Annotated in this window: 348 protein-coding genes, 4 tRNA genes, 1 other RNA gene and 1 pseudogene (1 of these 354 only partly in view); 205 read left to right on the plus strand and 149 right to left on the minus strand. The window is 55.3% G+C overall.

Features of this window, described 5'->3' with window-relative positions; translation table 11 throughout:
• The first annotated feature begins 254 nt into the window (after positions 1–254).
• The 4 genes from EJ361_RS00005 to EJ361_RS00020 all read left to right on the plus strand — a co-directional run bounded on the left by EJ361_RS00005 (position 255) and on the right by EJ361_RS00020 (position 2,728).
• Positions 255–749 (plus strand): MepB family protein, encoded by a 495-nt coding sequence (locus EJ361_RS00005; RefSeq protein ID WP_126243294.1) that lies wholly within the window; start codon positions 255–257, stop codon positions 747–749.
• Between the two features lie 102 nt (positions 750–851).
• Positions 852–1,256, plus strand: coding sequence for a hypothetical protein (locus EJ361_RS00010; RefSeq protein WP_126243295.1), 405 nt, complete (start codon positions 852–854; stop codon positions 1,254–1,256).
• A gap of 75 nt (positions 1,257–1,331) precedes the next feature.
• A complete protein-coding gene (locus EJ361_RS00015) occupies positions 1,332–1,904 on the plus strand; it encodes an RNA polymerase sigma factor (RefSeq protein ID WP_126243296.1) in 573 nt (190 codons plus the stop codon).
• Positions 1,901–2,728, plus strand: a complete 828-nt coding sequence (locus tag EJ361_RS00020; RefSeq protein WP_164714014.1) for an anti-sigma factor — start codon at positions 1,901–1,903, stop codon at positions 2,726–2,728. Before EJ361_RS00015 ends, EJ361_RS00020 begins: the two co-directional genes overlap by 4 nt.
• Before the next feature lie 212 nt (positions 2,729–2,940).
• Here the strand turns inward: EJ361_RS00020 and EJ361_RS00025 are convergent, their stop codons facing one another.
• Positions 2,941–5,334: a glycoside hydrolase family 31 protein gene (locus tag EJ361_RS00025; protein WP_126243298.1), complete on the minus strand. Its 2,394-nt coding sequence runs from the start codon at positions 5,332–5,334 to the stop codon at positions 2,941–2,943.
• 274 nt (positions 5,335–5,608) lie between these two features.
• Positions 5,609–6,640: a WD40/YVTN/BNR-like repeat-containing protein gene (locus EJ361_RS00030; RefSeq protein WP_126243299.1), complete on the minus strand. Its 1,032-nt coding sequence runs from the start codon at positions 6,638–6,640 to the stop codon at positions 5,609–5,611.
• 107 nt (positions 6,641–6,747) lie between these two features.
• Here EJ361_RS00030 and EJ361_RS00035 point away from each other — a divergent pair, with 107 nt between their 5' ends.
• From EJ361_RS00035 to EJ361_RS00070, 8 genes are all read left to right on the plus strand, one after another.
• A complete protein-coding gene (locus EJ361_RS00035; RefSeq protein ID WP_126243300.1) occupies positions 6,748–9,873 on the plus strand; it encodes a ligand-binding sensor domain-containing protein in 3,126 nt (1,041 codons plus the stop codon).
• 84 nt (positions 9,874–9,957) lie between these two features.
• Complete coding sequence (locus tag EJ361_RS00040; RefSeq protein ID WP_240646501.1) at positions 9,958–10,587, plus strand: response regulator transcription factor; 630 nt, start codon at positions 9,958–9,960, stop codon at positions 10,585–10,587.
• 168 nt (positions 10,588–10,755) lie between these two features.
• Positions 10,756–11,298, plus strand: a complete 543-nt coding sequence (locus EJ361_RS00045) for an RNA polymerase sigma factor (RefSeq protein ID WP_126243302.1) — start codon at positions 10,756–10,758, stop codon at positions 11,296–11,298.
• Between the two features lie 67 nt (positions 11,299–11,365).
• Positions 11,366–12,436, plus strand: coding sequence for a FecR family protein (locus EJ361_RS00050; RefSeq protein ID WP_126243303.1), 1,071 nt, complete (start codon positions 11,366–11,368; stop codon positions 12,434–12,436).
• 143 nt (positions 12,437–12,579) lie between these two features.
• Complete coding sequence (locus EJ361_RS00055; RefSeq protein ID WP_126243304.1) at positions 12,580–16,356, plus strand: SusC/RagA family TonB-linked outer membrane protein; 3,777 nt, start codon at positions 12,580–12,582, stop codon at positions 16,354–16,356.
• Positions 16,357–16,374: 18 nt separating this feature from the next.
• A complete protein-coding gene (locus EJ361_RS00060) occupies positions 16,375–17,991 on the plus strand; it encodes a SusD/RagB family nutrient-binding outer membrane lipoprotein (RefSeq protein ID WP_126243305.1) in 1,617 nt (538 codons plus the stop codon).
• Between the two features lie 515 nt (positions 17,992–18,506).
• Positions 18,507–21,620 carry a SusC/RagA family TonB-linked outer membrane protein gene (locus EJ361_RS00065; RefSeq protein WP_164714015.1) on the plus strand — a complete coding sequence of 1,038 codons (3,114 nt, stop codon included), beginning with the start codon at positions 18,507–18,509 and terminating at the stop codon, positions 21,618–21,620.
• A gap of 18 nt (positions 21,621–21,638) precedes the next feature.
• On the plus strand, positions 21,639–23,345 hold the full coding sequence (locus EJ361_RS00070; protein ID WP_126243307.1) for a RagB/SusD family nutrient uptake outer membrane protein: 1,707 nt from the start codon (positions 21,639–21,641) through the stop codon (positions 23,343–23,345).
• An 81-nt stretch (positions 23,346–23,426) separates the two neighbouring features.
• Here EJ361_RS00070 and EJ361_RS25950 read toward each other — a convergent pair whose 3' ends face one another.
• Together EJ361_RS25950 and EJ361_RS25480 are read right to left on the minus strand one after the other, a co-directional pair.
• Positions 23,427–23,549 carry a hypothetical protein gene (locus tag EJ361_RS25950; RefSeq protein WP_262707042.1) on the minus strand — a complete coding sequence of 41 codons (123 nt, stop codon included), beginning with the start codon at positions 23,547–23,549 and terminating at the stop codon, positions 23,427–23,429.
• Positions 23,550–23,602: 53 nt separating this feature from the next.
• On the minus strand, positions 23,603–23,758 hold the full coding sequence (locus tag EJ361_RS25480; RefSeq protein ID WP_164714016.1) for a hypothetical protein: 156 nt from the start codon (positions 23,756–23,758) through the stop codon (positions 23,603–23,605).
• 409 nt (positions 23,759–24,167) lie between these two features.
• Between EJ361_RS25480 and EJ361_RS00075 the strand changes: the two genes are divergently transcribed.
• The 7 genes from EJ361_RS00075 to EJ361_RS00105 all read left to right on the plus strand — a co-directional run bounded on the left by EJ361_RS00075 (position 24,168) and on the right by EJ361_RS00105 (position 33,489).
• Positions 24,168–26,066, plus strand: a complete 1,899-nt coding sequence (locus EJ361_RS00075) for a DNA topoisomerase IV subunit B (RefSeq protein WP_126243308.1) — start codon at positions 24,168–24,170, stop codon at positions 26,064–26,066.
• 27 nt (positions 26,067–26,093) lie between these two features.
• Positions 26,094–26,954, plus strand: a complete 861-nt coding sequence (locus tag EJ361_RS00080) for a DUF1835 domain-containing protein (RefSeq protein ID WP_126243309.1) — start codon at positions 26,094–26,096, stop codon at positions 26,952–26,954.
• Between the two features lie 2 nt (positions 26,955–26,956).
• Positions 26,957–27,358, plus strand: coding sequence for a hypothetical protein (locus tag EJ361_RS00085; protein ID WP_126243310.1), 402 nt, complete (start codon positions 26,957–26,959; stop codon positions 27,356–27,358).
• Between the two features lie 24 nt (positions 27,359–27,382).
• Positions 27,383–29,923 (plus strand): DNA gyrase/topoisomerase IV subunit A, encoded by a 2,541-nt coding sequence (locus tag EJ361_RS00090; protein ID WP_126243311.1) that lies wholly within the window; start codon positions 27,383–27,385, stop codon positions 29,921–29,923.
• Positions 29,924–30,112: 189 nt separating this feature from the next.
• On the plus strand, positions 30,113–31,492 hold the full coding sequence (locus EJ361_RS00095; protein ID WP_126243312.1) for a M16 family metallopeptidase: 1,380 nt from the start codon (positions 30,113–30,115) through the stop codon (positions 31,490–31,492).
• 17 nt (positions 31,493–31,509) lie between these two features.
• A complete protein-coding gene (locus EJ361_RS00100) occupies positions 31,510–32,841 on the plus strand; it encodes a M16 family metallopeptidase (RefSeq protein WP_126243313.1) in 1,332 nt (443 codons plus the stop codon).
• A 162-nt stretch (positions 32,842–33,003) separates the two neighbouring features.
• Positions 33,004–33,489 carry a hypothetical protein gene (locus tag EJ361_RS00105; RefSeq protein ID WP_126243314.1) on the plus strand — a complete coding sequence of 162 codons (486 nt, stop codon included), beginning with the start codon at positions 33,004–33,006 and terminating at the stop codon, positions 33,487–33,489.
• 112 nt (positions 33,490–33,601) lie between these two features.
• On the opposite strand, the gene EJ361_RS00110 is transcribed toward EJ361_RS00105, so the two are convergent.
• From EJ361_RS00110 to EJ361_RS00130, 5 genes are read right to left on the minus strand one after another with little or no spacing between them, the layout of a single operon-like run.
• Complete coding sequence (locus EJ361_RS00110) at positions 33,602–34,582, minus strand: hypothetical protein (RefSeq protein WP_126243315.1); 981 nt, start codon at positions 34,580–34,582, stop codon at positions 33,602–33,604.
• Between the two features lie 33 nt (positions 34,583–34,615).
• The gene (locus EJ361_RS00115) at positions 34,616–35,731 is read right to left on the minus strand and encodes a glycosyltransferase (RefSeq protein ID WP_126243316.1); all 1,116 of its coding nucleotides are present in this window, start codon (positions 35,729–35,731) and stop codon (positions 34,616–34,618) included.
• Positions 35,731–36,687 (minus strand): glycosyltransferase family 2 protein, encoded by a 957-nt coding sequence (locus tag EJ361_RS00120; RefSeq protein ID WP_240646502.1) that lies wholly within the window; start codon positions 36,685–36,687, stop codon positions 35,731–35,733. The genes EJ361_RS00115 and EJ361_RS00120 overlap by 1 nt, the downstream gene beginning before the upstream one ends.
• Positions 36,684–37,163, minus strand: a complete 480-nt coding sequence (locus EJ361_RS00125) for a DUF4199 family protein (RefSeq protein ID WP_126243317.1) — start codon at positions 37,161–37,163, stop codon at positions 36,684–36,686. The genes EJ361_RS00120 and EJ361_RS00125 overlap by 4 nt, the downstream gene beginning before the upstream one ends.
• Positions 37,160–38,425 carry a dihydroorotase gene (locus EJ361_RS00130; protein ID WP_126243318.1) on the minus strand — a complete coding sequence of 422 codons (1,266 nt, stop codon included), beginning with the start codon at positions 38,423–38,425 and terminating at the stop codon, positions 37,160–37,162. The genes EJ361_RS00125 and EJ361_RS00130 overlap by 4 nt, the downstream gene beginning before the upstream one ends.
• A gap of 164 nt (positions 38,426–38,589) precedes the next feature.
• Between EJ361_RS00130 and EJ361_RS00135 the strand changes: the two genes are divergently transcribed.
• The 3 genes from EJ361_RS00135 to EJ361_RS00145 all read left to right on the plus strand — a co-directional run bounded on the left by EJ361_RS00135 (position 38,590) and on the right by EJ361_RS00145 (position 41,237).
• A tRNA-Pro gene (locus tag EJ361_RS00135) sits at positions 38,590–38,663 on the plus strand.
• Positions 38,664–39,051: 388 nt separating this feature from the next.
• Positions 39,052–40,053 carry an SPFH domain-containing protein gene (locus EJ361_RS00140; RefSeq protein ID WP_126243319.1) on the plus strand — a complete coding sequence of 334 codons (1,002 nt, stop codon included), beginning with the start codon at positions 39,052–39,054 and terminating at the stop codon, positions 40,051–40,053.
• 92 nt (positions 40,054–40,145) lie between these two features.
• Positions 40,146–41,237 carry a hypothetical protein gene (locus EJ361_RS00145; protein ID WP_126243320.1) on the plus strand — a complete coding sequence of 364 codons (1,092 nt, stop codon included), beginning with the start codon at positions 40,146–40,148 and terminating at the stop codon, positions 41,235–41,237.
• Between the two features lie 2 nt (positions 41,238–41,239).
• On the opposite strand, the gene EJ361_RS00150 is transcribed toward EJ361_RS00145, so the two are convergent.
• Together EJ361_RS00150 and EJ361_RS00155 are read right to left on the minus strand one after the other, a co-directional pair.
• The gene (locus EJ361_RS00150; protein WP_126243321.1) at positions 41,240–41,995 is read right to left on the minus strand and encodes a LytR/AlgR family response regulator transcription factor; all 756 of its coding nucleotides are present in this window, start codon (positions 41,993–41,995) and stop codon (positions 41,240–41,242) included.
• A complete protein-coding gene (locus EJ361_RS00155) occupies positions 41,958–43,892 on the minus strand; it encodes a tetratricopeptide repeat-containing sensor histidine kinase (protein ID WP_126243322.1) in 1,935 nt (644 codons plus the stop codon). The genes EJ361_RS00150 and EJ361_RS00155 overlap by 38 nt, the downstream gene beginning before the upstream one ends.
• Before the next feature lie 69 nt (positions 43,893–43,961).
• On the opposite strand from EJ361_RS00155, the gene EJ361_RS00160 reads away from it, so the two are divergent.
• On the plus strand, positions 43,962–45,158 hold the full coding sequence (locus EJ361_RS00160) for a vWA domain-containing protein (protein ID WP_126243323.1): 1,197 nt from the start codon (positions 43,962–43,964) through the stop codon (positions 45,156–45,158).
• Positions 45,159–45,177: 19 nt separating this feature from the next.
• Here EJ361_RS00160 and EJ361_RS00165 read toward each other — a convergent pair whose 3' ends face one another.
• Together EJ361_RS00165 and EJ361_RS00170 are read right to left on the minus strand one after the other, a co-directional pair.
• Complete coding sequence (locus EJ361_RS00165; protein ID WP_126243324.1) at positions 45,178–46,428, minus strand: NAD(P)/FAD-dependent oxidoreductase; 1,251 nt, start codon at positions 46,426–46,428, stop codon at positions 45,178–45,180.
• A gap of 110 nt (positions 46,429–46,538) precedes the next feature.
• The gene (locus tag EJ361_RS00170; protein WP_126243325.1) at positions 46,539–47,570 is read right to left on the minus strand and encodes an SMI1/KNR4 family protein; all 1,032 of its coding nucleotides are present in this window, start codon (positions 47,568–47,570) and stop codon (positions 46,539–46,541) included.
• 121 nt (positions 47,571–47,691) lie between these two features.
• Here EJ361_RS00170 and EJ361_RS00175 point away from each other — a divergent pair.
• From EJ361_RS00175 to EJ361_RS00195, 5 genes are all read left to right on the plus strand, one after another.
• A tRNA-Pro gene (locus EJ361_RS00175) sits at positions 47,692–47,768 on the plus strand.
• A 493-nt stretch (positions 47,769–48,261) separates the two neighbouring features.
• Positions 48,262–49,056 carry a hypothetical protein gene (locus tag EJ361_RS00180; RefSeq protein ID WP_126243326.1) on the plus strand — a complete coding sequence of 265 codons (795 nt, stop codon included), beginning with the start codon at positions 48,262–48,264 and terminating at the stop codon, positions 49,054–49,056.
• Between the two features lie 4 nt (positions 49,057–49,060).
• Positions 49,061–51,103 carry a hypothetical protein gene (locus tag EJ361_RS00185; protein WP_126243327.1) on the plus strand — a complete coding sequence of 681 codons (2,043 nt, stop codon included), beginning with the start codon at positions 49,061–49,063 and terminating at the stop codon, positions 51,101–51,103.
• 334 nt (positions 51,104–51,437) lie between these two features.
• The gene (locus EJ361_RS00190) at positions 51,438–53,090 is read left to right on the plus strand and encodes an FAD-binding dehydrogenase (RefSeq protein ID WP_126243328.1); all 1,653 of its coding nucleotides are present in this window, start codon (positions 51,438–51,440) and stop codon (positions 53,088–53,090) included.
• A 116-nt stretch (positions 53,091–53,206) separates the two neighbouring features.
• Positions 53,207–53,656: a hypothetical protein gene (locus tag EJ361_RS00195; RefSeq protein WP_126243329.1), complete on the plus strand. Its 450-nt coding sequence runs from the start codon at positions 53,207–53,209 to the stop codon at positions 53,654–53,656.
• A gap of 74 nt (positions 53,657–53,730) precedes the next feature.
• On the opposite strand, the gene EJ361_RS00200 is transcribed toward EJ361_RS00195, so the two are convergent.
• Entirely contained in the window at positions 53,731–54,003 is a 273-nt protein-coding gene (locus tag EJ361_RS00200) for a DUF4242 domain-containing protein (protein ID WP_126243330.1), read from the minus strand.
• Between the two features lie 223 nt (positions 54,004–54,226).
• Between EJ361_RS00200 and EJ361_RS00205 the strand changes: the two genes are divergently transcribed.
• From EJ361_RS00205 to EJ361_RS00250, 10 genes are all read left to right on the plus strand, one after another.
• Positions 54,227–54,847, plus strand: a complete 621-nt coding sequence (locus EJ361_RS00205; protein ID WP_205686897.1) for a 5'-methylthioadenosine/S-adenosylhomocysteine nucleosidase family protein — start codon at positions 54,227–54,229, stop codon at positions 54,845–54,847.
• 12 nt (positions 54,848–54,859) lie between these two features.
• Positions 54,860–55,417 carry a thioredoxin family protein gene (locus EJ361_RS00210; protein WP_126243331.1) on the plus strand — a complete coding sequence of 186 codons (558 nt, stop codon included), beginning with the start codon at positions 54,860–54,862 and terminating at the stop codon, positions 55,415–55,417.
• Between the two features lie 13 nt (positions 55,418–55,430).
• On the plus strand, positions 55,431–55,754 hold the full coding sequence (locus tag EJ361_RS00215) for a hypothetical protein (protein WP_126243332.1): 324 nt from the start codon (positions 55,431–55,433) through the stop codon (positions 55,752–55,754).
• 99 nt (positions 55,755–55,853) lie between these two features.
• A complete protein-coding gene (locus EJ361_RS00220; RefSeq protein WP_126243333.1) occupies positions 55,854–56,141 on the plus strand; it encodes a TFIIB-type zinc ribbon-containing protein in 288 nt (95 codons plus the stop codon).
• A gap of 18 nt (positions 56,142–56,159) precedes the next feature.
• The gene (locus EJ361_RS00225) at positions 56,160–56,933 is read left to right on the plus strand and encodes a TerC family protein (RefSeq protein WP_126243334.1); all 774 of its coding nucleotides are present in this window, start codon (positions 56,160–56,162) and stop codon (positions 56,931–56,933) included.
• Between the two features lie 127 nt (positions 56,934–57,060).
• Complete coding sequence (locus EJ361_RS00230; RefSeq protein WP_126243335.1) at positions 57,061–57,627, plus strand: TetR/AcrR family transcriptional regulator; 567 nt, start codon at positions 57,061–57,063, stop codon at positions 57,625–57,627.
• Positions 57,628–57,674: 47 nt separating this feature from the next.
• Complete coding sequence (locus EJ361_RS00235; RefSeq protein ID WP_126243336.1) at positions 57,675–58,688, plus strand: MBL fold metallo-hydrolase; 1,014 nt, start codon at positions 57,675–57,677, stop codon at positions 58,686–58,688.
• A gap of 11 nt (positions 58,689–58,699) precedes the next feature.
• The gene (locus EJ361_RS00240) at positions 58,700–59,110 is read left to right on the plus strand and encodes a nuclear transport factor 2 family protein (protein WP_126243337.1); all 411 of its coding nucleotides are present in this window, start codon (positions 58,700–58,702) and stop codon (positions 59,108–59,110) included.
• Positions 59,111–59,179: 69 nt separating this feature from the next.
• The gene (locus EJ361_RS00245; RefSeq protein ID WP_126243338.1) at positions 59,180–59,431 is read left to right on the plus strand and encodes a hypothetical protein; all 252 of its coding nucleotides are present in this window, start codon (positions 59,180–59,182) and stop codon (positions 59,429–59,431) included.
• Between the two features lie 413 nt (positions 59,432–59,844).
• Complete coding sequence (locus EJ361_RS00250) at positions 59,845–60,240, plus strand: hypothetical protein (protein ID WP_126243339.1); 396 nt, start codon at positions 59,845–59,847, stop codon at positions 60,238–60,240.
• A gap of 58 nt (positions 60,241–60,298) precedes the next feature.
• Here EJ361_RS00250 and EJ361_RS00255 read toward each other — a convergent pair whose 3' ends face one another.
• Positions 60,299–61,189 carry a LysR substrate-binding domain-containing protein gene (locus EJ361_RS00255; protein WP_126243340.1) on the minus strand — a complete coding sequence of 297 codons (891 nt, stop codon included), beginning with the start codon at positions 61,187–61,189 and terminating at the stop codon, positions 60,299–60,301.
• 59 nt (positions 61,190–61,248) lie between these two features.
• Positions 61,249–61,419, minus strand: a complete 171-nt coding sequence (locus tag EJ361_RS25485) for a hypothetical protein (RefSeq protein ID WP_164714017.1) — start codon at positions 61,417–61,419, stop codon at positions 61,249–61,251.
• Between the two features lie 275 nt (positions 61,420–61,694).
• On the opposite strand from EJ361_RS25485, the gene EJ361_RS00260 reads away from it, so the two are divergent.
• Positions 61,695–62,270 carry a hypothetical protein gene (locus EJ361_RS00260; RefSeq protein WP_240646503.1) on the plus strand — a complete coding sequence of 192 codons (576 nt, stop codon included), beginning with the start codon at positions 61,695–61,697 and terminating at the stop codon, positions 62,268–62,270.
• Between the two features lie 80 nt (positions 62,271–62,350).
• Here the strand turns inward: EJ361_RS00260 and EJ361_RS00265 are convergent, their stop codons facing one another.
• Positions 62,351–62,758, minus strand: a complete 408-nt coding sequence (locus EJ361_RS00265; RefSeq protein ID WP_126243341.1) for a Dabb family protein — start codon at positions 62,756–62,758, stop codon at positions 62,351–62,353.
• A gap of 173 nt (positions 62,759–62,931) precedes the next feature.
• Between EJ361_RS00265 and EJ361_RS00270 the strand changes: the two genes are divergently transcribed.
• The 4 genes from EJ361_RS00270 to EJ361_RS00285 all read left to right on the plus strand — a co-directional run bounded on the left by EJ361_RS00270 (position 62,932) and on the right by EJ361_RS00285 (position 66,989).
• Positions 62,932–63,528: a hypothetical protein gene (locus EJ361_RS00270; protein WP_126243342.1), complete on the plus strand. Its 597-nt coding sequence runs from the start codon at positions 62,932–62,934 to the stop codon at positions 63,526–63,528.
• Positions 63,529–63,644: 116 nt separating this feature from the next.
• Positions 63,645–64,811 (plus strand): hypothetical protein, encoded by a 1,167-nt coding sequence (locus EJ361_RS00275; protein ID WP_126243343.1) that lies wholly within the window; start codon positions 63,645–63,647, stop codon positions 64,809–64,811.
• Positions 64,812–64,999: 188 nt separating this feature from the next.
• Positions 65,000–66,424: a metallophosphoesterase family protein gene (locus tag EJ361_RS00280; RefSeq protein WP_126243344.1), complete on the plus strand. Its 1,425-nt coding sequence runs from the start codon at positions 65,000–65,002 to the stop codon at positions 66,422–66,424.
• Positions 66,425–66,566: 142 nt separating this feature from the next.
• Complete coding sequence (locus EJ361_RS00285; RefSeq protein ID WP_126243345.1) at positions 66,567–66,989, plus strand: SRPBCC family protein; 423 nt, start codon at positions 66,567–66,569, stop codon at positions 66,987–66,989.
• Between the two features lie 15 nt (positions 66,990–67,004).
• Here EJ361_RS00285 and EJ361_RS00290 read toward each other — a convergent pair whose 3' ends face one another.
• Positions 67,005–68,042, minus strand: coding sequence for an adenylate/guanylate cyclase domain-containing protein (locus EJ361_RS00290; RefSeq protein WP_126243346.1), 1,038 nt, complete (start codon positions 68,040–68,042; stop codon positions 67,005–67,007).
• Positions 68,043–68,190: 148 nt separating this feature from the next.
• Between EJ361_RS00290 and EJ361_RS00295 the strand changes: the two genes are divergently transcribed.
• Both EJ361_RS00295 and EJ361_RS00300 read left to right on the plus strand, forming a co-directional pair.
• Positions 68,191–69,159 carry a hypothetical protein gene (locus EJ361_RS00295; RefSeq protein ID WP_126243347.1) on the plus strand — a complete coding sequence of 323 codons (969 nt, stop codon included), beginning with the start codon at positions 68,191–68,193 and terminating at the stop codon, positions 69,157–69,159.
• Positions 69,160–69,315: 156 nt separating this feature from the next.
• Positions 69,316–69,717, plus strand: a complete 402-nt coding sequence (locus EJ361_RS00300; RefSeq protein WP_126243348.1) for a hypothetical protein — start codon at positions 69,316–69,318, stop codon at positions 69,715–69,717.
• Positions 69,718–70,921: 1,204 nt separating this feature from the next.
• Here the strand turns inward: EJ361_RS00300 and EJ361_RS00305 are convergent.
• The 3 genes from EJ361_RS00305 to EJ361_RS00315 all read right to left on the minus strand — a co-directional run bounded on the left by EJ361_RS00305 (position 70,922) and on the right by EJ361_RS00315 (position 72,693).
• A complete protein-coding gene (locus EJ361_RS00305; protein ID WP_126243349.1) occupies positions 70,922–71,449 on the minus strand; it encodes a hypothetical protein in 528 nt (175 codons plus the stop codon).
• Positions 71,434–71,907, minus strand: a complete 474-nt coding sequence (locus EJ361_RS00310; RefSeq protein ID WP_126243350.1) for an RNA polymerase sigma factor — start codon at positions 71,905–71,907, stop codon at positions 71,434–71,436. Before EJ361_RS00310 ends, EJ361_RS00305 begins: the two co-directional genes overlap by 16 nt.
• Positions 71,908–71,994: 87 nt before the next feature.
• Positions 71,995–72,693, minus strand: coding sequence for a 3-keto-disaccharide hydrolase (locus EJ361_RS00315; RefSeq protein WP_126243351.1), 699 nt, complete (start codon positions 72,691–72,693; stop codon positions 71,995–71,997).
• Positions 72,694–72,867: 174 nt separating this feature from the next.
• Between EJ361_RS00315 and EJ361_RS00320 the strand changes: the two genes are divergently transcribed.
• The 3 genes from EJ361_RS00320 (at position 72,868) to EJ361_RS00330 (ending at position 78,524) form a co-directional block, all read left to right on the plus strand.
• Positions 72,868–74,703 carry a glycoside hydrolase family 2 protein gene (locus EJ361_RS00320; RefSeq protein WP_126243352.1) on the plus strand — a complete coding sequence of 612 codons (1,836 nt, stop codon included), beginning with the start codon at positions 72,868–72,870 and terminating at the stop codon, positions 74,701–74,703.
• A gap of 125 nt (positions 74,704–74,828) precedes the next feature.
• Complete coding sequence (locus EJ361_RS00325; protein WP_126243353.1) at positions 74,829–77,684, plus strand: M16 family metallopeptidase; 2,856 nt, start codon at positions 74,829–74,831, stop codon at positions 77,682–77,684.
• A gap of 69 nt (positions 77,685–77,753) precedes the next feature.
• The gene (locus EJ361_RS00330) at positions 77,754–78,524 is read left to right on the plus strand and encodes a sulfite exporter TauE/SafE family protein (protein WP_126243354.1); all 771 of its coding nucleotides are present in this window, start codon (positions 77,754–77,756) and stop codon (positions 78,522–78,524) included.
• Between the two features lie 62 nt (positions 78,525–78,586).
• Here EJ361_RS00330 and EJ361_RS00335 read toward each other — a convergent pair whose 3' ends face one another.
• The 4 genes from EJ361_RS00335 to EJ361_RS00350 all read right to left on the minus strand — a co-directional run bounded on the left by EJ361_RS00335 (position 78,587) and on the right by EJ361_RS00350 (position 84,625).
• The gene (locus EJ361_RS00335) at positions 78,587–79,612 is read right to left on the minus strand and encodes an SO2930 family diheme c-type cytochrome (RefSeq protein ID WP_164714018.1); all 1,026 of its coding nucleotides are present in this window, start codon (positions 79,610–79,612) and stop codon (positions 78,587–78,589) included.
• Between the two features lie 11 nt (positions 79,613–79,623).
• The gene (locus tag EJ361_RS00340) at positions 79,624–80,868 is read right to left on the minus strand and encodes a parallel beta-helix domain-containing protein (protein WP_126243356.1); all 1,245 of its coding nucleotides are present in this window, start codon (positions 80,866–80,868) and stop codon (positions 79,624–79,626) included.
• 11 nt (positions 80,869–80,879) lie between these two features.
• A complete protein-coding gene (locus EJ361_RS00345) occupies positions 80,880–83,627 on the minus strand; it encodes a carboxypeptidase-like regulatory domain-containing protein (protein ID WP_126243357.1) in 2,748 nt (915 codons plus the stop codon).
• Between the two features lie 110 nt (positions 83,628–83,737).
• On the minus strand, positions 83,738–84,625 hold the full coding sequence (locus tag EJ361_RS00350) for a LytR/AlgR family response regulator transcription factor (RefSeq protein WP_126243358.1): 888 nt from the start codon (positions 84,623–84,625) through the stop codon (positions 83,738–83,740).
• A 104-nt stretch (positions 84,626–84,729) separates the two neighbouring features.
• Between EJ361_RS00350 and EJ361_RS00355 the strand changes: the two genes are divergently transcribed.
• The 7 genes from EJ361_RS00355 (at position 84,730) to EJ361_RS00385 (ending at position 92,774) form a co-directional block, all read left to right on the plus strand.
• Positions 84,730–85,566, plus strand: coding sequence for a CvfB family protein (locus tag EJ361_RS00355; RefSeq protein ID WP_126243359.1), 837 nt, complete (start codon positions 84,730–84,732; stop codon positions 85,564–85,566).
• A 14-nt stretch (positions 85,567–85,580) separates the two neighbouring features.
• Positions 85,581–85,961, plus strand: coding sequence for an SRPBCC domain-containing protein (locus tag EJ361_RS00360; protein ID WP_126243360.1), 381 nt, complete (start codon positions 85,581–85,583; stop codon positions 85,959–85,961).
• A 10-nt stretch (positions 85,962–85,971) separates the two neighbouring features.
• Positions 85,972–86,481, plus strand: a complete 510-nt coding sequence (locus EJ361_RS00365; protein ID WP_240646504.1) for a hypothetical protein — start codon at positions 85,972–85,974, stop codon at positions 86,479–86,481.
• A 36-nt stretch (positions 86,482–86,517) separates the two neighbouring features.
• Entirely contained in the window at positions 86,518–87,705 is a 1,188-nt protein-coding gene (locus EJ361_RS00370; protein ID WP_126243361.1) for a DmpA family aminopeptidase, read from the plus strand.
• A 395-nt stretch (positions 87,706–88,100) separates the two neighbouring features.
• On the plus strand, positions 88,101–88,937 hold the full coding sequence (locus EJ361_RS00375; RefSeq protein ID WP_164714019.1) for a metallophosphoesterase family protein: 837 nt from the start codon (positions 88,101–88,103) through the stop codon (positions 88,935–88,937).
• 88 nt (positions 88,938–89,025) lie between these two features.
• Positions 89,026–91,167 (plus strand): glycoside hydrolase family 31 protein, encoded by a 2,142-nt coding sequence (locus EJ361_RS00380; RefSeq protein WP_126243363.1) that lies wholly within the window; start codon positions 89,026–89,028, stop codon positions 91,165–91,167.
• A gap of 77 nt (positions 91,168–91,244) precedes the next feature.
• Positions 91,245–92,774, plus strand: coding sequence for a S10 family peptidase (locus tag EJ361_RS00385; RefSeq protein WP_126243364.1), 1,530 nt, complete (start codon positions 91,245–91,247; stop codon positions 92,772–92,774).
• Between the two features lie 70 nt (positions 92,775–92,844).
• Here the strand turns inward: EJ361_RS00385 and dinB are convergent, their stop codons facing one another.
• Entirely contained in the window at positions 92,845–93,921 is a 1,077-nt protein-coding gene (gene dinB / locus EJ361_RS00390; RefSeq protein ID WP_126243365.1) for a DNA polymerase IV, read from the minus strand.
• A 47-nt stretch (positions 93,922–93,968) separates the two neighbouring features.
• On the minus strand, positions 93,969–94,283 hold the full coding sequence (locus EJ361_RS00395) for a hypothetical protein (protein ID WP_126243366.1): 315 nt from the start codon (positions 94,281–94,283) through the stop codon (positions 93,969–93,971).
• A 101-nt stretch (positions 94,284–94,384) separates the two neighbouring features.
• Between EJ361_RS00395 and EJ361_RS00400 the strand changes: the two genes are divergently transcribed.
• The gene (locus EJ361_RS00400; protein ID WP_126243367.1) at positions 94,385–94,888 is read left to right on the plus strand and encodes a DUF4251 domain-containing protein; all 504 of its coding nucleotides are present in this window, start codon (positions 94,385–94,387) and stop codon (positions 94,886–94,888) included.
• An 81-nt stretch (positions 94,889–94,969) separates the two neighbouring features.
• On the opposite strand, the gene EJ361_RS00405 is transcribed toward EJ361_RS00400, so the two are convergent.
• The gene (locus tag EJ361_RS00405) at positions 94,970–96,130 is read right to left on the minus strand and encodes a DUF2341 domain-containing protein (RefSeq protein WP_126243368.1); all 1,161 of its coding nucleotides are present in this window, start codon (positions 96,128–96,130) and stop codon (positions 94,970–94,972) included.
• 201 nt (positions 96,131–96,331) lie between these two features.
• Between EJ361_RS00405 and EJ361_RS00410 the strand changes: the two genes are divergently transcribed.
• Complete coding sequence (locus EJ361_RS00410; protein WP_126243369.1) at positions 96,332–96,823, plus strand: outer membrane beta-barrel protein; 492 nt, start codon at positions 96,332–96,334, stop codon at positions 96,821–96,823.
• Positions 96,824–96,907: 84 nt separating this feature from the next.
• On the opposite strand, the gene EJ361_RS00415 is transcribed toward EJ361_RS00410, so the two are convergent.
• Positions 96,908–97,600, minus strand: coding sequence for a DsbA family oxidoreductase (locus EJ361_RS00415; protein ID WP_126243370.1), 693 nt, complete (start codon positions 97,598–97,600; stop codon positions 96,908–96,910).
• 105 nt (positions 97,601–97,705) lie between these two features.
• Between EJ361_RS00415 and EJ361_RS00420 the strand changes: the two genes are divergently transcribed.
• The 7 genes from EJ361_RS00420 (at position 97,706) to EJ361_RS00450 (ending at position 112,539) form a co-directional block, all read left to right on the plus strand.
• Complete coding sequence (locus EJ361_RS00420; RefSeq protein WP_126243371.1) at positions 97,706–98,287, plus strand: ASCH domain-containing protein; 582 nt, start codon at positions 97,706–97,708, stop codon at positions 98,285–98,287.
• A gap of 79 nt (positions 98,288–98,366) precedes the next feature.
• Positions 98,367–100,325 (plus strand): M1 family metallopeptidase, encoded by a 1,959-nt coding sequence (locus EJ361_RS00425; RefSeq protein WP_240646505.1) that lies wholly within the window; start codon positions 98,367–98,369, stop codon positions 100,323–100,325.
• A gap of 94 nt (positions 100,326–100,419) precedes the next feature.
• Entirely contained in the window at positions 100,420–104,478 is a 4,059-nt protein-coding gene (locus EJ361_RS00430) for a hybrid sensor histidine kinase/response regulator transcription factor (RefSeq protein ID WP_126243372.1), read from the plus strand.
• A 197-nt stretch (positions 104,479–104,675) separates the two neighbouring features.
• Entirely contained in the window at positions 104,676–107,873 is a 3,198-nt protein-coding gene (locus EJ361_RS00435; protein ID WP_205686898.1) for a SusC/RagA family TonB-linked outer membrane protein, read from the plus strand.
• Positions 107,874–107,892: 19 nt separating this feature from the next.
• On the plus strand, positions 107,893–109,539 hold the full coding sequence (locus EJ361_RS00440; protein WP_126243373.1) for a RagB/SusD family nutrient uptake outer membrane protein: 1,647 nt from the start codon (positions 107,893–107,895) through the stop codon (positions 109,537–109,539).
• Between the two features lie 19 nt (positions 109,540–109,558).
• Complete coding sequence (locus EJ361_RS00445) at positions 109,559–110,785, plus strand: glycan-binding surface protein (RefSeq protein WP_126243374.1); 1,227 nt, start codon at positions 109,559–109,561, stop codon at positions 110,783–110,785.
• Positions 110,786–110,823: 38 nt separating this feature from the next.
• Positions 110,824–112,539 carry an alpha-L-arabinofuranosidase gene (locus EJ361_RS00450; RefSeq protein WP_240646506.1) on the plus strand — a complete coding sequence of 572 codons (1,716 nt, stop codon included), beginning with the start codon at positions 110,824–110,826 and terminating at the stop codon, positions 112,537–112,539.
• Positions 112,540–112,670: 131 nt separating this feature from the next.
• On the opposite strand, the gene EJ361_RS00455 is transcribed toward EJ361_RS00450, so the two are convergent.
• The 7 genes from EJ361_RS00455 to sufB are packed head-to-tail and all read right to left on the minus strand — an operon-like array spanning position 112,671 to position 118,761.
• A complete protein-coding gene (locus EJ361_RS00455) occupies positions 112,671–113,141 on the minus strand; it encodes a GAF domain-containing protein (RefSeq protein WP_126243376.1) in 471 nt (156 codons plus the stop codon).
• A gap of 50 nt (positions 113,142–113,191) precedes the next feature.
• Positions 113,192–113,500, minus strand: a complete 309-nt coding sequence (locus EJ361_RS00460) for an SUF system Fe-S cluster assembly protein (RefSeq protein ID WP_126243377.1) — start codon at positions 113,498–113,500, stop codon at positions 113,192–113,194.
• 6 nt (positions 113,501–113,506) lie between these two features.
• Positions 113,507–113,935 carry a SufE family protein gene (locus tag EJ361_RS00465; RefSeq protein ID WP_126243378.1) on the minus strand — a complete coding sequence of 143 codons (429 nt, stop codon included), beginning with the start codon at positions 113,933–113,935 and terminating at the stop codon, positions 113,507–113,509.
• Positions 113,936–113,947: 12 nt separating this feature from the next.
• Positions 113,948–115,192, minus strand: coding sequence for an aminotransferase class V-fold PLP-dependent enzyme (locus tag EJ361_RS00470; RefSeq protein ID WP_126243379.1), 1,245 nt, complete (start codon positions 115,190–115,192; stop codon positions 113,948–113,950).
• A 27-nt stretch (positions 115,193–115,219) separates the two neighbouring features.
• A complete protein-coding gene (gene sufD / locus EJ361_RS00475; protein ID WP_126243380.1) occupies positions 115,220–116,527 on the minus strand; it encodes a Fe-S cluster assembly protein SufD in 1,308 nt (435 codons plus the stop codon).
• Positions 116,528–116,530: 3 nt separating this feature from the next.
• Positions 116,531–117,298, minus strand: a complete 768-nt coding sequence (gene sufC, locus EJ361_RS00480) for a Fe-S cluster assembly ATPase SufC (RefSeq protein WP_126243381.1) — start codon at positions 117,296–117,298, stop codon at positions 116,531–116,533.
• Positions 117,299–117,315: 17 nt separating this feature from the next.
• Positions 117,316–118,761, minus strand: a complete 1,446-nt coding sequence (gene sufB, locus EJ361_RS00485; RefSeq protein ID WP_126243382.1) for a Fe-S cluster assembly protein SufB — start codon at positions 118,759–118,761, stop codon at positions 117,316–117,318.
• 222 nt (positions 118,762–118,983) lie between these two features.
• Between sufB and EJ361_RS00490 the strand changes: the two genes are divergently transcribed.
• The 12 genes from EJ361_RS00490 (at position 118,984) to EJ361_RS00545 (ending at position 135,811) form a co-directional block, all read left to right on the plus strand.
• Positions 118,984–119,643: a helix-turn-helix transcriptional regulator gene (locus tag EJ361_RS00490; RefSeq protein ID WP_126243383.1), complete on the plus strand. Its 660-nt coding sequence runs from the start codon at positions 118,984–118,986 to the stop codon at positions 119,641–119,643.
• Between the two features lie 834 nt (positions 119,644–120,477).
• The gene (locus EJ361_RS25955) at positions 120,478–120,603 is read left to right on the plus strand and encodes a hypothetical protein (RefSeq protein ID WP_262707043.1); all 126 of its coding nucleotides are present in this window, start codon (positions 120,478–120,480) and stop codon (positions 120,601–120,603) included.
• 2 nt (positions 120,604–120,605) lie between these two features.
• Positions 120,606–120,977 (plus strand): DUF7674 family protein, encoded by a 372-nt coding sequence (locus EJ361_RS00500; protein WP_126243385.1) that lies wholly within the window; start codon positions 120,606–120,608, stop codon positions 120,975–120,977.
• Entirely contained in the window at positions 120,964–121,557 is a 594-nt protein-coding gene (locus tag EJ361_RS00505) for a GNAT family N-acetyltransferase (protein WP_126243386.1), read from the plus strand. The genes EJ361_RS00500 and EJ361_RS00505 overlap by 14 nt, the downstream gene beginning before the upstream one ends.
• A gap of 59 nt (positions 121,558–121,616) precedes the next feature.
• Positions 121,617–123,362: a glycoside hydrolase family 9 protein gene (locus tag EJ361_RS00510; RefSeq protein WP_126243387.1), complete on the plus strand. Its 1,746-nt coding sequence runs from the start codon at positions 121,617–121,619 to the stop codon at positions 123,360–123,362.
• A gap of 46 nt (positions 123,363–123,408) precedes the next feature.
• Complete coding sequence (locus tag EJ361_RS00515) at positions 123,409–124,485, plus strand: DUF4421 family protein (protein ID WP_126243388.1); 1,077 nt, start codon at positions 123,409–123,411, stop codon at positions 124,483–124,485.
• 418 nt (positions 124,486–124,903) lie between these two features.
• Positions 124,904–127,921 carry a SusC/RagA family TonB-linked outer membrane protein gene (locus EJ361_RS00520; protein ID WP_164714020.1) on the plus strand — a complete coding sequence of 1,006 codons (3,018 nt, stop codon included), beginning with the start codon at positions 124,904–124,906 and terminating at the stop codon, positions 127,919–127,921.
• A gap of 27 nt (positions 127,922–127,948) precedes the next feature.
• Positions 127,949–129,604 carry a RagB/SusD family nutrient uptake outer membrane protein gene (locus EJ361_RS00525; RefSeq protein WP_126243390.1) on the plus strand — a complete coding sequence of 552 codons (1,656 nt, stop codon included), beginning with the start codon at positions 127,949–127,951 and terminating at the stop codon, positions 129,602–129,604.
• Positions 129,605–129,766: 162 nt separating this feature from the next.
• The gene (locus EJ361_RS00530) at positions 129,767–131,230 is read left to right on the plus strand and encodes a hypothetical protein (RefSeq protein ID WP_126243391.1); all 1,464 of its coding nucleotides are present in this window, start codon (positions 129,767–129,769) and stop codon (positions 131,228–131,230) included.
• 2 nt (positions 131,231–131,232) lie between these two features.
• Positions 131,233–132,240: a GntR family transcriptional regulator gene (locus EJ361_RS00535; RefSeq protein ID WP_126243392.1), complete on the plus strand. Its 1,008-nt coding sequence runs from the start codon at positions 131,233–131,235 to the stop codon at positions 132,238–132,240.
• Positions 132,241–132,271: 31 nt separating this feature from the next.
• Complete coding sequence (locus EJ361_RS00540; protein ID WP_126243393.1) at positions 132,272–134,239, plus strand: glucosidase family protein; 1,968 nt, start codon at positions 132,272–132,274, stop codon at positions 134,237–134,239.
• Between the two features lie 3 nt (positions 134,240–134,242).
• Positions 134,243–135,811 carry a solute:sodium symporter family transporter gene (locus tag EJ361_RS00545; protein WP_126243394.1) on the plus strand — a complete coding sequence of 523 codons (1,569 nt, stop codon included), beginning with the start codon at positions 134,243–134,245 and terminating at the stop codon, positions 135,809–135,811.
• A gap of 73 nt (positions 135,812–135,884) precedes the next feature.
• Here the strand turns inward: EJ361_RS00545 and EJ361_RS00550 are convergent, their stop codons facing one another.
• From EJ361_RS00550 to EJ361_RS00560, 3 genes are all read right to left on the minus strand, one after another.
• Entirely contained in the window at positions 135,885–136,907 is a 1,023-nt protein-coding gene (locus EJ361_RS00550) for a phytase (RefSeq protein WP_126243395.1), read from the minus strand.
• Positions 136,908–136,919: 12 nt separating this feature from the next.
• Positions 136,920–139,733: a TonB-dependent receptor gene (locus EJ361_RS00555; protein ID WP_126243396.1), complete on the minus strand. Its 2,814-nt coding sequence runs from the start codon at positions 139,731–139,733 to the stop codon at positions 136,920–136,922.
• Positions 139,734–139,981: 248 nt separating this feature from the next.
• Positions 139,982–141,595, minus strand: a complete 1,614-nt coding sequence (locus EJ361_RS00560; RefSeq protein WP_164714021.1) for a tetratricopeptide repeat protein — start codon at positions 141,593–141,595, stop codon at positions 139,982–139,984.
• Positions 141,596–141,639: 44 nt separating this feature from the next.
• Between EJ361_RS00560 and EJ361_RS00565 the strand changes: the two genes are divergently transcribed.
• The 3 genes from EJ361_RS00565 to EJ361_RS00575 all read left to right on the plus strand — a co-directional run bounded on the left by EJ361_RS00565 (position 141,640) and on the right by EJ361_RS00575 (position 143,771).
• Positions 141,640–142,527, plus strand: a complete 888-nt coding sequence (locus tag EJ361_RS00565) for a retropepsin-like aspartic protease (RefSeq protein WP_126243398.1) — start codon at positions 141,640–141,642, stop codon at positions 142,525–142,527.
• A 71-nt stretch (positions 142,528–142,598) separates the two neighbouring features.
• Positions 142,599–143,105, plus strand: coding sequence for a hypothetical protein (locus EJ361_RS00570; protein WP_126243399.1), 507 nt, complete (start codon positions 142,599–142,601; stop codon positions 143,103–143,105).
• A 183-nt stretch (positions 143,106–143,288) separates the two neighbouring features.
• Positions 143,289–143,771, plus strand: coding sequence for a hypothetical protein (locus tag EJ361_RS00575; RefSeq protein WP_126243400.1), 483 nt, complete (start codon positions 143,289–143,291; stop codon positions 143,769–143,771).
• Positions 143,772–143,828: 57 nt separating this feature from the next.
• Here the strand turns inward: EJ361_RS00575 and EJ361_RS00580 are convergent.
• Positions 143,829–143,901, minus strand: a tRNA-Lys gene (locus EJ361_RS00580).
• A 67-nt stretch (positions 143,902–143,968) separates the two neighbouring features.
• A complete protein-coding gene (locus tag EJ361_RS00585; RefSeq protein WP_126243401.1) occupies positions 143,969–144,451 on the minus strand; it encodes a GNAT family N-acetyltransferase in 483 nt (160 codons plus the stop codon).
• Positions 144,452–144,845: 394 nt separating this feature from the next.
• Here EJ361_RS00585 and EJ361_RS00590 point away from each other — a divergent pair, with 394 nt between their 5' ends.
• From EJ361_RS00590 to EJ361_RS00600, 3 genes are all read left to right on the plus strand, one after another.
• On the plus strand, positions 144,846–145,223 hold the full coding sequence (locus EJ361_RS00590) for a hypothetical protein (RefSeq protein ID WP_126243402.1): 378 nt from the start codon (positions 144,846–144,848) through the stop codon (positions 145,221–145,223).
• Positions 145,224–145,700: 477 nt separating this feature from the next.
• Positions 145,701–146,297 (plus strand): hypothetical protein, encoded by a 597-nt coding sequence (locus EJ361_RS00595; RefSeq protein WP_126243403.1) that lies wholly within the window; start codon positions 145,701–145,703, stop codon positions 146,295–146,297.
• 88 nt (positions 146,298–146,385) lie between these two features.
• Positions 146,386–146,874, plus strand: coding sequence for a hypothetical protein (locus EJ361_RS00600; RefSeq protein ID WP_126243404.1), 489 nt, complete (start codon positions 146,386–146,388; stop codon positions 146,872–146,874).
• A 66-nt stretch (positions 146,875–146,940) separates the two neighbouring features.
• On the opposite strand, the gene EJ361_RS00605 is transcribed toward EJ361_RS00600, so the two are convergent.
• Complete coding sequence (locus tag EJ361_RS00605) at positions 146,941–148,209, minus strand: PQQ-dependent sugar dehydrogenase (RefSeq protein ID WP_126243405.1); 1,269 nt, start codon at positions 148,207–148,209, stop codon at positions 146,941–146,943.
• Positions 148,210–148,317: 108 nt separating this feature from the next.
• Positions 148,318–149,715, minus strand: a complete 1,398-nt coding sequence (locus tag EJ361_RS00610; RefSeq protein WP_126243406.1) for an MFS transporter — start codon at positions 149,713–149,715, stop codon at positions 148,318–148,320.
• 76 nt (positions 149,716–149,791) lie between these two features.
• Here EJ361_RS00610 and EJ361_RS00615 point away from each other — a divergent pair, with 76 nt between their 5' ends.
• The gene (locus tag EJ361_RS00615) at positions 149,792–150,205 is read left to right on the plus strand and encodes a winged helix-turn-helix transcriptional regulator (protein ID WP_126243407.1); all 414 of its coding nucleotides are present in this window, start codon (positions 149,792–149,794) and stop codon (positions 150,203–150,205) included.
• Positions 150,206–150,265: 60 nt separating this feature from the next.
• On the opposite strand, the gene EJ361_RS00620 is transcribed toward EJ361_RS00615, so the two are convergent.
• The 3 genes from EJ361_RS00620 to EJ361_RS00630 all read right to left on the minus strand — a co-directional run bounded on the left by EJ361_RS00620 (position 150,266) and on the right by EJ361_RS00630 (position 155,957).
• On the minus strand, positions 150,266–153,670 hold the full coding sequence (locus EJ361_RS00620; RefSeq protein WP_126243408.1) for a PVC-type heme-binding CxxCH protein: 3,405 nt from the start codon (positions 153,668–153,670) through the stop codon (positions 150,266–150,268).
• 135 nt (positions 153,671–153,805) lie between these two features.
• A complete protein-coding gene (locus EJ361_RS00625) occupies positions 153,806–155,356 on the minus strand; it encodes a flotillin family protein (RefSeq protein WP_126243409.1) in 1,551 nt (516 codons plus the stop codon).
• 4 nt (positions 155,357–155,360) lie between these two features.
• Positions 155,361–155,957, minus strand: a complete 597-nt coding sequence (locus EJ361_RS00630; protein ID WP_126243410.1) for a hypothetical protein — start codon at positions 155,955–155,957, stop codon at positions 155,361–155,363.
• Positions 155,958–156,122: 165 nt separating this feature from the next.
• Here EJ361_RS00630 and EJ361_RS00635 point away from each other — a divergent pair, with 165 nt between their 5' ends.
• Entirely contained in the window at positions 156,123–156,533 is a 411-nt protein-coding gene (locus EJ361_RS00635; RefSeq protein ID WP_126243411.1) for a hypothetical protein, read from the plus strand.
• Here the strand turns inward: EJ361_RS00635 and EJ361_RS00640 are convergent, their stop codons facing one another.
• Positions 156,534–157,301: an SH3 domain-containing protein gene (locus EJ361_RS00640; protein ID WP_126243412.1), complete on the minus strand. Its 768-nt coding sequence runs from the start codon at positions 157,299–157,301 to the stop codon at positions 156,534–156,536. It abuts the gene before it with no gap.
• Between the two features lie 96 nt (positions 157,302–157,397).
• Here EJ361_RS00640 and EJ361_RS00645 point away from each other — a divergent pair, with 96 nt between their 5' ends.
• On the plus strand, positions 157,398–158,924 hold the full coding sequence (locus EJ361_RS00645; protein ID WP_126243413.1) for a sulfatase family protein: 1,527 nt from the start codon (positions 157,398–157,400) through the stop codon (positions 158,922–158,924).
• 59 nt (positions 158,925–158,983) lie between these two features.
• Here the strand turns inward: EJ361_RS00645 and EJ361_RS00650 are convergent, their stop codons facing one another.
• The 3 genes from EJ361_RS00650 to EJ361_RS00660 all read right to left on the minus strand — a co-directional run bounded on the left by EJ361_RS00650 (position 158,984) and on the right by EJ361_RS00660 (position 166,475).
• On the minus strand, positions 158,984–161,203 hold the full coding sequence (locus EJ361_RS00650; protein ID WP_126243414.1) for a TonB-dependent receptor plug domain-containing protein: 2,220 nt from the start codon (positions 161,201–161,203) through the stop codon (positions 158,984–158,986).
• Between the two features lie 209 nt (positions 161,204–161,412).
• The gene (locus EJ361_RS00655; protein ID WP_126243415.1) at positions 161,413–165,336 is read right to left on the minus strand and encodes a discoidin domain-containing protein; all 3,924 of its coding nucleotides are present in this window, start codon (positions 165,334–165,336) and stop codon (positions 161,413–161,415) included.
• A gap of 236 nt (positions 165,337–165,572) precedes the next feature.
• Positions 165,573–166,475, minus strand: coding sequence for an AraC family transcriptional regulator (locus EJ361_RS00660; protein ID WP_126243416.1), 903 nt, complete (start codon positions 166,473–166,475; stop codon positions 165,573–165,575).
• Positions 166,476–166,604: 129 nt separating this feature from the next.
• Between EJ361_RS00660 and EJ361_RS00665 the strand changes: the two genes are divergently transcribed.
• The 4 genes from EJ361_RS00665 (at position 166,605) to EJ361_RS00680 (ending at position 173,006) form a co-directional block, all read left to right on the plus strand.
• On the plus strand, positions 166,605–170,039 hold the full coding sequence (locus tag EJ361_RS00665) for a PVC-type heme-binding CxxCH protein (protein WP_126243417.1): 3,435 nt from the start codon (positions 166,605–166,607) through the stop codon (positions 170,037–170,039).
• 102 nt (positions 170,040–170,141) lie between these two features.
• Positions 170,142–170,999: a sugar phosphate isomerase/epimerase family protein gene (locus EJ361_RS00670; protein WP_205686899.1), complete on the plus strand. Its 858-nt coding sequence runs from the start codon at positions 170,142–170,144 to the stop codon at positions 170,997–170,999.
• Between the two features lie 3 nt (positions 171,000–171,002).
• A complete protein-coding gene (locus EJ361_RS00675) occupies positions 171,003–172,133 on the plus strand; it encodes a Gfo/Idh/MocA family protein (protein ID WP_126243418.1) in 1,131 nt (376 codons plus the stop codon).
• A gap of 414 nt (positions 172,134–172,547) precedes the next feature.
• Positions 172,548–173,006 carry a YciI family protein gene (locus EJ361_RS00680; RefSeq protein WP_126243419.1) on the plus strand — a complete coding sequence of 153 codons (459 nt, stop codon included), beginning with the start codon at positions 172,548–172,550 and terminating at the stop codon, positions 173,004–173,006.
• On the opposite strand, the gene EJ361_RS00685 is transcribed toward EJ361_RS00680, so the two are convergent.
• From EJ361_RS00685 to EJ361_RS00705, 5 genes are read right to left on the minus strand one after another with little or no spacing between them, the layout of a single operon-like run.
• The gene (locus EJ361_RS00685) at positions 173,003–173,770 is read right to left on the minus strand and encodes a LytR/AlgR family response regulator transcription factor (RefSeq protein WP_126243420.1); all 768 of its coding nucleotides are present in this window, start codon (positions 173,768–173,770) and stop codon (positions 173,003–173,005) included. The two genes, EJ361_RS00680 and EJ361_RS00685, sit on opposite strands and share 4 nt — an antisense overlap.
• Complete coding sequence (locus EJ361_RS00690) at positions 173,767–174,828, minus strand: sensor histidine kinase (RefSeq protein WP_126243421.1); 1,062 nt, start codon at positions 174,826–174,828, stop codon at positions 173,767–173,769. The genes EJ361_RS00685 and EJ361_RS00690 overlap by 4 nt, the downstream gene beginning before the upstream one ends.
• 14 nt (positions 174,829–174,842) lie before the next feature.
• Complete coding sequence (locus tag EJ361_RS00695) at positions 174,843–175,829, minus strand: NAD-dependent epimerase/dehydratase family protein (RefSeq protein WP_126243422.1); 987 nt, start codon at positions 175,827–175,829, stop codon at positions 174,843–174,845.
• Positions 175,826–176,614 carry an SDR family NAD(P)-dependent oxidoreductase gene (locus EJ361_RS00700; RefSeq protein WP_126243423.1) on the minus strand — a complete coding sequence of 263 codons (789 nt, stop codon included), beginning with the start codon at positions 176,612–176,614 and terminating at the stop codon, positions 175,826–175,828. The genes EJ361_RS00695 and EJ361_RS00700 overlap by 4 nt, the downstream gene beginning before the upstream one ends.
• Complete coding sequence (locus tag EJ361_RS00705) at positions 176,611–177,207, minus strand: SRPBCC family protein (protein WP_126243424.1); 597 nt, start codon at positions 177,205–177,207, stop codon at positions 176,611–176,613. The genes EJ361_RS00700 and EJ361_RS00705 overlap by 4 nt, the downstream gene beginning before the upstream one ends.
• A gap of 202 nt (positions 177,208–177,409) precedes the next feature.
• Here EJ361_RS00705 and EJ361_RS00710 point away from each other — a divergent pair, with 202 nt between their 5' ends.
• Positions 177,410–177,856 carry a hypothetical protein gene (locus tag EJ361_RS00710; RefSeq protein ID WP_126243425.1) on the plus strand — a complete coding sequence of 149 codons (447 nt, stop codon included), beginning with the start codon at positions 177,410–177,412 and terminating at the stop codon, positions 177,854–177,856.
• 215 nt (positions 177,857–178,071) lie between these two features.
• Here EJ361_RS00710 and EJ361_RS00715 read toward each other — a convergent pair whose 3' ends face one another.
• The 5 genes from EJ361_RS00715 to EJ361_RS00735 are packed head-to-tail and all read right to left on the minus strand — an operon-like array spanning position 178,072 to position 180,496.
• Complete coding sequence (locus EJ361_RS00715; RefSeq protein WP_126243426.1) at positions 178,072–178,509, minus strand: DUF2147 domain-containing protein; 438 nt, start codon at positions 178,507–178,509, stop codon at positions 178,072–178,074.
• Between the two features lie 56 nt (positions 178,510–178,565).
• Positions 178,566–178,778 (minus strand): helix-turn-helix domain-containing protein, encoded by a 213-nt coding sequence (locus EJ361_RS00720; RefSeq protein WP_126243427.1) that lies wholly within the window; start codon positions 178,776–178,778, stop codon positions 178,566–178,568.
• Positions 178,778–179,392 carry a DUF2975 domain-containing protein gene (locus tag EJ361_RS00725; protein ID WP_126243428.1) on the minus strand — a complete coding sequence of 205 codons (615 nt, stop codon included), beginning with the start codon at positions 179,390–179,392 and terminating at the stop codon, positions 178,778–178,780. Before EJ361_RS00725 ends, EJ361_RS00720 begins: the two co-directional genes overlap by 1 nt.
• Before the next feature lie 11 nt (positions 179,393–179,403).
• The gene (locus EJ361_RS00730) at positions 179,404–179,973 is read right to left on the minus strand and encodes a TVP38/TMEM64 family protein (RefSeq protein WP_126243429.1); all 570 of its coding nucleotides are present in this window, start codon (positions 179,971–179,973) and stop codon (positions 179,404–179,406) included.
• Positions 179,960–180,496, minus strand: coding sequence for a class I SAM-dependent methyltransferase (locus EJ361_RS00735; protein ID WP_126243430.1), 537 nt, complete (start codon positions 180,494–180,496; stop codon positions 179,960–179,962). Before EJ361_RS00735 ends, EJ361_RS00730 begins: the two co-directional genes overlap by 14 nt.
• 271 nt (positions 180,497–180,767) lie before the next feature.
• On the opposite strand from EJ361_RS00735, the gene EJ361_RS00740 reads away from it, so the two are divergent.
• Positions 180,768–181,166, plus strand: coding sequence for an acyl-CoA thioesterase (locus EJ361_RS00740; RefSeq protein ID WP_126243431.1), 399 nt, complete (start codon positions 180,768–180,770; stop codon positions 181,164–181,166).
• Between the two features lie 3 nt (positions 181,167–181,169).
• On the opposite strand, the gene EJ361_RS00745 is transcribed toward EJ361_RS00740, so the two are convergent.
• Both EJ361_RS00745 and EJ361_RS00750 read right to left on the minus strand, forming a co-directional pair.
• Entirely contained in the window at positions 181,170–181,361 is a 192-nt protein-coding gene (locus EJ361_RS00745) for a hypothetical protein (RefSeq protein ID WP_126243432.1), read from the minus strand.
• A gap of 161 nt (positions 181,362–181,522) precedes the next feature.
• Positions 181,523–182,257 (minus strand): class I SAM-dependent methyltransferase, encoded by a 735-nt coding sequence (locus tag EJ361_RS00750; protein ID WP_126243433.1) that lies wholly within the window; start codon positions 182,255–182,257, stop codon positions 181,523–181,525.
• 122 nt (positions 182,258–182,379) lie between these two features.
• Between EJ361_RS00750 and EJ361_RS00755 the strand changes: the two genes are divergently transcribed.
• The 7 genes from EJ361_RS00755 to EJ361_RS00785 all read left to right on the plus strand — a co-directional run bounded on the left by EJ361_RS00755 (position 182,380) and on the right by EJ361_RS00785 (position 194,822).
• Entirely contained in the window at positions 182,380–183,438 is a 1,059-nt protein-coding gene (locus EJ361_RS00755; RefSeq protein WP_126243434.1) for an NAD(P)H-dependent flavin oxidoreductase, read from the plus strand.
• A 187-nt stretch (positions 183,439–183,625) separates the two neighbouring features.
• Complete coding sequence (locus EJ361_RS00760; RefSeq protein ID WP_126243435.1) at positions 183,626–185,260, plus strand: hypothetical protein; 1,635 nt, start codon at positions 183,626–183,628, stop codon at positions 185,258–185,260.
• A gap of 300 nt (positions 185,261–185,560) precedes the next feature.
• Positions 185,561–185,830 carry a hypothetical protein gene (locus EJ361_RS00765; RefSeq protein WP_126243436.1) on the plus strand — a complete coding sequence of 90 codons (270 nt, stop codon included), beginning with the start codon at positions 185,561–185,563 and terminating at the stop codon, positions 185,828–185,830.
• A 69-nt stretch (positions 185,831–185,899) separates the two neighbouring features.
• Positions 185,900–188,407, plus strand: coding sequence for an excinuclease ABC subunit UvrA (gene uvrA / locus EJ361_RS00770; RefSeq protein ID WP_126243437.1), 2,508 nt, complete (start codon positions 185,900–185,902; stop codon positions 188,405–188,407).
• Positions 188,408–188,713: 306 nt separating this feature from the next.
• Complete coding sequence (locus EJ361_RS00775; protein WP_126243438.1) at positions 188,714–189,001, plus strand: hypothetical protein; 288 nt, start codon at positions 188,714–188,716, stop codon at positions 188,999–189,001.
• A 127-nt stretch (positions 189,002–189,128) separates the two neighbouring features.
• On the plus strand, positions 189,129–190,244 hold the full coding sequence (locus EJ361_RS00780) for an efflux RND transporter periplasmic adaptor subunit (protein ID WP_126243439.1): 1,116 nt from the start codon (positions 189,129–189,131) through the stop codon (positions 190,242–190,244).
• Positions 190,245–190,277: 33 nt separating this feature from the next.
• The gene (locus EJ361_RS00785) at positions 190,278–194,822 is read left to right on the plus strand and encodes an efflux RND transporter permease subunit (RefSeq protein ID WP_126243440.1); all 4,545 of its coding nucleotides are present in this window, start codon (positions 190,278–190,280) and stop codon (positions 194,820–194,822) included.
• Positions 194,823–194,882: 60 nt separating this feature from the next.
• On the opposite strand, the gene EJ361_RS00790 is transcribed toward EJ361_RS00785, so the two are convergent.
• From EJ361_RS00790 to EJ361_RS00825, 8 genes are all read right to left on the minus strand, one after another.
• Positions 194,883–195,488, minus strand: coding sequence for a hypothetical protein (locus EJ361_RS00790; RefSeq protein WP_126243441.1), 606 nt, complete (start codon positions 195,486–195,488; stop codon positions 194,883–194,885).
• A 59-nt stretch (positions 195,489–195,547) separates the two neighbouring features.
• The gene (locus EJ361_RS00795; protein WP_126243442.1) at positions 195,548–195,760 is read right to left on the minus strand and encodes a hypothetical protein; all 213 of its coding nucleotides are present in this window, start codon (positions 195,758–195,760) and stop codon (positions 195,548–195,550) included.
• Positions 195,761–195,814: 54 nt separating this feature from the next.
• Positions 195,815–196,084, minus strand: a complete 270-nt coding sequence (locus EJ361_RS00800) for a UBP-type zinc finger domain-containing protein (RefSeq protein WP_126243443.1) — start codon at positions 196,082–196,084, stop codon at positions 195,815–195,817.
• Positions 196,085–196,097: 13 nt separating this feature from the next.
• On the minus strand, positions 196,098–197,759 hold the full coding sequence (locus EJ361_RS00805; RefSeq protein ID WP_126243444.1) for an FAD-dependent oxidoreductase: 1,662 nt from the start codon (positions 197,757–197,759) through the stop codon (positions 196,098–196,100).
• Positions 197,756–199,168 carry an ATP-binding protein gene (locus tag EJ361_RS00810; RefSeq protein WP_126243445.1) on the minus strand — a complete coding sequence of 471 codons (1,413 nt, stop codon included), beginning with the start codon at positions 199,166–199,168 and terminating at the stop codon, positions 197,756–197,758. The genes EJ361_RS00805 and EJ361_RS00810 overlap by 4 nt, the downstream gene beginning before the upstream one ends.
• A 92-nt stretch (positions 199,169–199,260) precedes the next feature.
• A complete protein-coding gene (locus EJ361_RS00815; RefSeq protein WP_126243446.1) occupies positions 199,261–200,499 on the minus strand; it encodes a sensor histidine kinase in 1,239 nt (412 codons plus the stop codon).
• The gene (locus tag EJ361_RS00820; RefSeq protein WP_126243447.1) at positions 200,483–201,859 is read right to left on the minus strand and encodes a sigma-54-dependent transcriptional regulator; all 1,377 of its coding nucleotides are present in this window, start codon (positions 201,857–201,859) and stop codon (positions 200,483–200,485) included. Before EJ361_RS00820 ends, EJ361_RS00815 begins: the two co-directional genes overlap by 17 nt.
• Before the next feature lie 64 nt (positions 201,860–201,923).
• Positions 201,924–202,901 carry a GlxA family transcriptional regulator gene (locus tag EJ361_RS00825; RefSeq protein ID WP_126243448.1) on the minus strand — a complete coding sequence of 326 codons (978 nt, stop codon included), beginning with the start codon at positions 202,899–202,901 and terminating at the stop codon, positions 201,924–201,926.
• A 138-nt stretch (positions 202,902–203,039) separates the two neighbouring features.
• Here EJ361_RS00825 and EJ361_RS00830 point away from each other — a divergent pair, with 138 nt between their 5' ends.
• Genes EJ361_RS00830 through EJ361_RS00840 form a run of 3 tightly spaced genes read left to right on the plus strand, consistent with a single transcriptional unit; the run spans position 203,040 to position 204,279 of the window.
• Positions 203,040–203,444: a VOC family protein gene (locus tag EJ361_RS00830; protein ID WP_126243449.1), complete on the plus strand. Its 405-nt coding sequence runs from the start codon at positions 203,040–203,042 to the stop codon at positions 203,442–203,444.
• 2 nt (positions 203,445–203,446) lie between these two features.
• A complete protein-coding gene (locus EJ361_RS00835; protein ID WP_126243450.1) occupies positions 203,447–203,851 on the plus strand; it encodes a VOC family protein in 405 nt (134 codons plus the stop codon).
• Between the two features lie 11 nt (positions 203,852–203,862).
• Positions 203,863–204,279: a DoxX family protein gene (locus tag EJ361_RS00840; protein WP_126243451.1), complete on the plus strand. Its 417-nt coding sequence runs from the start codon at positions 203,863–203,865 to the stop codon at positions 204,277–204,279.
• A gap of 95 nt (positions 204,280–204,374) precedes the next feature.
• Here the strand turns inward: EJ361_RS00840 and EJ361_RS00845 are convergent, their stop codons facing one another.
• The 5 genes from EJ361_RS00845 to EJ361_RS00865 are packed head-to-tail and all read right to left on the minus strand — an operon-like array spanning position 204,375 to position 210,150.
• Positions 204,375–205,535: an ABC transporter permease gene (locus EJ361_RS00845; RefSeq protein ID WP_126243452.1), complete on the minus strand. Its 1,161-nt coding sequence runs from the start codon at positions 205,533–205,535 to the stop codon at positions 204,375–204,377.
• Between the two features lie 9 nt (positions 205,536–205,544).
• Positions 205,545–206,783 (minus strand): ABC transporter permease, encoded by a 1,239-nt coding sequence (locus EJ361_RS00850; protein WP_126243453.1) that lies wholly within the window; start codon positions 206,781–206,783, stop codon positions 205,545–205,547.
• 19 nt (positions 206,784–206,802) lie between these two features.
• The gene (locus EJ361_RS00855) at positions 206,803–207,468 is read right to left on the minus strand and encodes an ABC transporter ATP-binding protein (RefSeq protein WP_126243454.1); all 666 of its coding nucleotides are present in this window, start codon (positions 207,466–207,468) and stop codon (positions 206,803–206,805) included.
• Positions 207,446–208,909: a TolC family protein gene (locus EJ361_RS00860; protein ID WP_126243455.1), complete on the minus strand. Its 1,464-nt coding sequence runs from the start codon at positions 208,907–208,909 to the stop codon at positions 207,446–207,448. Before EJ361_RS00860 ends, EJ361_RS00855 begins: the two co-directional genes overlap by 23 nt.
• On the minus strand, positions 208,906–210,150 hold the full coding sequence (locus EJ361_RS00865; RefSeq protein WP_126243456.1) for an efflux RND transporter periplasmic adaptor subunit: 1,245 nt from the start codon (positions 210,148–210,150) through the stop codon (positions 208,906–208,908). The genes EJ361_RS00860 and EJ361_RS00865 overlap by 4 nt, the downstream gene beginning before the upstream one ends.
• Before the next feature lie 378 nt (positions 210,151–210,528).
• Between EJ361_RS00865 and EJ361_RS00870 the strand changes: the two genes are divergently transcribed.
• From EJ361_RS00870 to EJ361_RS00880, 3 genes are all read left to right on the plus strand, one after another.
• Positions 210,529–211,158 (plus strand): hypothetical protein, encoded by a 630-nt coding sequence (locus tag EJ361_RS00870; protein ID WP_126243457.1) that lies wholly within the window; start codon positions 210,529–210,531, stop codon positions 211,156–211,158.
• A 20-nt stretch (positions 211,159–211,178) separates the two neighbouring features.
• Positions 211,179–211,646 carry a DUF5362 family protein gene (locus EJ361_RS00875; RefSeq protein WP_126243458.1) on the plus strand — a complete coding sequence of 156 codons (468 nt, stop codon included), beginning with the start codon at positions 211,179–211,181 and terminating at the stop codon, positions 211,644–211,646.
• 75 nt (positions 211,647–211,721) lie between these two features.
• A complete protein-coding gene (locus tag EJ361_RS00880) occupies positions 211,722–212,198 on the plus strand; it encodes a hypothetical protein (protein WP_126243459.1) in 477 nt (158 codons plus the stop codon).
• An 89-nt stretch (positions 212,199–212,287) separates the two neighbouring features.
• Here EJ361_RS00880 and ggpS read toward each other — a convergent pair whose 3' ends face one another.
• Positions 212,288–214,546, minus strand: coding sequence for a glucosylglycerol-phosphate synthase (gene ggpS, locus EJ361_RS00885; RefSeq protein ID WP_126243460.1), 2,259 nt, complete (start codon positions 214,544–214,546; stop codon positions 212,288–212,290).
• A 193-nt stretch (positions 214,547–214,739) separates the two neighbouring features.
• On the opposite strand from ggpS, the gene EJ361_RS00890 reads away from it, so the two are divergent.
• From EJ361_RS00890 to EJ361_RS00910, 5 genes are all read left to right on the plus strand, one after another.
• On the plus strand, positions 214,740–216,536 hold the full coding sequence (locus tag EJ361_RS00890) for an AMP-dependent synthetase/ligase (protein ID WP_240646507.1): 1,797 nt from the start codon (positions 214,740–214,742) through the stop codon (positions 216,534–216,536).
• Between the two features lie 82 nt (positions 216,537–216,618).
• Positions 216,619–217,182 (plus strand): GNAT family N-acetyltransferase, encoded by a 564-nt coding sequence (locus EJ361_RS00895; protein WP_126243461.1) that lies wholly within the window; start codon positions 216,619–216,621, stop codon positions 217,180–217,182.
• A 48-nt stretch (positions 217,183–217,230) separates the two neighbouring features.
• Positions 217,231–217,917, plus strand: coding sequence for a DUF1349 domain-containing protein (locus EJ361_RS00900; protein WP_126243462.1), 687 nt, complete (start codon positions 217,231–217,233; stop codon positions 217,915–217,917).
• Between the two features lie 110 nt (positions 217,918–218,027).
• Complete coding sequence (locus tag EJ361_RS00905) at positions 218,028–220,475, plus strand: outer membrane beta-barrel family protein (RefSeq protein ID WP_164714022.1); 2,448 nt, start codon at positions 218,028–218,030, stop codon at positions 220,473–220,475.
• 208 nt (positions 220,476–220,683) lie between these two features.
• Positions 220,684–221,745: a fatty acid desaturase family protein gene (locus EJ361_RS00910; protein ID WP_126243464.1), complete on the plus strand. Its 1,062-nt coding sequence runs from the start codon at positions 220,684–220,686 to the stop codon at positions 221,743–221,745.
• Between the two features lie 85 nt (positions 221,746–221,830).
• Here EJ361_RS00910 and EJ361_RS00915 read toward each other — a convergent pair whose 3' ends face one another.
• Positions 221,831–222,124 carry an RNA polymerase alpha subunit C-terminal domain-containing protein gene (locus tag EJ361_RS00915; RefSeq protein WP_126243465.1) on the minus strand — a complete coding sequence of 98 codons (294 nt, stop codon included), beginning with the start codon at positions 222,122–222,124 and terminating at the stop codon, positions 221,831–221,833.
• Positions 222,125–222,175: 51 nt separating this feature from the next.
• Between EJ361_RS00915 and EJ361_RS00920 the strand changes: the two genes are divergently transcribed.
• The 9 genes from EJ361_RS00920 to EJ361_RS00960 all read left to right on the plus strand — a co-directional run bounded on the left by EJ361_RS00920 (position 222,176) and on the right by EJ361_RS00960 (position 244,906).
• Complete coding sequence (locus EJ361_RS00920; RefSeq protein ID WP_126243466.1) at positions 222,176–222,373, plus strand: hypothetical protein; 198 nt, start codon at positions 222,176–222,178, stop codon at positions 222,371–222,373.
• A 77-nt stretch (positions 222,374–222,450) separates the two neighbouring features.
• Positions 222,451–222,912: a hypothetical protein gene (locus tag EJ361_RS00925; RefSeq protein ID WP_126243467.1), complete on the plus strand. Its 462-nt coding sequence runs from the start codon at positions 222,451–222,453 to the stop codon at positions 222,910–222,912.
• Between the two features lie 109 nt (positions 222,913–223,021).
• A complete protein-coding gene (locus tag EJ361_RS26100; RefSeq protein ID WP_126243468.1) occupies positions 223,022–223,195 on the plus strand; it encodes a DUF433 domain-containing protein in 174 nt (57 codons plus the stop codon).
• A 741-nt stretch (positions 223,196–223,936) separates the two neighbouring features.
• A complete protein-coding gene (locus tag EJ361_RS00935) occupies positions 223,937–226,204 on the plus strand; it encodes a hypothetical protein (protein WP_126243469.1) in 2,268 nt (755 codons plus the stop codon).
• A gap of 6 nt (positions 226,205–226,210) precedes the next feature.
• Positions 226,211–227,305 (plus strand): DUF928 domain-containing protein, encoded by a 1,095-nt coding sequence (locus EJ361_RS00940; protein WP_126243470.1) that lies wholly within the window; start codon positions 226,211–226,213, stop codon positions 227,303–227,305.
• Between the two features lie 3 nt (positions 227,306–227,308).
• On the plus strand, positions 227,309–227,797 hold the full coding sequence (locus tag EJ361_RS00945) for a hypothetical protein (protein WP_126243471.1): 489 nt from the start codon (positions 227,309–227,311) through the stop codon (positions 227,795–227,797).
• Positions 227,794–235,086: a hypothetical protein gene (locus EJ361_RS00950; RefSeq protein ID WP_126243472.1), complete on the plus strand. Its 7,293-nt coding sequence runs from the start codon at positions 227,794–227,796 to the stop codon at positions 235,084–235,086. Before EJ361_RS00945 ends, EJ361_RS00950 begins: the two co-directional genes overlap by 4 nt.
• Positions 235,079–235,855, plus strand: a complete 777-nt coding sequence (locus EJ361_RS00955; RefSeq protein ID WP_126243473.1) for a hypothetical protein — start codon at positions 235,079–235,081, stop codon at positions 235,853–235,855. Before EJ361_RS00950 ends, EJ361_RS00955 begins: the two co-directional genes overlap by 8 nt.
• Before the next feature lie 12 nt (positions 235,856–235,867).
• Positions 235,868–244,906: an RHS repeat-associated core domain-containing protein gene (locus EJ361_RS00960; protein ID WP_126243474.1), complete on the plus strand. Its 9,039-nt coding sequence runs from the start codon at positions 235,868–235,870 to the stop codon at positions 244,904–244,906.
• Positions 244,907–245,219: 313 nt separating this feature from the next.
• Here EJ361_RS00960 and EJ361_RS00965 read toward each other — a convergent pair whose 3' ends face one another.
• Positions 245,220–245,549 (minus strand): helix-turn-helix domain-containing protein, encoded by a 330-nt coding sequence (locus EJ361_RS00965; protein WP_240646508.1) that lies wholly within the window; start codon positions 245,547–245,549, stop codon positions 245,220–245,222.
• A gap of 157 nt (positions 245,550–245,706) precedes the next feature.
• Here EJ361_RS00965 and EJ361_RS00970 point away from each other — a divergent pair, with 157 nt between their 5' ends.
• From EJ361_RS00970 to EJ361_RS25490, 7 genes are all read left to right on the plus strand, one after another.
• Entirely contained in the window at positions 245,707–248,424 is a 2,718-nt protein-coding gene (locus tag EJ361_RS00970; protein ID WP_126243475.1) for a CHC2 zinc finger domain-containing protein, read from the plus strand.
• Positions 248,425–248,599: 175 nt separating this feature from the next.
• Positions 248,600–249,454 (plus strand): tyrosine-type recombinase/integrase, encoded by an 855-nt coding sequence (locus EJ361_RS00975; RefSeq protein WP_126243476.1) that lies wholly within the window; start codon positions 248,600–248,602, stop codon positions 249,452–249,454.
• Complete coding sequence (locus EJ361_RS00980) at positions 249,451–250,302, plus strand: tyrosine-type recombinase/integrase (protein WP_126243477.1); 852 nt, start codon at positions 249,451–249,453, stop codon at positions 250,300–250,302. Before EJ361_RS00975 ends, EJ361_RS00980 begins: the two co-directional genes overlap by 4 nt.
• Before the next feature lie 76 nt (positions 250,303–250,378).
• On the plus strand, positions 250,379–250,981 hold the full coding sequence (locus EJ361_RS00985; RefSeq protein ID WP_164714024.1) for a JAB domain-containing protein: 603 nt from the start codon (positions 250,379–250,381) through the stop codon (positions 250,979–250,981).
• 1,916 nt (positions 250,982–252,897) lie between these two features.
• Complete coding sequence (locus EJ361_RS00990; protein WP_126243479.1) at positions 252,898–253,929, plus strand: RHS repeat-associated core domain-containing protein; 1,032 nt, start codon at positions 252,898–252,900, stop codon at positions 253,927–253,929.
• A gap of 35 nt (positions 253,930–253,964) precedes the next feature.
• Positions 253,965–254,342, plus strand: a complete 378-nt coding sequence (locus EJ361_RS00995; protein WP_126243480.1) for a hypothetical protein — start codon at positions 253,965–253,967, stop codon at positions 254,340–254,342.
• Positions 254,343–254,463: 121 nt separating this feature from the next.
• The gene (locus EJ361_RS25490; RefSeq protein ID WP_164714025.1) at positions 254,464–254,610 is read left to right on the plus strand and encodes a hypothetical protein; all 147 of its coding nucleotides are present in this window, start codon (positions 254,464–254,466) and stop codon (positions 254,608–254,610) included.
• Between the two features lie 243 nt (positions 254,611–254,853).
• On the opposite strand, the gene EJ361_RS01000 is transcribed toward EJ361_RS25490, so the two are convergent.
• Both EJ361_RS01000 and EJ361_RS01005 read right to left on the minus strand, forming a co-directional pair.
• Complete coding sequence (locus EJ361_RS01000) at positions 254,854–257,742, minus strand: SGNH/GDSL hydrolase family protein (protein ID WP_126243481.1); 2,889 nt, start codon at positions 257,740–257,742, stop codon at positions 254,854–254,856.
• A gap of 26 nt (positions 257,743–257,768) precedes the next feature.
• The gene (locus tag EJ361_RS01005) at positions 257,769–258,260 is read right to left on the minus strand and encodes a hypothetical protein (RefSeq protein WP_126243482.1); all 492 of its coding nucleotides are present in this window, start codon (positions 258,258–258,260) and stop codon (positions 257,769–257,771) included.
• 614 nt (positions 258,261–258,874) lie between these two features.
• Here EJ361_RS01005 and EJ361_RS01010 point away from each other — a divergent pair.
• From EJ361_RS01010 to EJ361_RS01020, 3 genes are all read left to right on the plus strand, one after another.
• The gene (locus tag EJ361_RS01010) at positions 258,875–259,354 is read left to right on the plus strand and encodes a hypothetical protein (protein ID WP_126243483.1); all 480 of its coding nucleotides are present in this window, start codon (positions 258,875–258,877) and stop codon (positions 259,352–259,354) included.
• A gap of 21 nt (positions 259,355–259,375) precedes the next feature.
• On the plus strand, positions 259,376–260,809 hold the full coding sequence (locus EJ361_RS01015) for a hypothetical protein (protein ID WP_240646509.1): 1,434 nt from the start codon (positions 259,376–259,378) through the stop codon (positions 260,807–260,809).
• Between the two features lie 350 nt (positions 260,810–261,159).
• Entirely contained in the window at positions 261,160–262,008 is an 849-nt protein-coding gene (locus EJ361_RS01020; RefSeq protein ID WP_126243484.1) for a molybdopterin-binding domain-containing protein, read from the plus strand.
• Between the two features lie 101 nt (positions 262,009–262,109).
• Here the strand turns inward: EJ361_RS01020 and EJ361_RS01025 are convergent, their stop codons facing one another.
• The 3 genes from EJ361_RS01025 to EJ361_RS01035 all read right to left on the minus strand — a co-directional run bounded on the left by EJ361_RS01025 (position 262,110) and on the right by EJ361_RS01035 (position 270,710).
• Positions 262,110–263,015: a PorP/SprF family type IX secretion system membrane protein gene (locus EJ361_RS01025; RefSeq protein WP_126243485.1), complete on the minus strand. Its 906-nt coding sequence runs from the start codon at positions 263,013–263,015 to the stop codon at positions 262,110–262,112.
• A 412-nt stretch (positions 263,016–263,427) separates the two neighbouring features.
• Positions 263,428–265,743, minus strand: coding sequence for a translocation and assembly module lipoprotein TamL (gene tamL / locus EJ361_RS01030; protein ID WP_126243486.1), 2,316 nt, complete (start codon positions 265,741–265,743; stop codon positions 263,428–263,430).
• On the minus strand, positions 265,740–270,710 hold the full coding sequence (locus EJ361_RS01035; RefSeq protein ID WP_126243487.1) for a translocation/assembly module TamB domain-containing protein: 4,971 nt from the start codon (positions 270,708–270,710) through the stop codon (positions 265,740–265,742). Before EJ361_RS01035 ends, tamL begins: the two co-directional genes overlap by 4 nt.
• A 288-nt stretch (positions 270,711–270,998) precedes the next feature.
• On the opposite strand from EJ361_RS01035, the gene porG reads away from it, so the two are divergent.
• Entirely contained in the window at positions 270,999–271,844 is an 846-nt protein-coding gene (gene porG / locus EJ361_RS01040) for a type IX secretion system protein PorG (RefSeq protein WP_164714026.1), read from the plus strand.
• 296 nt (positions 271,845–272,140) lie between these two features.
• Here the strand turns inward: porG and EJ361_RS26105 are convergent, their stop codons facing one another.
• Complete coding sequence (locus EJ361_RS26105; protein ID WP_126243489.1) at positions 272,141–272,476, minus strand: hypothetical protein; 336 nt, start codon at positions 272,474–272,476, stop codon at positions 272,141–272,143.
• Between the two features lie 123 nt (positions 272,477–272,599).
• On the opposite strand from EJ361_RS26105, the gene EJ361_RS01050 reads away from it, so the two are divergent.
• On the plus strand, positions 272,600–276,502 hold the full coding sequence (locus EJ361_RS01050; protein WP_164714027.1) for a glycosyl hydrolase: 3,903 nt from the start codon (positions 272,600–272,602) through the stop codon (positions 276,500–276,502).
• 530 nt (positions 276,503–277,032) lie between these two features.
• Here the strand turns inward: EJ361_RS01050 and EJ361_RS01055 are convergent.
• On the minus strand, positions 277,033–278,616 hold the full coding sequence (locus EJ361_RS01055; protein ID WP_126243491.1) for a peptide chain release factor 3: 1,584 nt from the start codon (positions 278,614–278,616) through the stop codon (positions 277,033–277,035).
• A 91-nt stretch (positions 278,617–278,707) separates the two neighbouring features.
• On the opposite strand from EJ361_RS01055, the gene EJ361_RS01060 reads away from it, so the two are divergent.
• The 5 genes and pseudogenes from EJ361_RS01060 to EJ361_RS01080 all read left to right on the plus strand — a co-directional run bounded on the left by EJ361_RS01060 (position 278,708) and on the right by EJ361_RS01080 (position 283,177).
• Positions 278,708–279,961, plus strand: a complete 1,254-nt coding sequence (locus EJ361_RS01060; RefSeq protein WP_164714028.1) for an ABC transporter permease — start codon at positions 278,708–278,710, stop codon at positions 279,959–279,961.
• Positions 279,962–280,182: 221 nt separating this feature from the next.
• Positions 280,183–280,365: pseudogene (locus tag EJ361_RS26110) on the plus strand (Fic family protein); the annotation flags it as partial.
• Positions 280,366–280,639: 274 nt separating this feature from the next.
• Complete coding sequence (locus EJ361_RS01070) at positions 280,640–281,365, plus strand: DUF4197 domain-containing protein (protein ID WP_126243494.1); 726 nt, start codon at positions 280,640–280,642, stop codon at positions 281,363–281,365.
• An 83-nt stretch (positions 281,366–281,448) separates the two neighbouring features.
• The gene (tsaD, locus tag EJ361_RS01075) at positions 281,449–282,456 is read left to right on the plus strand and encodes a tRNA (adenosine(37)-N6)-threonylcarbamoyltransferase complex transferase subunit TsaD (protein ID WP_126243495.1); all 1,008 of its coding nucleotides are present in this window, start codon (positions 281,449–281,451) and stop codon (positions 282,454–282,456) included.
• A gap of 7 nt (positions 282,457–282,463) precedes the next feature.
• Complete coding sequence (locus EJ361_RS01080; RefSeq protein WP_126243496.1) at positions 282,464–283,177, plus strand: tRNA1(Val) (adenine(37)-N6)-methyltransferase; 714 nt, start codon at positions 282,464–282,466, stop codon at positions 283,175–283,177.
• Between the two features lie 37 nt (positions 283,178–283,214).
• On the opposite strand, the gene EJ361_RS01085 is transcribed toward EJ361_RS01080, so the two are convergent.
• Positions 283,215–283,565: a winged helix-turn-helix transcriptional regulator gene (locus tag EJ361_RS01085; protein ID WP_126243497.1), complete on the minus strand. Its 351-nt coding sequence runs from the start codon at positions 283,563–283,565 to the stop codon at positions 283,215–283,217.
• A gap of 94 nt (positions 283,566–283,659) precedes the next feature.
• Between EJ361_RS01085 and EJ361_RS01090 the strand changes: the two genes are divergently transcribed.
• Positions 283,660–284,067: a DUF6194 family protein gene (locus EJ361_RS01090; RefSeq protein WP_240646511.1), complete on the plus strand. Its 408-nt coding sequence runs from the start codon at positions 283,660–283,662 to the stop codon at positions 284,065–284,067.
• 71 nt (positions 284,068–284,138) lie between these two features.
• On the opposite strand, the gene EJ361_RS01095 is transcribed toward EJ361_RS01090, so the two are convergent.
• Complete coding sequence (locus tag EJ361_RS01095) at positions 284,139–284,969, minus strand: class I SAM-dependent methyltransferase (protein ID WP_126243499.1); 831 nt, start codon at positions 284,967–284,969, stop codon at positions 284,139–284,141.
• A gap of 285 nt (positions 284,970–285,254) precedes the next feature.
• Here EJ361_RS01095 and EJ361_RS01100 point away from each other — a divergent pair, with 285 nt between their 5' ends.
• Entirely contained in the window at positions 285,255–285,812 is a 558-nt protein-coding gene (locus EJ361_RS01100; RefSeq protein WP_126243500.1) for a dihydrofolate reductase family protein, read from the plus strand.
• 61 nt (positions 285,813–285,873) lie between these two features.
• Here the strand turns inward: EJ361_RS01100 and EJ361_RS01105 are convergent, their stop codons facing one another.
• Positions 285,874–287,085, minus strand: coding sequence for an NAD(P)-dependent oxidoreductase (locus EJ361_RS01105; protein WP_126243501.1), 1,212 nt, complete (start codon positions 287,083–287,085; stop codon positions 285,874–285,876).
• Here EJ361_RS01105 and EJ361_RS01110 point away from each other — a divergent pair.
• The 3 genes from EJ361_RS01110 to EJ361_RS01120 all read left to right on the plus strand — a co-directional run bounded on the left by EJ361_RS01110 (position 287,075) and on the right by EJ361_RS01120 (position 300,774).
• Positions 287,075–287,488, plus strand: coding sequence for an iron-sulfur cluster co-chaperone HscB C-terminal domain-containing protein (locus EJ361_RS01110; RefSeq protein WP_126243502.1), 414 nt, complete (start codon positions 287,075–287,077; stop codon positions 287,486–287,488). The genes EJ361_RS01105 and EJ361_RS01110 overlap by 11 nt on opposite strands.
• A gap of 11 nt (positions 287,489–287,499) precedes the next feature.
• Positions 287,500–287,583: transfer RNA gene (locus tag EJ361_RS01115), tRNA-Leu, on the plus strand.
• Between the two features lie 735 nt (positions 287,584–288,318).
• Positions 288,319–300,774, plus strand: coding sequence for a DUF7927 domain-containing protein (locus EJ361_RS01120; RefSeq protein WP_164714029.1), 12,456 nt, complete (start codon positions 288,319–288,321; stop codon positions 300,772–300,774).
• A gap of 408 nt (positions 300,775–301,182) precedes the next feature.
• Here EJ361_RS01120 and EJ361_RS01125 read toward each other — a convergent pair whose 3' ends face one another.
• Positions 301,183–301,419: a hypothetical protein gene (locus EJ361_RS01125; RefSeq protein ID WP_126243504.1), complete on the minus strand. Its 237-nt coding sequence runs from the start codon at positions 301,417–301,419 to the stop codon at positions 301,183–301,185.
• A 159-nt stretch (positions 301,420–301,578) separates the two neighbouring features.
• Here EJ361_RS01125 and EJ361_RS01130 point away from each other — a divergent pair, with 159 nt between their 5' ends.
• On the plus strand, positions 301,579–301,806 hold the full coding sequence (locus EJ361_RS01130) for a helix-turn-helix domain-containing protein (protein ID WP_126243505.1): 228 nt from the start codon (positions 301,579–301,581) through the stop codon (positions 301,804–301,806).
• 160 nt (positions 301,807–301,966) lie between these two features.
• Here EJ361_RS01130 and EJ361_RS01135 read toward each other — a convergent pair whose 3' ends face one another.
• Genes EJ361_RS01135 through EJ361_RS01150 form a run of 4 tightly spaced genes read right to left on the minus strand, consistent with a single transcriptional unit; the run spans position 301,967 to position 306,517 of the window.
• Complete coding sequence (locus tag EJ361_RS01135) at positions 301,967–303,157, minus strand: M20 metallopeptidase family protein (protein ID WP_126243506.1); 1,191 nt, start codon at positions 303,155–303,157, stop codon at positions 301,967–301,969.
• A 7-nt stretch (positions 303,158–303,164) separates the two neighbouring features.
• Positions 303,165–304,202: a dihydrodipicolinate synthase family protein gene (locus EJ361_RS01140; RefSeq protein ID WP_126243507.1), complete on the minus strand. Its 1,038-nt coding sequence runs from the start codon at positions 304,200–304,202 to the stop codon at positions 303,165–303,167.
• A 26-nt stretch (positions 304,203–304,228) separates the two neighbouring features.
• Positions 304,229–305,245 (minus strand): NAD-dependent epimerase/dehydratase family protein, encoded by a 1,017-nt coding sequence (locus EJ361_RS01145; protein WP_126243508.1) that lies wholly within the window; start codon positions 305,243–305,245, stop codon positions 304,229–304,231.
• A gap of 21 nt (positions 305,246–305,266) precedes the next feature.
• Positions 305,267–306,517, minus strand: a complete 1,251-nt coding sequence (locus EJ361_RS01150; protein WP_126243509.1) for an Nramp family divalent metal transporter — start codon at positions 306,515–306,517, stop codon at positions 305,267–305,269.
• A gap of 419 nt (positions 306,518–306,936) precedes the next feature.
• Between EJ361_RS01150 and EJ361_RS01155 the strand changes: the two genes are divergently transcribed.
• The 5 genes from EJ361_RS01155 to EJ361_RS01175 all read left to right on the plus strand — a co-directional run bounded on the left by EJ361_RS01155 (position 306,937) and on the right by EJ361_RS01175 (position 312,738).
• The gene (locus EJ361_RS01155) at positions 306,937–307,965 is read left to right on the plus strand and encodes a Gfo/Idh/MocA family protein (protein WP_126243510.1); all 1,029 of its coding nucleotides are present in this window, start codon (positions 306,937–306,939) and stop codon (positions 307,963–307,965) included.
• 20 nt (positions 307,966–307,985) lie between these two features.
• Positions 307,986–309,326, plus strand: a complete 1,341-nt coding sequence (locus tag EJ361_RS01160) for a Gfo/Idh/MocA family protein (protein WP_126243511.1) — start codon at positions 307,986–307,988, stop codon at positions 309,324–309,326.
• A gap of 17 nt (positions 309,327–309,343) precedes the next feature.
• Positions 309,344–310,723, plus strand: coding sequence for a sugar MFS transporter (locus tag EJ361_RS01165; protein WP_126243512.1), 1,380 nt, complete (start codon positions 309,344–309,346; stop codon positions 310,721–310,723).
• The gene (gene nagA / locus EJ361_RS01170) at positions 310,695–311,921 is read left to right on the plus strand and encodes an N-acetylglucosamine-6-phosphate deacetylase (protein WP_126243513.1); all 1,227 of its coding nucleotides are present in this window, start codon (positions 310,695–310,697) and stop codon (positions 311,919–311,921) included. The genes EJ361_RS01165 and nagA overlap by 29 nt, the downstream gene beginning before the upstream one ends.
• Positions 311,922–311,988: 67 nt before the next feature.
• Positions 311,989–312,738: a 6-phosphogluconolactonase gene (locus EJ361_RS01175; RefSeq protein WP_126243514.1), complete on the plus strand. Its 750-nt coding sequence runs from the start codon at positions 311,989–311,991 to the stop codon at positions 312,736–312,738.
• On the opposite strand, the gene EJ361_RS01180 is transcribed toward EJ361_RS01175, so the two are convergent.
• The gene (locus EJ361_RS01180; RefSeq protein WP_240646512.1) at positions 312,735–313,871 is read right to left on the minus strand and encodes a LacI family DNA-binding transcriptional regulator; all 1,137 of its coding nucleotides are present in this window, start codon (positions 313,869–313,871) and stop codon (positions 312,735–312,737) included. The genes EJ361_RS01175 and EJ361_RS01180 overlap by 4 nt on opposite strands.
• Between EJ361_RS01180 and EJ361_RS01185 the strand changes: the two genes are divergently transcribed.
• Together EJ361_RS01185 and EJ361_RS01190 are read left to right on the plus strand one after the other, a co-directional pair.
• Complete coding sequence (locus tag EJ361_RS01185) at positions 313,870–314,877, plus strand: glycoside hydrolase family 43 protein (RefSeq protein ID WP_126243515.1); 1,008 nt, start codon at positions 313,870–313,872, stop codon at positions 314,875–314,877. The genes EJ361_RS01180 and EJ361_RS01185 overlap by 2 nt on opposite strands.
• A 28-nt stretch (positions 314,878–314,905) precedes the next feature.
• Positions 314,906–316,054 (plus strand): hypothetical protein, encoded by a 1,149-nt coding sequence (locus EJ361_RS01190; protein ID WP_126243516.1) that lies wholly within the window; start codon positions 314,906–314,908, stop codon positions 316,052–316,054.
• A gap of 64 nt (positions 316,055–316,118) precedes the next feature.
• Here the strand turns inward: EJ361_RS01190 and EJ361_RS01195 are convergent, their stop codons facing one another.
• From EJ361_RS01195 to EJ361_RS01215, 5 genes are read right to left on the minus strand one after another with little or no spacing between them, the layout of a single operon-like run.
• Positions 316,119–316,793 carry an SGNH/GDSL hydrolase family protein gene (locus tag EJ361_RS01195; RefSeq protein WP_126243517.1) on the minus strand — a complete coding sequence of 225 codons (675 nt, stop codon included), beginning with the start codon at positions 316,791–316,793 and terminating at the stop codon, positions 316,119–316,121.
• Between the two features lie 58 nt (positions 316,794–316,851).
• The gene (locus tag EJ361_RS01200; protein ID WP_126243518.1) at positions 316,852–317,646 is read right to left on the minus strand and encodes an SDR family NAD(P)-dependent oxidoreductase; all 795 of its coding nucleotides are present in this window, start codon (positions 317,644–317,646) and stop codon (positions 316,852–316,854) included.
• Positions 317,647–317,666: 20 nt separating this feature from the next.
• Complete coding sequence (locus tag EJ361_RS01205; protein ID WP_126243519.1) at positions 317,667–318,815, minus strand: hypothetical protein; 1,149 nt, start codon at positions 318,813–318,815, stop codon at positions 317,667–317,669.
• A complete protein-coding gene (locus tag EJ361_RS01210; RefSeq protein WP_126243520.1) occupies positions 318,802–319,797 on the minus strand; it encodes a DUF2157 domain-containing protein in 996 nt (331 codons plus the stop codon). The genes EJ361_RS01205 and EJ361_RS01210 overlap by 14 nt, the downstream gene beginning before the upstream one ends.
• 22 nt (positions 319,798–319,819) lie before the next feature.
• Positions 319,820–320,674: a pirin family protein gene (locus tag EJ361_RS01215; RefSeq protein ID WP_126243521.1), complete on the minus strand. Its 855-nt coding sequence runs from the start codon at positions 320,672–320,674 to the stop codon at positions 319,820–319,822.
• Between the two features lie 112 nt (positions 320,675–320,786).
• Between EJ361_RS01215 and EJ361_RS01220 the strand changes: the two genes are divergently transcribed.
• Both EJ361_RS01220 and EJ361_RS01225 read left to right on the plus strand, forming a co-directional pair.
• Positions 320,787–321,887: a helix-turn-helix domain-containing protein gene (locus EJ361_RS01220; protein ID WP_164714030.1), complete on the plus strand. Its 1,101-nt coding sequence runs from the start codon at positions 320,787–320,789 to the stop codon at positions 321,885–321,887.
• Positions 321,888–322,135: 248 nt separating this feature from the next.
• Positions 322,136–323,065: a bifunctional helix-turn-helix transcriptional regulator/GNAT family N-acetyltransferase gene (locus tag EJ361_RS01225; RefSeq protein WP_126243523.1), complete on the plus strand. Its 930-nt coding sequence runs from the start codon at positions 322,136–322,138 to the stop codon at positions 323,063–323,065.
• A gap of 3 nt (positions 323,066–323,068) precedes the next feature.
• Here EJ361_RS01225 and EJ361_RS01230 read toward each other — a convergent pair whose 3' ends face one another.
• Together EJ361_RS01230 and EJ361_RS01235 are read right to left on the minus strand one after the other, a co-directional pair.
• Positions 323,069–324,256, minus strand: a complete 1,188-nt coding sequence (locus EJ361_RS01230; RefSeq protein ID WP_126243524.1) for a DUF1624 domain-containing protein — start codon at positions 324,254–324,256, stop codon at positions 323,069–323,071.
• Between the two features lie 149 nt (positions 324,257–324,405).
• Positions 324,406–324,873 (minus strand): DinB family protein, encoded by a 468-nt coding sequence (locus EJ361_RS01235; protein WP_126243525.1) that lies wholly within the window; start codon positions 324,871–324,873, stop codon positions 324,406–324,408.
• Positions 324,874–325,318: 445 nt separating this feature from the next.
• On the opposite strand from EJ361_RS01235, the gene EJ361_RS01240 reads away from it, so the two are divergent.
• The 4 genes from EJ361_RS01240 (at position 325,319) to EJ361_RS01255 (ending at position 330,968) form a co-directional block, all read left to right on the plus strand.
• Complete coding sequence (locus EJ361_RS01240) at positions 325,319–326,956, plus strand: acyl-CoA carboxylase subunit beta (protein WP_126243526.1); 1,638 nt, start codon at positions 325,319–325,321, stop codon at positions 326,954–326,956.
• Between the two features lie 84 nt (positions 326,957–327,040).
• Positions 327,041–327,505 carry a ribonuclease HI gene (rnhA, locus tag EJ361_RS01245; RefSeq protein WP_240646513.1) on the plus strand — a complete coding sequence of 155 codons (465 nt, stop codon included), beginning with the start codon at positions 327,041–327,043 and terminating at the stop codon, positions 327,503–327,505.
• A gap of 88 nt (positions 327,506–327,593) precedes the next feature.
• A complete protein-coding gene (locus tag EJ361_RS01250; protein ID WP_126243528.1) occupies positions 327,594–328,739 on the plus strand; it encodes an HlyD family secretion protein in 1,146 nt (381 codons plus the stop codon).
• Between the two features lie 51 nt (positions 328,740–328,790).
• A complete protein-coding gene (locus EJ361_RS01255) occupies positions 328,791–330,968 on the plus strand; it encodes a peptidase domain-containing ABC transporter (RefSeq protein WP_126243529.1) in 2,178 nt (725 codons plus the stop codon).
• Between the two features lie 80 nt (positions 330,969–331,048).
• Here the strand turns inward: EJ361_RS01255 and EJ361_RS01260 are convergent, their stop codons facing one another.
• The 8 genes from EJ361_RS01260 to EJ361_RS01295 form a co-directional block, all read right to left on the minus strand.
• A complete protein-coding gene (locus EJ361_RS01260; RefSeq protein WP_126243530.1) occupies positions 331,049–331,489 on the minus strand; it encodes an META domain-containing protein in 441 nt (146 codons plus the stop codon).
• A gap of 52 nt (positions 331,490–331,541) precedes the next feature.
• Positions 331,542–332,687, minus strand: coding sequence for a tetratricopeptide repeat protein (locus EJ361_RS01265; RefSeq protein ID WP_126243531.1), 1,146 nt, complete (start codon positions 332,685–332,687; stop codon positions 331,542–331,544).
• A gap of 96 nt (positions 332,688–332,783) precedes the next feature.
• Complete coding sequence (smpB, locus tag EJ361_RS01270) at positions 332,784–333,224, minus strand: SsrA-binding protein SmpB (RefSeq protein WP_126243532.1); 441 nt, start codon at positions 333,222–333,224, stop codon at positions 332,784–332,786.
• Positions 333,225–333,278: 54 nt separating this feature from the next.
• Positions 333,279–334,124 carry an acetyl-CoA carboxylase, carboxyltransferase subunit beta gene (gene accD, locus EJ361_RS01275; RefSeq protein WP_126243533.1) on the minus strand — a complete coding sequence of 282 codons (846 nt, stop codon included), beginning with the start codon at positions 334,122–334,124 and terminating at the stop codon, positions 333,279–333,281.
• 128 nt (positions 334,125–334,252) lie between these two features.
• On the minus strand, positions 334,253–335,320 hold the full coding sequence (fbaA, locus tag EJ361_RS01280; RefSeq protein WP_126243534.1) for a class II fructose-bisphosphate aldolase: 1,068 nt from the start codon (positions 335,318–335,320) through the stop codon (positions 334,253–334,255).
• Between the two features lie 176 nt (positions 335,321–335,496).
• On the minus strand, positions 335,497–335,934 hold the full coding sequence (locus EJ361_RS01285; RefSeq protein ID WP_126243535.1) for a QcrA and Rieske domain-containing protein: 438 nt from the start codon (positions 335,932–335,934) through the stop codon (positions 335,497–335,499).
• 165 nt (positions 335,935–336,099) lie between these two features.
• The gene (locus EJ361_RS01290; protein WP_126243536.1) at positions 336,100–336,876 is read right to left on the minus strand and encodes a helical backbone metal receptor; all 777 of its coding nucleotides are present in this window, start codon (positions 336,874–336,876) and stop codon (positions 336,100–336,102) included.
• A gap of 1 nt (position 336,877) precedes the next feature.
• Positions 336,878–338,236: a pyridoxal-phosphate dependent enzyme gene (locus tag EJ361_RS01295; RefSeq protein ID WP_126243537.1), complete on the minus strand. Its 1,359-nt coding sequence runs from the start codon at positions 338,234–338,236 to the stop codon at positions 336,878–336,880.
• Positions 338,237–338,299: 63 nt separating this feature from the next.
• Here EJ361_RS01295 and bioD point away from each other — a divergent pair, with 63 nt between their 5' ends.
• From bioD to rnpB, 9 genes are all read left to right on the plus strand, one after another.
• Complete coding sequence (gene bioD / locus EJ361_RS01300) at positions 338,300–338,941, plus strand: dethiobiotin synthase (protein WP_126243538.1); 642 nt, start codon at positions 338,300–338,302, stop codon at positions 338,939–338,941.
• Complete coding sequence (locus tag EJ361_RS01305; protein WP_126243539.1) at positions 338,938–339,537, plus strand: 5-formyltetrahydrofolate cyclo-ligase; 600 nt, start codon at positions 338,938–338,940, stop codon at positions 339,535–339,537. Before bioD ends, EJ361_RS01305 begins: the two co-directional genes overlap by 4 nt.
• A complete protein-coding gene (gene lpxK, locus EJ361_RS01310) occupies positions 339,534–340,634 on the plus strand; it encodes a tetraacyldisaccharide 4'-kinase (RefSeq protein WP_126243540.1) in 1,101 nt (366 codons plus the stop codon). Before EJ361_RS01305 ends, lpxK begins: the two co-directional genes overlap by 4 nt.
• Positions 340,635–340,662: 28 nt before the next feature.
• Complete coding sequence (gene rnr, locus EJ361_RS01315; RefSeq protein ID WP_126243541.1) at positions 340,663–342,735, plus strand: ribonuclease R; 2,073 nt, start codon at positions 340,663–340,665, stop codon at positions 342,733–342,735.
• Position 342,736: 1 nt separating this feature from the next.
• The gene (locus tag EJ361_RS01320) at positions 342,737–343,708 is read left to right on the plus strand and encodes a polyprenyl synthetase family protein (protein WP_126243542.1); all 972 of its coding nucleotides are present in this window, start codon (positions 342,737–342,739) and stop codon (positions 343,706–343,708) included.
• A gap of 87 nt (positions 343,709–343,795) precedes the next feature.
• The gene (locus tag EJ361_RS01325) at positions 343,796–345,430 is read left to right on the plus strand and encodes an amino acid permease (RefSeq protein ID WP_126243543.1); all 1,635 of its coding nucleotides are present in this window, start codon (positions 343,796–343,798) and stop codon (positions 345,428–345,430) included.
• 158 nt (positions 345,431–345,588) lie between these two features.
• Positions 345,589–346,038, plus strand: coding sequence for a DoxX family protein (locus tag EJ361_RS01330; protein ID WP_126243544.1), 450 nt, complete (start codon positions 345,589–345,591; stop codon positions 346,036–346,038).
• Between the two features lie 36 nt (positions 346,039–346,074).
• Positions 346,075–347,094 carry a Smr/MutS family protein gene (locus tag EJ361_RS01335; RefSeq protein ID WP_126243545.1) on the plus strand — a complete coding sequence of 340 codons (1,020 nt, stop codon included), beginning with the start codon at positions 346,075–346,077 and terminating at the stop codon, positions 347,092–347,094.
• Positions 347,095–347,118: 24 nt separating this feature from the next.
• Positions 347,119–347,489, plus strand: an RNA gene (gene rnpB, locus EJ361_RS01340) — RNase P RNA component class A.
• A gap of 70 nt (positions 347,490–347,559) precedes the next feature.
• Here rnpB and EJ361_RS01345 read toward each other — a convergent pair.
• Complete coding sequence (locus tag EJ361_RS01345; RefSeq protein ID WP_205686900.1) at positions 347,560–349,233, minus strand: S8 family peptidase; 1,674 nt, start codon at positions 349,231–349,233, stop codon at positions 347,560–347,562.
• Between the two features lie 362 nt (positions 349,234–349,595).
• Here EJ361_RS01345 and EJ361_RS01350 point away from each other — a divergent pair, with 362 nt between their 5' ends.
• On the plus strand, positions 349,596–350,117 hold the full coding sequence (locus EJ361_RS01350) for a histidine phosphatase family protein (RefSeq protein WP_126243547.1): 522 nt from the start codon (positions 349,596–349,598) through the stop codon (positions 350,115–350,117).
• A 301-nt stretch (positions 350,118–350,418) separates the two neighbouring features.
• On the opposite strand, the gene amaB is transcribed toward EJ361_RS01350, so the two are convergent.
• Complete coding sequence (gene amaB / locus EJ361_RS01355) at positions 350,419–351,945, minus strand: L-piperidine-6-carboxylate dehydrogenase (RefSeq protein ID WP_126243548.1); 1,527 nt, start codon at positions 351,943–351,945, stop codon at positions 350,419–350,421.
• Positions 351,946–351,974: 29 nt separating this feature from the next.
• Here amaB and EJ361_RS01360 point away from each other — a divergent pair, with 29 nt between their 5' ends.
• Together EJ361_RS01360 and EJ361_RS01365 are read left to right on the plus strand one after the other, a co-directional pair.
• Positions 351,975–352,544: a YeeE/YedE family protein gene (locus tag EJ361_RS01360; protein ID WP_126243549.1), complete on the plus strand. Its 570-nt coding sequence runs from the start codon at positions 351,975–351,977 to the stop codon at positions 352,542–352,544.
• Positions 352,541–352,951, plus strand: a complete 411-nt coding sequence (locus tag EJ361_RS01365; RefSeq protein ID WP_126243550.1) for a DUF6691 family protein — start codon at positions 352,541–352,543, stop codon at positions 352,949–352,951. The genes EJ361_RS01360 and EJ361_RS01365 overlap by 4 nt, the downstream gene beginning before the upstream one ends.
• A gap of 7 nt (positions 352,952–352,958) precedes the next feature.
• Here EJ361_RS01365 and EJ361_RS01370 read toward each other — a convergent pair whose 3' ends face one another.
• The 7 genes from EJ361_RS01370 to panC form a co-directional block, all read right to left on the minus strand.
• Positions 352,959–353,855 (minus strand): DUF1338 domain-containing protein, encoded by an 897-nt coding sequence (locus EJ361_RS01370; protein ID WP_126243551.1) that lies wholly within the window; start codon positions 353,853–353,855, stop codon positions 352,959–352,961.
• Positions 353,856–354,083: 228 nt separating this feature from the next.
• Positions 354,084–354,902 (minus strand): 3-methyl-2-oxobutanoate hydroxymethyltransferase, encoded by an 819-nt coding sequence (gene panB, locus EJ361_RS01375; protein ID WP_126243552.1) that lies wholly within the window; start codon positions 354,900–354,902, stop codon positions 354,084–354,086.
• A gap of 84 nt (positions 354,903–354,986) precedes the next feature.
• Entirely contained in the window at positions 354,987–355,880 is an 894-nt protein-coding gene (locus EJ361_RS01380) for a Ppx/GppA phosphatase family protein (protein WP_126243553.1), read from the minus strand.
• 73 nt (positions 355,881–355,953) lie between these two features.
• Positions 355,954–358,047 (minus strand): polyphosphate kinase 1, encoded by a 2,094-nt coding sequence (gene ppk1 / locus EJ361_RS01385; RefSeq protein ID WP_240646514.1) that lies wholly within the window; start codon positions 358,045–358,047, stop codon positions 355,954–355,956.
• A gap of 298 nt (positions 358,048–358,345) precedes the next feature.
• Positions 358,346–359,362, minus strand: a complete 1,017-nt coding sequence (locus EJ361_RS01390) for a lysylphosphatidylglycerol synthase transmembrane domain-containing protein (protein WP_126243555.1) — start codon at positions 359,360–359,362, stop codon at positions 358,346–358,348.
• Positions 359,363–359,391: 29 nt separating this feature from the next.
• Entirely contained in the window at positions 359,392–359,736 is a 345-nt protein-coding gene (panD, locus tag EJ361_RS01395) for an aspartate 1-decarboxylase (protein ID WP_126243556.1), read from the minus strand.
• A 46-nt stretch (positions 359,737–359,782) separates the two neighbouring features.
• Entirely contained in the window at positions 359,783–360,631 is an 849-nt protein-coding gene (gene panC / locus EJ361_RS01400) for a pantoate--beta-alanine ligase (RefSeq protein WP_126243557.1), read from the minus strand.
• 110 nt (positions 360,632–360,741) lie between these two features.
• Between panC and EJ361_RS01405 the strand changes: the two genes are divergently transcribed.
• The 5 genes from EJ361_RS01405 (at position 360,742) to EJ361_RS01425 (ending at position 371,482) form a co-directional block, all read left to right on the plus strand.
• Complete coding sequence (locus EJ361_RS01405) at positions 360,742–361,563, plus strand: glycogen/starch synthase (RefSeq protein ID WP_126243558.1); 822 nt, start codon at positions 360,742–360,744, stop codon at positions 361,561–361,563.
• Positions 361,564–361,682: 119 nt separating this feature from the next.
• The gene (locus tag EJ361_RS01410; protein WP_126243559.1) at positions 361,683–363,050 is read left to right on the plus strand and encodes a DUF4270 family protein; all 1,368 of its coding nucleotides are present in this window, start codon (positions 361,683–361,685) and stop codon (positions 363,048–363,050) included.
• Between the two features lie 11 nt (positions 363,051–363,061).
• Entirely contained in the window at positions 363,062–364,315 is a 1,254-nt protein-coding gene (gene metK / locus EJ361_RS01415; RefSeq protein ID WP_126243560.1) for a methionine adenosyltransferase, read from the plus strand.
• Positions 364,316–364,396: 81 nt separating this feature from the next.
• On the plus strand, positions 364,397–365,413 hold the full coding sequence (locus EJ361_RS01420) for a polysaccharide deacetylase family protein (RefSeq protein ID WP_126243561.1): 1,017 nt from the start codon (positions 364,397–364,399) through the stop codon (positions 365,411–365,413).
• A gap of 288 nt (positions 365,414–365,701) precedes the next feature.
• The gene (locus tag EJ361_RS01425) at positions 365,702–371,482 is read left to right on the plus strand and encodes a PKD domain-containing protein (RefSeq protein WP_126243562.1); all 5,781 of its coding nucleotides are present in this window, start codon (positions 365,702–365,704) and stop codon (positions 371,480–371,482) included.
• Positions 371,483–371,538: 56 nt separating this feature from the next.
• Here the strand turns inward: EJ361_RS01425 and EJ361_RS01430 are convergent, their stop codons facing one another.
• The 11 genes from EJ361_RS01430 to EJ361_RS01480 form a co-directional block, all read right to left on the minus strand.
• Entirely contained in the window at positions 371,539–372,696 is a 1,158-nt protein-coding gene (locus EJ361_RS01430; protein ID WP_126243563.1) for an acyltransferase family protein, read from the minus strand.
• 16 nt (positions 372,697–372,712) lie between these two features.
• Positions 372,713–373,510, minus strand: coding sequence for a carboxylesterase family protein (locus EJ361_RS01435; RefSeq protein ID WP_126243564.1), 798 nt, complete (start codon positions 373,508–373,510; stop codon positions 372,713–372,715).
• Positions 373,511–373,522: 12 nt separating this feature from the next.
• Positions 373,523–374,224, minus strand: a complete 702-nt coding sequence (locus EJ361_RS01440; RefSeq protein WP_126243565.1) for a TolC family protein — start codon at positions 374,222–374,224, stop codon at positions 373,523–373,525.
• Positions 374,221–375,717 carry an O-antigen ligase family protein gene (locus tag EJ361_RS01445; protein ID WP_126243566.1) on the minus strand — a complete coding sequence of 499 codons (1,497 nt, stop codon included), beginning with the start codon at positions 375,715–375,717 and terminating at the stop codon, positions 374,221–374,223. The genes EJ361_RS01440 and EJ361_RS01445 overlap by 4 nt, the downstream gene beginning before the upstream one ends.
• Positions 375,718–375,810: 93 nt before the next feature.
• Positions 375,811–377,025: a glycosyltransferase gene (locus EJ361_RS01450; RefSeq protein ID WP_126243567.1), complete on the minus strand. Its 1,215-nt coding sequence runs from the start codon at positions 377,023–377,025 to the stop codon at positions 375,811–375,813.
• Entirely contained in the window at positions 377,022–378,371 is a 1,350-nt protein-coding gene (locus tag EJ361_RS01455; RefSeq protein ID WP_126243568.1) for a flippase, read from the minus strand. The genes EJ361_RS01450 and EJ361_RS01455 overlap by 4 nt, the downstream gene beginning before the upstream one ends.
• A 12-nt stretch (positions 378,372–378,383) precedes the next feature.
• Positions 378,384–379,481 (minus strand): acyltransferase family protein, encoded by a 1,098-nt coding sequence (locus EJ361_RS01460; RefSeq protein ID WP_126243569.1) that lies wholly within the window; start codon positions 379,479–379,481, stop codon positions 378,384–378,386.
• Positions 379,481–381,667, minus strand: a complete 2,187-nt coding sequence (locus EJ361_RS01465; protein WP_126243570.1) for a GumC family protein — start codon at positions 381,665–381,667, stop codon at positions 379,481–379,483. Before EJ361_RS01465 ends, EJ361_RS01460 begins: the two co-directional genes overlap by 1 nt.
• Before the next feature lie 101 nt (positions 381,668–381,768).
• Entirely contained in the window at positions 381,769–388,521 is a 6,753-nt protein-coding gene (locus tag EJ361_RS01470) for a fibronectin type III domain-containing protein (protein WP_126243571.1), read from the minus strand.
• 222 nt (positions 388,522–388,743) lie between these two features.
• A complete protein-coding gene (locus tag EJ361_RS01475; protein ID WP_126243572.1) occupies positions 388,744–389,961 on the minus strand; it encodes an acyltransferase family protein in 1,218 nt (405 codons plus the stop codon).
• Entirely contained in the window at positions 389,958–391,142 is a 1,185-nt protein-coding gene (locus EJ361_RS01480; RefSeq protein ID WP_205686902.1) for a glycosyltransferase family 2 protein, read from the minus strand. Before EJ361_RS01480 ends, EJ361_RS01475 begins: the two co-directional genes overlap by 4 nt.
• Positions 391,143–391,662: 520 nt before the next feature.
• Between EJ361_RS01480 and EJ361_RS01485 the strand changes: the two genes are divergently transcribed.
• The 9 genes from EJ361_RS01485 (at position 391,663) to EJ361_RS01525 (ending at position 400,403) form a co-directional block, all read left to right on the plus strand.
• Positions 391,663–392,049, plus strand: coding sequence for a response regulator (locus EJ361_RS01485; RefSeq protein ID WP_126243573.1), 387 nt, complete (start codon positions 391,663–391,665; stop codon positions 392,047–392,049).
• A gap of 169 nt (positions 392,050–392,218) precedes the next feature.
• The gene (locus EJ361_RS01490; RefSeq protein WP_126243574.1) at positions 392,219–393,238 is read left to right on the plus strand and encodes a sugar transferase; all 1,020 of its coding nucleotides are present in this window, start codon (positions 392,219–392,221) and stop codon (positions 393,236–393,238) included.
• A gap of 83 nt (positions 393,239–393,321) precedes the next feature.
• Positions 393,322–394,254 (plus strand): glycosyltransferase family 2 protein, encoded by a 933-nt coding sequence (locus tag EJ361_RS01495; RefSeq protein ID WP_205686903.1) that lies wholly within the window; start codon positions 393,322–393,324, stop codon positions 394,252–394,254.
• Between the two features lie 41 nt (positions 394,255–394,295).
• Positions 394,296–395,321 carry an NAD-dependent epimerase/dehydratase family protein gene (locus tag EJ361_RS01500; RefSeq protein WP_126243576.1) on the plus strand — a complete coding sequence of 342 codons (1,026 nt, stop codon included), beginning with the start codon at positions 394,296–394,298 and terminating at the stop codon, positions 395,319–395,321.
• Positions 395,282–396,487, plus strand: a complete 1,206-nt coding sequence (locus EJ361_RS01505) for a glycosyltransferase family 4 protein (RefSeq protein ID WP_164714031.1) — start codon at positions 395,282–395,284, stop codon at positions 396,485–396,487. Before EJ361_RS01500 ends, EJ361_RS01505 begins: the two co-directional genes overlap by 40 nt.
• Positions 396,462–397,226, plus strand: coding sequence for a class I SAM-dependent methyltransferase (locus EJ361_RS01510; protein WP_126243578.1), 765 nt, complete (start codon positions 396,462–396,464; stop codon positions 397,224–397,226). The genes EJ361_RS01505 and EJ361_RS01510 overlap by 26 nt, the downstream gene beginning before the upstream one ends.
• Before the next feature lie 6 nt (positions 397,227–397,232).
• On the plus strand, positions 397,233–398,438 hold the full coding sequence (locus tag EJ361_RS01515) for a glycosyltransferase family 2 protein (RefSeq protein WP_126243579.1): 1,206 nt from the start codon (positions 397,233–397,235) through the stop codon (positions 398,436–398,438).
• 141 nt (positions 398,439–398,579) lie between these two features.
• Positions 398,580–400,103 (plus strand): GNAT family N-acetyltransferase, encoded by a 1,524-nt coding sequence (locus tag EJ361_RS01520; protein ID WP_126243580.1) that lies wholly within the window; start codon positions 398,580–398,582, stop codon positions 400,101–400,103.
• A gap of 3 nt (positions 400,104–400,106) precedes the next feature.
• Entirely contained in the window at positions 400,107–400,403 is a 297-nt protein-coding gene (locus EJ361_RS01525; RefSeq protein WP_126243581.1) for a thiamine-binding protein, read from the plus strand.
• Between the two features lies 1 nt (position 400,404).
• Here EJ361_RS01525 and EJ361_RS01530 read toward each other — a convergent pair whose 3' ends face one another.
• The gene (locus tag EJ361_RS01530; RefSeq protein ID WP_126243582.1) at positions 400,405–401,052 is read right to left on the minus strand and encodes a DUF2306 domain-containing protein; all 648 of its coding nucleotides are present in this window, start codon (positions 401,050–401,052) and stop codon (positions 400,405–400,407) included.
• A gap of 120 nt (positions 401,053–401,172) precedes the next feature.
• Here EJ361_RS01530 and EJ361_RS01535 point away from each other — a divergent pair, with 120 nt between their 5' ends.
• On the plus strand, positions 401,173–401,538 hold the full coding sequence (locus EJ361_RS01535) for a winged helix-turn-helix transcriptional regulator (protein WP_126243583.1): 366 nt from the start codon (positions 401,173–401,175) through the stop codon (positions 401,536–401,538).
• A 58-nt stretch (positions 401,539–401,596) separates the two neighbouring features.
• On the opposite strand, the gene EJ361_RS01540 is transcribed toward EJ361_RS01535, so the two are convergent.
• The 3 genes from EJ361_RS01540 to EJ361_RS01550 form a co-directional block, all read right to left on the minus strand.
• The gene (locus tag EJ361_RS01540) at positions 401,597–402,421 is read right to left on the minus strand and encodes a hypothetical protein (protein ID WP_126243584.1); all 825 of its coding nucleotides are present in this window, start codon (positions 402,419–402,421) and stop codon (positions 401,597–401,599) included.
• A 319-nt stretch (positions 402,422–402,740) separates the two neighbouring features.
• Positions 402,741–404,000, minus strand: coding sequence for a YeiH family protein (locus tag EJ361_RS01545; RefSeq protein WP_126243585.1), 1,260 nt, complete (start codon positions 403,998–404,000; stop codon positions 402,741–402,743).
• A 29-nt stretch (positions 404,001–404,029) separates the two neighbouring features.
• Positions 404,030–405,262 (minus strand): nucleoside recognition domain-containing protein, encoded by a 1,233-nt coding sequence (locus EJ361_RS01550; RefSeq protein ID WP_126243586.1) that lies wholly within the window; start codon positions 405,260–405,262, stop codon positions 404,030–404,032.
• Positions 405,263–405,420: 158 nt separating this feature from the next.
• On the opposite strand from EJ361_RS01550, the gene ychF reads away from it, so the two are divergent.
• Positions 405,421–406,524 carry a redox-regulated ATPase YchF gene (gene ychF, locus EJ361_RS01555; RefSeq protein WP_126243587.1) on the plus strand — a complete coding sequence of 368 codons (1,104 nt, stop codon included), beginning with the start codon at positions 405,421–405,423 and terminating at the stop codon, positions 406,522–406,524.
• A 90-nt stretch (positions 406,525–406,614) separates the two neighbouring features.
• Here ychF and EJ361_RS01560 read toward each other — a convergent pair whose 3' ends face one another.
• Complete coding sequence (locus EJ361_RS01560; protein WP_126243588.1) at positions 406,615–409,494, minus strand: TonB-dependent receptor; 2,880 nt, start codon at positions 409,492–409,494, stop codon at positions 406,615–406,617.
• Between the two features lie 219 nt (positions 409,495–409,713).
• Positions 409,714–410,736: a homoserine O-acetyltransferase MetX gene (metX, locus tag EJ361_RS01565; RefSeq protein WP_240646516.1), complete on the minus strand. Its 1,023-nt coding sequence runs from the start codon at positions 410,734–410,736 to the stop codon at positions 409,714–409,716.
• A gap of 160 nt (positions 410,737–410,896) precedes the next feature.
• On the opposite strand from metX, the gene EJ361_RS01570 reads away from it, so the two are divergent.
• From EJ361_RS01570 to trhO, 5 genes are all read left to right on the plus strand, one after another.
• Positions 410,897–411,316, plus strand: coding sequence for an OsmC family protein (locus tag EJ361_RS01570; RefSeq protein WP_126243589.1), 420 nt, complete (start codon positions 410,897–410,899; stop codon positions 411,314–411,316).
• Between the two features lie 13 nt (positions 411,317–411,329).
• Positions 411,330–412,523 carry a trans-sulfuration enzyme family protein gene (locus tag EJ361_RS01575; protein WP_126243590.1) on the plus strand — a complete coding sequence of 398 codons (1,194 nt, stop codon included), beginning with the start codon at positions 411,330–411,332 and terminating at the stop codon, positions 412,521–412,523.
• 88 nt (positions 412,524–412,611) lie between these two features.
• Complete coding sequence (locus tag EJ361_RS01580) at positions 412,612–412,968, plus strand: hypothetical protein (RefSeq protein WP_126243591.1); 357 nt, start codon at positions 412,612–412,614, stop codon at positions 412,966–412,968.
• Positions 412,969–413,047: 79 nt separating this feature from the next.
• Positions 413,048–415,543: a DUF5686 and carboxypeptidase regulatory-like domain-containing protein gene (locus EJ361_RS01585; RefSeq protein WP_126243592.1), complete on the plus strand. Its 2,496-nt coding sequence runs from the start codon at positions 413,048–413,050 to the stop codon at positions 415,541–415,543.
• Between the two features lie 547 nt (positions 415,544–416,090).
• Complete coding sequence (gene trhO / locus EJ361_RS01590; RefSeq protein ID WP_126243593.1) at positions 416,091–417,131, plus strand: oxygen-dependent tRNA uridine(34) hydroxylase TrhO; 1,041 nt, start codon at positions 416,091–416,093, stop codon at positions 417,129–417,131.
• Here the strand turns inward: trhO and EJ361_RS01595 are convergent.
• The 9 genes from EJ361_RS01595 to EJ361_RS01635 all read right to left on the minus strand — a co-directional run bounded on the left by EJ361_RS01595 (position 417,120) and on the right by EJ361_RS01635 (position 429,700).
• On the minus strand, positions 417,120–417,812 hold the full coding sequence (locus EJ361_RS01595) for a LytR/AlgR family response regulator transcription factor (protein WP_126243594.1): 693 nt from the start codon (positions 417,810–417,812) through the stop codon (positions 417,120–417,122). The two genes, trhO and EJ361_RS01595, sit on opposite strands and share 12 nt — an antisense overlap.
• On the minus strand, positions 417,809–418,831 hold the full coding sequence (locus EJ361_RS01600) for a sensor histidine kinase (RefSeq protein ID WP_126243595.1): 1,023 nt from the start codon (positions 418,829–418,831) through the stop codon (positions 417,809–417,811). The genes EJ361_RS01595 and EJ361_RS01600 overlap by 4 nt, the downstream gene beginning before the upstream one ends.
• Before the next feature lie 151 nt (positions 418,832–418,982).
• Positions 418,983–419,825 carry a hypothetical protein gene (locus EJ361_RS01605; protein ID WP_126243596.1) on the minus strand — a complete coding sequence of 281 codons (843 nt, stop codon included), beginning with the start codon at positions 419,823–419,825 and terminating at the stop codon, positions 418,983–418,985.
• A gap of 78 nt (positions 419,826–419,903) precedes the next feature.
• Positions 419,904–421,304, minus strand: coding sequence for a hypothetical protein (locus tag EJ361_RS01610; protein ID WP_126243597.1), 1,401 nt, complete (start codon positions 421,302–421,304; stop codon positions 419,904–419,906).
• 56 nt (positions 421,305–421,360) lie between these two features.
• On the minus strand, positions 421,361–424,597 hold the full coding sequence (locus tag EJ361_RS01615) for a TonB-dependent receptor (protein WP_164714032.1): 3,237 nt from the start codon (positions 424,595–424,597) through the stop codon (positions 421,361–421,363).
• Between the two features lie 22 nt (positions 424,598–424,619).
• Positions 424,620–425,621, minus strand: coding sequence for a FecR family protein (locus tag EJ361_RS01620; protein ID WP_126243599.1), 1,002 nt, complete (start codon positions 425,619–425,621; stop codon positions 424,620–424,622).
• Positions 425,622–425,665: 44 nt separating this feature from the next.
• Positions 425,666–426,220 carry an RNA polymerase sigma factor gene (locus tag EJ361_RS01625; protein WP_126243600.1) on the minus strand — a complete coding sequence of 185 codons (555 nt, stop codon included), beginning with the start codon at positions 426,218–426,220 and terminating at the stop codon, positions 425,666–425,668.
• A gap of 5 nt (positions 426,221–426,225) precedes the next feature.
• Positions 426,226–427,608, minus strand: a complete 1,383-nt coding sequence (locus EJ361_RS01630) for a S41 family peptidase (RefSeq protein WP_126243601.1) — start codon at positions 427,606–427,608, stop codon at positions 426,226–426,228.
• A 154-nt stretch (positions 427,609–427,762) separates the two neighbouring features.
• Positions 427,763–429,700: an ABC-F family ATP-binding cassette domain-containing protein gene (locus EJ361_RS01635; protein ID WP_126243602.1), complete on the minus strand. Its 1,938-nt coding sequence runs from the start codon at positions 429,698–429,700 to the stop codon at positions 427,763–427,765.
• A 71-nt stretch (positions 429,701–429,771) separates the two neighbouring features.
• On the opposite strand from EJ361_RS01635, the gene EJ361_RS01640 reads away from it, so the two are divergent.
• Positions 429,772–430,347, plus strand: coding sequence for a DUF3347 domain-containing protein (locus EJ361_RS01640; protein WP_164714033.1), 576 nt, complete (start codon positions 429,772–429,774; stop codon positions 430,345–430,347).
• A gap of 54 nt (positions 430,348–430,401) precedes the next feature.
• On the opposite strand, the gene EJ361_RS01645 is transcribed toward EJ361_RS01640, so the two are convergent.
• The gene (locus EJ361_RS01645; RefSeq protein WP_126243604.1) at positions 430,402–431,091 is read right to left on the minus strand and encodes an SMUG2 DNA glycosylase family protein; all 690 of its coding nucleotides are present in this window, start codon (positions 431,089–431,091) and stop codon (positions 430,402–430,404) included.
• Positions 431,092–431,292: 201 nt separating this feature from the next.
• On the opposite strand from EJ361_RS01645, the gene thrS reads away from it, so the two are divergent.
• Positions 431,293–433,236, plus strand: coding sequence for a threonine--tRNA ligase (gene thrS, locus EJ361_RS01650; protein ID WP_126243605.1), 1,944 nt, complete (start codon positions 431,293–431,295; stop codon positions 433,234–433,236).
• Between the two features lie 99 nt (positions 433,237–433,335).
• The gene (gene infC, locus EJ361_RS01655; RefSeq protein WP_240646517.1) at positions 433,336–434,094 is read left to right on the plus strand and encodes a translation initiation factor IF-3; all 759 of its coding nucleotides are present in this window, start codon (positions 433,336–433,338) and stop codon (positions 434,092–434,094) included.
• A 48-nt stretch (positions 434,095–434,142) separates the two neighbouring features.
• On the opposite strand, the gene EJ361_RS01660 is transcribed toward infC, so the two are convergent.
• Complete coding sequence (locus EJ361_RS01660; protein WP_126243606.1) at positions 434,143–434,679, minus strand: hypothetical protein; 537 nt, start codon at positions 434,677–434,679, stop codon at positions 434,143–434,145.
• Between the two features lie 74 nt (positions 434,680–434,753).
• Here EJ361_RS01660 and EJ361_RS01665 point away from each other — a divergent pair, with 74 nt between their 5' ends.
• From EJ361_RS01665 to EJ361_RS01725, 13 genes are all read left to right on the plus strand, one after another.
• Positions 434,754–435,728 carry a cation diffusion facilitator family transporter gene (locus EJ361_RS01665; protein WP_126243607.1) on the plus strand — a complete coding sequence of 325 codons (975 nt, stop codon included), beginning with the start codon at positions 434,754–434,756 and terminating at the stop codon, positions 435,726–435,728.
• Between the two features lie 30 nt (positions 435,729–435,758).
• Positions 435,759–436,448, plus strand: coding sequence for a response regulator transcription factor (locus EJ361_RS01670; protein ID WP_126243608.1), 690 nt, complete (start codon positions 435,759–435,761; stop codon positions 436,446–436,448).
• 6 nt (positions 436,449–436,454) lie between these two features.
• Positions 436,455–437,831, plus strand: coding sequence for a sensor histidine kinase (locus tag EJ361_RS01675; protein ID WP_126243609.1), 1,377 nt, complete (start codon positions 436,455–436,457; stop codon positions 437,829–437,831).
• A 92-nt stretch (positions 437,832–437,923) separates the two neighbouring features.
• Entirely contained in the window at positions 437,924–439,165 is a 1,242-nt protein-coding gene (locus EJ361_RS01680) for a TolC family protein (protein WP_164714034.1), read from the plus strand.
• 5 nt (positions 439,166–439,170) lie between these two features.
• On the plus strand, positions 439,171–440,256 hold the full coding sequence (locus EJ361_RS01685; protein ID WP_126243611.1) for an efflux RND transporter periplasmic adaptor subunit: 1,086 nt from the start codon (positions 439,171–439,173) through the stop codon (positions 440,254–440,256).
• A 4-nt stretch (positions 440,257–440,260) separates the two neighbouring features.
• A complete protein-coding gene (locus tag EJ361_RS01690; protein WP_126243612.1) occupies positions 440,261–443,362 on the plus strand; it encodes an efflux RND transporter permease subunit in 3,102 nt (1,033 codons plus the stop codon).
• A gap of 29 nt (positions 443,363–443,391) precedes the next feature.
• On the plus strand, positions 443,392–443,592 hold the full coding sequence (locus EJ361_RS01695; protein ID WP_126243613.1) for a hypothetical protein: 201 nt from the start codon (positions 443,392–443,394) through the stop codon (positions 443,590–443,592).
• A gap of 207 nt (positions 443,593–443,799) precedes the next feature.
• The gene (locus EJ361_RS01700; protein WP_126243614.1) at positions 443,800–444,402 is read left to right on the plus strand and encodes an RNA polymerase sigma factor; all 603 of its coding nucleotides are present in this window, start codon (positions 443,800–443,802) and stop codon (positions 444,400–444,402) included.
• Between the two features lie 47 nt (positions 444,403–444,449).
• Positions 444,450–445,592, plus strand: a complete 1,143-nt coding sequence (locus tag EJ361_RS01705) for a FecR family protein (RefSeq protein ID WP_126243615.1) — start codon at positions 444,450–444,452, stop codon at positions 445,590–445,592.
• 132 nt (positions 445,593–445,724) lie between these two features.
• Positions 445,725–449,138: a TonB-dependent receptor gene (locus EJ361_RS01710; RefSeq protein ID WP_240646518.1), complete on the plus strand. Its 3,414-nt coding sequence runs from the start codon at positions 445,725–445,727 to the stop codon at positions 449,136–449,138.
• A 22-nt stretch (positions 449,139–449,160) separates the two neighbouring features.
• Complete coding sequence (locus tag EJ361_RS01715) at positions 449,161–451,017, plus strand: RagB/SusD family nutrient uptake outer membrane protein (RefSeq protein ID WP_126243616.1); 1,857 nt, start codon at positions 449,161–449,163, stop codon at positions 451,015–451,017.
• Positions 451,018–451,037: 20 nt separating this feature from the next.
• A complete protein-coding gene (locus EJ361_RS01720; RefSeq protein WP_164714035.1) occupies positions 451,038–452,198 on the plus strand; it encodes a DUF5000 domain-containing lipoprotein in 1,161 nt (386 codons plus the stop codon).
• Positions 452,199–452,216: 18 nt separating this feature from the next.
• On the plus strand, positions 452,217–453,410 hold the full coding sequence (locus EJ361_RS01725) for a DUF4998 domain-containing protein (RefSeq protein ID WP_126243618.1): 1,194 nt from the start codon (positions 452,217–452,219) through the stop codon (positions 453,408–453,410).
• A gap of 64 nt (positions 453,411–453,474) precedes the next feature.
• Here the strand turns inward: EJ361_RS01725 and EJ361_RS01730 are convergent, their stop codons facing one another.
• Positions 453,475–454,659 carry a serine hydrolase domain-containing protein gene (locus EJ361_RS01730; RefSeq protein WP_240646519.1) on the minus strand — a complete coding sequence of 395 codons (1,185 nt, stop codon included), beginning with the start codon at positions 454,657–454,659 and terminating at the stop codon, positions 453,475–453,477.
• A 268-nt stretch (positions 454,660–454,927) separates the two neighbouring features.
• On the opposite strand from EJ361_RS01730, the gene serA reads away from it, so the two are divergent.
• Positions 454,928–456,166, plus strand: coding sequence for a phosphoglycerate dehydrogenase (gene serA / locus EJ361_RS01735; protein WP_126243620.1), 1,239 nt, complete (start codon positions 454,928–454,930; stop codon positions 456,164–456,166).
• Between the two features lie 118 nt (positions 456,167–456,284).
• Positions 456,285–456,641 (plus strand): DUF4260 domain-containing protein, encoded by a 357-nt coding sequence (locus EJ361_RS01740; RefSeq protein ID WP_126243621.1) that lies wholly within the window; start codon positions 456,285–456,287, stop codon positions 456,639–456,641.
• A gap of 44 nt (positions 456,642–456,685) precedes the next feature.
• Here EJ361_RS01740 and EJ361_RS01745 read toward each other — a convergent pair whose 3' ends face one another.
• Positions 456,686–457,081, minus strand: a complete 396-nt coding sequence (locus tag EJ361_RS01745; RefSeq protein WP_126243622.1) for a hypothetical protein — start codon at positions 457,079–457,081, stop codon at positions 456,686–456,688.
• Between the two features lie 211 nt (positions 457,082–457,292).
• Positions 457,293–461,373, minus strand: the 3' portion of a protein-coding gene (locus EJ361_RS01750; protein ID WP_126243623.1) for a gliding motility-associated C-terminal domain-containing protein. The gene runs 12,950 nt beyond the window's last position; only the last 4,081 of its 17,031 coding nucleotides appear in the window; its start codon lies off the right edge, out of view; its stop codon occupies positions 457,293–457,295.

Genomic DNA, 461,373 nt, shown 5'->3' on the forward strand with positions numbered 1-461,373 from the left:
ATGGTGCAAGAATACCTGGATCACCACAAGGATGACCCAGGTGCTAATGCTGAAAATTTAATGCTGGAGTAGGACTTTAGTCCGGCATACCCAAACCTCTGCACTTTCAGTGCAGAGTATTTTAGTTCCCGGTTTCCGAATGCGGTGCGTCGGTTATGCAGGAAGTCCGGGAAATAGCATGCCAGCCGTGAATCGGGGGATTATTACGCGTTGAATCCTTAATTTGCAGCCTCGTTTTAACCTCGATACCCAATATGACCGCTACGCTCGCATCTATCGAAACCAACGCATTGCATCCCGCAGGACTGCGCATCACGGGTTTGTTGCAAGACGCCGAAAGTGAAGATTATGACGGCCTTGACCTCCTTTGTAACGGAAGTGTCCGCATCAAGTACCGCCAGGCGAAACTAACGCCTAAAAAGGCCGGCAATTTCGTCGCGTTATGGAAAAGAAGCGCCTCCGGCGGAACAGCGCCTTTCACGCTTTCAGATCCCTTCGATTTCTACATGATCGCCGTACACGGCGGATCGCGCAGCGGATTTTTCATGTTCCCGCGGCAGGCGTTGGCCGGCAACGGGGTGTTGACGAACGGGCCGAAGGAGGGAAAGCGCGGCTTCCGGTTGTATCCCGGTTGGGTGGAAGCGCCTAACAGGCAAGCTTTGAATACGCAGCAATGGCAATCCGGTTACTTCGTCGATCTGGACGAAAAGGATGCTGCTGCACGGTTGCGGCGGATTATCCACATTTAGCCGCCATCCCTGAAACTTTTTTTCAAAACACCCCGTATCTGATTTGTCTACGAAATAATCTCGGATTCATTTTTTGTATTCAACATCAAATACAGCATGATTATGAAAAAAACAATGAAGATGGCCTTACTGGCAGCCGTTTTATGTATCCCTTCTTCCCTGGTTTTCGCTTCGCCCGGATTCCAAATTGAATCTTGTGTTCCGGCCTTTGACTGGTCCAAATCCGCGACCGGTACCTGGGCCGGGATGCATGAAGGGAAAATGCTGTGGTACAAGCTGGATGCCAAAGGCGGGCTTTGGCAAAGCCACGATGGTAAAAAATGGGCGGCGGAAAAGGCTGGCACATGGATGGACAAGGAAGGTAAATGGCTGAAGATCCACGAAGGCAAACTGGTTTGGAGCACGGATGGGAAAACCTGGTCCGAAGTGCCGGAATGGAAGTGGGAAGGGGCAGATGGTAAGTGGTATAAATTCGATGCCGGTTGGAAATTGTGGGTGAACGGATAAGGTAATGCGCCCTTTGCAAGTCCAGGCAAAGGGCGCAAACTTCCCTAAAACTGGCTGCGGGATTCTCCCGTATATATGCTATTCGAATTATTCAATTATCTTTTGAAGATTTTACCCAAATATACAGAGGATGAACTTGTTCAGCTGCTAAAACAGCGGGACGAGTCCGCATTCAGGTATTTGTACGATAACTATTCGCCCGCGCTTTACGGCGTCATATACAGCATCGTTCCGGAAGGGCACACGGCGCAGGATGTCTTGCAGGATAGTTTTGTAAAGATTTGGCGATTGATCGGGCAATATGAGCCTGCAAAGGGGCGGTTGTTTACATGGATGCACAATATCGCCCGTTCCGGCGCGATAGACGCAGTCCGAAGTGCGGCCTGGCGGAATGCGAGGAAAACCGAGCCTGTCCAGGATTTTCATCATTCTATCGCAGGGGCGTCCATCGAATACACGGGTTTACGGAAATCGGTGAGTAAACTGGCGGTGGAACACAGGGCATTGATAGAATTATCTTATTTTCAGGGCTATACACATGAAGAGATCGCCAAATTGGCGAAAATCCCGGCAGGGACGGTTAAAACGAGACTACGTGCGGCTATTAAGCAACTCAGGAAAATGATATCTATATTTTTATTTGCGTGAACGTATCGGCATACATACAAAGTGGGGTGATCGAAAGTTATGTACTTGGTCTTGCTACGCCAGAGGAAAGGGCGGAAGTGGATCAGTTTCGTGCGCTGTATCCTGAAGTGGAAGCTGCCATTCAACAGTGTGAGGAGAATTTGGAGACGTATTGTTTTGATCATGCCAAAGAGCTGCCGGAAAGCGACCTGTGGGGCGATCTGAAACGCAGGTTGGCCGAAGGGCTCGAAGGCGATGGTATAGAAAGCAGCGGCCCAGTGCCCGCAGTGCCGATGCCGGAAAGGAACTTTACACGCAGTACATTCAGTTGGGCGGGCGTAGCAGCTGCGGCAGCCATCTTGCTGCTGGTAAGCATTGCGGGGAATATTCTGCTGTATCAGCGATATCATCGGCTGAAGGACGACTATGCGCTGGCGGCACGCCGTAACGATTTGTTACTGGCCGGCAATGCCGCGATCCGGGATACGCTTTCACTGGTGTATTCGCAGGTCAGGTCAGTTGCTTTGCCCGGTACAAGGAAAATTCTCCTGAACGGTGTACCCGGTAAGGAAGGGGAGGTAACCGTCTACTGGAATAATAACAATCGGGATGTTTTTGTTTTTACCCAACATTTACCACCTGCGCCCAAAGGTAAACAATACCAGTTATGGGCGTTGGTCGATGGCAAACCGGTAGATGCGGGTATGCTGGAAAACTGTCCGGGCTATTGCAGGCTCAAGCCCGTCGAACGCGCCGATGCATTCGCGATTACATTGGAAAAAGAAGGCGGAAGCCCCACGCCGGATCTGACCCAGTTATATGTAATGGGCAAGGTTGCCGGGTAAAGCGGGTCCAGCGAAATAAATGTTATAGTAGAAGTTTTCGCTCTGGCGGTGTTCCACATGCGCCGCCCGGCGCATGTACAACTCGTTCGCCAGGCGATGGTGCCAATTTCAGGTGTTGCAAAAGGTTTGCTGAATAGTATGGAGTATCTATAAGAGTAATAGACAAATAAGCTATAAAAAAGCGAAACGGATGTTGCCGTTTCGCTTTTTTATTATTTGAGAATGATCTCTTCGAAATTGCGGGCCAGGCGGATCTCGATCACCGGCGCCTGCAGCACGTCTTGCGGAATGTCCATCACCAGGCCGTCTACCACGCAGGTAGTGGGCCGGAAAGGCAGGCCGTGGATGCGGAGGCGGTGATGCGTGTAATCTGCTTCAAATTTGCCCACGAATTTCTTTTTCAGCCGGAACTGTTTTTCTTCGGATACCTGTTTGAAACGCACGAGGTTGTATTGCCCCGTCTTGTAAGCGTAATGATCGCCGGCGTCTTCGTACAGGATGCTGTGGGTGATGCCTTCGCCGTAATACACCTGCAGGATCATCTCTTCCACCTTGCGCTGGCCCACCCATTCCATATCGGGGTACTGGGGCACCACGGCGCCGCCTTTTACGAAAATGGGCATTTCCGAAATGGGCGTGGGAACGGTGACGGTCTGGCCGCCGGTATGGCGCTGGTCGTTGAAGTAGTAATACCAGGTGCCTTCGGGCAGGTACACCGGTTTTTCCTGCATGCCGGGCTCGCTGACGTGGCTGATCAGGATGCTGTCTCCCAACATGAACTCGTGGTTCAGATCGTGCGTATGGGCATCGTTTTGCGCTACGAAAGCGAGGGGGCGCAGCATCGGCGTGCCATACGCTGCATATTGCCAGAAAGTGGTGTAGATGTAGGGGAGAAGGCGATATCGGAGCTGGATGAACGATTTGATCACCGCTTCATATTCCGGTCCGAAGCTCCAGGGCTCCTGGTCGAACCCGGTATCGTTGCTGGCCGAGTGGGTCCGCATGAGCGGATGGAACGCGCCCAGCTGGATCCAGCGGGTATACAGCTCGCCGCTGGGCTCGCCGATGAACCCGCCGATATCGCTGCCGGCGAAGCTTAGCCCGGAAACGGAGAGGCGTTGGCACTGTACCGACGCCAACCAGAGATGTTCCCATGTGCTCATATTGTCGCCCGTCCAAACGCTGCTCCAGCGCTGCGTGCCGGAATAGGCGGAACGGGTGATGACAAAGGGGCGCCTCGGCATGAGGTGCTTCTTCAGTCCCGCCGCGGTAGCCTTGCTCATAAGGTGGCCATACACATTGTGCGCCTTGCGGTGGCTCACGTTCTCACCGTCGTAATCGTGGCGCACGTCTTCGGGGAAAGTCCCCAGTTCGAACACCGCCGGTTCGTTCATATCGTTCCACACGCCCCTGACGCCGAAGTCGGTCAAATCCTTGAAAAGCCCTGCCCACCAATCGCGCACTTTCGGATCGGTGAAATCGGGGAACGCGCATTTGCCGGGCCATACGTCGCCCTCCATCAGCGCACCATCCGCCCGTTTGCAGGCATAGCCTTTCTGCACGAGCTCCTGGTATACGGAATATTCCGGGTCTACCTTGATCCCGGGGTCGATGATGACTACGGTTTTGAATCCGCCGTCCGACAGTTCTTTCAGCAGTTTTTTCGGGTCGGGGAAGCCTTCCTTGCTCCATGTGAAGCAGCGGAAGCCGTCCATATAGTCGATATCGAGATAGAGCGCGTCGCAAGGGATGCCGCGGTCGCGGAATTCTTTGGCGATTTCGCGTACGCGGGTGTCGGGGAAATAGCTCCAGCGGCACTGGTGGTAGCCGAGGGCCCAGAGGGGCGGCAATTCGGCCGTTCCGGTGATGCGGGCGTAGGATTCGGCGACTTTCAGCAGTTCGGGGCCGTAAATGAAGTAATAGTTCATTTCCCCGCCGCGCGCCCAGAAGCTGGACGCGTCTTCGCGCTCGCTGCCGAAATCGAACAGGGTGCGGAAGGTGTTGTCGAAAAACAATCCGTACCCGATGCCGTTGTGCAGGCCATAATAGAAGGGGATGTTCCGGTAGAGGGGATCGGTATCTTTCGCATATCCGTACGCATCCGTCCCGAAATTCTCCACTCGCTTGCCGCGGAGGTTCAGGTCGGTGGGTTTGTCGCCCAGGCCGTAGAAAGCTTCGCCTTCCTGTATGAGTTTGGTGCAATACACGATCTTCCCGCCTTTCTGCAGGTAATATTGCCAGTGGAAGCCCGTTTCGTCCTGGTTGATGATCCGGCCGTCGATGTCGGTGATGGTGATCCGGAGGTTTTCGCGGGCCACGTAGACGCGGATGGCGGTGGTGAATATTTCAAAAGACTCCTGCCATTCCCGGATATCGAAGTTTTCGGGGGATTCTTCCAGTTTATCGCTCAGGGCATAGGAGAAATCCCGCTGGAACTGCCCGTCGGCAGCATACCTGAACCTGACGATCTTGTCGGATATCACCCTGATTTCCAGTATGGTGGCTGAGGTGTAGAAGTAGAAATAGTTGCCTTCCTTTTTCCAGGATTGAATATTGTCTGGGTAGTGTTTAACCGAGTATTTACCCGAAGATGTTGCCACTTGCATCGTGCCGATCTGTTTCTTTTACTGATAAATGTCACGGCCATTTAAGGGGCCGTATTCCATCTAATATAATTAAAAATTACTTTTTCCCTGCATTTAACGGGGCATTTCCAGCTTTAACAAAAAAAATAACTGTGTTGGCGAGATTGTCCGAAATATTGCAGTGAGAAGGTTTAACTTGTAGTAAATGTACTTTTTGCTTTAACCTATTGTTCCGGTTGTGATACAATAAGCGTATTGTAACGGGCGTCCTTTCCAGGGCGCCCTTTGCATTCGGTCACATTCCCCTTACCACGGCGATCCGCCCTTTTGCGCCTGCCAGGTACACCGCTCTCCCGGTTTTGGCCCTGCGGACCGCGTGGAAACCCTCGCCCGGGAGCGCCTGCCAGGTCAGCCCGCCATCGGCCGACCAATCGGTCCCCGTGGGCCCGGTACAGATCACGATATTCCTGTCGACGTATTCCACGGCGGAACGGTACCCGCGCGGCGGCGTTTTGGGCAGCGCCCAGTTGAGCCCGCCATCGGCAGTAATAAGGCAATTTCCTTGTACGACGTCCGGTTTGACGTAATCGCCCCCCACGGCAATGCCTTGTTTATCAGTAAGAAATGCGAATGAAAATATACCGGTGGATGCCTGCCCCTGCGTGGCGGCCCATTCGGAAACCTGCCAGGTCCGCCCCTTGAGCCGGTAGAAACGGCTGTGGCTCCCCCCGGTGGCGAAAGCCACCTGTCCACCGGGCAATGCCCGCAAAGTGGTGCCGCTCGCCGCAAATATCGCTTCGGCGGAATCCGCTTTGGGCATGGGCAGGTTGTACCAGGTTTTACCGCCGTCTGGCGTAATGAGCCCTTTGAAGCTGCCGCCCAGCGGGTCTCCCGCGATAAATCCTTTCTTATCTCCCCAGAAATCCATGGCATCGAGGAACACCGCGGAATCGCTGTTGTAATAGACCTGTTCCCAGTTCTTGCCGCCGTCTTCGGTGAGCATCACCCGCCCGGGAGACGCGATGCCCATGAGCAGCGCTCTTTCCCCTGAAAAACCTTCCACGTCCCGGAAATCGACGCTGTCGCAGCCGGGAACGGTGATCCAGGTCCAGGTTTTACCGCCGTCTGTCGTACGGCCGGCCTTGCCCTGGGTGCCGGAAACCCATACCACGCTGTCGTTCACCACGCTCAACCCACGGATGCTCCCGATCGGGGCATTCACCAGCTCCTGGATCGAAGGGTCGGGTTTGGGGGCGACGGGGGCCGTCTGCGCCAGCACTGGCCGGCAAGCGATCACGGTCATCACCATCAACAGTCTGAATTTCATACTAGCTTCGTTTTCGGCAATAATAATGAAGAAAAATGCAAATTCGTTACAAAGTGCAGACGAGAATTATATATTTGCAAACCTCCTAAGACATATTCAACTGCACGATGCGATCATTTTATCAGACAAGCATCCTTATACTTTGCTTGTTCCTGGCATGCCTGGCCACTGCCTCCGCACAGGAGCGCAGCTATAATTTCGACGCCTATGGCGTTGATAACGGGCTGTCGCAGAACAGTATCGGCAGCATCATCCAGGGCCCGGAAGGGTTTCTCTGGATTTCGACGTTTGACGGTGTCAACCGGTTCGACGGGTATGTGTTCAACGAATTCCGTACCAATCCCGCCCAGGGCCGGCCGGAAAGGCCCGACGAACGCGTGGTCTACAACTCCGCCGCGCAGCTCGGCCGGGCCGTGATAAAGAGTTTCGGGCTTCACGGCACCCGTAATCACCTGTTCTACCTCGATCACGACAACCAGCTGTTCGTTGCCCACAACGCGGGTATCAGCTTTTACGACAGTTATAAAGGCACTTTCCGCCTGGTGTTCGCCGACAGCATTTACGTCAACGAAGCCGAGCGCGACTTCCTTCCCAAATTCAAGATCCTCGGGGAAGATGTGGCCACACAGTCGCTGTGGGTCTGGCGGCCCGCGAAAGGGCTCTACCAGCTGGACAGTGAAACGTTCGAGCTGAAAAAGATCATCCTCTACCCGCCGGCCTACGCGCGGGAAAATAAAATCCCGCAAACGGTGGCCATGCAGGATAATTACATCTGGATCTGTTTCGAAAACGAGCAATTGTACCGGATGGATGTGCACACCGCCCGGCTCACCACTTATTGCCTGCCCTCGCTCATCGGGAAACCCGTTATCCGCGCCCTGAGCGCCGATTCGCTGCTCGTGGTGAGCAACGGGCACGTCACCATCTTCGATACGAAGCACAACCGTTATTCAGATACGAAGTTTTCCATTTATAACGAGCTCCAGGAACCCTTCACCCCGAACGTCATCGAGCTCGACGAGCGCGGCAACGCCTGGATAGGCGGGAACAACGGCGTGCTGGTTTACAGTATCGCCAATCACGAGGTCATCAATCACATCACCAGTTTCAACGCATTCGAAACCAATTCCTTCAACAAGATCACAGCGCTGTACCGCGACCGTGGCAATAACATGTGGATCGGCACGGATGGGGATGGATTGAAAAAATATGCGCCGAACAAAAAAGTATTCAGCCTTTACCGCTCCCCGCGCATTTCGCACAATATCGTCAAAGCCGTGTACAAGCACGACGACGGGCGGTTGTACGTAGGATTGCTGCAGGACGGGCTGGATATTTACGAGAAAGGCGGCAAATACCTCAAACGGATTTCCAACGAGCTGACGCCGGGGCGCTTCCCGGCCAATAACCTTCACGCCATCTGCCGGGAAGATTACGAAAGCCTGTGGTTCCACTTCGTGCGGGGGCACATCGGGCTGTTCGACATTAAGTCCGAACGGTTCCAGGACCTGACCGGCAAAGTGCTGGCGCTCGGCTTGCCGCCGCAGCTGGTCATTTATCCCTTCGTGAACAAGCGGCCCAACGGGGAAACGTATTTCAATTACGGGGAGTACCTGCTGAAATTCAGCAGTGCGGATAAAGGGCTTTCGCCCGCCATCGTTCACCGGTTCGATAACGAGCAACTGACCTGCTTTTTCGAGGATTTCTGGGGCAACCAGTACGTAGGCACCAAAGCGTCCGTCTATTGCCGGAAATCGGAAGGCTCGAAATGGGAGAAGATACCGCTGTGGGTCAAGGACGTGGAGATCAAATCCATCAACAAGAACGCGCATAAACAGCTGCTGCTCGCCACCAACAAGGGTTTGCTGGTGCTGGACGAGGCCAGTCGCAAGCTGAAGCATTATAACAGTTACGACTACGCGGGCATGGTGAGTGATTACGTGTACGCCGTGCTGCTGGACGATAAGGATAACATGTGGATCAGCCATAACCGCGGCATCACCCACATCCGCCAGAATGGCGATAACCTCGTGACGTTCAACTTCGAAGACGGTTTGCAAAGCAACGAGTTCAATACCGGCGCGTATTTCAAATCGATGGACGGCGAACTGTTCTTCGGCGGCATCCGCGGGGTGACGGGTTTCTATCCCCGCAACTTCCGCAATAATCCCTGGATGCCGAAAGTAATCATCAAGCGGTTGGAGGTGCTCGACAAGCCTTACAAATCGGACACGGCGATTTCGCTGTTGCAAAGGGTGGAGCTGGCATATAACCAAAATACCATCGCCATCGAGTATGTGCCACTGGAATTTACCAATCCTTTGAAGAACAAGGTGCAGTACATGCTGGAAGGGGCCGACGAAGATTGGCTCATGGCCGGCAATCAGAACATGGCGCGGTATACAAACCTTGCACCCGGCACCTACCTGTTCAAGGTAAAAGCCTGCAATAACGACGAAGTCTGGAATACGGAACCCACCACGCTGCAGATCGTCATCAAAATTCCGTTCTGGCAGTCGCTCTGGTTCCGGTTCCTGCTATTGTTACTCATATTAGGTATAGCATATTATTTCTCCGCGCTGTATCTTGACTACAAGATCCGGAACGAGAAACTGAAGCTGGAAAAGGAGCAGGCGGTAGACCAGGAGCGGGCGCGCATTTCGAGCGATATGCACGACGATCTGGGGTCTGGCCTGTCGACCATCAGGCTGCTGAGCGAAATCGCGAAGCGGAAGATCAAGGATTCCGGGCAAACGAAGGAAATCGAAAGGATTTCCGAAGCGGCGGGAGAGTTGGTGGACAAGATGAGCGAGATCATCTGGGCCATGAGCTCCTCGAACGATTCGCTGGCCAACCTCATTGCGTATATGCGGAGCTTTGCGGCTGATTTCCTGGAGCATGCACATATCCAGCACCATTTCATCATCCCCGAAAGCATTCCCAACGTAAAACTGAACGGAGGTACCCGCCGCCATATCTACCTGGCCGTCAAGGAATCGCTGCACAACGTCGTGAAGCATTCACAGGCCACGGAAGTGATCATCGAAGTGAAAGTGTTCAAAAATATGACGATCATGATCAAAGACAACGGGAAAGGATTTGACCCTGAAAAGGTACGCCTGTTCGGCAACGGACTGAAAAACATCGAGAAGCGGATGCAGCAGGTAGGCGGGCAGGCCGACATCATTTCACAGAACGGGACGACAGTTTTCTTAGATATACCATTAAATTAATCTACATTTACTCTTTATAACATCTTGGTGTTATGACTTTAAATTGAAATGATGGTATATTCGAAAAAAAAGCTACAAAATAGCATGGATATCATCTCTGTGGCTATTGTTGAAGACAATCACGATATCAGGCAAGCCATGGAATTGTTGATCAATGGTTCTGAGGGATATGCGTGCATTGGAGCTTTCAACAATGCAGAAAATGCGCTTGAAAAGATTCCTCAGTTGTTACCCAATGTGGTGTTGATGGACTTTAACCTGCCGGGCATGAACGGCATTGAATGCATCGCACGCCTGAAGGGAGAATTCCCCGACATGCAGTTTATGATGCTGACTGTCTATGAAGACGACGACAAGATCTTTATGGCCCTGGAAGCAGGTGCCAGCGGTTATATCCTGAAAAAGACATCGCCCGGCGAATTGCTCGACGCCATCCGCGATTTGCATGAAGGCGGGTCGCCCATGAGCTCGCAGATCGCCAGAAGGGTGGTGGCCTATTTCCAGAAACAGGCCAAGCCGAACCCGGCGCTCGAAGCACTCACTTCCCGCGAAAAAGAAATCCTCGACCAGTTGTCCAAAGGTTTCCTCTACAAGGAAATCGCCGGCAACCTGTTCATCAGTATCGAAACCGTACGCCGCCACGTCCACAATATATATGAAAAGCTGCACGTGCGCAGCCGGACGGACGCGGTCAACAAATATTTTAACCGTTAAAGGTTAACTATTGCCATTTTTGACAGGGCCTCCCGGCACAGGGGGCCCTTTTTCTTATCCTGCTCATAAAAGTTTACCGCTTCGGCACGATCCTATTAGGAAAGATTCCCGTTTTGTCCTACATTCATCTTCAATTTCCACCTCTGTTTGAGCGCATTTGACCACGATATGGATTGGATCCGGATGAAAAGCGGCGACCTCTCCGCGTTCGAGCGCCTGTATCGCGCCCACGTCCAACCCATGATGCGCTACGGCCTCAAAATCACCGACGATCCCGCACTCGTCCAGGATTGCATCCAGGATCTGTTCGAAGAAACCTGGAAGAACCGCCAGCACCTTTCCGATACGCCTTATCCCAAATATTATCTCCTCCGCGCATTGCGCAATAAATTGTCTAAAGCCCTGTCCAAACAGTCGTTCGTCCGTAACGGCGAGTTGAACCTCGCATCCGGCGAGCTCCTTTCCGGCTATGTGGAACTGGAGATCGTGGCGCGCGAAACGGAAAACCTCAACCGCGAAACCCTCCGCCACCTGCTCGACGAGTTGCCCCGCCGCCAGCAGGAAGCCATCCACCTCCGTTTTTACCATAACGTGTCTTACGAAAACATCGCCGAGATGATGGATATGAACTATCAGTCGGTCCTCAACCTCGTTCAGCGCGCGCTGAAAGCCCTGCGCAAGGGGTTTTCGGTAAAAGTTCCCCGCCGCTGAAAAAATAATTCCTGAAAAGTGAGTATCCCGCGGGTAAATTGTCCATTACAGGATATATACGCTCCGCATGCCATCATCCGAAGACAAACTGGAATCGCTGTTGCTCGACAATCGCTTTGTGGACTGGGTACTCAACCCGGGAAGCAGGTATGCGTCGTATTGGGAGTCCTGGACTGCCGAACGCGAGGAGAACGCCGCCCTGGCCGCATGCGCCCGTGCGATGGTGCTGGAGATCGGGATGGAAGAGGAATATGGGGGAGAAGATATGCCCGCCGGAGAAGTGGACGCGCTTTTCGGAAAAATCCGGGAAGGCATCGGCGAAAGGGGACCGCACCGCATGCGCCCCCTCCGCTGGATCGCGGTTGCGGCGGCCGTCGCATTACTGGTAGCCGCCAGTGGATGGATGTTTTTCCGTGGCGAATCGAAACAACGGGAAGTAGCTGCCGTTGCCGAAGGGCGCTCGCCCGAAGTGGTACGGTTCAACGGCAACTCCGGCAGCCAGGCGCTTTTCCTGCCCGATGGCTCCAGGGTTGTGCTGGGAAAAGGCGCGCGTATCGCCTACAACCTGTTGATGGACGGCAGTAAACGCGAAGTGAAACTGACAGGGGAAGCCTTTTTCGACGTAGTCCCCAATCCGCAGCAACCATTTTATATATATACCGACAAGATGGTCGTGAAGGTGCTGGGCACCAGTTTCCGGGTGAAGGCCGGCGCGGAGGAATCCGTAGCGGTGAGCACCGGCAAGGTGTCTGTCTACCTGAAAGGCCAGGATCTGGAGCAGCGGGCGGCGAGCATCGTGATGCCGCGGCAGTTGTGCCGATACGAAGCCGCGCTACAGGAGCTGGTGACCGAAGATTTCGGCGGCAACCTGGTCCAGGAAGCAGAACTGGCCAAACTGAAAACCCTGGTGTTCGAGGAAGCGCCCCTGGCCGAAGTGCTCCGCGCTCTCGAAACGCATTACGCCATCCCCATCACATTCGACACAGACACGTTTAAAAACTGTTATATCACGCTGACGCTTGGAAATGAAAGCCTTGAGGAAATATTGAAAGTCATCACCAGGACTATCGACGCATCGTATACTTTGAGCACGTACGGCATCCGTGTAGAAGGAAATGGGTGCCAGAATGAACAATGAAATAGATTAATTAAAAACTAAACTCAGACAACCAAAATGAACGCATGAGACTGACCGGAGCAGTCCGGACGATCTGTGTCCTGCGGCCAATCCCCCGCAGCGACGGCGTTTGCCTTTAATTTAATTGCTAAATCGTTTAAGTTATGAAGAAGAGCTATTCCACATCGAGGATGCGCGCGTGCCTGTACGGTATGCTGGCCCTCGCCACCGCTTTGCCGGCCGGGGCCCGAGCAAATGCGGAACAGGGCGTGCTAGACAGAAAGCTCACCCTGTCGATCGAGCATGAAGCCTTCAGGGGCGTGCTGGAGAAGATCAGCCGCAAGGCCGACGTAAAATTCTCCTATACCCGCAACACGATCCCGGAGAAAGAAAAAGTTACTGTACGGGCGAAGGACGAAGCCCTCTCGAAAGTGTTCGACGAGCTGTTCCAGCCCTATAATATCAACTACGAAGCCATCGGCAGCCAGATCGTCCTGAAACGCCAGCGGATCGGCGCGATGGCCGGCGGCATGGAAGAGATGGACGAAGCCATCGCCGCGATGGCTTTCAAGAAAATCAGCGGCGTTGTCCGCGATGCGGTGACAAATGCCGCCATCCCTGGCGTTACGGTGATGGTGAAAGGCAGCACCAAAGGCACTTCCAGCAACGGCGACGGCCGCTTCGAATTAGATGCCAACGAGGGCGACGTCCTCGTGTGCTCGGCCATCGGCTTCAAGTCGAGGGAAGTGACCGTTACCGGGGAAAACAGTTATAACATTGCGCTGGAGACCGACGAAAAAGGGCTCGGCGAAGTAGTGGTGACGGCCCTCGGCGTGAAACGTGCGCCCCGTTCTCTCGGTTATGCCGTGCAGAACGTAAAAGGCAGTGAAATCACCATCGCACAGGCGCCCACGATCGCGCAAGGCCTCATGGGCAAAGTGGCCGGCCTCCAGATCAGCAACGCCTCCGGCGGTGTGGAAGGCGGCTCGGCACGCGTGGTGGTCCGCGGCAATACTACACTCACCGGCGATAACCGCGCCATGGTAGTGGTAGACGGCGTTCCCATCAACAACGATCCCATCAACAGGAACGGCCTCAACAGCGGTGGCGGCGGACTGGGGATTGCCAAAGGCGCAGACATTTCCAGCTACAACGACTGGGGTACCGGCCTGAATTTTATCAACCCTGAAGATATTGAAAGCGTAACCGTGCTGAAAGGCCCCGCAGCCTCCGCGCTCTACGGTTCCCGCGGCGGCAACGGCGTGGTAATGGTAACGCGTAAAAAAGGCACCCAGCGCAAGGGGTTGGGCGTGGAATATTCTTACTCCGCCCGCAAAACGCAGGTGTATGAATTCCTCGATTTCCAGAACGACTTCGGATCGGGGCTGGTAGGCTCGCTGTGGACGGCCGACCAGCAGAAACAGTTCCCCGTGAACGGCGCCGGCAAACGCTACCAGATCGGTACTTACACCGGAAGCTATGCAGCGGGCGATTACAAAACCGGTGCATACGGCATGCTGCCCTATAACAACAGCACCCAGGCCTGGGATCTCTTTTCCTTCCCCAGCGGCCTTTCCTGGGGCCCGAAGTTCGACAACCAGCCCATCCTCTGGTACGACGGTGTTGAGCGCCCGTATTCCGCGCAGCCAGACAACTGGAAGGCGTTCTTCCCCGACGGGAATGTAAACCAGCACAACGTTTCGCTGTCTGGCGGCGGCGAATACGGCACCGTCCGCGTTTCCTATACGCGAGACGACAGCAAGGCCAACATCCCCAATTCCAAATACAATACGAACACGTTCAACCTCGGTTCCAGCATCAAGGTGAGCAAGATTTTGACGGCGGATGTGACCGCCAGCTACATCAGCTACTACCGTTTGAATACACCGCCGATCGGTTCCGGCAACTACCTCGCGGGGATGAGCTACGCCGCCACGCGCGATTACCGGCCCGATGTCGACAAGATGAACAACTTTACGCCGCAGGGCGCGCGCAGGGACGTGGGCAACTCCAGCAACTTCCCCGCCGGATCGCCCGCATATCCTTTCTATTCCTACATGACGAACGCCTGGTGGAACATCGAAAAGAACAACACCGAGCTGCGCCGCAACCAGCTGCTGGGCGGTATCCGCCTCACGGCCAACCTGACCGACTGGCTCACGCTGACCGGCCAGGGCAGCATCGATAATTCCAACGACGCTACCGAAATACGGGAATATCCGAAAAATATCCAGGGGACTGAAGGCGCCTATCGCGAAGCCAATTCCCAGAACCTCAGCCGCAACCTCACTGCCATGGCCCGCATTCATAAAGAGGGGCTGGGCAACGGGGATTTCAACGCGAGCCTGACCGGTGGTGTGGAGCAATTCTACCGGAAAGACTATACGGTGAGCGCCTCCACCAAAGGATTACTGCTCAGTCCGTTCGTATTCGCCCTGAAAAACGGTTCCGAAGTGCCCGACGCGCCGAACGAGCTCCGTTACCAGCAAAAGATCAACTCCACGTTCGGGTTCCTCGACCTGTCGTTCCGCAATTATCTCTATTTGCAGATCACGGCGCGTAACGACTGGTCTTCGACCCTCGCCAAAGAATTCAACTCCTACTTCTATCCTTCAGCCAACCTTAGCTACGTATTCTCCGACGGCATCCCCGCCATCCGGGAATCGATGCCCTGGCTGAGCTTCGGCAAACTGAGCCTTTCCTACGCCGAAACGGGCAGCGGCACCACGCCTTTCAGCATCCACAACCTGCTGACCGTAAACAATATCAACGGACAGGCTTCGCAAACGTTCCAGTCGGCTTTGAAACTTCCTGACGTGAAGCCCCAACGCAGCCGCCAGTTCGAACTGGGCCTGCAGCTCGGGTTCCTGGAAAACAGGCTGAACGTGGAACTGACTGCTTACACGATGAAAACGTACGACCAGATCCTCGAGGGTACGCTGCCGCAGTCGGCCGGCTTTACTTCCGTGGTGCTGAACCGCGGTTCCCTTGGGAACAAGGGGCTGGAACTGGTGATCAACGCAACACCCGTGCGGACGAAAGATTTCTCCTGGACGATCGGCCTGAACGCGGCGCATAACAGCAATAAAGTACTGGCGCTGGATGAAGGGGTGGATAACCTCGGCATCGGTAACTTTTTCGGCGGAAGCGGTGTTTCCACCCGCCTGAAAGTGGGCGAAAGCTATGGTACGCTGTATGGGAAGGATTTCACATACCTGAACGGCAAGAAAGTGCTGAAAAGGGCCGTGAACCCGCAATCGCAGCTGCCTTTGACCTACACGGTGAACGGTACCACCTACTATGCCGGTACGCAATGGGTATTGACGCCTTCCGAAGTGCCTATCGGCGATGTTACCCCGAAACTGACCGGCGGTATTTCCAACACGTTCCGTTATAAGGATTTCTCCCTGTATGTGCTGGCCGACGCCAAGATCGGCGGCGATACCTACTTCGGTACCTACGCCGCGGCGATGGGCAACGGCCTGTTGCAGGAAACCGTGAAGGAACGCAATGGCGGCGGTGCGCCGCTGGTGTACCCCGACGGTACGCAATCCAACACCGGGATCGTTTTCGACGGGGTGTTTGCAGACGGGAAACAGAATACCGACGTGGTGGCGGCTCCCTGGTATTACCTCATGACTTACACTTCCTGGAACCACCTCGGCGTGCCGCGTTCCGCTTCCGTGTTCGAGAATTCGTGGATGAAGCTGCGCGAAACGGCGCTGACGTATCAACTGCCCTACAATGTAGTGCGGAAAACGAAAGTACTCCAGGGTTTGAGCGTGTCGCTCATCGGCCGCGACCTGTTCTACATTTTCACCACCATTCCGAAAGGGCTGAACCCCGAAGGCGTGAACGGCATCGGGAACCAGCAGGGTATCGAATATTCTTCCATGCCGCGGATCCGCTCCTTCGGTTTCACCGTGAAAGCATCCCTCTAATCTCAAAACGAAAAGCACATGAAAAGCATCATATATAGTTTGCTGGCCTGCGGGCTCCTGATCGGGGGCGGTTCTTGCAGGAAGGGGTTCGAAGATCTGAACAGACCTTACAGCGACGCAGACGAAAGCAGGATCAATATCCCAGGGTTGTATAACGGACTGGTGGAATCGTTCACCAAATATGGCGACGATGCGCTCAACGTGAGCCTCCTGTATCCCATCACCAATCAACAGGCCTATCAAAATACCCTTGCGCCGTACGTGAACTATGCCGGCGGTTTCTGGGGGAATTATTATCCCGCGCTGCACAACTACCGCGCGCTCATCCGGCTCATCGACCAGCAGCCGGATGCGGCTTCCTTCTCCAACGTACGCCATATGGCCACCATTCTGCTGGCTTCCCGTACGCTGCGGATGGTCGATTACTACGGGGACATCCCTTATAGCAAAGCCGTGAGCGCGGCAGACGGGCCGGCGTTCTTCCGCGTGCCGTACGACAAGCAGGCGGATATCTACAAAAGCGTGCTGGCCGACCTGAAAACCGCTACGGACGGGCTTACCACCGCAGCCGGTCAAACCAGCATCGGTGCGTCGGAAAGCTTCCTGAAGAATGATGTCGACGCCTGGCGCAAGTTCGGCAACGCCCTGCGCCTGCGGTACGCGGTGCGGTTGTACAATAAGGAAAACGCACTGTCCAGCCAGATCATTACGGATATCATCGGCGGCAACAAGCCCTTGCCGAATAACCAGAACGTAGCGGCTACCGATATCTGGAAAGACAATTTCGGCCTCTGGCCAAATAACTTCTCGAACGCCGGGACCTTCGCTGCGCTCGACGCGAAGTGGAATTCCTACGCCGAACTGTCTATTTCCAACATGCGGATGAGCAGCAACGTGTGGCAGCAGATGTCGTCCAGCAACGACTCCAGCGGAGCCGGTATTTTCGACCCGCGCTGCAAGGTGTTCTATATGACCAGCAACCGCGACAAATGGGCGCCTCAGCCGCAAGACGGATCGCAGCCCGAAGGCGGAAGGCCGTATGAAGGAGGGATGACGGTGCGCCGGCCCATTGGTACCGACATCGCCAATAAATTCTCCTGCGTGAACCTGTACATGGCGGCAGACCGCGTTTACCAGCCCATCCTCATCATTACCGAAGCCGACGTCCATTTGCTGAAAGCGGAGATTTACCAGCGCGGTATGGGCGTTGCGAAGGATATCGTGAAAGCGAAAGCCGAGTACGAAGCCGGTTTGCGCTCGTCCGTAGAATTCTGGTACGGTTATGCGAACAATTCCCCGTTCTGGGGCACCAAGCCCACTGCGCCGACCGCGCTGCAGATGACGGCGTTCCTGACCAACCCGAAAGTCCTGTACAATGGATTGAACGATGCCGACGCATTGCGCAAGATCGCCACGCAGGCATGGCTGGCCACGTTGTTCCAACCCTGGGAAGCCTGGGCGATCGTAAGGAGGACCGGCCTCACGCCCAAAGACCCGAACTATGCGCCGAGTGTGGTGAACAAACTGCCTTACCCGGACGATGAAAATATCAATAACCATGAAAACTGGCAAGCGGCAACCGGCGGCGCGAGCCCTGGCCAGCAGGTATTGCAAAAAATCTACTGGATGCCTTAATTGAGCAACCCGGTCGAATATGGAGCACTGACAGGCCGTCTGCATTTGCAGGCGGCCTTTTTTTCTTATCGGGCGGAAAAAAGATGCGAAACCATTAACGAGGAAATGAAATTTTTCCGATATTAGTATTGATAAAGCGTATAATTCACGCTTTATTTTTGCCGGTTGAATGCAAACGATTGCACTGAATGGGTGAAATCCGGCGACAGAAGAGATTCCACGGGATGAGAACGATGTCTTTTCCCCATCGTAACATCCGCTTCCACGATACCGCTCCCCCGGGAGGGCAAGCCTCGCCTTGCCGTTCAGTTCCGGCGGCACGCAGCGGCACGTCTGCAGTTCACACGTAATGCCTTGCGGTAAACGCATGCGCCTAACGCTATGACTGTATGACCAATTACGCACATATCAGTTTTCCACGTTGCAGATGCAGGAGCCCCGCAGCTCCGGCAAACCTTCTTATGCCCGCAGGGCAGTTTCCTTCCCATTATTTCCAGTCTTTAAAAATTCCATGTATGAAAATGTACTTCATGCCGCCATCGGTCCGGCGCCGTTGTTTCGGCGCGATCGTGGCTGGCCTGTTCCTCATGCTGCTGCCGTTGCTGACGGAGGCCCAGCAGCGCAGTGTTACCGTTAAAGGCCATGTCGCCAACCAGCAGGGCGAAGGGCTGCCCGGCGCAGCGGTGGGCGTTCGCGGATCGTCGGAAGGCGTGGCCACGAAGGAAGACGGTTCCTTTTCCATCCGCGTGCCGGAAAACAGCGTATTGCGGATTTCGTATGTAGGGTATGTAACGCAGGAAGTGAATATCGGCACCTCCGCACCGGGAAACCTCCGCATCACGCTGTCTGCCGACAAAGGCGATCTCAACGAAGTGATCGTGGTGGGATATGGTAAACAGAAGAAATCTGACGTTACCGGTTCCATCGTTTCCATCAACGAACAAACCCTCAAACAAACGCCCGTCAACAATATCAGCGCCGCCCTGCAAGGACAGGCCGCCGGCGTCGATATCCAGAAAGGCGGCGGCAACAGCAAACCCGGCGCCTCGCCGCGCATCCTCATCCGCGGCAACAGGTCGCTGAACGCCTCCAACGATCCGCTGTTCGTGGTAGACGGTATTCCGTACAACGGCAACATCAACGACCTGAACCAGGACGATGTGGTGTCAGTAGAAGTGTTGAAAGACGCCTCCGCCACAGCGATCTACGGATCCCGCGGCGCCAACGGCGTGATCCTCATTTCCACCCGCCGCGGTAAATCCGGCAAGGCGCGCGTCACCTACAACGGGTATGCGGGCATCGTGAAGCCCCGCGGAAAATTTCCGGTAATGAACGGGGAGGAGTTCTTCCGTTTCAAACAGTGGGCGAAGTACTGGGGCGCCATCGGCACCGCGGGCGCTTATACCGGCATCGACGATCCGCGCCTGAACCAGGCCGGCGAAGAATTCACGCCCACGGAAATCGATAATTACAAAGCAGGAAAAGGTACCGACTGGCAAGACCTCATCTATCACACCGGCACCACTACCGACCATCAGATCGGTATCAGCGGCGGCAGCGAATCCACCCAGTACGCACTTTCCGGCGCGTATTTCCGCGAAACGGGGATTTATTACGGCCAGTCTTTTGAGCGGTACTCGCTAAAAGCCACTGTAGACCATGCTTTCAGCAACAAGCTCAAGCTCGGGATCAGCTCGCTGAACAACTACAGCGTAACCATGGGCGAAAGCAACAATCCCATGAGCCAGGCCCTTCGCGCCAATCCGCTCGCATCGCCGTACGACTCCACCGGCACCCTCGTGGGCTTCGTGATCGGCAATGCCAACCAGGTGTGGAACCCGCTCGCCAACGAAGTCCCGAACGCGGTGACGGAACGCCGCAAACGCTTCGGTACTTTCACCAACCTGTTCCTCGACTACGAATTCATTCCCGGTCTCAAATACCGGTTCAACGCCGGCGCGGAGATCCGGTCCGACCTCTACGGCAGCTTCTCGGCCAGTAATACCACTTATAATCTGGGGGCTTTATCGCGATCCACGAACCAGAACCGGCTGTCTACCAACTACACGCTCGAAAACATTCTCACCTACGAGAAAACATTCGCGCAGAAGCACCGCCTGCATGCTACCGCAGTATACAGCTACCAGCAGTCCAATTATCAGCGGAACGATTTTTCGAACAATAACGTACCGGGCGATTTCCTCGAGTATTTCGCACCGCAGTTCGCGCAAAACCACACGGGAACGGGCGAACAGGAACAATGGAGCATCATTTCGTATATGGGCCGTATCAATTACGGGTACGACAACCGTTACCTGCTGACGCTGACCATGCGGTCCGACGGCTCGTCGAGGCTGGCGCCGGGGAACCATTTCCAGATTTTCCCTTCCGCTTCCGCAGCCTGGAACATCTCCAACGAAGCCTTCCTGCGCGGCAATTCCACCATCAGTGCGCTGCGCCTCATCGCTTCTTACGGCAAAACCGGCAATACGGCTATCGATCCTTATCAGACATTGGGCAGCCTGCGTGATGTGCGCTATAATTACGGGCCGGACCAAACGGCCATCGGCGCCTATCTCAGCTCGATCCCCAATCCCAACCTGACCTGGGAATATACCGCCACCACGAACCTCCGCCTGGAATTCGGATTGTGGAACAACCGGGTCAGCGGTTCGGCGGAAGTGTACAAACAAAACACGAGCGACCTGCTGCTCCCTAAATCCCTGCCGCCCACTTCGGGCATTCCCGAACCGATTTTGCTGAACGTCGGGAAAACGGAAAACAAGGGCCTGGAAATCCAGATCAACACGCAGAACATCGTAGCGCGATCGCGGGATCACTTTGGATGGAGCACCGACATGAATTTCTTCATGAACCGCGGCAAGATCGTGGAACTGTCGGAAGGCGTGATCAAAGACATCGCCAACGGCCGGTTCGTAGGCCAGCCGATCGGCGTGTATTACGACCTCGTGCGCGACGGCATCTGGCAAAACACCCCGGCAGACAGTGCCTGGGCCCGGGAATACAAGCAAACGCTTACCGGCAACGGGTCCGTGATCGGGAATATCCGGTATAAAGACGTTAATGGCGACAAGAAAATGAACTCCGAAGACCGTACGTTCATCGGTTCCCCGCAAGCCAGCTGGCAGGGCGGGATGACGAACCGCTTTACCTGCAAGGGTTTCGACCTGACCATTTCCGCGTTCGCACGGATGGGCGGGATGATTTCCAGCAACCTGCACAAAAGCGGCAACGCCTTCGTGCACACCTATCAAAGCAATTACAACAACCTCCGCGTGAATTACTGGACGCCTGAGAACGGCGAAACCCGTTATCCGAAGCCCAACGCCAACAATACCAATTCGCCGAACGTAAGCCTGCTCAGTTATTTCGACGGGTCGTTCGTGAAGATCCGCAGCATCGGCCTGGGCTATACGCTTTCGCCAGCGGTGCTCAAGCGCATCGGGCTGGGGAACCTGCGGATTTATTCCACCGTGGAAGACCCGTTCATCGTGTATTCGCCTTTCGTGAAGAAATACGGCGGCCTCGATCCGGAAACGGCGGGGAACCTCGCTGCGGATACGCCGCCCGTTTGGTCTGCCGTGTTTGGCGTGAACGTAACCTTCTAACCTGAAAAAAATCGAACCATGAAAAAATATGCACTGATCCTCGCGGCGGCGATCGCCGTTGCGGGATGTAAGGATAAACTGAAGGAACAGCCGCATGCCCTTATCACGCCGGAGTTCCTGAAAACGGCGCAGGGCTTCCAGTTGACGTACGACGCCTGTTATGCGGGCGGACGGACGGTTTGGGGGACGATGGATTTCTTCTTCCTGACCGTTCCCGGAACGGATGAATTCATTTCCGGGAAAGACGGCGGCAGTGACCTGAACCGCTACGCGAGCGGGTACACGCCATCCACCGGTACGATGAACAACCTGTGGCGCCCCGTCTATCAATATATCAATAACTGCAACGGCGTGATCAATGCCGCACCCAATGTGAAGGGGATAGACGTGGAAAAGAAGAAGCGGATGGTGGCGGAAGTAAAGTTCCTCCGCGCCAATTATTACTTCCAGCTCCTGCAGCAGTTCGGCGACCTGACCGTGTCCACCGAATTCAATATTCTGCCCAAAACCAGTGCAGACCGGCAGCCGGTGGAGGCGGCTTACGACCTGATCGTGGCCGACCTTACGGAAGCGATCAATACGTTGCCGGCGGGGCCGGGCGTAGACGGCGTATTGCCGGGAAAGGCGCACAAGGCGGCTGCGATGCACGTGCTGTCGAAAGTACTCCTCACGCGCGGCTACAGCAAAGCCGCGAAGCCCGACGATTTCACGAAAGCGGCGGAATGGGCCACGAAGCTCATCCATGACGTGGCACCCCAGGCCGGGCTGTCGCTGCAGGAAGATTTCGGGAATGTTTTCAAGGAAGGCAACGAAGCGAACAGCGAAGTGATATGGACCGTCCAGCACACGGCGAACCTCCCGTACAACGGGCCCAACAACAGCAGCGGGCACGATAATATCCTGAACCATCTCTGGGTACCGAAGTACGAAGACCTCGACGGCATGCAGCGCGATACCAAATACGGGAGGCCCTACATCCGCGTGGTGCCTACCCGCTGGCTGACGGATACCGTTTTCAGGGAAAGGACGAACGATACCCGTTACCGTAAAACTTTCCAGACCATGTGGATCAGCAACAACGGCGCGAAACTGCCCAAATGGCCCAGTCCGCTCCCCCCGGGAGCCCCCGCTGGCGCGGTTTCCGGCCAACCGAAATTCCAGGTGGGCGATACCGCGGTCTGGATGCCAGGGTACGATGTGACCGATGCGCAGATCAAGGCGGCGCCGTATACCCTCATCCCGCCGCGTAAATATTCCACCTCCATGAGCCCGGCGATGACGAAATATTACGATACCAAACGGCAGGATATGAACTATCCTTCCATCCGCTCCGTGATCGTGTACCGGCTGGCGGATACGTACCTCATTGCCGCGGAGGCGCTGCTGAAAGCCGGCAGGGCAGGAGAGGCACTGCCTTATATCAACGCCATCCGCCGGAGGGCCGCCTTCCCGACCGGTAATGCCGCCGCCATGGAAATATCGCTGGCCGACCTTACGCTGGATTTCCTCCTGGACGAGCGTTCCCGCGAATTGTGCGGGGAACTGACGCGCTGGCCGGACCTCGTGCGCACGGGGAAGCTGGTGGAAAGGATCGTGTTGCACAATACCGACGGACAAAAGAACATTCTGCCGAGGCACGTGCTGAGGCCGATACCGCAGGCGCAGATAGACGCCACTACGACCGGGCCGAAATATCCCCAGAACCCCGGCTGGGAAGATTTGTGATTACATTGTAAAAAGCAAAAAAAAGATCCGCCCGATTCCGGGCGGATCAATTTTTTTCATTTTGTTCGGGCGGTGTTGTGATCAGCGCGTGGCGGGCACTTTCTGCGTCGTGACGCGCTGCATGTACTTACGGGCGAAATGCGCCAGTAATACCACGGAAGCGATGCATAGACATGCGAGTTTGAATAGTAGACCGGTTTTCATAGGTATAGGGATTATAAGTTTACAAAAGGTGAAAAAATCAAGGGAAGATGGCTTCAGGACATCGCCCGCCAGGGTCCCAGGTGCCTGGAGAACCCGATGCAGGTGTCTTTCAACCGGCGCATATCGCGCTGCTCACGTCTGACAAGTAACAATACGATCAAGGCGATCAGTAAAACAGATACGACGATACCAAAAAATACAGTTTTCATCAGGATATCTATTTAATAATGATGACAGGATAGATGTGCCGTATTCCGGTGTAAATATAGATATTTTAATTATATAAAATATTATTTGAATGGAAATTTTGTTGACATCGAATTCACCCGGAAAACGTTCAAAAAAATATACATTTTTTGATAACATGTTATGATACGAACGGGGGATTTTGCCGCTGCGGTGCCGGCGCAGGCGGCTGACAGTAGGGGACAGGGGGCGTGGATAATTTTACTTCCCGCTGAAAATCAGTGCAGAAGGTATGGTGCATAAAATCTACTTGGCATATTCCGCGAATCCTTTATTTTTGCCAACGACCGGGTTTTGCTAAAAGATTTAGTAAGGGGCCGGGGTCAACCCCACCCCAACGGTTTAATCATCAACAGGTTAACAGTCAGACTTATGGCAGAAAACAAAGAGTTGTTCAACACCTATACGGAGGATTCCATCCGCTCGCTCGACTGGCGCGAGCACATCCGCCTCCGTCCGGGTATGTATATCGGCAAACTGGGAGACGGCAGCAGTCAGGACGATGGCATCTACATCCTTATCAAAGAGGTGGTAGACAATAGCATCGATGAGCACATGATGGGCTTCGGCAAGCAGATAGACATCAAGGTGACGGAACACGCCGTGACGGTGCGCGACTATGGCCGGGGCGTTCCCCTGGGCAAGGTAGTGGACGTAGTGAGCAAGATCAACACCGGCGCGAAGTACGATAGCAAAGCATTCCAGAAATCAGTGGGGCTGAACGGCGTGGGTACCAAGGCGGTCAACGCCCTGTCCAGCTACTTCAAAATCTCCTCCATGCGCGACGGCCGCGTGAAAGTGGCCGAATTCGAGCGGGGGGTGCTCACGAAAGAACATAAGGAAGCCGATACGAAGGAAAGCAACGGTACGCTCGTGACCTTCACACCGGACGATACCGTTTTCAAAAACTACCACTACATCCCCGACTTCCTGGAGAACCAGATATGGAACTACTGCTTCCTGAACGCGGGGCTCACCATTCACTTCAACGGCCAGAAATTCCTGTCCAAAAACGGGCTGCTGGATTTGCTGCAACGCAAAACCAACCCGGACGATCTGCGCTATCCCATCATCCACCTGAAAGGAGAGGATATTGAAGTGGCCATTACGCACGAAAACCAGTACGGCGAAGAATATTACTCCTTCGTAAACGGACAGCACACCACGCAGGGCGGTACCCACCTGGCGGCGTTCCGCGAAGCGTTCGTGAAAACCCTGCGCGATTTCTATAAAAAGGATTACGACGCAACAGACATCCGGGCGTCTATCTGCGCGGCCATTGCCGTGCGCGTGCAGGAACCGGTGTTCGAAAGCCAGACCAAAACCAAGCTCGGATCGCTGACGGTTTCGGAAGGCGGGCAGTCGATGAAAGCCTTCGTGCTCGAATTCCTCAGCAAACAGCTTGACGATTACCTGCACAAGAACCCCGCCGTCGCCGAATCCCTCAAGAAACGCATCGAACAAAGCGAGCGGGAGCGGAAGGAACTGGCCGGCATCAAGAAACTCGCCAACGAACGCGCCAAAAAGGCGAACCTTCATAACCGCAAACTGCGCGACTGCCGTTTCCATCTCAACGAAGAAGCCACCGGCAAACATAAAGACGAACAGGAAACCAAACAGCGGGAAACCACCATTTTCATCACGGAGGGCGACTCCGCAAGCGGTTCCATCACCAAGTCCCGCAACGTGGAAACCCAGGCCGTATTCAGCCTCCGCGGTAAACCGCTGAACTGTTACGGGCTGTCGAAAAAGATCGTATACGAGAACGAGGAGTTCAATCTCCTCCAGCACGCCCTCAATATCGAAGAAGGGCTGGAAGGCCTGCGGTACAACAACATCGTCATCGCCACCGATGCCGACGTAGATGGTATGCACATCCGCCTGCTCATGCTCACGTTCTTCCTGCAGTTCTTCCCCGACCTGGTGAAGAACGGGCACATCTACATCCTGGAAACGCCCCTGTTCCGCGTCCGCAACAAGCAGCAAACCATTTACTGCTACAGCGAAGAAGAGAAACAGAAAGCGGTGAAAAAACTGGGCAACAAACCGGAGATCACCCGATTCAAGGGTTTGGGCGAGATCAGCCCGGAAGAATTCGGACAGTTCATCGGCGACGATATGCGCAAATCGCCCATCATCCCGTCCCAGGAAATGCCGGTCGCCAAAATGCTGGAATATTACATGGGCAAAAACACCCAGCACCGCCAGGATTTCATCATCAGCAATCTCCGCCTGGAGAAAGACCTGGTGGAAGAAACCGCGGAAGCGTAATTATAAAGAAGAAGACGAATACCGACAATGATATTGCATATTGTATTCGGTCAGTCGAGCGTCGCCAACCTGAAAGCGGCCTTCGAACTGGACCCGCAACTGGAAGGGGAGATATTGTGTTACGAGGACGATCTGGCCGTGGGCCCGATCTTCATCCTCGACACGCCGGACGGGCGCGTTGCGCGCCGCGACTGGTGGAACGCCCTGCAGGACATTACCCTGCCGCCGCCCGCAGAAGGAGAGCAGATCCCCGTGCCGGAAGATCCCGTTCGCAGCCTCAAGGCGCGCCTGCGCGAGGAAGAGGAACTCGTGATATGGATTTGGGCGGGGCAAAACCCGACCGACGTTTGCGGGTACTATTGGCTGATCAGCCAGCTCGACCGCTTCTCGGGCCGCATCCACCTCATTTATCTCAACAATCTGCCTTTCCTAAACGAAAAGAACGGCGTGTTTTACCCCACGCACCTCAGCCAGATATTGCCGAAAGAATACCTGAAGGCGAAGAAACTGGCGAGGGAAGTGTCTTTGGCGGAATTTGAGCTGGATGGCGACGAGTGGCGCCGGTTGATGAATGAGAACGCAGGCGTAAGGCTGCTGGAAGGCGGAAAGAAGATCCGCGGTGAAGCGGCCACGCATTACGATAAAGACCTGCTGGCCGCTACGGGCAAGGAGTTCGCGAAAGCGGGCAAATCGGCCGCGGCGGTGATCGGCAAAATGAAATATCCCGTGATGGACCATTACCTGAACTGGCGGTTGAAAGAACTGGTGAGGGAAGGGAAACTGGAAGCCCGCGGGGAGCTGAAAACATTAAAAGATTACGAGATCAGGCAACCGGGCGGCGGAGGCGAATCCGAAGCGGCAGTACCGGAAACCGCAGAAAATGCATAACGATGGCACAGCCGGATATTCAGCCGTTGCGGCAGATCGGGAAAGATGACCGCGGAAGCGGATATGAATGGGAAAGTTTCCGTACCGGAACGTTCCTCCTCTGCTACCGCAACGCCGGCAGCAGCAGCGGTCAGCATTACCACCAGGGGAAATCCGATTACAAGAACCCCGAGATCATGTACCTCCTCAGCGGCACCGCAGCGCTGCACTGGTGCCCGCTCGAAGAATCCGAAATCCGGATGGATACGATCGTGGCCCCGGCCAGGGTGGAAATCCCCATCAACGTCTGGCACCAGCTGATCGCCGTCACCGATTGTTCCTTCATCGAACTTAACACCCTTAACGACGTGCACATCGATTCCGTGCGCGTTTGGCGGGAAGACTTCGAGGCCGGGAAACGTTAGATTTTACTTTTCTGAATCAAGCATATGAGCAATACACAAGAAACACCGGACGAATCACTGCATGGCGCAGCGCACGTAGACGAGAAATACAAGGACTGGTTCCTGGACTACGCCTCGTACGTTATCTTGGAGCGCGCGGTGCCTGGCGTGGAAGACGGGCTCAAACCCGTTCAGCGCCGCATCATGCACGCCATGAAGGAAATGGACGACGGGCGTTTCAACAAGGTGGCCAACGTGATCGGGCAAACCATGCAGTACCACCCGCATGGAGACGCCTCCATCAGCGACGCCATCGTGAACCTCGGACAGAAAGAACTGCTGATCGATATGCAGGGCAACTGGGGCGACGTTCGCACGGGCGACGATGCCGCCGCCGCCAGGTACATCGAGGCACGCCTTTCGAAATTTGCGCTGGAAGTAGCTTTCAACGGTAAAACCACCGAATGGCAACTGAGCTACGACGGCCGTAAGAACGAGCCGCTCGCACTGCCGATGAAATTCCCGCTGCTGCTCGCGCAGGGCGCGGAAGGCATCGCCGTGGGCCTCAGCACCAAGATCCTCCCGCATAACTTCATCGAACTGATAGACGCTTCCATCAAATACCTCCGCGGAAAGAAATTCGAGCTTTATCCCGATTTCCTCACCGGTGGCATGATCGACGTGGCCAACTACAACGACGGTAAACGCGGCGGCAAAGTGCGCGTTCGCGCCCACATCGAGGAGAAAGACAAAAAGACCCTCCTCATCAAGGACGTACCGTACGGCGTTACCACCACCGGCCTCATGGATTCCATCGTGAAAGCCAACGACAACGGGAAGATCAAGATCAAAAAAGTGATCGACAATACCGCCGCCGACGTGGAGATCGAAGTACAACTGGCGCCCGGTATTTCGCCGGACATCACCATCGACGCGCTCTACGCCTTCACGGATTGCGAAGTGTCCATCTCCCCGAACGCCTGCGTGATCGTGGACGATAAACCCATGTTCCTCGGCGCATCCGACCTGCTGCGGCGCTCGGCCGATTTTACGAAACACCTCCTGCAGCGGGAACTCGAGATCCGCCTCGCCGAGCTCGAAGAAAAATGGCACTACACTTCCCTCGAAAAAATCTTCTTCGAAAAAGGGATTTACAAAGAGCTGGAAGAAAAACACAAAGACTGGGAAGCCGTACTGGTAGCCATCGACAAGGGATTCACCCCCTACAAAAAGCAACTCAAGCGCGACATTTCCCGCGAAGATATCGTTAAACTCACCGAAAAACCGGTGCGCCGCATCTACCGCCTCGATATCAACGAACTCAACGAGCAGATCAAGGCGATCGACGCCGATATCAAACAGGTAAAGCACGACCTCGCCAACCTGACCGATTTCGCGGTAGCCTACTTCGAAGGCCTCCAGAAAAAATACGGCAAGGGCCGCGAACGGAAAACCGAGATCAAAACCTTCGATACCATCCAGCAACAATCCGTCGCCATCGCCAACACCAAAATTTACGTGAACCGGGCAGACGGGTTCATCGGCACCTCGCTCAAAAAGGACGAGTTCGTGGCCGATTGCTCCGATATCGACAATATCATCGTTTTCCGCCGCGACGGTGTGATGCTGGTCACCAAAGTATCCGACAAAACATTCGTGGGCAAAGACATCATTCATGTGGACGTGTTCCGCAAGAACGATGAGCGGATGACCTACAATATGATCTACACCGACGGTAAAACCGGTTACAGCCTGGCCAAACGCTTCAACGTTACCGGTATCACCCGCGATAAGGAATACAACCTCACCAAAGGCGAAAAGGGCTCCAAAGTGCATTACTTCACCGCAAACGCCAACGGCGAAGCGGAAGTGGTAACCGTGAAGCTCAGCGCCAATTGCGCCGCCAAGAAGAAGGAATTCGATTTCTATTTCGAGACCATTCCCATCAAAGGCCGCAGCTCCATGGGCAACGTGGTGACCAAATGGCCCATCCGCTCCGTGAAGTTCAAGGAGAAAGGCGTTTCTACCCTGAGCGGACTGAAAATCTGGTATGATGATGCCGTAGGTCGCCTGAACACCGACCAGCGCGGCCTGTTCGTTGGCTCGTTCGAAGGGGAAGACAAGATCGTCGTGTTCTACAAAAACGGGACGTACGAACTGACGAACTTCGAACTGACCAACCGCTTCGATGCGGAACAAGCCATGTACATCGAGAAATTCAACCCGGAAAGGATCGTTTCCACCGTGTATTTCGATGCCGACAAGAAGCAGTATAACGTGAAACGCTTCAAGATCGAAACGCAAACCCTCAACAACAAGTTCTCCTTCATCAAGGAGGGCGCCCATAACCATGTGGAGCTGGTAACCACGCAGGCAGAACCCGTCGTGATCCTCCGCACAGGCAAGAAGCGCGATCCCGATGAAGAGGAAATCTCCCTCCACGAAGCGTATGAGGTGACCGGCTGGCGCACAGTAGGTAACAAGATCGCAGGAGACGATTTCGTGAACATCGAACTCATCACCGAAGACGAAGAAGCCGAACAGGAAGATGACGATGCCGGGAATGTTCAAGGCGAATTGTTCTGATAATCAATGATTTAGTATAAAGGCGCAAGGGTGGCGAAACCCTTGCGCCTTTTTTGTTTTTATCCAGTCAGACGTTTGGGACGAACGGATTGGTCGTATGCAGATTTACCGTTACATTCGGTAAAGGCTTACCCGCCCAACCTGACTTTTTAAACCTGTATTCTATTCCTGACCCTGGAAATTTCGCCCATGAAGAAATCACCCCTTTTATTTCCATTGCTGGTACTGGCGTTATCGGCATCCGCTCAAAAATCGCCCAACAAACCCGCCAACATTTTCATGTCCAAATTGCCGAACGGTTTGGAACTATTGGTGCTGGAAGATCATTCCGTGCCGCTGGTTACCGTTGAAATGGCCGTCCGCAACGGATCTTACACGGAAGATAACGAGTATAACGGCTTGTCGCACCTCTACGAGCACATGTTCTTCAAAGCCAACAAAGACATCCCCTCGCAGGAGAAATACCTCGAGCGCGTGCAGGAACTGGGGATTTCGTTTAACGGCACCACCAGCCAGGAGCGCGTCAATTACTTTTTTACCCTCGGCAGCAAGGACCTCGACAACGGTCTCCGGTTCATGAACAGCGCCATCCGCTACCCGCTGTTTTTGCAAGAGGAAATGAAGAAGGAAAATCCCGTGGTAGACGGCGAGTTCCAGCGCGCCGAATCCAATCCCGCCTGGGCGCTGTTCGACAAGGTGAACCACAAAACCTGGGGCGCGCATTATTCCCGGAAAAACCCCATCGGCGACCACGACATCATCCTCACCGCCACACCCGGGAAAATGCGCATCATCAAAGACAAATATTATTATCCCGACAATTCCATCCTCCTCATCGCTGGCGACGTAAAGCATGAAGACGTTTTTCGCCGTGCGAAGGAAGTGTTCGGGGATTGGAAAGCCGCCGGCTTCGATCCGTTCAAACGCTGGCCCATCCCTGATTTTGAACCGCTGAAAGGAAAAGACAGCCTGCATTTCGTGACGATCAGCCCCAACGCCAAGGTGCCAATTTTACTGCAGGTATGGCACGGGCCGGATACGCGCAACGATATTAAAGCCACGCTGGTGGCGGACGTGTTTTCGTACATCCTGTCGCAGAAAAACTCCCGGTTCCAGAAAAACCTCATCGACAGCGGGTACGCCCTGAACGTGGGGATCAGTTACCAGACAGCGAAATTCGTAGGCCCGATCCAGGTTTTCTGCGTGCCGAACCCTGCAAAGTTCAAGGAATCGTTCAAGGCGCTGGCAAGGGAAATCGAGCAGTTCGACAGCGACGATTATTTTACCGACGAGCAACTGGAAACCTCGAAGATCAAGCTGGCCAACAGCGAGAAATTCAATATGGAAGCCACCACGGAGTACATTCATTCACTGAGCTTCTGGTGGGCCTCGGCAACGCTGGATTATTATTTCGATTACATCGCCGAACTGAACAAGGTGACGCGTAGAGACATCCAGGATTATGTCCGCAAGTACATCAAAAACCAGCCTTCCGTGGCGGGTTTGCTGCTGAGCCCGGACATGCAGAAAGAATGGAACGTAACCGACCTGGATGCTTTATACCGCTAACCTTTTAAACACCGAACATGAAACGAATTATCTATATCATCCTGTGCGTTTGCGGCGGTACGCCCCTGTTTGCCCAAACCACGAAAGAGTTGCAGGTAGACGGGATCAAAGTGATTTTCAAGAAGACGGAAAAATCCGTCGCCACCGTAAACCTCTGCATCCGCGGCGGTGCCGCCAATATCACCGAAGCGCAGCAGGGGCTGGAGCCACTGGCACTGCGGACCGCGCTGAACGGCGGTACGGCTTCCATGAATAAAGATGACCTGTCGGCAGAACTGGAGAAGCTCGGGACCGAGTTTTCCGCCGGTGCTAAAAACGATTTCTCCTTCATGACTATGACCTGCCTGCGCGACAAATGGGACCGCAGCTGGGCGCTGTTTTCCGACGCCGTGCTGCACCCCGTGATGGACGAAGGCGAGTTCAGGCTGGAGCGCGACCGCATGGTGTCTGGCGCCAGGCAAATGGAAGCCGATCCCGATCAATACCTCCGCATACTGGCCGCCCAGCAGCTGTTTGCGGGAACGGACTATGCGAAGCGCGTAAATGGCGTTCCGGAAACACTGGAGAAACTCACGCTCGCCGATGCGAAGGACCTTTACAAAAAACTTCTCGGCAAGCAGCGGATTTATCTCGTGGTGGTTGGCAACCTGGATGAGAAAGACATTGCCGCGAAAGTGAAAAACACCCTGGCGGCGCTCCCCTCCGGCGAAGCCCCGCGCAAGCCTACGGCTGCTGCCATCAAGCCCGGCGTGAATGTTTCCGACCGCCAGCTGGCCACCAATTACATTATCGGTTTCGGGAATGCGCCGAAATATTATTCACCCGACGGGCCGCTTTTCCAGTTTGCCATGAGCATCCTGTACGACCGTTATTTCGTGGAGCTGCGGACGAAGCGAAGCCTGTCTTACGCCCCGGCTGCGGGTTACAACAACGCTTTCATCGAAACGCCGGCCGCACAGTTGTATATTACGACGGTGGACCCCAAGCAGTCGCTGGAGGTGATGACGGCTATCATCAACGACGTGAAGGAGAACGGTTTTAAGCCGAAGGAAATCGAGAACAAGAAGAAATCCTACCTCACCAATTATTACATGACCAACCAGAGCAGCGGTGCGCAGGCTAACGTCATGAGCACCTGCGAGGCTTCCGGCAACTGGCGCATTTTCGACGAGATCAATACCCGCATCGGGCAGGTGAAAACGGAAGACGTGAACCGCGTTTTCGGGAATTACCTCAACGAAGTGCAGTGGACGTACCTTGGGAACAAGGATAAAGTGGCGGAGTCGGATTTCAAGCAGCCGGCGCCGGCGAAACTGCCCGCTTCGAATGTGAAGAAGCCGAAAGATTAAGGGAATTAGCACTTCTTATATCGCAAAATCCGCCGTAATGGCGGATTTTGCTATTTGTACAGTGCAGGGAAAAACGCAAATTGCAGGTAGGATGGAAGCGTGGAATGGCAGGATGCGATGGAGGCGCGGAGTTCGATTAACTTTTTTCGTTATATTGTGCCTATGAAGCAGTACACATGTATGTTTGCGACCCTGTTGGCTGTGGCTTGTGCTTCTTCTGAAAAGCAGCCGAATGAAATCCGTGAGATCCGGGCAACGAGCGAAGCCGTGCTGGCTACGATCGAAAAGAAGGACGTCAAGGCTTTCCGGGAGTTGGTGGGCGTACCGCTGGAGCAGATCGGCCAATCGGAAGCTTCGCTGGCCCGGAAGTTCGACCGGATTTGCCGGGTGTTTGAAGAGTACGCGCCGAAAGAAAGACCGCCGGTTTTTGTGACCGACTCCGTTTCCACTTACAATAAACGCGTAGTTTTTATTCCTGTTTACAGCGGGAAAGGCCTGAAAGGCTCGGTAGGGCAGGTGCGGCTGATGTTGCTCTTCGGCCCGAAGTCGCATTACCCGTACAATAAAATCTCCGATATTGAGCTGCATGTTTTCAACCACGAAATGAACGAGCTTCCGCTGCCGGATGCCGAGCTGCCATCGCCCTGATGCAAAGCTGAAACCCATACTGCCGCCGAAGTGTGCGACGCAACGGCGGTTGCGTGACGTGCCAGGGCTGACCTGCAAGTCACTTCGCTAACCGGATTAGCGGTGTGGATGACTAATTCTTTTTCTTCTTCTTGGCAGCTTTCTCCGCCTGTTTCGCGGCTTCTTCTTCCGCTATTTCATCGTAGGTTTTGGGTTCTTTCAGGTTCGACTTACTCTTGTCGAAAGGCACGCCCACCGGCACTTTGCCTTTCTCCAGCGCGTCGTGGAATATTTTTTCGACATGTACCCATTTGCCGGCCTGCCATTTGAAGCCTTCGTAGTCCATATCGGGAACGAGCGTGTATTTTTTGGTTTCCTCGCCGGTTTCGGAAATGAGGTGATCGTAAATGATGAGGTTGGCTTCGGGGTTCCAGTTGAGGCTGGCGGCCGCGTCGCGCTTGTATTCCAGGATAAACCGGTTGCGCGTGGGCTTGCGGACGGTATCTTCCACGAAACTGAAATAGGGGCCGCCGAACACGGGCACGCTGTCTTTGAACGTGAGCATTTCAGCGATCTTTTTCTGGCTGCGCATGTTGTTGGCGTCCCAGCCGAACAGCGTGTAGTATTCCGCGTTGAAATACCGCCGCTGGATGATGGCGTAATACAGGCATCCGTACCAACCGTGGTGATTGGTGATCGTATCCGTATTGGTGGTGAAGTCGGAATTGTCGAACAGGGGGAACAGCTTCAGGGAGCCGTCTTTGGTGTTCATCTGGATCACGCCGAAGTGGCGGAAAGTGCTGTTGTCGTTCTCCAGCGGCCAGGTGAAGATGCGGAAAGTACTGTCTGCTGGGTACACCTTTGCCATCGTAGTCACCGAATCGAAGGGGTAGTAGAAAGAGTACGGCGTTTTGAGGGCTTTAACGAGCGCGGGGATGAACGCATCGTTTCTCGTGGTGCGCACTTCCTGGGTTTTACCGTTGATGATCTCGTAGCTCATGGCGCGCAGGGAATCCTGCCGCTTTTCGAGTTCGGCGAGGCTGGCTGCCGGGAGTTTCTGTCCAAAGGCAGTACTGGCGCAGCATATGGCGATAAGGAGGAGGATGGCTTTCATGATACTTGTCTTATTAACCCCAAAAGCATCGATTTATTGCAGGGATGCGAGCGTTTTAACGAAATGGCCCCAGGAATACAGCTGCTTTTGCTCCCGGATAAAGTCGCCGAAGCGGCCGGCCGGCTGCTCCAGGAACCGGAGAATACCGTCTGCAATGGCCGTTGCATCGGGCTTTACGACATACCCCGCCTTTCCGTCGGGCACGATTTCCGGGAGGCCGCCCACATCGGTTACCAACATCGGCTTTTCGAAATGGTAGGCCATTTGTGAAATACCGCTTTGCGTGGCGGTACGGTAGGGTTGGACCACCAGGTCGGCCGCGGAGAAGAAATATTTCACGTCCGCATCCGGGATGAAATCGCTGACGATGGTAACGTTGTTGCCGATGAGCGGTTCGTATTTCTTACGGTCTTCGTAGAATTCCCCCGCCACCACGAGCCTCAGATCCCGCATGGCGCGGATGCGCGGATCGGCCATGGCCTGCAGCAGGAGGTCGAGCCCTTTGTAATGCCGGATGAACCCGAAAAACAGGAGGTATTTTCCTTGTATATCCAAACCGAGATGGCGGCGCGCTTCCGGGGCCGGGAGCGTATCGCCGAAATGGTCGTACACGGGATGCGGCGCATATGCGGCAGGTTTATCGGTAAGTTTGCGGATATCGTTCAGCACTTCGCGGCTAAGGGTAATGAACGCATGGCAGCTGTTCACGAAATACCTGGTGAGCGCGGCATCTCCGGGCCGTTTTTCGTGGGGGATGAGGTTATGTACCAGTCCTACGATGCGGGAGTGCCCGTTTTTGCGGATGATGCGCGCCAGGCTGCCAAGGCTCATGGCCATGAGCGGCATCCAGAATGCGATGATCACCATATCCGGACGTTGCTTCCGGATGGCGAGCCCCGTCTTCCGCCAGTTCAGCGGGTTGAGGGAATGCACGCTACGTTTGATACAAAGCCCGGCAGGAGCGGGCGCCGAAGTATACTGTTCCTTCCCGGGGAACATGAACCCGGGATACTGGAAGGAGAACGTATGGATGTCTACCTCATGCCCCTGCGCGATGAGCTCGCGCGCAAGCCGCTCGTTGAAAGCGGCAAGCCCTCCCCGGATAGGGTGGGCGGGACCGATAATGACGATTTTCTGCAAAGCAGCCATCAGTCTTCGTTTTCAAGGATTTCCTCCACGAGATAGGAATTGCGCTCCGGTGCGTTGCGCGCTACCAGTTCGGCGATGAACCCCGTGAGGAACAGTTGCGAACCGATGATGAGGAGCAGCATGGCGAGGAAGAACAGCGGCCTTTCCGTCATTTTGTACTGCATCCAGAATATTTTGGCTACGGCCAGGTACCCCGCGATGATGAACCCGATGAGGAAAAACAGCGTGCCCAGCGCACCGAAAAAGTGCATGGGCCGCTTCCCGAAACGCCCTACGAAAGTGATGGACGCGAGGTCGAGGAAGCCGTTGATGAAGCGCTCCAGACCGAATTTGGTGGTGCCGTACTTGCGCTTGCGGTGCTCCACCACTTTTTCGCCGATGTTGCGGAACCCGCTCCACTTGGCGATCACGGGAATATACCGGTGCATTTCTCCGTACACTTCGATGGTTTTTACCACCTTTTTACGATACGATTTCAAACCGCAGTTGAAATCGTGCAGCTTGATGCCGCTCATCTTGACGGTGGCCCAGTTGAAGAGCTTCGAAGGGAGATTTTTGGTCAGCGTATTGTCGAAGCGCTTCTTCTTCCAGCCGCTCACCAGGTCGTACCCGTCGTCTACGATCATGCTGTAGAGGCCGGGGATTTCGTCGGGCGAGTCTTGCAGGTCGGCGTCCATCGTGATGACCACACGGCCCTGTGCCTTACGGAAACCTTCGTTGAGCGCGGCGGATTTGCCGTAATTGCGCTGGAATTTGATGCCTTTGATGTTCGGGTTTTCGAGGGAAAGCTGGCGGATCACGTCCCACGACTGGTCGGTACTCCCGTCGTCTACCATCCATACTTCATAAGAGAAGCCGTTGGCTAGCATGACGCGGTCGATCCATGCCGCCAGTTCGGGCAGTGATTCTTCTTCGTTTTTTAAGGGAACGATTACGGATATGTCCAGGTGTTTCATTTCTTTTTGGCTAAGGCGGCTCCCAGCAATGCGGCTACAGTACCGGGGAGCACGTACAACATGAGGATGCCGGAAAGCACGGTTACGGGGAAGGCCTGTTTCAGCCGTTCGAATTCTTCAGCATGGGTTTCAGGCATGTTGGCCTGTGGCCCCATGGCGATCATGTCCTGGATGAATTGTTCCTTGTAACCGGGCATCATCATCGCGAAGAGCATGAACAGCGCGGCGAAAACGACGGTAGCGGCGGCGGTGGTGCGGAACCCGGTGCCGAAAACCTCTCCGAAGCTTGCTTTGTGGTCCATATCGCGGGAAAAGCGCAGGCAGGAAGCCACTACGGCCACCACCAGTACGCCCAGCGCGATGATGCGGAAAAAGATATTGTTGGAGCTGGCGCCGGAAAAATGTTGCGTCAGCAGCAGTGCGAAGTTGATGCCTGCGGCCAGGAGGCCGAAGCGGAGATGCGTTTTGCTCTTCATGACCGGAACCAGGATTTTTGTTGACGAATGATGCCGGTTACGCTGCCTTTCGCGGGCTTGCCGAGGAAAGGCGTGTTACGGCTTTTGGACTGGAAGCGGTCGTCGCTCAGCGTATATTCCGTTTCAGGCTCGAAAATGGTGAGGTTGGCAGGAGCGCCTTCGGCGATCGGGGATACTGGTTGACCGAATATGCGCCGCGGATTGTCTGACAGCAGTTTCACCAGCCGGCTCACCGCCATGCCGGGCAAAGCGGCGCGCAGCGCGGCGAAAGCCGTTTCGAGGCCGATCATCCCCGGTTTGGCGTATTCGAATTCCACCTGCTTGGCGTCCCAATCCTGCGGCTGGTGGTGGGTAGCGATGCAATCCACCGTACCGTCTTCCACGGCGGCGCGCAGCGCGTCCACATCGTCTTGCGTGCGGAGCGGCGGATTTACTTTCAGGAAGCTGTCGTACGAAGCCATGTCCGCATCCGTGAACAGCAGGTGGTACGGTGTAACGGAACAGGTTACCTGCAGTCCGCGGGCTTTCGCCGCTGCGATGAGCCGGATGGATTCCCGGGTGGAAACGGCAGTTACATGGAGGCGGGAGCCGGTATATTCGAGGAGGTCGAGGTCGCGTTTAAGCATGATCTCTTCGGCGATGGCCGGTTTGCCGGGCATGCCGAGGCGGGTGGAATGGATGCCTTCATGCATGAGGCCATGGCCGGAGATGGTCGTATCGTCCGGGATCTGGATCACGGTGCCGTCGAAGGCTTTCACGTACTGGAGCGCCTTGAGCATGAGGCCCGACGATTGCACAGGTTTGAGCCCGTCGGAGAAGGCTACGGCGCCGGCCTCCCGCATCTCGTACATTTCGGCGAGGGAAGCGCCTTCGAGCTTTTTGGTGATGGCGCCGACGGGCAGCACTTCCGCCACGCTGTTGCGGGTGGAACTGTGCACATATGCGATCTGCGATTTAGTATCGATCGCCGGCTGCGTATTGGGAACGATCATGACGGCCGTAAACCCGCCCGCTGCGGCGGCGAGGGCGCCGGATTGCAGATCTTCCTTGTACTCCTGTCCCGGATCGCAGAAATGGGCGAAAACGTCCATCCATCCGCCGGAAACGTGCAGGCCGCCGCCTTTGATCACGGTAGCGTTTCCCGGTGCAATTTCGTCGGCGATGGAAGTGATCACGCCATTGTCGATCAGTATATCTTTTCGTTGCCCGTTAAAAGGCGATTGTTCAGAAACGATGGTCGCGCTTTTCAGTAAAATTTGCATCTTTTGATTTTATCCCGTGCAAATGTACGCATAAATGTGACCGGATGTATAGCATACGGGTAGCGGTTGTCAACAGTTTTTTGACAAAAAAACACGGAAAAATTTGTGAAAATGAAAACATTCGTTACTTTTGCATCCCGTCACAAACAAACGGACCGGAAGTTCGGGACGTAGCGCAGCCCGGTAGCGCACTTGCATGGGGTGCAAGGGGTCGCTAGTTCGAATCTAGTCGTCCCGACGAACTTACAAAAAGCTATCTCTTTCAGGGATGGCTTTTTTGTTTGCAGCATATGCCTCTGCTCCAATCCTTACATGGATCCCGTTAAAAATTACAAACTTGATTCTTCCTGAAATTTGCCGGCCGCGCATGCGGGAAACCCTGGAACGCGGTGCTGAATGCGCCGCGAGATTGACCACTCCCTTAAATAGAACAGGCCGCCAATGCTTTTTCGGCGCCTGGTTCTTTTCCGGGTAGCGGATGATTTCCGCAGTCTGTTGCCGGGCGATTTTTCCTGATTGACCGGCGCCTGCGTGGTTGATACTATGTCAGCCGTCGAATATCCGCTGCATTCAAATTTTCTGTAACTTCCGGTGTTCATTTACGACTCCAAATAAAATCTTTTTCCATGGGCATATTCGACTTTATCAAAAATGAGTTCATCGAAGTCATCGACTGGGTGGATGACACTACGGATACCGTGATCTATAAATTCCCCGACAAGGGAGACAAGATCATGAACGGCGCGCAAATGACCGTGCGGGAATCGCAGGTGGCGGTACTCATGAACGAGGGGGAATTCGGGGATATGTACCTGCCCGGCCGGCACGAGCTCACCACCAGCAACATGCCCATCACCACCACGCTGAAATCGTGGAAATACCTGTTCGACTCTCCCTTCAAAGTTGATATTTACTACGTTAGCACCCGCCAGTTCACCAACCTGAAATGGGGGACGTCCAACCCGGTCATCGTCCGCGACCCTGAATTCAAACAGGTGCGGCTGCGCTCTTTCGGGACCTACACGATGCGGGTAACCGATCCAAAGAAATTCATCAAGGAATTCGCCGGCACCCATCCCTGGGTACGCGTGGATACGGTGAGCGAGCAACTGCGTAACGTGATCGTCAGCAAACTGGCCGAAGGACTGGCGGAAGCCGGTGTATCGGTGCTGGACCTGTCCGCCAATTTCACCGAGATCGGGGAGAAGCTCAAGCCGGTGTTCCAGAAGGAATTCGATGTATGGGGCATCGAGCTGGGGCAGTTCTTCATCGAAAACGTCACCCTGCCGGAAGAGGTGGAGAAGATGCTCGACAAAACGACGCAGCTCAACATGATGGCCGACAAGCTGAACCAGTTCAACCAGATGCAGGGCGGCATTGCGCTGGAAAACCTCTCCAACAACCCCGGAGCCGCCGGCATGGCGGGCATGGGCGCCGGTGTGATCCTCACCAATATGCTCCAGCAGCAACAGCAGCCGGCCGCGCCGCAAAACGCACCGGCAGCCGATCCCAACGAAAAGCAAAAGCTGCTGGACCTCCTCAAACAACTGGGCGAATTGAAAGCCCAGGGCATTTTGACGGAAGAGGAATTCAACCAGAAAAAAGCCGAAATACTCGGTAAATTATAAATCTTTCGCAGCGGCCGGAGCAGGGCGTTATACCCGTTCCGGCTGCTCCAATTCAATACAGTCGCCGTTCTCCGATCTCACGCAAACATTAAATGGATTCCCAGACCGCCAACGCTCCCTTACTACTGTTTCCCTGCCCGGGATGCAACGCCCAATTGTATTTCAACCCAAAGCTGCAAAAGCTCGTATGCGAACATTGCGGCACGCAGGTAGATATCGACAAATCCACCGATCACATCCAGGAGCATAACCTGCGCCAGCAGCTGCAGACCGGTAATGATGCGGCCGTGACCGTGGAGCAACGGGTCTATAAATGCAACCGCTGCGGGTCGGAATCGGTATTCTTGTCGGAAACGCCCACGTTTACCTGCAGCTTCTGCAATTATGAAGCCGTGAACCCCGAAGCGTATAAAACGAGGGTCATTCAGCCCTCGGGCATCGTTCCCTTCAAAGTCGACAAGCAACAATCACTCGGTATCTTCAAAAACTGGATCGGCAAGGGATGGTGGGCCCCGGGAGACCTGCAACAAATTGCCCGGCACGATGCATTACACGGCATCTACCTGCCGTTCTGGACTTACGACGCACAAACCCATAGTAGCTGGACCGGCTATGGCGGCCGGTATTACTACGAAACGGAACATTATACCGACGCGCAGGGAAAACGCCAGACCCGCATGGTACAACGCACGGAATGGATTTACCGGAGCGGCACTTTCGATCATTTTTTTGATGACATCCTCATCGGGGGCGCCACCGAACTTTCGCAAAAGGAGTACGAAAGCGTGTTTCCTTACCGGCTGGAAGAATTGGTGAACTTCGACGCGCAATTCCTGTCAGGCTGGGCGGCCGACGTGTACGACGTGGCCGTTCACGACGGTTACACCAAAGCCGAAGCCATCATGGACGATTTCATCGAAAACGCCTGCGCCGGCCTGTGCCGGATCGACACCTATAAAGATTTACAGGTCAATACCACGTACGCCGATCAAACCTACAAGCACATCCTGCTGCCGATCTGGCTTTGTACCTATGTCTATAAAAAGAAAACGTACCATTTCCTCGTAAACGGGCAAACCGGAAAGGTATACGGGAAGAAACCCGTTTCAGGATGGAAGGTGACGCTGGTCGTGCTTGTAGTACTGGCCATTATTCTGATTCTTATCATGATGGGCCAGCAATAGCGTTACTGGAAAGCCTTGATGAGACTGTCTTTGTACGCCGGCGATACTTCCACTTCAGTGCCGTCGTTCAGGTTTACGTACCCGCCGGCACCTTTGTGGTACGACTGTACGTAGTGGATATTGATGATATGGGATTTGTGGACCCTGATAAAAGGATGGGGCAACATTTCTGAAAAGTGTTTCAGGAAGCGGCAAACCATCTTCTTACTCCCATCCGTCAGGAATACGTCCGTGAAGTTCCCGTTCCCTTTCAGTCTTACGATTTCATGCATCTTTACGACATCGAACCCGTCCAGCGTGGGAAGGATCACCTGCTGCATGCCGGGGTTGTTTTCCCTCGCGTTTTCCATGATGATCCGGTTGCGATCGATCCACTGGCGTTGCTGTAGTTGTTGCTGGACTTTGTTTACGGCCAGGATCAGTTCCTCGATGCTCACGGGTTTCAGCAAATAGTAGGCGGCGCTCTGGTTCAGCGCCCGCAGCGAATATTCGGAGAACGCAGTAACGAAGATCGTTTCAAAGTGGAGGTCCTGGCAACCTTCCAGCACATCGAACGCATTGCCGAAAGGCATTTCCACGTCGAGGAACACGAGTTGCGGTTGCAGGTCGTGCAGCACTTCCACGGCTTCGCGGCTATTTTGCGCGGTGCCGATTACCTTTACCTGCGGACAAAATTTCCCCAGGTAATTCTGCAAAGCCACGATGGCGGCGGTTTCATCTTCAACGATGACCGCTGTGATCTTTCCGGTTAAATTCATGCTTGTCCATTAAGGGAAGTTGCAATACCACACGGGTGCCGGTGGCGCCGTTTGCGGTGATTTCCTCCATTTCCAGCCGGATATGGAGATGGTAAATGTCGTTCAGCAGGTTGATGCGTTCGCGGGTATTGGTGATGCCCCGCGACTGGTACGCTTTCTGGTGCGCGGTTTTCAGTTCCCGGCTCTTTGCCAGCCCGATCCCGTCATCCTCGATTTCCACGACGATATGCCGGCCCTCATTCCGGAAACCCACCCGGAGCAGGCCTTTGGTGTCTTTATACCGGAGCCCGTGCCACACGGCATTTTCGAGATGCGGCTGGATGAGCATATTGGGGATCATGGCGGTATCGGGGTCGAGCGATTCGTCGATTTCGAGGATGTACACGAATTTATCGCTGAAGCGGAGCTGCTCCAGGTCGAGGTACCTTTTCAGCTGCTCGGCTTCCACGGCCAGGGGCACGAAATCCCTGTTCGAATGTTCCATCACGTTCCGCATAAGACCGGAATAGGAGGTAAGGTACCGGTTGGCCTCCACTTCGTTGTTTTCCGCGATGTATTGATTGACGCTGTTCAGACTGTTGAATATGAAATGCGGGTTCATTTCCCGCCGCAACGATTGCAGCGCGATCTTCTTGTTCTTGACCTTGATGGCCCGCAGCGACCGTACGATGAACGCCAGCAGCACGGCCATCGCCGCCACGAACAGGATGAGGAAATAATTGAGCGTGTTCTTGTTGTCGATGAGCGCCAGTTGCAGGGCCTTTTCCCGCTCCAGGTCCCTGATTTTCCCCTCCGTAATGTCGAAAAGACTGGCATCCACCAGCGAACTGTCTGTCCGGATAAGGGAATCGAGCTGCAGCAGGAAATTATCGTACCGCTGGATGGCCTGCGCTTCCTTGCGGTGCTGTTTGAGATAGCTCGTCAGCGCCAGGAGGCAATCTTTCGCCCTGGAAGTATTTCCGCTCTTAAACGCCAGCAGGTAGGCTTCTTCCAGAAGTTCGCCGGTTTTATCGGGCTGCCGGTGCCGGGCGTACAGCCGTGCGAGTTCCTGGAGTTGATCGATTTGAAGCGCGGTGTTGTGTTCTTCCCGGGCTTTGGCGAGAAGGCTTTCGCTGAGCTGAATGGCGCCGGCGATGTTATTGTCTTCCACGTACGCACGGGAAATTTCTTTGCTGATGGCGGAAATATCGCCTGTGTTGTCACTTTTATCGAGCGCCCGTTTATAGCTTTCGATGGCTTCGGACTTGTTGTTCTGGTTGAAAAGGCTGTTGCCGAGCTGGCGGTAGGCATCGGCGGCTTCGGATTTTTTGCCTTCCTTTTCGAAGATCTCGACGTTGGATTGCGCGTAATCCGTTTGCAGTTGGGGGTTGTCTGTGTTCAGCAGGCGGTTGGCGTCGTTGAAATTGGCACGTTCGAGCATGGTGTCTGTCGAAAGCTTGCCGGCCGACCGGTAATTGGAAATGGCAGGTTTTATCTTGTGCTGCAATTCCTGCACTTTGGCGAGGGCACGGCTGGCGGGCGCGGCATTCGCGTGTTTGAGCCGGAGGTAGATGTCCAGCGCCTTTTTGAGATATTCTTCCGCTTTTGCATAGTCATTCTTTTCCGTCAGCTCCGTGGCCAGGGCTTCGTAGTTTTTGGCGGTCTTCAGTTCGTTGTCGTCGGCATACAGCGATTTCTCCAGCTCGCGCGCGGCTTTGGACCTGCCGTCGTATTTTACCTTCTTGCTGGCAGGCGTGCTTTTGGGGTCCTGTTGCAGGGCAAAAACGGAAAAGCCGCTGCATAGCAGCCCGATCGATATCAATATGACGAAACCCTGTCGTACCATGGCGATGAATTCCCCTGCAAAATAGGGTTTTTCCCCGCTGGAGCGGAATATTTCACCCAGTGGACCGGCCATTTCACCAAGTGCGCCGAAAGCGTTGGGCGAGACCGGCTAATTTCAGGTCATCAAACTAACGCCAAGCATATGAAAACTGTATTAATTACCGGCATCACCGGTCTCGCCCTGACCTCAGCCCTCCTTGCCTGGAAATACCATGTTCCGCCCGCGATCCATCAAACGCCGGTTACGGCAACAACACCGCTGCCTGCCCAGGCGCCGGCCTCGCCGAAAGACAATACCGGGACGCGGATCCAGGTGGCCCTGCTGCTGGATACCTCCAATAGTATGGACGGCCTCATCGACCAGGCCAAATCCCGCCTGTGGAACATCATCAATACCCTCACCACGCTGAAATACCAGGGAAAAACGCCCGTCATAGAAATTGCGTTGTACGAATACGGGAACGACGGCCTGTCCGAAACCAACGGCCATATCCGCGAAGTGCTTCCCCTGACTACCGATCTGGACCTGTTGTCGGAAAAACTGTTTTCGCTCAAAACCAACGGTGGACAGGAATACTGCGGCGCCGTGATCAATACCGCCGTGAAATCGCTGGAATGGGGACGCGACGAAGCCGATATGAAGCTGATCTATATCGCCGGCAACGAACCCTTCGACCAGGGGCGTGTTTCCTATGTCGTTGCCGCTGGAGACGCCCTGCGGAAAAGCATCTTCATCAATACCATTTTCTGCGGCGACAGGCAGGAAGGTATTAATACCCGCTGGAAAGATGGTGCGGACAAAGGGAAAGGGAAATACTTCTTCATCGACTCCGACGAGAAAGTGGCTTACATCGAAACGCCCTACGACGCCCAGATCGACGCCTGCAATGAAAAACTGAACGACACCTACATCGCATACGGCACTGCAGGACGTGCAAAGAAAAGTAACCAGGCGCTACAGGACTATAACGCCAAATCCATTTCGGCCGCGAATTCGGCAGAACGTACCGTGAGCAAAGCCAAGGAAGTATACAAAAACGAGAGCTGGGACCTGGTGGAGCGGAGCAAGAAGGATAAAGCCGTGCTGAAAAACATTGATAAGCGCGACCTTCCGCAGGAGCTGCAAGACAAATCGGAGGCTGAAATCCAGCAGGTGATAGTGGCGAAGGGCCAGGCGCGCGACAGTATCCAGAAAACGATCGCGGTGCTGGGTAAAAAGCGGCAGGAGTTCATTGATGAGAAGCGTAAAACGGCCAATGTGAAAGACGATCTGGGCACGGCTATCAATCAGTCTATCCTTCAACTGGCCGCAGCGAAAGGGTATTCCGTCGAAAAGTGATCATTTTTCATCCTTATTGTCAAGGGCGAACCCCCCGTCCCAACAGGAGCCGCAGGTAAAACTGCGGCTTTGCCAGTTTCTTCCGGAGGTCTACTTCGTGGAACATGCACGTCATCAGTTCCTGCAATTCCTTGTTCCGCGCACTGAGCCGCATGAGCATATTGAGCAGCCAGGGGAAGCGGATGAGTTTTTGCAGCCGGGTGCTCATGGTCAGCTCGGGCCCCAGTACCCTGGCGATGTTTGCATCGTACGCCAGCAAGGTGGCGGCGCTGAAATCGTTTACCGTCACACAGGCGGCGGCTTGCTGGGCTGCCATGCGGGCGGAGTACATGGCGTTGCCGATGCCTTCGCCGGTGAAGGGGTCGATAAGGAAGGCGGCGTCGCCCACCAGCATGTACCTTTCGCCGGAAAGGCGCCGTTTCTTGCTGCCGAGGGGGAGTCCGTATCCGTCGATATTGCCCTGGAGCGTGGCGTCTTTGAATCGTTCCCGGAGCGTGGGGTCGTTTTGTATGGCTTCCAGCATCAACTGTTTCAGGTTTACTTTCCTGCGCCGCGCCACTTTGCTGAGCATGCCCACACCTACATTGGCTTCGCCGTTCGGCAGCGGGAAAATCCAGAAATAGCCGGGCAGCACGTTTTTGAGGAAATGCAGTTCGATCAGGTTGTCGGCGTGCAGGCCTTTGATCCCACTGTAATAAGCCCTGATACCAGCCACATAATGGTCCGGCTCCATGCGGATGCCGGCCACGTCTTTCGTGAAACCGGAATGCGCGCCGTTGGCGGCGATCACCAGCTTCGCCTTGATCTGCAGGCTGCCGGAGGCGTCGGATAGGAGGTAACCGTCGGGCCGGAGGTCGTATTTCGTAATGGACTTTCCTTCTATCAGTTGCACCTGCTGACAGCGCCGCAGTTCTTCCACGAGGAAATTATCGAAATGAATGCGTTTGCAAACGAAGCCCCGCGGTTCGCCGGGCAGTTTTTCATAGCCGGGTTTATAGGGTATGTTGATGCTCATCCGGTTGGCGGCGACGAACGTAACGCCCCAGCTGTCTTCCTTGAACACATATTGTTGCAGTCTTTCCGCAATGCCGGGATCGATGCGGGACAGGAGCGTCAGCACTTTGCCGCTGAGGCCGTCGCCACAGACTTTATCCCGTGGGAACACGGCTTTGTCGACCACCACGCAGGGGATGCCCATATATGCCAGCTGAAGCGCGGTGGTGGCGCCTGCGGGGCCGGCGCCGATGATGCAGATGTCGGTTTGGACCATATGGGTGCAATGTAGGGAAATGGAGGAATACGGGGAAGGGGATTTTCCGCCGTTATGTTGCTGTACCAATATGATTGATTGATCTGATGCAGTTATCCTAAAAATTTCCATCAGGGGCTGGATGGGCTTTTGGGCGTTTTGTTATCTACCGGATGGTTCGTTTGTTGAGGCAGGCGCGCTAACGATTCGTCGAGCCACGACTCGTACCAGTCGAAAAAGGTAGGAGGTGCGGTATTACCACTGACGCTCGCCGGCTGGATGCCATTATCACTTCCCCGAAGATCTGCCCAAATGGTGCCATGAGCCGGGCCGTTCACAACGAGATGAATGCCTATGCCACAACCATAGTTGCAGATGGCGATCGCGCCGTTCATCCAGGAAGGATCAAAATACATATCGGAAAATGTTTCGTATTGTTCTTCATATCCCTGTAGGTCTTCCTCTTCGGAAACCGTTGGCTTGAATTCGGCATTCCATCCGGTAGTATGTGGAAAAGGAGCTGAGGGATTCAGCAATTCATCAGGTTTCCGGTAATCAAGATCGGTATAAAGCACGTTTTTTAGCATTTCAAGGCCATAATAAGGTCCGGCTCCGCCATTCCCCATTTCGGTGAGGAACAGGGTGTATTCTGCCGGGAGACGGATGCCATGCCGGGTTTCGAAGCTTTCGATTTCCTGAATGGAAACGGGTTGATGGAACAGGTACCGATGACTGGTTGAACCAAAAACGGTCTGACCGGCGTCCCGCGTTGAAAGTTGAGAGAATTTGCTGCGGATTCTTTCAAACTGTTCAGTTATTTCCAGTTTAACTTTCCGGAGATGGGACTGATAATTGTCAAGCAGGCTGCGGATTTGCACAGCGGCAACTGGATTGGCGGAGTGGACGTGATATTTTAATTCCAAAAGGTCGAAGCCGGATTCGAACACCAGCCATTTGGCGGCGGCGTAGCCGTCGGGCGCCAATTTCCCGGATGCGTCCAACCCGAGATCGTTATCGAAACTGATGAAAGCCGGCAACCCGCGCTCGAGGATCGTGGATTTGAACGCGTCGAACGAACGTACGATGATAAAATCACTGACCGGACGGTCTCTATAAACCATGTCTGCCGTCCGGAGATCGTCGAGGAAAAGTTGATATGCCATGATGGAAAGCGTTCCAGCAAATATACGTTCCTCCGTGCAATGAATTTTTCACCAACAATGATGCATAATTGAAAACATTTATTACTTTCGCGTCCCCGTAACACACGAAATTACCGGAATTCGGGACGTAGCGCAGCCCGGTAGCGCGCTTGCATGGGGTGCAAGAGGCCGCTAGTTCGAATCTAGTCGTCCCGACCAAAAAAAAGAGGTCACCAGGTAAATCCGGTGGCCTTTTTGATTTCCGCCCGGTGCCGCATCAAATCGCCAGCGGAAGTGCTACAACCCCGCATGGCGGTCCGGCCTTTGCAGACGGGGTGGTTGCTGCAGGAGAAAAGGATAAATAGTTGTAGGCGGCCAGTTCGCAGCTTAGGGGATCGCTTACGACTACATGTGCACGGAAGGCCATGTTCACGGCCGGAACTTCTCGGAAAACGAGCTGGTCGGCAATTTCTTCATTTTTCCAATACTTAAAAGTGAGTATTTTCAGTAGCTACATCTACGCAAACATGTGAACGTCATGGGTTTCAGGCAAAAATAATATTGTGGTTTGAAGGATTTTTTCTACCTTGGTTTTGTATTGGATTGTGCTGTTCCCTGTAGTATATTATTTGTCAACCAAAATTCGCTGATACCCTAAACTCCTGGATACATTCCCAATTATTCCGTTACATCAACATAGCATTCTTTATCTATGAAGTTATTCCGAAGGATTTTCCTCCTGGGAGCCAGCATCGGCTGCACAGGCATTGCCTGCAACAAGAATTCGCTCGAGCTACCACCAGTCAGCTCACCGCCGGCGGAACTGCGCCTGCAGGCGAAGATTGATGGAATCGCCGCCGTTGAGTTCATTTTTCAGAAAACGACGGTGCCCGGTTCCGATACGGTCCGGATGTTTATCCGCAACCTGGATAAACTGCCGCTTTCCGGCGTTCGGTATGTGGCTGAGCTGTGCAACGCCGCTACGCAGAATTTCGATAATTGCCCCCTTCAGGTGACCGACGTTATTCCCGCATTGGCTGCCGGCGGCGAGCAGGTGCGCCTGGCCGAATGGGTTAACACGGGAATGGTGCTTGATAGCCAGCGCATCAACGTGGGCATCGTATCCGCCGGCGGCAGGGTACCGCATCCGCTCTGCGGAATTTACGGGAATGTTTCCGCCGGTTTCCAGGGAGCGGATACCATAACGAAGTATTACGGACAGATCCGCGGGTATGTGCTGGCCGACGGTACGGCCACGTTTCGCCTGAAATCCGCTTTCGGCAAGAATGTCAACGCGAAAGGCCTTTTCACCGGGCTCCAGGCGTTCGACGGCGAACTGCTGGCCAACGGGCTGCAGCCGATCCCCTTCAGCCTCGATTCCGTGACGGTCGGAGGAACTCGCAAACCGATCGATACAACCGGCGGTACATGCATTTTTCGCATGAAACTCCAAACCGTGTACGATAGCCAGGTCAACTTCATCTTTTCCCAAACCAGCAAGCAGTAACAGCATGAGCCATATATTATTTCGTAGCTTCTTCCTGACGGCGCTCATCGCTTTCGGACCGCAGATCGCCAATGCACAGGAAAATCCCGTCGCGAAAACAATTGAAGAAGGAGGGGAGAAGAGCGTCACAACCTCACCCTCCCGGCAAGAAATAACCATCGAAGCCAAATCGTTCGAGTTGTTTTTCGATGACGAAAAGAAATCGTTCATTGCGCACCTGAAAGCGACCTACAACCGCACCACAAAGCAAATGACCGTTGCCTTTATGCGGACCGGCGACAGTGGGGCAGACACTACTTTTGTCATCGCCGACAACCTCAATCTGAATACTTTTCGGTATTATATGACCGAGAAGCTCGTGAAATACGAAGCCGCCCGGAACGCGGATTTTTTCCATGAATATGGCTTGCAACAGGTATACCTCTGGCTCTATTCGCTGGTGACCGACGATGAAAACGAGGAAATCGGATCGTTGCGGTTCCGGCAGGCGGTTAGGGTAGCGGATTGGAATGATGAGAACACGCCGGCCAAAGAAGAAGAACTGGGCCGCCTTTTAAGGGAATTGCAAACCGAGATCGGCAAGCGAAACACCAGCATTGCCAAACATGAACAAGTCATTTCGTCAATTCTTAGCGAATATAAAGCCAGGACTAATGATGATAGCGGGAACGCACTCACTTTAGAAAGTACCGAAACCAAGAAAAAAACAGAGGCCCAACTTGAAAGCCTGCTGGAAAAAGTCCGCTCACGGGCCATCGATATGGCACAGGTGCAGCAAGACCTGAGTAAACTGGCGGAAAACAAACCATTCAGCAACAGGACCCGCGATCTGACCGCGCCAAACAAAGCATTTACAGGCGCAACTGAACAAATCAGCATCAAACAGAAAGCCCTGGAAAGCAAAAAGATATTTGCCATCAAAGATATTTCCATCACCTTCGAACGCGGCCATATCGAAAGGATTCAGGTTCGGGTGGAAAGGGATTTCGGGGAAATCCACATTTTCGAGAACATTTACGCCATCGGCTTTTCGTCGGTGAAAAACTATAAAAATTTCGAAAATATCCGCCTGTTCAACCGGAAAGGAAACCGCCAGCGGGAATGCATCTGGCTGAGCGATGTCATCGCCAGTTACGACAACCTGGTGCAATTGTTCACACGGGATTACAGCCCGGCAGATATTGCCATCAATCACATCGACCCGGTTACCACACCGATCCTGAAACTGGAGAAGGAGAAAAATATCCGGCTGTTCGACTCGCGCATCTATACCGATCTCGCCGGTTTCTCCGAAGAAGCCCCGAATGGACTGGTACAGGTGGAAGTGGGCCGCCGATTCAATATCAACACCCATCGCATACAGGGAAATGGTCGGTACGATTTCGGGTGGTTCACCTATGCCTACCTCGCCGGTACGATCAGCAAGATCGAGAATAAAGACAGGATTCTCCCGTTGCGCAACGCCGGCGTCATCCAGAACAATGTCATCGTTTCGCCTTCATATGCCACGAACCTCGATCTGCGGAGATACGAAAACACTTCGATCCAGTTCGATCTGAATGTGTTCATGTTCGACTGGCCCGACAATAAATTCAGTTTGTATGCAGACCTGGGCGCGCGCTACGGCCATGTACGCGTGCAGGATAGTTCCCGGCAGGTCAGCAATGGAGTCATCGGGGAGGTGGATCCGGGTAAGCCCTTTGGCGCCAATACCATCACATTCTTCCCGAAAGTCGCGGTCGAATTGTTTTCCGAGCGGAGAGTGGGATTCATGGCCTATTACCAGCTGAACAACACGACTTTGATGAGCAACAATAAATTCGCGCAGATAATGAGCGATACGAAGTCGGATGTAAAATCTTTGTCGCTGGACAAACACGCCCGCTGGTCGCACATGGTGGAAATGCTGGTCAGGGTGGAAACGAACCGCAGTGGAAACGGGATGATATTTGCCCGGGGGCGCTTTTTCTGGCAACAGGGAGATGCAAATAACTTCTTCCCGCAAATTCAGCTGGGATATGCGTACAACATTTTGTTCAGGAAGTAATACCGTGGAGGGGACGTGCCGCAAAATCCGATCGGCGGCGGTCAATTCAGCAATATGAAAGCCATCACGGGGGCGGATATTTGTGCTATAGGAGGGGTTCCGCAGCACGGTGGCCGTCAATTGGTCCGACGGCAATCTGACCGAAGGGAAAGGGCGTATACCTGCGGCTGTTTCCCTTCGGTATCACGGCTGGATTTCGATGCGCAAAAACAAAGTGTGATATGAAAATTGCGGCGTCACGACTTCCGCTTCTTCGCCTAAAATACATGTTAATGAAAAGTAAAATGTGTTTGGCGGGATGGAACGTTGGATGAAAAATCGCTATATTAAATGTATGCAACATTCAGGCGTTATCATCATCGGCGCGGGGCTTTCGGGGCTGGTAGCCGCAGCGGAGCTGGCAGAAGCCGGGATCAAGGTTTTGCTGCTAGACCAGGAAAGCGAACGGCATCTGGGCGGACAGGCATTTTGGTCGCTCGGCGGATTGTTTATGGTAGACACGCCGATGCAGCGCCGGATGGGCATCCGCGACAGCCTCGGGCTGGCGATGCAGGACTGGATGGGCACCGCGGCGTTCGACCGGCCGGAAGACCATTGGCCGCGTAAATGGGCGGAGGCGTACGTGCATTTCGCCGCTACGGAAAAATACGGATGGCTGAAGGCGCGTGGTTTGAAATTTTTTCCGGTGGTAGGATGGGCGGAGCGGGGAGGATACGGCGCTGTGGGGCACGGTAATTCCGTTCCGCGTTTCCACGTGACCTGGGGCACCGGTCCCGGCGTGGTGGAACCTTTCGCCAATCGTGTGCTGGAAGCGGAAAGGAAAGGATTGGTGGAAATCAGGTTCCGGCACCGGGTGGAAGAGCTGATCGTCGAAAATGGTGTTGCCAAAGGAGTGAGGGGCGTGGAATTGGGGCCGTCTGTAGTGGCGCGGGGCGAGAAAAGTCCGGACGATGTGCTGGGGGATTTTCATTTTTCTGCGGACCATATCATCATCACATCCGGCGGCATCGGCGCCAATCACGACCTGGTGCGAAAAAACTGGCCCGCCCGCCTCGGGCCTGCGCCGAAGCATATGGTATCCGGCGTGCCGGAGCATGTAGACGGGCGGATGCTGGGCGTGGCCGAAAAAGCGGGTGCGAACCTCATCAATCCCGACCGGATGTGGCATTACACGGAAGGCATCGCGAACTGGTCGCCCATCTGGAAAAACCATGGCATCCGCATTTTGCCCGGTCCTTCGTCCATCTGGCTCGACGCCGCCGGCAACCGGCTCCCCGTACCGCTGTTCCCCGGTTTCGATACGCTGGGAACGCTGCAACATCTCGGGCATACGGGGCACGACTATTCCTGGTTCATCCTCAACCAGAAGATCATCAAAAAGGAATTCGCATTATCCGGCTCCGAACAAAACCCCGATCTCACGGGGAAAGACTGGAAGCTGGTCGTGAAGCGCGCCTTCGGGAAAAAGGCCACCGCGCCCGTGGAAGCGTTCAAGGAACATGGCGCCGATTTCGTAGTGGCGGATACGTTACACGAACTGGTGGCCGGCATGAATCGCCTGGCGCCCGACCTGCCGCTGGATTTCGCTGCCGTCGAAAAAATCCTCACCGCCCGCGATAACGAATTGCAAAACGGGTTCTGTAAAGACGGGCAGATCATGGCCATCCGCAACGCCCGCCGTTATCTCGGCGACCGCCTCATCCGCACGGCCCCTTTGCATAAGATCCTCGATCCCGCTGCCGGGCCCCTCATCGCCGTGAAACTGCATATCCTCACGCGCAAAACCCTCGGTGGCCTGGAAACCGATCTCGGCGCCAATGTGCTTCGCGCGGGCGGTGAGCGCATCGGCGGCCTCTATGCGGCCGGAGAGGCCGCAGGCTTCGGTGGCGGCGGCATGCACGGGTACCGCGCGCTGGAAGGGACTTTCCTCGGTGGATGCATCTTTTCCGGAAGAACGGCCGCCCGCACCATTATTGCCGCAAAATAAAGGTGAAGCGTCGGGATGATAGGTATGACGATCGGTCCGGGAATTTCGCGGGTTTGTCGATGGATGGGGATTTCCGTTTTCCGCATGGATTAACTTCCCCTGCAAAAAACTCAGCGATGGAAAAAGTAACGGCCACGTGGTGGTATCCCGAAGATAAGCTCATTCATACCCGTATCTGCGGACAGGTAGACGCAGCCGATGTTTCAACCTGGGCCATTTCCTTACGGCAGCAATTAGAAAACGTGGAAGACGGCGGTTCGTTCAAAATTTTCGTGGACCTGCATGGGTTCAAAGCCGTGGATGTCGATACGCACAAAAAGTTCCGCGACGTTGTGCCGCTCACGCTGGCCGCCTATGGCTGGCGCGTGGGCTACCTGGATTTGTTCGAAGAGGCGGACGGTCTGCCGTTGTACAACACGCGCGGCATCCGCTGCTTCGCCGCTGCGCATGCGCACCAGGACGGAACGAAGATCGCGCTGTACGAAGGGCGGTACAGCCGGCCGCAGGAACATTTCTTCACCGATCCGGATGCGGCGGCAAAATGGATCCGTTCCATTCACGAATAACACGTGCTAAATGTATTGCATAGCATTGCCGGGCCGGACGTGAGCCCGGCAATGCCGTTTTCGGTGGATATGGATTATTCGGCCGTTGCCGGATCGATGATCGCACTGACCTCGTGGACCGCGGTGGCGGGGAAGCCGCCTTTTTGCGCATGCTCGCGGATCAGGGCTTCGTTGGGCGAAATGTAAATGCAGAAGATTTTGTTGCCCGTAACATAACTATGGACCCACTGGATGGAGGGGCCCAATTCGGCCAATACACTGCAGGAAGTCTGTGAAACTGCCTTCAATTGCTCCGGGTTCAGTTTGCCGGCACCCGGTAAATCTCTTTCAATGACATATTTAGGCATATACAATGGGGTTGGTCCGCAGGCGAATCTAATGGAACCATGCTGAAGTATGCGCGTTTCCCGCGGAAGATGAGGCGGTCGGGAGTACCCGAATGTACGAAGATCCTGCTATATCATCCGTATTATGAAGCCCTGTTAGCAAAACGTTAAAGAACAGCCGTTTGCCGTAAATGTCGTAAATTTGATATCGATTTTTTGGGGAAATATTATCAGAAGCGATTATATGAATAAAGGAAACGACGGACTGGACATCATCTCGGGGCTCATGCGGCAGGGCCCGCTGCTGGTTTTTGCCTTGCAGTCGGAGGCCGCGGGAGAATTCGACCAATACGAACCCCTGATCGTAGGGATCGGGAAAGTAAACGCCGCCTACCATCTCACCAGGTATTTACAGCAAAATCGTCCTGCCCTCATCCTGAACCTCGGTTCCGCCGGTAGTCATACTTTCGCGCGGGGCGAAGTGGTGTGTTGCACGCAGTTCATCCAGCGGGATATGGACGTCAGGGGACTGGGTTTCCGGCTGTACGAAACGCCGCTCTCCGGCGAGGAGCCTGTATTACGGTACGGGCTTTCGGTGCCGGGGTTGCCGCAGGGTATTTGCGGAACGGGCGACAGTTTCGAGATGGACCACAAAACGGACGATTACAACGTCATCGATATGGAGGCTTATCCGCTGGCGCTCATCGCGCGGAAGGAAGGGATCCCTTTCCTGTGCCTCAAATATATTTCTGACGGGGCAGGCGGCAATGCCGCTGAAGACTGGCAGGTGCTCGTGCATCATGCCGCCGTCGCATTTAAAAAAATCATCGGGAACTGGCTGGCAAACGCCAGCGAGCCCGCTTAAAAACGTGTAGATATGGATTTTGCGAATTACCTGCTGATTTCGGAGCACCTCATCAACAATCCCGAACCGCCTGCGCCGTACGATAATCCGGATTACCTGAATTACGCACGGCTCAATTGGCAAAGGCAGCAACGCTGGCTCAAAACAGGCGTGGTTTCCGACGATATGCGCGATGCCATGGCCCGCATCACCCAGCCGCAGCATTGGATCATCATTACCGAGCCCTGGTGCGGGGATGCGGCGCATAACATCCCGTTCTTCGAAAAGATCGCGGCGCTAAACCCGCTGGTGACCACCGGGTACCAGCTTCGCGATGCCGAGCCGTTTCTCATCAATCAATACCTGACCAACGGCACCAAGTCCATACCCAAGCTCATTGCGCGGGATGCGGAAGGGAAAGACCTGTTCACCTGGGGGCCCCGGCCCGCGGGATGCCAGGCTGTGTACGACCGGCTGAAAGACGAAAAGGCCGACTTCGAGCGGATGAAAACCGATATCCAGAAATGGTATAACGAAGACAAAGGGAAATCCCTCCAGCAGGAGCTGCTTTCCGTGCTCGAATATGCATAGCGCCGCCCGGCATATGACCCGTTCGGCAAGACTGCGCATCTTCGTACTGTTGTTGCTCAGCCTCGTGTCTGCCATGCCCGACGTTTTCCCCGACGGGGGAGGGCACCTCATGGCCAGGGCGCCCGAATCCATCCACCACGAAAACGAAATACCGGAAGCCTGCAAAGTAAGCCTGCGGCTGGAGGCAGACGCCTTTCACAAGCAACTGCGCAAACAGCAGCCTTCCGGTAATATCGCCGCTTCGCCCACGCTCGCCGCGGCCGAAATCCGCCACCAGCGTTACGAATGGGCGCGGCCGGCTTATTATCGCCATCTCCACAGGTACAACCTGTTTTGACCCATCCCCGCATTTTTTTCATATACTTTCACCCGAATTTTTTTCCGCCCGTGCAAGGGCCGGGATGATTTATTTCTGTAAATTATAAACCGTTATACGATGAAATGCCCGAATTGCAACGAAACGTTGCTCATGACGCAGCGCAACAACGTGGAGATCGACTATTGCCCCAAATGCCGGGGCGTTTGGCTCGACAAAGGTGAGCTGGACAAACTGCTGGAGTTCGCCGAACGCCGATCGATGGATGAAAACCGCCACACCGGCGAGCATCGCCGCGATGAACACCACCGGTACGACGAGCGCCGCGACAAGGATCATTACGACGACCGCCATAAATATCCCAGGAAGAAAAAAGGATTCCTGGGCGACTTTTTCGATTTCGACTGAACTACTAAAAACCGATAAATGGAATTCATTACACCCGACTTTGCCGAACTCGGCGTCTGGATCAGTTTGCTCACACTGTGTTTCCTGGAGATCGTGCTGGGGATCGACAACATTATTTTCATCTCCATCGTGGCGGGGAAACTGCCGGAGCACCAGCAAAGGAAGGCACGCAATATCGGTCTTACCCTCGCCATGGTGTTCAGGGTGGCGCTGCTGCTTTGTATCAACTGGATCGTGGGGCTGGTAGACCCCGTCGTTGCATTCAATTGGATCAACGGCACGGAGATCGCGCTGAGTTGGAAAGACATCATCCTGCTGGCCGGCGGCCTGTTCCTCATCGTGAAAAGCACGCTGGAGATCCACCACAAACTGCAAGCGGAATCGCACGACGGCAATAAGAAGACACGCACGCCGCATAGCCTGGGCGCCGTACTGTTCCAGATCGTGCTGGTAGACGCGGTTTTCTCGTTCGATTCCATCCTCACGGCCGTGGGGCTTGTGGAAAACGTCATCATCATGATCATCGCCGTGATCGTTTCGATCCTGATCATGATGTTGTTCGCCGGGCCGGTTACGCGCATCATCAATAAACAACCTACGCTGCAGATGCTGGCGTTGACCTTCCTCATCGTGATCGGTGTGGTATTGATCGCCAGCGGTTTCCACCAGGAGATCAGCAAGAGCATCATCTACTCCTGCCTCGGGTTCTCACTCATCGTGGAGTTGCTGAACATCCGGCTGAGAGGAAGGAACGCGAAAAACATCGAACTGAATACCTCCGAAGTGGAGTAAGTTGGGTACGATATCGCTGAATGGGCCGTCTTGGAAAGACGGCCCATTCTTTTAAAAGAAAAATCAAAAACATAGACAGATTTGTCTATTTCAAAAAATCCATTTACATTTACCGTAAATTCAGGACATGCAAAAAGCGGGACCGAGGGAACGGATCATGGAAACGGCCACCCGGCTGTTTTACCGCCAGGGGTTCAACAGTACGGGGATCAACCAGATACTGGAGGAGGCCAAGGTGGCGAAGGCGAGCCTGTACCAGCATTTTTCCTCCAAGGAGGATTTGGGCCTGCATTACCTGAAGGCCAGCCGGGAATCCTGGTTTGCGGGGTTGGATCAGTGGACGGGCATGAAGAAGGCGCCCGCGCAGAAAGTGGCGGCCTGTTTCGATTTCCTGGAATATGTCATGCAGCAGGAGGATTTCCTGGGCTGCAAGTTCATCAATATGCTGTCGGAAATCGGGGAAAGCTGCGCCGCAATGTATGCGGAAATATTAGCCCATAAAACGAAGCTCCGCGCGTATTTCGCGCAACTCGTCAATGATGCGCTGCCGGCCAGGGAGGGGGAAGGAGCCGGCCTGACGGCAGATGCCATCTACCTGCTCTTCGAAGGCGCCATCGTGGAAACGAAGATCTGCCGGAACACCTGGCCCATCCGGAAAGCAAGGCAAATGTCTTTACAGCTGCTCGAACGGTAGCTGTTTTATTTGGGCTATTAAATAGACAGACCATTCTGTATAACTATATGAAAAGACGCACACTCATCAAACAAATCGCGGCCCTGTCCATTTCGCTGACGGGCGCAACAGCCGCCCAGGCGATCGTGCCCTCGGGCGCGGAAGAACCGGAAACACCTGCGTACGGAAAGGCGGAAGAGATCGCTCCAGGCGTTTTTTTCCTCAAAGGGAAAACCCGCTATTTCGAAGACGGCAATTACCAGGAAGTGGAATGCAACAACGGCTGGATCATCTTCGATGACTTCGTACTGCTGGTAGACGCCAATTTCCCCGGTTCAGGGCCGGCCATCCTCCGCGAAATACGCAGCACCACCAACAAGCCCATCCGATTTGTGTTCAATACCCATCACCACAGCGATCACCTCTACGGCAACAGCTTCTGGATGAAAGAAGGTGCCACGCCGCTGGCGCATGTGGGCGTGATGGAAGAAATCCGCAAGTACGAAACAGGTTGCTTCGGCGGGGCACCCGGCCGCTGGGAACAGGCGCAGAAACGGCGGACCGACCTCGCCGCCTGGCCGCTCCTTCCGCCTGTATTGACCTTTAGCGATACCATGGTCATAGAAGACAAGCACCGTCGCGCAGAACTGATACACCCCGGTGCGGGGCATACCCGTGGCGACGGCATCGTCTGGCTGCCGAAGGAGCAGGTGCTTTTCGCGGGAGACGCCTGCCTGAACGGGCCCTACAACCTCTTCCGTGATGCGGAGGTTTCGTCGTGGACCGGATCGTTGGAACGCATGGCTGCTTTGCAACCGAAGATCGTAGTGACGGGGCATGGCAACCTCGGCGACGGCAATACGCCACGCAACCAGCAACACTATTTTCAACTGCTGCTGGATTGGGTGAAAACAGCCAAATTAAATGGGAATACTTTCGAGGGCGTCCGGTCACAGTTGCCGGTGCTGCGCCAGCGTATCGCTGCCGATCCCGCGGCGGCGGTTTACCTCATTGCCGAACCGGAAATCGCTTCGGGTTTTTCACTCGAAAGTCATATCAAAAGGATTTTTGAAACCTTATAAAACAGTTAAAAATGGAAAAAAGATTCCCCGTGCCGCCGTTCACCGCAGAAACGGCCCGTCAAAAAGTTCAGGCGGCGGAAGATGCCTGGAACACCCGCAATCCGGAAAAGGTAAGTTTGGCTTATTCGCCCGACACCGAATGGCGGAACCGAGATGTTTTCCTCAAGGGGCGTGAAGCCGCACGGCAGTTTCTTGCCGCCAAATGGGAAAAGGAGCTGGATTATAAGCTGCGCAAGGAGCTGTGGTCTTTCACCGACAACCGCATCGCCGTCAGGTTCGAATATGAATGGCATGACGCTGCGGGCCAGTGGTACCGTTCCTATGGCAACGAAATGTGGGAATTCGATGCAGACGGCTATATGGAACGGCGCTACGCCAGTATCAACGATGCCCCGATCGACCCGTCGGAACGGCGGCTGTAGCCCCGAAATCTGACACGCATCCCACAATCCGGGCATTTCATTCATCCGCCGATTGCGTAACTTTACAGCATGAGCGATACACGTAAAACACTCCCGCCAAAAGGCTCTTTCGACAGCCAGATCGTGGAACTGTTCGAGGAAAAACAGCCTGCATCGGTATTGTATGAAGATAATGGGGTAACCCGCGCCAACGGCCTCATCGCCGCGATATTCGAAAAGGAAGGAGAAAAGTGGTTCCGGCTGATGGATGCCACGGAAATCCGCATCGGCTCCCTTATCGCCGTCAACGGTACTTTCGCGTCGGATTATTCGGAATGTTGATCCGCCGTACCCGGATAAAATTGCAACAAAAAGTAAAGGCCATCCATCGGGTGGCCTTATTCATTTTATTTCCAGTGGACCTTGAAGTTCACTATGAACGGCACCTTCTTACCATGACAACGGCCGGGCACCATATAACCTAAACTCCATTGCCTTTCCGTTGTTTATTGCGGATTTTTTGAAGGACGAAGCCGGGGGACGTTTTCAACCGGTATACGGTCTTCATCGAAGATTATTTGTACCGTTACCCCGATCCCGAACGCTTACAATGGCATACACGGAAAATTTAGAAAACCATGCGAGACAGAAAGGCCTCCATAACACCCGGATCCTTTTTCGCATCATTATTTTATCCACACCACTATAATTATCCGGAAAATTGGGTTAAGTTAAAGTACATCAAATGTAACCCGATGAAGAAAATCCTGACCCTTTCCCTGGCACTGGTGTGCCTTTCCCTCAGCACAATTTCGTTTGCCCCCGCCAAAGCCACTCCGGTGGCCCGAAAAGTAGCCATGCTCGACTTTCCGCGCGGTATCGAGTGGCAGATCAATTATTCGAGCGGCCTGCCCATGGTGGCGCTCGTATGGCCGGCTTTCAGCCAGCCGGGCCTGGGGCCGGTGTCTTTCACCTTCATGGGCGACACGCAGTACATCAATCCCACCACCACAACGTCCATTTACTGGGCGGGAACGCAGTACACGCTGCAGCCCAACGTGATCTACACGATGAACATCGGCGGGGTGATCTATTCCTTCAAACTGGGGACTTCAGGTTCTGGATGGTGCGTCATTACCGGGCATACCTGATCCTGACGACGGAAGAATTTCGCAATCCCCTGGCCATGCCGGGGGATTTTTTTACGGGTCAGTCGGACTGTTTCTTCGCGAATTTCATGAACAGTTGCGCCAGTTTATGTTGCTGGCCTTGCGGGTGGATGAAGTGATATTTGCGGATAAGCTTGAACTGTTTGACGGGCAGCATGCGGAGCGTTCCGTTTTCCAGCTCGTTCTGCACGGCGCGGAGGGAGAGGAATGCGGCGCAGGGGGCTTCCCGGAGGTACGATTTGATCCCTTCCGAGCTGCCCATGTGCATGAGGATGTTGAGATCGGTCAGCTTCAGTTCCAGTTTCTTGAGCTCGTTGACGATCACTTCCAGCGTACCGGAGCCATGCTCACGCACGAGCAGGGGGATTTTGCGGAGCTCTTCCGTAGTGAGGGGGCCTTTTCCCGGCGCTTTGAATTTTGCGTTACAAATAAGGGCGATCTCGTCTTTGGCAAGCTCGGTGTATTTGAGTTGCGGGTTGCGGGAATGCCCTTCGATGATACCCACTTCGATTTCCTTGTGCAGCAGCGCATGTTCGATCTGTTCGGTATTGCCGTTGATCAGGGAAGTGCGGATGGCAGGATGCTCCTGGTTGAAGCGCGCCAGCACGCCGGGCAGGTAATACTGGGCGATGGTGGAACTGGCGCCGATATTGAGCAGGCCGCCCTGGTCCTGCTTCAGCTGGTGGAGGTCGTATTCCATATTGCCGTACAGCAAAAAGATCTGGCTGGCGTACTGTAGCAGCAGTTTTCCGCCGGGCGTGAGCCGGATGCGGTTGCCGATCCTCTCGAACAAAGCAATGCCGAGTTGCTCCTCCAGGCCATGGATATGCTTGGTCACGGCCGGTTGGGAAATGAACAGTTCTTCCGCCGCTTTGGTGAAACTGAGCCTTTTGGCGACGGTATGGAATACTTTTAACCTGAAATCGAACATGCGGTAAAAATACGATTTGCGGGGCAGGAAAAACAGGGATTGCGGGAGGGATGGGAGAATTAGCGGGATTGATGCGCCGAAACGGCGGTGGCGGGCTGGCCGGAAGGGGCGGTTTGACCGATGATTCCCGTATTGAGCAGGAAGAGCATTACCAGGAGGAAAGTACCTGCCATTAGCAAGTAGCTGGTGTATTTGCAGCGTAGGAACGCGGGATCGGTAAGCGGTTGCATATATTTTGATTTGCCCTTCAAAAGTACTGCTTGCCGCAACTGCAGGCAAATCACCAATATTGATGACGCATAACTTTAAGTTATGATAATTTAACTTACGATAACTGGAAGGAATGTCCTTTCTCTGGGGCGCATTTCGGCAGCTAAAAATGTCGTTCCAAAGGTCAAAATTGCCGGTTTGTTAACGAGGCGGCCGGGTTGAGCGGGAATATCGCTTTCTTTGTACCTTCGGGTAATTGATTATAATTGTTCAACTCCCAAAAAAATCTTCAACAATGAAAGCATTACGTATGGTAATGTGCATGGCAGGCGCCCTCATGCTGGCGGCCACCGCTCATGCGCAGCGCATCCGCGTGACGGAAGGCAGCCTGGATGTCCTCAAAAACGAAAAAGAAATTAACATCGAGTTTACGTACGACAACATGAAAGTCGGCAAATTCGACAAGGAAGCCGATTACGTGGCCAGCCGGGTCAAAGACCTGAACAAGAAAGAGCCCGGCAGGGGAGACACCTGGGCCAAAGCCTGGGTAGACGACCGCAAGGCGCGCTTCGAGCCAAAATTCGAAGAGCTTTTCACACAGGTGACCGACCTCAAGTTCGCCAACAAAGCGAAGTACACCCTCATCTTCAATACCTCGTTCACCGAGCCCGGCTTCAACGTTGGCGTGATGCGCAAAAACGCTTACATCAGCGGCGAATTCACCCTCATGGAATCCGGAAAGGTGGTTGCGAAAGGCACGCTCGAAAAATCGCCCGGCAGAACGTTTTGGGACAATGATTTCGACACCGGCGAACGCATTTCGGAAGCGTATGAGATGGCTGGAAAGGCCCTCGGCCGCTACATCCGCTAGTTTTTCCAATGGTTTAGCGCCCAAAAACGATCCCCCGCCGGAATACCCAGCGGGGGATCGTTCTTTATTGTCCGGGCAAGCTATACTTCCATCGCGTCGTATACGATCACCTTATCCCACAGGTGGCTGCATTTCTTGATGAATTCCTGGTGGATGGGGTGGACCTGGTAAGCGGCTTCGCCTTCCACGTTGTCGAAAAACATCAGTTCGGATACGCCCCAGGTAGTGTCTACCACGCCGCGCGCTTCGGTATTGGCCACGATGCCCACGCGGAGGTCGCGCACGGTGGGGATTTTAGCGAGCGTTTTCAGCCCGGCGATCAGCGCGTCGCGGTCTTCTTTCGATCCCGGGTTTTTCAGCCAGAAGAATACATGGTGGCACATGGGATATTTTTTGGCAGCGGTTTGTCCCGGCATGGCGGCTGCCGCAGTTCCGGCACAAATAGCCGCCGCGGTGCCCAGGAATTTGCGCCTGTTCGTTTTGCTCATGGGTTTCTCTTTTGGTTTTAGTTGATGATCCGCTTAAAATACGCAACATTCCCCATTTCCGGAAGCCTCCGTGGTGAAATAGGCGTTACTGCCTACGGAAAATGAGCATTGGCACGGATTGGCCGTCGATGGCCGCCGACATAGCTTTGCATTTCAATCAAGCCGGAAATTGTATGCTTACCCCCAATCACAAACTCCTACTACGGTGGGCCCTTGTCCCCGCCATGCTCATCATCGCCGTGGCCTGCGGCAAAAAAGACGACGGAAAGCCCGACGACGGCCCAAACCTCCCCCAATCCAGTGTACCCGCTGAAATGATCGGGCAATACTGGCACGCGGGGTCGTTCTCCATGACCCAATTCTCCAACTACGACGGCAGCTACGCCGGTCAGGCCTTCGAAATCTCGACGGGCTACAAGTTTGCTGCCGATGGCACCGCGGAGCAATATTTCTACTGGACCAAAACCACCACCTATTGCCGCGAACAGGTGCTCGGCTACCGGAAAGGCACGGCGGTGTTCGATGCGGAGAAAAAGACCTTCCGGTTCTATGCCGCTTCGGGCTATTACCGCCGTTATAATTCCTGCGGCGGCAGCCAGTCGCCCGGCTACGGCCAGCGCGTCAACTACGGGCCGGAAGACCTTCATCCCAAATACGTAGACGAGATGAAGAACTGGCAATTGGTGACGGAAAACGGTAAACGCATCTGGAGGATCCCGTATAGTGATGGCTCGGTAAACGACTTCACGAGGGCGGAAGAGCCCCGTTAACGGGGTGTTGTTACATGGCGCCCGCGCTGCCCGGAGGGAACCCCGGGGCGCGGGTATTTTTTATGTACAAACGGAATCATTCGTATATTGCCGGCCAATTTAAAACCTTAACCCACATGAGAAAAATCCCTTACCTGTTGATCGGTCTTTGCCTGCTGATAACATTGACTTCACGCGCACAAGTCAATTTTCAGGATCCGATTTACCGTTATATAAATGATGGAACCCCGGTGAATGGAGTAAAGATCATTACGAACCTCGATTTTCAGGACGGTTCTCAAATGCCCACCCTTATTTTTGAAGGATATTGTTATGGGAAAGTCGCCCCGGTCGGAATTATCCTGAACTGGTATATCTATGGTGGCGCATTTTATAGTTATAAAGCTACTTCCTTCGGAAGTTACACGCCGGTTATCAAGCTAGGGAATGAAAACGGCAAGGTAGTTATATACTTTGAGAACAAGGATTACCACCTACGTTTCAACATACGGGCATTTGCGGGTGGAACGAAGTCGAAGGAAATGTTGGCTTCCTTTCAGGGCTGGTCCGCCGCAGACGGTACAGCTGCCGGTGCCACAAACGTAGTAACGGTTCCATATCAAAATTCATTTGGCGGGAAAGTGATGATCGCTGCCCCTTCAACCGGAACGTCGGCACCTGCGCCTGCGGCACCGTTGCATGTTACCAATGCAGTTATGACGGGGAGCGATGGTATTTCCGCAATTCTGGGCAACAACCACCGCCATTTCACCGCTTTTGGCAGCATTAACGGTGGCCGGATCCGTGGGGCCGATGAAGGTTATCTTGTGGTTGAGTCCAATCCCAACGGAGCAAACAAAACACTGTATCTCAATCATGAAAGTCCCGGCAACGTGTTGATCGCCCGGGGCGGCGGGAATGTAGCCATTGGGTACGATGCCTCCAATCCGTCTACTAATCCGCAATACAAACTACAGGTCCTCGGTACCATCGGCGCCAGAAAGGTAAAAGTGACGCAGGAAACCTGGGCTGACGATGCCCTTCGTCCCGGCTATCACCTTCCTTCGTTACCGGAACTGGCGGCTTTCATCCGGCAAAACGGACATCTGCCGGGTATTCCGTCCGAAAAAGAAGTGAAGTCGGAAGGGATCGATGTAGGGGATATGGATAGCCGGTTATTACGGAAGATCGAAGAGCTTACGCTGTATATTATTAAACAGGACGAAGCGAACGCCGCCATGCGAAAATCGCTGGAAGAAATGCAGGAAAAGTTGAAAAAGCTGGAAAAAGCTGTGGACAGGTAGAAAAAAAGGCGAATCAACCCCGGAAAATAGGGATTCGTTGTTTACCAGGATAGACTTACTTCGCCCGGAAGCCGAAGCGCCACCAGCATTTGGCGGCTTTGGCTTCTGTTGTCGCCTCCGCGCCGGTTTTACGTATATACCGCCGGCCGTCTATCCTTCTTTTGCCAATTACCCTTTAATCCGGTTTTATGCTTTTAGAAAATCTTTCCCCCGAGACCTTCGCCATGAAACTTTCCGACCCTGCGGCGAAACGCAAGCTTTCCTACCTCAACGATCTGCTGGCCAACAGCGAATACCTGCTGATCCAGTTCATGAAACAGCAAAACGTCTGGCAGGGGCCGTTTCCGCCGCCGCCGTCCGGGTTTCCCGGCAGCAGCCAGACGATCGAGCTGGGAACGGTTTTGTATCTTTTCAACAATCCCGCCCAGATCGCCGACCCCGACATCCGTAAGTACGCCCAGTACGCCAAAGGCGCCCTTGGCCTGCCGGATTCGCTGCTCACCACCGTTAACTATAACTGGATCGTTTCGCACGTGCTCGTGTACGACGATGGCAGCATTATTTCGGGCGGAAAATACGAAACCTACGATCAGGGCTGGTTTGCCGCATTCCTGAACATGGTCATCACCGACCTGGAAGACGCCTGGTTCGGTTTCCGGTCGGGATCGCCCAATCCCATTCCCCTCAAGCCCCGCGCCGGCAGTAACGAGGTGCTGATAGCCCTGGTAGGCGATTGGGGGACGGGCGACAATACCGCTGCGGCCGTGATGAACCAATTGGTAGGGCAGGTGCCCAGGTACATCGTGCATGTGGGCGATGTGTATTACTCCGGAACGCCGGCAACAGGTTCGATGGCAGGAACTTATTTCCACCCCGGCGAAGAGAAAAACAACCTGGTGGCGGTCTGGCCGAAGACGAACGACCCGTCCAACTATTCCTTTACCCTCAATTCCAACCACGAAATGTATACCGGGGCCAATGGCCTTTACGGGGATGCGCTCACGTCCACTACGCCTTTCCATGCGCAACAGGGGCTTACTTATTTCGCGCTGGGTTTGGGTGGATGGACGATCCTCGGGCTGGATTCCGCCTATTTCGGGACGAGTACCGACGCGTTCATGTCTGGCTACATCGGTGGCGATATTTTTAACCGCGACCAGATCAACTGGATTTCCGGCCTCAACCTGGACCCTTCAAAAACCATTGTGCTGACGCACCATACCGGGTTTGAATGGGACGGGTCGGGGTTCATGGCGTTGTGGGACCAAGTGTCCGGTGCACTGGGCGGCGATCCGTACGCCTGGTATTGGGGGCATGTACATAACGGGATCGTGTATAATTCGCCGGTTACGATGAATGGGACCAATGGCTTACCGCAAACAACCAAAACCTTCGCCCGCTGCCTCGGGCATGGCGCGTTGCCATATGGCGAAGCGACGGTGCTGAACGGCAATCCCGCCGTGAAATGGATGGAGAAGGGGCCGGGACTCTTGCCCAATGGCTTCGGGACGCTGCGTTTCCGGCTGAATGGCAATGGCATGGTGGATTCCATCCAGGAGCAGTTTTACCATATCGGCTCTTCGGCGCCGGTGTATTCGGGTTTACTTTTCTAGTCGGGGGGATCGCCTGTTGTCGGGATTTACCCTTCTTTTTGTCGTTTTCACACGCGTAAGGTGAAAGTTCTGCGTCGTAAGTTTGTATCGTCAATCACACACAAACGAAAACAAAAAACATTCACCATTTAACGACTATTTTATGGAAGCGACAAAACAAGCGATCACGATCAGCAGCACGATTCAACAACCCGCAGCCAAGGTTTGGGAATTCTGGAACGCCCCGGAGCATATCACGCAATGGTGCGCCGCGTCTGACGACTGGCATGCGCCCAAAGCCAGCAGCGATTTGCGTCCCGGCGGGGCCTTCAGTACCACGATGGCAGCGAAAGACGGTTCTTTCAGTTTCGATTTCGGAGGGATTTTCGATGTGGTGGAACCGCATTCCCGGATCGAATATACCCTGGGAGACGGCCGCAAAGTGAAGATCAAATTCACCGAAGCCAATGGCCAGACGGAAGTGGTGGAAACTTTCGATCCGGAAGATACCAACCCTGAAGACATGCAGCGTGCAGGTTGGCAGGCGATCCTGGACAATTTCAAGAAGTACGCCGAATCCAAATAACGTACCAATGGCCCTCTACGCCACCCGCAAGGGTTTCAACGCGATGAGGGCCATTTCTTTTTCCTTGCCCCTCAGTTTGATAGACCCCAACGTCATCGTCGCAAAAGTACCGCTCAGGTGCAGTTCCGACACAAGGTCCGCGGATGCGATCACCTCTTCGTTAAATTGTTTGCACATGCCCTGGATGCGCGATGTGGTATTGAGCACGTCGCCGGAATAGGTGATGTCCCGCTTGATGATGCCCACTTCCCCCGCCACTACCGGTCCGCAATGAATGCCCGCTTTGAATTCGGGGAATACGCCGTAGCGTTCCAGGTACTTTTCCTGCAGCGAGCGGATGCGGTTTTTAATGTCGAAGAAACACTGTACGCAATTGGCTTCGGCGAATCCTTCGCGGTACCGCCAGGCGATGATGACCTCATCGCCCACATACTGGTAAATTTCTCCGCGGTTTTCGAGGATGGGATTGGTGATGTCGGTGAAGAAATCTTTCAGGAAAGCGTGGTAGCGTTTGTCGCCCAGGGTTTCTGCGATGGTGGTGGATGCGTTGATATCGAGGAACATGAAGATGCGTTTTTCTTCCCGGGGTGTGTTGTATTTGCCGCGGAGGATGTCGCGGAAAACGCCGGCGCCGAATTTGGCGTTGATCTGGAGGAACATCTGCGTGATGGCGACCACCAGCGCCCAGATGAGCCCGTTTTTGGCCATGCGCGCCATGTCGGGATGTTCGAGCAGGCGGAGGGCTTGCCCGATGATGAGGATTACGGCCACGAAGGAAACGGTTACGGTAGCGATCGTGTATCCGTAGGATTTATCGCGGAAGCGTTCGTTGACGAAAAACACGAGCAGGCTCCCGCCGAGCAGGGCGCCCATCAATCCGGCCGCGATATTGACGATGATGGAACGCCGGAGGGAATATTCAGCCGACAAGCCCGCCGATCCGCTGGTTTGCAAAACAAGATGATCGTACAGCGCGATCAGCAGGCCGATGAGCGACCAAATGACCATGATCTGCAACAGCTGGCGCCATTTCACACGCGTCCTGGGATTCATAAGGAATGGTTTTACCGTAATTTATCGCATTTCAACTTTCCGTGCAATTGCAAAGTTGGGGGAAAGGCTTATTTTAGCGCCGCAAAGCTCCGGTGGTGTTAACCTAAAGACCCGCCAAACCGGTCGCAACAGATAAAATCAATACTTCATGAAAAGATCCCTAACCATCCTGGCAATAGCCAGCGGCGTGTTTTTAACGAAAATCGCCATCGCCCAAACAAATACTTTTCCCACAAACGCGAATGTCGGCATTGGTACTACTTCGCCTGATCAGCTATTAACTGTAAGTGGTGGGAACATTAAGGTGCAAAACCCGTCAAACTGGCCTTATGGTGTAAATATTAATATGCAGCTCGGACAATCCAGTGCCTGGGCCAGGGAATTCAGTTTTTCTTACGGAGGAGCCGGGAAACTGGCTGTTTTCGGATGCTATGCGCACGATGCTGCGCTGGATTACGCATATATCGGAGGAAACAGCGCCAATAATTCGGTGCATGGCGCACCCTGGATGGTGTTCATGCCTAACGGGAACATTGGTGTCGGAACTACCAATCCAACAGATCTGTTGAACATTCGGCGCGATATACAAGGCGCTACAATGATGCGCGTGCATAACGAAAATTTGGACATGGCATCGCGCGCAGGAATCGTCCTTGCAACAGCAAACGGCGCCTGGAACTGGTCTGCAGTACGTGGTGGCGGTTTTTCACTCAGTTCGCCCACCACACCCGACTTTTTCTGGGCAACCAACACGGGCAATATCGGCATCGGTACGAAAACCCCCGGGTCCAACAAACTCGCTGTAGAAGGTACGATCGGCGCCCGGAAAGTGAAAGTGACCCAGGCGGCCTGGGCGGATTTCGTGTTTGATCCGGGATATGAACTGATGTCGCTCCCCGATCTCGAACGGTTCATCCGCCAGAACCGTCACCTGCCCGATATCCCGAATGCAGAAACCGTGGTTGCGGAAGGGTTGGACCTCGGTGATATCAACAAAAAACTCCTCCAGAAAATCGAAGAGCAATCGCTTTACATTATCGAACTGAACAAAAAATTGGAAGCCCTCAGCCAGCGTCTCGATCAAATGGAAACGCACCAGTCTGGTACTTCGAAGTAATTCAATTCAGGATTTCAAGGATAAGGTCCGTCATGGCGAACCGCGGAACATCGCCTTTTTTGCACAACCGCCCGGGCGCCAGAAAGCTGTAAGCGTAAATGGACAGGGGAGTGGGGGGATTTGGGTAGATAGGAAAAAAAATGGTAATCTTGAAGGATGCAACTGGATTATCTGAAAGGGCTCCGTGGGAACGGGGCGTTGACATATACCGGTCCGGAGCGGCTGGTGCGCATCAGCAGGTTCAGCGCAGACGAGGCGGAAGGGCTTCGGCGTGCGGTGCAGGAGTTGGCGGACGGGGTGCGGGAGCTGCTTTGGCTGGAAGACCTGTCATTTGTTGCCGGTAACGGCTATTCCCTGGTGATGCGTACGGGGGCGGAAGACAAGGGCGTTGTGACCACAGACGAGCGCGTGTTTTGCCTCGAGCTGTCGGGCGGGGCTTACGGCCGGATCGTCCGGGCGATGGAGGCTTTCTGCAGCGAGGGCTCGCAGGGCAGTGTATGGTTGGCGGAGGCGCCCGGCGGGATCGGGTTGGTACTGTCGACCGGTGGTTCGTTTTAATGGCATACGCGTTACGTATTACGGCATTGGCCGCCTGATCACAAGCACGCTTGTGTGTTGCTCCTGGATTCGTTATCGGGAAACGACTTGCTTACGATGAGTTAGGGTTGATATCATCATCCTGTTTTAGCGGTTTTCTCTTCTATCAGCCATTCGAAGTCATCGTTCGTCATTACTTTTTTTCCCATTTTTATTTACTACACTTTTCTTCCTTCCCTTTCTGGTATTGTTCCATCCGTCAATATTTTCGTATCCTTCGCCAACCATTGCTTAACAAGTGTTTAACGGTTGTTGTGGCCCCTTTGGCCGACATTCGATATATCAAAATGCGCTTTTCACCGCCATGGTATGATCATAAAATATTGCAGCCGCAACATTCGGCAAATGCTGATCAACGCCTCCGGAAGTATGCATACATTGACATTTGTACTAGATTAGATCTGGAGCATTTGCCTGCCTGTTTCTACAGGAGGCTTCCATTTCACGGAGCCTGCGCCTGCTTTCGTCATTCATTTTTTCTCATAAGCATTCGATTTTCTATCCGTTTCAGATGTCGCGTATTCCGTACGTCGATTTGATTTATTTTGTTTACTTCCCGTTACCGGGTGGCTCCGGTAATGGGAAGTTGCTGTTTTTTATTGGGTGTATCGCCGATGAAATGGTGTACAAGAGGATACTTCCCTGTTTGGCTTTACAGTACGATAAAGTAACCCTCACCTGAACGCTTCCCGAAACGCATCGTACATGTTACTTTATAAGGTTTTCAGGATATAGCTTACATCTGACTTTTCGATTGTTCACCCGCTTCGGTCCGCGGGTGTCCGCGGCCACATTATCTAATAGTTTGCTTGCTTCATACGGAAACGCTTTTTGAACTACCCATCCGAAGCGAAATATTATCATAATGAACTGAACAACCTCAAAGGGAAGATGCTCACCCTGCAATTGGTGATGGAGTTCAACAACCGGTAGCGATCGAGTTATTGATCCGCGTGTATTCCTCCGTCGGGCGAAATTCCAACCTCAGCAACAGCGATACGACGGAGAAAATAGAATTGTCATCAATAAAAAATATGGGATCAAATACCGGCTACCTCAAAAGCATTTCCCAATGAATACTTTTCGAAGGAAAATCCGAACTGACGAGTTGCGGAATTACGTGAAGTAGCCGGTACAGAAAGTTGCTGTGCAGGAAATTTCAAAGCTACTCTTCCAGCACCCGGCTGATGTTCCGGATGCGCCGCTGCCAGATGGAGCCCAGCCAGGTCATTTGCGCCAGCGCCACCACGCCGGTGGCCGCCAGCAGCCAACCTTTCCAGGCGTTCCATTCCATGCCATAACAGAAGAACACCAGCAAGCTCGCCAACATCCCCACACGGGAAACCACGCTCAATACAGCGAACCGCCGCATCCCCGATACATGTTGCCGTACCATTTCCTGCAAATGATCGCCCTGCAGCGCGCGGCAGCTGTACACCCATCCCGCTACATTATGTACGATCACCCAGGCCACCGCTGCCACCAGTAAGGCATTTGCGCCCCAGGGCCTCCGGTCCCCGTCGAAAAAGTCGTAGTACACAAATAGAAAAACAGCCAGTAATACAATTTCCAGGATCATTTGCCTGCGCATAGCCCTGCGCGCGGGATGTCGATGAATAATACCGCGCAATGCGGCAGGAGAGGTCTTTTCGGCCGGCAGGTCTTGCCAGGCCTTTTTCAATGCTTCTTCCATGTGTCGGGATTAAAGTGTTGCCTGATTTTTTGACGCGCCCGCGACAGGCGGGCTCCGGCATTGCTTTCTGAAATTCCCATGATCCCTGCCATTTCTGCGTAACTCAAACCCTCGAGGTACAACACCATCAACGCCTTTTCCGCAGGCGTCAACACCGCCAGCATCTCCGCCAGCCGGTCTTCATCCTGGGTTTCGGCTACTTCCGGCAACTGCTCCCGGAATTCGACCTTCGGCCGGCGCTCCCGGTATTGCACCAGCGCCGTGCCCAGCGCCACTTTGTACATCCAGGTACCGAAGCTGCTACGGCCTTCGAACTTCGGGCTGGCCCGCCAGAGCTGGTACACCATCTCCTGGAACAGGTCTTCCCGGTCCTGCGGCGTATTGCGGTACAGCCGGCAGATTTTATGCAGGATCGCTTCGTGTTTCGTCAGTTCTTCCAGGAATCTTGATTCGTCCATTTAGCAATGCTTTGAATAGTTAGTTGCGAAAAAGGGGCGAAATCTTACAGGAAGGCAAAAAAAAACCGCGGAATTCCGCGGTTGCCGTTATCTTTTCTTTTTAATTGCCGTCAATTTCCGGATGGGCGTCAGCTGTACTTTCCGGAACTCCACTTCCGCACCCTCCGCCTGCAGGGCAATGCTCCCGCTGGAAACGGTACAGTCGTACCCGTCGTTCACCAGGTCCCCGTTCACCCACACCCGCACCTTGTTGCCCAGGCACTCTATCACCATATGGTTCCACTCGCCCAGGGGCTTCTCCGACCCGTCTGTCCGGTTCCGCACCCGCCGCTCCTTTCCTTCCACCACGCCCCAGTTCCCGGGTTTGCCGCGGTACACTTCCATACTGTCTACCTTGATATCTTCCCCGATACACCAGAAATCACCGGCATTTTTGCTCATCAGCTGCACTTCCATCGACTTGGGGAACATCCCGTACAGTACCCGTGGGGTAGACGCATGCACCAGCACGCCGCAGTTCCCCGGTTTCCCCGCGAAGCGGTACTCCACGTCCAGCCGGTAATTTTCATGTCGGGCATCGGTGATCAGGTGCCCCTGCGGATTCCCGAGGCTCACCAGCAGCCCGTCGCGGATAACAAAGGGGATGCGGAGGGAAGAATCCTTCTCCAGGTCGGGCACATCCATATGCCAGCCGGAAAGGTCTTTGCCGTTGAAAAGACTGCGCTGCTGCGCATGACATAACGTGGAGGCGCACAGTAGCATCGCGCCGAAAACTAATTGCTTCATAAAGGAAAGATATAAAAATTATTGTCTATTTTGTTTCTATATGCTTGCCGCCACGTCATGATCCGGCACCTGTCTTTCTCCCGCCGGAAAGGCCTGCTGCCTTTCGTATCCGCCGCCGGTACCGGAAAACCGTCCAAACCCTTGAAACAGATTCTAGCGCAATAAATACATTTTATGAAGAAGCAACTGCTCGCATGGTTATTGGCCGCATCCATGGCCAACGCACAGGAATGGAAACCCGTACAGGGCCGCATCATGACGCCCTGGGCCGAAGAATTGAAGGCCGACAGCGTGCTACAGGAGCATCCCCGCCCACAGTTCGAGCGCGGCACCTCCTGGAAAAACCTGAACGGTTTATGGAATTACGCCCTCACGCCCAGGAACGCCGGCCGCCCCGCCAGCTGGGCCGGTAAAATCCTCGTCCCCTTCGCCATCGAATCCGCCCTCAGCGGGGTCGGCAAAACGGTCGGGAAAGACCAGCTCCTCTGGTACCATCGATCCTTCACCCTGCCCGCCGATTCCAAGGGCAAAAAAGTACTGCTGCACTTCGGGGCGGTAGACTGGCAGTCGGAAATCTATATCAACGGCCAGCTCGTTCTCAAACATGAAGGCGGGTTCGACCCCTTTTCCATGGATATCAGCCCTTACCTGAAAAAAACCAAACAGCAGGAGATCGTCGTAAAGGTATGGGACCCGACCGATGAGGGCCCGCAGCCCCGCGGCAAGCAGGTCCGCAAACCGGAAGGCATCTGGTATACCCCGGTTACCGGCATCTGGCAGACCGTTTGGCTGGAAACCGTGCCCGGCACTTACCTCTCCGGCATCCGCCAAACACCCGATATCGATGCCCAAACCCTCACCCTCCAAACCACCGTCGTAAACCCCCTGGCTGGCGACCAGGTGAAGTTTTCCGCGATGAAAGACGGCGCCGTGGTGGCGGAAACCGAAGCCGAGCCCGGCGCAACGGCCGTGCTGAAAATACCTTCGCCGGAGTTATGGTCGCCCGGCAAACCGTTCCTGTACGATTTGCGCGTGAGTATCGTCCGCAAGGGAAAGGCGGTAGACGAGGTGAAGAGTTACTTCGCGATGCGCAAGATCAGCGTGGCTAAAGACCAGGCGGGTACCCAGCGCATGATGCTCAACAACAAATTCCTGTTCCATTATGGCCCGCTCGACCAGGGCTGGTGGCCTGATGGTTTATATACCGCGCCTTCCGATGCCGCGCTCCGTTTCGACGTAGAGAAGACGAAGGAGATGGGCTTCAACATGATCCGCAAACATATCAAGGTGGAGCCGGCCCGCTGGTATTACCATTGCGATAAACTGGGGATCATGGTCTGGCAGGATATGCCCAGCGGCGACCTCGGCAACCATTGGGAGATCCGCCCCGGGATTTTCGGCCGGCAGACGGACAGGCAGCGCAGCCCCGAATCGGAAGGGTACTACCGCAAGGAATGGAACGCCATCATGGACGCGCTCCACAATGTGCCCTCCATCGTGGTTTGGGTGCCGTTCAACGAAGCCTGGGGCCAGTTCAAAACGAAGGAAATCACGGAGCGGACGATGGCGAAAGACCCTTCGCGCCTGGTCAACAGCGCCAGCGGCGGGAACTTCGAGCTGACGGGCCACATCATCGACCTGCACAACTATCCCGACCCCGTAATGCCCGAGCCGGTGTATTTCGGGGAGAAACAGGTGATCGTGCTGGGTGAGTTCGGCGGGCTGGGCCTGCCGGTAGACGGCCACGTATGGCAGCAGAAAGACAACTGGGGCTACCAGACCTTCAAAACGGCCGGCGAGCTGTTCAAGCGGTACGACAGCTATATGGAAAAAATGGAACAACTGATCCGCCACGGGCTTTCGGCTGCGGTGTATACCCAGACCACGGACGTGGAAATAGAAACGAACGGACTGATGACCTACGACAGGAAGGTGTTCAAGAACCCGGTGGAGGCGTTTTTCAAGGCGCATCAAAGGCTGTACAGGCCCGGGCTCGTCAAGTTTCCTTGAGTTGCCCGTCCAGCGAAAATTACCGGTTATCCCAGGCCCGTATCCCGGAATCACGGAATGTCAGTATATTGCCTGTCATTTCCCGGCAACCGTAAAATCGCATATATCAAAACCAACTATCAGTTATGAAACGACATTTTTTAGTAGTGACGCTTGCGGCCGCAAGCGTCTTTAGTCTGATCGAACGCCCCGTTTACGCGCAGAAAGTGGCAGCGGGCGCTTCCTCAGCAACCACAGGGGCGGATCTAAAGATTCCGGCAGATCCGGAACTGAAGATCGGCAAGCTCAGTAACGGCCTCACTTATTATATCCGTAAGAACACCGAGCCCCGCAACCGCGCGGTCCTCTATATGGCCCTGAAAGCCGGTTCGCTCATGGAATCAGACGCACAGCAAGGGCTGGCGCACTTTACCGAGCATATGGCGTTTAACGGAACGAAGGATTTTCCCAAGAACGACCTCATCAATTATCTCCAGAAAGCAGGGGTGAAGTTCGGGGCCGACCTGAACGCCTATACGTCGTTCGACCAAACCGTTTACCAGCTGCCTATCCCGACCGATAGCGCCGAGCTGTTCAAAAACGGTTTCAGGATCCTTGCCAACTGGGCCGGCCACATCAGCATGCTGGCGCCCGATATCGACGGAGAGCGCGGAGTGATCATCGAAGAAGACCGCCAACGTGGCAAGAACGCCCAGAGCCGTATCCAGAAAGAGCTGCTCCCGGTACTGCTGCACGGTTCCCGTTACGCGGAGCGCATCCCCATCGGGAAACTCGATATCCTGCAGCGCTTCAAGCACGAGGAAATCCGTAATTTCTACCGCGACTGGTACCGTCCGAACCTCCAGGCCGTGATCGCCGTGGGCGATTTCGACGTGGCGCAGGTAGAAAACCTCATCAAGGAAAACTTCGGCAAGCTGACCAATCCGGCGAAGCCGAAACCCCATACCACTTACGATCTGCCCGACGGTAAACAACCCGTGGTGAAGATCGTGACCGATCCCGAATTCCCGTACAACGTGGCTATCGCGTTCATCCGCCAGCGGCATAAAGCGTCGAACAACACCGACGATATCCGCCGCAACATGGTGATCAACATGGCCAACGCCATGCTGGGCGCACGCATCAACGAGCTGAAACAGAAAGGGACGGCCGATTTCGTGGACGGACAGGCGAACTATGGTCCGTACCAGCAGGGCCTGGTGCCCGGTATCGAAGCAACTACCGCGCTGGCTGTAACCAAGAGCGGGGCGGAGCTGGCCAAAGGGCTGGCCGGCGTTATGGCCGAGTACCAGCGGATGGTACAGTTCGGTTTTACGCAATCGGAACTGGACGTGGTGAAGAAACAGTCGGAAGCCGCCAATGAAAAGGCCAACCGCGAGAAAGACAAGATCGCTTCCAACACCTTCGTACAGGCTTACCTGCGGAACTATATGTACGGCACACCGGTCTTGAGCCCGGATTTCCGTTACGAGATCACCAAAAAATTCCTGGCCGAGATCACCCTGGCTGAAATCAACGCCGCCGCAAAGAAAATGATCGGCAACGATAACAACCTCACCATCATCGTTCAGGCGCCTGAAAAGGAAAAAGCCACCCTGCCCACGGCAGACCAGCTCCTGGCGGCTATCCGCGATGCAGGCAAAGGCCTGACACCTTACGAAGACAATAAAGTCAACAAGCCGCTGCTGGAAAACAAACCCATCGCCGGTAAAGTGACCAAAACCGAGAAAATCGAAAGCATCGGCGTTACCAGGCTCACGCTGTCGAACGGTGTGGTGATCTACCTCAAACCGACGGATTTCAAGAACGACCAGATCATCTTCTCTTCTTTCGGCCAGGGCGGCGTTTCCCAGGCTGATGACAAGGATTACATGGCGGTGAACTACGCCGGCAACATCCCATCCGACGGTATCGGCGAATTCGATAACCCCTCGCTGCGGCGGCTCCTGGCGGGCACCACGGCCAGCGGATCGAGCTATATCGACGAGCTGTACCAGGGCTATGGCGGCAGCGCTTCCCCCAAAGACCTGGAAACCGCGCTGCAACTCGTATACGCACATGCCACCAATCCCCGGAAAGACCCTGTCGTCTTCAAAAAGAACATGGAAGAATATGCCATTTACCTGCAGAACGCCGACGATAGCCCGGAAAACGTGTTCAACGACACGGTAACCGCCGTACTGTCGTCCAACAGCATCCGGGAGAAGAAAGCAACTGTTGCCGAATTGGGACAGGTGAGCCTCGACCGTTCCTTCGAATTCTATAAAAACCGATTTGCGGACAACAGCGGCCAGACCTTCGTGTTTGTCGGCAACTTCGACGTGGCGGCCATTACGCCTTTGCTGGAAACTTACCTTGGCGGGCTTCCTGCCACTGGAAAAGCGGAGAAATTCGTGGACCGCGGCGTTCGGCCGCGTACCGGGAAGATCGAGCGGATCGTGAAGAAAGGCATCGAAGACAAGGCGATGGTAAAACTGTTCTTTTACAACGATTTCGACTACGCGCCTGAGAACAACATCCAGCTGAGCGCCCTGAGCGATATCCTGGAGTTCAAGGTGCTGGAGCGCCTCCGCGAAAAAGAAGGCGGCGTGTACAGCCCGAACGTGGGTGTGGGGTATGAAAAATATCCTTACGGCAACTACAACCTGTCGGTTTCCTTCAGCTGCGCCCCGGCCAACGTGGACAAGCTGGTGAACGCAGTGCTCGACGAGATCGCCAAGCTGAAACAGAACGGCGCTACGGCCGACGATGTTACCAAGTTCAAGGCAGAATACCGCCGTGCGCTGGAAGTGAACATGCGGGAAAATAATTTCTGGCTGGGTTACCTGACCGGCAAGTTCAAGAATGGGGAAGATCCGACGTCGGTGCTTACCACCAACGAACGCCTGGAGAAAGTGACAGAAGCCAGCGTAAAAGCGGCTGCAGCAAAGTATCTTAACAACGCCAACTACTTCAAGGCAGCGCTCGTTCCGGAGAAATAGCATGACATTTTCATATGGAAAAGCGCCTGCGGCATGTGCTGCAGGCGCTTTTTTCATAATTTTGCGGCCATGTTGGTGGAAACAGTTGTACTATGCCTGGTGGCGTTTTTCGCGGGATTCATTGATGCGATCGTGGGGGGAGGAGGGCTCCTGCAAACGCCCGCCATCATGATCGTTTTGCCGCAATACCCGGTGGCCACGCTGCTGGGGACCACCAAAATCCCCTCCATCTCCGGTACCGCCTTCGCCGCCTGGCGATACTCCCGGCAAGTGACGATCGACTGGAAACTCCTGCCGTATGTGGCGCTGCTGGCGTTCGGGGGCGCTTTCCTCGGTGCGTTTTGCGTGTCGATGATCGACAACCGGATCATCAAGCCCGTCATCTTCTTCGTGCTGCTGATCGTAGCGGGATATACCTTCTTCAACAAAAGCTTCGGCCAGCCCCGGGAGATCAGCCATAGCCGCAAGACGCAACTGGCATTGGGGCTTATGTTCGGGTTCGCCATCGGTTTTTACGATGGGCTGATCGGTCCGGGCGCGGGCACGTTCCTGATCCTGGTTTTCATTGCGCTGATGGGCTACGATTTCATCCACGCTTCCGCGAGTGCAAAACTCGTCAACCTGGCCACGAACCTCGCGTCCATCGCCTATTTCGCGAGCACGGGGCATATCCTCTACGAGTTCGCCCTTCCCATGGCGGCCTGCAATATGGCCGGCGCTTTCTTCGGGACGCGGCTGGCGCTGCTGCGGGGCAACGCTTTCATCCGGATCTTCTTCCTCTGCGTCGTTTTCGCGACGTTGCTTCGTTTCGCCTGGGACATCTGGGCGGCGAATCACTGATCCTCCCCAAACAGCAAGGGCACCCGCAAGCGGGCGCCCCAGGTTGGCAAGGGATGAATATTTTAATTCGATTTCGGTAATTGCCGGATCCATTCGGCGATGAGGTCCACGCCTTCGCGGTGCACGATAGTGCGGGCGAGCTCGGGCATGGCCGTTCCCGGTTCGTTGCTGTTCATCCGGAAATGCAGGATGGAATTGGCCGGATCGCCGGGCACCACGTCGTGATCGAGGCCACCGGCGCCATTGCCGGCAGACACGGGGCCTTTGAGGATGCCCAGGTGCGCCGGGGTTTCCTGGCCGTATTCGAGGAACAGGCCGGTATTGTCGGCGTCGCCGCCTTTAGTGTGGCAATGGGCGCAGTTGACGTCGAGATAGGCGCGGGCGCGCTGGTTCACCGTATAATGCACGCTATCGTTCCAGACGGGGAATTTTTCCACTCTGGACATCTCCGGCAAACCCTGCAAAATACCCGCTGCGGCCCACTTTTCCAGCTGGCCGAGATGGTTGAGGTTACGCGCTTTCGGGCCGATGGGGATCAGCTTGCCGGCAGACGCGTGGCATCGCTTGCAGTCGTTGGTGTTGGGAATTTGGTAATGGGTGGATATATGCTGGCCGGCATCGTCCGTGAGGGTGATGGGCAACCGGTCGCCGGTGATCCATTTCTCCGCTTCGGTCTGCTGCGCGTTCCATTTGTAGTTCATGACTTTCCAGTTGCCGTCTGCCGGATCTTTATGCAGGAGGCGAGTTTCCAGCAGCACTTCTTTTCCCGAGCTGTCGCGGTACGCGAAATTCTTCACGAGGTACGTGCCGTCGGGGAAGTCTACCGGCCCGGCCTGGGTATACTGCATGGTGCTGCCTTCGGGCAAAACGATGAAGCGTTTTTTAATGGTATAGTCGGTGAAAAGGGGCGTTGCCAGTTCGTAAGAATGCACCCGGCCGGCGGGCTGTAAATCTTTCAGCGTTCCGGTAAAGAAACCGTAGTCCGAAAGTTTGTCCAGGAACCCCGATGCCGGGCGCTTTGCGGGCTGGGTGCAGCCCATCGCGAACATTCCCATGCATGCCAGTGCGGTCACTATTCTCATTCTCATTTCGTTGCGCGTCATTTACAGATGAAAGGTTGCATATCGGTGGATGGTTTCCAGTTCGGCTTGCCGATGTTCATGCCGTCTGCATTCACAAGGAGGTTGTCTCCGGTTTGGCGGATGCAGATGGAATCCGGGTTGATTTTATTTTCCTGTGTGATGACGTTGGAGGAAATGCCGTCGTACACGATAGGCGGGATCCTTTTGCCAAGGGCTTTTTCAATCCCCACCAAAATCTGCCCGGTATGGTGATGGTACACCGGTTCGGGGAAAGCGGCGGCCATTTCGAGGGTATTGTCTTGGATGAACACGTTTTGCGAAACGGGGAAGTAATTCGCGTTGATCTTTTCACCCGCTTTCGTATCCACGAAGAAACCCGACACCATGGCGATGGCAGCGGAATTGTTGTTGACGATCTTGTTGTTGTAGATCTCCACGTTGGAAGTGGCCTGGATGATCACCCCGCAGCCGGGCGCAGCGTTGCCTACACCCCAGGTGGTGCCGAAGCTCCCGGATTTGGCGAAGTTGCGCTCGTTGTTGTCGTGGATATTGTTGTTGTACGCCTTCACCTGGCCGCCCCGCTGCGACAGGTCGGGCAGGTCGAACACCAGGAAGCCGGCCGTGTTGCCGTAAAATTCGTTGTCGTACACTTCCGCATTGGTCGTATTCTCGATCTCGCACCCGGCCACGTTCTTGTAAGCTTTGCAGTTCCTTACGATGGCCTTGTTGGATTGCCCTACGTAGATGCCCGCATCAGATGCGCCCTGCGCATAACAGTTCTCTACCAGCACGTTGGTGCAGAGAACGGGATAGATGCCATAGCCGCCGCTGGTGCTGTCTGCTTTCTCCCAAATGGCGTGCAGGTCACGGAATACGACGTCTTCGCTTTTGTTTACCTTGATGAGGTCGCCTTTCGATTCGCGGATGGTCATCCCGCTGATGGTAAAGCCTTTCACTTCCGCCACGCGAATGCCTTCGCCGCCCTGCGTCTGCCCCGAAAAGTCGAGGATCGTTTTATCGGGACCGGCGCCGCTGATCTTGATGTGCTTGAGCTGCACGAGGCTGAGGTTGTTGAATTGGTAAGTGCCGGGTTTCAGCTCCACGGCGCTGCTGTCTGTCAGCGTGAGGAAGGCTTCCGTAATTTTGGCTTCCTCGCCGGGACCGAATACCAGGGTTTGCTTGTAGCCGTCGGCGGATTTTTTCTCCGGGGCGCTGCAGCTGGCCGCTAAAGCCAGTGCCAGCAAGGGAATGGAATATTTCATGTCGATGGTTTTTAGAATACGTTATAAGCGTAAGTGATATAATACACACCGCCGATGCCGGGGCTGCCGAAGCCGGTGTAATAATATTTATTCGTGAGGTTGGTGCCGCCCAGTTTGATCCTGCTCTTGATTTTAGGCAATTTATAACTTACCTGTGCGTCCAACACTACATTGGCGTCTATCGTCCCGCTCGCAAACCCGATGGAGTAGAAATACGCCGGCCGGTAGCGGAGGCTGGTGTTGAAAGAGAACAACTGTTTCTTCCCGAGGCCCGAATTGCCGAATTCCGCATTGATTTTCCAGTTGGGGGTGTTGAAGTTGTTGATCTGGCTATTATTCCTGTTTTTGAGGAAATCGGAAGAGAAATTGACCCTTGCCCCGAAGTTACGGGAAAGATCGACGCTCACGCTGGCCGCATACCCGTAAGTATTCACTTTCTGGGCGCCGTTGAACGCGATGTTATAGGCGATATACTTGTCGCGGTCCTTGAAATCCTCCACATCATTGGAACCCGGCGTATTCGCCACGTTCACGTATCCGATGAAATTCTTCCAGGTGGAATAATATCCCAGCACGTCGATCAGCACGCGCTTTGCCACGAGGGCGGAATACCCCAGTTCGAATGCATCTACCGACTGCGGTTTGATGTCTTTCGGCTCGAATTTCACGAGCACCGACGGGTCGTTCGTCTGCCGGTATTTGTTCACGCTTTCCAGCAGATACGGCTGGTACTGGTCGAATTTATACTCGCCGTACAGCAGCCGCGCCGAGCCGCCGGAAGCATAAGTATTGTAATCTACCAGCGTACTTTGCAGCGATTGTATGTTGGACGGGAAGCTGTATGCATTCTGATAGGAAAACCGCAGGAAGTGCTCTTTTGTGGTCTCGAACACGGCCGACAGGCGGGAAGTGGTCCGGGGGCGGTCGAACAGGGTGTTCTTGTCGAACCGGAAAGCCGCGCCCAGTTTCAGTTTGTTGTCGATCATCTTCTTCGAGAAATGCGCGAAGGCGCTGTATTCCGCCACGTTGATGGGGCCGTTGTAGTCCGGGAACAACGTGCCTTTGGAATCGAGCTTGTACAGGCGGTAGTTCAGCCCGGCGATCACTTCCGCCCACTTCACGAACTTCGTGAAATTATACTGGAACTCTGCGTTGTAGAGTTTGCTCCGGTCGAGGAACAGCGTGCCGCCCTGGGAAGTGGGGATGGCGGAAATGCTGTCGCGCAGCCGGTTGAAATGGTCGCTGCCGGCCAGCGGCCTGCCGATGTCTGCCGTAGCCCGCGCGGTATTGTGCGCGTCCGTGAGGGATTGGCCGGTCGCCAGCGCCGTGATGAGCGCCACGGTGTATTGCGGGTACCAGCCGTCGCCGGTGGATCCGTCGTAACTGGGTTTCCAGGCTTCGTTCACGAGTTGCGCCGTAGGACTGGCGATGATGGTATTCCCCGAATTTTCCCGCGTGGTGTATGCGCGCACGAACCAGTTTTCCGCCCGGAGCTCTGCGCGGTACTGGGCGAGTTTGAACCCGTCAAGCGCGTAACGGGTGTCGTTGCTATAGACCGCGGTGCCTTCGCCGTAGGTGCCGGAAACGATGGCCTGTAGCCCGGGTTTGATATTGTAGCGGATTTCTCCGTTGAATTTCAGCATTTTGGCATCGTTGCTGAGGTAGCCGTATTCGGGGTACCCGGTGCGGGAAACGTAGTTCGTGGGGTTGGCGAGCAGCGGGTCCACGATGGGTGCGGTGGAGGGGTCCATCGCTTTAATAGCTTCGAGGAAGGGATTGATGTCTACCGAGGTTTTGCTGCCGTAGGAGTTGACGCCGTTGTAATTGGGGTCGGTGTATTTCGATCCCATGCTGTTGGTGTTGCTGGTATCTGCCGCCAGCCAGTCTTTCGCTTTGGTGTATTGCGCGTTCACCTTGAACGCCAGGCGGTCGTTCACTTTTTTGGCCCAGCGGAGCGTCCAGTCGTAGTAGGGAGACGCGCCCATGGGGTCGTTGCCCTTTCCTTTTTTGATGTGGTTCACGCCCTGGGTGATCTGGAAACTGAAGCCCTGGTACTTGAAGGGGTCTTTGCCGGTCATGACCAGCGTACCGTTCAGGCCACGGGAGCCGTATAACGCGGAGGAGGCGCCGGAAAGGAGCTCGAGGTTGTCGACGTCCAGTTCGGTGAGGCCGATGGCGGCGCCGAGGGGGAAGTTGAGGCCGGGGGCCTGGTTGTCCATCCCGTCTACCACCTGCGTGAAATTGGTGTTGCCGCTGGTATTAAAACCGCGCGTCGTGATAGTGGTGAAGGTGAGGGAGGATGTGGTGATGTCTACGCCCTTGAGGCCCTGGAGCATGGAATAGTAGCTGGGCTGGGGGGAGTTCATGACATCTTTGTTGTCGATCCGCTCGATGGTTACAGGCGATTCGATTTTCCGCTGGATGTTCCGGCTGGCGGAAACCACGACTTCCGTTCCGAGGATGGAGGCCGGGTCGAGCTGAACATCTATGGCGCCCGCACTGCTGACGAGCACTTCCTTCGTGCCGTACCCTACGGAGGAGAAAACGAGGGTCACGGGGAGCGGGGCCTTCAGTGTAAAGCGGAAGTTCCCCTGGTCATTGGTATAGTCGCCATAAGGCGTATTGCGGGCTTTAACGGATACCGCTGGTACCGTTTCCCCCGTTTGGCTGTTCCGCACCTTGCCTGTCAACACGTGTTGGGCATGTGTAGACCATGCAGACAGCATGGCTATCGTGAACAGTAGCATCAGTTTGTACATGGGCGAGTAATTTTGGTTGGGATGGTAAAGGCGATATTATGCAATTACCATTCACCGGCTGCCTGTACGATGCTGTTTCGGGGTGAAGGAACGGGGTTACGGGGTGAAATTCAGGAATCAGGGGTGAATTTCTGCTGGAACTGGGGCAGGTAACTGGCCGATACGGGAACGGGCTGGTCGTCCAACCCCTCCAGCATCAAATAGTGACCTTTCGCGTTTTTCTTGAATAACAACACGTTGGACATATTTACCATGTAAGACCGGTGCGCACGGGTGATATTGAACCCCGCGAGCTGGGGCTCCAGCTTTTTGAGGGATGAACGCACCAGTTCCTTTTTTATCCCCTGGCCATTCCGGTAAAAAACCTGGACATAATTATCCTCCGCCTTCAACATCAGCAAACTTGCCGGAGGAAGGCTCAGGGCCAATTTGTCGTATTCATCCCTGATGAGGAGGTGTTCCGCCACTTTTTCTTCCACTATCAGGGTAGGGATCATGGCCGGCTGGATGTGCGGGGCTCCCCGCTGAAACCACAGCAAAGCGATGGAGTAGGGAAGGGCCAGCACCCCGAAACCATATTTATAGGTATCCCAATATTCCAACCAGGAGAAAGAAAGGTGATCGTGCAGCGAGACATTGACGATGTTAACGACAGCCGCCACCAGCATCGATTCGCCCATGAACCAGGCCAGGAACTGCCAGTGCCGGAGGGGCTTTTTCCCTTTCAGGCGCATCAATCCGAACTGTGAAATGCTCAGTGCGGCGATCCCGCAGGCGGAAAAAACCGCGAACACGCCCGTAACCGTCACCGGCCCGCCGTTATACCACTGGTTCATGTTGAACGGGGTGAACAGGCACATGAAAACAAAACTGAACGCGCCGCAAAAGGCGATGAGCAGCAGCCGGTTGCCGACTGGCTCCAGGAGCCGGAACGGGGCCGCAAGCCAGGCAGGGATGGCGGGCAGGCGGCTGGAGGGAAGCATGAGCGTTTCTTTCATAGTCCGTGGATTGTTCCGGTAATTTATCGATCTTTTTTCAATTTCCACCACCCGCGCCGCCCCGTTATTTTTATCGTACCTTTACCGCCGAATTTCAAACAGATATGTACAAAGTCGGCGAATATAACCAGCTGGAAGTCAAAAAAGAGACGGATTTCGGCGTATATCTTGATGGTGGCGGGGATACGGAAATCCTCCTGCCCAAACGCTACGTTCCCAACGGCACCCGCCCGGGCGACGAGCTCACCGTTTTCCTCTACCACGATTCCGAAAACCGGCTGATCGCCACTACAGACAAGCCGAAAGGCGTGGTGGGCGATATCGTTTCCCTCAAGGCGGTAGACACTACCCACCAGGGCGCGTTCCTGGACTGGGGCCTTGCCAAAGATCTCTTCGTCCCCCTCTCGCAGCAAGTTTCCAGGATGCATAAAGGACAGGATTATCTTGTCATGATATACCTCGACGAGCTTACCGGCCGCGTAGCTGCCACCGAAAAGATCGATCCATTCCTCAGCAACGATCCGCTGACCGTGCAGGAAAAGGACGAGGTAGATTTGCTGGTGTACCGCCGGTCAGACATTGGCTTCGTGACCATCGTCAACAACCGCCACACCGGGATATTGCATTATTCCGATGTATTCCGTCCGCTCGATATCGGCGACCGGCTCAAAGGTTTCGTAAAAGCCGTGAAGGAAGAAAATAAACTGGACGTAGCGCCGGGCCAATCGGGATACAACCGGGTGGAAGACGAAGGTTCCCGCATGTTGCGGCTGCTCCGCGAGCACGACGGATACCTGCCTTACCACGATAAATCGGACCCCGACGAGATCCGCGCGTTCTTTGGCATGAGCAAGAAAACGTTCAAGATGACGGTGGGGGCGCTCTATAAACAACAAAAAATCGAATTGACGAAAACCGGCATCAAGCTGATAGAAGAATAAACATCCAGCACAACATGAAAGACTTCAAGCAACATTTCGTGATCCCGGCACCGCCGGAAGAAGTGTACCAGGCGCTGACCCGCGAAGCTACCATCCGGTTGTGGACGGGCGAGGTGGCGGAAATGAGCACCGAGCCCGGTTCTGAGTTCTCTTTGTGGGACGGCAGTATCGCCGGCCGCAACCTGGAGTTCGAAGAAGGGCGGAAGCTGGTGCAGGAGTGGTACTTCGGCGACCAGGAGCCCGCATCCATCGTAACGATCATCCTGCACCCGCATAAAAAAGGCACATCGGCGGAGTTGCGCCATTCCAATATTCCCGACGAGGCGTTCGACGATATCGTGGAAGGCTGGCGGGACGCGTATTTCGGTTCGCTGATCGATTTTTATACGGAATAGCCGGACGCGTATGGCCAAAAAGAAAAAGAACGAAGCGGAGATCAAGGCGGTGACGGTCAATGAGCTGAAAAAGGAAATGCTGTCGCTGCCGCACGCGGAGCTGGTGGAAATATGTCTCCGGCTGGCGAAATTCAAGAAAGAAAACAAGGAACTGCTCAGTTACCTGCTGTTCGATGCATCCTATCCCGAAACCTACCTCGACCAGGTGAAGGCTTACATCGATGCGGAATTCGATAATCTTGGTACCACACATGCCTATCTCGCGAAGAAAACCATCCGCAAGATCCTCCGTATAACCAATAAACACATCCGATTTACGCAATCCAAAACCACGGAGATCGAGTTGCTGCTGCATTTCAGCAAGCGGCTCCGTACCGCGGGGGATTTGCTGAAAAGCAGTGTGCAGTTGGGGAATCTGTATTTCCAGCAATTGCGCAAGATCGAAAAAGCGATCGATGCGCAGCATGAAGATCTGCAATACGATTACCGCCGGCAATTGGAGTTGTTGGCGAAAGTGTAGGAACGTTTTGTTACAACCATCATAAAACCCGCAATCATGAAACTCCTGACCCTGCTATCGGGCGCCTGCTTACTGGGATGCCTTATTTCCAATGCAACATTTGCCCAGCAAGCGGTGCGTGCGCGCGACCTGGGAATTCCCCTCAACGGCAAAACCGGAAAATTCAACGCGATCACAGATGTTCCCGGCGTGAAGGTGGGGCTAACCACCCTCATTTCCGGCGAAGGCGACCTGCAAACCGGGAAAGGCCCCGTGCGCACAGGTGTAACAGCCATTCTGCCGCGCGGCAATACCTATGACCCGGTGTTCGCAGGATGGTACGCGCTCAATGGCAACGGCGAAATGACCGGTACCACCTGGATTACGGAATCCGGGTTCCTGGAAGGGCCCGTCACCATTACCAATACGCACTCCGTCGGCATCGTGCGGGATGCGGTGGTGGAATGGCAATACAAGCACAAACATTTCCTTCCGCTGGAAGAAACCGACGAACTTTTCTGGGCCCTGCCCATCGTCGCGGAAACCTACGACGGGATGCTCAATGATATCAATGGCATGCACGTCACGAAAGAACATGTCTTTCACGCGTTGGACAGCGCGGCATCCGGTCCGGTGGCGGAAGGCAGCACCGGCGGCGGCACCGGCATGGTGAGCCATGGGTTCAAGGCAGGGACGGGTACCTCGTCCCGCGTGGTGCGCGTGGGAGATTCGGCCTATACCGTGGGCGTGCTCGTGCAGGCGAACCACGGTGCGTTCCGGCATCTCATGATCGCTGGCGTGCCGATGTGGCCGGAAATGAAAACCAGGGAATGGCGCATGAAATTCGGCGAAGCCAAACCCGGGACCGGCTCCATCATCGTTATCGTAGCCACCGATGCACCGTTGTTGCCGCATCAGCTCAATCGCATCGCACGGCGCGTAGCATTGGGCGTTGCCAGGGTGGGCGGAATGGGAGAGAACTCTTCCGGCGATATTTTCCTCGCTTTCAGTACGGCCAATCCCAAAGCCTCCCGCCGCGACGTAATCCCCCAACTCGACATGCTCCCCAACGATCAGATCGACCCGCTCTTTACTGCCACCGTTTACGCAACGGAAGAAGCGATCCTCAATGCCATCGTGGCCGGGAGAGACATGACCGGGATCAACGGGAACTTTGTGCCGGGGATTCCTCACGCAGAAATCATCCGCCTGCTCAAAAAGTACAGCCGCTATGCGGGAAAATAAATAATTGATTCGCTGTCCGTATCATCGGAAGCCGGTTGCAAGTGAATGTCATACTACTTCAGTTTTATTGTTCAAGAATAAGTGAAATATCAATACGATTGTTGTTCGAAATGCTGTTCATTTTGTTCATTTCGATAGTAGTGTTTATATACCTTTTATATGCTGAATGCTATGCTTTCGATGGCTGCGATGATGATGAAAGCAGGGTTTACGGCATCCGGTCCGCGATGGAACATATTCGTCATGCTCATTCAGGATCTTCAACAGGAATCTCATAGGTAATCAGTTTTAGCAACCAACGATACAGGAATTTCCCACACGAAAAATTTTCCGCCCGGCAATTATTTTTCCGGCACTTTTTTCCATTATCTTGGAACAGTTAAATGTCTACGCTTATGATCAACCGCAGAGATTTTATCGGCCTTTCGCTGAAAAGCATCGTCCTCATCGGCGCCGGTTCCGCGCTGCAGTCCTTTGCGCCGGGCCGCTTCGTCCTGCCTCCCCGCAAAAATGTGAAACTTCGCTTCGCACTGGCCTCCGACGGGCATTACGGCCAGCCGCAAACCACGTACGTCGAGCACCACAACGCCATGGTCCAACTCCTTAACAGGGAAGCCGCCGGCAGAGGGCTTGATTTCACCGTCGTCAACGGCGATGTATTCCACAACGATCCCGCACTCATTCATCCCGCAAAGGCCGCGTGGGACCAACTATCCACCAAATATTACGTCTCCCACGGCAATCACGACATGATCGGGGAACCCGAATGGGAAAAAGTATTCGGCACCCCCTGGCACCACGATTTCACCTTCGGCAACAACGCCTTCATCGTCCTCAATACCGCCGATATCAAAGGCAAATATGTTTGTCCTGACCTGGACTGGACGCGCGATCATCTCGCCAAACACAGCCATGCCAAAATCCTCTTCGTTATCCAGCATATCACCCCCGTGAAATGGACCGAGCACGGCATCGATTGCCCCGAATTGGTGGACATGTTCTCCAAACAGCAAAACCTCCGCGCCATATTCCACGGTCACGACCATGCGGAAGACGGCATGAAGGAAAAGAACGGCAAACACTATTTCTTCGATGGCCACCTCGGCGGCAGCTGGGGCGTGCCTTATTTCGGTTACCGCATCGTGGAAGTGCTCCGGAACGGAGATGTCCTCTGCTACCAGGTCAACCCCAAAGCCACGGACCCCGTCAATTCCACCACCGTCAAACGATAACAGCATTTTCACCGACTTTGGCTGAATCTTCGCATGGCCGTGGCAAACCCGGAATATCTGATTATCTTCTCGTCCAATTACCACGATTATGAACATCAGATTTACATTGCCGCTGCTGTGCGGACTGCTTTGCCTGTCTACTTCCCTCAGCGCCCAATTACAATGGCGGGAAGTAATGCCCGGCGTCTGGAAAGGCACTGCCGGCACTCCGGGCAAAGTGACCCTCCTCGGCATCGCCGGCGCTACGCCAGACAGCAACGCCCTCGCCAAACTCCCGTCGTCGGCCTTCCCGCTCGATCCCAACGAAATCGCCTTGAAGCTCGCAGACGGGAAAGTGTATCTCCGCTTCCCCCTCGAACGCAACGAACAACTCTTCGGCCTCGGCCTCAATTTCAAAACCGTGAACCAGCGCGGCCGCGTCAGCCAGCTGCATGTAGACCACTACGGCGGAAAGGACGATGGCCGCACCCACGCGCCCGTGCCGCTGTACATTTCCTCCCGCGGCTACGGCGTGCTCGTGGACGCAGCGCGCTATATCACCGTTTACGCCGGCACCGCCGTACGCGTGGATACCAAAAATCCGCCCGTCCTGCACGACCGCAACGGTAACAAGGACTGGGAATCCCAACCCTATTCCGACGCCGTGGAAATGCTCGTGCCGGCAGAAGGAGCGGAGGTCTACATTTTCGGCGGCCCCACGGCCATGAACGCCGTGCAGCGGTACAACCTCTTCAACGGCGGCGGATACCTGCCGCCCAAGTGGGGCCTGGGTTTCACGCAACGCGTGCCGACGATGTACAGCCAGGACGATATTATCCGCGAAGCGAAAGAATTCGAAGCCCACAACTTCCCGCTGGATTTTATCGGCGTAGAACCGGGTTGGCATTCCATGGCGTATCCCTGCACGTTCGAGTGGGACGAAAAACGCTTCCCCGACCCCTCGGGTTTCGTTAAAAAACTGGGGAGCATGGGCGTGAAGGCCAATCTCTGGATCAATCCCTACGTTTCCCCCAAAAGCAGCCTCTATGCGCCCATCAAACCGCTGTCGGGTTCGCATACGGTATGGAACGGCCTGGTGGCGGATTTTACCCTTCCGCAGGCGAAAGCCCTCTTCCGCGAGCACTTCATCAAAAACCATATTTCCCTCGGCGTGAGCGGTTATAAAATGGATGAGAACGATGGGTTCGATAAATGGCTCTGGCCCGATGTGGCCACCTTCCCGTCGGGCACGTCGGCCGAAGAGATGCGCCAGATCTATGGTCTTGCCATGCAACAAATGACCGACGAATGGTTCCGCGAACAAAACCGGCGGACGTACGGCCTGGTACGCGCGTCCAACGCCGGCGCCAGCCGATTTCCTTATGTGATCTACAACGATTATTATTCCCATCCCGACTTCATCACCGCGCTGGTCAACAGCGGTTTCATCGGCGTGCTCTGGACCCCGGAAGTGCGTGCCTCCAAATCGGCAGAAGAATGGGTTCGGCGGATGCAGTCGGTATGTTTTTCGCCGATGGCCATGCTCAACGCCTGGGCAGACGGCACCAAGCCCTGGTCGTTCCCTGAAGTAGAAACCGCCGTGCAGGAAGTGGCCATGCTCCGCATGCAGCTCCTCCCGTACATTTATTCCACTTTCGCGCAATATAAATTCGAAGGAAAACCGCCTTTCCGGTCCATGAACCTCATCGACGGTTTCGCGTATACCGCCCAGGTGAGCGGCGGCAAGCTCGATGCCACGCTGAACCCGTACGAAGCCAAAACCCGCTCCGAACTGAAGGATCAGTATATGATGGGCGACAACATCATCGTGGCGCCCTTCTTCGCCGGCGATTCCGTGCGGAAAGTATACCTCCCGAAAGGCAAATGGTATGATTTCTATACCGGCGAACTGGCAGGGGAAGACGGGGTGATCAGCGTGAAAGCGCGGCTCGACCGCATCCCGCTTTTCGTTCGCGACGGCGGGCTGATCCCCATGGTGCCCCCGCGCCGGCAGGCCCCGAAAGCAGGCGAGGTACTTCCGCTCGAAGTGCGGGTATACGGCAGCGCGCCCGGCTCGTTCGTACTGTACGACGATGACGGCAATACCTTTGATTTCGAGAAAGGACAGTTCTCCAAAGTCTTGCTGAAAGCCGAAAACGGAAAGGGAAGCATGGAGAAGCCCGCTTCCGGGAAGCCCTTCGGCTACGCTCCCAAAGTCAAATGGATGTTCATGACCGCACAAGCGAAATAATCCGCCTTTTATCCCATTGATGCAGTAAAGAGCGATTTATTTCCCATATTGGGATATAAATCGCTCTTTATTTGCATATGAAATCAACCTTAGCCGCAGCTTGCCTGCTTTGCTGCACTACCGTCTTTGCTCAAAAAGCTCAAAAACCGGCTCCGGAAGCGGAGAAAGCGGAAGCCGGCGCCGGCGTCGCCGAGCGGAAGCTCGAGATCGACCGCTCGGTAGTCACCACCCACGAAGTCACCATTAAAGGCCAGCGCGTGCCGTATAAAGTCACCGCCGGCACACTGCCCGTTTGGGACGACGACGGTAAAACCATCGCCGGGGTGTTTTACACCTATTTCGAGCGCACCGGTGTGGCCGACCCCGGCGCACGGCCGCTGGTATTCTCTTTCAACGGCGGGCCGGGAACGGCTTCCGTGTGGATGCAGATCGGGTATACCGGCCCGCGGGTGCTGAAAATCGACGACGAAGGGTATCCCGTGCAGCCGTACGGACTGAAAGACAATCCCCATTCCATCCTCGACGTGGCCGATATCGTGTATGTAGACCCCGTGAACACGGGATTCTCGCGCATGGCCAATAAAGACGTGCAGGGATCGAAATTTTTCGGGGTGAACCAGGACGTGAAATACCTCGCCGAGTGGATCAGTACTTTCATTACGCGGAACAAACGCTGGGCCAGCCCCAAATACCTCGTGGGCGAAAGCTACGGGACCACCCGCGTGTCCGGACTGGCGCTGGAACTGCAGAATTCCCAATGGATCTACGTGAACGGTGTGGTCCTCGTATCGCCCACGGAGCTGGGGATCGAGCGGAACGGCCCTGCGGAAGCTGCCCTTCGTTTGCCGTACTTCGCGGCTACGGCGTGGTACCACAAAGCCCTCACGCCCGAATTGCAGCAGAAAGACCTCAATGCCATGCTCCCGGAAGTGGAAGATTTCACCATCCGCGAATACCTGCCTGCACTGGCGCTCGGCGGTAATCTGCCCGAAGGGAAAAGAAAGGAGATCGCCGCGAAAGTGGCGCGTTATGCCGGTATTTCCGAAAAAGTGGTGTTGCAGAACAATCTCGATATTTCGCCGAATTTCTTCTGGAAAGAACTACTCCGCGACCGCGGCTACACCGTTGGCCGGCTGGATTCCCGCTACCTGGGGATCGATAAAAAAGACGCCGGACAGGGTGTGGATTACAACGCGGAACTGACTTCCTGGCTGCATTCCTTCACCCCGGCCATCAATATCTACATCCGCGAGGAGCTGAAATACAAGACCGACCTGAAGTACAATATGTTCGGGCCCGTTTGGCCCTGGGACCAGTCCAACAACCGGACCGGCGAGAATCTCCGCCAGGCCATGGCCCAGAACCCTTACCTGCACGTGTTCGTACAAAGCGGGTATTACGACGGCGCCTGCGATTATTTCAACGCCAAATACAACCTCTGGCAAATGGACCCCGGCGGCAAGCTGAAAAACCGGATGTCGTTCGAAGGATATCGCAGCGGACATATGATGTACCTGCGGAAAGACGACCTGGCAACCAGCAACGAGCATCTGCGCCAGTTCATCCTCAAATCCATCCCGAAAGAGGGGCAGGCCGCCAAATACTGATCTGTTCAAAAGATAATTCAAACCGTCACTCAATGGGTGGCGGTTTTTTTATGTAACTGGAAAGGAGAAATCAAAAAAGGGAAAGCTGGGGCGTATCCGGGCGCTCGTCGTTGAAGTTGGAGACGGTGATGCCGAGCAGGCGGATTTTGGCGCCTTCTTCTTCCGGTTCGGTTTTGGCGAGGAGTTGTTTCGCGGCGCCGGCAATGGTTTCCATGTCGGAAATAGGGTGGATGGCGGAATGGTTCCGCGTGATCTGCCGGAAATCGCTGTATTTCACTTTCAGGGTAACGGTGCGGCCTTTGAGTTGATGCTTTTCCAGGCGGGAAGCTACTTTAACGGCCAGTTTATCCAGCTCCGGGTTCATTTCGGCGAGAGTGGTGAGGTCGTGCGGGAAGGTGTCTTCCGCGCCGACGGACTTCGTTTCGCGATGGGGCTGTACGGCCCGGTCGTCTTGCCCCCGAACGATGCGGAAGTAGAACCGGCCTGCTTTCCCGAAGTGCTGGACGAGATCGTTTTCCGACAGTTTTTTCAGGTCGGCGCCTTTGAATAATCCCATCCGCTGCATCTTGTCGGCCGTTACTTTCCCCACCCCGAAAAACTTTTCCACGGGCAGATTTTCCATGAAGGTTTCGACCTGTGAGGGGGCGATGAAAGTAAGGCCGTCGGGCTTTTGCATATCCGATGCGATCTTGGCCACGAATTTATTGATGGAAACACCGGCCGAGGCGGTGAGGCCTAGCTCATCGCGGATCGCCTGTTTGATTTGCCGGGCGATGGCGATGGCGGAACCGATATTGCGTTTGTCGAGGGTAACGTCGAGATAGGCTTCGTCCAGCGAAAGCGGTTCGATGAGGTCGGTATAGCGTTGGAAGATGGAGCGGACGTGGCGGGAAACGTCGCGGTACACATCGAACCGGGGATATACGAAAACGATCTGGGGGCAAAGTTGCAGGGCTCTTTTGGAGGGCATGGCGGAGCGAACGCCGAATTTTCTTGCTTCGTAGCTGGCCGTAGCCACCACTCCGCCACGCCCTTCCGGTGAGCCGCCCACGGCAATGGGTTTGCCGCGGTACTCCGGATGGTCGCGCTGCTCCACCGATGCGTAGAAGGCATCCATGTCGATATGAATGATTTTGCGGAGCGTCATGTCCGCAATTTACGCAAGAAACGGGAAGGTGCAGCGCAACCCTGGGGTCAGCGAGCGGAGTATTTCGGCATTACGAGCAGCTTTACGACCGTGTGGGCGATCGCGGATAGGCCAAGCGCCACCACCAGGATCAGCCAGCGCTTCACGGGCGTATCGAACACGTCCATCACTTCGGAAATCCCCTTACCGGCAAACAGCGTAGTCATGGCAAAAAGAATAATCCCGCAGATCCAGAGGGTCAGGTGAGACCAGAGGTACTTTTTGCGGTTGTAGCTGTCTTTTCCGAAGGAAGTGAAAAGGAGAAGAACGTGTGCGACAAAAAACAGGGCCGCTGCTGCGGCGAGCAAAACAAATGGAGTCATAGCATCAGGTGTTTAAGGATATAGTACCCCAATATAAGGAATCCCGACAACATTTATGGCCCACCTTTTGTTCTTCCTGTAATATTTCTAAACCGTTTTCTATGCGTATTCTGAACACGATCCCTGTCTGGTTCCTGACGCTCACGGCGTTAGCCTGTTCCTCCACGCAACAGTTGCCTGCTTCCAGCGCGGACAATATTAAATCCATCGTTCCCGGCCGTTCCTTTGTTTTCAGGGTGCAGACCGTTTTGCCGATGAGCGGCAGAACGCGGCAGGTAGCGGGGGATGGGTATGAAGTGATCATTTCGAAAGACACGGTAAATTCCTACCTGCCGTTTTTCGGACGGGCTTATACCGCACCGATAGACCCCTCGCGCAACGGTCTCGACTTTATCTCCACCGATTTCGAATATACCGAAACGGCGGGCAGGAATGGCGGCTGGGAGATCACGATCAAACCCCGCGACAACCGCGATGTGCAGCAAATGAATTTTACGATTTCGGAGAACGGGTATGCGTCGCTGCAGGTCACGAACAATAACCGGTCGCCCATTTCGTATAACGGCATCATTACGGCCGAAAGCAGCCGCAAGCGGAAGAAATAGCGGTAAGCCAGGCGCAAGGGGGCGGCGAAGGGAACATCTCCTCCGTGCATTCCGGATGTTGATGGGCTGCCCGCCCGCGCATCACCTGCTGGCGGAAACTGCGGGGAATTCCAGCAGCCTGCTGCCGGGGCGCTGGCTTTCATAATCCAGTCTGATCCAGTTGGCGTCTTTCACTTTCCCGATCACCCGGGCTTCGTCCAGCACGCCGTCCCAATAACGGCCGCCTTTTTCCGGAAACTGGCTCTGGTTGCCGATCCCCACGGGATGATCGTCCGTTTTCCAGGGCGTATCGAATTTCTCCGTTTTTTCCAGCCTGCCATTGACGTACAGGTGAACGTACGGGAAATCATGCACCCCTGTGATGTGGTACCATTGTTTCAGCCGCATGTCCGTTTTGCCGACCACGCAAAGATCGCCCCGCGGCGAGGCCCTTTCCACGCAAATCTCGATCAGGTCCGCTTCCGGCTGGTGCCAGTTGCGGATGCCGAACTTCTGCAACCGCCACGAATTATCGCCTTTGGCAAACATGGTTTCGTAGCCCGGAAGCACCCTTTTGGCTTCGTCGCCCGCATTGGAATAACTATCGGCATTCGCCCAGATGGAAAACGTCATTCGCTCCACGAGATCGAACAACTTGCGCTTGTCGCCGTCTACCCTGATCCATTGCCTTTCGGGATACCGGAAGCGCTGCGCCTTGCCCAGCACGCCTTTCACGGTACTGTAGGGCATCATGTTGACGCCGGTGGCGTTCGCCTCGTTGGCGGTGGCGTCTGCATATCCGCCGGGCAGGGTGTTGCCGGGTTCCTGGAGGTGCCAAACGCCGGTGAAGCCGTCGGAAACGGGGAAGACGTCGGCGGGGCGGTCGGCCGCTGCCGCGGAAGCATTGCCCCAGTGCATGTAGATGGTCTGTTTGCGGCTGTTCCCTTTTACGAGGGGGATGCGGACCCATACGAGGGCTTCCCTGCCCGCGGGGTCCCACCATTCGATACTCTGCGGCAGGAAAGGCCCGTCGGGCGTTTCGGAAAACCGTATGTCTGCGCCGTTTGCGATAGCGGCGGAAAAGTTGAAATTGGACGCGTTGAGGGAAACCGCCAGCGGATAGCCCGCCACATCCCCGGGAACATTGGCCCCGGAAGCGGTCGTGTTCAGGCGGATAGCGGCACTGTAGCTCCAGCCGCCGCGCTGTGCAAATGCCGTTTGGGCCAGCATGAGCAAAATCAAAGGGAAAACAAGTCGTTTCATAATATGGAAAGCGGAAGATACTAATTTATCTTTTCTTCCCCGCAACAGAACCTCCGCGACCCCCGCCGCGTTATAACGGAAGCGGTTAAACGCATACGAATGGTAACCGATCTAGCCCAAAGAATCCCGGGTAAGAACTTTAGGCTGAATCGGAAAGAAATAATACTTTCGTGTTATGTATCACCACCAAATATCCTTTGCATGAAAAACAGGAAAACCTTTTTGCTGGTCCTGCTGCTCTGTGGCAGCTTCACCGCCAGCGCGCAATTAAAACGGTTCAGTATCGGTCCATATGTGGAAGCCGGCTTCCCGGTCGGGGATTTCAGCAAAACCAACAACACCGGCTATGGCATTGGCCTTAATGCAGACATCAAGCTGGTAGCAGGTTTCGGCGTGACGGGGTCTGTCGGTTACATGCGTTTCGGCGGCAAGTCGGAAAATAATATCGATTATCCTAACGTGGCGGCCGTTCCCGTTCGCATCGGCCTCAAATACAAACTCATTTCCATCCTGTACGTGAAGGCGGAAGCAGGTGCGGCCAACTATACCGGCGATCTCGACGGTTCGGCGTTCCTTTTTGCGCCGGGCGTAGGCATCCGCGTGCTGGGGCTCGATGTGCAGGCCAAATGGGAGGGGTGGTTTAAGAACGGCACCAGCAGCTTCTTCGGGCTGAAGGCCGGTTATAATTTCTAGTAGATTATCCCAAATCGGGAAAGCCTTCCGGCGCAGGTATCAACACCAGCGCAGGAAGGCTTTTTCTATGGGGAACGATCATGTTTAAATGCTGCACGAACCGTCGGAACAGGTATTGTCCGCATCACCCCGTACGTTCACCAAAGCAGGGTGCGATTCGCTCCAAACCTTTTCCATGGTTTGCTGAAAGGCTTCCACAGGCTGCGCCCCGCTGATGGCATACTTCATGTCGAACACGAAAAACGGCACCCCGCGGATACCCAGGTGCTGGGCCTGCGCCTCGTCTTGCCGCACTTCCCCGGTAAAATCCGTCCCGTTCAGCACATCCGATGCATCCAGGCCCGCGTCTTTGGCGATGGCTTCCAGTACCGGGATTTCACCGATGTGTTTGCCTTCCGTGAAATAAGCATGGAAAAGGCGCTCCTCGATCTCATCCTGCTTGCCATGCTGCGCCGCCAGCTGGATCAGCCGGTGCGCATTGAAGGTATTGGTATGGATGAGCTCGTCGAATTTGAAATCGATGCCCACGGCCTTTCCCGACTCGGAAACCCGTTGGGAATTCGCCACGGCCGCCTCACGCGTCATTCCGTATTTCGAAGCCAGCAATGTATAGTGATCTTCCTTGTAATCCTTTTGCGCATCGGGGTTCAACTCAAAACTGTGCCAGGTCACCTCCACGTCTTTCGCATGGGGGAACCGGGCCAGCGCGGCCTCCAGGTGGCGTTTGCCGATGTAACAGAACGGGCAGGCCACGTCCGACCAAATGTCTATTTTCATACGCTCAAAATTTAAGCAGCAAATATACAAATATCAGACCATCAGGGGGCATTTGCGACAAGTTGGCGGTTGCTTATATGGGTAAAAAAAACCTTATATTCGGGTATGTTGTTCAGGGAAAAGATACTGGAGCCCATCCGCCAGGGCAGGGTCAAACTGGCATATCGCCGCTGGAAACGGCCGACCGTCAAAGCCGGCGGCACCTTGCTGACGGCCATCGGCCAGTTGCATATCGACGCGGTAGACGAAGTGCCGCTCAGGGATATTACCGACGAAACGGCACAGGAATCCGGCTACGCCACCCGTCAGGCCTTGCTAACGGAGCTGGATAAACGGGAAGGGACGCTGTACCGCATCCGGTTTCATTATGGGGGAGACGATCCGCGCATCGCGCTGCGGGAATCCGGAGACATGGCGGCCGGCGAATTGGAAAAACTCCTGAAAAAGCTGGAAGGGCTCGATGAGCGCAGTCCTTACGGCCCCTGGACCAAACGTACCCTCGGCATCATCCGCCAGCGCCCGGCAGAACGGGCGGGCAACCTGGCGGAAGCATTGCAGATCGATAAGGACTGGCTGAAGGTCAGCATCCGCAAGCTCAAGAACATGGGCCTCACCGAAAGCCTGGAAGTAGGCTACAGGCTCAGCCCCAGGGGAGAAACCGTGCTGGACGCCTGGAAGCGCCGCTGACCCGGGGCGCCGTTCATACCACATCGCTTTGTTTAACAAATAAATATCCCTAGTTTTCCCCCTTCTTAACAACAGAATTATGCCTGCATTACAGCAAACCAAAATTTGGCTCGCCGCCATGGCGGGATGCATTTGCATCTGCTCCACGGCCGCGGCGCAACAACCAGAATCCCGCTACAATGCCTACGAAGCCTTCAACCCGGTGTTCTATCCCGAAAACGGCACAGAAGAGCGCACCGCCAGCGGCCGCCCCGGCGCCCGGTACTGGCAGAACGGCGCAGATTACAAGATCAACGTTACGTTCGACGATGTGAAGGAAACCGTTTCCGGCACCGTGATCATCACTTACAGGAACAACAGTCCTGAAAACCTGCCATTCCTCTGGCTGCAGCTCGATCAGAACATTTACAAGCTTTCGTCGCGCTCCGTATCCGCCACTTCGCCTATGGGCGGCCGCTGGGCCAACCGCAATTTCGAAGGCGGGTACAACATCACCAACGTGGCCCTGCTGCAAGCGGGCAGATCGCAGAAAGCGGAATTCGACATCAACGATACCCGCATGCGCGTGGAACTGCCGCAGGCGCTGAAAGCCAATGGGGGCACGCTCCAGCTGCAGGTGGATTTTTCGTTTGCCATTCCGGAATACGGGACAGACCGCATGGGCATCCTCAATACGAAAAACGGCCGTATTTACGAGATCGCGCAATGGTATCCGCGGATGTGCGTGTTCGACAACGTACTTGGCTGGAATACGCTGCCCTACATGGGCCAGGGCGAATTCTACCTGGAATACGGCAATTTCGAATATAACGTGACGGCGCCTGCAGCGCACATCGTTGTAGGTTCGGGCGAACTCCTCAATCCTGCCGAAGTGCTCACGCCCACGCAGCTCGCCCGCTGGAAACAGGCGGCAGCGAGCGATAAAACCGTGATGCTGCGCGAGCTGTCCGAAGTGAAAGATCCCGCATCGCGCCCGGCCAAGGAAAAACTGACCTGGAAGTTCCGTTGCGCCAATACCCGCGACGTGGCCTGGGCCGCCAGTAAAGCGTTCATTTGGGACGCAGCGCGCATCAATCTGCCCGCAGGTAAAAAAGCGCTTGCCATGAGCGTGTATCCCGAAGAAAGCGCCGGCGATTCCGCCTGGCGCCGGTCTACCGAATTCGTGAAAGGCTGCATCGAGCATTACTCCGAAAAATGGTACCCCTACACCTATCCCGTTGCCGTAAACGTAGCTGGGATCGTTGGGGGGATGGAATATCCCGGCATCGTGTTCTGCTCTTCCCGCTCGCAGAAAGGCGGACTGTGGGGCGTAACCAACCATGAATTCGGGCATAACTGGTTCCCCATGATCGTAGGCAGCAACGAAAGACGGTTCGGCTGGATGGACGAAGGTTTTAATACCTTTATCAACGGGATTGCCAACAGGGCATTCAATAAAGGGGAGTTCTATCACCCGCGCGACCGCCATTCCATGGCCCGCATGATGTTTTACGATTCCGCCGCTGCCATTCTGCACCGACCGGACGTGATCAGGCCCATGAGCTACGGCACTCTCGGATACTACAAACCCGCTGTAGGCCTGGAGCTCCTCCGCGATGTGGTGCTCGGTGAAGAACGGTTCGACAAAGCCTTCAAATATTATATCGACAACTGGGCGTTCAAGCACCCTACCCAGTGGGATTTCTTCCGCGCCATCGAGAACAGCGCCGGCGAAAGCCTGGACTGGTTCTGGCGCGGCTGGATCATCAATAACTGGAAAGTGGACATGGCCGCCGGTAGCGTGCTCCAGCGCAACGATTCCACCACCGCCATCCAGGTGATCTGCGTGGAAAAAGCGCCGATGCCCGTGACCGTGGAGATCAGGGAAGCCGACGGCAAAACCGCCCGCGTGGATTTGCCGGTGGAAGTTTGGCAAAACGGCGGGGTATGGACGTTCCATCACCTCTCCAAAAGCAAGGTGGTGGCCGTTACGGTAGACCCCGACAAGGTGCTGCCCGACGTTAACCCCGCGAACAATACCTGGAAACCGGCCCCCTGATAACAGGAGCCTGCAATAATTCCGAAGCGCCCCCGGCCGGGGGCGCTTTTTTTCGCCCATTATTTCATAAATTACAGTAGTTCCACGATGTTCCATGTTAAAGAAACTACTGATCACGCTATGTCTCGCCGCGAGCTGTTATGCCAATGCGCAACAGCCGTCGTACCCCTTTTCCAGCCTTAACATTCATCATGGCCTGAGCAATAACCAGGTCAACTGTATTTATAAAGACGACCGAGGGTTCCTGTGGTTCGGCACGCTCGGCGGCCTCAACCGCTACGACGGTACCAATTTCCGCGTCTTCCGCCACATCTTTTCCGATTCACTTTCCCTTAGCGACGATTACATCATCGCCCTGTTTTCTGCGCCGGACGGCCGCATGTACGTGCGCACCCGTAATGGCGACAATGTGTACGATCCCCGCCGCGAACAGTTTTCGCAGGCTGCGCCCTGGCTACGTCAGCGCGGGTTACCGGAAACGGGGCTCACGTCCATGCTCATGGCGGGAGACACCTGCTGGGCGGCGTATGCGGATGCTGGATTGTTCCGCACATTGCCCAACGGCCGTGGCACAAGGATTACGCTGCCGGTACGGCCGGGCGCGCAGATCGTGGACATCCGTCGAGAAGACGAAAAAAACCTGCTGCTCCTTTGGTACGACGGCGCCCTGACCCGCATCGATCTTGGCAGCGGCCGCACCATCTGGCATTCCGAATCGCTTTGTGCAGACGTTACGCGCGGGAATTTACCGCTCGCATTGTTCGTCGACGCACAGAAAGATTGCTGGGTATACCGGCCTGGCATCGACTTTGGCGTATTGTACTTCCGGCCGTCGACCGGCGAGAAGCGCATCGTGTCGCGGAAATCGGGCATCCTTAATAATGATATCGTCAACAGCGTCATCCAGGACGACCATGGATTGATCTGGATCGGCACCGATCATGGCGGCGTCAACATCCTCGATAAAAACACGTTCAAGGCCCGGTTTTTCGTGAACCGGCCCGAAGATTCCAAAAGCATCGCGGAAAATGCGATTTATGCCTTGTATAAAGACCGCCAGGGCATTGTGTGGTGCGGAACATACAAACGCGGACTGAGTTATTTCGCGGAGAATAAAATGAAATTCGCGCTGCACGACAGCAAGCACGGCGATCCGCTTTCCTTGCCATACAACGATGTGAACTGTTTCGCGGAAGATAAGAAAGGCAATATCTGGATAGGGACGAACGGCGGCGGATTGATTTATTTCGACCGGAAAACGCAACGCTACCGCCAATACCGGCACAAACCGGGCGATGAGAACAGCCTTAGCAACGACGTCATCGTAAGCCTCCACATCGATAAGTGGGACCAGCTCTGGATCGGGTATTATTTCGGGGGGATGGGCTATTTCAGCAACGGGCGCTTCACGCATTACCGCCATTCCCCCAAAGACGCGAACAGCCTGGCCAACAAAACGGTCTGGAAACTCTATGAAGACCGGCGGAACAATTTCTGGGCGGGCACCCTGGGCGGCGGGCTCGACCGTTTCGACCGCGGAAACGGGATTTTCTATCATAACAATGTGGACATGGCCAATTCTGTCCATTCCAACTATATCACCGCCTTCGCCGAAACGCCCGCCGGCGACCTCTGGATCGGAACGGCCTACGGCATCGATGTGCTCGATAAATCGAAAGGTATTTTTGTGCACCTGTTGCGCAGCACGCATCAGCTCAGTAACGACAACGTTACTTCCCTGCATTGCGACAAACAGGGCCGTATGTGGGCCGGAACCCGCGAGGGGCTTAGTTATTACGATCCATCCACCCAACTCTTCCGGACGTTCCGGATGGAAGATGGGTTGCCGGACAATACGATCGTCAGCATCCTGGAAGACGATCACGGTTACCTTTGGGTGAGCACGACTCGGGGTTTGTCGCGCATCCGTGCCACAGGGGAAGGAAGCGCGCTGGCCATTTCCTGCAGGAATTACGACGAGCAGGATGGTTTGCAGGGCAAGGTGTTCAACGTCAATGCCGCACTGCGGCTGAAAAGCGGGGAAATGCTGTTTGGCGGGGCAGATGGTTTCAACCTTTTCAACCCGGCGGAGATACGTGAATCGAGGACCCCGCCGGCATTGGTCTTCACGGGATTGCAACTGTTCAACAAAACGATCGCGCCGGGAGAGAATTTCCGTGGCCATACCGTGCTGGGCGCTTCGCTCCCGGAAACGCAGCAGATCGAGTTGCGGTACAATGAAAATGATTTTTCGGTCGATTTCGCTTCGCTGAATTTCCGGCACGCGGACAAGAACCGGTATGAATACAAGCTGGAAGGCTTCAACAAGGAATGGATGCTGACCGACGGCAAGACGCGCCGCATTTCCTATACCAATATTAATCCCGGCACCTACACATTACATGTACGGTCGTCGCCGGAAGACGGGAACCCCACGGGCGGAGGCATCTCGTTGCAGATCAGGATTTTACCGCCATGGTGGGCTACCGGTTGGGCTTACACGTTATATGGGGTATTGCTGGTCGCGGCCCTGTACCTGGGGCGGATGGGCATTATCCGCAGGGCGCACCGCCGTTTCGCCCTGCAGAACGAGCGCCGCGAAGCCCAACGGCTCCATGAGCTGGACATGATGAAGATCAAGCTGTTGACGAACGTCAGCCATGAATTGCGGACGCCCGTTTCCCTCATACTTTCCCCCATTGAGGATTTTATCCGGAAATCGGACGATGAGGGCGACCGAAGGCAATTCCAGCTGATCCGGCGGAATGCGCGGCGCCTCCTCAACCTCGTGAACCAGCTCATGGATTTCCGGAAAATGGAAATGCAGGAACTGCGGACAGACCCGCTGCCGGGCGAGCTCACGAGCTTCCTGCGCGAAGCGGTGCAGTCGTTTTCCGACCTCGCCGAGCGAAAAGGCGTTTCCCTGCATTACGCCGCCAGTCAGGAGCCGGTGTACGCCCGCTTCGACCACGACAAGCTGGAGCGTATCGTTTTCAACCTGCTTTCCAACGCATTCAAGTTCACGCCGGCAGGCGGGAAAGTTGAGGTTACGGTGGACATATCCCCCGGTCCGGAGCGCGCCTGGCTGGAGCTTCGTGTACGCGATACGGGGATCGGTATTTCGCCCGACCGGATCGGCAAAATTTTCGACCGGTATTTCCAGGCGGATCAGCGCAGCGCGTTCGTTAGCCCTGGCAGCGGCATCGGGCTGGCCATCACCCGTGAGTTCGTGACCATGCAACAGGGGACCGTGGTGGTGGAGAGCGTTCCCGATCAGGGGAGCTGCTTTACCGTGCGGATACCGTACCAGCTCGTTTCCGCCGATGCGAAAGCGGAGATTACGGTGCCGGCGGTGCCTGCCCCACCAACCGGCGACCGTTCCGCCGCACCGCGGAAAGGCAAGCGCAAACCGACGGTTTTGCTGGTGGAAGACACGGAGGATTTCCGTTTTTACCTGAAAGAGAACCTGCAACAATATTACCAGGTGCTGGAGGCCGCCGACGGCGAATCCGGATGGCAGAAAGCTTTGTCGGCCCAACCGGATTTGGTGGTAAGCGATATCACGATGCCCGGGATGGACGGGTTGAGCCTTTGCCGGAAAATCCGCGCCAACGCGCGCACGCGCCACATCCCCGTGATCCTGTTAACGGCCATGGGGGAGGAAACGGTGCAGTTGGAAGGGCTGGATGCGGGGGCAGACGATTACCTCGTGAAACCCTTCAGCTTCGAGATCATGCTGTCGCGCGTGCGCAACCTGCTCGAAAGGAAAGCGCCGGTGCAATGGGTCATCCCGAAAGACGCGGAGCCCGAACAGCTGTCGGCCGACGAAAAATTCATGCAGCGGGCATTGGAAATCGTGGAGAAGCATCTTTCCGACGCCGATTTTTCGGTGGAAGCCCTCAGCCGTGAACTGCACATGAACAGGGTTTCTGTTTACAAAAGAATTTACGCCCTTTCGGGCCAGCCACCCATCGAATTCATCCGTTCCGTGCGTTTGCGCCGAGCGGCCGATCTGCTTTCGAAGACGGAAATGAACATCGCCGAGGTGGCGTATGAGGTAGGATTCAATAACCCCAAATATTTCGCGCGTTACTTCAAAATGGCCTACCACATGCTGCCTTCGGCCTATGCAACAGCCATGCGGAAGTCCTGAAGGCAACAAATCATACCCGTGGAATTAACATTTTAACCCTCCGGTGGCAACATTCCCGACCCGGATTATAAACATTGCGGTACCCTGCCTCCCGAAGATTCGGGATACTTTTATCCTGCCCTCCGGATGAGGGCCCACGTTTACAATAGTCAACCAAATCAAACGCGCATTTCATTCCACTTATTAACATTCTACGTATGAAAAAAATCAGTTTAGCGGGCAAGCCGAGCCCGGCCTGGTGGATGTTCCTCTGCCTATGGCTGACCCAGGTAACGGTACTTGCCCAAAATCCCCCGGACCAAAAACGTACCATCACCGGCATGGTCACCGACCGCGCTTCGCGGCAACCCATACCCGGTGCAACGGTGGCCATCAAGGGCACTACGCAGGGCGTGGCGGCCAATAACGAAGGCCGCTTTTCCATCTCCGCGAAAACGGGAGACATCCTCCTGGTCTCATTCATCGGGATGACGTCGCAGGAAATCCGCATCGGCAGCGCTTCAACCTACAACGTTTCCCTCCAAACCGACAGCAAAACACTGGACGATGTAGTGGTAGTGGGATATGGGAAGATGAAGAAGACCGACCAGAGCAGCGCCCAGGTATCCGTTTCCGCCGCAGACATCGGGCGAACGGTCAATACCACCATCGATCAGGCGCTACAGGGCCGCGCTGCGGGCGTTTATGTGACGCAGAACTCCGGTCAGCCGGGCGGCGGCGTATCGGTCGTGATCCGCGGGGTGAATACGCTCAGCGGCACCAACGAGCCGCTGTACGTGATCGATGGGGTGCAGATCCAGCCGGCTACCGTGTCTTACGGCAATACGAGCTCGATGAACCCGCTGGCGGGGATCAACTCCAATGATATCGAGTCCATGGAAATCTTGCAGGGGCCGTCTGCCACGGCGATCTACGGTTCCCGCGCCACCAACGGCGTGGTGCTCGTAACCACCCGCCGGGGCAGGCAGGGGCAGATGAAAGTAGGCTATAATTATATGTATACGCTGCAAGACAAACCTACGGAAGTGGCAACGCTCAACCTCCGGCAGTATGCGATCATGAACAACGAAATCGCCGCACTGCTGGGCCGGACGCCCACCCCGGAATTCGCCAACCCTTCGGTGTTGGGAGACGGTACCCGCTGGCAGAAAGAACTGTTCAAAACCGCGCCCCTGCAGCGCCATCAGCTCACGGTGAGCGGCGGCACGGAGCGCACCGGTTACTACCTCTCGGGGGAATATTTCGACCAGGATGGCGTGGCCGTAGGGTCCGACTTCAAACGGTACAGTTTCCGGCTGAATATGGATAACAAACTTTTCAAATGGCTGACGCTCAACACCAGCGTCAATTTTTACCAGACGAAGGAAAAGTTATCGTCTACCAGCGAAGACGTGATCCGCAACGCCATCAACCTCGCGCCCAACGTGCCCGTGAAGAACCCGGACGGCAGCTGGGGCGGCGCTACGGAAAATGAATTCGGGACGAACGCGCGATATGCGCCCCTCAACCCCGTGGCCATCGCCAACCTCATCAGCAACAACCTGAAAAGGACCGGCGGGATGGGCGGCCTTTCGGCAGAAGTGAACATCATCAAAGGACTGACGTTCCGCACGAGCTTCAACGGCAACTTCGAATACTTCGATGGCGTGAAGTTCACGCCCACTTACCGGCTGGGTTTCAACGTCAACGAAAAAGCGAGCATGTCTGTCCAGAATAACCGCAATTTTTACTGGAACCTCAACGAACTGTTGCAATACAATACGAATATCGGCAAGCACGCCATCAACGCCATGGCGAGCCATGAAGCCCAGGCATGGAACAATGAAGGCTACAGCATCACCCGCGTGGGATTTGCCAGCAACGAAATCCCGTCCATCAACCTCGGAGACGCGCAGGGGCAGACCACGGGCGGCTTTAAGGGATCCGGCGCGCTGGAGTCCTGGCTCGGCCGTGTGATTTATACCTACGACGAAAAATACATCCTGCAAGTGGCGGGCCGGGCAGACGGTTCTTCGAACTTCGGCGCCAACAACCGCTGGGGCTACTTCCCCTCGGCATCCGCGGCCTGGCGGATTTCGCGCGAGCCCTTCATGCAGGCCGTGCCGGTGATCAGCGACCTGAAGCTCCGTGCGGAATGGGGAACTACCGGCAACAGCGGCAGCGGCGGCGCGCAGTTCAGCTCGCTGTCGTCCGTAACAACCCCATGGGGCGCAGGTTTCCGCACGGGGCAATACGGAAACGCCGACCTGAAGTGGGAATCCACCGAAACGAAAAACATCGGCCTGAATATCGGGCTGCTGAAAGACAGGATCCAGATCGAAGCGGATTATTACGTCCGCAAAACCGACAACCTGCTCATGCCCAACCCGCTGCCCGCCTATATGGGCACCCAGGGAGAAGGGGCCATCAGCGCGCCTATCGTCAACATCGGGTCGATGGAAAACAAAGGGTTCGGGGTCACGCTGAACACAACCAACATCAACCGGAACAACTTCACCTGGAAAACCAATTTCAATATCTCGTCTTTCAGGACGAAAATCACGAAGTTCTATTCCGACGCGGCTTTTCTCAGCAGGAGCGCATGGTATATGAACAATTTCACGGCGCGCTCGTCGCTCGGACAGGCACCGTGGATGTTCTGGGGGTATGTGGCGGAAGGGGTTTTCCAGTCGGAGGATGAAATCCATAAAAGCCCCATCCCCACGCAATCCGACGGATCGCCGCTGCCCATCCAGAAAGACGGCGGCGTGTGGGTCGGCGATATCAAATACAAAGACCTCAACGGCGACAAGAAAATCGACTCCCGCGACCAGACCTTCATCGGCAACCCTTGGCCCAAGCTCACGTTCGGGTTAACCAATTCGTTTTCGTGGAAGGGATTTGATCTGAGCATTCTGTTGACGGGCGCATCCGGGAACGATATCTACAATTATGTCCGTTACAGCAATTCCAATCCCAACAACATCAACCTGGGCCGCAACCTTATGTCGGAAGCGTTCGATTATGCGCGCATCGTGCAGGACGGCAGCGGGAAAGATGTACTGTCGAACCCCGGAACTTCCGTACCGCGCATCGTGGGCACGGATGTGAACGGGAACGGCAACCGTTTCACCAATTTATTTGTGGAAGATGGTTCCTACATCCGCATCAAAAACGTGACGCTGGGTTATGTGCTCCCGTCGGAATGGCTGAGCCGCCAGCGGGTGGTGCGTTCCGTCCGCTTTTCGATCGGGGCGCAGAACCTGCATACGTTCACGAAGTATTCCGGTTTCGATCCTGAAGTGGGAGCATACCTTGGCAAGGAAGTGCAGCTCAACAGCCAGCTGATCGCCGTAGACGCAGGCCGGTATCCGCTCACCCGTATGTATAACGCAGCCGTGGCGGTTGATTTTTAAGCACCAAAAATTCCGAATCATGAAACAACACATTTTCAAATATATGCTCCTCCTCGGCTGCGGCGCGCTCCTGGCGTCGTGCAGCAAGGATTTTTTGAACCGTCCGCCGGAAGACGCCATCGTGGACGTGAATTTTTACCAGACGGCAGACCAGGTGCTGGCGGGAACGGCGCCGCTTTACAACGTGGTATGGTTCGCTTATAACGACAAGGCTTCGCACGGGATCGGTGACGGGCGGGCGGGCGTCCTCATGTCTGGCTCGTACCAGGTGGAGAACATCCGCATGCAGACGACCGACGTAACGCCGGAAGTGTATAGTTCCTGGACGGCCTTTTTCAATGTGGTGGCGCAATCCAACATGGTGATCTACAACGTCACGAAGTATACGGCGCCCAGTGTCCCGGAAACCGTGAAGCAGATGGGGATCGCGGAAGGGAAGTTCATGCGGGCGATGGCTTATTATTACCTCGTACAGAACTGGGGGCCGGTGCCGGTGATCACGGATAACAATACCCTGTTGACAGACACCTCCGTGGCAAGGAATACCGTGGAAAGCATCTGGGAATTCATTATCCGGGAGTTCCAGTTCGCGGCAGACAATCTGCCCGCAACTCCCGCCCAGAAAGGCCGCGTGACGAAATGGGCGGCCAAGGGAATGCTCGCGAAAAGTTACCTCACCCGCGCGGGCCTCGCCGGGAACGGGCAGCGCAACGCCGACGACCTCAACAAGGCGAAAGCCCTCGCACAAGACGTTATCGCCAACAGCGGCGCGCGATTGATGGCCAATTACGAAGATCTCTTCCTCACGAAGAACAACAACAATTCCGAAAGCCTCTTTGCGCTGCAATGGAAATACGACGGTGACTGGGGCACGCAAAACAGCGTGCAGGCGTTCCTGGCTTTCGGTTCGGAGATCACCGGCTTCGGAGACGGATGGGGCAGCGATCTGGGCGCTTCGCTCGACCAACTGCGGCTCTATTCCCCGAACGATAAACGGCTGAAAGCTACGTTCATGCTGCCCGGCGCACATTATTCCTACATCCACCAGGCGGTAGACGATCCCGCCAATCCCGGTAAAAAGCTCATCCAGGAATTGCAGGTGCCCTGGAGATGGGTGGGCACGGAAAGGTACAATACAAGGGCCTGGGTGAAGAAATACGTCGTAGGCCGGCCGGAAGATAACGACGGCAAAGTGACGCAGCAACATACGGAAATCAATACCTATATGTTGCGGCTGGCGGATGTGTACCTCGTGTACGCCGAAGCGGCGCTGGGCAATGGGGCTTCCAAGAGTGAAGCGCTGGCGCTCCAGTATTTCAACGCCCTCCGGAAAAGAGCGAACGTGGGTGAAAAAACGGTGATCACAGCAGACGATATTTACCGCGAGCGCAGGCTGGAACTGGCCATGGAAGGGCAGGCCTGGTATGATCTGGTACGCATGTACTACTATGCGCCCGCAAAAGTGCTGAATATGATCAAAGACCAGGACCGCGGTACCTATCGCATAGTCCCCAATTCGGAGCTCAACGCCACTTCCTGGCAGATCACGTCAGACGAGGTGGCCAAATATCCCGTAACGGCGGGCAACTTTTTCCTGCCCATTCCGGCGGTAGAATTGTCGGCCGCCCCGAATCTCCGGAAACCTCCCGTTCCTTTCAAGTTCTGATCCACCAAAAACGAAACTCATGATGCAAAATATCCGATTGCTGCTGGCTGGCCTGATGATCGCGCTGCTGGCCGCCTGTACCAAAGACGACGGTCCCTCGGGCCCGCCGGTCATCCACCGCGTGTCGCTGCTCGATTCCTCAAAAATGGACAGTGCATTCGTGCGCGCTTTGCCTGGTGCGCTCATTCTGATCACCGGCGAAAACCTACAGGGCGCAACGCAGGTCCTGTTCAATAATTTCGATTCGTATTTCAACCAGGCATACAATACGAATACGCATATCATCATCAATATTCCGGAAAACGCTACGACGGAGGCCACCGACCGGAATGTGCCGAACGAGCTCCGGATCAGGACGGACCGTGGCGATGCGGTGTTCAAATTCACATTGGAAATCCCTCCGCCGGCAATCGCCCGGATTAGCAATGAAAACGCATTGCCGGGGGATTCGGTGCTCATATTCGGTTCGAGCCTGTGGCTGATCAATAAGATCACCTTGCCGGGGAACCGCGAAGTAACGCAATTCAACGCCAATCCGGAAGGTACGCGCGTCGGGTTCGTACTGCCTGACCTGGGAGCGGATACGGGCCGGTTGTCGGTAGTGGCCAAGTACGGGACGGCCGTATCCGACGGGCCGTTGAACGATCACCAGAGCGGCGACGTGATCAGCAACCTTACAGACGATGGAGAGGCGGGAGAAGCGCCCCGTTTAAATTGGGCCTGGTGGGGAGCAGACCGCATCAACGACGCCACCAAATTCCCCGGTACGCGGGGCTTCTACCTCAATTGCGTTTTCGGCGGCGTTGGCGAGAACAACGGCGCCTGGTGGGATGGGGGACGATCCGGCAATTTCAACGAAACCGTTTTGTTCACCGACGCTATCCGCACCAAACAGGCGTCCGATTACGCGCTGAAGTTCGAAGTCAATACAAAGGAACCGTGGACCACGGCAGTCTGCGTACTGCGGTTCGGCGAGAATTTCGCGGTGCGCTGGAAGCCCTGGAGCTCCCTGCCCGGCAATTCTTTCCATACCGAAAATACCTGGACCACCGTAACCGTGCAACTTTCGGCATTCAAGACCATGGCAGACGGGGTGGAAGGCACCGGCGCCAACGCAGCGTCGATGGGTGAGCTGGTGGCCGCCGGGGGGAAAGTGGCATTTACTTTCAGGATGGTGTCGGAAGACAAACCCATCGAAGTTTTTAACGCAGCATTCGACAATTTCAGGATCGTCAAGATTAAATAGGAATGAAAAATACGGTAAGAGGGATCTGTTTATGGAGCATGATAGTTTGCACGTCAATCGGCTGCAACAAAAAGTCGGGCGACCGTGTCAACAATGGCGGCGGTGGCGACGGCGGAGATACTACCGGTCCGGTGGCGTCGCCGAAAGACCCGCCCACGGCGGCAACTATCGGATTTTTTATGGATGGCTGGAAGGAGAAAGCTTTCACGGCGCCGGCTTTCATCGAGAAGGCGCCGCCGGCTAACGGTTCGGTCGTTGTTTCGGCCGACGTGTCCAAAATCCTCACCAAAATCCCGCCCACGATGTTGGGCAACAACGCGAATATTTACATGACGCAGATGGTGACGGAACCGAAGCTGCTGCAACAATTGCGGCTGCTTCGCCCGGGCCTGGTGCGGTTTCCCGGCGGGAACATCAGCAGCATCTTTTTCTGGAACGCCGCCCCCGGCCACGCGCCGGCCGATGCGCCGCCTCAGCTCGCGGATGCAGACGGTACCACGAAGCCCGCGGGCTACTGGTTCGGCGGTAATGCCGACGGCTGGACGATGAGCACGGCCAATTATTACGCCATGCTGCAGCAAACCGGCAATGAAGGCGTGATCACCATCAACTACGGATACGCGCGGTACGGAACCGGCGCCGATCCTGTGGCGGCGGCGGCGCACCTCGCGGCGGAATGGGTACGGTATGATAAAGGGCGTACGCGGTACTGGGAGATCGGGAACGAAAGCAACGGCACCTGGCAGGCCGGATACCGTATCAACCCCGCCACCAACCACGACGGACAACCTGCCATCATTACCGGCGAATTGTACGGCCGCCACTGGCGTGTGTTTGCTGATTCCATGCGGAAAGCGGCGGCTTCCATCGGCCATACGATTTACATCGGCGCGCAGCTGCTGGAGCACGATCCGCCCACCTGGGCCACGGCTACAGACAAAAACTGGAATGAAGGGGTGTTAAAGGAAGCGGGCGCCACGGCCGATTACTACATCGTGCATAGCTATTACACGCCGTACAATACGAATTCCAATCCGCCCGAAGTGCTGGCTTCCGCGGAAGCCGTTTCCAAAGCGATGATGGAACACTTGAGAACGACCGTCCAACGCAATGGTGCGCCCCAGAAACCGGTGGCTTTGACGGAATGGAACATTTTCGCGGTGGGTTCACAACAGATGGTGTCGCAGGTGGCGGGGATGCATGCGGTGTTGGTGGTGGGAGAATTGTTGCGGAACGGATTTGGGATGGCTTGCCGGTGGGACCTCGCCAATGCCTGGGAAAACGGTAATGACCACGGGCTTTTCAGCCAGGGGGAACCGGCTTCCGGCGAAACCAAATGGAATGCGCGGCCGGCGTTTTTCTACCTGTACTATTTCCAGCAATGCATGGGCAACCGGTTGGTGGAAACGCAGCTGCCGGCAAACAATCACAACATCAATGCTTATGCTTCCACTTTCAGCAGCGGCCACGCCGGCCTGGTTATCGTGAACCGGGCGGCAGCCACGCAGACGGTGGCTGTAGACCTGAAAAACTTCCGGGCCGGCGCGCGCTATTATTGGTACGAGCTGACGGGCGGCGATGGGGTAAGTCATTTTTCAAGAAAGGTATTTGTGAACGGAAACGGGCCAACGGGCGTTGCCGGTGGGCCGGACGATTCGGGGAGCGTGAAGGCCTGGTCCGCCAAAACGAAGGATGGGCTTCGGTTTACGTTGCCACCGATGTCAGTGGTATTCATCGTGGTTGAGCGTCAGTAGTACAACTCGATGCTACGTGTTATGTAATCATATACGCCGCTGTTTTCAGCGGCGTTTTTTGTGGTGGTAGGTCAGTTTGATATTCAATGGATAGGAGACGAACAGGGTTGCAGTAAGAAATCAGTCGGGAATTAATAAACCCAACCCACAATTTCCTCCAGGTAACGTTTATCCGTTTCATCGAAAGTATCCAGATCCACACTGTCCACATCCAAAACGCCCCTCACATCTCCATTCACCAATAGCGGTACAACGATCTCCGAGCGGGAAAGACTGCTGCAGGCAATGTGCCCGGGGAACGCTTCCACATCAGGGACTACCAGCGTCTCCGCACGTTCCCACGCCGCTCCGCACACGCCGCGACCCTTACGTATACGCGTACACGCTACCGGCCCCTGGAAAGGCCCCAGCACCAGTTCCCCGTCTTTCACCAGGTAAAAACCCACCCAGAGCCATCCGAACTGCTCTTTCAGCGCCGCGGAAATATTGGCCAGGTTGGCCGTAAGATCGGGCTCACCTGTGATCAACGCTTTGATTTGGGGGAGGAGGGCTTCGTATTGCTCGGCTTTCGTGCCCTGAATGATCTGTAAGTCTTCTGCCATATGTGTAGTATTAAAAAAGACGCCTCTTTGCAGGGCGTCTTTCAAATGTTTTACAAAAATCCAAGTTCGAGTTTGGCTTCTTCACTCATCATGTCTTTCGTCCACGGTGGGTCGAAAGTGAGGCGAACATCCGCATCCGTAACGCCCGGGATCGCGGAAACTTTCTGGTTCACCTCTTCCATGATGGACCCCGCAACGGGGCATCCGGGAGCGGTGAGGGTCATGATGACGAGCACCTTGCCTTCGTCTTTCACTTCAATCTGGTAAACCAGGCCCAGGTCGAAAATGTTCACGGGGATCTCGGGATCGTATACCGTGCGCAATGCTTCCTCCACCTGGTCTCTCATCGTTATTTCCATAGTGCGTCAGTTTTGCATTGATTTAGCCTGAAATGCGACGGCGTACAGCTTCATCTGTTTGAGCATGGACAGCAGCCCGTTGGAACGGGTCGGGGAGAGGTGACTGGTCAAACCGATGGCATCGATGCAATAGATTTCCGCTTCTGCGATGTCTTTCGGCGCATGCCCGCTCAGCACCTGGATCACGAGGCTCACGAGCCCCTTGGTGATCACGGCGTCGCTGTCGGCCGTAAAGACCAGCTTCCCGTCCTGCAGTTCCGCTTGCAGCCAAACCTTGCTCTGGCATCCGCGGATGAGGTTGTCGTCTGTCTTGTATTTCGGGTCAATGAGCGGCAGGTCTTTGCCCAACTGAATGATGTACTCGTATTTCTCCATCCAGTCGCCAAACACTTCGAAATCCTCGATGATCCTGTCCTGTTGCTCTTTGATAGTCATGTCGTTCTAAATTTATCCCAGCAAAGTTACGGCTTTCCGCACACCTTCCACCAGCCGGTCGATATCGGCTGTCGTGTTATAGACAGCGAGCGATGCGCGTACCGTTCCGGGGATGCCGAAGCGGTCGCACAAGGGCTGTGTGCAATGGTGGCCCGTCCGCACCGCAATGCCCTGCTGATCGAGCAAAACGCCTACATCAGAGGGGTGCGTATCGCCCACGAGGAACGATATGGCGCCGCTGCGATGCCTGGCTTCCCCGATGAAACGGAGGCCTTCGATCTGCTTGAGCGCGGCTACGGCGTATTCCGTGAGCTGATGTTCGTATGCCTGGATTTTATGGATACCGATCCTGTTCACCCAGGCTACAGCTGCGCCGAGGCCGATGGCTTCACAGATGGCGGGCGTCCCGGCTTCGAATTTCAGGGGAACGTCGGCGTAAGTCGTTTTTTCGAAAGTAACATGTTTGATCATGTCGCCGCCGCCTTGATAGGGAGGCAGTTGTTCCAGCCAGCTTTCCTTTCCGAAAAGAATGCCGATGCCGGTGGGGCCAAACAGTTTATGGCCCGACAGCGCCAGGAAGTCCACATCCAGCTCATGCACCTTGATAGGCGTATGTGCAGCGGCCTGCGCGGCGTCGAGCATCACGGGGATGCCTTGTTCGTGTGCGAGGGCGATGATATCGTGGACGGGATTTACCGTGCCGAGGGTATTGGAAATCCAGGTGATGGAAACCAGTTTCACGCGCGGGTTGAGCATGGAGCGGAAAGCGTCCATGTCCAGCTCGCCCTTGTCGGAAATGGGGACCACCTTCAGTTTCGCGCCTTTCTCCTCGCAGGCGAGCTGCCAGGGAACGATGTTGGAGTGGTGCTCCATGGCGGAAATGATGATCTCGTCGCCCTCTTTGAGGATGGTTTTCCGGAAACCGGCAGCCACCAGGTTGATGGCGTCTGTCGTACCCTTGGTGAACACCACTTCGTGATGATGGGCGCCAATGAAAGCGGCCACGGCGTGGCGGGCGGCTTCGTAGGCCGTTGTCGCCTGCTGGCTCAGCGTGTGCACCCCGCGGTGCACGTTGCTGTTATATTGGGTGTAATATTCCTGCATGGAACGGATCACCGAAACGGGCTTCTGCGTGGTGGCACCATTGTCCAAATACACGAGGGGCCGCCCGTTCACGGTTTGCTGGAGGATGGGGAATTCATTCCTGATCAGCTCCACTTCCGGCCATATGATATCTTGTGCAGTCGCTGTTTCCATGGTCCTTCCGGGTTTTAAGGGTGAAGGCTAGGCGTGCAGGTATTGCGATGCGATTTGCTCTACCTGTTTGCGCACAGCCGGGATGGTCACCTTGGCGGTGATATCGAACGCGAACGCTTTCACCAGCAGGTTGCGGGCTTCCGCTTCGCCGATGCCGCGGGCGCGCAGGTAAAACAGCGCGTCGTCGCTCACCTGGCCGATCGTACAACCGTGGCTGCATTTCACGTCGTCCGCGAAAATTTCCAGCTGCGGTTTGGTGTAGATCGCTGCGTCAGGACTGATCACCAGGTTGTTGTTCTGCTGGAAAGCGTTGGTTTTCTGCGCATCTTCATGCACATAGATCTTTCCGTTGAACACGCCGGTGGCCTTGTCCATCAGCACGCCGCGGTACAGTTCGTTGCTTTCGCAGTGGGGCATGCGGTGGTCGACAGACGTGTGGTTGTCGATCAGCTGGCTGCCGGCTGCGATATAGAAGCCGTACATGTGCGTTTCGGTCCTTTCCTCGTTCAGCGAAATGTTGAGATTATTGCGGACGAAGTCGGAATCGGTGAGGGTGAAAGTATAGTTGTTATAGAGGCTTTTGCCTTTTTGTTCCACCAGGTTCTGGTTGATGAAACGGAGTTGGCTGCCGCCGGTCTGTAACTGGTATTGGCTCAGTTGGGCGCGTTCCGAAACGATGGATTCTGTAACGCTGTTGATCACCACGTTATCGGTAAGACCGATACCTGCGGCCGATTCCACGATCTGCACCGAAGCGCCTTCGTTCACTACCACGAGGTGGCGGGGATTGAAGAGGCGGGGCTGATCGGCGAGGTAGAGATGTACCACCTGGATGGGTTGTTCTACCTGGGCTTTGGCTTTCACTTCGATGAACAGGCCGTCATTGAAAAGGGCGGCGTTCAGTTGCGCGAAATGAAACCCGGCGATCTTGGGGCTTTGGTGGAAATAGCGTTCCACGGCGGGTTGCGAACCGGCTTCGCTCAACTTGCTCACGGTCGCCTGTGTGGCGGGCGGCAGTTGGGAGAGATGAGGTTGCAATACGCCGTTTACGAGCACGAGGCGGTAAGTGTCGGGGAGGAGCAGGCCGGTGGCTTCGAGCTGCGCGGCCGTCACTTCCGGAACTTCCGGCAGGGTAACCTGGATGTCGTTCTTGAAAAACGGCACTACATTGGTGTATTTCCAGTCTTCCACTTTTACCGTCGGGATGCCGCCGAGGGCGAGGAACTGCTTCAATGCCGCTTCCCGGCCGGTGAACCAGCCACCCGTGGAAAACTGCGCGCCGAAAAGCGCGGGCAATGCCTCGTTGAATGATATATTTTTAGTTGCAGTCGTCATGAGTTATTGTACAGGTTCTTCTAAACGGATGTCTTCTTTCAGCCAGTCGTAGCCTTTTTCTTCCAGTTCCAGCGCCAGTTCCTTGGTGCCGGATTTCACGATGCGGCCGTTGTAGAGCACGTGTACAAAGTCGGGAACGATGTATTCCAGCAGGCGCTGGTAGTGGGTGATGATGATGAAGGCGTTGTCTTTGTTGCGCAGTTTGTTGACACCGGCAGATACGATGCGGAGGGCGTCGATATCCAGTCCGGAATCGGTTTCGTCCATGATCGCGAGCTTGGGCTCGAGCATGGCCATCTGGAAGATGTCGTTGCGTTTCTTCTCACCGCCGGAGAAACCTTCGTTCAGGGAGCGGTTCATGAGGTTGGCATCGAATTCCATGAGCTTCTGTTTGCTTTTCAGCATATCCAGGAAAGCTTTGGCCTGCATGGGAGGTTCGCCGTGGTAGGCGCGGATCTCGTTAACGGCCGTTTTGAGGAAGTTGATGTTGGAAACCCCGGGAATTTCTACCGGGTACTGGAAGGCGAGGAACAGCCCTTCGCGTGCGCGCACTTCGGGGCTCATGTCCAGCAGGTCTTTGCCCAGGAAGTCTACCGAGCCGTCGGTCACTTCATAAGATTCACGACCGGCGAGCACGGAGGCGAGGGAAGATTTGCCGGAGCCGTTGGGGCCCATGATGGCGTGCACTTCACCCGGTTTCACGGTCAGATTAATGCCTTTCAGAATAGCATTTCCTTCTACTGCAGCATGCAGGTTCTTGATATCTAGCATCTCTTTGTGTTTATAGGTTATCCTACACTGCCTTCCAGCGTGATGGATAATAATTTTTGCGCTTCCACGGCAAATTCCATGGGCAGCTGGTTCAATACTTCTTTTGCGTACCCGTTCACGATCATGTTCACGGCCTGTTCATTGTCGATCCCGCGTTGGTTCAGGTAAAACACCTGGTCTTCCCCGATCTTGGACGTGGTGGCTTCGTGCTCTACCATCGCCGTGTTGTTTTTCGACTCGATGTAGGGGAAGGTATGCGCGCCGCAACGGTCGCCGATCAGCAGCGAATCGCACTGGGTAAAGTTGCGGGCGTTGGTGGCGTTGGGGCCTACCTTCACCAGGCCGCGGTAGGTATTGTGGCCGTGGCCGGCGGAAATTCCCTTCGAAATGATGCGGCTTTTGGTGTTTTTCCCGATGTGGACCATCTTGGTACCCGTATCGGCCACCTGTTTGTTGGCGGTAACGGCCACGGAATAGAACTCTCCGATGGAATTATCGCCCTGCAGGATAACGCCGGGGTATTTCCAGGTGATGGCGGAGCCGGTTTCCACTTGCGTCCAGGAGATCTTGGAGCTTTTGCCCTTGCAGATCCCGCGTTTGGTCACGAAGTTGTAGATACCGCCTTTCCCGTCTTTATCGCCGGGATACCAGTTCTGAACGGTAGAATATTTGATTTCCGCATGGTCCAGGGCGATGAGTTCCACCACGGCTGCGTGCAGCTGGTTCTCGTCGCGCATGGGAGCGGTACAGCCTTCGAGGTAGCTTACGTAGGAGCTATCGTCGGCGATGATGAGCGTGCGCTCGAACTGGCCGGTATTTTTCGCGTTGATGCGGAAATAGGTAGACAGTTCCATGGGGCAGCGAACGCCTTTGGGAATATATACGAACGATCCGTCGGAGAAAACGGCGGAGTTCAGTGCGGCGTAGATATTGTCGGATTGGGGAACCACCGTGCCGAGGTACTTCTTCACCAGCTCGGGATGTTCCTGAACGGCTTCGCCGAAGGAGCAGAAAATGATCCCCAGCTCATGGAGCTGCGCTTTGAAGGTGGTAGCCACTGAAATGGAATCGAATACCGCGTCTACCGCTACGCCCGACAGCATCTTCTGTTCTTCCAGCGGGATGCCGAGCTTTTCGAAGGTGCGGAGCAGTTCGGGGTCTACCTCGTCGAGGCTGTTGTATTTCACCTTGTTCTTCGGTGCGGCATAATAGGAAACCGCCTGGAAGTCAACTTCCGGCAATTTGAAATTCTGCCAGTTGGGCATAGTCAGTTTCTGGAAAAGCTGGAACCCCTTCAGCCGCCACTCCAGCAGCCATTCCGGCTCCTGCTTCTTGGCGGAAATGAAGCGGATGATGTCCTCGTTGAGGCCCGGGGGCGCAATATCCATTTCGATCTGCGTCTCAAACCCGAACTCGTACTCACGGCCTGCCAGTTCCTGTAATATGTCTTGTTCTGCGCTCATAATAATTATATACTCTACTAATCAGTTATTTCGAATTAACTTTGCGGGGCCGTCGGGATGGCAGGATTCGAACCTGCGACCTTCCCCGCCTTTACCAAGTGCAAAGATAGCGTCCTGAAAGCGGTAATCCTCATCACTGGCCTATTTTCAAACCTTCCCGCTAATTTATTTGCTTGAAATCCCGACAAAGTTACGATATTTGCGAATAAAGCAAGTAAAAACTTGGATAATTATAAGGCACATCATACCTCTTCCGCCGACCGGCTGTTACTGCTGCTCAAAACGAAAGGTCCCCTCACGACCGGGGCTGTTTCCGTAGAGCTGGGCATTACGGCGGAAGGCGCCCGGCAACATCTCCAGAAGCTGGCCGAAGAAGGTTGGGTGCTGTTCGAGTCCATCTCCCGCGGAGTGGGCCGCCCGTCGCTCGTTTGGAGCATTTCCGACAAGGGGAACCGCCGGTTCCCCGATACCCACGCCGAACTTACCGTTCAACTTATAGACACAATTCGTGATGTATTAGGTGTTGAAGCCCTTAATAATGTGATTTCCGCCCGGGAATATAAAGTGTTGTTAAGGTATTACGACGAATTAAAAGAGGAAGAAGGGCTGGAGGCTAAAGTCCGCAAGTTCGCGGAGCTCCGCTCGCGCGACGGCTACCTGGCCGAATACCGCCGGGAAGGCGACGGCTGTTTTGTCATGATAGAGAATCATTGCCCCATTTGTGCCGCGGCTACCGCCTGCCACGACATCTGCAAGGTGGAATTGCAGACATTCCAGGAGATTTTCCGGGAATGGGGGACCATCGAGCGGCTGGACCATGTGCTCGAAGGCGCGCGCCATTGCGCATACCGCATTACCCCGGCCACACCCATTGCCGGATAATTCCATTATTATTCAGAAAGGAAAGAAAGATCGAAACGATGGTTGTCCGTTAGGGCAGGATAGTACCAAATGCGTATGCGTGCCTGTTGCAACAGGTGCATATGAAGGGCTTGCGGGTCGATATTCAATGCACGCTCATAAAACGATGCGTTTTTCCTTGCACCTGCGCTTCGCAACGAATATAGGCCTGTCGCACGGTTTCCATGTACGGAGTAGTGGTGTCAAACGACCTGGGCGTGTCGGAAGTGTCGCGGATAGCAGTGCCGGTTGCGATGGTGCACGCGTCCGGATGAACGAATAGTTCCTTCCAGTGGGCCGGTACGGGTTCCTCGACTGGTATCCCGGCTCCTCTCTTTTTGAAGATCTGCAATAATTTACCGAACATCAGCAATTAACGGTGGTTTTTCGCCGCGGCGAGTTTTTCCTTTGCCAGGCAGAAAACAAAGATGGTGAAAGCAATCAGCATCACGGGCATAGCGAAGCTGCCGATCCGCGACATAATGTCCGCGTTATTTCAGTGATTGATTTTGAAAGCGGCGCTGATCACGACTAATAAAGTGGCAATGATGGTCAGGGAAAGCGAGATTTTTTTCATGTTCATGATTTCGGGTTAACGGCGATTGTAACCGTGAACTAAATATATGGAATAATTCATTGCGCCCCTAGCTTTTACGCCAGCACGAAAGCTTCAGTTTCGGTAGTGCGTTTTCCGTTTTTGCATGGTTTTGGGTGCAGGATATTTTACTGAAAGTTCGTAAGTCATTCATTTTCAATTTGATTAATAGTTGACGCGCATCCGGCATTTGCTTTGGCATACTGTCCGAAAATTGGATTATGCCTACACATCGCGCTTACCGCAAACCGGTGCCTCCGCCGAAGAACAAGTGGATGTATTATGTGATCGCGGGTTCGTTTGCCCTGTCGGTCCTCATCCAGATCGTCATTCAACTTACCCATTAACCATGCTGAATACTTACGAAGTTCCGGCGCTGATAGAAGACGCGTTGCCGGAGCTGCACAAACCCTTGCGTCAATTCCCCGCCATCTTTCATTTGTATGAGACGATGGAATGCCTCCGCGACTACATGCTCCGCCAATGGCGCGATCAGAACATCCCTACGCTGGAGAAATGCCTCCGCGTAGCCGGAAGGCTGTACGAACGCGGCAACCAGCGCGTCCGCGATGCGGTGGAAAAGATCATCGTTCCGGGGATCTCCCATGCGGAGGTCGGCGGACAGGCCGGCCGCATCCGGCTGTTTTCGCTCGTGCCCGCGCCGCTGTACCATCTTTTCATCCGTGAACATCTTAACCCGGAAGATCATGCACGCTCATAATTTATTGTCTACCCCGGAAGCGGAACCTCCCGTCGTCGTTGAAGTGCGCACCGCCACACTGGCAGACGCGCGCTTCGCCACCCTTATCGCCGACACCATCAGTACTGCCGCAAATGCCCGCGGAACGGGTATTGCAGGCCGTACACCGGAAATGATCCGCGGCAAGATCGCACAGGGGAAGGCGGTCATGGCGCTGACGGCCGATGGCGAATGGGCCGGCTTTGCCTACATCGAAACCTGGGAAGGAGGGAAGTTCGTATCCAACAGCGGCCTCATCGTGCGGCCGGAACTCCGGGGCATGGGCGTGGCCGCGGCCGTGAAACAGGCCGTCTTCCAACTGAGCCGGCAATTGTACCCTAATGCCGGGATCATCTCCATCACTACCAGCGCTGCGGTGATGAAATTGAACAGCAGACTGGGTTTCAGGCCGGTTTCCTTTGCAGAGGTTACGCAGGACGAAGCTTTCTGGGAAGGCTGCCGCAGCTGCGCCAACCACGGCATCCTCTGCGCGAAGGAACGGCGCGTTTGCCTCTGCACCGCGTTGCTGTACGATCCTGCAGAAAATGAAAGACCCGCATAACGATCGTTGCAACATCAGAAATGGATTTATGTATCTTCAGGCAGTAAATCCTACATTTCATGAAGTTCCCTGCCTGTATAACCGGAGCCTTGCTGAGCGGCGCTTTTGCCGCGGCGCAGGAAAATCCCGTCCGCCTCAACCAGTCCGGTTTTTATACCGCCGGGCCCAAACATGCGGTGGTCATGAGCCCTGTTACTTCCGGCCGTTTTTTCATCACCACGCCCAACGGGAGCGATACGGTATTCAGCGGTGAGCTGCAGCCGGAAAAGATATCGCGTTATTCGGCGTCGCGTACGCGCATGGCTGATTTCAGCGATCTGGACAAGAAAGGGCGCTTCGTGCTGCGGGTGCCGGGAATGGCGGCTTCGTACCCCTTCGAAGTCGGTGATGCGCCTTATCGCGACCTGGCGGTAGCGGTGTTGAAAGGGTTTTATTTCCAGCGGGCTTCCATGCCATTGGAAGCGCAATACGCCGGCAAATGGGCGCGCCCGGCCGGGCATCCGGACACAAGGGTGCTGGTCCATCCGTCCGCCGCAGACAGCAAAAGACCGGCCGGTACGGTGATCGCTTCGCCCGGCGGCTGGTATGATGCCGGCGACTACAACAAATACATCGTCAACTCCGGCATTACGATGTACATGCTGCTGTCTGCCTACGAAAGTTTTCCCGCATATTTCGATCAGCTCAACGTCAACATTCCCGAAAGCGGCAACGGCGTTCCCGATATCCTCGACGAATCGCTGTACAACTTGCGCTGGATGATGACCATGCAAGACCCCAACGACGGCGGCGTTTACCACAAATGTACCAACGCCGAATTCGACAAAATGGTTATGCCGCACTGTGCCACCACGCAACCGAGGTATGTAGTACAGAAAAGCACGGCCGCCACCTGCGATTTCGCGGCGGTGATGGCCATCGCTTATCGTGTGTACGGAAAATTCGAACAGGCGTTCCCGGGGCTGGCAGACAGTTGCCGGAACGCTGCGGAGCAAGCCTGGAAATGGGCGGCCGACGAGAGGAACGCTAATTTATCATACAGCCAGGCTGCTATCAATAAAGCTGTTTCCCCTCGCATCCGGACCGGGGAATACGGCGACCGGTTCGTGGAGGATGAGTTGAGCTGGGCGGCTACGGAAATGTTGCTCGCATGGGGAGGATCAGGCGCCCGGTTTCCGATTGCCCGGGTAAATTACGGGATGCAATTACCGTCCTGGTGGAGCGTGCGGATGCTGGGCGACTGGTCTCTTTTCCGTTTCGCCGGGGAGAACGGCCGGAAGGATGAAATGCAAGCTTCCATCGTACACTTCGCGGACGAGTTGACCGGCCGTGCGGCACAGAACGCGTTCGGGACGGTCATGGGGCAGACGGCGGGCGATTTCAACTGGGGCGGGAATGCGAACGCCGCTACGCAGGGGATTGCGCTGGTGTACGCCTACCTCGCCACCAAAGACCGTAAATATCTCGATTACGCCCTTTCCAACCTCGACTACCTGTTAGGCCGAAACGCAACGGGGTATTGCTTCGTGACGGGTTTCGGAGAAAAGCGGCCCATGCATCCGCATCACCGGCCATCGGTTGCCGACGGGATCGCAGACCCGGTGCCGGGGTTCCTGGTAGGCGGTCCGAATAGCAAGATGGAAGACGGCGCCCGTTACCCGTTCCGGGAAGTGGAAACAGCTTACGTAGACAGCGAATCCGCCTATGCGTGCAACGAAATTACCATCAACTGGAACGCGCCGCTGGTATTCCTGGTGAACGCATTGGAAGCGTTGAAAGTGGAAGCGGGGTATGTGAAGGAATAAGATAAACTTCCTTATTTTGCGGTCTGCGATCTAAATCCTCAGTCTCATGCCTTTAGCCAGTACTTGCCTGGGATGGATGGCCTCCTGGGCCGGTGTCTTCCTTTTCCCGGCCGACAGTCTCCCGCACCGGGACTCCCTGCCGGTTGGGCGTCCGTACATTGAAAAGATCGGGGATCTGGCCACGGTAAAAGCGACATACAGCGAAGATCTCGAAGCACTGGCGCTGCTTACCCCGGGCCGCGACCTGGAGCTGGCGCCCAATGCCAGTGCGGCGGTGCATTTCGGTTTTTCGTACCGCTTTCTCTCGGTGGGTTTCAAGGTGGCGCCGCGGTTTTTGCCGGGGAGCGGAGATGAAGCATCGATGGGGAAGACGGCTGCGCGGGGAATGGCCCTGGGCTTCTCTTTCCGCCACTGGCAACAGGAATTCAGTTACAGCAGGACCAAAGGGTATTACCTCGAAAATACGGCGGATTACGTGCCCGGCTGGAAAGAGGGGATGCCGTACCTGCAGTTCCCTGACCTGCTGTTCAGGAACTTCCAAGGCATTACGGCTTATAATTTCAATCCCCGGTTTTCGGTGAACGCGGTGCTTACGCAAACGGAGCGCCAGCGCAGGAGCGCAGGCAGTTTCATTCCGCTGCTGCTATACCGGTATTATATCATAGACGACCGTTCGGTGCCGGTTTCGCCGGGCGGGGCCACGCAGAAGACGAACAATTTCGAAGTGTTACTCGGCGCGGGTTACCAGCATACTTTCGTGTGGCGGTACTGGTATGCATCGCTGGGCGTAACGCCGGGGGCCGGATATATTTTCACGAAACTGACGACGCGCTTTCCCGGCGGGCCGGCCGTCGATCATAGTCATACGCCGGCGTTCCGGGTAGACGGCCGCGCGGGGATCGGGTATAACGGTCAGCGGGTATACGCCGGAACGTATATGAACGTTATCTCCAACGCTTCCCGGCAGGAAAACAACGCCGTCATCAACAGCGACAGCCGGCTCATTTTCCGGGTGTTCGTGGGATACCGCTTCCGTGCGCCGAAATTCCTTTCCCGGCCAATGGACCGGTTTAGGGAGATGTACGAGCGGAAGCTGGAGCGCCTCCGCGCGAGGGCGCATTAATCTCCTTTCCAACGTTTTTTCAACTTAACTGCATTTTATTTCAATTACGAAAACAACTGCCATGGCCCGTTGTGGAGATGGTAACGTTTGCGCATCCCATTCCTGCCATCTTTTCCTGAAGAGAAAAAAGTTGCGCATATGAAACCGTTTCCTATATTTGTAATAGAATAGACTAGAATAACACAGTCTTTACGTAGTATCCTGCGGCGCTATTCCCGCACGGTCAACCAAAACTATTGCCATGAAACAGTTTCTTCCACGTAGTTGCGACAGCAGCTGAGGTTGTTTGCGTATTTCCAGGTATGAATAAATTCCACAGCTACAACCAAAAGTAAAATCTATGCAAGCTTATTTTTCCAGGAGCTGCCATTCGCGGGCAGGCTCCCGAACTTCCACGTGCCTATGGAAAACGATGTTCGTGCTGGCTATAATGCTCGCCATCGTTTCCCCGGTTTGGGCGCAGCAAAAAATCCAGGTGAGCGGTAAGGTGGCGAATGAAAAGGGAGAGCCTGTCCCCGGGGCTTCCATCGCGGAAAAAGGGACCTCGAACGGGGCTATCAGCCTCGAAGACGGCCGATTTCAGCTCAGCGTCTCCTCCGGCGCGGTACTCGTTATTTCCTTCACCGGTTACGAAACTCGGGAAATCCCCGGCGGCAGCGGCGCCCCGCTCCGCATTACGCTCGTCCCGGCTTCCAAAGACATCGGCGAAGTAGTGGTAGTCGGCTACGGTTCGCAGAAAAAGACCTCCGTTGCCGGCGCCGTATCTTCCGTAAGAGGCGCAGAGCTGGTACAGAGCGGCTCGTCTAACGTATCCAACGCCATCGCCGGCCGCGTACCGGGCGTCATCGCCAATAACCGCTCCGGGCGCCCCGGGGAAGACGATGCCTCCCTCGTGATCCGCGGCTTCAACTCTTTCGGCGGCGGCACCAGTCCGCTGATTATCGTAGACGGCATCCCCGACCGCAGTTTCAACCGCATCAACCCCAACGACATTGAAAGCGTGACCGTCCTCAAAGACGCATCCGCGGCCATTTACGGCGTAAGGGCGGCCAACGGCGTCATCCTCGTCACCACCAAAAGAGGCAAATCCGGCAAGCCGACCATCCAGTACGACGGCAATTTCGGCTACCAGCAACTCACCCGCCAGCCCGAAATCGTGAACGCCTGGCAGTACATGACCTTTTTCAATGAAGTAAACCCCAATACCTACGCCCAAGGTGAGATTGACAAGTACAAAGCGGGTAACGTTCCCGGATATACGTCTACCAACTGGCTGGACGAGGTTTTCCGCAAAAACGCACCGCAAACTTCGCATTCCCTCAGCGTAAGCGGTGGCAACGAAAACGTGAAATATTACTTCTCGGGCCAGTATGTGGACCAGTCCAGCAACTTCCGCAACAGCATCGAACGGTACCGGCAGTTCAACATCCGCTCCAACATCGATGCGCGGATTTCCTCCAACCTCAAAGTGAACCTCGATATCGCCGCACGCAACGAAGACCGGCGTTATCCCACTTACAGCGTGGGCAGCATCCTGCACGAAACGCGCTCGCTTTACCCGTTCATTCCCGCCCGTTGGGAAAACGGCCTTCCCAGTGCGGGCGTGGCGGCGGGCCGCAATCCCACCATACTCGTAACGGACGCTCCGGGGTACAACCGCGTGAATAATTACGTAGTGACGCCGCAGGCGGGATTCGACCTGAAAATGCCGTTTGTTACGGAAGGACTGTCGCTCAGCGGATACGTGTCTTACGACGTGAACCTCCGTCACCAGAAAGTTTTCAACCGGCCATGGGATGCATATGCGTTCGACCGGTCTACCAACACCTACACCAACCAGCGCTCCAGCACGGTATCGTCGGCCAGCGTGGCGCAGAACGAAGACATGCTTTCCGGCAGCACGCAATTCATCAAACTGGCGTATGACCGCACTTTCGGCCGCCACAAGATCGGCGCGTTCGCGGGATATGAATCCACGACCTCGTCTTCCTGGGGCACCTACGCCTATCGCCGCAACCTGCTGAGCGACCAGATCGACCAGATCTTTACCGGCACGACCGATGGACAGAATGCCACGGGCTCGTCGGCACAAGACGGCCGCGCGAGTTACCTGGGCAGGGTAGAGTACGGGTACGACAATAAATACCTGCTGGAAGTGACGATGCGGTACAACGGATCCTTCAACTTCCCGACGCAGAACCGCTGGGGCCTTTTCCCGGCCGTGATCGCAGGATGGAGGATTTCAGAAGAGCGGTTTTTCAAGGAGAACGTGCCCTTTGTCAATGAGCTGAAGCTCCGCGCGTCGTGGGGCCTGCTCGGCAGCGACGCCGTGGCGCAATACCTCTTCCTGACCCGCTACCAGCTGGTGACGAACAAAAACTACTATACCTACTTCGGCGACGATTATGCATTGAACAATGCCATTTCGCTCACGAGCACGCCCAATCCCAATATCACCTGGGAGAAGCAGGATACGAAAAACTTCGGGGTGGACGCGACGTTGCTCGACAACCGCCTGACGTTTACCGCCAACTATTTCCGGTATGTGAGAAAGGATATTCTCGCCAAGCGCAACGCATCGATCCCCCTGTTTACAGGTATGGCGCTGCCTTCCGAAAATATCGGGAAATCGTTGAACCGGGGCGTCGACTTCGCCCTGACTTATACCGGCGATGCGGGAGAATTGCGGTATTCGGCCGGTGTTAACGGTACTTTCGCGAAAAGCAAAGTGCTGTTCCGCGACGAGGCGGCTTCCGTTCCGCAATGGCAGAAATCCGAAGGATATCCCATCGATTCCTGGCTGCTGTACGCGTCTGACGGCATTTACCGTTCGCAGGACGAGATCGACCGTTCCGTTCACCTGCCTGGCGCCCGCCCCGGCGATATCCGCATCAAGGATATCGATGGAAACGGCGTCATCACCGCCAACGACCAGATCCGCATTTACGAGACCGCCACCCCGAAAGTGGTGTACGGCGTGAACCTCGGCCTTAACTACAAAGGCATCGGCCTGAATATGCTGCTTTCCGGCCAATCGAAAGCGAAGCAGATGATCAACTCCCAGGTGCAGGGTTCCCTCATCGCACCGCCGCAATGGCTGTACGACGGCCGCTGGACGCCGGAAAACACCGGAAGCGAATACCCGCGCGCGCACACGAGCAACAGCGTCAACGCTTCCTATTATAACAATTCCGACTTCTGGCTGCGCGACGCTTCGTTCCTGCGGCTGAAAAGCCTCGAGCTGTCGTGGTCCGTTCCCACAAGGTTCTTCGCCGGCAGCGGGCTGAATGCCCTGCGTTTGTATGCCAGCGGGTACAACCTGCTGTCGTTCGACAAAATGAAGAAATTCGGCGTCGATCCGGAAACGAACAACACCACCGGTATCAATTATCCGCAAACGAGGATTTTCCGCTTCGGGCTCAATGTCGGGCTTTAAGGCTTTCACCTTTCAAACTTTCCTATCATGAAACTGAGAATATTGCTGCTGGCGGGTTTATGTGCAGGCAACTTCCTGCTGCCCGCGTGCTCCAAAGTGCTGGACAAAGCGCCGCTGGATTCGTATACCGATGAATCCGTCTGGAAAGACATCAAACTGGCGGAAGCTTTCGCCAACAACATCTACAACATCCTGCCTACCTGTACGTACGACTGGGGCAGTTCCATCAACCGGAGCTTCCTGCTGTCGCCCGCGTCTGACGAAGGCTTCAATAAATTCAACTACGCCGGTGTCCGCAACGTGATCAACAAAGGGCTGCTTTCGCCCGACAATGCGGGCGGTTTCGATATCTGGGCGAAGAATTACTCGCACATCCAGAACGCCAATATCCTGTTGTCGCGCATCGACCAGGTGCCGGGCGACGATGCCGCGCGCAAGCGGATCAAAGGGGAAGTGACGTTCCTCCGTGCTTACGCTTACTTCCAGCTGATCTGCGACTATGGCGGCGTTCCGCTCGTGAAAACGCCTTTCAGCCTGTCTTCCGATTTCAAAGTCCCCCGCAGTACGTTCGACGAATGCGCGAAGTTCGTGAGCGACGAGCTGGAAGCGGCCGCAACCATGCTGACGGGGATCAATCAACCCAAAGGCCGGGCGAACGCTGCGCTGGCATTGGCAGTGAAATCGAGGCTGCTGCTGTATATGGCGAGCCCGCTCTGGAACCCTTCCAACGATGCGGCGAAATGGACGGCGGCTTCCGCTGCGGCCAAAAGAGTGATGGATTTGCCCGGGTTTACGCTCTATACCGGCAATTACGCAGACCTGTTCACTACTTACAACAGCGAGATCATCGGCGCGCGGCTGTCGAACAAGGAATACCAATGGGATGCGTTCACCGGCATCGAAATGATGTGCTTTCCCAACGGCTATCATGGCTGGGCGGCTTTTACGCCCACGCAGGATTTGGTGGACGCGTTCGGAATGGCCAACGGGAAGAGCATTGCCGATGCGCAATCCGGTTACGATCCGCAGAACCCTTACGCAGGGCGCGATCCGCGGTTTTATGCGGATATCGTGCACGACGGGCGGCCAACCGGGAACGCGGCTTATTTCAGCGACCGTACCACCAACGAAGCGCAGTTCTATGAAGGCGGCTACGACTCCGACCAGGGTTACGATGCCTGGAACAACAGCCTGACACGCTACTCCTTCCGCAAATACATGGATACGACGTTCAATTTCAATACCGACCTGCAGACGAACCGTTTCTGGATTTTATCGCGGCTCGGGGAGATTTACCTCAACTACGCCGAAGCGGAATTCCAGCTGGGGCACGAAGCCGTGGCGCGGGAATACCTGAACAAAATCCGGCTGCGCGCGGGTATCACGGCGCCGTTGACGGAAAGCGGTCCGGCGCTGCTGGCGCGGATCCGCAACGAGCGGCAGGTGGAGCTTTGCTTCGAGGGGCACCGTTACTACGACGTCCGCCGCTGGAAGATCGCGGAAACGACGGAAAACAAGCCCTGCCGCCAGGTGATCATTACCCGCAACGCAACTACCGGCGCCAGGACATACGTGTACCAAACGCTGGAGCAACGCGCCTTTAAGCCGGAACATTACCTGTTGCCCATCCCGCGGACGGAGATCAACCGCACCGGGATGCCGCAAAATCCTTTATACAAGTGATGTATGCTGACTGGTTATACATACAGTTTTTTAATCGAACCCTGCCGTTTCTACGGTCAGGGTTGCTTTCTTTAACTATGCCCGCATCCGGAAACGATTTTTAACTATATTTCATATCAACGTTCCACGTTATGAAACTGCAATATTCAATTGAAAAGGCTTATGAAGTTTGAAATGGTACGCCGCAGGCGGATGAAATGGGCGCATTTCCTGGCCGTGGCCTGTTGGGTAGCCGTGCCTTCGGCCGCCAGCGCGCAGGCGGTATTCACTTCGTCGGATACCGCGCTGGAACAGGCGTTCGCAAGGGCGAGGGATATGGCTTTGTCTTACCGCGGCCCGGCCACCGACCCGGTGGGGCCCTGGTACGAGGCGGCATTGCCCGCCCGCAGCGCGTTTTGCGTGCGGGACGTGTCGCACCAGCTTATTGGCGCAGAGGTGTTGGGCATGCAGGCGGAGAACCGGAACATGTTAACGCGCTTCCTCGAAGGGATCTCCGAAAGCAAAGACTGGTGCACGTTCTGGGAGATTCATAAATCGGGAAGGCCGGCCGTGGAGGATTACCGGAACGACAAGGAGTTCTGGTACAACCTGAACGCCAATTTCGAGCTGATCTACGCCGGCTGGCGGATGTATATGTGGACGGGAGACACGGCGTTCATTAACAGCGCGGCGTTCCGGAACTTTTCCGCGATCACGGTGGGGCCGTTTGTGGACAGGTGGCACCTCCGGCCGAAGGCGCTGCTGGACCGGCCGCCGTTTCCCAACGCGCCGGTGCCTTTCAACGAGAAAGATTACTTCCACCGCTGCCGGGGATTGCCTTCCTATTATGAAGCCATCGCCGACATGGGAATGGGGGCGGATCTCGTTGCCGCCATGTACCGAGGGTTTTCGGCGTATGCGGATATAGCCGGCTGGCGGGGAGACCGCCGGGCGGAAAAGCAGTATCGCACCATCGCGGCCGCCTATCTCCGGCATCTGGAAACGCATTGGTGGGATGAGCAATCCGCAGGATACAATACCTATATCACCCACAAGGGCGTATTCGGAAAAGGGGAGGGGGAAACCTACCTGCTTTGGTACGACGCGCTCACCGATGCCGGCCGTGCCCGCAAAACGATCGCTCACCTGGCCGGCGGGAAGTGGAACGTGGAAAACCTTTCCTACCTTTCGTACCAGTTTTGCCGTTATGGTTACTTCGACGAGGCCTACCGCTTTATCCTTTACCTCACCAACCCGGCTACGCCGCGGCGCGAATACCCCGAAGTGTCTTTCGGGGTGATGGAAGGGATCGTGCAGGGTGTGATGGGCGTTTCGCCGGACGGGCGGAACGGCCGGCTGACCACCGTTTACAACAGCCGCTCGCCGCATTTTTGCGAAATCGGCGGGCTGAAGGTATTATCTTCGGTCATCCGTTTGCGGCACGAACCGCGGCGGAGCGTGCTGAAGAACGAAGGAAGCCGCCCTTTCTCCTGGCGCGCCGCTTTCAACGGAAAGGCAAAGGCTATCCGGATAAACGGAAAGAAAATGAAAACCCGTGTGGAAACGGATGTTATGGGCAACAGCAAAACCTGGGCGGAAGTGGAACTGCTCCCCGGCATGGAAGCCATCGCTGAAAAAGAGGACTAAATATGAACGTTTTTGACAAGATTACCGATCTGGAAACCGTGGTGTCTTACTCCAAGCACGACCGCCTGGTACAGGGCATCATCAATTCCATCAACGATAAGGTGCTGGCTCCCGGAGACACGCTCCCTTCCGTGAACGCCATGATCCGGGAGCTGGGCTATTCGCGGGAAACCATCATGAAAGGGTACCGGGAGCTCACCGGCCGGGGGATCATCGAAGCGCGCAACAGGCTGGGATATTTCGTGTCGGGCCAAAGCACCGAACAACTCCTCAAAGTGGCGCTGGTCATGTATAACCTCGATACTTTCGAAGAGCAGTTTTACCGGAATTTCCGCCAGACGCTGGGGCCTTCCATCAGCCTGCAGATTTATTTCCACCACGGCAATATAGAAGTGTTCGAAACCGTGCTGCAAAGCATCCGCGGGCAATTCGGCATGTACGTCATCGCCCCGATACCGCATCCGAAGTCGAAGGAATTACTGGATACCATCCCGCGGAACAAATTCCTCATGTTCGACCGGTTTGAGCCGCTGGACGGGGATTTCAACCACATCACCCAGGAATTCGAAAAATCCTCCTACCAGGCCTTCACCGAATTGGCAGACGACATCCGGAAGTTCGACGAATTCGTCTTTTTCCATTCCCCCGATTCGCTGGACCCGAAGGAGATCGCCGTGTCTTTCAAGAAGTTCCTGAAAACCCATCACATCAAAGGCCGCATCGAAAAGGAATTTACGGCCGGAACGGTGGAAAGGAATAAAGTGTATTTCACGCTGGACAACTTCGCCATGTGGGAAATCCTCAAGGAATGCAAGGCGAAGCGATTGCAGCCGGGAAAGGACGTGGGCATCCTGTCGCACAACGACGAGCCGGCGAAAGAATTCGTGGGCATCACGACTTACTCGGCCGACTTTGCCGCGATGGGTAAAATGGCCGCAGAGGCCGTTCTCAGCCGCGAGAAAGTGCGAACTACGATCCCGACGACCCTGGCGCGGCGCGCGTCGCTCTGATCAACACATCATCCAATTTAACGACATCAACATGCGATACATTTATTGCCTGCTGCTTTTGCTGCCGCTTGCAGGCCGCGCGCAGCGTACCTGGACCATGACCGGCGACGGCGGGATCCATCAGGCCGCGGCGTCCAAACCGCCGCATACGGACCATCTCGAAATGAGCGGGAAGCAGCTTTCGGCCATCGTACATTATGGCTTCAACGAAGCCGGCAAGCCTGTTTTCAGCCGGAAACTGGTTTTTCCCATGCTGCGCTCCCTCCCCAATAACACCCGCGCCAACCTCATCCGCGAATTCAAAGGCAGCGCCCTGGATGCGGTTTTGATCGATGGAAAGCCGGTCACCGAATCCGTCCAGGGTTTTTATATTCATGGCAAATTAGTTTGTGAAAGTAAGATCGGGACGGACGTCGTGGTGACGCGGCGCCTTTTTCCTTCCCCCGGCAAAGCGGCGTTCGTGGAAGCCTACCACCTGGAGAACCGCGGGAAGCAAAACCTCGTGCTCGATATCCCGGAAACGGACAGCAGCAGTTTGACGGATGCGGCCAAGGGCGTTTATGGCGCATACGTGGTGCAGGCGAAAACCTGGAACGGCGGGCGGAAGGCCCTCGCGCCGGGGCGCTTCGTGGATTTCCACGTCGTGTACTCGGCCCGGAAACAGGCCGATCCCCCGTTATATATCGATCCCGCCTTCGAGGAAAGCCAGCGGATGGCGCTGGTGAAGGAATTGGAAGGCAAACTGGTGCTCCACACCCCCAACGATACCATCAACCGGATGTTCGCATTCGCCAAACTCCGCGCCGCGGAAAGCATTTACGAAACGAAAGCCGGCCTCATGCACGGCCCCGGCGGCGGGGAATACTACGCGGCCATCTGGGCCAACGACCAGGCAGAATACGTGAACCCGTTCTTCGGCTATCTCGGATATGACGCCGGGCTGGCATCTGCACGCAACAGTTTCCGCATTTTTGCGCAATACATCAATCCGGAATATAAGCCCATTCCCAGTTCCATCATCGCGGAGGGCGACAGTTACTGGAACGGCGCGGGCGACCGGGGAGACCAGGCCATGATCGGCTACGGTGCGGCGAAGTATGCGCTTACGGTGTCCAATCCGCAGGATATGACGGCGTTGTGGCCGCTCGTGAAATGGTGCAACGAGTATATGTTGCGCAAGAAATCGGCAGACGGTGTTTATTTTTCGGATTCGGATGAGCTGGAAGGGCGCTTCAAGGCCGGGAAATACAATCTTTCCACCAACGTGCTGACCTACGCCTCGCTGCTGTATGGTGCACGGATGGCGGACTGGACCGGTGACAAGCAGGTTGCGGCGGAATGGAAATCGGAAGCGGAAAAACTTAAAACGAACATCGAAAAATACTTCGGCGCCAATGTGGAAGGTTTTAATACCTACCGCTATTTCGACGGGAACGATAAGCTCCGCGCCTGGATCTGCCTGCCGCTGGTAGTGGGCATTAACGACCGGAAAGATGAGACGCTGGCGGCTTTGCTGTCGCCCAAACTCTGGAGCCCCGACGGTCTCCTCACCGAATCCGGCTCCAAAACTTTCTGGGACCGCTCCACACTGTACGCTTTCCGCGGTATATTCAAGGCCGGGGCTACGGACACGGCATTGAAATACCTGGCGTATTATTCTTCGAAACGTTTGCTGGGCGAACACGTTCCCTATGCGATAGAGGCCTGGCCCGAAGGGAACCAGCGGCACCTTTCCGCGGAAAGCGGACTGTATTGCCGTGCCATCGTGGAAGGGATGTTCGGGTTCGACCCCGTAGGTTATAAAGCTTTTGCGGTGTGCCCGAAGTTGCCATCGAAATGGGGGCAGATGGCATTGCAGAATGTGCATGCTTTCGGTACGGTCATCGATCTTTCCGTGCAACGCAAGGGCAGGAATTATAAGATTATTGTGAAGGAGAAGGGCAAACCGGAGCAATCCCGGGCCTGGGACGGGAAACAGCCCGTTTATTTCAACCTGTAAAATATGAACGCCGTCACCCTCAGCGCATTTTTTATCACGATGGCCACCGCCGCATGGCTGGTGTGGCGAAGTGCGCGGAGGACGAAGCCCGTTACCGCTGCGGGACTGTTTTTCGGCAACAGGAACCTGGGTTTTGTGGCGGTGGGCTGCGGACTGATTTTCGCCAACATCAATACTACCTCGTTTATCGGCGAAAACGAGCTCACGTTCACCAACAACATGAGCGTGATGGCCTGGGGCGTAACATCGGTGGTGGTGATGATGGCCGTGGCGGAATTCATCCTGCCCATTTACCTGAAAACCGGTATTTCCACCACGCCGGATTTCCTGGAAATGCGGTACGACCGGCAAACCAAAACCTTCGTATCCCTCATTTTCCTGCTCAACTACATCGTGAACCTCTTGCCATCTGTGCTGTATGGCGCCGCCGTGGCGCTGGAAGGGCTTTTCGGGGTGTCTGACCTTACCGGATCGGGTTACTGGCCAACGATTTGGTGGTTGGTGGCCGTGATGGGCGCGCTCGGCACGATGTTTTCCCTGAAAGGAGGGTTGAAAGGCATGACGGTTTCCGGGACGATGCTGGGCCTGGCGATGTTTACCGGCGGATTGCTGCTGCCGTATTTCGCGCTGCGGCATCTCGGTGCGGGCAACTGGCAAACCGGGCTGGAAACCGTACTGACAACGGAAACGTATCGCCTGAACGCCATCGGCAGGCCGCACGACGCAATTCCTTTCGGGACGATTTTTACCGGTATGTTGCTGGTGAATTTATATTACTGGAGTACGGAGCAATACATCGTGCAGCAGGCCCTCGGCTCCCGCGACCTGGCGTCTTGCCAGAAGGGGATGGCCCTCGCAGGATTGGGAAAACTGGTGCTGCCGCTGCTGCTCAATGTGCCGGGGATCGTGGCGGCGCATATCTACGGAAGCCTGCCGCATTCCGCGTCCGTTTTTTCGACGCTGATCCGCGACGTGGCGCCGCCGGTGTATACGGGGTTCATGGCCGCGCTGCTGGCCGGTGCATCCCTCGTTACGTTCATTGCGGGCATCAACAGTTCCGCGACGCTGTACGTGCTGAACCTCCGCAAAGGCCCGCCCGGCGGGATGCGTACGGCGCGCAGGTTCGAGGTGCTGCTCTGTGCGAGTGCGGTTTGTATTGCGCCGTTCATTCATTTCACGCAGGACGGTTTATATACCTGGTTGCAGAAGGTGGGGGCGCTCTTCAGTGTACCTATTTTTACGGTTATGGTCGTGGGGTTCCTTACGCGCCGGGTGCCCGCACTGGCGGCCAAAGTGGGGCTGGCGTTCTTCATCGGCTGTTATGGATTGTCGCAGTTTGTGGTGGATGTGGGGCTTCATTTTTTACATGTGCTGGCTATCCTTTTCGTGGTAACGGTAATACTCATGCTGACCATCGGGAAATGGCGGCCACGGGAGGCGCCTTTTGCATTGCAATGGAACAATCTCGTGGAAGTGACGCCGTGGAAATGGAGGTACCTGGCGATGGGGGGGCTTGTTGCGCTGGTGATCGGTTTGTACCTGGTTTTTTCGCCGGTAGGGTGGGCGAAGTGAAGTGCAATTTGAAAGAAAAGACGGCCAACGCCATCGCGCCAGCCGTCATTGTAAATATATCCATCCAATAAGGCTATTTCAACCTTTCCCGCAAATCCTTCCACGCATAAAAGTGAAACACGCGCCCGTTGCTCATGGCCACGAACAGCCCGCCCGGGAATTTACCCCCGAATGTCACCGGCGTGATCTCCGATCCATCGCTTTCTATGGTGGAAACCGGCACTTCGCCCACAAAACCGTTCTTCCCATCCCGTCGGAAAATCATGAATGAATTCGCCTGCTGGTTGGAAACGAGGAGAAACCCCGTGCTGTCGCGCCCCGGATACAGCGAAATGCCCTCGTGATCGGACGCAAAACCCTGCTGCCCGAAGAACCCCAGTTCGCGGTCGTCTTTCCTGTCCGGATCGGCGAAGTACTTGCGCACGCCCACCGTTTCGTCGGAGTAATAAACATACCCGAGGGCATTATCGACGGCGATGGCTTCTATTTCCTTCTTCCCGCTGTATTTCCCGAACTTCCGCACCAGGTCCGCTTTCACCTGGCCCTTGCCGTCGTCTTGCAGGCGGTATTGCCATAAGTATCCTTCCGCAGGCCCTTCCTTTCTTCCTACGATCACAAAAACGGCGGAGTCTGCCGGACGGGTATAGAGCGCCACGCCCATGGGGTCTGCCTGTGCTTCGCCGGCGAACACGGGAATACCGCCGTTGTCGACGGGTTGCAGGCCGGGAAGGCGGAAGATGCGGATCTTGCGGGTTTCGCGCTCCGTTACCACAGCAATGTCTGCCGGGGTGCCGGCCAATGGCAGGTCATACGCGATGTCTACGTTATTGGGGCGTTTCAGCGGCTCCGATTTGCGGACGATCTTCCCGTCGAGATCGAAGGCATACAACGCACCGTCGGAATCTTTATCGGTACCGAAAACGAGACTATGCATCGTATCTGCCCGGTTGATCCAGATAGCGGGATCATCGGTATCGTGCGCCACGGGTTCCGTTACTACGATGGGTTTTACGGCATTTTCCGCCACGGGCGCCAGGTGGCTGCACGCGGAGATGCCCAATGCCAGGGCTATTCCGGATAATTTCAGTATTGTCATATGCAGGTGGGTTTACAGGTCGAATTTGAAGCCGAAATTGTACCGCGGCCGGTAGAATTCGGCCTGCATCGTTCTGGCACGGACGCCTTGGTAATAGCGTAACGGCTGGTTGGTTAGATTGTTCGCTTCCCCGAACATGCGGAGCTGTCGCGTCAGCTTCACGGATGCATTCACATCCAGGAAAAACTGGCGGTCGTAAAAACGGTCTTCGAAATCGTCGCCGCCCAGTTCATCGAGGTAAGAGGCTGCGTAGTTGCCGGAAACACGGGTGGTGAAGAACCTGTTTTCGAAAGACAGCGAGGCATTGAACATATGCGGCGCCGTACCGGGCAAAGTTACGCCCGAACGCTTTTCGCCATCGCCGTTATACACGCCGTCGGCCCGGGATTTGGTAAAAGTGTAATTCACATACACGCCGAACCCTTTGGCGAAACCGGGCAGGAAATCGAGCTGGCGCTGAAGGGCCACTTCAAACCCGTAGACCTTCACTTTATTGCCGTTGCGCGCCTGGGTGTACGACCAGTTTTCGCCTGCGGGAACGGGGTTCGGCTGCCCCGGGAAATCGGCGGCAAACTGCGCTGTATTGTATTGTTCGTTGCGGTAGGTGTAGATGAAATCCTTGATGTGCTTGTAAAACACGCCGCCAGACAGGATTCCCACCGATTTGAAATACTGCTCCGCCATAAAATCGAAGTTGGTGGCATAGGCGGCTTCCAATTCCGGATTACCGGCGCTGATCTCCTCATCTTCCTGCACGATGTTCAGGAACGGCGTGATGTCGTAATAATTCGGCCGGGCGATAGCGGTCGTAGCCGCGAAGCGTAGCACGAGGTTACCGGTAGCGTTGTATTTGATCGTGAGGCCCGGCAGCACGTTGAGGTAGCTGTTTTTGACGCTGCGCGTGCCTTTGAGGGTTTCCTCTTCCTCTACCACATTCCCGTCATAGTTGGTGCTGGTATTTTCGAACCGTACGCCGGCGATGAACGACAGCCGGGAAGTGATGTCCTGGTCCCAGCGCACATATCCCGCCGCGATGGATTCCTTCGCCTTGTAATTAACCGCCAGGAACTCCGACGGGTCGGCTTCTTTCTCAAACCTCGAAGCATCCGCGAGGTTCAGCCCGCCGAGGAATTCCGGGGCAATGAACCGCCCCGGAACGTATTGGCTCCCGGGCTGGAAGGGTTTTTTATTCCACTGGAACAACGGCATTTTGTCGAGCGTGCCGAATTCGTCGACGGGCTCGTATTCGAAGAAATCGTTGTTCCGCTCTTTATCTTTCAGCCGCAGGCGACCGCCTGCGCGCATGCGCCCTTTCTGGCCGGGGATCACGCTAAGGGGAAAGCGGAGGTCCAGTTTCAGGCCCAGCTCACTTTCTTTCGTGTAATCATTATTTTCGGTCAGCGAAGCGAAGGTGAAATCGCCGTCGCTCACGTTGCCCGGCGTCACGGTCGGGCGCTGCGGATTGCGGATGTCCATGGTGAGGGGAACGTCCTCGAATTCGTATTCGATATATCTTTCACCGTCTTTCTTTTCGCTGGCGGATGACCAGGAGGCGCTCCAGTTCAGGTCCACTTTAGGGCTCAGCAGGTGATCGCCGCGGAGGGAATAGTTCTGGACGCGTTGGGTCTCGAGCCGGCGGTTCTTCCCGCGGGTGCCGCCTACGCCGCCTTTGTTTTCGCGGGTGAGGGAGCCGGTATAACCGGTAATCTTGTCGTCGGCATCGTATTCCGGTTCGATGTCTTTCACGTTATAGGCGAAGCGGTTCTCGCGATCGTCGCGCCAGGTGTACATGGCGTTGAAATACAGCGTATGTGCGGGATTGATCTTGTAATCCAGTGCAGCGGAGGCGTTCCTGCGTATACGTTGCACGAAATACTGGCGGACGCCCAGTTCTTCGAGGTATACATTCCCGAAGTCGTCTTTTTTCCAGGTGGGCTCGATGTTGTCTGACCCGTAATCGTTATTGTTGTAGGATGCGCTCAGGATGGCGCCGATTTTGTTTTGGAAGAAGCGGTTTCCCAGCACGAGCGCGCCATTGTAGATGGGTTTTTCGCGGATGGGGTTATAGCCGGACGAAAGCGTGGCAGACACACGCGGCCCATTCGGCGCGGCGCGCGTAACCAGGTTCACAGATCCGCCGATGGCGTCTGCGTCCATGTCGGGCGTGAGGGTTTTGTTCAGTTCGATGGTCTGCACCATATCGCTGGGGATGAGGTCCATCTGTACATTCCGGTTGTCGCCTTCGGCGGATGGGATACGGTCGCCGTTAAGCGTTACGGAGTTGAGCTGGGGCGCCAGGCCGCGGATGATGATGTTGCGCGCCTCGCCCTGGTCGTTTTGCATGGTTACGCCGGGTATCCGCTTGATGGCGTCGCCGATATTACCATCGGGGAAACGGCCGATCTGGTCGGCGCTCACCACATTGGTCACGTTGGGATTGTTTTTCTGCTGGTTGAGGGCCTTCGCCTGTCCGCGGAGCCGGTCGCCCACCACGAGCACTTCCTTCCCGGCGATGCCGCCGGCTTCCAGCGCGAGCTGCTGTTCTGTGTTACGCCCGGCGGAAACGGTCACGGATTTCGACAATTTACCGTATCCGATATAGGTCACTTCCAACTGGTAATTGCCGGCGGGCACGTCCAGGAACTCGAACCGGCCCTGCTGGTCGCTAACGGTATAGTGATTCCCGGGGTTCAGCCGGAGGGTGGCTCCCGGCAGGGAAAGCCGCTGGTTTTTATCTATAATATGGCCGGTCAGCAAACCGGTCCCCTGGGCAAAGGCCCAAATGCTGCAACAGCAAAGGATCATTACAGACAGCAATTTTTTCATGGTATCTTTTTTATTTTGGTTTTCTCCCGGCAAAAGCGGCCGCCTTTTTCCGGGTCCCCAAAGATGCGGTCGAACCTCCCCCGAAGTCAAATTTCCCGCGTTACAAAAAGGAAACAGCGTTAACAGCCGCGTGAACAATCCGGCAACTGCGTGTACAATTGTTGTGTAACATATTGATAATCAAAATTAATGGCCGTAACAAAATGGCTGTTAAGGAATTATTACCGTAACATGAAGGGGATGTTATCTCAGATGGATTGGATGAACGCCGTAAGACTTTCGCCCTGGGGGAGCTGCAGTTTTTTACGCAGGCGGTAGCGGACTACGCGCAGACTGTCTTGCGAAATCCCGAGCAACACCGCGATATCTGCCGAGCTGAGGTTCATTTTCAGGAGCGCCACCAGGCGAAGGTCGTTTTGTGTTAGCGGCACTCCGTATTCCCGTATTTTATCGAAAAAGGATTGATGGATCTGCCCGAAAATGCTCCTGAATTCGTCCCAATGCTGATCGTGGTTGAAATTCTGGTGGATGAGCTGTTGCAACTGGCGGAGTTGTTTTTTCTGATCGCGGCGCTCGTCGTTGACCATGGTTTCCAGCTTCTGGCGGATATCTTCCAGCAGCTGGTTTTTCTGGATGATATGCAGGGTATGGGCGCCGAGCACCTTGGACCGGGTTTCCAGTTCCTGCTTGAGGTTTTCTTCCTGCAGTTGAAGCAGCTCCGTCCGCGTCCTGAACTGTTGCTGCTCCTGCATGCGCAGCAGCGCGGCGTTGCGGATGCGGAGCCGCTGCCTGGAAATGACGAGCACGCCGAGGGTTACGAGCAACAACGCACCGATCACGAGGAAGATGGCCATGTTCCGGGAATTCCGCAGTCCGGCGATTTCCCTGTCTTTTTTGCCGGTGTCATACATCGCCTGGATGACGGTGAGCTGTTTCCCGCTTTCGCGGGAATAGATATTGAGCAGGCTTTCGCGGCTGAGCTCACCGTAAAAAAAGGCGCTGTCGTTGCGGCCAAGGAGGTTGAAAGCCCGCGCCATATCGCGATAGGCGCTGCTGAGCTGGTATTCTTCCCGCGCCTGGAGGGCGAGGTGGAGCGCGTTGCGGGTGAATGGAAGGCTTTCCGTGGCGCGACCGGTTTTACGGAGGATGTCTCCCAGGTTATTGTAAATCTCGATGGTGGCCAGGTTGTTGTGTTGCAGGATGTTCAGTTCCAGCGATTTTTGGAAGTAATGGAAAGCGGAATCGTACTGCTCGAGGTCTTCATGGATGCTGCCGAGGTTTTCGTAAATCTTGGCGATGCCGGAAGGGTCGGTAGCGCGGCTGAAAAGTGCGAGGGCTTTATGCTGATAGTAAGCCGCAGAGTCGTAATCCTGCCGTTTTTCGCAGAGGTGGCCGATGCTGCCGAGGGTTTGGGCCATGCCGGTGAAGTTGCCGGCGCGGGTGTAGAGGGCGAGGGCTTCGTTGTACTGGTTGCGGGCGGCTTCGGGCTGGCGGCTGTAATAATATAAGGTGCCGATGTCGTTGAGATTTTGGGCAAGAAGGGCCCATTGCTGTTCTTTGCGGTATAGTTGGCCGGCCTGGAGATGGTAATCGAGGGCCTGGGGGTAATATCCGAGGTGGTAACATTCGTGGCCCATCCGGCTGAGGAGTCCTGCGGCGGCGATAGGGTTTTTCCGGGCGAGGGCTTTTTCCAGTGAGTCTTTCAGCGCCGGGAACCCCGGGGCGGTGGCGGGCAATCCGTCGGGCTGCTGCGCCCTTGCGCCGGAAAACATGATGGAGAAAAGGAGCAGCGGAAGGAGGAAGTTCTTCATCCTGCAAAGGAAATCGTCCAACATTACCGCAATGTTAAGGCGGGTTTGCATTTCCCCATTTTTCCCGAATGCGTATCTTCGCGCAAACGTTGAATATGAGAACATGCCTGCTGACGGTCCTTTGTGCCTGTATTTTCCTTTCTTCGGCGAAAGCCCACGATCCCCGGACGGAAATTCCCTTCCAGGTAACGGCATCCGGCCACATCCTCCTGAAAGCGACGGTGAGCGGGGTGGAAGGGAATTTCATCTTCGATACCGGCGCCGGCATCACTGTCTTTACGAAGGCTTTTTTCGATAAACTGAAGAATACGCAGCGGGAAGACGGCGGATATGTGGGCTTCAGGGCCACGGGTGAGCGGCTGGACATTGATCTGTACCGGGTGCGCGACGTTGCCTTCGGCCCATTGAAAAAAGCGGAAGAGGAAGTGAGCTTCCTGGATGCCAACCTCGGCGGGATCGATGGGATCATAGCGGTTAAATTGCTGGAAGACCAGCCTTTCACGATCGATTTTACGCAGAACGTCCTCCGGTTCGAGAATAGACAAACCCTCGCGTCGATCCGGAAGTCGGCGAAAATAGTGCCGCTTCAGCTGGAGCAATCCCGCAATCATTCGCTCACGCTGTTCGCGTATTTCCAGGTGAACGACAGCCTGCGCCTGCAATGCTCGCTGGACAGCGGGGCGGGGAAAGACGTATTCCGCCTCAACGCCAAATACCTCGGCCGGCTGAACGTTGACGTTTCGGATACGGCACGGGTGCGGAAGGTGGAGCGGAAGAGCGAATTCAACGAAAATTTCAGGTCGTCCATATACATCACGGAATTGCGGAATCTCGCTGTGGACGGGGAGCCGTCTGTCCGGACAGGGCCGTTCGGTGCGCAGCTGGTGGAGGGTTTGATATACGACGGCATTATTTGGATCAGCTGGCTGGGCCGGAAAATAACGTTTGATCTGGGGGCACCGGCGCTGCTGGTGCGGAACTAGGGGGATTTTCGTTCTTGTTGGGGATTAGACAATAAACATATTTACATTAGACTCCTTGTAACATGCGCTTTATGCTAAAGCTGCGTAGCTGGCTTTTTATGCTGATTTTGATCGCTCCGGTTTCGATTTGGGGTACTTCGTGGTATCTGCCAGTGCAATTCATGGTGGCATTGGGGCTTTGGGGAAGCTGGGGGTATGCGTTTATGCGGTTCGCCCAAAACACGGATGTTCCCGAATTGGAAAGCAGGCTGGAGAATTGCCGGGAGGCCATGCCGCTGTGGGTTTCGTCATTGGTTATGCTGGTTGTATCGATGTTGTTTTTTGATCCGCCCAGAATATTGTCGGGCATGCGTATCGGGGGATTGATGGCAGGAGGGAGCGTGTTGCTGGTGGCGCATGTGTATATTTCCTGGCAGATCGCGCATGTGCTGGCGGTGTTGTCCGGGAAGCCGGAGCAATGGATAGGTTGGTTGTTAGCCGTGGCTACGGTTTTGCCCATTCCTATTTTCGTTCTGGGGAAAGTGAATATCATGTACCGGCAAACCATTGATCAGGCAAAGCGGCGCGATGTCATGTAAAAAGATGCGGAAATGAAAGTTCTCAGGTCGATGGCGGGCTTGTTATATTTGCCGTTACCAGTTTTTGGAAAAGAAAAGAAAATGCGATAATTTCAGTGAGGTCAGTTAGCCCGAATGCTGACGGCAGTGAACACGGATTGTAACCCTTTTTACCCTTATTCTTTACCCAATTAATGATTCGTTATGAAAAGATTAATCCTGTTGGCCTTATTCAGCGCAGGCTGTTATTTTTCGCATGCGCAGACGTTAGCTGAAACTCCGCGCCCTGGGGCAGCAGAGGCGGTTTGTCCGGCCCCGTCGACGGAGGGGATCAAAGTCATTAAAAACGGCTCCTGCGTATCCGGTCCTACGTTCGATGTAGGGCTGGCAGATTATTATGCAACCAGCCCCACCAGCGCGTGCAGCATTTTAGCCGCCCGGAACATCACGGAAGTGGAATGGCAGGTGTATCCCTCGGGTTCGGCGACGTATTCCATTGCCTGGAACACGGGTGTTTTCTATTGCAGCGGGCTGAACTCGGGTTTCAGTCTGACCTTCAACCCTTCAGACCCGAACCTGCCGATCACTTTCCTGTTCCGGATCAAGAACAGTTGCGGGCAGTGGAGCGACTGGAGCGCTGGATTTGCGGTGTTTAAGAACAGGTGCGGGAGTGGGGGAATGGAATAATCGTTCCTATCGATGCAATAAAAAAAACCGTTGAGATGCAACGGTTTTTTTATTGGGTGACCCTGTAGGGACTCGAACCCTAGGCCCGCTGATTAAGAGTCAGCTGCTCTACCAACTGAGCTACAGAGTCGGAATGAGTGGCTGCAAATGTAATAAAAAATTAATCAAACGGCAAAAAACACCGGAAAGACCTGTATTTACGCCAATTTAAAGATCAATTCCTCGATCTCGGCCTGACGGGCATTTGCGAAACCTTTATCGGTGCCGATCATACTGAATCCGCATTTTTCCAATACTCTGCGCGAACCCACATTATCAAATGCGACCCTTCCAAAAACGGGCCTCGTGGTTTCGATGGCCAATAATCGCTTGAGCGCTTCGGTGGCATACCCCTTGCCCCAATGCTGGCGGTCCAGCCAATAAGTGATTGCTGCATCGCCATGCATGATAAATTTAGCCATGCTGCCGACAATGGTTTCCCCGCTTAAAATCGTCTGCATGTTGATGGCCGGGTCGGCCAAATGCTTTGCATATTTTTCAAGATAGGCGGGTTTATCCGTTGGGTCTTTGGAGGTAAATGCCGCGAGGAAATTGGCTTCTTCGTTTAGCTGGAACCGGAAGAAGGATTCCAGGTCGGCCAGTACCGTGGGCCGAATCACTATTTGACTATAATGTGTCATTTCGATTCAATTGAACGCGTTGCGGAAAGTTTTTTTGCAATTGGTTTCTGTATTAATCTACGTTAATTATTTGGGATAATCTGGCTGTCGGTATGAATGCTTATGCTTGGATACTTATCATTGATCGGGAATGTATTTCAGCGAATTCGTCGTTGGGAACGCAATGTATAAGATCTGTGAAATGATGGATCCGGATGTAGGGTTGGATTCTGAAATCATTGCCTGTATTGTGTTTACGGGATATTTTTTAACGTACGGTTAACATGGCCGGTTGGGTGCGTGTCTTATTTTGCGCATTCTTTGTATGCTATTAATGATGCCATCAATCTTCCTATGACTAGAATGCAAGTATTTCGTCGTGTTACATTATGAATCTGTTTAACTCTCCGGTAATATGTGCCTGCCAATTTTTCGTAGCGTCCATCATGCGATCAGTGATGATCATAAGCGGATAGAAGTAAAGTTTTCCCGTCAATTGCGCAAAAAGCGTGTGCGCGCCTGCTATCATAGCGTTCGGTTGCTTGCTATGTTGCTATTTGCCATGCTGATGTTTTTATGGATGGTGCCGCCGCAAAGCCTTTTTGCCAGCGCACCCGCTCCGCTCGGCGTGCGCATTGCCAGGTCTTTTTATGATACCCATATCGCAGGACAGGTGCTGGTCATTCTGGCTTTTTCAACCATCCTGTGGCCGGTCCAACGCATTATGCAGGATCTTTTTGCCATGTACGCCATCGCCCGGAAAAGGGCTTTTTACAGAAAAAGGGCCGCATAAATGCCATTTTTACAACTAAGCTGTTATAACAACTATTGCCCGTTTTTGACACACAAGTTTGTATTTTTCGTCGTTTTGATCGCTTTCCTTTTTGCTGTTTCGTTTTTGCAACTTTTATTTAGTTACGAGGTTGTTAACCAATCTGATAACTCCATGTTAGGTGAAGGAATATTCATTAATTGCGTTTTTAATTCACCCGTTCAAAAGATCTGCAAGCAATTGATATTGAATGTACGATACGGAACTTGCATGCAGCGAAAAATAATTACGCTAACTTATGGAGATCATAATCAGGCGCATTCGCGGTAACCCTGTTGATTTTATGCCAACCAGTAACAATTGCGGAATCAACAGTATTGAAAGAATGCGCTGCCGGCACGGCCCCAACACATCATCGCCCCCTGAAACCCGGCATAACCATTTTCTTTATAAACAAAACTCCTGTGCGCTTTTTCGGGAGAATAAATCAAACCAACCATGAAATATTTTTGGCTTCTATCCTGCCATTCGATTGTAGTGCTATTCCTGATGCTGTTTACACTGAACGCCGAAATGAATTTTCCCGATACTTTCTCTATCAACGCACCCGTCCTCGGTCATTTTGCCTTGGTGCTGGACTGGTTCACCCTCACCATGGGTGCCCTGATTTTCGGATTCGGCATCCTGGTTACCAACCGTTTTTGCTATAACCTGCTTTTCAGATTGAAATTACCCGCCAGCTTCAGCAACGATATCGGGCTGCTGGTGGCCATGTTCCTGAAATACATCATCCCCATGGCACTCGTCGTCTTCCTGGAATTCAATGGAGAATCGGTGATGCTGGACATGCCCGTCACTTACACCTGTTTTCGCATATTCATGTCGCTTTCCCTGTTATTTGATGTGCTGGTATATACTTTTAAGTACAATGAATTGTCGCACGTTACCGTTAGGATCGGCAAGCGGGACTTCGTCTATCCCTGCAAGAAGATATACAACCTGCTCACTTTCCTGCTATGGTCGAATTTCGTAGGTACTATTTTCTGGATGTGCAAGCAGAAGTATGAGACCGTAAAGCAACACCAATCGCGTTAACGTCGCATTCCGGGACGGGCCGGACAGGGGTGAAATCTGGCGGTTTATTCGTAAATTGGGACTATCCCGATTAGCTTATATCCCGAATATGCCTCAACTGAAAGAAGACATCACCGCCTGCTCCGAATGGATCGTTCAATGCTTCGGCAGTATCCAGCTCCTGCTCGATTATTCGCTGGACAGTATCGTCCATATCGACGGATTCCTGCAGAAAAATATCGTAGATGCGCAACCGGTACCCGATTCGGTGTTGGCATCGAATTTCGGACAGATATTGTTCGGCCTGGGCGCCTATCTCGGTGAAACGATCATCCGCCACGTTCCCGGCGCGGTTTGGGTGCTGGAGAATGCCGACCCCCGGGGGGAGATCAATGCGGTCGTCCGCTTCCCCGACGGGGCGCAGATCTGGCCCATGATGAAGATCATCAAACGCGCGCAAAACGGTTTCGAAGCGTCCGTGTATCCTTATGCGTACGAACTTACGAAGTCATACACGAACGGTACGTTCAACGCCGCGTTCTGGCAGATCTCGCCGCGGGAAGCGCCGGGTAAAAGGCCGTGGTATAAATTCTGGTGAGATCATAAAATTGAAAACGCCCGTGGGACCCTTGCTCCACGGGCGTTTTTACTATCTGCTGTATGGTTATTTCTTTGCGATGCGGTATAGCCGTCCCTGGTCGGTTACGGCATACAGTGCGCCATCCTTCCCTTGCGTGATATCGCGGAAACGCTGGCCTTCCCCTGCAAGAATGCGCTCTTCGCCCACCACTTTATTGTTCTCGATAACGATCCGCGCGATGTGCGTGCTGCTCAGGCCGCCGATGAACAGGTTGTTCTGCCATTCGGGGATGTCGGTGCCGCTATAAAACGTCATGCCGCTGGGGGAGAGCACGGGGTCCCAATAGTAAACGGGTTGCTCCAGACCCTGCTTTTGCTGGATGCTGTCGCCGATCTTTTTGCCGCTGTATTCGAGGCCGTAAGTGATGGTAGGCCAGCCGTAATTTTTGCCGGCTTCCACACGGTTCAGCTCGTCGCCGCCACGGGGACCGAACTCCGTTTCCCAGAGATCGCCGGTAACGGGGTGGAACGCGAGGCCCTGAACGTTGCGATGGCCGTAAGAATACAGCTCGGGACGGGCGTTGCTATTGCCGGCGAATGGATTGCCTGCTGCAGGTTGTCCGTCTTTCGTGATGCGGACGATCTTGCCCAGGCCGGATTTGAGGTCCTGCGCCTGCGGGCGCGTAGCCAGGTCGGAGCGTTCGCCGGTGCTCACGAGGAGATGGCCGTCTTTGTCGATGAGGATGCGGCCACCGTAATGGAGGGTGCCGTCGTATTCAGGCGTGGCGCGGTAAATAACGGTGGCGCCTTCGATCTTCTTTTCGTCGGCCGACAATTTGCCTTTGGCAACCGCCGTGAGCGTGCCGCCGGGGCGCTGTTCGGAAAATACCCAGTACACCATGCGGTTGCTGGCGAAGTCGGGATCCACGCGCAGGCCGAGCAGGCCGCCTTGTCCGTTGGAGTTCACGGCCGGGATGCCGGTAATGGCGTCGCTGAGTTTGCCGTCCGTAGATGCGATCCTCATGGTACCGGTCTTTTCGGTGATGAGCAGGCGGCCGTCGGGCAGGGAAGTGATGCCCCAGGGTTTGCTGAGGCCTTCGGCCAGCACTTTGCCTTCGTAGGGCGTTTGGGTTTTTACACCGTTGATCCGTGTTTGTCCTTCAAACGCAGGCTTATAATCGGTGTTGGCGGCCGTGGTTTCCACGGGCGGCATTTTTGTGGTGTCTGACGAGCCAGGTTGCGCGGTGCTGTCCTGGTTCGTGTTCCCGGAAGTGCCCTGGCCGCAGGATGCGATCACCACGGCTCCGCCTACGCAAAGCGCGCGCAGGAAATGGGGAGTCGGATAGATGTTCATATTTGAATGATTTGCTTGGAAAATCGGTGCTTAAATATAACATAAGTAGTCAAGATTACACGCAATTCTCCTGCCGTTCATGTATCTCCATTCCCGGGAAGGCGTTTTTCAATGCCAGCAATCCACGTGTTGGGATTCCCCTTCCGGCAATAAGTATACACAACAGCCGGTGAGTAGCAGCAGCAGGATATCGAGTCCCATGGCCGGCAGATATGCCTGGGTATGGCTGTGCCCGGCCTGCACCAGGCTGAAGAAAACCCCGCCGCAAATGCTCACCCCCAATGCTACGGCGATCTGCTGGATGGTGCTGTACGTCCCCGATGCCGCGCCCGACAGCTCCGCCGGAATGCGCTTCATAGCCATGGTGAGCATAGACGGCAGTACCGTTCCGCAACCCATCCCGTATAAAAACAGCACAGGCAGCAGGGCGGTGATTCCAGGTCTCTCGCCGGCGAACAGGTACATATGCATCAGTAGCATGACGATCATGAGCAAAACGCCCGCCAGCAATACCTTTTTACCATATTTTCCCAATAGCCGCATGGCGATCATGGAAGCCAGCACATATCCGATCCCCTGGGCTACGAACAATAGTCCGGTTGCCGTGGCGCCCAATCCCAGGCCGGTTTGCAATAGAACGGAGTGGATGAGGAAATACGAATCCTGGACCATAAAGTAACAAAGCGTGGCGCAGAGCGCGATCCGGAAATCGGGAATCGCGAACAGCCGCAATTGCATGAGCGGCTCCGATTTCCGGCGCTGTAGCCAGATGAAAGCGGCCAGGATAGGGGCGGATGCGCCCAGTACCCCGAAGCACCACAGCGGCCAGCCCAACTCCCGCCCCTGGATGAGCGGGAACACGAGGCACATCAATCCCGCTGTGAGCAGCCCTACGCCGGCCACATCGAAGCGGGCGCGGGGTGCGAGGGGCGTTTCCGGGAGCTTGCGCCAGGCCAGCACCGCAGCCAGTGATCCGACGGGCAGATTGATGAGGAAGATAAGCCGCCATCCTGCCACGGCCGTATCCAGGTCCGGGATGATCCCACCCAGGAATTGCCCGATCACAGATGCCGCCCCGGCGATGGTCCCGTAAATACCCAATGCGCGGATGCGCTCGTGGTGCCCGGGGTACAGCACATGCACGAGTGCGATGCTTTGCGGTACGAGCAGCGCCGCGCCCACGCCCTGCACGAACCGCGAGAAGTTAAGCTGCAACGGCGTGCCCGCCACCCCACAGAAGCAGGACGCAATGGTGAACAGGAGCATCGACCATACGAAAATGCGCTTCTTGCCGAACCGGTCGCCCAGCCGCCCGCCCAAGATGAGGAACGACGCATATCCCAGCAAATACATGGCGATCACGAGCTGCATGTCTGCATCGCTGCCGTTCAGTCCGGTGCGGATGGAGGGCAGCGCCACGTTCACGATGAAAATATCGATAACGGCCAGAAAGACGGCCGAGGAAATGATGGCCAGCCTTAATCCGTCTGATGTCTGTCTTTTCATTATTCGTTACCTTTAAACCGCCAAATTTCAGGCAGCTGCGGCCCGCAGGCAAGTAGTTCAACGAAAGATACCGGGTATGAAAAAAGATACTAATGAGGAAAATGGCGCCTTTGCGGTAAATGCCGCATCCGCGCAATTGCTGGAAAATAACTGTTCCATGACACTGGCCATGCAGGTGATCGGTGGAAAATGGAAATTATTGCTGCTGAACGCCATCCGGAAAGAGTGCCCCATGCGGTTCGGGGAACTGCGCAAAAAGATGATCGATATCACCCATGCCACGCTCACCGCACAATTGCGCGAACTGGAGGCCGACGGGGTCATTGAAAGAAAAGTCTATGCCGTATCGCCCCCGAAAGTGGAATATAAACTGTCGGCGCTGGGCAAGCAGCTCATCCCCGTGATGCAGGCGCTGTGCGATTGGGGAGACGCTTACCGGCAGCGCGATAGCGGGTTAGCGGCGCGTGCAGAAGAGGGGACCGCCGAATAGACGCGCGCTCGTCCCGGCCGCACCTCCGCGGCGGCTTTGCCGGCAAAGGTGTATCGATCATTATTCTTCCGTTTTGGCGCTGGACAGGAAACTTACCAGGTCGCGGATTTCCTTTTTCGACAGCACGGTTTTCATATCGGGCATACTGGAAGGGGAATAGGTCTTTTTGACGATGTCCGCCGCCGCGATGAGTTGTTCCGGCCCTGACCCGACCTTCACTTTCAGCCCGGCCCTGCTTTCTCCCTGTAATACGCCGGCTATCTTTTTACCGTCTTTCAATTCCAGTACCACCATTCCGAAACCCGGTGCCAGTCGAGCGCTGGGGTTGATGAGGGCTTCCAGTAGCTGCTGGCGGCTGAGCCTCGCGCCCACGCCATTCAGCCGCGGACCGGCATTGCCGCCGCGATCGTCGTACGAATGGCATTTCATGCATTGGGCGTTCTCGTTGCGGAAGAAAATACGTTGCCCGCGATGGGGATCGCCGCCTTCAAGACTGCCGGCATATAGCGCTATCCCTTCGTCTGGCGCGCGTTTGGCGCTGATGGATTTGTAACGGTCGGCCAGGTCTTTGGCGCCGCTGCTGTCGATGGCTTCGCCCAGTTCCAGCAATACCCCGGGCGAAAGGGAACCTGCGGCCATCTGGTCGAGGAGTTTGCGGAGCGGCGCGGAGGAATATTCGGGCTGTAATTTGCCGAGGGCGAGGATGGCCGCCTGTTTTTCTTCCAGCGTTTTGGTGGCGATCACGTCTGCCAGCAGCGCTGACATGGTAGCCTGGGGGATTTTCATCCTGTCGAGCAGATCGAGGCCGGCCACGCGGACGTTCTTTTCCTTATCCGTCAATGCTGTGCGGAGCGCGGTTTCCAGCTCCGGCGCCTGTAAGGTAACCAATGCCTTCAAAGCGGCAATGCGGACTTCCGGTGAACCGTCGGTTTTGACGGCGGCCAGCAGCGCGGGAGCGGCCGCGGCGATTTTCAGTTTTTCCAACGCCAATGCTGCACTTGTTTTTACGCCATTGTCTTTATCTGTCAACAGTTGCATGAGCGATTGTGTGGAAGCGGCGACTACTTTTTGGTCGTCTCGCTTTTTCGGGCCTTTAGGCCAGCCGTCTACCCGGTCGAGGACAGACGGATTGGGCCATACGCCCAGTGCGGCCACGGCTTCGGCGCGCATGGCCGCGGGATTGGATGTGTTGGTTGCATAGGCGATAAGCGTTTGCAGGAGCGAGTCTATGCCGGTTTGCAGGCAGGCGTTGATGGCCCGGCGGATGAGGGGCTCGTTGCTGAATGTGGTACTGCCGAGCAGCGCGCCCAGCGCCGGCATGGCGGCCGGGATGCTGTTGTCGTCATTGATGGCGCGGGCCGCCTCCGTTACCACGAACTCGTCTGCATCCTGCAGGAACCGGGCGATTTCGGGGCTCTTCATCCTGCGCAGCGCCACCACCGCGGCGATGCGCAGCGCGCGGGAGGGATGAGCCGCCAAAGCCGCTACGGGCGCGGGATCGCCGATGCGCGCAAGGGCCAGGGCACCGGCGTGGCGGAGGTAGACGTCTTGTTCGTTATTCGCTTCCAGCATGGCGATGATACCGGGGATGGCGGGCGCGAATTTCATGCGCCCCAGGGCCTCGGCGGCAAAGAACCGCACGCGGCTGGAGGTGTCTTTGAGCAACGGAACGATAAATGGTGCAGCTGTTTTCCGTTTGATATCGCCCAACCATTTGGCTGCGAGCGCCCGGATCTCGGGATCACGTTCCCGGAGTGCATGTACGAGCGCCGCCGCATCGTCCGGGTTTTTCCGGCCCATCTGGCTGAGGCCCTGGATGGCATGCACACGGGCCAGTTGATGGGAGGTTTGTTGCAGCGCTGCTTCCAGGACTTTTTTCCCGGCCTTTCCACGACCCACCAGTTCGAATTGCGCTTTCAACCGCACGCGGTAATCCGCATGTTGTAAATACTTGCCCAATTCTTCGGGCTTCTTATCCGTGAAGCTGCTGGCCAGCAAGGCTTTCACTTCTTTCCTGGCGGCGTCTTCCGCGGCGCCTGCCCGGTCGAGTTTCCAGATACGGCCGTAGTTGTGGGTGTCCCATCCATCGATCCAGTCTGCCACATACAACGCTCCGTCTGGCCCGAAATCGAGGCCGGTGGCCAGTATGCCGCCTAACACTTTTTTCTGGTCTCCCAGTTCAAACCCCGCGCCCGAAGGCTTCAGCCTGAAACTGTGGATACCGGAGCCGGATGGGTTGCCCACGAATTCCGCGATGAAAAAGGTATGATTGTATTCCGGGCCGAGCGCCGTTCCCGGATTGTAGACCATACCAGCGGGGCCGCTCACGAAATTGGCGACCGGCGGAACGATGTACGCGGCCTGTCCGTCCCAGCGCGGGAGATACATTTTTTCCTCCATCCAGACTTTATAGGCATTGTTCTGCGGATCACGGTACTTGCCGTATTGCCAGTTGCTTCGCCAGCCGGCGTCTGCCCCGTTCACGACATACACCAGGCGTTCTTTTTCGCCGGGATGGTCGCCGTCATTGTCTTCACTGATGAGATTGCCGTATTCGTCGAACACGAATTCATGCGTATTCCGCAATCCGTGCGCGAAAATCTCGAAGTCGCTGCCATCAGGGTTCGAGCGGGCGATGACGCCACAGTTCGGGAATTCCCATTTCTTCCCGGTTTTATCCGTTCCGTTGAAACCGATATCGCCGATCTGCCAGTAAATCCTCCCGTCGGGCCCCATTTCCACGCCAGACATGCCGTGGCCGCTGAACCCGATGTGCACCGCGTATCCGTGTGATAATGACGTTTTTTCGTCAGCGATCCCATCTCCGTTTTTGTCGCGCATCTTCCAGAGGTCGGGCGCAACGGCAACGTAGAGGTCATTCCCGTCTGCCAGCACGCCGCCGGCCACGTCGGTCACTTCATCGTGGAAATCGTCGACAACGAGCTGCGACCGGTCGGCCCGCCCGTCGCCATCCGTATCGTCGAGCCGGTAAACGTGCTCGGTTTCGATGGCCAGGTCTCGCCAATCGTGCGAGCTGTCGCCGTTCAGGTCGGCAAGCCATTTGTTGCGGTGGCTGTTTTCAGGGGAGAGCTCCTCATGCAGGAATTTCCGGCGGTCTTCGACGGTAGCCAGGCTGATGGAAGGGATTTCCCATTCCCGGTGGCCGCGGATGTCGAACTCGGAATTCTTCTGCCGGTTGGTGGTGGTGTAATATATGCTGCCGTTGTCGTCGATATCGATGGCGATGGGAGACACCACCAGCGAATCGATCCCCCAGAGCTGCATCGTCAAACCTTCCGCCAATACCGGTTTTACTTCGGCTTCGATGGCGGCGGCGATTTTTGCCGTTTGGGCGGAATCCATTTTTTTGATCCGCAGATCGGTGACAGGTTGTCCGCAACCGGCCAGCAGTGCGGAAAAGACAAGAGCGCAGGCAGGCGCCTGGCGCATTACGGGTTGTTTCATGCTAGCTAACTTGACGTGGAAAATAATAGCCCGGTTTCCCGGATAGTGCCGTTAAAATAGTAAAAATGACAATTATTCACAACCGTTTTATCGTGAAAAAAAGAAGCCACCCGATTGGATGGCTTCCTGAGCATTTTATTCGGTAGTGGCGGGTAGTTCGGTATCTCCGTTCTTGTGTTTCCCGAGATAGGAGGGGAGGTCCATGCCGGCCATGTCGAACATGTCCTGCAAAGGCGGAACGGCTTTGTAGAGACCGCTGATGAACCCTGCGGTCGACGATTGCCCGTTTTGCCCGTTGGCGCCTTCCCAAACGGTGATTTTATCGATCTTGATGTTTTTGATGGCTTCGGTCTGCATTTTCACGAGTTCCGGCAGTTTATCGGCGATCAGCAGCAGCACGGCATCTTTGGAGTTGTTGCCGGCGGCCTGCACGATGCGGTCGAGACCTTCCGCCTGTTTGGTGAGGATTTCATACATCCCTTTCGCTTCGGCCTCCATTTTGGCGTAGATCGCGTCTGCCTCGCCTTTGGCTCTTTCGCGGATTTTCTCTGCTTCGGCCTGTGCTTCGATGATGGCTTTCTGTTTCTGGATTTCCGCGGTTACCACGATGTTGGCGTTTTGGGAAGCGCGCTCGCGGTCGGCACGGGCGTCTTCCGCTTTTCTTTCGGCCATGTACGCTTCTTCGAGGGCTTTTGCGGACTGGATCTTTTCCGCAGCCACGGCGCGTTTGGCGGCTTCGGCTTCTTTTTCGCGGCGTTCCGCTTCCGACTGCGCGATCATCACGCGGGCGGTGTTTTCACCTTCTACCGCGCGGGCGTTGGCTTCGGAGGCGCGGATACGCGTGTCTCTTTCCGCTTCGGCTTTACCGATGGATTCGTCGCGGTTGGCGGCGGCGATGAGCACGGCCTTGTCCTTATTGGCGGTCGCGATCTGGGAGTCGCGGTCGCGCTGGGTTTCGGCGATGCTGACGTCGCGGTTTTTCAGCGTTTGCTGGATGGTGATATCTTTTTCGCGGTCGGCTTCGGCTTTACCGGTTTCACCCAGTTTTTCCTGTTCGGCCACGCTTTTCTTGGCTTCGTTGATGGCTTTGGCGGCGGCTTCCTTGCCGAGCGCTTCGATGTAGCCGGATTCGTCTTTGATGTCGGTCACGTTCACGTTGATCAGCTTCATACCGATCTTCTTGATCTCGGCTTCCACGTTGCTGGCCACGTTGGCGAGGAATTTATCGCGGTTGTTGTTGATCTCTTCGATGTCCATGGTAGCAACCACGAGGCGGAGCTGACCGAAAATGATGTCTTTGGCAAGGTCGTGGATGGCGGCGCGCTGCAGGCCCAGGAGCCTTTCTGCGGCGTTGGTCATGGTACCGGGCTCGGTCGAAATGGCCACGGTAAAGCGGGACGGTACGTCTACGCGGATGTTCTGGCGGCTGAGGGCGTTGGTGAGGTTTACTTCGATGGAAATGGGCGTCAGTTCCATGAACGCATAATCCTGGATCACGGGCCAGATGAAGGCGGCGCCGCCGTGGATGCACCTGGCGCTGTGGGAACCGTCCGGGCCTTTGCCTACTTTACCGTATACGACGAGTATCTGGTCTGACGGGCATCGTTTGTAGCGTTTGAAAAGGGCATAAAAAAGGGTGAACACAAAAACGACCGCTACGAGTACGGCAATCAGCATGTAATCCATGTTACTATCGGGTTTGTTTGGTGACGATTAATACCTGGTTGTCGAGAATGGAACGGACGGTCACGAAAGTGCCGGTGCCGATGGGCTCAGCTTCGTCTGTCATGGCGTCGAGTTCCCGCCAGGCGCCCTGGACCTGGAGTGTTACTTTTCCAGTGCCGGTCCGGGCGGGAGGGATGGTAAGGTATACGGAAGCGGTGGCATGCAGGGCGTTGTGCATCCTGAGCGTACCATCGTAAGCGAGTTTGCCGGTGTAATAGAACATGGCGGCCATGATCAGCATCATGCACAGGCCCGCCACGGATGCGGAAATGATCGTTACCGCGGGCGACAGCCCATTATAGATGCACGCCAGGCCCACCCATCCGAAGATAGTGAAAAAGCCGAACATGTTGCGGATGGTGAAAAACTGGAAACCGATCCCGTCGTCGGCATCCAGCATGTCGCTCACATCACCGGTTGCGCCGTCATGATCCCCGCCGAGCAGGCTCAGTACGTTCTGCACAAGGAACATCAGCGAAAACAGGATGGCCACGGACCAAAAGATCTTGTCAAAAACGGGAAGCGGACCAAACCAGTCCATGATGGTGAGCATACTTGCCATGGCTTCGGGATAAATTGTTTCAGGGGAAGATAATCAAATTCCACAGATTCCGGAAGCGAAAGGCACAAATATTGCCTGGTGACAGGTAAACCCGGATCAGGAACCGCAACGGGACTTTCGGGACGCTGCTGACGGTGCTTGGGAAAAAAACCCTAATTTCCGGGCATGATCGAAGCAACGGACATCCGGATCGGCAACCTGCTGTGGTATTACGACTACCATATGGTCGAAACCGTGTTCCGCGTAGAAGGCATTCATGAAGGGTTTGTATACAATTCCGGCCTCCCGCGCAGCCGGCTCCCCCTCGAAAAAACAAACCCCGTTAAACTGGAAGTACAGTATCTCTTCCAGTTCGGTTTCCTCGCCGGCGACCCCGATTATGGTGAAGATCCGGATGTTTATACCTATAAGTACAACCGGACAGACAGTATCTACATTCGCGACGACGGCGACAAGTTCCAGCCCCTGGCGGCAAACGGAAAGGCATTTGTGCCGTACGGCCGGCCCCTCGTGCATCTGCACCAAATGCAGAATTTATTCTACGACCTCACGAGGGACGATGTATTTATGCAATGATTATTTCATCGCCTCCAATTGCTTCAACCTTTTTTCAAAGGCCATGCGTTTTGCATCCGGCAAATCTTCGTCCATCATCAAGCCGAATTCGATCTGACCGATCACGATGGAACGCTCCCGTTTGGGAAGCGGACGGATGACGCGGATCACCCATTCCGGCGCTGCCTCGAAAAGTGCCGCGATGGCATCGCCTGGATATTCGGCGGCGCTGCCGGTGTCTTCGGCGAATACCTGACACCAGTCCAGCAGCACAAGACTGTCGCGTGTGCGCAGCAGATATGCGTTCATTAGCTCCAATACCTGGCTGTAGGCGTAATCGTGCAGTTCTTCATGCCTTTTGCCTGATTCTTTATAATCTTTATCCTGCACGGGCGTAAATTTTTTACCGTTGGCAAGATAGGTGTCAAATTGCTGGTTGTGTTGCCGGGTGATGTCGTGATACGCATGCAATATATTACGGTAGACGAGGCGCTGTGAAGAGTCGGGCAGATCTTTTAAAATACGGACGCGGCTTTTGTGGATATATCCGGTGCCGTTCGGCAGCTGTTGTGCACCGGGATGGAACGATCTGAACTTCCACCAATCGCCCGTCATTTTTTCGCATTCAAACACTTCCGATGCCGTTACTTTGTAAAGCGCAGGGGCGGAGGAAGCAGGTTGGGCCCTCACATTTGTAAAACCGTCCGGATCTTCAATGATGGCCCGTTCGAATTGTTGGGCGGTTACGAACTTTACGCAAAAGAGCAGGAGAAAGGTAAGGGTGCGCATGGCAGCGGGATTTACAGCAAATATAACGATTGATTTTTATGCAGGAAAGCTGGCGCGGTTGATTATCTTTATCAGGACCATCAAAAAAACAGTGACATGAAATTCCGCAGTATGCTGCTGGCCTCCCTGACCCTGCTGGGATTGGGCGCCAATGCGCAGTCTTCGAAAAGGCCCAATATCATTTTCATTTTCTCTGACGATCATGCCTTCCAGGCCGTGAGCGCCTATGGCGGCAAGCTCGCCCACACGCCGAATATCGACCGCATCGCGCGGGAAGGGGCGATTTTCCAGAACGCCCTCGTCACCAATTCTATCTGCGGACCCAGCCGCGCTACGCTGCTGACCGGCAAATACAGCCACCGTAACGGGTATCCGCGGAACGAACAGCGGTTCGACGTCACCCAGGTCCTCTTCCCCCGGGTGCTGCAGCAACATCAATATCAAACCGCATGGATCGGGAAATGGCACCTCGGCAGTTTGCCCGAAGGGTTCGACTACTGGCGCATCCTGCCCGGACAAGGCCATTATTACAATCCCGATTTTATCGAAAAAGGAAAAGATACCGCCCGGTCGGAAGGGTATGTGACCAACCTGGTGACAGACTACTCCCTCGACTGGATCCAGCACCGCGACACCACAAAACCTTTCATGCTGGTAGTTGGCCATAAAGCGACGCACCGCGAATGGCTGCCCGATCTGCAAGACCTCGGCGCCTACGATCACATCAACTTCCCAACGCCCGCCAATTTCAACGATACGTACGAAGGCCGCGAAGCCGCCCGGAACCAGGATATGACCATCGCCAACACCATGCGCCTCGATTTCGACCTGAAAGTTCACGCCAACTACAAAGGCTGGATTTACAACCGTTTCACGCCGGAGCAATTGTCTGCTTTCAAAGGTTATTACGAAGGAAAAGTCACAAAAGAATTCGATGCATTGAAACCCGCCGGCAACGCCCTCGCCAACTGGAAATACCAACGCTACCTGAAAGATTACCTGGCCACGGCCAATTCGCTCGACCGCAATATCGGCCGCCTCCTCGATTACCTCGACCGCTCCGGACTCGCGGAAAATACGGTGGTGGTGTACGCGTCTGACCAGGGCTTCTATCTCGGAGAACACGGATGGTTCGACAAGCGTTTCATGTACGAAGAATCACTGCGGACGCCTTTTGTGGTGCGCTATCCTGGTAAGATCAAGCCCGGTACGCAGGTGAAGGAACTGATGTGCAACATCGACTGGGCGCCTACGATCCTCGATTGGGCGGGCGTTTCCACTCCCGAAGATATGCAGGGCGCATCTTTCATGCCGCTCGTAGCCAGGCATGGCGATAAATCGAAATGGCGGAAAGCCGCCTATTATCATTATTACGAATACCCGGAGCCGCACCGCGTTTCACCGCATTTCGGGCTGCGGACGGAAAGGTATACGCTCATCCGGTTCTACGGCCCGGCGGATAACTGGGAACTGTATGACCTGGCCAAAGATCCCGGACAGGTACACAACCTCATCGGCCGGAAAGGATTCGAAAAAATCACGGCAGACCTGAAGGCGGAATTGCGCCGGCAGATCGTTCAATACAAAGACGACGACGCCCTCCGGCTACTGGATAGAAGTTAAAACGAAAATCCCGGTCACGCGCGACCGGGATTTTTTTTGCGTCCATAAGTGATCCATCATCAAAACGAAGCCTGCAACTTCATTACCACATTCCTTCCCGGACTGCTGATGCCCGACGCGAATACGCGGTAATGTATGTCGAGGAGGTTTTCCAGTCCTGCCTGCACTTTCAGCCATGGCAGCACCGGGTAGCGCGCGGAAAGGTTCAGCGTCGTCCAGGAAGGCGTGCCATCGGGCGTTGCGTAGACGAGGTTGTCTTCGCCGTTGGGATTGTAATTTTTCACTTTCTTCCAGCCGTTGAAAAGCACGTAACCTTCCGTCTCCAGCTGCTTCCAGCCGAATTGAACGCCGGCTTTGCCGAATACGGGAGGGATGTGGTCCATGGGCATACGGTCGCCTTTCGCATCCGTGTACCTGCCATGCGTATACGTGACGTTGCCATATGCGCGGAGGCGGGGAAGCAGTTGCCATTGCGCCGCAGCCTGGAAGCCCGAAATCGTAGCCTTGGCCTTGTTCTGCGCTGCAACCACAGGTGTGAGTTGTCCGTTGTATACCATGCCGGGCTTGCCGTTGAAAAGGAATGCATCCAGCACGATGGCGTTGCGCAGCAGGCTGTAGAACCCGTTCACTTCTATGAACAGCCGTTTCCCGAATTGCCGCGCCGCACCGAGGTCGAAGTTTAACGTTTGCTCGGACCGCAGATCCGGGTTGGGGACCACCAGTTGGGCGCCGCCGGCAGATTCGAAGACTTTAGCGATGTCGTCGATATTGGGCGCGCGGTAGCCGGTAGATGCATCGAACGATAGTTTGGTTTGCGCGTCGGGAAGGTAAATCAGGCCGATATTGGCGCTCCACGTTACATGCCGCTGGTCCGCTTCTGTGAAGGGAAGATGGAGGATAGACGTGTCTGCGAAGGTGCAGCGCAACGTCGTGTAGTTGGTGCGGAGGCCATCGTTGAGGATCAGTTTTCCGGGAACGATCTTGTACAGGTGCTGTGCGTATGCGCCGAAATAATGCATGCGGTTTTGCCCGTCGGGGTACCGCGTGTCGAGCCCCGTTTGCTTTTCTCCCTGCCGGATGTTTTGCCGGAAGGCGGTGGATTGGAGGAAGTTCAGTTGTCCATCGCCGCCCACGTTGAGCTCATGTCTGCCTTTGCTTTTACGCAGATCGAGATGGAACGCGGCCACGTGGATGTTTTCGATGCGATGCTCGCGCAGCGGATTACGGTAGGCGCGCTGCATGCGGCTTTCTTCCACCGATTGATAGCTTGCCCCGGCCATCAGCTGGTCGAAGAAACCGTTCAGCCGGGAGGATTTGTATTGCCAGGCGGCCATGAGCCTGTCTTGCGGCCCGTAGTACCATTCTGCCCAGCGAAGCTTGCCGTTGCGGCGGTCCGTCAGCCGGTCGTACCGCGGGATATCGCTGCTGGTGGAATACTGGATGTTGATGAGATGTTCGTGCCCTTCTTTCGGCTGCCACCTGAATTTCTGCAACAGATCGTATTGCCGGTAACCGCTATTCCGCTGGATGCGCTCGTCTGAATTGGAAAGTACCGAATCCACCCCGTTTACGGCGCCGATGTATTGATTGCGCTTGCCCCAATCGCCGTCGTGCCGGTTGCGGCGGGCCCCCATGCGGAGGTCTCCCACATCGGAATAGGAAAACGATGTCAATGAAGCGAACTTCCGGCCGCCGGCGTTCACGTCCACATGCCCGGTGTATTCCTCATACGCGCTGCTGTAGCGGGCGGAAATGTTGGTAGAGAAACGGTGGAACTGCGGGTCTTTCGTCCGGAAATGGATAACGCCTCCCAACGCATCGGAACCATAAATGGTGGAGGCCGGGCCGTAAATGATCTCGACTTTTTCGGTGATATCGTCGTCGATGGTGATAACGTTCTGCAGGTGGCCCGTCCGGTAAATGGCGTTGTTCATCCGCACGCCGTCTACCACGAGGAGAATACGGCTGGCTTCAAAACCCCTGAGCACGGGGCTTCCGCCGCCCAGCTGGCTTTTCTGCACGAAAACTTTCCCGCTTTGTTCGAGTAGCCCGCCGGTGTTGTTGGACAGTGAAGCCCTGATTTCCGGGGTGTGCATCACTTCCACTTTCTGCGCCACGAACCGGCTTTTTTCTTCGAATTTATTCGCCGTCACGATGACTTCCGCCAGCGGATGCACGGAATCCCTGGCCGCGGGGCGGTCCTGCGCAGCAGTGCGAATTCCTGTAACGGAAAGAACGGAAGCGAGCAGCAGGGTGATATGAAAAGGAGGGTGTTTCATCGGGTTGTTGTATATCGGGATGTTGAAGTATATCCATGGTAACTAATCTTATCGTTCGAATACACTGTTAATGCAGTACCATGCGAAATCCATGCTACAGCTATGCGTAGCGCAAGCAGCGTCTACGGATCGCTACATCCGGCTGTTTGCTGAACTGTATTTATGACAGGAAAACGGGCACACCCTTCCGGGTATGCCCGCTATTCTATTTACCGTTGAATCACAAAGCGGGAGGTTTCCCTGCCGCCAGGCGTCTCGATGGTGAGGATGTACATGCCGTTCGGCAGCATGGCGGTATTCAGCTGGTGGTTGGTTTGCTGAAGGATGCCGAATTGCCGCAGTTTGCCGTCCATGTTATGCACCCAGAATTTCACCGGCAGTTTCGCGCTGGCCGGTAGCTGGATGTTTACGTATTGCTGGGCGGGATTCGGGTACACGCGCACCACGGAAACCTTTTCCGCACCGGTATACAGGGAATCTTCGACAACTGCCGGCGAAGGTGCATAAACGTTGATCTCCGCCGCGCTGGCCCATGCGCCGTTGTTGGCGGCCGATAAGGTTTTCAGCCGGACGAACCGCGCGTTGCGTGCCGTGAAATTGGCCGTACGCTCGGATTTGCCACCGGCTCCCCAGGTGCCGCTGGCTGCGGCGGTGCCCCAGTTTACGCCATCTGAACTGGTGTAGATTTCATACCCGGTGATCGTGCCGTTGGTGCCGGCATCCTGTCTCGGAAGGTACCCGATCCTGCCGATGGTGGCGCAGGCGCCGAGGTCGATATGCAACTCGTGCGGATGGGTGGGCGTGGAAGTAGACCAGGTGGTATGCCAGTAAGTACCGGTATTGCCGTCGATCGCGTGGATGGCATGGCCGTTATTCGCGCCTTCGCCGGTGAGCTCTTCGGAGGATACGAACTTCACGCTCCAGTTGCTCTTGGCAGGAACGGTGCCGCCGCCGCAGGCGGGGGCGGAGATGATATCGAACCGCCATTTCTGCGAGGCGAGGCCGGCATCCGCGCCGATCTGCACATTCGCATTATCCGCATTGGCGCCGCCCGCCACTTCCATGACTTTGGTAAGGTCGTTGGCCACTTGCAGCTGATAGAGCCCGCCGCCGACGTTGACGATCTTCCAGCGCTGGGAGTTGCCGGTATGCTCGGCGTACATCTGCACATTGGTGCCGTTCGCCGTTCCGTTGGCATATACGTCCAGCGATTTGCCGGAAACGTGCTGTGGCTTCAGGTTGTAATAGCCGCTGCCGACGTTGATGAGGCGCCAGCGCTGGTAGTTGGCGCTGTTGTCGGTCAGGATATTTACGTTGGTTTCATCCGCCGTTCCACCGCCCGTTACGTTGAGGTTGCGCGTGAGGCCATGGCTGGGCTTGAGTTCGTAGATGGCGCTGTCGATCAGCCCGTTGCCGCCCGTAATGGTGATGAAATTCGTTTTGGTAAGACTGTTGTTGCCCTGGTCGTCCGTCACCGTGAGCGAAACGTTGTACTGCCCGGGAGCGCTGTACACCACTTTCGGGTTGCGGGCGGTAGACGTTGCGGGCGAACCGCCGGGGAAGCTCCAGCTGTAAGCTGCGCTGGTTACCTGTTGCGCGGAATTGTTGTAATAGCGCGCGGTATCGCCGACGGTTTTGGTGGGCGCGTCTACGGCGATGAGGGCTTCCGGGGGCGAGGTTTCGTAAAGGTCGCTCGCCCACACGCTGCGGTTGGTGCCGTTGATGAGCTTGGCGTCTTTATAATCGATCGCCAGGCGGGTGCAGAACGTGAGCGCGGGAAGGCCCTGGTTGAAAAGGACCCAATCTGACATGGTGTTATTGCGGTAATAAACCGACCGTTTCGTGCCGATATACACGCCGCCATCGGTGCCCCGCTGGTGGAGGATTTCCGTCACCTGCTCGCCGTTCAGCAACGTGGTACTGAGGTTGGTCCAGGAAGCGCCGCCGTCGGTGGATTTATATACTTTCTGGCCGTCTACGGTAGAATTCACGCGCGCCACCCAAATGTGATCCGGGTTGGTAGCGCTGATGGTGATGTCGAACGCGACGCCGCTGCTGGAAAGCCCTGTGGGCGTTACGTCCGTCCAGCTGCTGCCGCCGTTCGTGCTTTTCATTACTTTCTTCGCCGTGCCCAGCGTAGCGGCGTACATGACGGAAGGATTGCGGTACCCCACGGCAATGCAGCCTATCTTCTCCCCGAAATCATACACCGAAGAATAGGTAGCGCCGTGATCGGTCGACTTCCACAGCGCATTGCCTTCTCCCAGCCAGATCGTGTTGTAATATTGCGCATCCCAGATAATGTCGCTGCTTTGGCCGATGGTATAGGAACGGTTGGGGAGTTTGCCATTGGGGAGATTGATGGGAGCGGTGCTCCTGCTGCCCGTCAGCTGTTTCCTGCCGTAATCGAACACTACGATGCGATCGTTGGCGTAGGAAACGGCGCCGAGGTAGTTGTCGCCCCCGCCGGTACTGATCCAGCCGTCGGTATAGGTGTTATTATCCTTCAGCAGCGTGCCATTGTGATACGTGCCGCCTACCATCACGTTGTTGCCTTCCCAGTTGCCGACGCCGAATCCCCAGAAATCCGTCCCCTTGATACCTTTCATGCGTATCTGGAAGTTGGCGCCGCCATCGTTGCTGTAGAAAATACCGCCGTCGCAGGCAACCCAGAGATCGCTGCCGTAAAAGCGGATGTCGTGAATGTCTGCATGCACGTAGTTCACTTTGTTGGAATGGCTCCATTTGGCCGGACAGGTCCAGTTCACACCGCCGTCGGTACTTACCCAGCGGTTCACGGCGCCGAGCTGGATGTTGTTGGCGTTGGCGGGGTCTACGTCGAGCGCGAGGTCGTAGTAATACTGACCGCCGTCATCGGAGCCGTCGTCTGCCCAGGCCATGAGGTTTTTATTGGTGGTAGCGTTCGGCACGCCGCCGGGGCCGGCGCCGCAGCAGGAGAAAGACCAGCTTTCCCCTGAATCGGTGCTTTTATAAACGCCGTACAGCCCGCTGCCGCCATTCGCCGCGCCCGTTGCGAGGGCGTATACGATGTTCGGGTTGGCCGCCGTAACGGAGATTTCCGTGCGTTTCTGTTCTTCGCCGGAAGCGGTGGGGTTGGGCCATCCCGTCGTCTTGATCGTCCAGGTGGCGCCGCCGTCGGTGCTTTTATAGAATTCGGTCTTTACGCCGGTCTGCCGGATGGCATACGCCGTGGTATTGCTGCCCGGTTTGAATTCCACTTCCTGGAAAACGCCGGTCATGACCCGCGTGAAATTGGCGCCTGCGTCGAGGGAGCGGTACAGCCCCTGGTTAGACGCTACGAAGAGGGTGTTGTTGAAACCCGGCCGCGATACGATGTCGTTGATGGTATGGTTCACGCTGTTGAACGTGGCATCGCCGGCCTGGGCAAAGCTCGTGCCGCCGTTGGTGCTTTTGTAGAGCCTGCTGGCGCCGCCGAAATATACGATGTCCGCATTCAGCGCGTCGATCTCCACGCTCAGGATGCTGCTCACGAGCATGTTGTCGGTGAGGGCCGTCCAGTTGAGGCCCTTGTCCGTCGACTTGAACAATCCCGCATTGGCAGTACCGGCATACAGCACGTTGGTGTTGCTGAGCGATTGCTCCACCGTGTACACATGTGCCGCACCGGAAGCGTAGCTCGTACCGGATGCGCCGTTGTCGAAATTGATCGGCCCCACGCAGGTCCAGTTGGCCACGCCGCTCAGGGCGCGCAGCTGTGCGGCTTCGCCCGAACGCTGCAGGTAAGTACGGCCGAGCTGGCGGTCTTTCTCGTTCGGGCCTTTGTCGGGCGGGGAGGAATACGGGTTGCGGCTCACTTCGCGCAGCCAGCGTTTATAATACTGCGTGTATTCGTTCTTGACGAACGGATGCGTTTCATAATACTTCTCGAAGGCTTCCGTCACTTTATCCGGATCGGGATTTTCGCCATACATGAGCCGCACCCAGTCGGGCAGCTTCGGATTGGCGGCGTTCACCTTCATTTCCATGGATTGCGCGGAGGCAGATCGCCATACTGCGGAACAGAGAAACGTGGTGGCCAGGATGAGGGCCTGTAATAAAAAGGACAGGGTTCGGCGCGTTCGCATGGAACGGCGCAGGGCTTTGTAGACCATGAGGGTTCGTATTAATTGGTTGATGAATGCTTATCGTTATCTACAAACTCGGCCAGGGTTCATGTTCAAGTTGGATGCGCTATCTGACGTGACTTGCTCTAAGGGTTACAATGCATACAGTTCGGTTGACATGATGCCTCACCGGTAAAGTACTTCCCGTTACTGCAACGGGAGGTTGTATCAAATTAGGTTTTACATTTATATTACAAAGTGGGCGGAATTCACAAACTTGTTTGTCAGTCTTTGGTTCGGGGTATACCCTGTGCAGGGTATCCCGACTCGGAATAGGCGCGTCGGTAGGCGAGCGGACTGTACGACGTGAGGGCGCGGAATTGCCGGTTGAAGTTGGAAAGCGTCTGGAACCCGCTTTCATAGGCGATCTGGGCAACATCCATTTCTTTTTCCAGGAGGAGCTTACAGGCGTAGCCGATGCGGATCTCGCTGAGGAAATCGGAGAAGGTTTTGTTGGCGTGGGTGCGGAAATAGCGGCTGAAGGATGTGGGCGTCATGTTCGCCAGCGCAGCCGCGGCGTCCAGGCTGATCTTTTCCCTGAAATGCTGCATGACGTAGGCGTGTACGCTGTTCATGCGCTCGGTGTCTTCGGCCTTGAGCGCGTTCGTATAGCCGGCGCCGGCCAACAGGCGGTAATTGTCGGAGTGGGACAGGAGGTTGAGCAGCTGGAGGAGCGCCAGCACCCGGTCGAAATCGCGCAGCTGCGGCAGTTCCTGCATCCGGCGCGACGCTTCCTGCTGGGTGGCTCCGGTAAACTGGATGCCCCTGGTAGATCGCGTCAGCAGTTGCCGGATGCGGAGCGATTCGTTTTTGGACAGGAGCGCCGCGCCAAGGAGGTCTTCATGAAAATAAATCACCACGCCCTCCGTCTGCCGGCCCCGGTCTCCCTCGAAATACTCGGGGTCGCTGCGCCAGAGGTGCGGCAGGTCGGGCCCCGTAAAAACCAGGTCTCCCGGGGCAAATGGTTCCACATGATCGCCGATGAACCGCGTACCGGTGCCTTCCAGCACCACGAACAACTGGTACTCGGCATGGAAATGCCAGTTATGATCGAAATGCGGCGCATGCAAGTGCTGCACGGCAAATGCACTGTCCGGCGAAATGCGGGCTTTCTGAACGGCTTTCATGTTAACTGTCTTTTGTCCTGATAAATGTAATAAATAGAAATTAATGACAAAATACAGTCTGAATCCGACATAATCGAGGAATGGCGTCTTTTTTTTAAGTTGCAATTTGGGTCGTAATTACGACAGCCAATGAAACTTCGATTCCACGTCTTCAGCCTGATACTGACCGCCCTGTTCCTGACGGCCTGCTCGAAAGCGCCGCAAGGGCCTTTGCAGGTGCTATTTCTCGGTCATCCGTCCACCCATCACCATTCGGAACGGTACATGCCCGTCCTGGCCTCCGCATTGGCTACGGAAGGCATTCAGTTCACCTATGCGGATAATCCGGATGTCCTGAACGAAGAAACCCTCCGGAATTTCGATGTATTGATGTTATATGCCAACCACGATTCCATCACCCCGGCCCAGGAGGCCGCGCTGCTCGGCTTCGTTCGCGGCGGCAAGGGTTTCGTTCCCGTTCACTGCGCCAGCTATTGCTTCCGCAATTCGGAAGAATTCGTGAAAATGGTAGGCGGGCAATTCAAATCCCACGACACGGCCACGTTCAACGTCACCACACTCGATACCACGCACCCCGTCATGAAAGGCCTGCAACCCTTCACGACGTGGGACGAAACCTACGTCCACGATCATCTTTCCGACGACAGGACGGTGCTGCAGGAGCGCCCCGAAAACGGCCGGAACGAGCCATGGACCTGGGTGAAGGAATACGGAAGCGGCCGCGTGTTCTACACGGCTTACGGGCACGATGAGCGCACCTGGTCGGCCCCCGGGTTCCTGCAATTACTGAAAAACGGCATCCTGTGGGCCGCCGGAGACAATGCCCGCGAAAACTGGGAAGCTTACCGCGCCACGATGCCCACGTTGCAGTACCGGGACGAAGCCAATATTCCCAACTACGAAAAGCGCGATCCGGCACCGCGGTTCCAGCTGCCGCTGAGCCCGGATTCCTCCGCGAAACTCATACAGGTGCCGCCGGGATTCGAACTGCAACTGTTCGCTTCCGAACCCGATATCATCAATCCCATCGCCATGGCATGGGATGAAAAAGGAAGGCTTTGGGTAATCGAAACAGTGGATTATCCCAACACCGTCCGCGACTCGGAAGGCAAAGGCGACGACCGGATCAAGATATGCGAAGATACGGACGGCGACGGCCGGGCGGATAAGTTCACCGTTTTCGCCGATAAACTCAACATCCCCACCAGCCTCGTTTTCGCAAATGGAGGCATTATCGTTTCCCAGGCCCCGCATTTCCTATTTCTGCAGGATACCGATGGGGACGATAAAGCCGATGTCAGAAAGATATTGATCAGTGGATGGGGCACTTTCGATACGCACGCCGGCCCCTCGAACCTGCAATACGGTATGGATAACCATATCTGGGGAACGGTGGGCTATTCCGGCTTCAAAGGCAATGCCGGCGGGCAGTACCGCGAATTTTCGCAAGGGGTATACCGCTTTGAACCCAATATGTCTTCTTTCGAATTCGTAACACCGACGAGCAACAATACCTGGGGTTTCGGTTTTAACGCGGCCAACGATATTTTCGCATCCACCGCCAATAATACCCATAGCGTTTTCGTCGGTATTCCGAACGCGGCGCTCAACGGCGTGGAAGGCGCCAACATCGCCGGAAGCATGAAAATCGACGGGCACTATGCCATGCATCCCGTTACGGCGCATGTGCGGCAGGTAGACGTTTTCGGCGGATTCACCGCCGCTTCGGGACATTCGTTTTACACCGCTTCGCAATATCCGGCGGCGTATCAGTCCGTAGCGTTCGTTTGCGAGCCGACGGGGCACCTCGTGCACGTGGCGCGCATCGAAAAAGACGGTGCCGGCTTCAAGGAAAAAGACGGCTGGAACCTGTTCGCCGCCGCGGATGAATGGGTGAGCCCGGTGGAAGCGAAAACCGGTCCCGACGGCGTCGTGTGGGTGCTGGACTGGTATAACTTCATCGTGCAGCACAACCCCACGCCCACGGCGGAACGCGGCGGATATGCGGCCGTTAACGGAAAGGGGAATGCGTACGAAAACCCCCTGCGCGACAAAAGCCACGGCCGCATCTGGCGCGTGGTACATAAAAATGTCCAACCATCAACCAAAATACAACTCGGGAACACCGCATCGAACCTCGATGCCCTTGGCCATGACAACCTCTTCTGGCGAATGACCGCCCAACGGCTCATCGTGGAAAAGAAAGACCCGGCCGCTTTACCGAAACTTGCAGCACTGGCCGCGGGAAAAGCCCCCGCGGCACTGCACGCCCTCTGGGCCATCGACGGGCTTAACGCCGCAGGGCAACACCGCGCAACGGTTGAAAAAGCCCTGCGGCACGAAGATGCGTCGGTGCGCAAAGCAGCTATCCAGATCATGGCCCGCCATCGGTGGACCGACAAGCAGGTACTGGCTTCCGGCGCGCTGCACGACAGGGATGCGAACACCCGGCTGGCCGCATTCGTGGCGCTGGCGGGGATTCCGGCCTCGGATACATTGGGGCGAGCGTTGTACGGCATCAGCAAGGAGCCCGCGGTCCGCGGAGACGAGTGGCTGGCCAAGGGATTGTATGCCGCAGCGGCGCACCACCGCAAAGGGTTTATCGCCGCGTTTATGGCGGAGCACCCCGGGTTCGGTGAAAAAACGGCGGAAACGGTGAGCCGCTCCGTCGCCGATATCGACGACACGAAATGGAAAACCATGCGGCTTCCGCAATACATCGAAAATGCCGGCCTCTCAATCGACGGCGTCGTCTGGTTCCGCACGGTGGTGGACGTTCCGGCGGCTGCTGCAGGGAATGCCGCGACGCTTTCCCTCGGGCCTATCGACGATTCCGATGAAACTTTCGTGAACGGGAAACCCGTCGGCAAAACGGAAAAGAAATGGGCCGAACCACGGAAGTACAGGATCCCCGCCGGCGTGCTCAAACCAGGGCGCAACGTCATTACCGTAAAAATGACCGATACCGGCGGTGGTGGCGGCATCTACGGCAAACCAGATGGTATGTACCTCGAAGCGGGCGGGAAGAAAATGCCGCTGGCGGGCGAGTGGAAGTATGATGTAGAGAAAGTGTTCAACGGCGAAGGCATCAAACTGTTCGCCGACCGCGGCCTGGCCGAAACGTTCGTGTCCACCTACCGCAACCGGCAGGATGCGCCCGTAGCCGGTGCGCCCGCCGGAAAGGCAGACCAGACGGTGACGCTGAAAGTGATCCAGAACGAGATGAAATACGATCAGGCGTCGTTTACGGTGAAAGCCGGAACGGTGGTGGACGTAGTGCTGGAGAACCCGGATTTTATGCAGCATAATCTCGTGATCGTTACCCCGGGATCGTTGCAGACGGTGGGCCAGGCGGCCAACAAACTGGCGGCAGATCCGCATGGCGCGGAAATGAATTATGTGCCCGAGATGCCGGAAGTACTGTTTTCCACGCGGCTCGTCAACCCGCAGGAAACGGTAGTGCTCCGCTTCAAGGTGCCCGGCGAACCGGGCGATTATCCGTTCGTATGCACATTCCCCGGCCATTGGTCGATCATGAACGGTATCATGAAAGTAGTACGTTAATCCACATTTTGATATTCCACGTTTACAGGTTCCCGGAAGGGCGGGAGCGGCAATGAGACCGCTCCTGCATCCGCCGGGCGCACCCGGACAAAACAGATGATCATGCAAAACATTACACTGGGCGCAAGCACCTGGCTCTGGACGTCTCCGTTCAACACCCGATCCATACCGCTTTTGTTCAAGATTCGTGACATGGGTTTCGGAGCGGTGGAAATTCCGGTGGAATACCCGGAACAGATAGATGCGCAGGCCGTGCGCCGCGCACTGGAAGAAACCGGCCTTGCAGCCATTGTTTGCGGTGCCTTTGGCCCGTCGAGAGACCTCACGCATGCAGATGCCTCCGTTCGCGCAGCCAGCATCGCCTATATGCGGCAATGCCTGGAACTTTGCATGGAATGGGACGCACCGGTTTTTGCCGGCCCGATGTATTCCGCCGTTGGGAAAGCCCGCCAGTTGCCGGAAGCGCAGCGAAAAGCGGAGTGGGGCCTTGCGGTGAAAGGCCTGCGGGAGGTGTGCAATATCGCGGGGCAGGAAGGTGTCCGCCTCGCCATCGAACCGCTGAACCGTTTCGAGTCCGACCTCGTAAACACCGCCGCAGACGCGCGCCGTATGGTGGAAGAACTGCAACATCCGTCGGCGGGCGTGGGATTGGATAGCTTTCATATGTCGATCGAAGAAGCAGACCCGGGCGAAGCCGTTCGTACGGCGGGAACCTGGCTCACGCACGTCCAGGTATCGGAAAACCACCGCGGCATTCCCGGAACGGGACAAACGCCCTGGCATTCGCTCCGCGATGCGTTGCAGGAGATCGGTTACCACGGCGTGGTTTCCATCGAAAGCTTTACGCCCGATGTGCAGGAACTGGCCGGTGCCGTTTGTATCTGGAAACAACGCGCGCCCGACCAGGATACCTTCGCCGGGGAAGGCATCCGCTTTTTACAACAACTTTTCAAACACTGAGCCATGTATAACCGACCTATCAACGTAGCCATCGCCGGACTGGGGTTCGGCGCCGAGTTCATTCCCATCTATCTGAAACATCCGGACGCGAAACTGGCGGCCATATGCCAGCGCACCCGCGCCAAGCTGGACGAGATCGGTGACGCCTTTCATATCGAAAACCGGTATACCGATTTCGACGAAATGCTGCTCGACCCGAATCTCGACGCGGTCCACATCAATACGCCCATCCCCGACCATGGCCAGCAGTCCATCAAAGCCCTCCGCGCCGGCAAGCACGTTGCCTGCACGGTGCCGATGGCCACCTCGGTGGAAGAGTGCGAAGAGATCGTGGCGCTGAGCCGTGAAAAGAACCTGACTTATATGATGATGGAAACCGTCGTGTATGCGCGGGAGTTCCTATTCATGAAGGCGTTATACGATAAGGGCGAACTGGGGAAAGTACAGTTCCTGAAAGCCAGCCACCAGCAGGATATGGACGGATGGCCGGGCTACTGGCCGGGCCTGCCGCCGATGTATTATGCCACCCATTGCGTAGGGCCGGTGTTGGGATTGATGCGCAGCGAAGCGGAATATGTGTCCTGCTTCGGCTCCGGTACCATCCGGGAGGAGATGCATGGTTTTTACGGATCGCCGTATGCGGTGGAGACGACCCATATCAAATTCCGGGACAGCGATGTCGGCGCGCATATTTACCGTTCGCTGTTCGATGTGGCGCGCCAGTACCGCGAGAGCTTCGAAGTATACGGGTCGAAAAAGTCGGTGGAATGGCCGCTGATCGAAGGGGAGCCCCTGGTAGTGCATACCGCCAAACGCCCCGAGCCGGAAATCCCGGAGGAAACGGAGTGCCCTGATTTCGCCCACCTGCTGCCCGCGGAGATACAAGCATTTACACGACAAGGCGTTTATGATGCGGACGATCACCAGCACCTGTCGTTTATACAGGGTGGTGGCCACGGCGGTTCGCATCCGCACCTGGTGCACGCGTTCCTGCATGCCCTCAAAACCGGGGCGCAGCCTTATCCCAACGCGGTGCAATCGGCCAATATCACTTGTGTGGGCATCCTGGCGCATGAGTCCGCCAAACAGGGCGGTGCACTGATCCAACTACCTGCATTTACCTTATCAAAATAGTTCATTAACGTTGAATTGGTAAAGGGACCGGTCGGGCGAAAGCTCGCCGGTTTTCTTTTGTAGCAGCCTGTCAGATTTCAAGGTGACTTGTGTTCAATATTTTTCAGTACCGATTACCAGATCATCGGCGGTGCCAGCCGCGGTGAATCGCAGGTATGGCGGACCACGCGTTATGGTGGCGGTTTTTATAGCCAGCTTTCAAACTTGTACAAATGAGCAATGGGGCAGGGGTGTGCCCCGTTTCAAGTTGCTGGGTTTCCGCTTAAATCAGCAATCACTTACCACGCCGCTCTGCCCGGTCGTTGCCGGCTTTCAGGCGGCTACTTCCGCCAGCTCGGCTTCCGGGCGCTGGCCGGTGATTTTTTAATAATCCCTGGTGGTGCGGAATTCCCTACATTCGCGGAAACAACCTGTATGAAGCTGCTCGTTATCACTGCGTTAATGGCCCTGTCTGCCATTTCCCTCCACGCGCAAACGGCCAACCCCGGCTACAATAAGCCCCTGGCCGATTCCCTCGGCGCCGATGCCTACGGCATGAAATATTATGTTCTGGTAATATTGAAGACCGGCCCCCGGCCCGCCGATAACAAAGACACGGTAGCGGCCCTTTTCCGCGGGCATATGGAAAATATCGGCCGCCTGGCCAAAAGCGGGAAACTGGCCGTGGCCGGGCCGCTCGCGAAAAACGACCGCAATTGGCGGGGAATCTTCATCCTCAATGTTCCTACAGTTGAGGAAGCGGAGGCGCTCCTACAAACCGATCCAGCCGTGGCGGGAGGGCTCCTGGCGGCGGATTGCCTCCGCTGGTACGGTTCGGCGGCATTACCGATGTACCTGCCGTATCACGATAAAATCCAGGAAAAAAACTTCTAAACGCCGGAAGGCAGGCGCCCTTCCAGCCAATTCTTGAAATCGTTCACCCGCTCGCGGCTGATGATCACGTCTTCGGCCGCAGCCGGCTCCAGTTGCAGAATGAAGCGGCTATTGTAGTAGGTCATGATCTTTTTGATCCCGTCGATCTGCACGATGTATTGCCGGTTGATCCGGAAAAACTGGTGCCGGTCGAGAAGTTTCTCCATCTGGTCGAGCGAATAATCGAGCGGGAGGCGCTGGCCTTCGAACGTAACGGCCCAGGTTACGCCCTTGGTAAACTGCAACCAGGCGATATCTTTCGCCTTCACATAAATCAGCTGGTTATTGAGCCGGCCGATGAACCGGGCATGATCGCGGCGGAGGAATTCTTCGGCAATGCCTGCAATGTCTAACCGGTAAGGCTGCGCGGGCCTGAACTGCTCGAATTTGTCCAGCGCCTGCTGCAATTCCTTCTGGTCGATCGGCTTCATGAGGTAATCGATACTGTTCACCTTGAACGCCTGGAGCGCAAAGCCGTCGTACGCGGTGGTGAAGATGATGGGCGTCACTACCTGGGCCTGGTTGAACATTTCGAAACAGTTGCCGTCAGACAGCTGTATGTCCATGAACATCAGATCCGCGGGGTGTTCTTCCTTCATCCACTGGAGGCCTTCGGCCACGGAGGCGATCACGCCCACGATCTCTATATCGGCGCGGCATTGGCGCAACAGTTGCGTGAGCCTTTCCGCATTATGGATCTCGTCTTCGAATATGGTTACTTTCATGAGAGAATGACCGGTATTTTGACGGTGAACGTATCCGGTGAAGGGATCACTTCGATCCCTTTTCCAATGGCCAGTTCGTATCGTTTATGAATATTTTCCAGCCCGATGCCGGAGGGCGTTTCGGGATGCAACCTCGCCCGCAGCTGGTTGGTGATCACCAGCGAATCGCCCTTGCTTTTCACTTCGATCAGCAACGGATCGTTCGCGGAAAAACGGTTGTGCTTGATGGCGTTCTCCACGAGCAATTGCAGCGTAGCCGGCGGGATGAGGCCTTTCAGTTTCACGGAATCGTCTATTTCCGCATGAAACCGGATGCTGTTCTGGTGGCGGATTCGGATGAGGAAAAGATAGGACTCCAGGAAATCCAGTTCGGTGCGGATGGGCACGAGGTTCTCGAATTTTTTGTCGAGGATGTAACGGTAGGTTTTTGCCAGCTGGGTGATGTAATCGGCCGCCAAATCAGGACTTTTATATACCAGGTTCGTCAGTACGCTGAGCGAATTGAAAAAGAAATGCGGATCGATCTGGTTGCGAAGTGCATCGTATTTCGCCTGGATGTTCTCGCGCATGAGGCGCTCGGTCTGCAACTGGTTTTCTTTCCAGGCTTTGTAATAATACATGATCCCGTTAACGGTGAGCAGGAGCAGGTAAAAGATCCAGGTGCCGAAAATGAGGTCCCAGCTGAAATGGCTGACGCTTTCCCAGGCTTCATAGCGGTGGAAGAAAACGATGTCGAACACGGCATACGTCAACCCGAAAATATACGACGCCACCACGCCGTATGTGAGCAGGTATCCGGCGAGGAGGAAAAACTTCTTCTGGGTGAACCGCGGTGCGGCCCATTTCGCCACCATGATAGCGCCTTCCCATGCCAGCAGCCCATATAACACGTATACGATGCTGAACATGTGGCCGCGGAGGTTGAAAACGCTGAGGTCGGCGATGAAGGATTGGTCGAAAGATTTGAAGATGGTGGAGATGAGGTACAGGATCACGACCCGTACGAACAGGCGGGTGTATCTGCTGGAAAAATATTTGTCGAACGAATTTACTTCCATGTGTTGCCGTCAGGTTAAAAATAGTCATTTTCCTTCAACCAGGCGCAGGCGTCGGCCACGGCCGTTTCGGTGGAAAGGTACCGCATGCCGAGGTCGCGTTCAGACTTGCGGCCGGAGTAATAGTTCCCCAGGCAAAGGAGCCTCGCTGTCGTATAATTGAGCTTCGGCCGGCGGCCGGTGAATTGCCCGGCCAGCGAGCCCGCCAGTCCGCCCGCCTTTAACACCCATGCGGGGATCGTGAACAGCAGCCGCTTCCGGCCGATGGTGCGGCTCACGATGCGGAAAAACTCACGGTAGCTGTGATTCTCGCCGGCCAGCAGGTAACAATCGCCCGATTTACCTTTCTCGATCGCCAGGGCGATGCCGCGGCACACGTCGCCCACATGCACGAAATTCTTCCCGCCCGGCGGGCACCATACGAAGCGCGACCGCACGCCGTGCAGCAATAATTTGCCGCTGCTGGGGCGTACGTCGTGCGGGCCGATGATGAACGTCGGGTTCACGACCACGGCGGGCAATCCATGCTTTTCGACCTGTTCCAGCACATATTGCTGCGCGAGGTATTTGCTGTTGATGTACCCCGAGCCGGCGGAGAACAGCGAGAACCCCGCCAGTTCGTTCCCCGGTTCGTTTTTGGTGCCGTGGCCGAGGGTGTTGGCCGTGCTCACGTATACAAGTTTTTTCACGCCGTGTCGGCGGCAGGCTTCTGCAATGTGTACGGTGCCGGTGAAATTGACGCGTTCGTAATCTTCGAAGGAAATGCCCCATTGGTCGGTAATACTGGCGGCGTGGACGACGAATTCGCATCCCGCAACGGCCAGCTGAACGGCCTGCGGGTCGCCTACGTCGCCGTGGAACAATTCTGCGGGGATGTCGGCCAGGGTGCGCAGGTTGGCGGAGGGGCGTACCAGCAGGCGGATGTCGTGCCCCAGCCGGTACAGCTCGCGGGTGAGGTTGGCGCCCAGGAGCCCGGTGGCGCCGGTGATGAGGATTTTGCTCATATGCTGAATTGCATTTCTTTTTTTACTTCCCTTGAAATGATCCGCAGGCGCAGGTTGCCGGGCATCAGCTGCATGAGGAAATGACTGATCCTGTTCGCGACGCCGGGGATGATGACCGGTTGCCCCGCAAGCGTGAGCCTTATCGCCACTTTCGCGATCTCGTGCGTAGGCAGCAGGCCCAGCCTGGCTTTCAGCCCCTGACCGATGATCCGCCGCGCCGTCCCGGAATTGGTGAGGATCGGGCCGGGGCAGGCCACGCTCACCGAAAGCCCCGTTCCCGCAAACTCTTCCCGCAGCCCGAGCGAAAAGGAGGTAATAAAGGCTTTCGATGCCGGGTACACCGTTTTGTACGCGATCGGCGTGAAAGCCGCCATGCTGGAGATGTTCAGGATATAGCTACGTGTGTGTTCCAGCAGGTGCGGGATCATGATCCGCGTGAGCAGCGCCGTTCCCCGCACGTTCAGCTGGATGATCCGGTCGATGTTCTCCAACGGCGTTTCCGCCATGGGAGCCGTTCCGCCGACACCGGCGTTGTTGATGAGGAAATCGACCGGGCAGGCATCTACGATGGCAGGCAGGTGATATTGCAATTGGTCCACATCCGTGAGGTCGAATTCGAAAGCGCGCACGTCTACCGGGTATTCTTCCATGATATGGCGCGCCAGCGAATGCGCCTGGCCGCCGGGTAGCGCGATGAGCACGAGGTTCATGCCCATCCGCGCGCATTGTATGGCGAAAGCCTTTCCCAATCCGGCGCTGGCGCCGGTAATCAAAGTGTAGGTCATTGTTCTGCGAGGTGTTTGAATTGTGTCATGGTTTTGACGAGATTGTTGTGCACGATGGGGTCAGACGCCCAGCGCGGCAGTTTCCGGTTGCGGTTGGTGGTAATGAAATATTGCACCTGCACGAACCCCGAATTCCGCGGCTCCAGCAGCCATCTCCCGCGCACGCCGGTGAGCCGGGTTCGGCCTTCTTCAGGCGGGAACGCCGGGTGCTGGGTGCTTTCGAAGCGGACCTCCAGCGCGCTTTCTACATGGAAGGAAAGGCAGCAGTCCTGGTCTTCGAACGGCCAGGGAATGGCATAGCGGATGTAATTGATCCATTTGCCGGGCTCGGGCGCAGGCAGCACCTTGTACTCCCGGGCGGAAGGGTTCCAGCCGGGGCCGCGCTGTGGATCGCGCAGGAGACTGATGATCGAAGGCGCGCTCGCCTTCACGAGAAATACGGCCTTCAGCTCGCGAACGGCAGCATCGCCTTCGCCTATCCAGCGCTCGTACAGGAAAACGTCGCCGGATTGCTTCACCAGCCTGAATTCGGCCGCGTGGAGCGCCGTGGTGGTCAGCAGTTGTATCATGAGGATGAAGCTGGTCAGTTTCATGATCGGAATGATTTACGGCAAAAGTCGCCCCACGGGCCCGGCGCGCCGCCGATTTATCCACGAATCGCCGGATGAAGGGGTTGAGTTGTGGAATTCCGGCAAAGCGGGGAACCGATCGTGGCAAACCCGCTACATAACCCGCCGCATCTTACGGCTGTTCTTCCGTGGCATGGTTATTTCGGCATTTTCTGAAACGAACACCATGAAAAAGCAACCCGGCATCCCCGATAGAAACCTGGACGATCAGCTGCCGCCGTCCGAAGAAACCAGTATGGAACTCCCGGAAGTAAAATATATTCCCGGGCAGGAACATATCCACGTGCTCCCAACAGGGGATTCGGCCGACACTGCCACGTCTCCCGCCGACGAGGAAGAAGAAACGGATGACGATCTGGACCTGGATGGTGACGATAACGTTACCGACCAGGAACGCCGCCTCCTGGATGATGCCGCCAGCTCGGACCCGGATTATGAAGACGAACGACACCTGCACGAGGCCCTCCCCGACGATACGGACGACGACGGCGACCCGCTCAATGAAGACGATGCACTCGACGTTCCCGGCAGTGAAGACGACGACGAAGCGGAGGACATCGGCTCGGAAGACGAAGAAAACAACGGATTCAGCATCGACAAGAACAGCGATTGATCCGTTGGAGGCGCGTATGCGGACCCGCCGCCGCCCAGGCCGCAAATGCCCGGCCTGGCAAATGATGGCCTGAAAGCGGTCTTCACGTACCTGCAATCCGTGAAGCCGGCGCAGAACGTGGTGCCGCAACCGGCGAGCCCGCCGCAGATGGCAGCGTATTACCGCTAAGTATGCTTGTGTTGAAATGGAAAATCCGCAGTACTGCTGCGGATTTTTTATTCGGCGCGCGTCCAGACGGTGGTGCGGCCGAAGAGCGGGGCGCCGACGTATCCGCGGATATCCAGCGTATTGCCTTTGATTTTCATTTTGCTGCTGTAGGTTTTGCCGCTTTTGGGGTCGTAGATCTTTCCGTCTTCCCATTCCTGGTCGTCTGCGTCATATTCGAAACCGGTGAGGATCACCAGGCCCTGCAGCGGTCGGCCGCGGAGGGACGAATTGGTGTTCTTGGCATCGCGGCGCGGTGTTTTGCCGTCGGCCTCCAGCGGGTGGGCCATCCAGATGAGTTTGCCGAAGTATTTGCCGCCGTTTTTATATATCTGGACTTTCGCGTCTTTCTCTTCGTTGAGCCACACGCCATTGGCCGCATCTGCCTGGGCTTTTGCGGCGGAGTGTATGGTGAAAGTGAAGATGATCGCGGCAAATATTGCTTTCATGATGCATGGTTTTGATGCCCGATGAGGCGGCCTTTGCTGTTTTATGACAAGCGCGGTTATTCTTCGCCGGCCGAATAATCGAGAATATCTCCCGGTTTACAGTTCAACTCGCGGCAAAGGGCTTCGAGGGTTTCGAAGCGGATGCCTTTCACCTTGCCGGTTTTGAGCAAGCTGAGGTTGGTGACGGAAATATCGATCCGCGCCGCAAGATCTTTCAACGAGATCTTGTTTTTCGCCATTTCCACGTCCAGATTAACAATGATCGCCATTATACAAAAGCTTCGTTTTCCTGTTGCAGTTGCATTCCGTAACGGAAAATATCTACCATGATGTAGATGATCGCCGCAACAGCGATGTAAGGTAAACCAAAATTCCAATTCATGTGGAAGTTGCGCTCCGCCGCGGGGATGTAGGCGTTTGCGACCTCCGCCTGGGCAACGCTCAGCAGGAAGTTATATGGTGCCAGCAGGCCGATGAAAAGTGCGATATACCGGAGCCGGCGGATGGATTCGCCGGTGAAGGGGCTTTGCCGGTTCAGCGAACGGAAAACAAGGCGAAGGTTGTAAATGGCGGCAATGACGAGGAATTCAAACAGGAAGAAAAACACGAAGGAATAAACCCGGTAAAGATTATTGACCGGAAGGAACATCTTCAGTTGCACGTCCTGCGTTTCCATTTCGCCGCCGGGCACCCCGATTACGGAAAGCGGGGTGTTCAAGCGCACGATGGCGCTGAAATTGAATTTCGTTCCGCCAAACATAGACGCCGCCAGGTAGCAAAGCCCGATGGCGGCCAAAACGAAATTGAGGTACCAGCAAATGTTCACGATCCAGCGCATGGCGTGGAAGAAACGGTTGCGGGATACAGGAGGTGTGTAGCGCATACAGGATGGAATCAGATGTTACGTAAGATAAAGATATACAAAGTGCAGATCACCGCCTCACCGGCCAGCAGGGCAGGGAGGAATTTCCGCAGGGGGATTTTCAACGTACCGGCCACATAGCAAACCAGGTCGGTAGGGGCAACCGGCGCAAAGGCCCATAAGGCTACGAACCACTGGCCGTACGGCCCCTGCAGCCGCAGCCGCATGCGCTCCGTTTTTTCGGGATAATGCTTTTCGAACCACGCCGCCAGGCCCAGCCAGCCCGAGAGGTGGTATAACATCCACGACACCACGGCGATAGACGCCAGGAACACGCCCAGCAGTAGCCAGGGCTCGTTGCGGAACAGGAGGATGCCCGCTGCCAGGAACGGCGTTCCGGGAATGAGGGCCACGCCGCGCGCCACGCAAATGGCGAAGAACACGGCGACCGTCCATCCGGGATAGCGCCCCACGAATGCCGTGAGGTCTTCGGTAGAGAAGCGTTGCGCAAATACCACATACAGCGCAATAGCGGCCAGCAGTACCGATACCTTGATGATCCGGAGCATGCGGCCGGTTGCGGAAGTGTCATTTCTGGGCATAGTAAATGAATGCGGGTGGGATGTTAAGCAGTGTGAAACCGTAGCAAACCGCGGGAAACCGCTGGCGGATGGCGGTAATATCTTTCAGGGAATACTGGAACTGGATGAAGAACCCCCCGGGCTTGAGCGCCTTGTGGCAACGCTCGAGCAGTTGGGATTTGGTGCCGGCGTCGAGGTTGGCGAGCGGGATGCCGCTGAGGATGTAGTCGGCCGAATCATCGGGGATATACGCCGGAAGGCGCAGTACGTCGGCATTGTGGTGAGATGCGCGCCGGTCTTTGACGGCCGACAGGATGCGGTACAATTCCGGGTTTATTTCAAAGGAAGCAAGGGTGGAAGCGGGGCTCATGCGGCCAAGCAAATGCCTGGTCATGACGCCCGTGCCTGCTCCCAATTCCACAATGGATAAGGGTTTCTGGAACTGGATGATGTCGGTCATCCGCGCCGTCAGCGCCGGCGAGCTCTCCACGACGGAACCCGTTTGCCGTAAATTCCGCCATGCCGCTTTGAGGAAGGTATACATAACGAGGTAGAGGTTTGATTATAACATGAAGGTAAAGCTGTATTTTCATTAAACAAAAATAAATTTACGTAAAACGTAAAATGTGTGATGAAATGCATAAATCTGGGACAAAGGGACGAACCCCGGGCCGGAATGGTCCGTACAGGATAACGAGGCACATTATAAATGCAGAAGCCGCTGTACATTGGGATGCCTAACTGAAGAAGGGAATAGGTGAAGCGGCAGGAATCCGCACGATTTTAACTAATTTCGCGCCAAAACCGGAGCGTACATGAATTTTTATACCAGGAAATGGGTGAAACCGGAAGACCTCAACGCCCACGGCACCCTCTTCGGCGGCAGCCTCCTCCGATGGATCGATGAAGAAGCCGCCATCTATGCCATCATCCAACTCGGCACCAACCGGTGCGTCACCAAATACATGTCCGAAATCAATTTCATCAACTCCGCCCGCCAGGGAGATATCGTGGAACTCGGTATCAAAGCCACGCATTTCGGGCGAACGTCCATCACGCTCACCTGTGAAGTCCGCAACAAAATCACCCATAAATCCATCCTCACTATCGATAAGATCGTGTTCGTCAGCGTAGACGAAAACGGTGTTCCCAAACCCCACGGCCGTACGGAAATCACCTACACCGATGAGCGCCTGCGCGAAGAACCGCTCTGATCGTCAAACGTTCCAGGCACAACAAATCCCCGTTATGCAGAAAATCCCGCTCGATGGCGGAACTGGCACGGCTGGCGCCTGTCGTGTTTCGATGTTTTCGTTCGCATCATACTTCCGGTTTTCGAACGGTCCGTCTTCCCATTCCTGCTGCTGAACGAGCGCGGAATAAGCGTTGGCGGGAAGGAGCGCGCGCATCGGGAAAATGTAACGACGTCGCAAAGGTAAGCCCGCACTATCCGGCCGCTTGTCATATAAACAGGTGCCGCCGCTCGACGAATGGATAAAATAAAAATCGTTGGCGCATGGGGGTAGGTTGCAGTGTCAGTGCCGTTCAGGATACGCAACGCTTTCCGGGATCAAACTTTCCCGATGCGCAGCAGGATGGGGAAATGCACTTCCCGCTCGGCGGGCTCGCCCCATGCGGCTTTCAGATCGGTGGAAATGAGTGCCACGGGATCGTGCTGTTCTGCTTTCATGTAATGTTGTACGGCAGACCAGGTGGAGAGATATCCGGCCAGGTGCCCCCAGCTCCAGGTTTCCGTATGTGCGAAATATGGCGTCGGGAAGGCAGGATAGGGGAATGGGATGGTCATGTAGTTTTCATCGACGTATTTCCGCTCGCGGTCCCAGTATTGGCCCAACACATCCACATACAACCTGCGGATCACCGCATCGATCTCCGGCGTGATATGCAGCAATCCATACCCCATCACGGCCAGGATGCCGCCGGGTTTCAGCGTGCGGTTCACTTCGCGGTAAAACGCTTCGAAATCGAACCAGTGGATGGCTTGCGCCACGGTCACCAGGTCGAACGAGCCGTCCGGGAAATCCGTTCTTTCGGCTGGCTGCAACGTATAGCGGATGTTGGGGTGTGGCCGGGCCTTGTCGAGCTGCTGGCGACTGATGTCTGTCGCCGCTACATGGCGGAAATCGGCCGCGAGTTTTTCCGCGACCTGTCCGTTACCCGTACCGCAATCCCAGGCACTTTCCGTTCCGGGTACGATGGACAGGAGGAATTGAAAGAGTTCGTCGGGGTAATGGGGCCGGAATTTGACATAATCCCCGGACTGTTCTGAAAAAACATCTTTCATGGGGCGAGATTTGTACAAAAGTACGCAATCCGCCGCAACGAAACTTCGCGTGGGCGAATTCGTGATTTCCGTCACATGCAAGTTGGGGAAAGGGGCCTAACTTGGCGGGCTAAACGGTTTCTATGCGACCAAATACCATTACCGATATGTTGGGGATCAGGTACCCCGTATTCCAGGGCCCCATGGGCGCGGGACTATCCACGCCTGCGTTGGTGGCCGCCGTAACGAACGCAGGCGGGCTTGGCGGGTACGGGGCTTATACCCTGCAACCGGCAGAGATCCGCGAATTGGGTGCACGGGTGGGGCAACTGACCGCCGGGCCCTGGAACCTCAACCTCTGGGTGTCCGACATCGATCCCGCACTGGAGAACTATACGGAAGCGGCGTTCGATATGGTGAAATCTTTGTTCCGCCCCGTGTTCGATGAACTGGGAATTCCCGTTCCTTCCCCAAAAATTACCATCGAAAGTAAATTCGCACTCCAGGCGGAGGCCATGCTGGCCGTAAAACCTGCGGTTTTCAGTTTCGTTTTCGGCATACCGGACGAAGCTATTTTGCGGGAATGCCGCCGGCAGGGGATCGTAACGGCCGGTGCGGCCACTACGCTCGATGAAGCCCTGGCGCTGGAAGCGGCGGGTGTGGATGTGATCGTGGCGGCGGGCTTCGAGGCGGGCGGGCACCGGCCCAGTTTCCTGGAAAAAGCGGAGGATTCGCTGCATGGAACGTTCGCACTTGTCCAAAAGTTGCGCTGGAAGGTGCGCAAACCCATTGTGGCGGCGGGCGGCATCGCAGACGCGGCGGGCGTGGAAGCGGCCCTGCGGCTGGGAGCGGCGGCCGTTCAGGTGGGGACGGCTTTCCTGGCCTGTGAAGAATCCGGAGCTTCGGCCGCGTATCGCGACAGGTTGTTTTCACCGGCCGCACAGTATACGGAGTTGACGCGCGCGTACACGGGGCGCCTGGCCCGCGCGGTGCGCACACAACTGCCTGCGCGCTTTGCCGGCATGGAACACGAGCTGGCGCCTTTTCCCTTACAATCCCAATTGATGGCGCCCGTTCGCCAAACGGCACTCGAATCCGGTCAACTGGAATACTCCGCCGTTTGGGCAGGACAAAATGCCGGAAACCTCCATCACCGTAAAGCCCCTGACCTGATGGAGGAGCTGACTTCCCTTTGGCGGTAGATTAACTCGATAAGTTTGGTTTGCCGTATCAGGGGATGGGCCCCCGAGGTTGCGCGGCGGCGGCCGGTCATTCCGCGAAATGCCCGCGGCGGCGCCTCACACGAAAGTTTCTTTCAGATTGGAAGTTGCTGATTATCTTTGCGGAACGTTTGGCCCAAATGAATGTTCAACAAATAATCCCTTACATATGAAATGTATCTTAACCAGCCTGCTTTTGCTGGTGCAATTGGCAGCTTACCCGCAATTCCGGGAAATAGCCACCAGTAAATCGTTCCAGGAGCCGGAAGACGGATTCGCCCGCATTATCCAGATGAAGAATGGCTACACCGTGCTGGCCGTCATCGATCTCAAAAAAGGGATCGACATCAAGATTTACGACGAAAAACATAAACAGAAGGTCGCCAAAAACATCCGGCCCAAATTCGGCAGGCTGAAAGCCGGTAATGTGGAAGCCATGTTCGAGATCAAAGGGAACGTGGTGTTCCTCGTCCGCGAAGTTCAGGACAAAGCGCCCGTGCTGCACCGGCTCGTGGTAAATGGTGTGAACGGCAGTATTGTTAATGAGGAAACCATCGGTGAACTGAAGAAGATGAACATGGGGCATGGTTATGCCATGGCTTTCGGAGGTGTTGCGATGCCGGATTTCTACTCGGAAAAAGACCCGAACAGCGATCAGTACGCCGTAGCCCTGTTCAACAGCTTCGAAAGCGACCGTAGCAAACGCCTGGAATTGGTGATATACGACGGCGATCATAAAGAGCTGGCCCGTGCATTCTATAAATCACCGAAAGAAAAGTACAAGTATATCAATTATATGGACATGACCTTCGTAGGCAATACGGTCTATTGCCTGGGTTATGCGCGCAATACCCGCGCCAGCGGCGGAAAGGAGAACACGGTAATCATGGCTGAACTGAAGGCGGGAGATGCTGATATGAAATTGACGGAGCTGAAGTTCACTCACGATCAGGACCTCAAGAAAGGCATGCTGCGCTACAACGCCACTACCAACAAGATCATGCTCCTCGCATTCGCGCCCTATAAAAACAGCGACGGCCGCGGCGAGCTCTGGCTCTTCCATATGGACCCCGCCAATCTGACCGCCAAGGTACACGACGAAATCTATCCCATCGCCATCCAGAACAAGGCCACGGCCGTTTTCGGACGAAGGGAGAAATTCACCGGCACGCCTGTGAATATGTTCGTTTATAAAGACGGCAGCTACACCATTGCCCTGGAGGAAATCCGCCAGGTTACACATACTTCCACCAGCATGCCCGGCGTGGGCGGAACGGGTGCTTCCTTCGGCGTCTCCAGGTCCAGTAGCAGGACCTTCACCATCGTAGAACACCTCGGCCTGATGCACTTCACGGCCGATCGCAAGCTGGCCAATAATTGGTATCTGCCCAAGGACCATCATATGTGGTCTGCCCACCCGCCCACCTTCTATCACCGCCAGCGCGAAGGCCGCGCCGTGATGCTGAACGACGGCGACCAGTACAAAACCTTTACGCTGCTGCGCTCAAAAGGCAAGGAATTCGTGCTGTACAACGACGTGGAGGAGAATGACAAACGCATCGAGAAAGGGAAGGACCCCCAACAGGTAAAAGGTCTCAAAGCCTGCGATGCGTTCTACTTCCCTCTGGAAAAAGAAATGATCCCTGTCCGGACGTTCCTTTTTGGTGAAAGCACCGGCCGAAAAGACCATCGCCTGGCACTGACGCCCATTTCGGACTTCAACGAAGACCAGAATATTTTTGTGACCCTTCGCCTCGATATCCACCAGGCCAAACAGGTACATCTCGTTTGGATGGAACCTTGATCCGGTAAGGATTTGAGGGATGAGAAACAACCAGGAAGACCGGCGGACGCACGTTTCGCCGGTCTTTTTTTATTTGTGGGAAACTATTTCCGCACCTCGGAAAACAAGGCCTATGTTTTGCAAAAAAGATTATCTATTTTTATTTCAATAGCTACAGTGTGGACGAAATTTCCCACCTGGGGCGCTGTCAAAATGTCTATTGTGAAAAAGTTAACCGGTTAATTTTCAAATACTTAAATATTCACCCCAACATTCAGGCCTACTATTTGTTATTTAACGAACAACACAACGCTGAACCTTATGATACACGAGCAGTATACCATTATCCGCAACCTAATCTGGGAAAACAAAATCACGACGTATCAGGAGTTATACCTTGCAGTTCCGCTGCATGAGCTCAGCCGCGACACCCATATTTCGGAATCGCAGCTGCGCGAATGGTTTACGGACATCGGCAGTGTTTCTGTCGAAGACGTGAAACAGTTGTCGGAACTGCTGGAAATACCGGAATACCGGATGATGCGCATCATTGTCGCCACACAGCGATTGCAGCAGTCACAACTGAATTAGCCGATAAAATTGAACGGGCCGGGACGATCTCCCGGCCCGTTCGTATTTTTGCGGTGAATACATTCAGATATGGCTCATCATCATACACCGAAACCCGGATTCGTGACCGTCCGCGGCGCAAGGGAACACAACCTCAAAAACGTAGACCTCGATATCCCGCGGGATGCGCTCGTGGTATTCACCGGCGTTTCGGGTTCGGGGAAATCTTCCCTGGCGTTCGGCACGCTGTACGCCGAGGCGCAAAGGCGATATCTCGAATCTGTGTCGCCCTACGCCAGGCGGCTCTTTCACCAGCTGTCCGTTCCCGACGTAGATGAAATCGACGGCCTGCCGCCCGCGGTAGCCCTCCAGCAACAGCGCGGCGCGCCCACCACACGCTCGTCGGTCGGCAGCGTCACCACTCTCGGCAACCTGCTCCGCATGCTCTACTCCCGTGCAGGGGAATACCCCCGCAACCAGCCCATCATTCACGCGGAAGCTTTTTCCCCCAACTCCCCCGAAGGCGCTTGCCCCACCTGCCACGGCATGGGCATGACTTACGACGCCACCGAAGCCTCCATGGTCCCCGATCCCTCGCTCACGATCCGCGAACGCGCCATCGCCGCATGGCCGCAGGCCTGGTATGGCCAAAATCTGCGCGATATCCTCGTAACATTGGGGTACGATGTCGACAAGCCCTGGAAAGACCTTCCCCAAAAGACCCGCGACTGGATCCTCTTCACCGAAGAGCAGCCCACAGCGCCCGTATACGCCGGATTTACGCCGGAAGAAACGAAACTGGCGGTTAAACAGAAAATGGAGCCCAGTTACATGGGTACTTTCAGTGGCGCGAGGCGCTACCTGCTGCATACATTTTCCAACACGCAAAGCGCGATGATGAAAAAACGCGTGCAGCAATACATGGTAAGCGCGCCATGCCCTACCTGCAAAGGCAAACGCCTCCGTAAGGAATCGCTGTCGGTAAAGTTCGCAGGGCGCGATATCGCAGAAATCGCCCATCTTTCACTCGAAAAGCTTGCGGAAACGCTCGCGCCGTTCGCAAATAATAAAAAGAAGGCCGATCCCGCGCACCCGGAGCGCAACATCGTGGCACAGCGCATCACGGCAGATATTTGCGCCCGCCTGCAGGTGTTGCTCGACCTGGGGCTGGGCTACCTGACGCCCGACCGCAGCACGCCTACGCTGTCTCCCGGAGAATTACAGCGCCTGCGCCTGGCCACGCAGGTGAGGAGTAATCTTTTCGGCGTGGTTTACGTGCTGGATGAGCCTTCCGCCGGATTACACCCGGCAGACACGGAGGCGCTCCTGCGCGCGTTGAAGGGCCTCAAAGCCTCCGGGAACACGCTTTTCGTGGTGGAGCACGAGACGGATGTCATCCGCGAGGCCGACTGGATCGTGGACGTAGGCCCGGCCGCGGGTACCAATGGCGGAGAAATCCTCTACAGCGGCGATCCCCAGGGGCTCGAAAGCGTACAAGGCTCCGTGACGCGGAATTACCTCTTCGGCCGGCAGTCTATCCCCGAAAGACCGGATTATTCACCGAAGGACTGGCTGCAGCTCAAAGGCATCTCCCGCAATAACCTCCATGGCCTCGATGCGGCCTTTCCACTCGGCCTGCTCACTGCGGTGACGGGGATTTCCGGTTCGGGGAAGTCGAGCCTCGTAAGCCAGGCGCTCGTGGAGCTGGTGGCGGGCGCATTGGGCCACGCGCCGGATGCGGAGCACGAAGAAACGCCGCAGGCGCAAGGTTCGGCCGACGGTCAGATCGCCTCCGGTATGGAACACATTGCCCGGCTCGTGCAGGTGAACCAGGCGCCGATCGGGCGGACGCCGCGCTCCAACCTGGCCACGTATACCGGACTGTTCGATCATGTCAGGAAGATATTCGCCGAAACCCCCATGGCGCGCAGCCGCAAATACGACGCCGGCCGCTTCTCCTTCAACGTGGCCAAAGGCCGCTGCAAAACCTGCGAAGGTGAAGGGTTCGTGATGGTAGAACTGCTGTTTTTGCCCAGCGTCTATTCGCCTTGTCCCACCTGCCACGGCGCGCGGTACAATGAAAAAACGCTGGAAGTGACCTACCGCGACAAAAACATCGCCGAAGTGCTGGGGCTTACGGTTGACCAGGCGCATGCGTTTTTTGCCGGTGACGAAAGCGTGCAGCGGCCGCTGGGTGTGCTCCGCGATGTGGGACTGGGATATTTGCGGCTGGGCCAGCCGGCAACGGAACTTTCCGGAGGTGAGGCGCAGCGCATCAAACTGGCGACGGAATTGCAGCGCACGGGTAAGGGAAATACGCTGTATGTGCTGGACGAGCCCACCACCGGGTTGCACCCGTCTGACGTCGACAAGCTCATGCTGCAACTGGAAAGGCTCGTGGCGGCCGGGAATACGGTGATCGTGGTGGAGCACGATATGCGGGTGATCGCCGGGGCGGATTGGGTGATCGATATGGGACCGGGCGCGGGCGAGAAAGGAGGGAACATCGTTGCGGAAGGGCCGCCGTCCGCCGTGGCGGCTTCCCCCAACAGCAAAACCGCACCGTACCTGTCCGCATTCATAGCTTCCATGCAATAGCAATGGTACTATTTATCGATGCCAATCATCCTGATACGGGACGAATTTGCAATGTGTTGTGAAACTCGCTGCTGTGGAGGGTTTCAGACATATGGTCATTTTAACTTTTTGTTAAAAACCCAACCGTTGATCCTCTTTTTATAGGATTTACAACCGCGTTGTATATTTTTGCAGTTGGATGAATTGTATCGCATACTCATGAGGATCAACAGAAAAATATTGTTCTTACTGTTTCTTGTTTGTATCCAGCATTTGGCGGGATTCGTTATTCCGGCGCACGCCGGGGTGATGCCCGTTGAAATGCACATGATCGAAATCGATCTGCAGCCCGAAGTAGAATTGCCGTCGGTTTTCCTGACCAACAATCAGGAAGACGACGATGCCAGCGTTCGGGCAAAGCAATCGCGCCGCCGTGGAAGATATTACCTTAACGCTGCTTCCAAACAGTTCAATTTTACCCAACAGGTGGCGCCGGACCAGACAGACAAGACATTCCGGCCGGAAATGGAGGAGAATAAGACTGGCGTGTATCTCCAGCAAGACGCCTTTCTCCCGGCTTATTACAATTTCCTCTTCCGGTACACGCTATTCTGAGCCGGCCCTTCCCCTGACTTTACGACATTGATCACACCTGCGCCCGTCATGGGCGACAGTTCTGCATTTTCCTAAACGCGGCCGGAAACGTACGTTCCTCCGGCCCCATAAATCTTTTTTACCTATTATGCACCAGATAACAGGAGGCATCGCTATTGCCCTTGTAGCCGCGACTTTGACCGGCTGCGTCACCAAGGGAGATTCCGGCAACAAAGAAAACGACCTGCAATCGTTCCCTGTCCTCAAACTCGAAAAAACGGACACCGTACTTCACCGCCATTACGTGGCCGATATCCAGGCCGTGCGCAACGTAGACGTAAGGGCCCGCATCAACGGGTTTCTCAATAAGATTTATGTAGACGAAGGCCAGCAGGTGAAGAAAGGGCAACTGCTCTTCAGCCTCAACGACGAAGAACACCGTGCCGAACTGGCCCGCGCCAAAGCCGCGCTCAGCAGCGCCATCGCCGAAGCCAAGGCCGCCAGCCTCGAGGTGGACCGCGTAAAAATCCTCGTCACCAAAAAAGTAATCTCCGCCTCCGAACTGGAAGTAGCCCAGGCCAAACTCGCCGCGTACAACGCCAGGATCGAAGAGGCCCGCTCCGCCGAGTTCAACGCGGCCACACAATTGTCGTACACGAGCATCCGCGCACCGTTCGACGGGTTCATCGACCGGATCCCCCTCAAAACAGGGAGCTTCGTGAGCGAAGGGAACCTACTCACCACCGTGTCTGACATCCATGAAGTGTACGCTTACTTCAATGTTTCGGAAACCGAATACCTCGAGTTCATCCGCAGCGGCAACGATGCCCGCCGGGGCGTATCGCTCGTGCTGGCCGATGGTTCGGATTATCATCACGACGGCCATGTGGAAACCGTGGAAAGCGAGTTCGAGGAAAATACGGGGTCTATCGCTTTCAGGGCGCGCTTCCCCAATCCGCAACAGGTGCTCAAACACGGCGCCAGCGGGAAAGTGACGCTCACCAACCGGATCGATAGCTGCCTGCTGCTCCCGCAGAAAGCAGTGTTCGAGATGCAAGACAAAAACTATGTATACGTGCTGGATACGGACAATACGGTGAAGATGCGCGCATTCGAGCCGGGAGCAAGGATCTCGCATTCCTATCTCGTGAATTCAGGGCTGAAGCCGGGCGAGAAGATCGTTTTCGAAGGCATCCGCAATTTGCGGGAAGGCATGAAGATCAGCCCCAAACTCGTGGCTGCCGGCCAGGTGAAGGCTTTGTAAGACAGATTGAATCGTAACCAGAAACCAAACGTAATGTTCGATACTTTTATCAGGCGGCCTGTGCTGTCGCTGGTGATCTCTTTGTTTATAGTATTACTGGGGCTGCTGGCGCTTTTCGGGTTGCCGGTCACCCAGTTCCCCGATATCGTGCCGCCATCCGTTACGGTAACGGCCAAATATACCGGCGCCAACGCCGAAGTGTGCGCCAACGCCGTGGCCATCCCCCTGGAAAGGGCCATCAACGGCGTTCCGGGCATGACGTACATGACGTCTGTTTCCTCCAACAACGGTACCACGCTCATCACCATTTTTTTCAAGGTGGGAACGGATCCGGACCAGGCTGCCGTGAACGTGCAGAACCGCGTGTCTACCATCATCGACGAACTGCCCGAAGAGGTGATCAAAGCCGGGGTTACGACCGAAAAGGAAGTGAACTCCATGCTGCTGTACCTCAACGTGATGAGCGAAGACTCCACGCTCGATGAGAACTTCATCTACAACTTCGCCGATATTAACGTGCTGAAGGAACTGAAGCGTATCGACGGGGTGGGCTTTGCCGAGATCATGGGCGCCAAGGAATACGCCATGCGCGTATGGCTGCAACCCGACCGGATGCTGGCCTACAACGTGTCTGCCGATGAAGTGGTACAGGCTATCCGCCGTCAGAACATCGAAGCAGCGCCGGGTAAAACCGGCGAAAGCTCCGACAAGGAAGCGCAATTGCTGCAATACGTGCTTCGATATACCGGTAAATATTTCGAGCCGGATCAATATGCCGATATCATCATCCGCGCCAATCCCGACGGGTCGGTGCTGCGGCTGAAAGAGATTGCGGACGTGGAATTCGGGGCGCTGACGTACGGAATGGTATCGAAAACGGACGGGAAACCTTCCGCTTCGATCATGCTCAAACAGCGGCCGGGCTCCAATGCGCAGGATGTGATCACGAACGTGAAACTGCGGATGGAAGAGCTGAAGGCATCGTCGTTCCCGCCGGGCATGACGTACAACTTCAATTACGACGTGTCCCGCTTCCTCGACGCGTCTATCGCAGAAGTGTTGCGCACACTGTTTGAAGCGTTCATCCTGGTAGGGATCGTGGTGTTCCTGTTTTTGCAGGACTGGCGCTCTACGCTGATCCCCATCCTGGCCATCCCGGTGGCGCTGATCGGTACGCTGGCGTTTATGCAGCTGATGGGCTTTTCCATCAACCTGCTCACGCTTTTCGCGCTGGTATTGTCGATCGGGATCGTAGTGGACAATGCGATCGTGGTGGTGGAAGCGGTGCATGCGAAAATGACCGAGACACATTTGCCTGCGCTTCAGGCAACACTGGCGTCGATGAAGGAAATCAGCGGGGCGGTGATCGCCATCACGCTGGTGATGTCTGCGGTATTTATTCCCGTGGCGTTCCTCAGCGGGCCGGTGGGCGTATTTTACCGGCAGTTTTCGCTTACGCTCGCCTTCGCGATCATCATTTCGGGGATCAATGCGCTCACGCTTACGCCGGCGCTTTGCGCGCTCATGTTGAAACACGATCCGCACGGGCATATGCGCACCAATCCGCTGCAACGGTTCTTCAATATGTTCAACCGCGGGTATAACAAAACAGAGAACAAATACAAGCGCATCGTGGGCGCCATCGCCGGAAAGCGGGTGCTGACGCTGATCATGCTCATCGTGTTCTTCGTGCTCACCTGGGGCGCGGCGGCCATTCTGCCGGGGGGATTCATTCCCGGGGAAGACCAGGGTATGATCTACGTGAACGTGACCACACCTAACGGCGCCACGGTGGAACGTACCGAGAAAGTGCTGGATTCCGTGCAGGCCGCTGCCGCGGGAATGGATGCGGTAGAATCGGTGTCCACCCTCGCAGGGTACAGCCTCGTGAACGAAGTAGCGGGCGCGTCTTACGGGATGGGGATGATCAACCTCAAGTCCTGGGGCGACCGCGAACAGTCGGTCAACGAGATCATTGAAACGCTGAAACAGCGGACGCGCAACATCGCCGACGCATCCATCGAATACTTCCCGCCGCCGACGGTGCCCGGTTTCGGCAACGCTTCCGGCTTCGAGCTGCGCGTGCTGGACCGCACGGGTGCCGACGATCTGGAACAGGTGGCGGAAGTGACGAATAAATTCATCGCCGCGCTGGAGAAGCGCCCCGAGATCGGGAGCGCCTTCACGAGCTTCGACCCGGCTTTCCCGCAATACATGATCCACGTAGACCAGGCCATGGCGGCCAAAAAGGGCGTGAGTATCGACAATGCCATGAGCACCCTGCAAACCCTGCTGGGCAGTTTTTACGCGAGCAACTTCATCCGTTTCGGACAGATGTACAAGGTGATGGTGCAAGCCTCGCCGCAATACCGTACAAAGCCGGAAGACGTGCTGCTGCTGCATGTGAAGAACGATCACGGCGAAATGGTGCCTTTCTCCAACTTCGTGCGGCTGGAGCGGGTCTACGGCCCGGAAACCCTCACGCGGTACAACATGTACATGTCTGCCATGATCAACGGCGATGCGGCGCCGGGCTTCTCCAGCGGCGATGCTATCAAGGCCATCGAGGAAACGGCGAAAGCCACCCTGCCTCGCGGATTCTCGTTCGAATGGAGCGGGATGACGCGCGAACAGGTGCTGTCCGGCAACCAGGCGATCTATATTTTCGGGATATGCCTTCTGTTCGTGTACCTGTTGCTGGCGGCGCAATATGAAAGCTTCATGCTGCCGCTGCCGGTGCTGCTTTCGCTGCCTGCGGGCATTTTCGGGGCGTTCCTCTGCCTCAAGCTCGCCGGCCTGGAAAACAACATTTACGCGCAGGTGGCGCTAGTGATGCTGATCGGCTTGCTGGGCAAGAACGCCATCCTGATCGTGGAGTTTGCGGTACAGCGGCAGAAACAGGGGCTTACGGTGGTAAGGGCGGCCATAGAAGGCGGGGTGAGCCGGTTACGGCCCATCCTGATGACGAGCTTCGCGTTCATCGCCGGCCTGATCCCGCTGTGTATCGCCAGTGGCGCGGGCGCCATGGGCAACCGCTCCATCGGTACGGCCGCTGCGGGCGGGATGCTGATCGGGACCATTTTCGGGGTGCTCGTTATTCCGGGATTGTATGTACTGTTTTCAAGGATTAAGGTGAAGCGGAAGAAGCTGAAGCCTGCGGTGGTAGCGGCTGCGGCCTTGCTGCTGTTCCTGGGCGCGTGTAAGGCGCCCCAGCCGCTGCAAACCCCGGAACTGCCGGTGGTACCGCAGGCGGAAAAGGATACCCTCGCGCCGGTGAGCCTCCTTCCCGTCAAATCGTTCTTCACCGACCCTTACCTGCAGCAACTGTTCGATACCGCGTTCCGCAATAATGCCGACGTGCTCATCGCCGTGCAGAAAATGGAAACCGTAGAGGCACAACTGGCCATGGCGCGCAAAGCCTGGCTGCCAACGCTCAACGCCGGCGTGCATGCGGGAACGGAGAAATTCGGGAAATATACCATCGACGGGGTCGGCAATTTCGATACGAACCTGTCGCCCAATATCGATAAAGACCAGCGCCTCCCCACGCCGGCGGTGCCGGACTATTTTGCGGGGCTGCGCAGTGCATGGGAGATCGATCTGTGGGGGAAACTGAAGCGGCAGAAAGAGGCTGCGTATGCAAGGTTCCTCGCTTCGGCCGAAGGCCGCCGGCTCGTGTATACGCAACTGACGGCCCAGATCGCTTCGCTGTACTACCATTTGCTGGAGCTCGATTACGAACTGGCCGTTATCGAAAAGAACGTGCTGTTGCAGGAATCCGCACTGGAAACGGTTAAAATCCAGCAGGAAGCAGGGAGGGCCACTGCGCTGGCGGTACAGCAGTTCCATGCGCAATTCCTGAACACGAAAGCCCTGGCATTCGGCATCCGGCAGCAACGCACCGAAATCGAAAACCAGCTGAACGCCCTTGCAGGGCGGTTCCCCCAGGAAGTGCCACGCTCGAAAAATCTGCTGGAAGCGCCCATCCCGGCGAAACTGACGGAAGGCATTCCGGCGAAACTTTTGCTGGCGCGGCCAGACATCCGCCAGGCGGAACTGGAACTGGTGGCGGCAAAGGCCGACGTGAACGCGGCGCGCGCGTCGTTTTTCCCCACGCTGACGCTGAGCGCATCCGTGGGCTACAATGCATTCGACCCGGGATTGCTGTTCAAGAGCCCTGCTTCCATCGCATACTCGGCGCTGGGCGGGCTCACGGCGCCAGTGTTCAATCAAAACCAGATCCGGTCGCGCTACCGGATCGCTACGGCCGAAGGCATGAGCGCGTTCTACGCGTACCGCCAGGCTATCGTGAACGGATACCAGGAAGTATCCACCTCGCTGCAAAAAGTCGGCAACAGCGAGCAGGCATATAAGCTCAAGGAAGCGGAAGTGCTCATGCTGCAATCCGGCGTATCCACCTCGCGCGATCTGTTCGCCACGGGGTACGCCAATTATCTGGAAGTGATCAATGCCCAGAAAAACGTCCTCGATGCAGAACTGGCTCTGGCGCAGCACCGGCGTGAAGTGTTCGACGGTGTGATAGCGCTCTACAGGGCCTTGGGCGGAGGTGCGGAATAGGGCAAGGGCCGGTCAGTTGACCGGCCCTTTTTCTTTTTTATATGCAACGTTTCCGTTTGATTACAACTTTCTAAGCCGGGTGATGGCCAGTCCCGTCTGCTTTTTCTGCGTCACCTGACCCTGTTCCGTAACGGTGCCGGACATATTGATTTCCGACATGAATATCAGGTCGCCGTTCACGATCGTGTATTTGGTGGCGTTCGGCATGGCCGGCATTTCCTGGCCGGTGGAAGGGATTTGTGTTATCCCTTTTTCAAAAAATACGGAATCGGCGCCGATATATTTGAAAGTGCCTGCACTATTGCTTTTGGGCATGGTGAAGGTAAATGGAACGGAGGACACGGGGCCGGCTGTACCATTCTTTACGGAATGCACGTTCATGGTGGCTACGATCGTATATCCGAAACCGGAAGACGTCATCGTATTGCCTTCGATGAGCACCATGCCCGTATTGTCTTTGGAAGTATATTCGATGTCGGAAACGATCTTCATCTCGTCGTTCACCAGTTTATACGACATCTCCGTCCGCGCCTGCAAATACACGGAAACGAACTCGTAAGTGCCGTTCAGGGGATGGTCGGGTTTGGGGTCATCTTCCTTGCTACTGCAGCCGGCAAACACGAAAGCCGCGGGAAGGAGCCAGGCCAGGGATGAAATTTTTCGCATGAGGGATAAATATTTGGAATCCAAAAATAAACATAATCCCCCATCGATCCATCCCACCTTTATTCCACTTTTCCAAACACCATTTTCACGATACTAGATAAGATGAGGTAGCCCGCGCAACTAGCAGCGCCCCACGAAAAGAGGAACAGCAGCGCGCCTTTCACGGTCGACGGGTCGATCCAGTTATAAGCCAGGATTCCGCAGAAAAAACTGTTGGATACGGTGGCAAACAGAAGCATCACCGCGAGAAAAGTAGCGGATACGTTTTTCATAGGACAGGATTTGTCTTAAATATATGTTAAATATATAACATATGCAAGCGATCATTAGTATTCCGCGAAACTTTGGTCTTCGTAGCACCAGATCCACTGTTCCCCCGGCTCCGCGGAAATGACCACCGGATGTCCGGAAGCATGGAAATGCGCGGTCATGTGGCGGGAAGGGGAGCTGTCGCAGCAAAAAGTGCCGCCGCAGGTCTGGCAGGTGCGCAGGTGCAGCCAGGTGCCGCCCGTCTTGACACATTCCTCGCATTCGTGTTTTTTCGGGTGTACCAGCCTTTCCAGTTGCAGGATATGCTGGCAGGGTTTATCGGCCATAAGAACGTTTTTATCAGGTTTCGGCTAAATATTTATGGACGAAGCTGATCGCCATGGAACCTTCGCCCACGGCGGCCGCCACGCGGTTCATAGCGCCCGCGCGCACGTCGCCGGCGGCAAAGATGCCCGGGATGCTCGTTTCCAGGATATACGGATCGCGGGCGGGTTTCCAAAGCTGCCGGAAGGCCGGGTATTGCTGGAGATCGCGCCCCGTTTCGATGAATCCCTTGTCGTTTTTTATGATGCCGTCGCCGATCCAATCGGTATACGGCCGCGCGCCGATGAAAATATACAGCGCATCCGCCGGCATGTCGGTTTCAGCACCCGAGTTGAGATCGCGCAGGCGCAGGTTCGCGAGCTTCGCTTCCCCCGTTCCCTCTGCGATCTCCGCGCAGGGCAGCAGGTGAATATTGGGCGTTTGCGCGATCTGGTCGATGAGATAGGCGCTCATGGACGAGCGCAGGTCGGGCTTGCGGATGACGATATGCACATTCCTGGCGAATTTCGACAGGTACATAGCCGCCTGTCCCGCGGAGTTCCCTCCGCCGAGCACGAACACTTCCTTGTCCCGGCACGATGCCGCTTCGGTGCTTGCCGCGCCGTAATACACGCCGGCTCCCGTAAAATCCCCGATGCCGCGGGTTTCCAGCTTCCGGTAATCCACGCCCGTCGTGATCACGAGGGCTTTGCTGTAGATTTCGGTACCATCGTCCAGCGAAATGATTTTATACTGGTCTTTCACCTGTATGCCGGCCACCGATTGGGGCGACAAAAACTCCGTTCCGAAACGGGTCGCCTGCGTAATGGCGCGCCGCGTCAGGTCGGCGCCGCTCAATCCTGTCGGGAATCCCAGGTAATTTTCGATCCGCGAGCTGGTGCCCGCCTGTCCGCCCGGCGCCCGCCGCTCGATGAGCAAGGTACTGAGCCCTTCAGACGCGCCATATACCGAAGCCGCCAGTCCCGCGGGCCCCGCGCCGATGATGGCCACGTCGTACACCTGGTTGCGCACGGTGGGGTTCAGCCCGATCCGCGATGCGATGTCTTTCAACGCCGGCTTCGCGAACAGCGCGCCGTCTTCGAATATGATAGCGGGTAATTCCTGCGCGCCGAGGTTATTGGCGGCGGCGAGGAGCTTGCCTTGTTCGCTGCTTTCCACGTCCATCCACTGGTATGGAACGAGATTGCCTGCCAGGAAATCCTTGATCTCGTGGCTGCGCGGCGAAAACTGGTACCCGATCACGCGGATGCCTTTGAAATCAGGCCGGTAATTGGCCTGCCAGTCGCCCAGGATCTCTTCCATAACCGGATAGAGCTTTTCTTCCGGCGGGTCCCAGGGTTTCATGAGGTAATAATCCAGTTTCACGTCGTTGATCGCCTTGATGGCCGCTTCGGTGTCGGAATACGCCGTGAGCAGCACGCGCTTCGCTTCGGGGAACACTTTCATGGCCTTTTCGAGGAAATGAACACCGTCCATTTCGGGCATGCGCTGGTCGGAAAGGAACAGGGCCACTTCTTCGCCTTTATTCTGCAATTCGGTGAGGCTCCCCAGTGCTTCTGCCACGGATGCGGTCGACAAAACCTTGTAGCGGTCGCGGAACTGGTTGCGCAAATCCCGGCTGATGGCGCGAAGCACCTGCTGATCGTCGTCTATCAAAAATATAATGGGCTGGTTCATGTATGGATGGTATTGGCTTCACCGTTGATGGGAAAGCAGATGGTAAATACGGTATTCCCTGGTTCCGACGTGGCTTTCACGGAACCATGATGCTGCCGCACGATGTTCATCACCGCGTCCAGGCCCAGGCCGGTGCCTTTGCCGATGGCTTTGGTGGTAAAAAACGGGTCGAAGATACGGGAAAGGTTTTCCTGCGGGATGCCCGGTCCATTATCGCCCACGGTTACCTTCACGAATTCGCCGTCGCGCACGGTGCGGATGGTCAGCACCCCGTTGCCCTGGGCTTCGAGCGCATCGGCGGCGTTATCGATGAGGTTGGTCCAGACCTGGTTCAATTCTCCGGACAATGCAAATACGGGCGGGAGCGTGTCGTCGAATTCTTCTTTCACTGCTATCTTCCCTTTCCGCAGCTTGTATTGCATCATCACGAGCGTGTTGCGGATGCCGGTATGGATGTCGATGAACTGTTTGTCGGCGCCTCCATCCATATGCGTGAAAATCTTTACCGACTTCACCAGTCCGGAAATGCGCTGCGAGGCCTCGCGGATGTCGGAGAGCATGCGTTCCGTGGTGAAATGGCTGCTCATCCAGGAGAGCACGGTGCCGAGGTATTCTGCCGGCAGCTTTTTCGCGAAATCGTCCAGAGACGGGGGATGCAGGCCGTAATGCCGGAAATTCTCCGCCATATCGGGTACATCCGGGATGTGGTGATCGTAGAGCCAGTCGCTGATAGCATCTTCCTGGCTGCTGCGTTCCAGCATGCCGGGAACGGGCCGGTCGGCGACGGACAGCGATTCGCGGATCTGGTCGCACACGAAATCCGCTTCTTCCGGCGAAAGCCGCGTCAGCATCATTTTCCGGAACGTTTCCGGCGCGCCGCGCAAATGTTCGCCCAGCGTATCCGACCCGCGTACGATCGCCGCGGCGGGATTGTTCAGTTCGTGCGCCAGCCCGGCCGCCAGTTTCCCCAGTGCCATCATTTTTTCATTCTGCTGCGTGATGATGGTGAAATCCCGTACGCGGTTGGTCATGACGAATACCAGCGCCTGCGTCAGCTCGTATTGTTGGGCCATCATTTCCCGCAGCTTCGCTTTCGGGTACGTCATCATTTCCACCGCCGTTTTGCAACAGGAATAGCCGATGGAGCCGCGGGCACGGGAATAGGGCAGGATGCCGGTTACCTGGTGCGCGGAGGTTTCGGTCACGGGCACTTTGTTGCCCGCCTGGATGCGGTAGAATTCGATGGTCCCGGAAAGGATGAAATGGACGCCCCGGATTTCGTCGCCGGGTTTGTACAGGTAATCGCCTTCGGCGAAACGTTCGGTTTCGCTGTTATCGATCAGCCATTGCAATTGCGCTTCGGGCACGTCTTTGAGGGCATCGAACAGTTGGAGGTCCTGGATGGTCACGGTAAAATCGCTGTTTTTTTAAAGATACTTATTATCAGCGAATTGCGGACGATAAGGAAATGATGCCGGCACCGGAATGCGGTATCGGCACATCAGCGCGTGAACCGGATGGTAAAACGCGTGTCTCCCGGGAGGTGCGTTTCAAGGGAAAACTGCCAGCCATGCGCCATGAGGATGTCGCGGACGAGCATGAGCCCGATGCCCTGCCCGTCGGGTTTCGTGGAAAAAAACGGTGTGAATACGTCTGCCGGGGCTTCTACGCCATGGCCGGAATCGCTGATCCGGACGGCGTCCTGCAGTTGTGCGATCCGGATGTCGCCATCCGATCCGATGGCTTCCATGGCGTTTTTGATGACGTTGATGAGGACCTGTTCCAGTTGCAGGCGGTCGCCAGAAACGGTGGTATCGTGGGGGAGGAAATCGAGGTGGATGCGGATGTTTTTTTCGGCGGCGCGGGCTTCATGGAGTTGCGCGGCGTGGCGGAGTAGGGATTGGATGGACAGGGGTTTGCGTTCCGGCGGCGGTAATTTGACGAGGTCGGCGAAATTGCGCATGAACCCGTTCAGGTGCTGGTTGCGTTCCACGGCCACTTCCAGGGCGCCCTGGTGCGCGGGGTCGAGCGTATGGGCTTTGAGCGTAGAACCAATGATGCTATTGACGGGGCCGATCGTATTGTTGACTTCATGCGCCATCATGCGGATCACTTTGCCGTAGACTTTCTTTTCCGCCGCCAGGATTTCGGTCGTCAGTTCTTCGATCATGACGAAATGCCGCGCAAATCCCCGGTCGATGAAATGCGATTTCTGCAGTTTGAAGGTGTTGACGCCATTGATGGTCAATGTCCGCGACTCACCGCTTCCCAGTTCCTGTACGTCTTCCAGCAGCCGCGGCAGCTGCCGGAGAAGGATTTCCGCCTTGGGATTGGTTTGCTGCACCTGTCCGTCATAATCGAGGATGATGATACCGGTGGGAGAGGTGAATATGAGTTTTTCGAGGAAGAAATGCTGTTGCTCCTGCAAGGTGCGCTCATGCCGCAACTGGTCGAGCATCTGGTTGTATACTTCGATCAGGGCGTCCATTTCCGATTGCCCCGTTTTGATCAGCCGCACGCTGAAATCCTTGTCTTTCAATGCTTCCGCGCCCTGTGTCAACATCTTCAGCGGCCGCAGCAATTGCAGGTACAGGCTCCGGGAGAACCAGAGCGACAATAATATGAACAGCTCGCTGGCGAGAAAAAGCCATTTGTTTTCCCTGAACACGAACCACGACAGGGTGAGCGCCACGGCATGCAGCACGATCACGAACAGGAGGAATTTAGTCCGCAGCTTCATCGTAAGGTATATTGTATTTTTCCAGCCTGCGGTACAGCGCGCTCCGCGTGAGCCCCAGCGCCGCTGCCGCCCGTGCGATCTTGTTTTGATGGAATGCCAGGGCCTTGCGTATCATTTCCACCTCCAGGTCTTCCAGCGTAATGGTGCCTACGCCCGGTAGTTGCAATTGACCTTTCGCGGCCGGCGAAAGCTCCAGTTGCCCCCTGAAATGTTCGATTTCCAGTACATCGGCGTTGTGCACGAGCATCGTACGCTCGGTGAGGTTCTTCAGTTGCCGGATGTTGCCCGGCAACGGCAGCGATTGCAGCCATTTCAGCGCTTCTTTGGAAACGGTAAGCGCGGGCCGGTTATAGATTTCGCGGAGGTTGCGGATGAAATGGTTGACCAGCAGGGGAATATCGCCCGGGCGCTCGCGGAGGGCGGGGAGGTGAATGGTGATGAGGTTGATGCGGTAGAGGAGGTCTTCCCGGAAAGTGCCGTCGGCCACCATTTGATGAAGGTTCTTGTTGGTGGCGCATACCACGCGTACGTCCACCGTTTTGGTGCGGCTGCTGCCGAGCACTTCGTACGTCCGGTCCTGCAGCACGCGAAGCAGTTTCACCTGGCTGGAGGGTTCGAGGTCGCCGGTTTCGTCCAGGAAGATGGTGCCTTTGTTCGCCAGTTCGAAACGGCCGGTGCGGTCGAACCGGGCGTCGGTGAATGCGCCGCGGACGTGCCCGAACATTTCGCTTTCGAACAGGGAAGCGGAGATGCCGCCGAGGTTCACTTTCACGAAGGGGCGCTGCTTGCGGCGCGAGTTCTGGTGAATGGCTTCGGCCACGAGTTCCTTGCCGGTCCCGCTTTCGCCGGTGATGAGCACGGAAGCGTCCGTCGCCGCCACGCGCCCGATCGTTTCGAGGACCTGCAGCATGGCGGGATCGTCTCCAATGATCTGGCGGAAATCGTAGTCTTTGTCGAGCTGTTTGCGGGTGAGGCCGCGGACGGGCTTTTTGTCCTGCAGCGCCAGCACGGTGCGTACGGATTGGAGGAGTGCCTCGTTGCTCCAGGGTTTGGTGATGAAATCGGCCGCGCCGAGTTTCATGCCCTGAACGGCCAGTTCTATGCTTCCCCAGCCGGTGATGAGGATCACGGGGATGGTGTGGTCGAAGGTTTTGATGCGTTCGAGCAGGGCCATGCCTTCTTCGCCGGTGGTGCGGTTGGAAAAATTCAGGTCGAGGAGGATGAGGCCGGGCCTCGTTTGGGAAATGGCTTCCATAGCCTGTTCCGGCGTGCCGGCGGCGGTAGCTTCGAATCCTTCCTGTCGTAAAAGCAGCAGGAGGGAGGTGCGGACTGCGATATCGTCGTCAATGATCAGGATCATACGCCTTCAGTAAATATTATCGTGTGCTATTAAAAACAGCGCATGGTCAAAAAAAATCCATCGGTTACGCTTCTGCGGCAACCCTGGCATATTTGTTCCTGTATTCCAAAGGTGTTAGCCCGGTCACTTTTTTGAAGGTATCCCGGAATGCTTTGGTATCGGTATATCCCACGTCGAACATCACTTCACTGACATTTTTCCTGGATGCTTCGAAATGACGTTTGGCGGCTTCTATGCGAACCCGCTGGATATACTCGAGGGGCGTGTTGTTGGTGGCCTGGCGGAACCTTCGCTCGAAGGTGCGGCGGCCGGAATTGACGATGGCCGCCAGTTCGTCTATCGTCATTTTTTCGGTGTAATTCTTTTCTATATAATCCTGTACCTGGATGATCTCATCGTCGGCATGTCTTTTCTGTCCTTTGAACACCGTAAAAACCGCCTGGCTGCTGCGCCCGATATCCAGCGCGAAGTTTTTCGAGATCAGAACGGCCGTTTCCCTGTCCGAAAATTTCTCGATCAGGTAAAGTACCAGGTTCCAGAGGCTGCTGGCGCCGCCGCTGCTGTAGATATTGCCGACCTCGGTGATAATGGCGCCGTCTACCACCGCAATGCCGGGGTAGCGCATACGGAACTCGTCCAGGTACGCCCAATGCGTGGAGCATTTCTTGCCGTTCAGCAGCCCGGTTTCCGCCAGCAGGAAAGCGCCTAAACATAAACTGGCCACGCTGCAACCCTTTTTATACAATTGCCGGATATACGGAAAGGCTTCGGCATTGATCCTGATCCCTTCGTCCAGATCGCCGTACACGGGCGGGATGATCAGCAGATCGGTGGTGCCCACATCCCGGAGGAGCCGGTCGGCCTTGATCGTATACTCGCCGTCGTTTGCAGATACATAAGGGGTAAGACCGGCGTATTCCACCTCAAAAACCGGCTCTTTTCCCAAAGCCATCAGAAAGTCGTTCGCTGCCTTGAAGGCACGGTAGGGAGGCGTTACCGCTTCTATGACACCTTTTTCGGGTGCGAAAACTGTTACTCGCATAGACTTGAAAATGTTATAAGTAAAGATACGGCATGCCTGTCATTTTCACCCCCTTAATTTGACGCATTCATGCAGTATCGGTTTCGGGTATTTGGGCCACCTTTGTTTCAACGAACAAAAACTAAAAACACACACATCATGGCAAAGAAAATTTTCATCAATTTACCTGTAGCCGACCTTGGAAAGTCGATGGACTTCTATACGAAAACCGGCTTTACCAACAACCCGGCCTTTACCGACGAAACGGCGGCCTGCATGGTACTGAGCGAAGAAATATATGTGATGTTGCTGACGCACGACAAGTTCTCCCAGTTTACCGACAAAAAGATCATCGACGCAAAAACGGGCATCGGCGTGATCAATTCCGTTTCGCTGGACAGCCGGGAAGAAGTAGACACCATGGCCGATGCGGCTTTGAAGGCCGGCGGCAGCGAGCCCGCTTCCCCGAAAGATTACGGGTTCATGCAGCAAAGAAGCTTCAGTGATCCGGATGGTAACCATTGGGAGGTATTGTTTATGGATATGAGCAAGTACCCTGGATAAATATGAAACGTGCAGGCCCCCTTTTCGCGGTGCACCTTTCCTTTAACGGGAACTGCAGCCAGGCATTCCACTATTACAGCAAATGCTTCGGTGGAACATTGACGGTGCAAACGCTGGCAGACACGCCGCTTGGCACTGGTTTGCAGCCCGAAATGCGGAACGCCGTGGTCTGGGCCACGCTGGAAAACGAATATTTCAAACTGGCCGGCACCGATCTTACGGATGATGCCAGCATCTATCCCGGCAATAACGTCAGCATCCTGATCGAATGTTCCTCCTTTACCGAACGCACCCGGCTGATCAATAAGCTCATCAACAGGAATTTCTGTTCCATGGAAAATACCAATCCGCTCGTCAACATTGTAGATATGTACCGTATCTGCTGGATATTAAGTGTTCATTTATAAATCAATCCAACATGAAAACGACTAAGATTATTTTCTGGATAACCACCATCGCAATTTTCCTTTTCGAAGGTGTTATGCCCATCAGCACCCTGATTTTTACGCCGGAGTACACCTACATAGGCACGCGGCCCCTCGGTTATCCCGACTATTTCGCCCTCGCGCTGATCTTCTTCAAACTCGCCGGCACATTGGCGATATTGCTGCCCCAGGTACCAGGCCGGTTAAAGGAATGGGCTTACGCAGGGCTGACGTTCAACCTGGTATTTGCCGTGATCAGCCACGTTGTGGTAGACGGCAACATCGCATACGTCCTGATGCCCATCGTAGTGATGGGGGTGCTGGCGGGCTCGTATTTCAGCTGGCATAAAATCCATGCTGCCAGGAGCCGGCAGAAGGAGGATGGGCTTTACGTGCGGAGCATGGCCTGATACGCCGCGGAAAACACCTTCCGCCCTTACATTTCTACACACCTTCGCCGGGTTTTAAACGTGTTGTGCCTATTAAAGCACAACACGTTTTTTTATTAATCTTCGTGCAAGGCTACCGCCGGATAGATTTTGGCGGCTTGTCTGCCCGGGTACAGCGCGCAGAAGGATACGAGCACATAAAGGAATACGGCGGCCAGCAGGATGGCGGCAATGTAGGTGGTAGCGGGGAGGTCGAACAGGTGGAGCAGCGGGAACTGTACCGCCAGAATGATCCCGAGCAGCAGCGGGAGGCTTGTCAGCACGAGGGCTTCGCCCACGATCTGCCGCGTGATCCCTCCCGCGGTGGCGCCCACGGCTTTGCGGAGGCCCAGTTCGCCCCTTCGTTTGTTCACGCTGTACCATACCACGCCGTAAATCCCCAGGGCCACGTTCAGCACGAGGAACCCGCTGATCACCAGCATGAGGACGACGGGCACCAGCGCCAGGCGGTTCTTTACCACCCGTTTGTCTTCCAGTTTTTCGATTTCCGTGCTGGAGCCGGGGAGGTGGTGCATGATGGTTTTGTAGATCTGGCTTTCTGTGGAAGGGGCGGCGCCAGCGGTCAGTTTTATGAGGAACTTGTCCTGGAACCCGCTGTCGATGCGCTGATAAATGCCGGGTATCATTTCCGCATAATCGCCCTTGTCTTTCAGGTTGCGCACCACGCCCACGATCTGCCGGTTACCGGAAAGTACCCGGCCCACGGGGTCTGCTGCGCCGAAGAATTTTTCCGCGAGCTTTTCGTTGATGACCACCGGGCGGCGCGTTGCGGCCACGTCCTGCTTGTTGTACCATCTGCCACGGAGCAATTCCGCTTGCAGGGTTTTGGCAAAATCATCGTCTGCCCAGTAAGATTCGGCTTGTACGGAAATGTTGTCGTAGGAAAGGTTGTCGCTCGATGAGCTCAACGTATAAGGGCTGTTTGAACTTACGTAAGATACCGCGGCTACGCCGGGCATATTTCTCAGCGATCTTTTGAGCTGTTCCGAAAGTTGGGTCAGCGAATCTTTTGATGCACCTTCGGGTACCTGGAGGGAAGCGGTGACGGACAGCACCCGCCGGTATTCAAAACCACGCGGTGTACGGAGATTCCCGTAATTGTAAACCAGCATGGTGAATACGGCAAATAAAACGAGGAAGGAGACGAACAGTTCCAGGAACAGCAGGAAATGTTGCCGCTTTTTATTCCAAATGAGGGTGAGCAGATGTTGCAGCATACGGATGTTTTAAACGGTTTTCAATGCGGTGGCGATTTGCATCCGGCTCATACGCCAGGCGGGGTAAACGCCAGACATGCATCCGAACACCAGGCAAATGACCATACTGATGGCGAGTACTTTGTAATTGAGGCTGAGCGTCACATGGCTGAGCAGTTCCGCCTGGTTGAGAATGCCGATCACGATAAAGGAAAGCGCCATCCCGATGATCCCGCCGATCAGCGTAAGGATCACGTTTTCCACGATGAACTGCACCACCAGCGTGCCCGACGAAGCGCCGAACGCCTTGCGCACCCCTATTTCTGACGCTCTTTCGAGGATCCGGCTCAGGTTGAGGTTCACGAGGTTGAGCGTGGGCAGCAGCAGAAAGAACAAAAGGAACGCGCCAAGATAGATCATCAGTTTCGATGTGCCGTCGGAATCGTGTTTGCCCAGCAACATGCGGGTGAAGGTGGTCAGGTAGGGTTTGGCATGGCTTTCCAGTTCGGTAAAATGTTCATGCGGCATGGGTACTTTCGACATCTGGTGCGCATATTCCGCCTGCATCGCCGGTAAGTCGGCCTTCGACGGAGCGAGGAGGATGGGGATAAACATACCGTTGTAGCCCTTTTTAGCGGTGTGCTGCTGTGATACCGTCCATGGCAGGTACATGTCGCCATAGGCGAAAACCTGCGTGATCGCCACGCTTTTCACGACACCGGCTATGCGGTATTGCACATTGTCCGTTTCCAACAACTTGCCCACGGCCGGAACGCCTTTGCCGAAATAGCGGTCGCGCGTGCTTTCTGTGATGACGGCCACCCGTTCGCCCGCGTCTATCTGGGCCTGGGTGTAGGGTTTGCCTTCCAGGAACTGAAATTGCAGCACCTTCCAGAAACCTTCATTGGTGTATTTGATGTCTATGACCAGTTTCTGGTTATTGACGTAGGTGTTGGATGGGGCGAAGATGGATGAAATGGCCACGGCTTCGGGCGTTTTCATGCTTTCCACATAAGTATGGAGAAAATGGTAATTGAACGGGCCGGTGCGCTGGCCCTGTTCCTTTGGATCGGTGAGCTTGAGTGTCATCGAATACAGGCTGCGGTCGCGGTGAACATCCGGGTAGGAGGGGCTCACCAGGTGATCGATGGCGGCGGTGAGCACCATGAGGATCGTGAGGGAAAAGCTGATGCCGAAAAGCGAAATGAAAGTGAAGAACTTCCTGCGCTTCAGTACGGCTATGGCGATTTTGAAATAGTTAATGAGCATGGGTAGCGGATTAAGGGATTTACTGTACCTGGGCGCCGTCGAACAGGCGAACGAGCCGGTGCGTTTTTCGGGCCATTTGTTCGTCGTGGGTCACCATCACGATGGTAGTGCCGTCTTCCTTGTTGAGGCGGAGGAGGATGTCCATCACTTCGTTGCCCATGGCGCTGTCGAGGTTGCCGGTGGGCTCGTCGGCCAGGATGATCGACGGCCGGCCTACGATCGCCCGGGCGATGGCCACGCGTTGTTTCTGCCCGCCGGAAAGCTGTGTGGGGAAGTGTTTCATGCGGTTGCCGAGGCCCACTTTGCCGAGGGCTTCCCCGGCCAGCTCCCGCCTTTCCTTGGCGGTGGATTTACGGTACAGCAGCGGCAGCTCCACATTGTCGAGCACCCGCAAATCGTTGATGAGATGGTAGCTCTGGAAAATGAACCCGATGCGCTGGTTCCGGAAATGCGCCAGCTGCTTGTCGCGCAGGTGGAGCGTGTCCGACCCGGCGATGGTTACCTGTCCGCCGCTGGGCGCATCCAGCAGGCCCATGATATTGAGCAGGGTGCTTTTGCCGCAGCCGGAGGGGCCCATGATGCTGAGGAATTCCCCTTTGGCCACGTTCAGGTCTATGCAGTTGAGGGCTTGCGTTTCCACCGTGTCGGTACGGTAAACTTTTTCAATCTTTTTCAATTGTATCATAACTGATCTTTTTATTTTTTTCGAAATCGTATAGGGATAAATAGCGTAATTCATAATAGGCGCCCCAGAAATCCCGCAGCGCCAGGATGTAGTCGCGCTTGGCCTGGTCTTTCTCCGTGAAGGCGATACTGAGGTCGGTAATGCTCAGGTTGCCCAGCACGTACCGTTGCCGTGCGATCTCGTATTTTTCCGACGCGATGCTGTCTGCCGACGCGCTCAGTTGCACCTGTTCCTGCATCATGGTGTACAGGGTAACCTGGGTGGTAACCGCCTGCGCGAAGTTCTGGCGGTCCTGCTCCACGGCGTACTGGGTGAATTCCAGGTTGGCTTCCGCCGTTTTGGTGCGCGACCGCTGGCGGCCCCAGTCCAGCACGGGAATGGTGAATTTCAGTTCCACGAGCTGCTGGTTTTGCGGATCGCGGTACACTTTCCCGAGATCGGCTGCGCTGTTGGAATAGCCCAGGTTAGCGTTGAGCGCGGCGTTCAGCCCGTTTTCCCCTTTCGCTTTCGCCACGTCGCGCTTCGCTTCCCTGACACGCCTTTCATAGGCGAGCGACTGCGCGTTGTTGGCATAAGCTTCTTCCAGCACCCTGTCCGCGTTAACCTGCATGGCGATCATGGCCGGCGGCAGCTCCAGGCGGATTTTGCCGGCATGCTGCATCCCGGCATAGGCGCGGAGATTCATGGCAGCGATCTCCATATCGCGGCGCGCCGTACCGGCCGCTTTCTCGGCTTTCAGGTATTCCAGTTGCAATTGTAAGATTTCGTTGCGGGAAATTTTGCCCAGCGCAAACTTTTCATCGGCGATCCGCTGGATCTGTCGTGTGTTTTCGAGGTTGGTGACGGCGATCTGGAAATTGACCTGCGCCAGCAGCAGGTCGAAAAAGTAATCGGCCGCCTTCACGCCGATGAATTCCATATCGGCGATAAACTGTTGTTTGCTTTCCGCGAACCTGATGGGCGCGATGCGGTTGTCCCACTTCATCTGGTTAAACTGGAACAGCGGCTGCGAATACCCGATCGTGTAAGGGATGGCGTTATACAGCTTCGTTTTGGCGTCGAAATCATCGAACCTTTGCAGTTGCGTGGCGCCATAGATACGGCCGCCCGTTGCGGTAATCCCCTGGCTGAAGGAGAGGTTGAGCGCCGAGTTATTATAATGTACCGGCTCGAATTTTATGGTGCCGTTCGGCTGCGTAACGGGGTTGAACGTTTTCTGAAACCCCGGCAAAGTACCTTCCAGCGCCAGCTGCGGCTGGTAGTTGGAACGATGGGTGCGCCATTCCCAGTATTTCGTCTTACGGACGGTGATGGCCTGCTTCGCGGCGATGGAACCTTTGCGCGCCATGCCCACCACCTCGTCCAGCGAAAGCTGCAAGGTGTCCTGGGCGGGGAGGAGCACGGGAAACAGCAATAATATCAATATTGGGATGCGCTTCATTGGATGTCGATTTCTTTGGCGTGTTTGAACCCGCTCATGTCGGAGATGATGATAGTTTCACCGGCTTTCAGCCCGGATTTGATTTCCACGAAATCGAAATTCGCCATGCCGGTCTGCACCATTCTTCTCACGGCCTTGTTCCCTTCCACGACATATACCGCCATGGGCGATACGCCGTTGAACGCCGCGCCGTTCGGAGCCCGCAGTACGCCGTGCCCCGATGCGGTTACGGGGTACACGTCTACTTTCAGGTTCGGGCGGAGGGAAGGATAATGGCCCTGGTCCAGCCGGATGTCGAAAGTGACCGTACTGTTCAGCACCGCGGGGTGAACGGTTTGTACCCGGCCACGGATGCTCTGGTCCTGGATGCGGATGATGACGGGCATTCCGGCCGACAGCTTATCGGAATAATTATCGGCGATCGTGCCCGTCACCTTGAAACTTTGAAGGTCCGCGATGCGTACCAGCGGCTCTCCCTCTCGCACGGTAGTGCCGATGTTGCGGTTCACCCAGGTAACTACCCCGTTGCGGTGTGCTACGATGCCGGCGCCGTCGAGTTTCCTTTTGAGCTCGGTGAGCGCCTGTGCCTGGATGGCGGATTCAATCTCGGATTCCCGCATTTCTACCTGCATGGCTTCCTGTTTGTTTTTTATCTCGTATTCCAATTGGGCTTTTTCGTGCTGCGCCACGCGGAGATTGGTTTCGGCCTGCTCCACGCTTTCCCGGGTGCCGCCGCCGGCCTTGTAAAGCCTTTTTGCGTTCTCGACATCGGCCTGCAGCGCCTGGATGCGCAATTGCTTGATGTTGTTGCCGGTTTGGAGGTCGAAGTAGCTTTTGTTGAGCTGGAGGCGCAGTTTTTTGATGTTGTTGCGGCTGGATTCCAGCTGGAACTTACCTTTCTCGTATTCCGTTTCCGCCGTAGCCTTGTCGAGCTTCAGCAGCGGCTGGCCGGCTTTAACGGTAGCGCCCGCGGCGATGGATACTTCCAGCAACGCGGCATTTACCGGGCTGGTGATCACTTCTTCGAATTCCGGCAATACTTCGCCGGATGCGGTGAGCGTATTCTCGATATCACCGGTGCCTACCTGTGCGGTTTGGATGGATGCGCGCGGCACGGTGGCGTTGAAAAAAAAACGGATACACAATACGGCCACCGCCACAATGACGATGATGCCGGCGGCCACGATCCAGCGTTTGCGCCGGCGGTTCTGTGTGAATGTGGATGGAAGCGATCTGTCCATAGGTAAATCTGAAAAATTTGCCTTTCCCTTTCCAATCCGAGTGCCAAACATAATCATCACGTATTCAACTAGATATGGAGCTCCGGTTACAAAAAAGCGTTCGATATCGGACAGAATTTCCGGAATTGGAACAAATGGAACGACGGATCAAAAAGAGGCGGCGCGCCGGGGAACGACGGGGTGGTCATTGCCCGGATTCGGCCGGTGCCTGCACCGCCCAGGTGGGATACTAAAGGCATTTACGCGCTCCGGGTGGATGCAGACGAAGGCGGGTTCGAATAGCGGTGGCGGAAATTGAAATGGGGGCTGAAGTAAAATAATAATTATCTTTTCATTACGAAATAACAAAAATAATATATATATTCGGCCCGGAATCATATGCCTCAACAGTCCACAAAGAAGCGGTTTGAATCGTGCTGTGTAGCCTGCGACACCTGGATCGTTAGCTATCAGTCGGCTACGCTCCCTCACCCGGTGTACCTCGTTTGGTATACGGACAGGGTGAGTGGCGACCGCTTGCTCATGCACCGGAATGGCCCGGTTTTTACGGCGGAAACGCCGGAAAGCGTGGCGGCTGCGGCGGATGCGCAGTTGCCCGGGCTGGTGTACCATGCGCGGTTCCCGCAGTGGCTGGAAAGGGTAGTGGAACTGACCCCGACGGTCTGTAACGCATACGATGCCGATTACATCGAACAGTCGCTTTGCAGCAAGCGGAAGCTTAGCCTCAAAGCGATGGACGCATTGTCGAACTTCATCGATCTTTTCGGCGACTATGCCAATAGCCTGGAGAACGTTTCGCACCTGCAGGCGTTCCGTGATAACCCAGTGATCGAATCGTACATATCCCATTATTACCGCTTCATTTTCTGGCCGCGCCTGCAGCATGGCGCGCAGTTCAGGGATGCGCAAAGGCCCGCGCTGGAAACCGACCACAGCGCATTGTTAACCGTGTTCAGGGAAATGAGGGCGCAATTCGAAGCCGGTCTCAACAACTCATCCGGAAACTGATCTATCTAAAACCTACAAAAATGGAAAATCAAAACCTGTTCGATCTCCACATCGACGAAACCAGTGCCCGTTTTCTGAAAGAAACCGCCAAATGGGGCCGGTTCCTGTCTATTCTCGCCTTTATCGGGCTCGGCTTTTACGGGCTGTGCGTCATTATCATGCTACTGGTTGGCCAAAGGGCCAGCGGGCCGGTCATGGAAACCGCTTACGGGTCCAGCCCCATGAGCACGATGATGGCTACCGGCACGGGCCTGATCTTCATCCTGCTCATCGTGGCGCTGATGGTGATCCCCGTTATCTATTTGTACCGCTTTTCCACGCGGCTGAAAGTGGCTTTGGAGAATAACGACCAGCATACGTTGACCGAATCTTTCAGCAACCTGAAATCACTGTTCAAGTTCTATGGTATTTATACCATCGTACTGCTGGCGATCATGGTGCTGGCATTTATCGGCGGACTGATCGCCGGTTTATCCATGTTGAGTTAATACTTATACAGATGATATTGAAATGGAGCCCCCGCCCGGGGGGCTCTTTCCCGTTTTATAAAATCTCCCGTACTTATGTTCATGTCCATTCAATCCAGGTTCAAATGGGGCGCCTACACGCCACTGCTGGCCGGAGTTCTGCTTCCAGCGATCATTTCGGTCGTGATTTGGTTCCAGTTTATTGCCAAAGGGTACTTTTTTAAAAATGGCAAAATCTCCTGGCCGCTGTTGCTGTTTATAGTAGCGATGTCGTCGCAGGTAGGTATAATGATCTTTTTGTTGCTGACGCGTTTGGTGCGCATGGAGATTTCCGGCTATAGCATCAAAACGAAGAATTTTTATGGCTATGGACAGGAAAAGGAATGGTTGTTCGCCAATCTCGAGGGTTATTCTCTAAAAGTACAGGATTTGAAAAACAAGGGTGTCGTGGAATTTTTGATCCTTTGGAAAGATGGGAAAAAGGTGCTGCGGATCAATGATTCCTATTTCGACAATTACTTCGAAATAAAGGAAGCGGTTACCGGTAAACTGAAAAATATAGGTGAACGATAACGCCAAGTAAAAAAATCGACGACGAAAAAAAAGGCCGCTCCAATACAGGGCGGCCTTTTTCTATTTTTCATTCTTCAATCACGCGGTTGTTATGATGACTGCGCCAGGCTCAGGTTGTAGGCATGTATGCCGCTGAGCTCCTGCATGAATTCATCTGCCCAGAATTCGATATTGTAATGATTTACGTTCTCGAACAGGCGCTGCATGCGGATCTGGCGTTCCTGTTTATTCATGGCGATGGCGCGGAGCAGGGAGTCCGTCATGGAAACATTGTCGTACGGGTTGGTCATGATCGCATCCCCCAGTTCAACCGACGCTCCGGCGAATTCTGAAAGTACCAGCACGCCGTCCGAATTGGGGATTTGTCCCTGCGCGGCCACGTACTCTTTGGCAACGAGGTTGAGCCCGTCGCGCAGTGGCGTGATCCAGGCGATGTCGGCGATAGCGTAATACGCCACCACTTCCTCGAACGAGAACGAACGGAAGAAGAAATGGATCGGCACCCAGTCGATCGTGGAATATTTCCCGTTGATCATGCCGATGAGCTGTTCCAGTTCCTGTTGCACCTGCTCGTAGATCTTCATGCCTTTCGCCGGCGGCGTACAGATATTGATCAGTTCTATCTTGCCGTGGAGGTTCGGATGTTCTTCGAGGAACTGTGCGAAGGCTTTGATCTTCTCCAGCGGCCCTTTCACATAATCGAGCCTTTCGATGCTGAGGATGGTCTTTTTGCCGCCGGTATTTTTCTTCAGTTGCGCGATCATTTCCTTTGTACTGTCTTGCTGCAGCAATTCGCCGATGTAATCCACATGCACGCCAACGGGATTGGCGCCGAGCCGCACTTTGCGGCGGCCGGTGTCGATCTCGCGGGTCATGGTGCCGGTACCCATGGCGGTGCTGTAGGTGAGAAACCGCGGGGCGCAGCTTTCGGTTTCGGTGATCTTTACGGGCATGAGGCTTTTTACGACGTCCACGAAATTCTCCACGTACCGGGGAATGTGGAAGCTGACGTAATCGCACTGCAACAGGCTGTGGATGATCTCCGAGCGCCAGGGGATGATGTTGAAGGTATTGGCCGCCGGGAAAGCGGTGTGATGGAAGAAGCCGATTTTAAGATCGGGGCGCAGCTGGCGCAGGAATCCGGGTACCATCCACAGGTTGTAGTCATGGATCCAGATCATGGCGTTGGGCGCGGCTTCCTTCGCGGCTTTCTCGGCGAACACGCGGTTCACTTTCAGGTAATGTTCCCAATGTTCGTGGTTGAACTGGGCTTTTTCCACGAAAGAGAAGATCGCGGGCCAGAAGGCTTCCTTCGAAAATACTTTATAGAATAGGTTGATGTCGTCTTTTTGCAAACTCACCGGGCTCGCTTCCAGGTTGGGATATTCTTCCGGGTCGATGAAGAAATTCTCTTCCGGCGCGGGGTTTTCTTCGTCCGCTTCCTGCCATGCGATCCACAATCCGGGCCTGCCGGATTTGAAGAAGTTGGTGAGGGTGGGAAGGATGCCGTTGGGCGATTTGGGTTTGCGGCGCACGAGCTCCCCGTTTTCCACCGCCGTTTCGAAGGGGAAGCGGTGGTAGAGCATGACGAGCTGCGTGGATTCCGCAGATTCTGCGGCTTTTTCCGCTTTGGTGTAAAAAGGCCGGAAATCTTTCCAGTGCCGGATGGCTTCGATGATGCCGCCGGCGCCGGGTGCGTTGGCGATGAAGGTGTCTTCCCGGCCGGATACGGCGCGCACGAGCGCGGGCTCCGCTGCGCCAACCACTACGCCGCGGAATCCGCGGCCGTAGAGCGAAAGATCGTTGAGGGTATCCCCGGCTACGAGGATCTTACTGTCGGGGACCTGCAGGAGGTCTGCCAGTTGCCGCAATGTGGCGCCCTTGTTGACGGACGGGGGCAGCACGTCGAGGAATTTGTTGGCCGACAGGATGATGTCGCACCCGAGGGTTTCTTCCAGGCGGGAGATTTCCGACTGGATAGACGGGTCGTCAAAAAAGAAGGAGCAGCGGCGTTGCTGGGGCACGGGCTGGAGGCGCAGGCCTTTCACATCGTTCATCTGTTCCATTACGGCCTGCTTGCCGGGCCATTTCAGTTCGATGTTGTTCTGAATGGGCTGAACGGGCAATAACGTATGGCCGTCGAGAATGGTGGCGCCCACATCGCAGATGATGTAGTCGGGGGTAGGGATGACGGGATCTGCCAGGAGCGGGAGCACCGTTTCTACGCCGCGGCCTGTTACGAATATGAGTCGGAAGTCAGCGTTTTGCCGGATCAGGGCATACAGTTGTTCTTTGTGGGCCTGACTTCCTCCCAGGAATGTTCCATCTAAATCGGTGGCAAGGATCATTATCAGTGTTTTTGGTGATAGAATATATATCAAAAGCCACGCAGGGCTTGAATATCAGTGGGGTTACCGGGTTGGATAGCGTTCACAAAGGTACGGAAAATGCGGGGAGGGCGGGGGTGACAACTTGGCGAAATTTGTGACGATTAGTCACCCCACTGACTTGTTTCATCCAGTGAAATTCATTATATTGGCCATGATGATACAGCCAAAACGATTATACGACGCGGTAGCTTACCAGCAGGAAAAATTCCCCAAACCGGATATGGTGGCCTCCAAGGTGGAAGGCAACTGGAAGCCGTATTCCACGGCGGCCGTCCAGGAAAATGCGCAACGCTTAGCCGCAGGGCTCCTGGAGCTGGGCGTGGGAGGCAACGACTTTACGGCCGAAGGGGCAGACAAGATCGCCATCATAGCCAACAACCGTCCGGAATGGATTTTTACCGATCTGGCGGTGCAACAGGTGGGTGCCGTGTTGGTACCGCTTTATCCCACTACCAACCCGCTCGAAATCAAGTTTATACTGAACGATGCTGCGGTGAAATACATTTTCGTGAGTAACCAGGAGATGTATGACAAGATCAGGGAACTGATGCCCGAAGTGCCTTCGCTCAAAGGTATCTTTTCGTTCGACCAGCTGCCCAATGTTCCGCATTGGTCGGAATTGACGGCCAAAGCTACGCCCGAACTGGAAGCCAAAGTGAAAGAGATCGCCGCGGGCATCCCCGAAGAACATCTCGCCACCATTATCTATACCAGCGGCACCACAGGCACGCCCAAAGGCGTGATGCTCACACATAAGAACATCGTCTCCAACGTCATGTTCTCCAAAGCGAGCTTCCCCTTCCCGGATGCGCCGGAAACCCGCGTCCTGAGCTTCCTTCCGCTCAATCACATCTTCGAGAAAACCGTCACCTACATCTATCTTTTCAGCGGCATCAGTATTTATTATGCGGAAAGCATGGACAAGATCGCCGATAACCTCCGCGAAGTGAAGCCCGATGGTTTCACCACCGTGCCCCGCTTGCTGGAAAAGGTATACGAGAAGATCATGAGCAAGGGCAACGAGCTCACCGGCATCAAACGCGGGCTCTTTTTCTGGGCCGTGGCGCTCGGTAAAAAATATGATAACGTGGTCAGCAACGGCTTGTGGTACAACATCCAGCTGGCGATCGCCAATAAACTCATCTTCAATAAATGGCGCGATGCGCTCGGTGGCAAGATTTCGTTCATCGTTACCGGCGGCGCGGCCGCTTCCGAGGGGTTGCTGCGCATTTTCAACGCGGCCGGGATCCCGGTGTATGAAGGGTATGGGCCAACGGAGAACAGTCCTGTTATCAGCGTGAACCGGCGCTTCCCCGCAGGGCTTACGCGCTTCGGTACCACGGGCCCTGTGCTCGAAGGCGTTGAGCTCAAGTTCACAGAAGAAGGCGAGATTTGCGTGCGTGGCGCCTCCGTCATGAAAGGCTATTACAAACGCCCCGATCTTACCGCAGAAACGGTGATCGACGGCTGGCTCCATACCGGCGATATCGGCACTTTGGTGGAAGGGAAATTCCTCAAGATCACCGATCGCAAGAAAGAACTTTTCAAAACCAGCGGCGGCAAATACGTGGCGCCTCAGCCCATCGAGAACAAAATGAAGGAAAGCCCCTTCATCGAACAGATCATGGTGGTGGGCAACGAGCGCAAATTCGTGAGCGCGCTCATCGTTCCTTCGTTCTCCCTGCTCAAACAATGGATGCACCAGAACAATGTGCCCTTCACGACCATCGAAGAAGCCGTGAAAAATCCGCAGGTGCTGGATATGTTCCAGAAGACGGTGGACCGCTACAACGCCAATTTCAACCACGTGGAGCAGGTGAAGAAATTTGCCCTGATGCCTGCCGAATGGGGCGTGGATACCGGGGAAATGACGCCGAAGCTCAGTCTCCGCCGGAAAGTGATCCTCGATAAATATAAAGACATGATAGAAAACATCTACAACGTCTGACCAGTATATTCCGGGTCCGGCCAAACCAGGCCGGCCCTTTTTCCTGTTGCTTCCCTGCCTGTAAACCCGTTAACTTTGTGACATGATACGTCCTGCAACCCCCAACGACGCGCCCGCGGCCATCCAGTTGCTCTTCCTTGCCATGGAAGACATTGCCCGCAAGATCTCCGGTACCAATGACATGCAGGTGGTCACCCACATCTTCGAGCACCTGTTCCGCGAGCCCGGTAACCAGTACAGTTACGAGAATACATTGCTATATGAGGCCGACAACGGCGTGTCCGGCATGATCGTGGGGTACGACGGCGGCAAGCTGCACCAGCTCCGAAAGCCCGTGCTCGATTACATCCGTTGGCAAACCGGCGCCGGCGTTTGCCCGGAAGATGAAACGGAGGCGGGTGAATTTTATCTCGACAGCATCGCCGTGGCCCCGGGCAACCAGGGCAAAGGGATCGGCGGGCAGCTCATCAACGCGGCCGTGGAACGCGCGGCGGGAGAAGGCATGCGGAAGGCGGGGCTGCTCGTGAGCACCGATAACCCCGCGGCACAGCGCCTCTACGAAAGGATGGGGTTCAAAGTGGAATACACGATGCCCTTCGCCGGCGGGCGCTACCATCATCTCATAAAAAAGATCGATAACGCATAGTACCGGAGCGGCAGTAATGCGTCTTCCTCATTCACCTGACTATTTTCCATGCTGAAACCCATTATTACGCTCCTCTTCGCCGCTTTCGCCCTCCCGGCGTTTGCCGCTCATCAGGAATCGATTGCATCCGAAGATTCCCTCCGCATCGGGGCATTGCCCCGCGCGCTCACTTTCGACGCTTCCAAAGGGAGCCTGAAAGCCACGGGGAACGATGCTTTCATCCTGCATGCCAACAAGAATACCGACCTGTATTCCTTCGTAGACAGCAGTTTCTACGTGCACCAGGTGCCCATGGCCACCTTCGCGGCGGATGAAAAATTCATCTTTTCCGCTAAAGTACGGCCGGAACCCAAGGCGTTGTTCGACGGCGGCGCCCTGCTGCTCTATACCGATTCCTCCAACTGGGCCAAACTGCTCGTGGAACGGATGGACGATGGCCGCATCATGCTGGGGTCCTCCCTTATCACAGACCGGGTCACCGACGACAGCTACCACCGCGCCGTTAATGCGGCGGAAGTATATGTGAAAGTGGTCCGTTCGGGCAATATTTACGGTTTTTACTTCTCCGAAGACGGTAAAAAGTGGCAAATCCTGCGCACTTTCCGCTACCGCCGGCCACAGGGGCTGCGGATCGGGTTCTATGCCCAGTCGCCCAAAGGCGAGGGGATGGACTTCCATGTGTCCGAAGTGCGATACCGGCCGGAAGCTTACAAGGATTTCTACGCCGGGGAATAACGTCCCTTTGCCATTCATCCAATTAATCGATGTCTGACTGACATTTATCCTATTTTGTCACGATAACTTTGAAAATCGGGATATAAATAGCGATGAGGAAATTAGGCTTATTGATATTGATTTGGAGCATGGGCGTGTTCGCGGGAACGGCGGCACTTGCACAGCAGCAACAAGGCAACCAGCAGCAGGCGGAGATACTCGGCAAACTGGTCGACGACCAAACTGGCAAGCCGGTTGAATATGCATCGGTAGCGCTCCTGAAATCGACGGATTCTTCCGTGGTAACGGGGATGCTGTCGAAAGGCAACGGCGATTTCGACTTCCGGAATATTGCGCCGGGGAAATACATCCTGAAAATATTCTTTATCGGGTACGAGACATTCTTCAGGCCCGTGACCGTCCGCCAAAGCAGCGACGTCGGCAATTTGCGCCTCAAAACCACTGCCACTGCGCTGAAAGGTGTGGAAGTGGTGGGCGAGAAGCCGGCTTTCACGATGGAGATCGATAAACGCGTCTTCAACGTGGAAAAGAACCTCGCCAGTGTGGGCGGTACCGCCACAGACGTGCTCCGGCAGGTGCCCTCCGTGAACGTGGATATCGACGGGAATGTGAGTGTGCGGAACGGAAGCCCGACCATTTTCATCGACGGCCGCCCCAGTACGCTTACGCTCGACCAAATACCTGCAGACGCGATCCAGAGCGTGGAAGTGGTGACCAATCCCTCCGCGAAATACGACGCCGAAGGGATGAGCGGCATCCTCAACATCGTACTGAAAAAGAACCGGAAAGCCGGCATCAACGGCCTCATTCAGGGCGGATATGCTTCCACCAAAAGTTCCAATGCCGGTGTAGACCTCAACGCACGCCAGGGCAAGGTGAACCTGTTTTTGAACTATAGCCTGCGCGACCGCCGCTCGCCCATGAAGCAGCACATGTTCCGCAAGAACATCGACGGGAACGGCGTGAGCTATATGGACCAATACCAGGACGGTGAGTTCGGCCGCCGCTTCCAGAACGGGAGGGTCGGGTTCGACTGGTTTATCGACAACCGCAATACCCTGACGGTTTCCCAGGGCATTACCGCCGGGGATTTCAATAACCTCAACACCCAGGAGATTTTCGACCTGAACGGTAATAAGGAGCGCATCCAGCGCGGGGTGGGGCGGAACGACAGTAAGCATAACTTCCGTAACTACGCTACGCAGGTGGGCTACAAGCGGACGTTCTCCAAAGAAGGCCGGGAACTGACGGCCGACGTGACGTACAACCGCGCCAACAACCGGAACAACAGCGACTACAGCCTCCAGTATTTCGATATGGCCGGTGTGCCGGGCAATTCGCCGAACCGGCCCGAGACGCGGTATGGCACGGGGAGCGGGAATACGACGTACCTCACGGCACAAGTGGATTTTGTGACGCCGCTGACCGAGAAATCGAAGGTGGAAGCGGGTTTGCGGTCGAATAACCGGCGGTTCAACAATGTGTTGAGCACTTTCGGGAAGGATTTTTCGAGCGGGGAATTCGCGTATGATTCCAGTCTTTCCAATGATTACCGATATACCGAGCAGATCAATGCCGCGTATGTAAGTTATACGGGAGGATACGGAAACTTCGGGTTCCAGACCGGGTTGCGCGCCGAGCAGTCGTTTTATACCGGAGAATTGCGGAACGTGAAGGGCGCATCCTACGAGATCGATTATCCCATCAGCCTGTTTCCCAGTGTTTTCCTGTCGCAGAAACTGAAGGGCGATCATGAATTGCAACTGAATTACAGCCGCCGTATCCAGCGGCCCTGGTTCCGCGACCTGCTCCCCAATATCGAGTACAACGCCAATTCGGCGCGGAGAGGCAATCCTTCGCTGGCGCCGGAATTCACGAATTCCTTCGAACTGTCGTACCTGAAGGACTTCAACCGGAAAGTCAATGTGCTGGCGTCTTTATATTTCCGGAACACCAATAACGCGATCACCAATTTTTACCTCGATACCACGCTGGTGCTGGACGGGCAGGAGCGCAAAGTGCTGTTGAATCATCCCATCAATGCGGACCATCGCAATTCATACGGCGCGGAACTGACCGTTCGCACGCAGGTGACGAAAGGTTGGGATATTACGGCCAACGTGAACATGGCGCAAACAAGCGTGAGTGCGCAGGATTTGAATAACAGCGGGTTTATCTGGTTCGGCAAGGTCAACAGTAATACGAAACTGCCGTGGAATCTGACGTTGCAGGTGACTGGCGAGTACGAATCGAAGAAGATTCTGCCGCAGGGGGAAGAGGCGCCGGAGTACCAGATCGATCTGGGGCTGAAGAAGGATTTTTTGAAGAAAAAGAACCTCTCCGTGATGGTGGGGCTCAACGATATATTCAATACCGACCGGGATTTGAGCTGGACGAAGACCTCCTTTTCCGAATCGGAGCGGTACCGCAAACGCGTGTCCCGCGAATTGCGGGTGAATGTGAGCTGGCGTTTCGGGAAGATGGACGCAAAAATTTTCAACAGGAAGAAACGTGGTGGTGAAGAAGGAGTTGGCGAAATGGGAGGCGATGGCTTCTGATCCTCCGGATTTCGGAGAAATCCTCTTCTCATAGTGAGATATTCCCGGTCATTTTTCGATGGCCGGGATTTTTTTTGTCCGACATTCGGGTTGATATTTGATACGGTTGATTTAGCAGGATAATGGTCCATTTTTCCATTAATGGGCTGGGATCCGCCGATTTGTCGGGAAAAATGGTTAACTTTTTCACTCATCCATAACGATTTCTATGCTGATTCTCCAGTCCATCACAGATCCGGTGTACACGAAGCCGGCCAAGCCGAGTTTTTTCGAGCGTTTTATCCGCGACCCGAGAGACCTGCCGTTCGTGTACCTGTCTATCCGAATCACTTTGGTGCTGGGTATTACGGCTTTGTTGCTGTACATGCCTTTTGTCGACGGCTGGCTGTGGGGTATTACCGCTACGGTGTACCTGGTGTTCAATAATGCGGTGTTCAAGGGGCCGTTCGGGTTGATGTTGCATTGCACGTCGCACCGGGCGTTTTTCAGGAAGGAGTACGGATTTATGAACCATTACCTGCCCTGGGTGCTGGGCCCGCTGTTCGGGCAAACGCCGGAAACGTATTACAGCCATCATATCGGGATGCACCATGCGGAGAATAACATGCCGGAAGACGAGAGCAGTACCATGAAGTACCAGCGCGATTCTTTCCGTGGGTTTTCCATGTACCTGGGCTCCTTCTTCTTTGCGGGAGTGTATCATTTGTGTACTTACTTTTACCGGAAGAACCGGAAGCGGCTCCTGTACCGTTCCGTGCGCGGGGAGTTATTGTTCATCGCCATGTGCGTAGGGTTGAGTTTCGTGAACTGGCCGGCTACTTTGGTGGTGTTCATCATCCCGTTCGTCATTTCCCGTATTATCATGATGATGGGCAACTGGGCGCAACATGCCTTCATCGATGCCAGCGACCCGGGGAACCATTACAAAAACTCCATCACCTGCATCAATACGAAATACAACCATAAATGCTGGAACGACGGGTATCATATCAGTCACCATGTGAAACCTAACATGCATTGGACGGAGCACCCGGTTTATTTCCGCCAGACGTTGCAGGAGTATATCGATAACGAAGGCATCGTGTTCGACGGGATCCATTTCCTGCATGTGTTCCTTTGGCTGGTGACGCGGCGGTACGACAAGCTCGCCCGGCATTACGTAAACATCGGAGATCGTTTTTCTTCGGATGAAGAAGTGATCGCGTTCCTGAAGGAGCGGACGAAGAAGATTCCGGAATCGGAATTGGAGTTAGGCGTGATCAGGGCCTGATCGGGTTGTCGAAACGGTAACGGTTAATGGGACCAGTAAGATCAACGGCGGCGTTTCCGTGCGGCTGTTGATTCCTTTCCGCCAATCAGCGTTTCTTAAAATCGAGCCCTTTTTCCTGCAGCGCCGCCCTCAACTTGGGTAGCGAAGCCGGCCCCATACCATGCAGTGACATTATTTCCTTTTGCGTATATTTCGAAAGCTTTCCGGGGGTATCTATGCCGAGGGACTGCAAGGCCCTGCGCGCCGGGCCGGAGAAGGCCGCCAGGAACCCGTCGGAAGGCCGCGCTTCGGCTTCGCATTGCGGGCATGCGTGGCAGTCGGACGACTTGTAGTACTGGTGCCCATTTGGGCAGGTGCGGAGTGGTTGTGCTGCGGACATGGGCTCGAGGGTTTGATATGCCGTAAATTACCATTTTAACTGGAAATCATCATGTTGACAGGCACTAATCTCGCTGGATGGATGTTGTTGCTCGCCGGACTGGGCCTATGGTTCATTACGTTACGGAAGGTGCGCAGAGAACCGGAAAACACGAAAAAACGCTGGCTGTTCGCCGTATCGTTCGCGCTGGATGTTGCCGGCATCACTTTGTTGACCGACGGCTGCGGGAGCCGCATTTTATCGGAATAATTCCCCTGGGGCAAAGGGTTACCTTAGTGTTTAACACGATCTCGACCTGGATAATTATGTAAGCATGATTCAATAGCATGGCCCACTACTACATGGAACACCACTCCGACGAAAGCTTCCTGGTGTACCGGGAAGGTGCGCTGCTGCTGACGGTCCGCCGCCGGCGCGGGTGGGACGCTTTGCTGCGTTCCGAATTCTTCCTGGGGGATAAGTGCATCCTGGCGGCGAGCCTGTCGGAATTCCTGTGGTCGTGGCGGTTGCGGATCACTTTCCTCGATCCGGCCTGGTCGATTGCCCGCGAAGGCAAGGGGGTAGGGAAGTTCCGGGTGCCGGAGGGGCTGATCGAAGTGAAACAGGGGACGCTCAGGAACCCGGTCCGGACGTTCTGGCTCAACGGTGAAAAAATGGGCTTCGCGGACATGGATATGCGAAAGTTCCTGCCGCCATTCGAGTATCAGCTGGAACTGAGCGGTTCGCCGGAACTGGAGTTGTACTTTCTGCTGGCGATGATTTTGTCGGAGCCGGATATGACAACTTAGGATAATCATCCCGATGATCTTGAAATGGGGGATGCGCTGCGTTACGCTATCACGGCGGTTTCGGAAGTTAAACGGTTGTAAGCATGGTGTAGAACGAAATGGATAATCAATGCGGCCCTCAAATTTAATTACAAGACATGCTAATATTCGTTTTGGCCAGCCCGTTATTGCCGGCCCGAGACTGCCCGTTCATACTGTGAACTCCATGGCGCTATACATGCCCATCGAAGCATTACCGGAAGATTTTAAATTGTTGCCGGAGGAGGTGAACGCTGCCGTATGATACTGTTTAAGCAGCGTAATGGAGCAAACCACCGATAAGTATTGTGTCGGATGTATGCTGCGGAGTATTCATGAAGGTTGGGGGGTAAAGACGATTAGAAAGAAATGGACGGTATCTATAAGTAAAGGCTATCCTTATTTTTCTATGCGTTGGAACGGGCAGCACAACATCATATGCGACAGGGTGGAATCGATCGATCAGGATGAAGATGTGTATTTGCGGCATTCGACGGATCGCTTCAATGTTTTTTCGCAGCAGATTGGGTAGCTGGAAAAGGGAGACATCGTCACGTTGAAGATTCCGGGGGAGTTGTTTCGGTTTTCGGTTGTGGAGCGGTAGAATTTCAAAAAAAAACATCAACCCATTCACCCTCAAGTCAATTCTTGCGAAAAAAATTAGCAAAAACAGTTTTTGTTTTTTAAAATTTACTTTTATATTTGAATAGAATTGAACCGTTTCCGCCTATGAAATGTGAAATGTTCGATTGACGTGAGTAAAAACAGAGGAATCCCTGCCCAGTTGACCCGGTGCGTTTTGATATTTCATTAGACAGTTATTCCCACATCATTCAAGACTTTTTAAGGAGTCCTTATGCCTGTGTACCGATTGTTTGCAGCCGTTTGCTGCCTCGGTCTGGTCACCTTTGCGCGTGCGCAACAGGTCCCCGTCCGTTCACCCCTTGCCATAGATTCACTCGAGAATGGACTTGGCAATAGCAGCCCCCTCATCCGGCGAGCCCTCGTGGAATCATTGAACCGCCTTCCCGCGAAAGCAAGGCAGCTGCCCGCCATACCCGGCAGCCAACTGCCATCGCCCGCATTCAAGGATATTAAAGACCCCCTCCGTGGGCAATTCCTGTCTTATATCCAGGCTTCTTCCGGCACCGCAAAGTTCAACCAACTTCAGCAGGGATTCGGCGTCCTGAAAGACTCCGCCCGGATGGAACAGTTCCTCGATAATAAACTCCGCGGCTTCTACGCCCTCTTTAAAGACCATCCCGCCGCAAGCCAGCTCAAGCTTCCCGGCAAGCCTGAAAACACCCTTCGGAAAGCCGGCGCACAAACCGCCTTTGGCGATACCACCGGCAACGCCTCCGGATGGTGGTCCAACGTAGAAATCCAGGACCGCTTCACCCTCGGTTCTATCCCCGTCAATCTCCAATACGCCAACGTCTCGGGCTATAGCCGGTTCGGTCATGATTTGTCGGGCGAAAACCTGGGCAACTTCAAATTCGACCGCGAAGCTTATTTGCAGAAGGTATCGGCGCATGTCAAAAAGAACTATGATCTGAAAAAATATTTCCTCGATGATATCGATTTCAAATCCCAACTGAAGCAGTTCGCGGACGTTCGCATGAAATCCCTCGCAGGAGCGGGCGACAGCCTCGCCAGGCTCATCAGGCCCGAAGATCTCATCTATCTGGACAGCGCCCAATTGCGCAATCAGTTATTGGCCATCGCAAATACCGACAGCCTTCACCGTTTCTCCAACGCGGATCTGGAAGCCCACCTGTCCAAACTGCTGCAATTGCAAAAAGAGCTCGGCGGCAGCCTGGACGTAAATTCCATGTTAAACCGACAGCACGCGGTGCGCGGCCAGATCGATCAAATCATTGATAACCCCGCTTCCGTGGCGGATATGGCCGGCAACCTCATCCCCATGAGCGGCCTGCAACGCCTTTTCCTAAAAATCCGCGAATTGAACGTCGGCCATATCGCCGCCAACGCCAGCAAGGGCTCGGTGTCTGACCTTTTCATGTCCGGCGCGGCGGGCTCCCTGTTCAGCAAAAACAAATTCCTCATGCTGGGCGCCGGCAAAACCCGGCAGGCCCTGCCATACGATATGGGGTTGGAAGGCGGATTGAACGCGCCCTCCAGCAGCCTGCAATTCCTGCGGATGGGCAAGGGCGAACTGGGCGGCCCGCACCAGCATGTGTCGATGGTGAATGCCAACACCCGCCGCGATGCGCGGATGCCGGACGTGCGCGTCCTTAAGCAGCATATTTTCGCCGGCGCACTGTCTAACCAGTTTTCTTTCGGTGACTACGGCAAGCTCGATTTCGAGATCTCCAAATCGAACAGTTCCACCGGCGGCGCTGGCCCTGCGGGCGATCATGCCGTCGTATCCAAAGCCGCGATCGCACATTTCTTCGACGATTTCTTCGTGACGCTTTCCACGGGCCTTCGCTACAGCGGCGAAGTCCAGGATTGGGGCACCACGCACAGTATATATTTCAATTATTCCGGCCTGGGTTACAATAATCCCGGGAACCCGTATGCCCGACGGGGCATGTTAGCTTATGGCCTCCGTTTGAAACGTTCCTGGCTGAAGAACAAAGCCAGTGTACAGTTGCGGACCGATTTCCGGGACATGGCCCGCTCCGCCGTGTCGGGCAGCCAGTGGAAGAACCGTACCCTGGCGCTGGACGGGCGTTACCGACTGTCGAAAAAGCTTACGCTGGGCGCCCGCATCCATGAAAGCAGTATGCGCTCCACAGGGGGGCATGGTCGCAGCGAAGTATTCGTGAACCGGAAAGTTTCCTTCAATTCCCAATGGAACGCCAAAATGGGCGGACTGCGCTTCTTCAACCAATCGGTCCTCGGGATGCAGCAATTGCACTACCTCACCGCCGCCGGCCCCCTGAAGAGCCTGTTCCTTAACACGCAGGTCAGCCACACGATCCCGCTGGGAGAACGGATGCTCTCCGCCAACATATTCTACAACCGCGACGTGCGCAATGCGGCCATTTACGGCAACCTGCTCACTATCGACGCGGGGTATCATTACCGCCTCCTGAAGGTCCTGCAATGCGGCAGCAGCCTCACTTTCCTCGATAACAGGAACGTCGTGAGCCAGGCCGGCATCCGGCAGCAGGTGGCCGCCACGCTGCTCCGCCGCTGCCAGGTGAACCTGAGCCTGGACGCACGCAAAAGCTTCATGGATTCTCCGCAGAATTATCTCTACGGGAATTTCCGGAGCGAGGTGTCATTCTTTTACATGTTGAACTAAAGCCTTATGAAGCGATATTTTTCGATGCTGTTGCTACTTGTGTTTCCTGCGTTGGTACACGCCCAGTTGACGGTGAATTTTATGCCGGAAGTGCAGGGCCGCACGCTGGAAGGCGTGATGTCGGCCAAGCTCATGAACAGCCAGCAGCGCCGCAGTTGCTACATGGTGGTGCGCATCACCGTAGCCGGCGGCGGACTGGTAGCCGAAGCCAAAACGCCCGCGTTCGACATACAGCCCGGCATGAACCTCCTCCCGCAGCAGGCAGCCTATAACGCAGCCTGGAAGTTCGGAAGCGGGAAAGTGGCGGTGGTGGTGAAGCAAAGCCACCAGTTCCCCGAAGGTGAATACGAATACTGTTTCGAGCTGTACGAGAACGTGAAAGGCGCGCCGGGAGAACTGGTAGCCGATCAATGTTTCAACTACGATCTGCAGCCGCTTAGCCCCCTCATGCTCACGGAGCCCTACGAAGGCGACCAGATCTGCGAAAAACGGCCGCCGCTCTTCTGGCAACCGCTGCTGCCGGCGATTCCCGGCATGGAATACCGGTTGCTGCTGGTAGAAGTGAAACCCGGCCAGGCCCGCGCGGAAGCCCTCCATTATAACATGCCCGTAATCCGCCAGGCGGGCATCCAGGCGCCGATGCTCCTGTATCCGCCGCTGAGCCGGGAACTGATCGAAGGAAAGAAATACGCCTGGCAAGTGACGGCGGTACGTAACGATATGGTACTTGCCCGCAGTGAGGTATGGGATTTTACGGTGAAATGTGAAGATAGCGTGGCCAAACGGCCTGTTGACAGCTATCGCAGCATAGACGATCTGGCTAAAGGGAATTTTTACATCGCTGAAGGCAATATTCACTTCGCGATCGATAATCCGCACAACGGACAGCCGCTGGAATACAGCATCGTGAGCATTTCCGCGCCAAATGCGAAACTGAAGAAGCTCCCGAAACTGACATTGGCGACCGGGCGCAACCACATCCTCATCGACCTGGAGCGCGTGAAGGGAATGACCGACGGTCATTACTATCTGCTGTCTGTCCGAATGCCCGGCGGAGAAACAAAACAATTGCGATTCCTGTACAAAACTGAAAACGAATAGCCCATGCGAATGGTCCTGATGCTCCTTGCCGGAGTGGTGATGATAGCCTGCAATACCCGAAAACAAAGGGTGGAAAGAATGAAAGAACTGTCGCTGCTGGATGAAAAGCGCGCCGGCAGCTGGAACATGCGCCTGAAATACCTGCCTGCCCAAAACAGGGATACCAGCGCCTGGACGCTCGTGCTGTACGTGGAGCATATCAGCAAACTGCCGCAGAAGGAATTGAACGATCCCCGTTTCAGTTATGGTACCGACAGCCTTTTCCAGTTGATCGCTTCAGGAGATACGCTGGCGCCGTTGATGGTAGTACGTGTGGCGAACGGACAAACCAGCGGAGCGGAATACCTCATGACGTTCGACCGCGCGCCGCTTCGCCGGCCAGGTATGGTGCAGCTCCGGTTCAGGGACTGGCTGTTTTCGCAGCGAGACCTGTACTTCCCGCTGAACGTTCCATCCATTTATCAACTCGACTCAATCAACACCAGGATATGATAAGAAAAGCCGCAACCAAGAAGAGTATCGCCGTTTTCTTTCTGGGCCTCATGACGCTGGAGACTTTGCTGCCGTTAAAAGGACTGGCATTGACGAGCGGCCCTGCCCAGCCTGAAATGACGCAGTTCCAGCCGGCGGGTATGAGTGATATGGTGGACCTGTTTACGGGAGATTTCAAATATAACCTGCCGCTACTGGATGTGGATGGTTACCCGGTGAACCTTTCTTATGCGCAGGGCGCAGGCATGGAAGACGAAGCCTCGTGGGTAGGCTTGGGCTGGAACCTTAATGTGGGCGCTGTTAACCGGCAACTGCGCGGCGTACCTGACGATCATAACGGAGACAGGGTAACGACGAAATATCACATGAAGAAGAAAGTCACCACCGGCGCTAAAGTATCCGGCAGGTTGGAGTTGACGGGGTGGGAAGTGTTGAAGGTGGGTGGTTCGGTATCTGCAGGATTATTTTACGATAACTATACGGGATATGGCGCTGAAGCGGGATATGGCTACAACGCGGGTTTGTCGCTATCCTCCTCCAACGCAGGTTCGCTGACGGTCGGCCTGCGGTCTGACGTGAGCTCCAATACAGCTTCCGGCGTATCCAAAACACTGGGGGCGTCGTTGTCGATCGGGTCGAAGATGAACGATTACGGCAGCAATTCGATCGGGGCCAATATTTCTCAAAGCTACAATAGCCGGGAAGGCATGAAATCGCTGACGCTCGGCGTGTCTTACGGCAACACCTCCGGCAAGGCGGGCCTCAGTTCTTCGGCTACTTTCGAGCTGAATACACCGGTTTTCTATCCGTCCGCCCAGATCCCTTTCAAGAGCGCCAGCCATACTTTTTCCGTAGACCTTGGCGTCACCGCATACCTGGTGAGCCTGGGAGCGGGGTTCTCAGGCTACCGCAGCTCCCGCGAGGTAAAGCAGCCGGTCATGGCCCACATGGCATACGGATCGCTGTATGGCGCCAATGCAAAAAACAACGGGGAAGCACTGATGGATTTTATGCGGGAAAAGGATAACATCGTTGTGCCCGATATGCAGCACATCGCGCTGCCAGTGGCTACTCCGGATAACTTTACCTACAGCAGCCAGGCCGGCGGCGGACAGTTCAAGGTGTACAATGGCGGCTCGGGTGTTTTCTTCAACAACCGGAAAATAGACGACTCCCGCAATTCCTCATTCGGGTCGGACTTTGGAATTGGCGCACTTTTCCACGGCGGCGTGTCGCGGTACAACCAGCAGGTGGAAGATATTTCGCAGAAATGGGAAAACGACAACGGATTCCTCGCCAATGGTGACTTTCCTGCGCCTGCGACGGTAGACGAAGAGCAGGCCTATTTCAAATCCATCGGCGAAAACACGATGGAAAACGAAACCTTTGCCAGCAGGATCAACGGAGAAGAGCCTGTGCGCGTGCCGGTCTACCAGAAATCCGCCGGTAGCAGATTGCAGAAATCGGATAACTCCCTTGTGCCCGACGGTCAATATAAACGCCCCGGCCGCCAGATTCGCAACAATACGATCCAATACCTCACCGCCAGCCAGGCGTCAAAAGGAGGGATGAATATTAAAATCCCCAATTATCCACTGCTCGACGTCAATACTTTTTCCGCTCAGGCCGCGTGCAACCAACCGTTTTCTCAGATAGACAGGGTAGACAACAACTACCGCCTTGGGCATCATATCTCGGAGATCAGCGTGCTGGGTAACGACGGGAAGCGGTTGGTGTATGATGTGCCGGTCTACAACAACTTCCAGCAGGAAATTTCTTTCGCATACAAGCAGGCCAACGGGCAACCGGTTACCTCCAGAACAAATAACCTCGTGCCTTATGTGAAAGACGCCGCAGGACAGATCAAACACAAGCATCCCGGGACGGATGAATATTATAACGAACAGAGGCAACCCGCTTATGCGACGTCGTATCTGTTATCGGCCATCCTGTCGCCGGATTATGTGGACGTTACCAACGACGGCATTACGGAAGATGACCGGGGAACGGCCGTGAAGTTCAACTACACCCGTTTGACGGACAATTTCAACTGGCGGTCGCCCATGGCATCTACTTCAAAGATGGCGACCCTGAACCAGGGAAACCTGGCCGATCCCGACGATGACAAAGCCAGCATTGTATATGGCCAGAAAGAACTTTGGTATCTCCATTCCATTGAAACCAAAACGAAAATCGCTTATTTCATCACCAAAGACCGGGAAGACGCGCTGGGCGTAAGCGGTATGGACGGCGACAAAAAAACGGACGCAAAACAACGCGTGCTCAAGGAGATCCGCCTGTACAGCAAAAGCGACCTCAATACGCCCATCAAAACGGTTTACCTCGATCATGATTACAGCCTTTGCCCTGGCGTGCCGAACCATACCGGTATCGGCGGCACGGGAAAACTGACGTTGAAATCCGTTCACTTCACTTACGGATCATCCAAAATGGGCGAGAATTTTCCTTACAAATTCAAATACAACGCCACAATAGACGGGAAAAGCGGTTATGAGATACAGGCGGCCGACCGCTGGGGGACTTACAAGAAAAAAGAAGGAAACCCCGACGGGATGCTCAACGACGAATTCCCGTATACCCGCAACATTCTTCCCGGGCTTCACCAGTTGTCCGAAATAGAATTGCCAACGGGGGGAAAGATCGAGATCGAATACGAATCCGATTCCTACCGCTTTGTGCAAAACAGGCAGGCCATGGAAATGCGGACCTGGACGCAAATGCTGGACGGCGACAACGCAGAAACGACGGACCTTATCGAGATGAAGCAGCTCGTTATGAATAACACCGCCGGCGCTACAGATCTCGCATCCTTCCGGGAAAAATACCTCAACGGTGGAAAATACCTCTATGGAAAAGTGTTCGTGAACCTGACAGACGAGCCACACAGTGACGTCCTCAAGCATTTCGACTGGGTACCCTGTTACGCTGAGGTAACGGGCGTGCAGACGGTCGCAGACAACAAGATCAGGGTGACTTTTTCGGGCACGCAGGTAGCGGGGAAAGAATACAATCCCTTTGTAGTGGCCGCCTGGCAACGCATGCGGCTCGATTATCCAAAGTATGCCTATCCTGGATACAAGAACAAAATCCCGGACGATCAGCCCATCAGCGCCGCGTTATCGGCCCTGACCAACGCCATCGGCAACCTGCGCGAACTGAAAGAAGACTTCAACGAAAAAAGCGTCCGCAAACGGTTTGCGAACAAAATCAAATTGGAGCGCAGCTTTTTCCGCGTAGCGACGGCGGAAAAGCAGGGCGGCGGCGCCCGCGTGAAAACCCTCACCACCCGCGAGGTGTGGGATAGCGGGCCGGAAGAACAATCGATCCAGCAATACACCTACACCACCCTGGGGCCAGACGGCAACGAAGTGAGTTCCGGCGTGGCCAGCTACGAGCCTTCGCTGGGCGGCGACGAGAACCCCTGGCGCCTGCCGGACCCCTACACGCAGGTGAACCGGAAGGCGCTCAACAATGAATATTACCTGGAAGAACCCTTCGGCGAAAGCCTCTTCCCGTCACCGGTCGTGGGCTACAGCGAAGTAAAAGTGCAAAACCGCTCGGGCCGGGAAACGGCGCCCGTCAGCCAGACGGGTTACCTGCAACATGAATTCTATACCGCCAAAGACTTCCCGACGGAAGTGACCACCACGGCGCTCGACCGGTCGGAAAAGCAACGCCCGGCGCTGGCCTCGTTTTTCGGGAGCAAGAGCGTGTATGAGCTCACCATGTCGCAGGGATACGTGATCCGGCTCAACGATATGCACGGCAAACCGAAGGCGGAACGTGTATTTAACCAGCAGCGGAAAGAGATCTCGGCCACCGAGTACCATTACAATTCGGAAGAGCGCGGCGGCGAAAGGCGGCTCCTGAACAAGGTGGATGTGGTAGACGAGCGGGGCGTGGTCACCAAAAACCAGGTCATTTCCCGGGAGCTGGATATGATCGTAGACATGCGGGAAGGGGAGACCAAAAACTCCGGCCTCGCCGTGAACGTGGGTGCCGACGTGATCCCCATCCTCTGGTTCATCGTTCCCGTTCCGCACTTCCCCATCACCTCCAACTCGGATTACCGGCTGTTCCGCTCGGCGTCGGTCGTGAAAACGGTCCAGTATTTCGGGGTGCCGCAAAAAATCGTGAAAAAAGTAGACGGATCGGAAATTACATCCTATAACCTCCTGTTCGATAAGAATACCGGTGTGCCGGTGGTTACAGCCACGGAAAACGAGTTCAACGACCCGGTGTATTCCGTTTCGCTGCCCGCTTACTGGATTTATAAGCAGATGGGACATGCGTACAAAACTGCCGATTTGTTGCTGAAAGGAATGGCGGTTGATAAAGACGGGCTGATCGATACCAAATACCGCAGCTTCCTCGCGCCAGGCGATGAAATGATCAATCTGCGTGGGCTCAAACAAAGATACTGGGCCATCGCGTCCAACGTGCCCAGCGATCCATGCCCCGTGCGGCTGATCAATAAGCAGGGCGTGATCGTGAAAAGTATGTCGGGCGATTTCAAGATCATCCGCTCCGGCAACAGGAATCTGCTGGGTGCTGTGGCCGGTACCATCACCAGCCTCAACAAGCCGTTTACCGATACACGGCTGAACTTTCCGGAAAATGAAGACCTCACTAACCTGCTGGCGCTGGATGCCAGGGCTACGCTATATGCGGAAGATTGGGGCCAACCGCCGTCGTGCAAGAGCTATGCCTGCCCCGAGGGCTGGGTATTGAGCGAAGATGGTACGCGGTGCCTGGAACCAGCCCGGAGAAGCGAAAGCAATGTGGGCTATTATAACGCCACCGAACAGGTGAAAACCTTCGAGGAAATTTATGCCAAGAAAACGGAGTTTTATGACGCAAACTTCTATGCCGAGCGCGACACGGGATTCTGGTCGAGCGCAGGCGGAGGGCGCTTCACCCGAAACGCCATCTGGAGCAATCGAGGAGACAATGATGTATGGAACATCCTCAAGCGGAAACTTTATATAGAAGAAGCTAAGGATTACTGGATCGGTTTTGGCGGCGACGACCAGATACGCGTTTATATTAACGGTGGGGAAGTGTATGCGCTTGCCGTTCCTTCTGCCTATACTTCCTGGAATATGAGAAAGATTTACCTGCATGAAGGGTATAACGATATCGAGATCATGACTTACAATAATGTTGGGAAATATGGCGCTGCTTTCGAGATTTATAATAATTCCCGTGAAGAGCTGTTGTCGGGAGTGGAAGGTGTCATCGATGTGATTTTCGACTCGCACCGTGCAATTTCAGAAGGGCCATATGAATCTTTTAACTATGACGCTCAGTTTAACGTTCTTAAATCCCTGTATCGCTGTGCGGCCGGTGACGGGCCACCGGATTACCAGATGGACGGACTGTTGCCCTATTGCAACTCCACACCGGTGGGCGAATGCCCGGCAGGTTATGTGCGGAGCGATGATGGGTTGAACTGCATTAAGCCGGTAGCTAAAAATCTCTCGCTCGCGATCGCCGCCAAGGCTTACCAGGCCACTCCCGTGCATATGGTATTTGCCGGAGCGAAAATTTGGGATAATAACCTGTTTCCGGACAACTATGAAACGAACGGTCAGAATGAATTTTTTGGTATAAGGAATACGGCACCGCATACAAGCAGGATAGGCCCCACGGGTGTCTGGCCTAATACTGCCGTGGAAAACGGGGGGGCTGTAGAGATGAGTTTCTGCATCAATTTACCGGAGGCTGGCGCTTATTATGCCGGATTTAGCTCGAACTGGGGGATGAGATTCCAGGTCAATGGGTCGCCATTTTTCGGGTATTCGGGCGACTGGTACCAGGATTCCTGGCCAGCCCCAACGCGCGACTCCGTGTATTGGCAGGTGGTCAAGATCCCGGTGGTCCAGGGAAAGAATAACATCAGGATCATAGCAGATGTCGGCAATTTTACCTGGAACAATTTTTCTTTTGAAATATATAAAAACACGAAGAACGAATTGGTGAGCCTGCCACTGGCGGGCATTCCGAATATCGTTTTCAAAATGAGCGATCTGTATACAGGGGCAACCATTCCTTACAACCTTTCGGTCAAGGGAGCTGGAAATGTACCGCTGCAACAAAGGTATTCCTGCAATCCAAACATACACTTCAACTTATGTGAAGAAGACGCCAGTGCGGCATGCGCTACCATCAAACTGTCTGAAGCCATCAATCCTTACGTCACGGGCCACCTCGGCAATTGGCTCCCTTCGGAAGACAAAGTGTTCCTCACCAACCGGAAGGCTACGCCGAAAGAGTCGGTGGACGTGATCCGCAAGGGCGGCAGCTACGCGAGATTCAGGCCGTTCTGGCAATGGTCGCCCGGCAATCAGCGTTGGGAGCAGTCGACCGACATAGACTGGACCACCGCGCGCTGGATCACCGCTTACGACACCTATTCCCAGGAGCTGGAGAACATGAATGCGCTCAAGCAATATTCGGGCACGCGCTTCGGCTTCAACGGCGCATTGCCGCTGATAGTAGGCTCCAATGCGCAAAGCAGGGAATTGTATGCCGAGGGCTTCGAAGATTATTATTTCAACCGCAAATGCTCAGGCTTCACGCCCTGCATCATGGACGGCTTCGATATCAGGCGGATCGTAGACGGAAATTTCACGCAATGGCTCAATGCCGACGACGCGCATTCCGGCAACTACAGCCTTAAGCTCGCCAGTCCGGTGAAGTTGACGATGCACGCTTTTACCGCCACCCACGGCCCCGGCAAATACCTTGCGCGCAACGCCAAAGGTGAGTACGAGCGTGCCCCCGTCAAAGAACTACAGCTGTTCGGTTTTAATCCCGTTCCGGAAAAGGAATATATCGTTTCCATCTGGATGAAAGACAACCAGCCGCGCACCAAAGACCTGCCCATCCAGATCTCGGTAGATGGCGCCAATCTCCCCGGCACCTGGAAGGCAAACGTGGAAGGCTGGAAACTGGCGGAATACACCTTTAAAAAATCAGTCTTTGGCAGTACTGGCATGCAGCCGATGGAACTGGTGATCAGCGGCGGTACCACCACGTTGATAGACGATATCCGCATCTTCCCGAAAGACGGGCAGGCGGTGACGTATGCGTACGACGACAAAACCCTTCGCCTCATGGCCGAGCTCGACGCCAACAACTTCGCTACTTTCTATGAGTACGACGAGCAGGGCCGCCTCATCCGCGTCAAAAAAGAAACCGAAAAAGGCATTCTGACATTGAAGGAAAGCCGATCCACCTATATAAAAAGGAATATCAATGAATAAGCGTATCACCTTTTTCGCAGCCGCGATCATCGTCATTTCCGCCGGAATTGTAACGGCGATGCCGGTGATCCGTAAATGGACGGCGGCGCCTGCAGCGCCTGTAAAGCCGGATGCCGAAGCCGCGCCTGTGGCACCGGGAGAACTGGAGGCGCTCGAAGAAATGAGCCGCCTGTTCCACCGGCTCGACAGTGTGACCGATTTTGAAGTTTTGGGCACCGTGTCCACCACCGACCCCTCTGACTCCGCCGGCAATGTAATGCAGCAATACCACTACGCCCGGCTGGGTGAAATGGTATACTACAAGATCGGCCAGCAGGAAACGTTTTGCGTGCCGGAGGGCAATATCACCATCGATCACTACGTGAAGAAAATATTCATTTCCCCGCCTGGTAATACCCCGCCGGCCGTATTTCCCGATTCTAAACAGATGGCCAATTTCCTGACAGGGGAGGGGTATGCCGTTTCGAAAAAAGAGGCCGGCGGATTAACGTGGATCGAGCTGGACCGCCCGAACCATATCACCTGCAAGGTGTACCGCGTAGGCTTCGATAAGGACGGGTTTATCCGCGAAAGCTATTCCCGCCTCACCGATTTCAATGATCCGCTGAACAACGCCAAAGACAAGACCGTTAACGCCACGGCCAGCCGCTGGACCGTAGGCCCGCCACCGGCAGCGCTGTTCGATATTTCCGGAAAACTGCAGATGCGGAATGGCGCTTTCGTAGCCCAGGACGCCGTGAAAGACTATGCATTAATTGTGACCCGATAACTCCAGCATCTTATGCGAACGATCGCCCGTTTATCCTTTATACTTTGCCTGCTCGCCAGTTTGCTGGCGCAGTCCATGCCGTGTTTCGCGGCCGTGGAACCCTATCAACAACAGTTGACCGGCCGGATCAGCCAGGGAGATACATTGCTGCTGAAAGACGAGAAATTCCAGAACCCCGTCTGGAACTGGAGTCTCATCAGCAACCACAAAGTCTCCAACGAGATCACCTTTTCGCTGATCCGGTCGCAGCTGCATGCGTTGGGCAAGTCTTTTACTGCCGAGGTGGATTTGAAGGTGGAATACTGGAGCCAGCCTAACCAGGCAGACCCCATCGTCCAGGACCACGTGAAGCTGACGGTCAATTACGATCACGCGCAAGGTGCTGCCTATGCGTCGCAGGACGTATACCGTTTCCAGAACGGGCATAAAGTAAAAATAACGGTAAACAGTATTTCCAGCGCGGAACTGGGGGCGGTGTTGCCGGAGATTTTCACGCTTACGAGCCAGGTGTTTGTGGACAGGAGCTACATCCGCGACGCCAATGCGGCGCCGGTTGGCGTGTTTGCCGCAGAATCAGGACAGGTGAACCGGGTGTTGTTGAACTGGACGGCCCCTCCGGGCGCGGAGCATTACGATCTGGAGTGGACCTTCATCGACGAAACTTCCGCTTTGGGCACCCTTTTGCAAAATACCCCGGCCAACCAGCGGACACCGGCATTTTTGCATAAATTCTTCCGTAACAACGCTACCCGCGTTACGCTCGACGAGCAGGGGTATAATATCAACCTCGTCCATTTCTCCAGGTTCCTGCTCGTGCGCGTCCGGGAAGTGGCCGTGAACGCCGTTACCGGGCTCCGCGAAGAGGAACCCTGGGTATACGATATGTCTTTTACCGCGTCGGGCGGTAGCGCCACACCGGTCAAGGGCGTCATTGAACTGACGAACACCTGGCACCATGCAGACCTTAACTGGCAGTACAACGCTACGTACGCGGAGGAAGGGAAGCGGAAGGAAGTGGTGTCTTATTTCGATAAATCCCTCAAAAACAGGCAGACCGTCACGCTCCTGAACAACGGGAACGTGGTATCGGGAACGGCAGACGTGACGGCCATCGCGCAATCCACTATTTATGACGAATACGGCCGGGCGGCGGTGAATATTCTGCCGGCGCCTCTTTTCGGGCGGGACGCGTTAGACTTTTATCCGCAATTGAACAAGTTGGGCAACGGTACGGCATTGAACTTCCAGCACGTGGGCGCGCCGGGCCTGAATTGCGACTTTGTTTTCCAGCCGCTGGGAACACAAGATGGAGCGGGCAGGTATTATTCACCGTTGAACGATTACCGCACGCAGGGCAATCACAAGTTCGTGCCCGATGCGGAAGGGTTTCCTTTCAGTGCACAATTCTATACGAATGATAACACAGGACGGATTTCTTCGCAGGGGGGTGTTGGAAAACAATTCCAGCCCAATCGCGACCCTTCGGTAGCAAACATGCATTCCACCAGGTACTTTTACAGCAAACCGTCAAAGGAAGAGTTGTTCAGGATGTTCGGTAACGACGTGGGGCAAGCTTCCCATTACTCGAAGAATACGGTGATCGATCCTAACGGACAGATCAGCGTTTCTTACCTCAACTTGTCGGGCAAAACGATCGCCACCGCGTTGAGCGGTAAAAACCCTGAAAACCTGGATGCCCTTGCTTCCAGGCCCGATTCCGTGGAGCGGACGAATACCGTTTTTTCCCCCGAAGATTTTTCTTTTGAGGCCTCACGGCTGCAACTGACGGCTAACCAGACCTATATTGCGGAACAGGCGGGGGAAATGAAATTCCGGCTGAATGTCCCCAAATTGGTTTCGAAGTACACCAACGGGAGCGTCAATATTTGCTCGGAATGCGCGTACGAAGTAGTGGTGACCGTTTTCGACGATTGTCTGGACGATGCGCAAAAAGCTACCCGCACGAAAGAATACTCCGTGGCCGGCACTGCGCCTTCGCTCACCTGTTCCGTACAACCGGCGGACCTCGATAAGGAATTTACCCTGAACTTCACTAAGGCAGGTGCTTACTACATCACGATGGAAATCCGGATGAAGGAAGCCCTCATCCGGCAGAAGGCCGACCAGTTCGTCGATATCAACAGTACGCTCGGCAAGCAGTTCGATTTTATACAGAAAGAACTGGATTCGCTTGATTTGGCTGGATGCTTCAGCGATTGCAGGACCTGTAAAACGGCGTTGGGTACCCGGACCGGCTTCATCCAGCGCGTCCGTGATAAAATGGCGTCGTTAGGCGCAAACCTTACTACCAACGGCGCCCAGATCGATGCCTGGGCCGGCGGCCGCTTCGATGCGCTGAGCGCCACCTGTACTACGGCCCGGCAAACCTGTGGGGACGATCCCTGCGAAGACCTGCGCAAAAGAATGCGCATGGACGTGAGCCCCGGCGGCCAGTATGCGCTCCTGACGGCAGACTCGCTGCCGCTGGAGCCGGATATGAACGTGCTGGCGCTCAATTGGCGCACGGTTTGGCCTGTTAAAGCCGAAGATGAACCGGGTTATTCGCAGTATATGGTGCAGTTGGAAAACGGCGATTCCATGTCGATCAACGACACGAGATTCTCGTTGAAATTGCTGTACAGGCATTGGAAACCGGCTTATGCAGACAAGTTCCTCAATTTTCATCCGGAATACTGCGGGTTGCGCGCTTGTGATAGCAATAGGGTTTACCTGCAATGGGACGAACGTATCGGCAGTATGGTGGAAACGACGGCAGATTTTTCTGAATTCTCCCTGCCTGCGCCTTTCTCTACAGCCAATGGCACCTGGCTGGCCAACATCGATCCGTTTTTCGCGAACGGAGCGCGTGGCGCGGACTACAAGGCCGCATTCGTGAACGATCTGGCCAGTTACTCCCTCAACGTCAAAAAAATCAACCAGGCTGCCACCAAACACCTTGGAGCGTACATAGATTATATGCTGTATTGCTCAGACGATAAGCCTGCCGACCCCTATGCCACATTCGACATCAAAATATGGACGGAGTGCGCCCCACCGGCCAATTGCCGCGTGCCCGACCGGGAGTGGCAGATGTATAAGAAGGCTTACTTCGAGCTGAAGCAGCAATACTACCAGCAGTTGCGCGACTCGGTAGACTGTAAGGTCGCATGTAAGGTAGGGCAGCCGATCTCGGTTTCTCCCGGCGGCTGTCCTGTTGCGGAAGCGTTTACGGTGGTAGCCGATTCGGTTTTCAGTTCCGGCCGCCGCGTGACAATCCGGCATGAAGGTGGGCCGATGGTGTATTCCACCACCGTCAACCTGTACTATCCCGACCAATACCTCGGTACTCCGGGATTGATCCTGTCCAGGTCGTTCGTGCCCGGGCAGTGGATCGATTCGTTTTACATCCCGGCTACGGTGCCGGGAACGGATATTCGCGTGAAGGCCGTGTCTTGCCAATATCCCAACAGTGGCGCCATGCCTTGTAACGGTACTGCTTACACATTAGATTTGGGTACTTCCGGCCGGAAAACCGGTTACAATACATGGGACGGCGTTAGTTCGGGCAATGCATTCAGACAATACTTCATCCAGCGTGGGCTTCGGGATTCGTTGCCTAACCTGGCTAACTATTGCACAGGCGCAGACACCGCTTACTACAACTGCCTGACAATTCAGTACAATGGCATTTTAGAGTATATTCAAAACGCCTGGCTGATCAGTTGTCCGCCAGCGACATGCGCTTCATCAGGCAGCTTTACCGCCACCAGCCGCACCAACGACCTGGTGTTTTCCAACAGTACCAATCTGATCGAGATCGTGCCATTTACCGCTCCGAATTCCGGCGTAACCAGCACGCAGTGCGGTTCGCCTTCGTCGGCCTGGTACGAATGTTTTACGGTGACGCTGAACGGCAATACTTACTATTACCGTAATGCAAGGGTGTTCACCTGCGCGGTGTCTCCGCCCTGTACGCCAGACGCGGACTATTCCTATACCGCTGCCTATAATGGCATCTACTTCGAAAATGATAACCCTCTCGATCCCAAAACCTACGTTGTATCGAATTCGGTGGGTTGCCCGATGGGTACAACCGAATTCAATACGGTTTATTTCACATGCGTTCGCTTCGGCCCTGCGGGAGGGTATTCGGGAAGCACTTTTTATTTCCAGAATACACGGGTAGTGATGTGTAACGGCGTAAGTTCGGGGGCGGGTTTGATGAGTACCCCGCCTGAAACGACGATGTTACTCTGGCCTGGTGGCGGCGAGGGCGGTGGAGGCAGCGGAGGCGGTACTTGTCCGCCGGGATTCCAATTCAAGCAATCGCGGCTGAACGAAGTGAACTTCAACGCGCCTTTAGACCAGCAGCAATTGCGGGCGGAAGGAACGGCACAGTACGCGCAATACCAGCAATCGACCTGCACCAGCCAGGCAGACCTTTGGCTGGATCGGCTGGAGCCATGTTTTGATAAATTTACAAACAGTACTATTAAAGCGCAGAAGCGCGCAGCGTTAAAAGACAAACTGATCGAACTTTGCAGTAAGGGAGTCGATGTCAGCCATCCATACGGCGCGAGCACCTTGCCTACCGGGATAACGATTCCCGGTGGCGGATCGAGTTTCAGGGAAGTTATCAAAACGATCATCGACATCACCCAGTTTTCGCCCGATTGTAACCCATGGTTGCTCGACGGGCCATATCCCTACAATACGCCATTGCTGGCGGCCAACACCACGATCAGCAATTCAAGCCCGGAAATCTGCAAACGGCTGGCGGCATACAAGCAGGCGTTCACCAACGAGGGAACGGGAACCTTCCACCAATATATGGCCGCCCGCTTCGGCGAAGCGATGACCATGTCGGCGGCGGAACTGGCAGACCTCGAGCAGAGCTGTGATGCTTGTAAATACATCCTGAAGAAAGACGTGGAACTGCCGCTCTTCCTGGGCGCCGATTCCAAGGGTTGCATCACCAAAACAGAACTGACCGCGGCATGGGCCGCTGTTGAATCGGAAGTGCCGGGGTTAACGGCGGGACTTCCCGAATACGAGCGTATCATCACCAATTATCTCAACCATAAATGGGGATTTGGGTTGGGATACACAGCGTATCTCAAACTGAAGGAAAACACCAACGCAAACGCCACCCTGTGCAATACGGCACCTTTCAAAAGCACGCCGCCCGATCCGTACGCCTGCCTTCTGGCGCACCTGCATACGGCTACCATCAACGGTTTGCGCAGTTACGACCAGTACATCGCGGAAGTCAAGCGCCAGTATCGCCAGGATTATATCAGCGCCTGCGGCAAAGCGGCGGGCGGCCTGAAAGTGACCTACGCTTCCACCGGTACTTATCACTATACCCTGTATTACTATGATCAGGCTGGCAACCTCGTGAAAACGGTGCCACCGGAAGGTGTTCGCCTCCTCAGCGACGCAGGGATGGCGGCCATGACAGAAGCAGCCAAGGCAGAGGAGAATTGCTTCTACGGAGGGCCGGAAACGGAAACCGACATCGGACTAACGAAGCAGTACGTGCAAAGTTCGCTTAATGCCGGTACGCACGCCATCGAGATGTGGCTGTACAATAACGAGATGCCCCTTGGCCAGGTGCTCATGACAACAGGAGTAGACGGTTATATGGTGAATGCATGCCTGGGTGAACATTTCATGGACGTGGACATTTACAAACTGGGCAGTACGGCGCCGGGGATCGATTTTCAGCGCGCGAGATACTTCCGTGTGTCGATGAATAAAGATCTCATGCGCCCCATGATGCACGTGGTGTTGCAGGGCAACAACATGGGCCTCGACAACGGAACCTTAGCCGTTTACGTGAATGGCGAATTGCGCCCGGCCGTAACCAGCGATGTACCGGCTGCCTGTAGCTGGGAGATCAACTTCGAAAACGGACAGCCCAAATTGCCGCAGAACTCATCCACCCTCAAACACGTTCGCGGCTATAGCACTACGCTGAGCGCGGCGCAGGTATTGGCGCAATACAACATGGCCTGCCTGGGCCTGAGCAATGGCGTGGCCAGCGTTCCCAGGGAACATTGGGGCCGCTTCAACATCGCCCCGCCGGGCAGCGCAACGACATCTGAGAATACCGGTAGGGAATCGCGGTATACGAAAGTGTACCCGCAGCATGGGCTCAACAGCACATACAGTTTTAATACGCTCAACGGCGTAGTGGCCCAGGAAACACCCGACGGCGGCGCCAGCCAGTTCTGGTACGATTGGATTGGCCGGCTCGTTGCGTCGAGGAACGCCATCCAGAAGGGTCGTCTGAGTTATACCGAATACGATCCGCAGAGCCGGATCATTGAGGTAGGGGAGCGGGATGGCATTGGTTGGAACAAGCCCTTCCTGACAATGGGCGAAACGAACGCATTCATCGCCGGAGGAAAGGAGACCCGCCGTTACTTTACCGTTACAGAGTACGATACAGTGATTACCGGCTCCTACGGCACGGGCGCGAACGCCGAATTGGTGGAAGCGAACATCGCACAGGAAAATCTCCGTAAACGCGTGTCTGCAACGAAGATCTACGAAACGCCCACCAGCGAACCAGTGGCCACGTTTTACAGTTACGACATGGTCGGCAACGTGAAAACGCTGTTGCACAAGTTGCCCGATTTCAAGTTCAAACGTATTGACTATAGTTACGATCTGGCCAGTGGTAAAGTGCGAACGGTACGATACCGCCATGATCAGAATTCCTATTTTTATTATGACTACCGCTATGATGCAGAAAACCGCTTAACGAAGGCTTATTCTGGCGTTTCTGCAGGAGGAGCGGACGGATGGTCTGTCATCAACCCCAAGCTGGAAGCGGCGTATTACTATTACAGACATGGTCCGCTGGCCCGTATGGAACTGGGCACCAACGTGCAAGGTGTTGACTATGCGTATACCCTGCAAGGTTGGCTGAAAGCGATTAACGGCGAGCAGCTGGCGGGCGCCAACGATATGGGTCAGGATGGCGTGGTAAACACGCCGAACGCGCCCTTCCAGAAAGACGTATACGCTTTTTCCCTGAACTATTTCTCCGAAGATTACAAATCCATAGCCCGGGGTAACAACGAAGACCCCGTTTTCAACCTACAGTGGGATTACACGACCGCAGCGGCCCCCGGCCGGCAGTTGTTTAACGGGAACATCGCGCGTACCACGCTGGCCATGTCCAAATTCGACAACGGCGCGCCGAAAGGCTACGCCTACCGGTACGATCAGCTGAACCGGCTTACGCAGATGCAGCAACACGCCAATTCGGGCACGGGCATGGCGGCGGCTGGACTGCCTTTCGCGGAGTCGGTCGAATACGACGCCAACGGGAACATCCTCGCCTACAAGCGCAATGGCAACAGGGACAATATGACCGAAGCCCCGATGGATGACCTTCGGTATGGATATGAATACGATTATAACACCGACGGAACAAAGAAGCTGTTGAATAACCGTCTGCAGGTACTGCGGGATGAGCAGCCCGTCGCCAGCCGCTATGAAGGCGACCTCGACGGCACTTACAAATACGCTTACGATAGCATCGGCAACCTTGTCCGTGACAGTGAGTCGGGCGTGGAAGAGATCAAATGGACGGTGTATGGCAAGATCGCATCCATCCGAAAGACCGATGGCACTCTGATTTCGTATCGGTACGACGCTGCCGGTAATCGCATCTATAAAGACATCCTGAAGAATGCGCAGACGCAGCGTACCTGGTACGTCCGCGATGCGCAGGGCAATTCGCTGGCGGTGTATGGCCAGTCGTCTGCCGCATCGGCACCTTCGTTGCAGGAGCAGCATTTGTATGGCACCAGCCGGCTGGGGATCTGGTCGGTGGATGTGGCCGGGAGTGAATCTTACCTTTCCAAATGGAACGGGAAAGACGGTAAAACGCTCTATGAGCTGACGAACCACCTGGGGAACGTGGTGAGTACGGTATCGGGGGCCTACGATGGCAGTGGCGAAGCTACCGTGATGAGCATGACGGATTTCTATCCTTTTGGGATGGTAATGCCGGGAAGAATGTTTAATTTAGAGGGGAGTTCTTATAGGTATGGGTTTAATGGGAAGGAGAATGATAATGAGGTAAAAGGCATAGAAGGCTCGCAGCAGGATTATGGGATGAGGATTTATGATCCTAGAGTGGGCAAGTTCTTGAGTGTGGATCCCTTGACCAAGAGCTTTTCGATGCTTACGCCGTATCAATTTGCAAGCAATAGCCCGGTTCAGGCAATTGATCTGGATGGATTAGAGAGTTACTATTACGGCCTGGCAATGAACAAAGACGGTAAACTAAGCTTGTCGCTCCAGAAAACAGAAGATCTGGTTGAGAAGGTACAAGTGGGTTTTACTAGTACTTCAGCTTCTAGCGTTGCGCCGAGTTTTCAGCCTATTTATAAAGAAGTTGTAAATCAGTCTCAGAGTTACTATATAAATGGGCGAAAGACATCTCAGTCAACTGTAAATCAATTTTTAGATCGAGGTAGTAATGATCCTTTAACCTCCTTAGCGTTGAATAAGATAGAGTCGGATTTTAAAAACTTTGGAGGTAGATTCCCTGATACCTATTATGCAGATTTTGGAAGCTTCTTATTTAGTACAGCTACAGCCCAGGCTAAGCCGTCTTTGGTTGAGTATCCCAATACTAGTAAGATGTCGGCCGGAATGTCAACAGTAATGAATTTTGTGGATAATGAAAAAGGATTTGGCGGGGGGAAGTTTAGTTCTGTGTATCATGCCTATGAGAATGTAGTGCGGAGAAACGACAATACAGGGTATGATAAGCTTCTCCATTTTACGTTTAGTGCAGATAAGGCTTTTTCATTAGGGGCTAGAATGTCTGGTTTTCTCGGTGTGATGAAAGAGGTGTTTAAGGATGAGATCCCGAGTTGGTTTACCGATGATATTGGTTGGGATGATCAGGATATGCGGGCGAATAGGCTTGGTATAGACTTGGGGTCTCAGTTGAGAACCTTGTATAGAGAGCGATATAACGAGGAAACCAAAGCGGCAGAAGCAAAGAATAATAAATCAAATTAAAAATGCAGGAATGAATAAACGAATAATCTTTATACTCCTTACAGTACTATTGTTTTTAGGGTTGATGGTTGGTCTGTCTTTGATACTAAACCATTACTTTGATTCTTCGGATAAAATGAAGTACGATAGTTCGTATAGTCCTGAATTTGATAAGCCCAATGCTATGAGGTACATTTTACTGTTTGGCTTTATAGGGCTATTCTTGTTTTTTGAATACTATTTGTATAAGGTATTTTGGAAAAAGAAGTAATGAACAATTTGATAAAGTACGCCGCCTGTTTGGGCGGCGTTTTGTTTATAGTCAAGTTGTAAATTAAATGGCCTTCAGTTTGGCGGCCTTAATGAGGTTGTCGAGAGTATAAAGAATATTCTGCCTGTCGATATCGGGCAGCTTATCAATATCTTCCAACCGCTGAAGCGTCTTTTTGTCCAGGACCTTTAGATCCCCATCCCCCACGAGGTAATCGAGCGATACCTCGAGTGCATCGGAGAGCTTTTTAGCGGTGTCGATGGATGGCTTCATCTCGTCGCGTTCATATTTACCTATAATATCCCCACTGATGCCGGAGAGCTTGCCCAGGTCAGCCTGCGACATCTTTTTATCTTTGCGGCAGTACGCCACTTTTTGCCCGAAAGTCCTCACTATACTTCAGTTTTAGGTGGTAAAAAGGTGTTGTTTAGCAAAATTAACGGAATGAAAGTTCAGAAACAATTTGCTTAATTCTTGGTTGGTTCGGAATGATCCGCTACATTTGTGAAGGATCATTCAGATTTAGGGGTTAAGAAAATCTTTTCCACAAATGGACATCTCCGAGATTAAACAATCACTTCCACTCGCCCAGGTGCTTACGCACTACGGGTTAAAACCGGACAAGCACGCCCGGCTGCACTGCCCGTTCCACGCGGACAAGACGCCGAGCCTGCAGGTGTACTACAAAACGCAAACGTGCTTTTGTTTTTCTTCCAACTGCAAAACGCACGGCAAGGCACTGGACGTGATCGACTTTGTGATGCACAGGGAAGGGGTGAGCAAAGGGGAGGCGATCCGGTACTGCCGGGAGTTGATCGGTGGCGCACCTGCGGCGGCACCGCTGACCGCCCAGCCGCGCGAGGCCATCCTGTCCCGGATGTTCACCTACTTCAAAAACGCGGTACATAATAGCAAACCGGCGCAGGATTACATCCGCAGCCGGGGACTGGACGCCACGCAGATCGAAGTAGGGTATAATAGCGGTCAGTTCCACCACGGCCGGCGCAAAGACGATGAATTACTCGCCGCTTGCGAGTCCGCCGGGCTGCTGATGGCCTGGGGCACGAACACGCGGGAAGGCGGCCAGGCGTATAAAGTGTTCGGGCGCGGTTGCGTGGTGTTCGCGCTGCGGGGTAAAGCCGGTGAAATAAAAGGCCTGTACTTCCGATCCATCATCAACGACAGCGACCAGCGGCATTTTTATTTAAAGGATCGCGCCGGCCTTTATCCATGTTGCCCGCCAGTGGACACCCGTCGGCTGATCCTGACCGAATCGGTGATCGACGCGGCGGTGCTGCTGCAGACGGAAAGCATCCGCAGGGATTACAGCGTGCTGGCCTGTTATGGTACCAACGGCTTTACGCCAGAACATCGGGAGGCGGTGGCTTCCCTGGGCAGCCTCACCGAAATCATCTTCGCCTTCGACGGGGATGCAGCGGGTAAAGCCGCTACAGAGAAATACGCTTTGCAACTGCGTGACCAGGTGCCGGGTGTTGCCCTGTCGGTGATCGCGCTTCCCGATGGCGAGGATCTGGCAAGCCTTGCGGCCGGCCATGATCCGGCGGTGCTGGAACACCTGATCGCCGAACGCACTTCCTTTTTTACTTCAACTGAAAACACAACTGCAACTGCAGCAGCAACTGAAATACCCACTGCATACGCTCCCCCGATCCCTTTACCTGTACCGTCGCATCCGGCTGCCGGCGTACTGGACAGCCGCGATGATATGCGACTGCGGTACACGGCAGCCACGGCGGTGTACACAGTGCAGGGCGGTATCCCTAAAACCGGTGACAGCCTGAAGGTGACGCTGGCTATCGCGCACAAAGGCAGCGGTCTGAAGCGGCGGCACAAGGTGGACCTGTACGAGGACAAGCAGGTGGAACGGCTGGCGCGGGAAGTGGGCGTGGCGCTGGAACTGGATGCGGTGGTGATGGCCGACGAGCTGCGCAGCCTTGCCGATGCGCTGGACGCTTACCGCGACGAGCAGGTGAAGGCGGCTGCGCCGCAGGTAGCCAGCTACCCGCTGACGGCAGCGGAACGCAGTGCTGCCTTGTCTTTTTTACAGGCGCCGGATCTGCTGAAACGCCTGAATGACTTGCTGGGAAATACCGGTATTATCGGCGAAGAGAACCCACGCCTGTTCCTGCTGTTGATCGCGCTGAGCCATAAAATGGCGCAGCCCTTACATGCGTTGATACAGGGTTCCAGCGGCAGCGGCAAGACGCGACTGCTGCGGCAGATCAGCGACTGCATGCCGCCGGAATCCGTCACGCGGCTCACGCGCGTAAGCGATAAGGTTTTATATAACTACCCGGAGACCTACTTCGTCAACCGGTTGCTGTGCCTGGAAGATATCGACGGCCTCAGTGAAGAAGCGGAGTTTGCATTGCGGGAACTGCAGAGCAACGGGGAGCTGAACAGTGCGACGAGTATCAAGCTGGATGACGGGCGTATCACGAGCGGCCAGAAAACAGTGCGCGGCCCCATCGGGAGCCTTGCTTGCACAACGCGCGGAGAGATCTATGAGGATAACATGAGCCGGGTGTTCCTCGTGGCAGTGGATGAGAGCGCGGCGCAGACGGGCAAGATACTGGCTTACCAGAACCGGGTAGCGGCGGGCGCTGCCAGCCAGGGGGAGGAGGAGCGGGCGAAGGCGCAGGTGCGCAACCTGGTGCGGGCGCTGGAGCCGCTGGGCGTGGTGAACCCCTTTGCGGGCAAGCTGCGTCTCCCTGAACAGGCGCACAAACTGCGGCGGCTCAATGACCTGTTTTTAAGCTTCGTGAAGATGGTGGCGCTCGTGCACCAGCACCAGCGGGAGCGCGATCGTGAAGGGCGGGTGATCGCCGAGGTGAGCGATCTTGCTGCGGCGGTGGATATCATGTTCGACAGCATCGTGCTGAAGGTGGACGAGCTGGACGGGAGTCTTCGGCAGTTTTACGAGCAGCTAAAATCCTTTGTGGGCGAAACTCACCGCGACCGGGAGTTTACGCGCTTCGATATCCGCGACAGCCTGCGGATGGGCAAATCGCAGCAATGCCTGTACTTGTCGCGGCTGGTAGAGCTGGGTTACCTGCAGCAGTACGGGCATATTAACCGGGGCTTCCGTTACCGGATCGCGCATTGGGATGCTTATGCGCTGTTGCGGGAGCAGTTAAAAACCGACCTGCAGTCGCAACTGGCGGCACTTGCATGTGGCCAGCGTCCGGAAGTGGCCGGACGCCAGACCGGACGCCAGGATGTGTCACTGGAGCGGGAAACGGCTTGAAAAAGGCTGGCGTCCGGTGTCCGGTGAAAAATGTTCAAGGCCTGTTTTAAAAAGGGCATAGATATAGAAAAGCGCCGTAGCTATAGGTAAAAAATACCATAGCGCTATCAAATAAGTTTGTTACCCGGAGGTGAAAAACCTCTTTTCTCTTCAACTGATTTTAAACTGAAAATTTATGGAACAGCAAACGACCGGAGCCCTTGCGGGCTTTAGGGATTACCTGTGCGCGGTAGGCTACAGCGCAGGCGGTGTGCGGATGCTGGCGCATTGCATGCGGCACTTTTTTGACTACCGTTCTTTACAGCCGGGCGAAGTGAAGCCGGCCGACATCGTATCGTTTTACGATCACCTGCAGGTGCGGCCGCTGCTGCGTGGGGATGGGGTGCTGAGCGGCAAGATGGTAGATCATTACTTGTACAGCCTTCGGGTGTTTTTTGACTGGCTGCAGGCGATGGGTGCCAGCGATCAGCATCCCATGAGCGGGTTGCAATTACCCCGGCTGGGAGCTGGCAAGCGGCTGCCGTTGTCTGTCGCGGAGATCACTGCGCTGTTCGCTGCTGCCTACCATGAACGGGAAGATGCGGCGCTGCACCTGCTCTACAGTTGTGGCCTGCGGCGCAGTGAGGCGGTGGCGCTGGAAGCGGCGGACGTATGGCCGGAGCGTGGTGTGCTGTACGTGCGACGCGGCAAAGGATCCCGTCGGCGGGTGGTGCCACTGGCCAGTCGTGCATCTGCAAGCCTGTCGGCTTGCCTGTGCTGGTTATCGGTGCGGTTGCCGGGCGGATCGCAGCAGTTGCTGGTAGGCAGTCGCGGCCAGGCAATGACCGGGGATCGTCTTTGCCGGTTGGTGCGGGAGTTGGGTGAACGTGCGGGATTGGAAGCGCCGGTGACGCCACACCGGCTGCGCCACTCCATTGCTACGCACCTGCTGGCGCGGGGCATGGCACTGGAACAGGTGCGTGACTTTTTAGGGCACCGCCATGCGGATACAACGCAGATTTATGCTCACTACCAAAACGGGGGCTTATGACACTGGTGGCTTACCTGCAATCCCGTTACGCAGCATCGACAGCCGAGGCCTACGGGCGGGAGATCGCCGCTTACCTGTCGGGCTATCCCGGTGCCGCCACGGCGGGTTATGGGGATGTGGTGCAGTGGCTGGGCGTGTTGCGAAGCCGTTACAGCAACGCCTCAACGCTGAACGGGATGCTATGTGCTGTAAAGGCTTATTACGGCTGGCTGGTGGCCAGCGGTGCGCGCACGGACAACCCGGCAAAAAGGATCCGTTTGCGGGATATGCGCAGTCGGGACATCCAGTTGCAGGACCTGCTATCGCCTGCGGAGCTGGAAGCGTTATTGCCGGCAAACGGCCAAAAGGGGCGCTATACGGCGCTGGATTATCGCGACCGGGTACTCGTAGGTCTTTTGGTGTACCAGGCCTTAAAGCCCGCTGAAATCGCCGCGCTGCGCGTAACGGACATCGACCTGGAGAACGGGATGGTCAGCACTGCCGGCACGGTATCGACCAACGGTCGGGTGCTTGCCCTACAGGCCTCGCAGGTGTTGTTGCTCTACGCCTACCTCCGTGAAATCCGCCCGCGGCTGCTGAAAGGCGCTGCCTGCGACCGGTTGCTGCTGGGGCTGCGGGGGAATCCCATGGCTGGGGAGGATATTGTAAAGCATGTGCTGCGGCATCATCCGGTGAGCGCGCAGCGCATCCGCCAGAGCGTGATCGCTAACAAACTGAAAGCCGGCGAGGGGTTGGCTGCGGTGCAGGCGTTCGCCGGGCATAAGTACCCATCGAGCACGGAGCGTTACCGGCAGACGTGCGAAGGGGAGCTGGCGGCAGCGGTCGCGGCCTATCACCCGATGGGATAGAAAATGAACAGCATGAACGGGGTGTTCATCCTTATGTATTGTTAACTTCAAAGCGTACACTAAAATGGAGATACGATTGAGCAAGCTAAAGAAAACGAGGATCGAGGCGCGCCAGGACGTGCACGAGATCATGCGGCTGTTGCTGAAGCGGGAACAGAAGATCGACCGCAACCGGGAACACCTGTGGGTGCTGGGACTGGCGGCAGATAACACGATCCTTTTGATCGAGCTGGTGAGCATGGGATCTGTTACGCGCACGATCGCCGAGCCGATGGAGATCTACAGCCTGGCCTTGCAAAAGCGCAGCGTCAAGATCATCCTGGTACACAACCACCCGAGCGGCCTGCTGAAGCCATCTGCGGCGGATAAGGAAATGACGGACCGGATGATCCAGTGCGGCCGGCTGCTGAAAGTGCCGGTGCTGGATCATTACATCATCAGCGACAAAGGATATTACAGTTTTGCGGAGGACGGGTTGCTGGCGGAGCTGGAACAGAGCACCAAATACATGCTGGAGTACGAGGTAAAGGCGCTGGGCGTGAAGGAGGGCAAGCAAACCGGTGAAAAGAATAAAGCCCGTGAAATAGCCCGACACATGAAATCATTGGGCTACGGTGTTCCTGAAATAATGAAGCTGACAGGGCTGGAGAAGGCGGCTATCCAGCGGCTGAAAGTATAGCGAGGGTTGTGGAGCTGGCGGGAATCGAACCTGCGTCCGGCATCATGCGTTATCCGTGCGTCCCGGTGTTTTTTGGGAATGAAACCCTTATCCGTATTGGCTTTTGGGACAGGGTTCGGTTCTATCAGGGGACGGAGCCAAAGTTCCGGCAAGCGGAAGCAGCCTCATCATCAGGCGGTAAACAGGCGTGTCAGGTGCTTCCTGCAATGGAGTGGCCAGCCTGTTTACCGCCTGATGATGCGCCAAGACGATCCTGCCGCCGGGCTATGTTCTGCCGTCGCTGTTCGCGGCAGGTCATGCGCTACTGCCAGTCCGGGTTCCACCGCCTTCCGCTTCGATCAGCCGCTCCCGCCACCTTCACCGCCATGCCTTGCAGGCCACGGGGGCGGGAGCGCGGCACGCGCGTAGCCACCGTAGGGCGGCAAGGCGGGCAGGTGGCGGACAAAGTGGGCGGCGTAGGGCTGCGCAGCGATAGCGAAGCGGACCGGGAGCAGCCCGAGCGCAGGCAGAAGGGAAGGGCAGTTCGGGGAACAGTGGCAGGGAGGAACTGGCCCTTGCCTTTTGCCGGAGCGAGACCGCTTTACCTTCGTTGGCATAGGGTGCGAGTTGCGTCAGCAAGGATTGTTGTATCTTCCCTGTTCTGCGTGGTGCCGAGTCCAGTTCTGGGCACCAAATGGCGGGCATCAGCTTCCCAAGCTGAGGGTGGCCGGTTGTACCACGGAAGTACATCAGGTTCTGGTTCTGAGTGTCCTGGTTCGAATCCGCCAGCCTATAGCCAACTGTACAAATGTCGAACCGCCCTTCCCGGGGAAGATCTACCGATCCCCGTTTACGTACAAAATCCCTTACATACCGGGACAGGAAAAGCGGTCTCACTGCGGGTAAAAGCAAGGGCTTGCCCTGTAGTAGTGAGCCCTTGTGCAGCCCTTCCTTTTACCCTTCGTTCGGGCAGCTCCCGGTCTTTGCGCGAAGCGCGCAAATCCCTCCACTGCCCATTTTGTCCGCCACCTGCCGGCGGCGGCACGCTGCCGGTAGCTCCGTGCTCGCTTCGCTCACCCTCCCGCTCCCGGGCGTGCCGCCGCATGGCGGTGGGTGGCGGGATCGAAGCGATTTTTAGCCAGCTTTAGCATTACTATCGACGTTGGGATGCCTCCACATCGGCAGCAGTCCGCTGCCCCTTTTAAAATAAAAAAGCAAAAAAAAGAAGCACAAAGGTAGCCGCCGCAGGATCGGTGGAACAAAGCCGTGCGGTTACATAGCCCGGCGGCCAAAAGACTACGGCATAAAGCGGCGGTAGGGGCATGGACCGGTCGATCCTGCACCGGCTGCAGTTATGGGCTCATCCTTCCCGTCCACGCATTTATTCCGTTTCCTTTTGGCTGTAGAATAAGCGTCGGCTGGCGGTCGCACTTTCTTTTTTTCTCTTTTTTCTTTTAAAAGCTGTCATGGGGCGGCTCGTTTTTTAACAACTTAAAATATTGGTTTATGGAACTGTTATGGTTTATGAATCCTTCACTGGATGCGGATTACGGCACTTTTACCTGCGTGGTATGCGGAGCGGAGTTTTATTACTCGCCACGTTTAGTGTGCCATTGCAACGGGTGCGCGCTCCGGGAGCTGGTGGTAGGTCAGCGTTCGGCGGCTGATGCGGGTCAGCGCCAGGCATATGATCGTGCTTATACGTTGCTGGCGGGGCTGTAGCGGTAGTGCAAATCCCGGCGTATCATGGATAAATCAGGTGGCCGGCGCTCCCGGTGCCAGGCGCCCTGAAACCGGCCACCTGCTTTACCCATGATGATGTGTGTTTTTTTTCTTTCAGTTGGAAACAGACAGATGAAAAAGAAAATCTATATCTTGGTGGGAGTTCTTTGAGAGTAGCAATGCCACAGTGAAAGTAGTTGCTATAGGAAAAAGCTGTGCGTGTCTGTAGGTATGGGTTTAATGGGAAGGAGAATGATAATGAGGTAAAAGGCATAGAAGGATCGCAGCAGGATTATGGGATGAGGATTTACGATCCGAGGGTGGCGAAGTTCCTGAGTGTGGATCCATTGACGAAGGAATACCCATTTTACTCGCCTTATCAGTTTGCAAGTAACAGCCCTATTTTGGCCGTTGATATTGATGGGCTCGAATCTAGCAATATTTCAAATGAGACTGAGAAACCTAAAGATCCACTTTGGTCTAGGATATTTCAGACACTTCTTGGTACCTCAGATGAGGGAGCGAAATTTAGGGATGGTGTATATAAAGCCGGAGAAGACGCTGTAATTGGTGCATATGACTTTGTTCGAAGAGATGCATATAAATTTAGTACCTATAAGGAGGGTGCACTTAATACTTATTCTTTACTTACAGCAGTGTCACCTGAGGTTCAGGCTTCTGCGGATGCGTATACTTCATTATTTGGGGTGAATTTTAATATACAGGGCCGTGGAAATGCTTTTCGCCAGGGGTTGGATGTTTCAAACTGGGATGCGGAAAGATGGGGGTATGCAACAGGATCTCTTAGCATTGGTTTAGCGACTCCACCTGTTACAAAAGCTTTGGGAGGTTTTGCTTTGGGTAAGTTGGGAGCAGGCGGGAGTTTTGCTTTTAATAGGCTGGCGAATTTGGTTACAGATAAGGAAGGTTTTTTATTTGGAGGGATTACCATAAAGTCGCCTTTTTCGATAGGGGTGCAACGGTTTGGGAATATCAATTTAAATCGACCAGATTATTGGGGACTAAGAATTGGGGAGAGTGCTTTTGCTAATAGAACGTTTGCTGCAATTAAAACGGAATGGAATCCATTAAGTGTTTATACATCAGGAGTGATACCTAAAGGGACGCGCATGAAAGTGGGAATTATTGGTCCGCAATCAGGCGGTTTTTATTTAGGGGGATCGTTACAATTTATTGTTGATTCCAAATCGGTATTAAATCAAACAACAAAGTTAATAGATCGTTGAATTTGATTAAGTTAAATCATAAACAAGTTTAGTTCATGAAGCCATATGAGGATCCAATAAATTTTGATGTGAAGCAATACTGTGGTGATGATATTGTTCAATTTGAAAGAATGTCTGAAATTGGACAAGGAAGCCCGGTTATAGGTGATATGTATATAAATGGTCGGCAGGTTCCTGAGTATCAATTTGGTGGCCCCATTCTTTGTGATGAAAATAACATCTATGCTCCGGTTTTTATAAAGCGATTTTTTACACGAGGTTTTAAGCTGGCTATTGTCGATCGTAAAACATTACAGGTTAAATTGATTGGTCGAGCGATAGGGTTGATTTATTTATATAAAATCGAGGGGGATAAAGTATTCTTCTATGAAGATGTGTTGAAGACAAAGTCTAATTTTTATACCTTAGCTTAGGTAGCTAGTGTCAGTTAAAATAAAATATGCGCAGCTCGCTTAAGGCTGCGCATATTTATTTAGCATACGCCTGTTTAGTTTTAGTATCTCTGATGAACGCCGCGACAACCCTAACAAGAGCTTGTTTATCTTCCTGCGGCATATTTTCTATCTCTTTAAAATAGCGGATCAGTTCCGCATCCTGGAGAGCGGCGGACGCTTTATCGGAGTTGTTGCCGTTGAGCAAAAAATCCACGGTGGTATCCAGTGCATCGGCGATGTTTTTTAAGACCTCCGCCGGCGGCTGTACGTCTTTTGTCTCGTAGCACCGTCACTTCACAAAATCATCTGATGAAAAGTCCTCTGCTTTCATTATTACGAATAAAGATTAAAAAAATCGGAACTCTTATGAACTCCGATTTTTGATGTTTACATAGTTTTTGTTATAGTGTCAATTCAACAGGTTTAAGCCATTTCTCTAAAGAAACAACTTAAACCCGTTGAAAATCAAATACAGGCAATCATAAAGAAACTACTCCTCCTGGATCACCAACGCATTCAAATACCCATACGCACCGTTCGTCGTCAGTGAAGGCGCGTGTACGGAAAGATTGATCTTCCCGTTCGCGTCGGGACTGATGCCGGTCCTCACTTCTTCCAGGCTCGTGTTGTTGAGGGCGTTCATCAATATTTCCGCGCCACCGTTGATGCGCCAGGCGCCGTAACGCGGTGCAGTTGCGGTATTGTTGCGGGATGCATAGAATTTCAGTTTATAGGTTTTTGCGGGATTGAGGCCAGTGATGGCCAGGTTATCCATGCCGGTAGCGTATTTCAGGCTGTAGTTGAACCAATAGCCCTTCAGCGCGATGTCAGGGATGACGCCGGTATTGTTGCCGGTTGTGGTGCCATCGATGTCCGACGCGCTGTTGTTGGCGAACGGCGCCCAGAAATCCGGTGTGGGGCTCAGGTTGTCGATCGTCCAGGTGGTGGCCGGATCGGTGACCATGATGCGCGCAGCATGCGGAGAACCATAAACGTTCACCCAACCCGGGATGGGTTGCACGGCCGTTTTACTGAAGTGCACGCGAAGGGTTTTCAGCCCGCCGTTATCAGGGAATACGCTGACGGTGGATACGCCATTATACACCTTCCCGCCGCTGGCCGTACCGCTTACACGGAAAACATACGTACCGTTAGTGAGCCCGGAAATATTTGCCGTTGCGGATGTGGCGTTGCCGATGGTGGCCGTACCCGGACCGGAAACCTGCTCCCAGCTGTATGCGGAAATAGTAGCACCGTTGATGGGAGTTGCGGTCAGTTGCATCGTCGTTAAGGTCGTGGTCGTGTCGCGCAGACGTATTTGCGGGATGGCAGGCAACGGCCCTACCACACCGATATCGATGAGGCTCACGTGCGCGAAAGTACCGGTTCCGCCTACACGCAGCGTAATGTCGACGGAATCGAGACCCGTAACCCCATTGAATTTAACGGCCTGCTGGTAGTTCGGGCTCGCCGAGGTGGCATATTTCGTTTCCACCGACTGCGCAGTTTCCCAGCCTGCGGTGCCGATCCTCGCCTGCAGGGTGCGCTGGGCGGCGCCGTCGTCGAGCCTGGCGCCCCATATCTTGATGTAGTATTTGTTCGTCGGCACGAGCCCCTTGATGCGGAGCACGATGCCGTTCGGGTTGAGCGAGTTATGGATGAACATGTTGTCGTACAGCGCCTGTTGCGGGTAATCGCCCACGGGAACGGTAAAGCCGTTATAGTTGATGGCCTTGGTGGGAGAAGTGCCAAACGAGCCGGTGGGAGAGCCGATGAACTGAACGCTCATATCCGTGATCTCGTTGGTGGTGGTCCGCATTTCCGAGAAAGACGCATTGGTGCCGAAGCCTTCCACGCCGCCCTTGCCGAACCAGTTGTTCCAGTATTTGCCCCAACCATCGGGCGAGGGCGTAGGCCGGCCGTCGATCTGGTTGGAACCGTTCAGGGTGCTCACGCCGTCGCCGCCCAGGTCGGTGAGGAGACGGTATGTGTAGTCATTGACGCCCGGTAGCAGATCGGGTTCGTTGAGCGTGGCGATGGGAGACCATGGCGTGAAGGTCCCGTTCTTCATTTCCGCCCTTACCCGGAAAAATACCTTGGCGTTGGTGTACCGGTTATAAGTGGCTTTTACGACGTTGGCATCTGCCTGTTGCGCGAAGGGCGCCCAGGTAGTTTGGTTGAGGGAAGAATCGATGTAATATTTTTTTACGCCGGTGATGGATTGAAAATACCCCAGCCACCGGTCGAACAGGCGGTCGGCGATGAACTGGTTGCCCGCGCTGTTGAGGTGGATGCCGTCTCCGTTGTCGTAGGCCGGGAGGATAGCGGCGATAGACGATGGGTCTGCCACGTCCGTAAACCCTTCCACAAACCTGTCTGGCCAGGCGTTGCGGATACTGTCTGCCAACAACTTCAGCATTTGCTGTTGGAGCGTGTTGTAATTGGTACGCGGCTGCGTGGTCTCGAAGAAAACGGTGATGCCGTTGCGTTGCGCGATGCTATCTACCTTTCGCAGGTTGATCATGCTTTGCACCACCGGAATACCGGAAGATGGATCGTTGGAGGGAAGCGATACGAACAGGAAATCCGGTTTCAGCTGTACGGCCGTTTCGATATTCTGTCCGCCGACGCCGCCGTCTTCCAGCGGCAGGATGTCTTTGGTGCTGTACCCGCTAACGGCGAGGTTGGTCCAGGTGTGGCCGGCGGTGTTGTTTGTGAGCCAGGCTGAAATTTTATCCCCGAGCCGGTTCGGCGCGGAGAGCCCTGCGCCCGCGAGCGTCGAGGAGCCGAGGCCCACCACTTTCGGACCGAGGAACAGCGTTTTGGCGTTTGTGGCCCAACGGAGCGTGAAGGTATTGTTCCCATTGTCGCTGGCGCCGGTCTGCATGCGGAGCGGCGAAGCGGTAGATGGGCCCCCGCCGTTGTCGTTGCCGCCGTTGACGGAGAGCTCCAGCCCGAAAATAGCTTCGATGAAAATGTGTTCGTTTGCCTGCAGGGCGGGCCGGAACACGATGCTGCCCGTTGGTGCGTCCACGACAACGCCGTTGCTGCCGCCCCGGTACTGGAGGAGGCCGTTGCGCATGACCTTGATGGAAAGGTTGGCAAGACTGGCATCCTGAAAAACGGAATCGCCGGCTGCGGGGTACCCCGGTGTGCCGGTGTGGAATTCGATGCTTTTGCCGAGTTGGCGGAATGCGGTGGTGCCGTTACCGGTATTATATAAATAGCCGTTCACGTTTTTCGACTGGTTGCGAAGCACCAATTCCGCGTTCATGATTTTTACGGAATCGGGTTCCAGTTTCAACGGCGCGCCCTGGGCCAGGAGCAAGGTGAAGGGATAGCACAAAAGAACAAACAAAAATATTGGGAGATGTCTCATGTATTCAATTGTTTATTGGATGAGGGTTACAATCCGGCATACCGCGCAGGCAGCATGGCGTATTGCATGGTAGCGCGGAACGGATGAAAAGTGAAGTCGGAAAAATTCAGGGCTTCGATGTAGATTTTTTCAGCCGCAACAAGCGCCGGTCTGAAAATGATCTTGCCGAGCGAGGTGTCTACGGAAGTGCTGCCGGGGCACGATGTGCAGATCAGCAGGCCGTTCCGCCAGATCTTGATGTAGCGGCCTTTCCAGGTGGTATTGGTATACACGGAGTCGCCGGCCTGGGGGGCGCCGCTGGCGCCGACGGCGAACTCCAGTGCGTTGCCGATGGTTTTAAAACCGGTTTTTCCGTTGCCGTTGTTGAACAGGAAGCCGGGAATGTGGCGCGTAGCGTTGCGGACAACGAGCTCCATGCCTTCGGCTTTCACGGTGTCGGGCCTGACGGCGAAGGATTGCTGGGCTTTAATGGAATGAAGGGCTGCACAACAGGCAGCTGTGAAAATGAATCGTTTCATCATTCAGGTATTGCATTTAGAACATGTCTCATGTAAAAAGTGAAAGGGAAGGGCGGATGCGGTATAAGGTATCCGGCCTCCGGGGTGTGATCGGGCTACTTCATGGTTACAATTTGTGCGACATGGGAGCCGCAGGTAAGGGATAATGTTTCGGGTACTTCAAATCTAATAAAAATTGGATTGATTTTCAACGAATGTTTTCCGGGGATAAAGTTTCTTAGCCAACCTTTAGGATCGATGGCAGGTCCAATGTATTAAATAGAACGAAGGCGCCTTTCCATCATCCCCAAAAAAAAATTCAAAAAACTTCTGATGGATGTACCGGCGGAGTTTTTAATTCGCCCGCCTTCAACCCATCGTTCCACACTGCATTTGATCGCCTTAAACATATATATTAAATTATATATTATGCTTATAATCAATGCGTTCGTGGGTCATGACGTTTTGAAATATAAGAATTAACCATATATTTACACCGCGGTTTACCTATACCGACTACCTATGCAAACTGAACGTCCGACGAAGCCCTTGACGCAGCCTCAATTTTGGCGCCCATTGCCAGCGGATGGCCTTTTGCCCCGGCAGACAGCAAAGAACACTTAACAGACAATCGTATGGATATTATTGCGTACCAGGACTTTCACGCCATTCGCCTGAGCGATTTTTACGATGGTCCTGATTACCAGGAGGTGGAAGATTATGATTTCATGGGGGAAATCTGGGTAGGAGAGTTGTGCGGCTTCAACACCTTCCTGCGGCCGGTTTCCATCCCCGATGAAACCCGCGCCATTTCACTCGATTTTACGAAAGATCACGATGGCATGGCCCTGCGCGTCCTCGAAGCCCTGCAACTCCCGCTGCCGGCCAATTGCTCGCAATTGCAGATGACCTCCATCCTCGGAGAGCCCAAGAAAATCGTAAAACTGGCGAAAGACACCGTCACTATGGACTTCATCATCGGCGATCGCTTCCGTTATTCGTTGTCCTGCACCATCCACCAGCAAAACGGGTTAATGTACCTCGATGTGGTGAACGAAACCGGCGTTCTCCAAAAAACTTCCAAAAAGAAGAAAACCAAAGAAGAAAAGATATAACTTCCCAGCAAATCTTTTTTCGTGCGAAGCTATACCTTATTCCTTGTTTGTTTGCTGTCCCTGCCCGCCTTTGTCGCAGCGCAGGACAGTTTGCTGGCCAAAGCACAGGCCATGCCCGATAAATACCTGCAACAGGTTACCGGTAAATCGGAAAAATACCAACGCCAGGTGGAAAGGCGTACCCGGCAGGCGCTCGACCGTATGATGCGGCAGGAGAAAAAACTCCAGGCCAAACTCATGAAAGTTGACTCCCTCGCCGCTAAAAACCTTTTCACCAATTCGCTGGACTCCTTGCGGAACCTCCAGGGCAAACTTAAAAGCAAAACGCAGGCGGTAACGGGTTTGCTGAACGGCCAAACCGGCGGCTATCTCGACACGCTCACCAACACCCTGGGGTTCCTGAAAGACGCCAAAGGCCTCCTCGGCAAGGCGGGCGACATAAAAGGAAAGCTCGGCAAATCGATGGACCAGGTAAAGTCGCTGCAAGACAAACTGAAGCAGGCCGAACAGGTCCGCAATTACATCCGCGAACGCCGGAACCTCCTAAAATCCCAACTGGGCCAGTACGCCAACATGACCAAAGATCTCCAGAAGATCAACAAGGAAGCTTATTACTACGCCCAGCAACTCAAGGAATACCAGTCCGTTTTCAGCGACCGTAAAAAAGCGGAAGCCAAAGCCATGGAACTGCTCCAAAAACTACCGGCGTATAAGGATTTCATGGCCCGCAATTCGCAGATCGCGCGGTTGTTCAACCTGGCTTCCGCCGGCGACGGCAACGTGGAGCAGCAGCTCGAAGGGTTGCAGACCCGCGCACAGGTGGAACAACTCATCCAGCAGCGCCTGGGCGGGGGAGGCCCCAACGCCTCGCAGGCCATCCGCCAGCAAATGGATGCCGCACGGTCGCAGATGGATGAACTGAAAAAACATTTCCCCGATCTCGATAATGCCGCCGAAATGCCCGATTTCAAGCCCAACGAAATGAAGACCAAAAGCTTCCTTTCCCGGTTGGAATTCGGCGCGAATGTCCAGTTCCAACGCTCCAACCAGTTCTTCCCCTCCACGGGCGACTTTGCCGGGCAGGTCGGCTACCGATTCAGTAAAAACGGGATCGTGGGGATGGGCGCGTCCTATAAACTGGGTATGGGAACAGGTTTCAACAACATCCGGTTTTCGCACCAGGGCATGGGCGTCCGCTCATTCGCGGATTATAAACTGAAAGGGACCTTCTTCGTCAACGGCGGCTTCGAATACAACTACAACGCTGCCTTCGCCAATCCCAACCAACTGGCCAACGCCAAAGCCTGGACACGGAGCGCCCTGCTGGGCATCGCCAAAAAATACAAGATCAACAACAAGCTGAAAGGTAATATGACCCTCCTGTACGATTTCCTGCATAATAGCCAGGTTCCCCGCACTGATCCGGTGAAATTCAGGGTTGGATATAATTTTTAGCCGGTTGACACAAATATCTGGACCGCCAGTTGGAGCTTCCGGCTGGCGGTATTTTCATGCCCGCATGTTTAAATATAAAATAAATACATGTATATAAACTGACGGAAAAATGGAAGAATAAGCCTCGCTGGTTGAGAAATATCGAAAGTTTGATCGAATTACGCTTGAATATTGTAAGTTGAGCAAAGAAAAAGTTATTTTTATAACAACTAGTGAGAAGATGAGTAAGTGTGATCAAAAATCCCTTACCTGGATGGCCTGGGGCGGGGAGACCGGCGGCGACCCAACTTGCATGTATGTGAAAGCAGCCGGCGCTTCCTGCCTCAGGCCACAACATTCAAAGCCGTGCCATGATCAGTGTGACCGCCGCCATACAACAGATTGCCGCCTGCCGGACTACCTGGGGCAAAACTTCCGTCCCGATTACGGAAGCCGCCGGCAAAGTGATCACCGAATTGGCACCAAACGATAATCCATCCACTTCCTTAGCCGCTCCGGGAACATTTCTGACCAGCCGCCATCTTGCCACCATGGCCCAATCGGGGATCATGCGGGTTTCGGTGTACGCGCCGCCTTCGGTCGCTTTTATCGGTGTCGGGGAAAACGAATGCGCCATCAATCGGCTCACGGTCGAAGGTTCTTTGGCGAATTACAGGATACCCCTGCGCGATAGCGCTACCGCTTCCGCCGGATCGCCGGGTATGCAAAAATTATTAGAAGCTTCGCTGGACGCGGATTTGCTGGTGCTTTGCGGCGACATTTCCCCGAAAATCTTCATCGACGCCGGGGTGGAACAGGTGTTCAACAAGGTAAAAGCGCATCCCTGCCAGGCGTTCTGGTTCGGGTATAGCCTCACTAAAACGCGCGTCATGCTCATGCCTTCGAACCCGTTCGCGGTACAGGTATCGGCCAAGCTTTTCCTCGAATCCTACATTCGCGCCTGCTGGAACATGAGGCCCATACGGCCCCTGATGCTCCCATACGCCGAACATCGCTCGCCGGCCGTTGGGCAGGATGAATATGTGCCCGCGGCCATGGTACACCGGAATGGACTGAAGGTGCGCGCCATTTCGTTTTCCGGTAAAACGGATATCCGGGAGGCGGCGCAGGCGGAAGGTTTCCTGTGCCACGAATCCGGGCATGGCAGCCTGGAACCCTCGTCGCTCGTGCCTTTCTATCCCTGGAACGACCTGGCCTGAATCCGCCTTTCCATCGCCAATCCCCTGAAACGCCGCAACCCGTTACGCATCGCGGTTCGCTGATGCATAACGGGTTGCGGAATATCTCCTGTAATTGTTGCTTAACTGAAGAGGCGTACTTTGATACCCAATCCAAAGTTGCCGCCATATGCGTCCAGTCCGGAACGCTGGTTGGTATAGCTCGCCTGTACCTGGATGGAATTCTTGAACTGGAAGCCCACACCGCCGGTCACGGCTTTGTTGGAATGGTACAACCCGAACACGTTCACCATGTTCCGGGCAAAGCTCACACGGGCGCCGGCATCCACCACGCTGTTGGAATTCAGCATGGGGCGGAAGCTGATGAGCGGCTCGATGGAGGAAATCTTGTAGCTGCGGGTACCGAATTTGTAAGAAGCGGTCACGGCGAAAGTCGACTGGCCGCGGGGCTCCTTTTCGTCGATGTTCTTCAGGGTACGCGTCACATTCGGCATGGTGGCCTGCAGGGTAAGGGCGCCATTCGTATAGGCGATGCCGAGATCGAGCCCCATGGCGTTTTTGTAGCCATCATAGCCTTCGAGGGCCTTGGCTTCCGGTGTTCCGGGCTTCACGTGCTCGGCCCGCTTGTTGTCTAGCGAAACGCTGGCGCCGATATGGAGGAATTCGGTATTGTCTTCGTTGAGGGAAGTATGGTACGCGTAAGACATGGCCACACGGGTTTGCTTCAGCGGACCGGCCTGGTCGTTAAACACGGAAAGGCCTACGCCGAGGGTGCGACATACCTGGTAATCCCCGGTCAAGGCAAACGAAACGGGAGCGCCGTCGGTTTCTTTCCAGGCTTTGCGGTAGCCCATGCTCAGGCTGAGACCGGTATCTGCACCCGCGAGGGCCGGGTTGCCGAGGTACCTGTTTTCAAAATATTGCTGGGGGAGCGGATCTTGCTGATCGAAAATGCGCTGCGCCTGCGCGGCCACCGGCAGTACAAGGGTCAGCAGTAAAAGGCAGAATTGGGTAGAGATGTGCTTCATCTGCGTTCGTTTGGGTACAGGAATAATGTTCTCAGTATCATCCGGGATAATTTACCCCGGGTGACAAATATAGTATTAATGCTTAATTGAACAAAAACATGAATATGAAAAAGTGGTAATGAAACCCGCTATGGGGGCTATTTTGGGGCAATTTAACAATCTACGTGAATTAGAAGCTAATGGAGGTTATATATTGAAAATCAATGTTATATCATTTCTTCAAGGTTGTTCGCAATTAAAATTAAAAAATATGTAAAAAAATTTCCGAGTGATCGGAGGGGATCGGTCGTGGAAGTGATAATCGATTGGAGTAAAATGTGAAGCGGGGAAAGGGAAGGGGGAATCAAGCCTTTCAGCCATCAAATCCCGGCAGGGCCGGCCATCATCAACCTGCCCCGTCGGGATAGTATAATCAGAACGGATAACCGATCGCGATGTTGAGGATCAGGTTTTCTTTCCGCCATTTGTCGTCTCCGATATCGATGGCATCCGGCAGCCAGAGGAACCCTTTCTGGTAAACGGGCTTCCGTAACGGGAACGCCACATCGAACCGGATCAGCAGGATAGACGCGTCGATGCGCAGGCCCAGGCCCGAACCCACCGCAATCTCCTTGTAGAACCGGTCCATCGCAAACACCTGCTCCTGGTTTTCCGGCTTGGCCCTGCCCAGCCAGATATTGCCCGCATCCACGAAAGCCGCCAGTTCGATCAGCTGCTGCACCTTATACCGCAACTCGGAGTTGAATTCCAGCTTTACGTCGCCCGCGGCATTGGCCAGCAGCAGGTTCGTGCTTTTGGGATCCGGGGGATTTTTAGCCCCAGGCCCCAGCGTTCTCGCCCTGAAAGCCCGGATACTGTTGCTCCCCCCTGTAAAGAATTGCTTGATGAAAGGCAGCGTGGCCGGTTGTGTTGGGTCAGAGACGTATTTCCCGTAAGCATAACCATACCCCAGGAAAAGCCGGTTCACCCAGCGGAGGTTGTTCGCCAAACGCCAGTAATGCCGCCCGTCTGCGCTCAGCCGGACGTACTGCGCAAAATCCTGCCGGAACACCTGTTTCGTGCCGTCTTCCTGTTTGGTAGCGATCAGTCCCGCCAGGTTGCCGGCCACGTCTATATTAAACTGACCGAAAAAGGAATGATACCTGAACGGGTCCTGGTTATTGAAAGTCAGCGTGTAATTGCTCCCGAGAATGAACTGTTTGGCGATGGATTGCTTGAGCGCGGGGTCCAGTTCCTGCTGCACCTTGAACGTGTCCGACAGGTTGCTGGGCAATGTATACGTGATCGCTATGGGGTAGAGGGTGTGGTCGAGGAATCTGGTCTGTTTCCAGATATATCCGTATTGCGCCGTCATGGCGTTCAGTGTATACATATTGGGCCGTCGCAGCAGCTCGTAGCCCAGGCTCACCCGCGTGCGCGGCACATACGGCGTGCGGGGATTGAAGCGGATGAACGGGGTGTAGAACCTCGGCATCGTGAGCGCCACTTCCGCGTTCAGGCTATATGCGTTGGTGGAATAGTTTTGCGTCTTTCCGCCGACCTGCGTCTCAAAGCCGCCGCCCAGGTTGATTTCCAGGATGTTCGCCTTTTTCTGCAGGTTCCGGTTGCGCGCGGAGATCTTCACCTGGCTGCCCACGAACCCGTTCGATTTGGAAGTGCCGCTCACTTCGAACTGCAACGACCGCTTCGGATAAGGCGTCAGGTAAAAACGCGCGGCGAGGAGGGAGCTGTCGCGCAACGGCCGGAAGTTCCCCCGGACGAACTTGAATGCACCCAGGTTCACGAGGCGCTGCAAAGTAATATTATGCGAGCTGATGCGGTACAGGCTGTCTTCCTGCAAAAACACGGAACGGTCGAAAACGATAGGCTTGAACAATGAATCGGGGTCTACTACTTTATACCCGCCGTAATCCCGCGCCTGCACAGACTTCAGGGTACTGTCGCGCGTGAGGTCGTAGTTCGGGAACACTTCCACCGACCGCATCCAGTATTGCCGCAACGCGGTAGAAGGCGTGCCGGGCTTCACTTTCACGTACAAATCCACCTGTCCCTTCAACGTACTGTCTACCTGCACGATCATATAATCCGGTGTGAAGTAATAAAACCCTTCTTCCTTCAGGTTGTTATGGATCCGCTCGCGCTCGGCCTTGATCCGGTCCAAACTATAGAAATCGTTGGGTTTCAGGAGGGTTTCCTTCGCCATTTGGATAATCAGTTTACTGATCACGCCCGTATCGGTATCGAACCGCACGCGGTGGATGGTATACCGGTGATGGGGCTCCACCGTCAACCGGAGACTGGCCTTTTTCTTCCCCTGGTTGCGAATGGAATCCTCCACCATCACTTGGAAATACCCGTTGTCTTCCAGGTAGCTTTCTACGATGTTGGTGATCCTTTTAGGCCGCACCTGGCTTAGCAGCACGGGCGCCTCGCCCCATTTGTTCCGCAGCAGGTGATTGAGCCCCTTGCCCTTGGGTTCGTTCCCCAGATTATACAGCCACAGCTTGATGGGCATGCCGAGGAACTTCCGGTTGGGGGAAGGGCGTACCCGCTCGTCGATGCCCGACTGGATCGTAGAGAAATCTTTCGGCCGGTCTTTCTTCGGCTGATCCCAGGTAACATCATGCCCGGTATACAGCCGGTCGCCTTCCGGCACCGTTCGGGTGGTGGAGCAGGCCTGCAGCGTAACGAGCCCTATGGCGAGGATGCGGATCTGTCTGATGGTCATTGGTCTCTCAGTTTTTTCGTCTTGGTCTTTTTGGCCTGTTTACCGAGTATTTCGCGGAATTCGTTGTAGTCCATGATCAGCATGAATGTAAGCCCCGTTTCCACTACCTGCCCCTGGATGACAGTCTCCGTTAGGTTGCGCTGGTAAGCGCGGACGCGGTACCTCCCGTCTTCGGTGAGCTTGTATTCGGCAGACATGTCGCCGATGATGGAACTGGCATTCTGCCCTTGCGTCTGCGCGCCGGAAATGCCGATGTTGGAGCCCACGCTCACGGTGAGGCGGTCGTTGAACAGGCGCTTGGATACGTCTACCTTCAGGTTGGTGGCTTCTTCCTTGTTGCCGGCGTCGTTATATGCCTTTTCGCTTTCGAGGTCGAAGTTGATATCTACCCCTTTGATAAGGCTGCCGGCCAGGTTGTTGAGCTGCTGGGAAAGGATCTTGCTCACGGAGCTCCGCGCGATGTCTTCCGCCGGGTTGCCGCCGCTGCTGAGGCTCTCGAACGGATTGTCGGAAATGAACCGGTTGAGGACGAGCAGCCCCATCACCTGTTTGTTCAGTTCCGACTGCACCTGGTTGATCTGCTTGATACGGGTGTAGACGACGCCGTTCAGCACGCCCTGTTCTTTTTCCGGCATATCCAGTTCGAACGCGATATCCGGTTTGAGCAATTCGCCGGTGATCTTGAGGAATACATAAACGGGTACCTTTTGCCGGTAGCGGTTGGTGTTGGATTTATCGTTTTCCATGGCGTCCTGCACGAGATCGCCGGCCACGGGGTTCGTTTCGTACCGTGCGGTGATATTGACGTCTGCGCTCATGGGGTCGCCGGTCCAGATGATGGTGCTGCCCTTCACGATCTGGAATTCGCGCTTGATAAGCTGGTTGAGCGACATGGCATATTTCCCTTCGTTGATCTCGTACCTGCCCGTGAGGCTCATTTTGCTGGAGGGGTCCATCGTGAGGTTGAGCGAAGCGGTGCCTTTTACCTCGAGGTAGTCGCCGTTAGCCTGGTCGATGATGAGTTTCATGGTGGATTCGGGCGTTACTTCCACGTCGGCGCTCACCACGAATCCTTTCAGGCCCGTTACGCGGGCGAGGGTGTCGGGTTTGGGCCGCAGCGTAGGGTCCAGCCACATGGCGGGGTCGATGAACTGGACTACGCCCGCCCGGTCGGCGATGCCCGGTTCTTCTTCGGGGATCATCACCGTAACCATGGATTTTTCGCGGAGCTTCAGTTTCATCTGGACCCTCGGCAGATCGAGCGTACCGCGGATCTGGGCGGTCACGTCCACGAAGGCCGGCCCATAATAGAACTGATCTTTATTTTTCGGGTCCTGCGGCCCCAGCGCCTGGAAGTTTTCGGCGGTAAGGTCGAGGTTGAGGTTGAAGGATTCGTAGTCTTTCGTCCGGATATCTCCTGTTATAACGGCCTCGTTGCCGGAACTGTCGGCAACAACGAAGTTCTTGAACCTGACGCCGGTCTCATCGAGCGTGAGGTCTTCAGACGGCAGGCGCATGATGCTGTTGATCATGGAAATGCGGCCAGACACCTTTTCGAAATGCATGGCGCCCCGGATCTCGGGCTTGTCCATCGTGCCGCGCAACGTCGCATTGCCGCTCAGGTAACCGTTCATCTCCGTGACGTTACCGAACGTCAACGGCTGTATGCTTTTCATGTTGAGCTTGGTGATATCCAGCTTCAGGTCCATGACATCGGCATAGGTACCGCTCACGCGCAGGTCGTTTTCGTTCCCCTGGCCTTTCAGGGTAGCATCGAGCACCACGGCTTTTTCCGCGTTGGTATTGGCCGTCAGCGCCAGCCTGCCGAGGGAGGAGCCCATCACGGCCAGGCTGTCGATCGTTAGTTTCCCGTCGATGAGCGGTGTTTTTTCGATGTCGCTGACGGTAATGCTGCCGTTGCTGATCCCCTCCGCCAGGGCGGTATCGGTTTCCACCAGCGAGGTTACCGTGCTGAGCCTGAAATCCTTCAGCAGCATGGTCAGATCGGGCAGCAGCGCGCCCTGCGCCAGGGGAGCGGAAGTGATCTTCAGTTCCTGCGCGCCCCGCTGCAGGCCGATGTCGGCAAAAGCCACGCCACCGTAAAGGATCAGCACTTTATTGTCGCCGCTCACGTTCCAGGCCTGCCGGTTCAGCAGCAGGTCTTTCTTAAGGGAAATGAGCAGACTGTCTTTCAATCCATACTGCACCAGGCCGCCGAGCCTGTACCTGGGCGTATTCCGCCGGCCCATGACGAGATCCCAGTCCAGGAGCCCGTTGGCGGCAGACACGTCCAGCCGCGTGCGGCCCAGCGGAATCTGCGGATGCCGGAGCCGCCCGAGCAGCACATCGGCGGCCATCTTGCTGGTATCTACGCTGACATTGGCCACAAGGGTGTCTACGCGGAAGGAGTCGTACCGCATGCCGGGTATGGAAATATTGGCGAAAAGCAGGCTGCTGTCGGTATCCATCCGACCGGTCAGCGTCACGGGCTTGCGCAGTTCGATATCGGGGAGCAGTTTGGCGAGGGATTTCGGGACCACGATGCTGCCATTGAAACTCAGCCGCTGGCTTTCCCCTTTTTTCAACGTTTTGGCCGCCGCAGCGGCTTCCAGGTGCCGCGTTACCATGTCTGTGGCGGCCGTGGCAAACGTTTGGTAATTGAAGTCGCCCCGCGCCGTGAGGAAACCGAAAGGCCCCGTGAGGTCGATTTTCTGTAAACCTTCTTCCACACCGGCTTTGAGCAGGATTGAGTCGAGCATGTACAGGTCGTTTTCGTCTGCGATCTGAATTTTGGAGATGGCCGCGTAGCCGTCCAGCTTCCGTGGGCTCAGGTTGGCGACTTCGGCTTCCACGCAGGTCTTGATGGTCATTGGGCTGCTGGTCCAGTGGGTGGCGAGGAGGTCGAGCTTATCGAGGTCCGCCCGCAGCGCGATGTCCGGATGCAGGGTGTCCAGCCGCCCGCGCAGGTCGAAGCGGGCCAGTGCGTTAGTGTCGCGGATGCTGCCCCTGGCGCCGTATGCGCCATGGATGAGGGTAGCGTCCAGCAAAATGTTTTGATAGGTATAACGGTTATAGGTAAACGCCGTAATGTTGACGCCGGCCTTAATATTGGCCTTGTTCGGGTCGGTCCCTTTGCCGTTGACGGTTACTTTGCCGGAGAGGTTCCCCATCGCCGTGTCTCCCAATATCCGTCCCGCCTGGAGGTTTCTCGTGTCTAACGCAAGCTGGTAGCGGATCTTGTCCATATCCATGAAGCCGGCCACCTCCCCGCGAACGTTTGCGTTGCCCATGTCCGTTTTGATGGCGAGGTCGGGTTTCAGCAGCTGTATGCCGCCGCGGATACTCCCGTCCACATCCAGCCGGGCCGGCAACTGCATCCCTGCTGGCAAAGTTCCCGGTGGCAGCCAGGAAAGCATTCCTGCGCGGGTGGAACGGAGCGTGAGGGTAGTGATGTCGGCGCCCATCCTGTCGGGGTTGGTGACCTGGTAGGCATCTCCTTTAATATACAGGAAGTTCCTGTCGTTGTCCTTTACCTCGATGCCGGGAATCTCCAGCTTGGCGAGACTGCCGCCCAGCTTGCCTTTCAGATCGATGCGCTTTTTCCATAGCGGAGCCAGGGAAGGGTTGCTGCGCATGTCGGGCACAAAGTAAAGGGCTTCTTTCAGCGCGAGTTGCGAAGGCTTGACGTCGGCCGTTATCCGCATGAGCTCGGGGTGGCTGGACAGTGCGTCCCACGAAGGCGTAAAGAGCTGGAGGTCGGCGCTCACCTGGCTTTCGCCGGTCTGGAGGATGAAATCCTTCAATTGCGCTTCCTGCGGCGTGTAGCGCACCTGGCCGCGGAGGCGCTTCAGTTCCAGGCCGCTTTGCTCTTTGACGGATGCGTCGCGCACGGTGAGAAGGGTGCTGTCTGCACTATAATAGATATTACCGGCGTCGAGGCGGAGATCTTTGAGGGCGAGGTAATTATAATCCACCGCCTGCTGGAAGCCCAGCCGCCTGGCGGTATGATCGTTCATCGAGAAATCGGTCTGGCGAACGGTAACCTGACCGGCTATGACCCGCCAGGTATTGGCGGAGCTGCTGTCCGGCGGAGCCGTGGTGGTATCCATGGCCTGGCGCATGTCGAGGCTGGCCGTCGTTTTTTCCAGGGTCAGTTCTTCGGCGTTGATGAGTGTTTCGAGGAGGTTGAACCGCATCTTTCGCAGTTCCAGCTTGCCGAGGGTGCCGGCCGTTTCCAGTCCGCTGCTTTCATCCGAATACAGCCAGCGGGTATTTTTGATGAGCAATTGGCGGACCGCCATGGTGAATGCGGTAGACGAGGTGTCTGCCACCGGCGTGCCGGGTACGTCCGCCACAGGCCGGTACAGCTGCCGGATGTCGGCGTTCAGGCCGTCCGCTTCGAAATTCTTCAGGGTAAACAATCCGTTTTCGGGTTGAAGCGTGTCCGGCGAAGCCGCGAGTTTCCCCAGCTGAACGTTGGCGAGCATGCCGCCGAGGCTGTCGAGGAAGCGGACGTGTATCCGCTCCAGTTGCACCGAGCCGATACTGTACCGCAGCGTGGTGCCGGTTTCTTCGATGAGGGTGTCTTGCTTCGGACCGGGCGAACTGAACGCGTCGATGACGAACTGGTAATTGAACGCAGCGTCGTGCTGTGGACGGTACACGTTTACCACGGCATCTTCCCAGCGCAGGGTATGTACGCTGAGGTTGTTGCGCAGGAGGGAGAGGAGGTTGTATTTGACGGACAATTCACCGCTGGAGAGCAATGTATCTTTCCGTTCGTCTTCGACATACACGTCGGTAAGCTTGATGGCGTTCCACCAGGAGAAGCGAAGGCCGCCGATGCGGACGTTCGTTTTTAACTGCTCCTGCAGGTACGATTCGGCTTTTCCACGCATAAAATTCTGAACCGGCGGCAATTGCAACAGCAGGAGCAACACCACGGGCAACAAAATGATCGTCAGCACAATTCCTAAAATCCAGCGAAATATCTTCTTCCGTCGGGGGGTAGTCACGTATTAATTACAGTTTTATATGGTGAAAGGTTAAACAACGCTGCTTCAAATTCCATACCTGCGGCAAAAATAAGGGAATAAACCCTTCTCCAAGGCGGGAAGGATTGTAAATCATATATATATAATTGTAATGAAAGAGAAAAAATGTATAATTTCGTGCCCGGTTGTGTATGATTCCGGATACTTTTTTGCCGGTTTGTGTCGTTGTTATAGATCAGTCACCCGTAAAACCTTATCACATTGAAAAGAATCACCGGCATCGTATTATTACTTGCTGCCCCTTTTGTTTCCAAATCACAGGACTGGCATATCGGAGGAACCGCAGGGATCAGTAACTACAATGGCGATCTCACGGAGAAGCGCGTTGATTTCACGACCACCGGGCCTATGATCGGGCTATTGGTGAAGCGGGATGTGAACCGTTGGCTTACCTTGCGCGGGGGCTTTACATTCGGCCTGATCAAGGCAGACGATAAAAATAATTCGGATGTTTCGCTCAAGGCGCGCAACCTCAGCTTCCGTTCGCCCATCTGGGAAGGCCATCTCGGTGCGGAATTGAATATCCTCGATATTGACGACAGAGGGTTTACACCGTACGTTTTCGGTGGCGTGGCGCTGTTCAGTTTCTATCCTACCGCGAAAGATTCTTCCGGCGCGCGCGTGCCTTTGCGCCGCCTCAGCACGGAAGGGCAGGGCTTGCCGCAATATCCCGAGCGCGGTGGCCAGTATGCCCTGCATCAGATTTCCATCCCGTTTGGGGTAGGGTTCAAATATTTACTGAGCGACCGTTTTACGATCGGCATCGAACTGGGATTGCGGCCTACTTTCACCGATTACCTCGACGATGTGAGTACCACTTATGTTGATTATAATACGCTGCTGTCCGAAAGGGGGCAGACGGCGGTAGACTGGGCCTGGCGGGGCGACGAAGTCCATGGCGGCGCCTATCCGCTCGATGGCGCCAAGCGGGGCTCGGCTAAATACAAGGACTGGTATACCTTTACCGGCATTACTTTCCTGTATCGCCTGGGCGGCAGCTCCGGCGGCCACAGGAACACAAATTTTTCGAAATGTTTCCGCATGTAAGATATTTTGGCACGATGGTTGCGTATTGTTAGCACACAACATCGCCCCCAATCAAGTCCAAATAGAATAAAGTAAAAGACCGTCTTTCGTGACGGTCTTTTTTTTGTGCTTTTTTTTGGGAAGACGGAGGAAAGAGAATTGGGTGTTGTCGTGAAACTCAAGTGTGTAGCGGGTTTGGGGAGAAAATTCCACATTGGCATGCTTTTGGTTTTACAAGTATCAAGTTCGGCAACCGCCCAAATCAAAAGGGGATGAACGGACCCAGATCAATCTAAAACCAGCGAGCTATGAAAAAGCTAATCCTCTTGACGCTCCTCCTTGGAGCAGCTTATGCCACACAAGCACAGCATGGAAGGCACGACAGAGATTCCCGTTACGAAAGAGATTATCGCCGGCATGACGACGATTGTGACGATGACGATCGCCGCGGCAGGGGCCGTGGTCATTACAAGAAATACAAACACGTACGTTACGACAGGCACCATCACCATGATTATTACCGACATGTGCGATATGAGCGCCGCCCGGAAAGGGTTGTAGTGGTTCGGCCGCGCTACCCGTTCCCTCCGCCGCCCCCGCCCATCCCGCTGCCTCCGAGGCCCAGGGTTTCTGGCGTGATCGTGTTCGGACATTAATTTTGTAATCTTTTGTTGTCACAATAATGTACCGCAAAAAGGCTCCGGTTCCCCGGAGCTTTTTTTATGCCCCTTCCCGCGAAAATCATTATGTTGCCCCTTCATTCAATACCCCGAATTATGCGAAGAAGGGATTTTCTCCGAAGCTCGGTCATCACCGCCACAGGGTTCCTCGTCTGGCCATCGTTGAGCCGTGCAGGTGAAAGGAACGACGCGCCCGACGAGCGCGGATTCCTGCAGCCGCCAGACGGCTACCGGCCGCAGGTTTTCTGGATGTGGCTCAATGGGAATATTTCCGAAGCAGGCATCACCAAAGACCTCGAAGCCATGGCTGCCATGGGTATCGGCGGTGCTATCCTGTTCAATGTGGAAGCGGCGGTGCCGCGCGGGCCGGTAGGTATGGGAAGCCCTACCTGGAGGAATATGGTACAGCACACCCTTCGCGAAGCGGAACGCCTCGGCCTGGACATCACCCTGCATCATTCCGCAGGGTTTTCAGGCACGGGAGGGGTATTCGTGGAGCCGCACCAGGCCATGCAGCAGATCGTTTGGCGCACCGTGCCGGCAACGCCCCGTCAGCAACAGTATCAACTTCCGCAACCATTCACCAGGCTCGGCTACTACCGCGATATCGCCGTGCTCGCATTTCCGGAAGCCCCCGTTCCGCCGGTCACGACTTTCTCCCGCAACGGGCAACGCGAGAACGGGGAATCGCTGCAAGACCAAAACCCCGAATCCGCCATCCGCTTCGAAAATACCGATGTGCTGGAATTCGGGTTCGCGGAAGAAAGCGTTTTCCGGTCCCTATCCTGTTGGCGCCGGCCGGAACCTCCGGCAGACGTCTACAACGGGCCGCCCGACAACCCGCCTACCTTCCGGCTGGAAAGCTCCACGGACGGCGAGCACTTTTCACCCGTATGTTCCATCACCATGCCGCAACTCCGGAAAATGAACGCGCCCGGCGCTGCGGTATTTCCCGCGGTGAAAGCGAAATATTTCCGGCTGTACACCAATACCGCCACCTGGCTGTCGGGCCTGGAATGGCATGCCCATGCCGGCGTGCAGAACTGGCCCGGAAAAGCGAATTTCTATCAACACGTAACCGCCGCCACGAATGATCCGGAAACGGATACCGGCATCGATCCCGAAACGATCATCGACCTGTCCGGACTCCTGCAACCCGACGGATCGCTCCGCTGGTCGCCGCCTTCCGGCAACTGGACGATCCTGCGTCTGGGGTTCACGCCAACGGGGCAGTTAGGTGCTTCGCAACCCGATGGGGCAACGGGCCTTGTGCTCGATGCTTTTAGCCGCGCGGCGCTCGGCGATTGGCTGTCGAAAATGGACGATGATCTTTTTTCATACCTGGAAAACATGCCTGCTTTCCGTGGCATCGAAATCGACAGCTGGGAAGTGGGCGTGCAAAACTGGACGGCGCGCATGCCGGAAAATTTCCTCGCGCATGGCGGCTATCCGATCCTGAAATGGCTGCCGGCGCTCACGGGCCGCATCGTGGTAGATTCGGCCTCCACGAATGCGTTCCTGTCCGATTTCCGCCGCACGCAGGCCACCCTGGTTGCCACGGAATATTACGGCGGCTTTAAGGATTTCTGCGTGTCGAAGGGTTGGCATTTGTGGGGTGAACCTTATGGCGACGGGATGTTCGACAGCCTCCAGATCGCCGCGCCGCTCGATGTGCCGATGGGCGAATTCTGGACGCGGTACGCACCGGGAACGATGAACACCGTCGCAGTGGCGCTTTCGGCGGGGCATGTAATGGGAAAGCGCGTCATCGGCGCGGAAGCGTTTACGGGTTTGCCGGAAACTTCGCGGTGGACGGACTACCCCTATTCCCTCAAGATCCAGGGCGATCATTTCATGGCGATGGGCATCAACCGGCTGGTGTTGCATACCATGGTGCTTCAGCCTTTCGTACACGGAGTGCCCGGGTTTTCGATGGCGCATTTCGGTAGCCATTTCGATAGGACCAACACCTGGTCGCCATACGCCTATGGCTGGACGAAGTACCTTTCCCGCACCCAATACATGCTGCAGCAGGGGCATTACGCGGCCGATTTCGTGTTTTTCAAAGGCGAAGAGCCATCCGCCAGCATTCCCGACATCGATCACGTTTCGCCCAATCGGCCAACCGGTTACGGCGCGGATGTCATGGGGCCGGACGCGCTTTTCTCCGCTATCCGTATCGAAAACAACCGGATCGTTTTTCCCGGCGGTATGACGTATAAAGTGATGGTGATGATCCAGCTGAACAGGGTGTCGCTGCCGGTGCTGCAACGGCTGAAAACTTTGGTGGAAGCGGGGATGTGGCTGGCCGTCAATGAAATGCCCGAAGCACCGCCGGGTCCTGGCGGCGATGTGGCCGCATTGCGCGCAGCGGCAGCTGCACTTTGGGGCGATCTCGACGGGCAAACGGTCACGGAACGCAAACTGGGAAAAGGAATGGTGTTCCGCGGGAAGTTGCTTGCCGACATAATCGGGTTGCCGGCAGATTTCAGTTACACTTCCGTCCGCCGCGATACGGCCATCCGGTTTACACACCGGCAAACGGACGAGATGGATATTTACTTCGTCAGCAACCGGTTGCGGCGCCACGAACGGATCAAAGCGGAATTCAGGGTGAAAGGGAAGCAGCCGGAGCTGTGGAACGCGGAAGACGGCAGCGTGACAGACGCGGTGATGTTCGAGGAAACGGCGCACGGTATCCGGTTGCCGATGGAGTTTACGCCCGGGGGATCGTGGTTGGTCGTTTTCCGGAAGCCAATCCGTGTGAAAGGCGCAACGGTGTTGAAGATGGACGGGAAAGTGTTGACGCATACTTCGGTAGACATCGCGCCCGATCTCCGGCAATTCGCATCGGTCAGGAATACATTTTCCATCGAAACCTGGATCAGGCCGGATACGATCGCCATGCCGGGAAAAGGGTATGTGGTGTTTCCGGCGGAAGGCGGGGAAATCGGTGGCAGCCGATGCGCCTGTGTCGGTATCGCGGCGGGGCAGCAGATGGTCCGCGTTTGCGAGCGGATAAAAGGTGCGGCGTACTTCGCGAAAGACGTGCTGACGGTTCAGCAGCCGGTTTCCGGTTGGACGCATGTGGTGGTCGTTTATCAACACGGCGCCCCATCCATCTACCTCAACGGAAAGCTCGCCGGACAAGCGGCTGCCAGCGGCAATTCCGTGATCCCCGGTCTGGGAACGAAGCCAACAGGCGAGCTCTATTCCAGCGTTTTCGAAGGCAACACAACTGATCCGAAGTTGTACCGCGAAGCCCTCGATGCGAAAAAAATTGCGGCGCTTTATGCCGCAAAACTCCCGCCCCCGGAGCTTCCGGAGATCATCAGTTTGTATCGGCGGCAAAACCGATTGAAAGCGTTGGTGTGGCAAAACGGCCGTTATGAGCTGGATGGAACGGTGATGCTCGTGAAAAACAAGTGTTCGGTGTTGCCGGTGAACGGCGCCTGGCGGGTGCAGTTTGAGCCCGGAAGAGGCGCGCCGCCTGAAATCCAGCTTCCCGAATTGATGTCGTTGCACCGGCATAAGGATTTTAACGTTCGCCATTTTTCAGGGTTGGCGACTTATGAAAAGCACATCGCAATTCCGGCGTCGGCGCTGCAAAAAGGAAAGCGTGTTTTCCTCGATTTGGGAAGGGTGGAAGTGGTGGCGCAGGTAGAAGTGAACGGGAAGGATGCGGGGATCAGCTGGAAGGCGCCTTTCCGGCTCGATGTTACGCCGTTGCTGAAGGCGGGAGACAACCAATTGCGCATCTGCGTGGCAACGCTTTGGCCGAACCGCCAGGTGGGCGATGCGCATTTGCCGAAAGAAAATTCATTCAATGCCGCCAATTACATGACGGCGCTTCCTGCGTGGTGGACGGGCAACGGGGAGCAGCCCGGTCGCCGGGTGACCATTTCCACCTGGGATAATTACCTGCCCGGGGATCCGCTGCTGGAATCCGGTCTGGCAGGCCCGGTGCGGTTGTTGGTGGCCTGGGAATGGGAGGGTTGATGTACCGTCCTTTCACCCACAAACATGGCAGCTATAAATATGTCAGTCCTTTCGTTCTTCGGATGCATTTTCTCATTATTTTTGACTTGTTGATGCATCGATCACGGGCATCGGCAAAAGGCGGCCAGGCAAGTGGTTGCCGGCAAATCCAGATCCAGAAAGATATTTTTTTTAACCCAATTGTTGTATAAACCCAAAGAAGTGATTTCGAGTTAATAGTGTTTGCCTTGGTGCGGCACATTTCTGAACTACTTACCATTCATCATCGCACGAGAAACAAACCGCCGGCTGTTTATCCGGCAGGCGGTTTATTTTGTCATTATCCATGGCAATTAGTGGACGCGGGAACGTGTTTGCCGGGCGAATGCCGGCGGGCAGTTTGCTGGTGTGCGGTATCAGGAACACCAATGGTTTGTTTCGGCATTGGTGCTTCGGCAGCAGTTTGCTTCGCAGATGCTTCGATTACTCGTACAATGTTGAAAGCGTAAAAAAACTTTTACGTAGTGGATGCTTTAGCTATGTATGAAACTCTATTTATGTATCTCTGAAGTGAAATGGAACTCGATATCGGGATTGTTGGCCCGTTCGGTATTGAGGTACCATTCAGATTGCGCGAGGTACACGAGATGACCGTCTTTGTCCTGCACTACATTGGCGCCTTTGAAGCGGGTGAATTCTTCCAGCTTCTTTTTATCGCCCGTGATCCAGCAGGCTTTGTAGAAGGGTAGGGTATTAAACTGGCAGGAAGCGCCGTATTCCTGGAGCAGGCGGTACTGGATTACTTCGAACTGAAGGTCGCCCACGCAGCCGATGATCTTGCGGTTGCCGTTGTGCTGGGTGAAGAGCTGGGCCACGCCTTCGTCGGTCAGTTGGGAAATGCCTTTCTCCAGTTGCTTGGTTTTCATGGGGTCTTTGTTCACCAGTTCCTTAAACAGTTCAGGCGAGAAGCTGGGGATCCCGGTGAAAAAGAAGTTTTCTCCTTCGGTGAGCGTATCGCCGATCTTGAAATTGCCGGTATCGAAAAGCCCCACCACATCGCCGGGGAACGCATCGTCCACGATGTTCTTTTCCCGCGCCAGGAAGCTGTACGGGTTGGCGAAACGGACGTCTTTGTCGAGCCGCACGTGGTGGAAATATTTATTCCGCTCGAAACGTCCGGAGCATACGCGCAGAAACGCGATACGGTCTCTGTGCCGGGGATCGAGGTTGGCGTGTATCTTGAAAATGAAGCCCGAGAACTTGTCTTCCGTGGCTTTTACTTCACGGGTGCTGGCCTCACGGTCGCGCGGGACGGGCGCGATATCGACGAAAGTATCCAGGAGGTCTTTCACCCCGAAGTTGTTCACGGCGGAACCGAAGAATACGGGGGCCAGTTTGCCTTCCAGGTAGGGTTGCGCGTCGAAGGTATCGTATACGCCTTCGATCAGTTCCACATCGTTGCGCAGCTGCGCGGCGTCCTTGGCGCTGAAAAGTTCGTCGATCTGCGGGCTGGACAAGTCGGCCAGCGGCACGATGTCTTCGTCGGTAGCCTTGCGATTGGCGGCGAAGGAAACGAAGCTTTTGTCGTACAGGTTGTATACGCCCTTGAAATCCTTGCCTCCATTGATGGGCCAGCTAAGGGGGCGCACGCGGATGTTGAGCAGTTCTTCCAGCTCATCGAGCAGGTCGAAGGGATTTTTGCCGTCGCGGTCGAGCTTGTTAACGAAGATGATCACGGGCGTGTCGCGCATGCGGCAGACTTCCATGAGCTTCTTGGTCTGTTCTTCCACGCCCTTAACGCAGTCGATCACCAGCACAACGCTGTCGACTGCCGTGAGGGTACGGTAGGTGTCTTCGGCGAAGTCTTTGTGGCCGGGGGTATCGAGGAGGTTGATGAGAATGTCCCGGTATTCGAACGTCATCACGGAAGTGGCAACGGAGATACCACGCTGCCGTTCGATCTCCATGAAGTCGGAAGTGGTGTGTTTTTTTATCTTGTTGGATTTCACCGCGCCTGCCGTCTGGATAGCCCCGCCGAAGAGGAGGAACTTCTCCGTGAGGGTGGTCTTACCGGCGTCTGGGTGGGCGATAATCGCGAATGTTTTCCTTTTATTGATCTCGTTGATGTACTTCATCGTTTTACAAATGGCTGCAAAGGTACATTTTTCCGGGAAAAAGGAGCGCCTTCGAGGCGGATGGCATTGGTTTATATGTTATTTTTGGTTTATGCTATCATCGCTCAAGATATTTTGGAACAGTCTGAAAATGGCACTGCAGGAGCTGCGGGTCAACAAGCTGCGGACTTTCCTGTCGCTGCTGGGCATTACCATCGGCATTTTCTGCATAATCGCGGTACTGACGGTGACGGAGAGTATGGAGACTTCCATCCGGAAAGACCTTAACTCCCTGGGCACCAACGTGATCTATGTTGAAAAGTGGCCGTGGGACGGCGGAGGTGAATGGTGGCAGTATGTGAACCGCCCGCAGCCCAAATTCCAGGAAGTCCGCCAGATCAAAGACAAAGTGGGGTCGGCAGATGCCGTTACTTTCACTTTTTCCACCAGCGGCCGGAAAGTGGAGTTCGGATCGGATTATATGGACCAGGTGGCCCTCATCGCTACATCGGCCGATCTTGATAAGATGCAGACTATCGAACTGGCGGCGGGGCGGTACTTTAGTCCCTCCGAGTTCAACAGCAGTTCCAACGCCGTGGTGCTGGGGTGGAACATCGCCGACGGGCTTTTCGGCAACGTGGACGCTGCCGTGGGCAAGGAGATCCGCGTTTCCAACCGGAAGTGCCGGGTGATCGGGGTACTGAAGCGGAAAGGGGATAGCATGATCGGCGGGGTATTGAACGATGATTGTGTGCTCCTGAACTATCTCTACGCCCGCACGATCGTGGACGAGCGGAACTGGAATACGAATACGACCATATTGGTCCGTTCAGCCGACGGTATCCCCACCGCACAGATGAAAGACGATCTTACCGGGGCCATGCGGGCCATCCGGCGGCTGAAACCGGCAGACGGGAACGATTTTGCCCTGAACGAGATCACGACGGTGCAGGGGGAACTGACCACGCTATTTACCTACATCAACGCCGGCGGCTGGTTGATCGCAGCATTCGCATTGCTGGTGGGCGGTTTCGGGATCGCGAACATCATGTTCGTAACGGTAAAGGAAAGAACCAATATCATCGGTCTGAAAAAGGCCATCGGCGCCCGCCCTGGCGTTATATTAACGGAATTCCTCATCGAGTCCATGATCCTTTGCATGGTAGGCGGCGGCCTGGGACTGCTGTTCGTTTACGGGGGCGCCCTGATCGCCAGGAACATGTTCAGCTCTTTCCAGATCGGGCTGTCGGTCGGCAATATCCTCCTTGGCTTTTCCATTTCCGGGATCGTAGGCATCATTGCCGGGTTCATTCCCGCTTACACCGCCAGCAAGCTCGATCCCGTTGTGGCGATCAGGAGTAATTGACGATTTCCGGAATTCTCCGGTGTGCCGGATTAATTGGACGCCGTGTTCGATGATTACCACATTGAAAAGATATCCGTTGAAAACATCCTGCGGCTCCATAAAGACTTGATGAAATACATCGTTCAATGAGAAGACGACGGTCGCTTTAATCCCGGACGATACAAAGTGTTCGAGAACGCGACGATGCTAAGCAGCGCTAAAAATATGGATATTTATCTCCTCCCGACGTCCCGGGAGCCATGGAAGCCCTTGTAGCCGTCATCGATCATCAACTCGCCGAGGTAGATAGTGATACCGTCAACCGGCATCCGTTGCCGATAGCCACGCAGTTTCATCAACAGTTGCTGGATATTCATCCCTTTAGCGATGGCAATGGCAGGATAGCACGGATTTTCGTAAACTGATACTGCTGAAAACCGGTTTCCCGCCAAATTTCATAAGGGACGTTGATCGGAAAACATATCTCCATCTGTTCGAGCTATCTGAAAAGGAGATACTTCCCATGGAGGATTCTTTTGAACACAAACTCCTTGAAAGCCCGGATGTTAAACTGAATGTCGTGCTTCAGGCGATTGAATCTGGAGAAAGGGCGGCATAGCCGTACTTAGTTTCAAATTTTCTGTTTGGCACATCAATTGCCTTCCCCTCCATATCTTTGCACGCAATTCAAATCAACCGATGAAACACATATTCCTTGCCGGCGCCCTTTGCATGACACTCTTTTCGGGATGCGAGACCACCCAACAGATCCTCAGTACGCTGCCCACCACCACAACCACCGGTCAGCCCAACAGTTTCCAGATCGCCGCAGGCCTCAAAGAAGCCCTCAGCATCGGCGCCCAGAACTCCGCCAGCCGCCTCTCCGCGCCCAACGGGTTCTTCGCTAACGCCATGCTCAAAATCCTCATGCCGCCCGAAGCGCAGAAAGTGGAATCCACCCTTCGCAACCTCGGCATGGGCAACGTAGTCGATAAAGCCATCCTCGCCATGAACCGCGGTGCCGAAGAAGCCGCCAAATCTGCCGCCCCCATCTTCGTAAACGCCATCAAACAAATGTCCATCACCGACGCCATCGGCATCCTCCGCGGGGGCGATTTCGCTGCTACCAACTATTTCAAGCAGAAAACCACTTCGGCACTCACTACCGCCTTCAGCCCCGTCATCAACAATGCACTGAAGAAAGTAGACGCCACCAAATATTGGGCAGACGTATTCACCGTCTATAACAAATTCTCCAAAACACCCGTCAATACAGACCTCACCGCCTATGTCACCGAACGCGCCATCAACGGCATCTTCCATGAAGTAGGGGCAGAGGAGCAGAAAATCCGGAAAGACCCCGCCGCCCGCGTCACCGAGCTCCTTAAAACGGTCTTCGGCAGCTCGCTGGCCCAAAATAAGTAATCTCCTACCCGTATAACGGTTTGGGCGCAAGTGTGCCGGCAAGACATGCATTTCCGGAGGTTTTCGCGTAACTTTGCGGACTTATGCCGGTTAACATACTTGCCATAGAATCTTCCTGCGACGATACCAGCGCAGCCGTCATCTCCGACGGGACCATCCTGTCCAACGTCATCGCCGGACAGGCCGTTCACCAACAATACGGCGGAGTAGTGCCCGAACTGGCCTCCCGCGCCCACCAGGAAAACATCGTTCCGGTGGTAGACCTGGCACTGAAGAAAGCCGGCATGCAGCCGGAAGACCTCAGCGCCATCGCGTTTACGCAAAGCCCTGGCCTCATCGGCTCCCTGCTGGTCGGCAGCTGCTTCGCCAAGTCGATGGCCCTGGCGCTCGATCTCCCGCTCATCGGCGTTCACCATATGCAGGCGCATGTGCTCGCCAATTTCATCGATGATCCGAAACCGGCCTTCCCCTGCCTTTGCCTCACCGTTTCCGGCGGCCATACGCAGATCGTATTGGTAGAAGGGCCGCTGCAAATGAAAGTTATCGGTGAAACGCTCGACGATGCCGCCGGCGAAGCGTTCGATAAATCCGCCAAACTCCTCGGCCTGCCGTACCCCGGCGGTCCGCTCGTCGATAAATACGCCAAAGAAGGCAATCCCAAAGCCTACCGGTTCCCCGAACCGCAGATTCCCGGGCTGGATTTCAGCTTTTCCGGCCTTAAAACATCGATCCTGTACTTCCTGCAGGAAAACACGGCGAAAGACCCGGCATTCGTGGAAACCCACCTGGCAGATATCTGCGCTTCCATCCAGCACCGCATCGTCACGATCCTCACGAACAAGCTCGCGAAAGCCGCACAGGAAACGGGGATCACGGAGATTTGCATTGCCGGTGGGGTAAGTGCCAATTCCGGCCTGCGCAACGCCCTGGAGGCGCTTGGCAAACAAAACGGATGGAATGTCTACATCCCGCAGTTCCAGTATTGTACAGACAACGCCGCCATGATCGCCATGACGGCGCATTACAAATACCTCGCCGGGGCTTTCAGTCCTGCGGACACCGTTCCCACGGCCCGCGCGGCATTCGAATAACCGCAACATGGGCAATTCCTGGTTCCAGTTCAAGCAGTTCAGGGTAGAGCAGGCCGGCAGCGCCATGAAAGTCTGTACCGACGCGTGCATCCAGGGCGCGTGGACGGCCGCTATCCTGCGGTCGCGCCCACCGGCCCGTGTGCTGGACATCGGTACCGGAACGGGCCTTCTCAGCCTCATGCTCGCCCAGGAAACGCCGGCTACCATCGACGCCGTGGAACTGGACGCTGCCGCTGCCGCGCAAGCCATTGCCAATTTCGCGGGGTCGCCCTGGCATACCCGCCTTCGCGGGGTACAATCCGACATCCGGACATTTACCCATCCCGAACCTTACGATTTTATCATCACCAACCCGCCGTTTTTCCAAAACGACCTTCGCGGCCCGGATGCCCGGCGAACCGCTGCGATGCATACCGCTACACTGGGATACGCTGACCTGCTCGGTGCCATCGCCAGATTGCTGTCGCCAGCGGGGAGCTTTTCAATATTACTTCCGTACGCGGAGTTCAGGATTTTCCAGGAACTTGCCGCCGCGCAAGGGTATTCTCTCCGCGCGCAGCTCAACATGCAACAGTCGCCCGCACATGCTCCCTTCCGTTCGGCCGGCATCTTCGGAAAAGGGGGCGCACAGCCCGCTGAAACGCTTGTCATTCATGATGAACATCGGCAATATACTCCCGCGTTTTCCGCACTGCTGCAACCTTTCTACCTCTATCTCTAGCGGTTCTGCCATCGCCTAAACAATCCGCTGAAGCGGTTCAGGACTGTTCTGATTGCACTTTGTGATAGTTGGTGATCGCCCAGGCCTGGAGCGCCTGGATCACCGGTTTGAGGGCGAGCCCTTTCTCCGTGAGCGTGTATTCGACCGTGGGAGGCACGGTGGGATAGGGTTTCCGCGAAACGATCTTCCGTTCTTCCAGCTCCTTTACCGTTCTGGCCAGCATCCGCGTGTTGATGCCCGGCACCGCACGCTCCAGTTCCCCGAAACGCAACACCCCGCCCATCAGCGCGTTGATGACAGACATCGTCCATTTGCCGGAAAGGAGGTCCATCGACTCCTGGAACGGACAGGGCGCCGGATTTTTTTTCTTCGTGAGCGGTGCGGCCATGCTGAATACTTTACTTGTTGTCAGTAGCTGACAGGCTTGCCAGTACTTTTCAAATGTACGGCATCGACCTAACTTTGCGGTCAAACGTCTTTGTATGACTGTAGATCTTATCGAACAATTCATCTTACAAAACTTGCCCGGCACTACCCGGGTCGAGCATGGTGGGTATATTTTTTATTTCTATTCAACAGATCAGATGCTGCCATTCGCAAGCATCGCCATTGCCGACAATGAATACGACAATGTGTCGGAATTGAGCAGGGAAGGGGTGTTCCGGGTGAACATCGGGGTGTTGAAGGAAACGTTCGCAGGGATGTTCCCGGAGCCTGCCGCAGAATGGGACTACGCTGTGCTCGACCGGTTCCTGCCGCATCCGCATTACGCCGCGCAGCATTATGTCTGCATTCTCAACCCGGAAGGAGAAAACGGGGAGAAAACCTTTGGGTTGATAGAAGAGGCTTGGCGCATCGCGAAGCGGCGGTTTGAGAAGAAGCACCGGTAGGGACAGGCCTGAAAAGCGGCCGTCCTGCCACGGTCAATGCGGGGCAGGACGAACCCAATAGCATATGCCGGTCAAACGAAGAGGATCGGGATGTCTTTCTTTTGTGGATTGTTGGGAAAGTCCAGCTGCGGAATAGGATAGGATTCCTCTTCATGAACGATGTCCGACTCCTGGAGCACGGATTTCCTGACCAGCGTGAGTTCCAGCACGTCGGGGATGAGCACGTCGTTGGTGCCGCTGCCCGAAAACTCGTAAGCATAGAACGTATCGCCGTAATTATTGCCATGCACATGGATGAGCGTGTACTCCCGTTCCAGCAGCCGCAGGATGCTTTCCACTTCGCGCAGCCTGTTTTTCAGGTCGTGAAATTCGAAGATCAGCTGATTGACGCGGCCGAGGCAGGCCAGGAACTTAGGATGATCGAGCAGCCCGTATTCCCCGCCTTCGATATCGATTTTCAGCAACACGTTTTCATCGAAAAGGCCGTATTGTTCCATGTGATGTTCCAGCGAATTGTATTTGCCGTTCTTTTCCGGCGCAATGCCTTCGTCTACGAACACGATGTTCCTTTCATTGAGCTCCGTCAGTTTCTTTTTCCATTTCTTGGCGGTGGACAGGTATCTTTTTGCCTTCCGGAAGCGGAAGGAGATCATCAGTTTCGCGAAGTGCCGCATGTTCACGTATTCGCCGTTGAACATGGTGGGGTCGAACATGAGGACGGGTTTGCCGGTACGGGAATTGAAATCTTCCTCGAACGAAGTTTCCCAACCTACGCCATAAGTCAGCAGCCGGTCGGTGTGATGGATCGCTTTCTCGTACACAACGTAACCTCCATCGTAATTTCTACCCAACCGTATCTTGTTCTTGACGTGGACGGGCGATAGGAATTTAATTTTGCTCATATACGGCTGTTTCAGGTCTTTCACTTGTTTTGGTTGCCAGTTTTTTCGCCTCTGTTCCCTACAGCTGCTCCAGGTTCAATTTCAGGCCGGGCGTTAGAAAAGCGGTGCCGGAACCGTGCCGGCGGACACCAATATCTGAAATAAATGCCGGATTACCCAGGAAAGTATCGCCTGTTTGCCATGAAAATCCGAAGGGTCGGATGTAACGGAACATAAAACCCGCAGGGAGGCCATTCTTGAAGGAATTCATTATTTTGGGGATTATCACACGAAAAATGCCATCCCATGAGAAAACTCATTTTCGCCATCAATGTGACCCTGGACGGTTGCTGCTCCCATACCAAGGGGAGTCCCGGGGAGGAGGTACATGAATATTTCACGGCGCTGATGCGGGAGGTCGACCTCATCGTATATGGGCGGGTCACCTATGAGCTGATGGTGCCTTTCTGGCCGGATATCGCGAAAAGCAATGTGGCACCTGCAAAGTCGTTACTCGACTTCGCACATGGGTTCGACGCCCTCCCGAAAGTCGTTTTCTCACGGACGCTGGAGCGAGTGGACGACCGGAATTCCCGGCTCGTCAAAACCGACCTGGCTACAGAAATAACGCGCTTGAAAAATGAGCCCGGAAAAGCCATCCTGGTCGGCGGCGTGGCATTGCCGGCAGAATTGCTGGAGCTGGGATTGGTAGATGAGTTCATCGTGGTGGTACACCCGGTCGTAGCAGGAGCGGGGAGGCGCCTGTTCGATACGGTGCAAATGCCGGATCAACTGGGGTTAAAACTGGAGCAAACGAGGACCCTGGGATCAGGGCACGTAGTGTTGCGATACAGTAAACAATAGCAGAAAACAACGAAAAGCCCCGGGATTAGCGCCTGGGGCTTTTAAAAAGCCGGAATGGCCATCACGCCGTCCCTTCCGCATACGCCTTCATATAGGCATACCGTTCGGTGAGGCTGCCGTGGGCCACGATGGTCGCTTTCCTGATCATTTCGCTGCCGCCGTTCACCAGGTCGTCGAACACATATTTCATCAGGTGGTCGCCGAAAAACTGGGATGCATCGCGCGGGAGCTCGTTGGGCAGGTTGCCCACACACATCATGGTGACGCCTTCCTTTTCATAGGGTGCAATCCTGTTGCGGTGCACGCGGTGTACGCCGTAAACGGGGTCTTCGATGGTGGCGTCTCCCAGGTTGCAGGGCACCGAGCCGCCCTGGTCGTCGGTAATATCGGCGATCACCTGGATGCGGAAATTTTCCTTCGCCAGGTCGTCCCAGGTAAACAGCGGCGCTATCTCCTGGTCCCAGTAAATCCCGTTCATGAGCACGTCCGAACAGGTGACGTAGGGCAGGAATTTGCAGTCGTACAGTTCGGGATGGGCGTGAAAATCTTCCCGGCTGTAGGTTTTGTCTGTACGGCGGAGATACAGTTCTCCCGCCTTCAGCTGGGTGTAAACCGGGTAGGCGTATTCGTTGATGAGGAATTCGTCGGGCGGGATGTATTTGATGCCCAGGAGCCCCATTACTTCCAGTATCCCCGCCGTCACGCGGCCGGAACCGGTGGTGACGATCTTCATGGGCGGGAGCTTTACGCCGAAATAATGGGTGATCAGTTCCTGGAAGTCGTGGCATTCGTACACCCGCTTGAAATCGAAAAGGCCCGTCCGCCGTCCGTATTCCAGCAGGCCGTTATGCGCGCCAACGACGCCGGCGAAGAACCCGAAGCCGAGGATGCGCTGCCCGTCCGGATGCACGAGGCATTCGTAATCGATAAGCGAGATCTTGCGTTCCATGATGGCTTGCAGCATTTCGCGGTTCTGGGGCTGGAGTTTTTTGGTATGCGAAAAGAAAAGGTACGTTTTTCCCGGGATGAGCCTGTCTTTCGGTACTTCCTTGATGCCGAGCAGGATGTCGCAGTGCGACAGGTCTTCGGCAACGTGGATACCGGCGGCGCGGTATTCTTCGTCTTTGAAGGCACGGTGCGGCGAGGGCTGCACGGTGATCTGCACGGTCGGGTAACGGGAAAGGATCCACTGGCATTGCTGCGGGGTGAACGCTACACGGTTATCTTGCGGAATTTTCTCTTCACGGATCAGTCCGATTTGAATGGAAGCCATGATTGTTTATTGGTGTTTGGATCGAATGCTGCAACATTACTGTAAATTTGCTTTTTTGCAAAATCAGATGGAGGTACTGAAACGATTTGAGGGGCTGATGGGCCCCGGAGAGAAATACGCATTGCCCGAAATATTCATGATGGAAATGCTGGAAGTGAACAGCCAGTTGTTCGAACTGGAAAATCGCGGGGATGTAACCGCAGTGCTGCAATTGGGTAACAGGATTTCAGGGTGGATGCAGCACCTGGCGGAAGACGCGGAGCCCGCGCTGTCAGCCTTTGAGAACGGACACGCCAGCCAGGAGCAGTTGGCCCTGTTGAAAGAATGTTTCGTCAAGCTAAAATATTTATTGCGGATTCAACAAAGAATTTCTACATTTGCAACCCGCGATAAGGCTTTATAACCCGGTCGCATGCCCAGATGGCGGAACTGGTAGACGCGCTAGACTCAAAATCTTGTTTCGGAAACGGAGTGCAGGTTCGATTCCTGTTCTGGGCACAAAAAAAGCCTGATATCCCTCGAGATGTCAGGCTTTTTTTCATTTCACGCCATCCTTTCATGACCTACATCATCCCCGCTGTGATACTCTTCCGTCATCATTCGAATGAAATTTTCTTTTCGATGCGAAAAAAATCGGTCCTCCTACTTTAACGGTTACCTGGAAGGCCGCCCGGCGAAAGACACCGCGTTTGCACTGGTACAATGGACTGTCCCCGCGTTCCGGTTTATAGAACGGTTCAACCTGGTGAAACCAGATGGGAAATGGCTGCTGATGGACAGGCTTTCCTATCGCCAGCCCATATAACGGTCCAGCCCCGAAAATATGATATGATGGGTTTCGACCCATCGGCAACGAACCGGGAACGGTTTACCTTCGGGCCTTAATTTGGCACAAAAAAAACGTTTCCAAAAACTGATGGAGCCGGGCATTCCTGTCCGGCTTTTTTATGGTACAATCTGAACGCCGCAGGATGCCCCGGCCAGAGAGGTGCCCCTTCCGCCAGGTTAAAAAATAAACCGCTTTTAAACAATCCCGGCATCTAATGCGTTGATTCCTATGATTTGAGATACGACCGGAACCAACGAATACACCCGTGTTACCCGAAAGATTGCCCCGTTCAGGCCGGTTCCGGTCAGGTTAAAGCAAACGAATCCAATCCTGTTAGTTGTATGGCGAGAATGTTACGTACCCTTAAACTTAGTGTTTCTTCCCGGGCCAAGTTGCCGTTTTTTTTGTCTGCAGCCCTCCGCATCCTGCTGCCTGCCGTGGTATTGCTGGCTTTGTCCGGGAAAGCATGGGGACAGTCGTGTACCGGCTCCCTGGGCGATCCGGTATTCAAGGAAACCTTCGGCACGGCGCCTTCTTCGACACGGCCTACGCTCGGGCCAGCGCTCCCGGCGGGGATGACCACCTACATCCGGTATACCCCCGGGCTGGGCGGCCGGCCGGTAGGACCTTATCCCGGCCAGTACGTCATCAGTAATACGACAAGAGGCTATAATAACACCTATTTCGTGGACCGTCCGGACCATACCACGGGCGATTTTACCGGGTATTGCATGGTGGTGGATGCTGACGCCACCCCCGGGAAGTTTTACGAGAGAACCGTCACCGGCCTTTGCGCAGGGACCACCTTCGAGTTTTCTGCCTGGATCATGAATATCAACCCGAATACGGCCAATAGCGTGTCCAAACCAAGCCTCCGGTTCGATATCATGGATGCCAACAACCCCAATGGCACCCCGCTCACGCAAGTGTCTACCGGGCAGGTGTCTTACCAGTCGCCGGGCACGTGGGTAAGGCTGGCAGGCCTCTTCCAGATGCCGTCAACCACCAGTTCCATCATTCTCCGCGTTTTCAGCAACACACCCAATAGTAATGGTAACGACCTGGCGCTGGACGACATCGCCTTTGCCGCCTGCGGCCCCCCGATATCCTTTACGCAGGGAGCAGGGATCGTTTGCGCCGGCGGTAACACAAGTGTCAGTGTTTCGCTGCCCGCGGGCAGCTATTCGTCGTATTACTTTCAGCTGCAGCGCAGGCTGCTGAATACGACGAACTGGGAGAATGCAGGTACCGTAATTAATAACGGCGCCAGTAACCAACTCACTTTCCCCATCACCGATGCCCGTGCAGGTTATGAATACCGGGTGGAAGCAGCGGGCGGCGTGGCGGAAATCAACAACGCCAACTGCCGCGTGGTGTCTGACCCGCTGGAATTGAAGGTGATCGATTATTCTGTGAACATCACCGGCCCGCCGCGTGTCTGCTACAATACATCTACCACGCTTACGGCTGTTGTTACCCCGAAAGAGGGTACGGGCACGCCTTCTGCCGGGTTTACCTATGTATGGGAATCGGCACCGACGGCTACCGGCCCGTGGGCAGTGATACCCGGCCAAACCGGTGCAACGCTCAATACGGGTAACCTCGTCGGGCCGCGTTTTTACCGCGTAACGGCATCGGTTTCCGGGTGCCAGGGCGATGGGGTTTCCATCGTATTCCCTGTTGCAGTGGAAATGGAGCTGGCAATGGAACTGGGAACGCTGCCGGCCGATTGCCAGGGCACCACCTCCGTGAGCCTGCCATACACCATCAGAACCGGCAGCCCGGACCGCTATTCGATCACAAGTTCCGATATGCCGGGGTTCCAGGCCGTTACACTGGCCAATCTGCCGGCTTCGCCCATTCCCGTGGCAATTCCGGCAAATACACCCCCCGGGACATATAACTTTTCGATCACCTTCAATAAATCGGGACTGAATTGTAATTCGCCCGTTTATCCCTTCACCCTTATTATCGACGCGCCGCCTTCTCCCGCTGTAGCCGGGCCCGACCAGGAGCTGTGCAATGCCTCATCTGTGCCCCTCGCTGCTACGCCGCCAACTGTCGGACAAGGCACCTGGACGATGGTGAACGGCACTGCCAACGTTACTTTCAGCGATATTAATAGTCCCACAGCTACCGTTTCAGGCCTGGTGCCGGGGTCGTACCTGCTCCGGTGGACGGTTGCCAACGGCGGATGCCCGCCGGTTTCCGACGATGTGCTGATCAGCATCGAAGCGCTTCCGACCCCAGCCAACGCCGGTCCCGACCAAACGCAGTACAATTCCGGGACTTTCATTAACCAGGCCAATAGTCCAGGCAATGAAACAGGTACATGGTCGTTGGTAAGTGGGAATGCGACACTGGGAGACGTAAACGATCCTTACATGACCGCCATACTGGCTCCCAATACGAGCGCCACGCTGGTGTGGTCGATATCAAACAGTGTTTGTCCGCCATCAACAGACACCGTCGTGTTGCGTTATGTGCAGGAAGCAGATATCGAGATCGAAAAAACGGTCGTGGAAAACGGTCCTTACATTGCGGGACAGGATTTCTCCTACCTGATTTACGTGCGGAACGCCGGACCAAGCAACAACCCGTCTGTCGTTATTACCGATAATCTTCCCGCCGGGTTTATCCCATCAAACATACATGTGGCCGTATCCGGATCGGCGGCGATCCTGAACAACAACTCATCCGGCCGCACGATCAACGTTACTGCGGATATCCCCGCAGGAGCGTCTATAGTAGAGATTTTGGTGGAAGGGAAGATCGATCCTGGATTTGAAGGCGATCTCACCAACACTGCCACCGCCGTGTCCACCACTATTCCTGACCCGAATGGCGCCACCAGTACGGTGACCGTCCCCGTGGTACGGCGGCCGTTCTTTACCTCGGTTAAAGCCGCGCCATCGACAGCGGTGGCTGGGGAACAGATTTCCTTCAGCTTACGGATAGGAAACACCGGTTTGGGTAATGCGGAGAATGCCGTGTTTACAGACCTGATTTCCGCCAAGATGAGCAACATCAGCTGGTCGGCGGCGGCTACCGGGCAGGTAAGCATCGTTTCCGGCGCTACGGGCACCGGCAGCCCGGTCACCATTACCGCGAATTATCCTGCCGGCGATACGGGACATCTGTACGTCACCGTTACCGGCACGGTGAATTCGGACGCAACCGGAACGATTGAAAATACCGGTACTATCACGCCTTCCGAGCCAACTGTCGGCCCTTCCCAATCTAACACCACTTCCACGCTCATCATCAGCAGCCCGGGTTTACTGATTGACAAATCCGGCCCTCCAGGGCAGACGGCTACTGCGGGCGGACCGATCAGCTATACGATCGTAGTGCTGAACAATGGACCTAGTGATGCGGTAAACACCGTGATAACGGATAATATCCCGGCAGACATTACGCAGGTACAATGGACGGCCACGGCAGAAGGTGCAGCTTCGATCAGCAGCGGCAATTCAGGAACGGGCAATGCGGTACAGTTGACGGGGAATTTCCCGGCAGGTAGTTCCAACCGCGTTGTCATCCGTGTGACCGGCATCGTTAACCCCGATTTCGCCGGAACGCTGACCAACACGGCCACTGCAACCCCTTCGGAATCGGGGGCAGACCCGGTTTCGGATATCGAATCCACCGTGGTGACAAAAGACGTGACGCTGTCTGTCGTGAAGGCAGGCCCTGCGTTAGCCGTGGCGGGAGAACAGATATCCTACACCATTACCCTCACCAACAACGGCATTTCCAATTCTGCCAATACGACCGTCCGCGACCTGCTGCCTGCAGGGTTGACCAACGGCAGCTGGACGGCTTCCGTGACCCAGGGCACGGCCGTGATTACAAGCGGCGCCACAGGGACCGGGTCGCCCATCGAAGTGGCGGTCAACATGAATGCGGGCTCCGTGATCACGATCGTAGTACATGCCACCATTGCGCCCGGCGCCACCGGGGTGATCCGTAACACGGCTACCGTAACGCCTTCCGAACCGGGAACAACGCCCGTTACTTCCAACGAAGTAGTGACGGTACTGGAATCGCGGGCAACGCTGACGGTAGACAAATCAGGTCCGGACAACGCGATAGCCGGTGAAAATATCACTTATGTAGTGACGGTTGGCAATACCGGGCCCAGCAACGCCAGGAACATCATGATCACCGACGTGGTGCCGGCATCCGTCACGCTCACGACCTGGGCTGCCACCGCTTCGGGCAACGCCATGATTTCAAGTGCGCCCTCCGGCACGGGGAACAGTATTTCCCTGACAGGCAATATAGATGCTGGCCAGAACAATCTCATCCGTATAACCGTCAACGGTACCATCAGTTCCGACTTCAACGGTTCCATCACCAATACGGCTATCGCAACGCCGGAAGGGCCGCTCAGCAAGGCCGACACCGCCACGAAAATTACCAATGTGACGCGGACCCCGGCGCTCGGGATACTCAAATCCGCTGTGGATACCGTGCTGGCGGGAGACAGCATCATCTACAATATTGAAGTGTTCAATACCAGCAGCTCTTCGGCTGAAAACGTCGTGATAACGGACGTCGTTCCGGCGGCTGTTACCGGCGTGAGCTGGGTAGCGTCGTCCGCTGGACTGGCGACCGTGATCAGTGGCGCCACCGGGAACGGGAATAACATTTCGGTTACCGCAAACTTCCCCGCAGGAAGTGTGCACCGCATCTTCATCACCGTAAAAGGCAAATCGGGCGCGGCGGCGAGTGGCCAAATAGCGAACATCGCCACCGCCACGCCTTCGGAGCCCGGTACCGCACCCGTTTCCGATACGGCAACGACGGTGATTCAGCGGATACCGGAACTGGTGATCCAGAAATCCGGGCCAGACAAGCTTGCGGCCGGCGAGGAGATCATATATGGCATCGTCGTGCGCAACTACTCATCTTCAGACGCGCAGAATGTTTCCATCACCGACGTGATTCCCGCACCGGTAACCAACGTGAGCTGGACGGCCGTGGCACAGGGAGCTGGCAGCATCGTGAGCGGTGCTTCCGGCACGGGCAACAACCTGGCCATTACGGCCAACATCCCGGGGGGCAGTACCGCCAATGCGATACTGATCACGGTTACCGGCACGGTAGACCCGCTCTTCACCGGCAGCTTCACCAATACGGCCACCGCAACGCCTGCGGAACCGGAAGCGGAAACAGCGACCTCGCAACAGGTTACCACATCGGTAAGCCGGGAAACGGCTATCAGGATCCGGAAATCAGGTCCGGCAACTGCTGCAGCGGGCGAAACGGTCGCTTACACGCTCATTGTGACCAACGGCGGCCCGTCTGCCGCGCCAGCCGTGCAGATCACCGACGCCATCAACACGGTGCTCACCAACCTGAACTGGACGGCCGTTGCATCGGGCGGCGCATCTATCACAACTGGCGCCACAGGAACGGGTAACAGTCTGCTGGTGAGCGGCAGCGTCCCGGCGGTCCAGGGTGCGATCACCATTAATATTACAGGAACGGTCCGTCCGGATGCGACGATCGACACCATACGTAACTTCGGCATCGCGGTTTCGGACGAAGCGCCGGGTAACAGGATATATTCAGATACGGTTGTGACCGTGCTGAACAAAGTACCCAATGTGCTCATCAGCAAAACAGGCCCGGCAACGATCAATGCCGGCGAAATGATCGTCTACAGGGTGCGCATCGCCAATACCGGCCCGTCTAACGCGCGCAGTATCGATATCCGCGACACCATTCCCGCTACGATCGTCAACCCGACATGGACCAGCTCCGTTACCGGTAATGCTGCGGTGGTTGCAGGCTCCACAGGCGCAGGCAATATCCTGGCCGCTTCGGGCGACATTGCAGCTGGCCCCGGCAATGAAATCATATTCACCATCACCGGCCAGGTGGCCGATAATTTCGCCGGCGCCATCACCAACATGGCAGAGGCCGATCCTTCAGAACCCAACATGCCGCCGGTAACATCTTCGGTGACGACTACCGTGTCGAAACTGGCAAGGATCAGGATAGACAAATCGGGCCCGGCGGTGACGGAAGCCGGTACGCCGGGCGAATACATCATCCGCGTCACCAACGACGGCCCCAGCCGCGCCGATAACGTGACGATCAAAGACGTCCTTCCTCCGCAGATCCTGCAGGCAACCTGGGTAGCAGGGGCCAGTGGCGGCGCTGCACTCACCGGACCGGCTTCCGGCACCGGCGATGTGCTCACCACCGCCAATATTCCGCCTGATCCGGGCGCTGAAATTGTAATCGTAGTGAGTGGTCTGCTCGATCCCGCGTTCGGCGGCGCAACCTTCACTAATACGGCCATTGCACTCAACGATCCATCTGTATCGCCGGAGGGCGACACCGCTTCGGTGACGACGCTTGTGAACAGGGTGGCCAACCTCCGGGTGATCAAATCCGGCCCGGCCAACGCAGCGGCCGGCGAGCCGATTGAGTACATCATCAGGGCCTACAACAACGGCCCCACCAGCATCCTGGGGGCAGTGTTCCAGGACGTTATTTCCGCCGATATCCTAAACGTGACGTGGACTGCCACCGCACAGGGCAATGTGACCAACATCACGCCGGCATCCGGTAACAGCAACAATATTTCCCTCACGGCCGATATGCCGGCAGACAATAGCAGCTACCTGGAAGTGACGGTCCGCGGAGTGGTGTCTCCCGCCATGGTCAACGGCAGCACGATTCCCAATACGGCAAGCATTAACCTGCCGCCGGGAAGCACCGCCACCGATCCGAACCCGGCCGACAATACATCTTCCCTGATCACCGTGGTAGACAACGATCCGGTGGTGCGCATCGGCAAAACGGGCCCGGCAGTAACGAATGTGGGCGATACGATCAGTTACCGTGTAGTGATTTCCAACGGCGGATCGGGCAATATCACCGGCGCCGTCATCACCGATAATGTACCCGCATCGATCCGCGTATTCGACTGGACCGCCGCGGGCACCGGGTCGGCCACGGTTACCGGCGCTACTTCGGGCGCTACGAACGCAGTTTCTACAACCGCCGATATTCCTGTTGGAGCGGCCAACACGATCGTATTGAACATCACCGGCGTTGTGCTGGAAAACGCAGGTGTCACGATCGTAAACACGGCCAGCGTTACGGCGGGCTCGCATAAGGAAAGCTCGGTCACCACGTCCGTTAACCGTTCCACCGACATTTCCATCCAGAAATCCGGTCCGCAGGCAGTTAATGCCGGCGAAGTGATCAATTATACACTGGTGGTCCGCAACCATGGCAGGGTAGGCAGCAACGACATGGTGATCGAAGATCAGATCCCCGCCAGCATTACGAATGTTACCTGGACGGCAGAGGCATTCGGGGAGGCATCCATCCTCGACAGCGCACGTATCGACAGTAGCGGCAACCTCATCCGGCTGCCGGCGAAAATCGGACCTGGCCGGGCGAACAATTACATCGTGATCCAGGTGCGCGGCATCGTGAATCCTTCCGCAGGCGGTACCGCCATCACCAATACGGCTACCGTTACGCTAAACGATGTGAATGATTATAACATGCCCAATAACCAGAGCGTGGTGCTGACGGGCGTGGGCCAGCTCACAGGGCTGATCGTCCGTAAAACCGGCGCAGCCACTGCACAGGCGGGCAACGATATATCCTACGACATCGTGGTGATCAACAATGGTCCGTCTGATGCGGCGAATGTATCCATCAACGACGTGGTGCCGCCAGAAATCACCAATGTACAATGGTCGGTAAGCGTTACGGGCGCGGCCGTTATCACCGGTCCGTTCTCCGGAACGGGCAACAACGTGGCCACATCGGCGAACATTCCGGGCGGCACGGGCAACCTGGTGATCATCAGCGTGAAAGGCACGATCAATCCCGACTTCGCCGGAACCATCAGGAACACCGCGGTGGTGACCGCTCCCGGCATCCCCACGGTGACGGATTCAGCGGTGACGGTAGTGGAGAAAGTAGTGGCGCTGAAAGTGAGGAAAGACGGCCCTGCGAGCGTAACCGCCGGTGAAAAGATGCAATACACGATCACCGCCAGCAACGCCGGTCCGGCGAACGCACGCGGAGCGGCGATCACGGATACGATCGACAACAGGCTGATCAATGTTACCTGGACGGCCACCGCTGTAAACGGCGCGGCCGTAACGGCTGGCGCCAGCGGCAGCGGTCCGTTGATTGATGTGACCGGCGACCTTCCGCCCGCTGCAGGAGCGGCGATCACAATAATAGTGAGCGGAACGGTAGCGCAGGACGCGTCCGGGACGATCGTCAATACGGCAACGCTGAAGGGCAGTGAGCCTGGCGATGTACCGGTAGTGTCTCCGCCGGTGAATACGATCATCGACCGCCTCGCGAATGTTTCCATCGTGAAATCCGCACCGGCCAGGCTTGATGCAGGACAACTCATCCGGTATACGCTCAACGTTTCGAACGACGGCCCGAGCAGCAGCATGAATCTAGTCGTAACCGACCAGGTGCCGTCGCAGATTTCGCAGGCGCAATGGGTAGTGGCGCGGGCGGATGCGGGTGTAGTCGTACATTCCGGCGGCGCAGGAACGGGCAGTAACGTGAATGTTTCGGCGGATATGCCGGCAGGCACTTCGATGCTGATATTCGTGGAAGGAAGGATCGACTCTTCGTTCGCAGGAACCCTGCTCAACACAGCGTACGTTATCCCTTCTGAACCCGGTAATAAACCGGATACATCGTCGGCACAAACCATCGTGACCTTACGCCCGGATGTTCAGATATCCAAATCCGGTCCGAGATCCGTTACGGCAGGGTCTCCCATCCGGTGGGTGGTGACCGGCACCAACAACGGGCCGAGTTTGGCGAAAGGCGCGCATATCACGGATAATGTACCCTCGTTCGTAACAGGCGTAACCTGGACGGCAACCGCTACAGGCGGCGCACAGCTGACCGGGCCAACTTCAGGCAGCAACAACCTGATCGATCTTACTGCGGATATCCCGTCGGGACCGGGCAACAGCGTAGTGATCACGATCAACGGCACGATTTCACCGGCGCGCAGGGATTCGATATTCAACACCGCGGTCATCACGCCGGCAGCGCCCGGCGCGATGGCGGATACCGCCACCGTTGGCACGGAAGTGAACGTGCAACCGAGGCTCCTGGTGGCAAAAACGGGGCCGGCAATTATTACGGCCGGCCAATCCATCCGTTATGTCATCAACGTAACCAACCAGGGCCTTAGCAACGCGCTCGGCACGGTGATCACGGATGTGGTACCGCCTTCCATCACCCATACCATTTGGACGGCCGTTGCGTACGGGCAGGCAGCTATAGTGAGCGGAAATGGCGGCATCTCCAATAGTATCGCCGTTACGGCAAACATACCGGCCGGCCAGGCAAACGGCGTCATCATTACGGTGGACGGGCTGGTAGCGCCGAATGTTACGGGCAATATCGTCAATACAGCTACCGCTACGCCTGCAGAACCCGGTGTATCACCGGTGGCTGCAACGGCGACAACGGCGGTTACCACCGAATCACGGCTGTCGGTCTCGAAAACAGGTCCGGCGGAAATGACCCGTGGCGCACAGTCTTCATATACCATTACCTTCTCGAACTATGGCCCCAGCGACGCGAACGGCGTCCGGCTGTCGGACACCATCCCCAATGTGCTCGAAAACGTTCAGTGGACGGTGGTATCAAGAAACGGTGCGATGGTGACCAGTGGACAAACCGGCACCGGCAACATGGTGAATGTTACGGCAAACCTTCCCGCACAGGATACCGCTTCCGTGACCGTGGTGGTAACCGGGACGGTACGCATGAATGCGCCGGACGGAACTGTGCTGAATACGGCACATCTTTATCCGGCGGGTGCAGCTCAGATATCATCGAACACGGTGTCGAGCATCCTGCGGGCACTTACCGATCTTTCCATCCGTAAAACCGGCCAGCGCGAAACCTTTGAAGGCGGTACGCTTTTGTATACGCTTGAAATCGAAAACCATGGTCCATCGGCGGCTAACGGCGCCACGGTGCGCGATGCCATCCCGAACAGCATGACGGACCCCGTGGCCACGGTGCTTTCGGCAACTGGAGGTGCAGCCGGGGTGACTGCGGGTGTCAACGGGAACGTGGTGCTCGCTACGATCGGAACATTACCGCCGGGCGGCAAGGTGACGCTGCGTGTGGAGGTGACGGCGGTAACGCCGGGCGAATGGAGCAATACAGCTTTCGTTGACACACCCACCGGTGTACCAGACAGCGACAGCACGAACAACGAGAGCTCGGTGATGTCGTCGATCCTGGAAAAGAGCCACCTGGAAATCGATAAATCGATCGATCCGCCAACAGGGCCTTATTACCCGGCAGAAACGCTTACCTACACGCTGACGGCCCGGAATACCAGCAGCCGTGGCGTGAACCCGGTAGTGGTGACGGATACGTTGCCCGCGGCAACATTGATTTCTGATCCGGTATATAACGCGCCGCCGCAGGGGACCGTGGTGTTTGACCCGGGCACCCGCGTGCTGACGTGGAATGTGGGACTGGTAAATCCGTTCTCGGCTACGAGCTGGAGTTACCAGGTTACGATAAAAGACACAGGTATCATTCGCAATGCGGTGTTGATTGCTGGTCCGCCGGATGTGTCTACCCCAGATACCTCCACCGTGACCATCAAAACCGATCCGCAAACCGATCTGCGGATTGTGAAATCCGGAACGGCGCAGGCGTATGTGGGCGGTGCGGTGACGTATCAACTCGAAATATTCAACGATGGCCCTGCGCCGGCCAACGGTGCTACCGTGAAAGATACGCTGCCGGCGGGCCTGAGCCAGTTGGCGGTACGTGTGGTGTCTGTTGCCGGCGGCGCGGCGAATGTGCAGGCTTCCCTGAATGGACAGATCGCCGGAGCGGTGATCGGGACATTCCCGAACGGAAGTTCCGTTGTCCTGGAAATCACCGCCATCGCGCCGGATCAGCCGGCCAACCTGGTGAATGTGGGCTGGGTGGATACGCCGGCAGGGTTGAAGGACAGTGATAGTTCCAACAACCGGAGCGCATCGGTGACCACATCCATCGTTGAGAAAAACAGGCTGGAGATCGCCAAATCGTTGGCACCGCCGAACGGGCCGTATTACCCGGGTCAAACGCTGACGTACACCCTGCGCGCCACGAACCATGGCGCGGCAGCGGTGAGCCCGGTGACGGTGGTGGATACGATCCCCGCGGCCACGCTCGTTACCGATCCCGCGTTCGGCACACCGCCACAGGGTAGCGCGTTCTTCGACCCGGCTACCCGCTTGCTGTCTTGGAATATCGGTACACTGAATCCTGGACAGACTTTGGATTGGACCTATCAACTCACGCTGAAAGATACCGGCACGGTACGCAACGCTGCGTCTATCTCAGGCCCGCCGGATATCTCCACGCCGGATACATCTGTCGTAATCATCGAAACCGACCCGATCGCCGATCTGCGGATTTCGAAAACGGGTTCGGCGCAGGTGTACGCAGGCGGAACGGTCACTTATCAACTGGAAATCTTCAACGACGGGCCGTCGGCAGCCGATGGCGCAACCGTAAAAGATACGCTGGCGGCTAACCTTGGCCAATTGGCGATCCGTGTCGTATCAGCGTCGGGCGGCGCGGCGAATGTGCAGGCTTCCCTGAATGGGCAGATCGCCGGAGCAGTGATCGGGACATTCCCGAACGGAGGTTCCGTTGTCCTTGAAATCACCGCCATCGCGCCGGATCAGCCGGCCAACCTGGTGAATGTGGGCTGGGTGGATACGCCGGCAGGCATGAAGGACAGTGATAGTTCCAACAACCGGAGCGCATCGGTGACCACATCCATCGTTGAGAAAAACAGGCTGGAGATCGCTAAGCGTGTGGACCCGCCGAATGGGCCGTATTACACCGGCCAGACGCTGACGTACACCCTGCGCGCCACGAACCATGGCGCGGCGGCGGTGAGCCCGGTAATAGTGGTAGACACGATCCCCGCAGCGCGACTGGTTTCCGATCCCGTATTCAGTGCACCACCGCAAGGCACCGCGTCGTTCGACGCCGGCACCCGCTTGCTGTCTTGGAATATCGGTACACTGAATCCTGGACAGACTTTGGACTGGACCTATCAACTCACGCTGAAAGACACCGGCACGGTGCGCAACGCTGCGTCTATCTCAGGCCCGCCGGATATTTCGACGCCGGATACATCTGTCGTAATCGTGGAAACGAAACAATACGCTAACCTGAAAGTACTGAAGAGCGCCGTGGCGCCGCAGCCGCTGAGCGTGGGAGGCATCATCCAGTTTACCATCACCGCCTCAAACCAGGGCCCCGACGCCGGTACGCAGATCGAACTGCGCGATACGCTCGCCGCGATGCTGAGCAATCCGATCACGCTGGCCGCCAGCAAGGGACAGATCAGCTTCCGCGAAAACGGCCGCATCATCATCTGGACGATCCCCGCCATGGCGAACGGATCCACCGAAACGGCAACCTTCACCGCCAAGCTCCTGAACGGGGAAGCTGTGGTCAACAGCGTAAGTATTAAAGGCAAGGAAATCGATATCGACCTGAGCGACAACCGCTTTACCATTGCACCGATCCCTGTTACGGGAGACGATATCTTCATCCCCAACACCATCACTCCGAATGGGGACGGTCGGAACGATCAGTTCAAAATACCGGGCATCCAGCGGTACCCCGGTTCGGTGCTGACGGTTTACAACCGTTGGGGCAACCTCATCTATCAAAACAAGAATTACGACAACACCTGGGACGGCGGCGGCCTCAGCGAAGGGGTGTACTATTACATCCTGGAACTGAAGACCCCAACGGGCACACGCCTCCTGAAAGGATGGATCGAACTGCTGAGATAGTGCCATACTTTTAACTTCCGGAAAACCCGCGCATTGACGCGGGTTTTCCTTATTTACAGGACATCCCCCTTATCAGATGAAACGCCTGTATCCCGCCAGCTGCATGTTACTGCGCTGCCAGTGATCTGCTGCGCAAAAAATGGCGTTCCTCCGAAAACCGGCGCCATTAGCCCTGTATAGGTTGCGTTAGGAAAAGGCGCAAGGCCTGCAACAATGCGTTCATTTACCGGTTTTGCCATGATCCGGATTCCACACATCCCGTGTAGGTGCCCGATATCTATTTGCCGGCGCAATTGCGATCGCCCGGAACGATGCGCGGATGGAAATTTTGTGCCTGCACTTCCCGGTGATGGGCGGATGCCCAGCGGATTTCAGCAGGAGCAGGGATAGCTTTGCGGGACGGTGGGATTATTGGCCATCATCGTGCCGGAGCATGATGTCTGCAGGGATTCGGGTGCGGGGTTGATAATGCTGTACCACATACATTTTGTCGCCGGCGGGAATTACCTGGCGGGAAAGATCGGGCCGGAAAAGATGAACGGGACCGCTGACACTGATAGATGCATGTGTAATACCATCTTCTGCAAGGCTGTCGATAAATTCTTCGAGGATAATTTTCAGTTGGGCGGCCGGGTTATTTTCCATATGCATGTTTTGGGTGAAAGGGAAACGCCAAAAGATTGGCAGGGTCTCATTTGCCACCGTAGCCTGATGGCTTCCTGTTTATAGCAATATAAGTGAAAAAATGCACGCAGCCTCACATACGAGGTCAATATATTTTCTGCTTTTCTTCAATTTGCCCGGATGGATGAAATCCGGGACGATAAATTGCTGAAAGCCCTCGGCGCGCGCTTTAAACAGCTGCGCGAAGAAACGGGCATGAGCAACCGTGAGTTCGCGGATCACGCCGGCATCGGCCATGCACAAATCAACCGGATAGATACAGGACAGGTCAACGTTTCCATCAGTACCCTCAGCGCCATCGTCAAGCAACTTGGCATTTCTCTCAGCGAATTTTTTCAGGGTTTGTAGGGTTGTGGCCCAACTAACCGCACCATTGATTTACACCAACAAGTTTGAATTATTCCCGGAACGGAATTCGTTCTGCATATATCCTCATTAGTTACTGGAAAAATAAAACCGGCCGCATCGCAGGACGCGGCCGGTTATCGGCTTTGCAAGAATATCAGGTTCAGGAAGCGCCCAGCGATCGCAGCGCCAGCCAGGCCATCAGTCCGGCGCCGATTTCGAGCGACTGCTCATCTGCGTCGAATGTGGCGGTATGCAGCCCGGACGTAATGCCACGTTCCGCATTGCCCACGCCTAGCCGGTAAAAGCAGGCATCCGCCACCTGGGAATAGGATGCGAAATCTTCCGCCGCCATCCAGATAGGAAGGTCTACCACATTGTCTGCGCCCATGTATTCTTCCGTAAGGGCCCGCACTTCCGCCGTCAACGCTTCATGATTGATCAACACGGGATAGCCTACACGAATATTCACATCGCAGCTTCCGCCCATTCCTTCCGCAATGGCATACGCGAGTTTACGGATACGGTCGTGCGCATCGAATCGCCAGGTTTCGTCGAGCGTACGGAATGTACCGTCGATGATCACTTTGTCGGGAATGACGTTGTGTGCGCCATCGGCGATCACTTTACCGATCGATAGAACCGATGGCATGGTAGGGTTGGCGTTGCGGCTCACGATTTGCTGGAACGCGATGATCATGTGGCTGGCGATGATCACGGGATCGACGGTAGTGTGGGGCATGGCGCCATGGCCGCCCTTACCGTACACTTCGATATAGATCTCATCCGCACTGGCCATATACCGCCCCGCCCGCATCCCGATCTTGCCCACCGGCAGTTCGGGCATCACGTGCTGCCCCAGGATGCGCGCGGGCGCGGGGTTCTGCAACACACCTTCCCTGATCATCAGGCTCGCCCCTCCGGGAATGCATTCCTCGCCGGGCTGGAAAATGAACTTCACCCGGCCGGAGAATTCGTGCCGCAATTGCAGGAGGATTTCTGCAACGCCCAGGAGCGAAGTGGTATGCACATCGTGCCCGCAGGCGTGCATGACACCGGGGGATTGCGATTTGTAAGGCACGTCGTTCAACTCCGTGATCGGCAGCGCATCGATGTCGGCACGCAGCGCGATCACGGCGTCTGACGGGCCTTTCGTTCCCTCCAGTATCGCCACGAGGCCCGTGTTGGCCATACTTTTATAGGGGATGCCCAGTGCATCGAGCTTTGCGGCTATGAAGGCGGCGGTTTTTACTTCCGTGAACGATAGTTCCGGGTTGGCGTGCAGGTGCCGGCGCGTGGCTACGGCCTTGTCCTGCAAACTGCGGGCGATGTCCCGGATCTTTTCCTTCAGCATATATGCATTAAATTTTGTCCTTTTCGAGGAAAGCGCGCACGAATTCGTCGTCGGTATGTTCCGGATATTCGCGCATCACCCTTTCGATCTCTTCGGCCTGGCCCGGCGAGAGCACTTCATGGTCGCTCAGGCACCAGGTCCCTTCCATCAACCCCTGTTTCCGCAACACTTCATGCAGCCCGGCTATGGAGCCTTTGAAGGAATGGGAAGGGTCGAACAGGGCCGCGTTCATGTCCGTCACCGCGATGTTGGTGCTCATGAGGCCCATATCTGCAGGGTTCGACCGGATCTTGTTGAACAGCTCCACCACTTTGCTGGTCCAAACCGACCAGTGGCCCAGTAATCCGCCGGCGAAACGCTTTTCCACGATCTTCCCGTTTACGGGAATGCGGTAGGTGGTCAGCAGATCGGCCACGATGTTATCGTCGTTCCCCGTATACATCGCGATTTCGTCGCAACGTTCGGAGTGGCAAACGGCGCGGAACACGTCGAGCGTCTGGTAGCGGTTGAAGGGAGCCGTTTTAATGGCGAGCAGGTTGGGGATATCGGCCATCCTGCGCCAGCAATCGTAACTCAATATACGACCTCCTACAGAAGGTTGGAGATAAAATCCGAAAACGGGGAGCACTTCCGCCACGGCCGCCACATGTTGCACGAGCTGCGTTTCTGAATAGTCTTTCAGTCCGCCCAGGCTTACGAGCCCGATATGATACCCGAGATCCCTGGCGATTCCGGCTTCCTTCACGGCCTGTGCGGTAGGCCCTGCGATGCCGGCCACGCGGATGAACGGACGGTTCAGCCGAGCTTTGCCGATTTCTTCGGCAGCGAGCCGGAGCACGCGTTCGTAGAGGTTATACTGTGGCCAGCGGATCTCGAATTGGGTGGTATGCACGCCCACGGCCACGCCGCCTGCGCCGGAGGCGATATAGTATCGGGTGAGCCGGCGCTGGCGGGCTTCGTCGAGCTGCCGGTCTTCCGTAAGTGCCAGCGGATGGGCAGGGATGACCGTGCCGCTGTAAAGCAGTGATTTGATGGATGCGTCCATATGTATGCGAATCGTAGTTGTGTTTTTTAGAATTTGCCCGTTCTGGTCTGGAAATGGGTAGGTTTTTTGATGGTGGCGCCGCCGCTCTGGTACCATTCGAGCGTCATACGGATCATATCGCGAAGGGTCACTTTCGGGTATCCGAACAGGCGGAAGCTTTCGGCGGCGTTGTTGAGCAGGGCTGTGTCCTGTTCCGAGTTCAGGAACTGCGGCGTTTTGCCGGCGAGTTTACCGAATTCTTCCGCGATCCAGCGAACGGAAGCCGTTTCAGGGCCCGTGATGTTGAGGAATTTGGCGGGAGCGGAAGTATGCAGGAAGGAGCGGAGCGCATATTCGTTCGCATCGCCCTGCCAGATTACGTTTACGTGACCCATGCGCAGGTCGATGGGCGATCCGTTCACGACGGATTTGCAGATCTCCAGGAGCACGCCGTATCGGAGATCGTTGGCGTAGTTGAGGCGGTAGATGAGCAGTTCGGTGCCGTATTGTTGCGAGAAGTGCTCGAAGATACGCTCGCGGCCGAGGCAGGACTGGGCGTATTCACCAACCGGGCCAACGGGCGTGCTTTCGTCTGCACCGCCGGAATACACCGGCACGAGGGGATACACGTTCCCGGTGGAATACACTACGATCCGGGAGTTACGGTATTTTTCCGCCACGCGGCCGGGGAGATAGGCGTTCATGGCCCAGGTGAAGGCTTCCTTACCGGTGGTGCCGAATTTGGTGCCGGCGAGGTAAAGCACGTTTTTAGCGTCGGGCAGCGCGGCGAGATCGGCTTCGTTCAGCAGGTCGGCGGCGATGGCTTCCACACCGGCGGCTTCCAGTTCTTCGCGGAGACCGGGCTCGGAAAGCCGGCTCACACCGATCACGCGGCGGGGAACGCCGGATGCGTCTACGGCCTGTTTGGCCAGTTTGGCGAGGCTGGGGCCGATCTTGCCGCCAACGCCGAGAATGAGGATGTCGCCTTCGAGGCGCGCGATGTCTGCTACCAATGCTTCGGAAGGCTTCAGCAGCTCTTCAACGGTGGAGAATATTGCGTCCATGTCGTATAGTTTGCGAATTGATTATGAAAAGAATAATGTTTTGACGTTGCTGGCGGCGAGGATGAACATGAAAATGAGGCCCAGCGCACCGAAGAACTTCACGTACGGCGGGTTTTTCATGGCGCCCATGATCTTTTCGTCGTTGGCGACCAGGTACAGCGCCACGCCAATGAAGGGAACGATGAAAATGGTGACCGCCTGCGCCAGTACGATCAGTTGGAGCGGCAGTTTCCCGAAAGAAAGTGCGACGGTTGCCCCGAGCGCCATGATGACGCCGATAAGGACCCTTACTTTGCCCGATTGCAAGGAACCCCCGAACCCGAGCGCGTCGCCCAGCAGCGTGCCGCCCAGTGCGGCGTTGCCGATCATCGCGGAGAAAGAGGCGCCGAACAGGCCGGAAAGGAACAGCGCAGAAGCGAAGTTGCCGAAGATCGGCTCCAGGGCGATGGCCATGTCCGTCGCTTTGGTGACGTTGATGTGGTGGCTATGTAAAACTGCTGCGCTGCACGACATAACGATGGCCGCGAGGATACCGAGGATCACCATGCCCGGGATGGCTTCCCGCCCCGTTTGCCTGGCTTGCGGATTGATCCGTTTGCGCTCCTGGACGAGGTAGGCCTGGTACAGCGCGCCCACGATGGAGAAGCACGAGGCGATGAAGGCGATGGTCAGTTGCAGGGAACCTTCCGGGAGCGAAGGCACTGCAAAACCTTTGGCCACATCCGGCAGGGAAGGCTGGGTGAAGAAGAACGTGGCGCAGAAGGCGAGGAGCATGAGCCCGATGAGCGCGATCATGACCTTTTCCAGCGACTTGTAGAAACTGCGGAAAAACAGCATGACCATTGCGGCGAGGTTAAACACGATAATCCAAATGGCCGGTGCGGTTTGCGTGGCTTCGCCCACGGCGATCCCTATGCCGATGGAATTGCCCGCCTGGAATGAGGCGCACACGAAGAAAACGCCCACGCCGATGGCGATGCGCGCGCCTTTGCCCCATTTTCTACCGATGGTGGTGAGGGCGGATTCGCTGGTGGCGATGCCGACCCGCGCAGCCATCACGGCGAAAATGATCATAAAGAAAATAGCGACTACCACCAGCCAGAGCAGGGCATAGCCATATTTGGCGCCCATCATGGAGGCAACGGTGATCTTGCTGGGGCCGAATACGAGCGCGGCCGTGATGAGTCCGGGCCCTATGGCCTGCAGCCAGGCTTTACCGCGGCTGGCGGCGGGTGCGGGAGTGGAGCGGACGGTAGCTGTCGAATCTTCCATAAACGTTTTTTTATGCGATGACCTGGTTGTGTTTCTACGGGTGCGTACACGGCGTCTGCTTTACTTTGCAGGAGCAGATTTCAGGAATACGTGGATGAAAACCGGGTACGTACCCGAAAGTACAAGTCAATTCCGTAATTTGCAAATAAATTTCAACGGGAGGGGATAATTTGAAATAAGCAACGCATTAATATAGGAGAACGGGCAAAATATTTTTTCCTCCCCGTTTTCCTTGGAAATATCCGATTAAAATTATTAACTTCCGGGTGCGTACCCGATGTTACTGGGTATTTGATGAAATACGGTTGCAGGACAACCGTTTTTTAAGGACCGGGTTACGGGTACGTACCCGAAATTACCGGGCCCCTTGTCGAACCAGATCTACCGCGTAATTAATCATTAGAAGAGAAAGTTCCACCATGCAGCCACGCTACGACCGCCGACAGTTCCTCCAGACCATGACCGCCGCAGGCATCGCCACCGGCCTTACCACCAGCCCGTCCCTCCATGCCATGGCCCTCGCCGCCGATCCCGTCCGCATCGGCATCATCGGCTGCGACACCTCGCATGCCGTCGCCTTCGCAAAAAGTTTCAATAAAGATATAGTGACGCCCGGCCTCGAAGGTTTCCGCATCGTAGCGGCGCTCCCCGAAGCCAGTCCCGACATCGAAAACAACCAGAAACGTATGCCGGGATTCGTGGAAGAACTGAAAAAACTCGGCGTGGAAATCGTGACCGGCATGGACGCGCTCCTCGCCAAATCCGACGTAGTGATGGTAGAGTCCAACGACGGGCGGCCCCATCTCCGGCAAGCCCTGCCCGCCATCCGCGCCGGCAGGAAAGTGTTCATAGACAAACCCCTGGCCGCTTCACTCGCGGAAGGCATAGAAATATTCAACCTGTCCGAAAAACACAACGCGCCCGTATTCTCCGCTTCGTCGCTGCGGTACGTGGATAATGTGCAGGCCGTGGCCGGCGGCTCCATCGGCAAAGTGTTCGGCGCCGAAACCTTCAGTCCCTGCGCGCTCGAAAAAACGCATCCCGATCTTTACTGGTACGGCATCCACGGCGTGGAAATGCTCTGCACCGTGATGGGGACCGGCTGCCAGACGGTTTCCCGGACCTCCACGGCAGACGCCGACGTAGTGGTAGGGGTTTGGGAAGGAGGACGGATCGGTACTTACCGGGGCATCCGCGGCGGCAAGCAGGATTACGGTGGCAACGCCTTCGGCGGGAACAGCATCGTGCCGCTGGGGCCCTACAAAGGCTACGAGCCGCTCCTGTTGAAGGTCGCGGAGTTTTTCCGGACGGGAAAGCCTCCCGTTTCCCGCGAAGCCACCCTCGAAATCCTCGCGTTCATGGACGCGGCCGACGAAAGCAAGCGCAGGAAAGGCGCGCCGGTTTCCGTTGCGGCGATGTTCGGCCGAGTAAAGGAACACAAACGCTGATCAACCTTAAAATCCACCTTATGAAAAATACACGCAGATCGTTTTTGAAACAAACCGCGCAAGGCACGGCCCTCATAGCCGCCGGCGGCATCCTGCCCGGCTTCAGCGCCAAAAGTTACGCCTCCATCCTCGGCGCCAACGAGCGCATCCGGGTGGGCATGATGGGTGTAAATGCCCGTGGACTGGCCCTTGCGCAGAACTATGCGAAACAGCCTGATTGTGAAGTGGTATCCGTTTCCGACGTAGATACCCGCGCCAGCGAAAAGTGCATCGCCAAAGTAAACGACATCCAGAAAAAGCAGCCGGCCAATATCCCGGATTTCCGGAAAGCACTGGAGCAAAAAGATATGGACGCGCTCATCATCGTCGCGCCCGATCATTGGCACGCACCCGCCGCCATCCTCGCCGCCAAAGCCGGCAAACACGTATATCTCGAAAAACCCTGCAGCCACAATCCACATGAAGGCGAACTGCTCGTTGCCGCGCAGAAAAAATATAAATCCGTTATCCAGATGGGCAACCAGCGCCGCTCCTGGCCGAATGTCATCAAAGGCATCCGGGAACTGAAAGATGGCGCCATCGGCCGCGTTTACTTCGGGAAAGGATGGTATACCAACAACCGCCAGTCGATCGGCCGCGGAAAGGAAACCCCCGTTCCCGGATGGCTGGATTACGACCTCTGGCAGGGCCCCGCGCCCCGCAAGGCTTTCCGTGATAACCTCGTTCACTATAACTGGCATTGGTTCTGGAATTGGGGGACAGGCGAAGCCCTCAACAACGGCACCCACATGATCGACCTGCTGCGCTGGGGGATGGGCGTGGATTATCCCATCCGGGTATCTTCCGCCGGCGGCAGGTACCGGTACGAAGACGACTGGGAAACGCCGGACACACAGGTCATCAACCTCGAATTCGGCAACAACAGCAGCATGGCCTGGGAAGGCCGGAGCTGCAACGGGAAACCGCTGGAAGGGAATACCGTAGGCGTCGTGTTTTACGGCGAGAAGGGTTCGCTCATGATCGACGGTAATGCTTACACCGTTTACGACCTCGACGGTAAAGTGGTGAAAGATGTGAAAAACGACATGAAGATCGACGCGCGCAACCTGACCAATCCCGCCGAAGCGCTGGATGCGCTGCATTTCCAGAACTTCTTCTCCGCCATCCGCAGCGGCGCGCCGCTAAACAGCGACATCCTCAGCGGTCATCAAAGTACATTGCTCTGCCAGTTGGGCAATATCGCACTCCGTACGCAAAGCACGCTGCATACCGACCCATCCAACGGACGGATCAAAAACAACGCAGCTGCGCAGAAATTATGGAAAAGGACATACCAGCCGGGCTGGGAACCAACAGTATAAACCCGTAAATCAAACCGATGCGGACACATACCGGCATGGTAGACCCCGGCTCGCTGAGCAGGCGGGATACGCGCATATCCATCCTCATTATCGGGATGCTGTTTTTCATCTTCGGCTTCGTGTCGTGGGTGAACGCCATTCTCATTCCCTATTTCAGGATCGCCTGCGAACTGACGAGCCTGCAATCGTATCTCGTTACGTTTGCGTTTTATATTTCTTACCTGGTGATGTCGGTACCTTCGTCGTACCTCTTGCGGTCGACCGGTTTCAAGCGGGGGATGATGATCGGTTTCTGGGCGATGGCGCTGGGCGCTTTCCTCTTCGTGCCGGCGGCCCTCATGCGGGCGTATCCCTTGTTCCTGCTGGGGCTTTTCACCCTGGGAATAGGGCTGGCCGTGCTGCAAACCGCCGCCAATCCCTATATCACGATCCTGGGGCCGAAGGAATCCGCCGCCCAGCGCATCAGTGTGATGGGGATCTGCAACAAATTCGCGGGCATCATTGCGCCGCTGATCTTCGCCGCGGTGGTCCTCCGGGTTTCGGATACCGACCTGGAGCGCACGCTGCCGGGCATGGGCGCAGCAGAAAAAACTGCCGTGCTGGACGCGTTCATCCGCCGTGTGATCGTTCCGTACACCGTGCTGGGAAGCGTGTTGTTCCTCCTGGGCCTCGTGGTGCGGTATTCGCCGCTGCCGGAGATCGATACGGAAAACGAGAGCATGGAAACGGCGGCCGTCAACAGCGGCAAGAAAAGCATTTTCGAATTTCCGCACCTGATCCTGGGTGCCGTAGCGATATTTTTGCATGTCGGCACGCAGGTCATCGCGATCGATACGATCATTTCCTACGCCGGCTCCATGGGCATCCCGCTCCTCGAAGCCAAAGCGTTCCCGTCGTATACGCTGGGCGCCACGATCGTGGGGTATTTCATCGGGATCCTCCTCATCCCGAAATTCGTGAAACAGGTGAATGCCCTCCGCTTTTGTACGGTACTGGGAGCCGTGCTTACCGTCTGCATCGTGAACATGCGCGGCATGGTGCACGTTTTCGGGCATGAAACGGATGTGTCGATATGGTTCGTGGTATTGCTGGGATTGGCCAACTCGCTCGTTTGGGCGGGCATCTGGCCGCTGGCGCTCGACGGCCTGGGCCGCTTTACCAAGCTGGGCGCCTCGGTCCTCATCATGGGGCTTTGCGGCAACGCGGTGCTGCCGCTGGTGTATGGATTTTTCGCGGATATGACAGGGGAACGCGATGCCTACTGGGTATTGCTGCCCTGTTACGCTTACCTCATGTATTACGCATTTCACGGGCATCTGGTGCGCAGCTGGAAGCCGTCTCACAGGGCCGTTCCCTCAACACCCGAATATGAATACTCCGAAGATAAAAATCTTTAACGGCCGGATCATCACGCCGTACCGCATTATCAACGGTGGTACGGTGCTGACGGAGGGCAACCGCATCCTGGCGTTGGCGGAAGATGATATTCCCGTTTCCGGCGCCGTGGAGATCGATGCGAAAGGGCAATACATTTCGCCCGGTTTCATCGATATACACGTGCATGGCGGCGGCGATGCGGATTTTATGGACGGGGACACGGCATCTTTCCTGAAAGTTGCAGAAACGCATATCCGGTATGGCACCACGGCCATGACGCCCACTTCGCTCAGCGGCGATACCGACAGCCTACGGCGTACCATTTCCAACTACGAAACCGCCCATCCGCTCAACCGGAAAGGGTCGGAATTCATCGGCATTCATCTGGAAGGGCCTTACTTCGCCATGAATCAGCGCGGCGCGCAAGACCCGCGCTACATCCGCAACCCGGACCCCGCAGAATACGCGTCCGTGCTGGCGGATACTACGTCCGTCGCGCGTTGGAGCGCTGCCCCCGAGCTCCCGGGCGCCCTCGCTTTCGGCGATTATCTCCGCCAGCGGGGGATATTACCCGCCGTGGCGCATACAGACGCCATTTACGAAGAAATGCTCGACGCCTGGGAGCACGGCTATTCCCACGTCACACATCTTTATTCGGCGATGTCGGGCGTTACCCGGCGGAATGCCTTCCGTTTCGCCGGCGTCATTGAAAGTGCGTTCCTGCTCGACGATATGACCGTGGAAATCATCGCTGACGGAGTTCATTTGCCGCCAGCGCTGCTCAAACTCGTCTACAAATTCAAAGGCCCGGAAAAAACCGCCCTCATCACCGACGCCATGCGCGCCGCCGGCATGCCCCCGGGCGAAAGCATCCTCGGCAGCCGGGAAAACGGACTGAAAGTGATCGTTGAAGATGAGGTGGCGAAACTGCCCGACCGTACGCAGTTTGCGGGAAGCGTGGCTACGGCAGACCGGCTCGTGCGCAACATGGTGAAACTGGCGGATGTGCCCATGGCCGACGCCGTGCGCATGATGACCGCCACGCCCGCCGCCATTATGAAAGTTTCCGGGAGGAAGGGATCCCTCGCCACGGGGAAAGACGCGGACATCGTGCTGTTCAACGAAGACGTGCGCATCGATACGGTGGTCCGCGGCGGAGAAATCCTTCATCGCGCCGCAAACGCCCGGTCGGTGCTGCATCTGCCAACACAAGGATAAAAACGACCACCATACCACCGCTGCGGCAGCCACAGAGCGCCGTCCGGCATCAAAAACCTGTCAACATATGCATACATACCAACGAATCAATGTACACCAGTTTGAGGACAGGCGCCGGATGGGCGCTGCCGCGGCGGCTGCGGTGGCAGGGCGGGTGCATGCGCTCCTGCAATCCCAACCTTACATCAGCATGATCTTCGCCGCTGCACCTTCGCAACAGGAATTCCTGGAAGCCTTCCGTGCTGATCCGTCCATTCCCTGGGACCGCATCCACGCGTTCCATATGGACGAATACATCGGCCTTCCCGCCAACGCGCCACAGGGATTCGGTAACTTCCTCAGGGAGCGCCTTTTCGGGCTCGTACCGTTCAGATCGGTGCATTACCTCGACGGACAAACGAACGACGCGAATGCGGAATGCGAGCGCTATGCCGGGTTGCTGAACGGAGGAACGGATATAGTTTGCATGGGAGTGGGGGAGAACACGCACATCGCGTTCAACGACCCGCACGTGGCGGATTTCAACGATCCCAAACTGGTGAAGGTGGTAGACCTGGACGATGCCTGCCGGCAACAGCAGGTGAACGACGGATGTTTCGCGTCGCTGCAAGACGTGCCCACGCACGCGCTGACGCTTACAGTGCCAGCATTGTACCGCGGAACCTGGATTTATTGCATGGTGCCCGGTGCTGCAAAAGCGGAGGCGGTACGGCACACGCTGCAATCGCCCATAAGCGCGCAACATCCCAGCACTATCCTGCGGAAACATCCGCGGGCGGCGCTTTTCATCGATAAAGACAGTGCTGCGCTGCTTTAGTTTTTGTAATACATGTAGTTTTCGCGGGTGATGATGTCGATCGGCATGAAGTGTTCCTTTTCGACGGGCGCGCCCAGCACGAGGTGCTGATACAGCGTCATGATGCCGCGATAGGCCTGTTCCTGGGGCTTTTGGCAAATGAGGAAATCGATCATGCCTTTCTGGAGCCACGAAACGTTTTCGGGGAGGAAGTCGTACCCCATCACCAGGATATCCTTTTTTCCGGCAGATTCCAGGAATTGCGCGATGAGATGCACGCGGGAACTGGTCACGAAAATGGCTTTGATGGACGCGTCGGCCGCGAGGGCTTCCGCTACCTTCTTTTCTATGGATTTCTCGTTGCTTTCGGGGACGTCGGTTTTGACGATCCTGTCCAGCTTTTCACTGAAATACGCCCTGAAACCTTCTTCCTTCCGCAACAGGGGATGCAATCCTTCGATTTCCTTCGTCATGTTCACCATGAGGATTTTATCATCGGGCTGGAGGCAATACGCCATGAGATGACCGGCGAGGTACCCGCTGCGGAAGAGCTCCGGGCCCACATAGCAGAGACTGTTGAGACTGGGGATGTCGGAGTTGATGAATACGTAGGGAACGTTCTTTTCCTGCAGCTGTCCGCAGAAAGCGGTGGCTTCGTCTATAAAGAGCGGAGCCAGCAAGACTCCGTCCAGCAGCCCTTTCAGCAACTGCCGGGCGGCTTTCGGGAAGGAAGTGCGGTCGTTGAAATCGTAATAATACCGTTCGATCCGGACCCCCATCTGCCGGATTTCGTCTTCGGCCTGGGAAACGCCCGCCAGGAGGATTTCCCAATATTCCGTTTCCGTAGAAACCGCCGGGAGCAATATGGCGAGGTTCAATACTTTGCGCGATGCCAGCCGGCTCGCGATGATATTGGGCTGATAGTTCAGTTCCTGTATGATCTTCTCGATCTTGGCGCGTGTTTTGGCCGATACGCCCGTCCGGTTATGGATGACCCGGTCTACCGTGGCGATCGAGACCTTTGCCCGCCGCGCAATTTCCTTGACGCCGCCGGGCTGATCTGGTTGTTTCGCTTTCATGGATGTGCAGTGTACGTGTACGTACCCGAAAGTAGTGAAAAAGAATTGATTGGGATATTTTATTTTAGGGGACATGAAAACCATGTTTATTTCCCTGCTGCTGCTCGCCACCGTCGCCGGCGCGCAGGCCCAGGATTCCACGTTCACCAATCCACTCCTGACTTCCGGCGCCGATCCGTATTCTTATTTCAAAGATGGATGGTACTACTACACCCACACCACGGCCAATTCTATCGTGCTTTGGAAGACCCGCAGCCTGGCAGACCTTACATCCGCCCAGCACGTCACCATTTACAAACCCACTGAAAACAATGCCTGGTCGAAAGATATCTGGGCGCCACAGGTGCAGTTCCTCCGCGGAAAATGGTATGCCTATTTCGCGGCCACCGGCGGAAAGAACGTGCAGCACCGCATGTACGTCCTCGAAAACCCTTCACCCGACCCCATGACCGGCAACTGGACCTTCAAGGGCCAGGTTACCGACGCTACCAACAAATGGGCCATCGACGCCGATATTTTCGAATACAAAAAGGAACTGTACATGATCTGGTCGGGTTGGGAGGGAGATGCAGATAAGCAGCAGGATATTTACATCGCACAAATGAAAAATCCCTGGACGATTTCGTCGAAAAGAGTGCGCTTGTCCGTTCCGGAACACGAATGGGAGAAAAGCGGCCAGAAAGTGACGGTGAACGAAGGCCCGCAGGCGCTCTTCCACGGCAAAAAACTCATGATCGTATATTCCGCGAGCGGCTGCTGGACAGACCATTACGCCCTGGGGCTCCTCCGTTTTTCCGGCAAAGGCAGCCTCCTCGATTCCGCGCGGTGGACCAAACATCCCGAACCGATCTTCCAAACTTCGGTGGCGAATAAAGTCTGGTCGCCGGGGCATAATTCTTTCTTCAAAAGCCCCAATGGTAAGGAGGACTGGATCCTTTATCACGCCAATTCCCAGCCAGGCTGGGGCTGCGGCGGGAAACGATCTCCCCGGATGCAAAAGTTCAGTTGGACGAAAGACGGCATGCCGGTTTTCGGGGAGCCGGTGGCGGAGGGGACGGTGTTGCGGAGACCTGGAAATTAACTAGTTTTACGTTTTAAATCCTTTATCTATGAATTGGAAATTTTTGTCCATTGGACTTTTGTTGACATGTAGTACCATAAATCTGATTGCGCAGGAAACGTATATTTTGAACCGCGAGGCTCCGGTTCAGATCTCAGGTACTTTCAATATTTCGGGCAGAGGCGCTGCACGAAAATTTGTTGCATTGTCTGATAGGTCTGACAACACAAACGGGCATCATCTCTTTGGGCTCCACAAAATCAACCCCGATTGGGCCGGTGTGAGATGGGGCATAGGGTTGATCGGCAACGAAACAGGTACCAATGCACAAGGTTCAAATTTTGCCATATGGAGTTATAATGATAATGCCTCTTATAAAAGTACTGCATTTTATATTGATCGGCCGACAGCAGCTATCGGTATTGGATCAACTTCGCCAGCAGACAGACTTCACGTTTCGGGCGGAAATATCAGGATTTCCCCGCCGCCAACACAAAATGGAGGTTTAAATATTGGAAATTCGAACAATAATCGTTGGGCATGGGTGAGACTAACTAATACAGACCCTAACGCTCCGGATGGATTCAGTTTATATGAAGATAATACGGGTGTAGGCGGCGGATTGGGAACGCGGCTGTGGATAACGAAAGGTGGACATTTCGGAATAGGCGACCAGCCACCTACTGCGCCTTTTCAAATTAAAAGCGGTGGACAGGTATTCAAATTCATAGCCGGTCCAAACACTTCCGGATATGCGATTACCCAAAGTGTAAATGACGATGGCATGAACTTTTCCCTTAATACCAACGTTCGCGGATTCAACTTCGTAACCACTCGGGGACGTTTGTTTACGATAGATTCTGTGGGAAATGTCCGCATCGGTGATCATGCGCCAAACGGTTACAAACTTTCCGTAAACGGCAGCGCCATATTCACCAAAGCCGTCGTGAAAGCATACGCCAACTGGCCCGACTTCGTATTTGAGGAAGATTTCAAATTGCAACCTATCGAGGAAGTAATGGCGTATGTAAAGGAAAACAAACATCTTCCCGGCATCCCCTCGGCCAAAGAAGTCGCCGAAAAAGGGCAGGACCTCGGAGAGATGAACGCCAAACTCCTGCAGAAAATCGAAGAACTGACACTTTATATCGCAGAGATGAAGAAGGAAATCGATGCGTTGAAGGCGGAAAGGAAGTAACGTATATCTAAGAAAAAACCGGGCCCCCAACGAGCCCGGTTTTTTTCTTATTTCACGTCCGGAATCAAAGTCCGGTAATCGCTTTCGCCATTTGTGCCGCCACGAACGCGTTGCCTTCTCTGTTAAGGTGCACACGGTCGGAGGTGAGCAGGCCTTTTTCGCTGTTGTCTTTATTATTGGCGGCCTCGTAGTCCAGGAACGCCTTGCGGAGATCTACCAGCGGCAGGCTTTGTTCCTTGCTGATGGACCGGATCAGGTCGCTGTATTTGTTGAGGTCCGCGTCCTGCTCGTTATCGCCGTCTTTCTTTTCGCCGATGACGGAAGGTGTGCAAACGATCACTTTCGCGCCGTTGTCCTGAATCTTTTTGATGAGCGCGCGGTAGAAGCCGCCGAATTTGTCGAAATCCGTACCGGTACGGTGGGAGGCCTTATGCCAGACATCGTTGATCCCGACATAGATCACCACCACGTCCGGTTTCTTTTCGAGCACGTCTTTTTCCATGCGGAGATAGAGATCGTAGACTTTATTCCCCCCGATCCCTGCCCCGATGAGCTCATACTGCCCGGCATGCGATTGCTGCAACATAGCGTTCAGTTGCGTGATATACCCTTCCGGGCCAACGCCGGCCTGTGTAATGGAATCCCCGAAGAAGATGACTTTTTTCTTCTTCTTCGCTACCCCGGCAGACAGGAGTGCCATGGCGCCCAGGGCAAAAAGAAGCATGGATAGTTTTTTCATAATCGCTGAAATGTTTATGGACGAACAAAATAGTAAAAAGTCCTTATCCACGCCAGCGTTAATATATGGTCGGCACCAGTCCGCCTTCCACCCGGATGGCCGCGCCGTTGGTGGCGGACGAAAGCGGGCTGGCGATATAGGCGATCATGCTGGCGATCTCCGAAACGTCGGCGAACCGCTGCAGGAGCGAACTGGGGCGCATGTCCCGGAAAAAGTTCTTTTCGGCTTCCGCCGGCGAAACGCCCTGTTCCGTAGCCAGTTTGCCGAGAAAATCCACCACGCCTTCCGATTTGGTGGGGCCGGGTAAGATCGTGTTGACGGTGACGCCCGTGTTTTTGGTGCGTTCCGCCAGGCCCCGGCTCACCGCGAGCTGGGCGGTTTTCGTCATACCGTAATGGATCATTTCGCTGGGGATCATGATGGACGATTCGCTGGAAATGAAAATGATGCGGCCCCAGTTGTTGGCGATCATTTTCGGGAAAAAGTGGCGCGACAGCCGCACGCCGCTCATGACGTTCACTTCGAAGAAGCGGTACCAGTCTTCATCGGGGATATCCTCGAATGCTTTGGGCTCGAAGATGCCGGCGTTGTTGACGAGTATATCTATCGAAGGCAGTTTTTCCATCAATTGCTCCACATCGGCCAGTTTGGTAAAATCAGCGGCGATGCCGGAAACGGGACAGTTGGGGACGAGGTCTTTCAGTTTTTGCACGGCCTCTTTCACGCGGGCTTCCGTTCTGCCGTTGATAATGACGGTGGCCCCTTCCTGGAGGAGCAGTTTGGCGGCGGCGAACCCGATTCCCTGGGTGCTGCCGCTGATAAATGCGGTTTTTCCTTTCAAATGTAAATCCATATGCACAGTTTTTTAAAATTCTAGAATTCGTTGCTGGCGCCACCTCCGCCGCCGGAGCCGCCGCCGAACTGGAATGCTTCGCCGGCCTGCGGGGTAGGTTGCATCGTTTCTGCGATGATGAGCCCTTCAAGTTGTTGCGCTCCGAAGCTGCGCGTATGCATGGCTTCCGTGGTGAACCCGTGTTTCGGTTTTTTGAGGTAGCGATGCACAAAATAAGATACCCCTACCAGAAAGATCCCGCCAAGCACCATTGCCGTTTCGATGGGCATTACGGCGTGGTACGCCCTGATGGTGAATACGGCCATGGCGATGAGGATGAGCCCCATGGCGAGGGGGATCCTGTCTTTCCGCAGTAGCCCCATCCATATATAAACGGGCGGAATGGCGATCGATAGCGTCCAGAAGAGCCATGGGAGCGGAGGCTCGCCTTCCATTCCCAGCAATTCCATGCCGGCGATATGCACCACGTAATAGTTACCGGCGAGGTACAGCGTAGCCAAAGTGCCCAGTCGCAACACATCCAGGCAAAGATCGTAATGCCGGAAGCGGAAATTCCGCTGTATACGGGTGAATAGCAAATACGCCCCTGCGGAAATGCCCATCACCAGGAAAGGCAGCAAATACCGCGCCCCGGGAATATACGCGATGGCGCCATATACCACAATCATGATGCCACAAACCCAGCCACACAGGGCAATCCCGGGGTCGGAAGTGCGGACCGTGTACCAGGATGCGAGCGCCGTTAATAATATAAAAAGGAGGACCGGACTGTCGTTTTCCATAAGCGCCACCAGCGCGCCGGCGATATATACCGCCGAAACCCAGGTGAGCCCGTCGTCTACCCCCGAACGGTAATGCCGGTGGCCAGACATCCACATTTCCAGTGTACCATATGCCAGCACGCCCCACACGAGGAAAAATATTTCTATCGAACGGATCGCGCCGTCCATCATCAGGAGGAAAAACAGACCGGTAGCAAGCAGTACGCACAACACGGTAGCGAGCCCCAGCCCGATGCGTACGAAAATATTCGGTGAATACAGGGTGTAAGGATGCGCCGCTTTGATCCGCTCCGCCGTTCCCTGCACAATCACACCCGCAGCTTTCGCATCGTCGGCCTCCTGGCGGATGAGGGCGTTATCTAGCTCGGCGGTATTATAGATCAGCATGTGATTTCAGTTTTCGGTTGAGGTGGATGAGGATACGCGCCATGGCGATGGACGAAACGATCAGGTACAGGATGGAAAGGTAGAGCACGCCCATTTCCAGCGAATCCATTGCCAGGATGAGCATGAAGATGACGAGATACCCCAGGCCGATGTAGGCGTAAATCACCGTCATGAGCAAGAAATAAAACGACCGCAAACGCACGCCGAGGAAATAATAGAAAGCCAATGCCGCAGCCAGCGCCGGCGTGTACAGCAACAGCATCCCGTCTTCGAAGAACATGCCGCACAACGCGCCGATGCAAAAAACATGGACCGCGAAATTGTAGTACGTAAAAGAGAAATGGGCCTTCCTGTTGAAGCGGCCGCTGGCAAATCCCGCCGCCGTGAGCACCAGCCCGATAAGCAATGCCGTATCGATGAGCCGGCGCTCCGTGCCAAACGCGTTGCTGGAAAGGAGATGCATGGGCGTGATGGCGATCCCCAGCCAGGCCGCGAAGTTCGTGATGGCAAGGCTCAAAACACCCAGGTGATCGAAGTAATAAGCACAAAAGAACAGGACCACCATCGGGATGAAAGTGGCGCTGCCCAGCCGCGTCCCGAAAACTTCGTATTGCCCTTGCAGGTAGGTGATGAACGAAATGAAGAGCAGGCAGCCCAGTAACACCACATAATCCCACCAGGCGTTGGGCGATTCGGTTTTTTCCCAGGTGAACGGGGCTGTATGTTTGTTCGCGTACCAGAAGCACGCGGCGCAAAGCAGCCCAATGCCCGCCAGGATGGCCTGGTGGCCGATGGTGTCGATATTTTTATAGATCAGCGTGCCCAGGCCGCCGCTCAGCAGGAGCACGCCCAGGTACAGCATCGTCTTCAGTTCCCAATGGAGGGAAAATAACCGGCTGCCCGATTGCGCCTCCAGCCGGAGGCGTTCCGTTTCGCTCAGCAGCCCTTCGTCTGCCAGCTGATGGATGAAATTTTTTCGCATAGGTGGGGTTTGGTGTGCGGGATCAATATTCGAGTTTGCCGAAAACGCCGTTACGGTAATCTTCCAGCGCCTGTTCCACTTCTTCGGCAGTGTTCATGACGAAATTGTCTTTCGCGGCCACAGGCTCGTTAATGGGCTCGCCGGTGAGGAAAAGGATGCCTGCGTCTGATTGGGCCGTTACTTCGATCTCGTCTCCGGCAGTATCGAACACATACAATTGGTGCATGGCGGCAGGCGTTCCGTTGGCGGTTACCTCACCGCGGAAAACATATAACAGCGCCGGATCGCCGGGCCTGGCGGACAATTGCACGGTTTTGCCTGCGGCGATGGTACCGATGATCGCTGTAACGGGGGTGAAGCTCTTCATGGGACTACGTTTCCCATCCAGCTCACCGCTGGCCAGCCGGAGCGATACGCCTTCCTGTTCCAGCACGAAAGGCAGCTGTTCTGCCGTGGCGGCCTGGTAATAGGGATCGTCCCACTTATTTGCTTGGGGCACGTTCAGCCAGATCTGGATCATTTCCCAGTTGCCGCCGCGGGCAAGCATTTCTTTCGTAGGGCCCTCGCTGTGAAGGAGGCCTTTTCCCGCAAACATCCACTGGATGCCGCCGTCGCGGATCGTGCCGGAATGGCCGGCATTATCCATATGGTACCCTTCCCCGGAAATCATGAACGTAACCGGCGAAAATCCACGGTGCGGATGCGGATGAATACGCATTCCGGAACCCGCCGCAATGGTTTCGGGGCCGATATGATGTATCACGATAAACGGATTGGCGAATCTGAAATCCTTATGCGGAAGCGGCTGTATCACCGTTTCCTCCGGGGTAATCTGCTTGGCCCTGCCCGTCAGCACATGGGCGATGTTCTTCTTCATGGGTTTCAGTTTTATGGAGGTAACAAATGTAGGGGTTTGCGGCACGCAAAAAAAATTGTTGCCCGATGCGGATGTCGGGAAAGGGATTATCTTTAAACCCGTGTTACCCGCCATGAAAATCGATCTGTTTTCGTTAGTCGTCCTGCTCGGTGCGCTGCAAGCCCTTTTTTTCGGGATATTCCTCCTCCAGGCCCGAACGGAAAACCGCTTCCAGAACCGGATGCTGGCGTTTTTCATGTTCATCTTCAGCTATAACGGGTTCGAGACGCTGCACTGGTCGTCTGGCCTGTACCCGGATATTCTCGTTTTCGATGTGCTTGCCTTCGTGCTCATTTTCGCGGTGGGGCCGTGTTTATATTTATATGTGCGGTCTTTCGGAAAGGAGGGAAGGCCGCCGTTCGCGGGCCGCCATTTCATCGTGGTCTGGATGGCCCTGGCCATCAGGGCGGCGTTCCTGGTGTGTTGGGGACTGTACGTAATCGGCTGGCAATACCCGAAATGGATCATATGGCTGAACACCGCATTCGATCGAATCGCGGAACCATTGTCCGTATCGTGGTTTGCGGCGTATTACGTGTTGTCTGTACGGGCTTGGCTGAGCATGCGGAAGGGGTTGATGGACGAGGAAGCGCGCTGGCTGAAAACGCTGGTTGGTGTGATGGGCGTATTTCTTTGCCTCTGGGTAGCTACGGTGGCGACGCCCATGATTTGGCCGGTCACGGGTTTGCATAAATATACGATGATCGAGGTGCTGCTCGTGGTATTCGTTTACTGGATGGGCTTCGCCGGATATCATAGGACCCGTATCATTTATGCCGCGCGACAGCAACAGGCAGGTTCCTATTTCGACCAGTTGGGGGATGATGAAGTGGCCCGCTGCGCCGAAGCGCTGCACGAGGCCATGGCATCCGGACAACTGTATCTCGACCCTGAAATGACCGCCGCCACGCTGGCTGCGCGGATCGGGGTGCCGGTGAAGACGTTGTCGGCCGTGCTGAATCGCCGTATCGGAAAAGGGTTTAATGAATACCTGAATGGCTGGCGGGTGGAAGCGGTCAAAGACCGGATGAAGGATCCCTCGAGCAGGCATCTCACGTTGACCGGCATCGCCTATGAGTGCGGGTTCAATTCCCAGCCTACTTTCCAGCGCGCCTTCCGGGCGATTGCGGGTTGTTCGCCCAGGGAGTTCCTGCGGCGGCAGCAAGGCTCATGAACATGAAAAAGGCCCGGGAAACCAGGCCTCGCCACTTCAATCTCAAATAATGCTACTAATAATTACGGGTCATGTATGAATAGTGGAGTGCTCCACAAAGTAAACCCTTCCTCCCCGCAAGCCCCCGGTAGCAAATACGCGAATCTTCCCGTAGAAATACGCATTTCTTCCCCCGGAAACTTGATCAAGTCAACCAATATGTTTGACAAAAGCAACGAATAGGCTAACTTGCCGTAAATTTACAATCGATGTCAGACCTCGAAATCATATCAGACATCCGGCAATTCAACCGTTTCTACACCGCCCAGCTCGGGCTTTTGCAACAACATATCTTCGACAGCGAATATTCCCTCACGGAAATCCGGGTGCTATACGAAATCAATTTCAACCGCCAAACCACCGCCACCGGCATCCGCGAAGCGTTGCAGATCGATGCGGGCTACCTCAGCCGCATGCTCCGCAAACTGGAAAAAGCCGGCCTGGTGTGGAAGCATCCCCTGCCGGAAGACGGCCGGTCCAGCTACCTCACACTGTCCGACCGCGGCCGGCGCCTCATGGCGAAAATGGACAACTTGTCCGACGACCAGATCCGCCAGATGCTGGCGCACCTTCCAGCGGACGATCAGCAAACCATCGCCGCATCCATGCGCGACCTGCGGCGCTTGCTGGGCGCACCGGGCAGCGAAATCACCATGGAGCAGGTGGAGGTCCGCACGGAATTAATCCCCGGCGATCTGGGGGATATCATTTCCCTGCACGGACAATTGTACTGGAAAGAATACGGGTACGATGTCCGTTTCGAGCAATACGTCCTGGAAACGGTGCACGATTATATCCGGGCGTTCGAGCCCCGCCGCGACCGCATCATCGTGGCATCGTCCATGGGCCGGCTGGCGGGCGTAGTGGCGATCCAGCACCGGGAAGGAAAGGAGGCGCAGCTGCGGTGGTTCCTCATACGGCCGGAGTACAGGGGCATCGGTTTGGGAAAGGCCCTCATGCAGCGGGCCATGGACTTCTGCCGCGAGCAGCGGTTCAGGAAAGTTTACCTGCTCACCACCAACCAACAGACGGCTGCCGCCGCGCTGTACAAAAAATGGGGATTCGGGAAAAAGGAGTCCATTCCCCAAAAGCTATGGGGCCACGATCTGTACGAGGAACGTTATGAATGTAATCTCTGATCCCTACACATAGCTTAGCCACCATTGGCGATGGCTGCGCTTGTATTCCGCGAACCGCTTGCAGGGCTGGTACAAAACGGCCACCACGAAAATCCAGATAGCGTAGACTACCGGTAACGGATACCCGAAATCGATTGGGCGGAACAGGAACGGCGAATTCGGGTCTGCGATCTGGTCTGTACCATATCCGCTGATGAAAAACGCCACTACCGTAAGCCCGTGGATCAGGTAGAAATGCAAGACGTAATAGAAGAAAGGCACACTGCCGTACACCTTGCAAACGGCCGTAAACCGGTTGCGGGCATGCTCCAGCGCCGCCAGCGCCAGGAGCCCCGGTCCGATAGTGATACAGGTATACAGCAGCGACGGCGGATATTTCTGAACGTTGAAGAAGGAGAAAACCGTCTGCGATATATGGGGCCAGGCATCCCAGCGCAAAGGATCGCCATACGCATTCAGCGCCCGCAGGAAAAAGAACAGGCCCACCATCCCCAGGCCCGCCGTCAGCAGCACCGAGCGCCGTATCGCCGGGGAAACATCGCCCGCGAACACCCGTCCGCAGCCATAACCCAGGAACATGACGCCCACCCAGGGCAGGAATGGATACAGCACCAGCGCGATGTGCCCCGGAAACAGCGGTAACGCAGCACCCGGCCGGTGCAGCAACGCCCACCAGGGCGAAGGCTGGAAGCCCGGCTGCGCTTCGTAAAAATCCAGGATGTTGTGCGACAGGGTGATGGCCGCGCCAATAGCGAGAACGGCCCACCAGGGCAGGTACACGAACAACGAAAGTATCACGAAACTGATGCCGATGGCCCAGATCACCTGTAAGAAGAAAATATTGTACAGCGGGTTGAACGACAGTCCCAGCGAAACGATCGCCAGTTCCACGAAAATCAGCCACAAACCCCTCGTTAGCAGGAATTTGCTGATCCCGCCTTTGGTTTTTCTGCCGTTCATCAGGTACACCGACATGCCGGAAAGAAATACGAAAACCGGTGCGCAGAAATGCGTCACCCAACGGGTGAGGTACAGCGCAGTATGTGTAGTTTCCGGATTCAGGGGGTCAGACGATAGTGCGCCTGCGTGGAAAAAGTCGCGGACGTGATCAAGCGCCATCACGATCATCACGATGCCGCGCAGCACGTCGATGGAATAGACCCGTTCACGGGCGGGGTTTTGGAGTTCCATGGCATAGTATTATACCCGAATATAACCAATTTCCATCGCGTGAAACAATCCTATGTATTTTAAATTAATTATATATATTCGTGTTCGATACCGGTAACGGTACTTTTAACCATTTCCTAGGAGAAACGCCGTTTTCCAGCGGCGTTTTTTTATTCGCTTTCGGCGTACTTGCGGATCAGGACGATCTGGCCGAGGTGATAGGCCGCGTGCTGCAATATGCCCTGGATATAATAATAGGCGTTGTGCTGGGTATTGGCTACGTTGGAATAGAGTTTTTCTTCCGGGAAATTGCGGATCGTTTCTGCCATATGCGTGATGGAATTTTCGAGCCGCTGCAGCGTGGCCTGCCAGTTGTTTTCTCCGTGGTTTTCGGGGAAATAGAAGTCCGGAAGATCGCCTTCCTGCTCCGGTTTTTCACCTTTCAGTTTGCGGTCTACGTTTTGATGCCAGAAAATGATGTGGTTGACCAGTTCCCAGATATTATGCGAAGTATCGAAACGGCGGGAGGCTTGCGCGGCATCGAGCTCCCGGAGGTGCTCCATAAAGGTGACGTCGAGCCAGGGCTGGCCCTGGTATATGTGTTGCAAGGCTTCAGACAGTACTATGGGTAAAGACATATGGTTAGATTTTAGGGTAATCGTACAATTTATGTTCCATTCCTGCCACGGACTGTTCAAATTTAACACTACTTTAGATATGATGACAAATAGCGGAAAAACATTCCTTATGCCCTGAAAATCAGATTTTTTGAAACAGCCTTACTCCTGATAATCGTGCTGGTTTCGGCATGGCGCTCCGAAGCCGGCAACGGTTGTCCGGCTGCGCGATCGACATCCAGATTGGTGACGCCATTTACATGCACATAGTCGGCTGTGTTTATGTGCGTCCGAAGTTTCCCTGCGTCGCATTGCGCGGTTTTCAGTCTCCCGGCATTTTTCATTACATGGGGAAGCCTATCTGTTTATTTTTGTATTGGCTGTTGGCTTTCGGTGGGATGAAGGACATGATTAATACCTATTCCCCCAAATTCCCTTAAATTGAATCTCTAAACAAAGCCACATTATGGATATTCAGCAGATGGAATTCAACCGGAACGAAGATCATTTGAAATTGCTGGTCAGCACCATGAAACAAAGACTGGCGGTCATCGAACAGGGAGGAGGGAAGAAGGCGTTGGAGAAAGTCCGCCAGCGCGGCAAGCTCACGCCCCGCGAACGAATCGCCAAATTGATCGATACAAACAGCACGTTCACCGAACTCGGCGCTTTCACCGCCTACGACATGTATGCTGAACACGGCGGATGCCCCGCCGGCGGAACCGTAGCGGGACTTGGGTACGTGAGCGGCCGCCTCTGCATGATCGTGGCCAATGATATGACGGTGAAAGCCGGGGCCTGGTTCCCGCTTACCGGCAAAAAGAACCTGCGCATGCAGGAAATCGCCATGGAAAACAGGTTGCCCGTCATCTACCTGGTAGATTCCGCGGGCGTATATCTCCCCATGCAGGACGAGATCTTCCCCGACAAGGAACATTTCGGCCGCATCTTCCGCAACAACGCGAAAATGAGCGCCATGGGCATCACGCAGATCGCGGCGGTTATGGGGAGTTGCGTGGCCGGAGGGGCTTACCTGCCCATTATGAGCGATGAAGTGCTCATGGTCGAAGGTAACGGTTCCATTTTCCTGGCAGGGCCGTATCTCGTGAAAGCCGCCATCGGAGAAGATATCGACGCAGAAACACTCGGCGGCGCCGTTACCCATACCGAAATTTCGGGCATCGCGGATTATAAATTCAAATCCGACGAAGAATGCATCGAACGCATCCGCCACATCGTATCGCGCATCGGCAAACCCGCCTCCGCAGGGTTCGATCGTATCGCCCCGGTAGCGCCGGAGAAAAGTAACGATGAAATATACGGCCTCATTCCGGCCGACAGTTCCAAATCCTACGACGTCCGCGAAGTGATCCAACGGATCGTAGATGGATCGGTGTTCGAAGAATACAAGGAAGATTACGGAAAAACCATCCTCTGCGGTTATGCCCGTATCGAAGGCTGGGCCGTGGGCATCGTGGCCAACCAGCGGAAAATGGTTAAAACCAAAAAAGGCGAAATGCAGATGGGCGGCGTAATTTACAACGACTCCGCCGACAAGGCCGCCCGCTTCATCATGAACTGCAATCAGAAAAAAATCCCCCTCGTTTTCCTGCAAGACGTAACGGGTTTTATGGTAGGCAGCCGATCGGAGCATGCCGGCATCATTAAGGACGGCGCCAAGCTCGTGAACGCCGTGAGCAACAGCGTTGTCCCCAAAATCACCGTGATCATCGGGAATTCTTATGGCGCTGGCAACTACGCCATGTGCGGCAAAGCCTACGACCCCCGTTTCATCTTCGCCTGGCCCAACGCCAAAATCGCCGTGATGGGCGGCGAACAGGCGGCGAAAACGCTCCTCCAGATCCAGGTAGCCTCGCTGAAAGCCAGGGGCGAAGAAATCTCGCAGGAAGCCGAAGAAAAGCTCCTGAAGGAAATTACCGACCGGTACAACAGCCAGACTACGCCCTATTACGCCGCGGCGCGCCTGTGGGTCGACGAGATCATCGATCCCCGGAAAACCCGTGAAACGATCGCCAGGTGCCTCGAAGCGGCGGACTTCGCGCCGGTGGAAGAGGCTTTCCGAACGGGCGTGATACAGGTGTAGACGGGACGGGAAGCGCGCCTGATGGAATTCCGCCATCGACTGATGCATAATTCCATTATTTTTGCTCCCTTAAAAAAACAGGCTTTGACGAATCAGCATTTGATCATATATACAGACGGCGCGGCAAGGGGAAATCCCGGAAGGGGAGGATACGGCATCGTTTTGATCTGGGGAAACATCCGCCGTGAAATGTCGGGCGGCTACCGGATGACCACCAATAACCGCATGGAACTCCTCGCGGTGATCGTGGCGCTGGAAGCGCTCACCCGCGACGGGCTATCCATCCAGATCTATACAGACAGCCAGTACCTCGTGAACGCCGTCGAAAAGGGATGGCTGTGGAATTGGGTCAAAATCGGGTTTAAAGACAAGAAAAACCGCGACCTCTGGGAACGCTTCATCCCGCTTTACCGCAAACATAAGGTCAAATTCAACTGGGTCAAGGGCCATGCCTCCAACCCCGAAAACAACCGCTGCGACCAGCTGGCCACCGCTGCCGCAGATGGCGGCAACCTCCTCGTAGATACCGGTTACGAACAGGGAGAATAATTCCGGAAAATATAGTAAATTAGTCTCGTCTTACAGCAATTAACTATTTGAACCGTCGGGCATTCAACTTGAACCTTGAATCCTGACCATGCCTCAGATTTTTCCCGTAGCGGTCATCGAGCATTCTGCCATGTCGTGGTTACCCCGCGTGCAGGTGCGATCCCAGATGATCTACACTTCCGTTTTGCTTGCAGTGCTCGTATGCATGCTGGCACTTCCGTTTATTTATGTGGACGTTTCCGTGAAATCCGCCGGCATCGTGCGGCCCGTTGCGGAAAAGAACGAACTGCGCAGCCTCGTTTCCGGTACCATCGCCGAAGTGCTGGTCCGCGAAGGTTCGTATGTCGAAAAAGGACAGCTCATCCTCCGCCTGCAGGAAGATATTTCCAACAGTAAAATATCCCAGGCTTCTTTCGAACTGCAACAGCGCGAAGCCTATATCGCCGACCTGGCGCGCCTTTCCACCGGCGGCGGCGCTCCGCGGACGGCCCTTTACCAGCAGCAATACAGCCGGTTCATGGCCGCCATCAGCGAGCAACAGGCTACGATGGACAAGCTCGCCCGCGATCTCGAGATGTATAAAAAGCTGTTCGCGGACAAAGTGGTGGCCGAAAAGGAGCTGCGCGACAAGCAATACGAATACGACCGCTCCGTTACCCTCTACCGCTCGGCCGTTCAGCAGCAGCGAAGCGCCTGGGCGGAGGAGCTTAGCCGTTTCCGCATGGAAAGCAACCGGCTGCAGGCAGACGCCGAGCAGTTGGAAAAACAGAAGGAGTGGAATCTCATCAAGGCCCCCGTCAGCGGCACCATCCAGCAATTCAACGGAAAATACCCCGGCGGATACCTGCAAACCGGGGAAATGATCGGCATTATCAGTCCAGACAGTAACCTCGTAGCCGAATGCCTCGTGAGCCCCAAAGACATCGGCTATCTCAAAGCCGGCATGCCCGTCCGTTTCCAGGTGGATGCCTTTAATTATAACGAATGGGGCTCGGTGGAAGGAACGGTGCAGCGTGTAGATAACGACTTCACGCTGGTCGACAACCAGCCTGTATTCAAGGTGCGCTGCAAATTTGCCGCCACGGAAGTAGCTACCGCCAAAGGCATAAAAGGCCAGTTGAAAAAAGGGATGACCCTCCAGGCCAGGTTCCTCCTTACCCGCCGCAGCCTGTTCCAGCTCCTGTACGATAAAACGGACGACTGGATGAACCCGAACGTTATCGCGAAGCACTAACATATCCCAGCCAGACAGGAAAAGCCCGTCCAGACCGGAAAATACTGCACCATGTCCACCAACACCCGACTCAAGAAAAGCGCCCGCGTTCGCCAGCGGGACCTCAGCGATTGCGGCGCCACTTGCCTGGCTTCGGTCGCGGCATTCTACAACCTCGAAATCCCCGTTGCCCGCATCCGCCAGCTGGCCGCTACAGACAGCAAAGGCACCAATGTGCTCGGCATGGTGGAAGCCGCCACCCGACTGGGGTTCCAGGCAAAGGGCGTAAAAGGCCCGTTCGAAGCGCTGTACAATATTCCCAAACCCGCCATCGCACATGTGGTCGTGAAAGGCGTGCTGCATCATTATGTAGTGATCTATCGCGTCACCAAAACGGATGTGACGGTGATGGACCCGGCAGACGGGCAATACCATCATATCCCGCACGATACATTCAAACAAATGTGGACCGGCGTACTGGTGATCCTCATGCCGGGAGACGATTTCAGGGCAGGCAACGAGCGGACGTCGCACCTGGCGCGGTTCTGGTTCCTCCTCCGGCCCCATCGCACCGTGGTGGCGCAGGCTTTGTTCGGGGCGATCATTTATACGGTACTGGGTTTGTCCACTTCCATTTACGTCCAGAAAATAGTCGACAACGTATTGGTGGAAGGGAACCGCAATCTCCTGAACCTCCTCGGTATCATCATGATCCTCATTTTACTGCTGCAACTGTTCATCGGGCACGTCAAAAGTGTTTTTGCGCTGAAAACCGGCCAGCAGATAGACGCGCAGCTGATCCTCGGTTACTACAAGCACCTGCTCCGCCTGCCGCAGCAGTTCTTCGATACGATGCGGGTGGGTGAGATCACCTCCAGGATCAACGATGCAGTGAAGATCCGTGTATTCATCAACGATGTGGCGATCGGGCTGGTGGTGAACGTCTTCATCGTGTTCTTTTCCTTCGCGCTCATGTTTACCTATTATTGGAAACTGGCGCTCCTGGTACTGTCGATCCTGCCCGTTTACGGCCTCATTTACTGGATCAGCAACCAGGTCAATAAAAAAATGCAGCGCAAGCTGATGGAAGACAACGCCGAACTGGGGAGCCAGCTCGTGGAATCACTGAATTCCGTGGCCACCATCAAGCGTTTCGGGCTGGAAGAATTCGCCAATATCAAAACGGAAGCGCGTTTCGTGCGATTGCTCAAAACGATCTTTTCGTCTTCCGTCACCAATTTATACCTCGGCAACGCCAGTAGCTTCGTAACCAATGCGTTTGTGGTGATCCTGCTGTGGGCGGGCTCGTATTTCGTGATGGACAGGCAGCTCAGTCCGGGCGAACTATTGTCTTTCTACGCGCTAATCGGGTATTTTACCGGGCCGGCGATGAGCCTCATCGGGGCCAACCGCAGCATGCAGGACGCGCTGATTGCGGCCGACCGCCTTTTTGAGATCATGGACCTCGAGCAGGAGGAAACTGCCAACAAAGTTGCGCTTACACCTGAAATGATCGGAGATATCCATTTCCAAAAGGTAAGTTTCCGTTATGGCACGCGGGTAGAGGTTTTCAAGCATTTCGATCTGCATATTCCGCACGGCCGGATCACAGCGGTGGTAGGCGAGAGCGGCAGCGGGAAATCTACGCTGATGGCGCTTTTGCAAAATATTTACCCGTTAATGGAAGGAAGCATTCTCATCGGCCAGCTGGATATCCGGTATATCGACAACGAGAGCCTCCGCAGGCAGGTGTCTGCCGTTCCGCAACAGATCGATCTTTTCGCGGGATCGGTGCTGGAGAATATCGCTGTTGGCGAATTTGAACCGGATGTGCAGCGTGTGCTCCACGTCTGCAAGCTGTTGGGCATCCTCCAGTTCATCGAAAAACTGCCCGAAGGTTTCAATACACCGCTGGGGGAACATGGCGTCAATCTCAGTGGTGGACAAAGACAGCGGATCGCCATTGCGCGCGCGCTTTACCGCGACCCGCAGGTACTCATCCTCGACGAAGCCACATCGTCCCTCGACTCCGTTTCGGACCAATATGTGCAGGAAGCGATGCAGCAACTAAGAGACCAGGGTAAAACGATCGTCGTGATCGCGCACCGGCTCAGCACGGTCGTGAGTGCGGATAAAATCGTAGTGCTGCAGGAAGGGAAGCTGGTGGAAGAGGGGACGCATTCCGAGCTGTTAGCCAACAATTCCGTATATGCGAAACTGTGGCATCATCACCAGGCGGTGCTGGCCTGATCATCCCGTTTTTTCATCCATATGCAATAAAAAAAGGCCCGCATAACGCGGGCCTTCCGATGTCCAAATCAGTCAGGCTTTTACTTAGCCATCAGCCTGACAAGTGTCTTGCCATCCGTGTCTCCCAGGGTCAGCACCCCGTCGACTACGGTCCATGTTTTTATTTTATCGGTAACACCGATGAATTTTTCTTCGTATTGCATCTTGTCCATGCACATCATTTTCGTGGCCGCCATGGGCGTGAAGGAGATCTTGTTGGGTGCCTCCAGCTTGAAGCCTCCCGTGATCATGTTGCAACCCGCCGAACCATGCACTCGGCTGTCTGCCTGTTGGAATGTCAGCTCCGCGGGGCGCATGAGGCCGGCGGTGTCTACCGGCAGGCCGTCCACTTCCACCATCCGCCAGGTTTTATACAGGTCGGCTTCGTTGTTGGTGCCGCCCGTGGCTTTGTTGGCGTTCGAACATCCCGCCATGAAAGCCGTTGCGGCCAGTGCGGTGCAAAAAGTCAGTATTCTATTCATATCGTCGCTTTTTCTCTCTCTATAACAATGCCGGCCTTAAAAAGTTACATTTTTAATACTGGCTGTAAAAACTTTGCAGGTCCCGCGCCAACCGGTCGTATATGGGACGGGTCAGTTCGAGGAAAAGGTCTTGCGGGGGCGGCGGGGGAATGTCGCGGCCGCGGATGAGGCCCTTGTCGGCATCGCTGAGGGCGCGCTCGTCGCCACGGAAAGTGCCGAACTGGTTTTGCCAGGTAAATGAACCGGGAAGGCGGTCTTGCCGGAGGATGCGGTCATTGGTGACATCGATGATCCGGTAGTCGAGCAAGCCGCTGGATTCCACCGTTTTCCTGGTAACGAAGATGGTGGCTTTCACGGTGATGTCTACCATGGGATATTTACCGGTGCTGTCGGGCTTATTGCCCTTCACCTGGATTACTTTCGAAACTTCGCGCTGGGAGCGGTCTACATAGGTTTGCCCTACCACGAAATCCATAAACCGCATTTCCATGTATTGATCGGGTTGGAAATCCTTTTCGCCGCGCACCCTTCTTTCATCGTAAAACCGCACGAAAGTGTTGATGCGGCGGTCTTCCAGGTTGCGGACGAGTGCATCGCGGAACTGGTCTGCGGAAAACTGGAAGTAGGAGGAACGGACGTCGATTTCGCTCACTACTACATGCACGAGCCCGAGTTGGTAGGCCTGTTCTTTCAGGCTGGCGGCGTCGCGGAAATTGGGGCTGAGGCGGAGGGCGGCGTCGAACTCGTCATAAGCTTGCCTGGCCGCGGCCTTATTGCGCTCGTCCAGGAGCTGGATACCCCTGTCATAACGGACTTCAGCGGCATTTTCGCCCGAAGCGGCGATGGCGGCGCTGTAATCTTTGGGCTTCACGACCGAACTGGCGGCGGGGGAGCTGCGGATAACGTTATAGAGCGCCTGCATGGAGCGGTATTCATGCTTGACGTCTTCCCATTTGAGGGGATTGTTGGAAGCGAGCGCCTGTTTGGCGCGGCCTTCATAAAAATCTTTGGCGGCATCATATGCAGCGGGGAGGAGCCGGAGGGAGGCCTCGTCTTGCGGGCGGCGTTGCAGCTTTTTCACGAAAGCTTCCACCGCGGCGGAATAACGGCCCTTGTTATACAGTTTTTCGCCGGATTTGCAGGCAAAGAGGATAACAGCCGGCAGGCATACGGATAGGTAACGGAGATACTTCAACATATAGCTGTGTTTACGAACTTATATATTCAAACGGCACGCCAAATTATTCCCATCGGATAACAAAAGGAAAATCAAGATGGTTTTACCATAGCTGGGTCAGATTTTGAAATTGCGGCGGAGCTCGCGGTCCACTTCGCGGGCCTTGATGCTGTCGCGCTTGTCGTGCAGCTTTTTACCTTTCCCGATGCCGATTTCCATTTTGGCCAATCCTTTGTCGGTAATGAACATCCTGAGGGGGATGATGGTGTAGCCGCGTTCCTGGATTTTCTTTTCCAGTTTTTTCAATTCTTTCCGCTGGAGCAGGAGTTTACGTTCACGAAGGGGATCGTGGTTGGCGTAGGTGCCGAATTTGTATTCGGCGATGTGCAGGCTTTTGACGAATAGTTCGCCTTTGGAGAAGTAACAGAAGCTGTCGTTAAAGCTCACCTTTCCACCGCGGATGGATTTGATCTCGGTTCCGGTCAACACCATTCCGGCGATGTATTTATCTTCTATCGCGTATTCAAAATAAGCCGATCTGTTTCTTAATTCTGCCATGTTGAGGGTTACAAATGGGCCGGCTGCGAGGGCAGCCGGCCGGGGAATATCTTTTTAGTGTTTGAACAGCTGGAGCAATGTTCCGAGCTTGTTCTTCAGCTCTTTACGATCGGTGATGAAATCGAGGAAGCCGTGGTCCAGGAGGAATTCCGCACTCTGGAACCCTTCCGGCAGGTCCTTTTTAATGGTTTCCTTGATCACGCGCGGGCCGGCGAAACCGATGAGGGCGCCGGGTTCGGCGGTATTGATGTCACCCAGCATGGCGTACGACGCGGTAACGCCACCGGTGGTGGGGTCTGTCATCAAGGAAATGTAGGGAAGGCGGGCAGCGGCCAATTGGGTCAGCTTGGCCGAAGTTTTGGCCATCTGCATCAGCGAAAACGCGCTTTCCATCATGCGGGCGCCGCCCGATTTGCTGATGATCATCAGCGGAAGCTTGTGCTGGATGCAATAATCGATGCTTCGGGCAATTTTTTCGCCCACCACGGAGCCCATGGAGCCGCCGATAAAGTTGAAGTCCATACAGGCCACTACGAGCCCGTTGCCGTTCACCGTACCCACGCCGGTGCGCATGGCGTCGGAGAGCCCGGATTTCTTCTGGGCGTCTTTCAGCCTGTCGCCATAAGGTTTCAGATCGTTGAAGCCAAGGAAGTCTTTCGGATAGATATTGGTGAAGAGCTCTTCAAAATTGTTATCGTCGAAAATGATCTCGAAATATTCGGGCGAATTGATACGGTTGTGATAGTTACACTTATCGCAAACGTAAAGATTCGCTTTCAGATCCTTCATGGTGGTCGTCTTCTTGCATTTCGGGCATTTGTGCCATAAACCGTCCGGTGCCTCCTTCTTCTCACTGGTACTGGTGGAAATACCCTGTTTAATTCGCTTAAACCAGCTCATACAGAATGTGTACTAAGTAATTAGATTAAAGATTAGTGGTGCAAGATACGATAAAATTAAATTTTTCCGTAAATCAAAAGCCCCCTGAATGTATCAGGGGGCTTTAACATATCATAACAACCTGTAAATTATGCGTTACGGTTGATGCAGTTGAGGTCTGTGAAAGCTTCTTCGAGGCGTTTCACGAAAGATTCCTCGCCTTTACGGAGCCATACGCGCGGGTCGTAGTATTTTTTGTTGGGCTTATCTGCACCGTCGGGGTTGCCGAGCTGGGTCTGGAGATAGCCTTCCTTGTCTTTGTAGTATTTAAGGATGCCTTCCCAGAACGCCCATTGCATATCGGTATCGAGGTTCATCTTGATAACGCCGTATCCGAGGGTTTCGGTGATCTGGTGCTTGGGAGAGCCGGAACCGCCGTGGAACACGTAGTAAACGGGTTTGGCGGCCGTGCCGAATTTTTTCTCAATATATTCCTGGCTGTTTTTCAGGATCTCAGGGCGGAGTTCCACGTTTCCGGGGCTATACACGCCGTGAACGTTGCCGAAAGCGGCGGCCACGGTGAAGCGGGACCCAACCTGGCTCAGCTGCTCGTAGGAATAGGCCACGTCTTCGGGCTGGGTGTAGAGGAGGGAGTTTTCAACGCCAGAGTTATCTACGCCGTCTTCCTCACCGCCGGTAACGCCCAGTTCGATTTCGATGGACATGCCCAGTTTATTCATTCTTTCGAAGTATTTCTTCGAAATTTCGATGTTTTCGTGGATGGGCTCTTCCGACAGGTCGAGCATGTGGGAGCTGTAAAGGGGCTGGCCGTTCTCTTTCATGAACTTCTCGCCAGCGTCCAGCAGCCCGTCGATCCAGGGCAGCCATTTTTTGGCGGCATGGTCGGTATGGAGCACTACGGGAACGCCGTAGTATTTGGCTACTTCATGTACGTGTTTCGCTCCGGAGATACCACCGGAGATATTGGCCTGCAGCTTGTCGTTCGGCATCCCTTTCCCCGCGAAGAATTGCGCCCCGCCATTAGAAAACTGGACGATCACCGGAGAATTCACTTTTGCGGCGGTTTCGAGAACGGCGTTCACAGAATCCGTGCCTACCACGTTTACCGCGGGCATGGCATATCCGCTATCCTTGGCATCCTTATAGAGCGCTTCCAGCTCTTCGCCGAATAATACGCCGGCTTTGTACTTTCCCATAGACGATGTAACTTTTAAATTTTAAAGGAAAGCAAATATAGGCATTTCAATTTTTAGATTTCTCTAAACTTATGGCCTGAAACAGGCGTTCGGCGTTGTTTTCATTCATTTGGGCACGCAAATTCGTTTGGATTGCCGACGGAAAAAGGGGCCGGAGTATCCGGCCCTCCAGCGCATCAGGTAACGGTCAGGGTAGTTCCATTGATGTTCACGGTGTATTTCGGCAGCGGGTTGGTGGCGGGCCCATTGGCTACGGAACCGTCGGTATTGAACTGGCTCCCGTGCCCGCAGGTACTGCCGCAAACGATCTTGCCGGCGTTGTAGGCAGACAGCGTGCAGCCCATGTGCGTACAGGTGCTGGTAAACGCTGCGAAAGACGCGGGCACATTGCCCGCAGCCAGGCGTATCAGCACTACGCCGCTTCCGATCATGAAACTGCCTACAGCCGTCAGGTCGTTGGCCAGGTTTACGGTCAGCTTAACATTGCCACCGCCGCCGCCGGGAGGGTTCACCGGTGCAGGATCGTCACCCTTCCCGCCGCAAGCCGCCAAACCGCCTGCGCAGAGCACCGCCAGCGTGGCGCCCATGCCGGACAGAAAATCTCTTCTTTCCATATTGCATAAAGTTGTTCGGAAAAGGTTACGGCGCGTTTCGCCAAGCGGTTGCCTGTCCCCGGAAAATCATTCCGGGAACGAGGGGAGGTGGAGCGCCTGTCAGCATGAAACCCTTGCTGGCAGTACGTTGTATGTAGTGAAATTATTTTTGGATACCGGGGAGGGTTAACGGAATTTGTCCAGCAGCCCGTTGAAATAAGCGGGCGCATGCATCAGCCGGCTGCCGTACCAGGAAAACATTTCTCCATCTACCAGTGCGATCTCCGCATCCGGCAGGTATTCCCGGATTTCATCGATGTGTTTCGTCTTGAAAGGATAGGGCTCGCTGCTGAGGAGCACGCGTTTCACGCCGCTTGCCGCCAGCTGGGGAAGCGTAACGGACGGATATCTTCGCAGGTCTTCGAAAACGTTGCGCAGCCCGCATCTGCGGAGCATGTCGTTGATGAAAGTATCGCCACCGGCCACCATCCACGGGTTGCGCCAGATGAAATAGGCCGTGGGAACGGAAGGGTAGAGGGGACGGATAGCGGCAAATCCCCCGCTGATCCGGCCTGCGATTTCACCGGCCGCTGTCCTTTTATCGAGGATTTCGCCGAGGGAATAGATCATTTCGAGCGATTCCTCCAGCGTATGGATGTCGCTCGTCCAAACGGGGAACCTTTGCGCCAGGGCTTCGATCTGCGCCCGCTCGTTCTCTTCCTTATTGGCGATGATCAGTTCCGGCCGCAGCGCCGCGATCTTATCGATATGCAATTGCTTCGTGCCGCCCACGCGTGTTTTTTCGCGGAACCATGATTCCGGATGCACGCAGAATTTGGTGATGCCGGTTACATCGGCCCCCAGGTCGTACAATAACTCCGTCTGCGACGGCACCACCGACACGATGCGCACCGGTGGCGCATCCAGCGAAATCGTATGCCCGATTTGATCTGTATACCGCATGCTAATTCCCCAGTGCCTGGATGATGTCGTATTTGGTGACGATATGATAATTGCCGGAATCGTCCTGCGTCAGCACGGCGCCGTTTTCCTTGTTGATATATACGGTGAGCTTTTCGATAGGCGTGTCCATCGCCACTACGGGATAGGCTTTCTGCATGACGATGCGCACGGGCTGCTCTTTCAGGTCGGGCTGATCGATCAGTTTGCTGAACAACCCGCCTTCGGAGAGGGCGCCGATCAGTTCACGGTCCTGCAGCACGGGCAAATGCTCGATGTCGAACTTTTTCATTTTACCGATGGCTTCGCTCACGCGATCGTCCGGCGAAATCGTTACCAGTGGCAGGTTCCGGCGGCCATTCACCACGTCGCGCACGGTTTTTACGTCGAGGAACCCGCGTTCCATCATCCACTGGTCGTTATATACTTTCCCCACGTACCGCGATCCGTGATCGTGGAAGATCACCACTACCACATCGTCTGCCTTCAAGCGTGTTTTGAGTTGCAAAAGCCCTGCCACGGCCGATCCGGCGGAATATCCCACGAAAATCCCTTCTTCTTTCGAAATCCTTCTCGCCATTACCGCACCGTCTTTATCGGTCACTTTCTCGAAATGGTCGATCACGCTCATGTCGTAATTCTTCGGCACGAAATCTTCACCGATGCCTTCGGTAATATAAGGATACACTTCACTCATATCGATTTCGCCGGTATCGAAATACTTCTTCAGCAGCGATCCGTAGCTGTCTACCGCCCATATCTGCACGTCGGGGTTTTGTTCCTTGAGGTATTTTCCCGTTCCGGTGATGGTGCCGCCGGTGCCGGTGGCCACTACGAGATGGGTGATCTTTCCCGCGGTCTGTTCCCAGATTTCGGGGCCGGTCTGTTCGTAATGCGCATCGCGGTTGGCGAGGTTATCGTATTGATTAACGTAAAAGCTGTTGGGGATTTCGCGCGCCAGGCGGGCAGATACCGAATAATACGACCGCGGATCTTCGGGCAGCACGTTGGTGGGGCATACGATCACTTCGGCGCCCACGGCCTTGAGGATGTCCACTTTCTCCTTGGATTGCTTGTCGGTAGTCGTGAAAATACATTTATAGCCTTTGATAACGGCCGCCAGCGCCAGGCCCATCCCGGTATTGCCCGAAGTGCCTTCGATGATTGTTCCGCCGGGCTTGAGCAGCCCCCTTTGCTCGGCTTCTTCCACCATTTTCAGTGCCATACGGTCTTTTATGGAGTTGCCGGGGTTGAAGAACTCTACTTTGGCGAATACGGGGCAGGGCAGTTCGGCCGTTACGCGGTGCAGTTTGACCAGTGGGGTATGGCCGATCGTTTCGAGGATATTTTCACAGTACTTCATATTCTTGGTGCTTGGGAAACGAATTTAAGGTAATTGGACGAATGATGATTTATATTTGCTTCCATGAACAACATCTTCATAACCGGCATCGGCACCGGTGTGGGAAAGACGATAGCGTCTGCCTGTGTGGCGGAAGCATTGGGCGCGCAATACTGGAAGCCGGTGCAGGCGGGCATTGAGGACGGGACGGATACCGAAACGGTACGGGCCCTCACTTCGCCGCAGGTAACCGTTCACGAAGAGCTGTACCGCCTGGCCATGCCCGCGTCTCCCCACCTGGCGGCGCGTGCGGAAGGGATCGTGGTGCAGGAAGACCGGATTTTGCAGCGTGCACGCCAGTTGCAGCAGGAAGGGAGACCTTTGGTGATCGAAGGCGCCGGCGGGCTCATGGTACCGCTCAACGGTAATTATTTCTTCCTCGACCTCGCCCGTGCGCTCGGCGCCCGCGTGATCGTGGTGGCGCAGAATTATCTCGGCAGCATCAACCACAGCCTCCTCACGGCCATGGCGCTACGAAACGCCGGCCTCAACGTTACCGGATGGATTTTCAGCGGCGATTATCATACCAACGAAGACGACGTGGTGGCCTGGAGCCAGTATCCGCTCATCACCCGCATCCCGAAAGCGCCGCGGCTCGACAAAGCCTTTATCGCCCTCGAAGCCGAAGCGATGCGCCCAAAATTGCAAGAACTCCTGGGCCGATGAATACCGCTGCCGCCAAACAGGCCATCCGCAAGGAATACCTGGCCAAAAGAAAAGCCCTTTCGCCGGAAGCCCTGCAACGGCTGAACGCCGCGCTGATGGCGCAATGTAGCCAGCTGGCATTTGGAGACCCTTCCTATATCCACCTCTTCCTGCCCATCACAGCCAAAAACGAAGTGGACACCTGGCCCCTGGCCGATTGGCTCCGCGCACAATTCCCCCGCGCCAAACTCGTGCTCCCGCGCTCGTTCATCGCCACCGGCGATATGCAGCATTTCGTGTGGGACGCGGGCACCCAGCTCATCGAAAACGCCCTCGGCATTCCCGAACCGGATGGCGGGGAACCCGTTCAGCCCCGTCAGCTCGACGTAGTTTTCGTACCCCTGCTGGCTTTCGACGAAGCCGGGCACCGGGTGGGATATGGCAAAGGCATGTACGACGGCTTTCTCCGCCAATGCAGGGCAGACGTGCTTTCCGTAGGGCTCAGCCTCTTCGGGCCGCTCCCCGAGCCGATCGCAGACGCCTGGGATGGCGATGTTCCGCTGCGGGCGGCCGTCACCCCAGACAAAGTATATTACTTTAAAGACGAAAAACGATGAAAAGCCCTCTTTGGCAATATCTTGGCTTCCTCCTTTATCCCTTCGCATTGCTCTATGGCCTGGCGCTCTGGGTCCGCAACCGCCTGTACGACGCCGGCATGCTCACTTCCGTGGAATTCAGCGTGCCGACCATCGCCGTAGGCAACCTTTCCGTTGGCGGCACCGGCAAAACGCCCCATGTGGAATACCTCATCCGCCTGCTGAAAGACCGCCACCGCGTGGCCACCCTCAGCAGGGGATACAACCGCAAAACGAAAGGTTTCCAGCTCGCCGCAGCCAAAACCACCGCGGCAGACATCGGCGACGAGCCCATGCAGTTCCACCTGAAATATCCGGACATTACCGTTTGCGTAGGCGAAGAACGCATGCTGGCCGTGCCGCAGCTCATGAGCGACCGCCCGGACACGGAGGTGATCCTGCTGGACGATGCTTTCCAGCACCGTTCCATCAAGCCCGGTCTCAACCTCATGGTGACCGATTACAGCCGCCTTTTCACACGCGACCATGTAGTGCCGGCAGGCCGGCTGCGGGAGGGAAGGAAGGGGTATCACCGGGCAGACGGGATCATTGTGTCGAAATGTCCGGTCGATCTTTCGTTGGCCGAAAAAGAAAATATCCGGAAAGAAATCAACCCGCTGCCACACCAGGAATTATACTTTACCACCCTCCGGTACGGCGTTCCAGCCGATATGCTCAGCGGCGAGCCCGTTCTCATTCCGGAGAACGCGAAGGTCCTGGTGGCCTGCGGGATCGCCCGGCCGGAACCGCTGGTACAACATTTGCGGCAAAGGCACGGGAACGTGAACCTCCTGTCGTTCCCCGATCATTATTATTACACCCGGAACGACCTGGAAAAGATCAAACTGGAGCTGGGGCATATGGATGGAGATGGCCCCGGCTATATCGTAACCACGGAAAAAGATGCGGTAAGGCTGAACCTGCTGCGCGAGATCATCGCGAACATGCAGCTGCCTTTTACCGTTATACCGGTGGAAGTGGCCTTTCTCTTCGGAGAGGCCCCGGCTTTCGACCGGTTCGTTACCAGGTACACGGAAAATGCATTGTTGGCGGCGAACGAAGACCCTGCGGGAACGTAGGCGCGCCGCACCCCCTAAAATCATGTAAATGACCAAAAAGAAAGAAAAGAAACAGAAAAGCAGTAGCCAGAAGAAGACCTATAAAGGCATCGTGGACGTCACCCGCTCGGGTATGGCGTTCGTGGTAGTGGAAGGGTTGGAGAGTGACATCATGGTGAAACAGAAAAACCTCAATTCCGCCCTGGACGGCGATGAAGTGCTCGTAGACGTCATCCGCCAGGGCAAAAGCATGGGCAGGATGGAAGGGCATGTGACAGACGTGCTCGTCCGCAAAAAGACCGAATTCACCGGAACCATCCAGCTTAGCAAGACATTCGCGTTCCTCGTGCCGGAAAAAGGCTCCTGGCTCCCCGATATCTACATCCCCGAAAATTCCCTCAAAGGCGCCAAAGACGGCGACCGTGCCGTGGTAAAGATCGTGGCATGGGGCGAAAAGAGCCGTAAACCCGTGGGCGAGATCGTCGAAGTCCTCGACGCTACCAACGCCAACGACCTGGCCATGAAGGAAATCCTCGTGGAAAGCGGATTCCCGCTGCACTGGCCCAAAGATGTGCTCGACGAACTGGCCGCCATGCCGGGCGCGGGCAATCTGAGCGCCAAAGACCGCGAAGGCCGGAAGGATTTCAGCAAAATACTCACTTTTACCATCGACCCTGTAGACGCCCGCGATTTCGACGACGCCATTTCCATCCGCCGGTTGAAGAACGGTTTGCTGGAAATCGGCGTGCATATCGCAGACGTGAGCCATTACGTGCAACCCGGCACCGCACTGGATAAGGAAGCGGAGCACCGCGCCACGTCGGTGTACCTGCCAGACCGGGTGCTGCCCATGCTGCCCGAAAAAATCTCCAACGAGCTTTGTTCGTTACGGCCGCATGAAGACCACCTGTGCTTTTCCTGCGTGTTCCAGGTAGACGATAAGGCGAAAGTGAAGCAGTACTGGATGGGGAGGACCATCATCCATTCCCGCCACAGATTCACTTACGAAGAAGTGCAGGAGATCATCCAGACCGGTGAAGGCCCGTATTTCGAGGAAGTGTTGTTGCTGAACAAACTTTCCCAGACGCTGCGTGCCGCGCGCTTCAAGGACGGCGCCATCAATTTCTCGAGCCAGGAAGTCCGCTTCCAGCTGGATGAAAACGCCAAACCCGTGGGCGTAAAGGTTAACGAAAGCGACGAATCGCACCAGTTGATCGAAGAACTGATGCTGCTGGCGAACCGCACGGTGGCCGAATACGTGTCCAAACAGAAAGTGAATACCCATCCCGTTCCGTTCCCATACCGGGTCCACGATACGCCGGATGAAGAAAAAATGCACGTTTTTGCCGTATTTGCTGGTAAATTCGGCTATAAATTCGACGCCACGAGCCCCGATACCATCGCTGCATCCTTCAACAAGATGCTGACGCTGGTGAAAGGGAAACCGGAACAGCATGTGCTGGAAACCCTCGGCATCCGTACCATGGCAAAGGCCATTTATACGTCCGACAATATCGGGCACTACGGCCTGGGATTCCCGCATTATTGCCATTTCACCTCGCCCATCCGCCGGTACCCGGACGTGCTCGTGCACCGCATCCTGGCGCAGGTTTTGGCGGGCGACATCAAGCCCGACAAGCAGCTTGAAAAACGCTGCAAACACTCGTCAGACATGGAGCGCAAGGCCATGGAAGCCGAAAGGGCCGGCAACAAGTACAAGCAGGTGGAATACATGCAGGATTTCATCGGGGAAACTTTCGAAGGCATCGTTTCCGGCGTGGCGCATTTCGGGTTCTGGGTGGAAACCGTTTTCGCGAAATGTGAAGGCCTGGTAAGCGTGCATGGGCTGCGGGAGGATTACAGGCATTCCGAGACCGATTACGCCCTCATCGGCATGAGAACGGGCAAGCGCATCCGGATCGGCGATAGGGTGACCATCCGCGTGGTATCCGCGAGCCTGGCCAAGCGCCAGCTCGATTATGAACTGGTGGAAGAAGGCAGCGATCTGCCGCCGTTGAAGAAAGGCGGCCGGAGCGAACGGATGGAGCGGCCAGACCGGAGCGATAACAGGAAGAAGACAGGCAAGGCGCCGCAACATAAATCAAGGAAGAAAAAGAAGTAAGATGCATTCATTCAAAGAATTATCAGCGAAATTCGAACAGCAGTTCAGTCAAAGACAATTTCCCGAACACCCGGCCAACCTGTACGATCCCGCCCAGTACATCCTGGGGATCGGCGGCAAGCGCATCCGCCCCGTGCTTTGCCTGTTGGGCAACGAGCTCTTTACCGACCTGGAGCCGGACGCCTTCCATGCCGCCAACGCGGTGGAACTGTTCCACAACTTCACGCTCATTCATGACGATATCATGGACAAGGCGCCCCTGCGCAGGGGGATGCCCACCGTCCATACGAAATACAGCGATCCGGCAGCGATCCTCGCCGGCGACGTGATGCTCATCCATAGCTACGAACATCTCAACAGAATCACCGGAAAGTACCGCCAGAAGATCGTTTCTGTATTTAACCGCGCCGCCCGCGAAGTATGCGAAGGGCAGCAGCTGGATATGGATATGGAGCAAACGGCGCCTGAACAGGTGAAATATGAAGACTACGTGAACATGATCGCCCTGAAAACCTCCGTACTATTGGCCGCCAGTCTGCAAATGGGCGCCATTTGCGGCGGCGGGAGCGAAGGGAACCAGCAGCACCTGTACGGATTCGGCAAGAACGTGGGCATCGCCTTCCAGATACAGGACGATTACCTCGATGCCTTCGGCGACCCGGATAAATTCGGCAAGCAACAGGGGGGAGACATCCTCGTCAACAAAAAAACCTTCCTGCTCCTCAAAGCCCTCGAGCTCTGCAACGGCACGCAACGCCAGAAACTACACGAGCTGCTGGAAAGTAACCCGGCCGATAAGGTAGCTTCCGTGCTCCAGATCTTCCGCGATTGCCGGGTAGACGCCTGGGCCGAGAAGGAAAAAGAACGTTTCTCCCAGATCGCTTATGAACACCTGGACGCCATCGCCGTGATCTCCGGCCGGAAGCAGCCCCTGCGCGAACTGGCGGATTTTCTCCTCGTCCGGCAACATTGAGTAAGGATTATTTTTATATTTGGCCGTTATTGACAGTTTTTAGCCGTCAGTAACGGCTTTTTTAATATCAACCCTTAAACGCAACAAATGTCTAACTCGCTTTTCAGGAAAAAATCCCTGACCAGCATTCTCCATGAAGCAAAAGCCGGAGACGGCGACGCGCACATGTCGGGCCTGAAGAAGGTGCTTACCGTACGCGACCTCACGCTGATGGGCGTGGCGGCCGTGATCGGGGCGGGGATCTTCTCCACGATCGGGCAGGCGGCTTTTAATGGAGGACCTGCGGTAATTTTCCTGTTCCTCCTCACCGCCGTTACCTGTGGCTTTACCGCGCTTTGCTACGCCGAGTTCGCTTCCAGGGTACCCGTGGCCGGGAGCGCCTATACCTATTCGTACGTTACTTTCGGCGAAATGGCCGCATGGATCATCGGATGGGCGCTGATTCTCGAATATTCCATCGGCAACATCGTGGTGGCCATTTCCTGGAGCAGTTATTTCAACAACGTCCTCGAAGGGATGGGCATCCATCTGCCCGCGTACCTCACCACCGATTACAATACCGCCAAAGCCGCCGCCGGCGACGCATGGAACACCGCGCCCCTCATCGGCAGCTGGCGCGTCATCCTCAACATTCCCGCTTTCATCATCGTTGTGCTCGTGACCATCCTGGCGTATGTAGGCATCCACGAGAGTAAGAAAAGCGCCAATTTCATGGTGGGGCTCAAGATCGTGATCCTCCTCGTTGTGATCGCCATCGGCATGTTCCATATCAATTCCGACAACTGGCAGCCTTTCATGCCCAACGGCTTCAACGGCGTGCTGATGGGCGTTTCGGCCGTGTTCTTCGCCTATATCGGGTTCGACGCCATTTCCACCACGGCGGAGGAAAGCGCCAATCCGCAGCGCGACATGCCCCGTGCCATGATCTATTCCCTCATCATCTGCACCATCATTTACGTGATCGTTACCCTGGTGATCACGGGCATGGTGCATTATTCCGAGTTCCAGCACGTGAGCGATCCGCTGGCGTATGTGTTCGACAAGCTGAACATGCGCACCATCGGGTATATCATTTCCATCAGCGCCGTGATCGCCGCCACCAGCGTGATCCTCGTGTTCCAGATCGGCCAGCCCCGCATCTGGATGAGCATGAGCCGCGACGGCCTCCTCCCGAAGAAATTCGCCAAAGTGCATCCCAAATACCACACGCCCGGCTTTTCGACCATCGTGACCGGTGTGATCGTGGCCATCCCTTCGCTGTTCGTGGAAAGCGGCATCGTGACGGACCTCACCAGCATCGGCACCCTGTTCGCTTTCGTGCTCGTATGCGGCGGCGTGCTCATGTTGCCGAAAGTGCCGAAAGGAGAGAAGAAATTCAACCTGCCGTATGTGAACGGCCTGTTCGTGGTGCCGGTCATATTTGCCGTGTTCACCTGGTTCTTCCGCGACCGCATCGGCGAAAGCTTCGCCGGCATCGCCGCGCTCGACCACGACCGCGTACTGTTCGTCATCTTCTACATCCTGGCGTCCCTCATCACCGTGTTCACCATCATCAAACGGCTGTCGCTCATCCCGGTGCTGGGCATGCTTTGCTGCCTCTACCTCATGATCGAGATCCCCGTTCGCAGCTGGGTGGTGTTCTTCGGCTGGATGGCCGTAGGCCTGGCGATTTACTTCCTGTATGGTTACTGGAAAAGTAAATTGGCGGCCAGGAAAGCGTAATTAATTGATAAACAATCAGATAATTCAAAAGGCGGGCAACTTGTCCGCCTTTTGCCGTTTTTAATGCCGGACACAGCCATAGCAAAGGATTTACAACCAATGGCATGGAAATTTCGTAACTTCAGGGGAGAGTTCTTTTCACTGCTAAAACTTTCGTTATGAACCTCCTGCAACGTATAGAACGTTGGGGTGATAACCATCATCCCAAATGGGTGGACGGTTTGCGGATCCTGCTGGGATTGTTCCTCATGTGGAAGGGTATCCAGTTCGTCGATAACATCGACCTGCTGAAATCCCGCATCGCGGAACAGCCATTTTTGACCGCGGTATCGTTCTGGCTGGCTCACTACATCGTTTTTGCCCACACCGTAGGCGGACTGTTCATCGCACTGGGCCTGCTTACCCGGGTAGGCGTCATCGCCAACCTCCCGGTACTCATCGGCGCGGTCTTTTTCATCAATTCTTCCACCAATCTTTTCAGCGTGTATCCCGAAATGAGCCTCTCCGTTGTAGTGCTGGTCGGGCTGTTGTTCTTCCTTGTGGAAGGCAGCGGCAGGGTTTCGGTGGACGAATATATGCGAACGCACCCGGAGAAAAGCGCCGCCTGATTGCAGTAACCGCACCTTTGCTTAATTTTGCCTGCTATGAAATATACAGTAGGCGACAAGATACTATTGCTCCATTCCAAGGAAGAAGGGACTGTGCTGGATATCATCAACGATAAAATGGTGCTCGTTGAGGTAGGCGGCACCAAATTCCCCGTGTACCTCGACCAGATCGATTTCCCCTATTTCCACCGCTTCACCCAAAAGCAGGCCCCGCTGCCGCCCAAGCGGACGCCGGGAGAAGAAATCAAACGGGAGAAGCCCCAGCCGAAGGTCAATAAGCCGGAGAGAGGCGTTTTCCTCACCATGCTGCCCGTCTGGAGCCACGACGGGTGGGATGATGTCGTGGACACCCTCAAATTCCACCTCCTCAATGAAACCAACCGCGCCTACACCTATCGTTTCGAGATCTGGCTGAACAACACGCTGTTCCTCGAACTGAAACAGGAAGTCCCTGCGCAGCAACATATCTACCTGGCCGACCTCAATTTCGACCAGCTCAACGATAAAGCCCGTTTCGAGTTCAAATTCCAGCCGAAGGAAGCCGACCTGACGCTGGCCCCTGAATTGGCGAAAACCTGGAAAATCAAGGCGAAACAGCTCTTCCAGCAGCTGGAGAAAGTGCGGGAGGAAGGAAAAGCGACCATCGAGTACGAATTGTTCATCAAATACCCGCCGCGCCAGGAAACCGACTCGTTCGGGTTCACCCCGCAGGAAAAGAAGAAACTCAACACCCTGACCGATGTCCGCCAGCTCAAGTCGCCGGAACGGCTGGACGCGCGCTATGAAATCGATCTCCACATCGACCGCCTGGCCGATAACTGGCGCGATCTCAAGCCCCTGGAAATCCTGGCCATCCAGCTCAACGAGTTCCAGCATTACCTGGACCTGGCGATTTCCCAGCGGTTGCACAGCATGATCATCATCCACGGCGTGGGAACCGGAAAGCTCCGCGATGAGCTGCACGACATCCTGAAAACCATTCCGGAAGTGAAATTTTTCGTGAATCAGTACCATCCTTTCTACGGTTACGGGGCAACAGAGATATTTTTTAAGTAATTTCGCAGCTCGTTTTTACGTCACCCGGCGCAGTGGTGCTGCCGTTCCTGCTTTATGCAGGGAAGGAAAGTCCGGACAGCGCAGGGCAACGCACCACCTAACGGGTGGGGCGCCCGGAAACGGGCGTACAGAAAGTGCCACAGAGAATAACTGCCACGGAGCGATCCGGGGCGAGGGTGAAAACGTGGGGTAAGAGCCCACGCTGGTTGCGGGCAACCGTTATCAGGGGTAAACCTTGCGTGCTGAAATGCCATGTATACGGTCGATTGAAGGCGGCCCGCCTGATGACCGAGGGTAGGCAGATACAGGCGCACCGTGAAGTGCGTCGCAGATAAATGGCAGCAACGTTTGCTTCGGCAGGCGTACAGAATCCGGCTTACAAGCTCGCCGGGTGACGTAAATACGAAAAAAAACCGGGCGCATCCGATAGGGTGCGCCCGGTTTCTGTTTATACGTGTCCGTGAATCAATCCTTTTTCAGGTTCATTCTGGCTTTGTTCTTTTTGGCATTCTCGCCTTTGGTTTTCGCCGCCAGCTTGATGGCCTCGTAAGCGTTCACCATGCCGCCGGATTTGGAGAGCTCGGAGAATTCAACTTCTTCGTCTTTGGCGCCCGGTTTGTTCACTTTTTCGGCACCGGGAAGGGGCGTAGCCGATTTCTCGATGATCTGCTTCAACTGGCGCGCGCTCAGGTCGGGGTAGTACGACAGGATCATCGCCGCCAGGCCGGCTACAACGGGCGAAGCCATGCTCGTACCGCTGGCACTGCCGTATTTATCGCCGCCTGGAACGGTGGAATAGATCTGCACGCCGGGGGCGAACACATCCACTTCCTTCTTGCCGTAGTTGCTGAAACCCGCGATCTTGCTGCCTACGCGGCCGTTGGAAGAAGCGCCCACGGTAATCATGTTATCTGCTTCCTTGCCGTCTTCGAAAGTATCTTTGGGAAAGTTCTCGGTCTGATCGTTGTTGGCCCCGTCGTTACCTGCGGCATGTACCAGCAGTACGCCTTTTTCCTGCGCGTAGCGGATGGCGTCGTCTACCCATTGTTTCTGGGGAGAAAAGCCTTTGCCGAAGCTCATGTTGATGACTTGCGCGCCGTTGTCTACCGCATAACGGATACCCAGCGCCACGTCCTTATCGCGCTCGTCGCCCTCGGGCACTACTTTCACGGTCATGATGCGCACATTATCGGCCACACCGTCCATGCCCACGCCATTGCCGCGCGCCGCACCGATGATGCCGGAAACGTGCGTGCCGTGGAATGCGAACTGGCCCATTACATCGGCGTTGCCGTAGTAGCGGTCGTTGATGTCGTTGATATTGTCGCCCACGATGATGGTGCGTTTATCCACCGGTTCGGCCCCGGTTACTTCGGCTTTCTTTTTCAGTTCCTTGATGTATTCTCCCAGGTCGTTTTTGAGGGCCTGGTAGGTCATTCCTTCTTCACCGGTGCTGCCGAGCAGGCGCAGGGCGAATCCACGGGCGAACATGACGTCGGAATCCGTGGAACGGAGGGTATCGAGCTGTTCTTTGGTGAAGTCGTTGGTTTTGAGGAATTCTGTGAGGACGCTCTCGCATTTCAGGAGGTTTTCCTGCACTTTGAGCATCATTTTGTAATCCGTTTTGGCCTGCGTGGAAGGTTTCTGGCTGCGGTCTTTCAGGCGCGTCCAGTAAGCATATTCCTTCGAGTCGGGCTTCAGGGCGGAGTCCGGGTTGCCGTAGAGGCGGCGGTAGCGGTAGAATTCGCGGGTGGCCTCGTCGGAATCTTCTTTTACGGAAGATCCGTCTTTGGCGCCGAGGAAATTCCATCCGTAGATATCGTCTACATATCCGTTGCCGTCGTCGTCGATATTGTTACCGGGGATTTCGTTGGGGTTTTTCCAGAGAATGGGACGAAGGTCTTCGTGCGTGGTATCCACACCGGAATCGATCACGGCTACGATCACCGTTTTCCCGGTCTTGCCTTGCAACAGTTCGCGGTATGCCTTTTCGACACCGATCCCGTACACGCTGTCTGTTCCGTAACTCAGCAACTGCCAGTTTTGGGGAACGGACGGCCTGGATTGTCCGTATCCTTCAGAAGTAATCAACATGGCTACACTTGCTCCAACGGCCAGGGCTCTGCAGATGCTATTCATTGTTATGTTCAAATTTTCCAGATTGTTTTGCAATTCAGGTACCGCAATTAGTTAAAGATATGGTAAATGCGTTACAACAGTTACCGGGATGTGGTGAGTGGCTTGGCGGGCGGACTATTGGTCTGTAATCCAACTAGGCAACTATGCCCTTCCGGCTTATCCAGCCATTCCGATTCGCCCCTCCAATTGCCCCTTTGATCACATACCGCTGGTACCCGCCGGACAGATTGTTTAATTTTACCATATCGGTATAAAAGCCGCAAAGATTCTCTTTTTCACTGGATTCCCGGAGCGGTTTAACATTTCCTTCACGAAATCACAAACATCTATGTAAAGTTTTTTCATAAACCAAATCTTCCGCCATGATTAAAACCATTCTGATGACGCTGGCACTATGGGCCAGCCCGCCCGATCAGGGCACTGTCCGTACGCCTACCACGGTCATTTTCGTGAACTGCGCCGAACAGGAACGGGGGCAGCTTACCACTACAGGCCGCGACCAGGCCGGCCTGCTGGTCAATTTCCTGGAAAATGAGACGATCAGCGCGGTATATGCGCCGTACACTCCCTGCCTTGTGGAAACCGTCAAACCGCTGGCGGCGTCGAAAGGGCAGGAGGTGACCTATTTCCGGGACGCCTGCGATGATGACGCGCCCGTCATGGAGCACATCCTGGACGTGATGCTGGAGAAAAATGCCGGCAAAACGATCGTGGTATGCGCCAAAGCGGCTAGTATCGAAAAAATGTCGAAAATGCTCGGAATAAAGAAAAAATCGCTGAAACCCAATACAGGCGCGTTTGGAGAGGTGTTGATCGTCAATATTTTATATAAAGGTGAAGCGGTAGCACAAAAGTTGAATATGAATTTTCAAAAAAAAGTGTAATATTTGGTTCAGAGAGTGCGCAGCTTGCACCCTGCAACTCGCACTTTCTCATAAGCATGGTTTCCGTTTAACGAAAAAGCGGGGTTCTCCAACCCCGCTATTCTCTTGCCCGTCACACCTTTTTTTCGTGTTTCCCTCACACCTTTTTTCGCCTGGATGCCGGGCTGAAGAACGTTATAGCAATTTCTGCCGGCATTCCGACTCAATATGCTCATTTGAAACATGTCTGCAACAAAATGCATTAAAAAATCCCTCCAGGCCAGGGCCCGGAGGGATGCGTATGTTTACCCGTAACGGGAGATCAGAAATCGAATTTGATCCCCTGTGCCAGCGGCAGTTTCGTGCTGTAGTTGATGGTGTTGGTCTGCCGGCGCATGTAAGCCTTCCAGGCGTCGGAACCGCTTTCCCGGCCGCCGCCCGTCTCTTTTTCGCCACCGAAAGCGCCGCCGATCTCCGCACCGCTCGTACCGATGTTGACATTGGCGATGCCGCAGTCGGAACCCGCCTGAGAAAGGAATAGCTCCGCTTCCCGGAGGTTCAGCGTCATGATGGCCGATGAAAGCCCCTGTGGCACACCGTTCTGCAGCGCGATGGCCTCGTCCAGCTCCGAGAATTTGATGAGGTAAAGAATGGGCGCGAACGTTTCGTGCTGCACGATCTGGTATTCGTTCTTCACCTCGGCGATGGCGGGTTTAACGTAACATCCCGATTCATAACCGGCCCCTTCGAGCACGCCGCCTTCCACCACGAATTTGCCGCCTTCCTTTTTGCAGGCTTCGATGGCTTTCTCGTAAGCCTGAACGGCGTCTTTGTCGATCAACGGGCCCACGTGATTGTGCTCGTCTAGCGGATTACCGATGCGCAGTTGCCTGTAAGCGTTCACCAGCTTGGTTTTGAAGGCCTCATACACGCTGTCGTGGATGATGAGCCGGCGGGTGGAGGTACAACGTTGCCCTGCCGTGCCCACGGCGCCGAATACACAGCCTACGAGCGACATATCCAGGTCCGCGTCTTTGGAAATGATGATGGCGTTGTTGCCGCCCAATTCCAGCAGTGCCCGGCCCAACCTCGCGCCTACGGCCGCACCTACGGCCTTACCCATGCGGGTGGAACCGGTTGCGGAAACGAGGGGCACGCGCCCGTCGGCCGACATCCATTCGCCCACCTTGCGATCTCCCACCACCAGGCAGGAAACGCCTTCAGGCACGCCATTGGCGGCAAACACCTTTGCGGCGATATGTTGGCAGGCAATGGCCGTGAGGGGCGTTTTTTCGGAAGGCTTCCAGATGCAGACGTCGCCGCAAACCCACGCGAGCATGGCGTTCCAGCTCCACACCGCTACCGGGAAGTTGAAGGCGGAAATAATACCTACGATGCCCAGGGGATGCCATTGTTCGTACATCCGGTGGCCAGGGCGCTCGGAGTGCATGGTCAGCCCGTGCAACTGGCGGCTGAGGCCCACCGCGAAATCGCAGATGTCGATCATCTCCTGCACTTCGCCATATCCTTCCTGGAGGCTTTTGCCCATTTCGTAGGAAACGAGGCGGCCCAGGGCTTCCTTGTTGGCGCGCAGGGCTTCGCCTACCTGCCGTACCACCTCGCCGCGGCGGGGCGCCGGCCACATGCGCCAGGCTTCATAGGCCGATTGGGCGGTTTTGATTACTTCGTCATAATTCTCCCGCGAAGCGCATGTCACGCTGGCGATCGATTTTCCGTCTACCGGCGAATGGGAGGTTATCTCCGTACCATTGGCTTTCAATATTTTGCTGCCGGTGGATACGCCGCTGTTACTGCCGGCGATACCGAATTGTTGCAGTATCTGCTCCATCTTGCTTGTGTTTTTTGTAAATTTCGTTCATGAACTTTTTAAAGTCTCCCTGGCCGTGGTACGTTGCCGGACCGCTCATCGGCCTGTCTGTTCCGCTGCTGATGCTGATCGGCAACAAGGCGCTGGGCATCTCGTCGTCGCTCCGGCACATCTGTGCGGCCTGTCTTCCCGGCAAAATTCCGTTTTTTCAGTATGACTGGAAAAAAGAAAGCTGGAATCTCTGGTTCGCCGGCGGTATTGCCCTGGGCGCCCTGCTGGTGCTGCTGTTTCTCGGCAACGGCGAGCCGGTGGCCCTGAACCCCTCCACCATTTCGGCCCTGAAGGCCAATGGGGTGCAGGAGTTCGATGAATTACTGCCTGGCGATATTTTCAATTGGGGCAATGCCTTTAACGGCATCGGCCTGCTGTTCTTCGTTGCCGGCGGCTTCCTCGTTGGTTTCGGTACCCGGTACGCCGGCGGTTGCACGTCCGGCCATTCCATCTACGGCATTTCCACCCTGCAATGGCCGTCGCTCGTAGCTACCATCTGCTTTATGGCCGGCGGCTTCGCGATGACGCACCTCATTCTTCCACCTCTCATGCGCTGGCTGCTCTTATGAAAAACCTGAAATTCGGTATCGCCGGCATCCTTTTCGGCATTATCCTCGCCAAAGCGGAAGTTATTTCCTGGTTTCGTATCCAGGAGATGTTCCGGCTGGAATCCTTCCACATGTACGGCGTGATCGGCTCGGCGATCGCCACGGCCATGCTGGGCGTATTGCTCATCCGTACAATGGGCTGGCGCAGCATGAGCGGGGAGGAGATCGTTGTCCGGAAAAAGCCGTTCACAAAGGGCACCGTCATCGGCGGGCTGCTCTTCGGCCTGGGCTGGGCTGTTACCGGCGCCTGTCCGGGACCGATTTTCGCCCAGATCGGGAGCGGTTTTACCGTGGTGGTCATCACGCTGCTGAGCGCCATTGCGGGCACCTGGGTGTACGGCAAACTGAAAGACCGCCTGCCGCACTGACCGCCCGTCAATCCTTCTTGCCCGTTTGCGCCGAATAGGTGCTTTCGAATATTTTGTCTGCGTTGTTGGCTTCGAAACCTTCGCGCCGGTGCTGCCTGCGGATATCCGCGGGCGCGAGGCCGGCAAATTCCGGTAGCACTCTTCTTTCCGCGAACTCCACGTACGATCCCGCGATCTCCTTTTTCTCGCCGCCGTCGAATTCCGCTTCGATCATACGCGCAACGGTGCTGCTTTGCAGTAAACCCTTGTCCGGACTGGTTTTGATCTTACCGCCGGAATCATTGAGCCGGAAGCCTTCCCTTTCCAGGAAGTCATTGAAATCCGCGATGGTATTGTATCCGGGAGGCAGGTTGTGGACGCTGACAGTAAAATGGTTGAGATAATAGCGATTGTAGATCACCCAGGCCGCGTATTCACTTTCCGCGCCGAGCAGCAGGTAATCGGAGAGGGTAGGCGTGCGCCAGAGGCCGGAATGGAGGAAATGGTCCACGGCTTCACCATCGTCGAGGTCCAGCGCGTCTACCGGGTCGGAAGTTACTTCGTCGGTATAGCTGTGGATGGTTTGCTGTGCCTTTTCAGAAAGGTCTTTCACGCGGAGCTCGGAGATGAAGATCCGGGGCAATTTATCGGACGGCGGCGCATACCAGTATGCGTCGAGTTTCTTTTCCGGGAAGTTGTAGAAATCCATTTTCCGGTAGCCGTAATGGAGGAAAATCTTTTCGAGGGACCGGATACCGAGGTGCGGCACGCCGAGGGTCCGGAAAGCGATGTGATCGTTTTCGATATCGGTGGCTTTGGCGATAATCCCTTCACGGACCATGGCCCTGATAATGGCGCCCACGTCGGGAACGCGTTCCTGGTAACGGCTCATGAGTCCGTTCAATACTGTTTCCAGCGTTGTCATCAGCTTAGATTTTGTAAAAAGTTTTGGTGAATGCGGTTGGCGGGGTCGGTCGCCGGGATCATGGCACGTGCGAGCAGGTGCTGCGCAGGTACGAAAGCAGGGAAAGTTGTATGTTGATCATGGCGTTCACGAAAGCGAATATAACGAAAGCGGTGGAATTTGGGGCTAGTGCATAAAAAAAGCCCCTCCTGCGGAGGGGCCACTCTTTGTTCGAAAAAGCGCACGGCCTTAGTATTGTTCGTTGTCGTTGGGAAAATCCTTCCCTTTCACGTCGGTAATGTACTGTTTGGTGGCGCCCAGGATCTGGTCGTACAGGTCGAGGTAGCGGCGGAGGAAGCGGGGTTTGAACTCCTTGTTGATACCGAGCATATCGTGCATTACGAGTACCTGACCGTCAACATATTTGCCCGCGCCGATACCGATCGTGGGAATGGTGAGCGCTTCGGCTACGCGTTTGCCCAGTTGGGCGGGGATTTTTTCCAGTACGATGGCGAATGCGCCGGCTTCCTGGAGCAGTTGCGCGTCGCGGATGAGCTTTTCGGCTTCGGCATCGTCTGTAGCCCTTACGGCATAGGTGCCGAATTTATAGATGCTCTGGGGCGTGAGGCCCAGGTGCCCCATAACGGGTACCCCGGCGCTGATGATCCTTTTCACGGACTCGATGATCTCTTCACCGCCTTCGATCTTCACACCATGCGCACCGGTTTCTTTCATGATCCGGATAGTGGAAACGAGCGCTTCTTTCGAGTTGCCCTGGTAAGAACCGAAGGGGAGGTCTACCACTACGAAGCTGCGCTTGATGGCGCGCACTACCGAGGCGGCATGGTAAATCATCTGGTCGAGGGTAATGGGGAGCGTGGTTTCATGACCGGCCATCACGTTGGAAGCGGAATCGCCTACCAGCAGGATGTCGATGCCCGCGTCGTCAAAGATGCGGGCCATGGAAAAGTCATAAGCGGTCAGCATGGAAATCTTTTCTCCGTCCGTCTTCATCTTTTGCAGCACATGCGTCGTGATGCGTTTGATTTCTTTGTTTACAGCAGACATTGCATTACGTATTTACACCGGGCCCAATGCCCGAAGCGGCACAAAGTTTGGAATATTTACCGGATTTGCCTACATTTTTTTGATCTACGGTCGGGCCAGTGCGGAAATCTCCTTGTAGAGGGCGCGCACGAGCCCGTCGGCCAGGCCGATCTTGGGCACGTAGATCTCCTGGATGTCCGTCCACCGCATCACGTTCACGTATATCTGCAACGCCGGCACGATCACGTCTGCACGATCTTCGCGGAGATTATAAAGATGGATACGCTCTTCCACCGAAAAACTGCTGAATTCCTTGTAGTAATCCTTCAGCAGGTCCAGCGTGAGCGGTTTTCCTTCTTTCTTTTTGGAGAGGGAAAATACTTTGTTGATGTTTCCGCCCGAGCCGATGGCCACGAGCTGTCCGAAATTTTTGAGGTTTTGCCGGAGGAAGTCTTTCATCTGCTGCCAGTGCTTTTCCTCCACTTTCCCCTGCAGCAGGCGGATGGTGCCGATGTTGAACGATTCCTTGAAAACGAGGCTGTTCCCCTTGAAAAACGTCATTTCGGTACTGCCGCCGCCCACGTCGATATAGAGATACCCCCGGGTTTTGTCGAGGTTTTCGGCGATGTGGTTCTCGTAAATGAAATTGGCTTCTTCCTGCCCGGTGATCACCTTGATCTCCATGCCGGTCTCCAGCTTCACGCGCTCGAGTATCTGCGCGCCGTTGGCCGCATCGCGCATGGCGGAAGTGGCGGCCGTTTTGAGGTATTTGACCTCGTAAACGTCGAGCAGCAGCTTATAGGCTTTGATGGTGTTGACGAAGCTTTCGGCCCTCTTTTCAGAGATGGCCCCCGTCGCAAAAACGTCCATGCCCAGCCGGAGGGGCACGCGCACGAGGTTGACTTTCGTGAAATCCATTTCTCCGTTCGCCTTGGGCGACGCTTCCGTGATGAGGAGGCGCGCCGCGTTCGATCCGATGTCTATAGCTGCAAGCTTCATTCCGTCATATTCCGGTTTTGGTGTACCGATGCGTCAAAGATATTAAAACACATGGATTTCCACGATTCCGGCATTAATTATACGACTTGTCGTGCAGGTATTTGAAAATTTCCAGCTGCGCCCGGACCTTCCGGCCCGGCGAGTGTTTATAGGCGTTCCGCTGCTCATTGTCCAGGATCCTGACCTTCACGTTGCTCAACAGCTGTATGTTCAATATCTCGATCAATTCCTGCCGGATCACGGGGTCCAGGATCTCCGCCGCGGCTTCCACGCGGTGATCGAGGTTGCGGACCATCCAGTCAGACGAAGCAATGAAAACCTTTTCCTGCCCGCTGTTATGGAAAACGAAAACCCGCGCGTGCTCGAGGTACTCGTCCACAATACTGATGGCCTCGATATCTTTCTTCCATTTCTTGTTCGAAGTATAGGCGCAACAGATGCCGCGGATGATCAGTTTCACTTCCACACCCGCCCTGGCGGCCTCGTACAGCTTATCGATCATGATCTCGTCCGACAGGGAATTCATCTTCAGCATGATGCCAGACGCTTTTTTACTGCGCGCGTTGCGGATTTCCCTGTCGATCATGCGGAGGAACGATTTGCGCATGTTATGCGGGCTTACCAGCAGGGTTTTACATTGCTGGAGGATTTTTTCATCGTGCCGCGGGCTTTCCAGGTAGCGGAATATCCGGTTGATATCTGCCAGGATGCCCCTGTCGCTCGTCAGCAGGCAATGATCGCCATACACTTTGGCCGTGCGCTCGTTGAGGTTGCCCGTGCTCACGAAACCGTATTGCACGGTGGAGTTGCCGTTGCGCTTCTTGATGACGCAGATTTTGGCGTGCACTTTCATCCCCGGAACGCCGTACAGCACTTTCACGCCTTCTTCCTCCAGCCTTTCCTTCCACTTCAGGTTGGCCTCTTCATCGAACCGGGCCCGCAGTTCCAGCACTACCACTACCTGTTTGCCGTTGCGCACGGCGTTGATGAGGGCATTGATGATGCGGCTGTTCCGGGCCAGGCGGTAAGCGGTGATCTTGATAGTGGTCACCTGCGGGTCCATGGCGGATTCGCGGAGGAGGTCGATGATGGTGTCGAAGGAATGATAGGGCGTATGGAGCATCACGTCCTGCTCGCGGATAACGCTCATCACGCTCGGAACGTTCTGGAACAGAGGATGGATGAGGGTTTTGCGGCGCATGCGCTCGCGGGTAAAGACTTCGTCGGGGAAATCCATGAAGTCTTTGAAATTATGGATACGCCCGCCGGGCAGGAGGTTGTCTTTCCGGGAAAGGCCCAGCCGGCGGATGAGGAATTCGAGGAGGTAGGGGTCGATCTGGCTATCGTAGATGAAGCGGACGGGCTTGCCTTTCCGGCGGGCCTTGATGCCTTTTTCGAGCTGGTGGATGAGGGAAGTGGCGATGTCGTTGTCGATATCGAGCTCCGCGTCGCGCGTTACTTTAATGATCGAAGAACTGAATTTGTCGTACCCGAAATACGAGAATACATGCGGCAGGTTGAAGCGGATGACGTCCTCCATCAGCATGATATCGTGCTCGCCTTCCTTGCTGGGCAGGATGAGGAAGCGGGGGAGCACGGTGGTGGGGATTTCGATGAGGGCATACGTCTGCCGGACGGAATTATCCTCCTTGGCCAGAACCACGGCGAGGTAGATGGATTTATCGCGCAGGTAGGGCAGGTTGGGGATGGATTCGATCATAAGGGGAATGATGTTGGTCCGCACATGATCGTTGAAATAATTCTGGACGAATTTCTGTTGTTCCCGGTTGAGGTGCTTTTCCGTCCGGATGAAAATATGTTCGTTTTTCAGTTCTTCTTCGATCTCTTTCCAGATACGGTCGAATTCCTGTTGCTGGGAAATGACGGTTGCCTGGATTTCTTCGAGGATGAGTTCGGGATTTTCTTCCAGGTGCATGCGGGCGCTGCGGCCGAAGGCCACCATACGCTTGAGGGTGGCTACACGTACGCGGAAAAACTCGTCGAGGTTGTTGGAGAATATACCAAGGAAGCGGATCCTTTCATATAGCGGCACTGTTGTGTCTGCCGCTTCCTGTAATACCCTGGCGTTGAAGGAAAGCCAGCTGATGTCCCTTATGATGGTCTTCTTTTTCGTAAGGACCGATTTCAATTTCGTCGTCTTCTTCACCGGTTTATGTTTAAGGGGCGCCGGTAATACTGCGGCGGCTGTCGAGTCCGTTCTCATAGATGCACATGATTTTTTGGAGCGTTGGCGAGGCCAGGAAAATTATGATCGCAAAAATGAGGAAAACCCGGTCGCCGGGTGTCCGTGCCGTGTTAACTTACCATTAAATTACGGATTTTCAGCCTCTTTTGTTGCGCAAAAGAAAGCATTCAGGGGCAAGGTGCATGCCGTGCAACAGGGATGCGGCTTCATAACCCGTCAATGATATGAAGTGCGGAAGGTGATTTCCCGGTGTTGAAAATCAGGGCTGCGGCGCATCCGCGGGTTTCTTGTTGAAGAGCGGGATGGCGGCGAGGCTCCCGAATCCGAGCACGAGCATCAGGGCCGTTTGCGCGAGCCAGATGATCCATCCGAATGCGAAGCCGATGGTGGCGGAAATGCCGTACAGTACAAGGATTTGCTGCACGATGTATTGATATGCGCCGATACCGCCCTGCGTGGCGATCATGCCGATGCTGCCGAAGGCGAGGATAGACATGGCGGCTTTCGCGCCGAGGCCTGCCGTTTCCTCCATGCACCAGAAGGCGATGTAGACCTGCGAAAAATACAGCGCCCACATCAGCAGCGTATAAAACAGGAACCAGCCTTTATCGCGCAGTTTGCCGACGGAAAGGATGCCTTCCACGATGCCGCGGAGGAGGTTACGGAAAGAAATGCCCGCTTTGGTGGATTTGAAACGGCGCAGCAACCAGGTTGCCAACATTACGAAGAGCAATCCCCCCGCCACGATGATCCCCCAGGTCAGCACCGGTACCCCGGTGAACTTGGCGGACAGCGGCGTCCAGATGTACTGGCTCACGAAAGCGCCTACCACATCCACCTGGATGAGCACGGTTACGGTCAGCAGCAAGACGAGGCAAAGCAGATCGATGGCGCGCTCGGCGATCATGGTGCCCACGAGCCGGTCTACGGGAATTTTCTCGTAGCGCGACAACACGCCGCAACGCGCAACTTCACCCAGCCGGGGAACGGCCAGGTTGAGGAGGTAGCCGATCATGACGGCGAAAAAGGTATTGAGTTTTTTGGGTTCGTAGCCGAGCGGGGAAAAGAGGAGCCGCCAGCGGATGGCGCGCACCCAATGGCTGCCGATGCCCAGGATCATGGTCGGGATAAGGAGCCAGTAATTGCCATGGCGCATGGCGCTTTTGATCTCCGATATCTGCTGCGGCGTGAAACCCCGCACCGTCCACCAGATGATTAATATGCCCAGCCCGAGAAAAACAGCGAACTGCAGGATGGTTTTGAGCGTTTTCGGCATAATAACGGGGAGAATGTGCGGGTTACGGACTATAATTTATTGCCTTCTTTCGGAAAAACGGCGATAGGCGTGAATTTTTTGGCTTCCTCGAAATCGAGGGTGGCGTATGAAATGATGATGACGATATCGCCCACGGCTACCAGGCGCGCGGCCGGACCGTTCATACAAACCACGCCGGAGCCGCGTTTGCCCTTGATAATATACGTTTCGAGGCGCTCGCCGTTGTTGACGTTTACGACCTGAACTTTCTCATTGGCGATCAGGTTGGCGGCATCCATCAGATCTTCATCGATGGTGATGCTGCCCACGTAGTTCAAATTGGCTTCCGTGATAACCGCGCGGTGAATCTTCGATTTTAATACTTCGATCAGCATATTTCTGGTGTAGTCCGCAAAGGTAGAGGAATTTCCGGGAAATAACCTAGGCCCCGGCCGTCATATTATCTATCAGCCTGATATCTCCCAGCCTGGCTGCCACCAGGATTGCCATGGGCCCGTCTTCCGGGGCCTCCAGCAAGCGGAGGTCGGAGCCGGAGGCCAGTTGCAGGTAATCCGGTTCAAAACCGGCCTTTTCGAGCCGGGCCAGGCCTTCCGACCGCAGTTCGGGGAAAGGGCGGTTATGCAGGTTGTCTTTTACCCATTGCAACGTCCGGCTGATCTCCACGGCCGTAACCCGCTGTTCCGGCGAGAGGCGCATATTGCGGCTGCTCATGGCCAGGCCGTCGGGTTCGCGGAGGGTGGGGCATATATATAATGTAGCCATACTTCCGGTGATCTCCAGTAAACGTTTGATAATCATGCATTGTTGAAAGTCTTTCTGTCCCATGAACAGGTCGTCGGGCCCCACAGCGTCCAGTAATTTATGCACGATGATGCCTACGCCCTGGAAGTGCCCCGGGCGGGAGGCGCCTTCGAGCACGGATTCGATATACCCGAAATCGTAATGGGGATGGGATCCGTTCACGCCTTCGGGGTACATTTCCGTCACGGAGGGCAGAAAAAGATAATCGGCCCCGGCGGCGGTGAGGAGGAGAATGTCTTGCTGAAGGGTGGAGGGGTATTTTTCGAAGTCTTTCGGATCGTTGAACTGAGTCGGGTTGACGAAAATGCTCGCTACCACGATGTCTGACTGTTGTTTTGCGGCCTGGACGAGTGAGATGTGCCCTTGATGGAGGGCGCCCATGGTGGGGGCGAACCCGATGCGTCTTCCTGCCTTTTTTTCCTGTCCCAGCGCCTCCCGGAGATCCGCTGCCCGCTTGAATAAATACATAAACCTTTGCTTAAAAGGATGTTAAAAGTGACAATTTGGCCAGTATTACCTAAAAATTTCGTAGTTTTGCAAGCCAAATTAAAAATAACTGCATTAATAATCAGCAATAAATGTCCACAAAGAAAAGAATTCTTTTTATTGCCCAGGAAATGTCGCCTTATCTGGATTTGACAGAGTATGCGAACATGGTCAATAAGATGGCGATCAAGTCGAATGAGGCGGGCCTGGAAGTGAGGGTTATCATGCCGAGGTTTGGGAATATCAACGAACGGAGGCACAGATTACATGAAGTGGTAAGATTGTCAGGCATCAACATCGTAATCGATGGAGATGACTACCCGCTGATCATCAAGGTGGCTTCGCTTCCGAACGCGCGCCTGCAGGTTTACTTCCTGGACAATGAAGATTATTTCAAGCGGAAAGGCGTTTTCGCGGATGACGACGGTACATTCTACGATGACAACGCGGCCCGGATGGTGTTTTTCTGCAAAGGCGCCCTGGAAACCGTGAAGAAATTCGGATGGCCGCCGGATATTATCCATTGCAGTGGGTGGATGACTTCGCTCATCCCCGTTTACCTGAAAACAGCCTATAAGAAGGAGCCGGTCTTCGCACAGACCAAAACGGTATTCTCCATGGAGCCCAACAGCTTCAAGGATAAACTGGGCGCTACCTTCATCAAAAAAGCGATCATCAGCAACCAGATCAAGGAAAAAGACCTGGAATTGTATAAAGACGGAACCAATTCGGCCCTGAACCGGGGTGCCGCCAAATTCGCCGACGCCGTGGTGCTGGCAGGGGAGAAGGTCGATAAAAAGACGTTGGACGAGGTGAAGGCGGAAAAAGGCAAGATCATCCTGCCTTACAAGAAGGAAAACGAAGACCTGGTGGACTATCTCCAGTTATACCATCAGCTGTTAGGCGTAAAATAAGTCCGGGAAAAATTAAAAATGAAAAGTTAAAACTGCTGACGGCATGCCCGTTATACAGGCAAACTTTCTATTTTTAGTTTTTCTATCTAGTTAGTCAACAAACCGAACAAACCAATTACGTGAAGATTCAATTCAGGACCCTGGGCTTCGCCGCCACCTGCCTCGCCGCCCTTTATGCTTTTACAGGCTGTAACGAGGCTACCGTCCTCGGCAAGGAACTCATCCCCGGCTCAGACAAGGTTGTCGTAAAAGACACCACCATCAATAACCTGAAGACGCACAACATTTTCCGGACAGACTCCAGCATCAGGACCGGCGGTGGATATTACACCGGCGTGCTGGGGACCATCGGGGGAGACCCGATCTTCGGTAAATCGCACGGCTTCCTCTATACGCAGCTCGCCCTCCCCAAATCGGAATTCACGTTCGAAGGCACCGGCTGGGTCCTCGATTCGGTCGTGCTCTACATCGGTTGCGACACCACCTGGTACGGCGCCAATGCCGGCTTCAAAGTGGATGTTTACCGGATGAACGAGACTAACTTCAAGATCGACACCAATTACCTCTACACCCAACCCCGTTCCTACGATCCGTCCAAGAAAGTAGGGACTTCGACGATCTACCCGGTATATCCGAAAGATTCATTGTCCATTTACGGTGTAAAATACGCGCCGCAGCTCCGCATCCCCCTTTCCGCCGCTTTCGGCCAGGAACTGTTTCAGCAGCGGGCAGACGGCGCATTCAAGAACGACAGCGCATTCCGCGTCTGGCTCAACGGCCTGGCCATCGTGCCCGACACCACCATGGGCGCCAACACCATGCTGTATACCAACCTGAACAGTGGCGATACCCGCATCACGGTATATTATAAGAACTCCGAAAAGGATTCCCTCACGGCCAACTTCAAGTTCGACGCATATGGCAGCGCCCACGCCAACTATTTCGTGCGCAACTACACGGGCACCGAAGTGGCGAACTTGCTGAACACGAACAACCCCGCGGGCGACAATATCCTGTACATCCAGGAAGCGCCCGGCATTTACAGTAACATCACCCTTCCCGAGATCGCTGAAATACCGAATGCCGTGATCAATAAAGCCGAACTGGTGATCACGGAAATCAACAGCGGCTCCGCCGGACGGGACGATCTTTTCACCGAGCCTTCGCGCCTGATGTTGCGCAGGTACATTACGCACGACAGCCTTTCCTTCCTCTTCGATTACGGTAATCCGCAATCGCCGGAGCTCGCGTATTTCGGAGGTAATAAAACTGTCATTAGTGATCTTGGCCCCTATAAAGTTGTCCAATATAAATTTAATATTGCACGGCATTTGCAGCTTGCCCAGCAGAAGAAGATTGAAAACTCGGTGCTCAGATTGGAAGGCTGGTCCAGCAGGATGATCGACCTCCCGCGCCTCAAAGCGGGCGGCGGCAGTGCAACGCCCCCGGCCAACGTCAAACTCAGGATCATTTATACAGAATTATAATCTTAGCACTCATGCCTTACTTATTTACATCGGAATCCGTATCGGAAGGGCATCCTGACAAGGTCGCCGACCAGATCTCGGACGCGCTCATCGATAACTTTCTCGCATATGACCTCAACTCCAAAGTAGCTTGTGAAACCCTGGTTACTACCGGGCAGGTAGTGCTGGCGGGAGAAGTTAAATCCGAAGCTTACCTCGACGTACAGGACATCGCCCGCGAAGTGATCCGCAAGATCGGGTACACCAAGAGCGAATACATGTTCGAAGCCAATTCCTGCGGTATCTTTTCCGCCATTCACGAACAATCTCCCGACATCAACCAGGGTGTAGACCGCTCCCAACCCGAAGAACAGGGCGCGGGCGACCAGGGTATGATGTTTGGCTATGCCACCCGTGAAACCGAAAACTACATGCCCCTGGCGCTGGACCTGGCCCATAAGCTCCTCATCGAGCTGGCTGCGCTCCGCCGCGAAGGAAAGGACGTTGCTTATCTCCGCCCCGACGCGAAGAGCCAGGTAACGATCGAGTATTCGGACGACAACCAGCCCATCCGTATCGACACCATCGTGATCTCTACCCAGCATGATGATTTCGGGAAAGACCAGGAAATGCTGGCCAAGATCAAAGCAGACATGATCAACATCCTCATTCCGCGCGTGAAAGCCAAACTCAAGCCGGAACTGCAGGCTTTGTTCAACGATAAGATCACTTACCACATCAACCCCACCGGCAAATTCGTGATCGGCGGTCCGCACGGCGATACCGGTCTCACCGGACGCAAGATCATCGTAGACACCTACGGTGGCAAGGGCGCTCACGGTGGCGGTGCATTCTCCGGTAAAGATCCTTCCAAGGTAGACCGTTCTGCGGCCTACGCCACCCGTCACATCGCCAAGAACCTCGTGGCAGCCGGCGTGTGCGACGAAGTACTGGTTCAGGTTTCCTACGCCATTGGCGTGGCCAAGCCCTGCGGCGTATTCGTTGATACTTACGGCACTGCGAAAGTGGGCCTGAACGACGGCGAAATCGCCCGGAAAGTGGAAGAAATCTTCGATCTCCGTCCGTACGCCATCGAGCAACGCCTCAAACTGCGCAGCCCGATCTACGGCGAAACCGCTGCATATGGCCACATGGGCCGCGACAATAAAGTCGTGACCAAAGTGTTCAACCGCGGCAAGAAAAACGAAAAGCAAGTAGAAGTGGAGCTGTTCACCTGGGAAAAACTCGACTACGTTGAGAAAGTGAAAGCCGCTTTCGGTATCTGATTTTCCGGTACCATATATCATTAAAAGAGGAGGCCTGAACGGTCTCCTTTTTTTATCTTTATCCCGTCCAATTCCCCATTCATGTCTATCGCCAAGCAATTATTCTACCGTGCGGCCAGCCTGACGCCCGTTTCATTCCTGCAAAAGGCCGCTGCCCGCCCGCTGCTACTCCCGTACCAGCACCTCGTGTCCGATCGGGAAGTACCTTATATATCGCCTATTTACCCTTTTAAGGACCGGAAGGCATTTGCCCGGGACCTGGATTACCTGCTGCGGCATTTCAGGCCGGTAACGCTGGGTGAAGCGGTGAACGCGATGAAAAGCGGGGATCCCTTGCCGAAGGATGCTTTCCTGTTGACGTTCGACGATGGATTGCGGGAGATCGCGGAGATCGTGGCGCCGATGTTGTCGGCCAAAGGTGTGCCGGCCGTATTTTTTCTCAATCCGGCTTATCTGGGTAACAAAACACATTTTTACCGGTTTAAACTGGGGCTGATGCTGCACGCCCTGCGCTCCGGTTCTGTACCGGCCATCGCGCGGAAAGCGGCTGCGGAGCTGCTCGGCGCCAGGGAGGAGGCACTTGAAGCTGCGATCCAGGGGGTCGGTTGGCGGCGGCGCGCATTGGCCGATGAACTGGGCGGGCTGTTCGGGCTTGATTTTGACGGGATTTTCGCGAAAGAACGGCCTTATATGGATCAGGGGGAGGTGGAAGGGCTCGTGCGCGCGGGGTTTTCGCTCGGCGGGCATAGCATGGAACACCCTTATTACCAGGAGCTTACGCTGGATGAGCAGGTGGCCCAGACGTTGGGGTCTGTAGATGCAGTGTGCGGGCGATTCGGGGTGAAGGAACGCGCATTCGCCTTCCCGCATTCAGACGAAGGGGTGTCCCGCGCATTTTTCAGCCGGGTTTTAGAGGGAGAAGGGGCGGTTGACCTCATTTTCGGGACGGCGAACCACCGGGCCGACATTGACCCGCGAATTTTGCAGCGGTTCAACAGTGAGCGGCCCGATATTCCGATCGGGGATTGCGTCAAAGGGATCCTGCTTTTGGAGGCGTTGCGGAAGGCTTCCGGCCGAAATCTTGTCACGCGTAGCTGACAATGCCATTTTTTGTTAATGATGACAATTCAAAAATGATTCAAAATAATGATATTTAATTCTGTACATGTATAAATTATTTATGAATTATTTAATAATTAATATATGTATTTTTTAACCCCCTCATTGAATTCTAGCTATTTTTGCTGAGCCTATTTTTATATCTATTAAGAACTGTCTTGTGTGGTGCCCTACTTGTATTCATGAATTTTTAAAATTTTGACCACCTTGAGGAACCTGAAAACTGGATTTGCGCGATTAAGTGCCTGTATCTGTATCTGTGCTATCATGCTAGTAATGCCCCGGCGGGCATTCAGTCAGGGCGATCAAACAAAGATCGCCGTTACGATGAACAGTTCTTCTACGCTGAACGCGTGGCTGCACTTGCCGGACGATTACGGACAGACTACCCAGCAATATCCTTTGCTGATTTTTATTCATGGCGTCGGGGAAGGCGGCAACATCAATGATGTTTTGCGGCACGGCGTTCCAAAAATGATTGCCAACGGTGCGAAAATGCAATACACCGTAGGCGGTAAGCTTTTCAAATTCATTACCGTTTCTCCGCAAATCGTGGGGGGCTGGGCCAACCAGCAAACGATACAGAAGCTCATCGAGGAGATGAAGCGGCTGTACCGGGTAGATGCGTCCAGGATTTACCTCACAGGCCTCAGCGCCGGGGGGTACGGCGTATTGAACTACGTGGCTTCCGGGAAGGAATTCTCCGACAATCTCGCCGCCGTCGTGCCCGTTTCTTCCGCCCCGATCGACGACGTCAAAATCCCCGGACTTTGCAACGTAGCCGCCAGCAACCTGGCGGTTTGGATGCTTTGCGGAACGGACGACGGATTCCTGAAATACCAGGTCGATTACACCGCCCGCATGACCGCCTGCAACCCGGCCGTAAAACCGAAAGCCACGACCTTCCAGGGCGGGCACGACAGCGGCGTCTGGGACAAGGCCTACAATACCGAACACACCTATCAAACGCAGAACATCTATGAATGGATGCTGCAATATAAAAGGGGAGGCTCCACCGAAGAGCCGCCACCGGCCACCCCGCCCGTAGCGGACGTGAAAAACGGCAACGTAACGCTGACCCTTCCCGCCGCCTCCGTGCAGCTCGACGGATCCGGTTCCACTGCGCCGGGAAGCACCATCGCCAATTACACCTGGAAACAGGTTTCCGGGCCCGGAACCGCCGCCATCGCAGGCGGCACCAGCGCAAAAGCGACCGTTAGCCAACTGCTGGCCGGCAAGTATGTGTTTTCGCTGACCGTTACTAACGCTACCGGACAAACGAGCATAGCCTATGCCAACGTAACCGTAAATGCCGCATCTACCGGTGCCGACTGTGCCAACTGTAAAGTCGTGATCACACCAGGAGCGGACGGCGGTGCTTATATCAACGGCGATAACTACAATGTCCAGCCCGGCGATACGGTTTGTGTCAAAGCCGGGAATTATGCCTATATCCAGTTCTATAACTTTACCGGATCAGCCACCAAACCCATCGTGTTCATCAACTGCGGCGGCCAGGTGCGCGTAGGCGACGGCGGTAACTACGGCCTGATCTTCAACAACGTCAAGTATTTCAAAATTACCGGCTCCGGAAGCGTCGACAAATACGGTTTCCGGATAGACGGCGTCAGCAAACGCCTCAGTACCGGGCTTGCCATGGGGAAAGGCTGTACCGACTATGAAGCCGAGCGAATCGAGATCACCGGTTCCGAAGCGGGGCTCATGGCGAAAGTCAATCCCGACTGCGACCCCATGAACCAGTACCCGAACTTCGCGATCCGCAATGTGATCATCCACGATATCTATATCCACGACGTGCTGGGTGAAGGGATGTATATCGGGAACACCGCGCCCAACGGCACCGAAACCCTTTGCGACGGCGTGATGAAAAATCTCCTGCCCCCCCGCATCTACAACCTGAAAGTCTATAACAACATCACCGAAAACACCGGCTGGGACGGTATCCAGGTAGCGTCGGCTCCGGAGAACGTGGAGATTTACAACAACAGCGTGTACAATTTCGGTACGGTGAACAAGGGAAGCCAGCAGGCAGGGATCATCCTCGGCGGTGAAAGCAACGGTAAGGTGTATAACAACAAGATCATCAAGGGAACAGGCAACGCGCTGGAAGTGTTCGGCGTGGGGCGCTGCCTCGTATACAACAATATCATCGCCGATGCGGGTTATGACGGAACGGCGGCAGGGCAGGACGCGCTGTTTGTGGACGACCGCCCCACCGATAATAACTTCAAACCGCTGCAGGTATATATCCTCAACAATACGGTCGTAAATTCGGCCCGCGACGGGATCCGTGTGTTGAATTCTTTCGGCACGATCAGCACCGGGAACATTATCCAGGGCAACCTCGTAATCAATACCGGCTCCGCTGCCCATGTTGCCGTGCAGAAAGGCATCGATGCGCTGACCACAGCCAACGTAACCGGTCAGGACATTAACGCCGCCGGTTTCGTAAATGCGGCCGGAAAGGATTTTCATATTACGTCCAGCTCCATCGCGATCGACAAGGGGCTTGATTTCACGACATATTACAATTACGATTTCGACGGACAGGCGCGCCCCCAGGGCGCAGCGTTCGACGCCGGCGCAGATGAATATTCGACCGCCGCGGCGAACAAGCCTCCGGTAGCCAACGCCGGGAGCGCCATGACGATCACCCTGCCCACCAGCACCGCCAATCTTGACGGCTCCGGTTCTACAGATGCGGATGGTAGAATTGCCGCTTACGCCTGGACGTTCGTGTCCGGTCCGGCAACTCCTGCCATTGCTTCCGCAGCTGCGGCAAAGACCGCAGTTACCGGCCTCACCAAAGCCGGGAGCTATGTTTTTCAGCTCGCAGTGACAGACGATAAAGGCGCACGCGCCACCGCGCAGGTAACTGTTACGGTGGAAGACGCCGCAACGCCGCCCACGGTAAATGCAGGCACCGATAAATCCATCCGGCTGCCGGCCACTACATCCAGCCTGAGCGGCACGGCTACCGCATCCGCCGGCGCTACGATCTCCACTTATGCCTGGACGCAAACCGCCGGACCGGTGACCGCTACCATTGCTACACCTGCCACCGCGAATACGGCCCTCAGCGGACTTACCGCTGCCGGCGCATACGACTTTCGCCTAACAGCTACAGACAGCCGCGGCACTTCCGCTTCAGACGTTGTCCGGGTTACGGTGCTGCCCGCATATACCGCTCCAACGGCCAATGCAGGTACCGCCATCAGCGTCCGGTTACCGCAAACAACCGCTACCCTTACCGGCAGCGGTACCGCTGCCAGCGGCAGCACAATAGAGAGTTACGCCTGGGAGCAGACCGCCGGGCCGGCCACAGCCGGCATTTCCGCCCCGTCTTCTGCAAGCACGGGACTTACGGGGCTGTCCGCAACCGGGACCTATACTTTCCGGCTGACGGTAACCGACGATAAGGGCCTTTCCGCATCCGCCACCGTGAACGTGGTGATACTGGCCGCATATGTAGCGCCTACGGCGGAAGCGGGTGGCGACAAAAGCATAACCCTGCCCACGTCTTCCGTGACGCTGACCGGGACCGGTACGCCGGCAACCGGGAGCACTATCTCCAAATACGCATGGACGCAAACCGCAGGTCCGGTTACGGCTACCATCGCGAGCGCCTCCGCAGCTTCCACCGCCATTTCAGGACTGAGCACCGCGGGCACTTATACGTTTCGACTTACAGTGACCGATGATAAAGGTCTTACCGGAACCGCCACTGCAAATGTTGTCGTGGATGCCGAGAACATTCCGCCCACTGCGGATGCCGGTAGCGATAAAAGCATAACCCTGCCCACGTCTTCCGTGACGCTGACCGGGACCGGCACGCCGGCAACCGGGAGCACCATCACCAAATACGCCTGGACGCAAACCGCAGGTCCGGTAACAGCAAACATTTCAAGTGCTTCCGCGGCTTCCACCGGCATTACCGGCCTGAGCACTGCGGGCATTTATACTTTCCGGCTTACCGTAACCGACGATAAGGGGTTGACCGGTACGTCCACAGCAGACGTCGTGGTTAATGCCGCGAACATTCCGCCCACTGCGGATGCCGGCAGCGACAAAAGCATAACCCTGCCCACGTCTTCCGTGACGCTGACCGGGACCGGCACGCCGGCAACCGGGAGCACCATCTCCAAATACGCCTGGACGCAAACCGCAGGTCCGGTTACAGCTACCATCGCCAGCGCATCGGCGGCATCCACCGGCATTACCGGCCTGAGCACTGCTGGCACTTATACGTTCCGGCTTACCGTAACCGACGATAAGGGGTTGACCGGTACGTCCACAGCAGACGTCGTGGTTAATGCCGCGAACATTGCGCCCACTGCGGATGCCGGCGGCAACAAAAGCATCGCCCTGCCCACGTCTTCCGTGACGCTGAACGGATCAGGGACCGCAGCTTCCGGTAGTACCATTACAAAGTACGCCTGGACGCAAACCGCCGGGCCGGTAACAGCAAACATCTCAAATCCTTCCGCAGCTTCCACCGGCATTACCGGCCTGAGCACTGCGGGCACTTATACTTTCCGGCTTACCGTAACCGACGATAAAAATCTGTCTGCTTCAGCCACCGCGAACGTGCAGGTACTTCCTGCCGACGTTCCGCCGGTTGCCGATGCCGGCAGATCCCAGCAACTCACGCTTCCTGTTAGCAACACTACCTTAACCGGTTCCGGGACAGCGGCATCCGGCAGCAGCATCGCTTCCTATGCCTGGGCGCAGGTTTCAGGGCCGCGCAGTGCAACGCTGGCATCGGCCGGTTCTGCCACTACCGGCGTTTCCGGTCTCACCCAGGCCGGGACTTATGTGTTCCGCCTGACGGTGAAAGACAACAACGGCTTGACCGCAACCGCTACGGTTGATGTGGAAGTCCTCGCTGCGAACGAGCCGCCGGTGGTGAATGCGGGTAACGCACAAACGATCGTTTTACCGGAAACCAACGCCACACTTACAGGCAGCGCCACACCGGGGAACGGCAGTAATATCACAAAATACGCCTGGACGCAGGTTTCCGGGCCTTCTACGGCCGTGATCGCTTCACAGGGATCTGCGGTGACTGCGGTGCGCCAGTTGACAAAGACAGGCACGTACACTTTCCGGCTCACGGCAACTGATGACAAGGGGCTTTCCGCATCTGCGACCGTAACCGTACAGGTGAACCCGGCCGCCAACATTCCTCCCGTAGCGAATGCAGGCGCCGACCAGCAGATCACACTGCCTGAAAACGCAGCCGCGCTCAACGGCCAGGCTTCCCGCGACGACGATGGCTCCATCGCAACCTGGCACTGGGCGCAGGTTTCCGGGCCAGCCCTGGCTACGATCACGCTGCCGAACCAGTCCAACTCTTCCGTTCAGCAATTAACCATCGCCGGTTCATACATTTTCGAACTAACGGTAACGGATAACCGTGGCGCATCGTCCAAAGACCGTGTCACCATCACCGTCAATCCGGAACCGGCAAAACCGCCGGTAGCCGATGCCGGGCGCGACGAGGAAGTGATTCTCCCTGAAACAGTGGCAACGCTCAGCGGCGGCGGATCCCGTCCTGCCCCGGGCAGCTCCATCAGCAAATACCAGTGGACGCTCGTGAGCGGTGGATCGGACGGCGTACATATCAGCGTGCCCACGGCCGCACAGTCGTTCGTTGCCTTCCGTTATGCCGGTGTGTATGTTTTCAGGCTGACCGTTACCGATGCCAATGGCCGTGAAGATTCGGATGAGATGACCGTGACGGTTCGCGAAGGAAATAACGGACACGGCGGGGTGAAAGTGGAACTGACGCCGAACCCCGTGCAGGACCAGTTGCGCGTATCGATCAACCTGCCCGACGAACAGGCCGTAACCCTCCGGATTTTCAATCTTGCCGGCGGATTGCAGGGCACTTACCAGTTCGGGAACATCATCAGCGCGGTGAAGTTCGTGGATATGGGATCATTCCCCGGCGGCATGTACGTTGTACAGGTGCAGGCGGGACCGTATCACCAGGAAACTTTCAAGATCATGAAAGCCAAATACTAGGCGGGAAATCATTACCGCTGTAAAAAAATGCCCGGCCAAGTAGCCGGGCATTTTCTTTATATGCGTGTCTGGACCACCGCGTAACGCGATTTGATCCGGAGGAAATATTTTTCGAAGCATTCATATGACAGGTAAGCGATCCCGCAGGTGAGCCCCACGCAGGTGAGCGGATAAAGGAGCTCCCAGGTAAGGATGCCCGGCGTTTGGCCGAATACCTTCAGAAATACGATCATAACGAGTTGGCACACGGGTGTATGGAACAGGTAAATGCCGTAGCTGACTTTTCCCATAGACTTCATGATGGGTTGCTCCAGGTGCAGGATGCTGTTTGGTGCAACGGCCAGCAGCATGAGGTAGCCGAAAAGGAAGGCATGAATAAAATGGTCGAAATAATATTTGCTGAGCACGGGGATCTGTGCCACGCCGAACACGACCAGCGCCGTGATCAGCAGCATCATCCATTGCACGGCAGGGGAGAACGCAGCCTGGAAGAACCGGGGGAAGCGGTCTCTGTTGAAAAGCAGCCAGGCGGCGAACATGCCGGTACCGAAAAGCTCCAGCTTGTCGAACAGCAGCACGTAATTGATACCGAACAACTGCAAACTGGTTACCGGGAAAAAATAGGGCAGCACCAGGCACAATAGTTTACTGAGAAAGCCGATAGACAATAAAATCACGAATAGCGTTTTCAGTTTATTGCGGAACGCGGCTACCAGCAATGGCCATACCAGGTAAAACTGTTCCTCGATGCAGACGGACCATGTGATTTCCACGATCCCTTTGTTGTAGGGGAAAAAGGCCAGCTGGATGTTGACGGCGAAAAGGAGCAGGAATACGAGATTGACGATCGTGGTTTCGAGCCCGATGCCGGTATCGATCCCTAATTTCGAGAAGACCCAGGGCGCCAGCACGATCATGCCGATACCGTACGCCAGGTACAACGGCCAGATACGGAGCATCCGGCGGATGTAGAAATTCTTGAAATTGATACTTCCCTTTTCCTTGTTCTCTTTGAAAAGGAGGTAACTGATAAGGAAGCCGCTGAGCACGAAAAACAGGTTCACGCCCATACGCCCCGTATCTTTCAGCATATAGTCCATCCATGACCAGGACGATACGCCCTCTTCCGTTTTGAAATACTGCCCATGATGGAGAATAACCAACAGGGCGGCTATGAAGCGGATGGCGTCGAGGTTTTTAAAATATACTTTCATTACTGGTTAACGTAAGTTATTTGCGGTACTGGAGCATCCATTCATAGATGTTCATACCGACACCATGTTTATTAGCCGGATCGTAGAGCGAAATCCAGGAATGATGCCGGAATCCGGGCACCACCGTCATCTTCGCCAGGCCGGGGCCGTACTTGTTGGTGCTGTCTACGTACTTCTGGCTGTCTTCCTTGAAATGCAATTCCTGATCTCCCGCAAAGTACCAGCTATGCACTTTGGCGTCTGCGACCATTTTGAAATTCTTCCGGTTTTTATCGTCGATGGTAGACACCGACATGGGAACTACGGCTGCGAATCTCGCGGTAAGCGCGGGCTTTTCCGTCAATGCCATTACCGTGGCCCATCCGCCGGCGCTATATCCGGTCATGTAAATGCGGCTGGGATCGACGCGGTATTTGGCGCAAACATCGTTCAGCAACCTTTCGATCTCGTCCGGCTTCAGTCCCCAGCTGGGCGCCTGCGGAGAAACGACGATGAAGTCGTAGAACTTTCCGTCTGCCGGGTTTTTGGCCCTTATTTTCTTACCGCGGTTGAGCCAGTAAGGAATCCCTTCCAGCAGCAATTTTCCGAGATCGTTCCCGGATTTGCTTTTACCGTGAAGGTAGATGATGACCGGGTAGGCCATCTTCGATACGCGATAGCCGTCTGGCAGGAATACCAGCGAGTTCACCGTGCTGTAAGCAGTCGCTTTCAGCTGGACGGTGTCCCTGGTTTGCTGCGCCTTAGCGGTAGAAACCGTCAACAGTAACATACTGATGAGCGCAGCAGGAATATGCTTTTTTGTGAACCGTAACATGTAATTGAGAATTTATTTACCTACAACAGTCTCAAGCTTCTGGCCGATAATTTCTTCCAGCTCGAGCCCCACAACGATCAGATCTCTTTCAAGGTTGAGTTTTCTCACGCGCCCGTCGTTGTATTTTTTGGAAATGGCGCTGTATTGTTCATAAGTGACGCCGCCGGTAGCGAATTTGGCTTCGGCCTGGTCGAATGCTGCCTGGTCTTCATCATTGAGCTCCTGTTGAATGGAGAGTTGCTGTTTCGTGGTGATGTAGTCCTGGTATTTTGTCAGCACCAGCGCTGTGATCTGGCGTTTGGCAACTTCCTGTTGCTCGGTGGCGATATCGATATTGCGGCGTGCGATTTTTACGTCGTTGGCCTTGCCGATGAAGGAACCGAGGGGCACGTTGATACCTACGTTCCAAAGGGGATAGTAGAGCTGGGTGCCGTTCTGGTTGCCGCCAAGATCGCGCATCCTGAGGGTGATCTCGTTCAGGTTCATGCTGGCAGTTACATAATTCAGCCAGTTGCCGTTAGCTTTGGCCAACTCCGACACGGATTTGTCGCGCTCCGCGGTACGGATACGGATGGCGGGGTTATTCAGCGCCAGTTCCACCAGTTTGTCCTTGATGGCCTGCTGGCTTTTGGGGGCCTGCTGCGGGTTAGTCTGCGCGATCGAAGGCAGCGCGGAGATCAGCAGAAAAGAGAGAATAAATGCTTGCTTTTTCATATTGCATTTGTTTTAGAAATTTTTGAATCCTGATTTTGAGCGGCCTCTTCGATCCCGCGGAGGTTCACGATGATGGCTACGGCGCTGTAAAAGAACAGCGCGCCCGGTATCTGCCCGATGGCCACCTGCGCATAATTCGCGATGATATACGCATAGATGCTGGCGACGATACCAAGGTAAATAATTTTAAATTCCCGCGATCGGCTCCGGTAATAGTTCCGGATACCGGTAAAAAGGATCGTGAAATAAATGGTACATGTCAATATCAGCCCTACCCACCCGGTTTCGATGGCTACGCGGAGGTAGCCGCTATCCGGCGGGAACCCCGCCAACGGGTGCTCCGGGTTATATTCCAGGCCCAACACACCGCTGGTAGCCACGCCGCCGCCCAGGGGGTGCTTCATAATATAAGGCTGTATCCTGGCGCGGTTCTCGTCTCGCACGTTCAACGATTCATCGTCAGACATCTCGAAAGTGGAACGGATACGGTTGATGGTGCCGTTGCCGTAGAAAGGGCCGAATATCAGGACACAGAACAGCATCATGAACCCGATGGCGAAAAACATCGTCCTCCGGTTGGTAATGGTCATCAGCACGTACAACGACAATCCCGCCGGAATCATGAAATAAGCCGTGCGTGTCCCCGAATAGGCCATCCCCAGCGCCATGCACAAAGTGGAAAGGAAGAGCCACTTCCGGTCGCGTTTTCTTTCCGCGTTCAGCAGCAGGATGATGGAGAATACGACCCCATGCGCCATGAGTATCCCGAATGAGGTGGGGTCGGAAAGGAACGAGAACTTCCGGATTTCACCGCCCTGGAAATAAAGTTTATAGCGGATAGGGTCAGACATTACCCAGTTCATTTCAAAACCGAGCAATCCGAACCATTGCTGGAAACAGCCATACAGCCCTGCAATGGCAGATAAGACCACCCATAATTTCACATAATCGATGATCGCCTGCCGGGTATGGAAAATATGCAGGCCGATAAAATAAATCATGATGAAATTCAGCGCCTTCCGGACCGTGAAAATCCATCCGGCCACGGAGTACATCGACGGGTTGAAAAGCTGTACCATCAAGAAACCGAAGTTAATTACGTACAGCAGGGTGATGACGTTGCTGGAATATTTCCACAAGCGTTCCTTGAGCACGGTTTTCCGGTAATAGATCCCCAGGAAGGTAACCGCCAGCAACACATCGCCAACCGCCCCCATGGGAATGGCGTCGTCGGCGAACCGCTTGATGTAAAACATGAAGAACCCCAGCACCGTTACGATATAAAAACCGTTCCGGGTATTGAAAAGGCAGACCAGGGCCACGGCGATACCGATGAGCCCTGCGGCGATAACGAGCCCCAGGCGCTCGTCGATATAGCTCACGGCATATCCGATCGCCCCTGCCACCAGCGCCATCGCCACCCAGAAGTAGGGGGTGTCTACCAGTGAAGAAACCGTCCGGTTCCGAAGTATAAATGCGGTCAGCGCTTTCATTAGAAGAACAATATTTTGAGACAGAGGAATATCATCGTGAACGCCAGGAACGCGGTTACCATGATCTCGAGGATCCTGTCGTTTGAAAATCTGTTATCTGGCATTGTCTGCTGTTTTAAGTGTTACGGAATCCAGCGCGCGTTCCAGTGCCGCCAGGGAATTTTCCCAGGTGTGCGACAGCGCGAAGGCGCGCCGCTGTGCCGGCATTCCGGTATCGCTTTCCGCCAGGCCTTTCCTGATCGCCGCTGCGTAATCGTCTGCGTTGCGGGATAAATATACATACGGCGCAAACATGTTCATCGCTTCGGTGGCCGTGGCTACTACGGGTTTGCCGAATGCCAGGTACTCGTCGATCTTACGCGGGTAATTCCCGATGGTCATCGGGTTTACGAGCTGGGGGTTGATGCACACGTCGAACGATTGTATCCAGGACGGAAGCTCCGCCGCCGGCCGGTTGCCGGTGAAAAGGACGTTGTCCATGGCATGGAGGGAGCTTTGGCGGAAAGCTTCGTCTTCCGGGCCTACGAGCACGAATTGCCATTCGGGGTGTTTGGCGGCGAGGGTTTCTACCAGCCGGATGTCCAGCCGCGAAGCGATCAAGGCGCCCACATAGCCGACCACCGGTTTACCACTGTCCTGCAGAAGCGGGTTCGCCGAACCGTTGCCTTTTTCCATCCAGCTGAAATCGCAACCCTGGCCGATGTCGAACGACGAAGGGTTGTGGCGGCGGGCATACGATGCGAGCCAGGAGGAATTCGCGGCAACGAGGGTCGCTTTTGCCATCAGCGCCTGTTCCAGCCGCACGCCATGGCGCCGGAAATAAGGCTGGCTGGTGAGATTGTCGCGTATATAATAGATCGTGCTGCTGATACCGTCCAGCATTTCGGGGAGGTAAAAGGCACGGAAAAAATCGTTGTCGATGAAAAGGAGCGGGTCCCTGAACCCGAGGCGCGCCGCGGCATCGTTAATGGCACTGGCCAGCCGGCGGTTGTTGATGCGGTTGAACCGGTCGAAAAGCCCGGCGAAGGGGATCCAGTTGATGGATTCGAGCATGGTGCGGGGATCGAGCGTCCAGAGTCCGGGCGCAATATTGCGCAGGTCGGGCGCCTGGCCGGCGATGCTTTGCTTGCGTACGATCGTTTTCGGATCATTTTTTCCGCGGAACGCGGAAATGCGGTCCAGCGCGCGGTTAACATACAACACACGGTTGCTGCGGGCCATCACGGCAGCGATGTTCTTGCAATTGCTGCCGATCTCGATGTCCCAGGGTTGCAGCCCCACGATAATGATATCTTTATTCTTGATCATTCGGAGCCGGCTTTTAGGATGAAACGCTGACGGAGCACCTGGTACATTTCCGGGTAAAAACGGACGGTATAACCGATCGTCCGCAGGAAATTCGTGCCCAGTGTCTTCCGCAGGTAGACTTGCGTGATAAGGAAACAGATGAAATAGGAAGTCATCATCCCGTACGCCGCGCCATGCAGCCCAAAGGCTTTCGTAAACCCGTAACATATGGGAATATTCAGCAGCGCGGTAGTGGTGATGACGTAAAAGTTCATTTTTGGTTTGCCGATTGAATCCATAATTGTGCCGAACTGTTTGATGAAAGGGAGAAACAGTCCGTAGAGGATCGTCAGTTGCAGCAGGGTAGCGGCTTCCAGATATTCGGCGCCGGCAATGATACCGATCACCAGGCGCGGCAACAGCAGGATAACGATGCTGGCCGGTACGGCGATGGCGAGAATGGAACCTACTGCTTTCTCATAATAATACCGCACGCCGGCCAGGTTGCCGCCTTCCATCATTTTGGCGCTGCGGGGGAAAAGGATGTCGCCCAGTACCTGCGAAGGCATATCTACCAGGTTGGATACCCGCAGGCAAACGCCGTACATGGCCACGGCGGGCGCGGAGATGAGGGAAGAAACGATGAACTGGTCGGTATTGCGGAAAATGCTGGAACTGATGTTGGTGGCGAATACGAAGCGGCCGAACTGCCAGAGCCTGCCCATCCATTCCGCATGGAACTTCACCGCGCCGGAAATGAACTTCCGTGCGAAGAACCATCCCGCCATTGTTCCTGCCATGATACCTACGCTGAAATACAGTGCAAGGTCCAGCAGCCCGATAGGCCCCATGAACACCAGGTGCGCTACGATCAGGCCGAAGGCCGTACCCTGGCGGCAGGTGTACGCCCAGAAAATCCCCTTGAAATCCGCGTTCGCGTTCTGCATCCATTCAAAATGGGAAAAGGGGATGAGCAATAGCAGCCCCGGCAGAAAGTACCATACCACCAGGTCGAGGCCCGGCGCCTGTAAAACGCGGGAAAGCGGAACGATGGCTACGGCGAGCACGATCCCCGTTACCAGCGTGATCACCACGTTGAGCCCCAGCGCCGCACCTTCAATGTGCCGGTGCGATTCCGCAGGATGGCCGTTGATATATTTGATCACCGCATTTTTGACGAGCGATTGCCGGCATATTTCGATGATACCGGTAATCATGAGGAAGAGGTTCCATACACCCATTTGTTCTTTGGTCAGGAAGCGGGTGAGCAAGAGCACGCTCCCGATTCCGAACAAAAGTACGGCGGCCTTCTGCAATCCGCTGTAGATGCCGGATTTCAGCCAGTATGAGTATGTAGGTGCAGGCATATCGGTTTTACTTCAATTTTTTATAGTTGCTACTTTCTGCGGAACGGGCCTTTCCAGGCTATACAGCCACCAGGCCCCGCAGCGCATCGCCAGGCGGTACAGCAGGATCGGGACTACCACCGCAAGCGGAAGGCAGATCGCCAGGAGCACGGGCACGCTGGTGATCCCGAAAACTTTAACGAGCACCATCCTCGCCGCCGAAGCTACGAGCACGTGCGAAACGTAAATGTAAAGTGAATGGAAACCCGCCACCTTCAAGGGCTTCAGTACATCGTAGCGCTGCAGCAGGAACGACAGGCTGAGCATCGAAGCGCACCCCGTCAGTGCGATCACCGCAAATAGCACGGGCTGGTATTCTTCCACATACAACGTGCTGCCATGCTGGAGATTGGCGTGCAGAAAGTACCATTGTCCCCCCACAAACACCGGCAACAGTACGAGAAACAGTTTCCAGGAACTGTAAATGGTGTACTTCGACTGATCCAGCATCCAGTTGGAGACCAGTTCGCCGATAGCGAAAAACACGTAGTAATGGCAAATGTCGTAAAGGAAACCCAGGTCGACGTGCTGTACCGAAACATAACTGCTTAACAGGTACAACGCCGCGCCGAGCACCAGTTGCGCGCCCACTTTCATCTTCAGCCTTTCCCGCGCGATGATGTACAGGACCGTCACGTTGAACAGGGCGTAGAGGTACCAGAACTGGTCGATCCGGCGGGGATACAGGAATACATACCCGTAATCGGCCCAGCTCCGGTCCGCATTCACATATCCGCTCAGGGCGAACTGGATCGTTATCTGGATGAACGACCACAAGATATAGGGATAAAACAGGATGCTGAATTTATTGCGGATAAGACCCTGCAAATCGCGCTTGGCCAGGCTTTTGGCGATAAAAATGCCCGACAGGATGAAAAACAGCGGCATGCGGAAGCTGTAGAAAATGATGTTGGCGTTCTCCAGCCACTGGTACTCGGCCGCATCCACACCGGAACGGGTGATCCCTTCGAAGATGTGACGGTATAATACCAGGATGATAGCGATGCCCCTGGCGTAATCTATCCACGCCAGCCTGTTGCCCTTTGCCATGCCGTTCTGCGTCTGACTCATCAGAGATCGATATTTTGTTGCTCTACCAGGTTCAGCACGGCGCCGGTAAAGTGGCCGTTCAGCGATGCCAGGTACTCGATGGATTCCTTGTCGGTCTGCTTGATGCTCGATCTGGCCGATACAACGGCGATGATGGTATCGGCATATTTCAGCAGTTCCTTACTGTCTGACCGTTCGTTCAGTTGCGCACCTTCCATGAAGATGAAGTCGTACCGCGATTTCAGTGCGCTCATATGTTCCAGCAGGTTACCGGGGCGCAGTACTTCCGCAGGCGTGAATTGTCCGCCGCGGCACCCGATCACGTCTACATGTTCGATGCCGGAAGGGGAAACGAGGTTGACGAGTTGTTTATCGAGGCTGCCTGTTTCGGTGATCGTGGCATCCTCCAGCACGGGTTTCGCATCGAAATCCTGCGTGAGCGTATTATGCGGGAAATTGGTGTCGATGATCAGCACTTTCTTGTGGCTGAGGCTCAGGCTGTGCGCCAGGGCTTTGATGATGGTGGATTTGCCTTCGCCGGCACGCGGACTGGTAAACAGGAAAACCTTTTTCCCGCTGTTGTCCACTTCGTAGCGCAGCTTCCGGAGCAGTTCGCGGAATGCGCTGCTTTGCGCGGGGAGCGCATCGTCGGTGAAAATATTGCTGAAAGTGACGCGTTTCATGTTAACCCGGTTCACCACGCCCATGAGGCGCAGGTCTGTCACCTTCTGGAATTGGGAAGGGGTTTTGATGGACAGATCGATGTATTCCATGAAGATGATGGAGATACAGCAGAACACGAACATCGCCATCGCGGCCATGGCCAGGATCAAAAGGCGCTTGCTGGGCTCCGGCTCTACGGCAGGTTGGCCATACAGAATCTGACGGAAGTTCTCCATCGGCGCGATGCGGTTGTTGAGGGCCGCATCGTAACGGGTTTTTACGCCCTCATATTCCTGCTGTGCCAGTTCCACTTCTTTCTGAAGGGCGAGGTTGTTGGCGCTGCGGGATGCGGCTGCACCGATGCTGGAGTTCAGCTGGCGGACTTTAGTCTCGTAATCGGCAATATTCTGTTGCGAACTTTTGATCTGGAGCTCCAGGTCGCTTTTCTTCTGGAGCAAATCGGCTTTGGTCGCGCCGCCGGTTGCACCGGGCGAAACGGCGGCCATGGCTACCAGTTTGTTGCGGTAGTCCGCTTTCCTGGCGAGGTATTTATTGTACAGCTCGGTGTTGTTGCTGCCTTTGGCCTGGTACTCGTTCAATGCGTCGTTCATTAATTTGCGGAGGTTCGCCAGTTCGTTGTTGGCGGTGTTCCCGCTTGCGGCGGCCGCACTGCTGCTCTGGTCGATTTCCGCCAGGCGGGCGTTTACCTGCTGCAGCGAAAGGGTAGCGGTATTCATTAAGGTACGCTCGTCTGCCAGTCTGTTCTCGAAATTACTGATCTGTTCCAGCTTGCTGGAGCTTTCCACGGACGCGTCCATCGTACCCATGGTTTTAATATTGCTGATCTTGCTATCCAGCTCGCTTTTCTTCTGGTCTACGAGCTTTTGCAACGTTTCGATGTTCTGCGCCGATTGCATATTGCGGGACGATTCGTAGTTCCGGAAAAACTCGGTTACGATCTGGTTCACGAAATAGGCAGACAGCTCGGGATTCACCGAACGGTACTGGATGTCGATATAATCGGTACGCGCCACACGGTTGGCGTAGAGTACATAGCGGAAAGTTTCGAGATCGTATTTGTAGAGTTTGAGGATCTCCAGCACCTGCCGTTCTTCGGGATTGTAGGAGCTGAGGAGCTTTTCCTCGTTGTATTTCTGGCTGAGTATCTTGATGGCCTTTTCTTTATCCATGGCCTTGTATACATCGCTGTTTTTGTCTTCCGGGGTCAACTGGCGGAACTCCTTACCGGGGTTCTGAAGGTCGTGGAGCAGCATGTTGTAACCGGTCATGCCAAGTACTCGTGGCGATTTCAGGGCTTCGATGACGTTGCTGAACTTGGCGTCGATCTCGTAAATGTTAAAGCTTTCGTCTTTCAGTTTCACCTGTTCGTTACTGGTGAAGCCGGTAGCGATCTGGGAAACGGATTTGTAAAGCTTTTCCTGGTTCATGGTTAACAAGAAGGCACCGACAACCGCCATCAGAGTGCAAATGATAATCAACCATTTCCTTCTCAATAACGCTTTCAGCAGATAAATCAGGTCCATATGGATGCTTTTGTTAAAGTGTGAAATTTTTTAATCCGACAAACCCGAAAAAATCCGGTTTGACCCGGATTTTTTCGGTAATCATTTAAAGGTTAAAATCGTTAATAATTGCTTTTTATCAGTTTAGCCGAGTTGACGATTTTGCTTCCATCTACCAGTTGCAGGAGGTACAGGCCACCGGGGATGCGGTTGGAGCCCATATCGAGGAGTACGCGGTGCGTGCCTGCGGGCAGTTTGCCGAGCATCTTCGTGTGTACCGATCTGCCGGAAACGTCTGTCACATTCAGGATGAAGTTGTTTTGAGACTTGCCGTCGCTGATGATCTCTACGTTTACGTTGGAAATGAACGGATTCGGGTACGTCTTATCGATCTTGACGCCGGTTTCCAGGATCTGCTCGCCTTTGTTGTTGGCGGCTTTCTGGAGGATGAGGTCCGGATCGATCTGGCTGGCTTCCGGTGTGTACGACTGGATCACCAGGGCGCCGATGTAACCGTAGATCGACTGTCCGCCGGAGGTTACCGAGATCAGGACTTCACCGTTCTGGTCGGGCGATACGTCGTTGATCTGCACGGTCTGGTTGATGTTGTATCCGGCGTTCAGGGAAACCATCTGTCCGTTGATGTTATAGATGGAAGTACGGTCGCCCGCGCCATTCCGGCTTGCGAAGAATACGAAGTTGTATTTCTTGGCAAGGTTCAGGCCCTTGATCTTGAGCTGTCCGCTTTCGTTGATATCCACCCAGTACGTGCTGCTGATAACGTTGTCGGGATAAATACCGCTGTTGTTGCCGGTGTTCATACCGAACGGATTATCGCCCGTAAAGGCTTTGTGGATCACCATCGTCATACCGGTGTTCTCGTTATTATCATCCTTCAGGTTCGGGAATTCGAGGCCCTGTGCAGGAGCGGAGTTGGTGTTGTTCCAGGGAGCACCTGCGGGGTTGAACACGTTGAAGTTGATGTACACCGCATTGCGGAAGGTTGCCGCAGTGGCGATATTGCTGAAATCGGACTGGATGGCGGCTTTCAGTGCGCGCACCTTGTAGTAGTAACGGGTGTCGATGCCGAGGCCGTTATCTGTATAGGTGTTCACGTTGTTGCCAACCGTTGCGAGAAGGGTGTAGTTCACCTTGTCGGTAGAACGCCATACTTCAAACCCGGTTTCGTTGTTCGAATTGTCGAGCCAGTTCAGCTGGATGCTGGTTTTGGACTTGGCAAGCGCGGTGGCGTTGCCCGGCGCGAGCGGCGTACCGTTGTCGAGGTAGTACTGGATCACTACGGAGTTGATGTAACCGTAAGCTGCACCGCTAGCCTGTTTAACGGTAAAGTCGATGTTGCCGGACGCATCCGGGCTGATACCGTTGATCTGAACCGTGTTGTGGGTGTTGTTGGCCGCGTTCAGGGTTACGGTGCTGCTGCCCACGGTGTAATCCGTGTTCTTGTTATCGTTACCCTGGCGGCTTCCGAGGAAGATCAGGTTGTAACGGTAAGTGGCATTCAGGTTGGAGATGCGGATCCTCCGGGCGGTAGTTTCATTCGAATAATAGTTGCTCGCCAGCACATTGTCGGGGTACACACCGGAGTTGTTGCCAGTTGTGGAACCCACGGTATTGGTACCGGAGAAACCATCGAGCAATTGGATCCGGATGCCGGACAGGGTACCGGTTTCATCGGCCAGGTTGGCAATCGCCGCGTTGGCGCCGGGATAGGAGTTGAAGTTGTTCCACGGAGCGTCTGCAGGCAGCGTCTGGTTGAAGTTCACATACACGGTGGTAATGTTCTTATCACGCACCTGGAGGGTGAACGTCCGGGTAGAAGCGCCACCATGATTGTCGGAAGCGGTCACGTTGATGTTCGCGAAGCGGCCAACATCTCCGGAAGACGGTACGATGCTGATGCTGCCGGTACCATCACCATTGTCGGTCAGGGTTGCGAACGGCGGCAGGTTGGTAGAACGCAGGGTCACCACGTCACCGGCATCATCGGTCGCATGCAGCGGGATGGTGAAGGTTTCGTCGTTCTTGATGCTTACGTTGCCGATGCTGTCGAATTTCGGGTTGTTGTTGCCGGTCAGGATACCGATGGTATCGGTGTAACCGGAAGGACCGTGGTCATTCACAGCGCGGAGCGTATAGTAGTATTGCGTGCTGGCCACGGAAGTTGCGTCGGTGAAGCTGGTAGCGTTGGCATTGCCACCGGCGGGGTTCAGCAGGGTGAACGGACCAGCGGGTGCGGATGCGCGGTATACTTCGTAGGCAGCTTCATTGAAGGCTACGTCTTTCCAGCTCAGTACCACGCCATCGGTAGACGGTGTTGCAGCGAACTGGGTCGGCTTGGCCGGCGCGTTGCCGTCGTCGTAGTTCACCTGGATCACCAGTGCGTTGATGTAGCTGTATACCGACCCGGTGCCATTTTTCAATGTGATCAGGATCTCGTTGTTGGCGTCGGGCGAGATGTTGTTGATGGAAACGGTATTCTGCGTGTTCTTCGCGCTTTGCAGGGAAACGGTAGTACCGCCAACGGTGTAGTTGGTCATGCGGTTATCGGTCACATCTGCACGCGCGCCGAAGAAGGTCAGGTTGTACTTGCTGGTTGCGCTGAGGCCTACCAGTTTGAACGTTTGCGCCGTGGTATTGCTCCAGTAAGCGGTCTTCATCACGTTATCGGGATACACACCGGAGTTGTTGCCGGTTGTAGTACCGAAGTAGTTAGAACCGTTGCCCAGTGCGCCCCAGTTGCTCGTTACGCGGATACCCACGCTGGTAGTGGCGCCTGAATTGTCTTTCAGGTTGGCGAACAGATCGTTCAGCACCGGCTGTTTGTTGGTATTGTTCCACGGTGCGGGCGCCGGGTAAGAACCGTCGGTGAAGTTCACGAAGATCGTTCTGCTCGGGTTCACATCGTTCACGGTGATGGTGAACGACTTGGTATCGATGCCGCCTCTGCCGTCGTCCGCTTTCACGGTTACGTCATAGGTACCTGCGTCGATGAAGCCCGGTGCGAGCGCGATGCTGGCGCTGTTGCCCGAAGGCGTCAGCGTTGCGAAGGCCGGCAGGCCGGTTGCGCTCCAGGTCACGGTTTCGCCTGCGTTGTTATCGGTAGCGGAAAGGGCAACGTTAGCCGTAGCGTTTTCGTTCAGCGAAACGTTGGTTACAGCCCCGATTACAGGAGAGTAGTTATCGTTAACGGTCAGGTTGAAGGAAGAGTTGGTTACTCCGCCATGCTGGTCCGTTGCCGTTACGGTGATGTTGTTGTACACGCCTTCGTTGGCCTGCGTGGGGTTGAACGTCAGGGTAGCTGTGCCGCCGCTGGTGTTGAACTGGCCGAATGCAGGTACGTTCGCGGAAGTGATCGTGATGGTTTCGCCGTCAGGATCGGTAGCGGTCAGCGCCAGGACCAGTTGCGTACCATAACGTACGGAACGGTTCTCGAGCGGCGTGAGGGCCGGTGCCGTGTTCAGCGTGGTTTTGCTGGCCGTATTGCTGAATGCGGAGCTGCCGCCTTCGTTTTTCGCCAACACCTTATAATAATAGGTCACATTGGCAAACAGGCCGGTATCGATGTAGGTGGCCTCAGATCCTGCATTGGCAGGGATAGAAGCGAACTGGCGGAAGTTGGACGCGTCGTTGGCCGAGCGATACAGGTCGAATGCCGTTTCGGTAGTGGAGTTGTCGTTCCATTTCAGCTCCATGTTGCTGCCGCTGAGCGCGGTCAGTGCCAGGGCGGTCGGCGCAGCCGGGATAGCCGGCATGGCGAGCGTTTTGGCCGTCGCATTCTTGTTCACGTACATCGAGTCGGGGATGAGGCGTTTGCTCACGCCAGGGCCGGCATAGCTGGTAGTCAGCGACTGGCTGCCACTCCTTTCGTAATAGGTAACGTGAATCTGGTATTTACCGGCCGTCAGCGACTTGGTGCCCGATTTTTCGGTCGGCCCGTTCTGGTGGTCGTTACTTACCACGAGGTTAGACTCGGTGAAATTACCAATATACAGCTTGCTGCCGTCGTTAGAGTTCGTATAGAAAGTATAGGAACCGGTAACCGGGATATTGATCCATCCGGAGAACTTCAGCGCAAAGGCATCATCCTTCGGGCGAACGTCCAGCGTAACGTTGGAAGTCAGACCGGTTGCTACCGGCGTGAGGGTGTTGAAGTTCGGGAGGGAAGTGATGGAGGTCGACGTGTTATAGGCGCTGTAAGAGAACCCACCGGTTTCGTTGGGGTGGAATCCGGAAGCACCATATTTGTTGATCGCCTGGATGCGGTAGTAGTAAGCGGTGGAGGCGTTGAGGCCGCTGTCCAGGTACGCTACTTTATTCGCCGCGGTGGTATTCACGATGCTGAACGGACCGGCGGCGCTTTCGGCGCGGTAGATTTCAAAGCCGGTTTCGTTGTTGCTGCTGTCTGACCAGGTGAGCTGGATCTTGTTGTAAGACAGTGCGGTGGCTTTGATATTGCCCGGAGCTTTCGGCAGGGCGCCGCCCGGAGCGGTGTTCAGGTCTTTGAAGTATTCGGCCGGGATGGTTTGCTTGGTGCTGCCAACGCCGTGTGCGGTGTTCTTCCAGGAAACCGTCATGGCTTCGCCGCCGCCCTGTTCGAAGAACGCCATGGCGATCTTGTGCATACCTGCGGTGAGGTACTTGGTGCCTTGGCGGTCTTGCGTGCCGTGCAGACCATCGTTGTTCACGAGCGGCGTGGCGGCATTGTCGTAGTCGGTATCGATCCACAGCTTGCTGCCATCGTCGGAGTTGGTCACGAAAGTATAGTTACCGGTAACCGGGATGCGGATCTGGCCTTCCCATACGAAACCGAACTGATCGTTACGGTTACGCACGCTGAGGTCGGGAATTTCAGAAATACCCGTCTTGATCGGCGTCAGGGTGTTGAAGTCGGGCAGTGCAGACCAGTTGCCTTCATAGTAACGGTAGTTAAGGCCGTTCGCTACGGGGCGGGTGCTTACCTGGTTGCTCCTTGTAGAAGTGTTGCCGGCGAGGTCGCGGGCTTTCACCACAAAGGTGTACAGGCTGTCCGATTTCAGGTTGAACACGGTAAACTCGTCTTCGGTGGCATCTACGGTGTAAGACTTGAGACTGTTTACGTAGATGTCGTATTTGAATACGCCTACGTCGTCGAAAGACGGGCCCCAGCTCAGTTTCACGGAGGTAGTTGATGTTCCGGAAATAGCAAGGTTGGAAGGAGCCGTCGGCGGATTGCTGTCTACCTGCGTAGTAGCCGTTGCTTCATTGCTTACTGCAGAAGCGGCGGTAGTATTCACCGCACGCAATACGTAGTAATATTTCGTGTTGGGCGAAAGATTGTTGTCGGTATACGTAACCGCATTCGGAGCCGTGATGGCGATCAGCTCATAATTGACGCCGGCCGAATTGGAACGGTACACTTCGTAGCCGGTTTCATTGTAAACGGCATTCGGATTGTCTGTCCAATCGATCGTGATCGCTGTTTTGCTGATGGCGGTAGCGGTAAGGCCGGATGCGGGTGCCGGCGGATTGGGGCCGTTGGCGGGGATGATGGTGAAAGGAGCGGACCATTCGCTGGAGCAACCGAACTTCTCGGTCACGTTCGCCTGGTATTGACCGGGCGCGTTCACCGTCTGCGTTTGTGCGGTACCGATGATGGCGGGGTCGCCAACTTTGCGCCATTGGTAAGAAGTATAACCTTCGGGCAGGGTCAGCACTACGTAGTTTTTGCCGTCTACGGCGGGGATGACTTTACTCATCAGTCCGGAGATGGCAAGCGGCGGTGTTTGGGTCGCTTCTTTCTGTTTAACGACTACGGGTGTGGGCGACCAGGGAGACCATTCGGTGCCTCTCCTGATCCTGGCATCGTAGGTGCCGAATTCCGTGGCCGTGTATTGATAAGTGGTGGCACCTGCGATCAGGGTACCGTTTTTCCGCCACTCATAACCGTCGAAGCCCGGGGTAAGTCCGAGCACAACACTTACGGTTTCGCCGGGGCAGAATTCGTTGTGACCGAATGCGGGCCAGGGGTTCGCTTTGTGCTGGCGGTTAATGAAGGGCCAGAAATCGGGTTCGTTCCATGCGGTGTTCCAGATACCGTGGCCACCGTTGGGGTACAGCGTCATTTTAGCATTGCCACCTGCCTCCTGATCGGCGGTAACAACGGCTGTGGTGGTGGAAGGGTGGGGGTTGTTGTCCAGCCCGCCCTGGAAAATCCACAAGGGGATGTTCTTGAAAACGTTAACCTGGTCGCGGTAGGCGATGGAGCAACCGCTGATAGGCAGGAAACCGGCTACTTCCTTGGGATAGCGGAACATGAATTCCCATGTTTCGGTACCACCGGCGGAAAGGCCGTTCGCGAAAATCCTGTTGGGGTCGAGCTTGTTGTTGAGTTTCAGCTCGTCGAGGATCTGTTTAACAAAATCGTACTGGGGTTGACCGAAAAAGCCGGTAGTGCTTTGCGGAACAAGGATGAATCCATCGAAATTACCATTGTCGACAGCAGCACAGAACTTGCCGCCGCCATGGTACAGGGAATACTCGTTGTCATAAATGCCACCACCTTCACCACGGCCATGCCAGAAGATGAAAATGGGGTATTTCTTACCATCACTGACACCGTGCTGGTAAGATTTGGGGAATTTCAGGCGGAAGGGCATCCCACTCAGGTAATAGCATTTGTAGGAATCCTTGTTGCTGAAATTCACGGAAGAGCGGACGGTGCGCACCCATTTGGAAATGGTGCCCCAGGCCGGCGTTTCCGGAGGATCGTTGGGGTTGTAGGTAATCACCGGGTCAGCGGGATTAAATACCTGTGCCGAACCGGGAAAAGCAAATCCCAGCAGGCAAGCTAATAGTAACAGGTAAAATTGTCGCATATGGTAAGTGTTTCAGTATGTTCAATTTGAAACTTACCCAGCAAATGAATGGGACAGTCATTAATTTTTTGGCCTACTCAATCACTGAGCGGCTTTTCGAAGGAAAACGGTTAAAAAATGTGGAGGTTTTTTTGAGAGGATAAGGTTGGGGCATCTATTCAGGATGTAAAACTAGGAAATATTTCCATTATTACAAATATTTTAAGCGCATTAACAAATCATTTAAGTTGCAGGCTGGCGGCCACCTACGTCACTTTTCGACAAAGTCCCCACTGCGGGCCGTTTGCGGGGGCCATGCAGGTAAAATCCGATCTTCGTGTACCGCACCCACCACTGGTATGTAGCCAGGCTTACCGCGATGGTTACCCCAAGCGCGATGGCATATTTGGCCGGGCCCCAGAGCCCGAACCGGCCGATATACATCTGCACGGCGCCCAACAGTCCCACATGTACCAGGTACACCCAGTAAGAGGCGTCCGACAGGTACCGCACGGCAGGCCGCTCGGCGTTCACCCAACGTAAAAAAACGCCTGCCACACCCGTTACCAGGCAAATCGTAGTGGCAGTGGCCCCAGCCTGCAGCAGCGCCCTGTCCACCTCCGGCGCCCCCGGCACGATCTTCACCCATCCCACGAGAAATCCTACCGCCACGCCTGCCAGCGTAAACGGCAGCGCGTAACGCTTCAGCAATGGGAAAATCCGTCGCATATGGTGGTGCAACACCCATCCGGCCAAAAAGAAAATCCCGTAATAAGTCAAAAAAGAAACTTTCGGCACCAGCCCCGGCGCATACTCTACGAACGGTCTCGCAAACATCCAGAGGCTGATATAACTCGCCCCTGCCATCAACACGAGGATCAGGCCGGGCGAAAAATCGCCGTGGAAAAATTTCAGCGGCAGCAATCGCTTCGCGGCGCCGCTTCGCATGCAATGGTAAATCACGAGCCCTGCGGCATAAAGGATCGATAAATAATACAGGAACCACAAATGCAGGGGCCCCCTCCAGGTAAAAATATCCTTCAGCACCGCTGGAACCGTCGCCCAATTCCAGCTCCCGCCCGTATCAGACACGCGCTCCACCGCACCAGGGAGGTAGGTGAGCGGCAATATCGTGACCAGCCCCACCACGAACGGAACGAGTATCCGCTGCGCGCGATGGCGGATAAACGGCCTGGTGCCGATCTTCAAAAACAACAGCCGGAAAAAGAACCCCGCTATGACGTAGAATAACTGCATCCGGAAAATATGGATGAAGAAGAAAATAAAATCGTACGTAATGTCGGTATAATACGGATCATGGTACAATCCCTCGAACGGATGGAACGTGTAAGGCATGGCCGCATGCAGCCCCACGCCGAGGAACATCGCCAGTGCACGGAGCGCGTCCATGCTGGAAATTCGGCCCAGGCCGGAAGGTGCTGTATGGGGTGCTTGACTCATGAATTTTGCAGTGTTGGGGCGCGTACCGCTTTTTCCCACGCGGCTTGCTGTTTTTTACGGATAAATCGGAAAAATCCTTCATAAATGGACACGTTCATGAACACAAAGTAAAACGGCACGTAGGCCGGTTTGAATTTGATATCGCGCAAAGCCAGCGCCCAGCCTGTCAAAGCCGCGGCATAAAAAACGCATTGCGCTGCCAATAGTATCGTGTATATACCTCCATATCCCGCCATCACCAGCCAGACGTTGGCTACGAGCGCCACGGGGAGGCACAGGGGCGCCAGCGTCCATCGCAGTACGCGATGGCCCAGGTATTGAAACGTCAGCACCGGGTGCCTGAAGAAATTGAGCAGTCCGCCGAGCCGGCCGATCGCCTGGAACCCGCCCGCACTGATCCGCACTTTCCGCTTATGCTCTTCGCCGATGCCGGCCGAAGGGCTTTCCATCGCATAGGCATCCGGCGCATAGGCGATCCGGTAGCCTTCGGCGCAGATCCGGAGGGAAATGATGAAATCGTCGAGCACCACGTCTTTCTCAACGGGGCGGTACAGTTCCGTCCGCACGGAAAACAATTCCCCTGCAGCGCCGACCACACTGAAAAGTTCCGCGTCCAGCCGCTTGAGGAGCGATTCGTATTTCCAGTAAATGCCTTCCGCATTCTCCGCTCCGCCTTCCCCCGCGATCACTTTCTTTTCTCCTGCCACGCCGCCGCACCGGGGATCCTGGTAATGGCGCACGATGCACTTCACTGCCTGATCGTTCAGCAAAGTGTTCGCGTCACAGAATATAACGATGGGCGTCTGCACCTGCTGCATCGCGCGGTTCAGTGCGGCCGTTTTTCCCAGTCGCGCCGGTTCATGCATCAACTGAACGGAAGGGTAGGAGGCCACGATCGCATCGGTACCATCCGTACTTCCGTCGGTGATAAATAATATATGCAGCTTCCCTTCGGGATAATCGAGGGCAAGCGTATTGGCGATTTTTTCGTGGATAAAGCCGGCCTCATTGTAAGCGGCCACAACCAGTGTTGTTTCCGGGAAATAGCCGTCCGGCAAGGGTTTGGGACGGCGGAAGATGCGCTTCAACCGCACGGCTACGGCTATCGCTATCCCATATCCCAGATAACTGAAAAACAGGATAAAAAGACTGAAAAACAATATGACTTTTATAGTGATCATCTGGTTTGGGGGGCATTTCAGCTGCCAAATTATATAACAATCCTGATATTCAAATCACTATTGCGCTCGTCAACTTACTTAAATTCATCGTTTACTATCGATAATCCGTATTTCACGAGAAAAAAGCATGCATTCGCAAATTTCAGATATTATCTTTTTTTGGGGTGACGTACTTTTGCATCAGTACGAAGAACGAAAGTAATGCTCCAATGTTTGCCGACCTCTTTTCAAATCTAATGTGAAAAATTTTATTTGTGAGATTTGAAAATAAACTTATAATTTTACTTCAGCTTTTGTACGACCCTATAATTCTAACCATTCCTCTGAGTAATTCCTGCAATAATTTAACCGCCGGCGCCGCAGCGTCAACGTAAAGCGTTGTATCATAGCTGCAATGGTTCCGGAAACCTGACCAAATCCTCCCTGGAAAATCAAAGATGACCACGCGGGGCTACATGCCTTTTGCCTGTTCACCGCAGTGGAAGAAAACTAAATCTTTATTTTCTAAACGTAGGAAACAATGAAGAAGACTATACTCGTAGTAGACGATAGCGTGCACATCAGGATGTTGCTGGAAGCCATGTTGCAACATAAATATAAAGTGTATACGGCGGAAGACGGATTGAGCGCCCTGATGTGGCTCGCAGCCGGCAACACACCGGACATTATCATTACCGACATCCAGATGCCGCGGCTAGACGGCTGGGAGCTGATCAGCAACCTGAACAGTAACCTGCTTTTCAACGACATCCCCGTAATGGTGCTCACCGGCATTTCACTGCACGATGTCAATTTTGTTCACCCCAACGTGGTGCACGTCATCAACAAACCTTTCGACCCCCGTGATCTTATAGAGAAAATCGGGCATCAGCTCAGCAGACAGCTGCCCATGGCCGCGAACGGATGAAACGCATCCGCGCTGATACCGCTATTAGCTATTGAATAACACCTATAATCCGAACATGATGATTCACCATTTGTCATTACCCCTAAAAAAGGAAGTTACGACCAAGGTAGTACCTCTGGCTGCGAGCGCGGCACGGTCCTGGGCGCTTTGTATAGGCGATCCGGGATTCATGCAGCGCATGCAGCCAGACAGGCCCGACCGGCTCCTGGTTGTCAGCAGCATTCACTCCGCCGCGAAAATACTGCGTGACCAGTTGCCGATGGACGTGAAGCCGTCATATATCATTTGCAACATCAGCTCCACTGGCCGCCCCGCGGAACTCGTAAAGCAAATCCGCTCCCTTGATGCGCTGGCAGACGTGCCCATGTTCGGATATGTGCAACAGCTTACACCGGAGCTCCGCCACCAGATCCGCTCCGCCGGCGGCATCGATAACGTGGTAACGGCCGATACTTCGGTCGATGAATTCGTTTCCATCCGCGACCAGGCCATCCGCCTCCGCTCGCTCGCCACCCGGCCCGCCCAGACCGCCGGCGACATCAAGCCGCGCAGGGCTCCTTCCGCCTACGTTAACCATTATATAAAAAGAGGGATCGACATCCTCGCCGCAGGGTCGGGATTGCTCATCCTCAGCCCATTGCTGCTGCTCATCGCCGCGCTCATCAAACTGGAATCGAAAGGGCCCGTTTTCTACATCTCCCGGCGCGCCGGCCAGCGTTACCGCATCTTCAACTTCTACAAATTCAGGACGATGGTCAACGACGCCGACCAAAAAGTGAAGGATATGGCCCATCTCAACCAGTACGATACCGGCGAAAAAGGTCCCGTATTCTTCAAGATCAGCAACGACCCGCGCGTAACCCGCCTCGGCAGCTTCCTGCGCAATTCCAGCCTCGACGAAATCCCCCAACTGCTGAACGTGCTGCTGGGGCATATGTCGCTGGTTGGCAACAGGCCCCTGCCGCTGTACGAAGCCGCATCGCTCACTACCGACAGCTATTGCGGAAGGTTCATGGCGCCCGCAGGGCTCACCGGGCTCTGGCAGGTGAAGAAAAGAGGGAAGAAGGATATGAGCGTGGAAGAAAGGATCAAGCTGGATATCGAGTACGCCCAGAAACATACCGTGCTGTTCGACATGTGGATCCTGGCCAGCACGCCCAATGCGCTCCTCCAGAAAGACAACGTATAATAAATAATACGACCGGGCCTGCCCGGACACAATAATACCCCACCGGAAAAGGATTCCGGCACCGAATCACCGAACAACACCGAATGAAACAGAATTTACCAGATATGGAACAGCTGAAAACAGCGCCCCTGGTTTCGATCATCGCATTGAACTTTAACCAGACGGCCGTTACCTGTGAGTTCCTGGAATCGACGAAGCAATTGACGTACCCGCATTTCGAAACGATCGTCATCGATAACGGTTCCAAAGTAGATCCCACAGCCCAGATCGAAGCCGGGAACTATCCCAACTTAAAGCTTATCATCAGTCCCGAAAACCTCGGTTTCACCGGCGGTAACAACCTCGGCATCGAGCATGCCAAAGGCGAATTCGTATTTATCGTGAACAACGATACCGAAGTAACGCCAGACCTGTTGCAACACCTGCTCGCACCGTTCGAAACCGATCCGAGCATCGGCGTCGTATGCCCGAAAATCCGTTTCTGGCATCACCCCACCGTGATCCAGTATGCCGGTTTCCATAAGATGAATTTGCTGACCGGGCGCACCTGGGCAGTAGGCAGCAAGGAAGAAGACAACGGCCAGCACAACACTTCCGGCCCCACCTGGTGCGCACACGGCGCCGCCATGATGGTGAAACGCGAGGTGATCGAAAAAGTAGGCCGCTTCGCGGAGAAATTCTTCATTTACTACGAAGAATCCGACTGGTCGGCCCGCATTCTCCGCGCCGGGTATAAAATCTACTACAACGCCGACGGACTGATCTTTCACAAGGAATCCATCACCATGGGAAAGGAAAGCCCCATCAAGGTATACTACATGACGCGCAACCGCATCCTGTACATGCGCCGCAACACGTCGAAACGGCAGCTCGCCGCTTTCTACCTGTTCTTCGGTTGCCTGACCTTCCCGAAATCGGTGCTGAAATACACGCTGAAAGGCAAATTCGACCATCTCGGATCGTTCCTCCGCGGAACTTTCTGGAACCTGAAGGAATCTAAATATTCCCCCGTTTAATACACACATCACCCGTTTAATCAATAAAAAAAGTTCAAAACATGTCTAAAATTACTTCACTGGTTACCGGCGGCGCCGGATTTATCGGATCACACGTAGTACGCCATTGCCTCGAAATGGGGCACGAAGTGGTGGTACTCGACGATCTCAGCGGCGGCTTCGAAGATCACATTCCCGCAGGTGCCCGCTTCGTTCAGGGCTCCATCACCGACGATCAGCTCGTGACGAGCCTCTTCGAAGAACACAAGTTTACCTACGTATACCACCTGGCCGCCTATGCCGCAGAAGGACTGTCGCATTTCATCCGCCGGTTCAACTACAACAACAACCTCGTAGGCAGCATCAACCTTATCAACGAATCGATCAAGCATAAGGTGAAATGCTTCGTCTTTACGTCGTCTATCGCCGTATATGGCGCCGGACAACTGCCCATGCGCGAAGATATGACCCCCATGCCCGAAGATCCCTACGGCGTTTCCAAATACGCTGTGGAACTGGATTTGAAAGCCGCCCACGAAATGTTCGGCCTCAACTACGTGGTATTCCGCCCGCACAACGTGTATGGCGAAAACCAGAACATCGGCGACAAATACCGTAATGTGATCGGCATTTTCATGAACCAGATCATGCAGGGCCAGCAGCTCACTATCTTTGGCGACGGCGAACAAACCCGCGCATTCAGCTATATCGACGATGTGGCTATCCCCATCGCGCATAGCGTGAATACGCCCGCATCCTACAACCAGGTGTTCAACATCGGTGCAGACAAGCCCTACACCGTGAACGAACTGGCGAAAGTAGTAGGCGCCTGCTTCGGCGTGGAGCCCAGCATCAATTACCTGGCGGCCCGTAACGAAGTCATGCATGCCTATTCCGACCACTCGAAAGCACACGCCATTTTCGGCGCCGGTTCGGGCGTATCACTCGATGAAGGCATCCGCCGCATGGCCGAATGGGCGAAAGTGGTAGGCGCGCGCAAAAGCAAGGAATTCGAGAACATCGAGATATACGAGAAACTTCCGCAGGGTTGGGAAAAAGCTGCCCGTCCCGCGACTATTCCCGCGTGATGAGCCAGCACCGCAAAATACGCGTACTGCAGGCCATCCGTCAGGGCTTGATCGGCGGGGGAGAATCGCACGTGCTGAGCCTCGTCTCCGCGCTCGATCGCGACCGCTTCGACCCCGTGGTGCTTTCCTTCACGGAAGGCCCCATGATCGACCGGCTCCGCGAAATGGGCGTCAGCCACCACGTCATCCCGTCTACCCGCGCATTCGATCCTTCCACCTGGAAAACGGTGAAGCAACTCATCGAAAACGAAGGGATCGACATCGTGCATGCCCACGGTTCCCGCGCAGCCAGCAACCTGCTGCTGCCGGCGAAGTGGAGCAAACGGCCCATGATCTACACGATCCACGGCTGGTCTTTCCACGACGATCAACCCCGGGTGCAAAAGCAACTGCGGATCTGGTCGGAACGGCTGCTCACATCGGCCTCCGCCGCCAACATCGCCGTATCTGCCTCCAACCGCGACACCGGTTCGAAACACTTCCCCGGGTTCAAAGCCGACGTGGTAAACAACGGCATCGACCGGCGGATTTTCGACCCCTCGCGCGAATTCCCCGACGTCCGGAAAGAACTGGGTATTTCACCCGATAAAACCGTGGTGGGATTCATCGCCAGAATGACGGCGCAGAAAGATCCGCAAACGCTGATCCGCGCATTCGCCGAGCTCCTCCGCACGCAGCGCGACATCGTGCTGCTCATGGTGGGCGACGGCGAGCTGAAAGCGGAAGCCGTGGAGCTGGCCCAATCGCTGGGCATCGAACATTCCATCGTGTTCCAGCCATTCCGTACGGATGTTCCGGCACTCCTCCAGGCGATGGACATCTACTGCCTGCCTTCGCTTTGGGAAGGGCTGCCGATCGGCCTGCTCGAAGCCATGGCCATGGGAAAAGCGGTAGTGGCAACGGCCACGGACGGCACGAAGGAAATCGTCCGCCACGGCGGCAACGGCGTCATCGTTCCGGAAAAGAACCCGGCTGCACTAGCGGCCGCGCTGGCGACCCTTCACCTCAACCCGGAAAACAGGAATTTCCTGCAGCGGGCGGCCAGAGCCACCATCGAAGACCGGTTCAGCCAGGAAAGCATGGCGAGGCAGATCGAAGACATCTATCTCCGTATTGTTTCAAGACAACCAAGCAAGCAACATGAGCGAAATAACGCAAGAATATAACAGGGCTGCCGACCAGAAAAGGTTGCAGTTCATCACAGACGCGGTCTCGTCGAGGTTTGCGCCGGGCGCAAGTATCCTCGACGTAGGCTGCGGCAACGGGGTCATCAGCCGCCACCTCGGCGGAAAGGGATTCCAGGTGCTGGGGATCGACGTCAGCCCGCAAAGCATTGCGCGGGCCAACGAGCTCAATCAGAACGCCAACACCCGTTTCGAAGTGAAAAGCGCGGAAGAGCTCGTAGCCTCCGGCGCATTGTTCGATGTAGTCATCTGCAGCGAAGTGCTGGAACACCTGCAGGACCCTGACGCCCTGCTCCGTGTGCTGTACCAGTCGCTCAAGGACGACGGTATCCTCATCGTGACCGTTCCGAATGGCAACGGGCCGCGGGAACTGCTCGTGACCCGCCCGGTACTGGCCATGCGCGAAAGCAACGGATGGGCCTGGAAGCTCATCGTGAAATTGAAAAAATCGATGGGGTATTCCGGCACCACGGTCCAATCGGCGGCGGATAACCTCGACCATGTGCAGTTCTTTTCACGGAACGACCTGCAGCGCATGTCTGCCGGCAACCGCTTCCGCATCGTACGTTTCGGCAAGGCCAACTTCCTGGAAGACGTGTTCCCCTTCTCTTTCATCACCAAAAAACTGCCCGCGCTCCAGCGGCTCGACTGCAAGATCGCAGACCTGCTGCCGGCCGGCATGACCGGTGGATTTTTTACCGTTTGGGAAAAGCATAAATAATCGGGTATGGCGAATGTTCTTTATTATGCATGGCTGGCCGTGCAGGCGCTGCTGGCGCTGTACGTGCTGCAACCCCTCATCCTGCTGCTGATATTCGGCCTCAAACGGGCTTTCAGGGCTGTCGGGGGAGCACGTAAGGAAGTGGCGCCCGTGGAAGAAAGGCCCCGTTCTTTCGGCATCGTGGTAACGGCGCACAAGAACCTGGAGCTCATCCCGCCGCTGGTGGATTCGGCACTGAAACAGACGTACCCGCATTTCGTGGTGTACGTGGTGGCAGACGCCTGCGAACAAACCGATATCGGGATCACGCACCCGCAGGTGAAAGTGCTGGAACCTGCCACGCATCTCAACGCAAAGATACGTTCCATCGATTTCGCCATCCAGCAGTTCGAAACGGAACACGATGTGATCGTGATCCTCGATGCAGACAACCTCCTGCATCCCTCGTACCTGGAAGTGCTGAACGGTCATTTCGCGAAAGGGCACCGGGCCGTACAAACCAACATGCTGGCGAAAAATACCGATAGCGCATACGCCTGTCTCGACGCGGCGGGGAACTATTTCTACAACTTCATCGACCGCAGGATGCGCATGGAACTGGGCTGCTCCGCCAACATCTGGGGGCTGGGCATCGCCATGGAACTATCGCTGTATAAAAGCATCATCTACCGCAACTTCCTCGGCGGGTTCGATAAAAAGATACAGGCCGACATCGTGAAACAAATTCCGCTGCTGGCTTACGCCGAAGACGCGAAGGTGTACGATGAGAAGATCGATTCAGGCGAAGCGATGGAACGCCAGCGCACCCGCTGGATCAACGCTTACTTCAAATATTTCGCATATGGATGGGATGTATTCAGCACCGGCCTCCGGAGAATGAGCCCCAATCTCATCTATTTCGGCATCAACCTGCTCCGGCCACCGTTATTCATGCAGATCGGTGCGGCTTTGCTCATGGTGGTGGTGAATTTCTGGATCGATCCCGTGTTCTCCGTCGTATGGCTCGCCATCCTGGCACAATTCCCCATCACGTTCTTCGCCATCGTGGCGGTAATGAGCCGCGATAAAAAGATCATCGCGTCGCTGGTTTGGCTGCCCGCGGTTTTCCTCCGCCAGGTGAAGGCGATGTTCCAGATCCGGAAAGCGAACAAGAGTTTTCTGCAAACCTCCAACAACAAACGCATCTATATCGAAGACGTGCTCCGGCAGTAAGTTTTTTTTTTTAATTCACGGGTGTATTACAGGCCTTGCTTGCCTGTGGGTCCGTCTGCGGGTTTGAACTTCCCGTGACGGGCCCAATCTTTTTTAAAGCCAAAAACGTTAATTTGTGTAAATAACCCAAATTAGCGGAAAATGGCAGAAGAAACGATTGATATAAGGCTACTTACGGCGGAAGATTACCGCGACCTCAAAGAATCCATGATGAGCGCGTATGCAGACATGCCCGGCAGCTACTGGCGCGAAGGCACCATCCAGCGGCTCATACAACTCTTTCCAGATGGACAGATCGCCGTGACCGTAAACGGTAAAGTGGTGGGATGTGCGCTTTCCATCATCGTGGATTACGAGAAATTCGGGGACGATCACACCTACGAACAGATCACGGGCTATTATACATTCAGCACCCATAACCCGAAAGGCGACACGCTGTACGGCATCGAAGTGTTCGTACACCCCGATTACCGCGGGAAACGCCTCGCCCGGAGGCTCTACGACGCCCGCAAAGCCCTTTGCGAGAACCTCAATCTCGAAGGCATCGTGGCCGGCGGGCGCATTCCCAACTACGAAAAGTACGCCGACCGCCTGAACCCGCGCCAGTACCTGGAAAAAGTACAGGACAAGGAAATCTACGATCCCACGCTCACCTTCCAGTTCAGCAACGATTTCATCGTCAAGAAAATATTGAGGAACTACCTCCCGAACGACACCTCGTCCAAAGGCTTCGCCACTTTGCTGCAATGGTTCAATATCTATTATGAAAAAGACCGCGACACCATCCGCTACAACAAATCCACCGTACGGATCGGCCTCGTGCAATGGCAGATGCGGACCTACGGGAGCATGGACGGCCTCCTCCAGCAGGTGGAGTTTTTCGTGGACGCCGTGAGCGACTACGAAGCGGATTTCGTCGTATTCCCGGAATTCTTCAACGCGCCCCTCATGATCGAGTTCAACCAGCTCGATCCCGCGGCGGCCATCCGCGGACTGGCAAAATATACCGAGTTCCTGCGCGAAAAGTTCTCCGAATTCGCCGTGAGTTATAACGTCAATATCATCACCGGCAGCATGCCCATCGTGATCGACGACCTACTGTACAATATTTCCTACCTCTGCCGCCGCGACGGCACCTGGGAATCCTTCCGGAAAATCCATCCCACGCCCAGCGAAGTGTACAGCTGGGGCATGAAAGGCGGGAACGAAGTCAAAGTTTTCGATACGGATTGCGGGAAGATCGGGATCCTCATTTGCTATGACGTCGAATTCCCGGAGCTGGGGCGGATCCTGGCCGACCAGGGAATGCAAATCCTCTTCGTTCCCTTCCTCACCGATACGCAAAACGGCTACAACCGCGTACGCTTCTGTGCACAGGCCCGCGCGATCGAAAACGAATGCTACGTGGCCATCGCCGGCTGCGTCGGCAACCTTCCCCGCGTCAACAATATGGACCTGCAATACGCACAGTCTGCAGTGCTTACGCCTTCCGATTTCGCGTTTCCCGTTACCGGCGTAAAGGCCGATGCCACGCCGAATACGGAAATGATCGTGGTGGCGGATGTGGACCTCGTGTTGCTGAAAGAATTGCATGCATTTGGAAGCGTCCAGAACCTGAAGGATATTCGCAAAGATTTATACGAAGTGATCACCCGGAAAAAATAAGCCATGCATCAGCATCATGTGAACCTGGCCCTGCAAATCGTGCCGCAGGTGGCCTCGGAGAAAGTATACGCGGTAGTAGACGAAGCCATCGCCATTATCCGGCAAAGCGGCCTGAAATACCGCGTTTGTCCGTTCGAAACCGTCATGGAAGGCCCGTACGACCAGTTGATGGAAGTAGTGCGCCTGGCCCAGGAAGCCTGTTTCAAAGCCGGGGCGGGCCAATTGCTGGTCTACGTTAAAATCCAGAATAACCAGGAACGGTCGGTCACCATCGAAGACAAGACCGCGAAATACGACTAAATCACTTTTTCCCTTTCGATCTGCCGGTGCGGACGATCTCATAGGCATACAGCGGAACGGCCCATCCCATCCAGAACATGGGAACAGACACTTCTTCGAAGCTGCCCAGTTGCTGCACGTAAGGGATTTTCAACGCAAAGCCCGATACCAGGAATGCTACGGTCACGATGTAGCTCCTGACCATCCATTCCTTGTGCAGTTTGAATTGGCGGCGGAAGGCCGTCCACCAGGCAATGAAAGTAGCGCTGATCCAGACGCTGGCCCAAACCTGCAAGGTAAAAGCATACCCCCAGCTGATGCTGCGGGCCGTCGTGGAAGCCAATACGAGTGCAGACAGGCTGCTGACCACGATGGCGAGGAGATAGAGGTAACCGATGGCGCGGTGATGTTTCCAGCTGAAGTTGCGCAACTTCGGCCAGAACTGGACGATCCCCGAAATGAGGGCGCCGCCGCCTGCGGTAATATGTGCGATGAGGAACCAGCGGTAATCGTAATACCTGCCCAACGCTTCCGGCGTCATCTGCAGATAATGATCGGCCCCGTGCATGAAAAGCCAGGTCATGAAAAACACCCCGATCCAGATCATTAAGGGCAATACATCCTTGTAACTCACCGTAAAATGCGCGCCTGCGCTGATTCCTTTTTCCATATCGATAATTTTTCTTCGGCACAAAGATCACGGGAAACAGGAGGGGAGTCAATAACCGATAAAATATTCGGTATGCCTGCGGCAACGGCATTGCGAAGAATGGCGTAAATTTATTATGCTATGTATACGAGAAAAATAGAAGAAGACCTCGACTGTGGCCTCTACCTGGCCATGAAAGTGCTGGGCGGCAAATGGAAATGCTGTATCCTGGATGCCATCCACCGCGGTATGACCCGGCCCAGCGAAATCGCGAAATACATCCGGGAAGCCTCGCAACGCGTCATCGAAATGCAGTTGGCGGAATTGCTGCAGTTCGGCGTCGTGGAAAAGACCGTGGAAAATGAACTGGCCTATCCCAAAAAGTCGGATTACCGCCTCACCGCATTGGGCGAGAGCCTGCTGCCCATCCTCTCGCAGATCGACGGATGGGGCCTCCGCCATGCAGACGTCATCAAAGAACGGATGTCTGAACAGGAAGTGAATTAACCGCCTTCCACCCGCACCGTTCGTCATCGCGCCGTGAATTCCGTATTTCCGGTCTTTTCTATTCGTATTCGTACACAGACGTCGCGGAAACATCCCCACCATCTTTTTCCACGCCCGAAACCGGGTATCCCTGCGCGTCGTATTTGTATTCAAAAATCGTAACTATTTCCGCATGCACCTGTTTGCTGCGCATGGCCATGGAAGTCATGTCGTTTACGGATTGTAAGAAGAACAGCGCAGTAGGGTGGAGGAGCGGCTGGCGCATCCCTGCAAAGGGGCTCGATCGCTTACCGTACGCCATACTAGTAACACCGGCCGTGTCTTTCCCGTTAGCCGCCATGGAAGCGATGTAGATAAGGTTGTCGCCCTCGTAGCGGTACACCTGGTAAGCATTTTCGGACGGAACTTCCGTGTTCGTTTTCCGGATGGAAATTACTTTCCCCTGCTGCATACCGAAGTTCCAGGAAACGGTGCTTCCTGCCTCGGTTTCACCTTCTTCGAATAGCTGTTCCGTGCCGGTGGCGCCGCTGCCGGTATAAGCGTAGCTGATGACGTGGCGGCGGCCATCGTGCCAATACGTCAATTTCGTCAGCCGGCTGTTCCCGTCGTATTCCAATTGCTGTCCGCCTTGCTCGTCGCCCTGTTTGATAACGGCCGTCATGCGATGATGTGCATCATAACGGAAAGTAAGTACTTCCGGCTCGTCGTCCGTCAAAATGCGGGTATATTTCTTCAGGTATTTGATGGGAGCGGAGGCCGCAGGCGCTACGGGCGCGGCTTGCAGCGCGGTAGAATCATGGTTGGATGCGGCGCCGCCGGACTGGCAGGAAAGGCCGATGAGGCCGGATGCGGCCAGTGTTAACAGGAATGTCATTTTCTTCATTTTAAGTTATTTGGATAGACGGGATGATCGCCGTCCCTACTTCAGACATGACCACGTTGCCGTTGTTATCGTATGCCATAGGCGAGCTTTCGCCCACGCCCCGGCTGAGCAAGGAAAATGGATTGCTTCATAAAGGGGTGATCGGGGGGATGATAACAAGATGGTTCCTGTAGCGAATATGGGGGATGCCGGATTGAATATCAATACTGTCGGACTGAATGGAAGATCGGGGAGCGTGAATGGTAAGATTCCCGGTATGAAAAGAAAAAGCCCGCGCCCGGAGGGGCGCAGGCTTCCGCAAAATGAATCCTGAATATCGTTAGCTGAATAGATAACCGCCGAACACCAGGTACGCGATACCCAACGTCACCAGGACGTTGAACACCTGTGCGATGATGAACGCCATGGCAGGACGGCCGTTTTCCATCCTGAAAATATCGGTGAACTTCGTTTCCAGGCCGATGCAGGTAAACGCCAGCGCGAAGAAGCAGGTTTGCAGCTCCTTGATGGGCGCCTTGATCGACTTCACGGTTTCGGGAGAAAGGACGAACGAAAAAACGAGCGACACGAGGATAAAGCCCAGCACGAACTTCGGGAAGCGGTCCCAGATCGTACGGAGACCGGGCCGGGGCTGATTTTCGGCTTTTTTGGAATATGCCCACCAGAACGAAATAAGGAAGGCCGCGATACCGAGGAGCACATTCTGCGAGAACTTGACGATCGTCGCGTATTTGAGGGCCTCTTCGCCAAGGAGCGTGCCCGCCGCCACAACCGCGCCGGACGTATCGATGGTGCCGCCCAGCCAAGCGCCCGCTACCGCAGGCGGCATATTCATCCACTGCGCGATATATGGCATGAAGATCATCATCGGAATGGCGACGATCAGCACCAGCGAGATCACGTGCGAAAGTTTCTTGTTGTCTCCTTCGATGGCGCCCGATGTGGCTATAGCCGCCGATACGCCGCAAATGCTCACGGCGCTGGAGATCATCATCCGGAATTCATCGTCCAGCCCGAATTTTCTGCACAGCCAGAACGTGAAATACCATACGGAGAAAACCACGACTACGGATTGCAGCACGCCTAATCCACCGCCTTTCAACAACTCCTGGAAAATGATCCCTGAACCGAGTAGCACAAGGCCTGTTTTAATGAACAGTTCCGTCTGCAGCGCCGGTTTGATCCATTCCGGCAAGCCGATGACGTTGCTGATGAATAGCCCCAGCAGCAGGCTGAACAGTACGATCTCGATCCCGAGGTCTTTGATGGCCGCGTTGCTGGTGATCACCTGCGCAAACATGGATACGGCGAAAATGGCGAGGGCGCCGGTAAACAGGCCTGCCGGCACTTTCCTGCCGCCCAGGATGTAGGCGATGAGCAATGCGCCGATCACCCAGGCGAACATGGCGAGCATTTTACCATAGTTGGAAAGGTCGGTCATCCGCGCGAGGAGATCTTGCCCGCTGTTCCAGTCGAATTTCGGCATGGCGGGCCTGACGCCGAGGAGAATGAGGATGATGGCTGCAAAAGCCAGGATCACCGAGATCCAGTCTTCATGAAGAGAGAATTTTTTCTGCATCAGATTGTTGTTGGTTCCGTTTTTAATGGTTAATGAAAGAAAATATATCCGATAATTATAGCTGCGATGATACCCGCCGCATCCGCTATGAGCCCGCAGGTAAGTGCATAGCGTGTATTTTTGATATTGACCGATCCGAAATAGAGTGCCAGTACGTAGAACGTCGTTTCCGTGGACCCCTGCATGATGCAGCCGAGCCTTCCTACGAAGGAATCCGGGCCGTAGGTGTTCATCAGCTCGGCCATCACGCCGCGCGCGCCGCCGCCGCTGAAAATTTTCATGATCCCCACGGGCAGGGCGGGAACGAAGTCTGTATTCAGTCCGGCGAGGGCTACCAGGTAAGAAATGCCGTTAATGATGACGTCCAGGCATCCGGAGGCACGGAACACGGCAATTCCCACCAGGATCGCCACGAGATAGGGGATGATCATCACCGCCGTCGTAAACCCTTCCTTGGCGCCGTCGATAAAAGCGTCGTAGACATTGATCTTCTTCCTCATGCCCATCAGCAAAAAGGAAACGATCACTGAAAAGATCACGATCCCCCCGATGATGGCTGTATTTGTGGCGATCTGGCCGGAAGGCATGTCGCGCATCCACCAGTAAAGCCCGCCCATCAGGCCGATAAACCCGCCGATGAATACGAGAATGGGCAATTTGAACAGGTTGATACGCTGGAAAACAGCCACCGCGATCATCCCGGAAATGAACGAAATGAAAGTGCCGATCATGGTCGGGATGAAGATATCCGCCGGGTTGGCGGCCTTCGCCGATAGCCGCAGGGCCATCACCGCCGTGGGGATCATCGTGATGCCGGCCGTGTTCAGGACCAGGAACATGATCTGCGCGTTGCTGGCCGTATCTTTGTCGGGATTGATGTCTTGCAGTTCTTTCATGGCCTTGAGCCCCATGGGCGTGGCGGCATTGTCGAGCCCCAGCGCGTTGGCGCTGAAGTTCATCACGATGGAGCCCATGGCCGGGTCGCCTTTGGGAATTCCGGGGAAGAGCCTGCTGAAGAAAGGGTTCACGCCCCGTGCAAACACCGATATCATACCCGCCCGCTCACCGATCTTCATGATACCCAGCCAGAATGCCATGACGCCCGTTAAACCCAGCGCCAGTTCCGCGCCGGTTTTGCCGCTTTCGAACAGCGATTTGGTCATGGCCCCGAAGATTTCGGCGTCTCCCATGAAAATGAGGCGGAACAGTGCCACGGCAAAGGAAATCACGAAAAATGCGATCCAGACGTAGTTTAAGGCCATATAAAGTCCTGCGATTTGGTGGTATAAACGGCCAAAATACGCTTTTCATTCCATCTCGGCCATATTTTTGTGATATGTAACATGCAGGCTATAACTCTTTCCCGGTTATCTCTGAAATTCAGAATGGTTTTCATATCTTTGCGCAAATTTTTTGAAAAATGGCCTTGCAAGCAGGAATTGTCGGATTACCGAACGTAGGGAAGTCAACCTTGTTTAATGCTGTATCCAACAGCGCAAAAGCTGAAGCGAGCAATTACCGCTTCTGCACCATCGAACCCAATGTGGGATTGGTGGACGTGCCTGACGAGCGCATAGACAAGCTCGCCGAGCTCGTAAAACCGAACCGCACCGTGCCCACCACGATGGAGTTCGTGGACATCGCCGGCCTCGTAAAGGGCGCCAGCAAAGGGGACGGCCTTGGCAACAAGTTCCTCGCCAACATCCGTGAGGTAGACGCCATCGTGCATGTGATCCGTTGCTTCGAAGACGAGAACATCCTCCGCGACGAAGGGCCCATCAATCCCGTGGCAGACAAAGGCATCATCGATACCGAACTGCAGCTTAAAGACCTCGAAAGCGTGGAGAAAAAGATCGCGCGCACCGAGAAAATGGCGAAAACCGGCGGCGACGCCAAAGCCAAAGCCGAGTTCGAGATCCTCAAACGCTGCCAGGAATTCCTCGAACAGGGCCGCAACATCCGCGAACTGGGCCTCAGCAAAGACGAAAAATCCGCTATCGCCGATCTTTTCCTGCTGACAGACAAACCGGTTCTCTATGTCGCCAACGTAGACGAGGCATCCATCCTCACCGGCAATAAATTCTCCCAGGCGCTCCAGGAAGCCGTAAAGGCCGAAAATGCCGAGGTGATCATCATGAACAACTCCATCGAAGCGCAGATCAGCGAACTGGAAGACGCGACCGATAAAGAACTGTTCTTCTCCGAATACGGTCTCACCGAGCCCGGCCTCAACCGCCTCATCCGCTCCGCTTATAAACTGCTGAACCTCATCACCTACTTCACCGCCGGCGTGCAGGAAGTGCGCGCCTGGACGATCCACCGCGGCTGGAAAGCCCCGCAGGCCGCCAGCGTGATCCACACCGATTTCGAAAAAGGGTTCATCAAAGCGGAAGTAATCGGTTATGAAGATTACGTGAAGTTCGGCTCCGAAGCGTCTGCGCGCGACAATGGCCGCCTCCGCATCGAAGGAAAGGAATACATTGTTAGCGACGGAGATGTCATGCATTTCCGCTTTAACGTATAAAGATACTCTTGAGCAATCATGAGGGTTACAACAAAAGAAGGCCCCGGTGTAAAACCGGGGCCTTCGCTATTATGGCAATTCAGAAAATGACTACAGGTTGTAACCGATCGATGCATAGGCCTGCGTGCCCACCATGGGGTTACCCCACGATTGGATGTATTGCTTGCCGGTGATGTTGGCGCCGCCGATCTTCAGCGTAACCTTCGGTTTGGGGAACAGGTATGACACCTGCGCGTCCAACGCACCATAGGCCGGGATTTCCCCGAGGTTGTTCACCCGGACCAGCGGTCCTACGAAGGAAGAAGACCATACGAAGGCTTCCTGCCAGCGCCAGGAGATGTTGAACCCGAAATTGCTTTGGGCCACGTTGCGGTTGCCGAAGTTAAGGTTGTAGCGGTAGCGCGGCGTATTGTACATAGCCTGGAAGCCGCCCAGCTCGTCTTCGTTCCGCAGTTTGTTGTAAGACACGTTGCCGCCCACCGTGAAGTTGGCCGGCAGGCGGTAATCCAGCCCCAGCGCCCAACCCCAGGATTTGAGGTCTTTTTCGTAGTTCACGGGGACGCTGTACACTTCCTGGCCGGCAGCCGTCACTTTTACGAGCACCTGGCTGCCGTTGAAGTTTTTGAAGGTATTGGTATACACGTACGCGTCGATGAGCAGTTTGCCGGAAATGAGCGCCTTGTACCCCAGTTCGAACGCTTCCACTTTTTCAGGCTTGAATTCCCGGAAAGTGTAAGGTTTGGGCGCACCGGCCTGGATGGATTCCAGCGAGAACACGTTGGGACCGTTCAGTCCGTACCGTTCGCGGAGGAAGGGGAGGCCGCCCAGCAAACGGGCCTGCGGCGTCAGCAGGTCGATGTACTGGTCTTGTGTATGCGGGATGCGGAAACCGGTCTGGAAAGACGCGCGGATGTTGTGCGTTTTCAGGAAAGTGTACACCGCGGAAAGCCGGGGGCTGAACTGCCCCTCGAAATTCTCGTTCTTGTCGTAACGCAGGGCCGCGCTCAGTTTGAGGCGCTCTTCCAACAACCTTTTACCGACCTGCACATAACCGCCGTATTCATGGATGCGGAATTCCTTGCCGTTATCGTCCAGCGCGAAAATGGTTTTTTCAGAATTCAGCGCATACACGCGGTAGTTACCGCCCACCATCAGTTCCATGAAGCTGATCTGGTTCTTGAAGTTATACATGAACTCGCCCTGGTACAGGTTGGTTTTGTCCATGAACTTGGCCCCCACGCCATTGGCGTCTCCGGGGATGGGTTTGTCTTTCACTTTGTTGGCCGCGTCTTCGAACTCTTTCGAGCCGGGCAAGAGCCGTCCGCGGTCAGCGTATTTACGCGCTGCGTCGTGGAACCCGCCGGAACCGCCTTTCGCTGCTGCGGTTGCGGTGCCGAAAGCCTGTGCGGGTGATTGCCCTGCGCCCAACGCCTGTTGGAAGGCGGTCGAGAAAGCGGTCAGGCCTTGCGTGGCATAGGTCCCGAAGTATTCCGGGAACCATTTGGCGGCGCTGGGGCTCCAGGCTTCGTTGATGCCGGCGCCGAGCGTGCCCACGGCATAGGAATCGCCGGAGCGCTCCTGCGTGGTATAGGCGCGCACATAGAAATTATCCGACCTCAACTCGATCTTATATTGTCCCATCCGGAAATTCTTGATGGAATAGCGGTCTGCGCCGGTATACACGGTAGTGCCCGTTCCGTAGCTGCCCTGCGCGAGCAGTTCCAGATTGGAATTGATCTTGTAATGCAATGCCACGTTCGCTTTCAGGTTCTTGGTATCGTAATCGGCGAGGTCCCTTTCGTTGTAGCCCGTGCGGGAAACGTAGCTCCGGGCGCTGTCTGGCATAAATGCGCGGTAGATCTGATCCGGTGTGATAAGGCCGTTCGTGGCGGCAGACAGTTGTGCGATGCCGGTGCTCAGCGGATTCCCGGGCGTAAAGGCCGTAGGTTTCAGCGCCTGGAACATGTTCACGTTGGTTTCGTCGCCATATATATTGACGCCGTTATATCCCGGGTTGCTCCGGTTGCCGGATTTCAGATCGAACCCGTTCAGCAGGCTCTGGTCGCGGTCGTCGTACGCCTGCCAGTCGTCTGCCTTGATGTATCCCAGGTTGATTTTGAAGGCGAATTTATCGTTGAAGGCTTTCGCGTAGCGAACGGCCACGTCGTAATAACCCGTTGTGCCCTTGCTTCTGCCGGATTCGCTCAGGATACCGGATTTCACGATGGCGCTGAGGCCCTGGTACTGGAAAGGGCTTTTGCTGTTCAGCAGCACGATCCCGTTCAGGGCGTTCGGCCCGTACAGCGCGGAGGCCGCACCTGGCAACACTTCCACGTTGTCCATATCCAGTTCGGTAATGCCCACGATGTTGCCCACGGAGAAGTTGAGGCCGGGTGCCTGGTTGTCCATCCCGTCGATCAGCTGCAACATACGGGTGTTACCGTTGCTGTTGAAACCGCGGGAGTTCACGGATTTGAAGGTGAGGCTCTGGGTACTGAGCTCCACGCCTTTCATATTGGCCAAGGCATCGTAAAACGTTGGGGCCGGTATCGCCTTGATGGCGCGACTATCGATTTTTTCAATGGAAACCGGCGATTCCAGGGCGCTTTGCACGCTTCTGTTGGCCGATACCACCACTTCCTGCCCAAGGATTTCAGTGGAACTGAGCTGCACGTTCACCGCTATGGATGCATCCGTCACCGTTTGTTCCAGCGGAGAATAGCCCACGTAGGAAAAAACCAGCGTCAGCGGCAGTTTATGGGTCGTGCGCACGGAAAATTCACCGTTCGCATTGGTGACAGCCCCCGCATTGGCACCTTTGACGGACACGGTCACGCCCGGCAATGCCTGTTGGGTAGTGGCGTCCAGCACGGTACCATTGATGGTTTGCTGTTGTTGTGCGAAGGAAGTCTGGCAAAGGAAAACCAGCAACGTGGCCAGCCAGCAAATACTTTGTCTACATACTTTCATAAAGTCTGGATTTGGTGATCGGAAAGGGCGCAGATAAGGAAATTGGTTAATGAAAATGAACAGGTTATAGTATTGTATCAGTTGCTAAAGAGAAGTTAAGCTATTTTTTGAAAACCAAAAATTTTTCAATTAGAAATATGGGTAATACAAGGATGACCGGCGCCCTCAAAGTAGTTTGACGGACCGCCGGGAGCGTGGTTTTTATTTCCGGTGGATGGATTATCGCAGTTCCATGAAATCGCGGAGGATCCGGCCGATTTTTTCGAATTCGATGAGGAATCCGTCGTGCCCGTACGGCGAATCGATTTCGTGGTATACGCAGTTATGCATGTGGCGGGCCAGGAGCATTTGCTCTTCCGGCGGACAGAGGATATCGCTGGTGATCCCGATCAGGAGGGTTTTGGATTCGATCTGGCGAAGGGTAGTGGCCACATCGGCATGCCGCCCGCGGGAAACGTTGTGGCTGTCCATCGCCTTGGTCAGCAGCCAGTAGCATTGCGCGTTGAAGCGGCGGACGAGCTTGTCGCCCTGGTACACGATATAGGAAGACGCTTTGAAATGATCTGTTTTCTCGTTATCGGGGTCGGTTTGGGCCTTCATGAAGGTCTGGTAGTTCCGGTAAGTGAGCATCCCGATGGCACGGGCGGCTTTGAGCCCTTTGGCGCCCGCATCCCTGCGCGGTTCTTCCCAGCTCCCGTCTGCCTCAATGGCCAGGCGCTGCGAGGTGTGCACGGCGATGCCCCAGGCGCTTTCGGCCGCGCCGGTGCAGAGGAGGAACAGCCGCCCGATGCGCTCCGGCTCCATGAGCGCCCATTCCAGCACCTGGTAGCCGCCCATGCTGCCGCCCGCCAGCAAACCGATCCGGTCGATGCCAAGATGTTTGCGGAGGAGGATGTGCGCATGCACGATGTCGCGGATCGTCACCTGCGGAAATGCCCGGAACCAGGGCTCCCCGGTTGCCGGGTCTATGCTCAGCGGCCCGGAACTGCCGTAGCAGGACCCTAAAATATTGGCGCACACGATGAAATGCCGCGCCGGGTCAATCACCTTGCCATCGCCCACCAGGCCCGTCCACCAGTCGGCGACATCCGAATTCGCGGTTAGGGCATGGCAGATCCAGACCACATTATCTCCCGTGGGGCTCCTGGTCCCGTAAGTATGATAGGCGATCTCGATCCCCGGCAATACCGCGCCGGATTCCAGCCTGAAAGGCTGCTGGCTGTGAAAGGTCTGCAATGACAACGGCGTAAAAAATTTTGCGCAAACCTACAAAAGTCGACGCCCATTTACAAATCCGGGCTGACGAACCCCGTTTGTCATCCGTATGTTATTCATAGAGATATTTTATCTTTGAAGCGCAGCATATCTGCTAATTTTACATTAAACCGAACAAACAAGAGATATGAAGATCGCTTTACAACGCATTGACGACGGGTTTAACATGGAAGCCGTGGACGAACAGGGCCACAAGGTATTAATGGACTCCTCCGTAGAAAACGGCGGTAAAAACAACGGCGTTCGCCCCATGCAGATGTTGCTCATGGGTCTCGGCGGCTGCTCCGCCATCGATGTGGTGATGATCCTCAAGAAACAGCGCCAGGAAATCACCGACTTCCGCATCGAAATCGAGGCAGACCGGGAGAAGGGCAAGGAACCGTCGCTCTGGGAAAAAGCACATATCGTTTTTCATATCGCAGGCAAGGTAGACGCCGACAAGGCCGCCCGCGCGGTGGAGCTGTCCATGAACAAATACTGCTCCGTCGCCGAAACCCTCCGCCGGGGCAACACACAGCTGACCTGGGAAGTGAAACTGAATGCCTGACACCAACTGAACCATGAAAAAGAGAAAAATCAAACCGACCTACCGGCCCGAGACCCGGGCCATCCGCATACAACCCGGCAGAACGCCGAACATGGAACACAGCAGCCCGCTTTACCTGACTTCCAGCTTCTGTTATGAAGATTCGGAAGCCATGCGGGCCGCATTCGCCGACGAAACCGACGCTTACATCTATTCCCGTTTCAGCAACCCGACCGTGGAAGAGTTTTCCCAGCGCATGAGCGCCCTGGAAGGCGCGGAGAGCGGTTTCGCCACCGCATCCGGCATGAGCGCCATTTTCGGCAGCTTCATGGCTTTCCTCAAAGCCGGCGACCACTTGCTGAGCAGCGCGTCCATCTTCGGTTCCACGCATACCGTCATCACGAAGTTCCTGCCCAGATGGAACATCCAGCACACGTATTTCGACATCACCAAACCCGAAACCATCGAAGCCGGGATCCAGCCCAATACAAAAATGATCTTCATCGAGACGCCCTCCAACCCGGGCCTCGACGTGATCGACCTGGAACTGGTATCGAAAATCGCGAAGAAGCATCATGTGCTCCTGAACGTCGATAACTGCTTCGCCACGCCCGCCATCCAGCGGCCGCTGGAACTGGGGGCCGACCTGGTCACCCATTCGGCCACCAAGTGGCTCGACGGGCAGGGCCGCGTTCTCGGCGGCATCGTGTTGGGTAAAAAGGAGCTGGTAGACGAGGTGTACGCCTTTTGCAGAAGCACCGGCCCTTCGCTGAGCCCGTTCAACGCCTGGGTGCTGGCCCGCAGCCTGGAAACGCTCCACGTGCGGATGGAGCGCCACGCGTCCACGGCGCTGTCGCTCGCGCAGGCGCTGGAAGGCAACGAGCACGTGGAATGGGTGAAATATCCCTTCCTTGCATCGCACCCGCAATACGAGATCGCGAAGAAACAAATGTCTTCCGGCGGAGGGATCGTTTGCTTCGAGATCAGGGGCGGACTGGAGCGCGGCCGCAGGTTCCTCGACCAACTGGAGCTCCTGAGCCTCACGGCCAACCTGGGCGACAGCAGAAGTATCGCTTCACATCCCGCATCCACCACCCACGCCAAGCTCAGCGAAGCGGAAAGGCTGAAAGTGGGCATTACGCCGGGGCTCATCCGCATCTCCTGCGGCCTCGAACATAAAGACGATATCATGGAAGACGTGCTGCAGGCGCTGGACGCCAGCCGCTAACGCACGGAAGCATAAACGATGCATGTAATTGGGAAGAAATATGTAAATTCCTTCCCGATTACATGCATTTTCTATTAAAACCACCCGCATGCGCTTTGTGCTCGCCATCTTTCTGACCGCCCTGCTGGGCTACATTCTCGGTCTCTTCCTGCCCTGGTGGGCCATTGCCGTGGCAGCGTTCGTCGTGGCGCTCGTATGGCAACAGCGGCCCGGAAAGGCTTTCCTCAGCGGGTTTCTCGCCATTTTCCTCCTGTGGGGCGCCATGGCGCTGGTGGCAGATACCCGGAACGATCATATCCTGGGCAACCGGATGAGCGAGCTGATCGCCGGGAGCAAAATGCCCATGGCGCTCGTATTGGCATCGGCGCTCATCGGCGGGCTGGTTGCCGGCATGGGCGCGCTTTCTGCGAGCGTGTTGCGCCCCGCGCCCAAAAAGGCGGGCTGATCTGTTCTTGTGTGTTAAAGTTTGTCTAAAAGCCCGGGAAAGGGTAGCCGCGTGCAGGGCCAACCGTTACATTTGACACATGATGAAAATTGTACTCCCGTTTCTCCTCCTCCTGTTTGTACTGCCCGCCTCCGGCGCCCAGATCCGCGGTGTTGTCACCAATCGCCAGGGCGAACCGCTCCCTTTCGCCACCGTCATGATCAAAGGCACTACCCTCGGCACCACTACCAATGCCATGGGCGCTTATGTGCTGGACGTGCCGTCCGGCAGCCATGTCATCGTTTGCCAATATATGGGGTACAAGAAGGAAGAGAAACGCCTGGAAGTGGGAAGCGGGCCCCGGGAGCTGAATTTCTCGCTGGAACCGGTAAGCCTCCAGATGAAGGAAGTAGTCGTAAAATCGGGCGGGGAAGACCCTGCATATGCCATCATCCGGCAAGCCATCAAAAAAAGGCCGTATTACCTCTCCCAGGTGAAAAACTTTACCTGCGAATCCTATATCAAAATGCTCGCCCGGATGCGGAACATGCCCAAACGGTTCTTCGGCACGAAAGTGGACCCGGCCGATATTGGCGTAGACTCCACCGGCAAAGGGATCGTGGCGCTCACCGAATCGCTCACCAAAATCGCCTGGCAGGCCCCCGATATGAAGCTCGAAGTGATCTCCAGCAGGTCCAGCGGCGGCGGGCTCGGGTTCGACATCCCCACCATCATCAATTTCTACAAAAACAACGTGGAAGCCATGCAGACCCAGGTGGGCCCCCGGGGATTCATTTCCCCGATTTCCGACAACGCGCTGTTTTATTATAAATACAGGTTGGAAGGGACTTTCGTGGACGATGGCAAACTGGTCAACAAAATCCTCGTCATCCCGCGGCGCAAATACGAACCGCTTTTCGCCGGGCATATTTACATCACGGAAAACGACTGGCGCATCCATAGCACCGACCTCATGCTCACCAAAGAGTACCAGCTTGAGCTGATAGACACCCTCGTGATCCGGCAAACCCATGTGCCCGTATCACCCGATGTCTGGCGAACGAAAGACCAGGTCGTGTACCTCGCCGCGAAACTTTTCGGGTTCGACATAACCGCCAATTCCGTGAACGTATATTCCAAATACGACCTCAACCCGGTATTCCCGAAAGGTTACTTCAACAAAGTGATCATGAAATACGACAAGAACGCGGAATGGCGGGATAAGCCGTATTGGGATAGCGTGCGCCCGCTGCCGCTGGAAGCGGATGAACAGCGCGATTTCCATGTGAAAGACAGTACCGCCCGCGCCCGCCGCGATTCCGCGAAAAGCCGCATGCAGCTGGATTCCCTCCGCGCCAAACCCCAACCCGTGAAAGTGATGGACGTGGTATGGGGAGGGGTGAACCATCGCTGGTGGTTCCAGGGAGACACTTCGGTACAGTCGCATGCCCTGCACATTCCCGGCCTGCTGAAAGGCGTGAGTTACAACACGGTGGAAGGCGTGGCTTTGCAAATCAATCCCGGTGTCACGTTCTCATTGCCGAACCGGCGATACCTGACCTGGCTGTCCAACATCCGATACGGATTCTCCAACACGCACCTGCAAGCCAGTACGGGGCTCACGCTCACGAGGGTGCCCGACGGCGGCATCGGGGCAAGAAATACCTGGTCGGCCGGCGGCGGGAAACGCATCGCCCAATTCAACCGCGCCAACCCGATCGGGCCGGTGATGAATTCGCTCTACACTTTGTTGCTGAGCGAGAATTACATGAAATTGTACGAAAGCCGCTTCGCAACGTTGGGTTTCAGCAGGGTATACGAAAGTTCGCTCGCATTCAGCGTGAGCGCGCTGTACGAAAACCGTAACGCCGTGGAGAACACAACTGATTTTACGCTCTTCAACCGCGACCCGAAATCCTTCACGCCCAACCATCCTGAAGACCTGTCCGCCATTCCGTTCGGCAGCGAACAGGTGCTCACGGTCGGCGGCAACGTCAGCTTTCAACCCGGACAAAAATACATCGAATACCCGCGGGGCAGACGGGCCATCGGCTCCAAATACCCGACGCTGTCTGCCGGCTACCGTAAAGGATTCATCGATGCGAATTTCGATAAATGGAACTTCGACGTGAAAGATGAAATGAATTTCAAGCTGTTGGGAGAACTGAAATACCATGTGGGTTTAGGCGGCTTCCTCAACTCCCGATCCGTTTCCATCCCCGACATGCAGCATTTCAACGGCAACCAGACCTTCCTCAACATCCGCTACCTCAGCAGCTTCCAGCTGGCGGGGTATTACGAATACAGCACCACGGCCGATTTTTTCGCCACGGCCAACGTGGAGCATCATTTCAACGGGCTGCTGACCAACCGCATCCCGCTGTTCAACCGGTTGAAGTGGCACCTGGTGGCGGGGAGCAATGCGTTTTACGTGAACAAAAACAATAATTACGTGGAGGTTTTCGCAGGATTGGAGAATATCTTTAAAGTGCTGCGGGTAGATGTGGTGGCCGGGTACCAAAGTCAAACGGACACGCGGATCGGCGTTAGGCTTGGGTTTGGAGGGATTTTAGGCGGAGCGTTCAAGGTAGAATAGCAACGGTTTGTATAAAGACGAAGGCTGTCTGCCCGAAAACCGGGAGACAGCCTTTTCCTTTTTTAGCTTGCCAAAGGATATCGTTGGGAAGCGGTTAAGCGCGGGCGCGGAGTGTTTTCCGCCGGCCGTTGCCTGCCGCTTTTTTAAGTTTTACTTCGCTATGTGCATGATATGCTCCAATGCGATAAAGACAAAACAAAACAATGGCGCTGATGAGGTAAATTGCATAAATACTCATATAGGTTACTGTTTAGGGTTAAGAAAATCGGGGCAGCACACGGACCATTCTCACATTCATATTCCCCTTTTTCCAAAAGCGTGCCATAATTTAACCCGAATATCCTGTCATATGTTCGATACGAATTCATTATTTGATGAATGTGATATGAAACACAGCCAATTGCTGCCTCATCCCCGGCCGGCGAAAAAAATTTCCGTACCTTTGCGCCGGTTGCAACCTGTCAGGTAAACCAGCACAAAGCTTCCGATTGATAATCAATTATTTAAAGAATTTTGTTCGACCGGCGTTCGTCCTTAAAATTCTCATATGGCACTACACAACAGAGTTTCAGCCACCGAGTTAAAACAACGGCTGGCCGCGGAAACCTTCCGCCGCGTTACGGTATCGTTTTACCAGTACGCCAAAATTTCCGATCCGCAGATTTTCAGGGATGATTTGTACCTGGCCCTCAACCAACTGGGCGTGTTTGGCCGTATTTACGTGGCCAGCGAAGGCATCAATGCGCAGATCAGCATCCCCGAGCACAATTACGAAGCATTCCGCGATCATTTGTATTCCATCCCATTCCTCAACGGCATCCGTCTCAACATCGCGGTAGACGATAACGGGAAATCTTTCTGGGTATTGAAGATCAAGGTGCGGGAAAAGATCGTGGCAGACGGGATCGACGATCCCACGTTCGATATGGATAACCGCGGCAAGTACCTCGACGCCCGCGCGTTCAACGAACTGTCCGACGACCCCGATACCGTGATCATCGACATGCGCAACCATTACGAATTCGAAGTAGGGCATTTCGACAAGGCGCTCGAAGTGCCGTCAGACACTTTCCGCGAACAGCTTCCCATGGCCGTGGATATGATGAAAGACAACAAAGACCGGAACATCATCATGTACTGCACCGGCGGCATCCGCTGCGAAAAAGCCTCCGCTTACATGCTCCACCACGGCTTCAGCAACGTTTTCCACCTCGAAGGCGGCATCATTGAATATGCCAACAAAGCCCGCGAACTGGGGCTGCCGAATAAATTCCGGGGCAAGAACTTCGTGTTCGACGACCGCCTCGGCGAGCGCATCTCCGACGAGATCATCTCCCAATGCCACCAGTGCGGCGAACCTTGCGACGAGCACATCAACTGCGCCAACGAAGGCTGCCACCTGTTATTCATCCAGTGCGAAAAATGCGCGGAAAAATATAGCAAGTGCTGCAGCGACGCCTGCGCCGAAGTGATCGCCCTGCCGGAAGAGCAGCAGGCGGAAATGCGCAAGGGGATCGACAAAGGCCTCATGCTTTTCAACAAGCGCAGGAAACGGCGCCTGCCGTCCGCCGGGGATTCAACGCTTTAGATAGCGGTCCTGCAGGATTTTTTCCATGACTTCGTCGCGCAGCGCGCGGCTCACGGGCACTTCGTGCGCGCCCACTGAAATCGTATTCCCTTCGATGCTGTCGATTTTCGCGGCGGCTACGATGTAGGACTTATGCACCTTGATGAACTGCTCCGCCGGCAGGTATTCTTCCACTGCTTTAAACGTGAGGTAAGTGATGTATTTCCGTTGCGCGGTATGCACGGCGATATAGTTTTGCAGCGCTTCCACGACGAGCACGTCCGCCAAACGGATCTTCTCGATACGGTGCTCGCACTTGATATAGAAATGGTCGGTCGACTCCGCTTTCAATTGCGCTTTAGCTTTGTTCGCAGCTTTAAGGAAACGTTCGAAGGAAACCGGTTTCAGGAGATAATCGAGCACATCCAGTTCAAATCCTTCCAGCGCATGATCGGGATAGGCGGTGGTGATGACGGTAAGGGGTTTTTGTGGCAGGGTGCGCAGGAATTCCAGTCCGCTGAGCCGCGGCAGGCGAATATCGAGGAAGAGGAGATCGACGGGCCGGCGATGGAGGAAATCCGCCGCTTCGGGCGCGCTGCCGCATTCTCCGGCCCATTCCAGGAAACTGACGTCGGCGATGTATTCGCGGAGGCCCTGTCGCGCCAGGGGTTCGTCGTCCACGACGAGGCATTGTAATTTCATACCTGCAAGGTTAAGGTGACCGCAAAATGCTGTGCGCCCGGCACGATGCGGAGCGCATGTTTCCCGTTATACAAAAGTTCCAGCCGCCGTTTCACGTTACTGAGGCCTATGCCGCCCGGAGCGCCCTGCGGCTGCGGTTCACAGGTATTTTCCACCGTGAACGTGAACCGTCCGTTTTCCCTTTCCATCTGAATATGAACCGAATTCGCAGCGCGATGGGAAATGTGCTTGAAGGCGTTTTCCACGAAAGGCATGAGCAGCAGCGGGGCGATGTCGAAATCCTTCACCCCGCCGCCTTTCTCGAAACGGATCTCGTACTGCGCGCCGTGGCGGAGCCTTTGCAGCGCGAGGTAATTCTCCACGCAGGAAATCTCTTTCGCAATGTCGATCTTTTCGGTATTGCATTCGTACAGCTGGTAACGGAGCAGATCGGAAAACCGGAGCAGCGTTTCCCGCGCCAGCGTATTTTCCTTATGAATGAGAAAATAGATCGTGTTGAGGGAATTGAAAAGCGAGTGCGGGTTGATCTGGGAACGGAGGAACTGCAATTCCTGTTCGGCCCCTGCGCGCAGGGCGCTCTGCAACCGGTGAACGGTCCGGATCTGATCGATGTAAAACTTGATGCCCGCCGCTGCGCCCACCATGAAAAACAGGGGGATGTACACATCGTACAACTGGCTGTTCAAACTGGCATTCGGCCAATGCGTGATCGTGGACGCATAAGGCAGCAGGATCATGTTCAGCACCCTGATCACCGCAAATCCCGTAACGGCCACCAACGCAGTGAACCCCGCGGCAAAGGCCACGTAGCGCTTCGTATAGAGGAGCTTGGGGATCAGCACGTAGTTGGTAAAATACACCGCGCCTGCCAGCGACAGCACCTTGAGCAGCCCGGCGAGAATGGTAGGCGTAAGGTCGGGGTAATCGTCTATCCGCAATGTGATCCACACCACAAAGAACGCGGCCCAGAAAAATACATGATGCAGCCGCAGCCGGGTGATTGTTTTCAGGATATCCATATCGCCGTTAATATAAATGTACGCAATTTGACGGGGATCGGAATTACACGAAATGCGCAACAAGCCGGACGAATTGCATCATTCCCAATGGAAAAGGCGGCCCCCTGTCAAGGGCCGCCATGTCTGGAATTGGTCATCCAGGGGCAGGGTTTTACCAGGTAGTCTGGAACAAAGGCTGGTCGTGGTACTTATCCCTTCTGGGAACAGGATCTTCCGGTCCGCCCATCTTCAGAATGGATGTAATGAATTTGTATACCGGCAGCCCGTCGGCCGTCGGAGGCCGGTTGGCATAGATGGATTCGCTGTAGCCCTTCGTCCGCGTAAACGGGGAGGGGAAGATGACGATATCCTGTATAACGGCGTCGTTAGACGGATCGATCAGTTTAAACAGGTAAGTGGTGTTCCGGCCATACACGGTCATGGGCAGCTCCAGGTAAGCGGAGAATTCTCCACGCTTCAGGCGCAGTTCGCCGAACGGCGTCTCTTCCGTCGCGAAGGGGCGCACGCCCAGGTTCACGCGGTAAAAGACCATCTTCAGTTCATCAGGTAATTGGGTATCGTAATAGTAATACCGGATCTTTCCGTCGGAAGGCAGGGAAGGGTCGGCCTCCGTTCCGGAGCTGGCGCCCTGGTAAATACGGGGTTTGTCTTCCGGGCCGATCGCCAGCAACTGGTAGCTCGTTTTTCCGTTTACCATCACAGAAGTGTCGAGCACCGTACTGTCTGTACCGGTCACTTTCAGCACCAGGCGCTTCAGGCCCTGGCTGGGGCCCGGGATGAGCTTGCTGGCGAAATTCTGTCCCTGGTTGAACAGCAGGCTGTCGGTAACCACCGTTCCATCCACGATCACCTGGAAAGCGGTTTCGGCGTGCGGGGTAAAGAACCAGGACAGCGTCAGCTGGTAGAACTCGGGCTGCGGCACCGTCTCGCCGTCTTTTTGACAAGCGGCCAGGCACAGGAAAGGCAGCAGCAGGAAAAGGATGTATTTTTTCATGTGTCGTATTGTCGGAATGGAAAAGAAAGGGCGGACGTGCATCCGCCCTTTCCGGTTATTCATCATGCGGATGATTTTTTAGAAACGGATCCAGGAATCTCCCAGCCAGTAATTACCGGAAGCATCCAGGGCGCCGCCTTTATACGTGGTGGAATTGTACGCGAAGCCGCAGTTCAGGGGCGACAGGCCACAGAAGTTCGTACCGTTGCTCGTGGGTGCACCAGCAGGCGCCAGCGAAGCCGTCAGGGCATCGAAGTACTCGGCGAAAATGGCCGGGAACGCGTCTGTCAGGTTCAGGCCGGCTACGGTATTGCTCGTAGTGGAAGCATGCGGCGTGAAAGTAGCGAACGCTGTTACGCAGGCCTGTACGGCGTTGTTGAAGAAGTAGCTGGAATCGGTACGGGTGCCGCACAGCACGCTGTTGTTGTAAGAGTTGATCGTCGGGGTAGATTCCAGGCGAACAGCGGTGGGGTAACCGTAAATGATGGAGTTGCGCATCGCAAACAGCGAGTTGTTGCGGAAACGTGCGCCGTTCAGCAGCTGGTTGGCGCTGGTAACGGTGCAGTTCGGCGCGCCTACGATGGTCATGTTGCTGATAACCGGACGGCTGTAGCAGCTGGAAACCTGGCCGCCGTCTGATTCGATACCGTTGGAGTTGTTGGCGGCATACTCTACGGAAGGCTTGATCACGGAAACGATAAACTGGAGATTGCCTTTGTAACCGAAATCGAAATCGAACTGATCGTCGTTGTTGGCCAGAGACAGCAGGTATTTGCCGTTCACGTTGCCACCGAAGATCTCGAATCCGTCGTCGGCGCCATACATCACTTCTACGTGATCGAGAGTTGTGCCGCAACCTACGCCGCCCAAAGTAAGGCCGTTCAGCTCGTTACCTTCCTGGATAACGGCGCCGGCATATTCGATGCGGATGTAAGACAGGGTGCCGGAGTTGTCGCTGGCGATGTTACCGCCATAGGTATAATCGATACCGGCGGGAACGATCACGGGATTGATCCCTTCGATCTGGGCAGTTCCGGTGGTAGTGCACACCAGCGCGTCGCCCAATACCACTACACCACCCCAGTCGCCGGGCGCTTTGGTGGTTTCGTTGGAAGTGAACACGATGGGGCAATCTGCCGTACCGGCGGCGTTGATCGTAGCACCACGGGTAACGATGAGCGCGGAAGCGTCGCTGGCGGTCGATTTCTTCACGCCTTTAATGACAGTGCCGGGCTGAATGGTGAGGGTACCATTCTTCACCCAGGTTTTGCCGTCCAGGATGTAGCAGGTATCGGCGTACAGGGTACGGTTGCCGCTGATAACATCGGGGAGGTCTTTGGGAGCGGTTTGACAGGGTTCGCAAACGGCAGCGGCGGTTCCGGCGAGCAGGGAACGGTCGTCCTGCGGCTTTTGACCGTCTTTTTTACATGCAGCAAACGCAGTAGCTGCCAGGGCCATCAATAAATAGTGCTTTTTCATGGTGCAATTTTGTTGTCGTTAACTTGTCGGGTTTATCATGATGAATAACTGCGAAATCATAACCGGTAACTGACCGTCATCGACCAGTTCGTCCCTTTCCGCGTCCGCTTCAGCTTCCAGTCGGAATCGGGATTGTATCCCATTCCTTTCGGGTCCGCGGAATTGCTGTACTCGATGTTCGGCGGGCTTTGCGGTGGACGGGCGTCCGGATATTTATTGAAATAATCGATATAATATTGATTGAGGACATCGGCCACGTTCAGCCTGATTTCCATCCGCTGCTTCAACAGGCGGGCGTTCAGTTGCAGATCGAGCTGGTTGCGGGGATTTTCATAGGTGTCGTCATAATCGTCCAGCCCCGCGAAAATCACTCTTCTGCCGAACCGGTTGAAAGTGACGTTTGCCCCGAAATACGTGCCCTGCCAGGAAAGGCCGGTGTTGATGATGTAGGGAGAAAGCCCCTGCAGCGGGCGCTTCCGCTCGTTCTTCGTGGAGTCTGTCGAAGGTTTCGGCGGATGACCGGCCGCCACCAGCTGGATGTTCTCGTTGTCGTAAGTCACCTTACTGTCCATCACCGTGAGATTGGCGGTGAGGAACAGGTTTTTCCAGAAACCGGAAGTTTTGCTGATAAAGGAGAAGGAATGCCGGTAATCCAGTTCCAGCCCTTTGTTGACCGCACTTTCCAGGTTGAAGTAGAATACGCCGTACCGGTTGTCTGCAGATACGTAGCTGACGGTTTCCACCGGTTTATCATACTTCTTGTAGAACACCGTGAATGCCAGCACTTCCACCGGACTGGGGTACCATTCCAACCTTAGGTCGGCGTTGTGCGCGCGACTGTATTCCAATCCCTGGATGCCTTTCACGTCTTGCCGCAGTTTAAGGTCGTAGTACATGAACGATGCGCGTTCCCGGAAGTCGGGGCGGGCGAGCGTTTTGCTGTAAGCGCCGCGGATATTGATTTGTGGCGTTAGCTGGTATACGACATTGACGGAAGGCAGCCAGTCGGTTTCGCGGTAGCTGATGGTGGTGTCTTTGGCCCTGACCGTGCTGCCCTGAACGATGCGCGTGTAGGTATGAACGTCCATCTTGCTGCTTTCCAGCCTTACACCGGCAATGACGCGCAGTTTCGGCATCGGCGTTACGTCTGCCATGAGGTACCCGGCATGCAGCGCCTGCTTGCCGTCGTAATGGTCTGCCGCATCGAGGCCGGAAGTGGTAGTGGGGAAGTAGGTGAAGTATCCCGCGCGGAAGTTTTCCGGTTTGAAAACTTCATAGTCCGGCTTTCCATACCCCAGCGAATCGGCGATCCGGATCCGGTCGGGGTTGTTCATGCCAACGGAAGTCGGCGCCAGCATCACCTGTGCATATTCCGCTTTCCGGAAAGTGCCCCAATACCCGGTTTTGATCTTCTGCGCCCGGCCGGCAAACTGGAAGGGAAATGTGAGATCACCGCCGACATTCCTTTTCTTTTCCTGCAGCCTGTTGGCATAAAGGCCGCCTTCCTTGATGGTGGATGTTTGCAGGCGGGAATATTGGTACATCAGCAGGGGGAGGCCCGTTTTCGGGTCAACGCCCAGGCTGTCGCCCACGGAATACCGCGTGTCCGGCTGTTCCTTGTTCACGGTAGCGTGGTCTGCGAACCAGTTCAGTTTGAGGTGTTGCCCCAGTTTGTGTTCGCCTTCCAGGCGCGTCTGGAAAAGGCGCCCCACCTCCACGATGGAGATGTATTCATGCGAGCGCCCGGCGCGGCTTTTATCTTCCGCCACCTGCACGATGTTCTCATGCGTAAACCGGTTATTGAAAACGTTCCGCCATACCAGTTTGTGCTTCGGCGTCTGAAACGCCAGGTTACCCAGGGCGCCCACGGCGGAAATGAAATTGAACTGTCGGCCATTGTCGACAATGGTGGGACTCTGCCGGAACCAGGCATCGAAGGACTCGATGTTTTCTTCATGCCGGTAAGTGCCGGCCAGCACAAGCCCCAACGTCCGGTTCCCCGAAAAACGTTTGCTGCCGCCCATCGACAACTGGTACTGTTGCAGGGGCTTCGCGGTGAAACGGCGAAGGCCGTAGAAGTTGGGGATTTTTCCGTTCATGGCGTTCAGTCCGGCCTGGTTTCCCTTTTCGGAAAGCTTCGCGAATTCCGTGCTGCTCCATTGCCGGTCGAACCAAAGGCGCTCCTTTCCCGGCGCGCCCCAATAATCGCTTTGGAGGCGGCGCGTGCTGAGAAATTCCTTCCCTGTGCTTTGGGAATTGAATCCCGTACCGGCCAGCACCTGCAAAAAGGGCGAGGCCGGAATGTCGAGCGTATTGACCTGCACGAGGCCGCCGGTGAACTCGCCGGGCAAATCGGGCGTCGCGGTTTTGTTGACCACCACGTTGTCGATCAGGTTGCTGGGAATGATATCGAAGGAGAAATTGCGGCGGTTGGGCTCCGTACTAGGGAGGGAAGACCCGTTCAGCAACATGTTATTATACCTTTCGCTCATCCCGCGGACGATCACGAATTTGTTATCCTGCACCGTGAGCCCGCTGATGCGTTTGAGCACCTGGCCCACATTGTTGTCGGGCGTGCGGCGGATTTGCTCGGCGCTGATCCCGTCGCTGACGGCGGCGTTATTTTTCTGCCGGGCATATAAGGATGAAATGGATTCCTTATTGGCGGACGAAACCACTTCCACGCCCCGCAATGTGCCTTTGGCGGGCTGCAGCGTCAGGTTGAGGGTGCGCGTCTGGCCGGCGGCCACGGTTACGTCATTGATTTTCTTGGGTTGATAGCCGATGTAGCGGACCTGCAAAGCATAAGTCCCTTCCGGCAGATCGAACAGGAACTTCCCGGCGATGTCGGTGACCTGTCCTGCGCTGCCTGCCATGATGGTGGCTCCCGCCAGCGGATCGCCGGATCCGGCGTCTACCAGCACACCCGCCAGCCTGCCGTTGGCTTGTTTTGCGGGCGCGGCCCTTCTGGCGATGATCACCGACCGCCCGTCGATCTTGAACCCGTAGATCGTGGGCGCCAGGGCTTCGCGGAGCGTTTGCTGCAAGGTGGCCTGCCGGAGGTTGACGGACACGGGGGCGCGGAGGTCCACTTCATCCTGAAAGTAATTAAACGTGAATCCCGTCTTGCTTTCCAGGTAATTGAACAAATCCTTCAGGTTGGATTTTTCCAGCTTCACATCGATTTTCTGCTCCGACTGCCAGGCGAATGCGAAAGCCGGCAGCAGCGACAGGAGAAGGGCAAGGCAAGCCCTGTTCCCCGCGCGGAGGAAGAATGGTAAAAGTGCATTCATGCGTAAATTCTGTTTTTTTAAATTATGGCAGGTGAGAAATGGCGGTGATGATAATGAGACTGTCCTGCTGCCGGTACCGGAAGCGCCCCATGCTGCCCAATACCCGCAGGATGTCGCCATGCCGCTGGTCGCGGAACGAGGCTTTGACGGGGCGCATGAGCAGCCGTTTGTCTTTCGTGTAATACCGGTATCCGAAGGCGTGTTCCAGTGCGTCGAGGGCTTCGCCGAGCGTTTCCCCGTCGAAATGGAACTCCCGTTGTTTCCAGCTGCCGGGTTTGCCGGAGGGCTTTCCCGGCACGAGTTTCCCGTCGTGCTTCGACCATATCCCCGTTTTTCCGGGCGTCAGGATGAGGGAAGTGCTGTTATGCCGCATGGCCACTTTCCCCGTGGCAACAGATACGCTGGCACCCGGATCCTTGCGGTAATTGCGCATGTTGAAGGAAGTTCCGAGCACATCTACTTTCACACTGTCCATTTCCGCGCGGAATGGGCGGGAAGGATCGATGCCTGCTTCCACGAAAATCTCGCCTTCCAGCAAACGAACAGTGCGTAAACGGCCGTAGAAGGTTTCGGGAACTTCCAGCGTGGTGGCGCCGTTCATCCAGATCCGCGTCTGGTCAGACAGGGTTACGAGCCGGTGTTCTCCCGCTCCGGTGCTGAACTGCATCCAGTGCGTTTTGGCGGCCATGGTTTGTTGGCTCGCTTCCAAACTACTCCACCAGGTCAGGGTGGCCAAAGTGCCCGCCACAACGAACAGCAGCGCGCAGGCGGCCCGTAACCAGGTCATGCGACGGACCCTGGCCCTGGGCCTTACCTGTGCCATAATGCTGCTGTACACTTCAATCTGCTCGCTTTCCGGAACGAAGGCAGGCACGGTTTCCGTCCATTCCCTTTCCGGGAAAATGCGGTCCAGCTCATCGTCTTCCAGCTCCTCCAGCCGCTCCAGCAAAGCCTTTCTCGCGGCTTCGCCGAGCGTTCCGCCGGACAGCGAGCGGAGATATATGCGGATCTGTTGTGCGTTCATGACAGTAATACGCTAATGGGGAAGGGTGACAGACATTTTCCGTGTTACCATAACGTTAAGTCGCCGGCAGACCGCAGCAACACCAATACATACAATACCTGCACATCCAGCCGGGTGCGCAGCAGCTTCCGGATTTCGTTGACATGGCGCTCTACCGTTTTGGCGGAAATGCCTTCCATCTCGGCGATCTGGCGGTAGGTGAGGCCATCGTCCCAATGCATGCGGAAGCACCGTTGTTTGGCGGCATGGAAGGTGCGCAGGGTGCGTTCGTAAATGGCGAGATAATCTTTTTCCAGCAGGGATGAAGTGGTACTGTCGGCGGCGGAAGTTTCCTCCTGCCTTTCGCCGAGCTCCTGCACGGGCAGGCGGCGCGCCCGGAAATGGGAGATCATCGTATTCCTGACAACGGTGAACAGCAGTGCATCCGGCGGTTCGGACGTCGTGAGTCGGTCCCAGTGCTTCCATAGTTTGATATACACTTCCTGCGCGATGTCGTCGGCATGCATATTCGCCCCGATCACGGTGGCCAGGTAGGCTTTTACGCGCGGGTAGGTTCGCTGGAAGTATTGGCGGAAAATGATGTTTTTCTCTGCAGGCATGCGTTTCAATCTTGGTGGATGATGGGGAAGGATGCGCCGGCGGCGTGGATATGTGGACTGCTGTAAACAGCTTTCATGGAAGCGTTCCGCGCATCGGGCGGACTTCGGTACCGGCCCGGATAGATGAGTGAAAGCGCCTTCCCGGTCAGTGCGTCTTCCGCGGCAGACATAGGCGCCAGCGGCAGGCGTTGCAATTCGTTCACCGTATATGTGGGTAAAATCCCGGCATGGTAGGCGCCTTCTCCACGCGCATTGAACAACCGGTAAGCGATGAGCTGGATTTTCCAGGGTACCTCGCCATCTGAAATAATAAACCCTGCCAGGTCTTTCCCGAAAGTGGTGTCGCCGATTTGTATTACTTCCGTCCAGGGTTTGAGGTTATTGATAAGCAGTTCGGCGGAAGAAACGGTGGCGCGTGTGGTGAGGATGAAAACCCTCCTGAGCGGGAGCCTTCCAGCTTCCAGCGATTCCATCGTACCACCGGCCATCTGGCCGGAAGTGCGCAGTATCTCCGCCAGACTGCGCGCAAAACGCCCGGTCAGCCGGTTCCCTTCAAATTTTATATAAGTATCGCTGCCCCGGAGCGCGGGGGCCAGCAGTGCGGAAAGCTTGGCGCAGGTGGCCACCGAGCCGCCGTCGTTGTACCGCAGGTCGAGGATGAGCTCCTGTGCGCCGGCGTTCCTTATTTTCCGGAAGGTTTCCAGGAGCGATGGGTCGCCGTATTCCTGGAAGGAACGGTATGCAAGATAGATTGTCCGCACCCCATCATGCAGAAAAGTTACCGGCGAAGATAACAGCGCACTGCCGCCGGGCAAGGGCGCCAGTTGCCGGGGCGCCATTTCTGTCAGCACACCGCCTTCCGCTTTCGCCGGGGTGACCGCCACGATGCCGGCGGGCCCCTGTAATAAAGCCACCTCGCGGCTGCGGATGGGCGCACCGTTGACCGCCACGAAATAATCGCCGCGGCTGAATCCAGCCCGTTCCGCCGCGCTGCCGCTGCTGACGTACAACATTACGCCCGTCAACCCTTTCGTCCAGCCAGGATGCTGCACCAACGCGAAATGAAAACCATAATGGTAAAACGTGCCCCCGGGAACGGGAAGGCCCGGCTGCCGCACGATCCACGAGAAGGGATCGGACGCATTTCGCAATGCATGGAAAAATTCAGTTGGCGCCAACTGCATATCCGGATGGGCCGGCAATTGATCCGACCATAAATAAAACCGGCGCATACTGTCCAGTATCCATTGGTTGTAACGGTGCAGGGAATCCCGTTCCGCCGGCGCAGGCAGATCGCCTTTGCGCCCGCAGCCGGTCCAGAGCAAGACCAGGATAACGAGGCAACGGATGGGAAGGGGCGGTTTCAATTTGCGGGTTCGTTTCTCCAAAAATTAAGAACTCCCGCAGCAATGCCAATTTTAGGAGGTTAAGTTTTAATTAAGGCTGCCGAAGTGAAATCCTGCTTGCTGATAGCCAATATCTTGCAAAAAAAATCCTCCCCAGCCACGCCGGGGAGGATCGCCATATTGTAAAAGCCTGGGTTTATCCCTGTATTTTATCTTCCAGTTCCATCGCCTTTTCGAAGGCCGCCTCATATTCGCCCGTTGCTTTCGCCAGCTCGGCTGAAGCCGATTTATAGCTGGTTTCGGCGGATTTGAACTTCACTTTATCGGCGTAAATCTCCGGGTTGGCCATGTCCGCTTCCAGCTGCTCCACTTTCGATTTCAGGTCGCTCAGCTGCTTTTCCAGGTTCTGCACCTGGCGCTGTTGTTTCTGGAGCTCTTTCTTCAGGTTATTATCGACCGGCGCTTTGGGCTGAACGGGGGCGGGAGCGGGAGCGGCTTTCTTTTCCTTTTCAGCCTTCGCGGGCTGTGCGTTCGCCGCCATACGCTTTTTCCATTCTTCCCATTCGCCGTACGTGCCGTCGAATTCCTTGATCTCGCCGTCTACGATCTCCCAGATTTTATTCGCCGTTTTGCTCACGAAATAACGGTCGTGGCTCACCAGTACGAGGCTGCCTTCATATTTGCCCAAGGCATCGATCAGCATGTCTACCGAGTTCATGTCCAGGTGGTTCGTCGGTTCATCGAGCAGCAGGAAGTTCGCCTTGCTGATGATCACCTTGGCCAGCGCCACGCGCGCTTTCTCTCCACCGGAAAGGATGCGGATCTTTTTGAAAACATCGTCGCCCTGGAACAGGAACGCCCCCAGGAGGCCGCGGAGTTCCATTTCAGTATTGCCGCTGGCGCAGCTTTTCAGCTCTTCCAGGATCTCGTTGTCCAGATGCAGGGATTCCAGCTGATGCTGTGCGTAAAAGCTCGGCACCACGTTGTGCCCGGGAATGCGTTCGCCTTCAAAACTGTCCGTTCCGGCAATCACGCGCAGGAGGGTCGATTTCCCTTTACCGTTCGCCCCGATCAGCGCGATCTTGTCGCCGCGGTTGATTTCGGCGCGGGCGTTCTGGAGGATGCGTAACTGGCCGTATGCTTTAGAAACGCCGTTGAGCGTGCAGAGTATTTTGCCGGGGATTTTGTCTACGCTGAAGTTCATCCGGATTTTCGACGGACCGTTATCTACCTGCTCCACGCGCTCCAGTTTGTCGAGCCGTTTCATGATCGACTGTGCCTGTGCGGCCTTGGAGGCTTTGGCTTTAAACCGTTCGATGAAGCGTTCCTGCTGGCGGATATAATCCTGCTGGTTCTCGAATGCGCGCTGTTGCAGCTCGCGGCGGAGCGCCTTCTCCACTTCATAATCCTCGTAGTTGCCGGCGTAGTGGTGCAGTTCCTGCTGGTACAGTTCCACGATCTTATTCACCATGCGGTCGAGGAAGAAACGGTCGTGCGATACGATGATCACGGCCCCGTCGTAATTGCTGAGATATCTTTCCAGCCATTCGATGGAGGGAAGGTCGAGGTGGTTCGTAGGTTCGTCGAGCATCAGCACGTCGGGCTGCTGCAGGATGAGTTTGGCCAGCAGCACGCGCATGCGCCATCCGCCGGAAAACTCGCTGTAGGGCCGCTCCAGGTCGGCGGTGGAAAAGCCGAGGCCTTCCAGCACGGTAGCGGTTTTGTGACGGATGTTGTAGCCGTCGAGGATATCGAATTCATGCAGTTTTTCGCTGTAGGCCATCAGCAGGGCTTCGTCTTCGGAATTTTCCAGCTGCCGGGTCATTTCCTCCAGTTCCTTTTCGACTTTCACCGCTTTTTCGAAGGCGGTCATGCCCACATTAAGGATGGATTCGTCAGATTCGAAGCTGAGCAGGTCCTGGTTGAAGAACCCGATGGTCGTGTCTTTTCCTTTATTGAGACTGCCTTTTGAAATGGTGTATTCTCCGTTGATAATGCGCAGCAGCGTGGATTTGCCGGTACCGTTGAGGCCAATGAGGCCGACCCGGTCTCCGGGTACGATGTGCCAGGTGCTGTCTTCTACGATGGTCCTTGCGCCGAATTCGAAAGTAATGTCCTGCAGTGCGATGAGCATGTTGAAATCGATATTAAACCCGCAAAGATAGTCAAATTATTCCATCTATATTTGTTGAAAACATGGAACGCATGGGCAGAAATTTATGGTCGGGGGGATGGATGGTGCTGCTGGCCGCCGCAGCCTGCACGCAACCCGTGAAAGCGCCAGCCGGCGAAGGGGAGAACCCGGTCGTGGAATTTACCGGGATTGCGATCCCTGCGGTGCTGAAAGACTCGCTGCGCGGGGTGATGGACGGATATACCGTGCTGACGGGCGCGCTGGCCAAAGAAGACACGCTGCTGGCCGATGCGGCGGCAAGGCTCATGCGCCAGCGGCTCGACAGCCTCCCGCTATACAGTTCTGGCCTGGATTCCGCGCACGCAGGCGCCCTGGAACTGAATGCAGGCAGCATTTCGGCAGAACTGGCGGCCATGGCGCTGGAAGGCGGCGGACTGGAAGGCCGGCGGCAGTCGTTCTGGATGGCCTCCGAGCTGCTGTACGACCTGTTGCAGCAAACGGGTTCGGTCAACGGCGTGAAATTTCATTACTGGTGCGGGGAAGCTTTTGGTGGAAAGGGGGCTTTCTGGCTGGGGGATTCCACAGCCCTGGCCAATCCCTACGGCGGGAAGGCGGATTGCGCGGAGCCGCGGGATACCATTCATTAAAAAATCGCAGTGGCAGTAAGGATGAAAGGATTTACGAAACCAGCAAACTGACCATCAGCCTTCAAACGCCATAAGATATTTGTCTATATATTTCTGCTTGCTTTTCAACTTGTATTGCATAACGAACCGCGGATGTTCCAGCGGGATTAGCTTTTTGAAGAACCCTTCCGCCGCATTTACCTGCTGCACGAAAGCGGCATTTTTCCCCGTTCCCAGCACGTAGGCCACATCCCGGTTAAGGCCGAAGGCCACCTGCTTGCGGAGGCTTTCCACCATAAACCCGTACACCGCTGCGGTGAGGGCTTTGCTGTCGTAATAATTGTAATTCACTTCCTTTCCGCCCGGTTGCCGGATGGTAAAGCCCAGCGGGCACATCGAGCCGATGTAAAAATCCCGGTAAAAGGCCTCCGGCCCGCCATACGCGGCGATCACGTCGTACACGAATACGGAAGAAACTTCATAGGATTTAAAGCCGGGGTACGATATGCCGCAGGGGTCTGCCAGGCGCGCGGAGTCCGTAAACGGAACGCCGGAAAGCGCGGCGCCGAAGCGGCCGGGGTTGATGCCGATGATCATCCGCCGCTGGTGGGTTTCCCCGTAAAACTTGCGGTAGAACGCTTCCATTACGGGGACGACGGAGGGATTTTCGGCGAAAGGGTTCATGATCCGGATGCCAGGCGGCAACTTGCCGGTGAAGGAGAGATGCGTGTTGAAGTGAATGATCTTGTCGGCCATCGTTTTCATGCCGCAAAAATAGGGAAACGGGAATTGTTGGCCGGCCGATGGCGAAAACGCCCGGAAACGGGGCGCCTGCAGGGTTATTTCAGCCCGATTATCGTAATTCGCATGCATTCATATCCCGCTGATTTAAATCAACTCATGCGGATTTTCAAATTCGTTGCGGATTTTGTAATTTCGCATGCATTTTATTTGAGAAAAGGATTTATGATCAACATTACATTCCCGGATGGCGCTGTAAGACAGTATGAGCAAGGCGTAACTGCACTGGACATCGCAAAATCCATCAGCGAAGGGCTGGCCCGAAAGGTGCTGGCGGCGAAGGTTAACGGTCAGGTGGTAGACGCCACCCGCCCCATTTCGAAGGACGGCACCCTGCAGTTGCTGACCTGGACGGATGCGGACGGCAAGGCTACCATGTGGCATTCCTCTGCCCACCTCATGGCGGAAGCGCTGGAGAGCATGTACCCGGGAGTGAAGTTCGGATACGGCCCCCCGCTGGAAAACGGCGGCTTCTTTTATGATGTGGACCTGGACGGCCGGCAGATTTCCGACGAGGAGCTCCGCCAGCTGGAAGCCAAAATGAACGAACTGGCCAAACAGAACAACGCCTATGTCCGCAAAGACGTGGCTAAAGCGGACGCCATCGCCTATTTCAAGGAAAAGGGCGATCCCTACAAACTGGACCTCCTCGAGAAACTCGAAGACGGTTCCATCACCTTTTACACCCAGGGCGCGTTCACCGACCTCTGCCGCGGGCCCCACATCCCCAATACCGGCTTCATCAAAGCCGTGAAACTGACGAACATTGCCGGCGCCTACTGGCAGGGTAACGAAAAGAACAAGATGCTCACCCGCATCTATGGCATCACGTTCCCTAACCAAAAGGAGCTCGACGAATACCTGGCCCTCATCGAGGAAGCCAAAAAACGCGACCACCGCAAACTGGGCAAGGAGCTCGAGCTCTTTGCGTTCTCCGAGCGCGTAGGCCTGGGCCTGCCCCTGTGGCTGCCCAAGGGCGCCATGCTCCGGGAGCGCCTGCAGTCTTTCCTGCAGCGCGCCCAGGTGGAAAGCGGGTACCTGCCCGTGGTAACGCCCCACATCGGCAGCAAACAACTCTACGTGACCTCCGGCCACTACGAGAAATACGGTAAAGACAGCTTCCAGCCCATCCATACGCCTGAAGAAGGCGAGGAGTTCCTGCTCAAACCCATGAACTGCCCGCACCACTGCGAGATCTATAAAGCTTCTCCGAAGTCATATAAAGACCTCCCGGTACGCCTGGCGGAATTCGGCACCGTTTACCGGTACGAACAACATGGCGAACTGCACGGCCTTACCCGCGTGCGGGGCTTTACCCAGGACGATGCGCACCTTTTCTGCCGGCCAGACCAGGTGAAAGACGAGTTCATCAAGGTGATCGACCTCGTGCTGTATGTGTTCAAAAGCCTCAACTTTACCGATTATACGGCCCAGATCTCCCTGCGCGACCAGGCAGACCGCAGCAAATACATCGGTTCAGACGAGAACTGGGAACGGGCGGAACAGGCCATCATCGAGGCGGCGGCCGAAAAAGAGCTGCGCACGGTGGTAGAATATGGCGAAGCCGCATTCTATGGCCCGAAACTTGATTTCATGGTAAAGGACGCCCTCGGCCGGAAATGGCAGCTGGGCACCATCCAGGTAGATTATAACCTGCCCGAGCGTTTCGAGCTGGAATATATCGGACCAGACAACAAGCCGCACCGCCCGGTGATGATCCACCGCGCGCCCTTCGGCTCGCTGGAACGCTTCATCGCGGTGCTGATCGAGCACTGCGCCGGTAAATTCCCGCTTTGGCTCACGCCGACGCAGGCCAAAATCCTGCCGATCAGCGACAAGTTCCTGCCTTATGCAGAAAAAGTCGCCGAATTGCTCAAAAAAGCCGAAATTCGCGCTGAAATTGACGACAGGAACGAAAAGATTGGGAAAAAGATCCGCGAGGCGGAACTGGCGAAAATCCCCTACATGCTGGTGATCGGCGAAAAAGAGGAAACCGAAGGCAAAGTGGCCGTACGCCGCCAGTCGAAAGGAGACCTCGGCGCCCTGGATGTAGACGGATTCATCAGCCTGGTACAGGATGAAGTGATTAATCGTAAACCATTTGAATAATCCTTTTGTTCTTAATAAAACAATTTTAACCAATGTGTGGTATGCCGGTCTTAAACAGTCCACCGTCAGCACCATTCTCTTTTAACAACAAACATTTTAATGCAACAAGGACCAAGACCAAATTTCAGGGGCAGAAACCCCAACTTCAGAAGAGAACAACAACAGGAACACCGTACCAACAGGATGATCCGCGTTCCGGAAGTAAGGCTGGTAGGCGACAATGTTGAGCCGGGTGTTTACAGCACGGAAGAGGCGCTTCGCATGGCGCAGGACCAGCAGCTCGACCTGGTGGAGATTTCCCCCAACGCCGCGCCCCCTGTTTGCCGGATCATCGATTATAATAAATTCCTCTACGAGAAAAAGAAGAAGGAAAAGGAAATGAAGGCCAACGCTCACAAGAGCGAGGTTAAGGAAATCCGCTTCACGCCCAATACCGACGATCACGACTTCGACTTCAAGGCCAAACACGCCGAAAAATTCCTCAAGGAAGGCAACAAGGTTAAAACTTATGTGCAGTTCAAAGGCCGCGCCATCATGTTCAAGGAGCGCGGAGAACTGATCCTGCTGAAGTTCGCCGAACGCCTCGCCGAAGTGGGTGCCCTCGAAGGCATGCCGCTCATGGAAGGCAAGCGCATGATCGCCATCTTTGCTCCCAAATCCAGCAAGAAGGCCGCCAAACCGCCCAAAGAGCCGAAAGAAGGCGGCGAGCGCCCGGAACGTCCGGAACGCCCCGAGCGTCCGGAGCGCGACCAGGCCCAGCAGCAACCGCAGCAACCTCCCGTACGCCGGCCCATCGAGATCAAGTACGCTACCCCGCCCCCCAAGCCCAACGTAGATAACAACAACAGCGGTAACTAATCATTACCCCGTACATAACAGCTGACCGGAGCGCACCCCGCATTCCGGTCAGCTTTCTTTTTTCCCGGGCTTCGACAGCTCCTGCAAAGTCTTCTTCGCACGGCTCCTGAATCCCGGCGTTGCCCCCTCACGCAACTGATCCTCGATCAGCAATACGATCTCATTCTTTATTTCAGGATAAGTTTTCGCCAGGTTCGCCAGCACCGTCATCGAAAATGCACGGACGGCAATGGTTTCCTCCGGGTCTTCCAACATCCGGAAACAAACATCCATCACCCGGCCGTGCAGCCGTTCGGGTATGTCGAGGAATTGCAGCACGCGCACCACGTTCCGTTTAACCGATACCGGTATGCCGGCATCGTCCATCCGGAGCACCATCGCCTCCAGGTGCGGCGCCACCAGTTCCGGGTGCTGCTCCGCCACCAGGCTCAACGGCCACGCGGCACGCTGCACCACACGGTACTCGTCGTGCAGGAACAGCTCGATCAATTCACCCATCCTTTCTTCGCTTCTGCCGATATATGCGGCAATGGCTTCGGCCTGGACCCGGGAATGCGCGTCCAGCAGCATCGATCTGATAGTCATATTTACAAAGGTAATTACCTCGCATCTAACACATTTTCGTTTTCTTTGTTCTACCAACAACAAATCTGACCCAATTGATCAGGAAGGAACTACGGATCATTCTGCTTTCGCTGGGCGTGAGCGGGGCGCTGACCATCGCCAAGTTTGCGGCGTATTTCCACACGCACTCCGTCGCCATACTTTCCGATGCGCTGGAATCCATCATCAACGTGGTGGCTGGCGCTTTCGCGTGCTACAGCATATACCTGGCGGGCAAACCCAAAGACGAGAACCATCCGTACGGCCATGGTAAAGTAGAATTCTTCTCCATCGGCTTCGAAGGCGCCATGATATTCATCGCCGGCGTACTCATCCTCTACAAGGCTGTACAGTACTTCATTTCACCGCCGCAGCTCGAGCATATCGACAACGGTTTGTGGATGATCGGCGGCACCGCCGCGGCGAACCTGACTTTGGGGCTTTACCTCATCCGGTCGGGCAGAAAACTCGGTTCCATCACGCTTTCGGGCAACGGGCAACATTTGCTGACAGACGCGTACAGCTCCCTGGCGCTCATCGCAGCCTTGCTGGTATTGAAGTTTACGGGACAAATGTGGATAGACCCGCTCGTGTCGGTAATTGTAGCGGGATTGATCCTGCGGAAAGGGGTTCAGCTCATGCGGCAGTCTATCAGCGGGCTGATGGACGAAACGGATATGAAAGTGGTAGACCATGTGGCGGGGATCCTGAACCGGAACCGCCGTCCTGCCTGGATCGACGTTCATAACATGCGGGTACAGCAATACGGGAACAACTATCATATCGACTGCCACGTAACCCTGCCCTGGTACCTGGAGCTTAGCCAGGCGCATGAGGAGCTGAAACGCATGGAAGATTGCGTGAAGCGCGAAATGGGCGCGCACGAAGTGGAATTCTTCATCCATGCAGACCCCTGCGTCCCCGAAAGCTGCCGCCACTGCGGGATAGACGATTGCCCGGTCCGGAAACACCCTTCGGAAGGCCGCATCGAATGGAACCGCGCCAACGTACTGCCCAACCGGAAACATTAGTCATTCCCACTTTTTTCCTAGATTAGCGCCATGCAAAGGATACTGATCGTTGAAGATGAAGTGAAAGTCGCCAACGCCGTGAGAATGGGGCTGGAGGAAAACGGATTCGAGGTGGAAGTGGCCTACGACGGGCGGATGGGGAAAAGTCTTGCAACCAGCGGCGATTACGACCTCGTTATCCTCGACCTCAACCTTCCCCACCACAACGGCTACGAAATCTGCGAACTGATCCGCCGGCGGAACAACAAAGTGGCCGTCATCATGCTGACCGCCTTCGGCGGGATGGACGACAAGATGCAGGCCTTTGAACTGGGGGCGGACGATTACCTCGTCAAACCCTTCGACTTCCGCGAGCTGCTGGCGCGCATCCGCGTGTTCCTCAAAAGGGCAGGAGCGGAAGTGCCCAACCATCGCAACGACAAAATCTCCATCGGCGACCTGGAGATCGACCGGGAGCGGAAAGAAGCCTGGCGCGCCGGTAAAAAAATCCCCCTCACCGCCAAAGAATACCAACTGCTCGAACTGCTGGCCCTTCATAAAGGGAAAGTCATCTCCAAAATGACGATCGCCGAAAAAGTCTGGAACATCGATTTCGACACCGGCACCAACGTGATCGAAGTGTACATCAACTTCCTCCGGAAAAAAATCGATAAGGATTTCGACGTTAAATTGCTGCACACCAAAACGGGGATGGGATATTTCCTGTCCGACGAACCCTGACGCCGCTTGAAGATCAAGTATAAAATAGCGATTTACTATACGCTGTCGGCCGCCTTCCTGCTGATCGCCTTCGCCGTGCTGGCATATTACTTCTCCGCCAAATCCCGGCGCAACGAGTACCTGGAGCGCCTGGAATACCGTGCGCGCTCCATCGGCAGCGTCATCATCGAAAACGACCAGGTGCAGATCGGGCTGCTGCGCAAGCTTGACAAAACCACTTTCCAGGACCTTTACCAGGAAACGATCCTCGTATATAACGAGCATTACGACCTGCTCTATACGAACGTGAAAGACTCGGCAGTGCGCATTCCGCGGGCGCTGCTGGACCAGGTAAGGCAACAGGGCTCGCTCATCCGCAATCAACAGGGAGGAGAGCTGGCGGGGCTTCATTATACCGAAGACAACATCAGCGTGCTCGTGCTCGTCTCTTCATTTGACAAATACGGATTCCAGAACCTCCAGAACCTGCGGCGTATCCTTATTATCGAGCTCGTCGTGGGTGTGGTGCTGCTGGTGGGCGTGGGGTATTTCTTCGCACGGAAGATGGTGCAGCCCATCGACCGGCTGGTGGAACAGGCAGACTCCATCAATGCCAACAACATGCAGGATTCGCGGGTGGAGATCAAGGGGAGCGACGAGATCGCGCAACTGGGCGCGAATTTCAATACCATGTTACAACGCTTGAGCCATTCGTTCGACCTGCAGAAGAGCTTCGTGAGCAATGCCAGCCATGAGCTGCGGACACCGCTGGCGGCGATCATCAGCCAATTGCAGGTAACACTTGCCAAGGAGCGGACGGGGCCTGAATACGAAGCCGTGCTGGAATCGGTGCTGGAAGATGCGGAGGGGCTGAGCGAACTGACGAACGGCCTGCTGCAGCTGGCGCAGTCGGAAATGAACCGGAACGAATTCGCGTTCACGCCGGTTCGGGTAGACGAGTTGTTGTGGGATACGGCGGATTTCGTGCGGCGGAAATGGAAATCGGTCGGGAAGGTAGACATCCAGTTCCTCCGCGAGCCGGAGCAGGACGAGATGATCACCTGCAACGGGAACGAAGCGCTGTTACGGATCCTGTTCATCAACCTGCTCGACAATGCCTGCAAGTTTTCCGAAGACGCCTCCGCCCGGGTGATCCTCGATTTTAACGAACGGTATATTATCGTGCATGTGAAAGACCTCGGGCCGGGGATCCCTTCCGGCGAGCAGGAAAAAATATTCGAGCCCTTCTTCCGCGGCACCAATGCGGCGCAGGCGCGGGGCCACGGGCTGGGCCTCTCTATCTGCCGGCGCATTACCGATTTGCACGACGGGCGGCTGACCGTATTCTCCATCCCCGGAGAAGGCAGCACGTTTACCGTACAATTGCCACACATTATCGCTTAATGCTGTTTTTAAGTCTTTTTTAATCCGCTTTAAAGGCTGGTTTAATTCCCGGTGTGGAGCTTTGTGTCATGAAATGGCTCATAGTTCTCCCGATGATTTTTGTCCTGACCCTGAAAGGATTTTCCCAGGAGGCCCGTTCCCTTACACTGCAGCAGGCCGAACAGGAATTCCTGCAGCGCAACTTCCGGCTACTGGCCGAACGGTACCGCGTCAATGCCGCGGAGGCGCTCGTGGATCAGGCGAAGAAATGGGATAACCCTACGCTTTCAGGGACCTTAGGCTTCGGTTCCCTGGACAAGGTACAGCCTTTTCATATCGGCGGCGGTGGACAGCTCGAGGGCTCAGTGGAACAGATCGTCCAGATGGCAGGCAAACGCAACAAACAGGTGCAACTGGCCCGTTGGAACGCAGCTACGTCTGCCGCCGCTTTCTCCGAACTCATGCGGACGCTCCGCCTGGAGCTGCGCAGCAGTTTTTACCAATTGTATTTCCTGAAAGCATCCGAAAAGACGCTGCGCAACCAGCTCGGTAATCTCCAGCGGATCCTGGAAGCTTATCGCAGCGCAGACGCCAGCGGGAGCGTGGCCCATGCCGACGTGATCCGCCTGCAAGCGCTGCAGGTAGGTATCGCCAACGACTATACGGACCTTCGCCAGCAGGAAATGGACGCCTCCCTGCGCCTGCAGCTCCTGTTGGGCAGCAAGGAGCCCGTGGCGCCGGACGCCGGCCCCGATGTGCTGCAACGCTATGTGTTGGGGCGGTACGACCTTGCTGCCCTGACGGATACCGCGCTGGCCAACCGGCCCGACCTCCAGGTGGCGGCCCGCAGGCTGGAAGCGGCCAAAATGAACAACCGCCTGCAAAAGGCGCTGGCCGTACCCGATCTGCACCTCGGCGCGGCATACGACCGCCAGGGGAGTTACACCAATAATTTTATCGGGCTTACGGTAGGGGTAGACCTTCCGTTATGGAACCGCAACCGGGGCAACATCCGGGCTTCGGCGCAGGAAGTGAAAGCCCAGGCCGCGGAGCTCGACGAGCAGCAACTCACCGTTTCCGCCGAAGTGGCGAACGCGCTGGAAAAAATCCGGTTCCTGGAAAAAGGGACGGAATGGCCCGACCTTAAATCGTTCAACGCCGAATATACCCGTCTCATCGATGAAGTAGCGGCGAACTTCCGGAAAGGGAACATTTCGCTCCTGCAGTTCATCGATTACTTCAACAGTTACAGCGAACACATCCTGCACGCCAATAAATTCCTCAGCGACCGCGTGCTCGCGTACGAAGAGCTGAATTACACTACCGGCACGCAATTATTCAACAATCCGCAATGACGCGCATGAAAACATATACGATCCCCCTGTTGCTGGCCGCTGCCGCCGCTTTCGGCGGATGCAAGCACTCCCTGGCGGAAGACACCGAAAAAGCCACCTTCGCGCTCAGCGACACGATGCTGGCCACCATCAGGATCGACACCACGGCCGTAAAACCCGTCGAAAACGAACTGCGCCTCTCCGGCAAAGTGACGCCAGACCTCAGCAAAGTGCTCAAATTATACCCGATCGTGAGCGGTTATGTGAAAGACATTAAAGTACAACTGGGCGATTACGTGAAAAAAGGACAGGTGCTCGCCGTGATCCAGAGCGGCGAGATCGCAGATTACGATAAACAACTCGCCGATGCGCACTCCGACCTCGCCATCGCCGAAAAAAGCCTCAAGGTAGCGCAAGACCTTTACCAGAGCCAGCTTTCCACGCAGAAAGACGTAGTGAACGCCGAGGAAGAACGCAACAAAGCCCGCGCGGAAATCGGCAGGCTCAACGAACTGATGAAACTCTACCGCAAAGGCAGCGGCTCCACTTCCATCGTAACGGCTCCCATCAGCGGATATATCATCGAAAAGAATATCAATAACGGCATGGAACTGCGGGCGGACAACAGCGCGCATATGTTCACCATCTCCGAGCTCGACGAAGTCTGGATCATGGCCAACGTCTTCGAGACAGACATCGCCAGGGTGCAGGAAGGGTACCCGGCAGACGTGACCACCATCAGCTATCCCGACCAGACTTTCCACGGAAAGATCGATAAAGTATACAATGTGCTCGACCCGGATACCAAGACCATGCAGGTCCGCATCCGGCTGAACAACGAAGGCATGCTCCTCAAACCGGAGATGTTCGCCACCGTGCTGCTCAAATACCGCGAAGGCGCCGAATTGCCCGCCATTCCCAGCTCGGCCGTCATTTTCGACAAGGGGAAGAATTTCGTGATGGTGTTCCGCGACCGGAACAATATCGATACCCGCGAGGTAAAAATTGCCAAATCGCTCAATGATGTCACCTACATCAGCCGCGGGCTGCAACCCGGCGACAAGGTGATTTCCCACAATCAACTGCTTATTTACGACGCCCTGAACGACTAACCGCATGAACAAATTCATTAGAAATATCGTTGGATTTTCGCTCAGGAACCGGTTCTTCGTGTTCTTCATGCTGGCGGTGCTCACCGTTGGCGGCGTAGTCGCCTATCTGCATACGCCCATCGAAGCTTTCCCGGACGTCACCAATACCCAGATCGTCATCGTTTCGGAATGGAACGGCAGGAGCGCCGAAGAAGTGGAACGCTTCGTGACCACACCCATCGAAATATCCATGAACGGCGTCCAGAAAAAGTCGAGCGTCCGCTCCATCACCATGTTCGGCCTGTCTGTCATCAAGATCATTTTCGACGACGATGTGGAAGACTTCTTCGCCAGGCAACAGGTCAATAACATGCTCCGCAACGTATCGCTCCCCGAAGGCGTGGAGCCCGAAGTGCAGCCGCCGTACGGCCCCACGGGAGAAGTGTTCAGGTATTGGCTGAAAAGCCCCCATCGCGATTCGCGCAGCCTGCTCACTTACCAGAACTGGGTGATCGACCGCCAGTTGCGGAGCGTGCCGGGTGTGGCCGATGTTGTCGCCTTCGGCGGACAGGAGAAAATTTACGAGATCACCGCCGATCCCATCAAACTTGCCAAATACGATATTACGCCCCTGGAACTCTACCAGGCCGCGGCGCAAAGCAATATCAACGTGGGCGGCGACGTGATCGAGAAAAACGGCCAGGCGTACGTGGTACGCGGCATCGGGTTGCTCGACAATATCCAGGACATCGAAAACATTATCATCGAAAACGTAGACGGAACGCCCATCCTCGTCAAAAACGTGGCGAACGTGCGCGAGGCGTCGCTCCCGCGCGTGGGCCAGGCAGGCCTGAACGAGATGGACGATATCGTGGAAGGGATCGTGGTGATGCGGAAAGGGGAGAACCCTTCCGAAGTGCTGGCGCGGATCAAGGATAAAGTACGGGAACTGAACGATAAGGTGCTGCCCGGCGACATTAAAATGGAAACCTTCTACGACCGCGACGTGCTCATGAAATACTGCACCGAAACGGTGATACACAATCTGCTGGAAGGGATCATTTTCGTGACGGTGATCGTGTTCATTTTCATGGCCGACTGGCGGACGACGCTCATCGTAGGGATCATCATCCCGCTGGCGCTGCTCTTCGCCTTCATCTGCCTGAAACTGAAAGGCATGAGCGCCAACCTGCTCAGCATGGGCGCCATCGACTTCGGGATCATTATAGACGGAGCGGTGGTGATGGTGGAAGGGATATTCGTGATGCTCGACCACCGGGCCAGGCAGTTCGGGATGGAGAAATTCAACCGGATGGCCAAGCTGGGATGGATCAAAAAGACCGGCGGAGAACTGGGAAAGGCCGTTTTCTTTTCCAAACTCATCATCATCATTTCCCTGCTTCCCATTTTCTCTTTCCAGAAAGTGGAAGGGAAAATGTTCTCGCCCCTGGCCTGGACGCTGGGATTTGCGTTGCTCGGCGCGCTGCTGTTTACGCTTACGCTCGTGCCGGTATTGACATCTATCCTGTTGAACAAAAACGTCCGCGAGAAGCACAACCCCGTGGTGAACTTCTTCAACCGCATCGTGATGGGCGGTTTCAACTGGACGTATTCCCATAAGAGATTATCACTGCTACTGGCGGTATTGTTCATGGGGGCCAGCTTCGGTTCCGCGAAATTCCTTGGCTCAGAGTTTCTTCCACAGCTGAATGAAGGGGCGCTGTGGGTGGAAGCGAAGCTCCCCATGAGCATGTCGCTCAATGAAACCGTGCAGTTCGTCCATAAGTTCAGGAAAGAGCTGGGCAGCTTCCCGGAAGTGAACGGGGTGTTGTCGCAAACGGGCCGTTCCAACGACGGTACCGACCCCAGCGGGTTCTATTACGTGCAATGCCAGGTGAACCTGAAACCCAGGAAAGAATGGGGCCGCAAGATCACGATGGACCAGCTTGTCGAGGAAATGGACAAACGACTCCGGCAATACCAGGGCGTGGTGTACAACTACTCGCAGCCCATTATCGACAACGTGGCCGAAGCCGTGGCCGGCATCAACGCCAGCAATGCGGTGAAGATTTACGGGGACGATCTCAATGAGCTCGACCGGATCGCCAACCAGGTGATCACGCAGGTACAGGGTGTGCGGGGGATCAAGGACGTGGGTATCCTGCGTAACATCGGCCAGCCCGAAATGAGCGTCCGCCTCAGCGACACGAAAATGGCGCTCTACGGTGTAAAAACCGCCGATGCCCAGGCCGTGATCGAAATGGCGATCGGCGGTAAAACGGCCACCCAGCTGTATGAAGGCGAGCGCAAATTCGACGTGCGCGTGCGGTACGACGCCGATTACCGGAAAGACGAGGTAGACCTGCAGAACCTCATGGTGCCCGCCATGAACGGGAAGAAAATACCATTGAAGGAGATCGCTACCATTTATACGCAAACCGGCCCGGCGTTCATTTACCGCGACAATACCAAACGTTTCATCGGGGTGAAGTTCTCCGTCCGCGACCGCGATCTGGGCAGTACCATCGCCGAGGCGCAGGCCCGGGTGAATAAGGGCATCCAGTTGCCGAAAGGGTATGCGATCGGGTGGACGGGCGAGTTCGAGAACCAGGTGCGGGCAACCAAAACCCTGGGGCAGGTGGTGCCTGTCAGCCTCATCGCCATCTTTATCATCCTGTTCATTATGATGGGCAGTGTGAAAGATGCGGGGCTTATTCTCATGAACGTACCGTTCGCGCTCATCGGGGGGATCCTGGCGCTGCATGCGTCCGGCATCAACTTCGGGATTTCGGCGGGGGTCGGTTTCATTGCGCTGTTCGGGATTTGCATCCAGAACGGGGTGATCCTCATCTCGGTGTTCCACAAGAACCTCCAGGCCAGGATGCCCCTGAACGAAGCGATTCGCCGCGGCGTGGAAGAGCGCATCCGGCCGGTGGTGATGACCGCCCTCATGGCCGCGATCGGGCTGATACCGGCGGCGGTGAGCAGCGGCATCGGTTCGGAAACCCAGAAACCGCTGGCAGTAGTGGTGATAGGAGGGCTGATCACGGCTACCGTGCTGACGCTCCTCATCTTCCCCCTCATTTTCTATTCCGCTTACCGGCGCAGATTTGCAAAAACGCTTTGATTATTTAAATCACCATAAATACAAACACAATGAAAAAGATCATGTTTCTGATGGCCGCCGCGATGATCGTTACCGGTGGCATGACAACAGCTTCCGCACAGGAAAAACACGCCGCTAAAACAGAGCAGTCGGCCCAACACGCCGCGAAAGCAGAAAAAATGGAACACAAAAAAACCGCGAAACACCATCACGCGGGAAAAAAGCAGTCAGTAAAGAAAGCTGGTCGATAGGCCAGTCATAGGTTTTAGTTCGCATAAATAGGTTGATAGCATTCACCGGCGGAAGTTTTTCCACCGGTATCAACATCCTCTCCGCCCTGCCTGATCAATAGCCAACGCAGGGCGGATTTTTCATTTGTTAAAATACTATCACTTAAAGAGAAGATAAGGCGCACCCATAATTGTGATTGTCACTACTTTAGTTATGCATCCCATGTGATGAACACGTCCACCACACACGAACATGAATTACTGATACGGTTATCGGAGGGAGACGGCGCCGCCTTCGCCGAACTATTCCACGAATACAGGGACCGTATTTACGCTACGGCCGTCAGGCTGATGGGCAGCCATTCCCATGCGGAAGAGATCGTACAGGAAGTATTCATGAAAATCTGGCTTAACCGGAGCTCCCTTCCCCAGGTCACCTTTTTCCGCGCCTACCTTTTCACTACCGCACGCAACCAAATATTCAACAGCCTTAAACAGCTGGCACGCGAACGCACGGCCGACATCCTCCATGCCGAGCCTGCCTGCAAGGGCACCGAAGAGCGGGTGCTGGGCCGCGACTTCGAGCGGGTGCTCCAGAACGCCGTTCGCCAGCTGCCGCCCCAACAGGAACGGGTTTATCATCTCAGCAAGGTAGAAGGGCGCCCCCGGCACGAAGTGGCGCATCTGCTGCAACTGTCTCCCGAAACCGTAAAAGTACACCTGGCCCGGGCCATGCGCTCCATCCGCGAGTATTGCACCGCACGGATGGACATTCCCGGCCTCATGCTCTCCTCGGCCTTCGCTTCGGAACTATTTTTTATGGTCGTGTAACCCATCCTTATTTTCTTATTGTCTCATTACTACACAAGCAGGCATTCATGAAAGCTTCGAGATTCTCGCATTTGTTCCATAAGTATCGGTCAGGGCTGGCCACGCCGGAAGAGGAAAAGGAATTCCTCGGGATGGTGGCGGCTTCCGGCCACGACGACGAGCTGAAGGAAGCGATCGGCGGGATGCTCGATAGCGGGCTGGACGATGATGCCGCCATGCCGGAAGAAAGCGCGGAAAAAGTGCTGGGCGAAATCCTCCGCGGCGATGCCCCCCGCCGCAAGGCGCACATTTTCACCTGGGCGGCCGTAGCCGCAGGGCTGCTGATGATCCTGGGCATCGGGTTCCTCCTCAAATCGCAGCGCCACGGTCAGCAAGACGCCGGAACCCCGCACGCACAGATATCTCCGGGGAAAGACCGCGCCATATTGGTGCTGGACGATGGCCGGGAGATCGACCTGGAGCGCGCCGGCAACGATACCATCGGCGTACAGCAGGGGCTCCTGGCACAGGTGAACGGTAACGCACTCCATTATGATACCTCCACCGCCGAACCACCTACCATCAATACCATCCGCACGCCGCGGGGCGGCCAGTTCAGGGTGGTATTGCCCGACGGATCGAGGGTATGGCTCAACGCAGCCTCGTCTATCCGCTTCCCGACGGTGTTCAACACCGGAGAAAGAAGGGTGGAAGTGGAAGGAGAAGTGTATTTCGAAGTGGCGAAACGGGCGCAGCAGCCTTTCATCGTGAAGGCAGACGGGATGGACGTTCGGGTGACCGGCACGCATTTCAACGTCATGGCCTATTCAGACGAGTCCAGCATCGAAACCACGCTGATCGAAGGCGGTGTAAAAGTGTTTGGCGGCGGATCGGAAGCCACGCTCATACCGGGGCTCCAGGCCGTGATGAACAGGAAGGAAAACGGCATCAAAGTAAGAAAAGCAGATACCGACCGGGTTGTTGCCTGGAAAGAAGGAAGATTCGAATTCAGGGGTAATATTCGTGGCATCATGCGGCAAATTGCCCGGTGGTACGACGTAGACATTGTTTATAAAGGAAATACCGAAGGCAAGAATTTCGGCGGCGCCATATCACGGACGGAAAAAATAGAAGACGTCCTGAAAATGCTGGAATTGACCGGTAGCATACAATTTGAGATCAACAATAATACCGTAACAGTAATTCCTTGATCACCTAAGATGAGTACGTAAGAAAATTTCACACAACAAAAGTAACCGACGGAGATACTGGAAAACCGCCACCCGGACCCCGGGCAGGGTTCCTGTTGCCTCCTCATTCCATGCAACCAAAATTAATCCTTTATGCAACGACTACGTTTCGTTCAGAAGACGTTGCTGTGGCTGTGCCTTGCCCTTTCCCTCCAGTTCCGGGCCAGGGCATATGCACAACAGGTAACGATCCACGTTAAGAATTCATCGCTGGAAGATGTCATGAAACAGATCCGCCAGCAAACCGGCTTCCTTTTCGTTTATGACCTCGACATGCTGGGAGACGCCCGCAACGTGACGGCCGATGTTGCTGCCGCACCGCTGGACAAAGCCCTGAGCGCGGTGTTCGACGGGCAGCCCTTTTCCTTCGCCATCGTCGACAAGACGGTTGTGTTGAAGAAAAAAACGGCCTCAGCAACTACCGCCGCCAAACCTGCCCGTTTCATGAAAATAAGGGGCATGGTGTCTGACGAAGGCGGACAGGTGCTCCCCGGCGTCACCGTTCACAACAAAAACAGCAAAGCCAATGCGTTGACAGACGCGCTCGGCACCTTCATCATCGACGCGGAAAAAGGCGATTCCCTGATTTTCACCATGATCGGGATGCAGCCGCAGGCCGAAGTGGTGCGCGAAGAAAAGCTCCTGAAGATCATCCTTAAACAGAAAGTTTCGGATGTAGGCGAAGTGGTGGTGGTAGCTTACGGAACGCAGAAGAAAAGCAGCATGGTGAGCGCGGTAACATCCATTAACCCCAAAGAGCTCAAAGGCCCTACCAGCAACCTTACCACCATGCTCGCCGGCAGGCTCAGCGGTGTGATTTCGTACCAGCGGAGCGGGGAGCCCGGGCAGGATAATGCCAGCTTCTTCATCCGCGGCATCACCACCTTCGGCACCGGCAAAGTGGACCCGCTCATCCTCATCGACGGAATGGAATCCACCACCACCGACCTGGCGCGCCTCCAGCCCGACGATATCTCCGGCTTCTCCATCCTGAAAGACGCTACGGCGTCCAGCCTCTACGGCGCCCGCGGCGCCAACGGCGTAGTGCTCGTGAGCACCAAAAGCGGCCAGGAAGGGAAAACCCGGTTCAACGTGCGTTTGGAAAACTCATTGTCGACCAACACCCGCAACTTCAAATTCGCCGACAACATCACCTATATGAAACTGGCGAACGAAGCCGTGATCACCCGCGACCCCCTGGGCGATCTGCCTTATTCCCAGGAAAAGATCGAGCGCACGGCGGCCGGAGACGATCCGCTGCTGTACCCGAACAATAACTGGATCAAGCAGCTCATCAAACCATCTACCAACAACCAGCGCCTCAACTTTTCCATGAATGGGGGCGGAAAGATCGCACAGTATTACATCGCCGGCACTTACAACATCGATAACGGTGTGCTGAAGGTGGACAAGCTGAACAATTTCAACAGCAACATCAAACTGCGCAACTATTCCATCCGCTCCAACATCAATATCAACCTGACGCCCACAACGGTCGGCATCGTTCGTACCTACGGGCAGTTCGACGACTATAACGGCCCCATCGGCGGCGGCGCCACGCGGTTTTCGCAGGCGGTATGGGCCAACCCGGTAGATTTCCCGGCCGTCTACCCCAAAGAATACGCACCCCAGCTGAAGCACCCGCTTTTCGGCAGCGCGGTGATGCGCGGCTATGGCAGCACTCCCGGCGATGGCGGCAACCTGTTCTTTAATCCCTACGCCCTTTCCGTTTCCGGCTACCAACAGTCTAACACCTCCAACCTGCTGGCCCAGCTGGAAGTCCGCCAGGATCTCCGGTTCGTGACGCCTGGCCTGCAGGCCCGCGTTATGGCCTACACCGAGCGATACGCCTTCTTCCAGGTGCAGCGCGGGTACACACCGTTCTATTACAAGCTGCAACCCGGCATCGACGGCGATCCTGCCAGGCTGCTGCCCCTCAACACCAATGGCACCGAATACCTGAGCTATTCTCCAAGCGACAAGATTACCGGCACCACTTCCTACATGGAAGCGGCCGTGAACTACAACAAGAACTTCAACAAGCACACCGTTTCCGGGATGCTCATCACCATCTTCCGCGGTTACCTGACGGGGAACGGCCGAACGTTGCAAACGTCGCTTCCCTACCGCAACCAGGGCGTGAGCGGGCGTTTCACCTATGACTACGACGACCGTTACATGCTGGAGGCCAACTTCGGATACAATGGCTCCGAGCGTTTTGCGGCCAGCCACCGGTACGGGTTCTTCCCGTCGGTAGGCGTGGCCTGGAATGTATACCGGGAGAAGTTTTTCGAACCTTACGTACACCTGGTGGACAAGCTGAAGGTCCGCGGCACATACGGCCTCGTAGGCAACGACCAGATCGGCAACGAGTTCGACCGGTTTTTCTACCTGTCTGACGTAAATATGAACGACGGTGGCCGCGGGGCTACTTTCGGCGAACGGTACGGTGTATCCAAACCCGGCGTATCCGTCCGCCGGTACGAGAACAAATTCATCAGCTGGGAGAAATCGCAGAAAGCCAATATCGGCATCGAACTGGGGTTGTTTAACGCCCTGAACCTGCAGGCAGACATCTTCCGCGAGCGCCGGTCCAACATCCTCATGCAGCGGAACACGTTGCCCTCAACGCTCGGCCTCAACGCGCCCATCAGCGCCAACGTGGGAGAAGCAGAAGGAAAGGGGATCGACCTCTCGCTCGACTACAACTTCAAATTCAAGCGTAACGCCTGGCTCCAGGTGCGCGGCACATTCACCTTCGCCCAGAGCAAACTGCTGGTGAACGAAGAACCCAGGTATAAGGATAACGAAGCATACCGCTCACAAGTGGGGCAGCCGCTCAGCCAGCGTTGGGGCTACATCGCGGAAAGATTGTTCGTAGACGACCAGGAAGTGCTGAATTCTCCCCAGCAGAACTTCGGGCAGCGGGTGTACGGTGGAGATATCAAATACCGCGACGTAAACCGCGACGGCGTCATCAACTCCGCGGACGCAGTGCCCATAGGCCTGCCGCAGACGCCCGAGATCACTTACGGGTTCGGCTCTTCCATGGGTTGGAAAACGTTAGATTTCAGCTTCTTCTTCCAGGGATCGGCACGTTCGTCTTTCTGGATCGATTCCTACATCACAACACCTTTCGTACAGAACGGTGGCGGCCAGCATGGTTTGCTGAAAGTGATCGCGGAAGACCACTGGAGCGAAAGCAACCGGAACCTCTATGCCTTCTGGCCCCGACTCAGCAATTACTTCGTGCAGAATAACTACCAGTCTTCTACCTGGTGGATGCGCAGCGGCGACTTCCTGCGGCTGAAAACGGTAGAGCTGGGCTTTACCCTGCCCGATGCTTTGCAGAAACGCCTGAAAATGACCAACACCCGCCTGTACGCAAACGCCATGAACCTGTTCGCCATCAGCAAATTCAAACTGTGGGACGTTGAAATGGGTGGAAACGGTCTAGGCTACCCGGTACAGCGCGTCATTAACATCGGCATCAACCTCGGATTCTAACGCGGACTAAAACTGAATTGTCATGAAGAAACTCTTTTATATCGCCGGATGTCTGCTGATGCTGTCTGCAGCCGGTTGTAAAAATTTCCTGGACGTGGTGCCCGATAACGTGCCCACGATCGATAATGCCTTCACCATGCGCCAGGAGGCGATGAAATATCTTTTCACCTGCTACAGCTATCTGCCCCGCAGCAGCGACCCCAGCACGAACCCCGGCATCTCCGGCGGCGACGAATTCTGGATGATCAGGCCGTATGCGATAGACGACCGGGCTTTCCAGCTGGCGATGGGGTATATGTCGCCCTCGGCAGTATACCTCAGCGGCTGGGGCAATAATTACCGCGCCCTGCGCGACTGTAATATTTTCCTCGACAACATCGGCAAAGTAGTTGACATGCCCGATTACGAACGCATGCGCTGGATTGCTGAAGTGAAGTTCCTGAAAGCATATTATCACTGGCTGCTTTTCCGCCAGTACGGGCCCATCCCGCTGGTCGAGAAAAACCTTCCCACATCGGCCTCGCATGAAGAATACAAGGTACACCGCATGCCGGTAGACTCGGTGATCAGTTATATTTCCAACCAGATGCTCGAAGCCGCGGCCAGCCTTCCGCCCGAAATCGCCGACCGTTCCTCCGAACTGGGCCGCATCACGCAACCAGCCGCGCTCGCGGTCCGCGCCCGCGTACTCGTAACTGCCGCCAGCCCCCTTTTCAACGGCAACCCCGACCATGTGCTGCCCGGAAAGGAAAATGAACGGCTCTTCTCCACCACGTACGACGCCACCAAGTGGGACCGTGCCGCCGAGGCCTGCAAACTCGCCATCGAGAACGCGCACCGTAACAAACACAAACTATATACCTTCAGCGATATTGGCACCACACTTTCCGATACGATGACCACGCAAATGAGCATCCGCAATGCGGTTTGTGAAGACTGGAACCCCGAGATCATCTGGGGCAATTCCAATTCCCGTACCTGGGATATCCAGCGGATCTGCATGCCCCGCCTCGATCCCGACAGGCTGGCGAATGAACAGGTGCTCGGGTCTTTTGCGCCGACCATGAAAATCGCAGAGCAATTCTACACCGATCATGGCGTACCCATCAATGAAGACAAAGGTTGGGACTATGCAGGCCGGTACAAACTGCGCACAGCCACCGCTGCCGAAAAGGAACTGATCCAGGAAGGATATACCACCGCCGGCCTCCACTACAACCGCGAATTGCGCTTTTATGCTTCCCTGGGCTTCGACGGAGGGGTTTGGTATATGAAAAACAAAACCTTCCACATCGAGAATAAACTCGGCCAATGGCAGAGCCGGAAGAATATCTACGACTACAACGTAACCGGTTACTACGCCAAAAAACTCATCCACTGGAAAAACGAGATCCAGGCAGAGCAGAGCGTGCACATCGAACAGTACGCCTGGCCGGAAATGCGGCTGTCTGACCTCTACCTCATGTATGCGGAAGCGCTCAACGAATCGAAAGGCCCCGTTGCCGACGCACTCGAATACGTCAACCGCGTTCGTGCCCGTGCGAAGCTGCCTACCGTGCAGGACGCCTGGACCAACTGGTCCCGCAATCCCGGAAAATTCACCACCAGGGAAGGCCTCCGCGCCATCATCCACCAGGAAAGGCTCATCGAGCTCGCATTCGAAGGCGCCCGGTTCTGGGACCTCCGCCGCTGGAAAACCGCCACCGAAGAACTGAATAAACCCGTTATGGGCTGGGACATGCTGCAGGAAAAAGCGGAATTCTATTACCGCCCGCGCCTCATATGGCGCCAGGCGTTCCAGATGCGCGACTACCTCTGGCCGATCTATGAAAACGACCTCCTCATGAACGAAAACCTGGTGCAGAACCCGGGATGGTAAAACCTTCAAACCGCATGATCATGAAAATGACATATATCCTGCTGACAGCGGCGTTCCTGGCCGCAGCCTGCGGAAAAGAGACCCACGAGCCCGTGAATCCCAAAGGCGGCAGTCCCGCCACCATCAGCAACGTGCAGGTCGAAAACCTGAACGGGTCCGCTAAAATCACCTACAGCCTGCCCGACGATAACGACGTGCTCTACGTTAAAGCGACCTATGAAATGCGCCCGGGCAAAACGCGGGAAGTGAAAAGCAGCTACTACAACAACTTCCTCGTGGTAGACGGGTTCGGCGACACGCTGAAACACCAGATCAAACTCACCGTCGTAACCCGCAGCTCCGTGGAATCGGCTCCGGTGAACGTGGAAGTGGAGCCCAAGCTACCGCCCGTACTCATGATCCGGAGAACGTTCAAGGTACGCGAAGACTTTGGCGGCGTGAACCTCTCCTTCACCAACGACACCCGCGCCGAAATCGCCATCGTGGCCATGACGAAGGATTCTACCGGGAAAATGAAGGAATTCAACACCTTTTACACGAAATCGGTAGGCACGAATTACTCGCTCCGCGGGTTCGAAGATACCAAACGCGAATTCCGCTTCTTCGTCCGCGACCAATACGGTAATTACAGCGACACGCTCACGGGCGACTGGGTGCCCATGTACGAAAGGCAGCTCGACCGCAGCAAGTTCCGGGAAGTCATCCTCCCAGGCGATATCCCCGACGGATGGCAATTCTATCCCATCCCCAACCTCTGGGCCGGCACCATGTGGCATAGTGCCGACAAGCTGGACGGCATGCCGATGTGGATCACGTTCGATCTCGGCGTAGTTGCGCAACTGAGCCGCATCGGCCTTTGGCAGCGGCCCAACGAATGGTTGTACATGCAGAACAACGTTCGCCAGATCGAGATTTGGGGCATGGCCACCACGCCGCCGGCAGACGGCAGCTGGAACGGCTGGACGCGCCTCCTGGAACACACGCTCATCAAACCCTCCGGCCTGCCCGTAGGTCAGCTTTCGCAGGAAGACCGGGATAAAGGCGCCGCCGGCGAACAAATGAACGTGCCGCTCACCATGCCCAAAGTGCGATACATCCGTGTGAAAATCCTCCGCACCTGGACAGACGGCGGATATGCCGCCAACATCCAGGAAATGCGCTTCTGGGGAAATGACAAGTAATCCGTAAAACCGAACAACATGCGAAATCCGATCATCATCATACTGCTCGCAGCGGCTGTTTTCACCGCCTGCCGGAAACAGGACGATTATAAAAAATACCTGGAAGGAGGGGAGATCCTTTACACCGGGAAGGCCGATTCGATGCGCGTGCACGCAGGCCGAAACCGTGTTCAGGTGTCGTGGCTGCTCATCGCCGACCCGAAAATCGCTTTCAGCAAACTGTACTGGAACAACCGGAGAGACTCCGCTACCGTGCCCGTCAACCGCACGAAGGGGATCGACACCATCCGGTTTGTGGTAGACAGGCTCGACGAACGCACCTACGAATTCGAAGTCGTCAACTACGACAAGGCCGGCAACCCGTCTGTCAGCAGCCGCGCCTCCGGCGTGTCTTACGGGACCATGTACGAAACTTCCCTGCTGAACCGCGCGTTCGCGGAGATGGAAGCGCTTTCCGACAAAGTGATCATCCACTGGAATGATGTGGATACGCTCGACGGGATCCATTCCATCCAGATCCGCTACACGCATCAGAACGGTACCCAGCGCGACACCATCGTCCGCAGCTGGACCAAGGAAATGGTAACGGTGCTGCCGAAAGTGGCGCCTAACTCCGAGTTCAGCTACCGTACCCGTTATCTGCCCGACTCCCTGGCCATCGATACCTTCCTTACCGTATTCGACAAGCGTACCATCGGCGAGCTCGACGTAACGGCCGATTACATCAAAAATCCCGGCAAGCCTTTCCTCCGGAACGACGCCGGCGATAGCCGGTTCTCCGTATTGGCAGACTGGCAGTCGAACGACGAAGCGAAGAAAAATGGAAATGCCGACCAGATAGATGGTGCGGCCAAACGATACCTGACGCTCTGGATCTGGGGGAACGGCACGATCATCAACGGAAAGATCTGGCAGGTGGTACAGCTGCCGAAAGGGACCTTCCGGCTCGAAGCCTTCCAGCAGAACGTAGACGGCACCCTGGAAGCCACGTATTTCACCGTTGCGGCCGGAAGCGGCGGATTGCCGGACGTGGAACAGATCAATACGGCCATCACGTCCAAAAAACTAAGCGATAACAGCGACAAACACCACGTCGTGACATTTACGCTCAACCAGCCCGCCACCGTGAGCCTCGGTTTCGTGGGCACTTATATCAACCCTACGGCCCAGACGCTCCGGGTCGAACAGATTAAATTATTCCAGACCCGGTGACCCATCCGCAAAACGCCCCCAGGTGCAAACCTTGGGGGCGTTTCTATGTTGAAATATTGGAGGCTTATTCTTCGCCGGCTTCCTCACCGTCTCCATGGCCGAGCACCTGGCGCAGCGGGCGCACGACCTGGTAAATACCGCGGTTATAGCGGTTGCCGAGGATCACGAGGGTAGTGGTATCCTGCACAAAACGGTAGAACACGGTATTGTTGCCATGCCACCATCCGTTGTGGTATACGATCTTGCGGGCGCTGTCGGGATACGTCATGAGGCGCCACCCGAGGCCGTAGTTACGGATGCCGGGCTTTTCGTTGGAATACGGTTTGTACGCTTCCGCGAGCGTTTCCGGCTTGAAAAGCTTCCCGGAATAGATGGCCTGGTCCCACTTCAGCATATCGCGGACGGTGGAGTAGATGCCTTTGTCGCCCGTAACGCCGTCGAAACTGTTATCCGCTTCCGGCCGCCAGCTGGAAAGGTGGGAAACGGTTTGACCGGTCCGCGGCGCCAGGGTAGGGTCTGCCACGAAAGTGTGCGTCATTTCGAGGGGGCCGAAGAAAGTCTGCTGGAGGTAATCCGCATATTTCTGGCCGCTTACTTTTTCGATGATGGCAGACAGGATGAGATAATTGGTATTGCAATAGTTGAAATGCCTGTCTGGCTGGTATTGCGACGCCGGTTTGTGGACGATCATGAGGTGGATGACTTCCTCGTTGGTGAGGAAATGCGCTTTGTCTTTATTGAGGCTGTCGCAGAAGTAGAGATAATTGGGCAATCCGCTCCGGTGATTGAGCAGGGTGCGGACGGTGACGCCGAGGTACGGAAAATCCGGCCACCATTTGGTGACGGGGTCTTCGAGCGACAATTTCCCTCTTTCCACGAGCGTTAGCACGGCCATACCGGTGAATGTTTTGGAGACGGATGCGAGTTGGAAGGAGGAAGAGTCTGATACCGGGATTTTGGTGGCGTGGCTTTCGAGGCCCTGGTAATGTTCGTAGAGCACTACGCCTTTCCGGGCAACCAGCACGGCGCCACTGAAAGAGGAGGCTGGCAGGCGATGTCTGACCAGGTCTTCCACTTCCCGGCCGATCCGCTTGTTGCGGGGATCGGCGAGAATGGCTTGTACCGCTTCTTCGGAAAGCCCGAGGGTGTATTCAGACGTTTTGGCCGGAGCCTTCTTCTCATCTTTCCGGCTGGCGGAACTGCTGCTGCAACCGGAATATATAAATAAGCCAGATATGGCTAATAACACAATTGCCTTCGACCCTTTCATTTCAATGCTGCTGGTATATGTTGATTGATATCGATTTCTTAACAAGATTCATGCCCGAAGCGGCATAAACGGCGAAAATAATTTAAAAAATACGAATTGTGAGGGGCTTTTTTTGCGTAATGTCGAATTCCGGAGGCCCTTTATTTGATTTCTCCTTAAACTAGGCTAGGTTTGTGCCACTTTTTGATGACAAATCTATCACCGGAAATGTCATCGCATTGTAATCAGCAGATATATATCCAACACCATGAGCCAAAAGAAATTAACGAGTTACCCAAAAGAGAAGATCAATATCCTTTTGCTGGAAAACATCAGTGACGCCGCGGTGGCAGAGTTCAAGGAAGCGGGGTATGTGAATACCCGGAAAGTCACGGGAGCCCTCAGCGAAGAGGACCTGATCCGCGAAGTGAAAGACGTCCATCTGCTGGGCATCCGCTCCAAGACCCAGGTTACCGCCAAAGTACTTGACGCCGCCAAGAAGCTCCAGGGCATCGGCTGCTTCTGTATCGGCACCAACCAGGTAGACCTGAAAAGCGCCACCGAGCACGGTGTGGCCGTATTCAACGCCCCGTATTCCAACACCCGCTCCGTAGCGGAACTGGTAATCGGCCTGTCTATCCTGCTCATCCGCCGCATCCCCGATAAAAACGCCGCTGCCCACAAAGGCATCTGGATGAAAGAAGCCACCGGCAGCTATGAACTTCGCGGCAAAACCATCGGCATCGTCGGCTACGGCAATATCGGCAGCCAGGTGAGCGTACTCGCAGAAGCACTGGGAATGAACGTCCTCTATTACGACGTGGAAACCAAACTGCCCCTGGGCAACGCTACCCAGATCCGCAACATCAAAGACCTGTTCTCCCAGTCAGATATCATTTCCCTGCACGTACCGTCTAACCGCAGCACGGCAGACATGATCAATAAAGAAACCCTCAAGCACGTCAAGAAAGGCGCGATCTTCCTCAATTACGCCCGTGGCGAAGTAGTGGTACTCGAAGACCTCCGCGATGCGCTCGAAAAAGGACAGTTGTCCGGCGCAGCGGTAGACGTGTTCCCGGTAGAGCCGGAAAAGAACGGCGCCGCTTTCACAACGCCGCTCCAGGGCCTGCCTAACGTGATCCTCACCCCGCACATCGGCGGCAGCACCGAAGAAGCGCAGCACAACATCGGGCTGGACGTGTCTTCCAAAATGCTGAATTACCTCGAAAAAGGCGCCAGCTTCGGCTCGCATACCGTGCCGGCACTGAGCGTTCCCGCCATCGAGAACACCCACCGCATCCTGCACATCCACAAAAACGTGCCGGGCGTGCTGTCGGAGATCAACAGCGCACTGTCGTCCAAAAACATCAACATCGTGGGCCAGTACCTCAAAACCAACGACCAGATCGGTTACGTGGTGCTCGACGTGGATTCCAAGCTTTCCCAGGAAGCGTTTTCCCTGCTCAAGGATGTAAGCCATACGATCAAGACCCGCATGCTGTATTAATACGGCCCGCCTCAACGATACCAGGCCTCCCGGCGTTCCGGGAGGCCTTTTTTCATGTGGAAATATTTGGTGAGGATTCCGAAAGAAAGCGCAACTTTGCGGCATATTTCAGACAAGTATGTCCAAATTGATAAAACTGGAGGAAGTGGCGATGTTCCTGCTCGCCATGCTGATGTTCGAACAACAGTGCACCTTATCGTGGTGGTGGTTTTTCGGTTGCCTTTTATTACCCGATCTGAGCATGCTCGGGTACCTGGGCGGCCCGCGCACCGGCGCCTGGCTGTACAATTTCTTCCATCATAAGGGCGTAGCCCTGCTGGCTTATTTCGCCGGTACCTGGTTCGCCTTCGAGCCCCTGGCGTTCGCAGGGATCGTTTTATTCGCCCATTCCTCGCTCGACCGTGTGTTCGGTTACGGCCTCAAACTGGCTACCGGCTTCCAGGATACGCACCTGGGCCGGATCGGGAAGAAATAATACCGTAAAATTAGGAATGGCTGCCCGCACGCTGCCGCCAGGCACTACTTCACATACAACGAGTCGATCAAACCCGCCGCCGACCCGTCGTGGAAGCGGAAGTACTTGGGCCCGGGCGCACCGATGGCCAGGGAAAGCATATGGCTGCGCGGTGTCGCAGATTGGCTGCAGTCGGGCGTTTCGGCATTCCGTCCACCCAAACTGGAAATAACCAGCGTATCGCCGTAGGTAATGGCATGGATCAGGGCAACGTCTTCACAAGCCCCGGCAAGCACCGTCACCTGCAGGCTCACTACTTCACCGCGACGGATGGTGTCTGGCCCTTCCATGCGGGTTACGACCAGCTGGCGGACGACCCGCGCGGTTTCGGTTTCCTTGTCACATCCCCAAACGAACATCAATAAGGCCGCAACGAGCCCTGGCAGGAAGGTTTTCTTCATCAGGATTAATTCTACCTAAATATGCAATTTTTATTTGACATATATGGGATCCAATCGTTGCCCGTTTTCCGCCCCGAGGACGAGAAACTGTTTCCCCGGCAATTGATACCGCCAGTTCATGGTACCGATAACCGGCAGCGGTCTATCGCACAAAAAAGAAGAAGGCCGCCCGGAAGGACGGCCTTTTCTATTCATATATTCCTGTCAAAAATTACCGGATCACGGTCACATCGCCTTTGATGATGAAGGCCGGGCCGAAGGTGGTCCGCTTGTAAGTGAGCCACCATACGAAGGTGCCTACGTCTACAGGGCGGCCTTTGTACGTTCCGTCCCAACCCTGGTGCTGATCTTTGCTGATGAACACCATTTCACCCCAACGGTTGAAGATGCGCAGTTCGTATTCGTACATCGGGCCTCTCAGTACGGGGCGGAAGAGATCGTTCTTGCCGTCGCCATTGGGAGAGAAGGCATTCGGTACTTCGGGTTTGCTGTCGCAATCTTTCACATCGATAGTGATTTCGTCCGTACTGCTGCCGCAATCGTTGAAGGCGGTCACGGTGTAGGTACCGGGTTCTTTCACTTCGATGGAAGCCGTGGTGGCACCGGTGCTCCAAAGGTAACGGCTGGCGTTCGTAGCGTTGGCTTTCAGCATGAAGCGGCGGCCGCGGCAGATGATCGTGTCGTTCCCCAGGTTCACCGTCGGCGGGCCGGCGAAAGATACCTTGATGCTGTCTGTTTTATAGCGGTCGCAGTATTTATCGAGTACGCCGAGTACGTAGGTGCCGGGCTGGGTGATGGACTTGATCGGGTTGAGGTCGCCATCGTTCCAGCGGTACACGTTCACGTCGGGGTGCCTTGCATCTACCAGGATACTGCTGCCGGGGCACATGTAGCGGTCCGGACCGAGCTCGAGCTTCATATCCGGGCGCTCGCTCACTCTCACGGCTTCTTTCACCACGCAATTGTCCCTGAACACGGCCACCTGGTAAGTGCCGGCCCTGCTCACTACGATGGAGTTGCTGGTTTCACCGGTAACCCACTGGATGCGGCCTGCGTTGGTGTTGACGGTCAGTATAACGGACTGGCCGGGGCAGATAGACGTATCTCTGCTGAGGGTTACGTCTGGCGGCGGGTTCACCGTTACGTTCACGGTATCGATGGTGATACATCCGAGTTTGGTGACGCGTACCCAGAAACGTTCCTGCGTGCTCACCGTGATGATGGGCGAGGTGGCGCCGGTGCTCCACAGGTAAGTGGCGTTGCCTTCCACGGTGGCGTCCAGTTTAACGGACTGGCCGCGGCAAATGGTGGTGTCTTTCAGATCGATGAGCGGCATCGGGATCACACCCACTTCGATGGAATCGGCCGCTTCGCACATACCGTTGCTAACGGTCACTTTATAAGTGCCTGCGCGGGTGATGCGGATACGTTGAGTGGTTTCACCCGTCGACCATCTGATCTGGTACCCGAAGTTGGCCGGGCCCGCATCCAGTACCATGCCGTTACCGCCGCAGAGACTGGTATCGCTGCCCAGGTTCACCACAGGCATTTGCAGGTAGTTGATGGTGTAGGTCACCGTATCGGACACACAACCGGTGATACCGTCGCGCACCACGAACGAGGCCGAAGTAGCGCCGTTCACATTGAAGCGCGGGTTCGTGGAGGTCATCGGAACGCTTACCGCATTGGCCGGCGTTACGCCTACCAGGGTGTATACAGGTCTGTTCACGTCGCCTTTGGTTTTCAGGGTGATGAACGGATTGGTAGAGCAGTTCGTGAATACTTCCGCTTCCAGTTCCGGTTTCGGACAGGGCAGCACGTGGATCTGCTGGATCACGTCGTCTGCCGCGTTGCCGCAATTATCGGTCACTTTCCATCTTCTGGTGATGGTATAACCGGCACACAGGTCAGGCGTATACGGGTCGATGGTGTATTGGACCTGTTTGGGGAAACCTTCCGAGCAGTTGTCGGTCGCCGTCAGTGCGATCGGGTCTGTCGGGATGGCTTGTCCGCAGGTCAGCGTAATGTCTGCCGGGGGAGCGGCGATCACGGGTTTCACCGTGTCGATCACCGTGATCACCTGGCGCATTTCGTTGGCGTTGCCGCAGTTGTCTACCGCCGTCCAGATATTCACGATCCGGTAAGCGCAATTGCCCGGTACGGTTTCGCGAAGAGATCTGAACCTTACGGTCACACCGCCACTGGGCGTACAGTTGTCGGTAGCGTTGATGCTCACCGGAGCCGGGAGGTTATCGCACATCACCGTGGTATCTGCCGGTACGGCCATGGTGAACGTCGGCTTGGTGGTATCCATCACCGTGATCACCTGCGTAGCGATGGCTACGTTGCCACATTCGTCGATGGCTTTCCAGGTGCGGGTCAGGCGGTAATTGTCGGCGCAACGGGTGGAGAGCGGGCGCTTGCTGAAGCTGTACTCGATCCGTACGTTATTGCCGGAGCAATTGTCGGTTGCGGTCATTACCGGCACCGAGGGCACTTCGCTGCAAGACAGTGTAATGTCGGTCGGCGGCAGGGTAGTGAAGACCGGCGCTGTGGTATCCTGTACCGTGATCGTCTGCGTTACCGTGGTTGCGTTGCCGCATTCGTCGGTAGCCGTCCAGGTACGGATGAGGCGGTAGTTGTTCGCGCAGGCGCCGGGGATATCTTCGCGGCGTTCGTATTTCACGATGCGCACGTTCGCAGCGGGCGAGCAGTTGTCGGTGGCCGTCAGGTCCGGCTGCACCGGGATGGCGCTGCACTCAACCGTCGCATTCGCGGGAACAGGCATGTTGAACACGGGTTTGGTGTTGTCCACAACGGTCAGTACCTGTGTCACGGTGCGGGCGTTGCCGCATTCGTCGGTAGCCGTCCAGGTACGGATGAGGCGGTAATTGTTCGCGCAGGCGCCGGGTATGTCTTCGCGGCGTTCGTTCTTCACGATCGTCACGTTGGTACCGGAGCAGGCGTCGTTCGCCGTCAGGTCGGGCTGTGCCGGGATAGCGTGGCACTCTACCGTAGCGTCTGCCGGAGCAGGCGTAGTGAATACCGGTGCGGTGGTATCTCTCACCGTCAGTACCTGTTGAACCGTGGTGCTGTTGCCACACTCGTCGGTCGCCGTCCAGGTACGGATGAGGCGATAGTTGTTCGCACAAGCGCCGGGGATATCTTCGCGGCGTTCGTTTTTCACTACTATCACATTATTGCTGGCAGAGCAGTTGTCGGTCACGTTGAGGTTCGGCTGAACCGGGATGGCGCTGCATTCTACCGTAGCGTCTGCCGGCGTGCTGCCTACGAAAGTGGGACGGGTGGTGTCCTGAACGGTCAGCACCTGCGTCACCGTGCGGGCGTTGCCGCATTCGTCGGTCGCGGTCCAGGTACGGATCAGGCGATAGTTGTTCACGCATGCACCGGCGATGTCTTCGCGGCGTTCGCTCTTCACGATCCTGATGGCGCTGGTAGCAGTACAGTTGTCGGTTACCGACAGGTCGGGCTGTGTCGGGATGGCGTCACAATTCACCGTTACGTCGGCCGGTACCGGCATCGTGAAATTCGGGCGTGTGGTATCCTGTACCGTGATCACCTGTGTCAGCACGGCGTTGTTGCCGCATTCGTCGGTAGCCGTCCAGGTGCGGATGAGGCGGTAGTTGTTGGCGCATGCTCCGGCGATGTCTTCACGGCGCTCGTTCTTCACGATGGTCACGCGGTTTGGTGCGGAGCAGTTGTCGGTAGCCGCAATGTCGGGTTGTGCCGGTACGGCGTTGCAATCTACGGTCGCATCCATGGGAACGGGCAGGGCAAACACGGGCCTGGTCGTATCCTGAACCGTAACCACCTGGCGCACGGTGCGGGCGTTGCCGCAGGCGTCGGTAGCCGTCCAGGTACGGATGAGGCGGTAGTTGTTGGCACATGCGCCGGCGATGTTTTCACGGGTCTCGTTTTTCACAACGGTCACGTCGCTGGCGGCGGAGCAGTTGTCGGTAGCCGTGAGGTCGGGCTGCACGGGGATGGCGTCGCAATTCACCGTCGTATCTGCCGGTGTAGGCATCATGAACGCGGGACGGGTGGTGTCTCTCACCGTGATCACCTGGATCACTTTGGTGATATTGCCGCATCCGTCGTTGGCCGTCCAGGTGCGGAGCAACCTGTAATTATTGGCGCAGGCGCCGGGGATGTCGATATGTTCTTCTTCGAACTGAACATTGATAACACCTGCACAGTTATCGCTGGCCGTGATCACGGGGCGTGCCGGGATGGCGTCGCAATTCACCGTGGTATCTGCCGGGATCGGGGTG

Origin of the sequence: Chitinophaga rhizosphaerae, from assembly GCF_003958645.1 — a bacterium.
GTDB lineage: Bacteria > Bacteroidota > Bacteroidia > Chitinophagales > Chitinophagaceae > Chitinophaga > Chitinophaga rhizosphaerae.

Bases quoted from the DNA above. Each gene is read 5' to 3' on its own strand.
- EJ361_RS01510 (WP_126243578.1), top strand. From the start codon at position 396,462: ATGAGCGAAATAACGCAAGAATATAACAGGGCTGCCGACCAGAAAAGG.
- EJ361_RS01585 (WP_126243592.1), top strand. From the start codon at position 413,048: ATGATGAAAATTGTACTCCCGTTTCTCCTCCTCCTGTTTGTACTGCCC.
- rnr (WP_126243541.1), top strand. From the start codon at position 340,663: ATGACCAAAAAGAAAGAAAAGAAACAGAAAAGCAGTAGCCAGAAGAAG.
- EJ361_RS00655 (WP_126243415.1), bottom strand. From the start codon at position 165,336: ATGGTCTACAAAGCCCTGCGCCGTTCCATGCGAACGCGCCGAACCCTG.
- EJ361_RS00545 (WP_126243394.1), top strand. From the start codon at position 134,243: ATGAACGCCGTCACCCTCAGCGCATTTTTTATCACGATGGCCACCGCC.
- ychF (WP_126243587.1), top strand. From the start codon at position 405,421: ATGGCCTTGCAAGCAGGAATTGTCGGATTACCGAACGTAGGGAAGTCA.
- EJ361_RS00435 (WP_205686898.1), top strand. From the start codon at position 104,676: ATGAAAAAAATCAGTTTAGCGGGCAAGCCGAGCCCGGCCTGGTGGATG.
- EJ361_RS00330 (WP_126243354.1), top strand. From the start codon at position 77,754: ATGTTGGTGGAAACAGTTGTACTATGCCTGGTGGCGTTTTTCGCGGGA.
- EJ361_RS26100 (WP_126243468.1), top strand. From the start codon at position 223,022: ATGCGGCCCTCAAATTTAATTACAAGACATGCTAATATTCGTTTTGGC.
- EJ361_RS00875 (WP_126243458.1), top strand. From the start codon at position 211,179: ATGGAAAATCAAAACCTGTTCGATCTCCACATCGACGAAACCAGTGCC.
- EJ361_RS01145 (WP_126243508.1), bottom strand. From the start codon at position 305,245: ATGGACGCAATATTCTCCACCGTTGAAGAGCTGCTGAAGCCTTCCGAA.
- EJ361_RS00925 (WP_126243467.1), top strand. From the start codon at position 222,451: ATGGCCCACTACTACATGGAACACCACTCCGACGAAAGCTTCCTGGTG.
- EJ361_RS00240 (WP_126243337.1), top strand. From the start codon at position 58,700: ATGGAAAAAAGATTCCCCGTGCCGCCGTTCACCGCAGAAACGGCCCGT.
- EJ361_RS00100 (WP_126243313.1), top strand. From the start codon at position 31,510: ATGAAACGAATTATCTATATCATCCTGTGCGTTTGCGGCGGTACGCCC.
- EJ361_RS00325 (WP_126243353.1), top strand. From the start codon at position 74,829: ATGAAACGACATTTTTTAGTAGTGACGCTTGCGGCCGCAAGCGTCTTT.
- EJ361_RS00395 (WP_126243366.1), bottom strand. From the start codon at position 94,283: ATGACTCCATTTGTTTTGCTCGCCGCAGCAGCGGCCCTGTTTTTTGTC.
- EJ361_RS00050 (WP_126243303.1), top strand. From the start codon at position 11,366: ATGCCATCATCCGAAGACAAACTGGAATCGCTGTTGCTCGACAATCGC.
- EJ361_RS00385 (WP_126243364.1), top strand. From the start codon at position 91,245: ATGAAATCAACCTTAGCCGCAGCTTGCCTGCTTTGCTGCACTACCGTC.
- EJ361_RS00265 (WP_126243341.1), bottom strand. From the start codon at position 62,758: ATGAGCAAAACGAACAGGCGCAAATTCCTGGGCACCGCGGCGGCTATT.
- EJ361_RS01050 (WP_164714027.1), top strand. From the start codon at position 272,600: ATGCGAAGAAGGGATTTTCTCCGAAGCTCGGTCATCACCGCCACAGGG.
- EJ361_RS01560 (WP_126243588.1), bottom strand. From the start codon at position 409,494: ATGAAAGTATGTAGACAAAGTATTTGCTGGCTGGCCACGTTGCTGGTT.
- EJ361_RS00445 (WP_126243374.1), top strand. From the start codon at position 109,559: ATGATGCAAAATATCCGATTGCTGCTGGCTGGCCTGATGATCGCGCTG.
- sufB (WP_126243382.1), bottom strand. From the start codon at position 118,761: ATGAGCGCAGAACAAGACATATTACAGGAACTGGCAGGCCGTGAGTAC.
- EJ361_RS00625 (WP_126243409.1), bottom strand. From the start codon at position 155,356: ATGGATTACATGCTGATTGCCGTACTCGTAGCGGTCGTTTTTGTGTTC.
- fbaA (WP_126243534.1), bottom strand. From the start codon at position 335,320: ATGGGAAAGTACAAAGCCGGCGTATTATTCGGCGAAGAGCTGGAAGCG.
- EJ361_RS01085 (WP_126243497.1), bottom strand. From the start codon at position 283,565: ATGGCCGCACCGCTCACGAAGAAAAAAAATCCGGCGCCCTGTCCGTTC.
- EJ361_RS00735 (WP_126243430.1), bottom strand. From the start codon at position 180,496: ATGTATACCTTCCTCAAAGCGGCATGGCGGAATTTACGGCAAACGGGT.
- EJ361_RS00280 (WP_126243344.1), top strand. From the start codon at position 65,000: ATGCTTTTAGAAAATCTTTCCCCCGAGACCTTCGCCATGAAACTTTCC.
- EJ361_RS01700 (WP_126243614.1), top strand. From the start codon at position 443,800: ATGAACACGTCCACCACACACGAACATGAATTACTGATACGGTTATCG.
- EJ361_RS25480 (WP_164714016.1), bottom strand. From the start codon at position 23,758: ATGAAAACTGTATTTTTTGGTATCGTCGTATCTGTTTTACTGATCGCC.
- metK (WP_126243560.1), top strand. From the start codon at position 363,062: ATGCCTTACTTATTTACATCGGAATCCGTATCGGAAGGGCATCCTGAC.
- EJ361_RS01470 (WP_126243571.1), bottom strand. From the start codon at position 388,521: ATGCGACAATTTTACCTGTTACTATTAGCTTGCCTGCTGGGATTTGCT.
- EJ361_RS00440 (WP_126243373.1), top strand. From the start codon at position 107,893: ATGAAACAACACATTTTCAAATATATGCTCCTCCTCGGCTGCGGCGCG.
- EJ361_RS01110 (WP_126243502.1), top strand. From the start codon at position 287,075: ATGGAAGCCATGATTGTTTATTGGTGTTTGGATCGAATGCTGCAACAT.
- EJ361_RS00365 (WP_240646504.1), top strand. From the start codon at position 85,972: ATGGCCAAAAAGAAAAAGAACGAAGCGGAGATCAAGGCGGTGACGGTC.
- EJ361_RS00200 (WP_126243330.1), bottom strand. From the start codon at position 54,003: ATGCCTAAATATGTCATTGAAAGAGATTTACCGGGTGCCGGCAAACTG.
- EJ361_RS00125 (WP_126243317.1), bottom strand. From the start codon at position 37,163: ATGAAGAGCAAAACGCATCTCCGCTTCGGCCTCCTGGCCGCAGGCATC.
- EJ361_RS00225 (WP_126243334.1), top strand. From the start codon at position 56,160: ATGGAATTCATTACACCCGACTTTGCCGAACTCGGCGTCTGGATCAGT.
- EJ361_RS00065 (WP_164714015.1), top strand. From the start codon at position 18,507: ATGAAAATGTACTTCATGCCGCCATCGGTCCGGCGCCGTTGTTTCGGC.
- EJ361_RS00425 (WP_240646505.1), top strand. From the start codon at position 98,367: ATGCCTGCATTACAGCAAACCAAAATTTGGCTCGCCGCCATGGCGGGA.
- EJ361_RS01425 (WP_126243562.1), top strand. From the start codon at position 365,702: ATGCTAGTAATGCCCCGGCGGGCATTCAGTCAGGGCGATCAAACAAAG.
- EJ361_RS01175 (WP_126243514.1), top strand. From the start codon at position 311,989: ATGCATACATACCAACGAATCAATGTACACCAGTTTGAGGACAGGCGC.
- EJ361_RS01490 (WP_126243574.1), top strand. From the start codon at position 392,219: ATGCAGCGCATGCAGCCAGACAGGCCCGACCGGCTCCTGGTTGTCAGC.
- EJ361_RS00150 (WP_126243321.1), bottom strand. From the start codon at position 41,995: ATGAATTTAACCGGAAAGATCACAGCGGTCATCGTTGAAGATGAAACC.
- EJ361_RS00720 (WP_126243427.1), bottom strand. From the start codon at position 178,778: ATGGCGATCATTGTTAATCTGGACGTGGAAATGGCGAAAAACAAGATC.
- EJ361_RS01140 (WP_126243507.1), bottom strand. From the start codon at position 304,202: ATGGACGCATCCATCAAATCACTGCTTTACAGCGGCACGGTCATCCCT.
- EJ361_RS00420 (WP_126243371.1), top strand. From the start codon at position 97,706: ATGTTGTTCAGGGAAAAGATACTGGAGCCCATCCGCCAGGGCAGGGTC.
- EJ361_RS00505 (WP_126243386.1), top strand. From the start codon at position 120,964: ATGCACGCTCATAATTTATTGTCTACCCCGGAAGCGGAACCTCCCGTC.
- EJ361_RS00700 (WP_126243423.1), bottom strand. From the start codon at position 176,614: ATGACCTACACTTTGATTACCGGCGCCAGCGCCGGATTGGGAAAGGCT.
- EJ361_RS01420 (WP_126243561.1), top strand. From the start codon at position 364,397: ATGTCTATCGCCAAGCAATTATTCTACCGTGCGGCCAGCCTGACGCCC.
- EJ361_RS01010 (WP_126243483.1), top strand. From the start codon at position 258,875: ATGGATATTATTGCGTACCAGGACTTTCACGCCATTCGCCTGAGCGAT.
- EJ361_RS00510 (WP_126243387.1), top strand. From the start codon at position 121,617: ATGAAGTTCCCTGCCTGTATAACCGGAGCCTTGCTGAGCGGCGCTTTT.
- EJ361_RS01220 (WP_164714030.1), top strand. From the start codon at position 320,787: ATGAAAATCGATCTGTTTTCGTTAGTCGTCCTGCTCGGTGCGCTGCAA.
- EJ361_RS00430 (WP_126243372.1), top strand. From the start codon at position 100,420: ATGTTAAAGAAACTACTGATCACGCTATGTCTCGCCGCGAGCTGTTAT.
- EJ361_RS00980 (WP_126243477.1), top strand. From the start codon at position 249,451: ATGACACTGGTGGCTTACCTGCAATCCCGTTACGCAGCATCGACAGCC.
- EJ361_RS00295 (WP_126243347.1), top strand. From the start codon at position 68,191: ATGAAAAGATCCCTAACCATCCTGGCAATAGCCAGCGGCGTGTTTTTA.
- EJ361_RS00600 (WP_126243404.1), top strand. From the start codon at position 146,386: ATGCCTCAACTGAAAGAAGACATCACCGCCTGCTCCGAATGGATCGTT.
- EJ361_RS01740 (WP_126243621.1), top strand. From the start codon at position 456,285: ATGTCCAAATTGATAAAACTGGAGGAAGTGGCGATGTTCCTGCTCGCC.
- EJ361_RS01520 (WP_126243580.1), top strand. From the start codon at position 398,580: ATGGCAGAAGAAACGATTGATATAAGGCTACTTACGGCGGAAGATTAC.
- EJ361_RS00340 (WP_126243356.1), bottom strand. From the start codon at position 80,868: ATGAAATATTCCATTCCCTTGCTGGCACTGGCTTTAGCGGCCAGCTGC.
- EJ361_RS01225 (WP_126243523.1), top strand. From the start codon at position 322,136: ATGTCAGACCTCGAAATCATATCAGACATCCGGCAATTCAACCGTTTC.
- EJ361_RS00535 (WP_126243392.1), top strand. From the start codon at position 131,233: ATGAACGTTTTTGACAAGATTACCGATCTGGAAACCGTGGTGTCTTAC.
- serA (WP_126243620.1), top strand. From the start codon at position 454,928: ATGAGCCAAAAGAAATTAACGAGTTACCCAAAAGAGAAGATCAATATC.
- EJ361_RS00855 (WP_126243454.1), bottom strand. From the start codon at position 207,468: ATGATACAATTGAAAAAGATTGAAAAAGTTTACCGTACCGACACGGTG.
- EJ361_RS00120 (WP_240646502.1), bottom strand. From the start codon at position 36,687: ATGAAACACCTGGACATATCCGTAATCGTTCCCTTAAAAAACGAAGAA.
- EJ361_RS00370 (WP_126243361.1), top strand. From the start codon at position 86,518: ATGAAACTCCTGACCCTGCTATCGGGCGCCTGCTTACTGGGATGCCTT.
- EJ361_RS01480 (WP_205686902.1), bottom strand. From the start codon at position 391,142: ATGATCACTATAAAAGTCATATTGTTTTTCAGTCTTTTTATCCTGTTT.
- EJ361_RS01155 (WP_126243510.1), top strand. From the start codon at position 306,937: ATGCAGCCACGCTACGACCGCCGACAGTTCCTCCAGACCATGACCGCC.
- EJ361_RS01575 (WP_126243590.1), top strand. From the start codon at position 411,330: ATGAAAAAGAGAAAAATCAAACCGACCTACCGGCCCGAGACCCGGGCC.
- EJ361_RS01640 (WP_164714033.1), top strand. From the start codon at position 429,772: ATGGGCAGAAATTTATGGTCGGGGGGATGGATGGTGCTGCTGGCCGCC.
- EJ361_RS00880 (WP_126243459.1), top strand. From the start codon at position 211,722: ATGTTCATGTCCATTCAATCCAGGTTCAAATGGGGCGCCTACACGCCA.
- EJ361_RS00650 (WP_126243414.1), bottom strand. From the start codon at position 161,203: ATGAAACACCCTCCTTTTCATATCACCCTGCTGCTCGCTTCCGTTCTT.
- EJ361_RS00275 (WP_126243343.1), top strand. From the start codon at position 63,645: ATGAGAAAAATCCCTTACCTGTTGATCGGTCTTTGCCTGCTGATAACA.
- EJ361_RS00360 (WP_126243360.1), top strand. From the start codon at position 85,581: ATGAAAGACTTCAAGCAACATTTCGTGATCCCGGCACCGCCGGAAGAA.
- lpxK (WP_126243540.1), top strand. From the start codon at position 339,534: ATGAAAAGCCCTCTTTGGCAATATCTTGGCTTCCTCCTTTATCCCTTC.
- EJ361_RS00955 (WP_126243473.1), top strand. From the start codon at position 235,079: ATGAATAAGCGTATCACCTTTTTCGCAGCCGCGATCATCGTCATTTCC.
- EJ361_RS01295 (WP_126243537.1), bottom strand. From the start codon at position 338,236: ATGAAGTACTGTGAAAATATCCTCGAAACGATCGGCCATACCCCACTG.
- EJ361_RS01055 (WP_126243491.1), bottom strand. From the start codon at position 278,616: ATGAAGTACATCAACGAGATCAATAAAAGGAAAACATTCGCGATTATC.
- EJ361_RS00945 (WP_126243471.1), top strand. From the start codon at position 227,309: ATGCGAATGGTCCTGATGCTCCTTGCCGGAGTGGTGATGATAGCCTGC.
- EJ361_RS01025 (WP_126243485.1), bottom strand. From the start codon at position 263,015: ATGAAGCACATCTCTACCCAATTCTGCCTTTTACTGCTGACCCTTGTA.
- EJ361_RS01680 (WP_164714034.1), top strand. From the start codon at position 437,924: ATGATTTTTGTCCTGACCCTGAAAGGATTTTCCCAGGAGGCCCGTTCC.
- EJ361_RS00215 (WP_126243332.1), top strand. From the start codon at position 55,431: ATGACCCGTTCGGCAAGACTGCGCATCTTCGTACTGTTGTTGCTCAGC.
- EJ361_RS01160 (WP_126243511.1), top strand. From the start codon at position 307,986: ATGAAAAATACACGCAGATCGTTTTTGAAACAAACCGCGCAAGGCACG.
- EJ361_RS00560 (WP_164714021.1), bottom strand. From the start codon at position 141,595: ATGCAAACCCGCCTTAACATTGCGGTAATGTTGGACGATTTCCTTTGC.
- EJ361_RS01255 (WP_126243529.1), top strand. From the start codon at position 328,791: ATGTCCACCAACACCCGACTCAAGAAAAGCGCCCGCGTTCGCCAGCGG.
- EJ361_RS00180 (WP_126243326.1), top strand. From the start codon at position 48,262: ATGAAGTTATTCCGAAGGATTTTCCTCCTGGGAGCCAGCATCGGCTGC.
- EJ361_RS00460 (WP_126243377.1), bottom strand. From the start codon at position 113,500: ATGGAAATAACGATGAGAGACCAGGTGGAGGAAGCATTGCGCACGGTA.
- EJ361_RS00285 (WP_126243345.1), top strand. From the start codon at position 66,567: ATGGAAGCGACAAAACAAGCGATCACGATCAGCAGCACGATTCAACAA.
- EJ361_RS01265 (WP_126243531.1), bottom strand. From the start codon at position 332,687: ATGTTGAAGTATCTCCGTTACCTATCCGTATGCCTGCCGGCTGTTATC.
- EJ361_RS00685 (WP_126243420.1), bottom strand. From the start codon at position 173,770: ATGAAAGTAACCATATTCGAAGACGAGATCCATAATGCGGAAAGGCTC.
- EJ361_RS00130 (WP_126243318.1), bottom strand. From the start codon at position 38,425: ATGCAAATTTTACTGAAAAGCGCGACCATCGTTTCTGAACAATCGCCT.
- EJ361_RS00820 (WP_126243447.1), bottom strand. From the start codon at position 201,859: ATGATCCTGATCATTGACGACGATATCGCAGTCCGCACCTCCCTCCTG.
- EJ361_RS00005 (WP_126243294.1), top strand. From the start codon at position 255: ATGACCGCTACGCTCGCATCTATCGAAACCAACGCATTGCATCCCGCA.
- EJ361_RS01645 (WP_126243604.1), bottom strand. From the start codon at position 431,091: ATGAAAACGATGGCCGACAAGATCATTCACTTCAACACGCATCTCTCC.
- EJ361_RS00710 (WP_126243425.1), top strand. From the start codon at position 177,410: ATGAAAAAGCAACCCGGCATCCCCGATAGAAACCTGGACGATCAGCTG.
- sufC (WP_126243381.1), bottom strand. From the start codon at position 117,298: ATGCTAGATATCAAGAACCTGCATGCTGCAGTAGAAGGAAATGCTATT.
- EJ361_RS00160 (WP_126243323.1), top strand. From the start codon at position 43,962: ATGAAAACTGTATTAATTACCGGCATCACCGGTCTCGCCCTGACCTCA.
- EJ361_RS00590 (WP_126243402.1), top strand. From the start codon at position 144,846: ATGTGCCTGCCAATTTTTCGTAGCGTCCATCATGCGATCAGTGATGAT.
- EJ361_RS00750 (WP_126243433.1), bottom strand. From the start codon at position 182,257: ATGAAAGATGTTTTTTCAGAACAGTCCGGGGATTATGTCAAATTCCGG.
- EJ361_RS01370 (WP_126243551.1), bottom strand. From the start codon at position 353,855: ATGACAACGCTGGAAACAGTATTGAACGGACTCATGAGCCGTTACCAG.
- EJ361_RS00995 (WP_126243480.1), top strand. From the start codon at position 253,965: ATGAAGCCATATGAGGATCCAATAAATTTTGATGTGAAGCAATACTGT.
- EJ361_RS01125 (WP_126243504.1), bottom strand. From the start codon at position 301,419: ATGGAAAATAACCCGGCCGCCCAACTGAAAATTATCCTCGAAGAATTT.
- EJ361_RS00195 (WP_126243329.1), top strand. From the start codon at position 53,207: ATGGAAAAAGTAACGGCCACGTGGTGGTATCCCGAAGATAAGCTCATT.
- EJ361_RS00015 (WP_126243296.1), top strand. From the start codon at position 1,332: ATGCTATTCGAATTATTCAATTATCTTTTGAAGATTTTACCCAAATAT.
- EJ361_RS01350 (WP_126243547.1), top strand. From the start codon at position 349,596: ATGATTAAAACCATTCTGATGACGCTGGCACTATGGGCCAGCCCGCCC.
- EJ361_RS01185 (WP_126243515.1), top strand. From the start codon at position 313,870: ATGAAAACCATGTTTATTTCCCTGCTGCTGCTCGCCACCGTCGCCGGC.
- EJ361_RS01445 (WP_126243566.1), bottom strand. From the start codon at position 375,717: ATGAAAGCGCTGACCGCATTTATACTTCGGAACCGGACGGTTTCTTCA.
- EJ361_RS00470 (WP_126243379.1), bottom strand. From the start codon at position 115,192: ATGGAAACAGCGACTGCACAAGATATCATATGGCCGGAAGTGGAGCTG.
- EJ361_RS01625 (WP_126243600.1), bottom strand. From the start codon at position 426,220: ATGCCTGCAGAGAAAAACATCATTTTCCGCCAATACTTCCAGCGAACC.
- EJ361_RS01405 (WP_126243558.1), top strand. From the start codon at position 360,742: ATGTCCACAAAGAAAAGAATTCTTTTTATTGCCCAGGAAATGTCGCCT.
- EJ361_RS01365 (WP_126243550.1), top strand. From the start codon at position 352,541: ATGAAAAACCTGAAATTCGGTATCGCCGGCATCCTTTTCGGCATTATC.
- EJ361_RS00155 (WP_126243322.1), bottom strand. From the start codon at position 43,892: ATGGCCGGTCCACTGGGTGAAATATTCCGCTCCAGCGGGGAAAAACCC.
- EJ361_RS00025 (WP_126243298.1), bottom strand. From the start codon at position 5,334: ATGCAAGTGGCAACATCTTCGGGTAAATACTCGGTTAAACACTACCCA.
- EJ361_RS00090 (WP_126243311.1), top strand. From the start codon at position 27,383: ATGAGCAATACACAAGAAACACCGGACGAATCACTGCATGGCGCAGCG.
- EJ361_RS00595 (WP_126243403.1), top strand. From the start codon at position 145,701: ATGAAATATTTTTGGCTTCTATCCTGCCATTCGATTGTAGTGCTATTC.
- EJ361_RS00300 (WP_126243348.1), top strand. From the start codon at position 69,316: ATGCAACTGGATTATCTGAAAGGGCTCCGTGGGAACGGGGCGTTGACA.
- EJ361_RS00335 (WP_164714018.1), bottom strand. From the start codon at position 79,612: ATGAGAATGAGAATAGTGACCGCACTGGCATGCATGGGAATGTTCGCG.
- EJ361_RS00755 (WP_126243434.1), top strand. From the start codon at position 182,380: ATGCGACCAAATACCATTACCGATATGTTGGGGATCAGGTACCCCGTA.
- EJ361_RS01165 (WP_126243512.1), top strand. From the start codon at position 309,344: ATGCGGACACATACCGGCATGGTAGACCCCGGCTCGCTGAGCAGGCGG.
- EJ361_RS00760 (WP_126243435.1), top strand. From the start codon at position 183,626: ATGAAATGTATCTTAACCAGCCTGCTTTTGCTGGTGCAATTGGCAGCT.
- EJ361_RS00860 (WP_126243455.1), bottom strand. From the start codon at position 208,909: ATGAAGCGCATCCCAATATTGATATTATTGCTGTTTCCCGTGCTCCTC.
- EJ361_RS01000 (WP_126243481.1), bottom strand. From the start codon at position 257,742: ATGAGACATCTCCCAATATTTTTGTTTGTTCTTTTGTGCTATCCCTTC.
- EJ361_RS00705 (WP_126243424.1), bottom strand. From the start codon at position 177,207: ATGAAACTGACCAGCTTCATCCTCATGATACAACTGCTGACCACCACG.
- EJ361_RS00550 (WP_126243395.1), bottom strand. From the start codon at position 136,907: ATGACAATACTGAAATTATCCGGAATAGCCCTGGCATTGGGCATCTCC.
- EJ361_RS01320 (WP_126243542.1), top strand. From the start codon at position 342,737: ATGCATTCATTCAAAGAATTATCAGCGAAATTCGAACAGCAGTTCAGT.
- EJ361_RS00500 (WP_126243385.1), top strand. From the start codon at position 120,606: ATGCTGAATACTTACGAAGTTCCGGCGCTGATAGAAGACGCGTTGCCG.
- EJ361_RS00140 (WP_126243319.1), top strand. From the start codon at position 39,052: ATGGGCATATTCGACTTTATCAAAAATGAGTTCATCGAAGTCATCGAC.
- EJ361_RS00910 (WP_126243464.1), top strand. From the start codon at position 220,684: ATGCTGATTCTCCAGTCCATCACAGATCCGGTGTACACGAAGCCGGCC.
- EJ361_RS00605 (WP_126243405.1), bottom strand. From the start codon at position 148,209: ATGAACATCTATCCGACTCCCCATTTCCTGCGCGCGCTTTGCGTAGGC.
- EJ361_RS00725 (WP_126243428.1), bottom strand. From the start codon at position 179,392: ATGCGCTACACACCTCCTGTATCCCGCAACCGTTTCTTCCACGCCATG.
- EJ361_RS25950 (WP_262707042.1), bottom strand. From the start codon at position 23,549: ATGAAAACCGGTCTACTATTCAAACTCGCATGTCTATGCATCGCTTCC.
- EJ361_RS00890 (WP_240646507.1), top strand. From the start codon at position 214,740: ATGATGATACAGCCAAAACGATTATACGACGCGGTAGCTTACCAGCAG.
- EJ361_RS01580 (WP_126243591.1), top strand. From the start codon at position 412,612: ATGCGCTTTGTGCTCGCCATCTTTCTGACCGCCCTGCTGGGCTACATT.
- EJ361_RS00375 (WP_164714019.1), top strand. From the start codon at position 88,101: ATGATCAACCGCAGAGATTTTATCGGCCTTTCGCTGAAAAGCATCGTC.
- EJ361_RS00115 (WP_126243316.1), bottom strand. From the start codon at position 35,731: ATGGCTGCTTTGCAGAAAATCGTCATTATCGGTCCCGCCCACCCTATC.
- EJ361_RS00780 (WP_126243439.1), top strand. From the start codon at position 189,129: ATGCACCAGATAACAGGAGGCATCGCTATTGCCCTTGTAGCCGCGACT.
- EJ361_RS00765 (WP_126243436.1), top strand. From the start codon at position 185,561: ATGATACACGAGCAGTATACCATTATCCGCAACCTAATCTGGGAAAAC.
- EJ361_RS00095 (WP_126243312.1), top strand. From the start codon at position 30,113: ATGAAGAAATCACCCCTTTTATTTCCATTGCTGGTACTGGCGTTATCG.
- EJ361_RS00555 (WP_126243396.1), bottom strand. From the start codon at position 139,733: ATGAAAAAATTGCTGTCTGTAATGATCCTTTGCTGTTGCAGCATTTGG.
- EJ361_RS00915 (WP_126243465.1), bottom strand. From the start codon at position 222,124: ATGTCCGCAGCACAACCACTCCGCACCTGCCCAAATGGGCACCAGTAC.
- EJ361_RS01500 (WP_126243576.1), top strand. From the start codon at position 394,296: ATGTCTAAAATTACTTCACTGGTTACCGGCGGCGCCGGATTTATCGGA.
- uvrA (WP_126243437.1), top strand. From the start codon at position 185,900: ATGGCTCATCATCATACACCGAAACCCGGATTCGTGACCGTCCGCGGC.
- EJ361_RS00695 (WP_126243422.1), bottom strand. From the start codon at position 175,829: ATGAGCAAAATCCTCATCACCGGCGCCACCGGGCTCCTGGGCGCCAAC.
- EJ361_RS00785 (WP_126243440.1), top strand. From the start codon at position 190,278: ATGTTCGATACTTTTATCAGGCGGCCTGTGCTGTCGCTGGTGATCTCT.
- EJ361_RS00620 (WP_126243408.1), bottom strand. From the start codon at position 153,670: ATGAAACAACCCGTAATGCGCCAGGCGCCTGCCTGCGCTCTTGTCTTT.
- EJ361_RS00815 (WP_126243446.1), bottom strand. From the start codon at position 200,499: ATGAAGCTGCGGACTAAATTCCTCCTGTTCGTGATCGTGCTGCATGCC.
- EJ361_RS01595 (WP_126243594.1), bottom strand. From the start codon at position 417,812: ATGAAATTACAATGCCTCGTCGTGGACGACGAACCCCTGGCGCGACAG.
- EJ361_RS01685 (WP_126243611.1), top strand. From the start codon at position 439,171: ATGAAAACATATACGATCCCCCTGTTGCTGGCCGCTGCCGCCGCTTTC.
- smpB (WP_126243532.1), bottom strand. From the start codon at position 333,224: ATGGCAGAATTAAGAAACAGATCGGCTTATTTTGAATACGCGATAGAA.
- nagA (WP_126243513.1), top strand. From the start codon at position 310,695: ATGAATACTCCGAAGATAAAAATCTTTAACGGCCGGATCATCACGCCG.
- EJ361_RS00950 (WP_126243472.1), top strand. From the start codon at position 227,794: ATGATAAGAAAAGCCGCAACCAAGAAGAGTATCGCCGTTTTCTTTCTG.
- EJ361_RS01285 (WP_126243535.1), bottom strand. From the start codon at position 335,934: ATGGAAAGAAGAGATTTTCTGTCCGGCATGGGCGCCACGCTGGCGGTG.
- EJ361_RS00570 (WP_126243399.1), top strand. From the start codon at position 142,599: ATGCTAAAGCTGCGTAGCTGGCTTTTTATGCTGATTTTGATCGCTCCG.
- EJ361_RS01070 (WP_126243494.1), top strand. From the start codon at position 280,640: ATGAAACACATATTCCTTGCCGGCGCCCTTTGCATGACACTCTTTTCG.
- EJ361_RS01005 (WP_126243482.1), bottom strand. From the start codon at position 258,260: ATGAAACGATTCATTTTCACAGCTGCCTGTTGTGCAGCCCTTCATTCC.
- EJ361_RS01515 (WP_126243579.1), top strand. From the start codon at position 397,233: ATGGCGAATGTTCTTTATTATGCATGGCTGGCCGTGCAGGCGCTGCTG.
- EJ361_RS01495 (WP_205686903.1), top strand. From the start codon at position 393,322: ATGAAACAGAATTTACCAGATATGGAACAGCTGAAAACAGCGCCCCTG.
- EJ361_RS00035 (WP_126243300.1), top strand. From the start codon at position 6,748: ATGCGATCATTTTATCAGACAAGCATCCTTATACTTTGCTTGTTCCTG.
- EJ361_RS01725 (WP_126243618.1), top strand. From the start codon at position 452,217: ATGCGAAATCCGATCATCATCATACTGCTCGCAGCGGCTGTTTTCACC.
- EJ361_RS00800 (WP_126243443.1), bottom strand. From the start codon at position 196,084: ATGGCCGATAAACCCTGCCAGCATATCCTGCAACTGGAAAGGCTGGTA.
- tsaD (WP_126243495.1), top strand. From the start codon at position 281,449: ATGCCGGTTAACATACTTGCCATAGAATCTTCCTGCGACGATACCAGC.
- EJ361_RS00205 (WP_205686897.1), top strand. From the start codon at position 54,227: ATGAATAAAGGAAACGACGGACTGGACATCATCTCGGGGCTCATGCGG.
- EJ361_RS00970 (WP_126243475.1), top strand. From the start codon at position 245,707: ATGGACATCTCCGAGATTAAACAATCACTTCCACTCGCCCAGGTGCTT.
- bioD (WP_126243538.1), top strand. From the start codon at position 338,300: ATGAACAACATCTTCATAACCGGCATCGGCACCGGTGTGGGAAAGACG.
- EJ361_RS00345 (WP_126243357.1), bottom strand. From the start codon at position 83,627: ATGTACAAACTGATGCTACTGTTCACGATAGCCATGCTGTCTGCATGG.
- EJ361_RS01250 (WP_126243528.1), top strand. From the start codon at position 327,594: ATGCCTCAGATTTTTCCCGTAGCGGTCATCGAGCATTCTGCCATGTCG.
- EJ361_RS00185 (WP_126243327.1), top strand. From the start codon at position 49,061: ATGAGCCATATATTATTTCGTAGCTTCTTCCTGACGGCGCTCATCGCT.
- EJ361_RS00615 (WP_126243407.1), top strand. From the start codon at position 149,792: ATGAAAAAAGATACTAATGAGGAAAATGGCGCCTTTGCGGTAAATGCC.
- tamL (WP_126243486.1), bottom strand. From the start codon at position 265,743: ATGACCATCAGACAGATCCGCATCCTCGCCATAGGGCTCGTTACGCTG.
- EJ361_RS00270 (WP_126243342.1), top strand. From the start codon at position 62,932: ATGCTTACCCCCAATCACAAACTCCTACTACGGTGGGCCCTTGTCCCC.
- EJ361_RS01195 (WP_126243517.1), bottom strand. From the start codon at position 316,793: ATGAAAAAACTATCCATGCTTCTTTTTGCCCTGGGCGCCATGGCACTC.
- EJ361_RS01335 (WP_126243545.1), top strand. From the start codon at position 346,075: ATGAAATATACAGTAGGCGACAAGATACTATTGCTCCATTCCAAGGAA.
- EJ361_RS00540 (WP_126243393.1), top strand. From the start codon at position 132,272: ATGCGATACATTTATTGCCTGCTGCTTTTGCTGCCGCTTGCAGGCCGC.
- EJ361_RS00790 (WP_126243441.1), bottom strand. From the start codon at position 195,488: ATGCGAAAAATTTCATCCCTGGCCTGGCTCCTTCCCGCGGCTTTCGTG.
- EJ361_RS00610 (WP_126243406.1), bottom strand. From the start codon at position 149,715: ATGAAAAGACAGACATCAGACGGATTAAGGCTGGCCATCATTTCCTCG.
- EJ361_RS01695 (WP_126243613.1), top strand. From the start codon at position 443,392: ATGAAAAAGATCATGTTTCTGATGGCCGCCGCGATGATCGTTACCGGT.
- sufD (WP_126243380.1), bottom strand. From the start codon at position 116,527: ATGACGACTGCAACTAAAAATATATCATTCAACGAGGCATTGCCCGCG.
- EJ361_RS00585 (WP_126243401.1), bottom strand. From the start codon at position 144,451: ATGACACATTATAGTCAAATAGTGATTCGGCCCACGGTACTGGCCGAC.
- EJ361_RS00775 (WP_126243438.1), top strand. From the start codon at position 188,714: ATGATCGAAATCGATCTGCAGCCCGAAGTAGAATTGCCGTCGGTTTTC.
- accD (WP_126243533.1), bottom strand. From the start codon at position 334,124: ATGAGCTGGTTTAAGCGAATTAAACAGGGTATTTCCACCAGTACCAGT.
- EJ361_RS00900 (WP_126243462.1), top strand. From the start codon at position 217,231: ATGCTGAAACCCATTATTACGCTCCTCTTCGCCGCTTTCGCCCTCCCG.
- EJ361_RS01660 (WP_126243606.1), bottom strand. From the start codon at position 434,679: ATGACTATCAGATCGATGCTGCTGGACGCGCATTCCCGGGTCCAGGCC.
- panB (WP_126243552.1), bottom strand. From the start codon at position 354,902: ATGTCTGCTGTAAACAAAGAAATCAAACGCATCACGACGCATGTGCTG.
- EJ361_RS00355 (WP_126243359.1), top strand. From the start codon at position 84,730: ATGTACAAAGTCGGCGAATATAACCAGCTGGAAGTCAAAAAAGAGACG.
- EJ361_RS00675 (WP_126243418.1), top strand. From the start codon at position 171,003: ATGTATAACCGACCTATCAACGTAGCCATCGCCGGACTGGGGTTCGGC.
- trhO (WP_126243593.1), top strand. From the start codon at position 416,091: ATGGCACTACACAACAGAGTTTCAGCCACCGAGTTAAAACAACGGCTG.
- EJ361_RS00795 (WP_126243442.1), bottom strand. From the start codon at position 195,760: ATGAAAAACGTATCCGCTACTTTTCTCGCGGTGATGCTTCTGTTTGCC.
- panC (WP_126243557.1), bottom strand. From the start codon at position 360,631: ATGTATTTATTCAAGCGGGCAGCGGATCTCCGGGAGGCGCTGGGACAG.
- EJ361_RS00190 (WP_126243328.1), top strand. From the start codon at position 51,438: ATGCAACATTCAGGCGTTATCATCATCGGCGCGGGGCTTTCGGGGCTG.
- EJ361_RS01450 (WP_126243567.1), bottom strand. From the start codon at position 377,025: ATGATCAAGAATAAAGATATCATTATCGTGGGGCTGCAACCCTGGGAC.
- EJ361_RS00835 (WP_126243450.1), top strand. From the start codon at position 203,447: ATGAAACGTGCAGGCCCCCTTTTCGCGGTGCACCTTTCCTTTAACGGG.
- EJ361_RS00055 (WP_126243304.1), top strand. From the start codon at position 12,580: ATGAAGAAGAGCTATTCCACATCGAGGATGCGCGCGTGCCTGTACGGT.
- EJ361_RS01745 (WP_126243622.1), bottom strand. From the start codon at position 457,081: ATGAAGAAAACCTTCCTGCCAGGGCTCGTTGCGGCCTTATTGATGTTC.
- EJ361_RS01090 (WP_240646511.1), top strand. From the start codon at position 283,660: ATGACTGTAGATCTTATCGAACAATTCATCTTACAAAACTTGCCCGGC.
- EJ361_RS00245 (WP_126243338.1), top strand. From the start codon at position 59,180: ATGAGCGATACACGTAAAACACTCCCGCCAAAAGGCTCTTTCGACAGC.
- EJ361_RS00220 (WP_126243333.1), top strand. From the start codon at position 55,854: ATGAAATGCCCGAATTGCAACGAAACGTTGCTCATGACGCAGCGCAAC.
- EJ361_RS01615 (WP_164714032.1), bottom strand. From the start codon at position 424,597: ATGAATGCACTTTTACCATTCTTCCTCCGCGCGGGGAACAGGGCTTGC.
- EJ361_RS00865 (WP_126243456.1), bottom strand. From the start codon at position 210,150: ATGGACAGATCGCTTCCATCCACATTCACACAGAACCGCCGGCGCAAA.
- EJ361_RS01200 (WP_126243518.1), bottom strand. From the start codon at position 317,646: ATGGATTTACATTTGAAAGGAAAAACCGCATTTATCAGCGGCAGCACC.
- infC (WP_240646517.1), top strand. From the start codon at position 433,336: ATGCAACAAGGACCAAGACCAAATTTCAGGGGCAGAAACCCCAACTTC.
- EJ361_RS01240 (WP_126243526.1), top strand. From the start codon at position 325,319: ATGGATATTCAGCAGATGGAATTCAACCGGAACGAAGATCATTTGAAA.
- EJ361_RS01545 (WP_126243585.1), bottom strand. From the start codon at position 404,000: ATGCAGAAAAAATTCTCTCTTCATGAAGACTGGATCTCGGTGATCCTG.
- EJ361_RS00845 (WP_126243452.1), bottom strand. From the start codon at position 205,535: ATGCTGCAACATCTGCTCACCCTCATTTGGAATAAAAAGCGGCAACAT.
- EJ361_RS00830 (WP_126243449.1), top strand. From the start codon at position 203,040: ATGGCAAAGAAAATTTTCATCAATTTACCTGTAGCCGACCTTGGAAAG.
- amaB (WP_126243548.1), bottom strand. From the start codon at position 351,945: ATGGAGCAGATACTGCAACAATTCGGTATCGCCGGCAGTAACAGCGGC.
- EJ361_RS00165 (WP_126243324.1), bottom strand. From the start codon at position 46,428: ATGGTCCAAACCGACATCTGCATCATCGGCGCCGGCCCCGCAGGCGCC.
- EJ361_RS00515 (WP_126243388.1), top strand. From the start codon at position 123,409: ATGCCTTTAGCCAGTACTTGCCTGGGATGGATGGCCTCCTGGGCCGGT.
- EJ361_RS00060 (WP_126243305.1), top strand. From the start codon at position 16,375: ATGAAAAGCATCATATATAGTTTGCTGGCCTGCGGGCTCCTGATCGGG.
- EJ361_RS00665 (WP_126243417.1), top strand. From the start codon at position 166,605: ATGAAACTTCGATTCCACGTCTTCAGCCTGATACTGACCGCCCTGTTC.
- EJ361_RS00105 (WP_126243314.1), top strand. From the start codon at position 33,004: ATGAAGCAGTACACATGTATGTTTGCGACCCTGTTGGCTGTGGCTTGT.
- EJ361_RS01710 (WP_240646518.1), top strand. From the start codon at position 445,725: ATGCAACGACTACGTTTCGTTCAGAAGACGTTGCTGTGGCTGTGCCTT.
- EJ361_RS00080 (WP_126243309.1), top strand. From the start codon at position 26,094: ATGATATTGCATATTGTATTCGGTCAGTCGAGCGTCGCCAACCTGAAA.
- EJ361_RS00565 (WP_126243398.1), top strand. From the start codon at position 141,640: ATGAGAACATGCCTGCTGACGGTCCTTTGTGCCTGTATTTTCCTTTCT.
- EJ361_RS00715 (WP_126243426.1), bottom strand. From the start codon at position 178,509: ATGAAAGCAATATTTGCCGCGATCATCTTCACTTTCACCATACACTCC.
- EJ361_RS01440 (WP_126243565.1), bottom strand. From the start codon at position 374,224: ATGAAAAAGCAAGCATTTATTCTCTCTTTTCTGCTGATCTCCGCGCTG.
- EJ361_RS01210 (WP_126243520.1), bottom strand. From the start codon at position 319,797: ATGCGAAAAAATTTCATCCATCAGCTGGCAGACGAAGGGCTGCTGAGC.
- EJ361_RS01485 (WP_126243573.1), top strand. From the start codon at position 391,663: ATGAAGAAGACTATACTCGTAGTAGACGATAGCGTGCACATCAGGATG.
- EJ361_RS01670 (WP_126243608.1), top strand. From the start codon at position 435,759: ATGCAAAGGATACTGATCGTTGAAGATGAAGTGAAAGTCGCCAACGCC.
- EJ361_RS00145 (WP_126243320.1), top strand. From the start codon at position 40,146: ATGGATTCCCAGACCGCCAACGCTCCCTTACTACTGTTTCCCTGCCCG.
- EJ361_RS00635 (WP_126243411.1), top strand. From the start codon at position 156,123: ATGATCGAAGCAACGGACATCCGGATCGGCAACCTGCTGTGGTATTAC.
- EJ361_RS00850 (WP_126243453.1), bottom strand. From the start codon at position 206,783: ATGCTCATTAACTATTTCAAAATCGCCATAGCCGTACTGAAGCGCAGG.
- EJ361_RS01060 (WP_164714028.1), top strand. From the start codon at position 278,708: ATGCTATCATCGCTCAAGATATTTTGGAACAGTCTGAAAATGGCACTG.
- EJ361_RS00840 (WP_126243451.1), top strand. From the start codon at position 203,863: ATGAAAACGACTAAGATTATTTTCTGGATAACCACCATCGCAATTTTC.
- EJ361_RS00045 (WP_126243302.1), top strand. From the start codon at position 10,756: ATGGATTGGATCCGGATGAAAAGCGGCGACCTCTCCGCGTTCGAGCGC.
- EJ361_RS25955 (WP_262707043.1), top strand. From the start codon at position 120,478: ATGCCTACACATCGCGCTTACCGCAAACCGGTGCCTCCGCCGAAGAAC.
- EJ361_RS01325 (WP_126243543.1), top strand. From the start codon at position 343,796: ATGTCTAACTCGCTTTTCAGGAAAAAATCCCTGACCAGCATTCTCCAT.
- EJ361_RS01435 (WP_126243564.1), bottom strand. From the start codon at position 373,510: ATGTTACGGTTCACAAAAAAGCATATTCCTGCTGCGCTCATCAGTATG.
- EJ361_RS01100 (WP_126243500.1), top strand. From the start codon at position 285,255: ATGAGAAAACTCATTTTCGCCATCAATGTGACCCTGGACGGTTGCTGC.
- EJ361_RS01230 (WP_126243524.1), bottom strand. From the start codon at position 324,256: ATGGAACTCCAAAACCCCGCCCGTGAACGGGTCTATTCCATCGACGTG.
- EJ361_RS01720 (WP_164714035.1), top strand. From the start codon at position 451,038: ATGAAAATGACATATATCCTGCTGACAGCGGCGTTCCTGGCCGCAGCC.
- EJ361_RS00745 (WP_126243432.1), bottom strand. From the start codon at position 181,361: ATGCGCGCGCTCCTTCCCGCCAACGCTTATTCCGCGCTCGTTCAGCAG.
- EJ361_RS00960 (WP_126243474.1), top strand. From the start codon at position 235,868: ATGCGAACGATCGCCCGTTTATCCTTTATACTTTGCCTGCTCGCCAGT.
- EJ361_RS01105 (WP_126243501.1), bottom strand. From the start codon at position 287,085: ATGGCTTCCATTCAAATCGGACTGATCCGTGAAGAGAAAATTCCGCAA.
- EJ361_RS01610 (WP_126243597.1), bottom strand. From the start codon at position 421,304: ATGAAAAAGCACTATTTATTGATGGCCCTGGCAGCTACTGCGTTTGCT.
- EJ361_RS01460 (WP_126243569.1), bottom strand. From the start codon at position 379,481: ATGAGTCAGACGCAGAACGGCATGGCAAAGGGCAACAGGCTGGCGTGG.
- EJ361_RS01095 (WP_126243499.1), bottom strand. From the start codon at position 284,969: ATGAGCAAAATTAAATTCCTATCGCCCGTCCACGTCAAGAACAAGATA.
- EJ361_RS01605 (WP_126243596.1), bottom strand. From the start codon at position 419,825: ATGAAAAAATACATCCTTTTCCTGCTGCTGCCTTTCCTGTGCCTGGCC.
- EJ361_RS01475 (WP_126243572.1), bottom strand. From the start codon at position 389,961: ATGAGTCAAGCACCCCATACAGCACCTTCCGGCCTGGGCCGAATTTCC.
- EJ361_RS00870 (WP_126243457.1), top strand. From the start codon at position 210,529: ATGCCTCAACAGTCCACAAAGAAGCGGTTTGAATCGTGCTGTGTAGCC.
- EJ361_RS00315 (WP_126243351.1), bottom strand. From the start codon at position 72,693: ATGAAGCAATTAGTTTTCGGCGCGATGCTACTGTGCGCCTCCACGTTA.
- EJ361_RS00630 (WP_126243410.1), bottom strand. From the start codon at position 155,957: ATGGCAAGTATGCTCACCATCATGGACTGGTTTGGTCCGCTTCCCGTT.
- EJ361_RS01235 (WP_126243525.1), bottom strand. From the start codon at position 324,873: ATGTCTTTACCCATAGTACTGTCTGAAGCCTTGCAACACATATACCAG.
- EJ361_RS00805 (WP_126243444.1), bottom strand. From the start codon at position 197,759: ATGAACCAGCCCATTATATTTTTGATAGACGACGATCAGCAGGTGCTT.
- EJ361_RS01550 (WP_126243586.1), bottom strand. From the start codon at position 405,262: ATGGCCTTAAACTACGTCTGGATCGCATTTTTCGTGATTTCCTTTGCC.
- EJ361_RS01020 (WP_126243484.1), top strand. From the start codon at position 261,160: ATGATCAGTGTGACCGCCGCCATACAACAGATTGCCGCCTGCCGGACT.
- EJ361_RS00680 (WP_126243419.1), top strand. From the start codon at position 172,548: ATGAAGCTGCTCGTTATCACTGCGTTAATGGCCCTGTCTGCCATTTCC.
- EJ361_RS01570 (WP_126243589.1), top strand. From the start codon at position 410,897: ATGAAGATCGCTTTACAACGCATTGACGACGGGTTTAACATGGAAGCC.
- EJ361_RS00730 (WP_126243429.1), bottom strand. From the start codon at position 179,973: ATGCCCAGAAATGACACTTCCGCAACCGGCCGCATGCTCCGGATCATC.
- EJ361_RS00110 (WP_126243315.1), bottom strand. From the start codon at position 34,582: ATGAAAGCCATCCTCCTCCTTATCGCCATATGCTGCGCCAGTACTGCC.
- EJ361_RS00450 (WP_240646506.1), top strand. From the start codon at position 110,824: ATGATAGTTTGCACGTCAATCGGCTGCAACAAAAAGTCGGGCGACCGT.
- EJ361_RS00670 (WP_205686899.1), top strand. From the start codon at position 170,142: ATGCAAAACATTACACTGGGCGCAAGCACCTGGCTCTGGACGTCTCCG.
- panD (WP_126243556.1), bottom strand. From the start codon at position 359,736: ATGCTGATCGAAGTATTAAAATCGAAGATTCACCGCGCGGTTATCACG.
- EJ361_RS01620 (WP_126243599.1), bottom strand. From the start codon at position 425,621: ATGAACGCACAACAGATCCGCATATATCTCCGCTCGCTGTCCGGCGGA.
- EJ361_RS00975 (WP_126243476.1), top strand. From the start codon at position 248,600: ATGGAACAGCAAACGACCGGAGCCCTTGCGGGCTTTAGGGATTACCTG.
- EJ361_RS00400 (WP_126243367.1), top strand. From the start codon at position 94,385: ATGCGTATTCTGAACACGATCCCTGTCTGGTTCCTGACGCTCACGGCG.
- EJ361_RS00320 (WP_126243352.1), top strand. From the start codon at position 72,868: ATGAAGAAGCAACTGCTCGCATGGTTATTGGCCGCATCCATGGCCAAC.
- EJ361_RS00230 (WP_126243335.1), top strand. From the start codon at position 57,061: ATGCAAAAAGCGGGACCGAGGGAACGGATCATGGAAACGGCCACCCGG.
- EJ361_RS00040 (WP_240646501.1), top strand. From the start codon at position 9,958: ATGGATATCATCTCTGTGGCTATTGTTGAAGACAATCACGATATCAGG.
- EJ361_RS00455 (WP_126243376.1), bottom strand. From the start codon at position 113,141: ATGGCAGAAGACTTACAGATCATTCAGGGCACGAAAGCCGAGCAATAC.
- EJ361_RS01390 (WP_126243555.1), bottom strand. From the start codon at position 359,362: ATGCCGAAAACGCTCAAAACCATCCTGCAGTTCGCTGTTTTTCTCGGG.
- ggpS (WP_126243460.1), bottom strand. From the start codon at position 214,546: ATGATCCTTGCCACCGATTTAGATGGAACATTCCTGGGAGGAAGTCAG.
- EJ361_RS00260 (WP_240646503.1), top strand. From the start codon at position 61,695: ATGAAAGCATTACGTATGGTAATGTGCATGGCAGGCGCCCTCATGCTG.
- EJ361_RS00895 (WP_126243461.1), top strand. From the start codon at position 216,619: ATGATACGTCCTGCAACCCCCAACGACGCGCCCGCGGCCATCCAGTTG.
- EJ361_RS00640 (WP_126243412.1), bottom strand. From the start codon at position 157,301: ATGCGCACCCTTACCTTTCTCCTGCTCTTTTGCGTAAAGTTCGTAACC.
- EJ361_RS00350 (WP_126243358.1), bottom strand. From the start codon at position 84,625: ATGAAAGAAACGCTCATGCTTCCCTCCAGCCGCCTGCCCGCCATCCCT.
- EJ361_RS00210 (WP_126243331.1), top strand. From the start codon at position 54,860: ATGGATTTTGCGAATTACCTGCTGATTTCGGAGCACCTCATCAACAAT.
- EJ361_RS00575 (WP_126243400.1), top strand. From the start codon at position 143,289: ATGAAAAGATTAATCCTGTTGGCCTTATTCAGCGCAGGCTGTTATTTT.
- EJ361_RS01455 (WP_126243568.1), bottom strand. From the start codon at position 378,371: ATGCCTGCACCTACATACTCATACTGGCTGAAATCCGGCATCTACAGC.
- dinB (WP_126243365.1), bottom strand. From the start codon at position 93,921: ATGACGCTCCGCAAAATCATTCATATCGACATGGATGCCTTCTACGCA.
- EJ361_RS25485 (WP_164714017.1), bottom strand. From the start codon at position 61,419: ATGCAACCGCTTACCGATCCCGCGTTCCTACGCTGCAAATACACCAGC.
- EJ361_RS01215 (WP_126243521.1), bottom strand. From the start codon at position 320,674: ATGAAGAAGAACATCGCCCATGTGCTGACGGGCAGGGCCAAGCAGATT.
- EJ361_RS01305 (WP_126243539.1), top strand. From the start codon at position 338,938: ATGAATACCGCTGCCGCCAAACAGGCCATCCGCAAGGAATACCTGGCC.
- EJ361_RS01290 (WP_126243536.1), bottom strand. From the start codon at position 336,876: ATGCGGTATACAGATCAAATCGGGCATACGATTTCGCTGGATGCGCCA.
- EJ361_RS01465 (WP_126243570.1), bottom strand. From the start codon at position 381,667: ATGGACCTGATTTATCTGCTGAAAGCGTTATTGAGAAGGAAATGGTTG.
- EJ361_RS01380 (WP_126243553.1), bottom strand. From the start codon at position 355,880: ATGAAGCTTGCAGCTATAGACATCGGATCGAACGCGGCGCGCCTCCTC.
- EJ361_RS00410 (WP_126243369.1), top strand. From the start codon at position 96,332: ATGAAAAACAGGAAAACCTTTTTGCTGGTCCTGCTGCTCTGTGGCAGC.
- EJ361_RS00290 (WP_126243346.1), bottom strand. From the start codon at position 68,042: ATGAATCCCAGGACGCGTGTGAAATGGCGCCAGCTGTTGCAGATCATG.
- EJ361_RS01330 (WP_126243544.1), top strand. From the start codon at position 345,589: ATGAACCTCCTGCAACGTATAGAACGTTGGGGTGATAACCATCATCCC.
- EJ361_RS00525 (WP_126243390.1), top strand. From the start codon at position 127,949: ATGAAACTGAGAATATTGCTGCTGGCGGGTTTATGTGCAGGCAACTTC.
- EJ361_RS00690 (WP_126243421.1), bottom strand. From the start codon at position 174,828: ATGGAAGTAAATTCGTTCGACAAATATTTTTCCAGCAGATACACCCGC.
- EJ361_RS00380 (WP_126243363.1), top strand. From the start codon at position 89,026: ATGAACATCAGATTTACATTGCCGCTGCTGTGCGGACTGCTTTGCCTG.
- EJ361_RS00070 (WP_126243307.1), top strand. From the start codon at position 21,639: ATGAAAAAATATGCACTGATCCTCGCGGCGGCGATCGCCGTTGCGGGA.
- EJ361_RS00310 (WP_126243350.1), bottom strand. From the start codon at position 71,907: ATGGACGAATCAAGATTCCTGGAAGAACTGACGAAACACGAAGCGATC.
- EJ361_RS00530 (WP_126243391.1), top strand. From the start codon at position 129,767: ATGAAGTTTGAAATGGTACGCCGCAGGCGGATGAAATGGGCGCATTTC.
- EJ361_RS00740 (WP_126243431.1), top strand. From the start codon at position 180,768: ATGAATTTTTATACCAGGAAATGGGTGAAACCGGAAGACCTCAACGCC.
- EJ361_RS01540 (WP_126243584.1), bottom strand. From the start codon at position 402,421: ATGAAGAAAATGACATTCCTGTTAACACTGGCCGCATCCGGCCTCATC.
- EJ361_RS01345 (WP_205686900.1), bottom strand. From the start codon at position 349,233: ATGAATAGCATCTGCAGAGCCCTGGCCGTTGGAGCAAGTGTAGCCATG.
- EJ361_RS00825 (WP_126243448.1), bottom strand. From the start codon at position 202,901: ATGCGAGTAACAGTTTTCGCACCCGAAAAAGGTGTCATAGAAGCGGTA.
- EJ361_RS00030 (WP_126243299.1), bottom strand. From the start codon at position 6,640: ATGAAATTCAGACTGTTGATGGTGATGACCGTGATCGCTTGCCGGCCA.
- EJ361_RS01130 (WP_126243505.1), top strand. From the start codon at position 301,579: ATGGATGAAATCCGGGACGATAAATTGCTGAAAGCCCTCGGCGCGCGC.
- EJ361_RS01635 (WP_126243602.1), bottom strand. From the start codon at position 429,700: ATGCTCATCGCACTGCAGGACATTACTTTCGAATTCGGCGCAAGGACC.
- EJ361_RS00645 (WP_126243413.1), top strand. From the start codon at position 157,398: ATGAAATTCCGCAGTATGCTGCTGGCCTCCCTGACCCTGCTGGGATTG.
- EJ361_RS26105 (WP_126243489.1), bottom strand. From the start codon at position 272,476: ATGTCCGAACACGATCACGCCAGAAACCCTGGGCCTCGGAGGCAGCGG.
- EJ361_RS01260 (WP_126243530.1), bottom strand. From the start codon at position 331,489: ATGAATAGAATACTGACTTTTTGCACCGCACTGGCCGCAACGGCTTTC.
- EJ361_RS01430 (WP_126243563.1), bottom strand. From the start codon at position 372,696: ATGAAAGTATATTTTAAAAACCTCGACGCCATCCGCTTCATAGCCGCC.
- thrS (WP_126243605.1), top strand. From the start codon at position 431,293: ATGATCAACATTACATTCCCGGATGGCGCTGTAAGACAGTATGAGCAA.
- EJ361_RS01715 (WP_126243616.1), top strand. From the start codon at position 449,161: ATGAAGAAACTCTTTTATATCGCCGGATGTCTGCTGATGCTGTCTGCA.
- EJ361_RS00075 (WP_126243308.1), top strand. From the start codon at position 24,168: ATGGCAGAAAACAAAGAGTTGTTCAACACCTATACGGAGGATTCCATC.
- EJ361_RS00920 (WP_126243466.1), top strand. From the start codon at position 222,176: ATGTTGACAGGCACTAATCTCGCTGGATGGATGTTGTTGCTCGCCGGA.
- EJ361_RS01135 (WP_126243506.1), bottom strand. From the start codon at position 303,157: ATGCTGAAGGAAAAGATCCGGGACATCGCCCGCAGTTTGCAGGACAAG.
- EJ361_RS01205 (WP_126243519.1), bottom strand. From the start codon at position 318,815: ATGCTGATCTATAATACCGCCGAGCTAGATAACGCCCTCATCCGCCAG.
- EJ361_RS00660 (WP_126243416.1), bottom strand. From the start codon at position 166,475: ATGAAAGCCGTTCAGAAAGCCCGCATTTCGCCGGACAGTGCATTTGCC.
- EJ361_RS00940 (WP_126243470.1), top strand. From the start codon at position 226,211: ATGAAGCGATATTTTTCGATGCTGTTGCTACTTGTGTTTCCTGCGTTG.
- EJ361_RS00465 (WP_126243378.1), bottom strand. From the start codon at position 113,935: ATGACTATCAAAGAGCAACAGGACAGGATCATCGAGGATTTCGAAGTG.
- EJ361_RS00235 (WP_126243336.1), top strand. From the start codon at position 57,675: ATGAAAAGACGCACACTCATCAAACAAATCGCGGCCCTGTCCATTTCG.
- EJ361_RS01705 (WP_126243615.1), top strand. From the start codon at position 444,450: ATGAAAGCTTCGAGATTCTCGCATTTGTTCCATAAGTATCGGTCAGGG.
- EJ361_RS00170 (WP_126243325.1), bottom strand. From the start codon at position 47,570: ATGGCATATCAACTTTTCCTCGACGATCTCCGGACGGCAGACATGGTT.
- EJ361_RS00405 (WP_126243368.1), bottom strand. From the start codon at position 96,130: ATGAAACGACTTGTTTTCCCTTTGATTTTGCTCATGCTGGCCCAAACG.
- EJ361_RS01530 (WP_126243582.1), bottom strand. From the start codon at position 401,052: ATGGAAAAAGGAATCAGCGCAGGCGCGCATTTTACGGTGAGTTACAAG.
- EJ361_RS00415 (WP_126243370.1), bottom strand. From the start codon at position 97,600: ATGAAAATAGACATTTGGTCGGACGTGGCCTGCCCGTTCTGTTACATC.
- EJ361_RS01150 (WP_126243509.1), bottom strand. From the start codon at position 306,517: ATGGAAGATTCGACAGCTACCGTCCGCTCCACTCCCGCACCCGCCGCC.
- EJ361_RS00085 (WP_126243310.1), top strand. From the start codon at position 26,957: ATGGCACAGCCGGATATTCAGCCGTTGCGGCAGATCGGGAAAGATGAC.
- EJ361_RS00250 (WP_126243339.1), top strand. From the start codon at position 59,845: ATGAAGAAAATCCTGACCCTTTCCCTGGCACTGGTGTGCCTTTCCCTC.
- EJ361_RS00010 (WP_126243295.1), top strand. From the start codon at position 852: ATGAAAAAAACAATGAAGATGGCCTTACTGGCAGCCGTTTTATGTATC.
- EJ361_RS00305 (WP_126243349.1), bottom strand. From the start codon at position 71,449: ATGGAAGAAGCATTGAAAAAGGCCTGGCAAGACCTGCCGGCCGAAAAG.
- EJ361_RS01690 (WP_126243612.1), top strand. From the start codon at position 440,261: ATGAACAAATTCATTAGAAATATCGTTGGATTTTCGCTCAGGAACCGG.
- EJ361_RS01190 (WP_126243516.1), top strand. From the start codon at position 314,906: ATGAATTGGAAATTTTTGTCCATTGGACTTTTGTTGACATGTAGTACC.
- EJ361_RS01535 (WP_126243583.1), top strand. From the start codon at position 401,173: ATGTATACGAGAAAAATAGAAGAAGACCTCGACTGTGGCCTCTACCTG.
- EJ361_RS00255 (WP_126243340.1), bottom strand. From the start codon at position 61,189: ATGTTCGATTTCAGGTTAAAAGTATTCCATACCGTCGCCAAAAGGCTC.
- EJ361_RS01080 (WP_126243496.1), top strand. From the start codon at position 282,464: ATGGGCAATTCCTGGTTCCAGTTCAAGCAGTTCAGGGTAGAGCAGGCC.
- EJ361_RS01360 (WP_126243549.1), top strand. From the start codon at position 351,975: ATGAACTTTTTAAAGTCTCCCTGGCCGTGGTACGTTGCCGGACCGCTC.
- EJ361_RS01180 (WP_240646512.1), bottom strand. From the start codon at position 313,871: ATGTCCCCTAAAATAAAATATCCCAATCAATTCTTTTTCACTACTTTC.
- EJ361_RS01600 (WP_126243595.1), bottom strand. From the start codon at position 418,831: ATGGATATCCTGAAAACAATCACCCGGCTGCGGCTGCATCATGTATTT.
- EJ361_RS01525 (WP_126243581.1), top strand. From the start codon at position 400,107: ATGCATCAGCATCATGTGAACCTGGCCCTGCAAATCGTGCCGCAGGTG.